Annotated in this window: 427 protein-coding genes, 32 tRNA genes, 9 rRNA genes, 15 pseudogenes and 5 riboswitches (2 of these 488 only partly in view); of the genes and pseudogenes, 396 read left to right on the plus strand and 87 right to left on the minus strand. The window is 43.4% G+C overall.

What is annotated here, in order from left to right; all coding sequences use genetic code 11:
• The 7 genes from ACJROX_RS01585 to ACJROX_RS01615 form a co-directional block, all read left to right on the plus strand.
• On the plus strand, nt 1-75 hold the 3' end of the coding sequence (locus tag ACJROX_RS01585) for an anti-sigma regulatory factor (RefSeq protein WP_408009056.1). Its footprint begins 327 nt before the window's first position; only the last 75 of its 402 coding nucleotides appear in the window; its start codon lies off the left edge, out of view; its stop codon occupies nt 73-75.
• Between the two features lie 11 nt (nt 76-86).
• Nucleotides 87-1,100 (plus strand): PP2C family protein-serine/threonine phosphatase, encoded by a 1,014-nt coding sequence (locus ACJROX_RS01590; protein WP_408009057.1) that lies wholly within the window; start codon nt 87-89, stop codon nt 1,098-1,100.
• A gap of 63 nt (nt 1,101-1,163) precedes the next feature.
• Nucleotides 1,164-1,499 (plus strand): STAS domain-containing protein, encoded by a 336-nt coding sequence (locus ACJROX_RS01595; RefSeq protein WP_408009058.1) that lies wholly within the window; start codon nt 1,164-1,166, stop codon nt 1,497-1,499.
• Nucleotides 1,496-1,969, plus strand: a complete 474-nt coding sequence (gene rsbW / locus ACJROX_RS01600; RefSeq protein ID WP_408009059.1) for an anti-sigma B factor RsbW — start codon at nt 1,496-1,498, stop codon at nt 1,967-1,969. The genes ACJROX_RS01595 and rsbW overlap by 4 nt, the downstream gene beginning before the upstream one ends.
• The gene (gene sigB, locus ACJROX_RS01605) at nt 1,935-2,732 is read left to right on the plus strand and encodes an RNA polymerase sigma factor SigB (protein WP_408009060.1); all 798 of its coding nucleotides are present in this window, start codon (nt 1,935-1,937) and stop codon (nt 2,730-2,732) included. The genes rsbW and sigB overlap by 35 nt, the downstream gene beginning before the upstream one ends.
• On the plus strand, nt 2,725-3,327 hold the full coding sequence (locus tag ACJROX_RS01610; protein ID WP_408009061.1) for a SpoIIE family protein phosphatase: 603 nt from the start codon (nt 2,725-2,727) through the stop codon (nt 3,325-3,327). The genes sigB and ACJROX_RS01610 overlap by 8 nt, the downstream gene beginning before the upstream one ends.
• 171 nt (nt 3,328-3,498) lie before the next feature.
• Nucleotides 3,499-5,649, plus strand: coding sequence for a Tex family protein (locus ACJROX_RS01615; RefSeq protein ID WP_408011554.1), 2,151 nt, complete (start codon nt 3,499-3,501; stop codon nt 5,647-5,649).
• A 24-nt stretch (nt 5,650-5,673) separates the two neighbouring features.
• Here the strand turns inward: ACJROX_RS01615 and cmpA are convergent, their stop codons facing one another.
• The gene (cmpA, locus tag ACJROX_RS01620; protein ID WP_221569009.1) at nt 5,674-5,787 is read right to left on the minus strand and encodes a cortex morphogenetic protein CmpA; all 114 of its coding nucleotides are present in this window, start codon (nt 5,785-5,787) and stop codon (nt 5,674-5,676) included.
• A gap of 141 nt (nt 5,788-5,928) precedes the next feature.
• On the opposite strand from cmpA, the gene ACJROX_RS01625 reads away from it, so the two are divergent.
• The 34 genes from ACJROX_RS01625 to tsaD all read left to right on the plus strand — a co-directional run bounded on the left by ACJROX_RS01625 (nt 5,929) and on the right by tsaD (nt 31,278).
• A complete protein-coding gene (locus ACJROX_RS01625; protein ID WP_408009062.1) occupies nt 5,929-6,387 on the plus strand; it encodes a SprT family protein in 459 nt (152 codons plus the stop codon).
• 210 nt (nt 6,388-6,597) lie between these two features.
• Nucleotides 6,598-6,672, plus strand: a tRNA-Asn gene (locus tag ACJROX_RS01630).
• Between the two features lie 3 nt (nt 6,673-6,675).
• Nucleotides 6,676-6,766: transfer RNA gene (locus ACJROX_RS01635), tRNA-Ser, on the plus strand.
• 24 nt (nt 6,767-6,790) lie between these two features.
• Nucleotides 6,791-6,865 (plus strand) — tRNA-Glu (locus ACJROX_RS01640).
• Between the two features lie 62 nt (nt 6,866-6,927).
• A tRNA-Asp gene (locus tag ACJROX_RS01645) sits at nt 6,928-7,003 on the plus strand.
• A gap of 31 nt (nt 7,004-7,034) precedes the next feature.
• A tRNA-Gln gene (locus tag ACJROX_RS01650) sits at nt 7,035-7,109 on the plus strand.
• A 4-nt stretch (nt 7,110-7,113) separates the two neighbouring features.
• A tRNA-Lys gene (locus ACJROX_RS01655) sits at nt 7,114-7,189 on the plus strand.
• A 7-nt stretch (nt 7,190-7,196) separates the two neighbouring features.
• Nucleotides 7,197-7,282, plus strand: a tRNA-Leu gene (locus ACJROX_RS01660).
• 66 nt (nt 7,283-7,348) lie between these two features.
• Nucleotides 7,349-7,434: transfer RNA gene (locus ACJROX_RS01665), tRNA-Leu, on the plus strand.
• Nucleotides 7,435-7,460: 26 nt separating this feature from the next.
• Nucleotides 7,461-7,537 (plus strand) — tRNA-Arg (locus ACJROX_RS01670).
• A 5-nt stretch (nt 7,538-7,542) separates the two neighbouring features.
• Nucleotides 7,543-7,619 (plus strand) — tRNA-Pro (locus tag ACJROX_RS01675).
• An 8-nt stretch (nt 7,620-7,627) separates the two neighbouring features.
• Nucleotides 7,628-7,701, plus strand: a tRNA-Gly gene (locus ACJROX_RS01680).
• Between the two features lie 9 nt (nt 7,702-7,710).
• Nucleotides 7,711-7,787, plus strand: a tRNA-Ile gene (locus ACJROX_RS01685).
• 155 nt (nt 7,788-7,942) lie between these two features.
• Nucleotides 7,943-9,493: ribosomal RNA gene (locus ACJROX_RS01690) — 16S ribosomal RNA — on the plus strand.
• A 172-nt stretch (nt 9,494-9,665) separates the two neighbouring features.
• Nucleotides 9,666-12,600, plus strand: a 23S ribosomal RNA gene (locus ACJROX_RS01695).
• A gap of 77 nt (nt 12,601-12,677) precedes the next feature.
• Nucleotides 12,678-12,793, plus strand: a 5S ribosomal RNA gene (rrf, locus tag ACJROX_RS01700).
• The 16S, 23S and 5S rRNA genes sit together here with 12 tRNA genes alongside, the layout of an rRNA operon.
• A 525-nt stretch (nt 12,794-13,318) precedes the next feature.
• On the plus strand, nt 13,319-14,455 hold the full coding sequence (locus ACJROX_RS01705; protein ID WP_408009063.1) for a trans-sulfuration enzyme family protein: 1,137 nt from the start codon (nt 13,319-13,321) through the stop codon (nt 14,453-14,455).
• A 131-nt stretch (nt 14,456-14,586) separates the two neighbouring features.
• Nucleotides 14,587-14,663, plus strand: a tRNA-Met gene (locus ACJROX_RS01710).
• 158 nt (nt 14,664-14,821) lie between these two features.
• Nucleotides 14,822-14,897: transfer RNA gene (locus tag ACJROX_RS01715), tRNA-Asp, on the plus strand.
• Between the two features lie 524 nt (nt 14,898-15,421).
• Nucleotides 15,422-16,324 carry a branched-chain-amino-acid transaminase gene (gene ilvE, locus ACJROX_RS01720; RefSeq protein ID WP_408009064.1) on the plus strand — a complete coding sequence of 301 codons (903 nt, stop codon included), beginning with the start codon at nt 15,422-15,424 and terminating at the stop codon, nt 16,322-16,324.
• Nucleotides 16,325-16,346: 22 nt separating this feature from the next.
• Entirely contained in the window at nt 16,347-18,014 is a 1,668-nt protein-coding gene (ilvD, locus tag ACJROX_RS01725; RefSeq protein ID WP_408009065.1) for a dihydroxy-acid dehydratase, read from the plus strand.
• A 465-nt stretch (nt 18,015-18,479) separates the two neighbouring features.
• Entirely contained in the window at nt 18,480-20,189 is a 1,710-nt protein-coding gene (gene ilvB, locus ACJROX_RS01730) for an acetolactate synthase large subunit (RefSeq protein WP_408009066.1), read from the plus strand.
• Nucleotides 20,186-20,710 (plus strand): acetolactate synthase small subunit, encoded by a 525-nt coding sequence (gene ilvN / locus ACJROX_RS01735; protein ID WP_408009067.1) that lies wholly within the window; start codon nt 20,186-20,188, stop codon nt 20,708-20,710. The genes ilvB and ilvN overlap by 4 nt, the downstream gene beginning before the upstream one ends.
• Before the next feature lie 18 nt (nt 20,711-20,728).
• The gene (gene ilvC, locus ACJROX_RS01740; RefSeq protein ID WP_408009068.1) at nt 20,729-21,754 is read left to right on the plus strand and encodes a ketol-acid reductoisomerase; all 1,026 of its coding nucleotides are present in this window, start codon (nt 20,729-20,731) and stop codon (nt 21,752-21,754) included.
• Nucleotides 21,741-23,282, plus strand: coding sequence for a 2-isopropylmalate synthase (locus ACJROX_RS01745; RefSeq protein ID WP_408009069.1), 1,542 nt, complete (start codon nt 21,741-21,743; stop codon nt 23,280-23,282). Before ilvC ends, ACJROX_RS01745 begins: the two co-directional genes overlap by 14 nt.
• Nucleotides 23,283-23,355: 73 nt before the next feature.
• Nucleotides 23,356-24,468: a 3-isopropylmalate dehydrogenase gene (leuB, locus tag ACJROX_RS01750; RefSeq protein WP_408009070.1), complete on the plus strand. Its 1,113-nt coding sequence runs from the start codon at nt 23,356-23,358 to the stop codon at nt 24,466-24,468.
• Nucleotides 24,469-24,499: 31 nt separating this feature from the next.
• On the plus strand, nt 24,500-25,912 hold the full coding sequence (gene leuC / locus ACJROX_RS01755; protein WP_408009071.1) for a 3-isopropylmalate dehydratase large subunit: 1,413 nt from the start codon (nt 24,500-24,502) through the stop codon (nt 25,910-25,912).
• Nucleotides 25,913-25,926: 14 nt separating this feature from the next.
• Nucleotides 25,927-26,514 carry a 3-isopropylmalate dehydratase small subunit gene (gene leuD / locus ACJROX_RS01760; protein ID WP_408009072.1) on the plus strand — a complete coding sequence of 196 codons (588 nt, stop codon included), beginning with the start codon at nt 25,927-25,929 and terminating at the stop codon, nt 26,512-26,514.
• 56 nt (nt 26,515-26,570) lie between these two features.
• On the plus strand, nt 26,571-27,524 hold the full coding sequence (gene ilvA, locus ACJROX_RS01765) for a threonine ammonia-lyase (protein WP_408011555.1): 954 nt from the start codon (nt 26,571-26,573) through the stop codon (nt 27,522-27,524).
• A gap of 138 nt (nt 27,525-27,662) precedes the next feature.
• Nucleotides 27,663-28,637, plus strand: a complete 975-nt coding sequence (thiL, locus tag ACJROX_RS01770; RefSeq protein WP_408009073.1) for a thiamine-phosphate kinase — start codon at nt 27,663-27,665, stop codon at nt 28,635-28,637.
• 16 nt (nt 28,638-28,653) lie between these two features.
• Nucleotides 28,654-29,124: a tRNA (adenosine(37)-N6)-threonylcarbamoyltransferase complex ATPase subunit type 1 TsaE gene (gene tsaE / locus ACJROX_RS01775; protein ID WP_408009074.1), complete on the plus strand. Its 471-nt coding sequence runs from the start codon at nt 28,654-28,656 to the stop codon at nt 29,122-29,124.
• Nucleotides 29,105-29,797, plus strand: coding sequence for a tRNA (adenosine(37)-N6)-threonylcarbamoyltransferase complex dimerization subunit type 1 TsaB (tsaB, locus tag ACJROX_RS01780; protein ID WP_408009075.1), 693 nt, complete (start codon nt 29,105-29,107; stop codon nt 29,795-29,797). Before tsaE ends, tsaB begins: the two co-directional genes overlap by 20 nt.
• A 9-nt stretch (nt 29,798-29,806) precedes the next feature.
• Nucleotides 29,807-30,256 carry a ribosomal protein S18-alanine N-acetyltransferase gene (rimI, locus tag ACJROX_RS01785; RefSeq protein ID WP_408009076.1) on the plus strand — a complete coding sequence of 150 codons (450 nt, stop codon included), beginning with the start codon at nt 29,807-29,809 and terminating at the stop codon, nt 30,254-30,256.
• Nucleotides 30,256-31,278, plus strand: a complete 1,023-nt coding sequence (gene tsaD, locus ACJROX_RS01790) for a tRNA (adenosine(37)-N6)-threonylcarbamoyltransferase complex transferase subunit TsaD (RefSeq protein WP_408009077.1) — start codon at nt 30,256-30,258, stop codon at nt 31,276-31,278. Before rimI ends, tsaD begins: the two co-directional genes overlap by 1 nt.
• A 990-nt stretch (nt 31,279-32,268) precedes the next feature.
• Here tsaD and ACJROX_RS01795 read toward each other — a convergent pair.
• Entirely contained in the window at nt 32,269-34,200 is a 1,932-nt protein-coding gene (locus tag ACJROX_RS01795) for an ABC-F family ATP-binding cassette domain-containing protein (RefSeq protein WP_408009078.1), read from the minus strand.
• Between the two features lie 402 nt (nt 34,201-34,602).
• On the opposite strand from ACJROX_RS01795, the gene moaC reads away from it, so the two are divergent.
• The 5 genes from moaC to ACJROX_RS01820 all read left to right on the plus strand — a co-directional run bounded on the left by moaC (nt 34,603) and on the right by ACJROX_RS01820 (nt 37,438).
• Complete coding sequence (gene moaC / locus ACJROX_RS01800; RefSeq protein ID WP_408009079.1) at nt 34,603-35,082, plus strand: cyclic pyranopterin monophosphate synthase MoaC; 480 nt, start codon at nt 34,603-34,605, stop codon at nt 35,080-35,082.
• Between the two features lie 354 nt (nt 35,083-35,436).
• Entirely contained in the window at nt 35,437-36,075 is a 639-nt protein-coding gene (locus ACJROX_RS01805) for a redox-sensing transcriptional repressor Rex (RefSeq protein ID WP_408009080.1), read from the plus strand.
• A gap of 35 nt (nt 36,076-36,110) precedes the next feature.
• The gene (locus ACJROX_RS01810) at nt 36,111-36,302 is read left to right on the plus strand and encodes a twin-arginine translocase TatA/TatE family subunit (RefSeq protein ID WP_408009081.1); all 192 of its coding nucleotides are present in this window, start codon (nt 36,111-36,113) and stop codon (nt 36,300-36,302) included.
• An 18-nt stretch (nt 36,303-36,320) separates the two neighbouring features.
• Nucleotides 36,321-37,073, plus strand: a complete 753-nt coding sequence (tatC, locus tag ACJROX_RS01815; RefSeq protein ID WP_408009083.1) for a twin-arginine translocase subunit TatC — start codon at nt 36,321-36,323, stop codon at nt 37,071-37,073.
• 200 nt (nt 37,074-37,273) lie between these two features.
• Nucleotides 37,274-37,438, plus strand: coding sequence for a hypothetical protein (locus ACJROX_RS01820; protein ID WP_408009084.1), 165 nt, complete (start codon nt 37,274-37,276; stop codon nt 37,436-37,438).
• 28 nt (nt 37,439-37,466) lie between these two features.
• Here ACJROX_RS01820 and ACJROX_RS01825 read toward each other — a convergent pair whose 3' ends face one another.
• Entirely contained in the window at nt 37,467-37,670 is a 204-nt protein-coding gene (locus tag ACJROX_RS01825) for a DUF4305 domain-containing protein (protein WP_408009085.1), read from the minus strand.
• Nucleotides 37,667-38,380: a lysostaphin resistance A-like protein gene (locus ACJROX_RS01830; protein WP_408009086.1), complete on the minus strand. Its 714-nt coding sequence runs from the start codon at nt 38,378-38,380 to the stop codon at nt 37,667-37,669. Before ACJROX_RS01830 ends, ACJROX_RS01825 begins: the two co-directional genes overlap by 4 nt.
• Nucleotides 38,381-38,608: 228 nt before the next feature.
• Here ACJROX_RS01830 and groES point away from each other — a divergent pair, with 228 nt between their 5' ends.
• Complete coding sequence (groES, locus tag ACJROX_RS01835) at nt 38,609-38,893, plus strand: co-chaperone GroES (protein WP_408009087.1); 285 nt, start codon at nt 38,609-38,611, stop codon at nt 38,891-38,893.
• 64 nt (nt 38,894-38,957) lie between these two features.
• On the plus strand, nt 38,958-40,601 hold the full coding sequence (gene groL, locus ACJROX_RS01840; protein WP_408009088.1) for a chaperonin GroEL: 1,644 nt from the start codon (nt 38,958-38,960) through the stop codon (nt 40,599-40,601).
• Between the two features lie 89 nt (nt 40,602-40,690).
• On the opposite strand, the gene ACJROX_RS01845 is transcribed toward groL, so the two are convergent.
• Both ACJROX_RS01845 and ACJROX_RS01850 read right to left on the minus strand, forming a co-directional pair.
• Nucleotides 40,691-41,869, minus strand: coding sequence for a tyrosine-type recombinase/integrase (locus tag ACJROX_RS01845; RefSeq protein WP_408009089.1), 1,179 nt, complete (start codon nt 41,867-41,869; stop codon nt 40,691-40,693).
• Nucleotides 41,870-41,885: 16 nt separating this feature from the next.
• The gene (locus ACJROX_RS01850; protein ID WP_408009090.1) at nt 41,886-42,230 is read right to left on the minus strand and encodes an ImmA/IrrE family metallo-endopeptidase; all 345 of its coding nucleotides are present in this window, start codon (nt 42,228-42,230) and stop codon (nt 41,886-41,888) included.
• Nucleotides 42,231-43,064: 834 nt separating this feature from the next.
• Between ACJROX_RS01850 and ACJROX_RS01855 the strand changes: the two genes are divergently transcribed.
• The 7 genes from ACJROX_RS01855 (at nt 43,065) to ACJROX_RS01885 (ending at nt 51,554) form a co-directional block, all read left to right on the plus strand.
• Nucleotides 43,065-44,087, plus strand: a complete 1,023-nt coding sequence (locus tag ACJROX_RS01855; protein ID WP_408009091.1) for a LacI family DNA-binding transcriptional regulator — start codon at nt 43,065-43,067, stop codon at nt 44,085-44,087.
• A gap of 424 nt (nt 44,088-44,511) precedes the next feature.
• A complete protein-coding gene (locus ACJROX_RS01860; RefSeq protein WP_408009092.1) occupies nt 44,512-45,831 on the plus strand; it encodes an extracellular solute-binding protein in 1,320 nt (439 codons plus the stop codon).
• A gap of 75 nt (nt 45,832-45,906) precedes the next feature.
• On the plus strand, nt 45,907-46,788 hold the full coding sequence (locus ACJROX_RS01865) for a carbohydrate ABC transporter permease (protein ID WP_408009093.1): 882 nt from the start codon (nt 45,907-45,909) through the stop codon (nt 46,786-46,788).
• A gap of 14 nt (nt 46,789-46,802) precedes the next feature.
• Nucleotides 46,803-47,675, plus strand: coding sequence for a carbohydrate ABC transporter permease (locus tag ACJROX_RS01870; protein WP_408009094.1), 873 nt, complete (start codon nt 46,803-46,805; stop codon nt 47,673-47,675).
• Nucleotides 47,676-47,712: 37 nt separating this feature from the next.
• Nucleotides 47,713-49,182: a glycoside hydrolase family 32 protein gene (locus ACJROX_RS01875; protein ID WP_408009095.1), complete on the plus strand. Its 1,470-nt coding sequence runs from the start codon at nt 47,713-47,715 to the stop codon at nt 49,180-49,182.
• 39 nt (nt 49,183-49,221) lie between these two features.
• Nucleotides 49,222-50,097, plus strand: a complete 876-nt coding sequence (locus tag ACJROX_RS01880) for an ROK family protein (RefSeq protein WP_408009096.1) — start codon at nt 49,222-49,224, stop codon at nt 50,095-50,097.
• A gap of 110 nt (nt 50,098-50,207) precedes the next feature.
• Nucleotides 50,208-51,554 carry a NosD domain-containing protein gene (locus ACJROX_RS01885; protein WP_408009097.1) on the plus strand — a complete coding sequence of 449 codons (1,347 nt, stop codon included), beginning with the start codon at nt 50,208-50,210 and terminating at the stop codon, nt 51,552-51,554.
• Nucleotides 51,555-51,650: 96 nt separating this feature from the next.
• On the opposite strand, the gene ACJROX_RS01890 is transcribed toward ACJROX_RS01885, so the two are convergent.
• Complete coding sequence (locus ACJROX_RS01890) at nt 51,651-51,845, minus strand: hypothetical protein (RefSeq protein ID WP_408009098.1); 195 nt, start codon at nt 51,843-51,845, stop codon at nt 51,651-51,653.
• Between the two features lie 249 nt (nt 51,846-52,094).
• Between ACJROX_RS01890 and ACJROX_RS01895 the strand changes: the two genes are divergently transcribed.
• Nucleotides 52,095-52,754, plus strand: a complete 660-nt coding sequence (locus ACJROX_RS01895) for an autotransporter-associated beta strand repeat-containing protein (RefSeq protein ID WP_408009099.1) — start codon at nt 52,095-52,097, stop codon at nt 52,752-52,754.
• 93 nt (nt 52,755-52,847) lie between these two features.
• Here the strand turns inward: ACJROX_RS01895 and ACJROX_RS01900 are convergent.
• A pseudogene (locus ACJROX_RS01900) lies at nt 52,848-53,211 on the minus strand (group II intron maturase-specific domain-containing protein); the annotation flags it as partial.
• A 215-nt stretch (nt 53,212-53,426) separates the two neighbouring features.
• Nucleotides 53,427-53,816 (minus strand): tautomerase family protein, encoded by a 390-nt coding sequence (locus ACJROX_RS01905; RefSeq protein ID WP_408009100.1) that lies wholly within the window; start codon nt 53,814-53,816, stop codon nt 53,427-53,429.
• Nucleotides 53,817-54,003: 187 nt separating this feature from the next.
• On the opposite strand from ACJROX_RS01905, the gene ACJROX_RS01910 reads away from it, so the two are divergent.
• The 13 genes and pseudogenes from ACJROX_RS01910 to iolE all read left to right on the plus strand — a co-directional run bounded on the left by ACJROX_RS01910 (nt 54,004) and on the right by iolE (nt 69,416).
• Nucleotides 54,004-54,756 (plus strand): DeoR/GlpR family DNA-binding transcription regulator, encoded by a 753-nt coding sequence (locus tag ACJROX_RS01910; RefSeq protein WP_408009101.1) that lies wholly within the window; start codon nt 54,004-54,006, stop codon nt 54,754-54,756.
• A 230-nt stretch (nt 54,757-54,986) separates the two neighbouring features.
• A complete protein-coding gene (iolB, locus tag ACJROX_RS01915; RefSeq protein ID WP_408009102.1) occupies nt 54,987-55,805 on the plus strand; it encodes a 5-deoxy-glucuronate isomerase in 819 nt (272 codons plus the stop codon).
• A gap of 47 nt (nt 55,806-55,852) precedes the next feature.
• Nucleotides 55,853-57,766: a 3D-(3,5/4)-trihydroxycyclohexane-1,2-dione acylhydrolase (decyclizing) gene (iolD, locus tag ACJROX_RS01920; RefSeq protein WP_408009103.1), complete on the plus strand. Its 1,914-nt coding sequence runs from the start codon at nt 55,853-55,855 to the stop codon at nt 57,764-57,766.
• A gap of 133 nt (nt 57,767-57,899) precedes the next feature.
• Nucleotides 57,900-59,312 (plus strand): sugar porter family MFS transporter, encoded by a 1,413-nt coding sequence (locus tag ACJROX_RS01925; RefSeq protein WP_408009104.1) that lies wholly within the window; start codon nt 57,900-57,902, stop codon nt 59,310-59,312.
• A gap of 18 nt (nt 59,313-59,330) precedes the next feature.
• Complete coding sequence (locus tag ACJROX_RS01930) at nt 59,331-60,380, plus strand: Gfo/Idh/MocA family protein (RefSeq protein ID WP_408009105.1); 1,050 nt, start codon at nt 59,331-59,333, stop codon at nt 60,378-60,380.
• Nucleotides 60,381-60,559: 179 nt separating this feature from the next.
• Nucleotides 60,560-61,423 carry a sugar phosphate isomerase/epimerase family protein gene (locus ACJROX_RS01935; protein ID WP_408009106.1) on the plus strand — a complete coding sequence of 288 codons (864 nt, stop codon included), beginning with the start codon at nt 60,560-60,562 and terminating at the stop codon, nt 61,421-61,423.
• An 89-nt stretch (nt 61,424-61,512) separates the two neighbouring features.
• Nucleotides 61,513-62,355, plus strand: coding sequence for a 2-keto-myo-inositol isomerase (gene iolI, locus ACJROX_RS01940; protein ID WP_408009107.1), 843 nt, complete (start codon nt 61,513-61,515; stop codon nt 62,353-62,355).
• A gap of 18 nt (nt 62,356-62,373) precedes the next feature.
• On the plus strand, nt 62,374-63,252 hold the full coding sequence (gene fba / locus ACJROX_RS01945) for a class II fructose-1,6-bisphosphate aldolase (protein WP_408009108.1): 879 nt from the start codon (nt 62,374-62,376) through the stop codon (nt 63,250-63,252).
• A 74-nt stretch (nt 63,253-63,326) separates the two neighbouring features.
• Nucleotides 63,327-64,264, plus strand: a pseudogene (locus ACJROX_RS01950) (aldo/keto reductase).
• 406 nt (nt 64,265-64,670) lie between these two features.
• Nucleotides 64,671-65,693: a hypothetical protein gene (locus tag ACJROX_RS01955; protein WP_408009109.1), complete on the plus strand. Its 1,023-nt coding sequence runs from the start codon at nt 64,671-64,673 to the stop codon at nt 65,691-65,693.
• A 208-nt stretch (nt 65,694-65,901) separates the two neighbouring features.
• Entirely contained in the window at nt 65,902-66,903 is a 1,002-nt protein-coding gene (iolC, locus tag ACJROX_RS01960) for a 5-dehydro-2-deoxygluconokinase (protein WP_408009110.1), read from the plus strand.
• 60 nt (nt 66,904-66,963) lie between these two features.
• Nucleotides 66,964-68,430 (plus strand): CoA-acylating methylmalonate-semialdehyde dehydrogenase, encoded by a 1,467-nt coding sequence (locus ACJROX_RS01965; protein WP_408009111.1) that lies wholly within the window; start codon nt 66,964-66,966, stop codon nt 68,428-68,430.
• Nucleotides 68,431-68,522: 92 nt separating this feature from the next.
• Nucleotides 68,523-69,416: a myo-inosose-2 dehydratase gene (gene iolE / locus ACJROX_RS01970; protein ID WP_408009112.1), complete on the plus strand. Its 894-nt coding sequence runs from the start codon at nt 68,523-68,525 to the stop codon at nt 69,414-69,416.
• A gap of 349 nt (nt 69,417-69,765) precedes the next feature.
• On the opposite strand, the pseudogene ACJROX_RS01975 reads toward iolE, so the two are convergent.
• Nucleotides 69,766-70,041, minus strand: a pseudogene (locus tag ACJROX_RS01975) (GH32 C-terminal domain-containing protein); the annotation flags it as partial.
• 203 nt (nt 70,042-70,244) lie between these two features.
• Entirely contained in the window at nt 70,245-71,009 is a 765-nt protein-coding gene (locus tag ACJROX_RS01980) for a DeoR/GlpR family DNA-binding transcription regulator (RefSeq protein WP_408009113.1), read from the minus strand.
• Between the two features lie 470 nt (nt 71,010-71,479).
• Here ACJROX_RS01980 and ACJROX_RS01985 point away from each other — a divergent pair, with 470 nt between their 5' ends.
• The 6 genes and pseudogenes from ACJROX_RS01985 to ACJROX_RS02010 all read left to right on the plus strand — a co-directional run bounded on the left by ACJROX_RS01985 (nt 71,480) and on the right by ACJROX_RS02010 (nt 79,710).
• Nucleotides 71,480-72,451, plus strand: a complete 972-nt coding sequence (locus ACJROX_RS01985) for a substrate-binding domain-containing protein (RefSeq protein WP_408009114.1) — start codon at nt 71,480-71,482, stop codon at nt 72,449-72,451.
• Nucleotides 72,452-72,523: 72 nt separating this feature from the next.
• Nucleotides 72,524-74,065, plus strand: coding sequence for a sugar ABC transporter ATP-binding protein (locus ACJROX_RS01990; RefSeq protein ID WP_408009115.1), 1,542 nt, complete (start codon nt 72,524-72,526; stop codon nt 74,063-74,065).
• 2 nt (nt 74,066-74,067) lie between these two features.
• The gene (locus tag ACJROX_RS01995) at nt 74,068-75,063 is read left to right on the plus strand and encodes an ABC transporter permease (RefSeq protein WP_408009116.1); all 996 of its coding nucleotides are present in this window, start codon (nt 74,068-74,070) and stop codon (nt 75,061-75,063) included.
• Between the two features lie 61 nt (nt 75,064-75,124).
• Nucleotides 75,125-75,739: pseudogene (locus ACJROX_RS02000) on the plus strand (glycoside hydrolase family 32 protein); the annotation flags it as partial.
• Between the two features lie 243 nt (nt 75,740-75,982).
• Nucleotides 75,983-78,727 carry a GH32 C-terminal domain-containing protein gene (locus ACJROX_RS02005; RefSeq protein WP_408011556.1) on the plus strand — a complete coding sequence of 915 codons (2,745 nt, stop codon included), beginning with the start codon at nt 75,983-75,985 and terminating at the stop codon, nt 78,725-78,727.
• A 242-nt stretch (nt 78,728-78,969) separates the two neighbouring features.
• Nucleotides 78,970-79,710 (plus strand): hypothetical protein, encoded by a 741-nt coding sequence (locus ACJROX_RS02010; protein WP_408009117.1) that lies wholly within the window; start codon nt 78,970-78,972, stop codon nt 79,708-79,710.
• 574 nt (nt 79,711-80,284) lie between these two features.
• Here ACJROX_RS02010 and ACJROX_RS02015 read toward each other — a convergent pair.
• Entirely contained in the window at nt 80,285-80,692 is a 408-nt protein-coding gene (locus tag ACJROX_RS02015) for an ion channel (RefSeq protein ID WP_408009118.1), read from the minus strand.
• Between the two features lie 234 nt (nt 80,693-80,926).
• On the opposite strand from ACJROX_RS02015, the gene ACJROX_RS02020 reads away from it, so the two are divergent.
• The 21 genes from ACJROX_RS02020 (at nt 80,927) to ACJROX_RS02120 (ending at nt 103,384) form a co-directional block, all read left to right on the plus strand.
• Entirely contained in the window at nt 80,927-81,454 is a 528-nt protein-coding gene (locus ACJROX_RS02020) for an STAS domain-containing protein (protein ID WP_408009119.1), read from the plus strand.
• 116 nt (nt 81,455-81,570) lie between these two features.
• Nucleotides 81,571-81,885, plus strand: a complete 315-nt coding sequence (locus tag ACJROX_RS02025) for a WGxxGxxG family protein (RefSeq protein ID WP_408009120.1) — start codon at nt 81,571-81,573, stop codon at nt 81,883-81,885.
• Nucleotides 81,886-82,282: 397 nt separating this feature from the next.
• The gene (locus tag ACJROX_RS02030; protein WP_408009121.1) at nt 82,283-83,257 is read left to right on the plus strand and encodes an AAA family ATPase; all 975 of its coding nucleotides are present in this window, start codon (nt 82,283-82,285) and stop codon (nt 83,255-83,257) included.
• Nucleotides 83,254-84,519: a DUF58 domain-containing protein gene (locus ACJROX_RS02035; protein WP_408009122.1), complete on the plus strand. Its 1,266-nt coding sequence runs from the start codon at nt 83,254-83,256 to the stop codon at nt 84,517-84,519. The genes ACJROX_RS02030 and ACJROX_RS02035 overlap by 4 nt, the downstream gene beginning before the upstream one ends.
• Nucleotides 84,506-86,725, plus strand: a complete 2,220-nt coding sequence (locus ACJROX_RS02040; RefSeq protein ID WP_408009123.1) for a transglutaminase domain-containing protein — start codon at nt 84,506-84,508, stop codon at nt 86,723-86,725. The genes ACJROX_RS02035 and ACJROX_RS02040 overlap by 14 nt, the downstream gene beginning before the upstream one ends.
• Nucleotides 86,726-86,764: 39 nt before the next feature.
• Nucleotides 86,765-86,866, plus strand: a riboswitch (purine riboswitch).
• Between the two features lie 259 nt (nt 86,867-87,125).
• Nucleotides 87,126-88,664, plus strand: a complete 1,539-nt coding sequence (guaA, locus tag ACJROX_RS02045; protein WP_408009124.1) for a glutamine-hydrolyzing GMP synthase — start codon at nt 87,126-87,128, stop codon at nt 88,662-88,664.
• An 80-nt stretch (nt 88,665-88,744) separates the two neighbouring features.
• Nucleotides 88,745-88,846: riboswitch (purine riboswitch) on the plus strand.
• Nucleotides 88,847-89,068: 222 nt separating this feature from the next.
• Nucleotides 89,069-90,364 (plus strand): NCS2 family permease, encoded by a 1,296-nt coding sequence (locus ACJROX_RS02050; RefSeq protein WP_408009125.1) that lies wholly within the window; start codon nt 89,069-89,071, stop codon nt 90,362-90,364.
• A gap of 673 nt (nt 90,365-91,037) precedes the next feature.
• Nucleotides 91,038-91,784, plus strand: a complete 747-nt coding sequence (locus tag ACJROX_RS02055; RefSeq protein WP_408009126.1) for a hypothetical protein — start codon at nt 91,038-91,040, stop codon at nt 91,782-91,784.
• A 7-nt stretch (nt 91,785-91,791) separates the two neighbouring features.
• Nucleotides 91,792-92,568, plus strand: a complete 777-nt coding sequence (locus tag ACJROX_RS02060; protein ID WP_408009127.1) for an SAF domain-containing protein — start codon at nt 91,792-91,794, stop codon at nt 92,566-92,568.
• A gap of 15 nt (nt 92,569-92,583) precedes the next feature.
• Nucleotides 92,584-93,705 (plus strand): CpaE family protein, encoded by a 1,122-nt coding sequence (locus ACJROX_RS02065; protein WP_408009128.1) that lies wholly within the window; start codon nt 92,584-92,586, stop codon nt 93,703-93,705.
• 19 nt (nt 93,706-93,724) lie between these two features.
• Nucleotides 93,725-95,065 (plus strand): CpaF family protein, encoded by a 1,341-nt coding sequence (locus ACJROX_RS02070; protein ID WP_408009129.1) that lies wholly within the window; start codon nt 93,725-93,727, stop codon nt 95,063-95,065.
• Complete coding sequence (locus ACJROX_RS02075) at nt 95,062-95,994, plus strand: type II secretion system F family protein (protein ID WP_408009130.1); 933 nt, start codon at nt 95,062-95,064, stop codon at nt 95,992-95,994. Before ACJROX_RS02070 ends, ACJROX_RS02075 begins: the two co-directional genes overlap by 4 nt.
• A 4-nt stretch (nt 95,995-95,998) precedes the next feature.
• The gene (locus tag ACJROX_RS02080; protein ID WP_408009131.1) at nt 95,999-96,940 is read left to right on the plus strand and encodes a type II secretion system F family protein; all 942 of its coding nucleotides are present in this window, start codon (nt 95,999-96,001) and stop codon (nt 96,938-96,940) included.
• A gap of 49 nt (nt 96,941-96,989) precedes the next feature.
• On the plus strand, nt 96,990-97,196 hold the full coding sequence (locus ACJROX_RS02085; protein WP_408009132.1) for a hypothetical protein: 207 nt from the start codon (nt 96,990-96,992) through the stop codon (nt 97,194-97,196).
• A gap of 12 nt (nt 97,197-97,208) precedes the next feature.
• Complete coding sequence (locus tag ACJROX_RS02090; protein ID WP_408011557.1) at nt 97,209-97,589, plus strand: TadE/TadG family type IV pilus assembly protein; 381 nt, start codon at nt 97,209-97,211, stop codon at nt 97,587-97,589.
• A 5-nt stretch (nt 97,590-97,594) separates the two neighbouring features.
• The gene (locus tag ACJROX_RS02095; protein WP_408009133.1) at nt 97,595-98,317 is read left to right on the plus strand and encodes a hypothetical protein; all 723 of its coding nucleotides are present in this window, start codon (nt 97,595-97,597) and stop codon (nt 98,315-98,317) included.
• Nucleotides 98,318-98,368: 51 nt separating this feature from the next.
• Nucleotides 98,369-99,604, plus strand: coding sequence for a hypothetical protein (locus ACJROX_RS02100; RefSeq protein WP_408009134.1), 1,236 nt, complete (start codon nt 98,369-98,371; stop codon nt 99,602-99,604).
• 21 nt (nt 99,605-99,625) lie between these two features.
• Nucleotides 99,626-99,937, plus strand: coding sequence for a hypothetical protein (locus ACJROX_RS02105; protein WP_408009135.1), 312 nt, complete (start codon nt 99,626-99,628; stop codon nt 99,935-99,937).
• Between the two features lie 24 nt (nt 99,938-99,961).
• Complete coding sequence (locus ACJROX_RS02110; protein ID WP_408009136.1) at nt 99,962-100,258, plus strand: hypothetical protein; 297 nt, start codon at nt 99,962-99,964, stop codon at nt 100,256-100,258.
• A 39-nt stretch (nt 100,259-100,297) separates the two neighbouring features.
• Complete coding sequence (locus ACJROX_RS02115; RefSeq protein ID WP_408009137.1) at nt 100,298-101,632, plus strand: vWA domain-containing protein; 1,335 nt, start codon at nt 100,298-100,300, stop codon at nt 101,630-101,632.
• An 84-nt stretch (nt 101,633-101,716) separates the two neighbouring features.
• Complete coding sequence (locus tag ACJROX_RS02120; RefSeq protein ID WP_408009138.1) at nt 101,717-103,384, plus strand: transglutaminase domain-containing protein; 1,668 nt, start codon at nt 101,717-101,719, stop codon at nt 103,382-103,384.
• 276 nt (nt 103,385-103,660) lie between these two features.
• On the opposite strand, the gene ACJROX_RS02125 is transcribed toward ACJROX_RS02120, so the two are convergent.
• Nucleotides 103,661-103,858, minus strand: coding sequence for a hypothetical protein (locus ACJROX_RS02125; RefSeq protein ID WP_408009139.1), 198 nt, complete (start codon nt 103,856-103,858; stop codon nt 103,661-103,663).
• Between the two features lie 272 nt (nt 103,859-104,130).
• Here ACJROX_RS02125 and ACJROX_RS02130 point away from each other — a divergent pair.
• From ACJROX_RS02130 to rrf (ACJROX_RS02150), 5 genes are all read left to right on the plus strand, one after another.
• A 16S ribosomal RNA gene (locus ACJROX_RS02130) occupies nt 104,131-105,681 on the plus strand.
• Between the two features lie 126 nt (nt 105,682-105,807).
• Nucleotides 105,808-105,884, plus strand: a tRNA-Ile gene (locus tag ACJROX_RS02135).
• A 20-nt stretch (nt 105,885-105,904) separates the two neighbouring features.
• A tRNA-Ala gene (locus tag ACJROX_RS02140) sits at nt 105,905-105,980 on the plus strand.
• Nucleotides 105,981-106,250: 270 nt separating this feature from the next.
• A 23S ribosomal RNA gene (locus ACJROX_RS02145) occupies nt 106,251-109,185 on the plus strand.
• 76 nt (nt 109,186-109,261) lie between these two features.
• Nucleotides 109,262-109,377 (plus strand): 5S ribosomal RNA (rrf, locus tag ACJROX_RS02150).
• Between the two features lie 286 nt (nt 109,378-109,663).
• Here the strand turns inward: rrf (ACJROX_RS02150) and ACJROX_RS02155 are convergent.
• Nucleotides 109,664-109,969, minus strand: a pseudogene (locus ACJROX_RS02155) (DUF3243 domain-containing protein).
• Nucleotides 109,970-110,226: 257 nt separating this feature from the next.
• The gene (locus ACJROX_RS02160; protein WP_408009140.1) at nt 110,227-111,345 is read right to left on the minus strand and encodes an RNA-guided endonuclease InsQ/TnpB family protein; all 1,119 of its coding nucleotides are present in this window, start codon (nt 111,343-111,345) and stop codon (nt 110,227-110,229) included.
• 368 nt (nt 111,346-111,713) lie between these two features.
• On the opposite strand from ACJROX_RS02160, the gene ACJROX_RS02165 reads away from it, so the two are divergent.
• The 15 genes from ACJROX_RS02165 (at nt 111,714) to purD (ending at nt 125,897) form a co-directional block, all read left to right on the plus strand.
• Nucleotides 111,714-112,241 (plus strand): DUF2179 domain-containing protein, encoded by a 528-nt coding sequence (locus tag ACJROX_RS02165; RefSeq protein WP_408009141.1) that lies wholly within the window; start codon nt 111,714-111,716, stop codon nt 112,239-112,241.
• A gap of 6 nt (nt 112,242-112,247) precedes the next feature.
• Nucleotides 112,248-112,451, plus strand: coding sequence for an NETI motif-containing protein (locus ACJROX_RS02170; RefSeq protein WP_408009143.1), 204 nt, complete (start codon nt 112,248-112,250; stop codon nt 112,449-112,451).
• Between the two features lie 75 nt (nt 112,452-112,526).
• Nucleotides 112,527-112,626, plus strand: a riboswitch (purine riboswitch).
• A gap of 148 nt (nt 112,627-112,774) precedes the next feature.
• A complete protein-coding gene (purE, locus tag ACJROX_RS02175) occupies nt 112,775-113,263 on the plus strand; it encodes a 5-(carboxyamino)imidazole ribonucleotide mutase (RefSeq protein WP_408009144.1) in 489 nt (162 codons plus the stop codon).
• Nucleotides 113,260-114,420, plus strand: coding sequence for a 5-(carboxyamino)imidazole ribonucleotide synthase (purK, locus tag ACJROX_RS02180; protein ID WP_408009145.1), 1,161 nt, complete (start codon nt 113,260-113,262; stop codon nt 114,418-114,420). The genes purE and purK overlap by 4 nt, the downstream gene beginning before the upstream one ends.
• The gene (gene purB / locus ACJROX_RS02185; protein ID WP_408009146.1) at nt 114,417-115,712 is read left to right on the plus strand and encodes an adenylosuccinate lyase; all 1,296 of its coding nucleotides are present in this window, start codon (nt 114,417-114,419) and stop codon (nt 115,710-115,712) included. The genes purK and purB overlap by 4 nt, the downstream gene beginning before the upstream one ends.
• Nucleotides 115,713-115,850: 138 nt before the next feature.
• Entirely contained in the window at nt 115,851-116,564 is a 714-nt protein-coding gene (gene purC, locus ACJROX_RS02190) for a phosphoribosylaminoimidazolesuccinocarboxamide synthase (RefSeq protein WP_408009147.1), read from the plus strand.
• Nucleotides 116,565-116,734: 170 nt separating this feature from the next.
• Nucleotides 116,735-116,989 carry a phosphoribosylformylglycinamidine synthase subunit PurS gene (gene purS / locus ACJROX_RS02195; protein WP_408009148.1) on the plus strand — a complete coding sequence of 85 codons (255 nt, stop codon included), beginning with the start codon at nt 116,735-116,737 and terminating at the stop codon, nt 116,987-116,989.
• A complete protein-coding gene (gene purQ / locus ACJROX_RS02200; protein ID WP_408009149.1) occupies nt 116,986-117,669 on the plus strand; it encodes a phosphoribosylformylglycinamidine synthase subunit PurQ in 684 nt (227 codons plus the stop codon). Before purS ends, purQ begins: the two co-directional genes overlap by 4 nt.
• Nucleotides 117,653-119,878, plus strand: coding sequence for a phosphoribosylformylglycinamidine synthase subunit PurL (purL, locus tag ACJROX_RS02205; protein WP_408009150.1), 2,226 nt, complete (start codon nt 117,653-117,655; stop codon nt 119,876-119,878). Before purQ ends, purL begins: the two co-directional genes overlap by 17 nt.
• Nucleotides 119,854-121,278 (plus strand): amidophosphoribosyltransferase, encoded by a 1,425-nt coding sequence (gene purF, locus ACJROX_RS02210; RefSeq protein WP_408009151.1) that lies wholly within the window; start codon nt 119,854-119,856, stop codon nt 121,276-121,278. Before purL ends, purF begins: the two co-directional genes overlap by 25 nt.
• Before the next feature lie 21 nt (nt 121,279-121,299).
• Nucleotides 121,300-121,446 carry a hypothetical protein gene (locus ACJROX_RS02215; protein WP_408009152.1) on the plus strand — a complete coding sequence of 49 codons (147 nt, stop codon included), beginning with the start codon at nt 121,300-121,302 and terminating at the stop codon, nt 121,444-121,446.
• Between the two features lies 1 nt (nt 121,447).
• Nucleotides 121,448-122,491, plus strand: a complete 1,044-nt coding sequence (gene purM, locus ACJROX_RS02220) for a phosphoribosylformylglycinamidine cyclo-ligase (protein ID WP_408009153.1) — start codon at nt 121,448-121,450, stop codon at nt 122,489-122,491.
• Nucleotides 122,488-123,078, plus strand: coding sequence for a phosphoribosylglycinamide formyltransferase (gene purN / locus ACJROX_RS02225; RefSeq protein WP_408009154.1), 591 nt, complete (start codon nt 122,488-122,490; stop codon nt 123,076-123,078). The genes purM and purN overlap by 4 nt, the downstream gene beginning before the upstream one ends.
• Nucleotides 123,078-124,610, plus strand: coding sequence for a bifunctional phosphoribosylaminoimidazolecarboxamide formyltransferase/IMP cyclohydrolase (gene purH / locus ACJROX_RS02230; RefSeq protein ID WP_408009155.1), 1,533 nt, complete (start codon nt 123,078-123,080; stop codon nt 124,608-124,610). Before purN ends, purH begins: the two co-directional genes overlap by 1 nt.
• 15 nt (nt 124,611-124,625) lie before the next feature.
• Nucleotides 124,626-125,897, plus strand: a complete 1,272-nt coding sequence (gene purD / locus ACJROX_RS02235) for a phosphoribosylamine--glycine ligase (protein ID WP_408009156.1) — start codon at nt 124,626-124,628, stop codon at nt 125,895-125,897.
• Here purD and ACJROX_RS02240 read toward each other — a convergent pair.
• Together ACJROX_RS02240 and ACJROX_RS02245 are read right to left on the minus strand one after the other, a co-directional pair.
• Nucleotides 125,875-125,994, minus strand: coding sequence for an EYxxD motif small membrane protein (locus tag ACJROX_RS02240; protein ID WP_408009157.1), 120 nt, complete (start codon nt 125,992-125,994; stop codon nt 125,875-125,877). The two genes, purD and ACJROX_RS02240, sit on opposite strands and share 23 nt — an antisense overlap.
• 164 nt (nt 125,995-126,158) lie before the next feature.
• Nucleotides 126,159-126,419 carry a DUF2892 domain-containing protein gene (locus ACJROX_RS02245; protein ID WP_408009158.1) on the minus strand — a complete coding sequence of 87 codons (261 nt, stop codon included), beginning with the start codon at nt 126,417-126,419 and terminating at the stop codon, nt 126,159-126,161.
• Between the two features lie 145 nt (nt 126,420-126,564).
• On the opposite strand from ACJROX_RS02245, the gene ACJROX_RS02250 reads away from it, so the two are divergent.
• From ACJROX_RS02250 to ACJROX_RS02295, 10 genes are all read left to right on the plus strand, one after another.
• Nucleotides 126,565-128,292, plus strand: a complete 1,728-nt coding sequence (locus ACJROX_RS02250) for an adenine deaminase C-terminal domain-containing protein (RefSeq protein ID WP_408009159.1) — start codon at nt 126,565-126,567, stop codon at nt 128,290-128,292.
• Between the two features lie 252 nt (nt 128,293-128,544).
• The gene (locus ACJROX_RS02255) at nt 128,545-129,591 is read left to right on the plus strand and encodes a DUF3048 domain-containing protein (protein ID WP_408009160.1); all 1,047 of its coding nucleotides are present in this window, start codon (nt 128,545-128,547) and stop codon (nt 129,589-129,591) included.
• A 20-nt stretch (nt 129,592-129,611) separates the two neighbouring features.
• Complete coding sequence (locus ACJROX_RS02260; RefSeq protein WP_408009161.1) at nt 129,612-129,908, plus strand: YerC/YecD family TrpR-related protein; 297 nt, start codon at nt 129,612-129,614, stop codon at nt 129,906-129,908.
• Between the two features lie 321 nt (nt 129,909-130,229).
• Nucleotides 130,230-130,916 carry a heptaprenylglyceryl phosphate synthase gene (locus ACJROX_RS02265; protein WP_408009163.1) on the plus strand — a complete coding sequence of 229 codons (687 nt, stop codon included), beginning with the start codon at nt 130,230-130,232 and terminating at the stop codon, nt 130,914-130,916.
• Between the two features lie 69 nt (nt 130,917-130,985).
• Nucleotides 130,986-133,205, plus strand: coding sequence for a DNA helicase PcrA (gene pcrA / locus ACJROX_RS02270; protein WP_408009164.1), 2,220 nt, complete (start codon nt 130,986-130,988; stop codon nt 133,203-133,205).
• Between the two features lie 27 nt (nt 133,206-133,232).
• On the plus strand, nt 133,233-135,239 hold the full coding sequence (gene ligA / locus ACJROX_RS02275; RefSeq protein ID WP_408009165.1) for an NAD-dependent DNA ligase LigA: 2,007 nt from the start codon (nt 133,233-133,235) through the stop codon (nt 135,237-135,239).
• 19 nt (nt 135,240-135,258) lie between these two features.
• Nucleotides 135,259-136,455 (plus strand): CamS family sex pheromone protein, encoded by a 1,197-nt coding sequence (locus tag ACJROX_RS02280; protein ID WP_408009166.1) that lies wholly within the window; start codon nt 135,259-135,261, stop codon nt 136,453-136,455.
• Nucleotides 136,456-136,675: 220 nt separating this feature from the next.
• The gene (pruA, locus tag ACJROX_RS02285) at nt 136,676-138,226 is read left to right on the plus strand and encodes an L-glutamate gamma-semialdehyde dehydrogenase (RefSeq protein WP_408009167.1); all 1,551 of its coding nucleotides are present in this window, start codon (nt 136,676-136,678) and stop codon (nt 138,224-138,226) included.
• Nucleotides 138,227-138,487: 261 nt separating this feature from the next.
• Complete coding sequence (locus tag ACJROX_RS02290) at nt 138,488-139,045, plus strand: tyrosine-type recombinase/integrase (RefSeq protein ID WP_408009168.1); 558 nt, start codon at nt 138,488-138,490, stop codon at nt 139,043-139,045.
• 13 nt (nt 139,046-139,058) lie between these two features.
• A complete protein-coding gene (locus ACJROX_RS02295) occupies nt 139,059-140,567 on the plus strand; it encodes a potassium/proton antiporter (RefSeq protein ID WP_408009169.1) in 1,509 nt (502 codons plus the stop codon).
• A 48-nt stretch (nt 140,568-140,615) separates the two neighbouring features.
• Here the strand turns inward: ACJROX_RS02295 and ACJROX_RS02300 are convergent, their stop codons facing one another.
• Complete coding sequence (locus ACJROX_RS02300) at nt 140,616-141,503, minus strand: YitT family protein (RefSeq protein WP_408011558.1); 888 nt, start codon at nt 141,501-141,503, stop codon at nt 140,616-140,618.
• Between the two features lie 548 nt (nt 141,504-142,051).
• Between ACJROX_RS02300 and putP the strand changes: the two genes are divergently transcribed.
• The gene (gene putP / locus ACJROX_RS02305; protein WP_408009170.1) at nt 142,052-143,563 is read left to right on the plus strand and encodes a sodium/proline symporter PutP; all 1,512 of its coding nucleotides are present in this window, start codon (nt 142,052-142,054) and stop codon (nt 143,561-143,563) included.
• Between the two features lie 78 nt (nt 143,564-143,641).
• Here putP and ACJROX_RS02310 read toward each other — a convergent pair whose 3' ends face one another.
• Nucleotides 143,642-144,562 (minus strand): DMT family transporter, encoded by a 921-nt coding sequence (locus tag ACJROX_RS02310; RefSeq protein ID WP_408009171.1) that lies wholly within the window; start codon nt 144,560-144,562, stop codon nt 143,642-143,644.
• Between the two features lie 130 nt (nt 144,563-144,692).
• Here ACJROX_RS02310 and ACJROX_RS02315 point away from each other — a divergent pair, with 130 nt between their 5' ends.
• The 6 genes from ACJROX_RS02315 (at nt 144,693) to ACJROX_RS02340 (ending at nt 151,424) form a co-directional block, all read left to right on the plus strand.
• Entirely contained in the window at nt 144,693-146,126 is a 1,434-nt protein-coding gene (locus tag ACJROX_RS02315) for a PLP-dependent aminotransferase family protein (protein WP_408009172.1), read from the plus strand.
• Nucleotides 146,127-146,358: 232 nt separating this feature from the next.
• Nucleotides 146,359-146,649: an Asp-tRNA(Asn)/Glu-tRNA(Gln) amidotransferase subunit GatC gene (gene gatC, locus ACJROX_RS02320; protein WP_408009173.1), complete on the plus strand. Its 291-nt coding sequence runs from the start codon at nt 146,359-146,361 to the stop codon at nt 146,647-146,649.
• A gap of 18 nt (nt 146,650-146,667) precedes the next feature.
• The gene (gatA, locus tag ACJROX_RS02325; RefSeq protein ID WP_408009174.1) at nt 146,668-148,125 is read left to right on the plus strand and encodes an Asp-tRNA(Asn)/Glu-tRNA(Gln) amidotransferase subunit GatA; all 1,458 of its coding nucleotides are present in this window, start codon (nt 146,668-146,670) and stop codon (nt 148,123-148,125) included.
• Between the two features lie 15 nt (nt 148,126-148,140).
• Nucleotides 148,141-149,574, plus strand: coding sequence for an Asp-tRNA(Asn)/Glu-tRNA(Gln) amidotransferase subunit GatB (gene gatB, locus ACJROX_RS02330; RefSeq protein ID WP_408009175.1), 1,434 nt, complete (start codon nt 148,141-148,143; stop codon nt 149,572-149,574).
• Between the two features lie 333 nt (nt 149,575-149,907).
• Nucleotides 149,908-150,816: a diacylglycerol kinase gene (locus ACJROX_RS02335; protein WP_408009176.1), complete on the plus strand. Its 909-nt coding sequence runs from the start codon at nt 149,908-149,910 to the stop codon at nt 150,814-150,816.
• A 53-nt stretch (nt 150,817-150,869) separates the two neighbouring features.
• A complete protein-coding gene (locus ACJROX_RS02340; RefSeq protein WP_408009177.1) occupies nt 150,870-151,424 on the plus strand; it encodes a maltose acetyltransferase domain-containing protein in 555 nt (184 codons plus the stop codon).
• A 29-nt stretch (nt 151,425-151,453) separates the two neighbouring features.
• On the opposite strand, the gene ACJROX_RS02345 is transcribed toward ACJROX_RS02340, so the two are convergent.
• Nucleotides 151,454-151,660 (minus strand): heavy-metal-associated domain-containing protein, encoded by a 207-nt coding sequence (locus ACJROX_RS02345; protein ID WP_408009178.1) that lies wholly within the window; start codon nt 151,658-151,660, stop codon nt 151,454-151,456.
• Between the two features lie 154 nt (nt 151,661-151,814).
• On the opposite strand from ACJROX_RS02345, the gene ACJROX_RS02350 reads away from it, so the two are divergent.
• The 7 genes and pseudogenes from ACJROX_RS02350 to katX all read left to right on the plus strand — a co-directional run bounded on the left by ACJROX_RS02350 (nt 151,815) and on the right by katX (nt 155,995).
• Nucleotides 151,815-152,018 (plus strand): hypothetical protein, encoded by a 204-nt coding sequence (locus ACJROX_RS02350; protein ID WP_408009179.1) that lies wholly within the window; start codon nt 151,815-151,817, stop codon nt 152,016-152,018.
• Between the two features lie 19 nt (nt 152,019-152,037).
• Nucleotides 152,038-152,331, plus strand: coding sequence for a spore coat protein (locus ACJROX_RS02355; RefSeq protein WP_408009180.1), 294 nt, complete (start codon nt 152,038-152,040; stop codon nt 152,329-152,331).
• Nucleotides 152,332-152,347: 16 nt separating this feature from the next.
• Complete coding sequence (locus ACJROX_RS02360; protein ID WP_408009181.1) at nt 152,348-152,482, plus strand: hypothetical protein; 135 nt, start codon at nt 152,348-152,350, stop codon at nt 152,480-152,482.
• 30 nt (nt 152,483-152,512) lie between these two features.
• Nucleotides 152,513-152,662: a hypothetical protein gene (locus ACJROX_RS02365; RefSeq protein WP_408009182.1), complete on the plus strand. Its 150-nt coding sequence runs from the start codon at nt 152,513-152,515 to the stop codon at nt 152,660-152,662.
• Nucleotides 152,663-153,020: 358 nt separating this feature from the next.
• On the plus strand, nt 153,021-153,518 hold the full coding sequence (locus tag ACJROX_RS02370; RefSeq protein ID WP_408009183.1) for a DUF2243 domain-containing protein: 498 nt from the start codon (nt 153,021-153,023) through the stop codon (nt 153,516-153,518).
• Nucleotides 153,518-154,306, plus strand: a complete 789-nt coding sequence (locus ACJROX_RS02375; protein WP_408009184.1) for a cytochrome c oxidase assembly protein — start codon at nt 153,518-153,520, stop codon at nt 154,304-154,306. The genes ACJROX_RS02370 and ACJROX_RS02375 overlap by 1 nt, the downstream gene beginning before the upstream one ends.
• Nucleotides 154,307-154,404: 98 nt before the next feature.
• Nucleotides 154,405-155,995, plus strand: a pseudogene (katX, locus tag ACJROX_RS02380) (catalase KatX).
• 54 nt (nt 155,996-156,049) lie between these two features.
• Here katX and ACJROX_RS02385 read toward each other — a convergent pair.
• Nucleotides 156,050-156,343 (minus strand): hypothetical protein, encoded by a 294-nt coding sequence (locus ACJROX_RS02385; RefSeq protein ID WP_408009185.1) that lies wholly within the window; start codon nt 156,341-156,343, stop codon nt 156,050-156,052.
• A 144-nt stretch (nt 156,344-156,487) separates the two neighbouring features.
• Between ACJROX_RS02385 and ACJROX_RS02390 the strand changes: the two genes are divergently transcribed.
• The 5 genes from ACJROX_RS02390 (at nt 156,488) to ACJROX_RS02410 (ending at nt 161,133) form a co-directional block, all read left to right on the plus strand.
• Nucleotides 156,488-157,186 (plus strand): YetF domain-containing protein, encoded by a 699-nt coding sequence (locus ACJROX_RS02390; protein WP_408009186.1) that lies wholly within the window; start codon nt 156,488-156,490, stop codon nt 157,184-157,186.
• A 559-nt stretch (nt 157,187-157,745) separates the two neighbouring features.
• A complete protein-coding gene (locus ACJROX_RS02395) occupies nt 157,746-158,264 on the plus strand; it encodes an RNA polymerase sigma factor (protein ID WP_408009187.1) in 519 nt (172 codons plus the stop codon).
• Nucleotides 158,261-159,544 carry a DUF4179 domain-containing protein gene (locus tag ACJROX_RS02400; RefSeq protein ID WP_408009188.1) on the plus strand — a complete coding sequence of 428 codons (1,284 nt, stop codon included), beginning with the start codon at nt 158,261-158,263 and terminating at the stop codon, nt 159,542-159,544. The genes ACJROX_RS02395 and ACJROX_RS02400 overlap by 4 nt, the downstream gene beginning before the upstream one ends.
• A gap of 123 nt (nt 159,545-159,667) precedes the next feature.
• Nucleotides 159,668-160,144 carry a hypothetical protein gene (locus ACJROX_RS02405; protein ID WP_408009189.1) on the plus strand — a complete coding sequence of 159 codons (477 nt, stop codon included), beginning with the start codon at nt 159,668-159,670 and terminating at the stop codon, nt 160,142-160,144.
• A 119-nt stretch (nt 160,145-160,263) separates the two neighbouring features.
• Entirely contained in the window at nt 160,264-161,133 is an 870-nt protein-coding gene (locus ACJROX_RS02410) for a GNAT family N-acetyltransferase (protein WP_408009190.1), read from the plus strand.
• A 152-nt stretch (nt 161,134-161,285) separates the two neighbouring features.
• On the opposite strand, the gene ACJROX_RS02415 is transcribed toward ACJROX_RS02410, so the two are convergent.
• The 3 genes from ACJROX_RS02415 to ACJROX_RS02425 all read right to left on the minus strand — a co-directional run bounded on the left by ACJROX_RS02415 (nt 161,286) and on the right by ACJROX_RS02425 (nt 163,934).
• On the minus strand, nt 161,286-161,789 hold the full coding sequence (locus ACJROX_RS02415) for an N-acetyltransferase family protein (RefSeq protein ID WP_408009191.1): 504 nt from the start codon (nt 161,787-161,789) through the stop codon (nt 161,286-161,288).
• A gap of 269 nt (nt 161,790-162,058) precedes the next feature.
• On the minus strand, nt 162,059-162,589 hold the full coding sequence (locus tag ACJROX_RS02420; protein ID WP_408009192.1) for a GNAT family N-acetyltransferase: 531 nt from the start codon (nt 162,587-162,589) through the stop codon (nt 162,059-162,061).
• Between the two features lie 166 nt (nt 162,590-162,755).
• Complete coding sequence (locus tag ACJROX_RS02425; RefSeq protein WP_408009193.1) at nt 162,756-163,934, minus strand: YhgE/Pip family protein; 1,179 nt, start codon at nt 163,932-163,934, stop codon at nt 162,756-162,758.
• Nucleotides 163,935-164,109: 175 nt separating this feature from the next.
• On the opposite strand from ACJROX_RS02425, the gene ACJROX_RS02430 reads away from it, so the two are divergent.
• The 4 genes from ACJROX_RS02430 to ACJROX_RS02445 all read left to right on the plus strand — a co-directional run bounded on the left by ACJROX_RS02430 (nt 164,110) and on the right by ACJROX_RS02445 (nt 166,731).
• A complete protein-coding gene (locus ACJROX_RS02430; protein ID WP_408009194.1) occupies nt 164,110-164,724 on the plus strand; it encodes a TetR/AcrR family transcriptional regulator in 615 nt (204 codons plus the stop codon).
• Nucleotides 164,725-164,852: 128 nt separating this feature from the next.
• Nucleotides 164,853-165,209, plus strand: coding sequence for a PH domain-containing protein (locus ACJROX_RS02435; protein WP_408009195.1), 357 nt, complete (start codon nt 164,853-164,855; stop codon nt 165,207-165,209).
• 106 nt (nt 165,210-165,315) lie between these two features.
• Nucleotides 165,316-165,915, plus strand: coding sequence for a flavodoxin family protein (locus tag ACJROX_RS02440; protein ID WP_408009196.1), 600 nt, complete (start codon nt 165,316-165,318; stop codon nt 165,913-165,915).
• 321 nt (nt 165,916-166,236) lie between these two features.
• Complete coding sequence (locus tag ACJROX_RS02445; protein WP_408009197.1) at nt 166,237-166,731, plus strand: S4 domain-containing protein; 495 nt, start codon at nt 166,237-166,239, stop codon at nt 166,729-166,731.
• On the opposite strand, the gene ACJROX_RS02450 is transcribed toward ACJROX_RS02445, so the two are convergent.
• Together ACJROX_RS02450 and ACJROX_RS02455 are read right to left on the minus strand one after the other, a co-directional pair.
• Nucleotides 166,726-167,040 (minus strand): YciI family protein, encoded by a 315-nt coding sequence (locus ACJROX_RS02450; protein WP_408009198.1) that lies wholly within the window; start codon nt 167,038-167,040, stop codon nt 166,726-166,728. The genes ACJROX_RS02445 and ACJROX_RS02450 overlap by 6 nt on opposite strands.
• A 105-nt stretch (nt 167,041-167,145) precedes the next feature.
• On the minus strand, nt 167,146-168,060 hold the full coding sequence (locus ACJROX_RS02455) for a LysR family transcriptional regulator (RefSeq protein ID WP_408009199.1): 915 nt from the start codon (nt 168,058-168,060) through the stop codon (nt 167,146-167,148).
• Between the two features lie 274 nt (nt 168,061-168,334).
• On the opposite strand from ACJROX_RS02455, the gene ggt reads away from it, so the two are divergent.
• A complete protein-coding gene (gene ggt / locus ACJROX_RS02460) occupies nt 168,335-170,107 on the plus strand; it encodes a gamma-glutamyltransferase (protein WP_408009200.1) in 1,773 nt (590 codons plus the stop codon).
• Nucleotides 170,108-170,156: 49 nt separating this feature from the next.
• Entirely contained in the window at nt 170,157-172,619 is a 2,463-nt protein-coding gene (locus ACJROX_RS02465) for a gamma-glutamyltransferase (RefSeq protein WP_408009201.1), read from the plus strand.
• A 27-nt stretch (nt 172,620-172,646) separates the two neighbouring features.
• Here ACJROX_RS02465 and ACJROX_RS02470 read toward each other — a convergent pair whose 3' ends face one another.
• Nucleotides 172,647-172,838, minus strand: coding sequence for a hypothetical protein (locus ACJROX_RS02470; protein WP_408009202.1), 192 nt, complete (start codon nt 172,836-172,838; stop codon nt 172,647-172,649).
• A gap of 124 nt (nt 172,839-172,962) precedes the next feature.
• Here ACJROX_RS02470 and ACJROX_RS02475 point away from each other — a divergent pair, with 124 nt between their 5' ends.
• Both ACJROX_RS02475 and rlmD (ACJROX_RS02480) read left to right on the plus strand, forming a co-directional pair.
• Nucleotides 172,963-173,676 carry a DUF1385 domain-containing protein gene (locus ACJROX_RS02475; protein WP_408009203.1) on the plus strand — a complete coding sequence of 238 codons (714 nt, stop codon included), beginning with the start codon at nt 172,963-172,965 and terminating at the stop codon, nt 173,674-173,676.
• A 220-nt stretch (nt 173,677-173,896) separates the two neighbouring features.
• Entirely contained in the window at nt 173,897-175,273 is a 1,377-nt protein-coding gene (rlmD, locus tag ACJROX_RS02480) for a 23S rRNA (uracil(1939)-C(5))-methyltransferase RlmD (protein WP_408009204.1), read from the plus strand.
• Nucleotides 175,274-175,377: 104 nt separating this feature from the next.
• Here rlmD (ACJROX_RS02480) and katG read toward each other — a convergent pair whose 3' ends face one another.
• Nucleotides 175,378-177,618, minus strand: a complete 2,241-nt coding sequence (gene katG, locus ACJROX_RS02485) for a catalase/peroxidase HPI (protein WP_408009205.1) — start codon at nt 177,616-177,618, stop codon at nt 175,378-175,380.
• Between the two features lie 204 nt (nt 177,619-177,822).
• Here katG and ACJROX_RS02490 point away from each other — a divergent pair, with 204 nt between their 5' ends.
• Both ACJROX_RS02490 and ACJROX_RS02495 read left to right on the plus strand, forming a co-directional pair.
• On the plus strand, nt 177,823-178,107 hold the full coding sequence (locus ACJROX_RS02490) for a hypothetical protein (RefSeq protein ID WP_408009206.1): 285 nt from the start codon (nt 177,823-177,825) through the stop codon (nt 178,105-178,107).
• A 191-nt stretch (nt 178,108-178,298) separates the two neighbouring features.
• Nucleotides 178,299-179,972 carry an SWIM zinc finger domain-containing protein gene (locus ACJROX_RS02495; protein WP_408009207.1) on the plus strand — a complete coding sequence of 558 codons (1,674 nt, stop codon included), beginning with the start codon at nt 178,299-178,301 and terminating at the stop codon, nt 179,970-179,972.
• Nucleotides 179,973-180,324: 352 nt separating this feature from the next.
• Here ACJROX_RS02495 and ACJROX_RS02500 read toward each other — a convergent pair whose 3' ends face one another.
• Nucleotides 180,325-181,494 carry a DUF4317 domain-containing protein gene (locus ACJROX_RS02500; RefSeq protein ID WP_408009208.1) on the minus strand — a complete coding sequence of 390 codons (1,170 nt, stop codon included), beginning with the start codon at nt 181,492-181,494 and terminating at the stop codon, nt 180,325-180,327.
• Between the two features lie 364 nt (nt 181,495-181,858).
• Here ACJROX_RS02500 and ACJROX_RS02505 point away from each other — a divergent pair, with 364 nt between their 5' ends.
• Nucleotides 181,859-182,836: a LacI family DNA-binding transcriptional regulator gene (locus ACJROX_RS02505; RefSeq protein WP_408009209.1), complete on the plus strand. Its 978-nt coding sequence runs from the start codon at nt 181,859-181,861 to the stop codon at nt 182,834-182,836.
• Nucleotides 182,837-182,842: 6 nt separating this feature from the next.
• A pseudogene (locus ACJROX_RS02510) lies at nt 182,843-183,145 on the plus strand (PfkB family carbohydrate kinase); the annotation flags it as partial.
• On the opposite strand, the pseudogene ACJROX_RS02515 reads toward ACJROX_RS02510, so the two are convergent.
• Nucleotides 183,142-183,659, minus strand: a pseudogene (locus ACJROX_RS02515) (ABC transporter transmembrane domain-containing protein); the annotation flags it as partial. The pseudogenes ACJROX_RS02510 and ACJROX_RS02515 overlap by 4 nt on opposite strands.
• Before the next feature lie 390 nt (nt 183,660-184,049).
• On the opposite strand from ACJROX_RS02515, the gene ACJROX_RS02520 reads away from it, so the two are divergent.
• The 15 genes from ACJROX_RS02520 (at nt 184,050) to ACJROX_RS02590 (ending at nt 201,337) form a co-directional block, all read left to right on the plus strand.
• A complete protein-coding gene (locus ACJROX_RS02520) occupies nt 184,050-184,571 on the plus strand; it encodes a TetR/AcrR family transcriptional regulator (protein WP_408009210.1) in 522 nt (173 codons plus the stop codon).
• Between the two features lie 127 nt (nt 184,572-184,698).
• Complete coding sequence (locus ACJROX_RS02525) at nt 184,699-185,616, plus strand: hypothetical protein (RefSeq protein WP_408009211.1); 918 nt, start codon at nt 184,699-184,701, stop codon at nt 185,614-185,616.
• Nucleotides 185,617-185,620: 4 nt separating this feature from the next.
• Nucleotides 185,621-186,070: an ABA4-like family protein gene (locus tag ACJROX_RS02530; protein WP_408009212.1), complete on the plus strand. Its 450-nt coding sequence runs from the start codon at nt 185,621-185,623 to the stop codon at nt 186,068-186,070.
• Nucleotides 186,071-186,154: 84 nt separating this feature from the next.
• Nucleotides 186,155-187,606 (plus strand): protein adenylyltransferase SelO, encoded by a 1,452-nt coding sequence (locus ACJROX_RS02535; protein WP_408009214.1) that lies wholly within the window; start codon nt 186,155-186,157, stop codon nt 187,604-187,606.
• A 175-nt stretch (nt 187,607-187,781) separates the two neighbouring features.
• The gene (locus ACJROX_RS02540; RefSeq protein WP_408009215.1) at nt 187,782-189,164 is read left to right on the plus strand and encodes an amino acid permease; all 1,383 of its coding nucleotides are present in this window, start codon (nt 187,782-187,784) and stop codon (nt 189,162-189,164) included.
• Between the two features lie 562 nt (nt 189,165-189,726).
• Nucleotides 189,727-190,407 (plus strand): GntR family transcriptional regulator, encoded by a 681-nt coding sequence (locus ACJROX_RS02545; RefSeq protein ID WP_408009216.1) that lies wholly within the window; start codon nt 189,727-189,729, stop codon nt 190,405-190,407.
• 87 nt (nt 190,408-190,494) lie between these two features.
• Complete coding sequence (locus tag ACJROX_RS02550; protein WP_408009217.1) at nt 190,495-191,502, plus strand: DctP family TRAP transporter solute-binding subunit; 1,008 nt, start codon at nt 190,495-190,497, stop codon at nt 191,500-191,502.
• A 9-nt stretch (nt 191,503-191,511) separates the two neighbouring features.
• Entirely contained in the window at nt 191,512-192,042 is a 531-nt protein-coding gene (locus ACJROX_RS02555; RefSeq protein WP_408009218.1) for a TRAP transporter small permease, read from the plus strand.
• Entirely contained in the window at nt 192,027-193,307 is a 1,281-nt protein-coding gene (locus ACJROX_RS02560; protein ID WP_408009219.1) for a TRAP transporter large permease, read from the plus strand. Before ACJROX_RS02555 ends, ACJROX_RS02560 begins: the two co-directional genes overlap by 16 nt.
• A 25-nt stretch (nt 193,308-193,332) precedes the next feature.
• Complete coding sequence (locus tag ACJROX_RS02565) at nt 193,333-194,340, plus strand: proline racemase family protein (protein WP_408009220.1); 1,008 nt, start codon at nt 193,333-193,335, stop codon at nt 194,338-194,340.
• Between the two features lie 108 nt (nt 194,341-194,448).
• The gene (locus ACJROX_RS02570; RefSeq protein WP_408009221.1) at nt 194,449-195,612 is read left to right on the plus strand and encodes an MFS transporter; all 1,164 of its coding nucleotides are present in this window, start codon (nt 194,449-194,451) and stop codon (nt 195,610-195,612) included.
• Nucleotides 195,613-195,712: 100 nt separating this feature from the next.
• The gene (locus ACJROX_RS02575) at nt 195,713-196,630 is read left to right on the plus strand and encodes an aldo/keto reductase family oxidoreductase (protein ID WP_408009222.1); all 918 of its coding nucleotides are present in this window, start codon (nt 195,713-195,715) and stop codon (nt 196,628-196,630) included.
• A 110-nt stretch (nt 196,631-196,740) separates the two neighbouring features.
• Nucleotides 196,741-198,135 carry a hypothetical protein gene (locus ACJROX_RS02580; protein WP_408009223.1) on the plus strand — a complete coding sequence of 465 codons (1,395 nt, stop codon included), beginning with the start codon at nt 196,741-196,743 and terminating at the stop codon, nt 198,133-198,135.
• 644 nt (nt 198,136-198,779) lie between these two features.
• Nucleotides 198,780-200,447, plus strand: a complete 1,668-nt coding sequence (locus ACJROX_RS02585; protein ID WP_408009224.1) for a sodium:solute symporter — start codon at nt 198,780-198,782, stop codon at nt 200,445-200,447.
• Nucleotides 200,448-200,461: 14 nt separating this feature from the next.
• Entirely contained in the window at nt 200,462-201,337 is an 876-nt protein-coding gene (locus ACJROX_RS02590; protein ID WP_408009225.1) for an alpha/beta fold hydrolase, read from the plus strand.
• Between the two features lie 43 nt (nt 201,338-201,380).
• On the opposite strand, the pseudogene ACJROX_RS02595 reads toward ACJROX_RS02590, so the two are convergent.
• Nucleotides 201,381-202,092 (minus strand): annotated as a pseudogene (locus ACJROX_RS02595) (alanyl-tRNA editing protein).
• Nucleotides 202,093-202,414: 322 nt separating this feature from the next.
• On the opposite strand from ACJROX_RS02595, the gene ACJROX_RS02600 reads away from it, so the two are divergent.
• The 17 genes from ACJROX_RS02600 (at nt 202,415) to eat (ending at nt 223,542) form a co-directional block, all read left to right on the plus strand.
• A complete protein-coding gene (locus ACJROX_RS02600; RefSeq protein WP_408009226.1) occupies nt 202,415-203,050 on the plus strand; it encodes a transcriptional regulator in 636 nt (211 codons plus the stop codon).
• 23 nt (nt 203,051-203,073) lie between these two features.
• Nucleotides 203,074-204,627 (plus strand): AbgT family transporter, encoded by a 1,554-nt coding sequence (locus tag ACJROX_RS02605; protein WP_408009227.1) that lies wholly within the window; start codon nt 203,074-203,076, stop codon nt 204,625-204,627.
• A gap of 92 nt (nt 204,628-204,719) precedes the next feature.
• Entirely contained in the window at nt 204,720-205,925 is a 1,206-nt protein-coding gene (locus tag ACJROX_RS02610) for an amidohydrolase family protein (protein ID WP_408009228.1), read from the plus strand.
• A 27-nt stretch (nt 205,926-205,952) separates the two neighbouring features.
• Nucleotides 205,953-207,161 carry a M20 family metallopeptidase gene (locus ACJROX_RS02615; protein WP_408009229.1) on the plus strand — a complete coding sequence of 403 codons (1,209 nt, stop codon included), beginning with the start codon at nt 205,953-205,955 and terminating at the stop codon, nt 207,159-207,161.
• A gap of 214 nt (nt 207,162-207,375) precedes the next feature.
• The gene (locus tag ACJROX_RS02620; RefSeq protein ID WP_408009230.1) at nt 207,376-208,662 is read left to right on the plus strand and encodes a Zn-dependent hydrolase; all 1,287 of its coding nucleotides are present in this window, start codon (nt 207,376-207,378) and stop codon (nt 208,660-208,662) included.
• Nucleotides 208,663-208,882: 220 nt separating this feature from the next.
• Nucleotides 208,883-210,250, plus strand: a complete 1,368-nt coding sequence (locus ACJROX_RS02625) for a sigma-54 interaction domain-containing protein (RefSeq protein ID WP_408009231.1) — start codon at nt 208,883-208,885, stop codon at nt 210,248-210,250.
• 167 nt (nt 210,251-210,417) lie between these two features.
• A complete protein-coding gene (locus tag ACJROX_RS02630) occupies nt 210,418-211,689 on the plus strand; it encodes a hydroxymethylglutaryl-CoA reductase, degradative (protein ID WP_408009232.1) in 1,272 nt (423 codons plus the stop codon).
• Nucleotides 211,690-211,694: 5 nt separating this feature from the next.
• The gene (locus tag ACJROX_RS02635) at nt 211,695-211,964 is read left to right on the plus strand and encodes a hypothetical protein (protein WP_408009233.1); all 270 of its coding nucleotides are present in this window, start codon (nt 211,695-211,697) and stop codon (nt 211,962-211,964) included.
• 2 nt (nt 211,965-211,966) lie between these two features.
• A complete protein-coding gene (locus ACJROX_RS02640) occupies nt 211,967-213,325 on the plus strand; it encodes a tripartite tricarboxylate transporter permease (protein WP_408009234.1) in 1,359 nt (452 codons plus the stop codon).
• A gap of 182 nt (nt 213,326-213,507) precedes the next feature.
• Nucleotides 213,508-214,593 carry a threonine aldolase family protein gene (locus ACJROX_RS02645; RefSeq protein WP_408009235.1) on the plus strand — a complete coding sequence of 362 codons (1,086 nt, stop codon included), beginning with the start codon at nt 213,508-213,510 and terminating at the stop codon, nt 214,591-214,593.
• 135 nt (nt 214,594-214,728) lie between these two features.
• Nucleotides 214,729-215,934 (plus strand): M20 family metallopeptidase, encoded by a 1,206-nt coding sequence (locus ACJROX_RS02650; RefSeq protein WP_408009236.1) that lies wholly within the window; start codon nt 214,729-214,731, stop codon nt 215,932-215,934.
• 252 nt (nt 215,935-216,186) lie between these two features.
• A complete protein-coding gene (locus ACJROX_RS02655; RefSeq protein ID WP_408009237.1) occupies nt 216,187-217,629 on the plus strand; it encodes a histidine kinase N-terminal domain-containing protein in 1,443 nt (480 codons plus the stop codon).
• Entirely contained in the window at nt 217,626-218,246 is a 621-nt protein-coding gene (locus ACJROX_RS02660) for an ANTAR domain-containing response regulator (RefSeq protein ID WP_408009238.1), read from the plus strand. The genes ACJROX_RS02655 and ACJROX_RS02660 overlap by 4 nt, the downstream gene beginning before the upstream one ends.
• Before the next feature lie 60 nt (nt 218,247-218,306).
• Nucleotides 218,307-219,755, plus strand: a complete 1,449-nt coding sequence (locus ACJROX_RS02665; protein WP_408009239.1) for an NAD-dependent succinate-semialdehyde dehydrogenase — start codon at nt 218,307-218,309, stop codon at nt 219,753-219,755.
• 13 nt (nt 219,756-219,768) lie between these two features.
• On the plus strand, nt 219,769-221,190 hold the full coding sequence (locus ACJROX_RS02670) for a glutamine synthetase family protein (RefSeq protein WP_408009240.1): 1,422 nt from the start codon (nt 219,769-219,771) through the stop codon (nt 221,188-221,190).
• 57 nt (nt 221,191-221,247) lie between these two features.
• Complete coding sequence (locus tag ACJROX_RS02675; RefSeq protein WP_408009241.1) at nt 221,248-222,015, plus strand: SDR family NAD(P)-dependent oxidoreductase; 768 nt, start codon at nt 221,248-221,250, stop codon at nt 222,013-222,015.
• Between the two features lie 159 nt (nt 222,016-222,174).
• A complete protein-coding gene (gene eat / locus ACJROX_RS02680; RefSeq protein ID WP_408011559.1) occupies nt 222,175-223,542 on the plus strand; it encodes an ethanolamine permease in 1,368 nt (455 codons plus the stop codon).
• Between the two features lie 226 nt (nt 223,543-223,768).
• Here the strand turns inward: eat and ACJROX_RS02685 are convergent.
• Nucleotides 223,769-224,124: pseudogene (locus ACJROX_RS02685) on the minus strand (glycosyl hydrolase family 18 protein); the annotation flags it as partial.
• 170 nt (nt 224,125-224,294) lie between these two features.
• On the opposite strand from ACJROX_RS02685, the gene ACJROX_RS02690 reads away from it, so the two are divergent.
• The 4 genes from ACJROX_RS02690 (at nt 224,295) to ACJROX_RS02705 (ending at nt 227,367) form a co-directional block, all read left to right on the plus strand.
• Complete coding sequence (locus ACJROX_RS02690; protein ID WP_408009242.1) at nt 224,295-224,615, plus strand: hypothetical protein; 321 nt, start codon at nt 224,295-224,297, stop codon at nt 224,613-224,615.
• A complete protein-coding gene (locus tag ACJROX_RS02695; RefSeq protein WP_408009243.1) occupies nt 224,573-224,803 on the plus strand; it encodes a hypothetical protein in 231 nt (76 codons plus the stop codon). Before ACJROX_RS02690 ends, ACJROX_RS02695 begins: the two co-directional genes overlap by 43 nt.
• Nucleotides 224,804-225,061: 258 nt before the next feature.
• Nucleotides 225,062-226,648, plus strand: coding sequence for a sensor histidine kinase (locus ACJROX_RS02700; protein ID WP_408009244.1), 1,587 nt, complete (start codon nt 225,062-225,064; stop codon nt 226,646-226,648).
• A gap of 44 nt (nt 226,649-226,692) precedes the next feature.
• Nucleotides 226,693-227,367 (plus strand): response regulator, encoded by a 675-nt coding sequence (locus ACJROX_RS02705; protein WP_408009245.1) that lies wholly within the window; start codon nt 226,693-226,695, stop codon nt 227,365-227,367.
• A gap of 189 nt (nt 227,368-227,556) precedes the next feature.
• Here ACJROX_RS02705 and ACJROX_RS02710 read toward each other — a convergent pair.
• From ACJROX_RS02710 to ACJROX_RS02730, 5 genes and pseudogenes are all read right to left on the minus strand, one after another.
• Nucleotides 227,557-229,500 (minus strand): annotated as a pseudogene (locus ACJROX_RS02710) (FtsX-like permease family protein).
• Complete coding sequence (locus ACJROX_RS02715) at nt 229,490-230,251, minus strand: ABC transporter ATP-binding protein (RefSeq protein ID WP_408009246.1); 762 nt, start codon at nt 230,249-230,251, stop codon at nt 229,490-229,492. The pseudogene ACJROX_RS02710 and the gene ACJROX_RS02715 overlap by 11 nt, the downstream one beginning before the upstream one ends.
• Nucleotides 230,252-230,315: 64 nt before the next feature.
• Nucleotides 230,316-231,356, minus strand: coding sequence for a sensor histidine kinase (locus ACJROX_RS02720; protein ID WP_408009247.1), 1,041 nt, complete (start codon nt 231,354-231,356; stop codon nt 230,316-230,318).
• On the minus strand, nt 231,349-232,044 hold the full coding sequence (locus ACJROX_RS02725) for a response regulator (RefSeq protein WP_408009248.1): 696 nt from the start codon (nt 232,042-232,044) through the stop codon (nt 231,349-231,351). The genes ACJROX_RS02720 and ACJROX_RS02725 overlap by 8 nt, the downstream gene beginning before the upstream one ends.
• 128 nt (nt 232,045-232,172) lie before the next feature.
• Nucleotides 232,173-233,045, minus strand: coding sequence for a GyrI-like domain-containing protein (locus ACJROX_RS02730; protein ID WP_408009249.1), 873 nt, complete (start codon nt 233,043-233,045; stop codon nt 232,173-232,175).
• Nucleotides 233,046-233,486: 441 nt separating this feature from the next.
• Here ACJROX_RS02730 and ACJROX_RS02735 point away from each other — a divergent pair, with 441 nt between their 5' ends.
• The 5 genes from ACJROX_RS02735 to ACJROX_RS02755 all read left to right on the plus strand — a co-directional run bounded on the left by ACJROX_RS02735 (nt 233,487) and on the right by ACJROX_RS02755 (nt 239,592).
• Nucleotides 233,487-234,461, plus strand: coding sequence for a tripartite tricarboxylate transporter substrate binding protein (locus ACJROX_RS02735; protein WP_408009250.1), 975 nt, complete (start codon nt 233,487-233,489; stop codon nt 234,459-234,461).
• A 197-nt stretch (nt 234,462-234,658) separates the two neighbouring features.
• Nucleotides 234,659-235,108: a tripartite tricarboxylate transporter TctB family protein gene (locus ACJROX_RS02740; protein WP_408009251.1), complete on the plus strand. Its 450-nt coding sequence runs from the start codon at nt 234,659-234,661 to the stop codon at nt 235,106-235,108.
• Nucleotides 235,109-235,119: 11 nt separating this feature from the next.
• Nucleotides 235,120-236,631 carry a tripartite tricarboxylate transporter permease gene (locus ACJROX_RS02745; RefSeq protein ID WP_408009252.1) on the plus strand — a complete coding sequence of 504 codons (1,512 nt, stop codon included), beginning with the start codon at nt 235,120-235,122 and terminating at the stop codon, nt 236,629-236,631.
• A gap of 30 nt (nt 236,632-236,661) precedes the next feature.
• On the plus strand, nt 236,662-238,170 hold the full coding sequence (gene tcuA, locus ACJROX_RS02750; RefSeq protein WP_408009253.1) for an FAD-dependent tricarballylate dehydrogenase TcuA: 1,509 nt from the start codon (nt 236,662-236,664) through the stop codon (nt 238,168-238,170).
• A 57-nt stretch (nt 238,171-238,227) separates the two neighbouring features.
• The gene (locus ACJROX_RS02755) at nt 238,228-239,592 is read left to right on the plus strand and encodes an SLC13 family permease (protein ID WP_408009254.1); all 1,365 of its coding nucleotides are present in this window, start codon (nt 238,228-238,230) and stop codon (nt 239,590-239,592) included.
• Between the two features lie 369 nt (nt 239,593-239,961).
• Here the strand turns inward: ACJROX_RS02755 and ACJROX_RS02760 are convergent, their stop codons facing one another.
• Nucleotides 239,962-240,147 carry a hypothetical protein gene (locus ACJROX_RS02760; RefSeq protein WP_408009255.1) on the minus strand — a complete coding sequence of 62 codons (186 nt, stop codon included), beginning with the start codon at nt 240,145-240,147 and terminating at the stop codon, nt 239,962-239,964.
• Between the two features lie 201 nt (nt 240,148-240,348).
• On the opposite strand from ACJROX_RS02760, the gene ACJROX_RS02765 reads away from it, so the two are divergent.
• The 7 genes from ACJROX_RS02765 (at nt 240,349) to ACJROX_RS02795 (ending at nt 243,942) form a co-directional block, all read left to right on the plus strand.
• Nucleotides 240,349-240,906, plus strand: a complete 558-nt coding sequence (locus ACJROX_RS02765) for a sigma-70 family RNA polymerase sigma factor (RefSeq protein ID WP_408009256.1) — start codon at nt 240,349-240,351, stop codon at nt 240,904-240,906.
• Nucleotides 240,896-241,957, plus strand: coding sequence for a DUF4030 domain-containing protein (locus ACJROX_RS02770; RefSeq protein WP_408009257.1), 1,062 nt, complete (start codon nt 240,896-240,898; stop codon nt 241,955-241,957). The genes ACJROX_RS02765 and ACJROX_RS02770 overlap by 11 nt, the downstream gene beginning before the upstream one ends.
• Before the next feature lie 126 nt (nt 241,958-242,083).
• Complete coding sequence (locus ACJROX_RS02775; RefSeq protein WP_408009258.1) at nt 242,084-242,599, plus strand: hypothetical protein; 516 nt, start codon at nt 242,084-242,086, stop codon at nt 242,597-242,599.
• A gap of 109 nt (nt 242,600-242,708) precedes the next feature.
• On the plus strand, nt 242,709-243,134 hold the full coding sequence (locus tag ACJROX_RS02780; RefSeq protein ID WP_408009259.1) for a cation:dicarboxylate symporter family transporter: 426 nt from the start codon (nt 242,709-242,711) through the stop codon (nt 243,132-243,134).
• Nucleotides 243,094-243,225 (plus strand): hypothetical protein, encoded by a 132-nt coding sequence (locus ACJROX_RS02785; RefSeq protein ID WP_408009260.1) that lies wholly within the window; start codon nt 243,094-243,096, stop codon nt 243,223-243,225. Before ACJROX_RS02780 ends, ACJROX_RS02785 begins: the two co-directional genes overlap by 41 nt.
• A complete protein-coding gene (locus ACJROX_RS02790; RefSeq protein WP_408009261.1) occupies nt 243,179-243,610 on the plus strand; it encodes a dicarboxylate/amino acid:cation symporter in 432 nt (143 codons plus the stop codon). Before ACJROX_RS02785 ends, ACJROX_RS02790 begins: the two co-directional genes overlap by 47 nt.
• Before the next feature lie 2 nt (nt 243,611-243,612).
• A complete protein-coding gene (locus ACJROX_RS02795) occupies nt 243,613-243,942 on the plus strand; it encodes a dicarboxylate/amino acid:cation symporter (RefSeq protein WP_408011560.1) in 330 nt (109 codons plus the stop codon).
• A gap of 110 nt (nt 243,943-244,052) precedes the next feature.
• Here the strand turns inward: ACJROX_RS02795 and ACJROX_RS02800 are convergent, their stop codons facing one another.
• Nucleotides 244,053-244,505 carry a CHRD domain-containing protein gene (locus ACJROX_RS02800; RefSeq protein WP_408009262.1) on the minus strand — a complete coding sequence of 151 codons (453 nt, stop codon included), beginning with the start codon at nt 244,503-244,505 and terminating at the stop codon, nt 244,053-244,055.
• 171 nt (nt 244,506-244,676) lie between these two features.
• On the opposite strand from ACJROX_RS02800, the gene ACJROX_RS02805 reads away from it, so the two are divergent.
• The 15 genes from ACJROX_RS02805 (at nt 244,677) to ACJROX_RS02875 (ending at nt 256,848) form a co-directional block, all read left to right on the plus strand.
• Nucleotides 244,677-245,144 carry a hypothetical protein gene (locus ACJROX_RS02805; protein WP_408009263.1) on the plus strand — a complete coding sequence of 156 codons (468 nt, stop codon included), beginning with the start codon at nt 244,677-244,679 and terminating at the stop codon, nt 245,142-245,144.
• Nucleotides 245,145-245,456: 312 nt separating this feature from the next.
• Nucleotides 245,457-246,338, plus strand: coding sequence for a phosphatidylinositol-specific phospholipase C/glycerophosphodiester phosphodiesterase family protein (locus tag ACJROX_RS02810; protein ID WP_408009264.1), 882 nt, complete (start codon nt 245,457-245,459; stop codon nt 246,336-246,338).
• Nucleotides 246,339-246,461: 123 nt separating this feature from the next.
• Entirely contained in the window at nt 246,462-247,103 is a 642-nt protein-coding gene (locus ACJROX_RS02815; RefSeq protein ID WP_408009265.1) for a YczE/YyaS/YitT family protein, read from the plus strand.
• Nucleotides 247,104-247,250: 147 nt separating this feature from the next.
• Complete coding sequence (locus ACJROX_RS02820) at nt 247,251-247,919, plus strand: GntR family transcriptional regulator (protein ID WP_408009266.1); 669 nt, start codon at nt 247,251-247,253, stop codon at nt 247,917-247,919.
• Nucleotides 247,920-247,962: 43 nt separating this feature from the next.
• Nucleotides 247,963-248,673, plus strand: a complete 711-nt coding sequence (locus ACJROX_RS02825) for a DUF2848 family protein (RefSeq protein WP_408009267.1) — start codon at nt 247,963-247,965, stop codon at nt 248,671-248,673.
• A 2-nt stretch (nt 248,674-248,675) separates the two neighbouring features.
• Nucleotides 248,676-249,473: a carbon-nitrogen family hydrolase gene (locus ACJROX_RS02830; protein ID WP_408009268.1), complete on the plus strand. Its 798-nt coding sequence runs from the start codon at nt 248,676-248,678 to the stop codon at nt 249,471-249,473.
• A 16-nt stretch (nt 249,474-249,489) separates the two neighbouring features.
• Nucleotides 249,490-250,479, plus strand: coding sequence for a TRAP transporter substrate-binding protein (locus ACJROX_RS02835; RefSeq protein ID WP_408009269.1), 990 nt, complete (start codon nt 249,490-249,492; stop codon nt 250,477-250,479).
• Between the two features lie 95 nt (nt 250,480-250,574).
• A complete protein-coding gene (locus ACJROX_RS02840; protein WP_408009270.1) occupies nt 250,575-251,033 on the plus strand; it encodes a TRAP transporter small permease in 459 nt (152 codons plus the stop codon).
• Complete coding sequence (locus ACJROX_RS02845) at nt 251,030-252,304, plus strand: TRAP transporter large permease (protein WP_408009271.1); 1,275 nt, start codon at nt 251,030-251,032, stop codon at nt 252,302-252,304. The genes ACJROX_RS02840 and ACJROX_RS02845 overlap by 4 nt, the downstream gene beginning before the upstream one ends.
• A gap of 100 nt (nt 252,305-252,404) precedes the next feature.
• Entirely contained in the window at nt 252,405-253,178 is a 774-nt protein-coding gene (locus tag ACJROX_RS02850) for a 2-keto-4-pentenoate hydratase (protein WP_408009272.1), read from the plus strand.
• A 235-nt stretch (nt 253,179-253,413) separates the two neighbouring features.
• The gene (locus ACJROX_RS02855) at nt 253,414-253,539 is read left to right on the plus strand and encodes a hypothetical protein (RefSeq protein ID WP_408009273.1); all 126 of its coding nucleotides are present in this window, start codon (nt 253,414-253,416) and stop codon (nt 253,537-253,539) included.
• Nucleotides 253,540-253,616: 77 nt separating this feature from the next.
• A complete protein-coding gene (locus tag ACJROX_RS02860) occupies nt 253,617-253,772 on the plus strand; it encodes a hypothetical protein (RefSeq protein WP_408009274.1) in 156 nt (51 codons plus the stop codon).
• A gap of 321 nt (nt 253,773-254,093) precedes the next feature.
• On the plus strand, nt 254,094-254,786 hold the full coding sequence (locus tag ACJROX_RS02865) for a response regulator transcription factor (protein ID WP_408009275.1): 693 nt from the start codon (nt 254,094-254,096) through the stop codon (nt 254,784-254,786).
• A gap of 1 nt (nt 254,787) precedes the next feature.
• Nucleotides 254,788-256,140: an ATP-binding protein gene (locus ACJROX_RS02870; protein ID WP_408009277.1), complete on the plus strand. Its 1,353-nt coding sequence runs from the start codon at nt 254,788-254,790 to the stop codon at nt 256,138-256,140.
• A 15-nt stretch (nt 256,141-256,155) separates the two neighbouring features.
• On the plus strand, nt 256,156-256,848 hold the full coding sequence (locus tag ACJROX_RS02875; RefSeq protein WP_408009278.1) for a PepSY domain-containing protein: 693 nt from the start codon (nt 256,156-256,158) through the stop codon (nt 256,846-256,848).
• Nucleotides 256,849-257,035: 187 nt separating this feature from the next.
• Here the strand turns inward: ACJROX_RS02875 and ACJROX_RS02880 are convergent, their stop codons facing one another.
• The 5 genes from ACJROX_RS02880 to ACJROX_RS02900 all read right to left on the minus strand — a co-directional run bounded on the left by ACJROX_RS02880 (nt 257,036) and on the right by ACJROX_RS02900 (nt 261,402).
• Complete coding sequence (locus ACJROX_RS02880; RefSeq protein WP_408009279.1) at nt 257,036-257,377, minus strand: YqzG/YhdC family protein; 342 nt, start codon at nt 257,375-257,377, stop codon at nt 257,036-257,038.
• A 68-nt stretch (nt 257,378-257,445) separates the two neighbouring features.
• A complete protein-coding gene (locus tag ACJROX_RS02885) occupies nt 257,446-258,453 on the minus strand; it encodes a FecCD family ABC transporter permease (protein ID WP_408009280.1) in 1,008 nt (335 codons plus the stop codon).
• Nucleotides 258,450-259,457 carry a FecCD family ABC transporter permease gene (locus ACJROX_RS02890; RefSeq protein ID WP_408009281.1) on the minus strand — a complete coding sequence of 336 codons (1,008 nt, stop codon included), beginning with the start codon at nt 259,455-259,457 and terminating at the stop codon, nt 258,450-258,452. The genes ACJROX_RS02885 and ACJROX_RS02890 overlap by 4 nt, the downstream gene beginning before the upstream one ends.
• A 222-nt stretch (nt 259,458-259,679) precedes the next feature.
• Nucleotides 259,680-260,606: an iron-hydroxamate ABC transporter substrate-binding protein gene (locus ACJROX_RS02895; protein ID WP_408009282.1), complete on the minus strand. Its 927-nt coding sequence runs from the start codon at nt 260,604-260,606 to the stop codon at nt 259,680-259,682.
• A complete protein-coding gene (locus ACJROX_RS02900; RefSeq protein ID WP_408009283.1) occupies nt 260,557-261,402 on the minus strand; it encodes an ABC transporter ATP-binding protein in 846 nt (281 codons plus the stop codon). Before ACJROX_RS02900 ends, ACJROX_RS02895 begins: the two co-directional genes overlap by 50 nt.
• A gap of 196 nt (nt 261,403-261,598) precedes the next feature.
• Here ACJROX_RS02900 and ACJROX_RS02905 point away from each other — a divergent pair.
• The 3 genes and pseudogenes from ACJROX_RS02905 (at nt 261,599) to ACJROX_RS02915 (ending at nt 264,508) form a co-directional block, all read left to right on the plus strand.
• Nucleotides 261,599-262,651 (plus strand): annotated as a pseudogene (locus ACJROX_RS02905) (NAD(P)/FAD-dependent oxidoreductase).
• Nucleotides 262,652-262,906: 255 nt separating this feature from the next.
• On the plus strand, nt 262,907-263,707 hold the full coding sequence (locus ACJROX_RS02910) for a peptidoglycan-binding protein (RefSeq protein WP_408009284.1): 801 nt from the start codon (nt 262,907-262,909) through the stop codon (nt 263,705-263,707).
• A 216-nt stretch (nt 263,708-263,923) separates the two neighbouring features.
• The gene (locus tag ACJROX_RS02915; protein ID WP_408009285.1) at nt 263,924-264,508 is read left to right on the plus strand and encodes a PepSY domain-containing protein; all 585 of its coding nucleotides are present in this window, start codon (nt 263,924-263,926) and stop codon (nt 264,506-264,508) included.
• A 423-nt stretch (nt 264,509-264,931) separates the two neighbouring features.
• On the opposite strand, the gene ade is transcribed toward ACJROX_RS02915, so the two are convergent.
• Nucleotides 264,932-266,671 carry an adenine deaminase gene (gene ade / locus ACJROX_RS02920; RefSeq protein ID WP_408009286.1) on the minus strand — a complete coding sequence of 580 codons (1,740 nt, stop codon included), beginning with the start codon at nt 266,669-266,671 and terminating at the stop codon, nt 264,932-264,934.
• Nucleotides 266,672-266,755: 84 nt separating this feature from the next.
• Nucleotides 266,756-266,857, minus strand: a riboswitch (purine riboswitch).
• Nucleotides 266,858-267,267: 410 nt separating this feature from the next.
• On the opposite strand from ade, the gene larE reads away from it, so the two are divergent.
• From larE to ACJROX_RS03065, 29 genes are all read left to right on the plus strand, one after another.
• Entirely contained in the window at nt 267,268-268,083 is an 816-nt protein-coding gene (gene larE, locus ACJROX_RS02925; protein ID WP_408009287.1) for an ATP-dependent sacrificial sulfur transferase LarE, read from the plus strand.
• A gap of 8 nt (nt 268,084-268,091) precedes the next feature.
• Nucleotides 268,092-268,700 carry an urease accessory protein UreH gene (locus ACJROX_RS02930; RefSeq protein WP_408009288.1) on the plus strand — a complete coding sequence of 203 codons (609 nt, stop codon included), beginning with the start codon at nt 268,092-268,094 and terminating at the stop codon, nt 268,698-268,700.
• Between the two features lie 114 nt (nt 268,701-268,814).
• Nucleotides 268,815-269,510 carry a nickel pincer cofactor biosynthesis protein LarB gene (gene larB / locus ACJROX_RS02935; RefSeq protein WP_408009289.1) on the plus strand — a complete coding sequence of 232 codons (696 nt, stop codon included), beginning with the start codon at nt 268,815-268,817 and terminating at the stop codon, nt 269,508-269,510.
• On the plus strand, nt 269,491-270,750 hold the full coding sequence (gene larC, locus ACJROX_RS02940; RefSeq protein ID WP_408009290.1) for a nickel pincer cofactor biosynthesis protein LarC: 1,260 nt from the start codon (nt 269,491-269,493) through the stop codon (nt 270,748-270,750). The genes larB and larC overlap by 20 nt, the downstream gene beginning before the upstream one ends.
• 289 nt (nt 270,751-271,039) lie before the next feature.
• Complete coding sequence (locus tag ACJROX_RS02945; protein ID WP_408009291.1) at nt 271,040-272,062, plus strand: TRAP transporter substrate-binding protein; 1,023 nt, start codon at nt 271,040-271,042, stop codon at nt 272,060-272,062.
• Between the two features lie 21 nt (nt 272,063-272,083).
• Complete coding sequence (locus ACJROX_RS02950) at nt 272,084-272,623, plus strand: TRAP transporter small permease (RefSeq protein ID WP_408011561.1); 540 nt, start codon at nt 272,084-272,086, stop codon at nt 272,621-272,623.
• A gap of 15 nt (nt 272,624-272,638) precedes the next feature.
• Entirely contained in the window at nt 272,639-273,916 is a 1,278-nt protein-coding gene (locus ACJROX_RS02955; protein ID WP_408009292.1) for a TRAP transporter large permease, read from the plus strand.
• Between the two features lie 166 nt (nt 273,917-274,082).
• Entirely contained in the window at nt 274,083-276,281 is a 2,199-nt protein-coding gene (locus ACJROX_RS02960) for a dihydroxy-acid dehydratase (RefSeq protein WP_408009293.1), read from the plus strand.
• Between the two features lie 4 nt (nt 276,282-276,285).
• Entirely contained in the window at nt 276,286-277,236 is a 951-nt protein-coding gene (locus ACJROX_RS02965) for a U32 family peptidase (protein ID WP_408009294.1), read from the plus strand.
• A gap of 56 nt (nt 277,237-277,292) precedes the next feature.
• Complete coding sequence (locus ACJROX_RS02970) at nt 277,293-278,057, plus strand: IclR family transcriptional regulator (RefSeq protein WP_408011562.1); 765 nt, start codon at nt 277,293-277,295, stop codon at nt 278,055-278,057.
• 78 nt (nt 278,058-278,135) lie between these two features.
• Nucleotides 278,136-279,038, plus strand: coding sequence for a fumarylacetoacetate hydrolase family protein (locus ACJROX_RS02975; protein ID WP_408009295.1), 903 nt, complete (start codon nt 278,136-278,138; stop codon nt 279,036-279,038).
• A gap of 23 nt (nt 279,039-279,061) precedes the next feature.
• A complete protein-coding gene (locus tag ACJROX_RS02980) occupies nt 279,062-279,379 on the plus strand; it encodes a UxaA family hydrolase (RefSeq protein WP_408009296.1) in 318 nt (105 codons plus the stop codon).
• Complete coding sequence (locus ACJROX_RS02985; RefSeq protein WP_408011563.1) at nt 279,369-280,517, plus strand: UxaA family hydrolase; 1,149 nt, start codon at nt 279,369-279,371, stop codon at nt 280,515-280,517. Before ACJROX_RS02980 ends, ACJROX_RS02985 begins: the two co-directional genes overlap by 11 nt.
• Before the next feature lie 198 nt (nt 280,518-280,715).
• Nucleotides 280,716-282,176 carry an alpha-ketoglutaric semialdehyde dehydrogenase GucD gene (gene gucD / locus ACJROX_RS02990; protein WP_408009297.1) on the plus strand — a complete coding sequence of 487 codons (1,461 nt, stop codon included), beginning with the start codon at nt 280,716-280,718 and terminating at the stop codon, nt 282,174-282,176.
• Nucleotides 282,177-282,243: 67 nt separating this feature from the next.
• Nucleotides 282,244-283,176 carry a fumarylacetoacetate hydrolase family protein gene (locus ACJROX_RS02995; protein ID WP_408009298.1) on the plus strand — a complete coding sequence of 311 codons (933 nt, stop codon included), beginning with the start codon at nt 282,244-282,246 and terminating at the stop codon, nt 283,174-283,176.
• A gap of 42 nt (nt 283,177-283,218) precedes the next feature.
• On the plus strand, nt 283,219-284,130 hold the full coding sequence (locus ACJROX_RS03000) for a dihydrodipicolinate synthase family protein (protein WP_408009299.1): 912 nt from the start codon (nt 283,219-283,221) through the stop codon (nt 284,128-284,130).
• Nucleotides 284,131-284,181: 51 nt separating this feature from the next.
• Nucleotides 284,182-285,330 carry a galactonate dehydratase gene (gene dgoD / locus ACJROX_RS03005; protein ID WP_408009300.1) on the plus strand — a complete coding sequence of 383 codons (1,149 nt, stop codon included), beginning with the start codon at nt 284,182-284,184 and terminating at the stop codon, nt 285,328-285,330.
• A complete protein-coding gene (locus ACJROX_RS03010; protein WP_408009301.1) occupies nt 285,330-286,310 on the plus strand; it encodes a sugar kinase in 981 nt (326 codons plus the stop codon). The genes dgoD and ACJROX_RS03010 overlap by 1 nt, the downstream gene beginning before the upstream one ends.
• Before the next feature lie 9 nt (nt 286,311-286,319).
• Nucleotides 286,320-286,925, plus strand: a complete 606-nt coding sequence (locus tag ACJROX_RS03015; RefSeq protein ID WP_408009302.1) for a bifunctional 4-hydroxy-2-oxoglutarate aldolase/2-dehydro-3-deoxy-phosphogluconate aldolase — start codon at nt 286,320-286,322, stop codon at nt 286,923-286,925.
• A gap of 219 nt (nt 286,926-287,144) precedes the next feature.
• On the plus strand, nt 287,145-287,777 hold the full coding sequence (locus tag ACJROX_RS03020) for a bifunctional precorrin-2 dehydrogenase/sirohydrochlorin ferrochelatase (RefSeq protein ID WP_408009304.1): 633 nt from the start codon (nt 287,145-287,147) through the stop codon (nt 287,775-287,777).
• A 229-nt stretch (nt 287,778-288,006) separates the two neighbouring features.
• The gene (gene nirD, locus ACJROX_RS03025) at nt 288,007-288,330 is read left to right on the plus strand and encodes a nitrite reductase small subunit NirD (protein WP_408009305.1); all 324 of its coding nucleotides are present in this window, start codon (nt 288,007-288,009) and stop codon (nt 288,328-288,330) included.
• Between the two features lie 155 nt (nt 288,331-288,485).
• Nucleotides 288,486-289,271: a uroporphyrinogen-III C-methyltransferase gene (cobA, locus tag ACJROX_RS03030; RefSeq protein WP_408009306.1), complete on the plus strand. Its 786-nt coding sequence runs from the start codon at nt 288,486-288,488 to the stop codon at nt 289,269-289,271.
• Nucleotides 289,268-290,023, plus strand: coding sequence for a sirohydrochlorin chelatase (locus ACJROX_RS03035; protein WP_408009307.1), 756 nt, complete (start codon nt 289,268-289,270; stop codon nt 290,021-290,023). The genes cobA and ACJROX_RS03035 overlap by 4 nt, the downstream gene beginning before the upstream one ends.
• Nucleotides 290,024-290,048: 25 nt before the next feature.
• Nucleotides 290,049-291,104, plus strand: coding sequence for an anthranilate phosphoribosyltransferase (locus ACJROX_RS03040; protein ID WP_408009308.1), 1,056 nt, complete (start codon nt 290,049-290,051; stop codon nt 291,102-291,104).
• Between the two features lie 639 nt (nt 291,105-291,743).
• A complete protein-coding gene (locus ACJROX_RS03045) occupies nt 291,744-292,742 on the plus strand; it encodes a LacI family DNA-binding transcriptional regulator (RefSeq protein ID WP_408009309.1) in 999 nt (332 codons plus the stop codon).
• 59 nt (nt 292,743-292,801) lie between these two features.
• On the plus strand, nt 292,802-294,235 hold the full coding sequence (locus tag ACJROX_RS03050) for an aldehyde dehydrogenase family protein (RefSeq protein WP_408009310.1): 1,434 nt from the start codon (nt 292,802-292,804) through the stop codon (nt 294,233-294,235).
• 15 nt (nt 294,236-294,250) lie between these two features.
• Entirely contained in the window at nt 294,251-294,742 is a 492-nt protein-coding gene (locus ACJROX_RS03055; protein WP_408009311.1) for a hypothetical protein, read from the plus strand.
• A 107-nt stretch (nt 294,743-294,849) separates the two neighbouring features.
• The gene (locus tag ACJROX_RS03060) at nt 294,850-296,346 is read left to right on the plus strand and encodes a sodium:solute symporter (protein ID WP_408009312.1); all 1,497 of its coding nucleotides are present in this window, start codon (nt 294,850-294,852) and stop codon (nt 296,344-296,346) included.
• Between the two features lie 33 nt (nt 296,347-296,379).
• Entirely contained in the window at nt 296,380-297,555 is a 1,176-nt protein-coding gene (locus ACJROX_RS03065; protein ID WP_408009313.1) for an iron-containing alcohol dehydrogenase, read from the plus strand.
• 50 nt (nt 297,556-297,605) lie between these two features.
• Here ACJROX_RS03065 and ACJROX_RS03070 read toward each other — a convergent pair whose 3' ends face one another.
• Nucleotides 297,606-298,025: a hypothetical protein gene (locus ACJROX_RS03070; RefSeq protein WP_408009314.1), complete on the minus strand. Its 420-nt coding sequence runs from the start codon at nt 298,023-298,025 to the stop codon at nt 297,606-297,608.
• 164 nt (nt 298,026-298,189) lie between these two features.
• On the opposite strand from ACJROX_RS03070, the gene ACJROX_RS03075 reads away from it, so the two are divergent.
• The gene (locus tag ACJROX_RS03075) at nt 298,190-299,248 is read left to right on the plus strand and encodes a tartrate dehydrogenase (protein WP_408009315.1); all 1,059 of its coding nucleotides are present in this window, start codon (nt 298,190-298,192) and stop codon (nt 299,246-299,248) included.
• Nucleotides 299,249-299,552: 304 nt separating this feature from the next.
• Here ACJROX_RS03075 and ACJROX_RS03080 read toward each other — a convergent pair whose 3' ends face one another.
• Nucleotides 299,553-300,251, minus strand: coding sequence for a DUF1287 domain-containing protein (locus tag ACJROX_RS03080; protein ID WP_408009316.1), 699 nt, complete (start codon nt 300,249-300,251; stop codon nt 299,553-299,555).
• 258 nt (nt 300,252-300,509) lie between these two features.
• Between ACJROX_RS03080 and ACJROX_RS03085 the strand changes: the two genes are divergently transcribed.
• The 10 genes from ACJROX_RS03085 (at nt 300,510) to ACJROX_RS03130 (ending at nt 308,232) form a co-directional block, all read left to right on the plus strand.
• Nucleotides 300,510-300,794: a S8 family serine peptidase gene (locus ACJROX_RS03085; RefSeq protein ID WP_408009317.1), complete on the plus strand. Its 285-nt coding sequence runs from the start codon at nt 300,510-300,512 to the stop codon at nt 300,792-300,794.
• A gap of 67 nt (nt 300,795-300,861) precedes the next feature.
• Nucleotides 300,862-301,707 carry a S8 family peptidase gene (locus ACJROX_RS03090; protein ID WP_408009318.1) on the plus strand — a complete coding sequence of 282 codons (846 nt, stop codon included), beginning with the start codon at nt 300,862-300,864 and terminating at the stop codon, nt 301,705-301,707.
• Nucleotides 301,708-301,918: 211 nt separating this feature from the next.
• Nucleotides 301,919-302,179, plus strand: coding sequence for a hypothetical protein (locus ACJROX_RS03095; RefSeq protein WP_408009319.1), 261 nt, complete (start codon nt 301,919-301,921; stop codon nt 302,177-302,179).
• Between the two features lie 381 nt (nt 302,180-302,560).
• Nucleotides 302,561-302,764, plus strand: a complete 204-nt coding sequence (locus tag ACJROX_RS03100; protein WP_408009320.1) for a hypothetical protein — start codon at nt 302,561-302,563, stop codon at nt 302,762-302,764.
• 295 nt (nt 302,765-303,059) lie between these two features.
• Entirely contained in the window at nt 303,060-304,322 is a 1,263-nt protein-coding gene (locus tag ACJROX_RS03105) for an ATP-binding protein (RefSeq protein ID WP_408009321.1), read from the plus strand.
• Nucleotides 304,323-304,472: 150 nt separating this feature from the next.
• On the plus strand, nt 304,473-304,667 hold the full coding sequence (locus ACJROX_RS03110) for a Na-translocating system protein MpsC family protein (RefSeq protein ID WP_408009322.1): 195 nt from the start codon (nt 304,473-304,475) through the stop codon (nt 304,665-304,667).
• 43 nt (nt 304,668-304,710) lie between these two features.
• Nucleotides 304,711-305,184: a Na-translocating system protein MpsC family protein gene (locus tag ACJROX_RS03115; protein WP_408009323.1), complete on the plus strand. Its 474-nt coding sequence runs from the start codon at nt 304,711-304,713 to the stop codon at nt 305,182-305,184.
• Nucleotides 305,185-305,361: 177 nt separating this feature from the next.
• Nucleotides 305,362-305,553 (plus strand): hypothetical protein, encoded by a 192-nt coding sequence (locus ACJROX_RS03120; protein ID WP_408009324.1) that lies wholly within the window; start codon nt 305,362-305,364, stop codon nt 305,551-305,553.
• 148 nt (nt 305,554-305,701) lie between these two features.
• Nucleotides 305,702-307,993 (plus strand): ATP-dependent DNA helicase, encoded by a 2,292-nt coding sequence (locus tag ACJROX_RS03125; RefSeq protein ID WP_408009325.1) that lies wholly within the window; start codon nt 305,702-305,704, stop codon nt 307,991-307,993.
• Between the two features lie 71 nt (nt 307,994-308,064).
• Nucleotides 308,065-308,232 carry a hypothetical protein gene (locus tag ACJROX_RS03130; protein ID WP_408009326.1) on the plus strand — a complete coding sequence of 56 codons (168 nt, stop codon included), beginning with the start codon at nt 308,065-308,067 and terminating at the stop codon, nt 308,230-308,232.
• A gap of 274 nt (nt 308,233-308,506) precedes the next feature.
• On the opposite strand, the gene ACJROX_RS03135 is transcribed toward ACJROX_RS03130, so the two are convergent.
• Both ACJROX_RS03135 and ACJROX_RS03140 read right to left on the minus strand, forming a co-directional pair.
• Complete coding sequence (locus tag ACJROX_RS03135; protein ID WP_408009327.1) at nt 308,507-309,976, minus strand: alanine/glycine:cation symporter family protein; 1,470 nt, start codon at nt 309,974-309,976, stop codon at nt 308,507-308,509.
• 531 nt (nt 309,977-310,507) lie between these two features.
• The gene (locus ACJROX_RS03140; RefSeq protein ID WP_408009328.1) at nt 310,508-311,437 is read right to left on the minus strand and encodes a ketopantoate reductase family protein; all 930 of its coding nucleotides are present in this window, start codon (nt 311,435-311,437) and stop codon (nt 310,508-310,510) included.
• A 161-nt stretch (nt 311,438-311,598) separates the two neighbouring features.
• Between ACJROX_RS03140 and ACJROX_RS03145 the strand changes: the two genes are divergently transcribed.
• From ACJROX_RS03145 to ACJROX_RS03180, 8 genes are all read left to right on the plus strand, one after another.
• Nucleotides 311,599-313,299 (plus strand): PrpR N-terminal domain-containing protein, encoded by a 1,701-nt coding sequence (locus tag ACJROX_RS03145; protein ID WP_408009329.1) that lies wholly within the window; start codon nt 311,599-311,601, stop codon nt 313,297-313,299.
• A 169-nt stretch (nt 313,300-313,468) separates the two neighbouring features.
• Nucleotides 313,469-314,458 (plus strand): 2-keto-3-deoxygluconate permease, encoded by a 990-nt coding sequence (locus tag ACJROX_RS03150; RefSeq protein ID WP_408009330.1) that lies wholly within the window; start codon nt 313,469-313,471, stop codon nt 314,456-314,458.
• Between the two features lie 12 nt (nt 314,459-314,470).
• Nucleotides 314,471-315,763, plus strand: coding sequence for a four-carbon acid sugar kinase family protein (locus tag ACJROX_RS03155; RefSeq protein WP_408009331.1), 1,293 nt, complete (start codon nt 314,471-314,473; stop codon nt 315,761-315,763).
• On the plus strand, nt 315,750-316,748 hold the full coding sequence (gene pdxA, locus ACJROX_RS03160) for a 4-hydroxythreonine-4-phosphate dehydrogenase PdxA (protein ID WP_408009332.1): 999 nt from the start codon (nt 315,750-315,752) through the stop codon (nt 316,746-316,748). Before ACJROX_RS03155 ends, pdxA begins: the two co-directional genes overlap by 14 nt.
• Before the next feature lie 368 nt (nt 316,749-317,116).
• Nucleotides 317,117-318,244, plus strand: coding sequence for a DEAD/DEAH box helicase (locus tag ACJROX_RS03165; RefSeq protein ID WP_408009333.1), 1,128 nt, complete (start codon nt 317,117-317,119; stop codon nt 318,242-318,244).
• A gap of 23 nt (nt 318,245-318,267) precedes the next feature.
• Entirely contained in the window at nt 318,268-319,014 is a 747-nt protein-coding gene (locus ACJROX_RS03170; protein ID WP_408009334.1) for an SAM-dependent methyltransferase, read from the plus strand.
• Nucleotides 319,015-319,233: 219 nt separating this feature from the next.
• Nucleotides 319,234-319,530: a transposase gene (locus tag ACJROX_RS03175; protein WP_408007393.1), complete on the plus strand. Its 297-nt coding sequence runs from the start codon at nt 319,234-319,236 to the stop codon at nt 319,528-319,530.
• Nucleotides 319,531-319,538: 8 nt separating this feature from the next.
• A complete protein-coding gene (locus ACJROX_RS03180; protein ID WP_408007392.1) occupies nt 319,539-320,420 on the plus strand; it encodes an IS3 family transposase in 882 nt (293 codons plus the stop codon).
• A 48-nt stretch (nt 320,421-320,468) separates the two neighbouring features.
• Here the strand turns inward: ACJROX_RS03180 and ACJROX_RS03185 are convergent, their stop codons facing one another.
• The 3 genes from ACJROX_RS03185 to ACJROX_RS03195 all read right to left on the minus strand — a co-directional run bounded on the left by ACJROX_RS03185 (nt 320,469) and on the right by ACJROX_RS03195 (nt 321,677).
• Nucleotides 320,469-320,672 (minus strand): YwbE family protein, encoded by a 204-nt coding sequence (locus tag ACJROX_RS03185; RefSeq protein ID WP_408009335.1) that lies wholly within the window; start codon nt 320,670-320,672, stop codon nt 320,469-320,471.
• Between the two features lie 69 nt (nt 320,673-320,741).
• Entirely contained in the window at nt 320,742-321,287 is a 546-nt protein-coding gene (locus tag ACJROX_RS03190) for a putative glycolipid-binding domain-containing protein (protein WP_408009336.1), read from the minus strand.
• A gap of 12 nt (nt 321,288-321,299) precedes the next feature.
• Nucleotides 321,300-321,677: a DUF4440 domain-containing protein gene (locus ACJROX_RS03195; RefSeq protein WP_408009338.1), complete on the minus strand. Its 378-nt coding sequence runs from the start codon at nt 321,675-321,677 to the stop codon at nt 321,300-321,302.
• 199 nt (nt 321,678-321,876) lie between these two features.
• Between ACJROX_RS03195 and ACJROX_RS03200 the strand changes: the two genes are divergently transcribed.
• From ACJROX_RS03200 to ACJROX_RS03295, 20 genes and pseudogenes are all read left to right on the plus strand, one after another.
• On the plus strand, nt 321,877-322,953 hold the full coding sequence (locus ACJROX_RS03200; RefSeq protein ID WP_408011564.1) for a nitric oxide synthase oxygenase: 1,077 nt from the start codon (nt 321,877-321,879) through the stop codon (nt 322,951-322,953).
• Between the two features lie 244 nt (nt 322,954-323,197).
• Entirely contained in the window at nt 323,198-323,974 is a 777-nt protein-coding gene (locus ACJROX_RS03205; protein ID WP_408009339.1) for a C40 family peptidase, read from the plus strand.
• A gap of 614 nt (nt 323,975-324,588) precedes the next feature.
• Complete coding sequence (locus ACJROX_RS03210; RefSeq protein WP_408009340.1) at nt 324,589-324,942, plus strand: flagellar basal body rod protein; 354 nt, start codon at nt 324,589-324,591, stop codon at nt 324,940-324,942.
• 21 nt (nt 324,943-324,963) lie between these two features.
• Nucleotides 324,964-325,611, plus strand: a complete 648-nt coding sequence (locus tag ACJROX_RS03215; RefSeq protein WP_408009341.1) for a PspA/IM30 family protein — start codon at nt 324,964-324,966, stop codon at nt 325,609-325,611.
• A gap of 847 nt (nt 325,612-326,458) precedes the next feature.
• Nucleotides 326,459-327,187, plus strand: coding sequence for a cell wall-active antibiotics response protein LiaF (gene liaF, locus ACJROX_RS03220; protein ID WP_408009342.1), 729 nt, complete (start codon nt 326,459-326,461; stop codon nt 327,185-327,187).
• On the plus strand, nt 327,184-328,233 hold the full coding sequence (locus tag ACJROX_RS03225) for a sensor histidine kinase (RefSeq protein ID WP_408009343.1): 1,050 nt from the start codon (nt 327,184-327,186) through the stop codon (nt 328,231-328,233). The genes liaF and ACJROX_RS03225 overlap by 4 nt, the downstream gene beginning before the upstream one ends.
• Nucleotides 328,226-328,858, plus strand: a complete 633-nt coding sequence (locus ACJROX_RS03230; protein WP_408009344.1) for a response regulator — start codon at nt 328,226-328,228, stop codon at nt 328,856-328,858. The genes ACJROX_RS03225 and ACJROX_RS03230 overlap by 8 nt, the downstream gene beginning before the upstream one ends.
• Before the next feature lie 192 nt (nt 328,859-329,050).
• Nucleotides 329,051-329,160: riboswitch (TPP riboswitch) on the plus strand.
• 119 nt (nt 329,161-329,279) lie between these two features.
• Nucleotides 329,280-329,984 (plus strand): thiaminase II, encoded by a 705-nt coding sequence (gene tenA, locus ACJROX_RS03235; protein WP_408009345.1) that lies wholly within the window; start codon nt 329,280-329,282, stop codon nt 329,982-329,984.
• Entirely contained in the window at nt 329,981-330,562 is a 582-nt protein-coding gene (locus ACJROX_RS03240; protein WP_408009346.1) for an ECF transporter S component, read from the plus strand. Before tenA ends, ACJROX_RS03240 begins: the two co-directional genes overlap by 4 nt.
• Before the next feature lie 12 nt (nt 330,563-330,574).
• Complete coding sequence (locus tag ACJROX_RS03245) at nt 330,575-332,011, plus strand: ABC transporter ATP-binding protein (protein ID WP_408009347.1); 1,437 nt, start codon at nt 330,575-330,577, stop codon at nt 332,009-332,011.
• A 5-nt stretch (nt 332,012-332,016) separates the two neighbouring features.
• Entirely contained in the window at nt 332,017-332,814 is a 798-nt protein-coding gene (locus ACJROX_RS03250) for an energy-coupling factor transporter transmembrane component T family protein (RefSeq protein ID WP_408009348.1), read from the plus strand.
• Between the two features lie 23 nt (nt 332,815-332,837).
• Nucleotides 332,838-333,467: a thiazole tautomerase TenI gene (tenI, locus tag ACJROX_RS03255; RefSeq protein ID WP_408009349.1), complete on the plus strand. Its 630-nt coding sequence runs from the start codon at nt 332,838-332,840 to the stop codon at nt 333,465-333,467.
• Complete coding sequence (thiO, locus tag ACJROX_RS03260) at nt 333,451-334,578, plus strand: glycine oxidase ThiO (protein ID WP_408009350.1); 1,128 nt, start codon at nt 333,451-333,453, stop codon at nt 334,576-334,578. Before tenI ends, thiO begins: the two co-directional genes overlap by 17 nt.
• A 13-nt stretch (nt 334,579-334,591) precedes the next feature.
• Nucleotides 334,592-334,795 (plus strand): sulfur carrier protein ThiS, encoded by a 204-nt coding sequence (thiS, locus tag ACJROX_RS03265; protein WP_408009351.1) that lies wholly within the window; start codon nt 334,592-334,594, stop codon nt 334,793-334,795.
• 1 nt (nt 334,796) lies between these two features.
• Nucleotides 334,797-335,564, plus strand: a complete 768-nt coding sequence (locus tag ACJROX_RS03270) for a thiazole synthase (protein WP_408009352.1) — start codon at nt 334,797-334,799, stop codon at nt 335,562-335,564.
• Nucleotides 335,561-336,580, plus strand: a complete 1,020-nt coding sequence (locus ACJROX_RS03275; RefSeq protein WP_408009353.1) for a thiazole biosynthesis adenylyltransferase ThiF — start codon at nt 335,561-335,563, stop codon at nt 336,578-336,580. Before ACJROX_RS03270 ends, ACJROX_RS03275 begins: the two co-directional genes overlap by 4 nt.
• Before the next feature lie 14 nt (nt 336,581-336,594).
• Nucleotides 336,595-337,404 (plus strand): bifunctional hydroxymethylpyrimidine kinase/phosphomethylpyrimidine kinase, encoded by an 810-nt coding sequence (gene thiD / locus ACJROX_RS03280; RefSeq protein ID WP_408009354.1) that lies wholly within the window; start codon nt 336,595-336,597, stop codon nt 337,402-337,404.
• Complete coding sequence (thiE, locus tag ACJROX_RS03285; RefSeq protein WP_408009355.1) at nt 337,401-338,039, plus strand: thiamine phosphate synthase; 639 nt, start codon at nt 337,401-337,403, stop codon at nt 338,037-338,039. The genes thiD and thiE overlap by 4 nt, the downstream gene beginning before the upstream one ends.
• Before the next feature lie 440 nt (nt 338,040-338,479).
• Nucleotides 338,480-339,136, plus strand: coding sequence for a hypothetical protein (locus ACJROX_RS03290; RefSeq protein WP_408009356.1), 657 nt, complete (start codon nt 338,480-338,482; stop codon nt 339,134-339,136).
• 95 nt (nt 339,137-339,231) lie between these two features.
• Nucleotides 339,232-339,955, plus strand: a pseudogene (locus tag ACJROX_RS03295) (DUF421 domain-containing protein).
• Between the two features lie 201 nt (nt 339,956-340,156).
• On the opposite strand, the gene rarD reads toward ACJROX_RS03295, so the two are convergent.
• Both rarD and ACJROX_RS03305 read right to left on the minus strand, forming a co-directional pair.
• The gene (gene rarD, locus ACJROX_RS03300) at nt 340,157-341,098 is read right to left on the minus strand and encodes an EamA family transporter RarD (RefSeq protein WP_408009357.1); all 942 of its coding nucleotides are present in this window, start codon (nt 341,096-341,098) and stop codon (nt 340,157-340,159) included.
• Between the two features lie 235 nt (nt 341,099-341,333).
• On the minus strand, nt 341,334-342,044 hold the full coding sequence (locus ACJROX_RS03305) for a TIGR02206 family membrane protein (RefSeq protein WP_408009358.1): 711 nt from the start codon (nt 342,042-342,044) through the stop codon (nt 341,334-341,336).
• 194 nt (nt 342,045-342,238) lie between these two features.
• Here ACJROX_RS03305 and ACJROX_RS03310 point away from each other — a divergent pair, with 194 nt between their 5' ends.
• The 6 genes from ACJROX_RS03310 to ACJROX_RS03335 all read left to right on the plus strand — a co-directional run bounded on the left by ACJROX_RS03310 (nt 342,239) and on the right by ACJROX_RS03335 (nt 345,258).
• Nucleotides 342,239-342,400, plus strand: a complete 162-nt coding sequence (locus ACJROX_RS03310; RefSeq protein WP_408009359.1) for a hypothetical protein — start codon at nt 342,239-342,241, stop codon at nt 342,398-342,400.
• Nucleotides 342,401-342,534: 134 nt separating this feature from the next.
• Nucleotides 342,535-343,245, plus strand: coding sequence for a 5-formyltetrahydrofolate cyclo-ligase (locus ACJROX_RS03315; RefSeq protein ID WP_408009360.1), 711 nt, complete (start codon nt 342,535-342,537; stop codon nt 343,243-343,245).
• A 54-nt stretch (nt 343,246-343,299) separates the two neighbouring features.
• Complete coding sequence (locus ACJROX_RS03320; protein WP_408009361.1) at nt 343,300-343,815, plus strand: hypothetical protein; 516 nt, start codon at nt 343,300-343,302, stop codon at nt 343,813-343,815.
• A 130-nt stretch (nt 343,816-343,945) separates the two neighbouring features.
• Nucleotides 343,946-344,368: a pyridoxamine 5'-phosphate oxidase family protein gene (locus ACJROX_RS03325; protein ID WP_408009362.1), complete on the plus strand. Its 423-nt coding sequence runs from the start codon at nt 343,946-343,948 to the stop codon at nt 344,366-344,368.
• A 169-nt stretch (nt 344,369-344,537) separates the two neighbouring features.
• On the plus strand, nt 344,538-344,909 hold the full coding sequence (locus tag ACJROX_RS03330) for a DnaJ family domain-containing protein (protein WP_408009363.1): 372 nt from the start codon (nt 344,538-344,540) through the stop codon (nt 344,907-344,909).
• A 100-nt stretch (nt 344,910-345,009) separates the two neighbouring features.
• Nucleotides 345,010-345,258: a hypothetical protein gene (locus tag ACJROX_RS03335; RefSeq protein WP_408009364.1), complete on the plus strand. Its 249-nt coding sequence runs from the start codon at nt 345,010-345,012 to the stop codon at nt 345,256-345,258.
• A gap of 318 nt (nt 345,259-345,576) precedes the next feature.
• Here the strand turns inward: ACJROX_RS03335 and ACJROX_RS03340 are convergent, their stop codons facing one another.
• Nucleotides 345,577-345,804, minus strand: coding sequence for a hypothetical protein (locus ACJROX_RS03340; RefSeq protein ID WP_408009365.1), 228 nt, complete (start codon nt 345,802-345,804; stop codon nt 345,577-345,579).
• 312 nt (nt 345,805-346,116) lie between these two features.
• On the opposite strand from ACJROX_RS03340, the gene ACJROX_RS03345 reads away from it, so the two are divergent.
• The 4 genes from ACJROX_RS03345 (at nt 346,117) to ACJROX_RS03360 (ending at nt 350,726) form a co-directional block, all read left to right on the plus strand.
• Nucleotides 346,117-346,893, plus strand: a complete 777-nt coding sequence (locus ACJROX_RS03345; protein WP_408009366.1) for an alpha/beta fold hydrolase — start codon at nt 346,117-346,119, stop codon at nt 346,891-346,893.
• A complete protein-coding gene (gene murF, locus ACJROX_RS03350) occupies nt 346,886-348,475 on the plus strand; it encodes a UDP-N-acetylmuramoyl-tripeptide--D-alanyl-D-alanine ligase (protein ID WP_408009367.1) in 1,590 nt (529 codons plus the stop codon). The genes ACJROX_RS03345 and murF overlap by 8 nt, the downstream gene beginning before the upstream one ends.
• 11 nt (nt 348,476-348,486) lie before the next feature.
• Complete coding sequence (locus ACJROX_RS03355; protein WP_408009368.1) at nt 348,487-349,701, plus strand: D-alanine--D-alanine ligase family protein; 1,215 nt, start codon at nt 348,487-348,489, stop codon at nt 349,699-349,701.
• A gap of 299 nt (nt 349,702-350,000) precedes the next feature.
• Nucleotides 350,001-350,726: a M15 family metallopeptidase gene (locus tag ACJROX_RS03360; RefSeq protein WP_408009369.1), complete on the plus strand. Its 726-nt coding sequence runs from the start codon at nt 350,001-350,003 to the stop codon at nt 350,724-350,726.
• Between the two features lie 2 nt (nt 350,727-350,728).
• Here ACJROX_RS03360 and ACJROX_RS03365 read toward each other — a convergent pair whose 3' ends face one another.
• Nucleotides 350,729-351,010, minus strand: a complete 282-nt coding sequence (locus tag ACJROX_RS03365) for a hypothetical protein (RefSeq protein ID WP_408009370.1) — start codon at nt 351,008-351,010, stop codon at nt 350,729-350,731.
• A gap of 616 nt (nt 351,011-351,626) precedes the next feature.
• Here ACJROX_RS03365 and ACJROX_RS03370 point away from each other — a divergent pair.
• Together ACJROX_RS03370 and ACJROX_RS03375 are read left to right on the plus strand one after the other, a co-directional pair.
• Nucleotides 351,627-353,705 (plus strand): peptidoglycan D,D-transpeptidase FtsI family protein, encoded by a 2,079-nt coding sequence (locus ACJROX_RS03370; RefSeq protein WP_408009371.1) that lies wholly within the window; start codon nt 351,627-351,629, stop codon nt 353,703-353,705.
• Nucleotides 353,706-353,968: 263 nt separating this feature from the next.
• Nucleotides 353,969-355,261, plus strand: coding sequence for a lysine N(6)-hydroxylase/L-ornithine N(5)-oxygenase family protein (locus ACJROX_RS03375; protein ID WP_408011565.1), 1,293 nt, complete (start codon nt 353,969-353,971; stop codon nt 355,259-355,261).
• A gap of 197 nt (nt 355,262-355,458) precedes the next feature.
• On the opposite strand, the gene ACJROX_RS03380 is transcribed toward ACJROX_RS03375, so the two are convergent.
• A complete protein-coding gene (locus ACJROX_RS03380; RefSeq protein ID WP_408009372.1) occupies nt 355,459-355,830 on the minus strand; it encodes a cytochrome-c oxidase in 372 nt (123 codons plus the stop codon).
• Nucleotides 355,831-356,006: 176 nt separating this feature from the next.
• On the opposite strand from ACJROX_RS03380, the gene ACJROX_RS03385 reads away from it, so the two are divergent.
• Together ACJROX_RS03385 and ACJROX_RS03390 are read left to right on the plus strand one after the other, a co-directional pair.
• Complete coding sequence (locus ACJROX_RS03385; RefSeq protein WP_408009373.1) at nt 356,007-356,477, plus strand: redoxin domain-containing protein; 471 nt, start codon at nt 356,007-356,009, stop codon at nt 356,475-356,477.
• Nucleotides 356,478-356,514: 37 nt separating this feature from the next.
• A complete protein-coding gene (locus tag ACJROX_RS03390) occupies nt 356,515-357,108 on the plus strand; it encodes an HD domain-containing protein (RefSeq protein WP_408009374.1) in 594 nt (197 codons plus the stop codon).
• A 38-nt stretch (nt 357,109-357,146) separates the two neighbouring features.
• Here ACJROX_RS03390 and ACJROX_RS03395 read toward each other — a convergent pair whose 3' ends face one another.
• The 4 genes from ACJROX_RS03395 to ACJROX_RS03410 form a co-directional block, all read right to left on the minus strand.
• Nucleotides 357,147-358,079 carry a metal ABC transporter substrate-binding protein gene (locus tag ACJROX_RS03395; RefSeq protein ID WP_408009375.1) on the minus strand — a complete coding sequence of 311 codons (933 nt, stop codon included), beginning with the start codon at nt 358,077-358,079 and terminating at the stop codon, nt 357,147-357,149.
• Between the two features lie 17 nt (nt 358,080-358,096).
• Nucleotides 358,097-358,954 (minus strand): iron chelate uptake ABC transporter family permease subunit, encoded by an 858-nt coding sequence (locus ACJROX_RS03400; RefSeq protein ID WP_408009376.1) that lies wholly within the window; start codon nt 358,952-358,954, stop codon nt 358,097-358,099.
• Nucleotides 358,951-359,700, minus strand: coding sequence for a metal ABC transporter ATP-binding protein (locus tag ACJROX_RS03405; protein WP_408009377.1), 750 nt, complete (start codon nt 359,698-359,700; stop codon nt 358,951-358,953). Before ACJROX_RS03405 ends, ACJROX_RS03400 begins: the two co-directional genes overlap by 4 nt.
• A gap of 290 nt (nt 359,701-359,990) precedes the next feature.
• A complete protein-coding gene (locus tag ACJROX_RS03410; RefSeq protein WP_408009378.1) occupies nt 359,991-361,760 on the minus strand; it encodes a metallophosphoesterase family protein in 1,770 nt (589 codons plus the stop codon).
• A 97-nt stretch (nt 361,761-361,857) separates the two neighbouring features.
• Between ACJROX_RS03410 and ACJROX_RS03415 the strand changes: the two genes are divergently transcribed.
• The 7 genes from ACJROX_RS03415 to ACJROX_RS03445 all read left to right on the plus strand — a co-directional run bounded on the left by ACJROX_RS03415 (nt 361,858) and on the right by ACJROX_RS03445 (nt 366,063).
• A complete protein-coding gene (locus ACJROX_RS03415) occupies nt 361,858-362,397 on the plus strand; it encodes a hypothetical protein (protein WP_408009379.1) in 540 nt (179 codons plus the stop codon).
• Between the two features lie 8 nt (nt 362,398-362,405).
• Nucleotides 362,406-362,609, plus strand: coding sequence for a hypothetical protein (locus ACJROX_RS03420; RefSeq protein ID WP_408009380.1), 204 nt, complete (start codon nt 362,406-362,408; stop codon nt 362,607-362,609).
• The gene (locus tag ACJROX_RS03425; protein WP_408009381.1) at nt 362,590-362,907 is read left to right on the plus strand and encodes a YbjQ family protein; all 318 of its coding nucleotides are present in this window, start codon (nt 362,590-362,592) and stop codon (nt 362,905-362,907) included. Before ACJROX_RS03420 ends, ACJROX_RS03425 begins: the two co-directional genes overlap by 20 nt.
• 20 nt (nt 362,908-362,927) lie before the next feature.
• Nucleotides 362,928-363,485 carry an N-acetyltransferase family protein gene (locus ACJROX_RS03430; protein ID WP_408009382.1) on the plus strand — a complete coding sequence of 186 codons (558 nt, stop codon included), beginning with the start codon at nt 362,928-362,930 and terminating at the stop codon, nt 363,483-363,485.
• Between the two features lie 114 nt (nt 363,486-363,599).
• A complete protein-coding gene (locus ACJROX_RS03435) occupies nt 363,600-364,142 on the plus strand; it encodes a type II secretion system F family protein (RefSeq protein ID WP_408009384.1) in 543 nt (180 codons plus the stop codon).
• Between the two features lie 467 nt (nt 364,143-364,609).
• Complete coding sequence (gene rsgA / locus ACJROX_RS03440) at nt 364,610-365,659, plus strand: ribosome small subunit-dependent GTPase A (protein ID WP_408009385.1); 1,050 nt, start codon at nt 364,610-364,612, stop codon at nt 365,657-365,659.
• A complete protein-coding gene (locus ACJROX_RS03445; RefSeq protein WP_408009386.1) occupies nt 365,626-366,063 on the plus strand; it encodes a secondary thiamine-phosphate synthase enzyme YjbQ in 438 nt (145 codons plus the stop codon). The genes rsgA and ACJROX_RS03445 overlap by 34 nt, the downstream gene beginning before the upstream one ends.
• A 209-nt stretch (nt 366,064-366,272) precedes the next feature.
• On the opposite strand, the gene ACJROX_RS03450 is transcribed toward ACJROX_RS03445, so the two are convergent.
• Complete coding sequence (locus tag ACJROX_RS03450) at nt 366,273-367,631, minus strand: alanine/glycine:cation symporter family protein (RefSeq protein WP_408009388.1); 1,359 nt, start codon at nt 367,629-367,631, stop codon at nt 366,273-366,275.
• Between the two features lie 153 nt (nt 367,632-367,784).
• Here ACJROX_RS03450 and ACJROX_RS03455 point away from each other — a divergent pair, with 153 nt between their 5' ends.
• Nucleotides 367,785-368,252, plus strand: coding sequence for a low molecular weight protein-tyrosine-phosphatase (locus ACJROX_RS03455; protein ID WP_408009389.1), 468 nt, complete (start codon nt 367,785-367,787; stop codon nt 368,250-368,252).
• Between the two features lie 29 nt (nt 368,253-368,281).
• On the opposite strand, the gene ACJROX_RS03460 is transcribed toward ACJROX_RS03455, so the two are convergent.
• Nucleotides 368,282-368,545, minus strand: coding sequence for a GlsB/YeaQ/YmgE family stress response membrane protein (locus tag ACJROX_RS03460; RefSeq protein WP_408009391.1), 264 nt, complete (start codon nt 368,543-368,545; stop codon nt 368,282-368,284).
• Nucleotides 368,546-368,697: 152 nt separating this feature from the next.
• Here ACJROX_RS03460 and ACJROX_RS03465 point away from each other — a divergent pair, with 152 nt between their 5' ends.
• The 4 genes from ACJROX_RS03465 (at nt 368,698) to ACJROX_RS03480 (ending at nt 373,005) form a co-directional block, all read left to right on the plus strand.
• Nucleotides 368,698-369,165, plus strand: a complete 468-nt coding sequence (locus ACJROX_RS03465) for a hypothetical protein (RefSeq protein WP_408009392.1) — start codon at nt 368,698-368,700, stop codon at nt 369,163-369,165.
• A 118-nt stretch (nt 369,166-369,283) separates the two neighbouring features.
• Nucleotides 369,284-370,108, plus strand: a complete 825-nt coding sequence (locus ACJROX_RS03470; RefSeq protein ID WP_408009393.1) for a YihY/virulence factor BrkB family protein — start codon at nt 369,284-369,286, stop codon at nt 370,106-370,108.
• Nucleotides 370,109-370,578: 470 nt separating this feature from the next.
• Nucleotides 370,579-372,219, plus strand: a complete 1,641-nt coding sequence (locus tag ACJROX_RS03475; RefSeq protein WP_408009394.1) for an acetolactate synthase large subunit — start codon at nt 370,579-370,581, stop codon at nt 372,217-372,219.
• Nucleotides 372,220-372,525: 306 nt separating this feature from the next.
• Nucleotides 372,526-373,005, plus strand: coding sequence for a VanZ family protein (locus ACJROX_RS03480; protein ID WP_408009395.1), 480 nt, complete (start codon nt 372,526-372,528; stop codon nt 373,003-373,005).
• 37 nt (nt 373,006-373,042) lie between these two features.
• On the opposite strand, the gene ACJROX_RS03485 is transcribed toward ACJROX_RS03480, so the two are convergent.
• Both ACJROX_RS03485 and ACJROX_RS03490 read right to left on the minus strand, forming a co-directional pair.
• Nucleotides 373,043-373,483 (minus strand): redoxin domain-containing protein, encoded by a 441-nt coding sequence (locus ACJROX_RS03485; protein WP_408009396.1) that lies wholly within the window; start codon nt 373,481-373,483, stop codon nt 373,043-373,045.
• A gap of 161 nt (nt 373,484-373,644) precedes the next feature.
• A complete protein-coding gene (locus ACJROX_RS03490; RefSeq protein ID WP_408009397.1) occupies nt 373,645-374,817 on the minus strand; it encodes an MFS transporter in 1,173 nt (390 codons plus the stop codon).
• Nucleotides 374,818-374,953: 136 nt separating this feature from the next.
• Between ACJROX_RS03490 and ACJROX_RS03495 the strand changes: the two genes are divergently transcribed.
• The 5 genes from ACJROX_RS03495 to ACJROX_RS03515 all read left to right on the plus strand — a co-directional run bounded on the left by ACJROX_RS03495 (nt 374,954) and on the right by ACJROX_RS03515 (nt 379,012).
• The gene (locus tag ACJROX_RS03495; protein ID WP_408009398.1) at nt 374,954-375,340 is read left to right on the plus strand and encodes an OsmC family protein; all 387 of its coding nucleotides are present in this window, start codon (nt 374,954-374,956) and stop codon (nt 375,338-375,340) included.
• Entirely contained in the window at nt 375,325-375,936 is a 612-nt protein-coding gene (locus tag ACJROX_RS03500) for a YitT family protein (RefSeq protein ID WP_408009399.1), read from the plus strand. The genes ACJROX_RS03495 and ACJROX_RS03500 overlap by 16 nt, the downstream gene beginning before the upstream one ends.
• A 48-nt stretch (nt 375,937-375,984) precedes the next feature.
• A complete protein-coding gene (locus tag ACJROX_RS03505; RefSeq protein ID WP_408009400.1) occupies nt 375,985-377,328 on the plus strand; it encodes an MATE family efflux transporter in 1,344 nt (447 codons plus the stop codon).
• Between the two features lie 69 nt (nt 377,329-377,397).
• Nucleotides 377,398-377,997 (plus strand): abortive infection system antitoxin AbiGi family protein, encoded by a 600-nt coding sequence (locus ACJROX_RS03510; protein WP_408009401.1) that lies wholly within the window; start codon nt 377,398-377,400, stop codon nt 377,995-377,997.
• 223 nt (nt 377,998-378,220) lie between these two features.
• On the plus strand, nt 378,221-379,012 hold the full coding sequence (locus ACJROX_RS03515) for a YfkD family protein (RefSeq protein WP_408009403.1): 792 nt from the start codon (nt 378,221-378,223) through the stop codon (nt 379,010-379,012).
• 50 nt (nt 379,013-379,062) lie between these two features.
• Here ACJROX_RS03515 and ACJROX_RS03520 read toward each other — a convergent pair whose 3' ends face one another.
• Nucleotides 379,063-379,395 carry a winged helix-turn-helix transcriptional regulator gene (locus ACJROX_RS03520; protein ID WP_408009404.1) on the minus strand — a complete coding sequence of 111 codons (333 nt, stop codon included), beginning with the start codon at nt 379,393-379,395 and terminating at the stop codon, nt 379,063-379,065.
• Between the two features lie 153 nt (nt 379,396-379,548).
• On the opposite strand from ACJROX_RS03520, the gene ACJROX_RS03525 reads away from it, so the two are divergent.
• The 4 genes from ACJROX_RS03525 to rlmD (ACJROX_RS03540) all read left to right on the plus strand — a co-directional run bounded on the left by ACJROX_RS03525 (nt 379,549) and on the right by rlmD (ACJROX_RS03540) (nt 384,101).
• The gene (locus ACJROX_RS03525; protein ID WP_408009405.1) at nt 379,549-379,737 is read left to right on the plus strand and encodes an SE1561 family protein; all 189 of its coding nucleotides are present in this window, start codon (nt 379,549-379,551) and stop codon (nt 379,735-379,737) included.
• A gap of 295 nt (nt 379,738-380,032) precedes the next feature.
• Nucleotides 380,033-381,577 carry a fumarate hydratase gene (locus ACJROX_RS03530; RefSeq protein ID WP_408009406.1) on the plus strand — a complete coding sequence of 515 codons (1,545 nt, stop codon included), beginning with the start codon at nt 380,033-380,035 and terminating at the stop codon, nt 381,575-381,577.
• A 252-nt stretch (nt 381,578-381,829) separates the two neighbouring features.
• Complete coding sequence (gene pdaA / locus ACJROX_RS03535) at nt 381,830-382,624, plus strand: delta-lactam-biosynthetic de-N-acetylase (protein WP_408009407.1); 795 nt, start codon at nt 381,830-381,832, stop codon at nt 382,622-382,624.
• Nucleotides 382,625-382,721: 97 nt separating this feature from the next.
• The gene (gene rlmD, locus ACJROX_RS03540) at nt 382,722-384,101 is read left to right on the plus strand and encodes a 23S rRNA (uracil(1939)-C(5))-methyltransferase RlmD (RefSeq protein ID WP_408009408.1); all 1,380 of its coding nucleotides are present in this window, start codon (nt 382,722-382,724) and stop codon (nt 384,099-384,101) included.
• 260 nt (nt 384,102-384,361) lie between these two features.
• Here rlmD (ACJROX_RS03540) and ACJROX_RS03545 read toward each other — a convergent pair whose 3' ends face one another.
• The 4 genes from ACJROX_RS03545 to ACJROX_RS03560 form a co-directional block, all read right to left on the minus strand.
• Nucleotides 384,362-384,520: a YfhD family protein gene (locus ACJROX_RS03545; protein ID WP_408009409.1), complete on the minus strand. Its 159-nt coding sequence runs from the start codon at nt 384,518-384,520 to the stop codon at nt 384,362-384,364.
• Nucleotides 384,521-384,806: 286 nt separating this feature from the next.
• Nucleotides 384,807-385,358 carry a GNAT family N-acetyltransferase gene (locus ACJROX_RS03550; protein WP_408009410.1) on the minus strand — a complete coding sequence of 184 codons (552 nt, stop codon included), beginning with the start codon at nt 385,356-385,358 and terminating at the stop codon, nt 384,807-384,809.
• Between the two features lie 393 nt (nt 385,359-385,751).
• Nucleotides 385,752-386,876, minus strand: a complete 1,125-nt coding sequence (locus tag ACJROX_RS03555; protein ID WP_408009411.1) for an amidohydrolase — start codon at nt 386,874-386,876, stop codon at nt 385,752-385,754.
• A gap of 258 nt (nt 386,877-387,134) precedes the next feature.
• The gene (locus ACJROX_RS03560; protein ID WP_408009412.1) at nt 387,135-388,037 is read right to left on the minus strand and encodes a TIGR01777 family oxidoreductase; all 903 of its coding nucleotides are present in this window, start codon (nt 388,035-388,037) and stop codon (nt 387,135-387,137) included.
• Between the two features lie 109 nt (nt 388,038-388,146).
• On the opposite strand from ACJROX_RS03560, the gene recX reads away from it, so the two are divergent.
• Nucleotides 388,147-388,962: a recombination regulator RecX gene (recX, locus tag ACJROX_RS03565; RefSeq protein WP_408009413.1), complete on the plus strand. Its 816-nt coding sequence runs from the start codon at nt 388,147-388,149 to the stop codon at nt 388,960-388,962.
• Here recX and ACJROX_RS03570 read toward each other — a convergent pair.
• Nucleotides 388,949-389,620, minus strand: a complete 672-nt coding sequence (locus tag ACJROX_RS03570; protein ID WP_408009414.1) for an SDR family NAD(P)-dependent oxidoreductase — start codon at nt 389,618-389,620, stop codon at nt 388,949-388,951. The two genes, recX and ACJROX_RS03570, sit on opposite strands and share 14 nt — an antisense overlap.
• Nucleotides 389,621-389,876: 256 nt before the next feature.
• Between ACJROX_RS03570 and ACJROX_RS03575 the strand changes: the two genes are divergently transcribed.
• Nucleotides 389,877-390,191: a YfhH family protein gene (locus ACJROX_RS03575; protein ID WP_408009415.1), complete on the plus strand. Its 315-nt coding sequence runs from the start codon at nt 389,877-389,879 to the stop codon at nt 390,189-390,191.
• An 82-nt stretch (nt 390,192-390,273) separates the two neighbouring features.
• Here ACJROX_RS03575 and ACJROX_RS03580 read toward each other — a convergent pair whose 3' ends face one another.
• Both ACJROX_RS03580 and ACJROX_RS03585 read right to left on the minus strand, forming a co-directional pair.
• The gene (locus ACJROX_RS03580) at nt 390,274-390,432 is read right to left on the minus strand and encodes a YpzG family protein (RefSeq protein WP_221568558.1); all 159 of its coding nucleotides are present in this window, start codon (nt 390,430-390,432) and stop codon (nt 390,274-390,276) included.
• A 30-nt stretch (nt 390,433-390,462) separates the two neighbouring features.
• Nucleotides 390,463-390,606, minus strand: coding sequence for a small, acid-soluble spore protein K (locus ACJROX_RS03585; protein ID WP_221568559.1), 144 nt, complete (start codon nt 390,604-390,606; stop codon nt 390,463-390,465).
• Between the two features lie 95 nt (nt 390,607-390,701).
• Between ACJROX_RS03585 and ACJROX_RS03590 the strand changes: the two genes are divergently transcribed.
• A complete protein-coding gene (locus ACJROX_RS03590; RefSeq protein ID WP_408009416.1) occupies nt 390,702-390,965 on the plus strand; it encodes a YfhJ family protein in 264 nt (87 codons plus the stop codon).
• 132 nt (nt 390,966-391,097) lie between these two features.
• On the opposite strand, the gene ACJROX_RS03595 is transcribed toward ACJROX_RS03590, so the two are convergent.
• A complete protein-coding gene (locus tag ACJROX_RS03595) occupies nt 391,098-392,087 on the minus strand; it encodes a metal-dependent hydrolase (protein ID WP_408009417.1) in 990 nt (329 codons plus the stop codon).
• Nucleotides 392,088-392,416: 329 nt separating this feature from the next.
• Between ACJROX_RS03595 and mutY the strand changes: the two genes are divergently transcribed.
• Both mutY and ACJROX_RS03605 read left to right on the plus strand, forming a co-directional pair.
• Nucleotides 392,417-393,508 (plus strand): A/G-specific adenine glycosylase, encoded by a 1,092-nt coding sequence (gene mutY / locus ACJROX_RS03600; protein WP_408011566.1) that lies wholly within the window; start codon nt 392,417-392,419, stop codon nt 393,506-393,508.
• Nucleotides 393,509-393,511: 3 nt separating this feature from the next.
• Complete coding sequence (locus tag ACJROX_RS03605; RefSeq protein ID WP_408009418.1) at nt 393,512-394,270, plus strand: SDR family NAD(P)-dependent oxidoreductase; 759 nt, start codon at nt 393,512-393,514, stop codon at nt 394,268-394,270.
• A gap of 121 nt (nt 394,271-394,391) precedes the next feature.
• Here ACJROX_RS03605 and ACJROX_RS03610 read toward each other — a convergent pair whose 3' ends face one another.
• Nucleotides 394,392-394,616: a hypothetical protein gene (locus ACJROX_RS03610; RefSeq protein WP_408009419.1), complete on the minus strand. Its 225-nt coding sequence runs from the start codon at nt 394,614-394,616 to the stop codon at nt 394,392-394,394.
• A 163-nt stretch (nt 394,617-394,779) separates the two neighbouring features.
• Here ACJROX_RS03610 and ACJROX_RS03615 point away from each other — a divergent pair, with 163 nt between their 5' ends.
• From ACJROX_RS03615 to ACJROX_RS03655, 9 genes are all read left to right on the plus strand, one after another.
• Nucleotides 394,780-395,136, plus strand: coding sequence for a gamma-type small acid-soluble spore protein (locus ACJROX_RS03615; protein WP_408009420.1), 357 nt, complete (start codon nt 394,780-394,782; stop codon nt 395,134-395,136).
• A gap of 396 nt (nt 395,137-395,532) precedes the next feature.
• A complete protein-coding gene (locus ACJROX_RS03620) occupies nt 395,533-396,207 on the plus strand; it encodes an SOS response-associated peptidase (protein ID WP_408009421.1) in 675 nt (224 codons plus the stop codon).
• 109 nt (nt 396,208-396,316) lie between these two features.
• Entirely contained in the window at nt 396,317-396,844 is a 528-nt protein-coding gene (locus ACJROX_RS03625) for a DUF402 domain-containing protein (RefSeq protein ID WP_408009422.1), read from the plus strand.
• 89 nt (nt 396,845-396,933) lie between these two features.
• The gene (locus tag ACJROX_RS03630; protein ID WP_408009423.1) at nt 396,934-398,658 is read left to right on the plus strand and encodes an ABC transporter ATP-binding protein; all 1,725 of its coding nucleotides are present in this window, start codon (nt 396,934-396,936) and stop codon (nt 398,656-398,658) included.
• A gap of 305 nt (nt 398,659-398,963) precedes the next feature.
• The gene (locus ACJROX_RS03635; protein WP_408009424.1) at nt 398,964-399,935 is read left to right on the plus strand and encodes an ABC transporter ATP-binding protein; all 972 of its coding nucleotides are present in this window, start codon (nt 398,964-398,966) and stop codon (nt 399,933-399,935) included.
• Nucleotides 399,936-399,950: 15 nt separating this feature from the next.
• Nucleotides 399,951-400,937 carry an ABC transporter ATP-binding protein gene (locus tag ACJROX_RS03640; protein ID WP_408009425.1) on the plus strand — a complete coding sequence of 329 codons (987 nt, stop codon included), beginning with the start codon at nt 399,951-399,953 and terminating at the stop codon, nt 400,935-400,937.
• Between the two features lie 26 nt (nt 400,938-400,963).
• The gene (locus ACJROX_RS03645; protein WP_408009426.1) at nt 400,964-402,562 is read left to right on the plus strand and encodes an ABC transporter substrate-binding protein; all 1,599 of its coding nucleotides are present in this window, start codon (nt 400,964-400,966) and stop codon (nt 402,560-402,562) included.
• 197 nt (nt 402,563-402,759) lie between these two features.
• Nucleotides 402,760-403,764, plus strand: a complete 1,005-nt coding sequence (locus tag ACJROX_RS03650; protein ID WP_408009427.1) for an ABC transporter permease — start codon at nt 402,760-402,762, stop codon at nt 403,762-403,764.
• A gap of 78 nt (nt 403,765-403,842) precedes the next feature.
• Nucleotides 403,843-404,754 (plus strand): ABC transporter permease, encoded by a 912-nt coding sequence (locus ACJROX_RS03655; protein WP_408009428.1) that lies wholly within the window; start codon nt 403,843-403,845, stop codon nt 404,752-404,754.
• A 208-nt stretch (nt 404,755-404,962) separates the two neighbouring features.
• Here the strand turns inward: ACJROX_RS03655 and ACJROX_RS03660 are convergent, their stop codons facing one another.
• Nucleotides 404,963-406,051, minus strand: a complete 1,089-nt coding sequence (locus tag ACJROX_RS03660; RefSeq protein ID WP_408009429.1) for an FUSC family protein — start codon at nt 406,049-406,051, stop codon at nt 404,963-404,965.
• Between the two features lie 331 nt (nt 406,052-406,382).
• The gene (locus ACJROX_RS03665) at nt 406,383-407,672 is read right to left on the minus strand and encodes a glutamate-1-semialdehyde 2,1-aminomutase (RefSeq protein WP_408009430.1); all 1,290 of its coding nucleotides are present in this window, start codon (nt 407,670-407,672) and stop codon (nt 406,383-406,385) included.
• 242 nt (nt 407,673-407,914) lie between these two features.
• On the opposite strand from ACJROX_RS03665, the gene ACJROX_RS03670 reads away from it, so the two are divergent.
• The 9 genes and pseudogenes from ACJROX_RS03670 (at nt 407,915) to perR (ending at nt 415,410) form a co-directional block, all read left to right on the plus strand.
• A complete protein-coding gene (locus ACJROX_RS03670) occupies nt 407,915-408,928 on the plus strand; it encodes an ATP-binding cassette domain-containing protein (protein WP_408009431.1) in 1,014 nt (337 codons plus the stop codon).
• Nucleotides 408,921-409,712, plus strand: coding sequence for an ABC transporter permease (locus tag ACJROX_RS03675; RefSeq protein WP_408009432.1), 792 nt, complete (start codon nt 408,921-408,923; stop codon nt 409,710-409,712). The genes ACJROX_RS03670 and ACJROX_RS03675 overlap by 8 nt, the downstream gene beginning before the upstream one ends.
• 4 nt (nt 409,713-409,716) lie before the next feature.
• The gene (locus tag ACJROX_RS03680) at nt 409,717-410,502 is read left to right on the plus strand and encodes an ABC transporter permease (protein ID WP_408009433.1); all 786 of its coding nucleotides are present in this window, start codon (nt 409,717-409,719) and stop codon (nt 410,500-410,502) included.
• 89 nt (nt 410,503-410,591) lie between these two features.
• Nucleotides 410,592-411,875: a hemolysin family protein gene (locus ACJROX_RS03685; RefSeq protein ID WP_408009434.1), complete on the plus strand. Its 1,284-nt coding sequence runs from the start codon at nt 410,592-410,594 to the stop codon at nt 411,873-411,875.
• A 66-nt stretch (nt 411,876-411,941) separates the two neighbouring features.
• On the plus strand, nt 411,942-412,376 hold the full coding sequence (locus tag ACJROX_RS03690; RefSeq protein ID WP_408009435.1) for an ion channel: 435 nt from the start codon (nt 411,942-411,944) through the stop codon (nt 412,374-412,376).
• A 191-nt stretch (nt 412,377-412,567) separates the two neighbouring features.
• Entirely contained in the window at nt 412,568-413,035 is a 468-nt protein-coding gene (bcp, locus tag ACJROX_RS03695; protein ID WP_408009436.1) for a thioredoxin-dependent thiol peroxidase, read from the plus strand.
• A 326-nt stretch (nt 413,036-413,361) separates the two neighbouring features.
• Nucleotides 413,362-414,311, plus strand: a pseudogene (locus tag ACJROX_RS03700) (D-2-hydroxyacid dehydrogenase).
• Between the two features lie 3 nt (nt 414,312-414,314).
• The gene (locus tag ACJROX_RS03705) at nt 414,315-414,866 is read left to right on the plus strand and encodes a cob(I)yrinic acid a,c-diamide adenosyltransferase (RefSeq protein ID WP_408009437.1); all 552 of its coding nucleotides are present in this window, start codon (nt 414,315-414,317) and stop codon (nt 414,864-414,866) included.
• A gap of 106 nt (nt 414,867-414,972) precedes the next feature.
• Nucleotides 414,973-415,410 (plus strand): peroxide-responsive transcriptional repressor PerR, encoded by a 438-nt coding sequence (gene perR / locus ACJROX_RS03710; protein ID WP_408009438.1) that lies wholly within the window; start codon nt 414,973-414,975, stop codon nt 415,408-415,410.
• A 108-nt stretch (nt 415,411-415,518) separates the two neighbouring features.
• Here the strand turns inward: perR and ACJROX_RS03715 are convergent, their stop codons facing one another.
• Complete coding sequence (locus tag ACJROX_RS03715; RefSeq protein WP_408009439.1) at nt 415,519-415,878, minus strand: YgzB family protein; 360 nt, start codon at nt 415,876-415,878, stop codon at nt 415,519-415,521.
• A gap of 155 nt (nt 415,879-416,033) precedes the next feature.
• On the opposite strand from ACJROX_RS03715, the gene ACJROX_RS03720 reads away from it, so the two are divergent.
• The 21 genes from ACJROX_RS03720 to ACJROX_RS03820 all read left to right on the plus strand — a co-directional run bounded on the left by ACJROX_RS03720 (nt 416,034) and on the right by ACJROX_RS03820 (nt 424,025).
• The gene (locus ACJROX_RS03720) at nt 416,034-416,903 is read left to right on the plus strand and encodes a nucleotidyltransferase-like protein (RefSeq protein ID WP_408009440.1); all 870 of its coding nucleotides are present in this window, start codon (nt 416,034-416,036) and stop codon (nt 416,901-416,903) included.
• A 297-nt stretch (nt 416,904-417,200) separates the two neighbouring features.
• Nucleotides 417,201-418,751: ribosomal RNA gene (locus tag ACJROX_RS03725) — 16S ribosomal RNA — on the plus strand.
• 172 nt (nt 418,752-418,923) lie between these two features.
• Nucleotides 418,924-421,858, plus strand: a 23S ribosomal RNA gene (locus ACJROX_RS03730).
• Nucleotides 421,859-421,934: 76 nt separating this feature from the next.
• Nucleotides 421,935-422,050: ribosomal RNA gene (gene rrf / locus ACJROX_RS03735) — 5S ribosomal RNA — on the plus strand.
• A gap of 12 nt (nt 422,051-422,062) precedes the next feature.
• Nucleotides 422,063-422,137: transfer RNA gene (locus tag ACJROX_RS03740), tRNA-Asn, on the plus strand.
• Nucleotide 422,138: 1 nt separating this feature from the next.
• Nucleotides 422,139-422,231 (plus strand) — tRNA-Ser (locus ACJROX_RS03745).
• A 30-nt stretch (nt 422,232-422,261) separates the two neighbouring features.
• A tRNA-Glu gene (locus ACJROX_RS03750) sits at nt 422,262-422,336 on the plus strand.
• A gap of 7 nt (nt 422,337-422,343) precedes the next feature.
• A tRNA-Val gene (locus ACJROX_RS03755) sits at nt 422,344-422,419 on the plus strand.
• Between the two features lie 34 nt (nt 422,420-422,453).
• Nucleotides 422,454-422,530, plus strand: a tRNA-Met gene (locus ACJROX_RS03760).
• Nucleotides 422,531-422,595: 65 nt separating this feature from the next.
• Nucleotides 422,596-422,671 (plus strand) — tRNA-Asp (locus tag ACJROX_RS03765).
• Nucleotides 422,672-422,702: 31 nt separating this feature from the next.
• A tRNA-Phe gene (locus ACJROX_RS03770) sits at nt 422,703-422,778 on the plus strand.
• A 4-nt stretch (nt 422,779-422,782) separates the two neighbouring features.
• Nucleotides 422,783-422,858: transfer RNA gene (locus tag ACJROX_RS03775), tRNA-Thr, on the plus strand.
• Between the two features lie 91 nt (nt 422,859-422,949).
• A tRNA-Tyr gene (locus ACJROX_RS03780) sits at nt 422,950-423,034 on the plus strand.
• A 3-nt stretch (nt 423,035-423,037) separates the two neighbouring features.
• Nucleotides 423,038-423,111 (plus strand) — tRNA-Trp (locus ACJROX_RS03785).
• 26 nt (nt 423,112-423,137) lie between these two features.
• Nucleotides 423,138-423,213: transfer RNA gene (locus ACJROX_RS03790), tRNA-His, on the plus strand.
• A 7-nt stretch (nt 423,214-423,220) separates the two neighbouring features.
• Nucleotides 423,221-423,295, plus strand: a tRNA-Gln gene (locus ACJROX_RS03795).
• 5 nt (nt 423,296-423,300) lie between these two features.
• Nucleotides 423,301-423,375, plus strand: a tRNA-Gly gene (locus tag ACJROX_RS03800).
• A 63-nt stretch (nt 423,376-423,438) separates the two neighbouring features.
• A tRNA-Cys gene (locus ACJROX_RS03805) sits at nt 423,439-423,513 on the plus strand.
• A gap of 13 nt (nt 423,514-423,526) precedes the next feature.
• A tRNA-Leu gene (locus ACJROX_RS03810) sits at nt 423,527-423,615 on the plus strand.
• Nucleotides 423,616-423,645: 30 nt separating this feature from the next.
• Nucleotides 423,646-423,730, plus strand: a tRNA-Leu gene (locus ACJROX_RS03815).
• Nucleotides 423,731-423,860: 130 nt separating this feature from the next.
• Nucleotides 423,861-424,025, plus strand: a complete 165-nt coding sequence (locus ACJROX_RS03820) for a YqaE/Pmp3 family membrane protein (protein ID WP_408009441.1) — start codon at nt 423,861-423,863, stop codon at nt 424,023-424,025.
• Nucleotides 424,026-424,179: 154 nt separating this feature from the next.
• Here the strand turns inward: ACJROX_RS03820 and ACJROX_RS03825 are convergent, their stop codons facing one another.
• On the minus strand, nt 424,180-424,845 hold the full coding sequence (locus ACJROX_RS03825; RefSeq protein WP_408009442.1) for a B3/4 domain-containing protein: 666 nt from the start codon (nt 424,843-424,845) through the stop codon (nt 424,180-424,182).
• A gap of 83 nt (nt 424,846-424,928) precedes the next feature.
• On the opposite strand from ACJROX_RS03825, the gene ACJROX_RS03830 reads away from it, so the two are divergent.
• From ACJROX_RS03830 to ACJROX_RS03855, 6 genes are all read left to right on the plus strand, one after another.
• The gene (locus ACJROX_RS03830; RefSeq protein ID WP_408009443.1) at nt 424,929-426,635 is read left to right on the plus strand and encodes an ABC-ATPase domain-containing protein; all 1,707 of its coding nucleotides are present in this window, start codon (nt 424,929-424,931) and stop codon (nt 426,633-426,635) included.
• 391 nt (nt 426,636-427,026) lie between these two features.
• The gene (queG, locus tag ACJROX_RS03835; protein ID WP_408009444.1) at nt 427,027-428,172 is read left to right on the plus strand and encodes a tRNA epoxyqueuosine(34) reductase QueG; all 1,146 of its coding nucleotides are present in this window, start codon (nt 427,027-427,029) and stop codon (nt 428,170-428,172) included.
• Between the two features lie 58 nt (nt 428,173-428,230).
• Complete coding sequence (locus tag ACJROX_RS03840; RefSeq protein WP_408009445.1) at nt 428,231-428,764, plus strand: methylated-DNA--[protein]-cysteine S-methyltransferase; 534 nt, start codon at nt 428,231-428,233, stop codon at nt 428,762-428,764.
• A 137-nt stretch (nt 428,765-428,901) separates the two neighbouring features.
• The gene (locus ACJROX_RS03845) at nt 428,902-429,795 is read left to right on the plus strand and encodes an amidase domain-containing protein (protein ID WP_408009446.1); all 894 of its coding nucleotides are present in this window, start codon (nt 428,902-428,904) and stop codon (nt 429,793-429,795) included.
• 122 nt (nt 429,796-429,917) lie between these two features.
• Nucleotides 429,918-430,388 (plus strand): tRNA (uridine(34)/cytosine(34)/5-carboxymethylaminomethyluridine(34)-2'-O)-methyltransferase TrmL, encoded by a 471-nt coding sequence (trmL, locus tag ACJROX_RS03850; RefSeq protein WP_408009447.1) that lies wholly within the window; start codon nt 429,918-429,920, stop codon nt 430,386-430,388.
• Between the two features lie 282 nt (nt 430,389-430,670).
• Entirely contained in the window at nt 430,671-431,237 is a 567-nt protein-coding gene (locus ACJROX_RS03855) for a DUF5366 family protein (protein WP_408009448.1), read from the plus strand.
• Nucleotides 431,238-431,338: 101 nt separating this feature from the next.
• Here ACJROX_RS03855 and ACJROX_RS03860 read toward each other — a convergent pair whose 3' ends face one another.
• Together ACJROX_RS03860 and ACJROX_RS03865 are read right to left on the minus strand one after the other, a co-directional pair.
• A complete protein-coding gene (locus ACJROX_RS03860) occupies nt 431,339-432,661 on the minus strand; it encodes a transglycosylase domain-containing protein (protein WP_408011567.1) in 1,323 nt (440 codons plus the stop codon).
• Nucleotides 432,616-432,804, minus strand: a complete 189-nt coding sequence (locus ACJROX_RS03865; protein ID WP_408009449.1) for a hypothetical protein — start codon at nt 432,802-432,804, stop codon at nt 432,616-432,618. Before ACJROX_RS03865 ends, ACJROX_RS03860 begins: the two co-directional genes overlap by 46 nt.
• Before the next feature lie 146 nt (nt 432,805-432,950).
• On the opposite strand from ACJROX_RS03865, the gene ACJROX_RS03870 reads away from it, so the two are divergent.
• The 13 genes from ACJROX_RS03870 (at nt 432,951) to ACJROX_RS03930 (ending at nt 445,885) form a co-directional block, all read left to right on the plus strand.
• Nucleotides 432,951-434,846, plus strand: coding sequence for a PrkA family serine protein kinase (locus ACJROX_RS03870; protein ID WP_408009450.1), 1,896 nt, complete (start codon nt 432,951-432,953; stop codon nt 434,844-434,846).
• 210 nt (nt 434,847-435,056) lie between these two features.
• On the plus strand, nt 435,057-435,611 hold the full coding sequence (gene lepB / locus ACJROX_RS03875; protein ID WP_408009451.1) for a signal peptidase I: 555 nt from the start codon (nt 435,057-435,059) through the stop codon (nt 435,609-435,611).
• Nucleotides 435,612-435,657: 46 nt separating this feature from the next.
• The gene (locus ACJROX_RS03880; RefSeq protein WP_408009452.1) at nt 435,658-435,846 is read left to right on the plus strand and encodes a hypothetical protein; all 189 of its coding nucleotides are present in this window, start codon (nt 435,658-435,660) and stop codon (nt 435,844-435,846) included.
• Nucleotides 435,847-436,158: 312 nt separating this feature from the next.
• Complete coding sequence (locus ACJROX_RS03885; protein WP_408009453.1) at nt 436,159-436,692, plus strand: hypothetical protein; 534 nt, start codon at nt 436,159-436,161, stop codon at nt 436,690-436,692.
• 239 nt (nt 436,693-436,931) lie between these two features.
• Nucleotides 436,932-438,101 (plus strand): sporulation protein YhbH, encoded by a 1,170-nt coding sequence (yhbH, locus tag ACJROX_RS03890; RefSeq protein ID WP_408009454.1) that lies wholly within the window; start codon nt 436,932-436,934, stop codon nt 438,099-438,101.
• A gap of 491 nt (nt 438,102-438,592) precedes the next feature.
• Entirely contained in the window at nt 438,593-439,432 is an 840-nt protein-coding gene (locus tag ACJROX_RS03895; protein WP_408009455.1) for a ComEC/Rec2 family competence protein, read from the plus strand.
• Between the two features lie 85 nt (nt 439,433-439,517).
• Entirely contained in the window at nt 439,518-439,646 is a 129-nt protein-coding gene (locus ACJROX_RS03900) for a hypothetical protein (protein WP_408009456.1), read from the plus strand.
• Between the two features lie 196 nt (nt 439,647-439,842).
• On the plus strand, nt 439,843-440,280 hold the full coding sequence (locus tag ACJROX_RS03905; protein ID WP_408009457.1) for a CBS domain-containing protein: 438 nt from the start codon (nt 439,843-439,845) through the stop codon (nt 440,278-440,280).
• Nucleotides 440,281-440,493: 213 nt separating this feature from the next.
• Nucleotides 440,494-441,159, plus strand: a complete 666-nt coding sequence (locus ACJROX_RS03910; RefSeq protein ID WP_408011568.1) for an HAD family hydrolase — start codon at nt 440,494-440,496, stop codon at nt 441,157-441,159.
• 8 nt (nt 441,160-441,167) lie between these two features.
• A complete protein-coding gene (locus ACJROX_RS03915) occupies nt 441,168-441,560 on the plus strand; it encodes a VOC family protein (protein WP_408009458.1) in 393 nt (130 codons plus the stop codon).
• A 16-nt stretch (nt 441,561-441,576) separates the two neighbouring features.
• Entirely contained in the window at nt 441,577-443,124 is a 1,548-nt protein-coding gene (locus ACJROX_RS03920; protein ID WP_408009459.1) for a GNAT family N-acetyltransferase, read from the plus strand.
• 330 nt (nt 443,125-443,454) lie between these two features.
• Nucleotides 443,455-445,188 carry a phospho-sugar mutase gene (locus ACJROX_RS03925; protein WP_408009460.1) on the plus strand — a complete coding sequence of 578 codons (1,734 nt, stop codon included), beginning with the start codon at nt 443,455-443,457 and terminating at the stop codon, nt 445,186-445,188.
• Nucleotides 445,189-445,555: 367 nt separating this feature from the next.
• The gene (locus ACJROX_RS03930) at nt 445,556-445,885 is read left to right on the plus strand and encodes a YnfA family protein (protein WP_408009461.1); all 330 of its coding nucleotides are present in this window, start codon (nt 445,556-445,558) and stop codon (nt 445,883-445,885) included.
• Here the strand turns inward: ACJROX_RS03930 and ACJROX_RS03935 are convergent.
• The 4 genes from ACJROX_RS03935 to proC all read right to left on the minus strand — a co-directional run bounded on the left by ACJROX_RS03935 (nt 445,878) and on the right by proC (nt 450,088).
• The gene (locus tag ACJROX_RS03935; RefSeq protein ID WP_408009462.1) at nt 445,878-446,459 is read right to left on the minus strand and encodes a YitT family protein; all 582 of its coding nucleotides are present in this window, start codon (nt 446,457-446,459) and stop codon (nt 445,878-445,880) included. The two genes, ACJROX_RS03930 and ACJROX_RS03935, sit on opposite strands and share 8 nt — an antisense overlap.
• A gap of 263 nt (nt 446,460-446,722) precedes the next feature.
• On the minus strand, nt 446,723-447,985 hold the full coding sequence (locus ACJROX_RS03940; protein WP_408011569.1) for a glutamate-5-semialdehyde dehydrogenase: 1,263 nt from the start codon (nt 447,983-447,985) through the stop codon (nt 446,723-446,725).
• Nucleotides 447,986-448,065: 80 nt separating this feature from the next.
• Nucleotides 448,066-449,190 carry a glutamate 5-kinase gene (proB, locus tag ACJROX_RS03945; protein WP_408009463.1) on the minus strand — a complete coding sequence of 375 codons (1,125 nt, stop codon included), beginning with the start codon at nt 449,188-449,190 and terminating at the stop codon, nt 448,066-448,068.
• A gap of 58 nt (nt 449,191-449,248) precedes the next feature.
• Nucleotides 449,249-450,088 (minus strand): pyrroline-5-carboxylate reductase, encoded by an 840-nt coding sequence (gene proC / locus ACJROX_RS03950; protein ID WP_408009464.1) that lies wholly within the window; start codon nt 450,086-450,088, stop codon nt 449,249-449,251.
• Nucleotides 450,089-450,421: 333 nt separating this feature from the next.
• On the opposite strand from proC, the gene ACJROX_RS03955 reads away from it, so the two are divergent.
• The 7 genes and pseudogenes from ACJROX_RS03955 (at nt 450,422) to ACJROX_RS03985 (ending at nt 459,413) form a co-directional block, all read left to right on the plus strand.
• The gene (locus ACJROX_RS03955) at nt 450,422-450,985 is read left to right on the plus strand and encodes a cysteine hydrolase family protein (protein WP_408011570.1); all 564 of its coding nucleotides are present in this window, start codon (nt 450,422-450,424) and stop codon (nt 450,983-450,985) included.
• Nucleotides 450,986-451,063: 78 nt separating this feature from the next.
• Nucleotides 451,064-452,473, plus strand: a complete 1,410-nt coding sequence (locus ACJROX_RS03960) for a SpoVR family protein (protein WP_408009465.1) — start codon at nt 451,064-451,066, stop codon at nt 452,471-452,473.
• 207 nt (nt 452,474-452,680) lie between these two features.
• Nucleotides 452,681-453,437 (plus strand): annotated as a pseudogene (locus tag ACJROX_RS03965) (DUF2087 domain-containing protein).
• A 393-nt stretch (nt 453,438-453,830) separates the two neighbouring features.
• Nucleotides 453,831-453,953, plus strand: a complete 123-nt coding sequence (locus tag ACJROX_RS03970) for a hypothetical protein (protein ID WP_408009466.1) — start codon at nt 453,831-453,833, stop codon at nt 453,951-453,953.
• A 41-nt stretch (nt 453,954-453,994) separates the two neighbouring features.
• Entirely contained in the window at nt 453,995-455,749 is a 1,755-nt protein-coding gene (locus tag ACJROX_RS03975) for an ABC transporter ATP-binding protein (RefSeq protein WP_408009467.1), read from the plus strand.
• Between the two features lie 4 nt (nt 455,750-455,753).
• A complete protein-coding gene (locus ACJROX_RS03980) occupies nt 455,754-457,775 on the plus strand; it encodes an ABC transporter ATP-binding protein (RefSeq protein ID WP_408009468.1) in 2,022 nt (673 codons plus the stop codon).
• A gap of 360 nt (nt 457,776-458,135) precedes the next feature.
• Nucleotides 458,136-459,413 carry an MFS transporter gene (locus ACJROX_RS03985; protein WP_408009469.1) on the plus strand — a complete coding sequence of 426 codons (1,278 nt, stop codon included), beginning with the start codon at nt 458,136-458,138 and terminating at the stop codon, nt 459,411-459,413.
• Nucleotides 459,414-459,614: 201 nt separating this feature from the next.
• On the opposite strand, the gene ACJROX_RS03990 is transcribed toward ACJROX_RS03985, so the two are convergent.
• On the minus strand, nt 459,615-460,538 hold the full coding sequence (locus ACJROX_RS03990) for a zinc dependent phospholipase C family protein (protein ID WP_408009470.1): 924 nt from the start codon (nt 460,536-460,538) through the stop codon (nt 459,615-459,617).
• A 240-nt stretch (nt 460,539-460,778) separates the two neighbouring features.
• Nucleotides 460,779-461,373, minus strand: the 3' portion of a protein-coding gene (asd, locus tag ACJROX_RS03995; protein WP_408009471.1) for an archaetidylserine decarboxylase. It continues 260 nt past the right edge of the window; the window shows 595 of its 855 coding nt (coding positions 261-855); its start codon lies beyond the right edge, outside the window — the gene reads right to left on this strand; its stop codon occupies nt 460,779-460,781.

Raw genomic sequence — 461,373 nt, forward strand, 5'->3', positions numbered from 1 at the left:
CTTATGGATGAATTTGCAATTCAGTCTACAGTAGATGTAGGTACAGAAATTTATATAACGAAATGGCTCCGCTAGGAGGATCGCAGATGTTGGGGGATAAAGGTTTATTAGTAGAAAGATATGAGCAGTTTTTATCTGCTTATTTAAGCGGCAGAACAGAACAAGCCCTATATAAAGCTCAACAATTCAGCCGGAAAATGATAGAACAAAACATTTCCCCTGAAGAAGTGATCAATATTCATTATACGGTGCTGGAATCACTGAACGGAGATATTCCCGAACAGGTGAAAGACTCATTTGATTTCTTAATTGAAGTCATGATGGGATATGGTATGGCTTATCGGGAACATCAAATACTTCGTGATAAACAATTGGCTCTAGAATCCGAGATAGAGGTAGCTGCTAGTATGCAGCAGACTCTTCTTCAAGGGGAAGTGCCGAAAGTCGATGCATTGAAAATCGGCGTAATCAGTAAGGCAGCTAAGAAAATGAGCGGGGATTACTATCACTTTGTACAAAACAGTCCTGAATCGATCAGTGTTGCTGTTGCGGACGTCATCGGCAAGGGCGTACCCGCAGCTCTTTGCATGTCCATGATCAAATATGCGATGGACAGTTTACCTGAACAACAAAACAACCCAAGTATCGTTCTTGAAAACTTAAACCGTGTGGTGGAACAGAACGTTGATCCCACCATGTTTATTACGATGTTTTATGGTCATTACAACACAGACCTTCATCGCTTTTTTTATGCTGGTGCCGGTCATGAGCCGGGTTTTTACTACAATGCTTTAACAGATGATTTCGAAGAATTCACTGCCAAAGGTCTTGTATTAGGTGTGTCCCGAAATACGAAATATAAGCAATATGAAAAGAAAATTGAAGTCGGAGACATGATCATCCTGCTTTCGGACGGTGTCACAGAGTGTCGGACAAGCAGTGGGTTCATTTCTAGAGATGAAGTGATTTCATTGATTCGTTCCCACATGCATTTATCACCACAAGAAATCGTAGATAATGTCTACGCTGAATTGGAACAATTACAGGAATTTGAATTAAGGGATGATTTTACCTTAATAATTTTAAAAAGAGCGGTTTAGTTTCAAATAACTTGTGGTATTGATAAAGTAATGCATTCTTATATATTAAGGGGGAAGTCGAAGATGAATTTACAGATCCAAAAGAAAGACACAGATAATCATATAGATGAATTGGTCCTAATCGGTGAGGTAGATGCTTATACAGCACCCAAACTGAAAGAAACATTGCTGGAATCTACACAAAAGCAAGGACAAAAAGTCGTTGTCGATCTCAGCGGTGTTCAATATATGGATAGTACTGGACTTGGCGTATTCGTAGGCGCTCTAAAATCCTCACAACAATCTGGGAGTACCCTGACTTTGACAGGTATGACCGAACGTGTTGAAAGGTTGTTCGAAATCACGGGCCTCACAGAAGTGATAAACATCGAGAACACCCAAGAGGAGGAGGCGCGATGAGTGATGTTATCGAAATGGTGATTCCGGCAAAGCCAGATTTTGTTGGCGTAGCAAGGTTAACGGTTTCTGGTATAGCTAGTAGAATGGGTTATACATTTGACGAGATCGAAGACATTAAAATCGCAGTTTCTGAAGCGATTACGAATGCAGTAAATCACGCATACGGCACAGAGGATGAGGGTGAAATCCGCCTGTACTATGGCATGTATGACGATAAGCTTGAAATCACTGTCATGGATAAAGGGAAAAGTTTCGATGTAGAAACAACAAAACTTAGTACTGGTCCAGTCAACGGAAAGCCTATCGAGCAAATTAATGAAGGAGGGTTGGGTCTTTTCTTGATTGAGACGCTAATGGACAAAGTGGATATTAGCGATGAAGCAGGAGTGGTAGTCATAATGACGAAATACCTAAACAGAGATGGGGTGGATGAAAGTGTCGACCAATACAAGTCAGCCCCCTCACAATAAGGACTTCGTCTACGAGTTATTGGAACAACTGCGAGAAGATCCTGAAAACCAGGAAATCCAAACCATTCTTGTTGAACATTATCAAGATTTGGTCCATTCACTTGCTCGTAAATTTTCGAAAGGGAAAAGCATCCACGATGACTTAGTGCAAGTCGGCATGATTGGTCTTCTGGCTGCTTTTCGACGTTATGATCCTGAGTTTGGAAGAAGCTTCGAATCGTTCGCGGTTCCGACGATCATCGGAGAAATCAAACGCTTCATCCGTGATAAAACATGGAGTGTGCATGTACCGCGAAGGATCAAAGAGCTAAGTCCAAGGATTAAACGGGCAGTTGAAGAACTTACAAATGAATTGCAACGTTCACCTAAGGTTGCTGAAATTGCCGATTATCTAGAATCTTCTGAGGAAGAAATCCTGGAAACGATGGAAATGGGTAAAAGTTATCAAGCCCTTTCGGTCGACAGTTCGATCGAAGCTGACCAGGAAGGAAGTACGGTTACTCTCTTGGACCTTGTCGGAAGTACAGAAAGCGGTTATGAACAAACAGATCAGCGCATGTTGCTGCAAAAAGCTTTTCATGTATTATCAGAACGAGAACAACAGATATTGAAATGCACTTATTTTGAAAATTTAAGTCAAAAAGAAACAGGTAAACGCTTGAATATTTCACAGATGCATGTATCGAGATTACAACGTAGAGCACTTGAAAAGTTGAAGGATGCAATACGTGTCGATCCTTCGGAGGCACTGAATCATGATTGAAAACTATATCCATCATCATGTTGACTGGAGTACCTTCCAACGTTCCAAAGTAGAAGGTCAGTGTAACGGTGACAGCTATTTTGCTAAAGAAACAGATAATTATTTCATCTGCATGGTGGCTGACGGTTTAGGAAGTGGGCAAGCGGCACATGATGCGTCTACTAAAACTGTGAAAGTCGTGGAAGAAAATCACGATAAAGATGTTGATACATTGATGAGTCTGTGTAATGAGTCTCTTCAATATACAAGAGGGGCAGTATTGACTATTTTCAAAGTCCATTTCAAAAGGAACTTGCTTGAATATTGCGGGGTAGGCAATATTCGATTGATTATTGGCTTGCCATCTGGAAAAATGGTTCATGCAATCCCGAAATCAGGCTTCCTATCAGGTAAACCTGCAAAGTTTAACGTGAGAGAAATCGAATATCAAACAGGTTCAATGTTCATTGCCTATTCAGATGGTATTGAACTTTCTTCGCCAGATAAACGGAATGTTATCAAATCAAGGAATCCAAGAATAGCAGTAAGTTATTTACGACAAAAATGCAGTTCTGTCGCTGATGACATGACATGCGTAATCGGAAAAGTCACTTAAAGGAGTTTTCTCGTATTAATGAGGGAGCTCTTTTTTGTGTCTTTAAAAAATTCATTAGCGGTGAAACAGCTACCTCATACCAGGTGACTTTATAACCGTTGATTACATAGCGAGGTATTCTTTGGTAAACTTGTACGTATATCAGTTTTACGAGGAGGAGCAAGTTTGGAGATGAACAATGAAATCATTTCACAAGTAGCCAAGGATACGAAATTATCCTTGAAATACGTTAAAAATATCATTGACCTTCTTGAAGAAGGAAATACCGTCCCTTTTATCGCAAGGTACCGCAAAGAATTGACCGGTGCTGCTGATGAAGTACAGATTCGACGTGTATCAGAAGAGTGGGAATACAAACGGAACCTTGAAAAGCGAAAAGAGGAAGTCCTTCGTTTAATTGAAGAACAAGATAAACTGACGGATGAATTGAGGTCAGAAATACATAATGCGACTAAGCTTCAACAGGTTGAAGATCTTTACCGCCCCTATAAGCAAAAGAAACGTACACGTGCGACTACGGCGAAGGAAAAAGGATTAGAACCGCTAGCAGATCTGATTCTTGAACAGAAAAGCGGCGTGGACATAGAAGCAGAAGCTCGAAGATTCGTTTCAGTAGACAAGGAAGTCCTTAGTATAGAAGAAGCCATCCAGGGAGCAGAGGACATCATTGCTGAAAGAGTTTCCGATGATTCAGATAACCGTTCCTGGATTCGTTCCATCACTTTTCAAGAGGGTATTGTCGAAACAAAACTGAAAGGAAAGGAGGAACCTGAAGAGAAAACATACGAAATGTACTATGACTATCAAGAACCTGTTAAGAAAATCGTCCCTCACCGGACATTAGCGGTCAATCGCGGAGAGAAGGAAGACGTCCTGAAAGTATCAATTTCAGCACCTACAGATAAAATCCTGAGAAAACTAAGCAATAAGTACGTAAAAGGACAATCCTCATCTACGGTTTATATTGAGCGTGCAATCTTGGATGGCTACAAGCGATTGATTTCACCATCAATCGAACGGGATATTCGGAATGAATTGACGGAGACTGCGGATGAACAAGCGATACGAATCTTTTCAGAAAACCTTAGACACCTTTTATTGCAACCACCATTGAAAGGAAAGATAGCACTCGGCGTTGATCCTGGATATCGAACTGGTTGTAAGCTTGCTGTCGTCGATGAAACCGGCAAGACGTTAGACGTAGATGTCATGTACCCGACTCCGCCGAAATCAGAAGTAGAAAAATCAAAAACGATCTTGAAAGGCATGATTGAGCGTCATAACGTCGAAATTGTCGCTATAGGAAATGGGACAGGTTCGAGGGAGACAGAACAATTCGTTGCCGACCTCATCAAAGAGATGGACCGGCCTTTGGCCTATCTGATCGTCAGTGAAGCTGGAGCGAGTGTTTACTCTGCCTCTGATATTGCACGCCAGGAATTCCCTGATTTGAAGGTAGAGGAGCGAAGCGCAGTATCGATCGCGAGAAGACTGCAGGATCCATTATCCGAACTTGTGAAAATCGATCCAAAGTCAATTGGTGTCGGTCAGTACCAGCATGATGTCTCGCAAAAGCGTTTGAATGAATCCCTTACATTCGTTGTTGAGACAGTAGTCAACCAAGTCGGCGTCAATGTGAATACGGCATCTCCATCCTTATTGCAGTATGTAGCAGGCCTTTCGAAAGCTGTTGCAAATAACATCGTCAAGAAAAGGGAAGAAGAAGGAAAGTTCACGAGCAGAACCCAATTGAAAAAGATTCCGCGTCTTGGTACGAAGACATACGAACAATGTATCGGTTTCTTAAGGATCATTGAAGGGAAGCACCCGCTGGACCAAACTCCCATCCATCCTGAAACCTATGCAGATACGCGTAAATTGTTGAGTTTATTGGAAGTGACTGAACAAGAAATCGGAACGGAGGAAATCCGGAAGAAACTCCAGTCGATTGATTTGAAAGAGTACGCAGAGAAACTGGATATTGGGGAACTGACCTTGAAGGATATCGTAGATGCGCTGGTGAAACCATCAAGAGATCCTCGTGATGAAGTGACGAAACCTTTATTGAAAACAGATGTTTTGAAGATGGAAGACCTGAAAGAAGGGATGGAGCTCGAAGGAACCGTCCGGAATGTCGTCGACTTCGGCGCATTTGTTGATATCGGTGTCAAACAGGACGGACTGGTTCATATCTCAAAGCTTAGCAAACACTACGTCAAACATCCGATGGATGTCGTGCACGTAGGCCAAGTCGTCAAAGTGTGGGTAGAACAGGTAAATCTGGATAAGCAACGGATTGCTCTGACGATGGTTACCAATTAAGGAAAAGACAAAAAGCACTGCTTACTAGGAGCAGTGTTTTTTTCTGTAGAAAAACCAACATTGGTTCAATAATTTGATTTGGTATCGGTCTTTATTAAAATAAGCATTCCTTAACTGCTTTTTAAACCAGTAAGGCACGATGAGCCCTCCTCACTTTCCTTAATGGTGGTTATTAGTCTATGTGTGACTGCTTGCCTTTGTTCGTGTCATACTGTTTACTTTTCATTTAGCTGAACCTTTGGCAAAATAGAAGGGAAGTAACGAAAAGGATTGAAAGTAATGGAAGAAAATACACTACAACGATTAGTTGAAGATATATCAATTGAATTTTTCGGCAGGCCCTTTAAGCATACAGCGCGATTCAATAATCGACTTAAAACGACAGGTGGAAGATATCTGTTGAGAAGCCATGATCTTGAATTCAACCGGAAGCAGCTTGAAGTCCATGGGATGGAAGCTTTCATCGGAATCATCAAGCATGAGCTCTGCCATTATCATCTTCATCTGATGAAAAAAGGCTATAAGCACCGCGATCGTGATTTCAAACAGTTATTGAAAGAAGTCGGCGGCAGCCGGTATTGCGAGGTGATCCCTGGTCAGAGGAGACAAGAAAAGATCAAATACATCTATTTATGTAATAAATGCGGCCATCAATATCCCAGAAAACGAAGAGTGGATACTCGCAAGTTTTCCTGTGGAAAATGCAGAGGAAAGTTGAAGCGAAAAAGTATTGACTAACAAATATGATTATGTTACTTTAATTAAGTCGCTATAGAGACAACCTCTTAAATACGACAAAGTCACTTAAAGAAAACTTGGCAAAGCCAAACCTTGGTGAAGGCTGAGAGTGCAAAACATAATTAATTTTTAAAGCAAAAAAGTTATTGACTTCATCGTTTGTGTGTGATAAGATATTTATTGTCGCTAAAAAACAGAAACACACATTATTCCACAGTAGCTCAGTGGTAGAGCTATCGGCTGTTAACCGATCGGTCGCAGGTTCGAGTCCTGCCTGTGGAGCCATACGGAGAAGTACCCAAGTGGCTGAAGGGGCGCCCCTGCTAAGGGTGTAGGTCGTGTAAGCGGCGCGAGGGTTCAAATCCCTCCTTCTCCGCCATTTCAATACTTAAACTTTGTAGTTGGCCCCTTGGTCAAGTGGTTAAGACACCGCCCTTTCACGGCGGTAACACGGGTTCGAATCCCGTAGGGGTCACCATTTACGTCATATATAAATTAAGTTGGTGCAACGCGATGTGCACCACTGATGATTTGCCAAGTGGACCCGTGGTGTAGGGGTTAACATGCCTGCCTGTCACGCAGGAGATCGCCGGTTCGAATCCGGTCGGGTCCGCCATTTATAAATTAAAACTTGTATTGTTATGCGATGGGCTATAGCCAAGCGGTAAGGCAACGGACTTTGACTCCGTCATGCGTTGGTTCGAATCCAGCTAGCCCAGCCATAATGAGCCATTAGCTCAGTCGGTAGAGCATCTGACTTTTAATCAGAGGGTCGAAGGTTCGAGTCCTTCATGGCTCACCACTTTTTTGCGGGTGTGGCGGAATTGGCAGACGCGCTAGACTTAGGATCTAGTGTCCTTGCGACGTGGGGGTTCAAGTCCCTCCACCCGCACCATATTTTAAAAATGGTGCAACGTCTTATATGGAAGGTGCATCACTAGTTTTAAACATCAACAATTTAGCGGTCGTGGCGGAATGGCAGACGCGCTAGCTTGAGGGGCTAGTGGGTGTATACCCGTGGAGGTTCGAGTCCTCTCGACCGCACCATAATCAACTTCAAAACATTAATCAATGCGCCCGTAGCTCAATTGGATAGAGCGTCTGACTACGGATCAGAAGGTTAGGGGTTCGACTCCTCTCGGGCGCGCCATATAACGGGAAGTGGCTCAGCTTGGTAGAGCACCTGGTTTGGGACCAGGGGGTCGCAGGTTCAAATCCTGTCTTCCCGACCATCACATTTGCGGGTGTAGTTTAGTGGTAAAACAAGAGCCTTCCAAGCTCTGGTCGTGAGTTCGATTCTCATCACCCGCTCCATTCTATTATGGGCCTATAGCTCAGCTGGTTAGAGCGCACGCCTGATAAGCGTGAGGTCGGTGGTTCGAGTCCACTTAGGCCCACCATTAACAATTCCTTCGAATAGAGTTTCTTTCAAATGCAACTCTCAAAACGAAGCAAACCAGCTCTTTGAAAACTGAACAAAAGCCAAGCGTGAAACGGGTCTTTTATAAGAACCCTGAATCAATTTCGATTTACATTTAATGAGCAATCAAACACTTTATTGGAGAGTTTGATCCTGGCTCAGGACGAACGCTGGCGGCGTGCCTAATACATGCAAGTCGAGCGGACCAACGAGGAGCTTGCTCCTCAGAGGTCAGCGGCGGACGGGTGAGTAACACGTGGGCAACCTGCCTGTAAGACTGGGATAACTCCGGGAAACCGGGGCTAATACCGGATAACATTCTCCTCTGCATAGAGGAGGATTAAAAGATGGCTTCGGCTATCACTTACAGATGGGCCCGCGGCGCATTAGCTAGTTGGTGAGGTAAGGGCTCACCAAGGCGACGATGCGTAGCCGACCTGAGAGGGTGATCGGCCACACTGGGACTGAGACACGGCCCAGACTCCTACGGGAGGCAGCAGTAGGGAATCTTCGGCAATGGACGAAAGTCTGACCGAGCAACGCCGCGTGAGTGAGGAAGGCCTTCGGGTCGTAAAGCTCTGTTGTTAGGGAAGAACAAGTACCGTTCGAACAGGGCGGTACCTTGACGGTACCTAACCAGAAAGCCACGGCTAACTACGTGCCAGCAGCCGCGGTAATACGTAGGTGGCAAGCGTTGTCCGGAATTATTGGGCGTAAAGCGCGCGCAGGCGGTCTCTTAAGTCTGATGTGAAAGCCCACGGCTCAACCGTGGAGGGTCATTGGAAACTGGGGGACTTGAGTACTGGAGAGGAGAGTGGAATTCCATGTGTAGCGGTGAAATGCGTAGATATATGGAGGAACACCAGTGGCGAAGGCGGCTCTCTGGCCAGTAACTGACGCTGAGGCGCGAAAGCGTGGGGAGCAAACAGGATTAGATACCCTGGTAGTCCACGCCGTAAACGATGAGTGCTAGGTGTTGGGGGGTTCCACCCTCAGTGCTGACGTTAACACATTAAGCACTCCGCCTGGGGAGTACGACCGCAAGGTTGAAACTCAAAGGAATTGACGGGGGCCCGCACAAGCAGTGGAGCATGTGGTTTAATTCGAAGCAACGCGAAGAACCTTACCAGGTCTTGACATCCTTCGCTACTTCCAGAGATGGAAGGTTCCCCTTCGGGGGACGAAGTGACAGGTGGTGCATGGTTGTCGTCAGCTCGTGTCGTGAGATGTTGGGTTAAGTCCCGCAACGAGCGCAACCCTTGATCTTAGTTGCCAGCATTCAGTTGGGCACTCTAAGGTGACTGCCGGTGACAAACCGGAGGAAGGTGGGGACGACGTCAAATCATCATGCCCCTTATGACCTGGGCTACACACGTGCTACAATGGATGGTACAAAGGGCAGCAAAACCGCGAGGTTGAGCGAATCCCATAAAGCCATTCTCAGTTCGGATTGCAGGCTGCAACTCGCCTGCATGAAGCCGGAATTGCTAGTAATCGCGGATCAGCATGCCGCGGTGAATACGTTCCCGGGCCTTGTACACACCGCCCGTCACACCACGAGAGTTTGTAACACCCGAAGTCGGTGAGGTAACCTTTTGGAACCAGCCGCCGAAGGTGGGACAGATGATTGGGGTGAAGTCGTAACAAGGTAGCCGTATCGGAAGGTGCGGCTGGATCACCTCCTTTCTAAGGAGTCCTTTATGGACATGGAACACGCTTTGGCTTTTGTTTAGTTTTGAAAGAGCTCATTCTCTTTCAATACATTGTTCCTTGAAAACTAGATAATGAAATTCTTGAAAACAAGACATCGAAAACGTCATTTAATGACAAGTAAGAAGTGTAAGTTCATTCATAACGTGGTTAAGTTATGAAGGGCGCACGGTGGATGCCTTGGCACTAGGAGCCGAAGAAGGACGGGACGAACACCGATATGCCTCGGGGAGCTGTAAGTAAGCTTTGATCCGGGGATTTCCGAATGGGGGAACCCACTGCCCGTAATGGGGTAGGATCCATACCTGAATTCATAGGGTATGAGAAGGCAGACCTGGGGAACTGAAACATCTTAGTACCCAGAGGAAGAGAAAGCAATCGCGATTTCCTGAGTAGCGGCGAGCGAAACGGAAACAGCCCAAACCAAGAGGCTTGCCTCTTGGGGTTGTAGGACACTCTATACGGAGTAAGAAAGGAACGGCGTAGGCGAAGCGGTCTGGAAAGGCCCGCCAGAGGAGGTAACAGCCCTGTAGCCAAAACGTCGTTCCCTCCAGAGTGGATCCTGAGTACGGCGGGACACGTGAAACCCCGTCGGAAGCTGGGAGGACCATCTCCCAAGGCTAAATACTCCCTAGTGACCGATAGTGAACCAGTACCGTGAGGGAAAGGTGAAAAGCACCCCGGAAGGGGAGTGAAAGAGATCCTGAAACCGTGTGCCTACAAGTAGTCGGAGCCCATTAACGGGTGACGGCGTGCCTTTTGTAGAATGAACCGGCGAGTTACGATAACGTGCAAGGTTAAGTCGCAGAGACGGAGCCGCAGCGAAAGCGAGTCTGAACAGGGCGCATGAGTACGTTGTCGTAGACCCGAAACCGAGTGATCTACCCATGTCCAGGGTGAAGTTCAGGTAACACTGAATGGAGGCCCGAACCCACGCACGTTGAAAAGTGCGGGGATGAGGTGTGGGTAGGGGTGAAATGCCAATCGAACTCGGAGATAGCTGGTTCTCCCCGAAATAGCTTTAGGGCTAGCCTCGTGGTGAGAGTTCTGGAGGTAGAGCACTGATTGGACTAGGGGTCCCCACAGGATTACCGAATTCAGTCAAACTCCGAATGCCAGGAACTTGTCCACGGGAGTCAGACTGCGAGTGATAAGATCCGTAGTCGAGAGGGAAACAGCCCAGACCATCAGCTAAGGTCCCCAAGTATACGTTAAGTGGAAAAGGATGTGGAGTTGCCCAGACAACCAGGATGTTGGCTTAGAAGCAGCCACCATTTAAAGAGTGCGTAATAGCTCACTGGTCGAGTGACTCTGCGCCGAAAATGTACCGGGGCTAAACGTATCACCGAAGCTATGGATTGTACCTAACGGTACAGTGGTAGGGGAGCGTTCGAAGGGCTGAGAAGCGAGACCGGAAGGACTCGTGGAGCGCTTTGAAGTGAGAATGCCGGTATGAGTAGCGAAAAGAGAAGTGAGAATCTTCTCCATCGAAAGCCCAAGGTTTCCTGAGGAAGGCTCGTCCGCTCAGGGTTAGTCGGGACCTAAGCCGAGGCCGAAAGGCGTAGGCGATGGCCAACAGGTTGATATTCCTGTACCACCTCCTTTCCGTTTGAGCAACGGGGGGACGCAGGAAGGTAGGGAGAGCGCGCTGATGGATATGCGCGTCCAAGCAGTCAGGCCGGTGGATAGGCAAATCCGTCCACCATACGGCGGAGCTGTGATGGCGAGGGAACTAGAGTACCGAAGTCCCTGATCCTACACTGCCAAGAAAAGCCTCTAGCGAGGAAAGAGGTGCCCGTACCGTAAACCGACACAGGTAGGCGAGGAGAGAATCCTAAGATGCTCGGGAGAACTCTCGTTAAGGAACTCGGCAAAATGACCCCGTAACTTCGGGAGAAGGGGTGCTCTGATAGGGTGCAAGCCCGAGAGAGCCGCAGTGAAAAGATCCAAGCGACTGTTTAGCAAAAACACAGGTCTCTGCGAAGCCGTAAGGCGAAGTATAGGGGCTGACACCTGCCCGGTGCTGGAAGGTTAAGAGGAGGGGTTATCCATTAGGAGAAGCTCTGAATCGAAGCCCCAGTAAACGGCGGCCGTAACTATAACGGTCCTAAGGTAGCGAAATTCCTTGTCGGGTAAGTTCCGACCCGCACGAAAGGTGCAACGACTTGGATACTGTCTCAACGAGAGACCCGGTGAAATTATAGTACCTGTGAAGATGCAGGTTACCCGCGACAGGACGGAAAGACCCCATGGAGCTTTACTGTAGCCTGATATTGGATTTTGGTATCGTTTGTACAGGATAGGTAGGAGCCAGAGAAGCCGGACCGCCAGGTTCGGTGGAGGCGTCGGTGGGATACTACCCTGACGGTATTGAAATTCTAACCCAGGACCGTGATCCGGTCCGGAGACAGTGTCAGGTGGGCAGTTTGACTGGGGCGGTCGCCTCCTAAAGTGTAACGGAGGCGCCCAAAGGTTCCCTCAGAATGGTTGGAAATCATTCGCAGAGTGTAAAGGCACAAGGGAGCTTGACTGCGAGACCTACAAGTCGAGCAGGGACGAAAGTCGGGCTTAGTGATCCGGTGGTTCCGCATGGAAGGGCCATCGCTCAACGGATAAAAGCTACCCTGGGGATAACAGGCTTATCTCCCCCAAGAGTCCACATCGACGGGGAGGTTTGGCACCTCGATGTCGGCTCATCGCATCCTGGGGCTGAAGTAGGTCCCAAGGGTTGGGCTGTTCGCCCATTAAAGCGGTACGCGAGCTGGGTTCAGAACGTCGTGAGACAGTTCGGTCCCTATCCGTCGCGGGCGCAGGAAATTTGAGAGGAGCTGTCCTTAGTACGAGAGGACCGGGATGGACACACCGCTGGTGTACCAGTTGTTCCGCCAGGAGCATAGCTGGGTAGCTACGTGTGGACGGGATAAGTGCTGAAAGCATCTAAGCATGAAGCCCCCCTCAAGATGAGATTTCCCATCGCGTCAAGCGAGTAAGATCCCTCAGAGATGATGAGGTTGATAGGTCTGGTGTGGAAGCGTGGTGACACGTGGAGCTGACAGATACTAATCGATCGAGGACTTAACCACTTCACTTAAATATCGACGATGTTTTCAAGAACCGTTATCTAGTTTTGAGGGAACAGTATCCCTTGAATTTCATACAGTCTGGTGACGAAGGCGAAGAGGTCACACCCGTTCCCATGCCGAACACGGAAGTTAAGCTCTTCAGCGCCAATGGTAATTGGGGGCTTCCCCCTGTGAGAGTAGGACGTCGCCGGGCACCACAAGAGTAGTCGGGAGACTGCTTTTTTTTGTATATAAAGGGTGAAATTAGGGTTCGAACCTTTTCGTTTTAGAGATTGCAAAAGGAATTTAGAGGGTTTTGGCACCCTGAAATCGAGAAAAAGCCAAAACGAGGTCCTCAAAGAGGGACTCAGACAGTGAAAACTCGAAAATCGTGAAATGACGAACTCAAAAACCATACTAACTAAGAAAATGGCCGATAAGCTCGAGCACAATGGTAATTGGGGACTTCCTTCTATGAAAGTAGGAAGTCGTCGGTTCACAAGAATAGTAACAGAATGCTCTTTCTTATTGATTATTCAAAAGTCGGCATGAATATCGTCTAAACGGCGTGATAATCAGAATTTCGGCTCGAATATGTTCATTTCCGACGTGTTTAATCGAACCAGACAGCAGTCCAATGTGGTTCCCAATATACATAGTGAGAAAATATACCAAGTTGTATGGTTTTTCGGGGTGGTTTCGTTCGTGTTATATTGGTTTGTAGATGGAGGCGATAGAATTGAATAATAATTTACGTTTTGATTCAAAGGCTGTACATTTTCATAAAAGGATTAAGTCAGAATCTACCAGCAAAGCGCAACCGATCTATCAAACGTCGGCTTTTAAATTTAAAAACCTTAATGAGCTGGAAGGTTATTTTGAAGGTAAATCACCTCATATGTATTCGAGAGTAAGTAATCCAAATACAGACGACCTGGGAACAGGAGTCGCACAGTTAGAAGGAGCACCGAATGGCATAGCGACTTCATCAGGAATTTCAGCAATTTTAGCAGGCATCCTTTCTGTTGCTAAAAATGGATCTCACATCGTCGCTTGCGAAGATCTATACGGCGGCACCTATCAGCTATTGGCAAAAGAATTACCTTCTTTAGGTATTGAAGTCTCTTTCGCCTCTTTTGAGAGTGAAGAGAGCATTCGTTCAGCTATGAAGTCCAACACGGTTTTACTTTACTCTGAATCAATTACAAATCCATTTTTACGGGTGGAGAATATAGATTTAATCGTTAATATTGCTGAAGATACAAATGTCCATACGATGATTGATAACACGTTTGCCACACCATATCTCCTTCAACCATATCTAAAGGGAGTTAACCTTGTCGTTCACAGTGCGACGAAGTACATCGGAGGACATTCAGATATCACAGCGGGTGTAGTTGTCGGTGATGCCGCTCTTGTCGAAAAAGCCAAAAGCAAAGTGATGAATTTAGGGAGCAATCTCAGTCCATTTGAAGCGTGGTTGACATGTCGTGGGTTAAAGACATTAAGTGTCCGGATGGAAAGGCATACGACGAATGCTCAGAAGCTGGCGAGCTTTTTAACAGAACATGCTGGTGTAGAAAAGGTTTATTATCCTAAGCAAGCATCTGATAAAGGGAATGGAGCGATTGTATCGATTGTTTTAAACGAAGAGATCGATCCGAACCTTTTTTGTGAAAAGCTAGATTGGATCGGTGTAGTTCCAACTTTGGCAGGAGTAGAAACGACTGTATCATATCCGATTGGTACATCACACCGAGCTTTACCAGCCTCTGATCAAGAGCGTTTAGGGATAACCAAACAATTGATCCGTATTTCAGTAGGTATTGAAGATTATCAAGATATTGAGGATACGTTCCGGAAGGCTTTATCTTAAATTGACGGGAAGTGCTGCTTTTTGGCAGTACTTTCCTTATTAATAAAAAATTAAAAATAGGCTTGCACTAGTGAATAATACATGTTATATTAGTTATTGTCCGGTTGAAAAGGAAACCACTTATATATCGTCGCGGGGTGGAGCAGTCTGGTAGCTCGTCGGGCTCATAACCCGAAGGTCGTAGGTTCAAATCCTATCCCCGCAACCAAATTAAGTTCATTGTACTACGTCGATTTATCTTACTTTCAATGAATATATGGAGTACCCGGAGGGGTGCAACCAAAATAAAATTCACTACGTCGAATAATCATCATAGTTAGTTTTAACTCGTGGTGTTATGGTGCAAATAAAAACCAATACATATCTGGACCCGTGGTGTAGGGGTTAACATGCCTGCCTGTCACGCAGGAGATCGCCGGTTCGAATCCGGTCGGGTCCGCCATTAACATGAAACAAAGGTTTCGTGTTTTTTTATTTTCGTAAAATGGAGCTATGCCATATATCGAAAACATAAAAACAAAATAAAGCTTATTTACTGTTTTCTTTCCCGAAAATAAAGTTGATAATTTGTCACAAATTCCGAAGATCCTTAACAGGGTCTTTTTTTATGTCGAAACGTTCAGCGTTCACTCCTTTCTCCCTATGGACACCCCGCAACTTAAGGACAATCACTTTCATTGCCGCTTTTATTTGGAAACGATTCCCTCCAAAATGCTGTTTATTTTACCCTTTAAACACTTCCCAAAAAAATTTTTTAAATCCCTGAAAACCCTTATATCAATGGAATGTAAGCGTTTCCTAATAACCTGATAAGTCTAAATTATCAAAAAATAAGGTTGACCTTTTGAAAACACCGGAGTAATATTGTCATCAACATAATTTTCTGACAAAACTTCATTCCCCGTCAGAGAGGGCTTGTAACCATATTTCAAAGCTAGAAAAAATGATGTGAAAGGAGCGATCGACATGAGCGAACAATGGATTTACCTGAACGGCCATTTTGTTAACAAGAATGAGGCTGTTGTATCTGTGTATGACCACGGATTTTTATACGGAGATGGGGTGTTCGAAGGAATTAGAATGTATGATGGCAACGTATTTCGCCTGAAAGAACATGTTGATCGCCTTTATGACTCGGCGAAATCAATCATGCTTGACATCCCGAAAAGTAAAGACGAACTAACGAAAATCATCGCTGAAACATTAAGGCGGAATGATTTACGTAATGCATATATACGTGTAGTCGTATCAAGAGGAGTCGGAAACCTGGGGCTTGATCCAAGTTCATGCAGAGACCCTCAAATCATCGTCATTGCGGAACAGCTTGCTCTGTTCCCGAAAAAGCTGTATGAGGCTGGAATTGAAATCGCAACGGTCGCAAGCAGGAGAAACCGTGCGGATGTATTATCGCCAAAAGTGAAATCGTTGAACTATCTGAATAATATCCTTGTTAAAATCGAAGCCAATCTCGCTGGTGTGAGCGAGGCATTGATGCTCAACGATCAAGGGTATGTTGCAGAGGGTTCTGCCGACAATGTCTTCATTGTCAAAGGGAATGTGATCAAAACGCCGCCTGGCTATGTGGGAGCGTTAGAAGGTATAACGAGGAACGCCATTATCGAAATTGCTCAACTATTAGGCTTTGAAATGCGGGAAGAGGTATTTACCCGACATGATGTCTATACAGCAGACGAAGTATTCCTGACTGGAACAGCTGCAGAAGTGATCGGTGTTGTGAAGGTCGACGGAAGACAGGTCGGAGACGGACGTCCTGGTGAATATACGAATAAGCTTTTAGAAGCGTTCAGAAAAACAGTGACAGAAGATGGATATAAAGTTTACTCAGACGAAAAGGTTCAAGCGGGATAATCGCAAGTTGGTGGTGAATTAGATGCGAAGTGATATGATCAAAAAAGGAATAGACCGGGCACCGCACAGAAGTCTGTTACGTGCCACGGGAGTTAAAACAAAGGATATTGAAAAACCGTTTATAGGCGTTTGTAATTCCTATATCGATATCATCCCAGGCCATATGCATTTGAACGTTTTCGCAGAAGTCGTGAAAGAAGCGATCCGCGAGGCGGGAGGAATTCCCTTCGAGTTCAACACGATTGGGGTAGATGATGGAATCGCAATGGGACATATCGGAATGAGGTATTCCTTACCAAGCAGGGAGATCATTGCTGATTCAGCTGAGACCGTGATCAATGCCCATTGGTTTGATGGGGTGTTCTACATTCCCAACTGTGACAAGATCACTCCGGGGATGTTGATGGCAGCGGCAAGGACGAATGTTCCTTCCGTATTCGTTTCGGGTGGGCCGATGGAAGGCGGAACTTCGAAAGAGGGCAAACCATTGTCACTTGTTTCCGTTTTTGAAGGCGTCGGTGCTCACCAATCCGGAACAATGACCGCAGAAGAACTGTTGGATATAGAGCAAAACGCTTGTCCGACATGTGGTTCCTGTTCAGGAATGTTCACAGCAAACTCGATGAATTCCATGATGGAGATGGTCGGCTTAGCGCTACCGGGCAACGGAACGATCGTAGCTACGTCCGATGAGCGTCATCGACTAATAAAGGAAGCTGCTCATCATCTTGTCGATATGATCAAGAAAGATATCAAACCGCGAGACATCATTACGAAAGAGGCAATTGATGATGCATTCGCACTCGATATGGCGATGGGTGGCTCGACGAATACGGTCCTTCATACCCTGGCAATCGCGAATGAAGCAGAGATTGAATATGATTTCAAGCGAATCAATGAAATCGCTGAAAAGACCCCATACCTGGCAAAAATCAGTCCGGCATCAGATTATACGATGGATGATGTCCACAAAGCTGGCGGCATAAGCGCAATCATCAAAGAACTTTGTAAAATTGATGGATTGATCAACCGTGACAGGATAACCGTCACTGGAAAATCGCTCTATGAAACTGTCGAAGCTTACGATATCAAAAATGACAAAGTGATCCGAAGAAAGGATAATCCGTATAGTAAAGTCGGCGGGTTATCGGTATTGACCGGAAACATCGCTCCAGAAGGCGGAGTCATCAAAGTGGGCGCTGTCGACCCATCGATCAGGACATTCATAGGCAAAGCGGTATGCTTTGACTCCCAGGATGAGGCACAGCAGGGTATCGATGACGGGACGGTCCAAGAAGGAGATGTTGTCGTCATCCGGTATGAAGGTCCGAAAGGCGGTCCTGGGATGCCTGAAATGTTAGCCCCGACCGCAGCCATTGCGGGGCGAGGACTGGATAAGAAGGTAGCACTCATTACTGATGGCCGTTTTTCAGGGGCATCCCGAGGCATCTCAGTCGGTCATATATCACCCGAAGCGGCAGAAGGTGGACCGATCGCTTTCGTGAAAGATGGAGATTCAATCTTCATCGACCTTGAAAACCGGTCGATCAACCTGATGATCTCGGAAGAAGAGTTAGAGGAGCGCAGGCAAAATTTTGAACAACCGCCTCCGAAAATCAAAAAAGGCTATTTAGCCCGATATGCAAAACTAGTTACATCAGCAAGTACAGGTGGAATAATGAAAATTTGATATAATCAAATCGACGACGAGGTAAAAGTGGTTGGATCTTGTATTCCCAGAGAGCCGGTATAGGTGGAAGCCGGTAATACTCCCAGCCGCGACATCCCCTCTGAGTGTGGCACTGAACTGTTCTAGTAGGTGCGGCCGGGTAACTTATCGATAAGTTACCTGTTATAAAAAAACGGGACCGACCCAAAAGAGAGTTGGGTCAGCCCCCTGAGGTAGCATCTGTAAGGGTGCTATGAACAAAGGTGGTACCATGAAGAGGATCAAAGCCTTTTCATCCTTTACGCAATGAAAAAACATTGCAGTAGTGGGTGGAAAGGCTTTTTATATTTAACTAAACTTTGAAAGTTACTGGAGGGTCACCGAGGAGGCTGTCGCCGCCGAAGGTGAACTGAAAATGTTCCAGGTGCTGAAGCCAGCATCACTTCTATGCGCCATAATCAAAAAAATTCAGGGAGGAGAATTGAAATGAAGGTGAAAGTAAAGGCAGAACCTGAAGAGCAGCGGCTGACTGGTGCCGAGACTCTGATTCACGCCTTGAAGCAAGAGAAAGTCGAAGTCGTTTTCGGATACCCGGGAGGAGCGGTTTTACCAATCTATGACGCACTTTATCGAAATCCGATCAGGCATGTCTTGGCACGACACGAACAAGGCGCAATCCATGCAGCTGAAGGGTATGCAAGAGTTTCAGGAAAGCCCGGAGTCGTTTTAGCGACTTCCGGACCAGGTGCGACAAATCTGATAACAGGCATAACAGATGCGATGATGGATTCACTGCCACTTGTCATTTTTACAGGGCAGGTCGCCTCTGGTGTAATTGGAACAGACGCCTTCCAAGAAGCAGATGTGACAGGCATCACGATGCCGATCACAAAACACAATTACCAGGTGCGTGATTTGAAAGACCTCCCTAGAATTGTGAAAGAAGCTTTTCATATCGCAACGAATGGCCGGCCAGGACCAGTACTCGTAGACATTCCGAAAGATGTATCAGCAACAGCGACTGAAGTCAATTTTGGTGGGAAGGTTCATTTACCAGGATTCCAACCGACGAGAAATCCGAATGTATTACAGATCAAAAAACTGAACGAGGCAATCGAATCTGCCAAGAAACCAGTTATTCTAGCAGGAGCTGGTATCCTTCATGCAAAAGCATCTGAACAATTACGGGTGGTAGCTGAATCGAAAAATATCCCTGTCGTTCATACACTACTCGGTTTAGGCGGCTTTCCGGCAGATCATCCGTTGTTTCTCGGAATGGGAGGAATGCATGGTTGTTACGCTGCCAACATGGCTTTATACGAATGTGATCTGCTCGTCAATATCGGTGCCAGGTTCGATGACCGTCTGACAGGCAATTTGAAAACATTCGCCCCTGAAGCTATTGTGGCTCATATCGATATCGATCCAGCAGAGATCGGAAAGAACGTTGAAACGCAAATCCCGATCGTGGGAGATGCTAAAGCGGCACTGCAGAAGCTTGCAGACGAACAAGGATCAAGTTCGATGTGTGAAGAATGGCTCGTTCACCTACGTCAATATCAACAGGAATATCCGTACTGGCACAAAGAGTTGGAGGATGTAATCTCTCCGCAAAAGCTGATTACAGAAATCCACTCGCTGACAGGTGGAGATGCAATCGTAACGACAGATGTCGGTCAGCACCAGATGTGGGCGGCCCAATACTACGCCTTCAACGATCCGCATAAATGGGTGACATCCGGAGGACTGGGAACGATGGGATTCGGCTTCCCAGCAGCAATCGGAGCCCAAATCGCTGAACCTGATAAAAGGGTCGTAAGCATTGTCGGCGACGGTGGATTCCAAATGACATCCGAGGAGCTCATCCTCTTGAGGGAATTGGATCTCCCAGTCAAGATCGTCATCGTCAACAATGGCACTCTCGGTATGGTAAGGCAATGGCAGGAATCCTTTTATGAACAACGTTATTCACACTCTGTTTTCAACCTGCAGCCTGACTTTATCAAACTTGCTGATTCATATGGCGTTAGAGGATTCAAAGTTTCTACCCTCGAAGAGGCGAAAGCGTTGCTGTCCGAAGTCTTGAATGACGATGAACCAGCATTGATCGATTGCCGTGTCTGTGCGGCGGAAAACGTGTATCCGATGGTAGCACCAGGAACAGGGCTCCATGAAATGATCGGGGTGAAACCATGAAGAGAAGAATCGTAACAGCAACCGTTTTGAACCAAAGTGGTGTCTTGAATCGGGTGACAGGGCTTTTTACGAAGCGCCATTTCAACATCGAGAGCATCACAGTCGGTCATACCGAAACAGAAGGGATTTCGAAAATGACTTTCGTCGTCAATGTCGAGGATGATCGTCAAATTGAACAGCTCCTGAAACAGCTGAACAAGCAGATCGACGTCCTCAAGGTTTCCGATATCACGAACCAGGCGATCGTTGCTCGGGAACTCGCACTCATCAAAGTACTCGCAACCGGACAGACGAGAGCCGAAATCAGCGGCATTGTCGAACCGTTCCGGGCATTGATCATTGATATGTCAAGAGATACACTTACTGTCCAAGTAACAGGGGACACAGAAAAGATCGAAGCGATCATCGAGCTGTTAAGGCCATATGGCATCAAGGAGCTCGCCCGAACCGGGATTACCGCATTTACAAGAGGGTTTCAGAAGTCAGTCACTGACCTTAAGCAATACACACTTTTAAAATAATCGAAAGGATGATGGATAATGGTCAAAGTATATTATAACGATGATGTAAAGAATGATGTGTTGAAAGGAAGAAAAGTCGCTGTAATCGGTTATGGTTCCCAAGGTCACGCACATGCACAGAACTTGAGGGATAGCGGATATGATGTTGTCGTCGGCTTACGTAAAGGGAAGTCCTGGGAGCAAGCGGAGAAAGACGGATTCGCTGTCAAATCTGTCAGAGAAGCGAGTGAAGAAGCGGATGTCGTCATGGTCCTGCTTCCGGATGAATGGCAACCTGCCGTTTACAACAACGAAATCAAGCCAGGGCTTACACCAGGTAAAGCATTGGCATTCGCACACGGATTCAACGTTCATTTCAATCAAGTGGTCCCACCGGAAGATGTCGATGTATTCCTCGTTGCACCAAAAGGTCCAGGTCATCTCGTAAGAAGAACGTTTGAAAGCGGGGCTGGTGTTCCGGCATTGTTCGGTGTCCATCAAGATGTGAGTGGTGTAGCTGAAAGTTTAGCATTAGCGTATGCAAAAGGAATCGGAGCTGGCCGTGCAGGAATTTTAGAAACGACCTTCCAGGAAGAAACGGAAACCGACTTGTTCGGTGAACAGGCAGTCCTTTGCGGAGGGCTCACCTCTCTCGTGAAGGCAGGATTTGAAACGCTGGTAGAAGCAGGCTATCAGCCAGAAGTTGCTTACTTCGAATGTCTGCACGAGTTGAAGCTGATCGTCGACCTCATGTATGAGGATGGAATCGAGGGAATGCGATTCTCTGTTTCCGATACAGCTCAATGGGGTGACTTCGTATCAGGCCCACGAGTAGTGAATGAAGAAACGAAAGCAAGGATGAAGGACGTGTTAGAGGATATCCAATCCGGAAAATTCGCGAAGGGCTGGATCTTGGAAAATCAATTGAACCGTCCTGTATATAACGCTACGAATCAACGGGAGAAGAATCATCAGATCGAGGTAGTAGGAAGGAGATTACGAGACCTGATGCCATTCATCAAGAAAGAAAAGGAAAAGGAAGTGGTAAGCAGTGGCCAAAATTGATGTCTTTGACACGACCCTAAGAGACGGTGAACAATCAGCTGGTGTGAATTTGAATCTACTAGAGAAGCTTGAAATCGCTCATCAATTAGAACGACTGGGCGTCGATATCATCGAAGCCGGCTTTCCGGCAGCGTCAAAAGGGGATCTGCAATCGGTTAAGCGGATTGCGGAATCTGTGAAAAACAGTTCAGTCACGGGGCTTGCCCGGGCGAATAAAAAAGACATCGATGCAGCTTGGGAGGCATTGAAAGGATCTGCTGAACCAAGGCTTCATGTGTTCCTTGCTACTTCACCGATCCACATGACCTACAAGCTGAAAATGACGACAGACCAAGTGCTTGAAAAAGCTGTGGAAACCGTCAAATATGCGAAAAAGAATTTTACACATGTCCAATGGTCAGCGGAAGATGCTTGCCGTTCCGATAAACAATTCTTGGTGAAGATCATTACGGAAGTCATCGATGCAGGTGCTACCGTCATCAACCTTCCCGATACGGTCGGTTATATGACACCTGAAGAATATGGTGGTTTGTTCCGATTCATCAAGGAAAATGTCCCTAACGTAGATAAAGTAAAGCTATCCGCCCATTGCCACAATGATTTGGGGATGGCCACAGCCAATACACTTGCCGCCATCGAAAATGGAGCGGACCAAGTGGAAGGAACCATTAATGCAATCGGTGAAAGAGCCGGAAACACAGGGCTTGAGGAGATTGCAGTAGCCCTTCACATCAGAGATGATTTTTACCGGGCGAAGACAGGCTTGAAGCTTGATGAATTGAAACGAACAAGTAACCTTGTCAGCAAGCTCACTGGTATGAAGGTACCTGGAAACAAAGCCGTCGTCGGTAATAACGCCTTCGCTCATGAATCAGGCATCCATCAGGACGGTGTGTTGAAAGAGAAGACGACGTACGAAATCATCAGCCCAGAACTGATCGGTGTCCAGACTAACCGTCTCGTCCTTGGTAAACATTCCGGACGACACGCCTTTAAAAACAAGGTGAAGGACATGGGCTTCGAATTGACAGACCAAAAGCTGAACGAAGCATTTCAGATGTTCAAGGATTTGGCTGATAAGAAGAAAGAGGTCTCTGACGATGATATTTTCGCTCTTCTTATGGAGAAACAGACCGAAGCAGAAGGAGTCCCATCTTACGAGTTGAAGAGCTTGCAAGTCCAATATGGAATGGATAATATTCCTACTGCGACGATCGCTGTCGTGAAACCAGACGGTACCTACAACCAGGAGGCGGCAACCGGGTTCGGAAGTGTCGAAGCGATTTATAACACGATTGAAAAGCTTATCGAGGATTCGATCGTATTGCTTGATTACAAGATCCACTCAGTAGGTGGAGGAAGAGACGCATTGGCTGAGGTTTATGTACAGGTGAAATACAATGATGTCCAATCAAGTGGCCGAGGTACCGCCCAGGACGTACTCGAAGCATCTGCAAGAGCTTACCTGGATGCAGTCAACAGGGTACGGAACGTGCATCAACGAGAAACGAAAAAAGCGACTGTGTGAGTTATTAAATCATTTTCCAGAAAAATTTCGCTAAGATCAACAACTGAAACTTTTAAAAAATGGAGGGATAATGATGAAAAAGCAAGTGGCAGTACTACCAGGAGATGGAATCGGGCAAGAAGTCATGAATGGAGCCCTTGAAGTGTTAAGAGCTATCGAAGACCAATATGGACATCAATTCAAGGTTGTTCAAGCAGATATTGGTGGTGTTGCCATTGATCATCATGGCACTCCTCTACCAAAGGAAACACTTGAAGCGTGTAAACGAAGCGATGCCGCCTTGCTCGGGGCAGTCGGGGGACCTAAGTGGAATGAGGTACCTGTCGAACTCCGGCCAGAGAAAGGGTTGCTCGGGATCCGGAAGGAGCTGGGATTATTCGGAAACCTGCGCCCGGTAAAAACGTTTGAAGCGCTAGTCGATGCATCGCCCTTGAAACCCAACGTCGTTGAAGGCGTCGATTTCATCATCGTAAGGGAATTGACAGGCGGCCTCTACTTTGGGGAGCCGAGAGAAAGAAGAGGGAAGAATAAGGAAGTTGCAGTCGATACCCTCCAATATGAGAAAAAGGAAATCGAAAATGTCGTCCGGAAGGCATTCGAGATCGCCTCTGGCAGACGGAAGAAGCTGACATCAGTCGATAAAGCTAATGTCCTGGAATCAAGCCGGATGTGGCGAGAAGTCGTCGATCAGATGGCACCGGAGTATCCGGACGTGGAAGTAGAGCATCTGCTGGTGGATGCAGCAGCGATGAAACTTATTTATCAGCCGAAGCATTTCGATGTCATCGTAACGGAGAACATGTTCGGAGACATCCTCAGCGATGAAGCCTCCATGTTGACAGGTTCACTGGGCATGCTTCCATCAGCCAGTCTGCGAGAAGACGACTTTGGACTTTATGAACCTGTTCACGGTTCAGCACCTGATATTGCCGGTAAAGGCCAGGCAAACCCACTGGGGATGATTTTATCCGTAGCGATGATGCTGAGACATTCATTCGGAATGGAAGAAGAGGCAGATAGTGTCGAAGCCGCTGTGGAGGCAGTCCTTAGCTCAGGTGCCCGGACAGGTGATTTAAGCGGTCAAGAAATCGGTCCTGTTTTGAAAACGAAAGAGATGACTGATCTCGTCGTCGAACATCTGAAGCCCAATCACGCCATTTCAGGCATTTTAGCGGCTTACTTGTAAAAAGAAACCCTGAGCAGTGGAGGAAATTGAAGTGAAACCAAAGAATATCATTGAAAAATTGTGGGATGAACACGTCGTCTATCAGGAAAGCGGTAAGCCGGATCTGTTATACATCGATCTCCACCTTGTTCATGAAGTCACCTCTCCCCAAGCGTTTGAAGGGTTGAGGTTGAAGGACAGGTCAGTGAGACGGCCGGATCTTACGTTCGCAACGATGGACCATAATGTACCAACGGTCAACCGGACAGTGATCAACGATGAGGTAGCAAAAACACAGATGACAAGGCTTGATGAGAACTGTAAGGAATTCGGCATCGAGCTTGCCGATATCCATCATCCAGATCAAGGTATCGTCCATGTCATCGGTCCAGAATTAGGTCTTACACAACCCGGTAAAACAATCGTGTGTGGAGATAGTCATACCTCCACACACGGGGCATTCGGGGCCTTAGCATTCGGGATCGGTACAAGTGAAGTCGAACATGTCCTTGCCACCCAGACACTCTGGCAATCAAAGCCGAAAACATTGCAGATTGAAGTCACAGGTAAACTCGGTTTCGGTGTGACTGCCAAGGATCTCATCTTGGGAATCATTGCAAAATTCGGCGTCGGTGCAGGATCAGGGCATGTAATCGAATTCACAGGAGATGCGATCAGGAACCTCACAATGGAGGAGAGGATGACGGTCTGCAACATGTCCATTGAAGCAGGAGCAAAAGCTGGGATCATCAGTCCGGATGAAACCACTTTCGATTATTTGAAAGGGAAACGTCATGTTCCGGATGGAGACCAGTTCCAAACAGTTGTTGAGAAATGGAAGTCATTCGCCTCAGATAAGGGAGCGAGCTATGACAAAACCCTTCAAATCGATGGTTCTGAAATTCAACCACAGGTGACGTGGGGGACGAATCCATCAATGGGGATCAGCATCAGTAGCCATGTGCCATCTTCGGATCAATTCACGAAAAAATCGGAGCAAGAGGCTGTTCAGAGAGCTCTGGCTTACATGGGCCTTGAAGGCGGCGAAAAAATCGATGAAGTTCCAATCGATTTCGTCTTCATCGGATCTTGTACGAATTCACGTTTAAGTGATTTAAGGGCAGCAGCAGAGGTTGTGAAAGGCAGGAAGGTCAAGGACAGTGTGACTGCCCTTGTTGTGCCTGGTTCACAATCTGTAAAAAACCAGGCAGAGGAAGAGGGCTTGCACGAAATCTTCCTGGATGCAGGGTTTGAATGGCGGGAATCCGGCTGCAGCATGTGCCTGGCGATGAACGATGACATCGTGCCACCAGGAAAACGCTGTGCTTCGACGTCTAACCGGAACTTTGAAGGAAGACAAGGGAACGGGTCGCGCACTCATCTTGTAAGTCCGGCGATGGCAGCGGCGGCAGCGATTGAAGGACGTTTTACAGATGTCCGTGAAATGATGACAGTAGTACATTAGAGGAAGTGAGAGTCATGAAAGGAATCCATGAAATCAACGGAAAAGTTTTCCCGCTGGATCGGGATCATGTAGATACAGATCAGATCATTCCGAAGCAATTCCTGAAAAAGATCGACCGCCAAGGGTTCGGTCAATTCCTTTTCTTTCATTGGCGGTACGATGACGATGGCGAATTACGCAAAGATTTCCATTTGGATGATGCGAAGTATGAGGGAGCATCGATTATAGTCGGAGGAGAGAATTTCGGCTGTGGCTCCTCCCGTGAACACGCCCCGTGGGCACTTCAGGACTTCGGTTTTGAAGTCGTCATAGCTCCAAGCTTCGCTGACATATTTTATAACAATTGCTTGAAGAATGGGGTGCTGCCGATCAAGTTGGATCACACTGAAGTCGAAACGTTATTAGAAAAAGGCTTACGGGCAGACTATTCGCTGACCGTAAATTTAGAGCAACAAACCGTCCATGATGGAGAAAGATTTGAGTCAACCTTTGAAATCGATCCGTATTGGAAACAGATGCTACTGAATGGATGGGATGAAATATCAATCACCCTTTCTTATGAGGAACAGATTGAACAATATGAAAAAACAAGACAGGAGTGAAGTGTGTTGGGAATTTCTTAAATGGTACTGAGATCGTACAGGCAGTAGAAAATTTGATGCATGACGTCCACAGGACACCGCTGAAGCAGTCAAAGACCTTGAACCGTCTCACTGGCCGTCAAGTGTACTTGAAAATGGAGAACCTGCAACGGACAGGGTCCTTCAAATTACGGGGTGCCCTGAATAAGATTTGTTCACTTACAGAAGAAGAAGCTGAACGTGGAATCGTTTGTGCCTCAGCAGGGAATCACGCACAAGGGGTTGCGTTAGCCGCTTCTGAAAGGTCGATAACAGCTAAGATTTTCATGCCGAAGAAGACGCCGCAGGCCAAAGTGGATGCTACGAAATCGTATGGTGCCGAAATCAAGTTGACAGGAGAGACGTATCAGGAAGCCTACACGGCAGCCAGTGAAGATATGCTTGCAAATGGTTCTACTTTCGTTCATGCTTTTGATGATGAGAAAGTCATGGCAGGGCAAGGCACAATCGCATTAGAAATGATGCAGCAATGTCCAGACTTGGATACAATCATTGTACCAGTCGGAGGTGGTGGCCTGATTTCCGGAATTGCGGTCGCCGCTAAAACCTTCCACCCTCATTTGAAGGTGATCGGGGTCCAGTCTACAGGAGCACCTGCGACATACAATCAATTCACAGGGAAGAATACCGGCTACCTGAACCAGGTGAAAAGCATAGCCGATGGGATTGTAGTGAAAAAACCAGGAAAGCGTACGTACCCGATCATTGAACAGTTCGTTGATGAAATGGTGACGGTAAGTGATGAAGAAATTGCTTATGCGATCATGTTCATGCTCGAAAGGGAAAAGACGCTGGTTGAAGGGGCAGGTGCCGTAGCAGTCGCCTCACTATTATGCAACAAGATTTCCGGAAAAAGGGAAAAGGTCGGCTGTATCGTAAGCGGAGGGAATGTCGATCTCAGTAAACTTGACCATTATAGGAAGTTAAGTCATCGATATAACGATGATCGACCACTGACTTCGATGTCTTAAGCATAGCAATCCAGTAGGATTTTCATTGGGAATAGGATAGAATATTGTTAGGAAAACCTTAGGAATAAGCCTAAGGTTTTTCTGTCTTACTAATAGACTATAATGTAGAGGGATAGAACAGAAAGGGATTGTGATCTGATGAAAGATGAATTCGAATGGATCGAGAGCATCACACCGAAACAGAACCATCAACCAACACTGATTGAAGGGATTGGTGATGACGCAGCACTCATCCGCCCGGAGGCAGGTTTCGATGACATCTTATGTGTGGATACGATGGTCGAGAACATCCACTTCAGCCGGAAAACGATGACCCCTTATCAGATCGGACACAAAGCTTTAGGCGTAAATATCAGTGATGTTGCAGCTATGGGCGGCACCCCGAGGTTCTATCTCGTCTCGATTGCAATCCCTGAGAACTGGTCTGAAGCAGAGCTGCAAGAGATCTACCAGGGGATGGAAGACTTAGCTGACAATTACAAGCTCGACCTCATCGGGGGTGACACCGTTTCTACGCCAGGCCCACTCGTCGTGTCGGTTACCGTGCATGGTCGGGTTCTAAAGGGCCGGAAGCTTCTGCGGAAAAACGCCCTACCTGGTGATGTGGTATTTTTGACAGGGCCGGTCGGGTTGTCAGCCGCAGGACTTGAACTCCTATTGGAGGACCGAGTTTCCGAGAATTTGAAAAAGTTGGTTGAAGCGCACCAGCTCCCCGTCCCGCAAGTCGAAGCGGGGTTGCTTCTCGCTGAAAGTGGGTATAAAATTGCGTTAAACGATATTAGTGACGGTCTTGGCAGCGAATCGCATGAAATCGCTGAATCGAGCAATGTACATATACAGATCCGTTATGAACAGCTTCCGACTGTAGAGGAATTCAATCATTTTCCGTCTGAACAAGTATTGGATTGGATGCTTTACGGCGGGGAGGATTTTCAATTGGTGGGCACTGTACCGAGGGAAAATTGGCCTTCTTTAGTAAACCTGTTCCGCGAAAAGGGACAAGAAATCCATGAAATCGGAGAAGTTGTGGAAGGGAAAGCGGAAGTCAGTCTTCTTCAAGAGAATGATACGACTCCGGTTTCCAAAAAAGGATACAATCATTTTAGTGAATGAGAACCAGGTGATAGAAATGGATTCATTACAATATAGATTGACAAGTCCAGAAGAAACGATAAAGTTCGGTGCCCGTTTGGCAGAATATTTGAAGCCAGGTGACGTTATCACGTTAGAAGGGGATCTTGGAGCTGGTAAGACGACGTTTACGAAAGGGCTGGCTGAAGGATTACATATCAAGAGAGTTGTGAAAAGCCCGACTTTCACGATCATCCGTGAATATAAGGGGCGTCTTCCGTTATATCATATGGACGTCTATCGCTTGGAAGACAGCGATGAGGATCTGGGTTTTGATGAATACTTCGAAGGTGAAGGTGTGACAGTAGTCGAATGGGCCCACCTCATCGAAGATTTTTTACCTGCTGATCGTTTAGCAATCACAATCCGCCGTGTCGGCGATGATGAACGTGAATTGATGATCGAACCGACAGGAGAACGTTCGAACAGCGTATGTGAGGAGTTAAGGAATGAAAGTATTAGCGATTGATACATCCAACCTGGTCATGGGGGTTTCCGTGATATCTGATGGCAAAATCGTCGGTGAACTGACGACCAATATGAAAAAGAATCATTCGGTCCGCCTGATGCCGGCCATAGCCAATCTTTTAGAGGAAGTTGATATACAGCCGAAAGAACTCGACCGTATCATAGTGGCGAAAGGGCCTGGCTCATTTACAGGTGTCCGGATCGGTGTATCTGTCGCCAAAACGATGGCATGGTCGCTGAACATTCCGATTACGGGTGTCTCCAGCCTTGAAGTCCTTGCCCAGAACGGTAAATACTTCGATGGTTGGGTCTGTCCGTTGTTCGACGGCAGACGAGGGCAGATTTATACAGGTCTTTATGGGAATCTGGATAACCGCTTTCAACTGCTTCAAGAAGAACGAATCATGCAACTGACCGATTGGATCGATACGATTAAAGACGAATCCAAGAAGGTGCTGTTTTTGGGGAATGATCTCCCGCTCCACCGAGAGAAAATCGATGAACTGCTCGGTGAGAGGGCCGTATTCGGACAAGCAGCTGATCACAATCCACGTGCTTCCGAACTTGCTGCACTTGGGGTGGCACGCGAAGGGGAAGATCCCCATACCTTTACACCAAGTTACTTACGTTTAGCTGAAGCAGAAGCGAAGTGGCTTGCGGACCAGAAAAAGTAGGTGCCTGAAATGGTTGAAAATCTGACTTTTCGTGTCATGACATTAGATGACCTGGAAGATGTTATGAAAATAGAAAGAGCCTCTTTCCCGAATCCGTGGAGTAAAGACGCCTTTTACAATGAGGTTGTGAACAATCAATTTGCCACCTACCTTATTCTGGAGGTGGATGAAAAGCCGATCGGCTACTGCGGCATTTGGATCATCATCGATGAGGCACATATCACCAACATCGCGATCATCCCTGAATTCAGAGGGAAAAAATACGGGGATGCCTTGATGAGGAAAGCGATGGAACAAGCCCGGACAATGGGGGCCAAGACTATGACGTTAGAGGTACGGTTAAGCAATCAAGTCGCACAACGCCTTTACCGTAAATTTGGATTCGAGAACGGCGGTATACGAAAGAACTATTATACAGACAACGGAGAAGACGCTTTAGTAATGTGGGTGAATTTATAATGCAGGAAAAAGAGGAAATCATATTAGGAATTGAAACAAGCTGTGACGAGACGGCTGCAGCCATTGTAAAGAATGGTAAGGAGCTGCTTTCGAATGTCGTTGCTTCCCAAATCGAAAGCCATAAGCGGTTCGGCGGTGTCGTTCCTGAAATTGCCTCCCGTCATCATGTCGAGCAGATCACAATCGTCATTGAAGAAGCGATGAAGGAAGCGGGAGTTGAGTTTGCCGATATATCAGCAATCGCTGTAACAGAAGGCCCTGGATTGGTAGGCGCACTGTTGATCGGAGTTAATTCAGCGAAAGCACTCGCGTTAGCACACGGTATACCGCTCGTCTCAGTCCATCATATTGCTGGGCACATTTATGCCAATCGCTTGCAGGAACCAATGGAAGAATTTCCTTTGCTTGCCCTCGTCGTTTCAGGAGGTCACACCGAATTGATCCTGATGAAAGAACACGGTTCATATGAAATCATAGGGGAGACACGGGATGACGCAGCTGGCGAAGCTTATGATAAAGTTGCTCGAACACTGAAGCTCCCTTATCCGGGAGGTCCTCACATTGATAAAATGGCAGCAGAGGGCTCCGCGTTGATCGATCTACCACGCGCCTGGCTTGAACCGGATTCATTCGATTTCAGTTTCAGCGGATTGAAATCTGCTGTGATCAACACCCTTCACAATGCAACACAGCGTGGGGAAGAAATCAACCCAAATGATCTTGCAGCGAGTTTCCAGGAAAGTGTCATTGAGGTCCTCGTCGAAAAAACATATCGTGCTGCACGCGAGTATGGTGTGAAACAGGTTGTCGTAGCTGGAGGAGTAGCAGCGAATAAAGGTTTGCGTGGAAAATTGACAGACCGTTTTGCTGACACAGGAATCCGGTTATCGATTCCGCCATTATGGCTCTGTACCGATAATGCGGCGATGATCGCTGCAGCAGGCTCGATCGAGTACCAAAAAGGAAAACGAGCGGATATGAAACTGAATGGCAACCCAGGACTCGAATTGGAAGCATTTTAAATAAATAGAGGAGTGAATATAGACCCGGCAGGCCGGGTCTTTTTCAATTTGGTGACATAGTAAGAAGATCTTGTTTGGCTTGATTATTTCGAAATTGGCGTGATTATCAAAAAACAGCGTGATTCCAACGGATTTCAGTGTGAATCCAACTCCAGACAGCCTTGTATCCTAATCTTATACAGTGTCGAAAAAGGAAAGCGGACTATAGTCGCTTTCCACCCGAATTATGACTTTTGATGGTTCTGGATTATTGTCTAAAGTAGCAGCTTCCTGCTGTTTTAAAGATATTTTGACGGTTTTAAAGATAAATTTCGATCTTTAATGGTAATCAGGAATTTTTAAAGATAATTTTGAAATTTTATAGCTGGGAAGGAGTTTTTTAAAGATGGTCCAAATATGGGATATTGCGAGTCACGCGTGTGGATAACATATCTCTTAAAGGAAAAATTAACCGCATAAATCGACATAACCTGTCATCCAGGATCAAAATTGTATGAGATGCCTAAGCTAAAACAGAGAAAAAGACCAGTCTCGTCGTTCTTTCCTATCCAAAAAGTCTCTGAAAGAGTCGAATATCGTCGAACTATGGTGTGGAGAACTTTTATCCACAAGTTGTGAACATTGTGGATAACAACTTCAGACTATAGAAAAATAAGCTGTTGTGGATGTGAATAAAGTTTTGTGGGTAAACCAGGGGTTTTTTGTGGATATTGTGGAAAAATCGACAAAAAAACGGAAGAATTGCTACCAGTACTGTGTATAACTCTGTGGATTATGTGTATATGTTTATTATTTTGACGATAAAGAAAAGCTCAAACGACCTGATCAGCCACCAAGGTCACTAAAAGTCCAACGAGGAGGATTGAAGTGATCCAAGTGGGTTGGGCGTTTGAGCCAGACATTGCTTCATCGCTGGTTTTTATGCTTTCTTATCTTTTGAAAAAAAAGAATGAGTGACCCATAGGAGTCATTCATCCTTTCATACCCGTATTAATTCAGTTGTAAACTTTCCCATTCTTCCATAAGGTGTTCCAACTCTTTATTAGAGGCTTCGAGTTTCTGGTTGTATTCCTGGGATTTTTCATAATCTTGAAAAACCTCAGGTTTGCTCAGCTCAGTTTCATAGTCTTCGATCGCTTTCTCTAACTCTTCAATTTTCAATTCGATTTCTTCAACTCTACGAAGACGTTTCCGCTCTTCTTTTTTCGCCTGTTTATCGATTTGGAACTTTTCCTTTTGTTCCGTGACCGGAGTGTGTTGCTGAGCTCGATTCTGTTCTTCTGCCTCGATACGTTCAAACTCGGCCTGTTCCGCTTTTTTCTCTGTATAGTAATCATAATCTCCAAGATAGTTTTCTAGACCATCCCGGGATAACTCTATGACTCTCGTGGCAATACGATTGATGAAATAGCGGTCGTGTGAAATGAAAAGAATCGTGCCTGGGTATTCGATCAAAGCATTCTCCAACACTTCTTTACTATCAAGGTCCAAATGGTTCGTAGGCTCATCAAGTATGAGGACATTCGCTTTCTGAAGCATCAACTTTGCAAGCGCGAGCCTCGCTTTCTGGCCCCCGCTCAATTCATTGACACCTTTCAAAACATCATCACCACTGAAAAGGAAGTTTCCAAGAACAGTACGGATATCCTTTTCTATATGGGTAGGGTACTCATCCCATAGTTCATTCAGAACCGTTTTATTACTGTTGATGTTTGCTTGTTCTTGATCATAATATCCGATTTGCACATTTGAGCCGAATTGGATTGTGCCATCCAGCTTACGTTCAGGTCTCATGATCGTTTTGATCAGCGTCGATTTTCCAATTCCGTTCGGACCAACGAGCGCGATGCTTTCTTCTTTTTGAATTTGTAGTTTGATATTTCTGGCGATAATTTCTCGATCGTAGCCAATCGCAACATCATTGAGCTTTAAAACGTCATTCCCAGTAGGGCGTTCAATCGTAAATCCGAATTGGGCTGATTTCTCTCCGCCTTCCGGCCTGTCCAACTTGTCCATTTTGCTGAGCTGCTTCCGTTTGCTTTGTGCACGTTTGGTTGTGGAAGCACGAGCAATGTTCCGCTGGACAAAGTCTTGGAGTTTCGCGATTTCGGACTGCTGTTTTTCGTACTCTTTCATTTCCTGTTCATATTGCTCCGCTTTCAGTTCAACATACTTGCTGTAGTTGCCAAGATACTTCTTGCTTTTTTGGCGGGAGATCTCATAAACCTGTGTAACCACTTTGTCCAAGAAGTAGCGGTCATGGGAAACGATCAGCAGCGCGCCAGGATAGGACTGCAGGTATCCCTCTAGCCAATTCAACGTTTCGATATCGAGATGGTTGGTAGGTTCGTCCAAAATCAAGAGGTCAGGACGGGTAAGAAGCAGCTTGACGAGAGCGAGTCTTGTTTTTTGCCCGCCGCTTAAAGAAGAGATCGGTTTATCATAATCTTCTTCAAAGAAACGGAACCCATGTAAAATAGAACGGATATCGTTCTCGTATTGGTATCCACCTTTCAGCTGGAATTCTTGTTGAAGGGCGTCGTACTCCGCCAATATTTTCGCATATAATCCTTCATCACCCAGAACATGCTCTTTACCCATTTTTTCCTCGAGTGCACGGATTTGGGCCTCCATGGTTTGCAGATGATCGAAAACCCCCATCATCTCTTCCCAAATGGAGTGGTCCGATTCCAATCCAGCATCTTGAGCAAGATAACCGATTTCAATTTCTTTCGGCTTCATAATCGAACCGGAATCATGTGACAGCTGTCCGCTGATGATTTTCAACAATGTAGATTTACCAGCACCGTTCCTGCCGACAAGGGCGATTCTGTCCCGGGATTGTACTTCAAGTTTAATATTCGATAAAATAAGGTCAGCACCAAAATATTTAGTTATGTTTTGGACTTGCATGACGATCATGTTGTTTCACCTCAATTAAGGAAGCTCAAAGGGTCAACGAGAGCTCATGTACCTGCATCTACGATTTTGTATATTTGGAGAAAGATTCACCGTTACACCTGAAGTAATTGTTCACGTACCGCTCGTTGATAGGGCCGGCGTTGTCACAAGACTACAGATTTGAAAGCATCAATGTAGTTTTGCGCCGAGTTACCGCAGGCGCAGGACGTGACGTTTTCTGCCGGTGTTGTTTCTAATTCGTTGATTGTATAATTGTACCTTTGAACTTATATTAATAGTGTAGCTTATCAAGGAAAGTTCAGGCAACCAAACAATATTCAAGGTTTTGTGATAAATTCCCTTATTTGATCCCTTACTTTTTTATCAAAAAGGGTGTATAGTCTCTGTTAGGATGGTGATTCTGTGGGTGATTTTACGCATTTCAATGAACAAGGCCGCGCAAAGATGGTGGATATTTCCGACAAAGAGGCGACTGTACGGACAGCAAGAGTACGAAGCAGCGTCCAAGTGACTGAAGAAATCTACAATGCCATCCAGGACGGTAACGTCAAAAAAGGCGATGTACTGTCTGTTGCCCAGGTTGCAGGCATCATGGCTGCCAAAAAGACGCCTGATATCGTTCCGATGTGTCATCCATTGCCCTTGAAAGCTGTAGATATATCGTTCGACTGGAGAACCGGTGAAACCTATGAATTGCTCATCGAGGTGATGGTGAAAACGAAAGGGAATACTGGTGTTGAGATGGAGGCGTTGACAGCCGCATCCGCCGTTGCCCTCACAGTGTACGATATGTGTAAAGCGATCGATAAAGGTATGGTGATCGGCCCGACCTTCCTGCTTGAAAAGACAGGTGGTAAAAGCGGCGATTATCGTAGAAGATAAGCTTTGTTAAATAATATTGTTGAGTTTTTATAGAAATTTTTGCAGCGAAATTCGCCACTCCTGCGGGAAAAGCAAGCCAGGCAAGACTCCGCAGCGAGAAACGCAGAGAAGTGATGTCCAGCTTAGCGACCAATCACTTGGATCACTTCAGACGTCCTGTGGTGGTGACAGCCTCCTCGTCAGTCTTCCAGAGACCTGCGTGACTAAACGGGTCGCTTCCGCTTTTCTTTCGCCCGCGGAAAGGGAGTGAATTTCACGAAAGAATCAACAATAAAGAATAACAGAGCCTAATAGATAAAACATAGATCAAACAATAGATTCAGTTGGTGTTCTCATAACGAATGGAGGGGTCCGATGAGCGTTGAAGATCAAAAAATTCCGCAAGCTACAGCAAAACGTTTACCATTGTACTATCGGTTTTTGAAAAATCTTTCTTCATCAGGAAAGCTTCGTGTCTCCTCTTCTGAGCTTAGTGAAGCTGTAAAAGTCGATTCTGCGACAATAAGAAGGGATTTTTCTTATTTTGGAGCACTAGGTAAGAAGGGTTATGGCTACAATGTTAATTACCTGCTGACATTCTTCAGGAAAACGCTCGATCAAGATGAAGTGACGAAGGTCATGTTGATCGGAGTGGGAAATTTAGGGACAGCCCTATTACATTATAACTTCTTGAAAAATGACAACACGCGTATAGAGCTGGCTTTTGATGTTGATGAGAAAAAAGTAGGGACAGATATCAGCGGCGTTCCGATCCATCATTTGAATGATCTGAAAAATTTCGCTGATGAGGATGTATCCGTTGCGATTTTGACTGTACCGGCCAATAACGCACAGACAGTAGCAGACCAATTAGTCGATAGCGGCGTCAAAGGGATCTTGAACTTCACACCCGCGCGATTGACTGTACCAGAACATGTACGCATACATCATATAGATCTTGCAGTCGAACTGCAATCGTTGATTTATTTCTTGAAGCATTACCCCTTGGATTAATTTGAACATCCAAAGATTTAGAGGAGGTGACCAGTATGCTTGGTCCAGGAAGTTGGATAATAATCGGAGTTGTAGCATTATTGATTTTCGGCCCTAAAAAATTGCCTGAGCTTGGAAGAGCGGCAGGAAAAACGTTAAAAGAATTCAAGAACGCAACGAGCGGTCTTGTAGACGATGACGATGATAAAAAGAAAAAGAACAATCAGACTAAAACAGACGAGCAATAGATAGGAAGGTAGTTTTGTATGACGGAAAAACAAATGACACTTCAGAATCATATTGAAGAATTGCGCAAAAGGGTTTTTATCGTCATACTCGTTTTCATAGCAGCATTCATCGCAGGGTTTTTTCTTGCGATGCCGCTCATACAATACTTGCAAAAAACCCCTGAAGCTGCTGGATTAGAACTGAATGTGTTCAATCTGACTGACCCTCTGAGGGTTTTCTTGGATTTCGCCTTTCTGATCGCGTTATTGATCACTTCTCCAATCGCGCTTTATCAGTTATGGGCATTCATCAGTCCTGGTTTGTATGAGAGAGAGCGGCAGACGACGTTGATGTACATCCCGCTTACATTCATTTTGTTTATAGCAGGATTATCCTTCTCCTACTTCATTCTGTTTCCGTTCGTAATCGATTTCATGAACGGTCTTTCGAATTTATTAGGAGTAAATGAAGTGTACGGGATCAATGAGTACTTCCATTTCTTATTCCGGCTTACGCTTCCGTTCGGGATCCTCTTCCAATTCCCTGTTGTGATCATGTTCTTGACACGATTAGGATTGGTGACACCAGCGGTACTTCGCAAAATCAGGAAATACGCCTATTTCGTCTTGCTGGTCATAGCCGGGCTGATCACACCTCCAGAGCTCATTTCGCATCTGATGGTGACAGTGCCGTTGATTGTGTTATATGAAATCAGCATTGTGATCTCCGGATTCGCCTATCGAAAAGCGATGAGGACAGCAGCGAAAGCAGAAAAGGAAGACAGTGCATGACAAACATGAAGAGTGGCCGAATATTTTTTCGGCACTCTTTTTTTAGTGTGTCCGGTATGTACACACACTCTAGGGTTCAAGTCCCGAAAGGTGAAGGTTGTTGTAGCCGTTAGCCAAAGGCAAAGGGTGTCCGTGGTGACCGATTTGGAAGATGCCCAATATATAGTGTAAAGCGACGATATGAATTTGCAGGTACGTTTGTGATTCCAAGTCAGATGACAGGTGATTATGAGCTTGTTCATGCGTATGATTTGGAAAATGAAAGTGACATTGTGGTTTCCGGCTCTTCAGGAAAGAGTCCAGAAAGAAGGTTCATCAATGCATCAACAGGGTTTGAAGAAGAAAAGTACGAAACTAGATATTGAAAAAGGATTGACCAAAAGCGGTCAATCCTTATTTTTTCTTCATGTTCTTCAATTTTTTCCTTAATTCGATCATGCGGTAGGCATTAAGGAAATCATATGCTGCGAGGGCCATATTGATAAGCGGCCAAAAGGACCACACGCCGTATTCCCTGGCGTAGAAAATCGCTAAATACGTAAAGATTACACCTAATATGAAATAGGCGAAGATCCAAAAGGTTGGTGAAAATCTCATAGTAAGCCTCCAATGATAAGTTGAGTGCTCTGTAGTTGTTTTTCCAGCTCTTGTATTTCATCCCGGAAGACCACTTGTATAAGCATTACCGATGTATTGACGGCCACATGGGCTACGATCGGAACGATCAAGCGTTTCGTTTTCACATATAAAAAGCTGAAGGTGAACCCGAGTGCTGCATAGACGAGTAGATGACTGAAGTCTCTATGGACGACAGCAAATATAAGTGAGCTGATCGAAGCAGCTATGAAGAAATTAGTACGTTTATAGATTGTGCCAAAAATGACTTTACGAAACACGATTTCTTCAAGGATCGGTCCGATGACAGATACGACGAGAATCAATAAAGGAACTGATAATGTCAAATCGACGATCATATCGGTATTTTTTGAGCCCGGTTCCACTCCGAAAACCTGCATTTCGATTGAAGCAGCAATGATCTGAGCAATGAATACCATCGGGATCCCCAGGATTGCCCAGCCGATCGTCTGTGGAATATTCGCTCTTTCATCCCGGTATAACGGATTTTTAAGCTCAGGAATCAATAGGATGAAAATGATGATAAGGCCGATCGTAAAACTGATCACATTCCATAGCCCTGGTATTTGATCTCTCGGAACATCTAATGAAAGTAAAATCGGACCTCCAACGATTCCAGAGAGCAACATTAATATATAAATGATTAGAATCCACGCGTATCGCTTATTCAAACTTTTCTCCTCTTTCATTCGAGATTTCTCGTTAATTCAATGCCCCATTTTAACATACAATCCTGCGAAATTCCTTTCTAATGAATTCCTGAAAAATGAATTTTAGAAAATTTCATCTTCCTACTTGCAAAAAAAATGAAGATTGATTAATATTAAAAATGGAATTAGCACTCACTTATGAAGAGTGCTAATAATTAAAAACTAATATCCTTGAGGAGGGTGTTTCACTTGTTAAAGCCGTTAGGTGATCGTATTATCGTTGAGCTTGTAGAAGGCGAAGAAACAACTGCGAGCGGAATCGTACTTCCAGACTCAGCAAAGGAAAAGCCGCAAGAAGGTAAAATCGTTGCAGTAGGTACAGGCCGAGTAACAGATAATGGAGAGAAGGTTGCTCTTGAAGTCACTGAAGGAGACTCTGTTATCTACTCCAAATACGCTGGTACTGAAGTGAAATATCAAGGTAAAGAATACTTAATCTTACGTGAATCTGACGTATTGGCTATTGTTGGATAAGCGGTAACAGTAATCTGATAGGGAGAATTCCCTACATACAACAAATCAAGGAGGTTCTTTTTAAATGGCTAAAGATATTAAATTTAGTGAAAACGCACGTCGCTCCATGCTTCGTGGTGTAGATGCACTAGCAGATGCAGTTAAAGTGACTCTTGGACCAAAAGGACGTAACGTGGTTCTTGAGAAGAAATTCGGTTCTCCACTCATCACAAATGACGGAGTTACGATCGCAAAAGAAATCGAACTTGAAGATGCATTCGAAAACATGGGTGCAAAATTAGTTTCTGAAGTTGCGAGCAAGACAAACGACGTAGCTGGTGACGGTACGACTACAGCGACAGTCCTTGCACAAGCAATGATCCTTGAAGGATTGAAGAACGTAACATCTGGTGCGAACCCGATGGGCATCCGTAAAGGAATCGAAAAGGCGACTTCAGCTGCAGTTGAAGAGCTTAAGAAGATCTCTAAGCCGATTGAAGGCCGGGACTCAATCGCTCAAGTAGCAGCAATTTCATCTGGTGACAATGAAGTCGGCCAATTGATTGCTGAAGCGATGGAGCGTGTCGGAAACGACGGCGTCATCACAATCGAAGAATCAAAAGGTTTCGCAACTGAACTTGAAGTGGTTGAAGGTATGCAATTCGACCGTGGATATGCTTCTCCATACATGGTTTCTGACTCTGACAAGATGGAAGCAGTCCTTGAAAACCCTTATATCCTTGTAACAGACAAGAAGATCTCTAATATCCAAGAAGTTCTTCCTGTACTAGAGCAAGTTGTACAACAAGGTAAGCCGATCTTGATCATCGCTGAAGATGTAGAAGGTGAAGCTCTTGCAACTCTAGTTGTGAACAAACTTCGCGGTACATTCAACGCGGTAGCTGTCAAAGCTCCTGGATTCGGTGATCGTCGTAAAGCAATGCTTGAAGACATCGCGATCTTGACTGGGGCAGAAGTGATTACTGAGGATCTTGGACTAGACCTCAAATCTGCGAATATCGATCAACTTGGTACAGCTTCCAAGGTTGTTGTCACTAAAGAAAACACAACAATCGTCGAAGGTGCTGGAGAGAGTGAAAAAATCGCCAGCCGCGTGAACACGATCCGTTCTCAAATGGAAGAAACAACTTCTGAATTCGATAAGGAAAAATTACAAGAGCGTCTTGCTAAGCTTGCAGGTGGAGTAGCAGTCATCAAAGTTGGTGCTGCAACCGAAACTGAATTGAAAGAACGTAAGCTTCGTATCGAAGACGCATTGAACTCAACTCGTGCAGCAGTTGAGGAAGGAATCGTTTCTGGTGGTGGAACAGCGCTGGTGAACGTATTGAAGGCTGTTCAAGCTATCGAAACAGCTGGCGACGAAAAAACTGGTGTGAAAATCGTTCTACGTGCTCTTGAAGAGCCGATTCGCCAGATCGCACATAACGCTGGTCTTGAAGGATCTGTTGTCGTTGAACGTCTGAAAGGCGAAGACCTTGGAATTGGTTTCAACGCATTGACTGGCGAGTGGGTCAACATGATCGACGCTGGTATCGTAGACCCTACAAAAGTTACGCGTTCTGCTCTTCAAAACGCTGCATCCGTATCTGCAATGCTTCTTACTACAGAAGCAGTCATCGCTGACAAGCCGGAGGAAAACAACGGCGGCGGTGGAATGCCTGATATGGGCGGCATGGGCGGAATGGGTGGAATGGGCGGCATGATGTAATCATGCGCCCACGACCCTTGATACCAAGGGTTTAGCTTAACCCTAAAAGCCAGATTGACATACTTTTGACATACCTGGCGAGAAAAACACTATAATTCTAAAGAGCCTCTCATAAGTTCGCTGAACTTTTGGGAGGCTTTTTCTTCCATGTTTTTAGTAATATGTGCGTAAATATTCATAGTTGTATTTATGTCTCCATGGCCTAATCGCTGTTGTATCTCCTTAACTCCTACGCCAGCTTCAATTAGGAGAGAGGTGTGAGTATGTCGTAAAGAGTGGGGAGTGAGATTTTTATCGATACCACTTATTTTTAATAAACGTCTCATATGAGTATTTACGGTCTTTAAAAATTCAGGGTATCCAAAATTTCGAACTTCCTTAGCAAAAACAAAATCTAACTTTGTATATTCATTCTTCATTAATTTAATGAGATCATCCTGGTGTTCTTTATGTTTTTTGAGAACCTTCATAACCCCATCATCCATTTTTAGTGTTCGAATCGATCCTTTAGTCTTAGGGGTAAGTAACTGATATTCTTTTGTTTTATTTCTGGGATTGTAATAAGTTTTGGTGACTCTTAGGGTTTTTTTATCGAAATCTATATCAGACCATTTTAAAGCGATAAGCTCACCTACACGTAATCCACTATAAGCAAGTGTTAAAAACATAGGGTAGTCTTTATCTAACCCATTTTCTTTAGCAGTTTTAAGAAAACGAATGAGCTCTTCTTTTTCCATGAACTTAATCTCCTTTTTACTGCTTTCTACTTCCTCAACGGTTTCCACCTTACGGGGGATTTTTGCAAAGTCACATGGACTGTTCTTAATTATGTTATATTCCACGGCTCTCCTGAAAACCATTCTTCCTGTTGAATGAATGCCATCTAAGGTATTAAATGCATACCCTTCTTTATGCAGTGTAGTAAGCATTGCTTGATATTGCTTGCGAGTAACATCTTTTAATTTCTTACCTCCAAAGAATCTATTTAAGTGGTCTATATTATGCTTTCGATTTCTTACAGAACTAATTTTAGCAGTTTCACTATAAGCCTTGATCCACTCTCTAATAAATTCTTGAAAGTTAATATTTTGTTCTTGAACATATGTGTTTTCATATACTTCCTTTTCTACTTCAACTGCAGCTATTTGAGCTTCCTTTTTTGTCTTGAATCCTCCTTTAGAGGTGAACTTCTTTTTCCCGGTAGCCGGATCTATACCCGTATATATTTGGAAGTACCATTTGTTACCTCTTTTTCGGAAATTAGCCATATTTATCCCTCCTTCCTTATATATAAATGAATTTAGACTTAGCCGATGGTACAATTCGACTTTTTATTTTTTCTAGACGTTCAACACAAACCTTTTTTGGAATCTTAAAATCTCTAGACCACTGATCGATAATGGCTGGATTGGAAAGGTTATAATCATTAATCATATGAGTGGGTAGTGAGGCATAGAGAGTAAAGTGCCTGGCGTCTCTTTCCTGAAGTTCGTAAAAAGAATATGGCATGATAGATTGGCGACCTGCATGCCTTACAGCGTGGCAAAGCTCATGGAAGAATTGCTCTCGTTGTTGTATATATGGGAGGCGACTATCCAAGACAATTTCTTGAAACTTCCCTACTTTCATATAACTAGCTTGAGTGGGTCTACATGTGACAAATATTTGTGATTCTATTCCAATGCTGTAGACATTTAAATCATTTGGCTCTGTGAATTTGTGTTTTTTATACCACTGAGTTATTAGGTCTTCAAGAGTTGTGGTTGTATAGTAAGGAAACCTCAAACCAATCACCTTCCTTACATGCATTATACGAACATATGTTCTGTTTATCAATGAATAATTACAAAAAATGGATTTGGTTGTCAAAGTATGAAATATAACATATTAGTGATTATTTAACTGAAAAATCCAAAGTATAAGAATTCACCTCCAACACCATAATGAAATTTAAAATCATAGTTTTGGAGAGTGATAGACAATGTTCTTATCAGAAGCTTGGGAAAAGTATTATGTAGATAAAAAGATTGGAGATTATTCGTTACAAACATTGAAACATACTCTTTACAATTCAAAATGCTATTAAAACATTTTCGAGATGTAAAAACTGGAGAACTCGCTCTAGATCAGTTAAAGAATTATTTGATTGAGGTCGGAGAACATTTAAAACCCTCTAGTCTTGGACACAAAGTCCGTTTCTTAAACGGAATTGTTTGGAGAGGAACAATTTCCGTCAATTATTGAGAAAGCTCGCTGTTATCTCATTCTATTGCAAGAAGTGGACATATCTTTTATATTTTAACAATGAATAATTTGAAGTGTCCCCAGAACATCGTTTAGTCTTTACCGTTTTACTTTGAAAGGTTGATAATGAAATAGGGTTGATTTTAATGAGAAGTAGTATTATCATTTAGTTAATCGATTACGTAAGCGATTACATCTATGTATGTTGGAAGTGAAAATATGGGAAGCAGTGAATCAAAGAAAAATATTAGAATTAAAGATGTTGCAGAAAGAGCTAAGGTTTCAACTGCAACTGTATCACATGTTATTAATGGAACAAGATATGTCTCTCCAAAAGTTACTGAGAAAGTGGAAAAAGTTATGAAGGAACTAGATTATCGTCCTAATTCTGCTGCTAGGAGCTTAAGAAGCACGAAAACCAATACGATTGGTTTTTTGATTCCTGTAAAAGAAGATGATACTTCTAAATCGTTCTTTATGTCAATTGCTGAAGGCATTGAAGCAAATTTAAATAGTAAAGGATATAACTTGATATTAAGTAACTCTAAAGAAGATATGCAAGAAGAAATAAAAAGAATAAAAATGTTTAATACCCAGTTAGTAGATGGACTGATCTTAGCACCAACGAATAATAATTTTAACCACATTCAGGAAGTATTAGATAATCAATTTCCTATTGTTATGATAGATAGGTTACCGCTCAATTATAAGGGTGATTATGTATTGGTTGATAACTTCCAAGGAACATATGACGGTGTATCGAAATTAGTGTCATCTGGATATAGGAAGATCGGTTTTATCAGTTCTGAATTAGGTATTACTACTATAAATGAAAGATATGAAGGGTACAAACAAGCATTAAAAGATCATGATATTGAGTTTAACGAAAAGTTCATTGAATTAGGACTGTCTACTTTTCAATCTGGTTATGATCTAACCGAGAAACTTATTACTAATAATATTGATTCATTATTTATAGCAAATAATATTATGACGATGGGTTCCATTAAATGTATTAACGATAATGGTTTGCTAATGCCCAAAGATATTGCTGTGATTGGGTACGATAACTATGATTGGACTAAAATAACTACCCCGCCATTATCAGTAGTAAACCAACCAGCCTTTGATATTGGGTTTAAAGCTGCCGAATGTATTTTAAATCGTATCAATAATAAAGATCAAATAAAGGCGAATCATATTAAATTGAAAGCTCACCTAAAAATAAGAAAATCTATTTAATAGATTTTTTTCACTCTATTATTTAATCGATTACGTAATCGATTAAATAACGTATGTAAAGCATTTTGCTTTTTTATATAAATATTAAATTTCTAGGAGGATGAAATTTAATGAATGTATGGAAACTAAGAAGTCAGCTGAATGGGTTGTCATTTTTAAAGGACACAAACCTTTAAGAGAATTGAGCTATTATCGTTGAAGAGATTATAGGGAGGGGGATAGCTTAACCAAGGGGTCATTATATCTGGTTATTCGAAAAGATAATGATTTTCAAAGCCAAGCTATTGGTAAAAAATGAAATATCACAAAATCTGAAACCACTTTTGAAGTAGAGGATTGTTAGTTTAGAAGATGAACAGTGCCTTTGGTGGAAATAAAATATAGAAATTGAACAATACAAAATATATTTTTTGGAGGTTATTGTATGAATAAGAAATTACTACTTCTTATTATTTTATCAATTTTTGCAATTATGGTGTCGGCATGCAGCAATAATAATAGCTCTTCAAATGAGAGCGGTGATGGTGAAAGTGATCAGAAATTAACGGTGCTAGTCGAAGGAGGAAGTCCTGCAGAAACAGTTGCGAATGAAACAAGTGACGCCTTTCAGGAAGAAACAGGCTATGAAGTGGTCATTGAATCTGTACCATATACGGGTGTATATGATCGAATGAGGACAGAATTAACAACAGGCGCAGGTGCTTTTGATGTTGCAACTATTGATACAATTTGGCTTCCTGCACTTTATGAAGGTTTGGAACCTATCCAAGATATCGTGACCGAAGAGATAAGCGGGGACCTCTTTCCAGGTTTGATTGATGGGGCAACGATTGAAGAAAACGTATACGGGTTACCGACATGGACGAATTCGAAAATATTATTATATAGGAAAGATCTATTTGAAGATGAAAATAATAAAAGTAAATTTGAAGCTGAATTTGGATATGAATTAGGGCCACCTGAAGATTGGGAGCAATATAAGGATGTAGCAAGTTTCTTTGGCAATAATGAAGATTTTCCGGAGTTATACGGAACAACGGTTTTTGGGGCAAGCTCGGGTGACTCAGTGGCAAGTTGGTTAGACCACGTAACGCAAGCGGGAGCCGATAACTTGATAATGAATGAGGACGGAGAAGTGATTGTAGATGATAAATATCATGTAGAAGCATTAAATATGTTGGATGATTTAGTGTCAACAGAAGGTCTCGTTCCAGAAAATACTTTGGAAACGGCTTCAGCTGAGACTGCAGAACTATTTTACAACGGAAACTTAGCGATGATGTTAGCGTGGGGACATTTCTATGTACCAGCAAATGATCCTGATACATCCAGTGTAGCTGGAAACGTTGGAGTTGCTCCAATGATTGCAGGTGAAGGAGGTATTGGTGGGGTACCGGGGCCTTGGTATCAAGTGATCCCGTCTTCATCTAAGAAAAAGGATATGGCTAAAGAGTATTTAGAATTTATGTACGAAAAAAATGAACTTTATGCAGATGCTTTAGGTGTAGCAGCAAGACAGTCTGTTTTTGAAGAGTACGGACAAGAAGAAAAATATTCTCATTTGGCACCTTTGGCTACGACGTTGGAAGCTGAACAAACTCAAAACCGTCCCTCAACTGATCAATGGCAAGAAATTGAAAGTGAAGCGTTAATCCCTGCAGTGCAAAAAGTGCTTGGAGGAGAAATCACAGCTCAGGAAGCCTTAGAGGAAGCAAAAGAGAAAATTGAAGGTATCGTAAATTAAGCATAAAGATGAAAAGGATAGGTTGACTCCCTGTCCTTTTCTCAATAAAAACATTTTTAGAAGGAGGATAATTTTATGACTAAGGAATCGAAAATATCCTTTTTATTCTTCGCACCAGCAGGAATTTTTATGCTTATATTTCTATTCTTTCCTGTAATGCTCTTGATTAAAGATAGTTTCTTTCAAGTGGATATGATCTCTCAAGATTCAGGTACATTTGTAGGTATAAACAATTATATAGAATCTATCAAATCAGAGCGTTTCCTGGGAGCGACGACCAACACATTGATTTATGTTGTTGTTGCAGTGAGTGCAGAGCTTATCTTAGGGTTATTTTTCGCTATGTTGTTGAATACGGGTTTTAAAGGTCACGGGTTGGTTAGAACAATTTTGCTCAGTCCATTAATGATTGCACCTTTAGTTTCTGGTTTGATATGGAAATTCATGTTGAATAGTCAATTTGGTATTGTGAACCAGGTGTTGTATGACCTGAATATCACTTCGAGCAGGCAAGCTATTCAATGGTTATCGGACGATAGGACAGCACTGTTATCGACCATTATTGCTGATATTTGGTTGACTACACCATTTATGATGCTGGTATTACTTGCGGGTTTGCAAGGAATTCCAACTACGTTGTATGAGTCAGCAAAAATTGATGGGGCAAATAAAATTCAAACGTTTTTTTATATTACATTGCCATCATTGCTTCCAATAATGGTTGTAGCGATATTAATAAGAACAGTAGATGCTGCAAGAACATTTGATATTGTTTGGGTTTTAACTCAAGGGGGTCCTGCTAATTCTTCAGAAGTGTTGAGTACTTATATGTATAAAACATTAACCAGGTACGGTGAGGTTGGTGAATCTAGTGCGATGGCAGTGCTATTTATTATTCTTTTATTGTTACTGAGTTCTTACTTCCTTGTAAGTATGTTTAAAGCTAACAAAAAGTAAAGAGGAGATGTAAAATGGGATCTTTCAGTAATACAACTCAAGAAAAGAAAACACTGATTCAAATGATAAGACAGCACAATAAAAAGTTCATAGGTTTCATCACGACCATACTTGCTCTGTTGTTTATAAGCCCGTATATATACATTATTTTTACATCTATAAAACCATCTTCAGAAGCGATAAGTAACTCTCCAACATTTTTTCCTAGGGAATTATCAATAGAGAATTATATTTCCATGTTTAATCAGATGCCGATATTAAGTTACTTTTTCAACAGTTTTATTACAGCTTTTATCAGTACAATTTTATCGGTGTTCCTAGGTGCTTTGGCAGCATATGGGCTGGCAAGATTTTCATCGAAGTTGGGAAATTTATTTCTTCTGATCACATTATGTATTCGCATGATACCTATGATAAGTATTGCCATCCCCATGTATATTATTATTAATTCGATGGGGTTGATTGATACTCATTTAGCTTTGATTATAACCTACACAAGCATAAATGTTCCTTTTGCAATCTGGCTAATGATGGGGTTCTTTAATAATATTCCGAAAGAATTTGATGAAGCGGCGAGAATAGATGGCTGCAATATATTCACCTCCTTCATAAAAGTAATACTACCAGTATCCTTACCTGGTTTGGCCACCACTTCAATATTTTGCTTTATGCTGGCATGGAATGACTTTCTGTTTGCTTTATTATTAACTAGTACAAATGCTAAAACTGCTACTGTTGGAATTTCTGAATTTTTAACAGCATATAACTTAGGTTTAGGTCCCATGACAGCAGCAGCAGTTAGTTTCAGTTTACCTGTAATGGTATTTTCGATACTAGTTCAGAGATACATTGTAAGTGGTATGACTTTAGGGTCTGTAAAAGGGTAGAAACTCAATTATTACTTCAAAGTAGAGGTGCGGGTTTATGACAAATAATCATAATGAACAAATTAGTAAAGCAAACACTTATATAGATCGACAGCAAGAAATAGTGAAAGACTCTAAATATCGCTTCAATTATCACATGATGCCACCCGTAGGTTGGATGAATGATCCCAATGGGTTGATCCAATATAATGGCGAATATCATTTGTTCTATCAACATCACCCCTATGCTCCAGAGTGGGGGCCGATGCATTGGGGGCACGCTAAAAGTAGAGATCTAGTCAATTGGGAACACCTTCCCATAGCTTTAGCACCTTCTGAATACTATGACATTGGCACAATAGATGACCATGGTTGTTTCTCAGGAAGTGCTATAGAAAAAGATGATGAATTGTATTTATTCTATACGGGTCATTCTATTGAGCGTGAACCTATGCAAGTACAATGTGTAGCTAAAAGTAGAGATGGAATACATTTTGTCAAAGAAGCTAAAAATCCTGTGATTGATCATTTTCCAAAGGATGGATCAAAAGATTTCCGTGATCCTAAGGTTTGGCAATGCGGTAGTCAATATTATATTGTAGTAGGATCCAAGAAAGACGGGAAAGGAAAAGCTCTCTTGTATCAATCATCCAATTTAATAGAATGGGATTATAGAGGAGTAGTAGCTGAGAGTAACGGAGAACAGGGGGATATGTGGGAATGTCCGGATCTATTTCCATTAGGAAAAGAACATGCTCTTATTTTGTCACCTATGTATGGAGAGAAGAATGAAAAACCTATAATTATTTTTGGTGAAATGGACTATAACGTCGCGAAATTTTACCAGGAAAGAAGTATGTTGTTGGATTATGGTCATGATTTTTATGCCCCCCAGACATTGAAGGACGATAAAGGAAGGCGGATTATGATGGGGTGGATGGACATGTGGTTTTCAAAACGTCCATCTGAGAATGATGGTTGGGTTGGAGCTATGACCATTCCTAGAGAATTAACTTATAACCAAAATGGTATATTTGTACAACAGCCTGTTGAAGAATTAAAAACCTTAAGAAAGAATCATCATTGCATTGAAAGTTTTGAAATATATGGAGAGCGCAGTTTTCCGAAATTAGAGGGAATTGGAACGGAGATATGTATTGAGTTCGATATGATCAACTCAGACTCCCCTGTATTTGGTCTTAATCTAAGATGTTCAAAAGATAGATCAGAAAAAACAGTAGTAAAAATAAATAAGAACGCGGAAGAAATTATCGTGGATTTAACATCAGCTGGTGAAGGAGAAAGTGGAATTTATAAGGCACCTTATAAATCTACGATTGATGGGAAATTGAACTTAAGAATATTCCTCGACACTACGTCAATAGAGATATTTGTAAATCATGGGGAGCAAGTCATAACAAATAGAATATACCCTAACACTACAAGCAAAGAAGTAGATTTATTTGCTGAAAAGGGGAAAGCAAGAGTGTTGAAGGCTGATAAATGGTCTCTGAAATCTGTATGGTAAGCATCGTAAAGATGTGTGAAACAAAGGAGCAAAGTCATAATGGCGGAAAAATTATTAGGCTCGATTGAAGCTGGGGGAACGAAGTTTGTTGTTGCCGTGGCGGACTTCGATTACAACGTGAAGGAACTTAAAAAGTTTCCAACAACAACACCTGAAAAAACACTGGCAGAAGCGATCAACTTCTTTGAACATTTTGATGTTGCCTCTATAGGTGTTGGTTCCTTTGGCCCGGTTGATGTGAAGGTAGAATCGGAAACTTATGGACATGTGTTGAATACCCCTAAAGCGGATTGGTCTGGATTTGATTTTTTAGAAACCTTGAAAGTCGCATTTGATATCCCAATGTATTTTACTACAGATGTAAATTCTTCTGCCTACGGAGAGTATACGAAGGGTTCTGGGCTTGGTGCTGATTCGTTGGTTTATTTCACGCTTGGTACGGGGGTCGGTGGTGGCGCTATCCAAGATGGAAAGTTTATCGGAGGAATCGACCATGCTGAAATGGGTCATGCAACAGTTATTGCTCACCCCGAAGATACATATGAGGGAGGGTGTCCTTTCCATAGCAATCATTGCTTTGAAGGACTTGCTTCTGGTCCAACGTTAGAAGGGCGCACGGGGGCTAAAGGAGAAACACTCCCTCGAGATCACAAGGTGTTTGATTTTATCTCCTACTATGCAGGGCAAATTGCTTTCAACACCTTTGTAAACATGGCGCCAGAAAAAATTGTCTTCGGGGGTTCTGTCCTTCAAGGGGCAGATATGCCAAAAGTTCGCGAGTATTTCAAACAATTTAATAATGGTTACGTTGCGACACCAGACCTAGAAGAGCTCATCGTTCGTCCAAGCATTGAAAATAACCGCTCTGCAACCATCGGTAACTTCGGGTTGGCCTTGAAGGTGTTGAAAGAATAAGAAGGTTGTCATTTCTAGGATAAGCATGAATTCGGAAGGTTTTGCTTCCATCTACATCAAGGAAAAAGTAGTTTTAAAAAAACACATTTAATTGATAGGAGAATTCATTTATGGCTAGCGAAAATTATTACGACGTAACGGAATGGCCTATCGGTAATCCTTATGAGGATATCGGGGAGGTAATCAATAGTATTATAGCCGATATAAAAAGTAGGCAAGTGGAGACTGATGTGAATAAAGGCGGAAAACCTGGGGGAGTTATCTATATTCCACCGGGAGATTATCACCTTGTCAGTCAAGTAGTTATAGATATCAGTTATCTTAAAATTATGGGTTCTGGTCACGGGTTTACATCTTCAAGTATTCGTTTCAACACTCCAGAGAATGAATGGGAGGATTTGCATGAATTGTGGCCGGGAGGAAGTCGTGTACTTGTAGATATTACTCCGGAAGTAAATGACGAAGAATATAAAGGGGCTGCATTTTATATTGAACGAAGTGGAAATCCCCGAATAAGTTCGGTAGAGTTTTCCGACTTTTGTATTGATGGTTTACATTTTATTGAAGATGGTTCAGGGATAGCGAATCCGGAAAACACATATACTAATGGGAAAACGGGGATTTACGTTGGAAGTGCTTGTGATTCATTTCGAATTACCGGCATGGGGTTTGTATATTTAGAGCACGGGGTTACTATTTACCATGCAGACGCACTTACTATACATGATAATTTCATAGCTGAATGCGGTAACTGTATAGAACTACGAGGTTGGGGGCAGGCTTCGAAAATAACCGATAACTTGATAGGTGCCGGTTTTAAGGGATATTCAATATACGCTCAAAATTTTGGTGGGCTTTTGATTACAGCGAATAATGTATTTCCACGAGGTGCGAGCAGTATCCATTTTGATGGTGTGACACGTTCGAGTATCACAAATAATAGACTTCATTCATTCTATCCAGGCATGGTGGTGTTCAGGGGGAATTGTTCGGAAAACTTGGTTTCTTCAAATCACTTTTTACGAGATCACGAACCTTGGACTCCATTCCTGGAAATAGACAATGGTTTGGATGATTTGTATGGTCTCCTCTATATTAGTGGCAATGATAATTCCGTAATTGCTAATCACTTTTCTAAAGTAATTAATAGTGAGAACATCAAACCGGTAGGTGCGACACCTGTAATCATACGTATTGTTTCGGGCAATGGAAATTATGTTTCTAACAATCATGTTGTTGCTACCGAGGCTCATGCCAAGACCAGTGATTCTTGTTTCTCTGCACAAGTAGACGCTTTGTTGACTACCGAAGCATCAGAGCGGCTTACCGTAACAACAGTATTGGTAGAAAAAGAATCTCTTCAAAATACGATTCTCGATTCGGGAAGTGATGCGCAGGTTGTTATGGACAAGACTGTAAATGCATTCAGAGCCACTCCAACTCCAAGAGCTAAATAACATGTTCATTCCATCTATAATAGAAAGAATGGAGAATATTACATTCTCCTCTAATTAAACACAAAAGCAGGGACTTCCTAATGAAGTTCCCTGCTTTTATTTATTTTCTTTTTCCTCAAGCTTTTTAGACTTTTTCACTAAATATTGAAAGTAACTTTCCAATTCCCTTATTTGCTCTGGACTCATTGATTTCCACTTTTCCAAATCAAAAAAAGCTGCATCTTCTATTCCGTATTGGTCCATCAATTTATTCACTTCTTTTATGGAATCAAATTCATTGCTTTTATCCACTTGATAATCTGAAATATCTGATCGGCCTAAAAGGTAATCGGTGGATACATCAAAAATTATGCACATACGGTAACAGAGGCTTATAAGTTTAAAAGTGCGTACGATGAAGAAAAGTGGGAAGATCATGAAGCAAATAAAGCTTTCTATCGGGAAAAACTTACTTACGGATTACCTCAAACAGGAACAAAAGGTTTAGACCCTGTAGTACCTAAAGGGGCAGAAGTTTTATTGGAAACTCGTCAGCCTTATTTGACAGATAAACAACGTAGAGAAGTATTGTATACCACAGAAATTGAATCAGGCTACCCTGTAATAGACGAGTCAAATGGTTGGGGAAGACTTGATTTGGTAACAGCATCTGATGGATATGGTGCGTTTTTAAGCAATGTAACAGTGGATATGGATGCTTCAAAAGGAAGATTTAATGCCCATGATTGGTGGAGAAATGATATTACTGGCAGTGGTATGCTTACCAAGCAAGGGACAGGAACGCTTACATTGACAGGAAGTAATAGTTATTCAGGAGGCACATTGCTACAAGGAGGAACGTTAGAAGCTACTTCTACGACTGCTTTTGGTGAAGGCGATCTTTATGTAGAAAATGGTGCAGTTTTAGTTAATGTAGATGGACCTTTAAATTTAAATGGCAATTTAACAGTGGAAGCTGGAAACCTAGATATTGCAATGGATAATGACAACAGTCAACTAAATGTTGATGGATTGTTATACCTTGATGGTGGGGACCTGAATTTGGATCTTTCTAATTATGAAATAGAAAAGGCTACAAACATTACTTTAATGACTGCCGACAAGGTGAAAGGTAAATTCGATAATGTAACTGCTGATGGTTACAAGGTAACTGTCACTTACAGAAATAATAGTGTCGTTGCAGATATCAAAGCAAAATAATAGCAATTGGTAATTCGAAATCGAGTAGGAGGGGGTGATGAACCCCCGACCTCTCACACCACCATACGTACCGTTCGGTATACGGCGGTTCCATTAAGGTAGACGCAGAGTTTCATAACGATTATACAGACTTTTCAACCCTCGATGACTCCAAAAGGAGTTTTCGAGGGTTTTGTGTAGGATTGGACTACATGCAATTCTCCAGTATTTCTTTCTAGAGTTACCCCATTCATACGCTTGGCTTTTGGAACTCCTAGACCAATAAGTTTTCTTCTCGTGTCTTAGGTTTCTTCCATTGTTTCCATTCGCACATCTTGAGTCTTCGCCAAATCCATTCATCAAATTCCTTGAATTTACTTGGTGTATCTGCCAGGGCGAAATATCCGCACCAGCCAGTTAAATATTGATTAAGCATCTCAATCCGTTGTTCCATTGGGTATGGTTCTGAACGCTCGCTTCCTCCAGATTCCATGTCATCATGGACACCCTTGCGTTGAGCCAACCGCTACTACTGCCTTCCCGGCTCGGGACTTTCACCCTATAGACTGCGCCCGGCAAAGGGAGAGGGTATTCCTCTTCGATAGAATGAGATGTAGAATATATTTAATTAATGAAGAAATGAAGAAAAAAAGGAGACGACCCAGGGAAAAGACCGGGTCATCTTTTAATTATTTATAATTGTCCAGTTAGGAATTGAGCTTCTCCATTTCCGAAGCTCCAATCGGCATCCCCGTTGTTTGTGATGGACACCATGATGTTTTCAGGGGAGATGCCGCAACGTTCCTGAAGGTAAACAGCTAAATTTCGATAAAGCTTTTCTTTTTGTTTTTCCGTTCTAGGTCTACTGGTTAAAGAAATCACTACTACATCCTTGCTACGCTCAAACCCAAGTCCCGTATCTTGTATAATCATCTCATGAGCTGGGTGTTGGTGTACGATTTGGTAGCGGTCACGCTCTGGAACTTGAAAAGCATCTACCATAGCTTCATGGGAGGCGTCTAACAAAGATTGTAGTTCTTCTTTAGACCTCCCTTTTACTAGGTCAAACTGAACTAATGGCATCCTATTTCCTCCTTTGATTAAGTTTATCAAAAACATATCATAAAATCGAAAAAATAAATACAATTTATCTAAAAATAACGCAAAAAGTGGTGAAGTTTTGAGCTTATTTTGGTATTATGAAGTAAAGAAAGCATCCAAGTTTTATTTTTTCCATAACGAACAACAAACAAGATGGGGGTCATTTGCAATGATAAAGATTAAGCGAATTAATGAGTTACTTCAGTATGTGCAAAAGATGCATACAGTCTCACTAGATGATTTAGTCAAAGAATTTAAGGTATCTAAAAACACGGTTCGGAGGGATGTCCAAGAATTAGTGGACCAAGGCAAGCTTAAAAAGGTTTATGGGGGAGTGTCAGTCAATAAATCTTCTACTGTACCTTACCATGATCGAAAAGTGCAGAATCAAGAAGGGAAAATTAAAATTGCAGAAATGGCTGCCTCCTATGTAGGGGATGGAGATATCATTTTTCTTGATTCCGGTACAACAACAGTCGAGTTATTGGAATTCATAAAGGATAAAAATCTGATTATCGTCACGAATAATCTTGATTTTACACTTGAAGCCACTCCTTACAGCAATTTAAAAATTTATTCAACAGGCGGGATGTATGAGAGGTCTACTAAGTCTTATGCAGGGCTGGAGAGTGCAGAAGCGGTTAAGAGTTATAACTTTAGCAAAGCATTCATGGCATCTACAGGCATATCCTTAACGAATGGGATAACCAACTCTTCTCCACAAGAGACGCAAATTAAAAGTACGGTGGTAGACAGGAGTAAAGAGGTTTTCCTCCTAGTAGATCACAGTAAATTCGATCATTACTCATTAACCACTTATTGTGACATGGAAGATATCGATTATATAGTAACAGATGAAGCACCAGAAGATAAATACAATCAGTTTGCTGAAAAAAATAATGTGAAATTGATCTTCCCGTAATCTATTATGGATTCAACTAATTTAGTGAAGGAAATATTCTGAAAACGGTTGACTGAAAACGCTTTATATATTATGGTTGTATCATGATTTAACAATAAGTTAACCAAAAGTTAATATAAAAAGTTCCATATTTGGAAATGAACCTCGTAGTCTAATTGTTTAAGGGTAACTGTTGGGTGATTATTTTTGTAAGCGTTTGTTAATGCAATTGAATTAATGGAGGGATGAAAATGAGCCTTTTGCTTAGAAAGCCCCAACGTGTGGTGAAATCTGAAGGTGTAACCATAGTCCATGACATTACAGAAGAGCAATCCAATTTAGAATATGTACGGTTTAAAGTAGTGGACTTGGAAAAAGGGGCATTCTATGGTGAACAATTGAATGATTTGGAGTGCTGTGTAGTTGCTTTAACCGGTAAGATTGATTTCAAGGAAGGGGAAGAAACATTTGAGAATCTCGGTACCCGTAACAGCGTGTTTGAACAGAAACCTACGGATAGTGTTTATGTCTCAAACGATCGCACTTTTGAAGTGAAAGCGGTTACTAATGCTCGTGTCGCTTTATGCTATTCACCTTCCGAAAAACAGCTTCCCACTAAGTTGATTAAAGCTGACTCTATTGATGTAGAGCATAGAGGGAAATGCAACAATAAAAGAAAAGTTCATAATATTCTACCGGACTCTGATCCTTCAGCCAACAGTCTTCTTGTTGTTGAGGTTTATACAGAGAGCGGAAACTGGTCATCCTATCCACCGCATAAGCATGACCAAGATAATTTACCTGAAGAATCCTTTTTAGAGGAGACCTACTATCATGAAATGGATCCTCAACAAGGTTTTGTGTTTCAGCGTGTGTATACGGATGATCGCTCATTAGATGAAACCATGACAGCGGAAAATGGGGATGTTGTAATTGTTCCAAAAGGTTATCATCCAGTTGGAGTGCCTGATGGGTATACGTCCTATTATTTGAATGTAATGGCTGGACCTGTCCGGAAGTGGAAGTTCAATAATGATGAAGACCATGAATGGATTGTAAATCGTGATTAAGAATCTATAAAAATATGAAACCTAAAGAATGTAAAGGTGGATCGCATATGAAAGAAACCATTCGTTTAACAACCTCTCAAGCACTAATTAAATTTATAAAAAACCAATATATTCATGTGGATGGAGAAGAGTTTCCTTTTGTAGAAGGTGTATTTAATATATTCGGTCACGGGAATGTCCTAGGTATTGGAGAGGCCCTTGAACAAGACGCTGGAGATTTAAAGGTCATCCAAGGAAAGAATGAACAAGGAATGTCACTTGCCGCCATTGCTTACAGCAAAGAAAAGCTCAGAAAAAAAATTTATGCTGTAACAACCTCTGTAGGTCCCGGTTCTGCTAATACGGTCACAGCAGCAGCAACAGCGCTTGCGAATAACATTCCGGTGTTGTTTCTGCCTGGTGATACATTTGCTACAAGGCAGCCAGACCCTGTTCTTCAGCAGTTTGAACAAGAAAACAGTATATCAACAACAACCAATGATGCCCTGAAGCCTGTTTCAAGATATTGGGACCGTGTGACACGTCCAGAACAGTTAATGAGCAGCTTAATTAGAGCTTTTGAAGTTATGACAGATCCTGCAAAGGCAGGACCAGCGACAATCTCAATTTCTCAGGACGTTGAGGGGGAAGCGTATGACTTCGATACAGACTTCTTCAAAAAGCGAATTCATTATATGGACCGCCCGATTCCTCGCGAACGTGAGTTGAAAGGCGCGGAAGAGTTGATTCGTAATAGTAAAAAGCCTGTCATTTTAGTAGGCGGAGGCGCCAAATATTCTCAAGCCCGTGAAATTCTAATGGAGCTATCTGAAAAACATAATATTCCGTTAGTAGAAACACAGGCTGGAAAGGCTACAGTAGAATCAGACTTCAAAAATAATCTAGGAGGTCTGGGTATTACAGGAACCCTTGCTGCTAATAAAGCAGCCAAGCAATCGGATCTCATTATTGGGGTAGGAACAAGGTATACGGACTTTGCAACTTCTTCCAAAACCGCTTTTGACTTCGAGAATACCCGTTTTCTCAATATAAATGTCAATCGAATGCAGTCCTATAAAATGGATGGATTCCAAGTAGTGGCCGATGCGAAACTTACTTTAGAGCAATTGCAGCCGCTGTTAGATGGATATGAATCGGAATTTGGCTCAGAAATACAAGAGCTGAAAACTGAATGGTTAAAAGAACGGGATCGTTTGAGTGGAGTGGTTTACATCAGAGAAAACTTTGAACCTGAGATTAAAAATCATTTTTCGCAAGAAGTCCTGAACGAATATGCAGATGCTTTGAAGACAGAGCTACCCCAGACAACTGCCCTATTAAAGATAAATGAAACGATTGATCCGAGCAGTGTGATTATTTGTTCGGCAGGTTCTTTACCTGGAGACTTGCAAAGGCTTTGGCATTCAACTGTTCCGAATACTTACCACTTGGAATATGGTTATTCCTGCATGGGATACGAAATTTCCGGAACACTTGGCTTGAAGCTTGCGAACCCGGATAAAGAAGTATATTCCATTGTTGGAGATGGAAGTTTTCTAATGCTTCATTCAGAACTGATTACTTCCCTTCAATATAATAAAAAAATCAATATTCTGCTGTTTGATAATTCTGGTTATGGCTGTATCAATAATTTGCAAATGGATCATGGCAGCGGCAGTTATTATTGTGAATTTAGAACAGACAAGAACGAGGTTATGAATATTGACTATGCAAAAGTGGCTGAAGGCTATGGTGCGAAAACCTATAAAGTGCGTTCACTGGGAGAGTTAGAAGAAGCTTTGGAAGATGCAAAAAAACAGAATGTCTCAACACTGATCGACATGAAGGTGTTACCGAAGACTATGACAGACGGCTATCAAAGCTGGTGGAATGTTGGAGTAGCGGAAGTGTCAGAAAAGGAAAGCGTTCAAAAAGCACACAAGCATCGAATGAAAATGCTTGAGGAAGCGAAGCAGTATTAGAACTTAAGCGTGAAAATTAAAGGTGGGAGGGTGGAAATCTCCATTCTCCTGTATGTTCATAAAGGTCTTAACGACCGATTACATTTTTAATTTTTCTGATTATTAAAAAAGTTATAACCTGGAGGCCGAAGTAATGAAAAAAAATCTGTCCCCACGTAAGTTTTTATTTATCATCATTATTTGTTCGACATTTGGTGGGCTTTTGTTTGGTTATGATACAGGCGTCATTAATGGGGCACTCCCATATATGTCTAAAGAAAGTCAGCTTAATTTAACCCCCTTTCTTGAAGGGTTAGTTACGAGCTCCCTTTTATTCGGAGCCGCTATTGGAGCGATTGTTGGAGGTAGATTCTCTGACGGGATCGGTCGGAAGAAAACAATTATATTCCTAGCAGTACTTTTCTTTATTGCCACGTTAGGGGTTTCTTTTACGCCAACTGTAACATTGATGATCATCTTTAGATTCTTGCTTGGACTTGCAGTTGGGGGAGCATCCGTGACTGTGCCGACCTACTTAGCGGAAATGGCTCCATCCGAAAGTCGGGGGCGCATGGTAACACAAAACGAATTGATGATTGTGACGGGGCAGTTGCTTGCCTTTACCATCAATGCGATTCTAGGAAACACAATGGAAGGGAACGACAGCGTCTGGAGAATTATGCTATTAATTGCAGCTGTTCCTGCTGTAGTTTTATTCTTCGGTATGCTTCCACTTCCGGAAAGTCCACGATGGCTAATGAAAAATGAGAAAAAAGATCAAGCCATGGGCGTGTTGCACAAAATCCGCGAAAATTCGAACATACGTGGTGAATATAACCAAATTGATGCCACAGTTATTTTGGAAGAACAGTTAGATAAAGCAACATACAAGGATTTAACCGTTCCATGGGTTCGACATATCTTGTTCTTAGGTATAGGGATTGCGATTGTTCAGCAAATTACAGGGGTTAACTCCATTATGTACTATGGAACAGAGATTTTAAGAGATGCCGGTTTTAGTACAAATGCGGCATTAACAGCAAATATTTCTAATGGGGTAATATCCGTTCTTGCTACATTTGTGGGGATTTGGCTGTTAGGAAAGGTCGGGCGCAAGCCGATGCTCCTCGTTGGCCAATTCGGAACATTAACAGCATTACTCTTGATTGGTATTTCGTCTTTAGTTCTGGAAGGGACAACCGTTTTGCCATACGTCGTTATTTCTTTAACTGTTATGTTCTTAGGTTTTCAGCAAGGTGCAATTTCTCCTGTTACCTGGCTGATGCTTGCAGAGATTTTTCCACTTCGACTCCGTGGACTGGGAATGGGTGTCTCTGTATTCTGTCTATGGATGGTTAACTTCGGGATCAGCTTTGTCTTCCCTATTCTGCTTGCTGGGATCGGGTTGTCTTTCACATTCTTTATATTTGCAGCTCTTGGAGTATTAGCAATCGCGTTTGTTATCAAGTTCTTGCCTGAAACGAAAGGCAAAACATTAGAAGAAATAGAATCAAATTTCAAGAAACGAGAAAATCAAAAAGAAAATGTAATGACAAAAGCTTTATAAACTTAGAGGAGGATTGTTATGACAGTCAATATAGGGGTTATTGGAACAGGTGCGATTGGAAGGGAGCATATCAATCGAATTGAGAACATTTTATCAGGCGGTAAAGTTAAAGCGGTTACAGATGTGAATCAAAAGTCTGCCTATAAAGCCGTAAAAGACTATAACTTGGATGCTACTGTCTATCCTGATGATGTAGCTCTTGTAGGAGATCCGAATATTAATGCCGTTTTTGTGACAAGCTGGGGACCTGCTCATGAACAAAGTGTTCTTCTAGCTATTGAAGTAGGGAAATATGTCTTCTGCGAGAAGCCTTTAGCAACAACAGCTGAAGGGTGTATGAGAATAGTCAAAGCGGAACAAAAGCAAGGGAAACGTCTTGTCCAAGTTGGGTTTATGCGCCGTTACGATGAAGGATATGTGCAGCTAAAGGAAGCCCTTGACAACAACGAAATCGGCGATCCGTTGATGATCCATTGTTCACACAGAAACCCAGGTGTTGATGAAAATTACAAAACGAATATGGCAGTAACAGAAACATTGATCCATGAAATTGATGCCCTGCACGGGCTTATCGATGACAATTATAAGTCTGTAAGGGTAGACTTCCCTAAAAAAACGAAACATTCCCATGCCGAATTACAGGACCCACAGGTATTCACACTTAAAACGCAAGGAGGAGTACTGATTAATGCAGAAGTCTTTGTCAACTGTAAATACGGTTATGATATCCAGTGTGAAGTCATGGGAGAAGAAGGCATCGCTAAACTGCCAGAAGTAGCTAGTGTAGTTGTTCGTAAAGAATCCAAGCTGAGCTCAAACATCCTAGATGATTGGAAAATAAGATTTATGAATGCTTACAACAAAGAGCTACAAAATTTCCTTGATTCATTGGAGAAAAATGTTGAACCGCAAGGACCTACATCTTGGGATGGATACATCGCAGCCGTCACTGCTGATGCTTGCCTGCAAGCCCAGGAAACTGGAAAAGAAGTAGCTATTAAACTCCTGGATACACCTGATTTTTATAAAAATGAAACGGCTGTCCGAAAATTAAACTTTATCAAATAAATTCTTATTCTAAATTAGGGTGGATTTATAACTAGATCCATCCATGTACACTGACTTACCAATTCCAAAAACAGTAGTATCTAACCTTAATAAACTTTCAAAATTTCATATTCGAAAACTTGCTGGATATGCAGCAGAAAACGGTTAAATCCAAATAGCTAAAAAAGGAGATGTTTACATTGCGTTTAGCATATGATCCGTCACATTATCGTGATAATACAAATTTAAAGGATACGATCGATACAGTTGCTAGATTAGGGTATGAATATGTAGAGTTATCGCCGCGTAAAGATTTTATTTGGTTTTATGAATATCCAAAGGTTGATAAGCATCTGATCAAAGATCTAAAAAGATATTGTTCAGATGCTGGTGTCAAAATCTCGTCTGTACTTCCTGTTCAACAATGGTCATCACCCAATGAAGAAGAACGCCAAGCGGCAATGAGAAACTGGAAACGTTCTATTGAAATTACTTCTGAATTAGGAGTAGATTTAATGAACAGCGAATTTTCAGGTGACAAAAGCCGTCCGGTTGAAAGTGAAGCTGCTTTTGTGAAATCAATGGATGAGCTTATGCCACTTTTTGAAAAAGAGGGGATTAAACTTAATTTACAATCCCATCCTCATGATTTTATTGAGTTGAATACAGAAGCTATTAAAATGATTCGGGCACTAGATAAAGAGTGGATTAAGTTGGTCTATTCTGTTCCACATGCTTTCTTTTATGATGATGGAATTGGTGATGTAGAACAACACTTGGAAGAAGCGGGAGATTTACTTGATCATATTCTAATAGCGGATACGCTTAATCATAAAGCAGCATTTGGATTACGGTATATTGTGAATCCACCTAATGCAAACGTAACGGTTCACCAGCATTTAAACCCTGGTGAAGGGGAAATAAACTTTGAAGCACTCTATCGGAAATTAAGGGAAATGGAGTTTAATGGAATTGTAACGAATTCAGTATTCGCATACCCTGATAAACCGGAATGGTCCAATGAAGTAACACTTAAATCTATTAAAGAGGGATTAAATATTTAATAGGTTAATTAGTCATTATCAAGAGCAATCGCGTCAGATAGGTACATCTATGTGACGCAGCTCTTCTAACGGTTAAGGAGGAATAGAGGATGAAGTTGTGTTTTAATCAGGCGACAACGCTTGAAAACTCAAACCTTGAGAAAGACTTAAATTATTGCGATAAGCACGGTTATGATTATATTGAAATACGTTCGATGGATAAACTTCCTGAATATCTGGAGTCCCATTCCTTGGAGGATTTAAAAGCTTTCTTTCAGAACCATCATATTAAGCCGTTAGCCTTAAATGCTTTGGTCTTTTTTAATAATCGTGAAAATGAAGAAGAAGTTTTAAATGAATTTAAACAATTGGTGGAAACAGGAAGTGAACTAGGTGTTCAATATGTCGTCGCTGTTCCCCTTGTAACAAAAAAGAAAATTTTGCTGAAGGAAATTGATGATAGTGCCGTAAAAATGCTGAGAGAATTCTCAAACATTGCGGAACCTTATGGCATCAAGGTTGCTTTGGAGTTTGTCGGCCACCCAGAGTGCACGATTAATACATTTGAGCAGGCTTACGATATTGTGCAAAAGGTGGATCGTGAAAATGTAGGATTAGTCTTTGATTGCTTCCATTTTCATGCCATGGGTTCAAGCTATGAAGCTCTGAAAGAAGCGGATGGAAAGAAAATTTTCATTCTCCATATTGATGATACAGAAGATTTTCCCATTGGTTTATTAAGAGATGAAGACCGTGTCTGGCCTGGAGAGGGTGCGATTGATTTAGATGGTCTTTTATCTACCTTGAAAGAGATTGGTTATGAAAATGGAGTCGTATCTGTAGAGTTGTTCAGACCTGAATATTACGAAATGGATGCAGAAGAAGTCATTAAAAAGGCTAAGGATACAACACTTAATGTAGTATCCAAGCACTACAATACTCAACCAATATAAATAAGAGGATTGATACCTATGAATACGAAGGAAAACGTGTTGACCCCGCTGGTATCTATGAAGGACATGCTGTTAAAAGCAAAACTGGAAAATTATGCTGTTGGGCAATTTAATATTAATCATCTGGAATCCATACAAGCATTTCTAGCTGCAGGTGAGGAAGAGGAATCTCCATTAATATTGGGAGCATCTGATCGATTAATTGATTATCTCGGTGGATTTCGGACAGTAGTCTCTATGGTGGAATGCCTTGTAGAAGAGATGTCTATTTCTGTGCCGGTCGCCTTGCATCTCGATCATGGCAAGAGCGTTGAACGGTGTAAAGCTGCTGTGGATGCCGGTTTCACTTCCGTTATGATCGACGGCTCACAATATTTCATTGAGGAAAACATACAAATGACAAAAGAAGTAGTGGATTACGCTCATTCTAAAGGGGTTTCAGTAGAGGCTGAAGTTGGATCAGTCGGCGGAACGGAAGATGGCGTGGTCGGCGGTGTGAAATATGCCAATCCTGATGAATGCTTGAAGCTTGTTGAGGAAACCAATGTGGATGCATTGGCAGCAGCTCTCGGATCTGTACATGGCCCTTACCAGGGGGAGCCGAAGTTAAATTTTGAAGAGATGAAACAGATCTCTGAAATGACCCAAGTACCGCTTGTTCTCCACGGAGGATCTGGTATTCCCATTTATCAATTACAAAAAGCGATCAAGCTTGGACACGCTAAGATAAATGTTAACACTGAGTGTATTCAAGCATGGACAAATGCTGTGAGAAAAGTTCTGAATGAAAATGCGGATGTCTATGAACCTAGAAACATTCATACGCCGGCTAAAGAGGCGATGAAAGAAATGGCTAAAAGTAAGATGAGAGAGTTCATGAGCAGTAAGAAGGCATAAAGAGGAGGGGGCCAATTATTGGTCGCCCTTTTCAAACGAACATAAATCCTTCTGTAAGAAAGGGGAAAATGTAAATGGCTGAAAAAACTAAAATTGGACAAACAGACTTATATGTAAACCCATTGGACTTGGTACAAACGCAGTCGGTGGACATAACTTGTATCCTAACCTTGATGAACAGCAAGGAGTGGATATGGTCAAAGAAGCTTTTGAAAATGGTGTAGATTTTCTTGATACCGCTTATATATATGGACCTGGATATTCTGAAGAGTTAGTAGGAAAGGCTATTAAAGAAATGGGCAGTCGCAGTGAAGTTATCTTAGCTACGAAAGGTGCTCAAAAGTTCGTCAATGGTGAGGAGGTATTGGATAACTCCCCTGCCTTTCTTAAACAATCAGTGGAAGATAGTTTGAAGCGTTTGCAGACTGATTACATCGATTTGTACTACATTCACTTTCCAGATGAAAACACCCCGAAAAGTGAATCTGTAGGAGCTCTCAAGGAACTAAAAGACGAAGGTAAAATACGTTCCATCGGTGTCTCCAATATGAGTCTCAATCAGCTGAAAGAAGCCAATCAGGATGGGTATGTAGATGTATTTCAAGGATTATACAATTTGTTCCAGAGAGATTCGGAAAAAGACTTCTTCCCTTACACCCTTGAAAATAAAATTTCGTTTGTGCCGTTTTTTCCATTAGCGTCAGGTCTCCTTGCTGGGAAGTACGATAAACATACGACGTTCCCGGAATCTGATTTGCGCTCAAGCATGCCTCATTTTCAAGGAGAGGCGTTCATTCAAAACTTGAAAAAAGTAGAACAGTTGCGAACGATCGCTAACCAGAAAGGTGTCGAAGTCCCTCATTTAGTACTTGCCTGGTACCTAGCACATGAGGCCATCGATGTTATTATCCCAGGAGCAAAAAGTGGAAAACAAGTAAAAAGTAATTTAAAAACGCTCGAAGTGGATTTAAGTAAACAAGAATTCGATCAGATAGACAAACTATTTGCCTAGCTTCTAATAGAAGTTGAGGGGGATTGTCTTTCCTTGTGTATATTTGCATTGGAGAGATCTCTATGAAGCGATGGCTTTCTGACCGCTGTTTATTCTATATTCCTTAGTTTTAGCTTTGTACTTGGTAAATGTGTTCCTGGATATCTTCTACCTTGAATGGACAGTAGGGGTTTTAGCTGTACCAACGCTTTTGCTTTCATTTTTTTTTGCAACTCGTTTGTTTAGAGTCTTGGGAGGTCTATTTCTAACTGCTGGAAGTTTTATGTTTATTTCAGCTGGCCTCCCAGTTCACAATTTTCCTTTGTACCTTTTATCTAATTTGAATCTCCTTGCTTTTTTAAGCATGCTTCCATGGATCAATAGTACTGCCTATATTGGACGTTATGAGAAGAGTATCAAAAGACTTATGAAAGTGAATGTTCGTCATCTCGGTGATCTGTACCCTAAAAGTGTATTTACGAGTGGAACATTAATGACGTTCTTAAATTTGTCAGCTGTAAATTTATCTCAAGGGATAATGATAGATTCATTAAAGGCAGTAAAAAAAAGAATTCGTGATCGGTTTATTGCGAGGTCCACGATACGAGCTTATGCATTGACAATGATATGGAGTCCGATGGAAATTATGGTTGGTATCGTTGTTGATGCTACGGGGGTCAGTTATTTGAGCTACCTTCCTTGGCTGTTGCTGGTAGCGGTCACAGTTTTAATCTTTGACTTGCAGCTGGAAAAGCGTTCATTTCGATCCATACCATATAGGGGGCACGGAATAGCGGATAAGTGTCAGGCTAAGAAAGAAATCTATCTGAAAATGTTCAAATTATTGATGGTTTTAGGGTTGTTTTTAGCTGTGGTGATGATAACAAGCAAATGGTTTCAACTTAGTTTTATACTTGCTGTCACATTGGCCATTTTTCCATTTTCTTTCGTTTGGGCGCTCTTCATGAAAAAAGTTTTTCTTTTCTTAAGGATTGGATATAAAACCTGGCGACAGAAAACAAACTCTTTACAGAACTTTGTCGTGCTCTTTATTTCTTTATCTCTTTTTTCAAAGAGTCTTAATCAAACTGAAGCCCTTACATGGATTCAATATCCGTTTATTACATTTAAAGAATACCCAGTGATTATTCTTGGTTTAATTTTATTTACGTACATAGGGCTGGGGCTTTTGGGGGTTCACCCGGTTGCCACGGTTGGTGTATTGCTTGAAATCTTGGGGCCGTTCTTTGAAGTCTTCAACCCTATAGGAATCGGAGTAATGTTGATTGTAGGGGCTTTGGCGACGGCGAGCTCTGGTACCTATGGTGTTGTGGTTACAATGACTTCCATAAATACTCAGCAAAACCCATATGCCATTACTGTCACTAACTTACCCTTTACATTGATTTTCGGATCTATTGGAATAGCGGCTGCCTTTTTTCTGTTATGAGTAAGTTTAGAGAAATATGCGTGATCAACAGCCTTTCCAGACAAATAATGAGTAATTTTAGGTTAATTTTTGATTATATTTTGTAACTTTCTGTTGCAATTTTGCTCAGAGTATTATATTGTAAGATTAAGATATTTAAACGCTTTCAAATCGAAAAAGCCAAAGAAGAGTCTACTATTCTTAAGAGTTAAGAAATGGAGGGGATCACGTGTATAAATTGGATTTTAAAGAAGATCGACCCTTAGATCTTATTGGAATTGGAAGACTTTGCATTGATTTAAATGCAGACCAGTTTAATCGTCCAATGGAAGAAACAAAATCTTTCACAAAGTATGTAGGAGGTTCCCCGGCCAATATTACCATTGGTGCTGCAAGACTTGGGCTTAAACCAGGATTTATAGGTAAGGTTTCAGATGATCAAATGGGCCGTTTCATTGTGGATTATTTAAAAGGGGACAATATTGATACAACAAACATAGTTGTTGATCATACAGGAGCCGTTACAGGCTTAGCTTTCACTGAAATTAAGAGTCCAGAGGACTGCAGTATCTTAATGTATCGGGATAACGTAGCAGATCTAAAGCTGAATACAGATGATGTTTCAGAGGATTATGTTAAAAATGCAAAGGCCTTGCATATCTCTGGGACGGCACTTGCGGCAAGTCCATCGAGAGAAGCTGTATTCTTAGCACTGGAATATGCCAGGAAACACGAGGTAGTGGTTATTTTTGATATTGACTACCGTCCGTACACTTGGAACAACGATAAAGAAACAGCCACGTATTATAACCTGGCTGCGGAAAAATGTGATGTCATTATTGGCACAAGAGAAGAGTTCGACATGATGGAACAATTCGAAAAAGAGAAGAAAACAGATGAAGAGACTGCTTCAAAGTGGTTTAGTCATAACGCTGAAATAGTAGTGATTAAGCACGGATCAAAAGGTTCCTTCGCTTATACAAAGGATGGTAAATCACATACGAGCGGTATATTTAAAACAAAAGTGTTGAAAACCTTTGGTGCCGGTGACTCCTATGCATCTGCTTTTATTTATGGTCTATTCAATCAGTGGGATTTAACAAAGGCGATGGAATATGGGAGTGCTTCAGCTGCTATCGTCATTTCAAGACACAGTTGTTCAGACGCAATGCCGACAACTAATGAAATTGATGATTTTATGGCAAAAGCTGAAAGACAGGAGATTTCCTGATTTTCCTGGAGTGGAAAGAATCTTATTTAAAAACCATCATTATTTAAGGAGGAAAATTAAATGAGTAATGTAACAACTGAAGTGAAAACACTAAAAAACTATATTGGCGGCGAATGGGTTGTGGCGAAAAGCGACCAAACAGAAGAGGTTTATAACCCTGCCACTGGAGAAGTCATTGCTAGAGTACCAATTTCCTCAAAAGAAGATGTAGATTATGCAGTTAACGTTGCTAAGGTAGCTTTCCAAGATTGGAAAGAAGTTCCGGTTCCGAAAAGAGCACGTATCTTATTCAAGTATCAGCAGCTTCTTGTTGAACACTGGGACGAGCTAGCGGAATTGATTACTATTGAAAACGGTAAAAACTTAAAAGAAGCAAAAGGTGAAGTTCAACGGGGAATTGAAAATGTTGAGTTTGCGACAGGTGCCCCGACTCTTATGATGGGCGACCAGTTGCCATCAATTGCGATAGGTCTTGAATCGGGTATGCACCGCTATCCAATCGGCGTTATTGGGGGAATCACACCATTTAACTTCCCGATGATGGTTCCTTGCTGGATGTTCCCAATGGCAATTGCCACTGGAAACACTTTCGTCATGAAGCCGTCTGAGCGTACACCACTCTTGGCCAATCGTTTAGCTGAGCTTTTAGAAGAAGCAGGACTGCCAAAAGGCGTATTTAATATCGTTCATGGAGCCCACGATGTTGTAAACGGTCTTCTTGACCATAAGAAGGTTGCTGCGATTTCCTTTGTTGGATCTCAACCAGTAGCGGAATATGTATATAAACGTGGTACAGAGAACTTGAAACGTGTGCAAGCTCTTGCTGGAGCGAAAAACCATTCAATCGTTTTAAATGATGCTAACTTAGAAAATGCTTCTACTCAAATTCTTAATGCAGCATTTGGTTCAGCTGGAGAACGCTGCATGGCTGCCTCTGTGGTTGCCGTTGAAGACTCTGTAGCTGATGAGTTTATTGAAAAGCTTAAGAAGAAAGCTGATGAGGTCAAAATCGGAAACGGCCTTGATGATGACGTATTCTTGGGACCAGTTATTCGTGACCAGCATAAAGAACGTACGCTCGGCTATATTGAAAAGGGTGAACAAGAAGGTGCCAAGCTTATCAGAGATGGTCGTCAAGATAAGACCTCTCAAGAAAAAGGTTATTTTGTCGGACCAACAATCTTCGATAATGTAACAACAGAAATGAAGATCTGGCAAGATGAAATCTTTGCACCTGTTCTTTCGATAGTGCGTGTTAAGAATTTAGATGAAGCTGTAGAAGTCACGAATGAATCTCCATTTGCCAACGGAGCTTGTATTTTCACTAGAGATGGAGGCAGTGTCCGCCAGTTCCGGGAAACGATTGATGCAGGGATGCTTGGGGTCAATATTGGAGTCCCAGCACCGATGGCATTCTTCCCGTTCTCTGGTTGGAAAAACTCTTTCTATGGAGACTTGCATGCCAATGGCAAGGATGGTGTAGAATTCTACACTCGTAAAAAAGTTATGACCACTCGCTGGGTATAAAATAGAACGAAGAGGAAAAGGGAGACTGCTTCCTTTTCCTTTATATATTGTAAAACGATTTTTCTCTATATAATGAACGGGAGGTAGAGAGGATGTTTAAAGATAATGCTGTTAAACTTGGAATTTGCCCCATAGGGTGGACAAACGATGATCTGCCAGAACTGGGCAAACACAATACATTCGAACAGTGTATAAGTGAAATGGCTCTCGCCGGTTTCCGAGGCACAGAAGTGGGAAATAAATATCCAAGGGATACCAGTGTATTAAAAAAAGCTCTTAGGTTAAGAGAGATAGAAATAGCCAGTGCTTGGTTTAGTTCATACTTAACTACAAAACCATATAAGGAAACCGAGAAGGCATTTATCGATCATCGCGACTTTCTTTATGAAATGGGCGCTAAAGTAATTGTCGTCTCAGAACAAGGGCATAGCATTCAAAAAGAAAATGTACCTTTATTTGAAGATAAGCCTCATTTTAGTAAAGAGGATTGGAATCTTTTAGTTGATGGCTTACATCGTTTAGGTGACCTTGCTCATAGTAAGGGGATGGAAATTGTATTCCACCACCATATGGGGACAGGGGTTCAAACGAAAAAAGAAATTGATAAGTTAATGGAAATGACTGATGAGGACAAGGTGTCTCTTCTTTTTGATACAGGTCATCTCTCTCTATCTGGGGAGGACCCGTTAGATGTCCTGAAGTTGCATTTCCCTAGGATAAAACATGTGCATTTAAAAGATGTACGAGCCCATATTGCTGAACAGATTCGACAAGAAAAACTGACATTTCTTGAAGGTGTCAAAAAAGGAATATTTACGGTTCCAGGGGATGGTGATATAGACTTCTGCCCAATATTTGAAACATTAGCCCACCTTGATTATAGAGGCTGGATGTTAGTGGAAGCTGAACAAGACCCATCTTTAGCTAATCCTTTAGAACAAGCTATTATAGCTCGAAATTATATCCGTGAAAAAGCGAGGATTTAGTGTTAATTTTGGAAGACCAGAATTACACTCTCCAAAAACAGACATTGGCATTCCGAGCTGGCCATACAGAGTATTAAAATTACTAGAGTGCAGCCTTCGTTTATGCCTGGCTTTTGCCTGGATATTATTCATTAAAATTAATATCTTCTCTAACTAATACCATAAAGTTGGAACACCGATCATAACAGGGTATTCACTCTTATCTTTGCGAATTTGTTTAACTCAAGGATGGGCGGCATGATGTAACGCTACCCAAACAACCTTATAGCTACAAGGTCTAAAAGGTCACAGGTTATCCTGTGACCTCTTTTACGTTCGTTAGAGTGACATAAAAACCTACGCTAGTTTTTTAATCATAAATGGAGTCAAAGTGTTTTATTTCTATATTTTCAAAAGTTGCGGGACCGCCTTCAGAATAAAGTGTTATTTTCTTATCCTCTAGTGGAGGGAACACCTGATTGGAGTGTACCACTTTACCGTCATCGATAAATACCTCAACACTTGTTTTATCTACAAGGATCTTTAAGTGTACTTTCTTTTGACTTGCATCAAAAGGTGCAATACTTTCTATATACTTACCACTTTCATCAGGCTGGTCTGTTGATTTTCGATTGACATAAGAATACTGGAATTGATTATTTAGATGATGGGAGTTAAGCGGAAAAGGAGGGCTAAGTTCTCATCCATAATTTTTAGTGATCTATCAGGAGAGAAGGAGGCACTGGCTCTTATAGTTCAATAAACTACGATAGAGGCGCAATCACTAAAGAGGCTCCTTTAAGAGGATCCTCTTTTTGTGAGAGTGGAGAATTAACTATTCTCGTAGTTTTAAACTTCTACTATATGTACGTTCACATGATAACGCTTCATTTCCTCTTCGAAATGGTCCGGTACTTGATCGTCTACGATACAAAAGTCGATATCGGATAGATCAGCAACTTTAGCAAAATTCACCTTACCGATTTTACTATGATCAGTCAATAGGATGGTTTGCCTGGAGTTTGTGATCATCATACGCTTAATACGAGCTTCGGTAAGGTTAGGTGTGGTAATGATACCTTCTTTAAGGTCCAAACCATTCGTACCGATAAATGCTTTATCAATTCGAATCATATTGAGGGATTGTTCTGCAAAAGGTCCGACTAATGCAGATGTTTCTCTTCGTAAATTACCGCCTAGCAGCATCACATCCAAGCCAGGAATATCTGCTAGCTCCTGCATGATAATGATTGAGTTAGTCACAATGGAAAGGTTGGAAAAGGTTTTTAACTCTTTTACAAGTTCATAAGTTGTAGTTCCTGAATCAAGAAGGATGGCATCGCCTGGGTTAATGAACTCTACCGCTTTTTTAGCGATGGCTTGCTTTTCTGCGATATAATCTTTTTTTCTATCTCCGATTGATGCCTCATAACTGACCGGCTGTAAGAGGATGGCACCGCCATGTGTCCTTTTAATATTATTTGTTTCCTCAAGCTCTTTAAGATCCCTTCGAATCGTAGATTCTGAAACATTAAATTGCTGACTTAAATCATGGACGGACGCCCGAGACATATGGCGTAAGTATTCAAGAATTTGCGCTTTACGCTCTTCCATAAACATGAACAGCGATTCTCCCTTCGAAAACGTTTTCTTTTTATCATTATAGACTAATCTCGATGTCTTAAAGTAAAAAGATGATTGCGCGATTACTGATTTTTGTAGTTTCGATTATGCTCGTTTGTCTTCATTTGGCTAAAAATAATCATAAGTAATCAAATCCATTCAAACTGTTTGATGAAAAAATCATGGAAAAGAGCATTGAGCGGTGATTTATAAGGAGGTTCATTATATTTTAAATTTTTAGAAAACTTATTGACAATCACTAAATACGCATATATTATCATTAATAAGCATAAACAATCACCACCAATCTTGGAATTTATTACACATATAACAAAATCATTCCTTTAATCAGAGGAATGAAATATGTGTAACGGTGATCAGAAAGGAGGGAGATGTTCGTTAATTTGTAAGCGTATTCATCGGTTTCTTGAAATAATCCATGGAGGGGGAAGTAATAAAAAATGCAAATCAAACAAAAGAAGTTCGGCCTAATTTTAATGGGAATTCTGCTTCTATTCATGTCTGCATGTGGGAATAACGAAACTTCTGGGCAAGAAAATGAAAGCGCTAGCAACAATAAAGGAGATCTTAAGATTGGCTTGACGCTCAACAATCTGGCAAACCCGTTTTTCGTGTCGATGAGTCAAGCTGCTGGAGAATATGCGGAAGAATTAGGAGCTGAAATTATCATCCAAGCGGCTGATGCAGATTTAGCTAAGCAAACCTCTCAAATAGAGGACTTCATTACGCAAGGGGTAGATCTTATTTTATTGAATGCTGTTGATTCTGAGGGAATCGCCGGGGCTGTTGCTCAAGCAGATGCAGCCGGAATCCCCGTCATTAGTGTTGATGTCGGGGCTGGTGGAGGGATTGAAGGTACTGTTACATCCGATAACTACCAGGCAGGAGTTCTGGCGGCTGAATATATGATTGAAGATCTTGGTGGAAAGGGGAATGTCGTTGTAATTGACGGACCTCCTGTTACCGCTGTAAAAGATCGGATTGCAGGGTTTGAAGATACGATTGAAGGAACTGATATTAAAGTTATCGCTAAGCAAAATGGTGAAGGGAATCGTGAAAAAGGATTACAGGTGATGGAGAGCATTCTGCAAGCGAATGAGCCAGGAACCATTGATGCTGTTTTTGCCAACAACGACCCTGTAGCCATTGGGGCTGAGATTGCTCAGCAGCAGGCCGGCCGACAGGATGAGTTTTACATCGTTGGTGTCGATGGTTCTCCTGATGTCATTAAAGCGATGAAGAAAGAGGGAAGTTCGATTGCAGGAACATCAGCCCAGAATCCGGGTGAAATGGTCAAAAAAGCAATAGATGTTGGGATCCAAGTATTGGATGGTGAATCTATCGAAGAAGTGATCAAAATCCCAGTAGATTTAGTGACCCAAGACAACTTAGATTCCTATAAAGGCTGGTAATCTTTATCTCGAACGTACGGTCCTTGGTTTCAACAAGGGCCGTCATTTCAATCAAGGAAGGAGTGAAAAGCTATGATTATGCAGGAAAAAGTAGAGGCAAGAATGCCTATCTTAAAGATGGAAGGGATTAGCAAAACTTTTTCTGGTACAACGGTGTTGAAAAATGTAAACATCGAACTATACCCTGGTGAAGTCCACGCCTTAATGGGAGAGAACGGAGCCGGAAAGTCTACCTTAATGAAAATAGTCTCGGGCGTTTATATGCCTGACCAAGACAGTGGAACAATCACTTATAAAAATGACCAAGTTACCTGGAAGGACCCGATGACGGCAAGAAAAATGGGCATTGGTGTGATCCATCAGGAACTTAACTTGGCCCCTAACCTGACCATCAGTGAAAATATCTTGATGGGAACAAAATACCCCCGAAATAAATTCGGCATGGTGCGCTGGGAAAAAGTACATAAACGAGCAAAGGAAGTGTTGACTTCCATGGGATCAGATTTAAAGCCAGAAACACTAGTCTCGACGTTAAGTGTAGCCCAGCAGCAGATGGTGGAAATCGCAAGAGCCCTCTCATACAAAGCTGAAGTCTTGATTATGGATGAACCGACCGCCTCTTTAACGGATAAAGAAATTGACAGGCTATTTGAAATCATAAAGGACTTAAGAAAACAAGGTGTTGCGATCGTCTATATTTCCCATCGGATGGAAGAAATTTTTAAAATTTCCGATCGTTATACCGTTTTGCGTGATGGAGAGTGGATAAAAAGTGGTCCTATCGAAGAAACGAACACTGATCATTTAGTCAGTTTAATGGTTGGCCGTGACCTGAAAGGCCTGTTTCAACGGTCGAACAGCAACTATATAAAAGTGGGAGGTAAAGAAAAGCCTGCATTAGAAGTGAAAAATTTAAGTGATAATACTTTTGTAAGGGATCTGTCTTTTCAGATCTATCCAGGGGAAATTGTCGGATTTGCAGGACTAGTCGGGGCAGGTCGAACAGAGCTTGTCCGGTCGATCTTTGGCGCCTCGGATATCCATCAGGGAGAAATCTGGGTAGGGGGAGAAAAGGTGCAAATCAAGTCCCCGATCGATGCAATCAAGTATGGGATTGCTCTCGTACCAGAAAGCCGGAAGGAACAAGGATTATTTCTTGATATGTCCGTAAAAGAAAACATTTTGCTGGCGGAATTAAAAAAGCATAAAAAGAACCTGAAGATTAATTGGAATTCTTTAAACCATACAGCTGACGTGTATATCCAAAACTTAAAAATCAAGACAGCCTCACCCGATCAGTCGATTTCTGGTTTAAGCGGTGGGAACCAGCAAAAGGCGGTTATTGCCAGATGGCTGTCAACAAACCCTAAAGTACTGCTGCTCGACGAACCAACACGTGGGGTAGATATAGGAGCTAAAACGGAAATTCATAAAATTATTTCGGAACTTGCCGACGCCGGGCTCGCGGTTTTGATGATCTCTTCTGAACTTCCTGAAGTGATTGGGATAAGTGATCGGATTTTTGTTATGAACGAAGGAAGGATCACCGGGCACCTTCAGAACAATGAAGCTACTCAAGAACGCATTATGCATTACGCAACGGGAGGGAATTAAAGTTGAAATCAATTCTGTCGACTAATCAGCAGCCAACGGCCCAGCCGCCTGTCCAGCCCCGGTTCAAGCTCGCTCATCATGCTTCAACCGTCTGGAATCAGCTTGGGATGATCATTATTTTAATTTTGCTATGTATAGTAATGAGCGTATTGGCACCAAACTTTTTAGAATCGTCCAATCTGACAAACATCCTAAAACAAGTATCGGTTACTGCCATTTTAGCTGCAGGAATGACGATTGTTATTTTAACCGGTGGTATTGATCTATCCGTGGGATCCATTGTAGCACTATCCGGAGTCGTTTCGGTCATGGCTTCCCAAACAGGAATGAATCCGATTTTTGCTATGCTGCTCGGTGTTGGAGCTGGTTATCTTGTGGGTTTCATTAATGGCGTTTTTACAGCCAAAATCGGCCTGCCTGCTTTTATCGTAACATTAGCGAGTATGACCTATGTAAGAGGTCTGGCCTATGTCACAAGTGGAGGCTATCCGGTTGTCTTAGAATCTAATACCTTTCGATTCATAGGGTCAGGTTCTATTTTATCGATTCCTACACCCATTTATTTAATGATCCTCGTGTATATCGTTATGTTTCTTGTTTTAAAATACACGATGTTTGGACGCCATATTTATGCGATTGGCGGGAATGAAGAAGCGGCTAGATTAACCGGAATCAAAGTGAAAAAGACATTGGTAAATGTTTATTCTATCAGCGGCTTACTCGCTGGTTTAGGCGGTGTTGTCCTCGCTGGACGACTTTACTCAGGTCAGCCGACGGCAGGGAATATGTATGAACTTGATGCCATCGCAGCGGTTATTTTAGGTGGTTCAAAATTAACAGGCGGTGTCGGTAAGATTCAGGGCACCATCATTGGAGTGTTGATTATGGGAGTCATCACTAATGGTCTTACGCTAATGGATGTCAGCTATTACTGGCAACTTGTCGTCAAGGGGGGAGTCATTGTATCAGCAGTGTTAATTGACCGGTTACGTTCCTAAAAAATTCAAAGCAAGGAGAGGGATTACAATAGATAAAGATGCATGGAAAAGATGGTTTTCGTTGTTTATCTGTTTGCTTGTTGTAGGTTTACCAGCAAATGTGCTTGCGGATGACGCAGGATATTATGAAGAGCCCTACCGAAACCAATTTCATTTTTCTCCTGAAGCAAACTGGATGAACGATCCCAATGGGATGGTGTATTACGAAGGAGAATACCATTTGTTCTACCAGTACCATCCTTACGGTACAACTTGGGGACCGATGCACTGGGGACATGCGGTAAGTAAAGATCTTGTGAAGTGGGAACACCTGCCGATTGCTTTATATCCTGACGAACATGGCCATATATTCTCAGGTAGTGCCGTAATAGATTGGAAGAATACGGCAGGGTTTGGGAGGGAAGCAATGGTAGCTATTTTTACCCACTCCGGCCCAAATGGACAAGTGCAAAGTATTGCTTACAGTCTTGATAATGGAAGGTCATGGGAAAAGTATGAAGGCAACCCCGTGATGCCTGATCCTCCTGTACCCGATTGGCGTGATCCCAAAGTTTTCTGGCACGAAGACTCCAGCCAGTGGGTAATGTCGCTTGCGGCCAAGGATAAGATCATGTTTTATACGTCTCCCGATTTAAAAGAATGGGAATTTGCAAGCGAATTCGGCCCAGATGGTGGTATCCAATCCAATAATCTTGACCGGGTATCGTACGCGATGTCTGACTACACCGGGGGCTCGTTCAGTTATGAAGGTGATGTTACCCTTAATGAAAAGAATGACCGGCAGGGCTCCGGCGGATTAGTCTTTCGATCGGACAAAGAAGGAAACAATGCGTACATCGCCAGTATTGATGCAAAAAATGACCGCGTGACATTAAGTAAAAATGTGAATGGTGATACGGAAGAGCTGACTAGTGAACCAATGGACTTGGAAACTTCATCGACGTATCATGTCAGGGCAGTGGCTGATGGAGACAACATCGAAATTTTTGTGGATGATCAACTTGTGATAAAGCAGAAAGACCAATCATTTGCCCATGGATATTATGGGTTGACATCAAGTGACTCAACGGCTTCATTTCGTAATGTCGAATTTAAAAACACATCCAACTTCGTAACTAATTTGTCCGGCTGGAAGGTGATCAGCGGATCTTGGGAAGACTCCTTAGAGGGGAAAACAGGGACTTCTAAAGAAGATGCCTTTACTTTGAGTGGTCAAACAGCCGATAACTTTTTGTACGAATCGCAAGTCAAAGTATCAAAAGGTCAAGGAGAAGGAGGAGCTGGGGCTCTCGTTTTCCGTGCTGACCAAGATGTAAAAAACGGCTACTTTGCCAATGTTGATGCTTTAAACGATGTGGCAAAGCTGATGAAGATCGAGAACGGGAAAATCACCGTGTTAGCTGAAAAATCAATGAGTATAGAGACGGACCAGACTTATCACCTAAAAATCGATGCATATGACGATAATATAAAAGTCTATGTTGATGACACCCTCATTCATGATATTAAGGATGGCACTTTTACAGATGGATACCTTGGGTTAAATGTATGGAACTCTACCACACTATTTCAAAATGTGAAAAAGTGGGAAAACATCAGAACTTCTGATAAGGAAATCGTGAACCATGATTTTAAAACAGGTGATTTGACAGGATGGACCTCTATGAAAGGAGACGCTTTTACAGATGATCATGTTACCGATGTAAGCCACTACTGGGGTGGACCTTTTGAACCTCAAGGGAATTATCATTTATGGGGATTTTCGGATCTTCATGATGGAGATGGTGCAATAGGCGAGTTGCGTTCCTCTTACTTTAAGTTAAGCGGGTCCGGGGAAATCAACTTTTTGTTAGGCGGAGGGAATGATATCAGTAACCGCTATGTATCCTTGGTTAGAGCTTCTGACGGACAGGAAATAATTCGCCAGGCTAACACGAAGTTTCAAGATGACGAAACGTATAAACGTTATGTATGGGATGCTTCTGAATATGTGGGGGAAGTTTTCTATATTAAAGCAGTGGATCAGGCTACAGGCGGGTGGGGTCATATCAACATCGATGATTTCAATGTTTATAATGAAGGGCCGATACCTGATGAGGTCGACCAGGTAGCTAAAGAACCTGAAAAAGATGACACCAAACAAAGCGGGACGATTGAAGGGTGGACATCGGTGTCAGGAGAGTGGATTAATTCAACCCATGGAAGTAATGGCGGCATCTGGGAATGTCCAACATTAGTGGAACTGCCGATTGATGGAGACCCTCATAATACGAAGTGGGTGCTTCAAGTAAGTATCAATGACGGGGGCCCTGCTGGTGGATCCGGTATGCAATACTTTGTTGGTGACTTTGATGGTAAGACATTTACCAACGAGAATCCATCAGATAAAGTGCTATGGAGTGATTTCGGGGCGGATTATTATGCTGCCGTTGACTGGAGTGGTATCGAAGGAGATCATGGAGAAAAATACTGGCTCGGCTGGATGAGTAACTGGCAGTATGCTAACGCAACACCTACCTCAACGTGGAGAGGTTCGATGTCTTTACCGCGTACAATGGAACTCACTCAAACCAAAGAGGGAACCCGTTTAAAACAAACGCCTATATCTCTAAAGAGTATTCAAGACAATAGCCAAATGACTTTCTATGATAATGTAGTAATTTCAAATAACAGCAGCCTTCTTTCTGATTTCTCAGGAGATGCGTATGAAATGATCGCCGAATTCGATGTTTCCAATACGAATGCATCGGAGTTTGGTTTTAAAGTCCGTAAAGGAGATGGAGAAGAATACACTAAAATAGGGTACGATCTTACAGGGGAACAGCTATTTGTTGATCGTGCAAATTCCGATGATTTTGATTATGGGGATCAAGTGGGAGATAGGCATGATGGCCCGCTGACAGCATCAGACGGTAAAGTGAAAATGCATATCTTTGTTGATCGCTCAGCTGTTGAAGTATTCGGAACTAATGGAGAAACCGTAATCACCGATCAAATTTTTCCTGATCCATCAAGTAAAGGGTTGGAGATATATAGTGAAGGCGGAGAGGTTACCTTAAATTTTTTGGAAATTTACCCATTAAAGAGTATTTGGAAAGATAAGAGATTTAAAACAAATTTAACCGGCTGGAAGCCTGTTTCGGGGAGCTGGGCAGAGACTAGGGAAGGTTTACAAGGCCAAAGCAGTGGCGATTCTTTTAATATATCGGCTCAAGAAGGACAAGATTTTCGGTATGAAGCAGATATTAAAGTACTGGATTCCGACTCCCATCCGGACGACCCTGAACAAGATTTAGTTGATAATTTAGTAGGCGCAGGTGCTTTGGTTTTTCGTTCTGATCCTGATGCAAAGAACGGGTATGCAGCCAATATTGATGTAAAAAATAAAGAAGTCAAACTTATCAAATTTTTAGATGGAAAGGGAATCGACCTGGCTACCTACAATGACGATGGTAAGTTGAAGTTAAAAGCCAATCGAGACTATCGCATAAAGATAGAAACGAAAGGTGACCGCATGAAAGTTTATTTGGACAAAAAACTAGTGATTGACATAAAGGATTCCACATTTAAAGAGGGGTATTTTGGGTTAAATGTATGGGATTCAACGGTAGTGTTTAATAAAGTGAAAGCGAAGGTGAATAAAGGCAATAAAATAGAAAGGTAATTTCATTTTGTGGACTTTAACCCGAATGGTGGACACTTCAAAAAAAGGTGTCTAACATTCGGGTTTTTTGTATTTTTAAATGTGTCTACCTTTAAGGGAGCATATCATACGGATAAGGAGGTAGTCTTTTTCATGTTGTTAAAATTGCTGATCAGCTCTTCTTTTTTGTTTCGTATCGCTTGGCGATATAACTTGCAATTAATGTTGAAAACCGTCATATTTAAAAGAAAAGGAGGCTAGATATGCGACGCGATATACAACCGAATGAACAAGCATTCTCAACCAAAGAAGTAGCGGAAGAGGTGGGAATCGCTACTCCTACGGTCCGAAAGTATGGACAAATCTTAGAACGGAATGGATACGAGTTTTTGAAAGATGGCGATCGGCGTATCTTTGTTCAAAGTGACATCGGAGCACTTATAACGCTACGCGATACGGACAAGCCCCTTGACGATACGGCTAAAGACCTTGTGGATCAACAAAGGGAAAAATTAAAAGCGTCCAATGAAACAGACATAGCGCTAGCCGATACATATGAAAATGTACCGTATGACCCTAATCAATTGAAAGAGGTCTTAAAGTATGTCGTCAATGAACTTGCAGCTACACGTGAAATGAATGTCCAATTGACAAACGATATGTCACAGCTCAAAACAACGGTTTCCCGACTCCAGCAAGATCATCATGCTATAAGTTCCAATATAGGAAATTCAGCACAAAAAACGAATGTTAAAATTGAAAATTTGACCAAACAACAAGAGGCTCATTACGAAACATTATTGCAGCAGGATAAAAATCATTATGAAACTTTACTTCAACAGGAAAAGCAAAAAAGTGAACTCCTGCAAAAAGAACTACAAAGTATGAGGCAGGAGCAGATAAAAGAATGGCGTGCACAAAATGATTTTAATAAACGTTTAGAAGAAGCGATACAAAAACCTAAAGGCAAATGGAACGGGCTTTTCTCTTTATTCAGAAAATAATATCCTTATTATTTTTTACTTAAATGTATCGGATTCACTAAAAGACATGGGGCATTGAAAATCATTGGAGAAATGTGTAAGCGATATGGACCTGATAGAAATCGATGTATGAAACGATTTGAAAACAGAAGTACCCCTAATGAGCTGGTCAGAAAAAGTTTGGTCGGTTCTTTTTTGTGTCGTATCGCCAGGCGATATGAAGATTAAAAATCGGGGTATCTTTGATTTCAATCTGACATCGTATACTTTTATCGCTACACGATACAGAAAAACACGCTGGGTAATACCGTATGTATTAAGATTCACTTGCATAGATATAGCGCCACCCGATACATATAATAATATACCTCGGAACCGCAATTAATTAAAGGTTCTTAATCGGAGGCGTTTTTTTGTGTCGTATCGCCAGGCGATATATTAAAGGGGGAGCAGCATCCGAGATTCGAAGTATCTTTGTTCCAAGAATTAAACACCATTTTGTCAAATCTCAACAATTTCCCGAGAAATATCTACAAATTCTGAGTGGATATCGACAATTCAAATTTCTGCTTATCTATTTTTAGGAGGCCATACCTCAATTTTCCTGTGATTTTTCTGATGAATCGAGCGCCTTCATAAAGTAGGCTGTCGGCAAGAGAATACCGATGGCCGATTGGAGAAGGGCGAAGAAGCGGGCACTTCCTACTGGAACCATATCTCCATAACCGATTGATAACAGAGTTACACCACTAAAGTACAAGAGATCCAAGAAGGTAGGCTCAATTGTCTGGGGATCCGAGAGGCTGTCCACTAAGATGACCTCTTTTAACGATAAAAGATAGTACAGCAGCCCGAATCCAATCAAAACCACGGTCAACACAGAGAATAGTTTAAGAAAAAGAGCAGTGCTGAAGTAACTTTTTCGATACGTTTTGTTAGTGAAAAAATAAAAAAGATTAATTGAGATGAATAGTGTAGTTGCTGCGATCAGAAAATTAACCATGATAACCACCTCCATATTTGTATTATCTTTTCTGGTTAACACTAAACTTCTTTATCAATGTGAATTATAAGTAAGAAAGAAGTACTGAAAATACAGGATAATGTTAAATGGATGAATGCCAGAGCAATGGGCTTCTTTCTGTAGTAGCTCCCTTAATACGGCCTCAGGAGTGCAGAAGAAATGATTGGTATGAATATGGATATGTTCCATAAATATCCGTAACGTCAAAGAGAAATGATGAAGCAGCTTTCTGATACCCATCGTGCTCGGATCAACATTCGTGATCAATTTGTGGCAGATATAATCGTCACTCCTATCAAAAACGAAAGTGGAAAGATAGATGGATACGTGGTCAAGCTGATGGACGTAACTACGAAAGCAGAAGAAGAAATAAGGAAGGATAAATTGATCGAGGAATTGTCCACCTTGATCATCAAAATATGGGATAAGACAATCGCTATACCTTTAATAGGAGCTTTTGATCAGGAACGCTCTGAACACTTGACCTCTTTTGTTCTAAATGAATGTGCTGAAGAAGGTGTTCAATATGCATTGATTGACTTGAGTGGGTTGAATTCGTTTGATGAGAGTGTAAGCATCAAATCCAAAAACGAATGTTTATGGTTGATTGGGACAGAGTGCATCATTGTTGGTATTACATCTAAGTTAGCCATGTCTTTTGGACTCATTAAAAATGATATCGCAACATTCAGGAATGCTCATGACGGGCTTGAATATATGATAAAATCTGGTCAAAAATAAATTGCCGATTGATTCAAGGCTTCAACTTCTGTTTCTCCTAAAGATTTTCTGCATAAAGATTAATCTTTTGGTTAATCTATGACTGCATTGAAAATCTCGATAATAGGAGGATTCTTATGTTGAACAAAAAGTTGATCGCCGTTCTTTTTACAACTGCACTAGTCTTTACTTCACTAGGAGCGCCAGCATTAGCAAATATGGACAATGATGATAACCGAATCATGAATGAGGACAACGGTAAGGACCGAATCGGAACTGGAGTCCGTACAAACCAGGACAATGACAGGGTCGGCATCCGCGACGTTGATGACCGTACTGGAATTCGAGAAACCGCTGCTCCTAGAGATCGAAACTGGCAATGGCTCGGTTTAGCAGGACTGTTGGGACTATTAGGCCTTAGAAGAAGAAACGACGATCGAGTAGCAGATTGATCAGGAACCCTATACTCCGGAAAAAGGAGTGTAGGGTTATTTATTTTTTGTAAATAAAAGGGTTGAAGTTCGTACTGACGGGAATACATACAACGTTGGGAGTTTACCTCTACCATCCTCCCACATCACTCCACAATATTTAAATTCACTGGATTTTGTGTAAATCCTCATACAGTCGTATCCACAAACATACCAATTTGTTACAATATGAGTGAAAATTTCAAATAAACAAGGATTTTGTCAATCTGTTCCGAAATTATAATGGATTAGAGTTTTTCACATAGTGTCATGGGATAAACCCTGAAGAATAACACCCATCAGGGAAGGTTTTTCAGGTTTTCAATAAAGGTTTGACGATCACGGCCGTACGTAGATTGCCAGAGGGGGATTTTATTCAATGTCAGCAAACAGCATCAGATATGAGTCATATCATCCACAATTAGAAAAAATAGTGGAAAACGTAGAAAAAGTAATGGTCGGAAAGAGAAAAGCGACCGAATTAAGTATCATTTCACTTTTAACCGGAGGACACATATTACTGGAAGATGTACCGGGTGTCGGAAAAACGATGATGGTCCGTTCCATCGCTCAATCGGTAGGGGCGAAATTCAACCGGATCCAATTCACGCCCGACCTGTTACCCTCAGATTTGACCGGTGTCTCCGTTTATAACCAAAAGAATATGGACTTCGAGTTCCGTCCTGGACCACTTATGGGGAACATCGTCCTTGCCGACGAAATCAACCGGACTTCACCTAAGACACAGTCAGCCCTTTTAGAAGCAATGGAGGAACAGAGCATTACAGTTGACGGTTTTACCCATCATTTACCGAAGCCTTTTTTTGTCATGGCGACCCAGAACCCGATCGAATACGAGGGGACATATCCATTACCAGAAGCGCAGTTGGACCGGTTCCTTTTGAAAATAAATATGGGTTATCCATCTGCGAGTGAAGAACTTCAGGTTCTGACACGAAATGAAAGGCAACACCCGATCGAAGAGTTAACGCCTGTACTTCAGCTGGATGATTTGCTGGAATTGCAAAATCAAGTAAAATCCGTCTATGTTGAGGAAACGGTAAAGCAGTACATCATTGACATAGTCGTTCGTACGAGAAAGCATAGCGGAATCCATCTCGGGGTCAGCCCACGTGGTTCTTTAGCGCTCATGAAAACAGCTCAAGCATATGGACTGTTATTAAACAGGGATTATATCGTGCCGGATGATGTGAAGTATTTAGCGCCGTACGTACTATGTCACAGGATCATTTTGAAGCCTGAAGCTCGCTTTGATGGTTACACACCTGAAAAGATCGTCAATGAAATATTGGAACGTACGCCAGTTCCAGTGCTTAGGAAAGAAAAAGCATGATAAAAGAACAACTGGCTAAATATCGCACAACGTTCGGGATCATAGGTCTCGTTTTGCTGTTAGGAGGTTCATTTTCCTATGCGATGTTCCAAGGTGGATTCGTTAGCTGGTTTCTGTTCTATTCCGTACTGCCGCTTGTGCTGTATACCTTCTTCATACTGACATTTCGTTTATCAAGGATTTCTGTTGAACGGCACATTGAGAGATCGAACTTCATTTCTGGAGAAGAAATGAAAGTCACCATCAAGATCTACAGCCGATTTCCGATACCGTTGTTCTTTTTAGTGGTGAAAGATGAGCTTCCAAGACTGATGGCTCCCCATGCGGACGATCAGGGATATAGCTATCAATCTCAGGCAAAAGCTCTATTATTCCCTCTTTTTAAAAGAAGGGTAAATTTCAGTTATCTCGTAAAGCCGATTCCACGTGGGATCCATCGGTTTAAAACAGTGACATTGGAGACCGGGGATTTGTTTGGGTTCATTTCAAAATCCATACAGATCCCTGTACAGAAAACGATACAAGTCTATCCCAAGACTCATTCGTTGGCAGGATGGAATATATTCGAAACGCATCCTTCTGGAATGAAAAGGTCAGGAAAACAAGCTCACCAGGATTTCACCTCGGCTGTCAGCATCCGGGATTATACACCTGGCGATAAGCTTAGCTGGTTGCATTGGAAAGCGACTGCACGCTCGAACAAACTGGTTACGAAGGTTTTCGAAACTCAAAGGAATGATGATTTCGTCATCTTTCTGGACGGGAGTCATCCAAGCTATCATAGGAATGGACAGCAGTTATTTGAAAGGGCTGTCTCCCTAGCGGCGTCGATATTGAAATATTCGATCAGTAAAGGGACTTCGGTTGAATTCCACAGTGTTTCGAAAGAACATACGAACATGTCTTTCCAAACAGGTCAAAATTACGAAGCGAAGCTCATGTACCATTTAGCACGTATACAGCCTGATACGAAAACACCGCTCACGGATATTCTGAAAAGGGAAGCCCATGAAATGTCCAAGGGTGTTACCGTACTGCTGATCAGCCCGGACCTGTCTGATTCATTCGTCTTTACGATGGAGAGAATGGCTGCAAATAAAATACAAACAATCTTTTTCTATATAGCAAAACAGAGGACACTTTCAGATGAAGAAAAAAATCTTTTAACAAGGTTAAGAGCTCGCGAGATTGCCGTATATCCAGTGAACCATGATGATTTTAGTGAAGTCGTGAAAGCGGGTGTCAAAAATGCCACAGTATGACGATAAACAGAAGTTCTCTGTAGGTTCGTTCTTGTTGTATATGCTTGGATTCTTACTGTTTTGGGAATGGTTACGGCCATTGTCCACATTTACCGACACAGATTACTTATCGATTTTCGTCTTGTTTTCCGCTTTCCTTTTTACATTGTCGTACTTTGAATTATCAGTTTGGGTGGCATTCCCGATTAAATTAGTAGCACTTCTCTATGCCTTGCATTCGATTTATTTTCCTGTCCCTTTCTTTGATTTCCAATGGGTGAGCTATCTGTTCGACGATCTTTTCGGAAGTATGAAACATGCCTTTTCCAGGGACTGGGATAGCATGAGCAGCATCAGCCGAACCTTTTTGTTCCTGGTATTGTTGTGGCTGATCAGCTATTTGATGCACTACTGGTTGATTCAAGCACGGCGCATCTTTTTGTTTTTCATCATAACGGTCCTTTATGTAACGGTTGTCGATACCTTCACAGTTTATGATGCTTCCAGTGCAATCGTCCGAACAGTCATTATCGGTTTCGTGCTTTTAGGGATTCTAAGGTTCATAAGGATCATCGAGTTGAAGGGATTCCGAGTCAATGAAAACCAATTCCCGATGATGTGGATTGTGCCGCTTGCGATATTGATTGCATTTTCATCTTTTCTCGGATATCTGGCTCCAAAGGCTGCGCCGCAATGGCCTGATCCAGTGCCGTTCATAACAGCTGTCGGGAACCAGACAGATGAAGGGGCTGGTCCGGGTGTTGGTAGAGGAATCCAAAAGATCGGATATGGAACAAATGACAGTCGTCTAGGAGGCCCTTTCGTTTACGATGACTCACCGATTTTCATGACGACCATTGAAGAGCTGCATTACTGGCGGGTGGAATCGAAGGAAGTTTATACAGGATTAGGCTGGGACACAGAACCTGCAGAACCACCAAGCGAGTCTGTCAACCCGGATGATGTCTCATTAGATTCCATTCATGCAGTCACATACAATGACAATGTACGTTCAGAAGATTTGACTGCTGAGGTAGAAGTATTACGGAATAATCTATACCCGTTCGTCATTTTCCCTGGTGAACTCCAGTCTATTGAAACTGAAGAGGACCGGATCTACCAAATGAATACGATCACGAATAAGTTAAAGACATTCGACCAAGCTGATGAGTCGGGGCTTGGGGAATATACAGTCAATTATAAAGTTCCTCAGTTTTCAGAAGCGATGTTAAGCAATAGCAGTACGGATTATCCGGCTGAAATTACGGAACGCTACCTTCAGCTGCCGGAGGATCTGCCTGAGGAGATCAAGGAGCTTACCGAAGAGATTGTCGCTGATGAAGATGATCCATATGGGAAAGCCAAGGCTGTTGAACAATACTTTTCTAGAAATGGATTTTCATATAATACGACGGATGTAGCTGTTCCTGGCGGAAATGATGACTATGTGGCCCAATTCTTGTTTGAAACGAAACTCGGCTATTGTGATAACTTCTCGTCTTCTATGGCCGTTATGTTAAGGACAATCGGAATTCCGACCAGGTGGGTGAAAGGATTTACCCGTGGGGACTATGAACAGACCCTAGAGGATGGCCGGCGTATGTACCAGATCACGAATTCCAACGCCCATTCTTGGGTTGAAGTCTATTTTGAAGGTGTCGGCTGGGTTCCATTCGAACCGACCCAAGGATTCCTGGACTTACCTAACTTTATCTCGGACTATGAGAACAATACGGCAGAAACTGATGTCCCAGAGGAACAAGAGGAACAAAATGAACAGGCGAGCAATACTGATGACTCTTCAGGTTCGTCCGGATACCAATTCCCGATCGATTTGGATAAAGTCCTCAACTGGTTGAAATGGGGAGCATTATCACTTCTGATCATTTTGGTAATTTCAGGAATAATCGCGTTCTTGACTCGTAAAAACTGGCTGGACAAATACTTCCTGTGGCGTTTCAGAAAACGCAAGGATGATGATGAGCATGTCTTTGATGATGCATACCATCGCCTGCTTTGGTTACTCGAGCAATATGGAATCAAGAAGCGTCCTCATCAGACTTTGCGGGAATATGCCCTCGAAGTGGACCGCTATTTGGATACGGGGGATATGAGGATGTTGACGAAGAAATACGAGCATACTCGCTACAGTAACAAGTCACATCAAGTGGATTGGGCAGATACGAAGGAATTGTGGGAAAATTTAATTAAAAGGATACGACCTTGACCGCGCCATAGGCGACTGTTAGAATAAATCCATATTTTATACGGATAACTCTACTTCCTTCATATATGTTCGGGAATATGGCCCGGATGTTTCTACCAGATCACCCTAAATGATCTGACTATGGAGGCAGGTCTGTTTGTGCGTGTCAATCAGAACCCTGCCTTCATTGGTTTGGGTTCTTTTTCTTTTGTTTTAGGCACTGTTATTCTTAATTGTTGTATTTTAATTTTTTCTGAAAATCTCTTTAAAATTTCGTAGAAATCACCAATTTAGAACAACTGATCTTTATTTTAATGAAGGAAAACAGAAGTGACATACCGGGAATGGCTTTGGCGAAGGGTAGTAGGATTCACGAATAGTAGACAAACTAAATAATAGATCCGTTAGAGAGGTGGCTGACATGAATTCAACTGAAGAAATGATCATTGTACTGGACTTTGGCGGCCAGTACAATCAATTGATTACGAGACGTATCCGTGACTTAGGGGTATACAGTGAGCTTCACTCCCATAAAATCACAGCAGAAAAAATCAAGGAGCTGAACCCTACTGGAATCATCTTCTCGGGTGGACCGAACAGTGCATATACTCCAGATTCCCCAAAATGTGATGAGCGTATTTTTGATTTAGGTATCCCGATTCTAGGGATTTGTTATGGAATGCAATTGATGACACATCACTTCGGCGGCAAGGTTGAAAAAGCGAACCACCGGGAGTATGGTAAAGCTTCCATTGCATTGCGCCATTACAATGAATTGTACACAGATTTACCTGAAGAACAAACGGTTTGGATGAGCCATGGCGATCTTGTCGTCGCTCCTCCTGAGGGGTTCCAGACCGATGTGACGAGCCCTTCCTGTCCTGTTGCGGGTATGAGTGATCCATCCCGGAACCTGTACGGTGTCCAATTCCATCCAGAGGTAAGACATAGTGAATACGGGATTGAATTGCTGAAGAACTTCGTCATGAATATCTGCAAGTGTGAAGCGATCTGGTCAATGGAAAACTTCATTGAAGATGAAATTAAAAAGGTTAAAGAAATCGTCGGGGACAAAAAAGTCCTTTGTGCACTTAGCGGGGGAGTAGATTCTTCTGTTGTCGCCGCGCTTATTCATAAAGCGATCGGTGACCAGCTTGTATGTATGTTCGTCGATCACGGATTGCTCCGTAAAGGTGAAGCGGACAGCGTCATGAAAACATTCGGGGACTCGTTCAGTATGAACATGATCAAAATCGATGCGAAGGATCGTTTTTTAGGAAAGCTGAAAGGTGTAACTGATCCAGAACAGAAACGGAAAATCATCGGGAATGAATTCATCTATGTGTTTGATGAAGAAGCATCAAAGCTCGAAGGAATTGACTATCTGGCACAGGGGACACTCTATACTGATATCATCGAGAGTGGAACCGATACAGCTCAAACAATCAAATCACACCATAATGTCGGCGGATTGCCAGAAGATATGAAGTTCCAATTGATTGAGCCGTTGAATACGCTTTTTAAAGATGAAGTACGTAAAGTTGGTACAGAACTTGGTCTGCCCGAAGATATCGTTTGGCGTCAACCGTTCCCAGGCCCAGGTCTCGGTATTCGTGTTCTTGGAGAAGTGACGGAAGAAAAGCTGAAGATTGTCCGTGATTCTGATGCGATTCTTCGAGAAGAAATCAAGAATGCAGGTCTGGACCGTGAAATCTGGCAATATTTCACTGCACTACCGAACATGAGAAGTGTGGGTGTCATGGGGGATATGAGAACCTATGATTATACAGTCGGTATCCGAGCGGTGACTTCCATCGACGGGATGACTTCAGATTGGGCCCGAATCCCATGGGAGGTCTTAGAACGGATCTCGAATCGGATCGTCAATGAAGTGGATCATGTAAATCGTATCGTTTATGATGTCACTTCTAAGCCGCCATCTACAATTGAATGGGAATAAACGAACGATAATAATTTTAAAGTGATTAATGTTCGTGTTTTGTTGACATTTTTCGTCAATCGCATTACACTTAACATGAAAAATAATGAATGTAACATCATCGTATAATATCGGGAATATGGCCCGAAAGTTTCTACCAGGCTACCGTGAATAGCTTGACTACGAGGGATGACTTATCGGGACAACCTATATCTGATTCGGTCTGTTCCATCCCTTGTTGTCAAAGCTTCAGGTATCTGCCTGAAGCTTTTTTCTGTTTATTCGGTGCCAGGCACTTTTTTAGAATCCTTGGTACGCAAGGGTTTTGAAAGTGTACCTGGCAGCGTCGGAGAAGGCTTGGTGCACAAGGGGATTGAAAGTGTACCTGGCACCGCAATGAGAGATAAAAGGGGAGTGTTCAGGGAATGGATCGTTTTTTTGGTTTTAAAGAATATGGGACAACTTATCGGAAAGAGTTCATCGCAGGTTTGACCACGTTTTTATCAATGGCATATATCCTATTCGTCAATCCGGCAATCCTCGGCGATGCCGGAATGGATAAGGGGGCAGTCTTTGTAGCCACAGCTCTTGCAGCTGCAATCGGATCACTTGTTATGGGGCTTTTGGCAAACTATCCGATTGCCCTTGCTCCAGGTATGGGACTCAATGCCTTTTTCACCTACTCAGTTGTCATGGTCATGGGCATCCCATGGCAAACAGCTCTTGCAGGAGTTCTGGTTTCAGGGCTTGTTTTCATCGTCATCACCGTATTGAAGATCAGAGAGACGATCATCAATGCCATCCCGCAGGAATTAAAATATGCTGCAGCAAGTGGTATTGGATTGTTCATCGCTTTCATCGGCTTGCAGAATGCAGGAATTGTAGTGAATAACGATTCCACCTTAGTACAGTTAGGAAATTTGACAAGTGGTAATACGCTGCTTGCTATCTTCGGGTTGATCGTCATCGTCATCTTCATGGTCCGTGGTATCAAAGGCGGTATCTTTTATGGGATGGTTCTTACAGCTATCGTAGGTCTTATTTTTCAACTGATCCCGCTTCCGTCTGGTATAATCGGTGCGGTTCCTAGCTTGGAGCCTACCTTTGGTGAAGCGGTCAAACATCTGAATCAAATCACAACAATCGATATGCTGGTCGTCGTGTTGACCTTCTTGTTCGTCGACTTCTTTGACACTGCAGGCACGTTGATGGCGGTTGCCTCTCAGGCAGGTTTGATAAAGGACAACAAACTGCCGAGAGCAGGACGCGCCCTCTTAGCAGACTCGTCTGCAACAGTGGTCGGAGCAGTATTGGGAACCTCTACGACAACAGCTTACATTGAGTCTTCTTCAGGGGTTGCAGCCGGAGGACGAACAGGATTCACTTCAGTTGTTACAGCAGGCTTTTTCTTATTAGCTCTGCTATTTTCACCATTGCTTGGTGTGGTAACACCGTCTGTAACAGCACCGGTATTGATCATTGTTGGAGTCTTGATGGTAGCTGTACTCGGCAAGATTGAATGGCATCGATTCGAGATTGCAACTCCAGCCTTCTTGACGATTATTGCCATGCCATTGACGTACAGCATTGCAACAGGGATTGCACTCGGATTCATCCTGTATCCAATCACAATGCTTGTAAAAGGAAAATGGAAAGATGTACACCCGATCATGTATTTCATGTTTTTCATCTTCATCTTGTATTTTGCTTTCTTAGCATAGATAAAGGTTATAAAGAGTCAAGGGATGGCCGTCTGATTAATGGGCCATCCTTTTTTAATTCATATTGGGGACCTGCTCTGCTGCCTTTAAGTAGCAGGCCTATTTTTTGTCTTTAAGAAAGTATCAAATCCTTTTTTCAGTTTAAGCGCAAATAAGGCTCGGCCTTTGTCATAGGCTTTGCTTTGCGTAGGATAGAGTGAGCGGATGATCGTGCGAAAAGAGTCGAATATCTTTTCCGAGCATTCAATTTTGCAATACATTCCTTTATGTCTGAAAGAACATGATATTAGACCCATAAAAAGTCGATAAATGAAAATATTTGTAACAGTTAAGAAATATAAAAATTTTTCAGAAATTTACATACATAGGTTTAAAAAGGCTTGTCTTAAAGGAATTTTTATATCTAAATCTGCAAAAAGGATAAACCTTCCAAAAATCTCTGTAAAGGTCCTTTTTACTCTGGTATGACAACAAAAAATACCTTGAATTCAAGAGGTTGGTTCGGAGGGATTAATTTAAATCCATATTTTGGAAGTTTTACTTTGAAATCGATTTTGACGGTAGTGGTATTGTTTGGTAGTTTTTCCTTATGATATGAACATTTTTTGTCATATTCGTTCCCATTATAGGTGTGATTTGGCCATACAGCCCATTTGTTGGAGGATGTTCAACTATGAAACTTGTGATTGATGAAACGTTAGGTAACTTTCAAGCAGAAAATCTAGTCATTAAACCAGTGAATACAAAAAATGGTCCTAAACCGATCGGGGAAATCATCAAGGATAAGGAATCAAAGTTATTGTCCCGATCTCTTGGCATCATTGAATCCAGCCAGTTGGATCAAATCCAATTTTTTAAAAATCTAACTGATGCATACGAAATCGTATATTTTTACGATCCAGGCTATACCGATATCAATATGATCCGGAGGCTTAAGAATTGGTTGTATCCAGAACAGTCGTTAAACTGTTACCCTATCTTTCATAACCGTGCGACACTCTATATGCTGCTCGACAAATTATCTCGAGCCAGCCATGAATCTTCATCCCTAATCACCAGTCGGATTGCACAATACAGTAGTACTATTCAAGAATGGATCATTACCCCTGATCCAAAAGCCTTTTATAAAAATAACATCAAATCCATCTATAAAAAGACAAATAAGCCATTCAGGATATTGGTTTCTGAGAATGGCAAAGCGAAAATCGAAAAAACGGGCAGTTTAAATGAACTGGTCGACAGTGTACTGGGCCGGAATGATGTCGATTCGTCACAAACATGGCTGGTATCTAAAGATCTTTCAAATGATTTATCCGTAAATGATCATGATAAAACATTACGAGTTAGAAAAGCACAATCTACCTGTCAATGTACCCTTTGTACATATAGCAACCCAACCTACCTTGAATTGATGGAGTGACGAAGCAATGATCGATGCCAAGAGAAAAGCGTTCATTTTTTTAACGATTGCATTCATTTTAGCTGTTGCAGCTGCAGGATTTATCATCAACCAAATACAAATGGCGCAGGATTCCCTGGGCGCAACAGTAAAGGTAGCCGCAGCGGCAAAGGATGTCCAATCGTATACCTCATTAAAGGATAGCGACATTACATGGGTGGAGATGCCGAAAACAGCACAAGTCGATTCATTCATCCAACAATCAGATGATCTCGATGATTCCATAACCGTCGTCAATGTGAAAAAAGGAGATCTGGTCACAAAAAGTGTGGTCAGGAAAAAGATCGACATTCCTGCCGATCATAGAGTGGTGTGGCTTAACCCTAGCGAAAATGTCCTTATTGATCAGGGTGTAGCTGTAGGGGATTTAGTTGATATCATATCTGTCATGGATAATAAAGAAAAAGGGATCACTACACAACGTCTCCTTCAAAGTGTCCGGGTCGTCCAATTTGATGAAAAGAGTGAAGGCCCCCCTGCTATCAAGGTATCCTTGCCGGTGGATGATGCGGAACGTTTGATCCATTCACAGAATGCAGCTAAACAGATCCGGGTCCTAAGGGTTAATCAAGTAATGAAAGAAAATAGTACAATCCCGGAAACCTTTAAAGAAACCTCTACAGAACCAAAACAAGAAGATCCGAAACAATCAGAGGAAGAAAAGAAGCCTGAAGAAGCTGCAGATGAAAAAGCGAAAGATAAAAAAGCAGAAAAACCAGAAGACAAAAAAGATGATGAGCAGTAAAGGAGAAGATGTCAGGTGAGCCAGCTGAAAGCCTTGATCATAACGACAAATCAAACGATAAAACAATCTCTGATAGATATCCTGGAGGCTCATGGAATTGACTCTGAGGTAAATGAACAGTGGAGGCGTTCGTTTTCGAATCTAAATAAATACAACTTCTACTTCATTGATCGTGAAGCATTGAAACAGGCTGAAGGGTTCACTGCACCTGTTTCCAGCTTTTTGATCGGTATTACTTCAGAACGCTCTTTTGAAGAAGGAAGAGAGTGGATGAAAGCCGGAGCTTATGATGTAATCGTCTATCCAGAAGAGCAATCACGACTGAACGACATCATTCAATCATCAAAAGAAAAAGTGAAGAAACAGCAAGAAAGTTTCGGTGAAGCCTCTATAGGGGGCGGGCAGGTTGAAGCCTTTTACAGCGCGAAAGGCGGCAGCGGGAAGACGCTGTTAGCCGCGATGACAGCCCAGTCTTTGCAAATCCATCAAGGAAAACGGGTCATATTGATTGACCTCAGTGCTCAATTCGGCGGTTTAGAGACGATTTATAGCGTAGAAACGGATCGCTCGTATGTAGACCTTCAACCGGTTTTGAAAGAGCTGTCTTTAAATCATATCGAGAATGTAGCCACACGGGACGAAAAGACCGGAAACTACATTCTTTTAGGACCTAGAAACCCGGCCAAAGCCGAAGACATCACTGAGGAATTGATAACGAAGATCATCAGGACGTGTAGAGCGCATTTCGATTATGTCATTTTAGATCTGGCGACTACGATCAACACTGTCAGTTTCACTGGATTGAATGAAGCGACACAGATTCATTATGTACTGAACCCTGACAGCCTTTCCTTACGGTGCTTCAAGTATGCCATGGAATTATTTGAGCGGTTTCAGCTTGGCAAACGTGGGAATCTTTCAATTCTGTTGAACCGGACCCATCCGAAAAGTGAATTGGGAGAGAAAGATATTTCGAAGTTGATCGGAAAAGAAGTGGATGCTACTGTCCGTTCTGATTTTTTTTCCTTGCAGCCTTTTCTGAATATGGGAGAAAGTTTTTATAAGAAGGAGAAGGACAAAGGCCAGTTCAAACCAGCGAGAGACATCCGTCTTTTTGTGGATAAAGTGTTGTTGTAGATAAGGGTGGTGAAGAAACATGTCTTGGTTACAAAAAGCGGTAGGTACAACACCTTTAAATAAGAATCCGGAAAATGGCTGGGATTTAGAAACTGATCAGCAAGAATCTTGGGTGCGTCATTATAAGAGTCGCCTGATCAAAGAATCCAACCTCGAATCGATTACAACATTGCCTGCCCAGGAACGGAAACAAACGATAGAACGATTAGTAAAACAAATGATTGAAGAAGAGAAGGTCATCATTCCACAAAACGAGATGGATCAGATCATCAGTCAGATCATTAATGAATCAGTCGGATACGGTCCTTTGGAAGCCTTGCTCCAGGATGATTCCATCACAGAAATCATGGTGAACGGCCCTCGTGAGGTTTATATAGAACGGGGCGGTAAACTGGAACGGGCGGATATCCGGTTCAAGGATAATCAGCACATCCGCCATATCATCGATAGGATCATTGCACCTTTAGGCAGGCGTATTGATGAAAGCTCTCCGATGGTGGATGCGCGCTTACTCGATGGAAGTCGTGTGAATGCTGTCATACCACCTATAACATTAGATGGTCCGTCTATTTCCATTCGGAAATTCAATAAAACGCCTTTCACCATGGAAGACTTGATGGAGTTCGGTTCCTTCACCGAACGGATGGGGGAATTCCTGAAGGCCGCGGTACAAGCAAAACTCAACATCCTTGTATCAGGAGGTACAGGGAGCGGAAAGACGACATTGTTGAATGTTTTGTCAGACTCGATTCCTCGCGGAGAAAGAATTGTCACGATCGAGGATATGGCTGAACTCCGATTTTCGTATGACAACTTAGTAAGGATGGAAGCACGACCTGAGAATATGGAAGGGAAAGGCGAAGTCACGATCCGCCAGCTTGTAAAAAATGCACTAAGGATGAGACCCGACCGAATCATCGTTGGTGAAGTGAGAAGCTCGGAAGCGATTGATATGCTCCAAGCGATGAACACGGGGCATGAAGGATCGTTGACCACAGTCCACGCCAACTCTCCAAAAGATGCATTAGGGAGATTGGAGGCGATGGTGATCATGTCCGGGTTGCCGCTGACGGTCGATGTCATTCGAGGATATTTTGTCGGGGCGTTGGATTTGATCGTCCAAACCTCGAGACAAACGGATGGTAAACGGAAAATCGTTAGCATTGCAGAAATCTTCGAGGAAGACGGGAAGATCGTCATAAAAGATATCTTCCGTTATGTACGTACGGGCGTACGGGCAGACGGTAGCGTGAAAGGGCATTTTGAATCGACGGGTTATGTGCCGAATGCGTTCGAACGCTTCAAGGCTTATGGAATCGGGATCCCTGAATCGATGTTCTCGAAAGGGGTACTCGCATGACAGGTGCATGGATACTTTTAAGCGGTGCAATGTTTTCTTTCATACTCGCAATCTATTATTTCAAACGTTTAGCAACTGTCCAAAAAACGTCCAAGAGAGCTGAGGAGTGGTTTGAGGAGTCAGGTCAGCTGAAACGGAAAAGTTTTATCCTCTTGGTCGGCGACAGGTTCGATAACTCAGAGCTTGCAGAAGACTTGAAGAAGAAATTGATCCAGGCAAACATACCGCTGCAGCCGTCTGAATACATGGGTATTTACATATTAGCGATCGCTGTACTCTGGTTCTTTTGTTATTTTGTACTCGGCTTGATCCTGTTCATGGGATTCTTGCTTTCTTACCTGATTACCTGGCTGGCATCCAAATTATATTTAAGCTCAAGGCAGAACAAACGGAATGAAAGCTTCAACAAGCAGCTTCCCGAAATATGCAGGATGATGTCCAATGCCGTCAAAGCAGGTCAGACCATACCCCAGGGGATTGAGATGGTCGGAAATGAAATCAAAGCACCTTCAGGTCCGGAATTCAAGAAGATGGATCAACAGCTTCGGTTGGGAGATGGTTTTGATGAAGTGATGAATCGATTCCGTGAAAGAGTTTCAAGCAATGAAATCAATATTTTTGTAAGTACAATCTTGATCCAGCGTAGAGTCGGGGGGAACCTGGCAGAAGTATTGGACCTGATGGCAACGACGCTTGAAGAACGTGCGCGAGTGTATAAAGAGATTCAAACGGTGACAGCTGAATCGAAATCGATCGCTTATATCCTTGTCATCATGCCAGTGTTAATGGCTGTGATGATGAACTTATTCATCAAAGGATTCTTGAACGTCATCTTCACGACGTTCGGTCTGATCCTCCTAGCAGTGTTTGCCGGCATGATCACTATCGCATTCGTAATCATAAAACGGATCACTAGGATAAGGGTGTAGTAAAATGAGCCCACAATTCAGCATTTATACAGTTTTATTGTTTAGTCTGATTTTACTTTTATTGTTGATTGGTTTTGTTTTCGTCTATCTCTATGTAGGCAAAAAGCAGCGGTTGATGAGCCATTTACAGGTATCCGAAATCAAACGGCGAAAACGGAGGAAATTCAGAGAACGAATTGGCGGACGGATTGTCAAAGCGGCAGAGTATGCCGGACCGACAGGAATCAAATATCCGTTTTTCTCGGACAAGGAAAAGGACGAAAAATTGATTGTCAGGGCTGGGAACCCAATGGGACTCAGACTGGAAAGTTTTTATGGTTTAAGGTTTGTCCTTGGGCTTGGTGCTTTAGTATTTTCCATTCTGTATGTTTTTCTGGGATTGCCTTTCGGGCTCATGTTGATGGTGCTTCTTCCTTTAGCGGGATTTTTCGGCCCTAACCTATGGCTGTGGATGAAAGCCCGTGACCGGCAGGAACAAATCAGCTCAATGATGCCTGATTTCCTCGATACGGTCAGTGTCACTCTCCAAGCTGGAGTCAGTCTTGATGGTGCATTGAAACAAGTGACGAAACAATTGACTGGTCCGTTAAGTGAAGAAATCGACCGTTTTAATCGGGAAATCGAGCTTGGTGTTCCTAGAAAAACAGCTTATGAAAACTTGATCAACCGTAATTCATCCAAAGAGTTGGAAATGCTGGTCACCTCACTTTTACAAGGCTCTTCATTGGGGGTGCCGGTATCCCAGACGTTCAAAATCCAGGCGGATGATTTGAGAGCGATGCGCGGTTTCAAGGCGAAAGAAAAGGCTGCGAAGGCCAGCCCGCAAATCACATTGGTGACGACATTTTTCGTAGCTCCCGCCGTGTTTTTTCTGATCATCGGATTACTCGCGTTGAACGTCATTTATAACCCTGAGGCATTCGGTTTAGATACCTTCTTTAAATAAGAAGGGTTGACATACATTTATCAAAAATTAAAAAGGAGAGATTTTTATCATGGTGAAGAAAATGGTTGAGAACATGACAGCTGTATTCAATAAATATGTAAACAATGAAAGAGGTGCCCAGGCACTTGAGTGGGTTGCGCTTGGTCTAGTGGTTCTTGCTGTCATGGCGGCAGTTGCTACTGCGGTTGAGGGGAATGGAAGCAGCATAGCCAATGCAATCGTTGAAAAGATTGCAGAATTAATCGGTAAAATGTAGTCAGTGAGATGGATGATGAAAAGGTTTAGAAAACTAGTCAAAAATGAGCGAGGATCACAACTGATAGAATTCGTTGCTGTATTCCCGATGGTCATTCTTGCGATGATGATCATCTGGCAAATGGCACTTGTCGCCTACACAGTCGTAGTCACGGAAGCGGCAGCTCGTGATGGCGCCCGTGCTGCTGCAGTTGAAGGGAATGCAGAAGAGGTGGCGAAACGTTCAGCAGGAAACTTGAAGCTTGAGAGTGTCAATACAGAAAAAGGGGACGAAGATGTAACGGTCACGGTTGTTGCCAACGTCCCCACAGTTTCAATTCCGTTCGTAGGTCGATTGGATTTTACATTTGATGCAGACGCAACAATTCCAATTGAAGAAGGCCTCAAGGATTGATGAAGATGAAAAAATATATAAAAAATGAACGTGGAAACGGCATGCTGCTGGTGATTGTCGGCATGCTGATCGCCTCTATTTTCATCAGCTTCATGTTTTTTGATTTTTTCAATGTCTTCATTTCTAAACGGATCAGTCAAACGAGTGCCGATGCTGCAGTCTTGGCAGCTGCCAAAGAAGCAAGGTTGATTTATGAAGAGCGATACACTGCTGCAATTGAAAGTGAACTCGAAGACCTCCGTGAACTCTTTGATGATGAAAAGGAGAAGGCTGAGACTGAGGAAGAGGAAGGCGATGAAGAGGAAGAAGAGCCGCCCCCGGATGAGGAATCTTTGTTAGATTCGATCATCAAGGAGATTGAGATAAAATACAGGGAAGTGACGATGCCGCCCAGTTTACGAGACTGGCTTGAGGATCCCGATGCTGAGGTCGATCCGGTAGAAGCTTTGAAGTACTTTTACGAGGAAGATGAATTGAATGAAATGGCATGTACTGCGATTTCAAGTGACCTGGAGAGGATCAGGAAAGCAGCAGACGAATACGCCAGGAAAAATGGTGCTGATCGGAATGTACAGGTAGAATTCGATCAAAGCAAGTTCAGTGTTTTTGTAGAATCTGAAAAAGATGGCAGCTATGTCACTGCTGATGACTCTTTGTTTGACGGTATCGACGCAGACGCTTCAGCGACGATCAAACGGCCGAAAGGGTTGGACATAGGATGCGATTAGGTAAAAGGGCGCAGGGAACAGTCTCTGGGGAAGAACTCGGGAGGAAATGGAATGGTTTACAAAATCAATGATAGTAAAGGAATCATATTGACCTTGCTCATCGCATTTTTCGCATTCCTCACACCTATGACTGAAGCATATGCGAACATTGGGGAATTCGAATATGAAGACAATGGTTTGACACGTACAGAGAACGATGGTGTCGCCGACGGTGGTGAGGAAGAAGATGGCGGCTGGTTTGGCTGGTGGGATGATTTTAAAAACGATGTCAAAGATTTGGGCAATGACATAGGCGACTTCTTTCAACCAGCAGTCAATGCCGTAGGAAGTGCATGGGATTGGACTGCAGGGAAACTTTCAGATGGATGGGACTGGACTGCCCAAAAGCTCTCGGAAGGTTGGGAAGCTACACAGAATGCGTGGAATGATTTTACAGAATGGACGAGTGACGTCTGGGCGAACACGCCGGATTGGGTAAAATCCACCATCGCGTTCGTAGGTGTTGCGGCAGCAGTTGTAGGAATAGCCGTTGTTGGAGTTATTTCAGCACCCATTGCGCTTGTTGCAATCGCCGGGGCCGGGATTGCTGGCGGTCTCTATTATGCCCTGAATGGCGGATCTGACAGCTATAGTTTCTTAGGTGCTCTCGGCTGGACCTTTGGAGGTGCATTACTTGGAGGCGTAGGACAGGCGACAGGGGTCATCGGAGCAGGTCTTAACTCACTTAGAGTGTTTGCGGGACGTCAACTGGCGACAATGAGATTAGGATTTGTATTGAACCGATTTGCAACCGGAAGCGGGCTAAGAGCAGGGCTGCAAGTAGCAAGAGGATTAGGAGCGGCTTGGATGAAGATCGGAGGGCCGGCGGCTTTTGTAACTGCTACCTCACACGCAGTTAACTTTGCGTTAACAGGTCAATTCAATGCAGGGGAAATGCTTTTTGATACAGGATTTGCCTTTGCAACAGCTCCGCTAGGTTTTGGACTGACAAAGGGGATATTGAATTCATTCAGGTCACTTCGGACGGTCGCTGCTCCGATCGCAGGCAGTGTGGCATTAGGTGGGTTTTCCAATGTGGCGATGCAAGCATTCAAAGGAGATGCGACCGCTATGGATTTCCTGATCGGCTCAGCTGTAGGTTTGACGTTTGTGTTACCTGATTCATTAGTTACTAGATACGTGAACAACTCCGCTGCTAGTAATACTTATGAATTTGTGAAGAAGCAATTGAGTGACCTCCTTTCAAATAACATGGAAAAAAAGGTTGACCCAACAAGCAATAAATAATTTTAATTCAAGGGGTAGTTTATGAGTGATAAATCATGGAGAATCATACAAATCATCTGCTATGTCATCGGAATAATCGGTATTTACCTAGCAATGTTCACAACTTCAGAACCAGTCGGGAATGGTATTCGAAAAATGGTTGAAAGGCCGTGGTGGTTCAACTGGATTATTGGATTAATATGTATTTGTGCTTTCACCATTACACTTGTTGAAGTCCGTAGCAGAAATGGTGGCGTAATCAATGCAAAAGTGATTGGCCAGGCGATTCTTTGGATCGCCATTACTGTCGGAGGATTGATGTTCGTCTGGTATCTTCGTGGTGATTTTAATTAATTGAGTAAACGTGGAGTGATTTGAATGGAGAAACGTGGATGGGCTATTTTCCAATGGACAGCAGGTGGTGCTGCCATTATGATGATGATCGCGATGTTCGTACTCACAAGTGAATTTCAAGGCGGAAAACTTGTCATGGTCCATCCAACTCCATGGATGTATGTCTTATTCGGATTATCGGTAATCGGAGTATTCTTATTCGTCCTCGGTCACCTCGCTAAGAAAAGAGAAGCATTTGCGATCGATAAAAGCATCATATTGCAGGCTGTGTTATGGACGTCGTTATTTTATGGGTTATTATTTGTAATCAATTTTTACTAAAGCAAATACATATCAGATAGATAAACAGGGAGGGAAACCATGTTACGTTCACCTCGTCTACATATGCTATTGTTCCTGTTGATACTAGTTATCACAGCATGCTCGAATGAAGGCAGCGGGGAACAAACGAAGGAAAAAGAAGATCCTGAAGAAAAACAAGATCAAGAATTCGATTACCCTGAAGCTGCACGAGATGCAGAAGGGATCATCGAACAAGGCCCTGGCGAATTGGTGCAATTCATACAGGATATCGAGGATGTCGAGAGTATTGATATAGAAGAAATGGATAAGAAATTGACTGATGAAGTGAAATCGCTACCTGACGATCTGTCTGCTGATCAGGCTTATGATTTCATTATTGCAAAGTCTGCTCTTTCATATAAAGAATTAGCAAAAGAATATGATGATTTCGATCCAACATACAAATCTCCAAGTGAAAGACAAGAAAAGGAGAAAAAGAAAAACATCGTGTTCCTCTTAGATTCGAGTGGGAGTATGGCTGGCCAAGTCAATGGCGGTGTGAAGATGGACCTCGCAAAATCGGCCTTGAATCGAGTACTCGGCAACCTGGACCCAACAACGAAAATTGCATTGCGTGTCTATGGCCATAAAGGGAGTAGTGATGATAAGGATAAAAAAGTCTCTTGTGACAGCAGCGAGACTGTTTATGCTTTAAATTCATACGATGAAGGGACATTTCAGGATGCTTTGAAAGAATTCAAGCCATCTGGTTGGACGCCGATCGCCACTTCTCTCCAGTTAGCGCAAGATGATTTTAACGGAGCGACAGGCGATGATGTCGAAAATATCATCTATGTGATCAGTGACGGTGTGGAGACATGTGACGGAGATCCTGTGGCAGCCGCAAAGGAAATCCATGAGTCTGATCTTAACGTAATCGTGAATGTGATCGGGTTCAATGTTGATACGAAAGGACAAAAACAATTGAAAGAAACTGCTGATGCAGGCGGTGGTGAATATAAGGATGTCAATTCGAAAGCAGACTTGAACAATACCCTGGAAGAAATGATTGGTGATGCCAAAAAAGGTATTGATAAAGATATAAATGAGGCAAAAGCCGGTATTGACATTAACACCTGGTATTTGGATCAAAACAGTAAGCTCCGGAAAATACATGACGATTTCATCGGTGTCACACGAAAGGAATTTAAATTATTCAACACGTACGTCGATGGCCTATATGATCATGGAAAGTTGAAAGAGGGGGCTTATACAGAATTGACTGACCTGATCGATGAACGTATGGAAATCATGGAAGAGTATAGCCGGGAACGCAAAGATACACTTATGGAAGAAACGGAAGCTTCACACAAAAAAGCACGTGAAGAGCTGGAGAAGAAAAAACAAGGATAGCCATGAATAATCCATAGAGGGCTGACACCTATAGAATGGTTCAGTCCTTCTTTATGATTAATCTCTTGGAGAGGAGAGACCTATATGAAAAGATGGATGGCGCATATCTTATTGATCTTGATATTGTTTTTAACCGGTTGCAGTCCTCAATCTTCTGCAGATAAAAAACAGGAAGAATCGAAGGATGAATATACTGTATTGGCTGAAGAACAGAACAAGGAACGGGAGCTTGAAAAGATAGAGCTAGGGCAATATGCAGAGGAGGTCGGGGCAACACTGTCCTCCCCGAAATATCGATCCTTTCATGTCAATTCCGCTTTTACAGTAGAAGGTGAAGTGGAAGATACGAGCAAGTTCATGTCTCCATATGTAATGATCAAGGTACAAAGTGAAAAAGAAGGGCCAGATGGTGAGAATGAATTCCAATACTTCACACCGATAAAAGATGGGAAGTTCAAGCAAGCGGTCCAGCTTTTCAATGGAAAAGGAACATATGAAGTAATGGTCAGCTTACCTGATGATCAAAAGGAGGATTATTTCAGAGGTCTTGCCGAATTTGAAGTGACGAATGTCAATCCGGTAGTAAAAAGAGATGTATTGATACGAAGGCCAGCACTAGAACACGGATTGAAACTTGATGACATCCCAAGCGGTTTTTTTGATAAAGATGAATTCTTTGCATTGAACGGTACCGTCTCAAATATTGAAATGATCATGGTAACAGTGGATAAAGATGATGAATCCTCGAATGTCATGGTCCCCGTAGAAGATGGCAAGTTCACCAAAAAGATTCCACTCTTCTATGGGAAAGGGATACATAAAGTGACGATCATGACCCCTGATGCGGAGCGCGAAAACTATTATAATGAAGCAGCTGTCGTACTCGTTGACAATCATTCCGAGAAGACCTACACGCCGATCCAATATTCAAAAGTGTACAGGGACCGGGGATACTCACTCGAACATCCAATCGTCGGCGGTGAAGAGGCAGGTGATTCCTATCGGATCCAAGGGGAAATCGACCCTGGAGCGTCGTATGCTGATCAGACAGAAGTCGTCTTCGTCAGTGCCAATAAAGGTGAAGACGAGGCCATGTACAGCATTCCTGTTGAGGATTATAAGTTTGATGGCGAAGTTTTTCTCCGCTTCGGCCCTGGAGAATACGAATTGACTGTCTATGCTCCGGATTTTGAAGGGTCAAACGGGAATTATAGAAAGTACAACGGTCTGGCGAACTTCATGTTGAAGGGAACTGCGGAAGACAAAAGAAACCTGCTTCCATCCCAAGGAATCCAATCAGACCATCCTGAGATAAAATCCCTTGCCAAGGAACTGACAGAAGGAAAGGCCGGTGAAAGGGAGCAAGCAAAAGCGATCTACGATTATGTAGCAAAGAACATTACGTATGATGTTGTCAAATTGAACAATGAATCATTTGAATTTGATGACAGTGCCTTGAAGACGTTAAAGGAAAAGACGGGTGTTTGTGAAGATTACTCCTACCTTACGATTTCCTTGCTTCGTGCAAATGGAATGGAAGCCCGTATGGTGACAGGAAGAGCGAGCTTTTCATTTGCGCGGCATGCATGGGTCGAAACGAAAGTGGATGGTGAGTGGCTGGTCATGGATCCTACCTGGGGAGCGGGCTACTTGCAGGATGATAAATTCGTCAAAAAATATACGGATAAATATTTTGACCAGGATCCAGAAGAATTTGATAAAGACCACACAAGGGAAGATATCCAGTACTAAATAAGAAAAGCACCCTATATCTGAATTGGAGTTCCGGTAATGAGAGATAAACAATAGAGAATCCTGCAAATAATCTGTTATGTGGTGGGATAATCGGTATTTGCTTCGGTATGTTTACAACTACTGAATCTGTCTGGTATTTAAGCGGTGATTTTTAATCCATAATAAAAAGTTGGGGCTGTGTCTGACTCATACCGTTCCTAACAACATTTTGAGAAAAAGCCTGGTTTTGATACAAGATGTTTGTGCTGATGGTGTCTGATTCTTTTTAAGCCCCTACTTTTCTGGTTTGAATGGTGTCAGCCATCCAGCAATCATGGAGGCAAATGGGACACCGAGGATGATGGCGAGACAAATATGTATGATATCGGCCATAGAACTATATGGAACAAAGACCTTGAATACGAACTTAATCAACTGTAAGAACCCGTAAAAGGACAATAGGAAAATTAAAAAATAGAAGATTCGATACATGATTGCCTCCATTCCTTTACAGCACTTTTTTACTTTATAATCAATTCACTAACTAGTCGTAAAACCCTTTTGAAACTTTTTTGGATTTATGGTTGACCATCGATATTTTAGATGTTATATTAGTTAAGTCGCTTCGGGACAGAGGCGAACAAAGCCCTTTTGACAGGGAAACAAGCTCTTTGAAAACTGAACAAAAGCCAAGCGTGAAACGGGTCTTTATTATAAGAACCCTGAATCAATTTCGATTTAAAATTAATGAGCAATTAAACACTTTATTGGAGAGTTTGATCCTGGCTCAGGACGAACGCTGGCGGCGTGCCTAATACATGCAAGTCGAGCGGACCAACGAGGAGCTTGCTCCTCAGAGGTCAGCGGCGGACGGGTGAGTAACACGTGGGCAACCTGCCTGTAAGACTGGGATAACTCCGGGAAACCGGGGCTAATACCGGATAACATTCTCCTCTGCATAGAGGAGGATTAAAAGATGGCTTCGGCTATCACTTACAGATGGGCCCGCGGCGCATTAGCTAGTTGGTGAGGTAAGGGCTCACCAAGGCGACGATGCGTAGCCGACCTGAGAGGGTGATCGGCCACACTGGGACTGAGACACGGCCCAGACTCCTACGGGAGGCAGCAGTAGGGAATCTTCGGCAATGGACGAAAGTCTGACCGAGCAACGCCGCGTGAGTGAGGAAGGCCTTCGGGTCGTAAAGCTCTGTTGTTAGGGAAGAACAAGTACCGTTCGAACAGGGCGGTACCTTGACGGTACCTAACCAGAAAGCCACGGCTAACTACGTGCCAGCAGCCGCGGTAATACGTAGGTGGCAAGCGTTGTCCGGAATTATTGGGCGTAAAGCGCGCGCAGGCGGTCTCTTAAGTCTGATGTGAAAGCCCACGGCTCAACCGTGGAGGGTCATTGGAAACTGGGGGACTTGAGTACTGGAGAGGAGAGTGGAATTCCATGTGTAGCGGTGAAATGCGTAGATATATGGAGGAACACCAGTGGCGAAGGCGGCTCTCTGGCCAGTAACTGACGCTGAGGCGCGAAAGCGTGGGGAGCAAACAGGATTAGATACCCTGGTAGTCCACGCCGTAAACGATGAGTGCTAGGTGTTGGGGGGTTCCACCCTCAGTGCTGACGTTAACACATTAAGCACTCCGCCTGGGGAGTACGACCGCAAGGTTGAAACTCAAAGGAATTGACGGGGGCCCGCACAAGCAGTGGAGCATGTGGTTTAATTCGAAGCAACGCGAAGAACCTTACCAGGTCTTGACATCCTTCGCTACTTCCAGAGATGGAAGGTTCCCCTTCGGGGGACGAAGTGACAGGTGGTGCATGGTTGTCGTCAGCTCGTGTCGTGAGATGTTGGGTTAAGTCCCGCAACGAGCGCAACCCTTGATCTTAGTTGCCAGCATTCAGTTGGGCACTCTAAGGTGACTGCCGGTGACAAACCGGAGGAAGGTGGGGACGACGTCAAATCATCATGCCCCTTATGACCTGGGCTACACACGTGCTACAATGGATGGTACAAAGGGCAGCAAAACCGCGAGGTTGAGCGAATCCCATAAAGCCATTCTCAGTTCGGATTGCAGGCTGCAACTCGCCTGCATGAAGCCGGAATTGCTAGTAATCGCGGATCAGCATGCCGCGGTGAATACGTTCCCGGGCCTTGTACACACCGCCCGTCACACCACGAGAGTTTGTAACACCCGAAGTCGGTGAGGTAACCTTTTGGAACCAGCCGCCGAAGGTGGGACAGATGATTGGGGTGAAGTCGTAACAAGGTAGCCGTATCGGAAGGTGCGGCTGGATCACCTCCTTTCTAAGGAGTCCTTTATGGACATGGAACACGCTTTGGCTTTTGTTTAGTTTTGAAAGAGTTCTTTTTCATTATCCCGGACATTTCATAACCGGGTTTGAAAGAGCTTTTTTTATTTATAGAAGTTTTGGGCCTATAGCTCAGCTGGTTAGAGCGCACGCCTGATAAGCGTGAGGTCGGTGGTTCGAGTCCACTTAGGCCCACCATTATATAGAAGGAAATATTCGGGGCCTTAGCTCAGCTGGGAGAGCGCCTGCCTTGCACGCAGGAGGTCAGCGGTTCGATCCCGCTAGGCTCCACCATTATCCTGTTGACAATATGTCGGTAGGTTTATCATCCTGTATCATATCACTTCTTTCATAGAGTGATAGACTGTTCCTTGAAAACTAGATAATGAAATTCTTGAAAACAAGACATCGAATTGTAATGCGTCAATTTTATTGGCATCTATGACCGTTAGATTTCGAGAAGTTCGAGGAAGTAACGTCCCGAGGAAACGGAGTTTAGTTCGCTAAATGAGTACCGGAGGATCGAAAAACAATGAAATTCGACGCTAATCGAAAAATGACATTGGTTAAGTTATGAAGGGCGCACGGTGGATGCCTTGGCACTAGGAGCCGAAGAAGGACGGGACGAACACCGATATGCCTCGGGGAGCTGTAAGTAAGCTTTGATCCGGGGATTTCCGAATGGGGGAACCCACTGCCCGTAATGGGGTAGGATCCATACCTGAATTCATAGGGTATGAGAAGGCAGACCTGGGGAACTGAAACATCTTAGTACCCAGAGGAAGAGAAAGCAATCGCGATTTCCTGAGTAGCGGCGAGCGAAACGGAAACAGCCCAAACCAAGAGGCTTGCCTCTTGGGGTTGTAGGACACTCTATACGGAGTAAGAAAGGAACGGCGTAGGCGAAGCGGTCTGGAAAGGCCCGCCAGAGGAGGTAACAGCCCTGTAGCCAAAACGTCGTTCCCTCCAGAGTGGATCCTGAGTACGGCGGGACACGTGAAACCCCGTCGGAAGCTGGGAGGACCATCTCCCAAGGCTAAATACTCCCTAGTGACCGATAGTGAACCAGTACCGTGAGGGAAAGGTGAAAAGCACCCCGGAAGGGGAGTGAAAGAGATCCTGAAACCGTGTGCCTACAAGTAGTCGGAGCCCATTAACGGGTGACGGCGTGCCTTTTGTAGAATGAACCGGCGAGTTACGATAACGTGCAAGGTTAAGTCGCAGAGACGGAGCCGCAGCGAAAGCGAGTCTGAACAGGGCGCATGAGTACGTTGTCGTAGACCCGAAACCGAGTGATCTACCCATGTCCAGGGTGAAGTTCAGGTAACACTGAATGGAGGCCCGAACCCACGCACGTTGAAAAGTGCGGGGATGAGGTGTGGGTAGGGGTGAAATGCCAATCGAACTCGGAGATAGCTGGTTCTCCCCGAAATAGCTTTAGGGCTAGCCTCGTGGTGAGAGTTCTGGAGGTAGAGCACTGATTGGACTAGGGGTCCCCACAGGATTACCGAATTCAGTCAAACTCCGAATGCCAGGAACTTGTCCACGGGAGTCAGACTGCGAGTGATAAGATCCGTAGTCGAGAGGGAAACAGCCCAGACCATCAGCTAAGGTCCCCAAGTATACGTTAAGTGGAAAAGGATGTGGAGTTGCCCAGACAACCAGGATGTTGGCTTAGAAGCAGCCACCATTTAAAGAGTGCGTAATAGCTCACTGGTCGAGTGACTCTGCGCCGAAAATGTACCGGGGCTAAACGTATCACCGAAGCTATGGATTGTACCTAACGGTACAGTGGTAGGGGAGCGTTCGAAGGGCTGAGAAGCGAGACCGGAAGGACTCGTGGAGCGCTTTGAAGTGAGAATGCCGGTATGAGTAGCGAAAAGAGAAGTGAGAATCTTCTCCATCGAAAGCCCAAGGTTTCCTGAGGAAGGCTCGTCCGCTCAGGGTTAGTCGGGACCTAAGCCGAGGCCGAAAGGCGTAGGCGATGGCCAACAGGTTGATATTCCTGTACCACCTCCTTTCCGTTTGAGCAACGGGGGGACGCAGGAAGGTAGGGAGAGCGCGCTGATGGATATGCGCGTCCAAGCAGTCAGGCCGGTGGATAGGCAAATCCGTCCACCATACGGCGGAGCTGTGATGGCGAGGGAACTAGAGTACCGAAGTCCCTGATCCTACACTGCCAAGAAAAGCCTCTAGCGAGGAAAGAGGTGCCCGTACCGTAAACCGACACAGGTAGGCGAGGAGAGAATCCTAAGATGCTCGGGAGAACTCTCGTTAAGGAACTCGGCAAAATGACCCCGTAACTTCGGGAGAAGGGGTGCTCTGATAGGGTGCAAGCCCGAGAGAGCCGCAGTGAAAAGATCCAAGCGACTGTTTAGCAAAAACACAGGTCTCTGCGAAGCCGTAAGGCGAAGTATAGGGGCTGACACCTGCCCGGTGCTGGAAGGTTAAGAGGAGGGGTTATCCATTAGGAGAAGCTCTGAATCGAAGCCCCAGTAAACGGCGGCCGTAACTATAACGGTCCTAAGGTAGCGAAATTCCTTGTCGGGTAAGTTCCGACCCGCACGAAAGGTGCAACGACTTGGATACTGTCTCAACGAGAGACCCGGTGAAATTATAGTACCTGTGAAGATGCAGGTTACCCGCGACAGGACGGAAAGACCCCATGGAGCTTTACTGTAGCCTGATATTGGATTTTGGTATCGTTTGTACAGGATAGGTAGGAGCCAGAGAAGCCGGACCGCCAGGTTCGGTGGAGGCGTCGGTGGGATACTACCCTGACGGTATTGAAATTCTAACCCAGGACCGTGATCCGGTCCGGAGACAGTGTCAGGTGGGCAGTTTGACTGGGGCGGTCGCCTCCTAAAGTGTAACGGAGGCGCCCAAAGGTTCCCTCAGAATGGTTGGAAATCATTCGCAGAGTGTAAAGGCACAAGGGAGCTTGACTGCGAGACCTACAAGTCGAGCAGGGACGAAAGTCGGGCTTAGTGATCCGGTGGTTCCGCATGGAAGGGCCATCGCTCAACGGATAAAAGCTACCCTGGGGATAACAGGCTTATCTCCCCCAAGAGTCCACATCGACGGGGAGGTTTGGCACCTCGATGTCGGCTCATCGCATCCTGGGGCTGAAGTAGGTCCCAAGGGTTGGGCTGTTCGCCCATTAAAGCGGTACGCGAGCTGGGTTCAGAACGTCGTGAGACAGTTCGGTCCCTATCCGTCGCGGGCGCAGGAAATTTGAGAGGAGCTGTCCTTAGTACGAGAGGACCGGGATGGACACACCGCTGGTGTACCAGTTGTTCCGCCAGGAGCATAGCTGGGTAGCTACGTGTGGACGGGATAAGTGCTGAAAGCATCTAAGCATGAAGCCCCCCTCAAGATGAGATTTCCCATCGCGTCAAGCGAGTAAGATCCCTCAGAGATGATGAGGTTGATAGGTCTGGTGTGGAAGCGTGGTGACACGTGGAGCTGACAGATACTAATCGATCGAGGACTTAACCACTTTATTTAACATCGACGATGTTTTCAAGAACCGTTATCTAGTTTTGAGGGAACAGTATCCCTTGAATTTCATACAGTCTGGTGACGATGGCGAAGAGGTCACACCCGTTCCCATGCCGAACACGGAAGTTAAGCTCTTCAGCGCCAATGGTAATTGGGGGCTTCCCCCTGTGAGAGTAGGACGTCGCCGGGCTGTAAAAAGGTGAAACGTACAATTATCTGTCGTTTCATCTTTTTTTTGTTTCATTACTATTCCATTCATCAATTTAAACTTATTTTGAGCTGTTCATGAAACGAAAGCAGACTCAATATCAAAAAGTATTATTTGCTAACCCTTAAACAGTCATCAATCTTCAACAAATCGGGGTCTATAGTGAAATACTATGTACATAAATTTTTTTGCTTATTAAGACCCAGCCATTAATTTAAGTTGGGCCGTAATAAATAAGTCTATCTAGTCTCGAATTAAGAGAAGTTCTTTAATTTGTTTGATCTGCGTGTTTAACTAACACATGTGCCATATGTTGTCGTTCTTCTTCGTTGGCTACATTCCATAATTCATTCAGTACTTTTTCTTCCCTATTACGAGGTTCTTCGTGTTTCGCTAAGTAATCAGCAACACGTTTCGCTCCTTTTGTTAACCCTTATTCTCCAAGACCAAGCTTTTCGCCTCTGTTAACTTGATCTCCTAGATAATTTTTAAACGAATCAAAATTTTGCAGTATGTCATCTTTCTTATCTTCGCTCATTTGAGCTGCTGCTTGTTTTGGATCTTTATCAACCATATGATAAGCATTCCTTTATTTGGTATTGGTTACCCCTTCCTCAAAAGAAATCTATATAAACCTACTGATTAAAGGATTTTGAATTTATAAAGTTTCCTGTGAATGACCCCTCCTTAACACCCTTTCGGGATGTTTGAAGAAGGGGCTTCCTGTTTCGCAGACCGTTGCGTAGAGGGGTTTCCCACTACGTCTTACATAATCTCCACAGGCGTAGATTATACTGTTCGGACACAACCTTGCCCTACAGTTCGTATGATTCAGTTTGTTACAAGTAATTCTTCTAATGCTTTTTGTAGGATGTTTCGTGCTGCGTTTTGGTCTCTATCCAACACTGTTCCGCATTTTGTACAAATATGAGTTCGAATAGAAAGTGACTTCTTTACACGATTCCCACAATAGGAACAGTCTTGAGAAGTGTATTTTGGTTCTACTTTTTTCAGTAGTCCTCCATGCTTTTCGCATTTATACAAAAGCATGTTTCGGAACATTCCCCAACCTGCATCCGAAATGGATTTCGATAACTTTCTATTTCTGATCATGCCGCAGATATTTAGATTTTCTACAGCGACAACAGAATAATCTTTTGACAGGTTGTAACTTAGCTTGTGAAGAAAATCTCTGCGCTGGTTTGCGACTTTCTCGTGTAAAGAACGAACCTTTTGTACTTGTTTGATGTAGTTGAGAGAGCCTTTTTTCTTCTTAGAAAGAGTACGCTGTGCCTTCTTTAGTTGTTTCTCTTTCTTACGAAGAAATCTTGGGTTTTTAATCTCTAACCCATTAGAAAGGACCGCATACTTATTAAGTCCAACGTCAATTCCTATTGCACGATTCGTATCAATAGAAGGTGGTAATGCTTGTCTTTCGACACAAAAAATCGCATACCATTTCTTTCCTTGACGTTTGATAATAAGTTGTTTAATTGTTCCTCCTAATGGTCTATGAAGCAAGATATCTATTTCACCTAGCTTTTTATTGTATATCTTACCATTATCAGAAAAGGACATAGCATAACGATGTATTCCATTTGGTTTGAAACCGAATTGAGGGAAAGTCATACTATTATAATCTTTATACTTTTTCTGTTTTGGATATTTTGCATCTTTACGAAAGAAGCTTTCAAACGCTTTTTGTAGACGCACAAAGACTTCCTGTAAAGGCTGGGAAGGTACTTCTTTTAGAAAAGGATATTTCTTTTTATCTAGTGTTTGTTGGTTTTGCATATCATAACGACTGTAATTTTCTTTGTTTTGTTTATATTTCCGGTCTTTATCTAAAAGAGCAGAATTGTAGGTTTGACGACAATATTGTAACCAACGTTCTAGTATTTCTTTTTGTTCTTCTGTTGGATAGATTTCATATTTTTGATTTAGCAACATTGTCACCACCTCCAATGGTTTATGTGGATAATTATACCAAGAAGAGATGATGGGAACAAGTGTTTTGGTTTTGAACCAACCGAAATTCATCCCCTCCCTATCCTTGGGCTACGCCCTTCACAGGCTTGAGGAAGGGGAATTCTTTCGGAATTTGTTAAAACAGGTAGATGGAGTGCAGAACTTATAACATTGATGGGACAAAAAGAGCCGGGATACTAAAATCCCTTTTTAGTATACAACCATGAAAAACTCCCAAAAAATTCTAAGAGCTTTTAGGAACAGTTTAATCACTTTTCTCTTTTTTTCTATAATAATTTCATGCTATCCTTAGATTACAAAAATTGAAAGTTATACATGGAGGTTTGACCGTGTTTGAAAATGGTTTGATACTCATTGCTATCATTTTGATCATCAATATCGTTTACGTGACGTTCTTTACGCTCCGTATGATTTTAACGCTTAAAAATCAACGCTACTTAGCTGCGACGGTAAGTGTTTTTGAAGTTCTCATTTATGTGATCGGGCTTGGCATTGTCCTTGAAAACCTGAATGAAATCCAGAACCTGATTGCGTATGCGGTCGGGTATGGAATCGGCGTCATTGTCGGTATGAAAATTGAAGAAAAATTAGCGTTGGGGTATATTACCGTTAACGTGATCACGAAGGACTTCGATTCTAACATTCCGAATGCCCTTCGAGATAAAGGATACGGGGTTACGAATTGGTTAGCCGACGGTCGAGAGGGTCCTCGTTTGATGATGGAAATCCTGACCTCACGGAAATCAGAACATAATCTGTATAACAGTGTGAAAGCCCTTGATCCGAAAGCGTTCATTATTTCGCATGAACCCAAAGCTTTTTATGGAGGGTTCTGGGTCAAGTCTATTCGGAGGTAAGTGCATATGGACAAAAATAAGCCGAAAAAGAAGAAGTTCGAAGTATTGGAAAACGAGACCATTTCTAGCTGTCTAGATCGGATGAAGGAAGAAGGATACATGCCTGTCCGCCGGATGGAGGAACCTGTCTTCCAGGAAAATACTCGAAATGGTAAAAAAGAAGTAGAAATTTTACGTCAAAAAGTGATTTTTGAAGGGAAACTACAGTAAAACACGAACATTAAAATTAAATATGAAACTATCGTTCGATTTTTCGTTGACATAGCTGTTTTTCCATTGTTACAATATAACTGAAATTAGAACTCTCATATAATCTTGGGGATATGGCCCATAAGTTTCTACCCAGAACCGTAAATTCTGGACTATGAGGGAAAGCGATAGGTATGCTCAGCATGAATGGCAGACGACCGAGCGATGCCCAGGATTTTTTATGCTTTCTCTCATCATTAAAGAGAAACTTTCAGAATCCTGGGCATTTTTACGTTACAGGGAAGAATTTTGAACAATAAATAAATGAAGGGTTTGGTGAATAGATGGATCCAATAATCGGCGTTATCATGGGAAGCACATCCGATTGGGAAACGATGAAACATACGTGTGACATATTAGATGAACTGGAAATCCCTTATGAAAAGCAAGTAGTCTCAGCACACCGGACACCAGACCTTATGTTGCAATATGCAGAACAAGCAAGGCAAAGAGGACTAAAAGTCATCGTAGCAGGAGCTGGCGGAGCGGCGCACCTACCAGGTATGGTAGCTGCGAAAACGACACTTCCGGTCATCGGAGTGCCAGTTCAGTCGAAAGCACTCAATGGGTTGGATTCCCTTTTATCGATTGTACAAATGCCAGGTGGCGTACCGGTTGCGACAGTAGCGATCGGGAAAGCAGGCGCAACTAATGCTGGACTATTAGCGGCACAGATCATCGGGACGAATGACGAAGATGTTGCCTCACGATTGGAATGGCGTCAGGAAAAGATCCGTGAAAAAGTACTTGAAAGCAGTGGTGATTTAAAGTGAGTAAACCAATTGTTCCACCGAAAACGATCGGGATCCTTGGAGGCGGGCAGCTTGGACGTATGATGGGGATCGCTGCGAAAGAAATGGGCTTCAAGGTTGCGACTGTCGATCCGACAAAAGGTTCACCTTGCGGCTTGATCGCCGACATTGAAATCGTTGGCGACTATGCAAGTGAAGAGGCGCGTAACAAGCTTGCTGAAGTGAGTGATGTCATCACCTACGAGTTCGAAAATGTCGATCTTGACACAGCGAGATGGCTGGAGGAGCATCATCATCTTCCACAAGGGAGCAATTTATTGAAAGTGACACAGAACCGAGCAGAGGAAAAAGCGACACTCGAAGAAATCGGCGTCCAAGTAGCGCCCTATGAACTGGTATCGCAGGAATCTGAACTGGAAGGTGCACTTGAGAATGTCGATTACCCGGCCATTTTAAAAACGACACGCGGAGGATATGACGGCAAGGGGCAAGTCGTCCTCGACTCGCCAGATGACCTGAAAGCAGCAATGGAACTCGTAGCTGGTGATGTCCCTTGTGTTTTAGAAAAAAAGATCGATTTCATAAAAGAAATCTCTGTTATCGTCGCACGGAATACATCTGGTGACACAGTGACATTCCCTGTGGCTGAAAACATTCATAAAGAAAACATTTTATACCAATCCATCGTACCTGCCCGGATTTCTGAAACGAGCATAGTAGAAGCAGAATCATTAGCAAGAAAGATTGCGGACGGCCTGGACCTTGTCGGAACACTTGCTGTAGAGATGTTCTTGACAGAGGAACATGGCATCTACATCAACGAGCTTGCACCAAGACCTCATAACTCAGGACACTACACGATCGAAGGCTGCATGGTTTCACAGTTCCAGCAGCATATCCGTGCGATTTGCGGGTGGAAGCTTGCTAAGCCGAATTTGTTGAAACCGAGTGTCATGGTGAACCTGCTGGGTGAAGATGCTGCCGAAATCTTGAACATTGCACCGCTCTTTGACGATGTGCATCTCCATCTTTACGAGAAAAAAGAGATCAAGGAAAAGCGTAAGATGGGGCATTTTACAATCATTGATGAAACATTGAATGAAGCTATTGATAAAGCACAAACGATAATGGAAAACTTACAAAAACAACAAAAACATAAGCTGGAGGAAGTCAAATGATTGAACGTTATACAAGACCGGAAATGGGATCGATTTGGACAGAGGAGAACAAGTTCAAAGCCTGGCTGGAGGTAGAGATCCTTGCATGTGAAGCTTGGGCTGAACTAGGAGATATTCCGAAAGAGGATGTCTTTAAGCTTCGTGAAAATGCCTCTTTTGACGTAAATCGAATCCACGAAATTGAAGAGCAGACTCGCCATGATGTCGTCGCTTTTACAAGGGCCGTTTCTGAAACGCTTGGTGAAGAGCGGAAATGGGTTCATTACGGACTGACTTCGACAGACGTCGTCGACACTGCGATTTCTTACCTGATCAAACAGGCGAACGAAATCCTGTTGAACGACGTGGACAATTTCATTCAGATTTTAAAAGAGAAGGCACAAGAGCATAAATACACCGTGATGATGGGAAGAACGCACGGTGTCCATGCGGAACCGACGACTTTCGGATTGAAGCTTGCCCTCTGGTATGAGGAGATGAAGCGCAACAAGGAGCGTTTAGAACAGGCGATCGAAGGGATCCGTTTCGGTAAGCTGTCCGGTGCTGTGGGAACGTATGCGAACATTCCTCCTTTCGTTGAAGAATACGTCTGTGAAAAGCTTGGCTTGAACCGGGCGCCGGTTTCGACCCAAACGTTACAGCGTGACCGTCATGCCCATTACATTTCGACCTTGGCGTTGGTTGCGACTTCCATTGAAAAATTCGCAACAGAGATTCGCGGATTGCAAAAGAGTGAAACACGCGAAGTCGAAGAATTTTTTGCAAAAGGCCAAAAAGGTTCATCTGCAATGCCGCATAAACGGAACCCAGTCGGATCAGAGAACATGACAGGTCTTGCACGTGTGATCCGAGGTCATATGGTCACGGCGATGGAGAACGTTTCGCTCTGGCATGAGCGCGATATTTCGCATTCTTCAGCTGAGCGGGTGATCATCCCTGACAGTACGATCCTGTTGAACTATATGTTGAACCGATTCTCTAACATTGTGAAAAACTTGACTGTGTTCCCTGAAAACATGAAGCGTAACATGACGAGAACATACGGTTTGATCTATTCACAACGAGTATTGCTGTCCCTGATCGATAAAGGAATGAGCCGTGAAGAAGCATACGACCTCGTGCAACCGAAGGCGATGGAAGCATGGGAGAAGGGCATCCAGTTCCGCGGGCTGATCGAAGCAGAGCCGCGTGTAACGGAAATGCTTTCAGGAGCCGATATCGAAGACTGCTTCGACTACAATTACCACTTGCGAGAAGTGGACAATATCTTCAAACGTGTCGGACTCGACTAAAAAAGGACAACTTAATGTTGAAATGTTGAGAAAAACCGCAGTTTTGTAAAGAAAAAATGTGGAGTATGTTTGTCAAGATAATACGAAAAAATGTCAAGAAACATGGTGACCCGCCAGGACCTAAGAGGAGGAATCAGGATGGAAAAACAGGCATTGCTGTATGAGGGGAAAGCAAAGCGGATTTACCAAACGGATGATCCTGAACTCGTTTGGATCGAATATAAGGATGAAGCGACGGCATTCAATGGTGAGAAGAAGTCGAACATAGTCGGAAAAGGGAAGCTGAACAACGAGATTTCTTCACTTTTGTTTGCGAAACTCCGTGAAGCCGGAGTAGAGTCCCATTTTGTAAAAAAGCTTTCAGAGACTGAGCAACTCGTTAAAAATGTGCAGATCATTCCGCTTGAAGTCGTCGTCCGGAATATTGCGGCAGGGTCTCTTGCGAACAGACTTGGCATGGAAGAAGGCGAAATACTGCCAGAGACGATCGTCGAGTTCTACTACAAGAACGATGACTTGGGTGATCCCCTTCTGACACGGGATCATATCCGTATTCTCGGGCTAGTCGAAGAAAAAGAGCTTTCACTGCTTCGCCAAAAAGGTTTGGCGGTCAACGAAGTGCTCGTACCTTATTTTAAAAACCTCAACATCGATCTTGTCGATTTCAAGCTGGAGTTCGGAATCGGACCTGACGGGGAAGTATTGCTAGCTGATGAGATATCACCGGATACATGCCGGCTTTGGGACGCGGACACAAAGGAAAAGCTTGATAAAGACGTCTTCCGCCGTAATCTCGGCAGTTTGACCGAGACGTACGCGAAGCTTTTAGAGCGTTTGACTGTCGTACGCTGATCAATTTTAGGGTTCATGAAGCCCTTAACACAATAAAAAGCGATATTGAGGTACTCATGAAAGCGTCATGAAGACCTTAATAGACGAAAAACCGGTTTTAAGGTACTCAGAGACATTAGGGAGAAAGTAAGTTTGTTTCACACATTAAAAAATTCGGGGAGGCCGATTTCATGTATAACGTAAAAGTGTTTGTCACATTGAAGGAGAGCGTTTTAGATCCACAGGGGGCTGCAGTGAAGGATTCCCTTCACCGTCTATCCTACCAATCCGTGGAGGATGTCCGGATCGGAAAGTACATCGAATTGACATTGAAAAGAGAGGACGGAGACATTGACGCTCAAGTCCGCGAGATTTGTGAAAAGCTGCTCGCGAACACGGTCATTGAAGACTTTACGTTTGAAATCGAGGAGGTCGTCCCTCAATGAGATTCGCAGTCGTCGTTTTTCCAGGTTCCAATTGTGACGTTGATATGTATCACGCAATCAAGGATGGACTTGACGAAGAAGTGGAGTACGTCTGGCATGACGATCATGAGCTCAGTTCATTTGACGGAATCCTCATCCCAGGTGGATTCTCATACGGGGATTACTTGCGCGGAGGTGCAATCGCACGGTTTTCCAATGTCATGAATTCGATCTATGAAGCGAATAAAGCAGGCAAGCCGATCCTCGGTGTCTGCAACGGGTTCCAGATCCTTCTTGAAGCAGGACTTTTACCAGGCGCGATGCAACGCAATGAGAAGCTGAAGTTCATATGCCGTCAAGTCGAGCTCGTCGTCGAGAATCATGAAACGATGTTCACAAGCTTATATGAAAAAGGGGAGAAAATCACGATCCCTGTCGCACATGGTGAAGGAAACTATTATTGCGATGAAGCGACGTATGAAAGATTAGTAGAAAACAAGCAGATTGCATTCCGGTATGGCACCAACATCAACGGCTCGAGACATGATATCGCCGGAATCACCAATGATGCTGGCAACGTCCTCGGGATGATGCCTCACCCGGAGCGGGCGGTCGATGAGCTGCTCGGAAGCAAAGACGGTCTTAAATTATTCCAATCAATCGTGAAATCTTGGAGGGAAGCACATGTCGTATCTTCATGAACCTACAGAACAGATGATCAAAGAACAGAAGCTTTATCAAGAAATGGGCTTGAACGATCAAGAGTTTGCGTTGGTTGAATCGATCTTAGGGAGACTCCCGAACTACACGGAAACGGGCCTTTTCTCGGTCATGTGGTCCGAGCATTGCAGCTACAAGAACTCGAAGCCTGTTTTGCGCAAGTTCCCGACAGATGGCAAGCGCGTCCTTCAAGGACCAGGGGAAGGCGCTGGAATCGTCGATATCGGTGACGATCAAGCGGTCGTTTTCAAAATAGAGAGCCATAACCACCCTTCCGCAATCGAGCCATACCAGGGGGCAGCGACGGGTGTCGGCGGAATCATCCGCGACGTCTTTTCCATGGGTGCACGTCCGGTAGCACTTCTCAACTCGCTCCGTTTCGGAGAGCTTTCTTCAGACCGTGTGAAGTATTTGTTTGAAGAGGTTGTCGCAGGAATTGCAGGTTACGGAAACTGTATCGGAATTCCGACGGTCGGCGGGGAAGTCCAGTTCGACGCATCTTACGAAGGGAATCCGCTTGTGAACGCCATGTGTGTCGGTGTCATTGACCACAAAGATATCCAGAAGGGGCAGGCGAACGGAATCGGCAACTCAGTCATGTATGTCGGCGCTCGTACTGGTCGTGACGGTATCCACGGTGCAACGTTTGCTTCAGAAGAATTGAACGATGCATCTGAAGAAAAACGTCCGGCTGTCCAAGTCGGCGACCCGTTCATGGAAAAGCTTTTGCTTGAAGCGTGTCTTGAACTTGTCCAATGTGATGCGCTTGTTGGAATCCAGGACATGGGAGCGGCTGGACTGACGTCTTCATCCAGTGAGATGGCAAGTAAATCAGGCGTCGGGATCGAAATGGACCTTGACCTCGTACCGCAGCGAGAAACGAACATGACACCTTATGAGATGATGCTTTCAGAATCGCAAGAGCGTATGTTGATCGTCGTGAAAAAAGGACGGGAAGACGAAATCGTCAAGATCTTTGACAAGTGGGGCCTTGAAGCTGTGACGATCGGAAAAGTCATCGAGGAAAAAGAACTTCGCCTCCTCCATAAAGGTGAAATCGTAGCGAACGTTCCGGTAGACGCACTCGCTGAAGAAGCACCGGTCTATCACAAGCCGAGTGCAGTTCCAGCTTATTATGAAGAATTCCAAAAGCAAGAGGCTTACGTTCCAAAGGTGAACGATTATAAAGAGACATTATTGAATTTGTTGGCTCAGCCGACGATTGCAAGCAAATCATGGGTATTCGACCAATATGACCACATGGTGCGTACAAGCACTGTCGTTTCTCCTGGATCGGATGCGGCTGTCGTTCGAATTCGCGGGACACGTAAGGCGCTCGCGATGACGACAGATTGTAACTCCCGTTATCTGTATCTGGATCCTGAGGTCGGCGGAAAAATCGCTGTTGCGGAAGCTGCTCGCAATATCGTCTGTTCAGGCGGGGAGCCGCTTGCGATCACGGACTGCTTGAACTTCGGAAACCCAGAAAAACCTGAAATCTTCTGGCAGCTCGAAAAAGCGGTAGATGGAATGAGTGAAGCGTGCCGGACTCTTTCCACACCGGTCATTAGTGGAAATGTATCATTGTACAACGAAACGAATGGTATAGCAGTTTATCCGACGCCAGTTGTCGGCATGGTCGGTCTTGTACATGACCTCGATCACGTGACCACACAATCGTTCAAGGAAGCTGGCGACGTCATCTATATGATCGGAGAAACGAAGCCTGAATTTTCAGGTAGTGAGCTTCAGAAATTACTAGAAGGATCAATCTTCGGGAAAGCCCCAACGCTTGATATTGAAAAAGAAGCAAGCTGCCAATCTCAGCTTTTAAAAGTGATCCAGGCAGGTGTCGTAGAGTCGGCGCATGACGTAGCGGAAGGCGGAACAGCGGTTGCGATTGCAGAAAGCATGATGGAAGGCGAACTAGGCGCTTCAGTGACGTTGAGAGGCGAAGAAGTTGCAGCCCTCTTCAGCGAATCGCAATCACGTTTCCTCGTATCGGTCAAACCGGAGAATGTCGAACAGTTTGAGAACCTTGTAGATGCAACAGAAATTGGCGTGGTGCTTGATCGTCCAGCATTACGTATCGAAGCGGAAAATGGAAATGAACTCATTACAGCAACGAAAGAGGAGCTTGAAACAGCTTGGAAAGGAGCCATTCCATGTTTGCTGACATCAAAGGTTTAAACGAAGAGTGCGGAGTGTTCGCCATCTGGGGTCATCCGGAGGCGGCACAACTCACCTATTATGGCTTGCACAGTCTGCAACATCGTGGCCAGGAAGGCGCTGGGATTGCTGTTACAGACGGTGAAGCCATGAAATTCCATAAAAACAGCGGACTTGTGACGGAAGTATTCAGTCGCGGGGAACTTTCCTCGTTGACAGGGAAAGCAGCAATCGGACATGTACGTTATTCGACGGCCGGTGGTTCGGAATACGCGAATATCCAGCCTCTCGTTTTCCAATCCCAGCGAGGTGGTCTTGCGCTTGCTCATAACGGGAATCTAGTCAACGCGAACATGTTGAAGCAGCAGCTTGAAGCACAGGGGAGTATTTTTCAAACGACTTCCGATACGGAGGTTCTAGCTCATCTTATCAAGCGCAGTGGTCTTTTCAACCTTCGCGATCAGGTGAAAAACGCTCTTTCAATGATCAAGGGGGCTTATGCGTTCGTCATCATGACGGAAGAGGGAATCATGGCAGCTCAGGATCCGAATGGCTTACGTCCACTCTCTTTAGGTAAAATCGGCGATGCTTACGTCGTCGCTTCAGAAACATGTGCATTCGATGTCATCGGTGCGGAACATATAAGAGATGTCCATCCAGGCGAACTGTTGATCATAAATGATGAAGGCGTGGAAAGTGACACGTTCACTTCATCGACGAACCGTGCGATCTGCAGCATGGAGTACATCTATTTTTCCCGTCCGGACAGCCATATTGATGAAATCAACATTCATACCGCCCGTAAAAATCTCGGGAAACGTTTGGCATCAGAAGCTTTTGTAGAAGCAGATGTCGTGACTGGTGTTCCAGATTCAAGCATTTCAGCAGCAATCGGGTATGCGGAAGCGGCTGGTATTCCGTATGAGCTCGGATTGATTAAGAACCGTTATGTCGGACGTACGTTCATTCAACCTTCTCAGGAATTGAGGGAGCAAGGTGTTAAAATGAAGCTTTCACCGGTCCGTGGAATTGTCGAAGGAAAGCGGGTCGTCATGGTCGATGATTCGATCGTCCGCGGAACGACAAGCCGCCGGATCGTGCAGATGCTTCGGGATGCTGGAGCGAAAGAGGTCCACGTCCGCATCAGTTCACCGCCGATTGCCCATCCATGTTATTACGGGATCGATATCTCCTCTAAAGATGAACTGATCGCCTCGAATTATTCCGTTGAGGAGATTCGTGAAATCATCGGAGCGGATACGCTCGAATACTTGAGTGTGGATGGAATGATGGGTGCAATCGGCCGTAATCCGAACGAGCAGAACTGCGGACAATGCCTCGGTTGTTTTACAGGCAAGTACCCGACAGAGATCTACCCAGACACCGTCCTGCCACACGAAAAAGAACTTGTTTTTAAATAAAGGTGTAGTTTTACCTTGAATATGGGTAAACAACCTGAATTTATTGGTAAAGGGCTCAAAAATATTGGTAAAGTGCCTGGAAATATTGGTAAACGTATAGGGATGGATTTTAGGAACCAAAAATCTTCCTTAATGAAGAATTTCAATGCTCATCAAATGGAGGTATAGCATGGCACAAGCATACAAACAAGCAGGAGTCGATGTTGAAGCGGGATATGAAGCAGTCAAGCGTATGAAAAAACATGTGAAAGAAACGATGAGACCAGAAGTGCTTGGCGGAATCGGAGCTTTTGGCGGCATGTTCGACCTATCCAAGCTCAACGTCAAGGAACCTGTTCTCATTTCAGGCACGGATGGAGTCGGGACGAAGCTGATGCTTGCGTTCCAAATGGATAAGCATGATACGATCGGCATCGATGCTGTTGCGATGTGCGTCAATGACATCGTTGCACAGGGCGCCGAGCCGCTCTACTTTTTAGACTATATCGCTTGCGGAAAGCTTGAGCCTGAAAAAGTCGAACAGATCGTCAAAGGAATTGCTGAAGGCTGTAAACAAGCAGGAGCAGCCCTCATCGGCGGCGAAACTGCCGAAATGCCGGGCATGTACGACCCGGAAGAGTATGACCTCGCAGGTTTTACTGTCGGGGTTGCAGAAAAAGCAAAGCTCATCTCTCCTGAAAAAGTAAGTAAAGGCGACGCACTGATCGGGATTACCTCAAGCGGAATCCACAGCAATGGCTATTCACTTGTCCGGAAAGTGTTGCTCGAACAGGCCGGGTACACGCTTGATCAAACGTTTGATCAACTCGGAAAAACACTCGGTGAGGAGCTTTTGACACCGACGAAGATTTACGTAAAGCCTGTCCTACAAGTTTTGGACCACTATGAGGTTTCAGGAATCGCCCACATAACCGGCGGTGGTTTCATCGAAAATGTACCACGCATTCTTCCGGAAGGTTTAAGTGCTGAGGTGGACTTCGGTTCTTGGCCTGTTCCTGAGATTTTTTCATTGCTTCAGAAGGAAGGCGGCCTGTCGTCCGAAGACATGCTGGGGACATTCAACATGGGCATCGGCATGGTGCTCGCAGTCAAGCATGAGGACGCGATCGGGGTCATCAGGAAACTTGAAGAACAGGGCGAATCGGCTTATTTGATCGGTCGTGTAAAAGAAGGGACAGAAGGCATCACATTTGGCGGAGGAGAACTGAAATGAAAAACATCGCAGTATTCGCATCCGGTACTGGCTCCAACTTTCAGGCGATTGTCGATGCAAGTGAATCTGGCACGCTTGAGGCGAAGGTGACTCTGCTCGTATGTGACCGTCCAGGTGTGAAAGCCATTGAACGTGCAGAAAAACACGGGATACCGACATTCGTTTTTTCATCCAAAGAGTACCGGAACAAGGAAGCATTCGAAACGGAGATTTTAAAAAAATTGAAGGAAGCAAAGGCTGAATTCATCGCACTCGCAGGGTATATGCGATTGATCGGGCCTACGCTGCTTTCACAATTCCAAGGGAAGATGGTCAACATCCACCCTTCTTTATTGCCTGCCTTTCCAGGTAAAGACGCAATCGGCCAGGCACTTGAGGCAGGCGTTTCAGAGACCGGGGTAACCGTCCACTTCGTCGACAACGGAATGGATACGGGACCGATCATCGAGCAAGCAACTGTGCCGGTTGATGAGAATGATACAGCAGAAATTTTACAACAGAAAATCCATAAGATCGAGCATGAATTATATCCGAAAGTCATCCAGGATGTACTTCACACTCCAACGGAGAAAGGGGAATTCGTATAATGCGCGCACTCGTAAGTGTTTCGAACAAAGAAGGGCTGATCCCGTTTGTTGAAGGACTCATTGAACAAGGAATCGAAATCGTATCGACTGGCGGCACGAAACGAGCGATTGAAGAGGCAGGTCTGAAAGTGACAGGAATATCAGAGGTGACAGGCTTCCCTGAAATCCTCGACGGCCGTGTAAAAACATTGCATCCGAACATCCATGGCGGGTTGCTTGCGATCAGGGCCAATGCGGACCATCAAGCACAAATTGAGGAACATCAGATCACACCGATCGATTTCGTAGTCGTCAATCTGTACCCGTTCAAGGAGACGATTTCCCATGCGGATGTCACGTTTGAAGAGGCGATCGAGAACATCGACATCGGTGGACCGAGCATGCTTCGTTCCGCTGCGAAAAACCATGCTTCCGTAACCGTGGCAGTCGATCCGGCTGATTACGGAACGATTTTGGAAGAGCTGAAGGCAAGCGGAGTGGTAGCCGATGAAACGAAACGTCGCCTGGCAGCCAAGGTGTTCCGTCATACAGCTGCTTATGATACGTTGATCGCCCAATACTTGACAGACATGACGGAAGAAGAGTACCCGGAATCCTATACGGTGACTTATACGAAAAAACAAACATTGCGTTACGGAGAGAACCCGCATCAGCAAGCAGCTTTTTATGAAGTGCCGATCGGAGACCCATCGACGATTGCCAAAGCGAAGCAATTGCACGGTAAGGAGCTCTCCTTCAATAACATCAATGATGCGGATGCGGCGCTACAGATCATACATGAATTCGATGAGCCGGCAGTCGTCGCAGTCAAGCATACGAACCCTTGTGGCGTCGGTGTCGGGAAGACGTTGGCGGAAGCGTATCAGCTCGCTTATGAGGCAGATCCTGTTTCGATTTTCGGTGGAATTGTCGCAACGAACCAGGAAGTTGATGCAGAAACAGCTCAAAAGCTCCGTGAGATTTTCTTAGAAATCATCATCGCCCCTTCTTTCTCAGAGGAAGCGTTAGTGATTTTAACGGAAAAGAAAAACTTGAGACTTTTACAAGTTGAACCGAAAACGATTGCGACCAAGATCCAAAAGCGGATCCAGTCTGTCTCTGGCGGAGCACTGGTACAGCAGGAAGATCATTACGGATTCGATAACGCAGAGTTGAAGGTAGCGACAAAGCGTGAACCGACTGAAGCCGAATGGGCAGACTTGAAGCTCGGCTGGCAGATCGTGAAGCATGTAAAATCGAACGCGATCGTACTGGCAAAAGGCAACCAGACAATCGGGGTGGGGGCCGGACAAATGAACCGTGTCGGTGCCGCGAAAATCGCCCTTGAGCAAGCGGGGGACAAAGTTGCAGGCTCATCACTTGCATCTGATGCGTTTTTCCCGATGAGTGATACGGTGGAAGCTGCGGCAAAAGCTGGTGTGACGGCAATCATCCAGCCTGGCGGTTCGATCCGTGACCAGGAGTCGATCGATAAAGCGGACGAATACGGCATCGCGATGGTACTTACAGGCGTGCGTCATTTCAAACATTAAGCGAGGGGTGATTGGATGAAGGTTCTAATCGTTGGAAAAGGCGGAAGAGAGCATGCGATTGCATGGAAAATGGCACAATCCGAGCGTGTGACGGACGTATATGTCGCACCAGGGAACGTCGGGATGACTGATATTGCTAAGTGTGTCGCGATTGGAGAATCGGACCAAGACGGATTGATCCAGTTTTCGAAGGAAAAAGGAATTGATTTGACGGTCGTAGGACCTGAGCAACCTTTACTCGACGGTCTTGTTGATCGTTTCCAAGCGGAAGGTCTCATGGTTTTCGGCCCGACACGAGCGGCTGCTCTTATTGAAGGCAGCAAGACGTATGCGAACGATTTGATGGAGAAATATGCGATTCCGACTGCGTTCTCAGCTTCTTTTACAGATTATGATGAAGCGAAAGCGTACTTGGCGGAAAAAGGTGCACCGATTGTTATCAAAGCGGATGGTTTGGCAGCCGGGAAGGGCGTCGTCGTTGCGATGACAATGGCGGAAGCGGAAGAAGCACTCCACAGCATGATGGTAGAGACGAAATTCGGTGAGGCGAGCAGTAAAGTCGTCATTGAAGAGTTTTTACAAGGCGAAGAGTTTTCGTTGATGGCATTCGTACACGGAACGAAGATTTTGCCGATGGTCATCTCTCAGGACCACAAACGTGCTTTTGATGGTGATCTTGGACCGAACACCGGTGGAATGGGCGCATATTCACCTGTCCCGCATATTTCAAATGAAGTGGTGGAGATTTCGATTGAGCAGATTCTACAACCGATGGCCGATGGTCTTGTAAAAGAAGAAGCTTCGTTTACAGGCATTTTGTATGCAGGATTGATGCTTACTGAAGACGGGCCGAAAGTGATCGAGTTCAACGCACGATTCGGCGATCCAGAAACACAGGTCGTTCTGCCGCGTCTTGAAAGTGATTTGTTTGAGATTTTGACAGGGTTGTTGAACGAAGAGGATGTTTCGCTTGAATGGTCCGACGACGAATATGTCGGTGTTGTGCTCGCTTCCGGAGGCTATCCTGGTTCCTATGAAAAAGGCGTTGCGATCAACGGATTGGATGCTGTTTCATCTGAGACGCTCACATTTTTTGCAGGTGTAAAAGAAGAGGAAGGACAGCTTTTAACGGATGGCGGACGGATCCTACTGATCGCCGCGAAAGCTGGAGATCTCGAAAACGCACAAACTTCGGTCTATGAAGAAATGAAGAAGCTCAAGTGTGCCGGCAGCTTTTACCGGAACGACATCGGTTCAAAAGCGATCAAGGCTGTCTCCTCTTCCTGAAGATGAAGAAAGTCAGCGCGATGATACTTCCACCGATCATCACCAGTACAAACAACATGTCTGTCATGTATTCCATTAATACATCTATATACTTCACGTAAAATCACCTCATTTTAATAAAGGAAACTTGGCAAAGCCAAGCCTATTCGCAGAAAAGTTATACTTCTTAAGTGTAAGGAAAGCTCCCAAATCGGGAGCTTTTTCATTTTTGATAATTATCGAGAATTTTTCGGAACTACGCGCAACAGAACTTAAATCCGCTTAAGAAGGATTGATCGGAGAGCTTTCTTTTGTCATGGAAGCTAGATCCATGTTGTTCAGCTGCTGTCCGCGCTCATATAGGTCGGTCATCGGACAATATTTCGTAATTCCTTCGCCGACCTTCATTGCGCCAAGCAGCATCGTGATCAGATGGCTTTGATGATGTGGTTGACGGCCAAGTCTGGCTGCAGAACATCCAACCATCGTAAGCCCGATCGTAATCCGGATCAGGGCATTCACTGTACCTATGTTCTGTTTCATGCTCTTCTCCTCCTTTTTTAATATTTAACGTGTCTTAGGCTTAGCTACGTATTACTGTGCGAATTTACGGGTTATGGTATCATGATGTACAGAAGATTAAAACAGTTCTAACAAATCGAAACCATACAAATACCGGGGTGATGATATGTCACAGCATTTAGTGAATTGGTCGAAGCAGCAGCTCCGTACCCATGTCGAAGTCATACAGGGTGAACAGGCACCCACGCTCGTTTTGAAGAATGCTACATATTTAAACAACGTTTTGAAAAAATGGATTACGACCAACCTATGGATTTATGAGGATCGAATCGTCTATGTCGGCAATAAAATGCCGCAGAACAAGACGGGGTGTGAAATCATCGATTGTGAAAACCAGTACATCGTTCCGGGTTATATCGAACCGCATGTCCACCCATTTCAACTTTATAATCCCCAGACGTTCGCTTCTTATTCAGCAAAACGAGGGACCACGACGTTCATCAGCGACAATCTGATGCTTTTAAATTTGGAAAAAAAGAAAGCGCTCTCTCTCATGACTGATCTAAATGAGTTGCCATACACGTTTTTCTGGTGGTGCCGCTATGATTCGCAAACTAAATTGCAGAATGAGGATGAAGTGTTTTCCGATGAGATGTTCGATCAGTTTCTCGATCATCCGTACACCTTGCAGGGCGGTGAACTGACCAACTGGCCGCAGGTGTTGAAGGGCGATGATAAAACCCTCCACTGGATGCAGGAAACGAAACGGCGAGGGTTGAAAATCGAAACCCATTTGCCAGGAGCCTCTGAAAGGACTTTGACAAAATTGGCGGTTCTTGGTGCGGATTGCGACCATGAAGCGATGACAGGAGAGGAAGCGGTCCTGCGCATGTCGCTCGGCTATACGACTTCGCTTCGCTATTCGTCGATCCGTCCTGATCTGCCGCAAATTTTAGAAGAGATGCTCACACTTGGTGTCGATCATTTCGATCGTGTGTTGATGACGACAGACGGCTCAACACCGAATTTCTATCGTGAAGGTGTAACGGATATAATGATCCGGATTGCGATTGAAAAAGGAGTGCCGGTAGAAGATGCGTATGCAATGGTCTCCTACAATGTGGCGAGGCACTATGGAATCGACCACCAGTACGGAATAGTGGCGCCAGGCCGTGTTGCGAACCTGAACATTTTAAAGGATCCGAGTGAACCGGCACCGACAGCTGTATTATCTAAAGGGGAATGGATCACAGATGAACCGGATGCAGCCTTCAATTGGACCGACTATGATATCAAGCCGTACAATCTCGATTGGTCGATAAAAGTCGAAGATCTAGAAGTTGAGTCCCCTGTAGGGATCGATATGGTGAACGCAGTGATCACTAAGCCTTACCGGACTGAGCTAGACCATACTGGAGATGTACTTTCGAGTGATCATGATGAAAGCTTTTTTGCTTTGATCGATCGGAACGGAAAATGGCGGGTAAACACGATGCTGAAAGGCTTTGCGACTCAAGTGTCCGGGTTCGCCAGTTCATATTCGAACAGTGCCGACATATTATTAATAGGTAAAAGCAAAAAAGATATGGTGGCCGCTTTCGATCGGCTGAAAGAAATTGGCGGTGGAATCGTACTGGTGGAGAAGGGTGAAGTGGTATGTGAAATCCCGCTTACGCTCAATGGCGGGTGTTCCATAGAGCCGATGGAAACCGTCATGGAACAACAGGATCAGCTGGTGAAAGCTTTGAAGGAACGGGGCTATACGTTTGTCGATCCGATCTACAGTCTGTTATTTTTTTCATCGACTCATTTGCCGTATATCCGCATTACACAAAGCGGTATTGTGGATGTCTTGAAAAATGAGGTACTATCCTTTCCTGTTGTAATGCGTTAATATAGTAGATGTTGGGAAATTATTAACGGTGAATATTCGACGCATAGGACGTGTTAGTACTGCCATTGTCATAGGACGTGACGGTTTTAGCCGGTTTCATTATCCGTGTCCTCAATCTTCTTGTTTCCAATTCGTCAACGGTAATAAAATTGAAAAGTGAACTTAAGTCATTGTGATTTTTTAATAGGTAAAAAGGTCAAGGCTTGTTTTGAGAGGGTTATTCAGGGAAAAACTAGGGGGAGTCTTACTAACATGAATAAGAAAAGGTTGTGGGTTACGTGTTTCGTAGCACTTTTCCTTATGCTTGCGGCTTGTAGTTCGAAGGAAACGTCAAAGTCGACTGAAGATGCTGCTTCCAAAGACACTGGCATTGAGAAAAAGGAAGTGGACGATAAGCCTCGGTTTGCGTATACATTTCCTTTGACAGGGAAAGGAACCGACGAGGCGTTGAGTTCGAGAACAGTAGCGGTCATGGTCAACAATGTACCAGAAGCGAGACCACAGTCTGGTCTTCATAAAGCGGATATCGTCTATGAAGTGTTGGCAGAAGGGAAAATCACTAGATTACTTGCGGTTTTCCAAAGTGAGGAGCCGGACGTCATCGGGCCGGTGAGAAGCGCACGTGATTATTATGTCCGTCTGAGCAATGGATTCGATGCGATCTATGTCTTCCATGGATGGAGTCCATCGGCACAAGTAATGTTGACATCAGGAAATATTGACTCGCTGAATGGATTGTATTACGATGGGTCCCTGTTCAAGCGTGCAGATTTCCGTAAAGCACCGCACAATTCATACATCACTTACAAAAACATCAAGAAGGGATCCAAGAAAAATAATTTTGAATTGAAACAGGAGATTCCAGCGTTCCCATTTTTGAAAGCAGATGAAGTGACAGCGATTGAAGGGGATCCAGCAAGCCAGGTGACTGTTTCTTATGGTGATCATTATAAAGTGCAATACCGATACCAATCGGAAAAAGGCACATATTTTAGATATATCAATAATGAGCAAACTGTGGATAGGGAAACCAACACACCGATCGAGCTTGAAAACGTGTTAGTTGTTGGTGCGGACCACAAGGTTATTGACAGTGCGGGACGCCGAAACATCAATTTAGAAAGCGGCGGTAACGCGGTTCTATTTCAACAAGGGAAAGCACAAGAGATAAATTGGAAGAACAAAAATGGACGAATCATTCCAGTAAAAGATGGAGCAGAGGTTTCATTCGTGTCAGGGAAGACGTGGGTGAATCTGGTACCCGCAACTAGCCTTGGTACAGACGTAAGCTGGGAATAGTCTTGGAGGAGTGAAAAGGGATGCAAATTGATAAACTGAGAGGAAAAACATTGGATCAGCTTTTCGATGCGATACTCTCGCTGAAGGACCGTGAAGAATGCTATCGATTCTTTGACGATCTGGCGACGATCAATGAAATCCAATCGCTGGCGCAACGTCTTGAAGTCGCGCGTATGCTCCGTGAAGGGTATACGTATCATAAGATCGAAAAGGAGACAGGCGCAAGCACAGCGACAATTTCACGTGTAAAACGCTGTCTCAACTATGGTAACGACACCTACGAAATGGCGCTCGACCGCGTCCATAACAAATCATAAAGAATAGAGGAAAAGAGGAAAAGAGGGCTGACTTTAGCGAGTCAGCCCTTCCTTATGGGAGCGTCAGGGTGATATATCGGCGAAGTTGGGTGATATATCGGCGGAATATCGATTTTATCGGTGGAATGACATAGATCGGCAAAATTCGCACCCCCCGCTCCAGCTCCCAACAAGACATCTTCGTACCTCAGTTTTTACCGGTATCCTTTTCTGTTATAATCCTTAGAGGAAGTGTTATTTTAGTTTTTCAATATAAGTTAACGATGGCTCAGCCTGCGCCAAAGCTTGGTAATGCCGGAGTCTTCTTTAGGAGGTCAAGCTATGTTTGAATATAAAGAGTGGAAGCACGTTTTCAAGTTGGACCCGGATAAGGAAATCACACCTGAAGCGCTTGATCAGATTTGCGATTCAGGTACCGATGCCGTAATTGTTGGTGGAAGTGACGGGGTAACGCTTGAAAATACGATCGACCTTCTATCTCGCATCAGAAAATATGCCGTCCCTTGTGTGCTCGAGGTCTCCAACATCGAATCGATCACGCCCGGGTTTGATTTTTATTTTGTCCCGAGTGTTCTTAACAGCAAAAGCGCCAACTGGATCGTCGGCTTGCATCATGAAGCGGTAAAGGAATACGGGGAGCTCATCAATTGGAGTGAGCTCGTGACCGAAGGCTATTGCATCGCGAACGGAGAATCGAAGGCTGCCCAGTTTTCTGAAGCGGATACGGAACTGAACGCGGAGGATATCCTCGCTTATGCGCGGATTGCTGAGCACATGTTCCAGCTGCCGATTTTCTACCTGGAATACAGCGGCACTTATGGAGATGTCGAAACAGTGAAAGACGTGAGCACGATCCTCGATAAGACGCGTTTTTATTACGGCGGCGGCATCAAAAATGAAGAACAGGCTAGAGAGATGGCGCAATTTGCTGATACAATAGTCGTTGGGAATATCATTTATGAAGATTTGGAAGCTGCGCTCAAAACCGTCAAAGTCGTCAAAGGATAGATTGTGTTTTCAGCAGGCTTCGATTAAAATAACGGATAGGAACATACGTTTGTATAGGTGGTGGAAATTTTGCAACAAATTGTAGAGCGACTGCTTTCAGGATTGAACCCTGAACAGAAAAAAGCGGTCAAGCATACAGAAGGCCCACTATTGATCATGGCGGGTGCAGGGAGTGGGAAGACACGGGTTTTGACTCATCGGATCGCCTATTTGTTAGTGGAAAAAGGTGTTGCCCCGTGGAACATCCTTGCGATCACATTTACGAATAAAGCGGCGCGTGAAATGCAATCGAGGGTCGCGTCGATTACCGGACCGGCTGCAGAAAGCATCTGGATATCGACGTTCCACTCGATGTGCGTACGGATTTTAAGAAGGGACTCTGATCGGATTGGAATCAACCGGAACTTTACGATCCTTGATGCAACAGATCAGTTGTCTGTCATCAAACAGGCGCTTAAAGACCTGAACCTTGATACGAAAAAGTTCGATGCCAGAAGCATCCTCGGGACGATAAGTTCAGCGAAAAACGAGCTGAAGACCGCGGCTGATTTCCAAAAGACCGCACAAGGAATGTATGAAGAGGTGGCGGCGGATGTTTATGAGGTGTACGAAAAGCAGCTTCGTAAAAATCATGCCCTCGACTTCGATGACTTGATCATGTCGACGATCAAGCTTTTTCAGCGTGTGCCGGAAGTTTTAGAGCATTATCAGCGCAAGTTCCAGTACATACATGTGGACGAGTATCAGGATACGAACCGCGCGCAATATGTGCTCGTCAACCTGTTGGCTGAACGGTATCGGAACCTTTGTGTCGTCGGGGACTCGGATCAATCGATCTATCGCTGGCGTGGAGCGGACATCGCGAATATCCTCTCTTTTGAGCAGGACTATGCAGATGCAGAAGTGATTTTACTAGAGCAGAACTACCGATCGACGAAACGGATCCTCCAGGCAGCGAACGAAGTGATCCAGAACAACACTGGACGGAAGCCGAAGAATCTTTGGACAGACAATACAGATGGGACAAACATTCATTATTACCAGGCTGACAGTGAGCATACGGAAAGTTATTTCATCGTCGGAAAGATCAAGGAAATGCTGCAAGGGAAGCGGAAGCCTTCCGATATCGCAATCCTTTATCGAACGAATGCGCAATCACGTGTCATTGAGGAAGCGCTCGTGAAATCGAACATTTCCTATACGATCGTCGGCGGTACGAAGTTCTACGACCGTAAGGAAATCAAGGACATCCTTGCGTATTTGCGTCTGATCGCCAACCCGGATGACGATATCAGTTTGAGCCGGATCATCAATGTGCCGAGACGGGGAATCGGAGCTTCGACTCTCGATAAAATCGTCCAGCATGCGGCAATGCATGACCTTTCCATTATGGATGCCCTTGGTGAGGTAGAACTCATGGGTCTAAGTGCCCGTTTCGTGAATGCTTTGACCGAATTCCGTGATCAGGTGATGAACTGGTCGAAAATGCAGGAGTATCTTTCGGTCACAGAATTGACAGAAGAGGTTTTAGAGAAGACTGGTTATAAGGACGCTTTGGAAAAAGAGAAATCGATCGAGTCGCAAAGCCGTCTCGAGAACCTGGAAGAATTCCTTTCTGTCACACAGGAATTCGAAAAACAGAATGAGGATAAAAGCTTGATCGCTTTCCTGACGGATCTCGCTTTGATCGCTGATATCGACAAGATGGACGATGATGAAGAGGACAAGAAGAAGGATGGCGTTGTGCTTATGACGCTTCATTCCGCAAAAGGCCTTGAATTCCCTGTCGTCTTCTTGATGGGTCTTGAAGAAGGCATCTTCCCGCATAGCCGTTCCCTTTTCGATGACGATGAGATGGAGGAAGAACGCCGTCTTGCGTACGTCGGGATTACAAGAGCGGAAGAAGAACTCTTTTTAACGAATGCAAAAATGCGTACACTATATGGGAAAACGACGATGAATGCACCTTCCCGTTTTATAAACGAGATTCCGGATGAAATCATGGAATCGTTGAATGAAGAAGAAGAAACGTTACCGTGGCAGAAAACGTCTACACAAATGACGGCTGTCGGCGCACCACGTCGATCACAGCGAACGGTGCCTGCCCGTAAAAGCGGCACATCGCTTGACTGGAGTGTCGGTGATAAAGCGAAGCATGGCAAATGGGGTGTCGGTACGGTTGTCAGTACGAAAGGTGAAGGCGATTCGCTCGAGCTCGATATCGCATTCCCGCAGCCGACAGGCATCAAGCGACTATTGGCGAAGTTCGCACCGATCGAAAAAGCATAGAACCTGAACTAGAAAAGAGGTAAAGTGATGACTGAGGAACAAGCGAAGGCCAAAATCGAAGAATTAAGCAATCTACTCAATCAATATAACTATGAATATCACGTTCTCGATAAACCATCCGTACCAGATGTGGAATATGATCAGAAGCTTCATGAGCTGATCAAGCTTGAGCAGGAATTCCCGCAATTCCGTACAGAGCATTCACCTACACAACGTGTCGGCGGAGAACCGCTGGATGCGTTCAAAAAGGTTGAACACCGTTCGCCGATGCTTAGTCTCGGGAATGCGTTCAACGATCAGGATCTCCGTGATTTCGATCGCCGGGTCCGGGATGGTGTCGGAGGAAAAGTCCAATATGTTTGTGAGCTTAAAATCGATGGTCTCGCCGTTTCCCTTCTCTATGAAAATGGCCGTTTTGTGCGCGGGGCGACTCGAGGCGACGGTACAATCGGGGAAGACATCACGAATAATTTAAAGACAATTCGTTCCATTCCGCTTCGTTTGAAAGAAGATGCGACACTTGAAGTCCGGGGCGAAGCCTTCATGCCCAAGGCGTCCTTTATGAAGTTGAACGAAGCACGCGAGAAGGAAGGGGTCGAGGTGTTCGCGAACCCGCGGAATGCCGCGGCAGGTTCGTTGCGTCAGCTTGATCCGAAGATTGCATCACGCCGTAACCTTGACATTTTTGTATATGGAGCGGCTGCGGTTGAAGGCAGGAATGTCGCTTCACATAGCGAAAGCCTTCATTACCTGGATGAGCTTGGCTTTAAAACAAATCCGGAATGGAAGCGGTGCGAGACGATTGAGGAAGTCATAGAGTATGTGAATGGATGGGTGGAGAGACGCCCTGATTTGAATTATGAGATCGATGGAATCGTCGTCAAGGTCGATTCACTCGATCAGCAGGATGAGCTTGGAACGACGGTGAAAAGTCCTCGTTGGGCTGTCGCGTATAAATTCCCTGCTGAAGAGGTCGTCACAAGGCTTGAAGACATCGAGCTGACCGTCGGGCGTACGGGCGTCGTGACACCGACCGCGCTTTTAGAACCGGTGCAGGTTGCTAGAACGACGGTTAAAAGAGCTTCCCTTCACAACGAAGATCTGATTCGTGAGAAAGACATCAAGATCGGGGACTATGTGATTGTCAAAAAAGCGGGAGATATCATTCCTGAGGTCGTTAATGTCATTCAAGAGAAGCGAACGGGTGAGGAGAAGAATTTCCACATGCCGACACATTGTCCTGAATGTGAAAGCGAGCTTGTGAGGATTGAGGATGAAGTAGCATTGCGCTGTATCAATCCGAAGTGTCCTGCGCAGATCCGAGAGGGACTCATCCACTTCGTTTCACGGAATGCGATGAATATCGACGGCTTAGGGGAAAAAGTCATCACCCAGCTTTTCAATGAAAATCTGATCCAGGACGTTGCTGATCTTTATGAGCTGAAGCGGGAAGAGCTGTTGAAGCTTGAACGGATGGGTGAGAAGTCTGTTGATAATCTTTTAAAAGCGATAGAAGCATCGAAGGATAATTCCCTCGAGAAGCTTTTGTTCGGCTTGGGAATCCGGAATGTCGGAGCGAAAGCCGCACGGACATTAGCGGAGCATTTTGAGACGATGGAAAACCTTCAGAAAGCGAGACGTGAGGACATTACGTCCATCCATGAATTCGGTGACATCATGGCCGATTCTGTCGTTGTGTATTTTGAAAAGCCGGAAGTAGAGCAATTGTTGGAGCACTTACGTAAAGTAGGCGTGAACATGGAATATAAAGGGTTGAAGCGAAGCGAGACCGAAAACATCGATTCTCCGTTCAGCGGCAAAACGATCGTGTTGACGGGCAAATTGCTGCAACTCTCTCGAAACGAAGCGAAAGCAGAAATTGAAAAGCTTGGTGGTAAAGTGGCAGGAAGTGTAAGCAAGAACACGGACCTGGTTATTGCAGGCGAAGATGCAGGCTCAAAGCTTACAAAAGCAGAGAAGCTCGGCGTCGAAGTTTGGAATGAAGACACATTTATCGGCCAGCTGAATGATTAAGGAGTGTACAGTTTAGGGGATGTTTAAAAAGCTATTCGTGATATTCAGTGCCTCTCTGATCCTTTTGTCCGGATGTTTACCCTTCGATAATTTGAAACGAGATGAAGTTGTGGAAGAAGAAGCGAACAACAATGAACAAGCGATTCCTCTACACAACATCAATACGACTGATGACAGATATTATAAATCTTTGAAGAACTATGAGCCGGGGGTTGCACGCGGAGAGATTTCATACGGTGTCGATAACCGGACAGACGTCGATGAATTGGAAACCGGTTTGATGCGGATCTCAAAGGAAACATTTCCGATCGATGATTATTACTTTCAAGATGGCCAATACTTGACGAAGCAGACGATCAGGAATTGGTTGAAACGCTCTTCAGAAGAGCCAGGGACAGATGATAGCCAATTCATTCAGAAGGGCTTGAATCCGGATATTGATGAAAAAGCTTATCAGAAAGCTTCTGTTGATGACAGAAAGGAAATGTTGAAGAAGGACCCGAAGATTCTCTCGTACATTTTAGAACAAAACTATTTACAGGATAGTGGAAAGGATTCTGTTAAACTTGCGGGTATTTCACTCGCGCTTTCTTTCCACTCGACGTATTATTTTACAGTACAGGATGACCAAGGCCGCCTGCACCGTGATGAAGTGAAACTTAACACATCGGATGTGAAGGAGTTCGCTCATAAAACTGGCCAGGAAGTGGTCAACCGTCTGCGTCAGCATCCGGAGCTTCAGGATGTCCCGATTTCAGTCGGACTGTTTCTTGAAGAAAAGCATGGGGCAGTTGTTCCTGGCAACTATTTTGCGAAAACCGTCGTAAAAGGCGGCCAGACGAAAGTGAATTGGGAAAACGTCAACGAGAAGTACTACTTCTTCCCTTCTTCTGAAGCAGAAGAGGATCACCGTGAGGACTATAACACATTCATCCAATTTGAAGAGAAGATCAAAGAGTACTTCCCGAACTATATCGGGGTTGTCGGAAAAGCATTATATCGAAATGATAGGGTTTCAAAGCTGACGATCGAAATTCCGATGAAATTCAACGGGAAGTCTGAAGTGATCTCCTTCACGCAATACGTGAACTATCTGGTGAAGCAGTACTACCCGGATGAAGTCGTCGAGGTCAACATCAAATCTTCACTCGACCAGAACGAAAGCCTCATCGTTTCCGATCCATCGAAGAAAGACTCGATTGTGCATATTTACTAGTTTGCGGTAGTAGAACCGAATGGACGAAGTGCCCATTCGGTTTTTTCGTGTATTTCTTACTCATTTCGGCGAGTAAAAATAAATACCATTTCAATGGAATATTCTGACTATTTCCGGATGTTTGAAAGCGTAAATTTCATAGTGTAGAATGAGGGTGTAATCGAAAACTTGAATGCGTTTTCATTACTACTCTATTGCGATATTGGAGGGGTTCATTCTTATGGTAGTACCTTACAGACACGAGCCATTTACCGATTTCTCAGTTAAGGAAAATCGTGAAGCTTTTGAAGAGGCTTTGAAAAAAGTCGAGAATGAATTATTAGGTAAAGACTATGACCTGATCATCAATGGAGAGTATATCTCTACGGATGATAAGATCGTGTCGATCAATCCTGCGAATAAAGAAGAGGTCATCGGTCGTGTTTCCAAAGCGAACCAAGAGCTCGCTGAAAAGGCGATGCAATCTGCGGACAAAGCTTTTGAAACTTGGCGCAAGGTAGATCCGGAAGAGCGTGCGAACGTTCTATTCCGCGCAGCTGCAGAAATTCGCCGCCGTAAGCATGAATTCTCTGCTTTGATGGTAAAAGAAGCAGGTAAGCCGTGGAAGGAAGCGGATGCTGATACAGCTGAAGCGATTGATTTCCTGGAGTATTACGGACGTCAAATGCTTGAAATCAAGGACGGTAAATCGATCCAAAGTCGTTCAATCGAACACAACCAATACAAATACATTCCTTTAGGTGTTGGAATTACGATTTCTCCATGGAACTTCCCATTTGCGATCATGGCAGGAACGACAGTTGCACCGATCGTCACTGGTAACACGGTAATTTTAAAACCAGCTAGTGCGACGCCAGTCGTTGCAGCATGGTTTGCGGATGTTATGCTTAAAGCGGGAACTCCAGCAGGCGTATTGAACTACTTGCCTGGTAGCGGTTCTGAAGTTGGTGACTATCTTGTCGATCACCCAAGAACCCGGTTCATCAGTTTCACAGGTTCACGTGACGTTGGTACACGTATCTGGGAACGTGCAGCAAAGATCCAAGATGGCCAAAAATGGCTTAAAAACGTAATCGTTGAAATGGGCGGAAAAGATACAGTCTGTGTCGACAAAGACGCTGATCTTGATCTAGCAGCTCAATCAATCGTATACTCCGCATTCGGTTTCGCTGGGCAAAAATGTTCTGCTGGTTCACGTGCGGTTGTTCACCAGGATATTTACGATGAAGTTCTTGAAAAAGCTGTCAAGCTTACAAAAGAGCTTAATGTCGGTCAACCGACAGACCATAACACATACATGGGCCCTGTCATCGACAAAGGCGCATATGACAAAATCATGAGCTATATCGAAATCGGTAAAGAAGAAGGCCGTCTGATGGCTGGTGGGGAAGGTGATGATTCTAAAGGATTCTTCATCGAACCGACGATCTTCGCTGATCTTGACCCGAAAGCTCGCATCATGCAGGAAGAAATCTTCGGACCAGTCGTTGCATTCAGTAAAGCGCGTGACTTCGACCACATGCTGGAAATTGCAAACAACACTGATTATGGTCTTACAGGAGCTCTTCTTACAAACGACCGCAATAAGATCAAGCGCGCGAAAGAAGACTTCCATGTCGGGAACCTTTACTTTAACCGTGGATGTACTGGAGCAATCGTTGGATATCAACCATTCGGTGGATTCAACATGTCTGGGACAGACTCCAAAGCTGGAGGGCCAGACTACCTCGTACAACACATGCAACCGAAGACAACATCAGAAGGACTATAAGGAATATAAAGTAAACTTGGCAAAGCCAAGCCTTTGGCGTAGGCTGAGCCTTAGTTGTAATTATACTGAAGAAAGATATTTCTTTAAGTGTAAAACAAACCCCTGTCTGCCACAGAGCGACGGGGGTTTTTCAGTGTTTTATTTTTTCCTCATATCTATCAGTAACAACAGTTTCCAATTTTCGAAAAACTCAAGCCGCTTGACTTCGATGTGACATAACCCTGTGTTATAATAAAGATATGTAACATAAGGGGGTGTGGTATGAAAACGGTTGAAGCGATTAAAGACGTAGAAAAACTTCAGGCAATGAAACGCTTTTTAAAGAGCCGTTCGTTTAGAGACTATAGTTTATTTATACTTGGCATCAATACTGGTATCCGCATTTACGATTTACTACATATCAGAGTGAACGAACTCATGAGTGAATCCTTCGAGGTCTTTCACTACTTACGATCAGATCTATACACCGACCCTCCTGTCTATTTAAATGATTCTGTTCATCATGCCGTACGTGCATGTATTCAAGAAAGAGCACTCCAACATACCGACTTCTTATTCAAATCAAGGAAAACAAATGAACCGATCAGCAGGCAGCAAGCCTATCGGATCATAAATGAAGCTTCGAAGCATGCAGGTCTTACAGGTTCGACCGGCACACACACCCTTCGGAAAACTTTCGGTTTCCATGCCTATAAAAAAGGCATCGCCATTTCACTCATACAAAAACGATTACAACACCATACCCCCTCTGAGACACGCCAATATATTGGTTTAAAGACTCAAGAAACTATGCCCATTCAACTGGATGTAAACTTATAGGAGGGGTTGGACTATGTTCGAAAATATTTTACACACTGACACCTTTATCTTGCTTACAGCGATTCTTTTCATTGTAAGCGTCATGACGACCAAGTTCTCTGACCGGCTCGGTGTTCCCTCCCTCGTTCTCTTTATGGCGGTTGGGATGATCATGGGAAGCGATGTTTTGAACATCATTTACTTCGATAACGCTAGTACGGCCCAAATGATAGGGGTTTTCGCCCTCATCATCATCTTGTTTGAAGGTGGGCTTCAAACAAAGTGGAACACTCTCCGACCAGTGATTATTCCTTCTCTTTCTCTGGCGACAGTAGGGGTCATTCTGACTTCTGGAATAGTCGCCGTTTTTGCAAAGTTCATTCTAGGCCTGGGCTGGACAGAAGCTATCCTTTTCGGGGCTATTGTCGGTTCTACAGATGCGGCTGCCGTATTCGCTGTGCTGAAAGGCCAGAACATAAACGACCGTGTAGGCACTACATTGGAAGCGGAGTCGGGTTCCAATGATCCTATGGCCGTATTTCTAACCATCGCAGTAATCGAACTGATTACAATCCCTCAAATCAATATTATAAAATTGATCGGTTCCTTCTTTGTTCAAATGGGGCTGGGTCTCATTCTAGGTTATTTGTTCGGTAAGCTATCTGTCGCAGCATTGAATCGGATCAATTTGGATTCAAGCGGGCTTTATCCTTTGTTCGCCATATCCTTTGCATTGCTTACTTATGGGGTTACAGCGTTCATGAATGGCAGCGGTCTTCTTGCCGTATATGTATTAGCAATTATCATCGGAAACGCAGAAATTGTATATAGGCATTCCATTTCACGTTTCTCTGAAGGTTTTGCCTGGATGATGCAAATCTTGATGTTTATTATCCTAGGCCTTCTTGTGTTCCCAGCTGATGTTTTTACATGGGACATCATATGGAAGAGCCTGCTCATCTCAGCCATTTTGATGCTGATTGCCCGCCCGATTGCTGTTTATGTTTCTACGCTCAGGATGAACTTCACGAATAAAGAACTGGCCTTTCTTTCATGGGCTGGATTAAAAGGGGCTGTACCGATTGTTTTGGCGACATTCCCACTGCTTTCGAACATTGAGAATAGCCAACTGATCTTCAACGTTGTCTTCTTCGTAGTTCTCACCAGCTGTTTGATTCAGGGAGCTACGATTACCAAAGTAGCCGATAAGCTTGGATTGACAGGTCCTAAGAAAACAACGCCGATCCATTCCATTGAGCTCGTATCACTAAGAAAGGCTTCTGCTGAGATGCTTGAATATGAGATGGAAGAGGGGGCCGCTATTATTGGGGAAAAGCTGGTTGATATACCTTTTCCTGATGGTTCATTGATCAATGCGATAATCCGTAACGACAAACTAATCACACCGACAGGGAATACGGTCATACATGCTGGAGATTTCCTTTATATCTTGACATCGAAAAAGAGTAAGGAAAAACTAAAACGTCTCTTAAAAGAGAAGGAACCATTCCATGAGGAAGCAATCAACAAGAATTCCTCTTAGACTATTAAAAATAACCGGGACTCCATTGAGGGTTTCCGGCTATTTTTGTTAGTGGATGTTTCTTTTTCTGAAACGCCCGCCCTTGACGTCATGGATATCTCCAACCGCTAAGAACGCTGTTGGATCTAGTTCTTCAACAATACTTTTGAGCTTGGCTTCCTCAAGACGAGTAATGACACAGAAGATGACTTTCTTCGCATCCCCGGTATAGGCACCTTCTCCGTTCAAATAGGTGACACCTCTCCCTAATCGGGCATTCAACGTTTCTGCGATTTCTTTATGTTTATCACTGATGATCCATACAGATTTGGAAGATTCGAAACCTTCGATTGTAATGTCGATCATTTTAAAAGCAATGAAGTAAGCGATCAACGAATACATCGCCCGTTCCCAGCCGAACACAAAGCCTGCACTTCCTAAAATGAAAAGATTGAAGAACATGACGACTTCGCCGACCGAAAATGGTGTCGCCTTATTAAAAAGAATAGCCAGGATTTCAGTCCCATCCAGGGACCCTCCGTAGCGGATCACCAAGCCTACGCCAATCCCTAAGATAATCCCACCAAAGACGGATGCCAGCAGAGGATCATCTGTTAAAACCGGAACAGGGTGCAGCCATAGAGTGAAAATAGAAAGGGAAGTGACGCCGAATAAAGTGGTGAGAGCAAAGGTTTTACCAATTTGTTTGTAACCAATGAAAAAGAATGGAAGATTCAAAAGGAGAAGCAAGTACCCCAGTTTAATACCACTCAAGTGTGAAAGGATGATAGAGATCCCTACAATCCCTCCGTCAATGATCTGGTTAGGGACCAAAAAGATTTCCAACCCGATAGCTACCGACAATGCCCCTAATGGAACCAAAATGATACGTTTAGCCAATTGGGTTTTTGATAATTTTTTATGCTGAGTCTTTATTCGTGGATTTGGTTCAAACAATCCCTCCAAATATCCATCCCCCTTAACCCCTTAGAATTGCATAACAACGACATCTCTATTATCTTTATTATACATGACAACAAGTCCATAGTGTTCCGTTTCTAAACATGGAGTTAAATAATATTGGCTATGACAGGGGAAAATGGAGGGTATATAGTATAAAAATCACTTCGTGTGGTAAAATTATCCTCAAATTTATCTTCATAAATTTTTATGAATAGATATTATTATATGTGGTTGAAAAGGCTTACATTTTCACGATATTTGAATAAATATACATTAACTTCGATTAATAATAATTGACACAATGTTCTAAAAGCTATATTATGTTATGGTCTTTAATAGTGGCAACAAATGCGGGATATTGAGCAAGGCGAGAATAAATTATTTTTGCATAATACTTGCATATTAAAGGACGGGAGGTGCTCATGTGGAAGAATTCAGTCTATCAGCAGCAACGTGGTTTTGGTTACTAATTCCTATGCCTTTAGTCGTTATTTTATCTATCATATCGTATTTTGTTGAATCGAAGGGAGAGAATTGATTAGATGGGTATTGATACGCCTACGTTAATAACATTCATTATTTATCTTGTGGTAATGCTTGCGATCGGAGTCGTTTCCTATCGCTTGACAAGTAACTTATCAGATTATGTATTAGGAGGAAGAAGCCTTACTCCAGGAGTAGCAGCACTTAGTGCGGGTGCTTCGGATATGAGTGGTTGGCTCTTGCTCGGCTTGCCAGGGGCTGTTTACGCTGGTGGTATGAACGCAGCATGGATCGGAATCGGTCTATCTATTGGTGCTTATTTGAACTGGCAGTTTGTTGCAAAACGGCTTCGTCAGTATACGGAAGTTTCAAACGATTCGATCACGATCCCAGATTATTTTGAAAATCGTTTCCGAGACAACTCTAAAATCTTACGTGTTATCTCTGCAATTGTCATTCTATTTTTCTTTACTGTTTATACGGCTTCAGGACTTGTAGGGGGAGCTAAGCTTTTCCAATCTTCATTTGACATGACTTATACGGCAGCATTATGGATTGGAGCAGCAGTCATCATCTCTTACACATTCCTGGGCGGATTCCTTGCAGTAAGCTGGACTGACTTCATTCAAGGTATCCTGATGTTCTTAGCCTTGATTATTGTTCCGATTGTTGCGGTCAACAAGGTTGGCGGCTGGAATGAAACCATCAACCAAGTAGGAGCTGTAGATGCAAGCTACGTCGATATCATGGCAGGTATGGGTGGCGTTGCAGGATTCCTCGCAATCGTTTCCTCGCTTGCATGGGGTCTTGGTTACTTTGGACAACCTCATATCCTGACTCGTTTCATGGCTGTAAGATCTTCAAAAGACATTCCGAAGGCTCGTATGATCGGAATGACATGGATGGTCGTTTCTCTATTCGGTGCCATCTTCACAGGTCTAGCTGGTATCGCTTACTTTGCAGACAACCCGCTTGAAGGTGCAGCGACTGAAACTGTATTCATTTTGTTCACGCAAGTCTTATTCGATCCTTGGGTATCAGGTATCCTGCTTGCAGCGATCCTTGCGGCAATCATGAGTACAGTCGACTCTCAATTGCTTGTTTCCTCAAGTGCTCTTGCTGAAGACTTTTACAAAGCGATCCTGAGAAAAGAAGCGAGTGAAAAAGAATTGGTATGGATCGGTCGTTTCGCAGTAATTGGAATTGCTCTTATTGCCGGATTGATCGCTTCCAATCCTGAATCTCGCGTATTGGAACTAGTAAGTTACGCATGGGCAGGATTCGGTGCTGCATTCGGACCTGTTATCATCCTTTCACTATTCTGGAAACGTATGACTCGTAACGGTGCGCTTGCAGGAATCATTGTCGGTGCAGTGACGGTTGTGCTTTGGAAGACGCTTTCAACTCCGCCTGCAGGAGCAGAACAAACGGAAGCAGTCATTCCATTCGCACTTTATGAAATCATTCCAGGATTCATCCTTGCAACGATTGCCATCATCATTGTAAGCATGATGGGCAGAGGACCAAAACAAGAAGTGAAAGATGAATTCACAGAAGCTGTTGAAGAATAAAATGAGATATAAGAAAGACTGGCTCAAGGGGTATACACCTCCTAAGCCAGTCTTTTTTTAATCCGTGCCAGGCACCGGTCATACGTTCGAGCGGGTCATTTCACCGTTCCGGACCAATTTTAATAGTGTCGTCCGGTTGGTCAGCAACACGCCGGAAATGATCAGGAATGCGCCCACGATCATGACTGGGGACAATGCTTCCTGTAAAAACAAGTAGCCTACGAAAATGGCTATCAATGGCGAGACATACAGCCACGTCGATGGGAAGATTGGATTCGTTTTTGAAATCAGCCAGTAATAGAGTCCGTGTCCCCCGATCGATCCCACCAATATCAAGTAAAGCAGGGCGATCTGTGCATTAGAATTTGCAACGAGTGAAGAGAAACTAGGTTCCTCGACTACGAATGAAAAGAGTATAAGCATAACTCCTCCGTAAAACATTTGCACCCCATTCATCAAAAATGGGGAGAAGCGATGTTCTGTCGCAAAATAGCGTTTTGAAAAGACCGATCCGTATCCGTAGCCGATTTCTCCGATCAACACTACAATACATCCGATCAGCCAAAGGTAAGAAAGCGTCTCGCCCAAACCGGGTAGTGAGATGCAGACGACACCAACAAGTGCAATCACCAGCCCGGTCACCTTGATAAAATCAAGTTCAGCTTCCTTCCGTTGCCTCTGAATCAACAGGATCATCATCGGACCAGTCGCGGAGAGGACAGCAGCTAATCCTGACGTAATGTATTGCTCAGCCCAATAGAGGGTCGAAAAGGTCATGAACGTAATACAGAAGCCTACGACCATAAGCTGTTTGGACATGAGCGCCTCGACAACAGGATGTTTTTTAATCGCAAAAAAGCCAAGAACAAGCAGGCCAGCAATCATAAATCGGACCCCGCCAGAAAGAATTGGTGTCGCACCTGCTTCAATCCCGACTTTTATAAAAAGAAAAGTCGTACCGAATATTACGCAGACAAGAATGTAATTGATCAAGACCATATGAAAACCTCCTTTTCAGTTAAGAGGAGTATAAAGCAGTAAATGTATAACAGTTTTACAGGGCGTATAACAGTTCCTCTTGTAAAACGTTGCGATTTCAGCTTTACTTATAGAAAAAGGAGGGCTGGATATGAAACTAGTCCTGAAGAAAGAGGCTGCCACACCGATCCATCAACAAATCTATCATCAGCTTGTAAACCGGATCCAGACGGGAGCGGTAGCGGCTGGGGAAAAGATGCCTTCGTTACGGTGGTTATCAAAAGAGTTGGATTTGAATTATCTGACGATCAACAAAGTCTACCAACACTTGGAGGAAGAAGGTTATATTGAAATCCTCCACGGAAAGGGCGCTTATGTTAAAAGTCGTCATACTGGCCACCCATCCTTACAAAGGGATGAACAACAGGATAGTTTCTCGCCTCTCCTTACACGTTCGCAATATCTGATGCAGCGCTCGAAACATCAATACGATTTTTCAAAAGCAGTCGTATCCCCCGGGCTTCTGCCCAGTCATTTTCTAGCAGAGCAGGCGAAAGCGATCTTTGATTTGCACCCGATGATTTTGACGACGTATGGACCCGTGGAAGGGGATGAAGAGCTCCGTAAAGAAGTGTCCGCTTATTTGGACAATCAGCTTGGTTATAAACCACCTTTGGATGAAATCCTGATAACGAGTGGGGTCCAACAGGCGATCAATGTGGTCGCAAACACGTATCTGACGCCGACAGATACGGTAGCGGTTGAAAGCCCGTGTTATGGTGCGGCGCTCGACACGTTCATGAACAAGGGAAATGCGATTCTGCAGATTCCGATTGATCTAAGCGGTATGAGGACCGATCTATTGGAGGAGCAATGCCGAAAGAACCCTCCAAAGCTCGTTTACGTCAATCCCACCTTTCATAACCCAACTGGGGCATCTATGAGTGAAAAGCGTCGCAAAGAGCTTCTGGAGCTTGCTGAAACGTATCATTTCCTCATCATTGAGGACGATTCGTTCAATGAAATCTATTTTGATGGGGTGCTGCCCCCGAAACCGATCAAGTACTTTGATACGACTGGTCATTGTATCTTTTTAAAAGGATTCAGCAAAACGATGGCGCCGGGAATCCGCTTAGGGGCACTCATAGCGGATAAGCGGCTTTATGAGCAGGTCTTTATTGCAAAGGCATCCATGGATGTTGGAAGCCCGCTCTTGAACCAAAAGGTGATCCTCCCGTTCATGAAAACACAGCGGATGAAGGACCACCTTGAGAAATTGAGGATCGCCTTGCAAATCCGACGGGATATGACAGCTGACATTCTGGAAATGTGCTTGAAAGACCGGATTAGATATGAACTACCGAAAGGCGGGTTGAATTTGTGGGTCAAGCTTCCTGAGGAGATTGACATGCGCGCATTACAGAAGCGGGCATCTGAACATTCGATTTCCTTTCTACCAGGGAGCGCATGTTATGCTACGAATGAACCGACACAAGAGATACGCATCAGCTACTCCGGCCTCAGCGACCGCGATAACACCGAAGGTATCACTAAACTCGGCAAACTCATCGCGGAAATGTTGTAGGAGATCGGAGCCAGGCATTTTCAATATAGCGATGCAATTTCGGATTTTATCGGTGCAATTTCGGTTTTTATCGGTGCAAATGGAAAATTTATCGGTGAAGTCCGAAATTTATCGTTAATTTTACGTGAAAGAAGGATAATCTACCTCTCTACTCCATGATTGTTGATATGAGCGGGTTCTTTTTGGTATCATCAGTATATTGCAATAGGTACGATTTTTGGAGGTGGAAGAAGTGGCCCGAATTACGAAGGAAGAAGTGAAGCACGTTGCGAAGCTAGCGCGGCTCGCGGTGACTGAGGAAGAAGCGGAAATGTTCACGAATCAGCTTGACGCGATCATCGGCTATGCAGAGCAACTGAAAGAATTGGATACAGATAACGTGGAACCGACTACACACGTTTTAGACATGAAAAATGTTCTCCGTGAAGACGAGGCGAAGAGCTGGTTGACACGTGAGGAAGCATTAAAGAATACACCAGACACGCAAAACGGACTAATTAAAGTTCCAGCTGTTTTAGAGTAGGGAGGGAGAAGACGGACGATGTCTTTATTTGAAAAGAAGATCTCAGAGCTGCATGAGCTCCTACATAAAAAGGAAATGAAGGTAAGCGAACTCGTCGACGCTTCCTTCTCAAGGATCAACGAAGTAGACGATAAAGTGAAAGCCTTCTTGACGCTGAATGAAGAAGGTGCAAGAGAACAAGCGAAGTTCCTCGATAGCAAAATGGGGACCGACGAAATGCGAGGACTCCTATTCGGCCTGCCGATCGGTGTGAAGGACAACATCTCAACGAAGGGTCTGCGCACGACTTGCGGAAGCCAGCTGCTCGCAAACTTCGAGCCTGTTTTCGATGCAACAGTCGTTGAGAGATTGAAAAATGCCGAAACGATCACAGTCGGAAAATTGAACATGGACGAATTCGCGATGGGTTCTTCCAATGAAAACTCAGGATTTTTCCAAACACGAAACCCATGGAACACAGATTATGTACCAGGTGGGTCAAGCGGTGGATCAGCAGCTGCAGTAGCTGCAGGAGAAGTCTTTTTCTCCCTCGGTTCTGACACAGGCGGTTCGATCCGACAGCCAGCAGCATACTGTGGTGTCGTAGGTTTGAAACCGACATATGGGCGGGTTTCCCGTTTCGGCCTTGTCGCGTTCGCCTCTTCTCTTGACCAGATCGGCCCGATCACAACGTCAGTCGAAGACAACGCGTTTTTATTCCAGGCGATCAGCGGTTATGACAAGATGGATTCGACATCTGCAAACGTCGATAACCAGGACTACACGGCAGCCCTCACTGGTGACGTCAAAGGCCTGAAAATCGCGGTACCGAAAGAATATATCGGTGAAGGTGTCGATGAAGACGTCAAGAACCGGATCATGGAAGCCCTCAAAGTTCTCGAAGGCAAGGGGGCAGAGTGGGAAGAGGTTTCACTCCCACACTCCAAATATGGTGTCGCAACCTATTACTTGCTGGCATCATCTGAAGCGTCCTCTAACCTGGCACGCTTCGACGGTGTCCGTTACGGTGTCCGAACCGAAAACGCGGACAACCTGCTTGAGCTTTACAACCATACGCGCAGCGAAGGATTCGGTGACGAAGTGAAGCGCCGGATCATGCTCGGAACGTTCGCGTTGAGCTCTGGTTTTTACGATGCGTACTATAAAAAAGCACAGAAGGTCCGTACATTGATCAAGAACGACTTTGACGAAGTTTTTGAAAAATATGATGTCATCCTCGGACCGACAGCGCCGACAACCGCGTTCAAGATCGGGGCGAAAACTGATGACCCGCTCACAATGTACGCGAACGATATCCTGACAATCCCGGTCAACCTTGCCGGGGTGCCTGCAATTTCCGTCCCGTGCGGACTCTCCAATGGGCTGCCTGTTGGACTACAAATCATCGGAAAAGCGTTTGATGAAAGTACGATCTATCGTGTTGCTCACGCATACGAGCAAGCGACGGATCATCATCAAAACAAACCGCAACTGTAAGGGGGGACGAAAAAGATGCATTTTGAAACGATTATCGGACTTGAGGTCCATGCTGAACTGAAAACGAACTCGAAGATCTTCTGCAGCTGCTCCACAGAATTCGGAGCACCGCCGAACACGAACGTCTGCCCGATCTGTCTTGGACACCCAGGTGTTTTGCCTGTCGTGAACAAGCAAGCGGTTGACTTCGCGATGCGCGCGGCAATGGCTTTGAACTGCGAAATCACTAGAGAAACGAAATTCGATCGTAAAAACTATTTCTATCCGGACAACCCGAAGGCGTATCAGATTTCTCAATTTGATAAGCCGATCGGCCAAAACGGCTGGATTGAAATCGAAGTCGACGGTAAGAAAAAGAAAATCGGGATCACACGCCTTCATATGGAAGAGGATGCTGGTAAATCGATGCACGCCGAAGACGGAACGCATTCCCTTGTGGACTTGAACCGCCAGGGTACTCCGCTTGTTGAGATCGTATCAGAGCCTGACATCCGTACACCGGAAGAAGCCTATGCATACTTAGAAAAACTGAAGGCGATCCTGCAATATACGGAAGTTTCCGATTGTAAAATGGAAGAAGGCTCGTTGCGCTGTGACGCGAACATCTCCCTCCGCCCAGTCGGACAGGAAGAGTTCGGCACGAAGACGGAGCTGAAGAACCTGAACTCGTTCGCGAATGTGCAAAAGGGACTTGCTCATGAAGAAGTCCGCCAGGAGCAAGTGCTTCTCAGCGGCGGAGAAATTCTTCAGGAGACACGCCGCTTTGACGAACAGTCCAAGAAAACGATTCTCATGCGCGTTAAAGAAGGCTCTGACGACTACCGTTACTTCCCAGAGCCGGATCTCGTCGGGCTTTCAATCGATGAAGCTTGGATCGAGCGTGTGAAATCAGGGATTCCAGAGCTTCCGGATGCGCGTAAGCAGCGCTACATCGACGAATTGAAGCTCCCAGCATATGATGCGAAGGTTTTAACCCAGTCGAAGAAAATGTCCGATTTCTTTGAAAAAGTATTGGACAATGGCGCTGACGCAAAAGCTGCATCAAACTGGATGATGGGTGAGGTTTCCGCGTACTTGAACGCTGAGTACAAGGAGATCGATGAAGTCGCCCTTACACCAGAGGGTCTTGCGAAAATGATCGAGCTTATCGAAAAAGGAACGATCTCTTCCAAGATTGCGAAGAAAGTGTTCAAAGAGCTGATCGAAAAAGGCGGCGACCCAGAAGTCATCGTCAAGGAAAAAGGACTCGTCCAGATTTCGGATGAAGGCGAGCTTCGCGGTATCGTTACTGGAATTTTAGATGAGAACGAACAATCGATCCTCGACTATAAAAACGGTAAGGACCGGGCTCTCGGATTCCTCGTCGGCCAAGTGATGAAGGCGACGAAAGGAAAAGCGAACCCGCCGATGGTCAACAAACTGATTGTCGAAGAAATTGAAAAGCGCTAAGTAATGAAGAAGCCCTTTAAGGAGGGCTTCTTTTTTCAAGTTCCATTAAAGGCCTCTTCATTATTCTGGGTGACTTTGACAGAACTGAAGTTTATTTTGACAAAAGCCAAGTTTTTCTTAACAAAACTGGAGATTATTTTGACAAAATCATAAATCATTTGCACATTTGACTTCAAAACTGAACCAGGTAAAATATCACAATATATTGCTTTGCATTTTGGATTTAAGGTCACTATAATAAGATGGACGGAAACAATTAAAGGAAATATTTTACACACCATTTGTCCGGATCTATTTCTTTGAACCTAATAGAAAAAAATCAGGTGATCTATTATGAAACGAGCTCGATTAATTTATAACCCGACATCAGGCAGGGAGCAGGTCAAGCGCCAGCTTCCGTACATCCTGGAAAAATTGGAGAAGGCAGGCTACGAGACTTCAGCTCATGCAACCTGTGCCGATGAAGGAGATGCCACCAGGGCAGCAAGTCTAGCAGTTGAACGTGAATTCGATCTTGTCATTGCGGCTGGCGGGGATGGAACGATCTACGAGGTCATCAATGGCATCGCAGAGCTCCCGAATCGACCGAAGATGGGAATCATCCCTGCAGGTACGACCAACGACTTCGCGCGCGCCCTCGGGGTGCCAAGGACCATCGAGAAAGCAGTTGATGTTTTATGTGATGGTGTCGACATCCCTGTAGATATTGGCCGTGTGAACGGAAAATACTTTGTCAATATCGCTGGCGGCGGTAAACTCACAGAACTGACCTACGCCGTACCGAGCCAGATGAAGACGATGATCGGACAGCTAGCGTATTACTTGAAAGGGATGGAGATGCTCCCTTCGATCCGCCCGACCAACGTCAAAATCGAATACGATGACAAAGTTTACGAAGGTGACATCATGCTTTTCCTGGTCGCTAACACGAACTCTGTCGGAGGTTTTGAAAAACTGGCACCGTTATCTGAATTCAATGACGGCTATTTCGACCTCATCATTTTGAAAAAAGCGAACCTCGCTGAGTTCATCCGTGTCGCAACGCTCGCAATCAAAGGCGATCACATTCGGGATGAACACGTCATTTATGAAAAAGCACGACGGATCAAGATCTATACCGATGAAAAAATGCAGTTGAACCTGGATGGAGAATACGGCGGCCTGCTTCCAGGCGAATTCATGAACCTCAGGCACCATCTGCAAATGATTGTCCCGGAAGAACGCTTTGAAACAGACAAATAAAAAAACTGAACCCGGCCCACAAAGTCGGGTTTGTTTTTTACAGGGAGGCTTTTATGAATACCGAAAAGAAAAAAATGCTGGCTGGAGAAATGTATGATCCTGCTGACAGTACGCTCATCAAAGAACGGGAAAACGCCCGCCGATTGACAAGATTGATCAATGGCACGACGGAAACAGAGGCAGATAAACGGGTCTCCCTTTTAAAAGAGTTGTTCGGATTGACCGGGGAACAGATCTATATTGAACCGAGCTTCCGGTGTGATTACGGCTATAACATCCATGTCGGGGAAAACTTCTTCGCAAACTTCGACTGCGTCATTTTAGACGTATGCAAGGTGACTTTCGGAGACAATTGCATGCTTGCACCAGGCGTACATATTTATACAGCAACACATCCGATCCATCCAGTTGAGCGGAATTCAGGAATAGAATACGGAAAACCTATCACTTTCGGCGACAACGTCTGGATTGGTGGCGGAGCGATCATCAACCCTGGCTTGAAAATCGGGGATAATGTTGTCATCGCCTCAGGGGCCGTCCTTACAAAGGATGTGCCAGCCAATGTCGTTGTAGGAGGAAATCCTGCAAAAATCATAAAACACGTTTAAAATTTATCCTTGAAGCTGGGCAAAGGTTCCTATTCCACCTCATATCCAGTCTGCTCGATCGTTTCTTTAATCTGATTCTCGCCTACCACATCGTCTTCATATTCGACTTTCACATACCCTGTTTCCAGATCAGCCATCGCGCGCTCAACCCCTGGATTATCAATAAGGGCTTTTTCCACTTTTTGGACACATTCACCGCATGTCATTCCTTTTACTGTTAAGGTTACTTCATTCATGAACAATTCTCCTTCTATATTCATTTTGTTATCCGTTCTTAATGTTTACAAAACCCTTGCTGTCTACTCCATTGTTATGATAAACGCTGGATAAAAAAGGGGTGGTCATACAATACTATTTAACATAGATGACTACAAGCGGGGGTGACGATAAGTGAACCAACTTACAACCAAGGAATTGTCTTATATTGAAGATGAAATCCGGGCTGAGGAAATTACAGCAAAAACCATCAACTGGTGTGCTGCTCAATGTGAGGATCAAGCACTACAGAAGCAATTAGAAGAGGTGGCCGAACGCCATCAGATGAAAGTCGGAGATCTCTCGAAATATTTTAACCGTTCAATGCACATTCAATAGTCAATGGAGGTGAAGGACATTGCCGAATAATATAGAAAACAGAGGACTGACAGATCGCGAAATGCTCCAGCTTTGTCTGGAGTTGGAAAAGGGAAGATGCAGAAGTATCAGTAATACTTTGCTGGAAACAAGCCATAAGGAATTAAGGGAAGTATATAAGCAATGCTTTGACAATGCTGAGCAAAACCAAAGCAAGCTGTTTGAAATCATGAGTAATAAAGGCTGGTATAAAGTTGAACCTGCTACGACAGAGCAAATCGGAAAAACACAAGCAATGATGCAAAATAACTTACATCCAGATGATCAGTTTTAACAGGACGGTGATGGCCATGGTTCAAAAAGGTAAAAGTCAATATAAAGTTGTAACAGGTCCTTATAAAGATAAGACGACAGGGCTGAAGTTCGGATATGAATACTCATCAGGCAACAAAACCGACAAGAATGAAACAGAAAGAAAAGCATGATCAGAGGAACTGTTAAGGAGGACCATCCTTATGGCGAAAAACGAAAAGCTCAATGAAGAAGCTGCTATGAACAATAATCTGGACCCGGCAACACTTAAAAATAGTGTAGAGCTTTCAGAAGAATTTCACGGTAAAAGAGTTGAAAAGGAAGTAAACCCAAATAGAATCAAGCGAAGCTGAAAATACGCAGGGGCTGACCGACATGCTGGTCAGTCTTTTTGTTTCAGATCATGATTCAGAGGATTTTATGATAAACCATGCGCTTTATAGGCATTCTAGTAATAAAAAATACTATTAATGCAAGGTGGATCATGATGATAACGAGGAAAAGACAAAGAAAACAAACGATAAGATTAGCGATAATAGGGATTCTATTCAGTCTGATTCAAACCCTCTGGTTGTACTTCAACATTCAAGATATCAAAAATAAACTTAAGTGAATGTTTTGGTCAAGAATACCCATTTTCCTATTATCCTGATTCAACTTTTCCAAAAAAGGATAGGGTAAGGAAAGGACGGAATGAATAGGAGGAACAACATGGCTTTTGAAAACCTTGATTCTCAACATGATCCCATTACATATTTTAACCGGAATATCTGGTCGGGGATGCTGTTCGGTCTTGGATTGGTCGCATTTGTTGACGAAACAGTATTCCATCAACTCTTGCATTGGCACCATTTTTACGATAAGACGACTCGCTCCATGGGGTTGATCTCCGATGGTTTGTTCCATGCATTCAGCTGGTTTGCGACAATCGGAGGTTTATTCATGCTAGCTGATCTCCGCCGGCGGAATGCCTTTATTTTTAAAAGATGGTGGGGCGGGAGCATGTTAGGCGGAGGTTCGTTCCAGTTCTACGACGGGATCATCCAGCACAAAATCATGAGGATCCACCAAATCCGGTATGTAGATAATGTGTTCATCTATGATTGGGTCTGGAATATCATCGCGGTGGTCATGATCATAGTCGGGGGACTGCTCATCAACCGAACCAGCAAGGAATTCCGCAAAAAACTGGAAGGGAACCGAGGATAATGCAAGGACATATCCATCAAAGTACCGTTGAACAGCTTACGTTAATGCTGCCTTTCTTGTTGTTGATCGGTGTTTACATATTCGCAGGGGTATTCTCTAATCAGCGCCATAAAGCTTGGCCATTGCATCGCTACTTTTTCTGGATTTTTGGGGTGTTCAGTGCAGCCGGAGCAGTTGTCGGTCCTATCGCCGATCGAGCACATATGGATTTTACAGCGCATATGACCGGCCATCTGCTGCTCGGGATGCTTGCTCCACTCCTTATTGCTATTTCGGCACCTATTACGCTTATTTTGAGGACGCTCAGTGTCAAATGGTCCCGCCGACTGACCCGTGTGTTGAAAAGCCGTTTTTTCCAGGTGGTAAGCGATCCGGCCGTAGCCGCGCTTCTCAATGTAGGAGGGTTATGGCTGCTTTATACGACTGACTTGTTCAGTGCAATGCACGATAGCCTCGTGTTGCATGTGTCGGTTCATCTGCACGTATTTTTAGCGGGCTATCTTTTTACCGTTTCGATGATTTATATGGATCCGACTCCTCATCACAGAAGCTTTCAGTATCGCGGAGTCGTGTTAATTTTAGCATTGGGAGGGCACGCAATCCTATCAAAATATCTCTATTCCCATCCACCTGCTGGCGTTCCGTCGGGACAGGCGGAGGTCGGAGCCATGATCATGTACTACGGTGGCGACGTTATCGATATCGTATTGATCACGATTTTCTGCTTCCAATGGTACAAAGCGGCACGTCCGCGTACCAAATCGATGTGTCAGCCGCAATTGAACTAGTTGAATGAATGCCATTTTCAAAAATGGAAATTAATGTATATAAACACTCCTTTTGGAAATAGTATCATTGTGATGTAATCCAAGGGAGGAAATAAGGCATGAAAAAGGATCAACACCAATCGAATGAAAAAGAACCAACGAATGATGAAACGTTAACGAATAGACAAGGTCATCCTGTCACAGACAATCAAAATGTGCGGACTGTCGGTAATAGAGGTCCAACCACATTAGAAAACTATGATTTTCTTGAAAAAATCAGCCATTTTGATCGGGAAAGAATTCCGGAGCGGGTCGTACATGCACGAGGTGCAGGGGCTCACGGTTATTTTCAATCTTATGGAACATTCGGAGATGAACCGATAAAAAAATATACACGGGCAAAAGTGTTTGAAAAAGGAAAGCAGACACCTGTTTTCGTCCGTTTTTCTACCGTAAACCATGCGAAGCATTCTCCAGAAACATTACGCGATCCCCGTGGATTTGCAGTGAAATTTTATACTGAGGACGGAAACTGGGACCTGGTCGGAAACAATCTTAAAATATTCTTTATCCGTGATCCATTAAAATTCCCTGATCTCGTCCATGCATTCCAACCGGATCCAGTCACGAATATTCAAGACGGGGAGCGTATCTTCGATTTTATCTCACAATCTCCTGAAGCGATGCATATGATCACATTCCTGTTCTCGCCATGGGGAATACCCGCAAATTATCGCCAAATGCAAGGATCGGGTGTCCACGCCTTACAAATGGGTGAATGCTGAAGGGAAAGCGGTACTTGTAAAATATCATTGGGAACCGAAACGAGGAATACGGAATTTAACCCAAAAGGAAGCATCCAAAATCCAGGGAATGAATTTCAACCATGCGACGCAGGACTTATATGAAGCGATCGAAAAAGGTGATTATCCGGAGTGGGAGCTATTCGTCCAGATCATGAGCGATGATGAGCATCCAGAATTGGATTTTGATCCACTCGATCCCACGAAATTATGGTACAAAGAAGATTATCCTTGGGTTCCTGTCGGGAAAATGGTATTAAATAAAAATCCAGAAAATTATCATGCCGAAGTCGAACAAGCTGCATTCGGGACGGGTGTACTCGTTGACGGTCTCGATTTTTCCGATGATAAGCTCTTACAAGGAAGAACCTTTTCTTATTCAGATACGCAACGATATCGTGTCGGCTCCAATTATTTGCAGCTACCGATCAATCGTCCTAAAAAACAAGTTGCAACCAATCAAAATGGCGGACAGATGGATTTCAGGATAGATTTTGGTGAAGAGCAAAATCCGCACATCAACTATGAACCTTCCTTGATCGGCGGACTGAAAGAAGCGAAGAATCCTGGAAAAGAGTACGAGCCATATGTCGAGGGGAACTTGAAGCGTGAAAAAATCGACCGTACCAATAACTTTGGTCAGGCAGGTGAAACATATGGAAGGTTCACTGATTGGGAGCGGGACGAGTTGATTACGAATCTTGTTAACACGCTGAGTTCTTGTCAGAAGGAAATTCAAGATCAGATGGTGGAATTGTTCAAAAAGTGCGATCCTGATTACGGAAAAAGAGTTGCTGAAGGTCTTACAAAAGTTCATGAAGAAGATCACGGACCGATCGGGGCAAACATGACGGATGAAGCTGTCCAACAAGCCGAGAAAATGGGCCAGGTGTCAGATCCATACTAATGAAGATGCAAGAGGAGAAGAAGTTCTCCTCTTTGTTATTAAGTAGTCGCTATTCTATTCGAAAGTATCGTATTCCTCTGATGCCTCCCCAGGCATAGAGAGATAGTAGATCCGCACGATCAACAACAAAAACAAGCTGATTCCGGTAATCGCAACCCCAAGTCCCCCATACCCGATCCCCGACCAGCCTTTGACGAACGCAACGCTGTAAACGATCAATGTCGCTCCGAGCTGGAATGTGAGATAGGGGAGGATGTACCAACGTAATTTTTTCGGAAAATAGATGACGAGCCAGCTGAAAATGATCCAACTGAAGCTGATCAATGTCAGTAGGACGATATCTCTCATTTATGCATCCCCCTAGGATTTTACTGTGATTGTTATTTACATTATATACCTTTCGGGTGAGCTTATCGATGAAAAATCGGAGAGAATTATCAAGGGAAAACAAGGGCACCCTTATAGTTGATTCAAAAATAAAGGGGTGGCTCTATGGATATTGGAGAACTGATATTCAGATTGGCATTATCATTCTTGGCTTTATGGGCAATGACAAGGATCATGGGAAGAAAAGAAATAAGCCAGATGACGTTCCATAACTTCGTATCTGCTATAGCGATTGGTACAATAGCGGCTTCTCTTGCAATCGATTCTATGGTAAGCATTAGGAACGGAGTGATCGCTTTACTCGCGTGGACGGCATTCACTGTTTTGTTTGGTTTCTTGGATATCAAGTCGAAGGGAGCCAGGAAGTTCCTGAATGGGGATGCTCTGGTTGTAATCAAGGAAGGAAAAATCATGGAGGATGCTCTCCGGAAAGCACGGTTAGACGTAGATTCACTTCGTGTCATGCTTCGCAAGAAAGGGGTATTTACTGTAGCCGATGTTTCAATTGCTGTTTTTGAAACGGAGGGTACATTATCTGTCATGAAAAAAGAAAGCAAGCAGCCCCTGACAAAAAGGGATCTGAACATTTTTAAAACAAGTCCTGGTAATGCGATAGGTACCGAGGTTATATTAGACGGTAAAATCAATGAGAACAATTTAACCAAACTGCACCTTGATACAGCCTGGCTTGAACAAAAGCTTCGGGATTCAGGTGTTCAGCAGATATCAGAAGTATTTTACGCAGAAGTCCAACAGGACGGAAAGCTCTATATCGATAAATACGATGATGGCGTCGTCCATTAAATCAAGGTGCCTGGCACCGAGGTGAAAAACTCGGTGCCAGGCACTTTTTGTAATCCTATGGGAGACAAGGGTTTAATTTCGGTGCCTGGTACAAAGAATGTTTCGACATTCTTCAATAAAGTTCAATTAAGCGTTTGATTAAAAGGTTAAATTAGTTGGGGGGCAATATATTTGGATTTCAAACAAACGTTTGATCAGGGGTCAAACTCAGAGACAAATGTGTAAAAATTCACCTTTACGACAAGCATTGCACCGATTCAAACAAACATTTGATTAAGAAGCTTAACCCCTTGCGCCTCAGCATAATGTATTTTCAAACAAACGTTTAATTAATCAGGTATAATTTAGGAGGGTGCCAGGTACCGATTTAGAACCCTTGATATATCAACACTTGTGACCGGTGCCAGGCACATTTTAAAATCCCTTGGGGCAGAAGGGCTAAATTGTCGTTCCTGGTACATATATCATTTTGAAGAAGGTACATATCTTTTTTATAAATAATTTGAACTTTTAGTGGGGTTGGTGACTCTAAGGTGTAGTGGAAGAGGGGGGAGAGCCTTTGGAGATCGAGAAGCTTGTGCGTAAAGCACAACAGGGGGATAAAGAAGCGCTGTTGCAGCTCGTTTTAGTAGAGAAAGACCAGTATTATAGGCTGGCTTACACTTATTTAAGACATGAAGAGGATGCGATGGATACGCTCGAAGATATGATCGTCATCCTTTATGAGAAAATCAACAAATTGAAAAAGCGGGGTTCTTTTTACAGTTGGAGCAAAACGATCCTCGTCAAGCGATGCAGGGATATCCTTAGAAAGCGGAAGAAAACAATGGTAATGGAAGAAATCGACGTACCTTCCTACACACAAGAAGGCGAACATGCCATTCATCACCTGGACCTGCAGAAACATTTAGGTAAGTTGTCTATTGATCAACAAGAAGCCATCCTGCTCCGTTACTGGCTTGACTACGATTACGAAACGATCGCGAAGCTCACGAAAGTCCCGATCGGAACGGTAAAATCAAGAATATCATTCGGACTGAAAAAGCTGAAAAACTACCTTGGGGGTGAATATCTATGAGCAATCTGGAAAAGAAGCTGAAGGAAGACGTAGAAAATATTCAATCTATGAAAGCGCCGGCAGGTCTCGAGGATCGACTTAGAAACAGACTCGACATCCAACCTCCCAAATCGCAAAACCGATGGAAGCGACATTCTCTCATAGCGGCATCGCTTTTATTCCTGCTCTTTTTCACCTTCCAATTTGACACAATGGCTTATTACGGCAAGAAAATACTCGGGCATGATGACGTACTGACAGATTCGTTGAGTGAGCTGAATGAAGAAGGGAAGGGCCAAGTAATCGATAAAAGCGCTACACTCCCTAATGGGATCGAAGTCACGGTGAATGGACTTATGCTTGATGACAATCGAATGATCGTGATGTTCACCGTCTATGATCAAAGGGAAGGTGACGAAACCAAATTCTCGGACTTCCATATCCAGATGAAAAGTGCTTTCGGAAGCATACGTGAGACATCTGGCGTTGGCACCGTGAATGACGACAATACGAAAATGTCGTATGTCCAATCCTTCGAACCTCCCAACCCCTTTGTAAAAAACATCGACTTTCATATATCGATGGATGATAACCCAGCGGCCAAAGCGATCATTCCATTCAAGCTGGACCGGTCGAAAGCGATGATGACGAAATACAATATGAAACTGAATGATTCGATCAAAACGGATTCAGTGATTTATGAATTTGAAAAACTGGTTGCAACGCCTACGCAAACTGTCATTACAGGAAAAATAAAAGTGAAGGACAAAAAAGTATGGGATGAAATGGCCATGGGGCACCTCGCTTTTCAAATTGGATTGGAAGCAAACAATGAAATGATCCGCCCACAGGGGTCTGGTTTAACATCAAGTCCAGGCGGTTATACATTCGATCTGGAATATGAACCATTACCTGAGGATGTCAAAGACCTGACCCTCAGACTTGAAAAAGAACTGAAAGGGCATGAAGTGAATGTGAAAACGGAACTTGATCAAAAGACAATCCAATTAGCCGGCCAAAAACTTACGATTGAAGATATTAACGTGATTGATGGAAAGACGGAAATCATCATAAATACACCAGAAGAATTTGGTGTCATGGAGGCGGAGCTTAGTGGAAAGGGTTCCTCAGTCTACCTGGAATCCTCGTATGACCTGTCGTTTGATAAAACAGAAGATGGTCTTGAGAAGCAGCACGTGCTTGTTTTTGACGGGGTGATAACCGAAGCAGAAGTTTTAACCATATCCAAATATGTAAAAGTAGAACCAACTGACAAAGCGATTCGAATCTCAGGCCAATAGAGCAATCCTCCTGATTTTTAAATCGGAAAAGGAATTCTGTCTGCGACGTCGTATGTAACTTACAGTGTCAACAACCAGAGGGAATGCATCAATACGTTCTATAAAAATTGAGGAGGAACTGAGATGAGCAATACCTTAGTGGAAGCTGTGAAGACATTGTTGAAGGAAACCTTTGATGGGCCTGAAGGGAATCAAAGCTGGTATACGGAATCCAAACCAGGGAGCGGAATTTTCGGTACACTTGAAATGCTATCAGCAGAAGAAGCATCCATCCCGATCCAGGGGACGACGATCGCTGCCCACACGGATCACACCCGTTATTACTTATGGATGGCGAACACCTACATGAAAGGCGAGAAGCCGAACCTGAATTGGGGTGAGTCCTGGAAGATCACTTCTGTGGATCAAATCACATGGCAACAATTCAAAGAGGAACTCAAGTTGGAGTACAAAGCACTGTTAGAAAAAATTGAACTCATCGATACAGTTGATGAACAGACAGCTAACGGAATTATGGGTTCATTAGCCCACTCAGCCTACCATCTCGGAGCGATCCGCCAAATGGTGAAAGTCATCAAAGTTCCAAGCCAGAAATCATGATATTGATCGTTACGTCTAAAAATCGTACTTAAAAAGCTCCAGGGATCAACTCCCTGGAGCTTTCGATTGCTCTTATATAAGCCCTTTAATAATATTTATATAACAAAGGAGATGAAATGATGAGTATACATATCCGCAAAACGGGTCAATTAATGACTTTGGGAAAGAACGATATAATGGGTTTGATAGCACTATCCAAATCAGTTGGATGGGACTATGACGAGAATGATATACAAACCATCCTATCATCAGGTATAGTATTTGGTCACAAAAACCAGGATGGGCAAATTGTTTCCTGTGCAGCAATTATTCCTTACGATTCTTATTTAGCTTCAATTGGAATGGTTATTGTAAACAAAGAATATAGGGGATTAGGGCTCGGGAAGGAAGCTACCGATGCTTGTATTAGATCTGTGCCAAAAAAATCACATATTATGCTGATAGCAACCCAAGATGGAATTCCTTTATATAAACGGATGGGATTCAAGGAGGTAGATTGTGTTCACAAATTTTCGTGTAAACAGTACCTTCTTACTAAATACAATGACTCTACGGATCTATCAGTGGAGGTATTCAATAAAGATGAATTTGAAAGAATTATCGAGTTAGATAAAGAAGCGTTTGGTGATGGGAGAGAAAAATTCCTTATAAACCGGATTGAACAATCACATGAATCTTTAGTCGTAAGGGATAAGAAAGGTATGATTATCGGATATGGTTTGTCAATCTTCGGTTCTATGAATTTAATTTTAGGTCCTATTGTAGCCCCTAACCAGAAAGCCGCATCATTATTAATCCATCATTTAGCTTGTAATCATAAAGGGAGATTAAGAATTGATGTTCCTTCGGGGCAAGAATTGTTTATGGAAAAATTAATTGAAAGAGGTTTTGAAGAAGTAAACCAACCGCCTATCATGATTTATAATTCGGACGAAATGCCGCTTAGACATAATACCTTATATGGGATTGCCGCACAGATTTTTGGATGAAATTTTTTATGTTTAACACCAAATTTGAGCTTCCTTAGTAATAAATATAAGTTGCTTGCTCTAAATCTCTTTTTGGCCTCATTAAACAAAGTGCCGTAAAACAAAAAAAGACCATTAGAAAAATATATCCAAAAGTTTTGTTGGAAGTATGATCAGTAGGTTTGTTCAGTAAGTTTTAGTTGATAGAAATTAACATCTTGCCATTTTCCAAACTTAAATCCAACTTCTTTAAAACAGCCGACATATTCAAAACCAAACCTCTCGTGCAGCTTAACACTTGGTTCATTATCACCGCCAATACCACCGATTACAGTATGATAACCGAGTTGAGTTGCTCGTTTAAGGATTTCTTCCATTAAAGACGTTCCAATCCCAAAACCTTGGTGTTTGGAGGAGATGTACACAGACAACTCGGTTGTATGCGCGTAAGCAGGCTTATCTCTAAATGGATTCAGGCAACAGTATCCAACAATGGAACCATCCAGCTCAGCAACGATCAATGGGTACTTCCCACCGTATTTCTGAAACCAAACCTTACGATCATCAAGTGTTTGTTCTTCGAGATCAAAAGTAGCCGCAAGATTACGTATCGCATCGTTATATATTTCTAGAATTGAAGGTAAATCATATATTTTTGCATCCCTTATAAGCAGCAACGAAGACTTCCTCTCTTAGTTAAGTTCGCTTTATTATACAATACAGTTAAATTATCCTGAATAAGGTTGTAAGAAAATCTAACAAACTTTAATAATTGTTATAAAACTTCCTCAGTTAGGATAGGCATATATCACGAATACTTGGTTATTCGCAGGATTTCTTACCACTTTTCGGGTCTTTAAACTTTTGTTGAATACATCCAGTTCTCCGTGATCAACGAATAAACCATTAAAAAAAGCCTATATCCCAGAAATATAGGCAAGTATTATCAATCTGTTCTTAATTTGGAATATATATTGAGGTCGATAAACTTTCCTTTTGATTTTTCACATTGTCTCAGTTTTCCTTCAAATGTAAAGTTTAGTTTTTGTAACACTTTTATCGAGTTCATGTTTTCAGGCTCAACTTTGGCCTCGATTCTATGTAGATTTAAAGAATCGAATCCATAGGTTATTAGGGAGGATATGGACTCTGGTGCGTATCCTTTTCCCCAAAAATCTTTAGCTATTTCATATCCGATTTCAGCTTTTGCATTTTTAAAATCTAGTAAATTGTATCCGCACGAACCGATGAGTTCATCAGATTCTAGTTTAAATATAGAAAAGCGGATGGCTTTTTTGTCTTGAGCAAGCTTATTAAGAAAATCAATCATATCCCTTGTCTGATTTTCATTTGTGAAATTATCAATATTCATGAATTTTGTAACATTTGGATCAGACCAAATTTTAAACAATTTTGCTGAGTCTTTTGTTGTTATTTTCTTTAACTGTAATCTTTTTGTGTATAAATTGGCAATCAATATTTTTACCTCCATTTTGAGTTTTTAGGTGAGTAAAAAATATTGATATCTGGGCATAATTCATTCCCTTCTATTTTTGTTGACAATTATATCATATAGGTTAATGTTCCAGGCACAGATTTAAACCTTGTGCTGGAAGGGTTAAATTGCCGTGCCTGGCACTGCTTTACTCTACAACGACACTATTCTGTTTTACTTCTCTTCGGTTTGGCTTAAACACAGCTAACAGCATGATGATGAGTCCTGCCAAACCAGTGTAACCAAGAACACCGAGTCCATTTTCCAATGGGTTTGATCCAAAGAATAATACATCTTTAAATGCCTCTGCACTGAATCGGAATGGGATCCAGGAATACAACCAGTCTCTTGTGATTTCCGGGAGGAGTTCTGGCGGCAAAGTCAGGACCGGTATTGCAAAGAAAAGAAGCAATATGAAAAGTGGGGCTGCTGCATAACCGATCCAGTTCAAAAGTGCACCCTGGATGAAAAAGAACATCAATCCTGTGAACAACAAGAGCATGAACATCTCACCGCCATTTGGAATGGCAACCTCCAGCACTCCCTCCGTCAACCAGAATACGAGTCCGCAGATGGAAACAACGAACAACAGACCACCTAAAAGCTGACTGAAGATCGCCGAGAAATTCCATTTTCCTTGCCCGAGTTTCTTAATAGCTGTATAGAGAATCATTGAACTGATGAATGTCGTAATCCAAAGGATTTGGGTGAATAAAGCCGAGACATTTCCATTGGCCGTATGGCTCCCTGCTGGATTCAATGTCTCTTTCGTCACTTGGACCGGTTGAGCAAGCACCTTTGACTGCTCGACGGACAATGTTGCTTGTGTCTTGGCGATTTGAGCATATAAATTTTGTTGCACCTGTTGATTGAAATTGGAGAGGACTCCACTAGTCATCTGGTCAGCCATCGTCGCTCCAGTCATGTTCATCCCTTCGTTGATGAAAATTTCGACTTCCGGCTGCATTGGTTTTTCGCTTAATAATGAAAAAATACTTTGAGACAAGTCATCTGGAATGACAATGGCTGCGTAATATTCCTTCTCGTTCAATCCCTTGACAGCTTCCTCGCGACTGTCTAGAAATGTCCAGTCGATGGACGCATTGTCATTCTTTTTAAGTTGGTCCTCAAGGATTCTCCCGAAATTCATCTCTTGACCGTTGTGCATGGCCACACCTTCATCCTGTACAACGACCGCAAGAGGCATTTCTTTTAATGTCGGGTTCACAGTAGACCCCATGAAAGTAAAGGTAAAGATGAAGACTGCCAGTATAATCCCGACAAAGCCTCCCCAAAACAGTTTTTGCTGAAAAAATCTTTTCACCATATATTTCACTCCCCTTTGTTCGACAATATGTTGATTAATAAACAAAGTGTCGTATATGATGAATTATAGAAGAATCATTTCTACATTTAATAACCAATAATCTTTGATTCGTATGATATACGACATCCCACCGGGTACTGTTGATTAATTTAAAAAAAGAAATAGGTGAGCGAAGATGAGCAAAAAAATGGACTTGCGTGTAAAAAGGACAAGGAAGCTGATCAATGAGGCATTTCTGAAATTGATTCAGCAAAAAGGATTCGACTCGGTTACCATTCAAGACATAGCTGATGAAGCCCTCATCAACAGGGCAACCTTCTACCTCCATTATGAGGATAAGCATGACCTGCTTGAAAAGATGAGCAATTCCGTCATCGATGAGTTGACGAGTGTACTCAATCCTGTGCTTCATGTGAAGGGACAAGAGGTGCAAATCGAAAAATTACGGACCACCATTGAAAAAGTATACGAGAGTGTTGAAAAAAACCAGGTTTTCTTCACCGTCATGTTTGGTGAACATGGGATCTACAATTTTAGGAACGACCTGGAGGAAGTGATCCGTGAAAACTTCAGCAAGAAGATGACGGAACTAGGGGTTCGTCCTGAAGATTTCCAAATCCCCAAAGACCTGATCCTCCATTTTATCAGCGCCGCTTTTGTCGGTGTCGTCCAATGGTGGGTGAAGCAAAACACGAAACCATCCTCACAAGAAATGGCTATGCAGCTATCTAAGATCATAACGACTGGTCCGATGCAGGCAGCAGGATTGAAACTAGAGAAACATCTCTGATGGTGCCAGGCACCATTTTTTGTGCCCCAAGACTTTCAAAAAAGTGCCTGTGCCGCTTTGTTTTTGAAACCTTATACTAGGATAGTTCGTAAGTAGTAGTAATAGAAAAGTATGGGGAGAGAGATAGGATGCAGATAACGACCCAGCAGGTAAGGATGATGTTAAGGGAGAATGAGCAGTTAATGGCTACAAGGCGTTGTGCGCTGATCACGTACATATTTTCGTTTGCGCCAAGGCCGGGGATACTCGCTGCTACGACGGAACGTCTGATGTTTGTAGGGGATTACATGGCTACGCCTGGAGAGCTGGTAGAAACGTACGATTACGAGACAATCGAAAAATTCCAGTTGAAAAACCATCTGTTCAATAAGCGATATTTTCTGAAAGTAAAAGGCGATCAAGTCCAGTTCAAATATCTTTCAGACAGCCAACCACAAGCTTTTGTCGAATTAGTCAATGCACAACGGAAGCATGTCGGTAAGTGAAAGAATATGTCAATAAAATTTTAGGTAAAAAGTTTTATGAAAAAGTGGATTAGCTTTCTTCATTTCAGGGAATAGAGTTTTGTGAAGGTGAAAAGGAGGAAGAGCTATGTCAACTCTACATACATTAATCCTGAACTGTTCACTGAAAACGAAAGAGAACATTTCCCATACACAAGCATTGACCAATTATTCAATCGAAATCTTACAGGATCACAATGTTTCCTTTGAGATCGTTTGGCTTGCGGATTACAACATCGGCTATTCAACCAATGATGATACGACACATGAAGACGATTGGCCAGAGATTTTTGAAAAGGTGAAAGCCGCCGACATCGTGATTTTCGCGACACCATTATGGATTGAAGAAAAGAGTAGCATCGCAGCCCATGTCATCGAACGGCTTTACGCGGAAAGCGACAACACGATCAAGAATGGGCCTGCACTCTTCTACAACAAGGTAGGCGGCGTACTCATCACCGGAAGTGAATTCGGCGCAAAACAAGCTGCCCAGTCGATCCTGCATGCGTTATCCCATATCGGCTTTACGATCCCTCCGAACGGTGACTCGTATTGCATCTGCAAGGATTGCGAAACATCAGTCGATGGGAAGGCGATCAAGAAGATGAGCAACAACTTGGTGTATTTCGCTGGGCTTTTAAAAGATTATCCGATCCCAGCCGAAGAAAGCTCTCTCGAACAAATTTAGCTTGTAAAAAACTCCAACATCTAGTAAACTGAAGGAAATCTATTTGGAGTGAAAGGATTCAGGTTACATTTATGCCAACATACACTTTGTAATGGAACACATTTTGGATATGGACTCGCCTGAAGCGGCTTTTCTCAAGGCTTGCTGAACGGGAGCAGTCTGTCTAAATCCCATTATGAAGGAACGTAGCCAATTTCTGCAGCATGCATGAAACGGAGGTTCCCTTAGGGTGCCTCTTTTTGTTTTGGTTAAAAACCTCATACTGCAAGACCTCCAAATAGAAGCGTTACGTTTCCTTACATCTAAATAGAGGTGAAGGAAATGCAGAAGGTCCAATTGACCTGGAAGCTTCATGAAACGAAGGACAATTCAGTCGAAAGACATTGCAGCAATTGCCGCAAGACCGTACGATTCACAGATACGATGATCCGCCGCCACAATGCGAACGGGAAAAACATCTACCGTTTCGCTATCTATAAATGCGAAAAGAACCATACGTGGAACAAGAAGCTCGAAATCTATCATGCTTATACCGGTCACGCGAGAGTAGTGGAAGAACAGAAAGACCAACCCTGCAAGCTCACTACAATCACGTTAAAAGACTACCAAACCATCGGAACTGAAAAAATCACCATCAAACTAGCCGACGTCAATGGCAAGTTCCGACTCGATAAAATCATTGCCGAACAAGTCGATGACTGGAGCCGAACAGAAGTCATCAAACGGATCCAGGAAGGCAATATCCGTGTTAACGATAAACCATCAAAGCCGTCCACTAAACTGAAGAAAGAAGATGAGATCCTGATCTACCTATAGATTCCCTTTGGTTTGAGGTGCATCAAGAAGCCAATTGTTTTCTTCATTGGCATCAAGAAATTCAGCAACATTATAGGTTCCGTAATACTGTTCTACAATGAACGGGTCTTTGCTGACAAGGGTCTTCACTTTGTTCGAAGAATGGCACCTGAAGATCATCATCGCTCCGCTTTCATCTACAAAAGGGCCGCACATGAGTAAAGATCCGTTTTGTTTCAGATGTTTTAAATGATCGATATGCCTATGTAACAGATCTTCCGTCAACTTGCCTTTTTTCTTGTTCCCAAGGGTCACTAAAAATGTTTTCAATATCATTCCTCCTATAGGGAATATATGTTCTTATTTTTGATTATAAACCACTAAAACGGGTTATCAAACCCAGGAAGCTCCCAGCCAATATGGCTCGGGAGCTTTTTACGTGCTGCTAGTAATCTCAAAACCTTGCAGGATGTCCAGAAAACGCTTGGTGACAAGAGGGACATACGATGCCTTTTTCCAAATCGCCGAGATGGAACTGTACGACTGGTCCCCATCGATATCAATCGCTTTTATACGGTGGGACTGGATCAGATGGTACATATCCCGCGGCATCAAGGTGATCCCCAGCCCATTTGAAACGAGCGTCGAAATCGTCAGGATCTCTGGACCGCCGCCGATCGTATTCGGTATGAAGCCTGCAGAAAGACAAGCCCTCTCCAACAAGTAAAAGAGGGATGGTGCTTCCTTCTCGTCATAATGGATGAACGGCTCATTCCTCAGGTCGTATAAATCGACAGAGGATTTCCCAGCTATCGGGTGTTCAGCGGAAACAATCACCTGCAAAGGGTGCCTCTCGAATTCAAGCATATGAAGCCCTAGATCATCCAATCGTTTTGCATCAATCGGTGTCCGGATAAAGGCTAGATGACACCGTTGGCTTTCTACCAATTCAACCGCCTTCAACGAGGTGACCTCTTGTAAATTGAACTCAAAATCAAGCATCTCTGAGCGTAACTGTTTCAAGGCGATCGGAATTAGGTTGCTTGCTGCAGATGGAACGGTCGCGATCCGCAGGGAAGCGCTCGGCAGCTGTTGATTTTCTTTAAGTTCCCTGATGACGTTTTCGATATGCTCGAAGGATGGCTGGAGGCTTTTTACGAGATACTCGCCTTCTTCCGTCAACATCACTTTTCTCGTCGAGCGATTCAACAGCTTGATCCCCAATTCATTCTCCAAACTCATCATTTGCTGGCTCAGCCCTGGCTGTGAAATGTTCAGGGTCTCGGATGTTTTACTGAAATTCAACGTTTTAGCCACTTCTAAAAAGTACCGAAATGCAAGTAAATTCATTGAAACCCTCCGAAAAAACCGTCTTTTCTACAAGATAATGGGATAATCGCATTATTTTTCAAATGATTTCGTAAAGAAATGTCATATCGGGATGAATAGAGCCAAGATATGTAGGGATATTAGCATAGATTGATAACTTCTTAACATTAAAAAAGTCCTGTATATAAGCATGGCTTATAAGTTCATAACCATATTATATCAATCTGGCAAAGGTTTTGATGATAAAATTTAAAATAATTCTAAATATTTTAAATTCAGGAGGGGATTGGTAGAAATGACTAAGTTGTACTGGAAGAAGTTCACGTATGCATTGTTGGCTTTCGTTTTGCTGTTTTCGTTGGCTCCGGCTTCAGGAATAGCGAAGAAAGACAATTCTGAGGAATTTAAAGAATACGATGTCGGTACACACGGTATGGTGTCCACCTCACATACGCTGGCATCGAAGGTAGGTGCTGACGTCTTGAAAAGAGGCGGGAATGCTGTCGACGCCGCAGTGGCGATCCAGTTTGCGCTGAATGTTGTTGAACCGATGATGTCAGGAATCGGTGGCGGCGGATTCATGATGGTCTATGACGCTGAAGCAGATGACGTCACGATCATCAACAGCCGTGAAAGGGCACCATCAGGAGCAGAGCCCGACATGTTCCTTGACGAAAATGGAAACATCATCCCGTTTGGAGAACGTTCGAGACATGGAAATGCGGTTGGCGTGCCAGGTACATTGAAAGGTTTGGAAACCGCCCTTGAAAAATGGGGTACAAGGCCGATGCAGCAGCTGATGACCCCGGCGATCCACCTTGCGGATAAAGGATTTGCAATTGATGAATACCTTGCGAGGATGATCGCATCCAATGAAGACAAGCTATCAGCTACTGCTGCAAAGGATGTCTTTTTACCGGAAGGCGAACCGCTTGAAGCCGGTGAATGGCTCCAGCAGAAAGACCTCGCGAAAACGTTGAAGCTGATCCGTGCCCATGGAACGGATGCTTTTTATAACGGAGAAATCGGACAAGCGCTCGCGGACACGGTACAGGATTTCGGGGGAAGCATGACCTCCCAGGACCTTGCGAATTATGATGTGACCGTGGATGAGCCTGTTTATGGTGATTATAAAAATTACGAGATTGCAAGTATGCCGCCGCCAAGCTCAGGTGGTCTGACATTGCTGCAAATGCTTAAACTGTTGGAAGACTTCGATATCGGCCAATACGGAGCAAATTCTGTCGAGAAGTACCACCTTTTATCTGAGGCGATGAAGGTGAGTTATGCGGACCGGGCAGCCTATATCGGTGACCCTGAGTTCGTCGATGTGCCGATGCGTGGCATGCTCCATTCGGATTATATCGAGGAAAGAAGAGAACTGATCGACTTGAACGAGGCGAACCAGAATGTCGAAGCTGGCGATCCGTGGCAATATGAAGATGCAGAACCTGCAATGAATGTCGTCGAGCAAGCAGATGATAAGGAAATGGGAGAGACCACTCACTTTACCGTTGCGGATAAATGGGGAAATGTCGTTTCTTATACGACAACGATTGAGCAAGTATTTGGAACAGGCATCATGGTCCCAGGTTATGGATTGATGCTGAATAATGAGATTACGGACTTTGACGCACGTCCAGACGGGGCAAATGAAGTGCAGCCGAACAAACGCCCGATGAGCAGCATGACACCGACGATGGTGCTTGAAGACGGCAAACCAGTATTGACACTCGGTTCACCTGGCGGACCACGAATCATCGTATCTGTTTTGCAGGTATTCCTGAACCTCGTCGAGTATGTCATGGGGCTGAAAGAAGCGATCGAGGCACCGAGGATCTACAACACGCACACATCAGCGACGAACTGGGAAGAGGGCATTCCGGCAGATGTTCGAGCCGAGCTGACGCAAATGGGCCATCGCTTCGCTTCGTCTCCGATGACGATCGGAAACGTCCAGAGCATCCAAATCGATTATGACAAAGGCCTGTTCTACGGGGCATCCGACTCCAGACGGATCGGAGCCGCGATCGGGATCAACAAACCAGAAAAGGGTCATTCGAAATAACCCATTGAAAAACGAGTGAGCTTTTGCAATCTGTTTTAAGGGGGATTTTATGTTAAAAAGAAAGCTGAAAAGCGTCATTTATATTGTCCTCGCGTCTATGCTGCTGACGATGCCGACTGTTGCAGAAGCGCATCTCAATCCGCAAGTCGATCCACAGCCGACCGCGACAGGAACCGGCGGAGCGGTGGCAACTGAACACCCAGAAGTGTCACAGGCTGCAATGCACATTTTAAAACAGGGTGGAAATGCGGTTGATGCTGCGATAGCAGCAGCTGCTGTCCAGGGTGTCGTCCGTCCGTTCTCCGGCGGGATCGGTGGCGGCGGGATGATGATGGTCTATCTTGAAGAGGAAGATAAAGTCATCACGATCGACAACCGTGAACAAGCATCCCAAAACTTCGGCCCGCACGCTTTTCTTGATGAGAATGGAGACGAGTATCCGAGCGATGTCCGGAAAAGCAGCGGGGCAGCGACTGGTGTACCAGGTACAGTCCTTGCCTGGGAGGAAGCGCTTGAAGAATATGGAACGATGACGTTAAGACAAGTTTTACAACCGGCGATCGTCGTCGCCCAGCGCGGTTTTACGATTGATGAGAACTTCGTCAGGGAAGTGACAGAGAACGCCGACCGTTTCCGGCTATTCGATTCAACAAGTGACATTTACCTGACCGAGGATGGAGAGGTGCCTGAAGCGGGTGATACATTAACGAATAAAGACCTTGCTGAGACGTATAAACTGATCGGCAAATACGGCAGCGACATCTTTTATGAGGGTGAAATTGCTGAAGCAATCATCGAGACGATCAAAAATCCACCGCTTGCAGATGATGTTGACACCTTCGTTTTGCCAGGTGATATGACGATGTCTGATCTGCAAGATTACGAGATTTTCACACAGGAACCGACGAACATTGATTATCGGGATTATGAGGTTTATGGAATGTCACTGCCTTCAAGCGGCGGCATCACGATTGGGGAAGCGCTCAATATCCTCGAGGGCTATGATCTTTCCAGCATGTCTCGTACGGAAGCGCTCCATTATTATCTCGAAGCATCGCGACACGCTTTTGCTGACCGTGACGCCTATCTCGGTGACCCGAACTATACCGATGTCCCGATAACCGGTCTTTTGACAAAAGGTTTTGCCGCTGAACGCCGTCAGGAAATCGGGGAACGGGCGTCCGTCGGTACGGTGTCTCCAGGCGATCCGTGGCCATATGAAGAAGACCCTGACCGCTGGCCAGACCCGAAACCGGAACTAGGATATGGATTCAATTATGATTTTGCAGGTGAAAATGGAGATGCTTGGGATCAAGACAAGCTCTTTGTTGAAACGGATTCCGATGTCACCTTTGATATCGAGGATTGGAATGGGCGGATCGTGCTTGGAGAGCGTGCAAACGCAAGCGGACGGGCAACATCCAACATGGAGCTGACGACTGACAGTGAGCTTCTTGTCCCATATAAAATCAATGATATCAGTCCAAGCCGCTATTTACGGTATTGGCTCCGTTCCGATGGCTGGGTAAGAAGCACAAGCCCGCATAACGGATATGGTGTTGAAATCCGGTCTGGTTACAATAACATCCGTCTCATCCGGACGGTTGACGGGGGGGAAATCGAAGAGATCGGACGCTTCAGCTATCCGCGGACAACCGATTGGCAGCAGCTCCGTTTCCGTGTGGAAGACGATCAAATCAAAGTGAAAACATGGAATCAGAGCGAGGCAGAACCAGCTGATTGGAATCTTGAAGTACAAGATGATGGAGTCACGGATCCTGGACGTTTCCTCTTGAGTGCGATCGAATTCCGTGATGGGGAAGGCGGAAGCTACCACACCGGCCCGATCCAGGTCGAGGATTTGACTCATGAAGAGGAAGTAACGACTGTCCCAGCAGATTATGAAGAAAATGAAGACATGAGCCAGACGATCCATCTATCCGTCAGTGACAAGGATGGGAATGTCGTTTCCTATACGAACACGATCGTATCCATCGGAGGGAACGGAATGGTTGTACCAGGATATGGCTTCTTATTGAACGATGCCCTTTCCGGACGTGTTCCTTCAGTTACAACAGAAGGAGAACCGAATGCACCGGAACCTGGTATGAGACCGCTCAGCAGTATGTCTCCGACGATCGTCATGAAAAACGGCGACCCGGTCCTCACGTTAGGGGCACCCGGCAGCGCAACCATCATCACGACTGTCCTGCAGACCATGGTATATAACCTGGATTTAGGAATGAACTTACCTGAAGCGCTGGCAGCACCAAGGCTGACCCAGCGAAATCGACCGACAGGGAATACCGTCGTCGAAGCAGGATTTACCGAAACAGAAGAGTATGAAGAATTGAAAGCGTTGGGCCATACCTTCTATACGTCCACCTTGTCACAAGGGATCGGAGCAGCAACCGCAATCGCCTTCCTACCGGATGGAAAGGTGCAAGCAGCAGCTGAACCTGTCAGACGTGGCGGCGGTAGTGCTATGGTCGAGTATCCGATAGAAGAATAATTAATATATAAAATCAGCTCCAGGTGCTTACCGCTGCCTGGAGCTGATTTTTTTCGTATGATCGACGATATAGTATCTCATGTACCGATAGATGAAGCTTCCGCTGAAAAATCCTATGGCATAGATGATACCGGCTTGAAGACCCTCTTGAGAATAACCTGCAAAGAAGCCGACGGCTGCCATCAGGATAGGCATATACAGTAATGTAATGTTCATCATCCTCCTATCATGTACTATTACTGGTATGCCCAATTTTTATCCAATCATCCTAACACAACCTATTGTATAAATATTCAGATTATTGTACACTAGTACTATCCGAACGAAAAGGAATGTGATGTTGATGCAGGTATATAAAGGTGGAGCTGCTGGACTGAACAGCGTCTTGTTCATCGGGAAAAAATTCCGCGTGAAGGCCATATACAACAACGGATCGTTTCAATCAAAGGTTGAAGCTATACATAATAGTGAAGGCAAGCTGGATTCGCTTTTAAACAAGATTCCCTTTGTCAGAGGTGTCTGGTCGATCGTCAAAGCGATGATGAATGTTTATAAGCAGCTCATATTAGCTTTCGCGGCGCTTTTTTTAATGGGAAAAGCCCTGCCAAGCACTAGCAGTTCCCCTCTAACGGAAATGGAGTGGCTTTTTTCATTGGCATTGATCGGTATAGCTGGTCTAGTCATCAAATTTACGAGCATCTCCAAGTATCATGCGGCTGAACATATGGTCGCGCATTGTGAAGACAAGAACCTGCCTCTCACTTATGAGAATGTAGCGAAGCAGCCAAGAGTTCATCCACGTTGTGGGACGAACCTTGTGGTGTTTATCCTTGCAAACACAATCCTGCTCTCCTTTTTCATGGAGAATATGCTCCTCAACATGCTCATTGCATGGAGCATCGGGTATGAAATGTTCCGTATGAAAAGAAGCCGTTTGAAGCCCTTCTATAAGGTCGGTGCCTTTCTTCAATACGTTTGTTTCACTTCCAAACCTGAGGAAAAGCATCTCAACATCGCAATTGAAAGTATGAAAACCCTTAAAAGTGTAGAAGCATAATCATTCCAATTAGAAGCTCCCAGCAATGCTGTTGGGAGCTTTTTTGCATTTAAAGAAAGTATAAAATACTTACTTCAATATAAGAGCGCAACTAAGGCTCAGCCTGCGCTAAAGGCTTGGCTTTGCCAGGTTTTCTTTACATTAATCTGTATTTTGTTTATTCGCTCTTGGATGTGCTACAATCAGATATGAATTTTAAGAGCGGAAGAAGGAAAATCAGATGGCAAAACAAGCCTTACCTGTACAAAAAAACGATATCGTCAACGTCACGTTTGAAGACCTGTCCCATGATGGATCGGGGGTCGCGAAAGTCGACGGCTACACGCTTTTCGTCCCTCGGGGTCTTCCAGGTGAAGAAGCGAAAGTCAAAGTCATCAAGACGAAGAAAGGCTTCGGGTTCGGAAAGCTGTTGGAAGTAACGACGGAAAGCGAACACCGCACGACACCGCCATGCCCGATCTATAACCAATGCGGCGGCTGTCAGCTTCAGCACCTGACGTACGAAGGGCAGCTCGAATACAAGCGGAAACAAGTACAGGACGTTATGGAACGGATCGGCAAGCTGAAGGATGTCAAAGTACATCCTGTCCTCGGCATGGACGACCCTTGGCGCTACCGGAACAAAGCACAAGTCCCGGTCGGGGAGGAAGAAGGCGGACTGATTACAGGCTTCTATCAAAAGGGAAGCCACAGGATCATCGATATGAAGGAATGCCTGATCCAGCAGGAGGCGAATGACCTTATCGTCCAGACGGTAAAAGAGATCGCCAACAAATACGGCATCCGGGCTTATGACGAACGGACCCATAAAGGGACGCTCCGCCACGTCATCGCGAAGTACGGACAGAATACCGGACAGATCATGGTGGTCCTCGTCACGAAAGGAAAAGAGCTGCCGAACAAAAAGAACATCATCGCAGACATCGTCGATCAGATTCCGCATGTCAAATCGATCGTCCAAAACATCAACCCGAAAAAGACGAACGTCATCTTCGGTGATCAGACTCGGGTCCTTTGGGGTGATGAGTATATTTACGACACGATCGGCAACATCCAATTCGCGATTTCAGCCCGTTCCTTCTATCAAGTGAACCCGATACAAACAAAAGTGCTTTACGACAAAGCACTGGAATACGCACAACTAGAAGGAAACGAAACGGTTATCGATGCCTACTGCGGTATCGGTACGATTTCTTTGTTCCTCGCCCAAAAGGCGAAGAAAGTATACGGAGTCGAAATTGTCCCGGAAGCAATTGAGGATGCAAAACGGAATGCAGAACTGAACGGAATGACGAACGTGGAGTTTGAGGTAGGGGAAGCGGAAACGATCATCCCGGCCTGGTATGAGAAAGGGATCAAAGCCGACACCATCGTCGTCGACCCGCCACGAAAAGGCTGCGACGAAACCTTGCTCAACACCATCCTGGACATGAAACCGAACCGCGTCGTTTACGTATCCTGCAACCCAGCAACCCTTGCACGGGACCTAAACATCCTCGAACAAGGCGGATACAAAACCCAACAGATCCAACCCGTCGACATGTTCCCGCATACTACGCACGTAGAGTGTGTAACATGGTTGGAGAAAAAACAGTGATAAACAGTTGCGTTAAACATATACGATTGAAAAAAAGAAGCACCTTACCTCATGCCACTGAAGCGAAAGACCGCTATAGGCATCCAGGTAAGGTGCTTTTTTAGTTATGCCTTATGATACATCATCGAAGACTTCTTAGTTTTAAGATCGAATCGGTCTGCGTTCATGACCTTAACCCATGCGGCTACGAAGTCGTGTACGAATTTTTCTTTGTTATCATCCTGTGCGTATACTTCTGCAAGGGCACGCAGGACAGAGTTTGAACCGAATACGAGGTCAACGCGTGTTGCTGTACGTATGACTTTGCCTGTTTTACGGTCGCGTCCTTCGTAAAGGTTGAAGGACACTGGCTTCCACTCGATGCCCATGTCAAGCAGGTTCACGAAGAAGTCGTTCGTGAGTGTGCCGACACGGTCCGTAAATACACCGTGTTTTGTGACTTTGTGGTTGGTACCAAGCACACGCATACCGCCGATCAATACAGTCATTTCCGGTGCAGAAAGACCTAACAGCTGAGCTTTGTCTACTAATAGTTCCTCTGGGCTCAACGTGTATTCCTTTTTCTCATAGTTGCGGAATCCATCTGCCATCGGCTCTAATACTTCAAAGCTTTCAACATCTGTCTGCTCTTGTGTGGCATCACCGCGTCCAGGTTCAAATGGAACGGTTACGTCAACTCCTGCATCTTTTGCAGCTTTTTCTACTGCTGCACTACCACCAAGAACAATCAAATCAGCAATGCTGACTTTCTTCTCCAGCTGGCTTTGAATATCTTCATAGACAGAAAGCACTTTTGCAAGATACTCAGGCTCGTTCACTTCCCAATCCTTCTGAGGCGCAAGACGGATGCGTGCACCATTTGCACCACCTCGCATATCCGAGCCGCGGAACGTACTTGCAGAAGCCCATGCGGTTTTAACAAGCTCACTGACTGATAGTCCAGAGTCAAGAATTTTTGTTTTTAAGTCCGCAATTTCAGCGTCTGTCAATTCATAATCAACAGTCGGGATCGGATCCTGCCAGATCAAATCTTCTTCTGGAACTTCAGGGCCAAGGTATCTTGATTTAGGACCCACGTCACGGTGAAGCAGCTTGAACCATGCTCGTGCGAATACATCTGCGAATTTATCAGGATTCTTATGGAAACGACGTGAAATCTTTTCGTACTCAGGATCCATTCGTAACGCCATATCGGCTGTTGTCATAAACGTAGGAACTTTTACAGATGGATCTTCTGCATCTGGTGCAAGATCCTCTTCTTTAGGGTTGACCGGTTTCCACTGATGGGCCCCTGCAGGACTCTTTGTCAATTCCCATTCGTAGCCGAATAGTAAGTCATAGTAACCGTTATCCCATACCGTCGGATTCGCCGTCCATGCACCTTCTACACCACTCGTGATGGTGTCACGGCCTTTACCGCTTCCGTACGTGCTCTTCCAGCCTAAGCCCTGTTCTTCAATATCAGCTGCTTCGGGTGCTGCTCCAACATGTACTTCAGCATCCCCGGCGCCGTGTCCTTTACCAAAAGTGTGCCCCCCAGCTATCAAGGCAACTGTCTCCTCGTCGTTCATTCCCATACGGGCAAATGTTTCACGGATGTCGCGTCCACTTGCAACTGGATCCGGATTTCCATTTGGACCTTCAGGGTTAACATAGATGAGCCCCATCTGAACGGCAGCAAGCGGACTTTCAAGCTCGCGGTCACCTGAGTAACGGTTGTCCCCCAGCCATTCTTTCTCATTACCCCAGTAGACGTCTTCTTCCGGATGCCAAACATCTTCGCGTCCTGCGCCAAAACCGAATGTTTTCAAGCCCATGGATTCAAGTGCAACATTGCCTGTCAGGACAAGTAAGTCAGCCCATGAAATCTTGTTTCCGTACTTTTGCTTGATCGGCCAAAGCAAGCGGCGCGCCTTATCAAGGTTCGCGTTATCCGGCCAGCTGTTAAGCGGTGCAAAGCGCTGTTGACCAGTTGCGCCCCCGCCGCGTCCATCACCTGTACGGTAGGTACCGGCTGCGTGCCATGACATACGGATAAAGAGTGGTCCATAGTGGCCATAGTCAGCAGGCCACCAGTCCTGACTGTCTGTCATCAGGTCATGAAGATCCTGCTTTAGTGCGTCATAGTCCAGCTTGTTGAATTCTTCTGCATAATCAAAGTCTTCACCCATTGGATTCGTTTTCTTGTCATGCTGACGAAGAATGTTCAGGTTCAACTGATTTGGCCACCAGTCTTTATTGGTTGTACCAACTTTTGTGGTCGTGACCGCACTCTCTTCCTTCGTTTTTTCGCCCGTAAATGGGCACTTCCCGGCTTGACTGTCATGCATTTCGTTCTTGTCCATTTGGCATGCTCCCTTCGATTAAAAATTATAATCGCTCTTAGATTATAATTATAATAAAAAACGGTTTAATTTGAAAGAAAGATGTATAAATTTTCGGAAAATTATCACAACCAAAAAATAGAATCGGAGTTATAGAAGTTTGAAGCATGATTAACTATAAATTTAAAATTCCATATATTAGAAGTAGTTGAAAATCAAATAAAAATGAATGATCCCAAATGTACAAAGAAAACATTAAATCGCTTATTGGGCTTAGGTTATGCTGAAGACGAATCAAAAAAGATAGGTAGCGTACTTGTAGAAGAAATGTATAACATTATGAAACATCAAGTTTCATTTGATGAAAAACGCTATGCAAAAAAGTTGTCATTGCTTCCAGACTATAGATTAAGAACAATGATGGCTCCACTGTTAAAGCACAGTCTGTTGAAGTTGCATCTAATGTTGGTAGAAATGACCATGCCCTTGTGGAACCGGAAAGAAATATAAGAAGTGCTGCGGGAGATGATGTTTTGAGCTGTGACAGTTCAGTGCTTCTTACGCATGAGAGCCGTCCTTTTTGTAATCTTGAATCTACTACAGTTAGGTTCCTGTTGCATAGTAAATTAAGTGGTTGCTTCGGCAGCCGCTTTTTTATGTTAGAATCATGCTAACAATCCACTAAGGGAGACTTGGGTTCTATGAAGCTTTCTAATTTTGAAGAATTCATCGATGAAGTCATTTTACAGCGCGGAGAAAATTATTATGCAAACGATCAAATAGAGACAATCAAGGAAATCGAGCTTAATCGATACCTGGTAGAAGTAGCTGGTTCAGACTACTACACGGTTGGTATTATCTTGAACGATTCACAAGAAATCGTCGATACGCACTGTAGTTGCCCGTATGATTGGGGAGAGTACTGCAAACATCAGGTGGCAGCGTTTTTTGCATTAAGAGGTGACGAAACCTTGGAAACGAAAAAGCCGAAAACACAAACAACTTCTAACAAGAGAGAAGATCTGGGATCGGTCCTTCTAAAGCTGAAGAAAGAAGAATTGATCCGTATTATTATGGATATTTCAGAAGATCATGAAGAAATTGAGAAGAAGCTTTTGTTCAAATATTCATCTTCAGAAAATGAGATTGCAGACAGTAAAAAACTGATCCAGGAATTCATCAACCAAGCGAAGCAGCGTGGATTCATATCATGGAACAGGACTTTTCATGCTCTTCAAGGCGCCATAATGACACTTGAAAAAGCGCATGAAAAAGTTGAAGAGGGTGAAACCGAACGTGCAGTATTGCTGAGTATTGCCGTTTTATCAAAAGTGGTGAACATGCTGCAATATTGTGATGATTCTAGTGGTCATGTAGGCGATGTAGTATTTGAAAGTTTCGATATCATTGATGACGCCATTACCAGCGAGATCAACGAGTTGAGCAATCAAGAAAAGAAAAAACTTTTCGATGCCATTATAAAAGAAGCCCGTAACAAACGCTATGATGAATGGAGCGAATGGCGTTTGAAGCTGTTGGATTCATGCAGTCATTTTTCAGGTGACGAAAAACTACGTAAAAAACTTGAAGATCAGCTGGACAAGGAATTGGAAAAAGCCGCAGCCAAGTCCTGGGGCAAATATGATATTGAAAGAGTCAAGCTGATTCAGCTGTACATCATCGAGCGCAATGATGGTGAAGAAAAGGCGTTTCAATTTATAGAAGAAAATATTCACCTTCAATCTTTTAGGGAAAAAGTAATTTGTCGCCTCATGGAACAAGGCGATTATCTTGGTGTCATCAGGCGGAGCAAAGAGGGGGAAAGACAAGATCAGAAGTACCCTGGACTTGTTACAACATGGAGAAAATACCAGTTAGAGGCTCATGAACATCTTGGAAATATAGCACAACAACGAGAATTGACAAAGGAATTCCTAATTGGTGATGGGTTTGAATACTACCACAAGTTAAAAAGTCTTTACCAACCCGAGGAATGGGAACAGGTACGAGACGAAGTCCTTAGCAAACTTCAAGAAAAATTTTTAGGGACTCAAACCTTTATTAAAATCTTAAAACAAGAAAAATTGTATGAGAAGATGTTGCAATACTGCCGTAAAAAACCAAACGAGATCATTCAGTTGTATCCATACCTCCTGGACGATTACTTTGAAGAAGTTAACAAGATATTCAAGAAATTCATCGAAACAGAAGCAGAAACTGCAGACAACCGGAAAAAATATCGCAAAGTATGCAAACACATCAAGACCTATAAAAAAGTATACGGCGAAACCAATACGCAAAAGATTATAGAAGATTTGAAACAGAAATATGAAAGAAGACCAGCCTTTGTTGATGAGCTTGGGAAGGTTAAATGACGGTAGACTAAACCTATTACTCTGGTGTAATTACCAATAATAGGTTTTTTATTGGGATAAGCCTTGTTAACACAAGGAAAAATTTGAGGTGAAAAGAAGTAATCGTTTTCGAGGCAACTCTCCAATGTTTTTGAGGATCAGCTTGTTCCCAATATTAGTAATAATTACAACACCAAAATCAGGGGCAGCAGTGAAGCTTATATGGATTTCTACTGTTGCTTAACTAAAATTCTAAGAGGGCGGTCCTTCTGCATAAGCAAGAGAACCGCCTTTTTGAAAGTCGGATCGCCATATATCAGACTTTCATTTCCTTTACATATACGTTGATAGGCTATATCAGCTCATTGAGATTTTATTCGCCAAAAGCTTCTGGAAGCATCTTGAATCCCTCGATCTCTGCATCCTCTTCTACTTCAATCATAATGCAGCGTTTCCCTTTATAATTGACTTGCCTGACGTATTCGAGGTCCTGTGGACTGATGGAGATGTTCGCGATCTTCGTATTGATTTTGATTGATTTTGATTTGTACTTAGGCACGATGCTGCTTGCCTTCAATTCATAGGTTTCGTCATCGGTGACGCGTTGGAAAGCGGTTTTTACTTTTTCGGAATCAACTTTTTCACCTCCGCTTTGATTCAATACACGCTCCATGTTTTTGTAATCAAGCCTCGGTTCTTCTTCCTCATCGTTTTCCTCGACCATATGATTGATTTCACGATAAACGTTCGCAAGGGTAGAGGGGGTGAGCTGGTCGCCCATGACATCCTTGATCACTTCCTCAAACACCGCTTTATCCTCTTTCGCTGTGATCGTATGTTCACCGTTTAATACTTCTTCTATGAATCTATGATCCGGTTCATTCGCTTTCCCTGAAGCGTATAAAACATGGTTTACATCCGATGTACCATTAGAGAAGCATGGGAAAAGAAATCCGGTCATCGGGGCGTTGAGATCGATGACCGAGTCGACATCGATATTGTATTTGAACTCTTTCTCGACATAGTCAAACACCAACTCTTTTTTCGACTCCTTCGTTTTGTTTATGCTGCAAAGGATGAACGGGTGGGAATAAACGGCGTCCCGTTCACTTTCCTCAGCTTCATCATTCCGCCGTTTCATCGGCTTCAAATATTCGGCACGGATGAAGGTGACGACGACATCCTTTTCATATGGATGGTCTTTGATCATTTTTTCCGTCATGTGCAGCATTTGTTCCTTCCAGTCCTCGACTTCGCTGCTCAGTAACCCTTTATGTAAAATGAGCTGACTGCTATTGTCTGCGTCACGTTTGAATTTCAGTTCAAACAACTTTTCATCCATCTGTCCTGTCAGCAGCTTCTTGAAATTATTGATGAAAAGCTCCTGCTGATCCTTGTCCAGCATTTCGAACGGCTGGCTCTGATGATGGTAAATATCAGTTGTTTCTTTCATGATATACACGTTAAAGATGTCAGAGATCTTCAAGAAATCATTATCCGTTTTCAGTTGTCTGCGGATACCGGCTATGTCTTTTTTATTCATCGGCCGTACACTCCTATACTGCATGTGTTGTGGGTTTCATAAAAAACGATTCTTCTATTTTAACATAAGATTTATGGAGTCAGGCATATGTATAAATACTTTGGGGCTCGAATAGCTTTTTTAGATTTAGGGGCTTCAGTTTCATTTACCCTTCCTTTCTTAACCTAAATAAGGCGGCGGCCACATGAATGGCATAGAGGATGTCCTTGGTACCTCTTGCAGTTGTCCTTATGATTTTGGAGAGGGTCGTTTTCAAATTCGGCTCTTTACACTTCAGATGAAAATTTGACACACCCCCTTGCAAACGATTACAACAATGTGCTATTTTATGTGTAACCGGTTACACAAGGCAGGAGTGAAAGTTATGGTAACGATCAAAGATGTTGCACGAGAAGCAGGCGTTTCTGTAGCGACTATTTCGCGTGTGTTAAATGATAACGGTTATGTCGGATCCGATACGAGAAAAAAAGTAATGGAAGCAATCGCTAAATTGAACTACAGCCCGAACGAAGTCGCACGATCCCTTTACAAAAGGGAATCAAGGCTGATCGGTTTGCTTTTACCTGATATTACGAACCCATTTTTTCCACAGCTGGCTAGAGGTGTGGAGGATGAACTCAGTCGGTCTGGATTCCGGCTTTTGCTCGGAAACAGTGATGAAAATGTCCAAAAGGAATTGGATTATATACAAACATTCGTGCAGAACAATGTCGTAGGAATCATATCGGCGACTAATCACGTCGACTACAAAATTTATGATGCATTAAAGCTCCCTCTCGTCCTTTTGGATCGTACCTCGGAAGACTACCCGGCCGTTTATTCGGATGGAAGGGAAGGAGGCCGTTTGGCAGCGAGGACGCTCATCGAAAAGGGAGCTAAAAGAATCACGCTTGTGAAAGGGCCCGCTCATGTCAAGCCTGCGCAAGATAGATTCCAAGGTGCGATTGAGGAATTGAGTCAAGCTGACATTGATTTTTCTGTATTGTCCTCTACGTCCTATTCCTTTGAAGAGGCCCAAGGGTGGGCAGAAGAATTATTCGAAAAATTCTCCGATACCGATGGCGTGATAGCCAGCAATGATATTGTCGGGATCGCGATCATACATGAAGCGTTGAAACTCGGGAAAAAGATCCCGGAGGACTTGCAGATTATCGGTTATGATGACATCCCGCAAAGCAGCTTGTGCTACCCGACCCTTTCAACCATCAGGCAGCCTGCGTACGAGATGGGGCGTCAAGCCGCTCAGTTGCTAATAAAAATGGTCAAAAAAGAACAAGGCATTGAACATACGATTCAAATGCCTGTCGAACTAGTAGAAAGAAATACAACCCGAAAGGAATGAAAAATCATGAAGAAACCGAAAATTGCCGTCATTGGCAGTTCATCGATGGATTTAGTTGTAACATCAACGAGACGTCCACGGGCTGGAGAGACCGTTCTTGGAGAGTCTTTTGAAACGGTCCCAGGCGGTAAAGGGGCGAACCAGGCAGTTGCAGCAGCCCGATTGGGAGCCGATGTCTATATGATCGGGTGCGTCGGGGATGACGCCTATGGTAAGGCGATTGTTGACAACTTAAAGGCTCAAGGTGTTCATACGGATTATGTGGAACCGGTTACACACGAAAGGAGTGGAACGGCCCACATTATGATTGGAACAGAGATGAACATCAATAATGTCATTTTCCAGTCCATTACAAACAAGATGATGACAGCTCCAATGATGGTGATGATCCCGCTTATGAACTGAGGAAAATGCTGGGAGATCAAGTCCTTTACAATTCCAGTATCATTGACGACCCGGCTGACCGTTTCCCCGCTTGTGTTTTTATCAAAGTAATTGACTGGCAGGCGTAAAAGCTTGAACCACATTCTTTCCCGCAAGCGGGCAATGATTTTTTGGCCAACGTAGGCAAGTGCATACGTAGAAATTCCACTGGTGACCGCCTGTAAAATAAAGACAGTGATGATAATCGCGATCAAAGAAGCATTTAAGGAATGATCGAAAAACCATCGACCATTTCTCTCGTCAACAGTGGGATCGTCAGTCCTACGAGTGTGGTGATGAAACTCCCGATCAGCCCTACAGCAAGTGCAATCTTTGGTATTTTTGTCGAAAGGATGAGGGAGAAAAAAGGTTTAAGCGTAATCTTTTGTTCTATTTCCATAGGTTCGGCTCCTTTAAAATGCATCGTAATGCCTCTGGTCCTGTATACGGACCAGAGCGCTTAATGTTGCATCCTTTAATTAAAAGTTTAAAAATTTCCCTATGTATGATGCTTCTACTTGGGCAACTTGCGCTGGTGTACCTTCGTCGATCACTTGTCCCCTAGCTTTCCCGCTTTCAGGTCCGATGTCGATGATCCAATCGGAGGCACGGAAGACTTACATGGTGTGATCGACGAAAATGATTGTGGTCCCAGTATCAACGAGCCGATTTATGTTATGTGAAATAGGAGAGAATACGTAAAACTAGTCAATTTAGTAAAAACAATTGACAAAAGTACATCTGTTGAATATAATTTATTAATCAATAAATAAATAAAAGGATGATACAAGTGGCAGTGCGAGAAGATAAAAAAGAACGAATCATCGAAAATGCAATGTGCATTTTCGCCGAGAGGGGGTACTATAAAACAACGACTGCAATGTTGGCAAAGGCATCAGGAGTAACCCAGCCATATGTGTTCCATTTCTTTTCCAACAAAGAGGAATTGTTCAAGGATGTCATCGATCGGGCTTTCAGCCGTATTTATGATACATTTGCAGAGGTTGAAGCACCTTCTGATCAATTGATCCCGACGATGGGGCGTGCTTTCTTTGAAATCATGCAAACCCATCGTGATGAGGTGTTGATGGTCATGCAGGCCTACACCATTTCAGATGCAGGCATTCGTGAACATGTCCGTAAACTGTATGATAAGATGTTTGACAGCTTGACGTTGAAAATGGATCGGGCGGATATTCCGAATCCAAAAGAGAGAGCTGCTGAATTTATTGGAACCGGGTTATTGATCACGCTTGCAGAAGTGTTGGATATGCCCGAAATGCTTGAAGGGAAAAATAAAACGGACTGTTAAAAAAGAAGTACCGTATTTTTAAGGTACTATAGGCTCGACCCACAAAGCTTGGCCTCACCAAGCTTTTCTTTAGAAACATTAATTTATTGACTGATAAATAAATATTACTTTAAGGAGGGTTTTCTTGATGTCATCTGTTATCAAGACTGATGAAAAGAATGTTGTCGAACCATCTCCTAAGCTTTTTAAAGGAGAAAGATGGCTCGTATTAACCGGCGTGATCGGACTTTTACTCGCAATCGGCATCGCTGTTTTTATCTTTTTCAAAGGTTCCATCATTTTACCTGAAGGGAATATAAGCGATGCATTTTCGTTCAATGCAGCCATTGGGATTTTCACCCTTTCAATCGCTGCGATTTTACCAATAGCAGGGTTCAGAGATCGTAAAAGGAAAACGATCCGGTGGCTTTTTGTCATCTCCGCTTTGTATGCCTATGCAATTGAAACTGTTCAGAATTTCCGGGGTTTGAATCCGCGGTTTTCGACTGAAGGTGGTGTCATCGATATGGTTGCAGGGATGATTTTCGGCGTGATTTCCCTATTGTTAGTGACCTTGATGATATGGCTTACGATCCAGTTTTTCAGATTGAAATCACCTCATAGACGTCCATTACTCATACTTGGGATCCGATATGCGTTTCTTTCAGTCTTTCTAGCCAACCTTGCGGGGATATGGATGATTTTGATGCAGGATCGATTTACAGGGGATGCAGGAAATTTGATTGTACTGCATGGAATCGGATTCCACGCCTTACAAACGTTAATCTTACCAGCATGGCTATTGGAAAAAACACAAGTCACGGATCGTTTTAAAAAATGGCTGATTCATTATGGCAGCATCGCCTGGATGCTTTCGATCGTATTGATCGCTTTTCAAACTGCACGAGGCTTCTCTGTGTTTGAACTGACGCTATTGCCGATCCTTGCAAGCATTTTATTACTCATGTGGCTTGTTTCAACAGCCATCGCATTTGTGTCTTTTATGAAGAAGGGTAGAAACAATGCTTTCGAAACAGATCCTATTTCCATTGTGAAAGGGGAGTAACCATATGTATCACCTTTTGTTCTCACTCTCAAGCCTGGCGGTCTTGTTTTGGGTGCTGCTTATTTTGCTGCCAAGCTGGAAGGTGACACGCTTTCTAGCCCAGCTACACATTTTCCCTGTCTTTTTAGCGATCCTGTATAGTGTTGGAATCATCACAGCGATTTCGACAAAGGGGCTCGGGTTCATCCAACATTTCAACTCGGCGTCAGGCGTTATCCAGCTGTTGTCGGAATCAGATTTCGCTTTGCTTGTGTGGATTCATATCCTGTGTTTTGATCAGGTGGTCGGTCATTCTATTTACCGGGATAATATGGAAAACCGATACATCCAACTACCGCTGCAATCAATCCTCTTATTTTTGACCCTTATGTTTGGACCCTTTGGATGGTTGTGCTATGTTATGTTCAAGAAGATAGGAGGACATGAAAGAGAACGTTCGAAAGAGAATATATAAGGGTATAACAATACAATAGAGGCAAATACTAAAAGGACTTGTTTTGCTGAATACAAAAGGACGAAAGAAGAAAAGGAGAGAATAATGGTCGATCCAGGATGGAACTTTGACAATAGCTATGCACGCTTGCCAAAGAAGCTCTTTTCTACAATTGAACCAAACCCTGTAGAGGAGCCGGAATTGGTCGTTTTCAACGAATCTCTCGCAAGAACGTTAGGGTTAGATCCAGAGGCTTTACAATCAGAAGAAGGTGTATCGGTCGTTGCCGGCAATGAGACTCCCAAAGGCTCAGAGCCCATTGCCCAAGCCTATGCAGGTCATCAATTCGGAAGTTTCACGATGTTAGGTGACGGCCGGGCGATGATGATTGGCGAGCAGATCACGCCTGATGGTGAACGCTATGACATTCAGCTGAAAGGCTCGGGCAGAACCCCATATTCCCGTGGTGGCGATGGTCGAGCAGCTCTAGGACCGATGCTGCGCGAACATATCATCAGTGAAGCGATGTATGCACTCGGCATTCCGACTACAAGAAGCCTGGCTGTAGTTACAACCGGAGAATCGATCATCCGTGAAACGGAACTGCCTGGGGCGATCCTGACCCGTGTCGCTGCCAGTCATCTACGCGTTGGTACGTTTGAATTCATTGCCAATTGGGGAGAAAAAGAGGAACCCCAAGCACTTGCTGACTATGCAATTGAACGCCACTATCCTGAAATTAAAAAAGACGAAAACCGATATCTTTCATTGCTTCAAGAAGTGATCAAGCGGCAGGCTGCACTGATTGCCAAATGGCAGCAGGTCGGTTTCATCCATGGCGTGATGAACACCGACAATGTAACGATCAGTGGTGAAACCATCGATTATGGGCCTTGTGCCTTCATGGATACGTATGATCCTGAAACAGTCTTCAGTTCGATTGATGTTCGCGGCCGTTACATGTACGCAAATCAACCGCCAATCGGGGCATGGAACCTTGCTCGTTTTGCAGAAACACTCATACCCCTGATCCATGACGACCAAGAAAAAGCAATTGAAATCGCTGAGAAAGAGATTACCAAGTTTGGGGACTTGTATCGTGATTACTGGCTATCAGGCATGAGAGCAAAACTTGGTATCTTTAACGAGGAAGCAGAGGACGAAAACCTGATTGGAGACCTTCACAAACTGATGAAGGAGCATAAAGCTGACTTTACGAACACTTTCCGCGCCTTGACGTTTGATAAGCTGGAAGAGGCAGAGCTGTTTAAGTCAGAGGAACAATGGCATAAGCGTTGGCAGGAGAGACTCGAAAGACAAGAGGAATCGAAGGAAGAATCCCAGCAATTAATGCGCGACAACAACCCTGCCGTGATCCCTCGGAACCACCGGGTCGAAGAGGCACTAGAAGCAGCAGTAGAAAGAGGCGACTACAGTATGATGGAAAAGCTGCTCAATACACTATCAAACCCATATGCTCATACTCCAGAACAGGAAGAGTATTGCACATTGCCACCAGACACTGATCGTCCTTATGTAACGTATTGCGGAACATGATCAACATAAGGGGCTGACCCAAAACATCGATGAAATTGATGTTAGAGTCAGCCCCATTCTTTTTTCATTCCCAAAGTAGATCAACTTACCCGTGATTAGTAAAGATCGGTGCAATGGCTAATAATAAAACAGGTGACGACATCATTATCGATCTTCTAATAATGGGGGAAGTTTCATGAAGCATCATCACTTGTTGAAACAGTCTGTAGAGCGAAAAAAGGAAAAGCAACTTAGAAAGGGAAAAGGTCTGCGATGGTGGCAGCTTTCTCTAATAGGAATCGGCTCGATTATAGGTGCTGGTTTTTTCCTGGGGACAGGTCTTTCTATCAAAATTGCCGGTCCATCTATTTTGATTGGTTACTTGATTGCGGGATTGACCACGTTCTTTGTGTTCAGTTCTTTAGCCGAAATGACCGTAAATGATCCAGAAACAGGCTCTTTCCGGACTTATGCAAGGAAAGCATTCGGGCATTCTGCAGGGTTCCTTTCAGGGTGGATGTACTGGCTATCTGGCGTCTTGATCATGTCCAGTGAAATCGTTGCGCTATCGACCTTTACACAGTTTTGGTTCCCTCAAATCCCATTATGGATATTTTCAATCATTTATGCGGTGTTGGGCTTTGGGATCAATTTGCTGGGAGTGAAGAACTTTGGCCAGATCGAGTCTTTATTTGCCATCATCAAATTATCGACCCTCATCATTTTCATCGCCTTTGGCACATTGTTCTTGTTAGATATCATCAATCCGAACGATATCGTCTCCGTAAACCAGCCAGGAATCGGTGATCTTTTTCCGAACGGAATCGGAGGATTATGGGCAGCGATGATTTTCATCTTCTTTTCATTCGGGGGGATTGCCGTTGTAGGGGTCGCATCATCGGAACTTGAAAGCAAAAAAGACGTTCCGAAGACTGGTGTAGGGTTGATCATCACCTTGGTTTCCATCTACATCGTATGTTTATTTTTTGTGTTGGAAATGGTGGACTGGACCATCATCAACGAGTCGGAAAGTCCTTTTGTGACAGCACTATCGGCATTCCAAATCCCATATCTGGACACCATCTTCAACATTATCATCATCAGCGCTGCCTTTTCGACGATGGTCGGTGCCTTGTTTTCGATAAGTCGTGTAATGGTTTCGTTGGCGAAGGATGGGGATGCACCAAAAATACTGAAAGAGAAAAATAATCGTGGTGTGGCGTTGCCAGCCCTGTCATTGACGGCGATTGGACTCGCGATCTCGATTCTTTTCTCGTATCTGTTACCAGGTACGATGTATGAATATGTGACGACCTCTGCAGGCGTCATGCTGATCTTGAATTGGGTGATCATCCTTGCCTCGCAGATCAGACTGCATCCTACGTATGCCGGTAACGAAGGCACGTTCAAAGCATTTGGATTTCCTTATACCTCCTATATAGGCATTGCGGTTATTTTAATAGCCATATCAGGCGCACTAGTTCATATGAATCAAAGAATCGGCTTATTTATCAGCATAGGGATGATTTTGCTGATTTTCATTTGTTCTAAATTCATATCCAAAGACAAAATGGGATGATTACAAAGATATGTGGTTCAGCGGAAAATGTATGAATAAAAAGCAAGTGGTTAACAATAAGCTACTTGCTTTAGCTAGAGGAAAGCTGTATTGAGTACGTTGAAAAAAGCGAGAACGAAGACGCACTGATTTTACGGATGTACACGCGAAAGAAGAAAAGTTTACAGTGGGGTTACAATCAACACTAAGGTTCAGGAAACGGCGCTCGTCAATCTGAATAAAGAAGCGATCCAACCGCTTGAAAAGACATTGAACAAGATAAAGGTTGAACTGCAACCGAACCAAGTTCAATCGGTTCGTATAAAATAGGGCAACTAGAGTTCCTTCTCATGGAGGAGCTCTTCTTATTTTTGCATGACATATTGTATCCCACATAAAATAAATGAATCTTACAATATAATCTATCGGAAGAAAATAAAGAAGTTAATAGACAAAAACCCTATTTAATAAGGGTTAAACACACTTGTATTTATCTGATTTTTTTCATTTATCAAAAAATAACTTGTACTGGGATACAATATCCCTTAAAATCGAAATAACGAGAAAGGGGTCGAATGAAAATATGGCAAAGATCAATACCCTGTCTATTCGTGAAAGCGTATTCAGGCAAGTCAGGAAGGATATATTGAATCATTCATTAAAACCGGGTGACAAAATCATAGAAGCTGAGTTAGCCGATCAACTAGGAGTTAGTCGAACTCCAGTCCGAGAAGCGCTCCATCGACTGGAGCAAGAGGGTCTGGTAGAGATCCATCCTAGAAAGTTTTGTCTCGTTAAGGGCGTAACGTCAGAATGCATTAAAGAAATTCATCTCATTAGAGCACAATTGGAACCTCTTGCAGCCAGATACGCGGTTGATCATTTGACTGATGATGAACTTCACTATTTGAAAATGCTTATCCAGCAATCCGAAAAACACTCAAAACCGTTAGATGTAGATCGTTTGATGAGAGTCAATGATGAGTTCCATCAGACTATCATTAAAGCGTCAAAGCTTACGAGGATCATTAAAATCCTTGAAAATATGCATGATTATGTCGTCTCTTTCAGGTACTCATTTATGTCTCGTAGCGGTTTAGTCGAACGCTCCATTAAAGAACATAATGAGATTTATGAAGCTCTGGCCAATCGAGACAAGGAAGCTGTCGAAAAAGCTGTTTCCAACCACTTGAAAGGTATTTCGGAGTATGAGGAAGTCGTTTTGGAAGACTTGGAAACCGAACTGGTCGAAGAGAATCAATAGTCTACAGTACATTCTATCAAGGTGGTGATCATTCTTTTCTGTTAGTTCATTCCGTAAAAGATTAATGAAAGGGGAGGAAGGACAACAATGAAATTTTTAAAATTTGCAGGGGTGGCACTTTTAGGTTTCAGTATGTTAGTCGGATGTTCTTCAGGGACTGATTCATCTGGAGAAGAATCCATGACGCTAAGCTTCGCATATGAGTTGCCGAACGACCATCCATGGGGGCATGGTGCTGAAGAGTTCAAAAAGATCGTAGAGGAAAAAACAGACGGGAAGATCAAAATCAAGATCTACGGTAATGGACAACTTGCTGGATCCGGCCGGGAAATTCAAGAAGGCGCGAAGGTAGGTACGATTGATATTGGCATATCTTCAACGCCTATGGCCCAAATGAATCCATATGTCGATATTTTCTCATTACCTTATATATTTGAAAATCGGGAACAAGCATGGGAAGTGTTAGATGGCCCGATCGGTGAAAAAGTAGGGTCATATTTAGAAGAAAACAATCTTAAGCATTTGGCCTATTGGGAAGATGGATTCAGGCAGGTTACCAATAACCAAACACAGATCCAATCACCTGAAGACTTTGAAGGTTTGAGAATTCGAGTCCCAGAAAGTGATGTAAGGATGGAAACGTTCAAGAAACTAGGAGCCAGCCCTTTACCGATGGCATGGTCAGAAGTATTTACAGCATTGCAACAAGGGACGATCGATGGGCAGGAAAATCCTTTGTCCGTCATTCATAGTGCATCCTTTTATGATGTCCAAAAATACTTGACGATCACCAATCATGTCTATTCTCCAGCGACATTATTCATGAATATGGACAAATGGGAACAATTATCGGACGAGCAACAGAAAATCATACTGGAGGCCGCTGAAGCAGGACGGGACATCAACCGTGAAATGAATGCAAAGCAGGATGAGGACTTGATCAATGATTTGAAGGAAAAAGGGATGGACGTACAAGTCATTGAGGACATCAAACCTTTCCAGGAAGTGACGAAACCAGTCTGGGATATGGTGACTGAAGAATTAGGAAGCGATGCAGAACAGATCATCCAAGATATACAAGAGAAACAAGAATAGAGCGGCATTATGAAGAAACTTCGGAACATCCTATATCTATTGATCAAATCGACGAATATATTCGCTCTGTTCTTCATGTTTTTTATCCTATTTCTTCAAGTGATCACTAGGAAAATACTGAATGATCCGCTTCCATGGCCGGAAGAATTATCATTGATTGCGATGATATGGATCACGTTCTTTGGGGCTTATCAGTGTACGGTGGAAGATAATCATTTAAAGATGGATTTTTTACAAGATCAACTTCCGGAAAAATTGAAACCATATGTTCAAGTCCTTTCAAAAGGCTTGGTTGCAATATTTCTTGTCATGACAGTAATCTGGGCGTATTCGTTCATCCAGCAATCTGGAAGTATTGGTATGCCTGTAACAGATATACCGATGAGGGTCCCTTATATGATCATTTGGATCAGTTTCATCCTCATGATCATCGAAATCTTAATACAAATGTTAACTGAAATCAAAAAAATAATAGATGGGTCTTCGAAACAAAACAGGGACGGAATCGAGAAAGGGGGAGAAAAATGCTCCCAATCTTGATGTTGGTTTCAATTTTAGTCTTATTGGCTCTAGGGGTTCCAATTGCTTTTGCGCTTGGGTTAACTGCGTTAGGTTTCTTGGTCTATTTTGCTGATATTCCAATGGGGTTATTGCTTCAGCAACTATATTTAGGGACAAACAGCTTTCCGTTACTTGCAATCCCATTATTTATGCTAGCTGGGTCATTGATGAATTATGGGGGAATCTCTAAGCGACTAATAAATTTTGCGCTTTCCATCATTGGGATGGTCCGCGGAGGACTGGCAATGGTGAACGTGGTAGCATCTGTTTTCTTTGGAGCTATCACTGGTACAGCTGCTGGGGCTAGTGCTGCGGTCGGCCAAATTATGATTCCAGCAATGAAGGAGAAAGGATACTCACCAAGTTTTTCAGCAGCGGTGACTTCTGCGGGATCATCTCTTGGCATCGTCATTCCCCCAAGCGTTCCGATGATCCTATACGGATCCATTTCAGGATTGTCGGTCGCTAGTCTATTTTTAGCAGGTGTACCCATTGGAATAACGATTGCAATCGGTTATATGGTTGTTGTTTATATCATTTCATTAAAAAAGGATTACACATTCACAGAGCAACCGTTCACGTTTAAATTTTTCATTAAGTCCTTTTTAACAGCAATCCCAGCTTTATTGGTCCCGGTGGCAATACTGGGAGGAATCATGACAGGGTTCGCAACTCCTACAGAATCAGCTGCGATTGCAGTATTAGTAGGAATCCTAGCAGGCATCATCTATAAGGAATTGACTTGGAAGGGATTCATCAATGCCTTGAATGAAAGTGTCAAAAATACGGCACTTGTCATGTTTATCGTGGCAACCGCTAAAATACTAGGTTATTCCTTTTCTGCCCTTGGAATAGGGCAGATGATGCTTGAGCCGCTGATGGCCTTTGGGGACTCACCGGTTAAATTGATGTTGATTGCAAGTCTGATCTTGTTCATAGGCGGATTTATATTTGATGGTACTGTCATGGTGTTGGTTATTGTGCCTTTATTTTTGCCATTAGTACAAGCAACAGCAATCGACCCCTTGCAGTTTGCGATGGTGGTCATCATTGTGTGGGCGATTGGCCAACAGACACCACCTGTTGCAAGTGGATTGTATATCACTACAGCAATTGCGAAAGTCAGCATGCTGCAAGTAAGCCGGTACAATATCTGGTTCATCCTCGTGCTATTCATAAGTCTCATGGGCATGATTTTCGCCCCGGATATCATGCTTTATGTACCAAAACTATTAATATCATAAACTTTTGATCAAGGAGCTGTTGTAATTGAATTTCACGAATGTATTTCAAACAATAGAGACGCATACTTTTGGAGAACCAACTAGAATCATAAATGGTGGATTGTTGAAACTGAAAGGCAAGACAGTTGCTGAACAGCGAGATTATATGGCTGAGCATTATGTTTGGCTTAGAAATGCATTGATTCAGGAACCGAGAGGGCATCGTGATATGTTCGGAGCTGTGCTGCTTCCACCGACCAGTGATGAGATCGACTTCGGTGTCATCTATATGGATAATTCCAACTTTTTGAACATGTGTGGACATGCGACAATTGGCGTTGCAACAGCTATCGTAGAAACGGGGCTTGTGAAAGTGGATGGACCAGAGGTGGAATTGGTCCTGGAGACACCAGCGGGTCTTGTTTATCCAAGGGTCAAGGTTGAAAATGGTCGTGTAGAATCTGTCAGTTTTAAAAATGTACCAGGGTTCCTTGAGAAAAGGGACGTAGTCATAGACGCAGGGGAACTTGGGTCAATTACAGTTGACATCAGTTATGGCGGCAATTACTTTGCCTGGGTGGATGTGGAACAAGTTGGCGAAGAGATTCATGTTTCGAACGGATCACAACTTAAAAAGCTCGCAAAAATCATCAAAGATCATGTGAACAATCAAGTAAAGGTTCAGCATCCGACCAAACCCTATATAAATAAGGTAGATATCGTCACATTTTATGGAAAACCGACCATACCAGATGCAGATTATAAAAATGTCCACGTGTTCAGTGATCGACAAGCTGATCGATCTCCTGGGGGGACAGGAACAACGGCTATGGTTGCCAGAATGGTTGGAAGGAATGAGTTGGAAGTTGGTGAGGAAATCGTCTGTGAAGGATTTGTCGGCGGTAAATTCATCGGTAAAGCACTTGAAAATGTTAAGGTCGGGGACCAGGATGCTGTCATTACTGAAATTACAGGATCAGCATTCATTACGGGATTCCAAAATATTTTGATCGATCCTAACGATCCATTCAAACACGGCTTCATGGTAGATTGATAAAGTCGAAGAAAGGGACAACTGGCAAAGGCTGGTTGTCTTGTTTTTAAGATTCCTAACATGTCTCTTTTTCAATTTCGTTCATACACTTATGTTGGAGGCGATTTTATGGACGAGAGAAAAAGGGGCATGGCTGCGATTTTCACGGTGCTTTTCCTGGTGTCTTTGAGTTTACATATACAGTATCCGATTTTCACGCCTTATGCTGTGGCGCTCGGGGCGACGAGCTTCTTTGTCAGCATCATGATGAGTATGTCATCATTCGCAAACATGTGTGGAAACTTGATCGCTGGACCATTGATCGATGCTTTTGGTAAGAAAAAGTTTATTGTGGTACCGCTGTTTTTTTCAGGCTTATTGATGATGGGGCATGGAATCGCCTCCAATCCTGATGGATTGTTGGTTTTGCGTTTGTTCAATGGACTCGTCCTTGCTTTCATGACGCCTGCTTGTTTTGCGTTATTGTCCGGTTATGCGAAGAACAGCCACCAACAAGGGAAAAACATGGCGTTCAATGGATTGCTGATGACGATTGCGCATATCGTGTCTCCGACCATAGGCGGGTACCTGGTGGAAATCGTGGATTACAGGGGCACTTATTTCATCATTGGCGGATGCATTTTCATAACAGCCATCATCGGTGTTTTGTATATCAGGGAGTTCGAACCGATCACCGTGCATAAAAAAGAGCATGATAACAGCGGCGGATTGAGGCTGGATAAACATTTGGCGATGATCTATTTCGTCGCTTTTGCCTTGATGTACGCGCAAGGGACCCTTGGATATGAACTTCCATTTTTAGTGGTGGAAAAAGGGATGTCCACGAGTGATGCGGGTAAGTTGTTCAGCTATATTGGCGTAGGGACGCTGGTCATCGTCTGCATGACCTGGATCAACCGGGTTTCAGCAATGATCCGGACGATGTTCGGCATGCTCGTGTTGGCTGCGTGCTTTTATCAGATGGTGGTGCCGTTCGCTCCACTTAGTTTAGGCCAAATCTTGTTCGTGGTAGGAATCGGATTGGGCATCCTGTTTCCGGCCATTACAACCTTGATTACTGAAAAAATTGATAAGAGCAAACACGGAACAGCATTCGGTATCCTCTCAGCCGTTTTTTCACTGGGGATCATCGCAAGCTCCCTTACAGCTGGTGCGGTTCGAGAGTTCATTTCCCCTTACTTCCTCGCTTTTATTGTGGTTGCGTTATCCATTACCGTCATCGGGTGGCAGCGAATCAGCTACAATGAAAAGCCCATTTTACAGAACCGATAGATGTTCCAGATCCATTACTACGTGATGGGTCTTATTTTTATCAACTAGGGAGATAGAGTGTTAGAATAGAAGCATTACATAACGGAGAGAGGTGTCCTTTTTGAAAAAAATCAAGTTAGGGAACAGTTGCTTGGAAGTGGGAGAGATCTTATTAGGCTGTATGAGGATGAGTACACTTTCCAAAGCTGATGCGAGACATGTGATTGAAAACGCGATGGAACATGGTGTCGATCTATTTGACCATGCGGATATTTACGGTGGTGGAGAGTCGGAATCCGTTTTTGCGGACGCAATCGACATGAATCCTTCTGTTCGTGAAAATATGGTCATCCAGACGAAATGTGCAATCCGAAAAGGGTTTTATGATTTTTCAAAAGAACATATCATCAGTTCAGTTGAAGGAAGCCTAAAGCGTTTGAAAACGGATTATATCGATATTTTGCTGCTCCATCGTCCGGATGCACTGATGGAACCTGAGGAAGTGGCAGAAGCTTTCAATGAGTTGAAGGAAAGCGGGAAAGTCCGTCATTTTGGAGTCAGTAACCATAACCCTATGCAGATTGAACTTTTAAAAAGAAGCTTGGATCAGGACTTGGTCATCAACCAGATGCAGTTCAGTATCATGCATACACCGATGATTGATGCTGGGGTCAATGTGAACATGCAGCATGAGGGATCAGTTATGCGAGATGGTGGTATGCTCGAGTATAGCCGTCTGAACGACATGACAATCCAAGCGTGGTCTCCGTTCCAGTACGGTATGATCAAAGGACCGTTTGTTGGAAATGAAGACTTTCCGGAAGTGAATACAAAATTGCAAGAGCTTGCTGAGAAATATGGTGTGAAAGATTCAGCTATTGCAATCGCATGGATTTTGCGCCATCCAGCAAACATCCAACCAGTCGTCGGGACAATGAATCCTCAACGTATGGCTGCTATCGCAAAAGCCTCTGAGGTGAAATTGACCAGAGAAGAATGGTACGAGCTGTATCGTGCTGCAGGGAATAATCTACCATAAAGCTGTAAAAAAATAACTCCTGACAATAGGGGTTATTTTTATTGGATTAGCACGGAATGAGTTTATGATGAAACTATGCTATAGTAGAGATACGAATAGGGGGAATCGATATGGATCAAGATCAATTTTCACTGTATGATCATCGGAAACCGATTCAACTACGAGCAGAAAGAATTGCAATTTATCGCCAGGGCGAGATTATTGAAGCTTATGGGGAAGACAATGACGTTTATTATCTGTTCTTTTATAAGTATCAATTCCTTACCGCCGCAAAAGCAACAAGGCTCAGACGACGATCATTCATCGAAAAGGCTTTTAAAAGAGGAATGGTTTTCAACGCTCCCCATCCGTTTATCAAAGAATTGCTTACCTCTAATCACCCTTGCCAAATACTCAGCTTCGATCCACTATTGGATAAGCTCGAGAAGCAGTATACGCCACAAGAAAAGGCCTTCATCCTGACGTTCTTCGAATCGTTCATTCCCAAAAAGCAATTGTTCAATGAAATAAAATCCGTCTTTTACCATTATAATCGAAAAGGACAAACGTTCTTAGGCTATAAAATCATCCGGATCTTAACGGATTTTGCACCGAATCATAGCTTGGTTGAACACCTTGCTAATGACATCAAGGTCCAGAAGTATGCCGATCTATATAACAAAAACGCTGAGAAGATCCTTTCAGAGGATTTCATTTTTGCTGAGAAAGTACTGTATCATAAGAAAGATCAGGACTCCTGTTTTCAGCAGCTTGCAGAACGAATGGAAAAAGAGTCCCGATGGATCGATTTGATTGCTTTATTCAGTTACAAACTGACTTCATCACCTTCAACAGACTGCTACAACCCTCTTATCGAACTGCTTGAAACACATTTTGACGAGCATGAAACAATGGATATTCTCGAAACGCTAGCCTCTCAAGTACCTGAATTCCTTCCGTTACAACACAATCTGTTTCAACACTACATCAAACACCATAAAATCATTGATGTTTCCCGTATGATGAAAAACCATGATTTTGAGCTTAACAGTGATCAAGTCCAAATTTTTGGAAACCTGATCGAGCAGGTAGATCCAGAAGAGCAATCATTAGAACCGGAAATGCTTCACACTGTATTGAAGCCAATCATGAACATGTATCCTGAAAAAGCGGGAACACTTCTTACTAAATACGTCATTTCGTTGCTGAAAACCGAGGAGCTATCTTCTATCCAAGATTGGCTCAAACCTTTCAAAGAATCTCATGAAAATCTTCAAATCATCAGAAAAATCGATACCATGGAAGAGCTTAGTGATGATCCGGACCAAATGCAAACCCTCGGAGAGTTGTATTATGAATTCAGACAGTTGAAGCAAGCGATTGAATGCTTCAGCTGGGAGATGGAATTGAAACCTACGGATCCCAAACCGCAGCAATGGCTCTCTAAAATCTATGGGGAGATGGGGATGACCAACGAATCAGACGCTTATCGGCAGATGTGCATCAAACTGCAAAAACAGGCTTGATAACCTGTCAACCGTTGCAGTGAATCCAGTATTTTGTATCGTTCGATTGTCGAAAAAAGAAAGCGGACTATAGTCATTCTCCAGACGATATATGTCGCAAATGTGGTGTAGAACATTCGTCGTTTTACTCCATGTTTGCGATTTTTTGATGTAAATATGGTAATTGAAGGATACCAATGCCCAGGATATATGGAAAAAGGTGATCGAACATACTTGAAAATATTTTAAAGTTAAAGGTTCAATCAAATAATGATATTGAAAAAATTAATCATGCCAATGGGAAAATCTATTGTTTTGAACACCAAAGATAGAATACATATCAAATTTATTTAGTATGCTACAAAAAAGGTCAGATTGTCCATCTTAAATCCAATCGTGACACCTGGATTATAGATCTAATAAAAATAACCCCGCTAAATTTGAAATTAGTGGGGTTATTTTTGTTTTGAAGGTGTAGGATTATGGATTACCTTATGTATTAGTCCATAAACAGAATCATGTCTAGAGAATATGTAAGAGATTCAACTTTCAGGGAATATCTCAGGACCATTTTCCTTTTTATTTAAAAGTTGGAAGGACATTTATTTCGAGTGCCGAAACGTTAAAAATCAGAAAAATTCACCTTTATAAAGGAGTGGTATATTATGGGTTTCAGCTTGCCTTATTTGATTCCGATGGTTTATCTCATCGTTCTTGTATTCATCGGTATCGCTCTTGCAAAGAGACAGGAGACACGATCTGATTTTTTCGTTGCTTCGAATAAGATGAATTCAGGCGTGCTCTTCACAACAATCTTTTCAACCGTTGTCGGAGCAAACACGTACATGGGATTCAGCGGTATGGTGTTTAATGACGGATTTTCCATGACGTGGCTCCTGGTCGCTGCAGGCTCAGCTTACTTCGTGTTATTTTTCATTTCAGGAAAGCTGAGACGAATAGCGTCAAAACATGAAGTGTTCACTTTGCCGGATATGATGGAGTTGAGGTATTCACGCCCGGTTGCATTAGTTACGACGATTTTTTCACTGGTCGCTTTAGTGGGAGGAGCTGGAGGAAGTATTTTGGGAGTCGGTGTAATCTTGAATTCCGTCATTGGGATTGATACGACAGTTGCGATCTTGATTACATCCGTTGTGACCATTTTATATACTACATTCGGTGGATTGATGGGTGTCGCTTTGACGGACTGGGTCCAATCTATGATCATGATCGCTGGACTAATCCTTGTCATTCTTTTTGGTTTTCAAGCGTTGTCTGATGATGCGAATGTATTCAATGCCACACTGGATGGTGCTGAGATACTCTCGACAGCAGTAGGTGGAGAGGTGTTGAGCTTTACAGAAGGAATGACCTTCCTGATGGTCATTGCATGGGCGATCACATTCTTGCCCCTTAACACGATTTCACAAACCCAAATGCAACGGGTGTATGCGGCAAAAAGTGAACGGGTCATTCAACGTATCAGCCTTTTGATGGTGATATTTGTTGCACTTTTCATGGCGTTCGGTCTCGCCCTTGTAGGTGTGCTGGGCAAGGCGATTACACCGACTTTAGAAAATCCAGAAACGGTCTTTCCAATCCTTGCAATGGAAGTGATCAATCCGTGGATCGGTATGGTCATCATCACGGGAATCCTTGGAGCATGTATGTCCACAGTGGACTCGAACTTACTAAGTGCAGGAATCCATGTTTCAAGGGATATGTATGAACATGGGAAAAAGGCTGCAGGTAAACCGGTAGACGAAAAACAATCCATCAAAATTACAAGGATCACTCTTGTCGTCATTGGGGCGTTAAGTACAGTGGCAGCTATTTTTACCCCTTCGATCATGGAATTGCTGCTCGTAACCATGCATATTTTCGCGGGAGCTACATTTGCTCCGGTCATCATAGGTCTGTATTGGAAGCGGGCGACATCAGGGGGGGCGATGCTTGGTTTGCTGCTTGGAGGGATTTCTACGATAATCGCTGAAATCATCCATTCGACGCTTGATCCTGTCATTATCGGTATCATATTTTCCATTTTAGGGGTTATAGTTGGTAGTCTATTGACGAAAGCAAATTTCGAAAAAGGAAGTCTATTTGCCTTTAAAACAGTCGACAGTAAGGATTATAAGTTCTTGTTCATGATTGCTGGTGTGTATGTCTTGTTTTTACTTGGACTTACTTCCTTATCCTTTTGGACTCCACTGATTTTATTGACGATAGCTGGACTTATTTTCAGCTTGATTATGTTGACGATCTACATTTTCCCAAGTAAACGAAAAGCCGGTTACGTGTCAAAAAGTAATGGAAAAAGCCAATTACATTAGGAAGGAATGATCAAATGTTTGCATCAGTTAACGGAACGAAGCTCTTTTTTGATATTGACGGTGCTGGGTATGTAAAAGAGAATGAGGAATTAAAGGAGAAGCCAGTTTGCTTTGTCCTACATGGTGGACCAGGAGGGACACATGGAAACTTCAAGCCATATTTGGATGCCCTCACCGAAACGATACAACTCGTCTATATCGACAATCGTGGAAGCGGTTTTTCTGAAGCCGGTTCACCAGAAACCTATACATTAGAAAACAATATTGAAGACATCGAAGCATTAAGGCAATACCTTGGCCTAGATAAAATATGGCTGTTAGGCCACTCTTATGGCGGTATGGTTGCGCTGTCATATGCACTTAGATATCAGGAGAATTTGGCAGGATTATTGCTCATTACTACTTCTCCAAGCCATCGTTTTATTGAAAAAGCAAAGCGATATGTGGAAGAAAGGGGGACGGAAAAGCAAATTGAAATGGCCTCTATTTTATGGGAGGGAGCCTTTGAATCATTAGAGCAGTTGAATCAATATTATGAAGTAATGGAACCACTGTATTCTGTTAAAGGATCTGGAATAGAAGCCAAGAGTCCAGTTGCTGTCCAGGCTCGTGTAAATCGATCCTATCAAGCATTGAACAATGGATTTGGTGGATTCCTGAGAGAGTTTGACCTCATCAATGATCTGCCTCAGATTAATGTTCCGACACTTGTGATAGCAGGTAGACATGATTGGATTACACCAGTCGAAGAAAATGAAATCATCCATCAACAGATTCAAAACAGTCAGTTCATCATAATGGAAAACAGCAGCCATAGCGTTTTTAAAGATGAAAATGAAAAAGCCATCCAAAGTATTATTCAATTTGTAAACAATATTAGATTCAATTGAAAAAATCATATGCGTTTTCTAGTGAACTTTTCCTTGAATTGCCCTAATTGATCTTTACCTCCAGCCTCGTCACGCCTTTTCCTTTGTTTTTCACTTTTTCGAGGGTGAATGGGCCGATTTCTTTTGTTTCTTTTACATGTGTGCCCCCGCATGCTTGTTCGTCGATATCGCCAATTTTTAAAAGCCGGATTTCTTTTACGGATGTCGGGATCAGATTGACCATTGCTTTGATCGCACCAGAAATCTGTTCAGCTTCTTCCCGTGGAAGGACACGTGCTGAAACCGGATGGTTCTTATGGATCTCTTCATTGGCCTTGACGATCGCAGCCTCAAGCTTTTCATTCGATAAATCACTGATATCGGTCAAATCGATTCTTGCACGATCCATATAGATCTGGTTGCCTGTACATAGAGAGCAGTGTTCCACGTTCAGGACTGCGGCTAATAGGTGGAGGAGGGAATGGTGACGCATTAAACCGAACCGTCTCTCCCAATCTATTTCTGCCGATACTTTACCTTCTTCAAGTTTTTCCGCATTTTTGACATAGTGGGTCGGAATACCTTTTTCCTTTTTCACTTTATACACTTCAAACTCTTTTTCCACCTTGAATAAGAAAGCCGGTGTCATGTTCTTGTCCGCCTCCAGTCGGGTAGAAAACGGTCTGATCCAATGTAACCTTATCCCCGTCGATCTTAACCACATTTGCTTCACAACTTTTTATGTAACTGTCATCCAGATATAACTCTGTCGTCATGACGCCCCTCCTGCAATCTCTTTTATTAGTACCTATCATAGTGGTTTTGATGTATTTTGCAACACTACTTAAAAAATTTTTTAAAAAATTAAAATTTTTGTTGAAAAATTCATTCGACAGCTGTAAAATTGGTTGCAATATTCAAATAATTTAGGATGAAACAATGCTGGGACTAGCATTATCCTATTATTATCTTTAAAAGAGGAAGGTGGTTCATCAAAAAAGCAACCGTCTCTTACAAAAAATCGACGTTATTAGACTGCAAGAAAAAAGCACGATTTTACAGAGAGAAAAATAGAAATAGATCTCTGGGGGTTTGAAAATGAAGCAAGTCTCTACGAATATTCATCCGCTCTTCAAGCGATATATACCGATTGCTGAAAGCATTGCCAAAACATTTGGCAGCCATTGTGAGGTGGTTGTTCACGATTTGACAGATGTTTCTGCCTCAGTTGTTGCGATTTTCAACGGTCACGTGACTGGAAGAGAAGTCGGTTCATCCATTACTAGCTTTGGACTGAATCTCCTTCGGAAAGTAGAGAAAGGGACGGATAGTCTCTTGAATTACGTTGACGAAGACGTGAGAGGGAAACGGGTGAAGTCAAGTTCTGTATACATCAGGGATGATGATGGTCAGATACTAGGTTGTTTAAGCATCAATCTCGATATAACCCACTATTCAATCGCAGAAAAGCTATTAGCCGAGATTACGGATACAGAGAAAGATGAGGAAACATCACCGCTATCCATCTCCCAGTTTGAAAACCAAATGATTGAAAAAGCAGTGGAGAAAGTCGGGAAGCCGGTACAGATAATGGACAAGGCTGAACGGATGGAGTTCATCCATCTGCTTGACGAAATGGGTCTGTTCCGCATAAAGGGGTCCATTCAGAATGTCGCCTCGCTGCTTGGGGTTTCTAAATTCACAATCTATAACTATCTGGATAAAAAAACATAGCAACTTAGATTAGGAGGGGTAAAATGAGCATGCCAGAGCTCGGAAAACAGGGGGAAGTCAAAAAAAGGAGCATGTTCAACAGGTTCCTGGACTGGATTGAAAAGTACGGGAACAAGCTTCCAGACGTACTGACGTTGTTTGCAATTTTCACAGGACTTATTTTGGTCTCATCCTTTATTGCTGGAAAGTTGAAGTGGAGTGCAGTAAATCCTGCCACGGATGAAACGATTACGGCAGTGAACCTGCTTGATGGAAAAGGAATTGTAAAGATCCTTACCGAAATGGTCAATAACTTCATGTCGTTCCCGCCACTCGGCCTTGTCCTTGTTGTCATGCTAGGGGTCGGGCTTGCGGAATCGACAGGTCTCGTTTCAGCATTCATGAGAAGAGTCGTTCTTGCATCACCTAAGTTTCTGATCCTGCCGATCATTGTGTTGATCGGAATCTTCGGAAATGCTGCAGCTGATGCAGCATTGATCGTCCTGCCGCCGATCGCCGCCCTCGTGTTCATGACATTAGGAAGGCACCCGATCGCAGGCCTTGCGTTAGGATATGCAGCCGTTTCAGGTGGTTTCAGTGCCAATCTTATCCTGAATATGCTCGATGCATTGGTCGCTGGTTTTACGATTTCAAGTGCACAGATCATCGACCCGAATTATAATGCGAGTCCCGCAATGAACTATTATTTCTTGTTTGTATCTACCTTCGTGTTATTGCCAGTAGCTGTATTCGTCTGTTCCAAAATCGTTGAACCCCGTCTTGGGGAATACACGTTGAACGCACAGGTTGAAACGAAAGCTGAACTTTCAAAAGAAGAGAAACGAGGATTGCGCTGGGCTGGGGTGTCAACGGTCGTATTCCTGATCATCATGGCCTTCATGACGATTCCTGAAAACGCCCTTCTACGAAATGCGGAGACCGGTTCCCTTGTAGAAGAGTCACCATTCATGGCTGGACTTGTCCCGCTGATGCTCTTTTTCTTCTTCATCCCGGCACTCTTTTACGGAATTGGGTCTAAAGTCATCAGGTCGGATAAAGATGTGGCCGAGCATCTGACAAAAGCGATGTCCGGTATGGGGTATTACATCGTCCTTGCCTTTATCGCAGCGCAGATGATCACGTATTTCAATTGGAGCAACCTTGGCTCGATCATCGCCATCAAAGGAGCGGCTTTCTTACAGAGTACAGGTCTTACTGGACTGCCGATGTTGATCGCATTCATCCTGTTCTGTGCCGTCGTCAACCTGTTAATTGCCAGTTCTTCAGCAAAATGGGCGTTGCTTGGACCGGTATTCGTGCCGATGTTCATGCTTTTGGGCTATAATCCAGCGTTTACACAGCTGGCGTATCGTATTGGAGACTCGATCACAAATACGATCACGCCAATGCTCGCTTATTTTGCGATCGTCCTTACCTTTGCGAAGAAGTATGACCCGAAAATGGGTGTCGGAACGCTTATTTCCGTCCTTCTCCCATACTCGATCGGATTCGCGATTTTCTGGACGCTCCTGTTCGCCGTTTGGTATTTCTTAGGACTGCCGCTCGGGCCAGGAGAGTACATCCATTTGAAAAACTGATCCTTTTAAAACAGGGAGGGTTCCTTCGATGGAATCCTTCCTACCCTATTTTTTACATTGATTCTTTAAAAAAGGAAAAGGAGGGGTAACTGTTGAAAACAAAAGTAAGGAACATTCAACTATTTGATGGGTATAAACTGCATGCTGATAAAACGACGATTGTCTTTGATGAAAAGGAAATCGTAGCGATCGGCACTGAGGCAAATGGAATTGATGTGGACCATGTGATCGACGGGGAAGGGTTGACATGTTTGCCTGGCTTGATGGATTGTCACGTTCATTTGACGATGGATGGTAATCCTGATCCATTCCGTGATTTGTCAGGTGATTCTGAGGCAGACGGATCCTTTCGAGCGGTCCGTAACGCGCGAAAACAACTAGATGCCGGTGTGACGACGGTCCGTAATGTCGGATCTCAGCACAATATTGATATTGCGCTCCGTAATGCGATTGAAAATGGTTTGATTGAAGGACCTCGGGTCGTAGCATCCGGTAAACCGATCGTGATGACCGGTGGGCATGGCCATAATATGGCGATTGAGGCGGATGGAGTTGATGAAGTCCGTAAGGCAGCGCGAACACAGTTGAAAGCAGGGGCAGACCTGTTGAAGCTGATGGCTACAGGTGGTGTGATGACCCCAGGCGTTGATCCCGGAGCGACCCAGTTTGATGAAGTCGAATTGCGCTGTGCATGTACAGAAGCCTCGAAAACTGGAAAAACGACTGCTGCACATGCTCAAGGGAGAGATGGCATCAAGAATTCAATCCGTGCAGGGATAACGACTGTGGAACATGGGATCTACCTCGATGAAGAATTGATCGAGATGATGCTGGAGTCAGGTACATATCTCGTGCCGACCCTGTCAGCGCCATTTTACATTGCTGAAAATGGGTTAGAAGGCGGTATACCACAATATGCCATCGATAAAACGAAAGTCGTCATGAATGATCACAAAAAAAGCTTCTTGGAAGCTTACAGGGCTGGAGTCAAGATCGCAGCAGGTACTGATGCAGGAACACCGTTCAACCATCATGGAGATTTTCCGAAAGAGCTTGAATTGATGGTAGAATACGGGATGGATGAAGTGGACGCTCTTCGTTCTGCTACAGTCATTGCAGCCGATGCGATGAACATTTTAAAAAAGACAGGATCTGTTGAGGAAAAGAAAGCAGCTGACCTGTTGCTCGTAGAAGGGAATCCACTTAAGAACGTTTCTGATGTCCGAAATATCGCGTATGTTTTTAAAGAAGGAATATGTGTCGTAGACAATCGTGAAAAGTCACTTCAAAAGGTTTAATATCATTTGAAAAGGGATGATTAAGATATGGAAAAATTATTCGCTAAATTGGAAGAGCACTATGAAGAGATGGTGGAGATCCGCCGCCACCTCCACCAAAACCCGGAGCTTTCTTTTGAAGAAGTGGAGACGCCGAAGTTCATCGCTGCGTACCATGAAAAACTAGGACATGAAGTTCGTACAGGAGTCGGCGGCAGAGGGGTCGTTGCAAAGCTGAAGGGCGGTAAACCTGGAAAAACGGTCGCACTTCGCGCAGATTTCGATGCACTTCCGATCCAGGAAGAAACCGATCTTCCTTTTAAGTCAAAAGTAGATGGCGTGATGCATGCTTGCGGACATGATGGACATACCGCAACGCTGCTCGGTTTAGCCAAGGTATTGAACAGCATGCAGGATGAACTGGAAGGCACAGTTGTCTTCATCCACCAGCATGCGGAAGAACTACAGCCGGGCGGAGCGATTTCCATGATTGAAGATGGCTGCCTTGAAGGCGTAGATGTCATTTTCGGAACACATCTTTGGGCAACAAGCCCGGTCGGTGAAATCGGCTACCGCTCAGGGCCAATCATGGCAGCGGCAGACCGCTTTACCGTCACGATCAAAGGGGAAGGTGGTCATGGTGCACAGCCTCATCGTACCAAAGATGCAGTTGTGATCGGCGCCCAGGCGGTTACAAACCTTCAACAGCTTGTCAGTAGAAGGGTCGATCCACTTGACTCTGCAGTCGTTTCGGTCGGAGCCTTTGAAGCGATCAATGCGTTCAACGTCATTGCAGATACGGTCAAACTCACAGGGACGGTAAGAACGTTTAACGAGGATGTACGCGATCTCCTCGAAAATGAGATTGAGAGAGTCGTAAAAGGAACGTGTATCACAGCGGATGCAGACTATACGTATAAATTTTATAGAGGATATCCAGCAACCGAAAATCATCCGGAGGAAACTGAATTTGTGGCACAGGTAGCCCAATCTGTACCTGGTGTGACGGAGGTAAAGGAAGTACCGCCGGAAATGGGTGGGGAAGATTTCGCTTATTATCTCCAGCATGTAAAAGGAACGTTCTTCTTTACGGGTGCGCAAGACGTAGACTGGGATGTGACTTATCCGCACCACCATCCGAAGTTCAAGGTTGATGAGCGCGCCTTGCTTGTCGCAGCTAACACACTCGGAGCAGCTACCTTGACCTATCTGAAGCAAGGAACAGCACAACCAAACCAAGAAGTGAAAGTTAAATAGATATGAAGAGGAGGACCGGTCCATTAGGGGAGAGATTTGACCCCGCGGGCCGCCTCTTTTCCATATGTTGAAATAATCTATGAGTTTGTGCAAATAAATCAAAGTTTTGTCTAAATAATATGTATTTTTGTTCAAATAACTTGAATCTTTGTCAAGAAAAGTTGGAGTTTTGTTCAAATAATGAAAAGCACAAATTTTAAAAACGGAGGCTGACATGTTACAACGACTGTTATCAGACTATGATCATAGTTTAAATCATTCAGGAGTTGACGGCGAGCGGCTTGCAAAGCGGTTGGCTGAACTCTCTGACATAGGACGGACTTCAGAGGATGGCTCTTACCGGCTTGGATTTTCGGCAGAGGAACGACAGGCGAAAGAACTCGTAAAAAAGTGGATGGCAGAAGCCGGGCTCAAAGTAAAAGAAGATGAAGCCGGCAATGTATTCGGAAGAAAAGAAGGAAAGAACAATCTTCCAGCCATCCTGTCGGGTTCGCACGTTGACAGTGTTCCGAACGGCGGTCATTTTGATGGACCGCTTGGCGTACTCTCGGCACTAGAGGTTGCAGAAGCCTGGAAGGATACAGGATATGTTCCTGAGCGGCCTTTTGAAGTCGTCATTTTTACAGATGAGGAAGGATCCAGGTTTAACGGAGGATTAACTGGGAGCACAGCCTTTGTCGGGGACCTGGATCTGGAACGTCAGCGTACCCTGACGGATAAAGAGGGTTTGTCATTCGAACAAGTCCTTGAAAAAGATGGTCTTTCCATCGAAACCATAACAAATGCCAAGCGGAATTCCGATGAGGTCGCTCTGTTTGTGGAAGTCCATATCGAGCAGGGGAAACGCCTGGAGAAGAACGACCTGCCGATTGGTATCGTAACGGGAATCGCAGGTCCGGCGTGGTTTGAATTCACTTTTGATGGGGAAGCAGGCCATGCGGGGAATACTCCGATGAATGACCGAAAGGATGCTTTAGGGGCGGCAAGTGCTTTTATTGGGAAAGTCCAGGCGTTGCCAGGTACGATCAGTAACTCAGCTGTCGCAACGGTCGGCAAGCTCAATGTCCATCCCAACGGAGTCAATGTCATTCCTGGACAGGTGAAGCTCTATGTGGATATCCGGGATATATTCGAAGGTACGCGTGATCAACTCGTAAATGAAATTGTTCAGGAAGCTGAGGCGATTTCTAAGCAGAGTGGAGTCGATGTGACATGGAAAGAGATGATTCGGAAGGAGCCTGTTCCGATCCAAAGTGACCTGCAAGATACGTTCAGAAAAGCGGTAGAGAATGATGGAGTTAAGCCGTTCTATCTGCCGAGCGGTGCGGGTCATGATGCAATGATCGTCGGAAGGCACATTCCGGCTGCCATGCTGTTTGTCCGGAGTAAAGATGGAATCAGCCATAATCCTTCAGAATGGTCATCCTTAAATGATTGCGTCCAGGGTGTGCACGCTTTACGTACATTCATTGAAATGTCTATGGATGAACTTTCAGGATAACGTGTCGAAAAAAGAAAGCGGACTATAGTAATCCTCCAGACGATATATGTCGCAAATGTGGTGTAGAACTTTCGGTGTTTTACTCCATGTTTGAAGGAGGATTATTTTTTGTTAAAAATCAGTCGTATTATAGGAGCTATTTAGTGTTCCAAAAGACCCATATAGGAATCTCAAGTTATTATAGAAAGTACTATTAAGAAAGAAAAGGAGGTTCATAGATATGTTAAGGAATCAACCGACAATGGAATATAAGCTTGTCCTCGATCACATGCATGAAGGCGTAATCATTATAGATTCAGAAACTAGAGTACTCTATGCTAATAAATCCTATTACGAAATTCTTGGTATTTCCGTTGATAGCATTCAAAATAAGCTATTAAAAGAAAGTCAGCCAAATGCCAGGATTATAAAGGTTTTAGAAACAGGAACCCCTGTTATTAATTCTGAATTTCTCGTTGATACAACCAGTATTAGAGTAGTAGCGAACATCATCCCCATAAAGATTGAAGGTAAAATTTCTGGAGCTGTATCAGTTTTCAGAGATGTAACGGAAGTAACCGAACTAACAACGGAATTAGAAAGATTGAAAGGATATACAAAATATTTAGAAGAAGAATTGATGAACCATAAAGAAAGGAAGCTATTTAGCGGATTAGTAGGCAGTGATCAAAAAATACAGATGGTGGTGGAAAAGATAAACAAGGTGGCAAGTACCGATACTACAGTTCTCATTACAGGGGAGAGTGGGACTGGTAAGGAAGTCGTTGCAAATTCAATCTATAATATTAGTTCTAGATTTGGAAAACCATTCATCAAAGTAAACTGTGCAGCTATTCCTGAATCTCTCTTGGAAAGTGAATTTTTCGGCTATGAAGAAGGTGCTTTTACCGGTTCAAGAAAAGGAGGGAAAATCGGGAAATTTGAACTAGCTAATACAGGGACAATCTTCTTGGATGAGATCGGTGAAATGCCCCCCAGCTTACAAGCAAAATTACTCCGTGTTTTACAGGAAAGGGTTATTGAAAAGGTAGGAGGGACTTCTCCAATAAAAATAGACGTGCGTATCATAGCCGCCACTAATGCAAACTTAAAAGAGCTTGTTGAAAAAAGAAAGTTTAGAGAGGACCTTTATTATAGACTAAATGTTTTTCCGATAAATCTCCCCCCGTTAAAAGAACGTCAGACTGATATTTTACCGTTAGCTATACAATTTTTAAAAGAATTCTGCAAGGAGCATAAAAAACAGCTTTCTTTTTCAGCAGAAGTTCAACATGTATTTAAATCTTATCAGTGGCCAGGGAACATTCGGGAGCTAAGAAATGTGATTGAATATGCTGTCATAATGTGTGAAAAAAGCGGAAGGATTACATTGGACAAGTTACCAGATTATTTAAGTAGTTCAAATAAAATAACGAACAATATGGAAACTGATAACATCCTGCTATATAAGCAATTCGAGCAAATTGAAGAAAAGGCAATAAGAGAGGCATTGATCAAAACAAAGGGGCACCGTTCAGATGCAATGAAATTATTAGGGTTAAGCCGGAAAAAATTTTATAAAAAAATAAATGAGTATGGGATTTTTTAACTTTACTTTGTTTCTTTTCGTTACAGGTGTTTCGATCAGAAACATGACAACGCTTCCATTATGTATCAATATGAAACAATTTATCAGAAAAATAGAAAAAATAGCGGTATATCAATACAGAAAAGTTGGCACGTTTCTTGCTTTATATAAAAGCAGGAGGTGCAAACATGAATTCTGAGATAAGAAAGTTTTACCAGATGGAAATGAAAGAACGGCAAGAATGGATTAAAAGCCAAGCGGGGTTACTTTCTGCTGAAGCGGAATTATTTGAAAACTTCGGGTCACTTGGAGCAGAGCTTTCTAATCAATTGATTGAAAATACAGTAGGTGTTATGGAGGTACCGCTTGGAGTTGCTGTAAATTTCAAAGTGAACGGAAAGGATGTATTAGTCCCTATGGCGGTGGAAGAATCATCGGTGGTTGCTGCTGCAAGCCATGGTGCTAAACTAGCACGTAGTACAGGGGGATTTAAAGCTACTACATCTGAGTCAGTGATGTTTTCCCAAATACAATTGGTGGGGATCTCTGATTTGTATGGGGCTAAAATGAAGATTTTAGAAAATAAAACTGACTTATTAGAGCTTGCAAGAAACCAAGATCCAACTCTCGATAAGCTGGGTGGGGGACCATGTGACTTGGAAGTCAGGATTTTTGATAAAGGTTACCACGATATGCTTGTCGTTCACTTGGTTGTGAATACTCTGGATGCTATGGGAGCTAATGCCGTCAATACGATGGCGGAAAGCATCTCTCCTGAACTAGAGCGAATAACAGGTGGAAAACCATTGTTGAAGATTGTATCTAATTTAGCTGATAAACGATTGGCAAGGGCAAGATGTGTAATCAGAAAAGAGGATCTGAATGGTGAAGATGTCATTGACCGTATTATCAGTGCCTATCATTTTGCGGCACAAGATCCATACAGAGCTGCTACTCATAACAAAGGAATCATGAATGGTATAAGTTCAGTCATCCTCGCTACCGGTAATGATACAAGAGCGGTTGAGGCAGGGGCACATGCCTATGCAGCGCGTTTTGGCCAATATACTTCGTTATCTACTTGGGAGAAGGATAAAAACGGTGATTTAGTAGGAACTTTGGAATTGCCAATGGCAGTCGGCATTATTGGAGGGGCGACATCTATCCATCCTAAAGCTAAAGCAAATTTGAAATTGATGAATATTGCTAGGGCTACGAAACTGGCAGAAGTCATTGCATCCGTCGGATTAGCACAAAATTTAACGGCTCTGAAAGCACTTGCAACGGATGGGATACAAAAGGGGCATATGAAATTGCATGCCAAAAATATTGCTATGATGGCTGGAGCAGACGGATCGCAAGTAGAGATGATAGCTGGCCAACTGGTGAAAGAAGGGGATGTCAAACTAGATCGAGCTCAGCAATTATTAGAACAATTTTATTTAAAGAAAAAGGAGTGAAAATGATGCCAGAATTAGGGACGAATACGAATCAGCCTAAAATAGAAACAAAAGAACAAAATGTTGAAGTTTGGGAAGATCTGGTAAGCATTAGAGATCTTGTATTATCTCTTATCATCTGTAGCGTGACAACACTTGGGGGATACTTAGTCGCTCCGGCTGAACCCCCGAAACCATTGATTTTCGGTTTGTTGGGAGCTTTATTAGGTTTCATTGTTTGCAGTTTCATCATCAAACCTAAACGAGCATTCAATTACGAAGATAGGGAGGAGTAGTCATGGATGTTACTTTAATATTACAAATGATTGTTGCAGCCGCATTAGGCGCTACCATATATACGATTATCGGGATAGCACCAGGTACAGACGAAACAGCTGTATTAGCACCTGTAACACTTGTCCTTGTATTAACAGGCTTTCATCCAGTGGTCATCCTTTCGTTCTTCATAGCCTCGATAGTTGCAAAGAAATTGACTGATTCAATACCTGTTGCCGTTGCAGGAATTCCCGGGGGTGTAATGGCAGCTCCTATGGTCGAACATGCAATGATTTTAAAAAGGCATGGAGTGCCAGACTTAAGTATTCGTAAAATGGCATCAGGATCGGTGATCGGTACATTAGTAGCAGTTCCTGTCAGTTTGATTTTAGCAAAGGCTTTAGTTCCCTTAGCAGACGTTATCACTCATTATGCGAGTCCGATTTTTTTTGCAGGAGCTGTTTTTTTAGCTTTGATGTGTAAAAATAGATGGCTTGCATTAGCTACCATTGTTCCTTTTGCACTTCTGATACAAGGTTTGCGGCACCTGTACTGGGGTGTAGGAGCGATTCCAGAAGGAACGACAGTCTTCATTTCTTTTTTCCTAGGTATAACCATTGGTCCAGTCATTTTAACATTATTTGAACTTTTAAATAGGGAGAAAAGGGAGAAACTTAATCGCTTCGGGATAAAAGAAATCAAACTATATAAGACAAAAATTGAAAAAGGAATGCCAAACCCGTTTAAAATCCTTGATAAAAAAGAAATTGGAACAAGCTCTTTTGCTGCATTGCTTGGAAGTATGACCTTTTTTATGAGTCCAGTCGGAATGACCATATTTCTAGGAGAAACATTGTCGAGTCGAATTAAAGATCCGATCAAGAAAGCTTCAAGAGCAATTTCAAGTATGGATGGTTTAACAAACGCTGCTTATATATCTGGTACTTTGATTCCTTTAATCGCTTTAGGCGTTCCTTTATCTCCAATGGCAATCGGGCCAGCTAATGCTTTATTTAATGCACCACCGGTATTAACATTGGAAAACAATTTGCATCATTTATTGTCCACATCTGACTTTGTCTGGGCAACGCTTATTGGTTCTATAATAGCTTTGTTATTGACTTTTTATGTAACAATCAAATATTCTCAGCAAATATGTGAATTTGTTTTCAAAAGGGTACCCCACGAGGCGATGCTAGGATTATTTTTTGGATTGGTATTAATGTTGGCATTCATGGATGCTGGATGGATAAATATTGCAGGTGTCTTACTTGTCGGTTTAGTTGCTGGCGTACTACACAGATGGGGAATTAACTATGGGGTGCAGTTTATGGTATTATATTCTGCTCCTTGGATTGTTAGCCAAATAGTTGGTGGATGAATCATTAGTGTTATTTTTGGGAATAGAGTGTCAAAAAAAGAAAGCGGACTATAATAATCCTCCAGATGATATATGTCGCAAATGTGGTGTAGAACTTTCGGTGTTTTACTCCATGTTTGCGATTTTTAGTTGTAGAATGGAAATAAGAAGTAGACTCAGATGTACACGAGGAGGAAATTCGAATGCCAGAAAACGTTCCTTTAGCAAAAGCTTTTAGACAAACAGACTATCAAATCGCTGGTCATGGCACTAGAAACGTCCAGGTTCTAAAAGATGCACTGAATGAGGTCGATGGCCAGACGGACAGTGACATGTATGGAAAGGGAAAACTCATCGAAGAGTTTCAAGAAAAGATGGCGGAGTATTTAGGTAAAGAGAGTGCGGTGTTTTTTCCAAGCGGTACGATGGCCCAGCAAATCGCCTTGCGGATCTGGTGTGATGAAAAAGGATTGAAGAAAGTGGCGTATCATCCGTTGTGTCACCTGGAGATCCATGAAGAAGACGGGTTGAAAGAACTGCATCATATCGAACCGATTCTTTTAGCGGATGAAAACAGGGTCATTGAGTTAGAGGATGTCGTGAATATGGAAGAAGAAATCTCCTGTTTATTGTTTGAGCTGCCGCAGCGTGAAATCGGCGGGCAACTACCAGACTACGAAACCCTTGAATCAATTTCTTCCTATTGCCGAGAGAAAGGAATCCGGTTGCATCTGGACGGGGCAAGGCTTTTTGAAATTCTTCCATACTATCAAAAGTCAGTTGCTGAAGTTTGCGCTCTTTTTGATAGTGTCTATATTTCGTTTTATAAAGGGATCGGTGGACTGGCGGGGGCAATCCTTGCCGGTGATGAAGCTTTTACAGAAGAGTCGAAAGTGTGGAAAAGACGGCATGGCGGCGATTTGATCAGCCTTTATCCATACATACTCAGTGCTGATTATTACTTTGATAACCGGTTAGCGAAAATGGAGCAGTATTTTGTGGAGGCAAAAGAACTTGCTGAGTTGTTCAACCAATGCTATGCCGTAACAACCAGGCCGGCAGAACCGGTTTCAAATATGTTCCATGTCCACTTTCAAGTATCGAAAGAGAAGCTAGAACCCATCCTGGTAGAAATCTATGAAACGACCGGAATCGGTTTGACCAGTAATTTAAGAGAGATAGGCGAGAACTCTTGCTATTACGAAGTGAGCATAGGAGATCAGTATGAAACCATTCCAAAGGACCGAGTGAAAAAAATGTTCGAAATGCTGGATGAGAGACTTACTTAGATTTCTGAATATTGACTAAATAAAGAATTTCATATAAAGTGTTTTAAAAGTGGATACGATAAAGCAAAGGAGCTTTCCATCGCTATACAAATGTATAGGTTGGGGCTCCTTCTTTGTTTTTATGGAGGGATGAACATGTCTTTTTTACAACTATCGGAAGAAATAAAGGACAAAATTATCGGGTTCAGACGTCACCTTCATCAATACCCGGAATTGAGCTTTTTGGAATACCGAACGGCTGAATTTGTTGCGGATATCTTAGAAGAATACGAGATTGATGTAGAACGGAATGTGGCAGGGACCGGGGTGGTCGGTACGATCATCGGAGGGCAGCCAGGAAGAACGATTGCGTTAAGGGCGGATATGGATGCACTTCCTATTGAAGAAAATACCCGCCTGTCGTTCTCCTCAAGTAATGCGGGTGTCATGCATGCATGCGGTCATGACTTCCATACATCGATCCTGCTCGGAACGGCAATCATACTCAGCAAGCACAAAGACCAGCTTAAAGGAAACATCAAGTTGATCTTTCAGCCTGGTGAGGAGAAATTGACCGGAGCAAAAAAGATGATTGAGGCGGGGGTGCTTCATAATCCAAATGTAGATGCGATCATCGCGTTGCATTGCTGGCCTGAGTTACCTGCAGGTGTGGTTGGAGTCAGGAAAGGTCCGATTACAGCAGCAGCCGATTTTTTGGAAATTACAATAAAAGGTAAATCAGGGCATGCTGCACATCCACACAAATGTGTCGATCCGATTGTCATTGCAGGTCATGTCGTATCTGCATTACAGACAGTCGTTTCAAGAGAAATCGCCCCGACGGACCCGGCTGTCGTCACTATCGGTAAAATCAACGGGGGAACCGCCTCTAATGTGATTCCTTCAAGTGTTCATCTTTCAGGGATGATTCGGACGGTCAACCCAGACCTGCAGAAGAGAATGCCTGAAATCATTGAGCGAATCGTCTGTAAATCTGCAGAAAGCATGAATGGGGAAGCGGAAGTGAGGTATACGAGTGCGACTCCGCCTTTGATCTGCAATGATGGCATGGTCGCATTGATCGACAATGTCGTAACCGACTTGTTGGGAGGTGATCAGCTCGTTTACCTTGAAAATCCTTCATTAGGCAGTGAAGATTTTTCCTTTTACGCAAATGAAATACCAGGTGTCCTTTTTCGATTAGGGACCCATAATGAACGGGAGGATTCAAGATTCCCTTTGCATAATTCAAGGGTGACATTTGCCGAGGAAGCTCTTACGACAGGGGTGGCTGTCATGTGTGAAGCGGCGGTCCGGTACTTATCCCCAAAAAAGAGTCCAATGGTAAATATAATTGATTGAATATTGACAAAATAACGACAATATTTTAATATCAAACCATAAGTAAATAGTTGATAGGCAAGGGGGCTTATAATGAATATCACTTCCTGTACGTAGGATGGTATTTGTTCCAGCTCTTTTTTTTAGGTTTTGTTAAATAGTAATGTTGATATGCAGGAAATTTTCTAATGCGAAATTCGCGACACTCCAGCGGATCGCCCGCGGAAAGGGTTAACAGAGCCTTTTGTTAAAAAATATAAGGAGCCAGTGACAATGAGGCGAAACGATACAGCTATGATCCCGACAATCAAAGAGCTTTGTATTGAATATACGGACTTGAGTGAATCCGATATCGAAATAATCATTGAAACGTCGAAGTCTCTGCAGCTTACGGCTGATATCACACAAGCGAATATGTTCATCGATTGCCCGACTAAGGATGGGAAGCATGCGATTGTGATTGCTGAGGCGATGCCAACAAAGGCCTCTTCTTTATACACTTCCTCCGTCGTTGGAAAGTTTGCCTATTCATCCTTTGAGCCTGCGGTTGTCTATACCCATAAGACAGGTAAGCCAATGACTCGGAAGCGGGCGATCACACAGGAAGCGAAATATGTGAAGCAAAGTGTCACTCCTATTAAAAATAAGGATGGTAGAACGATAAGATCATTGATTATGGAGGAGGACATTAGTGAGCAGGTCGATCATGAAAATAAAATGAAAGCGCTGTCAAAAACGACGGAGCAGTTGAGTCAAACGCTGATCGGTCTCACTGAGAAGGATTCAATCATCTCGAACATGATCCAGGAATCACTACTGCTGCTCGACCCGAAAGGTGTGATCGTCTATTACAATTCCTGCGCTGGCTATCTTGTTGAAGAGATGTCAGGAGTGAAGGAAAGCATCGGGACGCCCGTAAATGTCCTCTTGCCTTTCTTGAAAAATATCATCTCCAAAACGGATGAGATCGTGCAGGAGGAAGTGAGTGTCGAAAATAAGGTGTTCGAAGTAAAACAGATCCGATTGATGAATAAACGGAATTTGACAGGAACCTTGTTGGTGATCCGGGAATTGACGGAGCTGCGCCAAAAGGAGCGCGAACTGATGGTCAAATCCGCTGTTATCCAGGAGATCCATCATCGTGTTAAAAACAACCTGCAAACCATCTCAAGCTTGTTGCGGCTGCAAATGAAACGGGGCGGTCCCAAGGCGAAGATCCACCTTCAGGAAAGCCTGAACCGAATTTCAAGCATCGCAGCCGTTCATGAAGAATTACTTGAAAGCTCGAATATCGATAAGGTAGAGATCAAGCAGCTCATCGAACGGATCGGACAAATGCTGATTCGAAACCGTTTATGCACGGAAAAAGACATCTCGATGCAATTTCACGGGAAAGAGATGTGTATGAACTCCGATACAGCTGTTTCTCTCGCCTTGACCTTGAATGAACTTATCCAAAATTGTCTGAAGCATGCTTTCCAGGGGATGGAGAAAGGGACCATCGAAGTTCGATTCATTGGCTCCGAAACTACTCTAGAGGTCGAGGTAGAAGATGACGGAATCGGTTATTCCCCCTCCAGTAAATCTTCATTAGGCCATGATATCGTCAATACAATCGTGAATCATGATCTTGCCGGAATGTTTTCGATCAAACAAACGAGTAAGGGGACGAAAGCGACTGTAACTTTTCCGTTAAAAGAGGTGGACACGTTATGAAACCGAAAATTGTTCTTGTCGAGGATGAAGCCATTCTAAGGTTAGATGTGAAGGAAATGCTTGAAGATGCAGGATATGAGGTCATCGGTGAGGCTGGTGACGGGGAACAAGCCATTGAACTGGCCCACGAGCTGGATCCGGATTTGGTGATCATGGATATCAAGATGCCAAAAATGAATGGGGTGAAGGCAAGCAAGATCATCTCGCAGACGAGGAAAATCCCGATTCTCATGCTGACGGCTTACAGTCAGAAAGATTTCATCGAGGGAGCGAAAGAAGCTAATGTCCTTGGCTATCTCGTAAAACCGATTTCGGAGTCGAATCTGATCCCGGCAGTTGAAATCGCACTGGCCCAGGCGAAACAAATGAGCCGGTTTGAAGAAGAGATCGACCGCAGGGATCGAAAACTGAAAGCGCGGAAACGGATTGAACGGGCAAAAGGCATCCTGATGAAGGAGAAGAACTTAAGTGAAGAAACCGCCTATGAAAAAATGCGGAAGATCAGCATGAACAAGCAAATTTCGCTCGAGCGGACAGCAATCGCCATTCTGAAAAAGTATGGTGATTTGGACACAAGTCAATACAGTGAGGCAAAGGCGCCTAAACAATGCAATTAACTTTGCATTGTTTAGGCGCCTTTTTCAATTAAATCAATTCGATTTCTAGGAGGTAGAAAAATGCAAAAAACATCATTGAATTACCTTTGGATAAATGGTGAAAAGCTGAGCATTTCCGAGACCATCGATGTCCTGAATCCGGCAACGGGAGAGGTGATCGATCAGGTCCCGAATGGCGGTGAAGAGGAAACGAAACTCGCAATCAATGCGGCGTATCGGGCCTTTAAACCGTGGAAGAGACTCACCCCGTCACAGCGTGAAACTTATCTACTCAAGTGGGCGGAGAATCTGTTGGATAACAAGGAAGAGCTGTCAGAGATTTTAACAGAGGAGCAAGGAAAGCCGTTAAGTGAATCACGTGGTGAAATAGAGGGTTCCGCCCAATTCATCAAGTGGTATGCCGAAGAAGGAAAACGCATATACGGCGAGGTGATCAGCGGGTCGAGCGAAAACCAACGAATCACGGTCCTTAAGCAGCCTGTAGGAGTTTGTGGATTGATCACACCGTGGAACTTTCCTGGAGCGATGGTTGCAAGAAAAGTTGCGCCGGCACTCGCTGCAGGTTGTACCGTCATTTTAAAGCCGGCAAGTGAAACCCCAAGAATCGCAATTGCGATCTTTGAACAATTGATGAAAACCGGGATTCCTTCAGGGGTTGCGAACCTTGTGACGGGTAAAGCATCCGTCATCGGCGAAACGTTATTCGAGGATAAACGGGTACGCAAGATTTCTTTTACAGGTTCAACGGATGTCGGCAAGCGGTTGATGGCACGGGCTGCCGATCAGGTTAAACGGATTTCGTTGGAGCTTGGCGGGAATGCACCGGCAATCGTCTTTCCGGATGCGAATCTGGATCTTGCAGCGGAAGCGATTGTCGGGAACAAATTTGAAAATTGCGGGCAGATGTGTAATGGGATCAACGTCATCTATGCGCACGAATCGATACAAGAAACGTTGATTCAGAAAATCACTACTCTCGTAAATGATTTGAAAGTGGGAATAGGGACGGACGATGTACAGATCGGGCCACTCATCAATGGATCATCGCTCGATAATGTGAATCAGCTGCTTCAGGAAGCGAAAGAAAAGGGAGCAGCAGTCGTGATAGGCGGAGAGCCGATTAAGGATGAGGGGTATACTAAGGGCTATTTTTTCAAGCCTACCGTCGTAAGCAATGTCACACTCGATATGAAGCTTTCCCAGGATGAAATTTTTGGTCCTGTCGCGCCGATTTTAACGTTCAAAGAGGAAGAAGAAGTCCTCGAGTTTGCAGAGAAGAGTCCGTATGGCCTGGCTGCTTATTTCTTTACAAAAGACGTCAACTGTGTCCACCGGATGGCTGAAAACCTCGATGCCGGCATGATCGGCGTCAATGGCACACAGCTGAGTGTCCCTCAAGCTCCGTTCGGTGGAATCAAGGAAAGCGGTATGGGAAGAGAAGGAGGTCATTACGGTTTAGAACCGTTCTTGGAACTAAAGTACATTTCGCTGACGCTTGAAAATGACTAAGGAGGTTTTCGATGTGAGTAAAGAGGTATTTACGAAATTCGAACCGTTGGAAGTGGAGAAAAAAACAGGGCTGATTACAAAGGGGGCCTTGTTGGAGTCGATTGAGGATGGTTCGATCGATACTGTTATCCTAGCGATTTGCGATATGCAGGGAAGGCTGATGGGAAAGCGCCTTACCGCAGAATATTGCTTCGAAAACGATCTCGATCATGGAACCCACTTCTGTAACTACCTATTGGGCACTGATTTTGAGATGAATACACCAGACGGATATGAATCGATGAACTGGGAAAAGGGCTATGGTGATTGGCTGGCTCGGCCGGATTGGTCTACTGCACGTGTCTTACCATGGGCTGACAAGACGGCGATCATCTATTGTGATGTGTACGATGAAGGAACTGGGGAACCGATTCCGATCGCGCCAAGGAATCTGTTGAAAAAACAGTTAGAAAAAGCAGAGGCGAAAGGCTTCGAGTTGTTTATGGCGAGCGAGTTGGAATTTTACCTGTTCCGGGAGTCATTCGAACAGCTCAACAAAAAGGGTTATGAAAATGTAGAGACGGCAGGGCATCTCAATGAAGATTACAATCTCCTGCAGGGAACACGGAACGAGCCGTTCTATCAGAAGATCCGCAGGAATATGGCGAAAGCGGGTATTCCGATCGAATCCTCAAAAGGGGAAGCGTACATGGGACAGCACGAAATCAACATGCGCTATGCTGAAGCTTTGAGTGCTGCCGATAACCATACAATGTTCAAGCACGGCATAAAGGAAATGTGTATCCAGGATGGGTTGTCGATGACGTTCATGGCAAAGCCGAACCATAAATGGACGGGTTCGAGCGGGCATATCCATATGAGTCTTTGGGATAAGCGGGCTGGACAAAATGTCTTTTATGATCCGGATGGCGATACCTACCATATGTCAGAGCTCATGAAGCAGTTTTTAGCAGGTGTCCTGAAGTATACGCGGGACTTTTCGCTGTTCTTTGCCCCGTATGTCAACTCCTATAAACGGTATGCAGAGGAAAGCTGGGCACCTGTCAATATCGTCTGGAGTCACGATAACCGCTCATCCGGCTACAGGATTGTCGGGGATGGAAAGAGCCTGCGTATCGAAACACGTATTCCTGGAGCTGACATGAATCCGTATCTCGCATATACGGCCCTTGTCGGTGCAGGACTATACGGTATTGAGCAAAAGCTTGAGCTCGGGCCAGAGTGTAAAGGCAACGCTTATAAGGATGAGAAAATTCCTCGTATTCCGGGTTCGCTGTATGAAGCGATCCAGTGCTGGGAAAACAGTGATGTTGTCAAGAAGGTTTTAGGGGAAACGGCCGCAGCCCATTACCTCTATAATGCGAAACTTGAACAGAAGCAGTATGACGCTGTCGTGACGGAATGGGAACGCAGCCGTTATTTTGAACAATGCTAGATTGACATGTTTGTCGTGCAACTTTACCAAATTTCAGATTAAAAGGAGGACTTATCGATGAGACTACAAGATAAAGTATGCATTATAACAGGATCAGGAGGCGGCATGGGGAAGGTTGCTGCTGAAATGTTCGCGAAAGAGGGCGCTAAAATTGCGATTTTTGAACTGAATGAAAAGAGCGGATCGGGAACTGCTGAAGCAATCCGTCAGGCAGGTGGGGACGCAACCTTTTTCCATTGTAATGTGACAGACGAGCAAAGTGTAAAGGACGCTGTAGCAAAAACAGCTGAAACTTACGGGAAAATCGATGTGCTCTATAATAATGCAGGAATCATGATCGCAGAGGACCATTCTGTAATCGATACACCCGAGCATGCTTGGGATACAGTCATGAACGTCAATGTGAAAGGGATCTACTTCATGTGCAAATATGTGATCCCTGAAATGCAGAAGCATAAATCCGGCTCGATCATCAACATCGCCTCCTTTGTAGCGTTCGTAGGATGTAGCGTTCCACAGGATGCCTACACCGCGTCAAAAGGCGCCGTCAATTCGTTGACAAAATCGCTTGCGATCCAGTTCCGTCCAGAAGGGATCCGGACCAATGCGATTTGTCCAGGACCGATCGAGACACCACTGTTGATGGAATGGCTTGTGAAGGATGAGGAAGCGAAAAAAGTCCGGTTATCCAGACAACCGGCAGGGCGTTTCGGAAAGCCTGAGGATATCGTCTATGCGGCTATTTATCTAGCATCTGACGAGTCGGAGTGGACGAACGGAGCACTGTTGAATGTAGATGGCGGGATCACATCCAATTACTTCTAAGACGCGTCGCCTTTCTAATTCACTGTATTCGCAAAGTTGTTAGACATGTTCTCTTCAACAAATTACGAAGGAGTGTTTGAATTGGAGGCAATTAAGAGTGAGAGGCAAGGACTGCAAAAAGCGTTAAAACCTATTCATTTGTGGGCGATTGCTGTCGGTATGGTCATTTCAGGTCAGTATTTCGGTTGGAACTACGGGTTTGAACAAGGTGGGACCATCGGGTTGATGGTGGCTGCGCTCTTCATTACAGTGTTTTACACGGCGTTCGTCTTCAGTTATTCAGAGCTATCAACCTCCATTCCACATGCTGGAGGGCCATCGGCTTACGCTAGACGGGCGATGGGACCCTTTGCCGGATTCATGACCGGGATTTCTGTCTTGATCGAGTTCGTGTTTGCTCCGCCCGCGATTGCGGTTGCGACAGGAGCGTACATCAATTTCTTGATTCCTGCGGTCAATCCTGTATATGCCACGGTCGTAATCTTTATTTTCTTTATTTTGATCAATACCATCGGTGTAAAAGGAGCCGCATTGATCGAACTTGTGGCGACAATTATCGCTCTTATCGGGCTTGCCATCTATTTTGCGGCGGGATCGACACATGTGAGGCTTGATTATATTTTTACAGAAAACGCGCTTCCGAATGGATGGACGGGCGTCTATATGGCGATTCCATTTGCAATCTGGTTCTATTTGGCTGTTGAGGGCGGTGCTATGGCAGCAGAGGAGGTTCAGAACCCTAAAAAGGATATTCCTAAAGGATTTATTACCGGTATTTTGACTCTTGCACTATGTACGATCGGTACGTTGATGATCACCGCTGGTCTAGGCGGAGGGGTTGGTCAGCCTGCTGATAATCCACTACCACAAGCCCTTGCATCTGTTTACGGAGAAGGACATTTTCTGCCTAAGTTAGTAGCCATAATTGGGCTCGCTGGATTAATCGCCAGTCTGCATGGGATCATCATCGGCTATTCACGCCAAACGTTTGCCTTGTCCCGTGCGGGCTATTTACCGAAGTTTTTATCGCGGCTCTCGAAACGACAGATTCCAACATGGGGGCTGCTCATCCCAGGAGGAATCGGGGTCATTGCTGCAGCGAACGCGACTTTTGCAAACCAATTGATCATTTTGGCCGTATTCGGAGCTGCAATGATGTATTGTTTAAGCCTGGTATCCCTGTTCATTTTAAGAAAGAAAGAGCCTGATTTACACCGGCCTTTCAAAGTGTATTATCCGATTGTCCCTGGAATAGCGATTGTGCTAGGTATCATCTCGTTATTCTGTGTCATCTATTACAGCGTCTTCAATCAGTCGCTTCCACTGTTCGGAGTCAATGTTCCTCTTCTCTATGTACTATTGTTCATTTACGTTGCTGGTAGTGCCTACTATTATTTGGTCGGACGTCATAAGCTGCTTCCGATCGAAGAAGAATTCGGTGTCTTTGATGAATTGGATCAAACTGAATCAGAGGAGAATCAACCCGCGGTTAAGGTAATGAAAAGCGATACTGAACTCGGATCGTAGGTTGTATGATTGAATAATAGGTTGGAGGCAGTTGAAATAAGATTTAAGTCCTTTTACAAGAACGGGCTTAAATCTTATTTTATTTAATCATGGTAAAGAAGAATTCAGTTCTGTTATTCATTATGGGTCCTCCATATAAAAAAGTGATCCAAAGGTGTATTCAGCCTTCGGATCACCCCTTGGGGATCTAAAGCTTCCTTGCCCTGAAATGATGAGCAAGGACAGGTCAGTTTTGCGGGAAAGGTGGTCCCAGTATCCAGTAACTGATCCCCCGTAGGCCGTAGTCTTTGACGGTTTGATACTTTACATTCATACTGCGTGCATCCTTAAACCAAACCTCATGCTGTTGTCCCGTTTCATCTGTATACCGGAAAAATGGGGATTGATAGGTTTCATCATACTGTATTTGAGCGCCATATCTTGCAGCGAGATCCACAGCACCTTTTGGACTGACTGTCCGCGCGAATGTCCCCTGAACCAGGGGATTTTCCATTCACGTCCATACAAACGGTACACCCATCAATATTTTATCCCTCGGACCGTTACGGCATAATCTAGTCCACCCCTTACTTTATTGATGGGATCAGTATGAAACCATACCGAAAGATCATTGAGAGGTGTATTCGAATGTTTGATAAGAGGATAAGAACTATATCTTATATTTTACAAATAAAGTAAATGAAGAGAAGGGATCTTCCCGAATTTAAAGAATATCTATTTTTAAAATAGGATATTTTTGACAGGGGGATTTCATGGAGAGAAAGAAATGGCGATCGGTGAAAGGGAAAGGTGGTGGATTTAGCACTCTGGTACTTGGAGAAAAGCCAGGAATCTTGCCAGAAAAGAGTTTTATTTCCTTAACGAGAGGGGAAGGCTTTAACTTTTTTCAGCTGATCATCAATCAGATTTTAACCTTGATGGTCATGAATCAAATGAAGAAAGCTCCTGGTCTGTTGTACGCAGAATTGAATGGAGAATTGAAAGATAGAAAAGGATACGGGCAGACCATAACTGTCTGGGTGGGAAGTCGATGCCGAAATTTAGAAATAAGCGGTCCCACGGGTTTGCGATGAAATTTTTCGGCTGGGTGATTCATCGGAAAAATACGAAAACCTATTACCTTACCTATTCAGCAGACGGAACCATCCCTTCTGTCATAGAGGTACGAGATATCATTCGAGAGTACGGCAAGTTTTATGATGGAGGAAAGCTTGTAAGAAAAGCAAGACCACCAAAGTTCAATAAAAGTAGAAATGCTTAAAAGCCAGCGTGTTTGTTGGCTTTTTATTTTGTTGAATATACCAGGCACAATGTCAATAACCAGTGTATTTTCTTCGTACATTTCCGCGGAAATTGCGAGTTATGTAGATGATTGAAAAGGTACGCTCAAAAGCTAATAGTCTATGATCGAGCCGAGTCGATTGATGCCTTGGTTTTTACCTAATCTAATAACCTGTAGAGATTTGCCTTCGAATGAGTTAGAATATTCACTAAATAGTTTTATGTCGAAGGTGCTAACATGAAAAGACTACTGAATGTGTCGCTCCAAGTGAAAATCCTCGGGTTGATCATCTTTCTCTTGTTATTGGTGATCGGTCTGCTTTCTTTCATTGTCGGCTATTTGGAAATGGAAGAGGATGTTGAACAATCAGAACAGATTGCTTTACAGACTGCCCAAACCTTGTCCTATATGGGGACGATCCAGGATTCAGTCAAGGACCGAGGTTCATTTGAAGAGACAAATCCAATCGTGGAACGTATGCGGGACCAGGTTGATGCCTCCGCGATACGAATTGAAAATCGTGACGGAGAGTTGAATGGCTATGCCGGCGATATCATCACCAATCATTCGTCACCTCGTGAGGACCGTTATCAGTCCCTTGTGTTCGGAAGCAATTATGTGACACAAACCGAAAATGATGGACATAAGGTTCTTAAGGGCATCGCACCGATTATGATCGATTATGGTGACTATAAAAAGATCGGAGGCACCGTTTCCGTCATTTTCAATATGGATACAATCCAAAGTAAAATCGCTTCGGATATAAAGAAAATGTTGTACGTTTCTGGAATCGCCTTCATTGTTGGGATTGCAGGAAGTTATTTTCTAGCAAGAAGTATCCGAAAAGACACCCATGGACTTGAACCTTATGAGATCGGGGCATTGTATCGCGAACGGAATGCCATACTCCAATCAGTAAAAGAAGGGATTCTTTCTATTGACCAGAAGGGAAGGATCACGATGATGAATCACTCAGCCCGTGAGATGTTGGATATCACAGATGATATAGAAGGTAGGTTGCTAACGTCATTCATTTTTTCAGAAAACCTTCACAAGATACTGAAATCAAAAGAGACAATCATAAATCAGGAGTTCCATTATAAGGACAAGATCCTCATTGTGAATACGCAGCCTATTTTAGAAGACGGGGAGCAGGTCGGGGTGGTTGCTAGTTTCAGAGACAAGACCGAAATCAAGAAGATGGTCGATGCCCTGTCGGAAGTAAGGCAGTACTCTGAAGACCTTCGGGCACAGGCCCATGAATTCACGAACAAGCTGTATGTCATTCTTGGTATGATCCAGCTCGGCAAACATGCGGAAGCGATCGATTTGATCCAAGAGGAAGCGAAATTGCAGGAGCATCATACCGAACTTCTTTTTAAAAATATTAAAGATGACAAGGTGCAGGCGATTCTCCTAGGGAAACTTGCGAAGGCCTCAGAGAAAAAGATCAATTTTAAAATAGATGAAGAGAGTACGATGAGGCCACTACCGGATCATATCGGTTTTTCGCCATTGATCATTATTCTTGGGAACTTGATCGACAATGCGTTTGAGGCCGTGGCAAACAGTACTGTGAAAGAGGTTACGTTCTTTGTGACGGATATCGGAAATGACATTATTTTTGAAATCGAGGATAGCGGAAAAGGAATAAAAAACGGTGCTGAATACAATATTTTCCAAAAAGGATTCTCCGTCAAAGGGAAGAACCGCGGATACGGACTGGCGAATGTAAAAGAGGAGGTTGAACTGCTGGATGGTTCGATCGAATGGACGAATAGTTATAGCGGGGGTGCAATTTTCACAGTGATCTTACCAAAATAGGATGAAGATAAAGCTGAAACGATATGAGGGAAGGTGAGTGGTTCATGTTTAAGGTTGTAATTGCAGAAGATGATTACCGTGTAGCCCAAATACACGAAGAATATCTGTCAGCGGTTGATGATATGAAATTGGTCGGCAAAGCGTTGAACGCCGGGGAAACAATGCAGTTATTGAGTGAGAACCAGGTGGATCTGCTTCTGCTCGATGTCTATATGCCAGATCAATTAGGTACCGACCTATTGCATAAAATCAGAGAGGAACATCCGGAAGTCGATATCATGTTGATAACAGCGGCTAAAGAGAAAGCATTCCTTGAAAAGGCGATCCGCTATGGGGTGCACCATTACCTGATCAAGCCGATAACAATAGAACGATTTAAAGAAGCGATCAATCAATATAAAAAGAAGAAAGAAATGCTGTGGGATACAGCAGAAGTAGACCAGTCCTTGCTGGATCGTGTTTTTGGTCAAGGAATCAAAGAGCCTGAGAAGTCGAACCTCCCGCCTGGTATTGATACGATGACATTGAAAAAGGTGAAACAGCTCTTGGAAGACAACAAAGAAGGCATCACTTCTGAAAAGGCTGGGGAGATCATGGGTGCATCCCGGACTACGGCAAGGCGTTATCTCGAGTATCTGGTCGGGATCGAACAAGCAACAGTCGAACAGGTTTATGGAATCGTCGGCCGCCCTGAACGAAGGTATTATACGAGAGGATAGATTATGAGATGATTGGTTGCTGAAGGAGTATGCATGCCAGCACGTATTGGAAACAAAAGAACAAAAAAAGAGACAGTGAAGGGGATCACTGCCTAGAAAAAAGGGGAGGTTTTAAGGATTTTATGCGTTAAAGTATAAAGGTATTGGATGGAGATGTAAATAATACTAACGATCTAGTTTAGCCACTTATCATAGTGCTTCTTTAATCACTTTCTTATAATAGAGTACGGATAATATACCGAATATAGAGTATAGGATGGTATATAGGACCATCACGATGATCATGGGGGTCCATAGCTCTGTACCGAATAAAAACCATCCTGATTGTACGGCAAAGTAGCTATGAAGCAGCCCTATAAGCAACGGGATCCCGAAATTATAAATCTGTTTCAGCTGGATCCCTTTCAGCAAGTCCCCTTGTGTAAAACCAAGCTTCCTTAGAATCGTATAATCTGCCTTTTCACTTTCACCCTCATCCATTTGTTTGAAATAAAGAACACATCCGGATGTGATCAGAAAAGTAAGCCCTAAGAATCCAACGATGAACATGATCAACCCCATGTTCATTTTTTGATTGCTGCTTGTTTCAATACGTGAGCTGTTTGCATGGTTTTCATTCACATTTGTTTCCTTATAAATCTCATTGGCTTTCTTGACATGATTTTCCTCTGTAATATCAATTCCGATTTAGACCGATGACTCTTTTTGAATGTCAGGATTCAGATCATTCTTCAGTGTCTCAAATACGGTTTCGTCAACAATCACAACAGGCAATCCACCATTCGAAAAATAGGCTGAAACCGGATAATCCTTTCTCAATCCAGAATACTTTTGGGAGATGGTTTGATTTTGTCCTTCCAGTTCGATATGCCCGGAATCCTTCAAGGTCATGAATTTCTGCATCAGATCATTATAACCAGTAAATACCGTTTCATCAGCAGATACATCGACCGTTCCCATGGCCTCGTCAGCTATCACCGGCAGAGTCATCCTATTCGGATCAAAGTTCAAGTCTAGATCGGTATCCAGGATTTTCTTGATGTTCACATCTACCTGGATGACATCAATCATTTGTTCACTATACTTGATATCATTCGCTTCCAGCGCCTCTGTAAATTCCTTTGCATCTTGCAGGTCCGTAAGCGTAAAGTCGGAAGGCACATAGTTTTCTGCTGTTTTTTCCGCTGAGTAATAGGAAATATAACTTAAAGACAATAAACCGATCGCTAATGCTGATACAGTGGTGATGACGGTTAACAATAAGGCGTTTGATTTCATCCGGAACATGATGGATGAAAGCGATAATACGTCATTGATATTCAAATAACCATCTTTCTTTTTTCTGATCATATTAGAGATGAGACGTACAGACCCTTTATAAAAAAGGTATGTCCCGATGATGACAAAAGCAAGAATCATGGTCATGGCCAGGAATAGTTCGGTCATCGTTGAAAAGTCTCCGCCAAACAGTTTCGAGGAGATATAGTAGCCTGAAATGATCAGCACCATTCCGATCAATCCGAGGATCATCTCAAATACAGACAATTTCTTCACTTTACCTTCAGTGGATGAAGTCACTCTGAACAAGGATAGTATACTTTGTCTTTTAATAAACACATAGTTCATGAGCATGATCAAACCATAAATAAGCGTAAATACAATGAGCGTCTGGCTGAAAGCCTGATGAGAAAAATGCAGGGTCGCAATCTCTTCGATCCCGATCGTTTTAAATAAGATCATCATGATTAACTTCGAAACGGAGAACCCTAAGAAGATTCCGATAATCAATGATCCGAAGTAAAGGATCATGTTTTCGGCACTTATGATGCGAAATATCTTATTCTTGGTCATTCCAATCAGTTGAAATAGGCCGATCTCTTTACTCCGTCGCTTGATGAAAAGGTTATTGGCATATAGAAGGAATATGGTGACGATTCCGACAAGAAGTATGGAAGCAGCACGTAATGCAGCTCCTCCTTTAATAGAACCTTTCGTTTCGTCCATAGCGGGGTCATATTGTAATGTGACAAAGGCGAAATACAGGCCTACACTAAAAATCAAGGCAAATACATACAGGTAATAATGAGCCAGGTTCTTCTTCAAGTTCCGCAATATGATTTGATTAATGCTCATATTGCACCCCGCCCAATACTCCTTGGGTCTTGATGATATCCTGGAAAAAAGTCTGTCGGTCCTGATCTCCTTTATTCAACTGAGTATAGATTTGACCATCTTTAATGAAGATGACCCTACTGCAAAAGCTTGCTGCGATAGGATCGTGTGTGACCATCATGATGGTCGCATGTCTGTGACGATTCAATTCGCTCAATTTATTCAATAGATCGGAAGCGGATTTTGAATCAAGGGCACCCGTAGGTTCATCTTCAAAAATAATGCTTGGATCATGGATGAAAGCCCTGGCTGCTGAAGTACGCTGTTTTTGGCCGCCAGATATCTCATTTGGATATTTATCTTTGATCTCATAGATATCCAATTCCGAAGCAATGGCATGAAACTTTTGATCAGCGTCTTTTTTAGATGTTTTTGTGATCGATAATGGCAATAGGATATTTTCTTTCACTGTCAGGGTGTCTAATAAATTATATTCTTGAAAGATGAAGCCTAAATGACTCTTTCGGAATTCAGCTAATTGCTTTTCCTTCATCGACGTCATATCTTTGCTTTCGATTGTAATTGTACCTTCACTAGCCTTATCAATAGAGGAGAGCACATTGAGCAACGTTGTTTTTCCTGAACCCGATGCCCCCATGATACTGATGAATTCCCCTTTTTTTATACTGAGGTCTACCCCTTTCAATACTTCCTGTTTATTAAATTTATTTCCGTAGCTTTTACGCAGTTTGGATGCTTCTAAAATATTCATTTCTCAAAACTCCTTTGATTTGATAGACCTTATTATAAAAAGGAGCAGCCTCTTTTTCCTTCGATTACCCTAACAAATGACAAAAGCATGTGACATATTTGTCACACCCTAAGATGTTCACGAATTCATTTCTTTTCGGAAACGTTAAAGTGAAGGTTGATCCTGATCCGAGCTGCGAGTCTACTTGAATATCGATCAATAAAGGGTCTGCCACTTTTTTAGCAAGGTACAACCCCATGCCTGTCGATCCACGATCATGATGATGTTTCGTAGAAGTAAACCCTTTATCAAATATCCGGGGCAGATCCTTTGGATCGATTCCTCGACCGAAATCTTTCACCTGCAGGATCGTTTGCCCTTCTTGATGATAGCTGTAGATAAGGATTTCAGATGCCTCGCTATATTTGACAGCGTTCGTCAACAGTTGTCTGAGGATGAAAGACAGCCATTTTGTATCGCTGAGCACTTTCGTTTCTTCTAATTCGATCTCAAATCCTAGCCCTTTTTGAATACACCATGTTTGTATCGTCTTGATTTCATTGAAAATTAACGGTTCCAATTCTAACTGCTCGATGAATAGATCATTTTCAATAAAAGGGATGCGTTTTTGATGGAGCTGTCGATCGAGCAGCAAATGGATACGAAGCCATTCATAAGTCAGGTGAGCTTTCAATGACTGATCCTCCAGGCGCTCTATCATCAAATGCATGGCTGTCAATGGTGTTTTGACTTCATGGATCCAAGATAATAATTCATCCTTCTCTTGTTCCAACGCCATTCGATTTTCTGAAGCTGCTTTTTTCAGCAGTTCTGCCTGGTCTGTCATGCTTTTTTCGATGATTCTTTCAAAAGGACTGGATGCATTCGGGATATCAGTGGTATCAAAATGGTTTTCCCGTTCTTCTAAAGCTTTATAAAATATCGTTTCCTTCTTAAAGCGAATGATCAGGAAAATAGAAAAGAGAAGGATCGATAAAAAGACGATATAAATGATGGATCCGACTGGGATCGCCGCATCGATATAGGCGATGAAAAGAACAAGGAGTTGCAGCGATACAAATAGAAGAATCCAGCTGCTCCTTTCTTTTAAATAGGTCTTAAGCATATGGATTTTCCTCTTCAGTTGCAATGTACCCCTGTCCAACTTTCGTTCCGATGAAATGGCCTAATCCAATCTCATCCAGGCGTTTCCGCAAACGGTTTACATTGACTGTCAAGGTGTTATCGCTTATATAACGTTTATCATCCCATAAACTGTTGATTAACTTTTCTCGGCTTACAACTTTATTTTTTTGTTCGATCAGCAGCTTTAAAATAAACATCTCATTCTTTGTCAATTCGATCGATCCTGCCTCTTTGCTTACTTTATTCTTCTCATAGTCAACCGTTGCACCGCACCACGTTTTAAGGGTGACCTGTTCCGTATTATAGTTATAAACGCGACGCAAAATCGCTTGTATTTTTGCAATAAGCACGTCAAAATGAAAAGGTTTCTGGATGAAATCATCAGCACCCAGCTGCATGGACATGACCATATCAGTAGGATGATCGCGTGATGATAGAAATATGATCGGAACCTTTGAATGGGACCGGATCATACGGCACCAATGAAAGCCATCGAATTTCGGCAATTGGATATCAATGATTACTAAATGAGGCTTTATCTTTGTAAATTCTTGCAACACATCATTGAAATCTGTAATCCCATACACCTCATAGGACCACTGAGCCAGCCGATCCTTGATCTCTTCATACAACGTTACATCATCTTCAATTAATAATAGTTTAAACAACCGCATCACCATATTATTTGTCTTCAGCTTAAAGTGTAAATCAAAACCAGAAAGTGTGCTATATGGTTTTTTTGATCAGCTAGGTTGATTCATCACAAAAAGAGCTGCATGAACAGCTCTTTTCAAGTTTACTTCTTTAAAACAGGTATCCATATTTCACTTTTAAAAGTTGGAGAGGAAACATCTTTATCTGCATTCCACAGTATTTCTGGACCTTCTTTTTGTTCATAGTTGGAAGATGGGAACCATTCCGAATAAATGCGTCCCCAAATATCTTGAAGAGTTTCAGGGAATGGGCCGATCGATTCGAATATAGCCCATGTCGAGGCAGGAACTTGTAATTGTGCCAGATTATCGGGGCATTTTTTCGTTGTTGCCGCACCTATATAATGATCAAGTTCCCCCTTTTCCTCCATTCGTCCTTCAGAAAAGTTCGTAGACGCTTGAATCAGTCCCAAAGGCTTAACATCTGAAAGTTTCTTGAGATTATTTATCTTTTCGTCATTTAATGTTTTCCACATTGAGGCAATCTCTGGATTGACGCCATGGAAAATAATGGATACTCTCTTTTTGATGCCAACTATTCGAAACGCATCTTTCTCTTCAATTCGGTAGTTCATTTCAGTTCCTCCTTTAATCGATAACTGGATGGTCATACGTGGAAAGGATTTGAGTGAATGGCCATTATTTCTGGCTGCTGAGGGTGTTAGACCATGTAGGTTTTGAAAGGCTCTTGCAAAAGAATCTGGTGAGTTGTACCCATATTTAATGGCGATATCGATCACTTTTACATTGCTTTCTCTTAGCTCGAATGCGGCAAGAGTAAGGCGCCTGCGGCGGATATATTCTGAGAGAGTGATCCCTGAAAGGAAGGAAAACATCCTTTTGAAATGATATTCCGAGCAATAGGCACGTCTTGCAACTTCTTTAAAGTCGATTTCGTCCGTTAGGTTTTCCTCGATATAGGCAATTGCACTGTTGAAATTTTTCATCAAATCCATTGATATGACCTCCTTCATCAATAGATTAGCAGGAGTTGAATGTACCCATCCGACATTCTGTGCCCACTTATGCAGGGTTTTTCTTATTATAAATTTTAGCATGGAAACAGCGGCGCTGGGTTTTTGGTTGCCATTTTCCAGGATTGTTATTGAAAATTCCAGAATTACGTGCAAAATTTCTAGGATTTTATCCGAAATTTCTAGGATATTCAATGAACAGAGCAATAGGAGCATCCAAATTTCTTCAACCTGGAAAAACCAATTAGTAGGATTTTGTGAGGCAAAAAATCCATACGTTATCGAATAACTAGGTATTCCGTGAACAAAATGAACAAAAAGTTGTTTAAATTTTTAAAAAACAATATTTTGGAAACGTTTACATTGAAAATTTCAAAAGGTAGGATGTCTATAATAAATCTTTCTCTTAGGGGTGTATCACGTATGAAAAAGCTATCGGTATTATTGCTCGTTGTTTTACTTTTATCAGCTTGTTCGTTAGGTAGTTCAGGGGCGAATAAAGAGTTTCCGGCCAAGAATCTTGAACTGATTGCGCCTGCTTCACCAGGTGGCGGATGGGATCTGACAGCACGTTCGGTCCAAAAAGCATTGCGGGATAATGATTTAGTCGACAAAAACATCAATGTCGTCAATAAGCCTGGCGGTGGAGGGGAAACTGGATGGAAGTATTTGAAGTCCAAAGACTCTCACCATTTGGCGATCAATTCGAGCTTAGTTTTAACCAATGAATTGCTTGGACAGAGTGACCTGAGCTATGAGGAGTTCACGCCGATCGCTACGCTCGCTACAGAGTGGCAGGCGCTAGCAGTACCAGTTAACTCGGAATATGAATCTGCTTCTGAATTGATGGAACAGTTAAAATCCGATCCAAAGTCGGTCAAGATCGGAGTAGGTCCAGGACTCGGAAACGATGACCATTTATCCATTGTACAAGCAGCTAGTGAATACGGAGTGGATCCGGCGCAGCTCAATTTCCTTGTCTATGAAGGTGGAGGAGATGTCGTAACAGCCTTATTAGGTGGCCATGTCGATGCGGTTACAACTTCACTTTCTGAAGTGAAAGATCAACACCTTGCTGGAAAACTGAAAATCTTGGCTGTTTCCTCTGAAGAAAGACTTGAAGATCTTGATGATGTTCCAACTTGGACAGAGGAAGGCGTAGACATGGTTTTCCCTCACTGGCGCGGAATCATGGGACCTCCGGATATGACTGAAGAAGAGATCGCGTATTGGGATGAAAAAATCAAAAAGATGGTCGAGACCGAAGATTGGCAAAAACTCTTGGAAAACAACAACTGGGAAGATTTTTATAAAGACAGCGAAGAATCGAAGAAATTCATGCAAGAACAGCACGAGTTGTATGAAAAACTCGTCAATGATTCAGGCCTCGTGAATTAAGAGGCTCTGGTGATCGGCGGAAGTGAACGTTTTATCGGCGGATAATTGAGATATATCACGATTATTGAGATATATCAGCGATTATTAAAATTATCGGCGATATCGGTTCGGCTACGGCCAAACCAGCCTAAAAAAGGTGTTGACTCTATGCTCAGATCAGGGTCAACACCTGATTTTTAAGGAAAGGAGCGATTTCCATGAAGGCTATCAAACTAGCTTTTCCAATCGTATTGCTTATCATAAGCGGCATCTTCTTGATTGCATCGTTCAATGTGCCGAAAGCGAATCTGGGGAATCCGAATGGTCCTCTTTATTTTCCGATCGGGCTCAGTGTTCTGATGCTGATTTTCTGTATTGGATATCTTTTTCAAGAGCTGAAGAACCTCCAAAAGGAGGATGAAAATATCAGGCTGTTGATTGCTGGGAGGACACCGAAACTGATTTTCGTGACAGTCCTCCTCGGAATCGGATACGCGTTCATTTTTGAACAGACCGGCTTCCTTATTGCGACAATCCTGTTTTTAGGGGCCTTATTATTTTTCCTTAATGGTGTGAAAAAGTGGAAGGCGAACATCATCGTTTCTCTCTGCTTTTCCTTCATTACTTGGTACGCATTCAGTGAATTACTCGGAGTGAGTTTACCTTAGGAGGTGACCGTATGGATATAAACAGCTTCATCAATGGTTTTATGACATCTTTGGAACCGATCAACATCATGTGGGTGATCATCGGCGGTATATTAGGTACGATCGTCGGCATGCTCCCCGGGTTGGGACCGGCGACTGCAGTGGCCGTACTGATCCCTGTCACTTTCGGGATGGAACCAGTCAGCGCAATCATCCTGATGGCTGCGATTTATTATGGTGCAATGTATGGAGGCTCGCGTAGTTCGATTCTCTTGAATACACCAGGTGATGGATCCGCGATCGCTGCCACATTCGACGGTTATCCGATGGCGAGGAAAGGACAGGCTGGGCAAGCGTTAGCGATATCAGCGGTCGCATCCTTCATTGGCGGGATCATGGCGGTCATCGGGTTCATTTTCCTTGCGAAACCGCTTGCAGATTTTGCCTTGAAGTTCGGTCCGGCAGAGTACTTTCTATTGATGATACTCACATTGTCCGCGATCGTTTCGCTTTCACTCGGGAGGATGGTGAAAGGATTCATCGCGATGCTGCTTGGGCTACTGCTCAGCACGGTCGGCATCGATACACAAACAGGGGTTTACCGTTTTACGATGGGTGTGCCTCACTTGAGTGACGGGATCGATTTCCTGATCGTCATTATCGGGGTGTATGCAATCGGTGAGGTGCTCTACAACTTCCTTACGATTGATCATGAGAAAAAAGAAAAGAAAAAAGTCGGGAAGATCTGGTTCACGAAGGAACAATGGAAAAGATCGAAATGGCCGATCCTGCGCAGCGGACCGCTCGGATTCATCATCGGCGTATTGCCAGGGGCAGGCGGCTCGATCGCATCGATGATCAGTTATTCGACTGAAAAACAAATTTCCAAGAAACCAGAGGAGTTCGGTGATGGGGCAGTGGAAGGCTTAGCTGCACCAGAATCTGCGAACAATGCGGCTTCAGTAGGAGCGATGATTCCGTTGCTTACTATGGGGATTCCTGGCTCAGGAACGACAGCCGTCATGCTCGGTGCTCTTATCATGCTGGGGCTGAGGCCTGGTCCGCTGTTGTTTGAAAACCAGCCTGAAATCGCCTGGACTTTGATCAACAGTATGTTCCTTGGGAATATTGCTTTAGTCATCGTCAATATCCTGCTGGTCGGGTTATTGATCAAGATTCTCGATACACCGGCAAAAGTATTGTACCCAATTATTGTCCTTTTGGCTTTTATCGGTACCTATACACTCAGCTATAATGTGATCGACTTTTTCTTATTGCTCATTTTCGGTGTGTTCGGGCTTTTCATGAAGGTGTTCGATTTCCCGATCGCACCACTCGTTCTGGCTTTGATCGTAGGGTCGGAAATGGAACAGAACTTCCGGAAAGCGCTTCTGTCTTCGAATGGAAGTCTTGATATTTTTGTTGCGACACCAGTTAGTATCGGCTTGGTCGTCCTGACGCTGATCTCTCTTTTTTACCCGCTTGTCATCAAAGCCTTCAAAAAGAAGAAATCGGATAACATTGATCAATCCAGTACGTTATAGAGTTATTCATTAAATAGAGGAGGAAACCGAATGTCTGATCAAAAAACGTATAGTCAAAATTACGATGTCGTTGTCGTGGGTTCGGGGAATGCCGCATTGTGTGCGGCTATTTCCGCTCGTGAAGGCGGGGCTAGCGTATTGGTTTTAGAAAAAGCGCCTGAACATAAGCGAGGTGGTAATTCTTACTTCACTGATGGAGCGATCCGATTCGCTTACAATGATCTCGAGGATATTTTAAAACTGATGCCGGATGTCACAGATGAACAAGCAGAAAAAATCGTCATGCCAGAATATTCGCCTTCAGCCTACTATGAAGATTTGATGCGGGTAAACAGCGGTAAAAGCGATCCGGATCTAGCCGATCAGCTGGTCAACCGTTCGTATGAAACGATCAAGTGGATGAAGGGCCATGGCGTCAAGTTCGAATTGAACTATGGCAATCAGTCCTTTGAAAAAGAAGGCAAGTTCCATTTCTGGGGAGGACTTCCAGTCAAGACCGAGAACAAAGGGATCGGCTTGATGACGAGCCTTTTTAACCGAGTCGAAGAACTTGGCATCGAGATCTGGTATGAATCAGCTGCAAAAGAGCTTAAGAAGGAAGAAGATCGGGTAGCAGGTGTTGTCGTAGAGAAGGATGGTCAATCCCTGGAAGTCAATGCATCTAGTGTTGTCCTTGCCTGCGGGAGTTTTGAAGCGAATAAGCAAATACGCTCTGAACAGATGGGAGACGAATGGGAAGCAGCAATCGTTCGCGGAACAGAATATAACACGGGTGAAGGCCTTTCCATGGCATTAGACGTCGGTGCCGAGAAGTTCGGCAATTGGGCAGGGTGCCATTCGATCGGTACAGACGCGAACGCCCCAAAGGTCGGGGATTTTACAAAACCTGGTGATATTTATAAAAAGCATTCATATCCGCTCAGTATTATGCTGAATAAAGATGGAAAGCGTTTTGTCGACGAAGGGGCGGATTTCCGGAACTATACGTATGCGAAATACGGCAGGGAAATTCTGAAGCAGCCGGACCATGTCGCCTATCAGATTTATGATTCGCAGGTACGTCCGATGCTTCGAAAAGAATACGACCTTGAAGAAGCGACCTTTTACCAAGCGGACCGCCTCGAAGATCTTGTCGACCAGCTGCCCGTCGATAAGGCACAATTTTTAAAAACGATTGAAAAGTATAATGAAGCAGTTCGACCTGGCGACTACAATCCTACTGTAAAAGACGGAAAAGGAACGGAAGGAATCAATCCTCCGAAAACGAACTGGGCTTTGCCGATCGAGAAAGGACCGTTTTATGCATTCCCAGTTACATGTGGCATCACATTCTCATTCGGTGGATTGCGTGTCAGTCCAGAAGGAGAAGTTTTACGTAAGAGCGACGGAACTTTAGATGGGCTGTTCGCTGCAGGAGAAATGGTCGGAGGCATCTTTTATGAAAACTATCCTGGTGGTTCAGGCTTGATGTCGGGCGCTGTGTTTGGAAAATTGGCGGGTGAATCTGCCGCAAAATATAGCCGTCTCATTCGCAAGTAACGAAATGATGGGAAGCCACCTCGATCTGGTGGCTTTTCGACTTCAAGGAGTCTTTACATGGATAAGAAGGTCCTCGTAGGTTCACTATCACTGATTTTATACTTGGTCTTTTTCTTGCCTTTTTTTCATTGGGATATCAAAGTTCAGGCTGCCATCACATTAGTCATCATCCAGATGCTGTGGATCGGCAGGGTGTTCCCGCTTGCGTTCAGTTCGATTCTATTAATCTTGATTCTCTCTTTACATTTTTTCAGTTATGAAGAGACGCTCGCCTATTTCAGCACGGACATCGTCTGGCTGCTCTTTTCCACATTCATCATTTCGCGGGCGTTCATTAGTACGGGGCTTGCAAGCCGGGTATCTCTGAAGATGCTCAAATTGTCCGGCGGGTCAGGCAGGCTATTGATCTTATTTTCTTTCATTTTGATGTTCGTTTTGTCGATGCTTATCCCTTCGAATGTAGGGAAAGGGAGCCTAGTATCCTCCGTCCTTGATCGTTTAGTACAAAGTTTGGATAAGATCCGGCAGACTGAAAAACTGGCAAAATCGCTATTCATCGGGATCGCGTATTTGGTTGCGATTTCCGGGGCTGTGGTTGCGACCGGGGCAAGCTCGACGATCTACACGTTCGGTCTCTTTTCGGAAGTTTCTCCTGATCTCAATTACGTCAAGTGGCTCTATTATTTCATTCCTCCTATTTTCATTTTTGTCCTGCTTTTGTGGCTGTTGTTTATGTATCTATTCCCGCCAGAAAATATCGATCGAAAACTATTGATGCGCTTATTGGATGAAAAAATCGGGGAGCTCGGGAGAATCAGTCTACCAGAGAAAAAAGTGATGGGGATCATGGCGATGACGATCCTGTTATGGGCAACACATAGCTGGCACGGGTACTCTATTTCACTGATCGGTTTGTTGAGTGCAACACTGACCATCCTGCCAGTTGTCGGGGTTTGGAACTGGGAAACGGCGAGGAAGTCGATCGATTGGGACATGATGCTGTTTTTTGCTAGCACCCTGATGGTATCCGGAATGTTGATCAAGACAGGAGCGATCAAATGGATTTCGGATCAGCTCTTGGGCACATTATCCAGCCAATCACCACTGTTGGTCGTTTTTGTGTTGATCATCTGTACCATCCTGTTGAGGATCATCTTTGTCAATATCCTCGGGTTTTTGAGTATCATGATTCCACTAGCGATTACAATTGGCCAGGATATCCCGGATTTTTCACCATTAGTTGTCGCCATGGCCGTATTTCTGACCGGGGTGCCAGGGTTCTTGCTGATCACCCAATCACCGGTCCATCTGATCAGTCATTCTTACGGCTATTTTTCTGAAACAGACCTGCTTAAAGTGGGGATCCCCGCCTCGCTCTTATGGTTCATCGTCATCATGACCTCTGTATTGTTCTACTGGTGACGGTGCCTGGCACCGTTTCAAACCCCAACGGCGCCAACGGTTCCGTTTCGGTGCCAGGCACTGTTTCAAATCCCAACAGCCCCAAGGGTTCCGCTTCGGTGCCTGGCACTGTTTCAAATCACAACAGCTCCAATGGTTCCGCTTCGGTGCCTGGCACCTTCTGAAAACCTTTAGGGCAGAAGGGGAGAATTTTCGTGCCTGGCACCAAATCTTTTAAATCTAGTAAACGTGTCTATACTTTTCGGTTGCTAGATTAATAGAATATAGTATTCCCCCATAGAAAGGAGGGAATACGAATATGAGTTGTTCATGTTCTCAGTCTTTTTCTAGCTCTTGCCGCCATTCACTTAAGAAGTCTTGCTCATGTTCTCATAGTTCATGTTCCAACTCTTGTTTCAGTTCACATTTTTGTACTTGTGAAACTTTCTGTGATTTAAGACCAGGTACGACAGTGACTGTTTCTTTTGGCGGCGGATCCACAATTACTCTGACGTTTTTGTGCTTTGATAAGAAGACTTGTTGTGTAACAGGGCTAGATACGACTACGAACGGCATTGTGACATTTGATTGCCGAACAGTAAAATTTGTCAGCTTTGCCTGACACAACCGCCTCTTTTAATAGACATGATAGGGTTTATCCTATGCCTGATTCGTTTTTATGGATCAGGTTTTTTTACTTTTTTCAATTATTACAGTTTCCTGATGGAATTTATTTCAGATAAAAAAATTAAGCCAAATTGCCGATCCGGTCGTCTAATGAATGAAAACCAAATAGAAAAGAGGGTGAGTCAAATTATCGAGCTGGTAAATGAAGCGAAGAAAGGCGATGATCAAGCTTTCTTGGAACTATTCCAGAAATACGAGATAGATATCTATCGAACAGCATATCTGTATGTCAAAAATCAGGATGATGCTCTGGATGTCGTGCAAGAAACAGCGTATCGGTCTTTCAAGAAAATCAACACGTTGAAAAACCCCGAGTTTTTCAAAACATGGCTGATTAAAATCACGATAAGTTGCGCGATCGATCTGTTAAGGAAACAACAGAAGGTCATTCATCTGAATCCAAAATACACAGATAACATCCGCTCAAAAGACGAAGATATTCCGCTGTCGATCTCCTTGCAGGAATTGATTGAGACCCTGAATGAAAACGAAAAACAGATCGTGCTGCTGAAATACTACTACGGTTACAAGTTGAACGAGATAGCTGATATTGTCGAATCACCTTTAGGTACAGTGAAATCCGTTTTATATCGGGGGCTGGATAAACTCCGAAAAAAAGTCCAAAAGGATGATGTATATGAACAATAAATTGAAGCATGAATTAGAGAAGATCAAAATCCCGAAAGAACTACATAATCGGGCGAAAATGGGGGTTGAAAATGCGAAAGCCGAACTGAATAACAGCCAGGGAGTGAATAAGCGGGCCAAAAACGGATGGTTCTCTAAAAAAGCAACTTATGTTTGCACTGCTGTCGTCTTATTCGTCGGGTTGTTCATCGCTTCAGCTTTCGTCTCACCTGTCATGGCGAAGATGGCCTCGAAGCTTCCATACTTAGGCCAGATATTTGAATCCGATCTTGTTGTCAGTGACATTGCTGAAGAATTGGAAAAAATGGATTATCCAATCTCAGGAGTCGGGGTATCATATCAGGATGGAAAAGAGATTAGTATTCGGATCAAAGGCTCTGAAGAATATTTCAACGAGATAAAAGAAGAAGTTGAAAAGACAGCCTACCATATCCTTGGTTCCAGGAACTATGATGCCTATACAGTAAAAGTGAGCCGGGCCGAAGTAAATGAAGAATTTATGAAAATGAGTGAAAAAGACCAAAAAAGACTAGAAGAAAATGAGTTCTTGCACAAGAAGATCAATGACGAATTGGAAAATCAGGGATATGACATTCTTACATTGAGTATCACCAATAACAAATTTGATCGAGGAATACTGGTTGAGGTCCCAGATACAGAGTCTGAGGCACAACTTGATAAGATTGAAGCATTGATCAGTAATGTGGTCAAAACGAATGACATCGAGACATATCCTGTTGAGATCAAGAAGGTCGATCTCGAAAAAAGAGAACAAGAAGCCAGATGGGCAAATATACTTCATCTCGTTGGGGAAGACCTGCTAGGTAAAAAGGTTTATAAAATTACAGGGTTAGCCTATTCCGTACACCCTGCCCCCGAGATCATCTTCAAATCTTCGGTCAAAAGCACGGACCCAGATGCTAAGGAATACGGCGAAGAGATGGAAAAAGTCATCGAGGATTTCCTGAACTCGGAAGAAATGAAGGATAAGGTGAAAGGTGATTCTTACACAATTACAATACGAAGTAAGGATCAAAAGAAGCTCAACTGAACAAAAATGTATAAAAGGACTGTCAGAATAGGGCAGTCCTTTTATTTTGGTATTTATCATAACGAATGAAAATAACCAAAAAGTGGTAAGATGTATAAAAACTTCTCTAAGTGTAGAAAGAGTGGAATGGCAATGAATGATCCTACTATTTTTGATAATTTAAAAGTGGCCTTTGAAAACTATGTATATGACCTCGATAATATGAGCGGAGAAGTAACAGTCAGCAATCGGACAGATAAAATGGAGATGGCCTCGATGTCCAGAGCCTTCAGCCTTCAGTTCATCCTTTCCGATCAACAGGATGTCACAGCAGAAATTTTCTTAGCATCGTCACTCGAAGATTTATCGGCGGAAATCATGGATTCTTCAGGGGAAAATCCAGGCTGCACACTATTGATCCGCTTTTATAAGGAAATAGAAGATGTGCAGAACGATTGCGGACAAATCGAACAGATCATGCAAACCATCTGGGATCAACGCCCGCTCACTCAGACGATTTCCTTCGATTATAGCCCTGATCAGACCAAGTTTATGAACAAGATTGAAGTGGGGTTCAATCGTAAAATCAACGAAGATCAAATCCAGGATATCCCTGCATTGATCGATCATGTGTTGGAAACGTTGGTCCAGCTGAATGGATGACTTATGGACCCTGAACAAGCTGTTTCCTTGACATGATAGAAGATATCATGCACCTTAATCCCTACTAATTGTATGAGTTTAATATGACTTGTAGGGAGGGAGAATTCAAATGAAAAGACTGATACGGGGTTACTTGAATACCTCTTTAATTATCATGATTACCGTCGCACTAATTCTTGGGATTTTTACTGGTATTCTTTTTGGTGAACAATCAGCAGTCTTGGCACCACTAGGTGAACTGTTGCTTCGTCTGCTTCAATTTCTTATCATTCCTCTTGTTTTATTTACCTTGATCGTCGGTGTGAACATGACTCGATCACGTCATCTGGGGCGGATGGGTTCGAAGGTATTCCTTTATTATGTAGTAACTTCAGCTGTCGCAATAATCGTAGGCTTGACTGTTGGATGGATTTTTGAACCTGGAGCGGGTCTTTCACTTGAAACAGATGAAACGGTGGAAGTGCCAGAGAAACCCCGGTGTCATCAATGTCCTTTTGAACATTGTTCCGAGGAATATTATCAGCGCTTTCCATGAATTGAATTTACTTGGGATCATCTTCACTGCCCTTGCATTCGGTCTTGCGATCCGGATTGAGGAACTCGGAGCAGCATGCCGAGTTAGGTGAACATGTCTATAAAGTGATTCAAGCATTGAATGAAGCAACGTTTAAAATCTTGAAGGTCATCCTGTATTACGTTCCAATCGGTATTTTTGCGATTCTAGCCGAAACAATCGGTAAGCAAGGTCTTGAGACGATCTTGTCTTTAGGGAACATGATTGTGGTCCTTTATATCGCATTATTCGTTCAAGTCGGGATCTACCTGCTTTTACTGGTGCTCTTCAAAACGAATCCTATTGAATTTTTCAAATACGCACGTACGCCGATGATAACCGCTTTTGCCACGCAAAGCAGTTCTGGGACACTTCCTTTGACTCTTGATGCAGGTAAGAATTTAGGACTTTTTCAAAAGGCCTTTATAGTTTTAGTCTTCCATTGGGGGCGACGGTGAACATGGACGGGGCTGTAATACGTATTGCCATATCTGCAGTCTTTGCAGCTAACTATACTGGCATGTCTCTAAGTTTTACGGATATGCTTGCGATAGTGATCGTCGGAAAGTTAGCTTCGATCGGTACTGCAGGTGTTCCAGGCGCTGGCATTATCATGATTGCAACAGTGTTTGCACAGGTCGGTCTTCCAATGGAAGTTGTAGCGTTATTGACAGCTGTCGATGCACTCGTTGGAATGGGCTGTACGGCATTGAATGTAACCGGAGATCTTGTCGGTACAACGCTGATTGACAATACTGAGAAAAATAAGCCTGAACAAATAGATGCTTAGACTTGAGGACTGTCCAACACATATGGTGGCAGTTCTTCTTAGTTTAAACTTTTAAATAATGAAAATGAAGAACACCTCTAATAAATTGGAGGTGTTTTTTGAAGGGTATATTAGAAACTCGGCCGTTTTCGTACTGGAATGATTTGTCCCCTGATTTCACCCTCTGGATTTTGTTCAGTGTATACATTGATATAAGTAAGCCCTTCATCCATAAGAAGGATCAAGTCACTTACATTATCTATGCCTTCATCATTACTAATAATATTTTTATCTGTAATAATACCCACTATAAGCCCTTTTTGGATACCTGTACTGGATTGCTCTTCAAATGAAGAAAGCTCATCTCCTTTTAAAAAGACTGCCGCTTGGCCGTTTTGTCCGATAGCACCGAAATGGATATGTGCTTGTACGAAATTGTGGATGTCATCCACTTTGAAAATGAACCTGATTTTGGTTTTATCACTATTTGCAACCAACTTAGCCACCCCGAAAGCGTCTGTATCCACTACTGGAACTTGATTATTGCCGCTCAACCTAACGTTATACTTTTGCAAATTTACCACCTCCTGAACTGCAAAGGAAACTATATTATCTTATTCAGGAGGTAGACAGGTTGTATAGTTGAACGTACCGATTGTCCATTGAATAATGAAGAATGGACACAGTCACATTCGCCCAATACTTTCATATAATGTGTAAAATGAATCCAGCTCAGGGACAGGGGGAGGGTATAGATGAAATTCACAGTGCAGTATATCCCGCTGAGTAAGATAAAGCCAGATTTATCAGTGAAAATCACCGAACATATCAAGAAACTTCAGTATCTGATGTGGGATTGCATGTATATCTTGGTTGTGAAGAGGAACCGGGCAGACGGTAGTTATACCCTTTTGAGTGGAAGGGAACGCTACGATCACTTGCGAAACCAGACGCGGAACGTTTATGCCCCTTGTATTGTTGATGACAGCGATCCATCGTGTGTGAAAGCGATCATTTTACGAATCCGAAACAAGCAGCCATTGGACGATTTTCCGCTGGCACCGAAAAGCTGGTCGATCGTGCGTGCATTCCTGAAAAAAGAACCACGTTTTCAAAAACTGTCCCGCTACCAGCAGATCAAAGTTTTGTTATTAGGCGCCAGGTATAAGCGAACCGTAATTCTATCGATGCAGAACCGGGTGAATCAGATTCTCAAAGAGTAAGTTTTTTTAAGGTAAAAGTGTAATTCTACACAAATATTGGATAACTTTGTTTATTTATTGGTAAAGAACTTGAAAATATTGGTAAAGAGCCAAACTATATTGGTAACGAGCTGAATATGCGGGAAACCGTGTTTCAGCATCCAAAAATCTTCTTCCGTTTAAAAGTTCTGCTGTTATGCTAGCAGAACTTTTTCATTGATTATTACGTTGTAAATTGGATTTAAAGGTTTAGTTAAGTATTAAGAATAATATTGAATTTGAATCGGGCTCCTATAGTATTAAATGCGAACAAACTATAGGAGGTCAAAAATGATGAAAAATTGGTTCTTAACGTTCACCTTCGTCGTTACAGCCTTTTTAATGATATTTTCAACTGTAGCGGCTGTTGATGCAAAATCCTCAAAGGAAGAATCGTCTATTCAGCCTCTTTCTAAAGCTCACGCCCATAATGATTACTGGCACGACCGACCGTTGTTGGATGCATTGGATCATGGTTTCACCAGTGTGGAAGCCGATGTATGGCTGAAAGATGGGGACCTTTTTGTTGCTCATGATGAAGAAGAGATCCAGCCAGGACGTACATTGGAATCTCTTTATTTAGACCCATTGATGGAGACTGTCAAGAATAACCAAGGGTCGGTCTATCCAGGCTCCCAGCAAGACTTCCTCCTCTGGATCGATATTAAATCTGAAGATGAAGCTACATACCGTGAATTACATGAACAGCTTCATAACTATCAGGCTATGCTTACGAAATTTGTACCATCAGGCGTAAAACCTGGTTCTGTAACCGTGATCGTTTCAGGAAACCGTCCCCGTAGCTTAATGGAGGAACAGAAAATCAGATATGCTACGTATGATGGACGGATGAGCGATCTCGGTTCCGATGTCAGCAATAAGTTCATGCCGGTGATCAGCGACAATTGGAATAACCATTTCTCATGGACTGGAGAAGGGGAGATGCCGGAAGATGAAAAGAAAAAGCTGGAAAGGATTGTTTCCACAGCTCATGAAAATGGGCAGATCGTCCGATTCTGGGCAACTCCAGACAGCGCTTCGGAAGAAAGGAAAGCAGTATGGAAGGAACTATTGGACACAGGAGTCGATTTGATTAATAGTGATGATCTTTCAGGCTTACAGGAATTCCTTGAAGAAAATGATCCTGACCCTACCCAACCTCATATCAATTGGTAAAATAGTGTTTTTAACTATCCAACCCCTTTTTTAAAAAGGGGTTTTTTGATACTAATCAATTGTATTAAACGCTATTTTAAAATAAAATGAAATAACTTAATATTTTGAAAGAAGGCGCAACATATGAAACTCCGCGTGCAAACTCCTTTTTTTATCCTTGGGCTGATCATTTTCAGCTATGGGATTTCGACAGCGATCCAAGTGCAGCATTTGGGGGTCCATCCATGGGATGTACTGAACATCGCTTTATTTGAAAAATTCGGCCTTACAATCGGGACATGGGCTGTTCTGGTAGGGCTGTTTCTTGTCATCGTCTCCTTCTTTTTGGATCGGAGCTACATAAACATTGGGACTTTTCTGAATGCTTTAGCTGTCGGGCCGCTGGTCGACTTGTTCCTCTATCTCGAAATTTTTCCGAAATCATCTTCCATTTTTACTGATGTCCTTGTCTTGATTCTGGGGATTGTCCTGATGGGAATTGGAGGAGGGATGTATTCGGGAGCAAGGATCGGTGCTGGACCACGGGATGGTTTCATGCTTTCGATATCCGACAAACTTGGAATGTCGATCAGCCGGGTCCGTATCATGGTTGAAAGCATTGTGCTCCTATTGGGATGGCTGCTGGGCGGACCTGTCTTCATTTTCACATTCGTCATTACGTTCATCCAAAGCCCGATCTACCAATATGCTTATCTGATGACGACGAAATGGGGAAGTAAGCTTTCTGAACCTTTAAAACCGAAGAAGGATGTCCGATCAGCATAAAATCTGTTAAATGAACTGTCGATTTAATCGGCAGTTTTCTTTTTGGTTAAAATTACCGAATAGGTAGTTTACTGTTAATATTGACATTTCTGAAAATTATACTGTATTATGTACAATGTATACATTATACATTTAGAGAGGTTTTTTATGGAAAATTTTAAAATGAAACCGGTTAAAAAGAAAAAGACGACGAAGGAAATCGTTTACGAACAAATCAAAAATGCGATTCTGACAGGTATGATTCCAAAGCACGAGATGCTGACGGAGACATCACTCGCTGAAACGTTAGAAACATCACGGACACCGATAAGAGAAGCTGTTTCTGAGTTGCTTAAAGAAGGGCTATTGGTCCATATACCCAGAAAAGGCTTCAAGGTGAGGGAAATAACGGAAAGTGAAAAAGACCAAATCATTTTCCTGCGCCGTTCTATTGAGGCAGAAGGTTTAAGGAATTTGGCTACAGTGGTCACTAAGGAACAAATCCAACTACTTAGAGAAATTGTCAATAGTCAAGAAGAAGCCATGACAGCTAATAATCGTATCAACTATATCGAACTAGACCAATTCTTCCATAGAAAAATCTTAGAGTTTGCAGACCAAAATCTGTTAGAACAAATTCTAAAAGAGGTTTATAATCTTACACGGTTGATCGGTCACACTGCCTTGATGAAGGAAGGCCGAATGGAGGAAGTCATCCGGGAACATAAAGAAATCATCGACGCTTTAGAAGCCCATGATGCTTCAAAAGCAAAAGAATTGATGATCGGTCACTTAGAAAAGACTTGGGAAACAGTAAGATCCGTTGAAAATAACTAAGCTTATCATTACAACAATGTAAGCGTTAACAGGTGGGGGAATTATGAATTATACAGATGAAAAGAAAAAAAGTAACCCTTTTATAGTGGAAATTGAGGGCGAAATGAAGGAACTTGAAATCAATAAAGCATATTGTATCGGTTATGCAGGGAGAATTAAAGAAAAAACGTGGGAGCATGTAAAGGAACTCGCTGAAATTGGCGTCCCAGAACCTGAAGAAGTCCCTTCACTATATCCAGTCAGCACAAGCAGTTTAAGCCATAGGCAGAACATTGAAGTAATCGGTGATAAAACGAGTGGTGAAGCTGAGATCGTATTGATATTCGGTAATTCTTCAAATGAGGTCTATGTCACAGTTGGCAGTGATCACACCGACCGCTCACTTGAGACCGTTGACATCAATAAATCGAAACAAGTGTGTGACAAACCATTCGCTGCCAAAGCATGGTCGTTTGAAACGGTAAAAGGCCATTGGGACCAGTTAGAGTTGTCTTCACAAATATACTTGAATGGTGAATGGGTCGACTACCAAAAGGATACGATTGACGCGATCCTACCTTACGAAGAAATAAAAGAATACTTGATTCAAAAAAATGTTCCGCTCCAGAATAGCATCGTATTTTCTGGGACTGTCCCATTATTGGATGGATTCAAATACGGAGACAAGTTCAGAATGGTATTCTCGGATCCTACAAATGGTGATCAAATAACGGCTGAATACGAGATCAATAATTTAATTGATAAGGGGGTGTAAGGATGAAGTTTTCTCTATACCAAATGGATATTTTCCCAGGTGACCCGGAAAGAAACAGACAAAAAGTCAAGACGTGGATTGAGAAAGAAGTGAATGAAAATGCACCTGATACGGTTGTCCTGCCAGAAATGTGGACGACTGCTTATACTTTGGATGAATTAGATGGGTTAGCTGATCGTGATGGTGAACCTACGTGTAGCTTTTTGAAAGAATTGGCAGCTAAATATGAAATCAATATCATCGGGGGTTCGGTAGCGAATCAAGTGAAGGGCAGAATCTACAATTCTTCTTTCATTTTCAACCGTAAAGGTGAGCAAGTTTATCAGTACGATAAGGTACATCTTGTACCGATGCTGGATGAGCCAAACTTCCTAACTGGAGGAGAAAAAGCGGCGGAAGTCTTTGAACTTGATGGTGTCAAGATGGGCGTCATCATTTGTTATGACTTGCGGTTCCCTGAGCTTATCCGTTCGTTAGCCATCGAAGGCGCCCAAATCTTATTCATTGTTGCAGAATGGCCATTAGCACGCCGAAGTCACTGGATGACCCTTCAAAAAGCAAGGGCTATTGAAAACCAGATGTACGTGCTGTCCTGTAATCGGATCGGCTCCTATGACGGTGTCGAATTCAGTGGTACCTCAATGGTGACTGACCCGTGGGGAGATGTATTGATAGAAGGTAGGGTCGAAGAGGAAGAATCCCTATCGATTGTGCTCGATTTAGAGAAGGTTAAAAAGGTTAGAACTGATGTACCTATTTTCACAAGCAGGGTACCTCAATTATATAAAAAAGAGTTATAAGGGGAGGAAATGATCAATGAAGGTTAAAAAATTAATGACAGTCAGCTTGTTTGCCTTGTTGCTTGTCGTTGCGACAGCTTGTTCCGGCGGTGGAAGCGAAGGTGATAGTGTAACGCTCAAGCTCGCGCATTCAGGTTCTGATTCTCATCAGTACAATATTGCAGCTGAAAAATTCAAAGAGTTGGTTGAAGAAAAGACTGGCGGCTCTGTAAAAGTGGAAATCCATGGAAACGCAACGCTTGGAAGTGAAGCAGACGTGATCGAACAGGTCATGGATGGTTCTGTAGATATGACGACTGTCGCAGCAGATAGTTCTTTTGCAAATACAGTTCCTGAAATGAATGTTTTCGGAATCCCGTATCTATTTAATGATACAGAACATGTTTATAGTACATTGGATGGTGAAGTTGGAAAAGAGCTATTGAGTCTAGTTGATGAGCACAATATGAAAGGGCTTGGCTATTGGGAAGTAGGTTTCAGACATTTAACGAACAATAAAAAAGAAATCAAAACACCTGAAGACGTAAAAGGACTGAAAATACGAGTGCAGCCGGCTCCGGTTTGGGAATCTCACATGAAAGCCTTAGGAGCAAGTCCGACTCCTGTCGATTTTAACGAACTATATTCTGCACTTGATCAAGGTGTGGTAGATGGGCAAGAAAATCCACTACCTACGATCGACTCTATGAAGTTTTACGAGGTACAAAAACATGTAGCATTAACTGCTCACACCTATTCTCCGGCAATCGTCGTCATGAGTAATAGTGCTTGGGACAAGCTCGATGAAGAACAACAAAAGCTTGTACAAGAGGCAGTTTCAGAAACTAGCAAATACCATCGAGAAACACTTGCTGAAAAAGCACAGGAAATCCAAAATAAGCTTGAAGAGAATGGGGTAACCTTCACTGAACCAGATCGTGATGCATTCCGTGAAGCGACCCAGAACGTAAAAGACGCTGTTAGTTCACAGGTACCTGAAGATTTGATCAATAAAATCAAACAATAATTACTGTAGGGGATGACTCTTTTGAACAATGTGCCCGGCACTCCAGTCAGGTCCTTGTGAGTCGATCCCCTATTTTAAAGAAAGGGGGAGGCTGTATGGTCTTCAATAAAATAGATGCCTTTCTAGGGAAACTGCTTGAAGTCATCATTACAATCTGTTTGTCAGCTACTGTAGTGATCACTTTTTTACAAGTCATATTTCGTTATGTATTGAAACAGCCTCTGAGCTGGTCGCAGGAAGCGTTAATGATCAGTTTTGTCTATAGTGTCTTGTTTGGTGCCGCGCTAGCTATCAAAAATCGGGATCATCTGACAGTGGATATGCTGGAAAATGCTCCAAAACTTTTATCTAAAATTATGGAGATTATTGAATTCATCGTTGTAGGGATCGTAATCGTGGTCCTTCTTTACTTCGGTTATCTTCTGGTGATGGACAATTTTGCATCAGGGCAGATTCTTGGGATATTACCTATACAGAAAGCTTATGTATATCTAGCCGTACCGCTGAGTGCCCTATTTATGATCTATTACCATATTAAGAAGGTGTTTACATGATTTGGCTAGTTGTACTATTGTTTCTATTAATACTCATACGAATCCCGATTGCCTTCGCACTAGGGTTCATTTCTATTCTTGGGATTTTCCTCGCAGATCCAGGGCTGCTTACCAATGTTCCGAGAAAAGTGTTCAGCGGGGTAAATAACTTCACTCTAGTAGCTGTACCATTGTTTATCTTGGCTGGCGAAATCATGTCCAAGGGTGGTATTTCGAAGCGCTTGATCAATTTTTCAAAAACACTTGTAGGTCCACTTCCAGGAGGTTTAGCTATGGTCGTGGTTCTTGCGAGCATATTCTTTTCTGCATTGACTGGGACGGCGATAGCTGCTGCTGCAGCGATTGGCGGCATGATGATTCCAGCTATGAACAAAGAGGGATATGATGTCAGGTTTTCATCAAGTTTAGTGGCGACATCGGCAACAATCGGACCAATCATCCCGCCAAGTATCGTCTTGATTTTATATGGAGTAATCGCAAGTGTCTCTATCGGGGATCTATTCATAGCTGGGGTCATTCCTGGTTTGTTAATGGGTATTGGTCTCATGGCTTACAGTTATTACGTAGGGAAAAAAGAAGGATACCGTTCGAGTGATCGAAGAGCCACATTAAAAGAGGTGGCAATCGGTGCTAAGGATGCTGTACTCGCTTTGATCATGCCGGTAATCATCATCGGGGGGATTGTTTCAGGGGTATTCACACCAACTGAATCTGGTGTCATAGCTGTCGTTTATGCCTTGATCATCGGGATGTTCGTATATAGAGAGATCTCTTTAAAAGACCTATGGCCAATCATGCTTGAAACAGCGAAGACAACGGCAGCGATTGTCTTTTTGATCGGAAGTGCTTCACTTTTTATCTGGTTCTTATCTTTCAACCGAATCCCGAATCAATTAATTGAGATGATGGGGAATGTTTCTGAGAACCCGATTTTATTGTTACTTATTATTAATCTAGTCTTGTTACTTGCAGGTACATTTATTGATACGATCAGTGCTGTCTCTATTTTCACACCATTGTTCCTACCATTGATATTGGCTGGCGGTATTGATCCAGTACATTTCGGTATAATTTTAGCTGTCAACCTTACAATCGGTATGGTCACACCACCATTAGGAGTATGTTTGTTTGTTACTTCTTCTATTGCAAAGATAGGTGTACCGAAAATGTTTAAATATTTGTTTCCGCAAATTGCAATTCTGATATTAATACTTTTAATTATCACTTATATCCCGGAAGTAATCCTTTTCCCTGTTGAATTATTCAAATAAATAGGGTTATAGTTTTAAAAAAGGCACCACATTTAGTGGTGTTTTTCCTTTATACTCTAGGTCATGCCTTAATTTAAATAGAAAGGGTGCTATATCCATCATGACTAAAACTGAGGAAATCGTAACATCACTTTTGACAGCGCATAGGGAGAAAAGAAAGCTTCCTTCTATTAATACAGACGGATTTCCAACAAAGGACTCATTGTATGAAGTCCAACAGGAATTCATTCACCGAGTAACCGGTAATCAGGATGATCCCGTTAAAGGCTATAAAATCAGTTTGACGAACAAAAGTCTTCAAAAGATCTTCCATACAGACGCTCCCGTATACGGAACGTTGACAGATCAGTCTGTCGTAAAAGATGGAGTATTGAGCAAAAAAGAGTTTTTCGATCCACTTGTCGAAGCAGAGCTGCTGTTTGTAATTACGGAAGACATTCCGCCGACAGCGGGGTCAGAAGAAATTCTCGAGAATTGTCTGATTGCACCTGGGCTTGAAATTCCAGATTGCCGTATTGAAGATTGGTTTCCGAAAATCTCAATTGGAGAACTGATTGCAGATAATGCGGTAACCGGTAAAGTAGTGGTCGGTGAGCTGAAAAAAGTGACACCTGCAATACCGCTGGACAACATCTCTGTAAAGGTTTATCACGGGGATGAAGAGGTGGCTGAAGGGCCTTCCTCTTATGTATTGGATAACCCGTTGAATGCGGTTATCTGGTTAAAGGATACGTTAGCTTCACAAGGTAAAAGTCTGAAGAAAGGTATGATGATTTCATCAGGAACCTTCTTCAGTCCATTTCCATTAGAGCTTGGGACTTATCGTGCCGTATTCGATCATTTCGGTGAGGTTGAACTGAAGGTAGTAGAATAAAAGATTGCTAAAGGCCTGTCGGCGTATGAACGGCAGGCTTTTTTATATACAGTGGGGAAAAGTGATAGAAGTGAAAAGAAGAACACACACAAAAAGTGAGTTAATTGGTTCTAGTCTGGTCCGATGGCGATCTTTCTTAGAAAAAATCTACATTATTGAAACCGAACAGCATGAAAAACGTAAAAATACTAAATGATGGAACTCTGTGATCTGGTTTATAAAAGGAGTACGGGAAATGGGAAATCGAAAAAAAGATAATCAAAAGGATAGCTGGGTTGCTGATTTTTTGTTCGTCATACCAGAACTGATTATTTATCCTATAAAATGGGTATTTAGAGGAATTTTTACGCTCATTAAATAAAATAGAAATTGAAAAGCATTTGAAGCAAGAGAGACTTATAAAACAGAAACCGCAGCAAAGAATAGGAATGAGAAGACATGAATGATAAAAAGCTTGTTATATATACGATACTCGGAAATTTCAGTTTGGCTGTTTTAGCTTTCTTAGCGATCGCGCACTTCATTTTGACTGAAAATGTATCTCGTTATGATCACTGTCCTGCTCTGCCTTGGAATCGTCATGGATTATATTAAAGATTTACAAAAAAGAGCGACTGTAGATAAAAAACTAAAACGGTTAGGGTACACCACGTAATCCATCACTGCCATGGTCGGTTTCCTCCTATTGATATTCAAGACCGACTTATTTGCCTGATTATTTTCAAGACCTCCACTATGGGGGTCTTTTTAATGAATGTAACTAGAATCCTCTTAAGCTCTAAATCCATTGCGGCGATGCCAGAATCTTCGTTGACTTAAGGTTTTTCTCACCATTTTTTAATGTTGGAGACGTATAATGAAGCTGAATGAATTGAAAATGAACATGGCATAGATTGCGAAATAGGTGGGAAAATGATGGCCAATAAGAAGATTTTGATCGTGGAAGATGAAGAGAAGATTGCCCGTGTCATCAAGCTTGAACTTGAATTCGAGGGATATGAAGTCGATACAGCATATGACGGTTTAGCAGGCCTTGAAAAATTCCGTTCAGACCGATGGGACCTCGTCTTACTGGATGTGATGCTACCGGAATTGAATGGTATCGAAGTATTAAGACGGATCCGTTCAAATGACGAGCACACCCCGGTGATTTTACTGACGGCTCGGGATTCGGTTCCGGATAAGGTGGCCGGTCTCGATCAAGGTGCGAACGATTATATTACGAAGCCGTATCAAATCGAGGAATTACTTGCACGCGTCAGAGTTTGCTTACGGTTGAAGAGGGGATTAAGTAAGACAGAGGAAACAGGGCAGGGGTTGATTCTTGGTAATCTGATCGTCAACGAGAAGACAAGAGAGGTTAGCCGAGGCAATAAACAGATTGAACTGACACCCAGGGAGTTCGACCTGCTCGTTTATCTTCTTCAAAACAAGCAACATGTGCTGAATCGGGACCAGATTTTATCCGCTGTGTGGGGCTATGATTATTATGGGGATACGAATGTAGTCGATGTGTATATCCGATATTTGCGTAAGAAAGTCGACAATGGAGAATCACCTTTGATCCAGACGGTCCGGGGTGTCGGTTACGTCTTGAAGGAGCAATAAGATGAGCATCCGCAATAAAATCCATCTTTTTTCAACCATTTTTCTTTTTATTATCCTGCTGCTGATCAATGGCACAATCTATTACTTTTTCAATAAAGTGACGACAGAAGGGGAACTGGATCGGCTGACTAACCAGACGGAAACGATCGCCTCCGCATTGAAGGAAGAACAAGTTGCCCCCCGTACATTGTTGCCTGCATTCATCCCGAATGACGGCATGATCCGGATCATCAATCACGATTCGAAAGCAGTTTTAACACAGGCGAAAACAAATGAACTAAGGAAGAGCGAGGCAAAGTTCCAGTCTTCACAATCCGCTGAAGTCCACGAAATCGCCGGAGCATCCTATGCAGTCGTCTCGATTCCGATCATCTGGACAAACGGGGAGATCGTAACACTTGAGGTGACGGAAAGTCTGGTTGGAGTCCAGGCGAACCTTGAAATATTGAGCACGATTTTGTTGCTTGCGACGTTGCTTGCGATTTTACCTGCGTTCCTTTCAGCGAGAGTCCTGAGCGATTTGATTTTACGGCCGATCGAACGTTTGACTGCCACAATGGAGGAGATCCAGCTGAAGAAAACCTTCAAGCATATCGAGCTGGAGGACCAGTCGAAGGATGAACTTAATAAGATGGGAACAACCTTCAACAGTATGGTCGATATCTTGCAGGAGAACTCGGAAAAACAGCAGAGCTTCATATCAAATGCATCCCATGAATTGCGGACGCCGCTCACGATCATTGAGAGCTATGCTAGTCTTCTGAAAAGGTGGGGCACAAAAAAGCCTGAGGTGTTCGATGAATCGGTCGAAGCGATTCATTCGGAATCGATCCGGATGCGGAATTTGACGGAGCAATTGCTTCTGCTTGCGCGGAATGAGAATGATTGGAACATCGACTGGAAGACGGTCAATCTGGTTGTCGTTTGCGAGGAGGTAGCAAAATCTTTCCGGCAGGCTTACGAGCGGAAAGTAAATGTTGTGTATGAACAGTATGAAGTGTGGGCAGCAGGTGATGAACAGAAACTAAAGCAAGTGTTGTTCATCCTTTTGGATAATGCGAAAAAGTTCAGTGATCGTGAAATCGATGTGATTGTCCGATATGACCAAGGGCATCCTGCCATCACGGTAAAAGATTACGGGATCGGCATTCCGAAAGAAGATGTTGCGAAGGTGTTTGATCGATTTTTCCGTGTCGATAAGGCGAGAAGCCGGAAAACAGGTGGAAGCGGTCTTGGTCTCTCGATTGCCCAAGAGATCATTGCTGCTCATGAAGGGACCATCGACCTTGATAGTGAAGAAGGGGACGGAACAAGCATTACGATCCAGCTGAAAAAGAGCTTTGATTTTATATAGGGGGAGAGTGGGACCTTGAAGCGGAACGTGTTAATCATACTGGGTGTCGCCCTGTTTGTCGTCGGCATCATCATAAGCGCACAGCATATCCTTGCAAGTCAAAACGACCGACCGTTAGCGGAAGATGAAATCAAGGAATTCATCGCAAGCAAATATTCAGGTGAAATCAAAGAGATCACAAGACATGGAGATTTGTTCGAAGCGATTCTTGAGCGTGAAACAGGAATCTATAAAATTGTCATAAATGCTGATGAGCGCAGCATTGAAGGGTTGGAAATCCTAGAAGCAAGAGGAAAACAGATTGATGAGGAAAAGGCGAAGGAAATCGCATTGAACGATGTCGAGGGTGAGGTGGAGGATGCCCAATTCATCAAAAACGAAAATCCTCCTGTCTATAAAATAAAGGTGAAGACAGACACAGAGGTTATAGTTGTTACGGTCCATGCGAAGTCTGGTGAAATCATCAATCGTACAGAAGAAAAACCAGAAGAACCGAAGGAACAAGAGAAAACGTTGATTTCTGAGAAAGAAGCGAAACAGAAGGCCCTCTCTGCTGTATCAGGAGAAATCGACGATCTCGAACTCATCACGATCAATGGCATACCGACCTATGAAATTGAAATTGAAATTGAAATCAATGATGAGGAAGACGTAACCGTTTTGGTAGATGGGTACACGGGTGAAACGACGATCACGTATGAAGATTGAAAGGGAGGATCATAAACCAGCAGGTGTTTCAAAAATGAAATCACCTGCTGCTGGCTTTTAGTGGCATGACTATTGAAATTCACCCAGGACCGGAACGACCTGGAAGGTTCCTAAACTCTTTCGAGAATGATCTAACTTCGGTGCTTACATTTAAAGTGAATACTCAATGAAAAACCTTGTACCCCGTTTATTTAGGTGTTTCCTCAAATGTAATATCGATTATTTGTTCTGTTACATTATTAAATTTAATATCAACAAAAACACCAAATTCCTTGTTGTCCTCTTTTAACCATAGTTTGAACTTTTCTGTTGAGAATTTTGTTCCACTTTCCCTGCCAATATGAAGATAGTCAATAATTGCTACGTCTGGGTATTTTTCCTTTGTCCTTTGCACAGCTATTTGCCCCCATTTAGCATATGAAGGAACTTGCTGACTTTCATTTAACATATTGTTTGAATTGTTCATCACTATTGTGTTTTCGCCAAAAAATAAACAAGCAACGAATGGAAGGGCTATAAACATTTTCATTTCCTAAAACCCTCTTTTTGTCTTAGTCTTTACTTATCTGTAGGGTTTATTCTTCTGTTTATGGCTCTTTACTTTTTCAACAACAGATACATGAAATAGGGTGCGCCGATCAATGCGGCTATAATTCCAGCCGGGATTCCGTTCGGCTCCACTACATTACGGCCGATGGTATCCGCAAGCAGCAACATCCATCCTCCGATCAGGATTGCAACGGGAAGGAACAGTTGATTCCTTGGTCCGACGATTGCTTTTGCAATATGGGGTGCCATCAAACCGACAAACGCAATTCCGCCAGTGACTGAAACCGCAGACGCAGCAAGTGCGACAGCAGCTAAAAGCAGGACGATGCGTTCTTTTTCGATTGAGACACCGACACCTATTGCGACAGGATCACTTACACCGAGGAGATTCAATCGGTTCGCCTTATAGAGCGTAAAGGGGATAAGGACGACCAGCCACGGGAGAATTGCCCAGATAAACGGCCAATCCGTTCCCCATACATTCCCTGCCAGCCACCTCGCGATAAAATCGACCTTCGCACGTTCAGCTGATGAAATCAGGACGATCATGATACCTGACATCGCCATTGAAAAACCGACCCCGATAAGCACTAACCTCACCGGTTGAAATCCGGTCTTTTTATCATAAGAAAACAAATAGAGCAGAAATCCTGTCAATAAAGCACCGATGAATGCGATAAGCGGAAGCATGTACACGAAGGAACCTGCTTCAATCGGGAAAAACAAAAAGAAAACGGCTATGGCAACACCTGCTCCAGAGTTGATGCCGATGATTCCTGGGTCCGCGAGGTCATTACGTGTGATTCCTTGTAAAATCGATCCCGAAACAGCGAGAGCCATCCCAGCCAAAACTGTAATCAAAATCCGAGGGAGGCGAATTTCGAACAAGACAAAGTTTTCCTTGAATGTGCCTTGTCCGAGCAGGGTAGGAAGCAGCCTGTCATACGATAATGCAGCATATCCCATGCCTGTTCCAATAATGAAAGTGACGAATATAAGCATAAGCAGGATCAATATCGTGATCCGTTGTTTTCGAATCAACGCTGGATGGATCATGAGAATGCCTTACCTCCCTTGCGGATGATAAAGAGGAAAAAGGGGAGCCCCATGATGGCTACAACTGCTGCTACTGGTGTTTCGTATGGTGCATTGATCGTACGGCCTAGTGTATCAGCCAACAACATGAACGACGCACCGATCACAGCCGACATCGGCAGGATCGCCCTATAATCCGTTCCAACAATGGCCCGGACGATATGTGGAACCATCAGTCCGATGAAGGCCATGTTTCCGACAAGCGCAACGGATGCGCCGGCAAGCAGAATGATCACGACAAAAAGGACAGCCTTGATCGGTATGATTTTTTGCCCTAATCCGACAGCTACCTCTTCATTCAAGCTGAGGATGGTAAGTTGTCTTGCAAGCATGAGTGAAACGAGGATCCCGACCGCGATAAAGGGTATGATGATTTGAAGCTGTCCCCAGGTGGTTCCGATAATACCGCCGGCGGTCCACATCGATACGTCTTTAGAAATTTTGAAATAGAGGCCGATCCCTTCAGCAACGGCAAAAAGAAAAGCCGAAACTGCAGCACCTGCGAGTACGATACGGAAAGGGGAGAAGCCTCCTCTTTTCATCGAGCCCATGCCGAATACCATGATTGCACCGATTGCTGCCCCGATGAAACAGGCGATCATGATTCCGAAATAATTGATTGTGGGTATGAGTGCGATGGTGACAGCAAGTGCTGCATTTGCTCCAGCCGTCAATCCGAGCAGGCCTGGATCTGCAAGCGGGTTACGAGTCAATCCTTGCATGATAGCTCCGGATACGGAAAGGGCAGCACCGACGAAAATCGCTCCTACTTCACGTGGCAGACGAATTTCCTGGATCATCAGGGCAGTATCGTTCGTCATTTGCGAAGTAAGGGCAGACCATACGTCTTTCACGGTCGTTTCTGCTGCTCCGAAAATCATGGCTGCCATGAATGTACCGACGAAAATAAGGAGCCCTAGAATCATTTTGAAGATGAATGAAATGGTTTTTGGCTGATCAGTCATGTCAATCGCATCTTTCTCTTTTTGATGGATAGGCTCTGGATCTTTAAAAATCAGAGTTCTATCTTTAAAATTTTGATTTTAACGTGAAAAAAATGGAATTATCTTTAAAATTGTAAAATTATCTTGAAACTTGGTGAATTATCTTTAAAACGAACAATTGTAATTGAAAAAAGATGACCTGAGAGGGCATTGCTTCCTTTCAGGTCACCCTCGTTTCATAGATTACTTGCCGAGAAACGCCTCTTTAAAGTAATCGAGTTGATAATCAAGTGTGATTGGATCATTGAAGTAAAATTCCTTCGCATTCACTTCAAAGACACGGTCGTTCTTGACTGCAGGAATATTCTTATATGTTTCGGTTTCCTGGAACGAGTTGTCCGCATCGGCATTCTTGCTGACAATGAGGTAATCGCCGGCAAACTCGGGGAGAACCTCTGGCGAAAGGGCGTAGTAGCCTTGTTCCAGTGTTTCTTCCTTTACCTTTTCAGGCATTTTCAAGCCCATTTCTTGATAAAGGATTTCAGTTCCGCGTCCCCAGTTATCGCCGAAGACGTATAATTGTTTGTCAAAACTCTCGATGACAGAGACTGTTGCATCCTCACCGATTTCAGCTTTGATGTCTTCACCAGCCGCTTGCGCCCGTTTTTTGAAATCATCAACCCAGGCTCTAGCCTCTTCTTCCTTGTTCAATAGTTTTCCAATTTCGATATGCTGTGTCAGGTAATCTACTTTTCCATAGGTATAGGTCACAGTAGGGGCGATTTCCTGTAGTTTATCGACATTCTTGATATTGGATAGCCCGATGATGAGATCAGGGTCAAGTTCAATGATCTTTTCCAAATTTTCATCCGTTACCTCTTCTACATCCTTCAATTCCTCATAACGAGGATTCATCTTAGACCAAGAGTCGACTCCGACAAGAGGGACATCAAGTGCCATGACATTCCCCGCAAAAGATGAAAGGATGATGACACGCTGCGGATCAGCGGGGACTTCGACGGGTCCATTTTCTGATTCATATGTAATCGTTCCGGATTTGTCTTCTCTGTTTTCTTTTGAATCATCGTTTCCAGCTTCAGAGGAAGCGTTACTGCACGCACTAACCATGAGAAGCAGCAAGAGTGCGAAGGGGATCAGTAGCTTTTTCATGTTTGTGTTCTCCTTTTAATAGATTGTATGTGATACACATCGGTTTTTTGGTACGTGGATCACGGCCGATTTCAGCATCGATTTGAAAAACTTTCCGAAGGACGTCACGTGTGATGACTTCTTCGTAATTGCCAGCCTTTACGATTTCGCCATCTTTCATAGCGATGATGTAGTCCGCGAATCTGGCAGCCTGGTTCAAGTCATGCAAGACCATGATGATCGTACGGTGTTCTTGGATGTTGAGGCTCTGCAACAATTCCAAAACCTCGAGCTGGTGAGCCATATCGAGGTAAGTCGTCGGCTCATCAAGGAAAATGATGTCCGTTTCTTGGGCAAGTGCCATCGCGATCCAGACACGTTGGCGCTGGCCGCCTGAGAGAGCATCTACAGGACGGTGCTTGAAGTCGATCGTCCCGGTCACTTCGAGTGCCCAATCGATCATCTCGTAATCTCGCTTAGTCAACCGGCCAAAGCCTTTTTGATAGGGGAACCGGCCATAGGATATGAGTTCCCCGACAGTCAATCCACTTGCACTTTCAGGTGTCTGAGGCAGTATCGCCATTTTTTTCGCAAGTTCTTTCGTGTTTTGTTTCGAGATGTTTTCTCCATCTAAAACGACAGTCCCGGATTGATGTGAAATGATGCGTGTGATCGCTTTCAACAATGTCGATTTTCCACAGCCATTCGGACCGATGATCGTGGTGATCTTCTTATCCGGGATCTCAACAGTGAGATCTTTGACAATCAATCGTTCACCATAACCGATATTCAAGTCAGTTGTATGTAGGCGGACCATTTTTAAACCCCCGATATGTGATAATGTTTCATTGATAATGATTATCAGTATCGCTCGATAAACATAACTATAAAGTTAGTTTTTTCTATTGTCAACCTTTTTTAGGAATGTAAATATTGAACAATCGTAAAAGATGGTGTATGTTTAAATGAGAATGATAATCAATTAAAGTTGTGATTATGAGGGGTGTTCAGATATGGATCGGCATGATTTATATGATGTAACCGTAATCGGCGGGGGGCCAGCTGGCCTCTATTCCACTTTTTATAGCGGCCTCAGGGAAATGAAGACGAAATTGATTGAATTCCAGCCCAAACTTGGTGGCAAAATCCATGTCTATCCTGAAAAGATGATATAGGATGTAGGCGGATTGACACCGACAACAGGAGCGGAACTGATCAATCAACTGGTTGAGCAGGGTTTGACCTTCAATCCTACGGTCATTTTAGGTGAAAAAATCGAGGCGATCACACGGAATGAAGAGGGGATTTTTGTTTTACATGCCGCATCCGGTGGCATCCATTATTCCAAAACTGTCATCGTCGCTGTCGGTAGCGGGATTTTGAAGCCTCAAAAGCTTGAAATCATGGGTGCAGAACGGTTTGAGGTTTCCAATCTGAACTATACGGTGAAATCATTGAAAAGCTTCAAAGATAAGAAGGTTATCATTTCTGGCGGAGGAAATTCTGCGATTGATTGGGCGAATGAGTTGGAGCCCGTTGCAAAAAAAGTCTATCTGACCTACAGAAGAGAAGCGTTGAATGGCCATGAATCCCAAATTACACAGCTTCAAAAGAGTTCGATCGGATGTTTCTACAATACATCGATCACCAAACTTCTGGCCGGTTTTGATCAAACAGTGATCGACCAAGTAGAACTGATGAATTACAGTACAGGTGAAACGACTTATCTATCCATTGATGAAGTGATCATTAACCATGGTTATGAACAAGATTCGACCTTGATCAAAAACAGTGATATCAACATCAAACTTGCTGATGACTTCTTCATTGATGGAAATACTGTCAGCGAATCATCGGTTGATGGGCTGTATGCTACCGGGGATATTTTAAAGCACAAAGGGAAGCTTAATCTGATTGTTGGCGCGTTTCAAGATGCTGCAAATGCAGTGAACAGAGCCAAACAATACGTTGAACCGAATGCTGATCGAATTGCAATGGTTTCCTCTCATAATGATGTCTTTAAAAAACGGAACAGAAAATTGGTGAAAGAGATGTTGAGTTCCTGAACGCAAGTGTCGGTTTCGGGCATCTTCTTAATGATCATCCTTAGGCTGCATCAGTATAATTTTTACAAATACTAAGTTTGGAGTATTTTGTGTAATGTAACCATCATTTTCATATAGACCATATAGAATACATTATTTCAAAATAATGGATTATTGAGGGCCGAACGTTGTGAATCTCATTTTTATATACGAATAATGTCATTTCCTCTCGAATTCTTTTATGTAAAAAGAAAAGAAAATAGGGAGGATTTTTTAATGTCTAAAAGATTAAGAGCCATGTTCATGGTCTTTGTTGTAGGGGTACTCATGATTGCAGCTCCTTCTTTTACGGAAGCAGCACTTGGAGATCGAACGTTAGCAAACGGATCGTCAGGATCTGATAGTGCAGAATTACAAGATTACTTGATGACTAAAGGGGTATTCCCGTACCATACTTCGACAGGATATTATGGGGATATCACGGAAGAATCAGTCAAAGATTTCCAGCGTAAACGCAACCTTAAGGTCGATGGTATTGCTGGACCGCAAACGAATCATGCAGTAAAAGTATTACGTTATGGTAACATCGGAAAGCAAGTCATACATATTCAATACCAGTTGAAGCAAGCAGGACACTATAGCTCAAGCCTCGATGGTATTTATGGATCTAGCACAGTGAGCGCGGTAAAGAGCTTTCAAAAGCAACAAGGTCTAGTAGTGGATGGGATTGCAGGACCGAATACAAGATCAGCATTAGACAGTAAAGCAAAGCGTGGTTCAGCTGCTGGTAAAACATTGAAAGTAGAAAGTACAGCCTACACGGCAGATTGCGATGGTTGTTCAGGTATGACAAGGATGGGCCTTGATTTGAAAAAATACCCTGATGCGAAAGTAATTGCTGTCGATCCTAGTGTTATCCCGCTTGGATCCATCGTAAAAGTCGAAGGTTACGGCGTCGCGATTGCAGCTGACATAGGCGGCGGTATAAATGGGAACTCGATCGATGTGTTCATCGCTAACCGGGACGACGCCATTCAATGGGGACGAAAAAACGTACGCGTGGAAGTAATTGAATAGGATACTACAAAAGCTGACCTGCACTTCGGTTCCCGATTGCAAGTCAGCTTTTTTGTTTGGTGTACCAGGCACCATTTAAAAACTCATATGGGAGAAGGGGTTTGAATCGGTGCCAGGCACTGAAATTCTCATCGTTTTCTAATGTTCTTTTCCCATTGTTCTAATCTCAGGTGGATATGATGGAATTGTAAACAACAAATACAGGAGGAATGAAAGATGAAGAAGAAAATCATCATGTTCACTTTAGCTGGTACATTGGCAATCGGGGGAATCGGAGCGGTGAAAGCGATGGATGACGATGAGGGACGAGGGATAAAGAACGTCTCGCTAACCAACGAAAATACCAAAAGTGGCGGCGAAGACATGATTTCGGTCTCTGAGGCTGAGAAGATTGCATTGAAAGAAGTAAAGGGTAACGTTGATGAAATGGAAATTGAAGAAGAACATGGAAAGCAAGTTTATAAGGTGGATATCGATGTAGAAGGTGAAGAAGATCATGATGTGCATATCGATGCATACACGGGTGAAGTGTTAGTAGTCGCGAAAGACGACGATGATGATTTTGATGACAATCGTAATGAAGTAAAGGTAGCTGACGATTTGATTTCTAAAGAAGAGGCAGTAGCCATCGCATTGAAACAAGCGGATGGAAAAGTGACAAAAATCGAACTGGATGAAGATGATGACAAGTACGTTTATGAAATTGAAATCAAGATGTCAGAGAACCGTGAAGCAGACATTGAAATTTCAGCCACTGACGGAAAAGTGCTTGAAACGGATATCGATCACGATGATGACTAGAAAAGGTAACTTAAAAAAATACAAGGTAAAAGTATTTACAGTGGATTTTTGAAAAATTCATCTCTGTTGGTGATTATGTATTCTTATCAAACGAATTGACAACTGCTGAATAATTCGCTCATAAACAAAAAAGGGGCTGGTGAGCGGCCCCTTTCTATCCATTTACATATTTCCAAGCATGTTTTCGATGATCGTGGAAGAATTTTTGACAGCCATCTCTTTGAAATCTTACCATTTCATAACTGCTTTTTCACTAGCGTCGTCCAAAGCAGAGCGGATCAGGGCATATGGTACGCTAAAGATACAAACTCTTCATCAGCTTTTAAAATATCCAATTTCCATACGGAGAATGGTACATGTTCCATAGCCTTTTGCTATTTAATCCATATCATGCAGGACAGTCTCAGTTAATTTTTCTTTATGTTAGAGGCTTGCTTCGATGTGCTGAAAGCTTTTGACATCAAATAGACCCAGATCAGTCACTTTCAGAGCAGGTATGACAGGCAAGGTCAGAAATGAAAGGGTCAAAAATGGGTTGAATCCGCCATTGAAACCTAAATTAGCAAGTCCTTGCTTCACTTGATGAAGCCCGGTGGAGATCGAACGGAAACCTTGATCAGACATTAAACCAGCAACCGGAAGGGAGAGTGAGACAAGTATTTCACCATTTTTAATGATGACCAGTCCACCATTTATCTCTTCCAGAGTTTGGACCGCCAGCAGGAGATCTTCATCATTCGTTCCAGTCGCGACGATGTTATGCGAATCGTGGGCGATGGTCGTTCCAATCGCTCCATTTTCCAGACCGAATCCTTTTACGATGCCTAATCCTACATTCCCAGTATGCTTATGTCTTTCTACGACGACTAATTTTTGCTGATCCTTTTCACTTGAAGGGACAAATACGCCGTTTTCAGCCACTACTGATTCTTGCAGGTGATTGGTAGTCAATTGATTCGGGATGATTCCGATGATATTCGCCATACCTGTTTTCCTGATTGGGATTTGTAGGTCTTTTTTATCGAGTCTGGGAACTTTCACTGTATTCAATAACTTTTGTTCTGGACTGTCCTTTTTCACAAACCTGCCGACATACTCTCCATCGCTAGCAACAAGCTGGCCAGATTTATAGACCTCTTTTATATTAATCGAATCCAAATCATCCAACAGTAAAAAGTCAGCCTCATAACCAGGTGCGATGGCGCCTTTCTGCTTCAATCCATAGCATTCAGCAGTGTTCAAGGAAGCCATCTGTATCGCAATCAGAGGATCTAACCCATATCGGATCGCTGAACGGACGTTATGGTCGATACTTCCTTCCTGAATGAGATCATCCAAGTGTTTATCATCCGTACAGAATAAGCAGCGGCGTGCATTGTTATGATTAACGACAGAGATTAGTGACTTCAAGTCCTTTGCAACCGACCCTTCCCGAATCAAAAGATACATGCCCCGTCTTAAACGTTCCCGTGCATCCTCGACTGTATTGCATTCATGGTCGGTTCTGATACCAGCAGCTTTGTAGATATTGATGGCGTCCGTATCCAATCCAGCCAGATGGCCATCGATATGCTCGGTGTATGCAGATGTCATCACGATTTTGTCTACCATCTCATCATCTGGTGCCTGTAAGGAAGGATAGTCCATCACTTCTGCTAAGCCGAGCACCCTTTTATGCCTGTAAAAAGGCTCAAGATCAGATGCTGACAGCTTTGCGCCGGAATTTTCGACCGAAGTCGCCGGGACACAGGAAGGAAGCATGAAAAAGACGTCCAATGGCAGGTCTTCAGAGTTGTTCAGCATGAAGTTGATTCCATCTTTGCCTGATACATTTCCGATTTCATGAGGATCAGTGATGACGGTTGTGACTCCATGAGGGAGGACGACTTTCGAGAATTCAGCGGGTGTAACCATGGAAGACTCGATATGGACGTGGGCATCAATGAAGGAAGGACAGATATAACGATTTTCGGCATCAATGATTTGTTTGCCGTTAAACTCTCCGATTCCGGCGAAAACTCCATCAGCAATCGCAATATCCCCTTCAATGATTTCAAGGTTGAACACATCAATGATCCGTCCATTTTTTATGACTATGTCAGCGGGTACTTGCCTGCTTGCTACTGCAATCCGTTTCTTTAACTGTGTTTTGTTCAGCTTCATGTTTATCCCTCCCTAAAAATAAAAAACCCTAGAATAACCTAGGGTTTGACATAGAGAAGGATCATCGGGTTGTAACCATACGAACTCCCCGAAATTTATTCTCGTAGTCAAACCATTTACGGTTGTTTGGTAGAAACGTTTGGACCATATCTCCAACATTATACGAGTGATTAAATATTTATATTTTTGTTTTATCACTGCATATCTCTGCGGGAAATCAGTTTTCCACTTTTTTCAGGGTCTCATAACGCCTTCATGAGTACCTCTAAATCAGTTTTCCACTTTTTTCAGGGTCTTATAACGGCTTCATGAGTACCTCTAAATCAGTTTTCACCCGCAGTAGTGTCGTAAATTTCGCCTAATAATCAACAACACAATCTAACAATGCTTTAAAATGATTAGTACACATTCTATCTGCCTTTTTGTAGAAGTGTCAATGAGAACGAAAAAGTTGAAAAATTTAGAACATGCACCTATAAAAGTCAGGAATAGTGATTCAACTATTTAAAATTATCAAAATATTAGGTATAATTTCAAACTAATAAGCGGGATAAATTTAAGCGTAACCAAAATCTAGTCAACAAAGGATGAATAGGATGCTAGAAAAGTATCAAAGACTTCAGGACCTATTACGGGAAATGGAAACCGTCGTCATTGCCTTTTCAGGTGGGGTTGACAGTACTTTTTTATTGAAAACAGCCATTGATACACTCGGTGAAGAAAAGGTGCTTGCGGTGACAGCAGATAGTGAAACCTACCCATTTGAGGAATTGGAAGAAGCCAAGAAGCTGGCTGCCTTATTAGGAGCGAGGCATGAAGTGATTGAAACTTCAGAGCTTGAGATTCCAGGATATTCGGAGAATACACCGAATCGATGCTACTTCTGCAAGAAAAGCTTGTTCGAACATCTTGTTCCGATCATGGAGGCGAAGAACTACCGGAATATCGCCTTTGGTCTTATTGCAGATGACCTAGGCGAACACCGGCCGGGTACGAAAGCGGCGAAAGAATATAATGTGAGAGGTCCTCTCCAGGAGGCTGGTCTTTATAAAAGTGAAATTCGCGAGCTCTCACAGCGAATGGGGCTTCCAACCTGGGACAAGCCTTCCTTTGCGTGTCTTTCTTCACGGATCGCCTATGGGGAAAAGATCACGATCGATAAATTGAGAATGGTAGATGAATCGGAAAAAGTGATCCGCGGACTAGGGATCAGGCAGGTTCGTGTCCGGACTCATGGTGATATCGCGCGAATCGAGGTCGAACCGGATTCCATGGCACAACTGTTGAACCATCATCAAGAAGTTGAAGCAAAATTGAAAGAGGTCGGTTACGCATATGTGACAATGGACTTGACGGGATATAAAAGCGGCAGTATGAATAAGGTTCTTGGAGTAGAAGTGGGGCAGGCATAGTGGAAGATATGGCAACTTTATTAGGAATCGGATTCTTGCTCGGTTTCAAGCATGCTTTGGAGCCTGACCATGTCATCGCAGTATACACCATGGTCGGAAAACATAAGTCCACCTTGAAATCCAGCTTCTTAGGTCTGTTCTGGGGAATCGGACACACGTTGACGTTGTTGCTCGTATTTCTACTTTTATCGGTGACGGATACGAGTATTTCAGGATTATGGGAGATGACTTTTGAAATCATTGTCGGCTTGATGTTGATATACCTCGGTTTCTCATCATTTTCAGCGAGTAAAACATTCAAGGCCAGACAAAACAAGGGCTCAGAAAACCACCTTATCCTCAAATCGATGTTCATCGGGCAAATCCACGGACTTGCGGGGAGTGCAGCCATGACTCTTCTGCTGGTCTCCATGGTGACGACATTGACCGATTCTTTGGTTTACATCGGTTTGTTCGGTGTCGGTACGATCCTTGGGATGCTAGTATTCACTGTGATCTTAAGCATCCCTTATCGTTTTACGATGAAAAAATATAGAATGCACCATCTATTGAACACGGCAGCTTCGGTGATCAGTATTACATATGGGGTGTGGTACATTTACTCCATTGCCAGTTAATCAAGGCTCATTTACTTTATTTGTTGATTTTCAAGAATTTCTCCAAAAGCAATTTTCTTTAAATCAACATTAAAATTTAACAAAGCCTAACGAATAAAGACAGCAGGTGATCGAATGGATAAATTTGAAGATTTAGGGTTCAGTAAAGTGGATATTGATCGAGAGAAGCGTACCGGTTTCCCTGAGGTCATTTACGGTGAAGGGAAAACGGAAGAGCAGATTTCTCAAATCATGGAAAGATTGATTGCTCATCATGGAAAGGTGATGGTGACAAGATTATCAGCGAAAAAAGCGGAGGAATTGCTTTCCCGATTCCCTTCTGCGGAATATGATCATGTTTCGAGGATCTTCCGATATGGTGTTTCCTGCCAACTTTATAGAGGAGAAGTCATGGTCTTGTGTGCCGGGACTTCGGACTTGCCCGTTGCGGAAGAAGCTGCGGTGACAGCCGAATGGATGGGGTGTAAAGTGAAAAGGCTTTATGATGTCGGAGTCGCCGGGATCGATCGTCTGCTTTCCTATAGGGATGAGATTACTAAAGCAAGTGTCCTCATCGTGGTTGCAGGCATGGAAGGAGCCTTGCCAAGTGTGGTGGGTGGTTTGGTGCGTCGTCCAGTCATCGCGGTTCCGACTTCTGTCGGTTATGGTGCTCATTTGGAAGGTTTGACGCCATTATTGGGGATGTTGACTTCTTGTGCGTCTGGTATGAGTGTGGTCAATATCGATAATGGTTTCGGGGCTGCCTACCAGGCGGCGCTCATTTTGCAGCTTGCGGCAGAGGGGGCAGACCATGAAGTGCCTTTATCTTGATTGTCAATCTGGGATTTCTGGTGACATGACATTGACCGCACTGGTCGATTTAGGTGCGGATATCCAATATATAACCGAGGAACTGCAAAACCTGCCGATCGATGATTTCAAATTAGGTGTGAGACAGGTCGACAAGAAAGGAATCGCCTCCAAGGAGTTGATGCTGGAATTGTTCAACCCGTCAGGAGGACATCATCACCATGCACACGAACACCACCATGGGCATGAGCATGGACATGATGAACACCATCATGAACATCGGAAGGCAGCGACCATCCTCGAGATGATCGAACATAGTGACCTGCCTGTTCGTGTAAAGGAGAGGAGCAAGGCAGTATTTGAAGTAATCGCCCAAGCGGAAGGAAAAATACACGGAATGGATCCGGCTGATGTCCATTTCCATGAAGTAGGGGCGATGGACTCAATCATTGATGTGATCGGTGTATGCCTTGCTTTGGATAACCTCAATATCGGAAGGATCATCGCTTCGCCTGTACCGACGGGATATGGAAAGGTACAAATGGCCCATGGACTTTATCCCATTCCTGCTCCTGCAACCGCTGAAATCCTGAAAGGGATCCCTCTTGCTGATTTCCATGTTGAAGCCGAGTTGACAACACCTACAGGGGCGGGTTTTTTGAAAGCCCTTGTGTCAGAATTCGGACAGCTCCCCGCGGTTACGATGGAACGGATCGGCTATGGGGCAGGCAAGAAGAACTTTGACCATCCGAATGTCCTAAGGGCTATATTGTTTGAAGACCAATCGGTTGAACCTGATCGGGAGCGGGTTGAAATCCTCGAGTGTCAAATCGACGATATGACCGGTGAGTCGTTTGGTTTTGTAATGGAGAAATTGTTTGAAGCAGGTGCACTGGATGCCTATTATACACCTGTGCAAATGAAGAAGAATCGCCCGGGTACATTAGTGACGGTTTTAACGACCCCAAATCATTGGGAAAGACTGGAGGAAATCTTATTACGTGAAACATCAACGTTCGGGGTAAGGAAATCTTCATGGAGCCGGATCGCCCTGGAACGTCGTATAGAAGTTGTGGAGACCCGTTTTGGGAATATTTCCGTAAAAGTAGGCTATAAGAATCATGAAATCTATCAGGTTTCCCCCGAATATGAGGAAATCCGTAAAGCGGCCAAACAATACGGGAAACCATTCGAGGAGATTTATTTTACAGTGAAAGAGAAAGCCCAGTCCCTTTTTACAATGGCTCATTATCACCAGTGAAAGATCCTGGCTGACCGGGAGAAATGGAGGTCCTAAAATGGACCTCTTTTCCTTTTTGTAACGATATTCATATCCAAAGTCCTATTTTTGTGAATTGTGAGAATATTTTTAATAATATATTGACAACTTTAATACAGTTGCATAACATTATTTTCACAGGTATATAAAACCGAGTTTTATAATGTAAAACAAACCAGCTCGAAATTGGTTGCGCTTACATAGTGTTTTATCCCCTTATTACAGAACGAGGTTTTATATTGTAAAACACGATAAGGAGGAGACGAGTCGCATGAAAAAATGTTGGACGTTTCTTTGTTTGGTCTTGCTGTCTGCCTCGCTGTTACTGGCAGGGTGTAATGCAACTGGACTTGGGGAAGCGGGCGGGGGTAAAACCCAAACGCTGAAAGTAGCGAATTATTTTGCTTCTGATCATCCGCAAAACGTTGCGTTGAGAGAAAAGTTCAAGCCACTGGTAGAGGAGGGATCGGACGGCACCTTGAAGGTTGAAATCTATGACAACAGCCAATTAGGTGCCGAGCAGGAATTTTATGATGGGGTCCGTAACGGGACGATTGAGATGGGTATCCCAGGAATGATCATGCAGTCATCGATCGAAAAACTCGGGGTCACGGAATGGCCGTTTTTGTTCAAAGACTATGAACATGCAAAGAAAGTATTGAATGGCCCGATCGGTGATGAATTATTGGAAGACCTTGAAAAAAAGCATGGCGTCCATCCTCTTGCATGGAGTGCAAATGGATTCCGGATGTTCTCAAGCAACAAGGAATTAGCATCGATAGACGATTTTAAGGATTTGCGGCTCAGGATGCCAAACATCGAGCATTACATCGATCTTGGGAAAGCACTTGGCGCTACGGTCAGTCCGATGCCGATTTCAGAAGTTTTCACCGCATTGGAACAGAATGTCGTCGATGGCCAGGACAACCCGATTGCTACGCTTAGGGCCTCTGGTTGGTATGAAGTACAGGATTATGTGCTTGAATCACGCCATATGTTCAGCCCGAACTTATACATCATCAACAGCAAGGTTTGGGAAGGGCTGACTGAAGACCAACAAAAGGTGATCCAAGAAGCCGCTCAAAAATCGGCGGATTATGAATTTGAATTGATGCAGAAGAGCTATGAAGAAGACAAGAAGTTTCTTGAGGACAAAGGGATCGAATTCATTACACCAAGCGAAGAGTTCCAAAAAGAAATGGAAGAGGCGACAGAGCCTTTATATGAAAGCTATTACGAAAAATTCCCTTGGGCGAAGGACATCGTGGAACGTATCAAAGAACAATCAGAATAGAATGGGGTGATTCTCTTGCAAATGCTGATTAAGATCATAAATCAAACGTTAAATATACTGATAGCATTGGCTTTGACGTTCATGGCTGTGCTCGTTTTTGGAAACGTTGTCTTAAGGTACGCGTTCAACTCAGGGATCACCTGGTCGGAAGAGATGTCACGCTTTCTCTTCGTATGGCTCGTTTTCCTTGGAGCGATCGCGGCTTTTAAAGATAACATGCATCTCGGGATGGATCTCGTTACGAATCTATTGCCGAAAACATTGAAGAAAATCGTCTTTGTCCTCAGTAACATGCTCGTACTCTATGTATTGTGGTTGTTGTTCAATGGCAGTCTGCGCATGACGCTGCTCAACATGGGAAGTCTCGCGCCAGCGACTAAACTTCCACTCGGATTCGTTTATGGCGTCGGTATCATCACGAGTGTAAGCATGGCATTGATTGTCGTACGGAATCTATTTGCCGCCCTCAGACGTTCTAGTAAAACCGGCAATCTATCAATGGTTCCTGATCATAAAAATGATGTACCAGAAGACCCGTCAGTCAAAGTACAGAACATGTAGAAGGGGGAGGGAGAAATGGCACTTGGTGTATTCCTCGGTTCATTATTCGGGGCACTAGCCCTTGGTGTACCGATCGCATTTTCACTGCTTCTCAGCGGTATAGCCCTGATGATTTTGTTAGGGATGTTCGATAGTCAGATCATTGCTCAAAATTTGATCAATGGTGCCAATAATTTCGCATTGATGGCCATTCCATTTTTCATCTTGGCCGGTGAGTTGATGAATGCAGGCGGCATTTCAAAAAGGGTTGTATCATTCGCCATGTCGTTGGTAGGACATATCCGTGGAGGCTTAGGATATGTAGCGATCCTTGCGAGTGTGTTGTTCGCTGGGCTTTCTGGATCAGCCGTAGCGGATACAGCAGCTCTTGGAGCGATCCTGATTCCGATGATGCTTTCAAAGGGTTATGACAAAGCAAAATCGACGGGACTGATCGCTTCGGCGGGAATCATCGCACCTGTCATTCCGCCAAGTATTCCGATGATCATCTTCGGAGTCGTAAGCGGCGTTTCCATTACACGTCTGTTCATGGGGGGAATCGTACCTGGAATCATGATGGCACTCGGACTTGTCATCGTATGGACGTTGATATCAAGAAGGGACAAGACTGAATTGCCTCCACGCAAATCACTGAAAGAAGTCTGGCAACTGACAAAACAGACAAGCTGGGCACTTTTGCTTCCGATCATCATCATCGGTGGAATACGCGGAGGGATCTTCACCCCGACAGAAGCATCGGTGGTCGCAGTCTTTTATGCTATTTTCGTCGGCTTCTTCGTCTATCGGGAGTTGAAAATCGCGGATCTCTATGAAGTCCTTGTCACGTCTGCGAAAACGACAAGTGTGGTCATGTTCGTAGCTGCAGCTGCAATGGTTTCTGCCTGGTTGATCACAGTGGCGCAGGTGCCGGCAGACATGGCTGCGATGTTAGGACCGCTTATCGAAAAACCGATGTTACTGATGCTTGTCATCACAGTCCTGATCCTGGCCATCGGACTTGTCATGGATTTGACACCGGCCATACTGATCTTCACGCCAGTGCTGATCCCGGTAATCAAGTTGGCTGGCATCGACCCTGTCTATTTCGGTATCGTAATGGTCATCAACCTATGTATCGGCTTGATCACACCGCCGGTAGGAACCGTCCTTTATGTAGGATGCGGAATCAGCAAGATTTCGATTGCCGAGCTGGCCAAGGGGATCTGGCCCTTCTTACTCGTCCATGTCATCGTCCTGTTCTTGCTGATTCTCTTCCCTTCACTCGTGATGGTGCCGCTTGAGTGGTTGATGTAGGCAATGAAGAAAAGCAGTCAGTGAGAAGGAGAGGATACAGTGGAAAAATGGAAAGTGGTCGTGACCGATTGGGAATTCGAAGACTTGGGATATGAGCGTTCTATATTGGAAGATGAAAGGTTCGAGCTCATCGGTGCCCAATGCCGGACCGAGGAGGAGGGGAACTATGGGTGCCCAATACCCTATTATCGAAAACAGCGTCAATCCTTACCGGGACAATGTCCAGGGGAAAGCCAACGAACCGATCACTGTAGCCGGAATATTAGATCGTGCAAAACAGATCGCTGGATCCAACTATGATGGAAACGTAGATTGGAGTCTTGAAGAAATCTATAACCGCTTGGAAGAAAATGCGCCAAGGATCGCCATTATCGGGGGATCACCGGACCACCCGGCCCATATCATGGACTATCAGACTTCTTCTTTTGCGGCTTTGCGTATCTGGGAGAATGGTGGAGTCCCATTCTATTTCTCCACACCTGTCATGTGTGACGGTACCGCTCAAAGTAATCAAGGAATGAGTTATTCTCTCCAAAGCCGTAATGCTGTCGCTCAGATGGTAGTCAATCAATTGGAAGCACATAGCTATCATGGGGCATTCGTCATCCAGGGGTGCGATAAACAACCACTTGGCGTCGTCAGTGCAGTCGCCCAGATGGATCGGATCCGCCAGTTCAGAGGTGAAGCTCCTTTCTTCGCGACTTTTGCTCCGGCCCATGTTTTACAAGGAGGAACGATCCCGGAAGATCTATACCAGGAACTGACGGAATTGGCCGATCAGGCGGAACTAGACGGTGAAGCCGATATTGCCCATGACATCAGGGACGCGATGGCTTATATCCTGCAGTGCACGTCGAACACAGCGTTCCAAGGCGTATTGAGCCGAGCTGTTGAAAGAGGGATCATCACCCATGAACGGCAAAAAGATTATGAAAAACGGCTCGCTGTCGCCACTTGTGATGGGCAAGGCGGAGTATGCGCCTTCAATGGAACGGGGAACAGTTCGAGACACCTTGTAGCAGGCATGGGGCTTGTCCATCCAACCTTAGAACTCCTCACCGCTCCCCCGACAATGGAACAAGTGAATGAGTCACTGGATGACTTGCAAAAGATGATCAATGATCCGGTTTTCGGAGCTTCAAACATCATGGCAGCCAATATAAAGAATGCCATCAGGATACATAGCGGTTCCGGCGGATCGACAAACCTGATGATGCATATGGTTGCAGGAATGTTATATGGCGGATATAAATTCAGTTTGGCAGATTTGGATAAAATCCATCATGAACACCCGATCCCAGATCTGTTCAATTATAGCCTTACAGAGGACCGGGATATCTTCTCGCTCGCGATACAGTGTTGTGCCGGGGATAGCAGAGGGATGGAAACCTTGTTCTATGAACTTTTGGAAAATGGCGTTCCGATGGATGTTGATGCCCCTACAGTAACGGGGACAACCTGGCGGGACCGGTTGGAGAACAAAAAAGGGCTGCCTTCCGTGACAGTTTCGGAAAACCCGATCATCCTTTCTAAGCCCCGAAGACGATTCAGTGGTGTCGATGTCTTGAAGGGGAATTTTTTTGAAACAGCAGTCGTCAAGATCAGCGGGATGGCAACGCCGCAATTAGATGGTTTTGACAAGAAAGTGGCTTTTGTCCTTTATTTCGAAAACGAGGATGAAGCGAACAAACACCTGTTGGACTCCGGCCTGGTCGACAAACTGAAACAGGAACAGATCTTTTCCTTTGATAGTCTTCAGCAAATGGTGAAGCACAACAGCCCTGACTTTTTTGATGAAATGAAAGACGCTGAATATGAAGCCCTGTTCGATGCGATGATCGAGCATCAAATCTTGAAAATTGCAGTCGTCATTTCGGGTCAAGGACCGATCGCTTTCGGCATGCCCGAAATGTTTACGCCTATGCAGCATATCAACGCTAGCCGTAAACTGAAGCGGCTCGTGACCGTCATCAGTGATGGACGTTACTCAGGTGCGACATTTGGAGCTGCCATCGGCCATATGACACCGGAAGCGATCGATCGGGGAGGAATCCTCTATTTGCAAACCGGCGATCTGTTATATCTCGGCCTCCGTGAGAACGAAATTCATTTCCTCGATCAGCAGGCGTTCCAAAAAGGGCAAATGATCCAGGAATTCGACAGCATCAAGGAGAAACGTGAACCTTTAGCGGAGGAAAGACTTGTGAAGATGCGGAAGAGGCAACGTTCTGTAGCATCAAGCAATCGCATCCATGGCTATACGGATGCTTCCCATGGTGTCGTACCTATCCCGATTTGGCAAGAGGCAGAATTGGATTATCGAACCGAAGTGAAATTGCCAGAACGAGTAGAAGAGAGGTTGTGACAGAGTGAAGGAAACAAGACGGAGCATAGAAGAATTAGGATTTCCAAGTACAGATTGTCATCATCTTCCTGCTTCCACCAAGCGATTTCCGGATGGAGCCCAATATCGGGTTGAAATTCCCAGTGTCGAAGGGCCGAAATCTTTTAAAGCGGTGACGGAGGCATGCAAGGAATATGGTGTTGAAGTCCATAGGATTTCCCAAGGAAGCGGAATCATGTTATTGACAGATGATGAACTTGAAGAAATGGCCGAAATCGGCCGGAAAGAAAAGCTTGAAGTCAGTCTATTCGTCGGCCCGAGGGGTTCTTGGGACATCACGGCAATGCAGCGGGCAAGTGCTGGACAGGTGACTGGCCTCCGTGTTGAAGGGATGGACCAGCTGGTATATGCCGTCGAAGATATCAAACGTGCCTGCAAAGCTGGGATCCGAAGCATCCTGGTGGCAGATGAAGGATTGTTATGGCTGGTCAACGAGTTCAAGAAAAAAGGCGAGTTACCAGAAGACTTGCTCGTTAAGATTTCCGTCCAGATGGCCCATTCGAATCCGGTATCGATCCGCTTGATGGAGAAACATGGTGCTGGGACTTATAATGTTCCGACAGACCTTACACTGGGGCGTTTAGCAGCTATCCGCCAGGCAGTCGATATCCCGTTGGATATCTATGTGGAAGTACCGGATGATATCGGAGGTTTCATCAGACATTATGAAATCCCTGAGATCATAAGGGTAGCAGCCCCTGTCTATATCAAATTCGGTTTAAGGAATGCGCCGAACATCTATCCGTCAGGGACCCACCTTGAAGAAACCTCTATCAAACTATCAAAAGAACGTGTACGTAGAGCGAAATTGGGGCTGGATCTGATTACGCGGTACAACCCAGAATTGGTTGCATCGAAAAAGGGAACGACAGAAGGATTGGCTATTCCGAGAGAAATGGATAAAGCAGTGCTTTAATTGGCATTGGACGTGGTATGATAGAACTATATAACTTGTAAAAAGGAATGAAACGAATGCCAATCATCCAATCTGTCGAGAGGGCGCTGAAAATCCTCAATCTGTTCGATGAGCAGACAACAGAGTTGAAGATCACGGAAATCAGCAGCCAATTGAACTTGAATAAAAGTACGGTCCATTCATTATTGAAAACGCTTCAAGCCAATCATTACATTGAACAAGATTTGGAAACGGGGAAATACAAACTTGGCTTGAAACTGTTCGAAAGAGGAAATCTGGTGATCAACAGTTTGGATATCAGGACGATCGCCAAGAAATATCTGCAGGACCTTTCTGCCGAAACCGGCCACACCCTTCATTTAGTCGTTTTGAGCGGCCAGGAAGGAGTCTATATCGACAAGGTCGCTGGTACATCAGCGACGATCGTGTACTCCAGGATCGGTAGACGGATTCCGCTCCATTCCACCGGAGTAGGTAAAACGCTAATCGCTTTCAAGAAGGAATTCGAGATTAATGAATTACTGAAGGATTATCACTATATCAAACGAACACCCAATACGATCACCAATGAGCAAGATTTCAGGAAAGAGCTTCTTAAAGTGAAGGAACAGGGCTATGCGATCGACAACGAAGAGAATGAACCGGGCGTGGTTTGTGTCGCTGTCCCTGTATGGGACCATAATCGGGAAGTCATAGCTGCAATCAGTCTATCAATGCCTGAACCAAGGGCGAAGTTCGAAATGGAAAATGTGGTCAGCCGATTGAAACAGGTCGGCGAAGAAGTATCCAGGAAAATGGGTTGCCAGCAGATATACATTTAGGCGGAAGGGATACGCGCCCTTCACCATGCCTAAATTCAAGAACTGTGTTTGATAATATAAAACAATTGGAGGGCTATCATGAGAATCATCCGCTTTGTAAATGACAAAAATACACCGGCTTTAGGTGCCGTAACAGATGAAGATAAGGTTTACAAATTGCCATATCACAGTTTTCTGGAACTTGTCGAACAATCGAAGTTATTACAAAAAAGTCCCCTTGACCTTATCAATACCGTCCTGTCTGAGGAAGAACCTCTGAACCGCAATGTAAAGGAACTAAGCCTGCTGGTTCCGATCGAAGCAAAGGAAGTGTGGGCATCCGGCGTTACGTATATACGTTCAAAGGAAGCGAGGAATTATGAAGCTACAGGTGGGAATCTGGATGCTGATACGTTTTATGACAAGGTTTATGAGGCTGATCGGCCTGAAATTTTCTTTAAATCGACTGTTGATCGGACGATCGGGACGGATGAACCGGTCTATTTGCGCAGTGATTCCGATTGGCAGATCCCAGAACCAGAGTTGGGGCTTGTCCTCGATGCTGATGGGTCCATCCTGGCATATACCATCGGAAATGACATGAGCTGCAGGGATATTGAAGGAGAGAATCCATTGTATTTACCACAGGCGAAAATTTGGAAGAATTCCTGCTCGATCGGCCCTTCGATCCGTTTGGCAGAGACCGTAAAGGATCCGTATGAATTTGAAATCATATGCCGGATTTATCGGAATGAAAACCTGGTTTTCGAAGATTCAGCAAAGGTCAGTCAATTGAAACGTAAATTGAACGAATTGACCGATTATCTTGTGAAGGACAATGTCGTGTTCCCTGGGACCGTACTGTTGACAGGTACATGTATCGTCCCGCCAAATGAATTCACCTTGAATGATGGGGATCGGGTAGAAATCGAAATCCCTGGTATCGGCTTGTTAAAAAATCCGGTCAAAAGCCAGGTCGAACATCGATCCATCGTGTCTTAACTTGTTCGGGGAGGAATGTACAGATGAACGGGCAAGCATTAATGATGAAACCGATTGATAACGTGGCAGTAGCGCTAATGCCTTTGGAGAAAGGATCGACTGTTGCCCTACGGATCAATGGAGAGGCTGTGTCGATCGAATTGAAGGATGACATCGAATTCGGGCATAAATTCGCAGTCAAAACGATTCAACAAGGTGAAGACGTCAGGAAATATGGTGAAGTGATCGGGGTTGCCTCCAGCGGTATCCAGATCGGTGAACATGTCCATATCCATAATGTAGAAGGAAAGAGAGGAAGAGGTGATAAGATTGGCCGAGAACATGCAAATCATGGGCTATAGACGCCCGGATGGCCGTATCGGAATACGTAATCACGTCCTTATTTTACCCACCATCACTTGTGCGACACAGGCTGCGCAACGGATTACCGAATTAGTGGATGGGACGGTCTCATTCATCCACCAGCATGGCTGTGCCCAGGTCGGGGTGGATTATGAACAAACCTTCCGTACTTATGCTGGAATGGGGAAAAATCCAAATGTCTATGGTGTGATCGTATTAGGTTTAGGATGTGAAACACACCAAGCAAGAAGTGTGGCGGATGATATCCGGGAGAGTGGTAAACCAGTCGAAGTCGTCTCAATCCAGGATCATGGCGGGACACTTACTGCGATAGCAGAAGGTGCAAAGGCCGCGGTTAAAATGGTACAGGAAGCATCCATGCAACAGAAAGTCCCGTTTGATTTCAGTGAGTTGATCATAGGAACCGAATGCGGTGGATCTGATGCATGTTCAGGACTTTCAGCCAATCCGGCGGTCGGAACTGTTAGTGATATGATCGTCGATCGCGGAGGTACGGCGATCCTCGCGGAAACGACAGAACTGATCGGGGCAGAACACCTGCTTGCAGAGAGGGCAGTGGATGATCAGGTCTCAAAACGTGTTTATGAAGTGATCGAGGCGATGGAGAACAGGGCAATCCGCATGGGTGTGGATATCCGGACAGGAAACCCAAGTCCTGGGAATGTCAAAGGCGGTTTATCGACATTGGAAGAAAAATCGCTGGGTGCAGCAACCAAAGCAGGAAGCCGCGCTTTGCAAGAATTGGTCAATTATGCAGAACAGCCAACGAAAAAAGGCCTCGTCTGGATGGATACTCCTGGACATGATATCGAACAGTTGACAGGGATGGTGGCAGGCGGGGCGCAGATCGTCCTGTTTACAAGCGGACGCGGGACACCTACCGGCTCTCCGATTGCGCCAGTCATCAAGATATCGACAAATTCGACGATGTATGAACGCATGGCTGAGAATGTCGATTTGAATGCCGGCACGATCATAGAGGGAAAAGAAACAGTCGATGAAGTCGGACGGCGAATCATGGAGGAAATCACACAGACATGTGCTGGAAAGAGGACCAAATCGGAAATCCTGAAGCAACATGATTTCGGTATCTGGAGAATCGGACCTACATTTTAATGGTTGGGTTATAGGATGATAACGAGTTTTGGAGTGATTTTTCTAAAAAGAAATTCGTGACTCTCAAACGGGAAAAACGAGCCAGGAGAGGCCCGCAGCGAGGAATGAGCGAGGAGGCTTGTGGAATCAGGCTGATTCAGAGAAGTGATGTCCAGCTCAGGGACCAGTTAAATTCAATGAAAAGAAAGGATGGTTGGAATGGCGACAGAAACAATCGTGAAGGATTATCTGAACTATGTAGATGGTGAATGGGTCAGCACGGAAACGAACAAGAAGGAAAAAAGCTACAATCCTGCAAACACGTCAGAGGTGGTCGGGACGTACCAGCTCTCTTCTGAAGAGGATGTCAATCAGGCAGTCGAGGCTGCCAAACGGGCCGGCAAAGGATGGAAAAAGCTTACAGGCGCCCAACGAGGAGATTACTTGTATCGAGCAGCGAACATCCTTGAAAGCAGGATCGATGAAATCGCTGAAACGATGACGAAAGAAATGGGGAAGACTTTTCCTGAAGCCAAAGGGGAGACCGTTAGAGGAGTAGCGATCCTCCGTTATTATGCAGGCGAGGGGTTAAGAAGCGTCGGGGATGTCATTCCTTCCACCGATCCCGATGCCTTGATGTACACCACGCGGGTTCCAATCGGAGTTGTCGGGATCATCACTCCTTGGAACTTCCCGGCAGCGATTCCGATTTGGAAAACAGCGCCTGCGTTGATCTATGGGAATACGGTTGTCCTCAAACCAGCACAGGAGACGGCTGTCACGACGACAAAAGTGATGGAATGCTTCCATGAAGCCGGTTTTCCTAAAGGAGTCGTCAACGTCGTAAACGGCAGAGGGTCTGTCGTGGGACAACGGATCATTGATCATCCGGATGTGAAAGGGCTGACGTTCACAGGATCGAATGAAACCGGGAAACGGGTTGCAGAAGGTGCTGTGGCAAGAGGAGCGAAATTCCAGCTTGAAATGGGTGGGAAGAATCCTGTCATTGTCGCGAATGATGCCAACCTTGACCTTGCTGTGGAAGGGACGATCAACGGCGGTCTACGTTCCACGGGGCAGAAATGTACAGCGACGAGCAGAGTGATCGTCCAATCCGAAGTGTACGATGAATTCAAAGAAAAATTGCTGAGAGAAGTGGAAAAACTGAAAGTTGGGGATGGAAGTGAACAAGGGACATGGATGGGACCTAGTGTAAGCGAATCTCAACTGAACACCGTCCTCTCATACATTCAAAAAGGGAAAGAAGAAGGCGCAAAACTGCTTTTCGGCGGAAAGCGGCCAGATGGATTGAATAATGGTTATTTTGTAGAACCGACCGTATTCGAGGAGGTCGATTCCAAGATGGTCATCGGACAGGAAGAGATCTTTGGTCCAGTCCTTGCTTTGATCAAGGCGGATACCTTAGAAGAGGCGTTTGAACTGGCGAATGACGTCAAGTTTGGCTTGAGTGCATCAATCTATACAGAGAATATCAGTAATATCCTTGACTTTGTTGATGAAATCGAGGCGGGGCTGGTCCGTGTCAATGCCGAAACAGCCGGGGTCGAACTGCAAGCGCCATTTGGCGGGATGAAGGAGTCAAGCTCCCATTCCCGTGAACAAGGACAAGCTGCAAAAGAATTCTTCACATCTATCAAAACAGTATTCGTCAAACGGTAACCATATGATTTAAAGGGTTGGCTTACTGTCGACCCTTTTTCACATTCAGATAAAGGAGAGAGGAAGTATGAAATCTGTCACGTTTTATAAAGGTTCAGCTCTAAATTTAGGGATTCTAACCTCGAAAGGGGTCCTGGATATTGAAGAAGCAGGGAATTTTTTCTCCATCAAGGTGCCGACGGATGTAAGGACACTTATAGAAGCTGGGGAAATTGAAAAAGAAGCGATCCAGCTCGTCATCGATAAAGCATCGGCATCTGACCGATCGTTTTTTCATGATGACAAAGAGCTCGAATTTGGACCGTGTGTCGACCATCCTGAAAAAATCATATGTATCGGATTGAATTACCGTAAACATGCAGAAGAATCCAAGATGCCCATTCCGACTACACCGATCATCTTCAGTAAATGCTCGAATGCACTCACCGGCCATCGATCATCCATCCAGCTTCCGGAGCAGGCTGAGAAGGTCGACTATGAAGCCGAGCTTGTCATCGTCATGAAAAAGGAAGCGAAGAACATAAGTAAAGAAGAAGCACGATCCTATGTGTATGGCTATTGCACAGGGAACGATATCTCTGCGAGGGATCTACAGTTCAAAACAGGGCAATGGTTGATCGGAAAGACATGTGATGGGTTCTGCCCGATCGGCCCTGTACTGCATAGCGATGAGGAGATAGAAAATCCGAATGATCTTGGTATCAAGACGATCGTCAATGGAGAAGTCCGTCAGCATTCTTCTACAGCGGACATGATTTTCAATTGTGAGGAAATCATCGCATATCTTTCACAGCATCTGACATTGAAACCCGGGGATGTCATCATGACAGGTACACCTGAAGGCGTCATCATGGGGTATCCGGAAGATAATCAAACATGGTTGAAAGATGGGGACGAAGTGATCGTGGAAATTGAGAAACTAGGAAAATTGCAAAATTCATTTTATAAGGAAAGGGTTGAAAACCAACCAGCGGACAAGCTCCCTAAAATATCTCTTTAACAGTTTCAAAAAATCGTTTAAATAGGATAGGAGTGTAATAGAATGACGCGATTTCACGGATTGATCCCGCCTGTACCGACAATCGTCAATGAAGACAATCAAATTGACATAGATGGGATAAAAGTTGTCATCGACCATCTTATCGATGAAGGTGTCAATGGATTGTTGTTCCTCGGTACACTAGGAGAGTTTACCCAATTAAACTTGGAAGAGCGGAAAAAGGTTGCAGAGATTGCGGTTGAGCATGTAGATGGACGCGTGCCTGTGATCATCGGTACGGGGAGCACGAATACACGTGAAGCGATTCAGTTGAGTCGTCACAGTGAATCCATCGGTGCGGAGGGGATCATTGTCATCAACCCGTATTATACCCCTTTGAGTGAAGAACACCTACTCTATCATTATGAATCGATCGGAAATGCGGTTAGGCTTCCATTGCTTCTCTATAATTTTCCGGCGTTCACCGGGCAAGACTTGAATCCTGACCTGATCAAGAAGTTGGTTGAGACGATCCCGACGATATCAGGGATCAAGGACACCGTGGATTCGGTCGGACATATAAGGGAAGTCTTGTTGAAGGTGAAAAATGAACACCCGGAATTTTCGGTCTTATGCGGATATGATGACCACTTGCTGCCGACGTTGGCAGCCGGAGGAGATGGAGGGATATGTGCAAGCGGGAATTTTGCGCCGCACTTAGCTCTCGGATTGTTAGGAGCATTCGAAAACCAGGACTTTGAACAGGCGGTGGTACACCATCAACAATTGGTTTCCATTCCGCAAATTTATAATCTGGACACGCCTTTCGCGAATGTTATCAAGGAAGCGATGAAACAAAGCGGAATGGAAATCCCTGCACATGTCCTTCCCCCTGCCAAACCACTAAGGGAAAATAAGAAAAAGGAATTGATCGAAGTCCTTAAGGGGGCGGATCTTCTTTCAGTAAAGAAATAGATCGAACGTGTAGAACCTTCTTTATCAAATGGATGAAATGAGGGATCCTCTATGAAAATAGAAAGCTACGAGCTATTCCAAGTACCACCACGTTGGTTGTTTCTAAAAATCGTAACCGATGAAGGCATCGTTGGCTGGGGCGAACCGATCGTGGAGGGAAAAGCCAGGACAGTCAAAACGGCTGTGGAAGAACTGATGGACGGATTGATCGGCAAGGATCCGCTTCGTATTGAAGATCATTGGAACATGTTATATCGATCAGGCTTTTATCGAGGCGGACCGATCCTGATGAGTGCACTATCAGGGATCGACCAGGCTTTGTGGGACATAAAAGGGAAGTACCATCATGCACCTGTCCATCAATTGATGGGAGGACCATGCAGGGATGCGATCCGAGTCTATACATGGATCGGAGGCGACAGGCCTTCTGATGTAGGGGAAGCGGCGAGGAAAGCTGTTTCCTCCGGCTTTACAGCCATCAAAATGAATGGGACCGAAGAACTCCAATACATCGATTCATACGCGAAAATCGATGAGGCTGTGGCGCGGGTTGCTGCGGTTAGAGAAGCTGTCGGAAATGAAGTGGGGGTCGGGATCGACTTCCATGGAAGAGTCCATAAACCGATGGCCAAGGTTCTGGTGAAGGAGTTGGAACCGTATCGTCCGATGTTCATAGAAGAGCCTGTCCTCCCGGAAAACAATGAAGCATTGAAAGAAGTTGCGAAATATACATCGATTCCAATCGCAACCGGGGAAAGGATGTTTTCCAGATGGGATTTCAAATCTCTCCTTGCTGACGGATTTGTCGATATCATCCAGCCTGACTTGTCCCATGCAGGCGGGATCACCGAAACGAAAAAAATCGCCGGAATGGCTGAAGCGTTCGACGTCGCCCTTGCGCCGCACTGCCCTTTAGGCCCGATCGCATTGGCTTCTTGTCTTCAGGTCGACGCCACATGCCATAACGCCTTCATCCAAGAACAAAGCCTCGGGATCCATTACAACAAAGAAAATGATCTTCTTGATTATATGGCTGATCGGACTGTATTCAATTATGTGGATGGTTATGTCAAAATACCCGATGGCCCTGGTTTAGGTATAGAAATGAATGAAGAATATGTACAGAGAAGGTCAGAAGGCAGTCATGATTGGAAAAATCCCGTTTGGCGCCATAAGGATGGAAGTATAGCAGAATGGTGATGGACAAACAGAATGAAAGGCAGGTGCAAGCTTTGGATCTCATAACGATCGGTGAAACGATGGTTCTGTTCGAACCGTTTGACGATGGGTCCATCCAATATACGAACGCTTTCCATAAAAGGATCGGGGGGGCGGAATCGAATGTAGCGATTGGATTAAGCAAACTCGGTCACTCTGTAGCATGGGTCAGCAGACTTGGTGATGACCCTTTCGGCCGTTATATTTATGCTTATGTACGCGGGGAAGGAGTCGACGTAACCAAGGTGACGTTCGATTCCACCGCTCCCACTGGAATCTACTTCAAAGAAAAAGGGACGTTCAATCAGACCCTTGTCCATTATTACCGTAAACTGTCGGCAGCCAGCAACATGGAACCTGGTGATGTAGATGAAGAGATGATCAAGAAGGCGAAATACCTCCACGTAACCGGAATCACACCGGCTCTCAGCAATAGTTGCCATCAAACCATCCTTCATGTAGTCAAGGTGGCGAGGGAAAATGGGGTGAAGATCATTTTCGACCCGAACCTACGGAAGAAATTATGGGGCGAAGTGGATTATATCCCAATCATGAAGGAACTGATTAAACAGTCGGATTATTTCCTTCCAGGGACGGATGAATTGCATGCTCTATTCCCGGATAGGGATGAGAAAGGGATCATTGAAGAGCTATTGGCTCATGGTGTTGAAGCAGTAGTCCTGAAAAAAGGTGCTGAAGGTGCTTCCTATCATGCGAAGGAGGATTCTTCAGAAGTCGACGGTTATCCGAATGATCAAGTGAAAGATCCTGTCGGAGCAGGTGATGGATTCGCAACCGGCTTCATCTCTGGTCTGCTCGATGGCCTTACACTCTATGATTCTGTCAAGAGAGCGAATTTGATCGGTTCTATGGTGACTATGGCAAAAGGTGATTGTGAAGGGTTGCCTTTCCGGAAAGATCTGTTGAGTTACGCGGAAAATACGAGTGATGTACAAAGGTAGGAATCCATCATGTTGAAAATTGATAAATTGAAGAAAGATAAAGTTGTCGTCATTTTTCGGAAGGTGCCTCAGGATACATTGAGGCCCATGATCGACCTTCTGCTCAAACATGGATTGAAGATCATGGAAGTTACCCTGGATAGCCCCGCAGCACTGGACTCCATCCATTCGTTGAAGAAGGAGTATGGAGATGAGATCGTCCTTGGTGCTGGAACGGTCACAATCGTCGATGAGGTCAAGGCTGCACAGGAATCAGGAGCCGAGTTCATCATTTCGCCCCATGTCGATCGAAAGGTGATCCAGGCTACGAAAGAGAAAGGGTTATACAGCATTCCTGGCGCTATGACACCCACTGAGATATACGAAGCCCAATCCTCAGGAGCAGATATGATCAAAATTTTCCCGGCGTCTACATTAGGTCCTGACTATATCAAACAATTACGGGGGCCGTTTTCCAACCTGTCCTTTATGGCGACAGGCGGAATAAATGAGAATAATAGTGAGGCTTTCCTGAAAAATGGGGCAGCTGCATTGGGAATCGGGTCAGCCCTTACAAAACTAGGGGAAAAAGACGCTGAATCATTCATCAAGAAATTGAAATCAATCCATGTATAAATAGTCCGATGGATAAATCATTAAAAAGCACTGCTGTTCATCCGGCAGGCTTTTTTCCTGTGTATGGTTTATAATGAATGGAAATTCTGAAAAATAGCTTTTGTTAAATACGAATGGTGATTGCTGAAGCGCCCGCAGAAAGGGAGTTAATTTTGGATCGATCAACAATAACCTTTAACGGAGGCTGAAAATTAACAAAAATGAAAAGGAAGTGGACTGATGTTCCCGATCATGGTTGATTTACAAAAGTATAAAGTGGTTGTAGCCGGCGGGGGTAAAGCAGCTTTACAAAAAATCAAGAGTTTACTTCGGTTTGACATCCATGTCCATGTCTTAAGTCCTGAATTTCATGATGGGATACGTCAGTTGGCTGATCAAGATAAAGTAACCCTACATCAGAAGGAAGTGGCGTATGAAGATTATCAAGATGCTTTTTTAGTCGTTGCGGTGACGAATTCGACTTCAGTAAATGAATATATCTCCAAAACAGCCAAGCATCTCGTCGTGAATGCTGAAAAACCCGAGCTTGGAAACAGCATCCTCCCGGCTTCTGTCAATCGAGGGAAGCTTGTACTAAGCGTATCAACTGGAGGGGCAAGTCCCATGTTGGCAAAACAATTAAGGAATCAGCTCGAAGAACAATTTGATGACTCCTATGAAGCATACTTGGATTTTTTATATGAAAGCAGGATGGTTGTAAAAGATAGTGGTTTACAAGAAGAAGCTAAGAAAAAGTTGCTGCGGGAAGCTATACAGCCTGTCTTTTTGGAATCAATCCAACAACGGGAAAAATTTCTTGATAAACTGAAGCGGGAGATACGTCCAACTTCATGGAATCGAAATATGCCATGAAATAATAGTAAATAAAAGTTACTTTCTAAATCAGGATTCTAGGGTGAAAGTAACTTTTTTACGGCTTTCTATAAAAATCCTGTAGGTGAAAAGTAGTAATTTGGACGGAATGTGTCAGATTTTCTTACATAGTTATTGTCATGCATAGTCATTCTTCCTATAATCAGGGCATCATTTAATTCCGAATCGAAGTACCTGCATTGACAAATTAATGAATGGGGGAACCAGTATGGATAAAGTATTAGAACGGATAAGGGTTGCAAATTTAAGTGAATTGCCAAAAAACCTTGGGAAAACAGTCAAAATCGGTCCATATGATATTGCTTTATTCCACTTGGCCGATGGGAAAATCCGGGCGATTGAAAATCGCTGTCCCCATAGGGGAGGGGTCCTGGCGGAAGGCATGATCAGCGGGGAGTATGTTTTTTGTCCGATGCATGATTGGAAAATCAATGTATCAGATGGAAACGTTCAAGCACCAGATACAGGTTGTGTAAAGACGTTCGAGGTTGAAGTTGATCAAGATGAGGTTTTCATCGTTTTGAATCCATAACATCTCTTATATTCGATTGTCATATCCTACACAATCGTACGAAAATCGATCTATTTTTTCTTAGGGAATGACATTAGGATACGTTTGAGGAGAGGTGGAAATAAGATCACCGGTAACAAGTATCCAAAGAGGATGAGCGAAAAGGAGGGCAGCAAATGGGAAAAGTATATCTAGTCGGAGCGGGTCCTGGAGATCCTGACTTGATAACAGTCAAGGCACTGAAATGCATCCAAGAGGCGGATATCATCTTGTATGATAGGCTCGTGAACAAGCGTTTATTGGACGCGGCCAAATCAAATGCAACACTTGTCTATTGTGGCAAGCTGCCCAACTACCATTTGATTGAACAAGAGACGATCAACCATCTTTTGGTTAAGTATGCGAAGCATGGTAAAGTGGTGACCCGTTTGAAGGGCGGGGATCCGTTTGTATACGGGCGAGGAGCGGAAGAAGCGGAAGCACTTGCAATGAATGGGATCCCATTTGAAATTGTACCTGGCATAACCGCAGGAATCGCAGCACCGGCATATGCTGGTATTCCGGTTACACACCGGGATGTCGGCAGCTCGTTTGCGGTTGTTACAGGTCATCGTTCAAAAGGGAAACCTGACGATAAGAATTGGGGGAACTTGGTGAACGGGGTGGATACATTGATCATTTACATGGGTGTGAAAAATCTTCCGTACATCTGCGACTCCTTGCTAAAGCATGGGAAAGATCCCGATACACCAATCGCCTTGATCCATTGGGGGACGACATCAGAACAGCGTACGGTGACAGGGACGCTTCGGACAATCGTAGGTATCGTAAATGCAAAAAAGGTTGAAAATCCAAGTATGATCATAGTCGGTGAGGTTGTTTCATTAAGAGAAAAGATAGCCTGGTTCCAAGATTGCGAGTCGCATAAGGAACGTTTGTCGATAATCGGTGAGACAGTATGAAATCCGTCCTATACGTTTGCCATGGCAGCCGGATGGGGGATGGTTGCCAGCAAGCAATAGATTTGATCGAGGAGATTCAAGAAAATGTCCCTGTTCCGATCCAGGAGATCAGTTTTTTAGAATTAGCCGAACCCACGATCGAAACGGGTTTCGCTCATTGTATCGAAAAAGGCGCGACAGAAGTAGCTGTAGTCCCTGTCTTTTTATTGGCAGCGAGACATGTCAAAAACGATATTCCAAAAAAGCTGGAAGTATTGAAAAAACGGAATCCGCGCGTTTCGGTATCGTTTGGAAAAGTGTTCGGCATCCATGAAAGAATCATAGATATTTTACTAGAGAGAGTTAGTGGAAAGATGATGACTCGTATGGGATCAGCTCCAGTCCTGATTGTCGGTCGTGGGAGCAGTGACCCTGATATGATATCGACCTTTGCAGAAATCGTCAGCCTTTTCCGGAATAGAACACACTATCGAGATGTCAAACCCTGTTTTTTAGCTGCAGCAGAACCTGGTCTCAAGAAATCGCTCTATGAAACTCTCGATAAGGAAGGGGATTCAATCATTGTCATACCTTATTTACTGTTTACAGGGGTGTTGATAAGAGAAATGAAAACGATGATTGATAAAATTACATCCGAAAAGGACATCATCTTATGTGACTGTTTAGGATTTCATCCATATTTGAAAGAAGTTCTGATCGATAGAGTAAACGAAACATTGCAACAAAAGGATGTATTAATCGTTTCAACTTAAAGTTATTTATTGAAAGGGGAATATTATGCAACAATGGATCAAGGAAGTGGCAAGGGGGAAGAGAGGTTCAAGGGACCTTACATATGCAGAAACGAGAAAAGCAGCCCGTCTAATAATAGAGGGTAAAGCAACTGATGCACAGATTGCTGCTTATTTCGTATCACAGCGTTTGAAAACAGAATCAGCAGATGAACTGCTGGCATTCATCCATACTTTTCAGGAAAGGACTGAAAAGCTGGACCTACAGGAGTCAGTCAGTGAAAAACTGATTGATTTTGCCGGACCTTATACTGGACGGAATTCATTCGCTGCAACAATTCCCTCCTCGATTCTGCTTGCTGCAAACAACATGCCATCCTTCCTTCATGGAACGGATTCCTTGCCTCCGAAATATGGAGTTTCACTCAGGGAAATCTTAGAAGAATTAGGTATCGAAACAGATCATGGTAACGAGTCACTTTCCAGGATAGTTGGATCGAGTAAAATCGGATTTGCAAAAACCGACCGATTCTGCTCTCCACTCGTAATGTTACGGTCTATCCGTGAAGAAGTCGGCGTGAGGACATTGATGAACACTGTCGAAAAACTTCTGGATCTATCGTCTGCCCATTCGTTGATGATGGGAGCATTCCACCGGACCGCCATCATTAAAATCGCCCCTGTATTCAAGGGACTACCCTTCAAACGTGTGTATATTGTCCAAGGAGTGGAAGGCTCTGAGGATCTACCGGTCTACAGAAACAGTTTCATTTATACGATCAAAGATGGAATCCTTGATTCATTCATCGTCAACCCTGATGATTACGGTTTATTTGAGGAACTTCCAGGGAAGGATAAACTGACCTCTGAAGAACAAGCGGGCATCATTAACGCTTTATTGAGCGGTGAACGGTCTGGTAATCTGAGGTATTATTATAAACAACTCCTCTTCAACACCGGAGTCCGTTATTATCTATTCGAAGCAGCTCCGACCATCCTCGAAGGAATCAACATCGCAAAAGAACAACTTCAAACACAAAAGGGACTGCAGCAACTCCAAAGATGGAAGCAAAATTCAAAATCAATTCCGACAAACTCCTGAAGGAAGTGTTGTTTCAAATAGAAAATTGTGATTGAGGAAGCAGGGTAATCCCTGCTTTTTTGGTTTGTAAAAATCGTTTTTAGACAAGTGAGAACAACATTGAAGAATATCTAAATTTTTCCTTAAATATACTACATATGGTTGTAGGGATAGTGCATTTTCAGAAGGAAAAAGAACCACAAAAAAGAGGAAGTAGCAACAGAACAAGCAAGCTGACTTTCTTTTAAAGATCTACATCGGTATAATACCGGTGTGGATCTTTACTAGGTTTTGTTAAATATTAATGTTTAACAAAACGAAATTCATGACGATCCTGTGGGAAAAAACGAACCAGGAAGCCCCGTATTGATGAATGAGCGAAGAGGATTGCGGTTTGATCCCTAAAAGGAGTGGATTTTACAAAATCAACGCTATGGAGCGTTCATAGAGCAACTCCATCTGTTTTTTCGCGCTCGACTGTCCGTAAAAACGCTCATAGAGCACTTACACCTGTTTTTTCACGTTACCTAAAGGGTTTACCTTTGCCTATTTTGGATTGATCTTAATAAAAATATTTTCAGAAAATTGTTGACATAACGTTCTTTTTTTATTAAGGTGTTGTCAAGAAGTTATGAATACGTATTCATAGGAGAAAAAGCCATGGTTTCATCTAAAGATGTTGCAAAACATGCTGGGGTATCCCAGTCTACAGTATCCAGAGTATTGAATGATCCATCAAAAGTCAGTAAGGTTGCCCGTGAAAGCGTTATTAGAGCGATGGATAAGTTGAACTATCGGCCGAATTCGATAGCCCGATCTCTCGTCAATAAAAAAACGAAGTCGATCGCATTGATTTCTGGTCCCCTGCACAACCCTTTCTTTGTGGAGACGACAACTTCGATTGTCAACTATGCAAAAAAATATGGGTATCACACAAATGTACATTTCGAAAATTATGGTGATAACATGTCTGTCTATAAAGATGTTCTGAGTCACCAGGTTGATGGGATCATTCTTTCATCGATTTTTTATGATGATCCGATATTCGAAGAGCTCCAGAAGCTGGATATCCCATCGATGATGTTCAACCGTAAACATCGTAAAGGCGGGCATTATGTCGAGATTGATAACATTGCAGCCGGTAAAATGGCTACTGGATACCTGTTGGAACTTGGACATCGAGATATCGCATGGATTGGCGGGGATCTGAAAACCTCAACTTTCCATGGTAGATACAAAGGCTATCATGATGCACTTGCTGAACGAGGCATCGAGGTGCCTGATCGTTTTATCCAAGTGACGGACACTACAACCGAAGAGATTCATCGTGCATTGGAATCAATCCTGGCAATGAAACGTCGTCCAACTGCCATTTTTGCTGCTACGGATTCGATTGCGATTTTCATACTCGATTATCTGCTGGAAAGAGGGTACTCTGTACCAGATGATATCAGCTTGATCGGGATGGACAATATCGAATGGAGTGCCCATAAAAGTTTCAGATTGACGACAGTAGGTCCTAGGGGTTCTGAAAATCTTGGTCAGCTGGCTATTGAGAATTTATTAGATTTAATGGAATCAGAAGAAATAGAAGAGGAAATAAACATCACGATTCAACCACAGTTGTATATTAGAGAGACAACGAAGGAACTTGGTTAGTTCTCTCTTTTTTCAGAAATTTTGAATACGTATTCATTAAAGGTTGGAGGAGAAAATATATGATAAAAGGCTTGTTTATTAATGGTAAGGAAGTTGAATCTGCGAATACGTATGCAGTCATTCAGTCGCATACAGAAGAGGAAATTGCACAGGTAGCAGATGCAACAGAGGAGGAAATGCAGGAAGCGATTGATCGGGCACATGAAGCTTTCAGAAAAATGAAAGCGTTGACATCGAACAAACGCGCAGAAATCCTTTATAAAGCCGCTGATTTACTTGAAGAAGAAAAAGAGGAATTTGCCAGGGTCATTGCGCTTGAAGCATGTAAGCCGATTACAGCAGCCAGAAGCGAAGTCGACCGTTCTGTTCAAACCTTGCGTTTTTCTGGAGAAGAAGCAAAGCATATTGCTGGAGAATACATTCCGTTAGATGCGGCAAAAGGAGGCGAAGGGCGCGATGCTTATACGATTCATGAACCGATTGGAGTAATTGGTGCAATCACACCATTCAACTTTCCACTTAATCTAGTCGTTCATAAAGTCGGACCTGCCCTTGCTTCCGGTAACACAATCATCGTAAAACCCGCAGAGCAAACACCGCTTTCAAGCTTGAAGCTGGCTGGGTTGTTTACAAAGGCTGGCTTGCCTGATGGTGCTTTTAATGTCGTTCCAGGGGAAGGTCCGAAACTTGGAAAAGTGATGCTGGAAGACTCTCGTATACAGAAAATTTCCTTTACAGGCAGTCCGCAAGTCGGAAAGCTGATCAAGAGCCAGGCAGGCTTGAAACGGGTAACGCTTGAGCTTGGAAGTAATTCTGCGCTTTATGTGGATAATTCAGCAAGTGATTCACTTCAAAAGATAGCTGGAAAAGCAGTTACAGGCGCATTCATCTATAATGGCCAGGTTTGTATCAGTACACAGCGCATTTACGTGCATGAAGGAATGTTTGAAGCATTCAAACAGGCATTTGTTGAGAAAACGAATGAGTTAGCCTTTGGTGATCCGCTTGATGATGAAACGATGGTGACAAGTTTGATCAACAAAAAATCACAAGAACGCATCCTAAGCTGGATTGACGAAGCGGTTGAAAATGGAGCGACTCTACTAACGGGAGGAGAAAGAAAAGCCAACGGCATCCTCCCGACAGTTTTAACAGGTATCCAATCATCTGACAAAGTTTCATGCCGGGAAATTTTCGGGCCTGTCGTGATTTTACAGCCTGTCCAAAACCATGAGGAAGCTCTCCAATTGATGAATGAAAGTGATTTTGGTCTTAATGCAGGGGTCTTCACAAACAATTTACAACAGGCGCTTAAAATAGCTCATAGCCTGGATGTCGGACAAGTGCTTGTCAATGATGTTCCTACGACTCGTTTCGATCACATGCCATACGGTGGGGTGAAAGACTCCGGTTACGGTCATGAAGGGATCAAATACGCCATCAAAGAAATGACACGGCTTAAGATGATCAGCTTAAACTATTGCTGCTTTTAAAAAGGGGTGACAAAAATGAAAACGATACCAATTCGAGATAGCGGAGCTGATTACACAAGAGAGCTATTACTCTACTATCCGTACCTTTTCTCCAAGTGGAATGTCGAGTACAAGCCATTCATTGGGCGTAAAAAGATCGATCTCCGGTTCCTGATGACCAATCTTGTGAAAGGAGAAACATCATTGATAGATCAGAGGCTTGAGACCGAAGAAACCTATATCGATCCTGGAATCATTCTTCCCGCGAAATGGACAGAGAATCATGCCCTTGAGGAAGGACATGAATTTTTAAGACGGCATTACATTCATAAAATCCGTTCGTGGAGTTTCCCTGAAATCACTCAAGTTGAATCCTTTCTGATCTACTTGCCTTACGAGATCTATCGGGAGGAGGTGAAGAAAAAACCTCAACTTGTACTTTATGAATCTATTTCGGAGCAAATTGATAGAGTTGATCGGTATCCTGAAATCGAAAATTTCTTAAAATCAAGGGGTGTATGTTCATGACGTTTCTATATATAATGGCAACTCTCATTTTAGGGACATGGGGTGTCATGGCTTTCATTTTATTCAAAACAAACCTGTTAAATGATAAAGAGTGAGGTGTGTAGGGTATGGAAAATGCGATTGTGACTTATTCTTGGATTTTGATGTCGATCTTTTTGCTTGGCATGATCATATTCGGATATATCGGAATGAGGAAAACAAAGAGCTCGGATGACTTTGCGACAGCGCGTTCGAGTTATGGGCCGATGACGGTAGCCTTGGTCATTGCTGCGGGCATCTCTAGTGGGTCCACGTTCATGGGGATGCCGGGTCTCGCTTATAACCTTGGGACACCAAGCCTTTGGTACCCGCTGTTATACCCGATTGCAACGGTGTTCGGGATGCTGTTCGTGGCAAAAGCGATCAAACGTTATGGAGATGAATTCGGAACACGTACGATCCCAGAGTTTTTGGGAGACCGCTTCAACAGTGAATTTTTGCGGATCGTACTGACGATCATTTCGATTTTATTGATTTTCTATGTTGTATCCCAATTCGTCGCAGCTGCGACCATGTTCCAGACGATGATGGGTGTAAAGTATGAAGTCGGGCTTTTCATCACAGGCATCGTCCTTGCCATCTATGTATTCATGGGCGGTTCGCATTCGGATATCATGACCGATGCGGTCCAAGGATTCTTGATGGTGATCACCGCCATCGTAGTATTGGTTTGTTTCTTATTCAGTGTCGGTGTCGATGGCAACTTCGGTGATATGATCCAGATCATCAAAGAACGTAACCCGACCGGGGCCTTCGACCAGCTCTTCATTCCGGGAGATAAAACATACGGGGCATTCTGGCTTGTAGCGCTGCTTTTCGTCGCCCACTTGCCATTCAGTGTCCTTCCGCATCTCGGGAACAAGTTCATGGCAGTACGGTCGAACAAAGAAATGAAAAAACTCATCATGTTTTGTACGATTTTCGCGACAATCTTGCCATTGATGGCGCTTGGTGGAATGTTAGGTATTGCTGTTATAGATCCAGGGGCAAATATTACGCCGGACCAGATCATCCCAGTATTATTCAGTGAAATTTTCCCGCCTTTCGTTGCTGCATTTTTCGCAGTTGCCGTTTTATCTGCAGTCATGTCGACATCAGATGGTTTGATTGTATCGTTGACCCAGTTGCTCGCAAATGATTTGTATCGCAAGACAATCGTACCACGGATCAATATTTCAAAAGAGAAGGCTGAACGGAACGAATTATTGATCAGTCGCTACTCCACTTTCATCGTGATCATTGCTGGAATCATGTTTGCCTGGTCACCACCGAAATTCTTATCTGTGTTTATGTGGATCGGAATTGGTGGGATTGTATCTGCAACAGCAGGGCCGTTGATTGTAGGAGGCCTTTGGAAACGTGCTACGAAGAAAGGGGCGATCTTTTCCTTGTTAGCAGGTACATTGACGTATTGGTTCGTCTATCTGCCGTTCGGACTTAATTTTACAAACCCGTTCGGTGCAGCCGGGCTTGGTGTTCTTGTGGGAATGCTCACCATGTTCGTGTACACCAAATTAGCGACACCAGTCGTTTCTGAAGAAAAAGATGAACGACTGACTGGTTGAAAAAACAACTAGAGAAAAATTGGAGGAGATACCATGCATTCATTCGTTTCACCCTTAAAACTCATTACCGGAGAAGGGTCTGTTAAACATGTCGCGGACATTGTCCACAAGTTCAATGCTGAAAAAGTGATGATTTTCGCTGATCCTGTCGTAGTGGAGGTAGGCCTTTCAAAAGGGGTTGAAGAAGTCCTGCAACGTGAAGGTATAGAATATTCCCTATATACGGAGGTCGAACCAGAGCCACCTTTGAACATAGGGGATCAAGCAGTCAATGCTGTCCGTGAATTCAGTGCTGACCTTGTCATTGGAATCGGGGGAGGAAGCTGTCTTGATATCACGAAAGCAGCTTCTGTACTTGCCAAAAATGAAGGGACAGTCCGAGAGTATTTGAATCTATCGGGTACAAAAACCCTAAGTTCCCGTGGATTACCGAAAGTATTGATCCCAACAACAGCGGGCACAGGTGCAGAAATTACAGATATCGCTGTATTTTCATTAGAAGAAACGAAAGATGTAATCACACACGAGTTTTTGCTGGCTGATGTGGCGATCATCGATCCTGAGTTGACATATACGTTGCCTTCAAGAGTAACTGCTTCTAGCGGTGTCGATGCCTTGACACATGCGATCGAAGCTTATATCTCGGTCAACGCGACAGATCTTACCGACGCCCTTGCACTCGAAGCGATTCGAAAAATCAAGAGAAACCTTCGTACAGCAGTATGGCACGGTTCTGATAAAGCAGCACGACGAGAAATGGCGTGGGGAAGCATGATTGCTGGTCTAAGCTTTTATAATGCTGGGGTATCAGGCGTTCATGCGCTGGCATACCCGTTAGGCGGCTTGTTTAAAATACCGCACGGCGAATCCAATGCCGTTCTGCTTCCTTATGTATTCGATTATATCTGGCCAGCTTGCTTGCCGAAAATGAAAGTGTTGGCCCGTGAATTCGGGTTGCCGACAGAAGGCAAAAGTGATCGTGAGTCAGCTGTTTCGGTTGTGAAAGCATTGCAGGATCTCGTGAAGGATGTCGGGCTACCAACGACCCTCCAAGATTACGGAATCAAAGAGAGTGATTTGGATACACTTGCGAAAAATGGAATCGAGCAGAAACGTCTTCTTGTCAGAAGTCCCAAAAAATATACTTTAGAATCAACAAGAGAAGTTTATGAAGCGGCCTTCAAAGGCGAGCTTAAGCTTGGTCAGTAATGAGGGGGAAGAGCGTCTCTTTTAAAGAGAGGCTCTTTCTTTTAACCATTCTAACCGCAAACATAATTGATACTGCTGGAATTTACACGTGGTCCAGGCGTTGTATCCGGACAAGTTACAGTGAATGTGATTTCAAAACGTGTACCATTAAAACTTAGAATTAAATTACAGATATCTCTCTCGGTCGAGTTACCGAGAAAATCAAGATTTTGATTGTTCAGGTTTCCACTCAAAGTGATTGGAACATTTTCCAAGGGAACACTAATTTGTAATTGACCAGCTGCATTGAAAACCCTGCCTTTTCCACTAAGAACACACTGTTCACCGCATTCCCCTGGAGTCACGACTGTGATGGGGAAAGTATCGTTCGCTGGTTGATCTGAATTGGGATTCAAGCGGATGGTCCGAGGAGCTCCTAAAACGATACGGCAATTACTGCGAGAGCTACCGGATCCTTGTTGAAGATTCATTTTGTCACCCCGTTTCCTTAACATCACTTTTAATTTATGTCAGAAATATTAAATTGGCGTCACCTTATTTAATAGTTTATGATGATAGAAATAGTAGGGTTTGGACATTTAGAGGAGAAATAAAAGATTCATAGGATTATTATTTGAATTCAGGAGGGCTGGAGATGAAAACCTATAAAATAGGTGTTGTACCGGGTGATGGAATCGGTCCTGAGATCATGCCTGGAACATTAGATGTGTTGGACACACTGGCTGAGGTACATGGTGGTTTCAAATTGGAGTACAGCCATTATCCATGGAGCTGCGAGTATTATCTTGAGCATGGCGTGATGATGCCTGAGGATGGTGTTGACCAGTTATCCCAGCATGATGCTGTCTTCTTAGGTGCAGTCGGAAATCCGAAGCTTGTCCCGGATCATGTGTCACTCTGGGGGTTATTGATCAAGATACGCCGAGAATTCGAACAGGTCATCAATGTAAGGCCTGCAAAGCAATTACCGGGTATCGAATCACCTCTTCACCGGCCGAACGGATTTGATTTTGTCATTGTCCGTGAAAACAGTGAAGGAGAATACAGTGAAATTGGCGGAACGATTCACCAAGGTGAGGATGAAATCGCGATTCAGAATGCTGTTTTTACGAAAAAAGCAACTGAACGGGTACTGCGTTTTGCTTTCGAACTTGCGAAACAGCAGAACGGCAAGGTTACGAGTGCTACGAAGTCGAACGGAATCGTTCACTCGATGCCATTTTGGGATAAAACCGTAAAGGAAGTGGCAGAGGGTTACGCCGATGTAGAAGTAGAATCGACTCATATTGATGCACTGTCAGCCTTCTTGGTGACGAAGCCTGAGTCATTTGATGTTATTGCAGCCAGTAACCTGTTCGGGGACATCCTGAGCGACATCGGTGCTGCCATCATGGGAAGCATCGGGGTAGCGCCGGCAGGGAACATAAACTTGAACGGTAAGTTTCCATCGATGTTCGAACCGGTTCACGGGTCTGCTCCAGATATCGTCGGGAAAGGCATCGCAAATCCGATCGGGCAGATCTGGACGGGGCAAATAATGCTTGAACATCTTGGAGAGAAAAAAGCAGCAGATTATCTATTGAAGGCCGTAGAGGAAGTACTTGCTGATGGTGTGAAAACTCCGGACCTGAAAGGAAACGCAACGACGACTGATGTGATCAGTGAAATCAAAACACGGATTACTGGATTATAAGAACGTAAATGGAGATCGCCCCTTGGAGGCTATCTCTTTTTTAATGGTGTCGAAAAAAGAAAGCGAACTATAGTAATCCATCTGGCGATTTATGACGGAACCCGTCTGTAGGACATTGCATCTTAACGAGGGTTACCCGGACTCCTTGGTATTTTGGAGGGAAAAATCGCACAGAGGAAAGCTGGTTTCGACCAGCTTTTTTCGAATTCTATTGAATGAATCTTGTAAATTCAATACTAATTTTGTAATTTTTGAGGATAATTCTTTAAATCAACATTAGCTGAGAATTGAAAAGTCGCCACACTTAGTATTTCCATCTATAGTGACCTGCAATCGGTGTTCTGAAGGAAGAGAGCTTCACTTCAGCTGCAAATGGCTGGTTATTATGGATGACGTAGGGTGTTCCGTCCTTCGCACGTTTGTCAGAAATGACAGCTACATGATGGAAACCATCCAAGAATAAGACGATATCACCAGGCTGCCATTCTTTTAGATTTTTCACATCACCAGGAATGAGCTCTGTCGTCAAGGATTCGGTAAATCGCTCGAAAAAGACGAATTGATTAGGTACTCTTCGAAAATCAATATTCGGATCCGGGGTATTGTTGACTCTTGGATATAAGTCCGTATGCTCGGCGATATCTTCATCCATAAGTTCTTTCAATGAAATATTTGCTCCCTTTAAGCCGCGCCAAATCACATCTGTACATACACCTTCATTATCTGGTGGGTAGCCGCCTGAGTAGTACGCACTCTTATATTTAGTGCGTTGTTCAACTTCTTTTCTCGCGGAATTCACGATATCAATCGGATCCGTGACCCCATTATTATTTACGTCGTCAGTGGAGTGGGATTGAGGTACTTGAACGGTTTTAGAGAAAGGGTAGTTGAAATGTACACCAAGTGAATCCAAGATGATGCCGTCTCTGAAGAAAAGGGCAAATGAAAGGATGCCCCCAATGATAACGATGGAAATGATGCCAATCTTTTTTAATACCCGCAAATTTACAACCCCCCATTTTCACATATATATCCCTAATTTATTTCTATTATAAGCCAACATCCTTTAAAAGAGGGAGTCTGAATGCTCAGGTTATTGGTTTTCTTTGGAAAGTAACTATTCTTTTTATATTGGGAAAAAAGACACTGAACAACCCCTATTTCTCCGCTAAAATTACTTGGTGTTTCCCAATATCGTTTTACAGGAAATAGAAGTATTTGACGTAATTTGTTAACGAATACATTTTGAGGGAGGAATAGGATGGAATTCAAAAAACTTGCTACACTGTCACTCGCTGCGTCAATGGCACTTTTTCCAATGGTAGGGGAGGCTGCAGTCAGTGATCAGCTGGAAGCGCCAGAAAAGTCGAATGTCGTCAATGTCTCTGATGAAGCAGGAAAGTATGTAAAAGTGGAAGTCATCGTCAAGTTCAAAGACAAGGCTGCGAAATCTGCTCAAAGCAGTACGCTAAGCAAAATCGGAGCAAAAGAAGTAGCCGATGATGACGCTGTAAAATCTGACTTCAAAGTTTTAAAAGCAGGTTGAAGCGGCTGTCAAAGCGCTCGAGAAAAATCCAAATGTTGAATACGCTGAGCCGAACTACTCTTTCAAAGTGAACTGGACACCGAATGATACGTATTATAGCTATCAATATGGGCCTCAAAACACAGATACTCCGAGAGCCTGGGATATTGCTAGAGGAAGCAGCAATCAAGAAATCGCCGTACTTGATACAGGAGTCGATTACAACCATCCGGACTTGGACGGTAAAACGATCCGAGGATACGATTTTGTCGACAATGACTGGACACCGATGGACCTGAACGGACATGGTACGCACGTCGATGGAACGGCTGCTGCTGAAACGAACAATTCCCGAGGGGTAGCAGGTATGGCTCCGAGTACTGACATTCTTGCAGTACGTGTTTTAGATGCGAATGGAAGCGGTTCACTAGCGGATATCGCAGATGGCATTCGTTACGCGGCTGATGCTGGAGCAGAGGTTATCAATCTATCCTTAGGTTGTAACTGTGATACACAAACGCTTGAGGATGCCGTCAACTATGCTTGGAACAGAGGGGCGGTCATCATTGCTGCTGCAGGTAACGATGGTGTGAGCACGACTTTCGAGCCGGCTTCTTATGCGAATGTCATCGCGGTTGCTGCTGTCGATCGTTACGACAGATTAGCTTCTTTCTCTAACTATGGTTCTTGGGTGGATGTAGCAGCGCCTGGTGTTGATATTGCATCAACATATCCGAATAACGGTTACGTATACATGTCTGGAACTTCGATGGCGTCTCCACATGTTTCAGGTCTGGCAGGATTGTTGGCAGGACAAGGGCGTAACAACTCCCAAATCCGTGCGGCTATCGAAAATACAGCTGACAACATCAGTGGCACAGGATACTATTTCTATCACGGAAGAATCAACTCTTACGATGCTGTAAGATACTAGAATTTGTTTGCAATTTATTTTTCAAAGGGTCTTATCCCATATGGATAAGGCCTTTTTCTATTTCCTGGTTCCTATCATATGAAATCCCGATCTTAAAAAAATCCATAAATGTCTATGAAAATTTTCTATGAATCTAGTCTATTGACCGTTACGGAATCTTTCATTCTCAATATACTAGTATTACTCCTAGTACAAAAGGAGGCTTACAAGTATGAGTCTTGGGAATCGTGAAAAAGAGATAAGAGCAGCAATCGACGCTGCAGTTGAAGCGGCAATGGCAGCGTTGAAAGAAGGTGGCCCATCTGCTGCTGCAGTAGCGATCCGAGAAAAAGACCTTGCAGCTGCATTATCTGTTGCAATTGGAGATGATCCGACGGCAACAGCGATTGCAACTGCCATTACCAATGTTTTCGAAGAGTATCGATTACCGGTCCGAACACTTACTCCACCTCCTCCTATTGAGTTTCCATAGCCTAAGTTTTGACCCGCGTGAAAGAACATCCTTGATAAAACCTGCATTCTGTCCTCTCTAGCAATTGATTTCTATTTTCTATGCAAAGGAAAGGCTGGTTTTGCACCTCATACGCTTAAATAATAGAATTTAGATTTTTTTTACTAGAGTCGGACAAGCGCTGGTTCTATTAAAACCAGTAAGTCTAGGATTTTGTCGGTTTTCGGGAGGTGATCGAAGAAGCATTGTCATCAATTTGTGTAGTTGCTTTGCAGTAATTATCGGAAAGTTGAACCAGGGGGTTATTTCTGAAAAGTTTAAGCGGTAATATGGCCAAATGGTCACATGGACTTTCACAATGTACACGTACAAAGCTCTCTGGATTAAAAGGAGGTGAAATGTATGGGATTATTCGGAAATAATAACAATACCGTTGGTGGTGTAGGAGCAAATAATGATGATGACCGCCGTAAGAAAAAAGCTGTAGCCTTTGCTAAAGCTAAACGTGATAAAGCTGTCGCTTTTGCAGCAACAGGTGTTGATATTAAGCGCCTGCTTGAAGCAATCGGCGGCGTAGAAGACGATGATAATGACGACAGATGCTAATGGCTAAATGCAAAAAATGAAAGTACCAGCACTTCTCCTGCTGGTACTTTTTATGGTATATAATGCCTGTATCATCGGTGCCTGGCACCATTCCAGAAGCCTTGGCGCAGAAAGAGTTTGCATCGGTGCTGGTACCGGTCTATTTGACTATCTATCTTCAGGTATATCTATTATTTAGGTAGGATTTCGTGGTTATCTTTCAAAATATTGTAAAAATATTTAGATGTAAAAAGGAGAATTATATCAGGTGTCGTATTACTAGTATGGATGTCCTGATTATTTTATGGAGGTATAAATGCTTGCTGAAAAGCTATTGCTTCATGTATTGATTTTCCTTGTCCCTGTTCTTATATATGGTGTTTTGTTCCAAAAACGTCGCATTGATCAATCCCCATACAGCTATGGACTCTTACATGGATTTGCGGCGTTTCTTTGTATGGTTTTTGCATATCATAACTACGGTCTGTACTGGGATTTTAGATATGTTCCGCTTGTTTTGGCCTGTTTATATGGCGGACCTATTTCTGGCGGAATCGTTTTGGGGTTTATATTACTTACCAGGACATTTCTAGGTGGTGATGCGCTGCTGTTCGGGTACATAAGCGGTGTTATGGCAGCAGTGCTCCCATTTCTTTTTACGAAAAAATTCATGAAATACAAACCGAAGAAGCGGGTCACGCTGGCGATTGTCATTGGTGGTTGGCCTGCCTTTGTCATGCTGGGAATTCTGTTAGCATTCATGTTTACTCAAGGGTTTTCAACGAACAAAGAAATCCTCATCAATATTTTCCTTTTCGGAACAATCCAGATTATTGGAATCGGATTTGCTGCCATGTTGAATGAATTGGTCATCGAGCGGCATATCATGAAGCAGGAAATCCAGCGATCTGAAAAATTAAATACGTTAGGGGAACTTGCAGCATCCATCGCTCATGAGGTACGTAATCCGCTCACTGTTGTAAAAGGCTTCCTTCAAATGATGAAGGCCGAAAGAAAAGGCGACAGCTATGAATACATTCCCCTTGTCCTGAGTGAATTGGGACGGGCTGAAGCGATCATCAATGATTATTTGAATTTTGCCAAGCCGGAATTCAAGAAAATCGAAACTTTCCGATTGTCAGACGTCATATATGAAGTGATGTTTCTCATGGATGCACTCGCTGTAAAACAAGGTGTGGAACTCATAAATGAATTTGATTCCAATTGCCTTATAAAAACGGACCGGAACCAGTTGAAGCAAGCCCTGATCAATTTTGTCAAAAACGCAATTGAAGCGACAGGCGTAGGTGATTCCGTAACCATCGGAGTGAAGCTTTCTGGAAACAATGTGATTGTAAAAGTTACAGATACAGGCAAAGGCATGAATAAAGAGCAGCTGAAACGGATAGGAACGTTGTTTTACACGACTAAAGACAAAGGGACAGGGCTCGGGACCACAGTTTCACTCAGAATCATCCAATCGATGAACGGAAAAGTAAGCTATAGAAGTGAACCGAATGTCGGAACTGAGGTAACGGTCTGGCTGCCTATCGAGAGTCCGAAGACGAAGGCTCAATGATAAAAATGATACAGGTTGGTTTCTCATTGTAAAAACAGGGTATTAAAAGCGTGTAGAAAGTCCCGTTTATTAACTGCATGATTTGGTGGGAAAACTGGATTGCTTTTCAAATCTGTAGTTAGCCATTACACTATAGAAAGGATGGAGGATATGAAGCTTCCGTCTCCTGACGAACATACACATACCTTAGATACAAATGAGAAACAAGCTGAAATTTCAAGTTACGTTGCGAAAGTGCTTCGAGACAATTTCGGTAAGGGTCCAGAGTCTGTATATGTCTCGATTTCCGATTCTTTTGTCGTGATTTATGTAAAGGATTTTCTGACACCGACGGGTCCTCTATAGTGAAAATCATCAAAGGACAGTGGAAAAAACGCGCAGCTTTTTGATGAACACCATCAGTGCTGAAATCAGAGCCTATATCAAGCTGATCACCAATATTGAAATCGAGAACTTGTATTATGACTGGTCGTTGGAAAACCAATCTGGTGTTTTCCTAGGTGTGGGGCCAAGCCCATATGTGATTAAAGACTCCTATCAAGGTAAAAATGAAGTGCATGAAGCAGTCATACGTATGAGTGGAAAAGTTGAAAAAGAACCATCTTCAATCCAATCGACCCGTATCAATTCACGGACGCTCATCGCAGTACGTGACGAAATTTTAGTTGAAATTGAAAAACAGCTGATCCGTGATGGACTAGAAGATGCTCTTCGGAATGCAAAAGGGAAGCTGGAGAAGAGTATGCTGAATATGGATCACATCAATTCACACATAGATGGCGAAGTAGTTGAATTATTCATAGATTGGGATTTCGATATCGACCGCAGTTTTCTTATAATGATATTGAACCCGAAGTCATAGATTTGGTGGAAATAAGCTAGACATTAGAGCTAGACATAAGCCGAAGAGGATATAATCCTTTTCGGTCTTTTTTTGTCTAAATTCTATTTTAAAAGGAGTGATTTGTTTAGGATGTTGGAATAAACACCATTAGAAGAATTTTTCAGGATAGATTTTCATTTTAGGAAGGGGGATATGATGGCAAAATACCTAATAGACCACAAACATAGAAAAATTCACCGTAGTGCATATGTTGGCGATAAATGTGACCTCCCTCAGATTCCATTGAACAAGCGCTGCGGAGAAAAGAAAGCGGAAAAAATCGAACAATTAACAGACAAGGGATATCTCCCCTGTCCGCATTGTTTTAAGGGACCGACAGTCAATTAGGGCGGATGAAAGGCTAAGTGTTTATACGGGTGTACACTTAGTCTTTTTTGTTTCTTGAAAAAGTTCAGAGCTTTTGCGAACGTGTGTTTTCTAGTAAACTAAGGATAGTGTACATGTACGGGAAAAATATTTAGTTCAGGTGATTCTAATGTCCAAAGAGATTCGACTTTCAGTCCGCCCATTGGTGGAATATGTATTCAGGAGCGGTAGTATCGACAATCGCTTCCGCTCGTCCAGTTCGATGACTGAGGGAACGATCGCCCATCAGAAAATCCAAAAGACCTATGCACAGTCGGACCAAAAAGAAGTCTATCTGAAAACAGAAATTAATTTCAAAGGGCTCTCTTTTGTCATTGATGGAAGGTGTGATGGGCTTCTTAAAAGTGAGGACATCATCACCGTGGATGAAATCAAATCGACACGTAACGATGTAGCCGATATTACGGACAATACGAACCCTGTCCACTGGGCACAGGCGAAGTTTTACGCGTATATGTATGCACGTGAGCATGAACTTGAAAAAATGAAGGTGCAGCTGACGTATGTCCATGTCGAGACGGAAGAAAAGAAACAGTTCAGCCAGGTTTGTACATTCAGTGAGCTCGAAACTTACATAATGGGTGTTGTGAAAAAATTCGAGCCCTATGCTGCGCTGCTTTTGGATCATAGGGAAAAAAGGAATCGCAGCATCAAAGAATTGCCATTTCCTTTTGAAAGTTATCGTACTGGGCAGCGGAAGTTTGCTGGAGCAGTTTATAAATCGATTGCCGATGAAAAAGATTTGTTTGCTCACGCACCGACAGGTACCGGAAAAACGATCTCCACGATCTTTCCAACGATAAAAGCGATCGGTGAAGGGCATCTTGAACGGGTGTTCTATCTGACGGCAAAGACGATCACCCGGACTGCTGCAGAAGAAACCCTCGCTTTGATGAAGGATAAAGGCCTCCACATGAGTTCTGTCACGATCACCGCCAAGGATAAGGTGTGTTTTAAGGAAAAGACGGTCTGCCAGAAGGATTATTGTGAGTTTGCAGATGGGTATTACGACCGGGTCAATAATGGGCTTCTGGATACTTTAGCGAATGAGACGCTGATGGGCCGCGTGAAGATTGGAGAATACGCACGGAAACACAAGCTTTGTCCATTTGAGTTTTCGCTCGATCTCGCCTACACTGCTGACATGATCATCGGTGATTACAACTACATATTCGACCCACGCGTATCGCTTAAGCGGTTTTTGGAAGATCAAAAAAAACGGGCCATACTCCTTGTAGATGAGGCGCACAATCTGGTGGACCGGGCTCGTGGAATGTTTTCCGCTGAGCTTTACAAATCGCCGTTTTTACAATTGAAGCGTGCTTTTAAAGGAGTGGACGAAGGTATTTTCGAGTCGGCGAAAGCGATCAATGACGACCTTCTGAAGTTGAAAAAGCAATGCGGAGACAAGCGGCTGATGGAGCTTGATGAAATTCCGGACAGCTTGTTCAGTTTATTGGATGCCTTTGTGACGGCAGCGGAAAAAGAGCTGTTGAAACAGAAGGACGGCGAAGCACAGGAACTGCTTGTTAACGCTTATTTCACAGCGAAGAATTTCGTGCGCATTTCCGATTTATACGATGAACGGTACGTGACTTACGTCGATCATGAAAAAAGTGAAGTGAGGATCAAGATGTTCTGTCTCGATCCGTCGCATTTGCTTCAGCAATTCGGAAAGGGCTATCGCTCAAAGGTTTATTTTTCAGCGACACTCTCACCGCTTCACTATTTCAAAGACATGCTGGGAACTGATGAGGAAGATTACACAATCTCGATTCCCTCGCCTTTTGCCAAAGAAAATGCTGAGGTGTTCATCCAACCGCTCTCAACTCGCTACCGTGATCGTGAACGATCTGTGAGACCGATTTTAAGTATGGTAAAAAATCTTGTAGAGACAAGACCAGGCAACTATCTTTTCTTTTTCCCGTCATATGCCTATATGCAGATGGTTTATGAGCAGTTCGAGGATCAGGACTGGGGCTATGAAGCAATCATACAGAGCAGCGGCATGGCAGAGGATGAGCGAGAGGATTTCCTTGCCCGGTTCGAAGCCGGGAATGATAAGACGCTGATCGGCTTTGCGGTCATGGGCGGCATTTTTTCAGAGGGTGTCGATTTAAAAGGCGATCGCCTCAACGGTGTCGTCGTAGTTGGTGTCGGCTTACCACAGCTGAATCCTGAACGGAACATCATCAAGAAGTATTTCAATAAGAACGACAAGAACGGCTATGATTATGCCTACGTGTATCCAGGCATCAACAAGGTTCTTCAAGCTGGAGGAAGATTGATTCGGACTGAAGACGATCATGGTACGATCGTGCTGGTAGATGACCGTTTTCTCACGCCGAAATACCAAAAACTGCTCCCTGCGGAATGGATGGATTTCAAAGTGATTCGTTGACAGAGGAAGGAATTTGAAGTATCCATGTAAAACTAGTAGGTGTGGAATGTCTGGAGGGGGAAGAGGATAAAATGCTGAATATTTTCTGGCTTTTGATTTTGGCGGGTGTCGTTTATGCAACGTACTATCTAATCATGCTCTTGAAGGATATCCGAGATCTTCTCGAAGAACAAAGAGAACAAAATGAACAAATCATCGACCTCTTAGAACAGCAGAATCCCGATCGTAGTCAATGGTAGTTCAATAGCCGAGCTGCCATTTTTATTTTGTAATGAGGATAAAGAATTGGTTCAATCTCCTTGTCGTAGGTTAAGAGTCCGCAAAACGCAAAAAACCGACTTTGACATACTCAAAGACGGGTTTTGACGCCCTGAAATCACGAGAATCAAAAAACGAGGTACTCAAAGAGGGGTTTTGACGCCCTGAAATCGCGAGAATCAAAAACGAGGTACTCAAAAGAGCGTCATGACACACTAAAAAGAGCCCACCTTGGTGGACTCCAGTTTTGTATAATCATTGACCGATGTCTTTGTCACTTTGATCTGAAAATAGCTGGATTGATGGCTTTCCTTCCTTTTTACGATAAATCCGTTCGATGTAATCATCTGTCATCGCGCGGATCTCCTTGTGTAAGAAGACGAGCGGGATGATATTACAGAGAAGGACGAATGCTAGCAGTAAATCGAGGAACTGCCAGACGAACTTCAAGCCGCCGATCCCACCTACATATATGGCTGCGATATAAAGGATTCTCATAAATTTGGAAGCTCTTAATCCGAATAAGTATTCCGCTTGTTTTTCCCCAAAGAAAATCAAAACACCAATAGTAGTAATGACGAAAAAGAATAGAAAGATAGCAATGAAGCTTCCGCCGAACGTATCTCCCATTACTGTTCCGAATGCTGTTCCAATCATGTTCGAGGCATTGTCTGCGCCTACTTCTGTCCAAGCACCCGTAACGAGGACGGAGATACCGGAAATGGTACAAATGACGATTGTGTCCACGAATACACTGAAGATTCCCCATAACGCTTGTCGGGACGGGTGGTCTGTCTGGGCTGCTGCATGAGTGATCGGAGCAGTTCCGAGACCGGCCTCATTTGAGTAGAGTCCACGAGCGATCCCCCAGCGGAGAGCTTGGGCGATTCCGGCTCCCGCAAATCCTCCTGCAGCAGAAATCGGTGTGAATGCGTGAGTGAAAATCAACCCGAATACACTTGGAAGTTGGTCAATGTGTGCAAAAATGACCACCAATGCTCCGAGCAAATATGTGATGACCATGAACGGCACCATTTTGTCGGTCACTTTCGCAATTCTTCGGATACCTCCGAATACGACAAGGGCAACTAACACACACATGAGGATTCCAGTGAGTTGTGTCGACCAGCCGAACGCTCCTTCAAGCTGGGTTGTGATGGAGTTGGATTGGACCATCAAGCTCGGAATCGCTTCGATCATGAGGAAGAAAGCAAAGGCCGCTGCTACTTTATCCCATCCGAGTGCTTTCTTGATATAATACTGGGGGCCGCCGACCCAAGTTCCTTTCTTGTTTTTTTCCCTGTATTTCACTCCGAGCATGATTTCCGCGTACTTGGTCGCCATTCCAATCAAAGCGACCATCCACATCCAGAACAAAGCCCCGGGCCCGCCTAAGGCGATGGCGACAGGTACACCAACGATGTTTGTCGCTCCAGCTGTTGAGGCAAGAGCTGATGTGAAAGCTTGAAAGGGGGTGATTGTTCCTTCATGCTTGTCCTTTTTAAAAATCTGGCCGATGGTTTGGCTTAACGCGTGCCCGAAAAAACGGAATTGGAAAAACCGTAATCTAACTGTTAAAAAGATCCCCGCAAGGATTAATAGAATGGCAAGTACATAAGTCCATAAAAAGTTGGATACATTTGCTATCCATGTTTCAAACCAAGAAATAATCTCCACGACAGTGCTCCCTTCATACTTTTCTTCTATAACATCTTTGTTTTCCATACCCATTATTTCATGTGTTGAAAAGCTGAATTTGAAAACAAGAAAGCCAGCTCCCATAAAATAGTAAAAAGGAACGAACTATAAATTAGGAATCGAAGTAAGAGGGATGGTATTGTATGATAGAGTAAACCGCTATCATTCAACGAGTGTCATCAATATGAAAAAATAATTCGAAAATATATGCAACCAATTACACCTGTATACGTCTATATGTAGTAGAAGAAATTTTTATAGAAATTGGGATTTCAGGGTTATAACAGCTCAGAATCGGGGAATACATACAATGACGCTTTAACTGGACGGACAAATCTTTTAAAAATGAGGAGTGTTTGAGAATCATGACGAGTACTGACATTCATATTCGGAATTTGAGGAAAAAAGGAATTGATGTTCAAAAGGTCATTTCGAAGACGCTTAAGTTAGCCAAAAGTTATTCAAGTAAGAAACAAAAAGAAAGTCCACAACAATAACAATCCTGAAATACATAAAGGAACCTTCTCATCCCAGAGAAGGTTCCTTTATTACATTCAGTTATCTCATCTTCAACTCATATGGTTTTACCAGTGCATAAAGGGTCTCAGTATGCGGCAGCTTCAAATTCTCTTCTTCTGCTAAGCGCAATGCTCCGCCAAGCAGATGATCTGCTTCAATTTGTAGACCTTTCCGTCTATCTTGATGCATGGATGACGTGGCTTCGGATGGAAAGCTATTCAACTGATCGAGTGCTTTTTGAACATGATCATCGGTGATGTTGACGCCTTTCGAGAGTGCGAGCAGTTTCATTTCGTGTAAAACTTCTTCAGCCAGTTTCACGGTTCTTGTGGATTCCCTGATTGCCCCTATCGTCAAGTCGCCGGCAGTGGTCACGCCAGAAAAAGCGGTGATCATCATGTATTTGTTCCAAAGACCTAGCAGAATGTTGCTGCTCAGCACGCCGGCCATGTTCGCTTTGTCAAAGATCTTTTCGAGTTCTTTGCACAAACCTTCCTGTGATGGATGGAGCACTCCGAAAACGAGGTCGTGCTGCGTACTTGTATGAATGACATTTCCGTTTTCATCAAGGGTTGAAATGATGAAGCACAAGCCGCCCATCACAGCTTCTTCGCCTAATTCGCGTCGAAGCTCATCGATGTGCTCGATTCCGTTCAGAAGCGGAAGCACTGTGGCCCCTTTTGCTACAAGCCTTTTCAGGTCGTCCATCAGCTCATCATTCAGATGATAGCCTTTCACAGCGAGCAGGACGACGTCTGCGTGATGGATATCATCTAAACTTTCAGCGATGTTCAAGTCTTCAAATTCATAATCCCCATGAGGACTTTGCAATTTCAAACCATTTTTACGAAGCTGTTCAGCTCTTTTTGGCCTGACGAGAAACTGTACCGATTGCCCAGATTCCTGGCACCTTCCCCCGAAATAAGCTCCGATTGCTCCTGCACCTACTACGACAATGTTCAAATCCATTCACCATCCTTTACCTTTTTAGGAACTGTACCCGATGTACGTTCACATAAAAACTTAGAGTGTATGATTTGATTATAACCTGAAAATGGCCCGTGTTGTTGCATCATGCATCATGAAATGTCTATACTTTAAGTAATATTAATACAGACAGGGGAAGTTGAATGGCTATCAAGACAATGTTCATTGCACCATATCCTTCTATGGTTCCACTTGTAGAAGAATGTAAGGCTGATTATCCAGCTTTAGATATACAAATTAAAGTCGGAAACCTAGAAGAAGGGGCTGAAATTGCAAAATGGGCTGAAAAGAATGGTTATGATGTGATTATCAGTCGAGGTGGTACGGCACGAATGATCAAGTCATTTGTTTCAATCAGTGTAATTGATGTGCATCTTTCAGGTTACGACATGCTCCGGACACTTACATTAGCTAATGATTTTCAAGGGAAAAAAGCTTTGGTAGGCTTTCCGAATATAACGATAGGAGCCCAATCTGTCATCGATCTATTGGAACTGCCGATACATGTCTACTCGATCAAATCAGCAAGAGAGGTGGACCCCCTCGTACGGAATCTGAAGAATGACGGGTTTGAAGTGATATTGGGAGATGTCGTTACAGTAGAAGCAGCCAATAAAAATGGCCTTGAAGGGATATTGATCCAATCTGGGAGAGAAGCTGTATTTGAGGCTTTCAATAATGCCCAGTCAGAATATGAATTTCATCACCGGAATCAAACACTGATTAAATTGCTGACCAAGGTTTTACAATTGAAAAAACAAGATGTCCTCATTTTAAATACAGAAGGCGATCCGGTATACGAAAATTGGAGCGAACTTCAGAGTTCACCGTTATCAATCAATGAATTAAAAGAATTTAAAGATGAAGTCGAAGAAAAGGGTCGTACAACAAGAACGGTTCAATTGAAAAACAAACAGGTCGAAGTCATTGGAGAACTCAGTAAATCCGCTTCACGGTCATTTACAGTAATATTCTTTACTGTTCGGGAACATCTTGAGCATCATCATAAATGGTTGCGAGCGGATGATGTCATACAAAGACCGGTTATTATTGCCGAGAGTCCTGGGATGCAGAATGTCATGAATCTGATTCAACAATCCATCCCGAAACAACGCGTTTATGTCCTTTATGGAGATAAGGGGACCGGTAAAGGGCTGGTGTCTCAGTTCATCCACTTTGAACAAAATCGGATGGGCAGCTTCGTAACCGTCGATATGAAGCACTGTGAGTGGGAACGATTGGATGGGGTTTTCAAAATCAGTGGTTCAACGATTAACTTGACGAACATTGATTATGTAGAACCGGCTAAAATGGAGAAGCTTAAAACGTTTATCCGTTCCTTATTGAAGCATTCCTATACGGTGATCCTGACCAGTAATGTACAGGTTCCAGGCCTGATAGATTCTTCCTTAGAGAATGATGCAGTAGAATTGGCACTTCCTACGCTAAATCAACGTAAGGAAGATATAAAAGGATTAGCAACATATTTTATTGCTCATTTTCATCAGAATTTAGGCACACATCCTGTCAAAATAAGAGAAAAAGCTAATGAAGTATTGATCGAAGCGGATTGGGACGAAAATGTCGCCGAGTTGAAGCGGTTTATAAAATCCCTTGTACTAGCAGAGAAAGGATACGTCATTGAAGAAGATCATGTTCAGAATGCACTTCAGGTGCGCAAGGAAGCAATTTCAAAGGGAAATATTCCATTGCATGGAACCCTGGAAGAAATCGAGCAACGGGTAATCCAAAAAGTCCTTGAAGAAGAAAGTTACAACCAATCAAAAGCAGCGAAGCGATTAGGAATCAACCGCTCAACACTTTGGCGCAAATTAAAAAAATGATGATTTGCGTCTTTTTTATTCTCAAAAGTGTTGCAAAATAAAACAATTACTATAATTTATTTCATATTTTTAAAAATTTGTGTTGCGTAATCAATCATATTCTTTTAGGATAAATATGAAAACGTTTTCTTGTTATTATTACATCATAAAATTATTGGAGGAATTCGACATGAAGATTAAAGCAACGCTTGACCGTATTCCTGGTGGAATGATGGTAGTGCCATTGTTGCTTGCTGCAACACTGAATACATTTGCACCCGATCTTCTAAGGATCGGTAACTTTACACAAGCATTATTTGTTGATGGTGCAGGCACCTTGATTGCCTTATTCCTACTTTGTACTGGGGCACAAATCAACGTCAAGACGTTCGGTGTTTCCCTTGCAAAGGGGGCAACCTTACTAGGAACAAAGTGGGTAGTCGGGGCAATTTTCGGTTTAATCGCTTATATGTTCGCTGGTGATAACGGACTTTGGCTTGGGCTAGCACCAATCGCAGTCATTGCGGCAATGACAAACAGTAATGGTGGCTTGTATGTTGCACTTGTCGGCCAATATGGGAAAGAAGAAGACCGTGCAGCCTATTCATTGCTTGCATTGAACGACGGCCCATTTTTAACAATGGTAGCGTTATCGATTTTCGGAGCGATGGGCTTCGTGGATGGAATGTTTTCTTTCCAATCCTTTGTAGCAGTATTACTTCCGATTGTAGTCGGTATGGTACTTGGCAATCTAGATGAAGATATGCGTTCATTCTTAGATAAGGGAAGTTCGATGTTGATCCCATTCTTTGCATTCGCCCTAGGTATGGGAATCGACTTTGGTGCGATCATTGAGGGTGGATTGACTGGAATAGTACTTGGTCTATTGACTGTGTTTGTAACAGGTACAGCAGGGTACTTCATCTTTAAAGCGTTGAAATGGAATCCGCTCGTTGGTGCTTCAGAAGGTTCAACTGCTGGAAATGCTGTTGCTACGCCGGCAGCAATTGCGGCGGCAAGTTCAACTTTTGCGCCTGTTGCTGACCTTGCAACTGTCCAAGTTGCAGCGTCGACTGTGACAACGGCAATTCTTTTACCGTTATATATAGGATTCCTTGTCAAACGGATTGAGAAAAAAGGCTATCAAATTTCAAATGGAGAAATAAAGTCAGCAAGTTAAGGGTGGTCATCTATGAAAGAGAAAATCGGAATCATTGCAGATGATTTCACAGGAGCGAATGATACAGGTGTTCAACTTGCGAAGAAAGGGTATCATTCATCCGTCATGCTCGAGGTAGAAAATGTGGCATTGGATGAATCCAAAGATGTCACAGTCGTTGATACAAACAGTCGAGCTTTACCGGAAAAAGATGCATACGAAGCAGTCCACCATGCTGCTTCTTTCTTTTTGGACAACCGGATAACGGTTTTATATAAGAAAGTAGATTCAACATTAAGGGGAAATATCGGACCAGAATTGGAAGCCATGCAAGAGGCGGTAAACCCTGATATTGTTGTTGTGGCTCCTGCCTATCCTAAAATGGGGAGAACGACAAAGGATGGAAACCATTATGTAGAAGACCGTCTTGTTTCCGAAACAGAATTTGGGAAAGATCCGAAAACGCCAGTCGCTGAAAGTAATATCGTACAATTGATTAAGCCATATAGTATTGGCGAGGTTACGAATTTAACACGGAATCAACTGAATACTGAGGATCTAGAAACGTTCATAAACAACAAAGTCGGTCAAAATCCTCACTGGTTTGTTTGTGATGCAAAAAGTGAAGAGGACTTGAAAAAGATTGCAGAAAAATTTGCTGAGTTGCCCTATAAAGTTGTATGGGTTGGATCGGCAGGGTTGATCGAATATTTGCCAGAAGGGCTTTCCTTGGAATCTGACACTGAGATTGTTGGTAAGGAGGATATTCGTATTGACCGAACTCTGACCGTGTCTGGGAGTTTATCCGAAATAACGAAACAACAACTGCTTGAATTAGCAACGATCGACAGCGTCCGAATGATTGAAGTCGACCCATTGCAAATCCTTGAAGGCACTTTGGTTGATGATTCATTTCTTGGTAGGGAAAAGGAAAAGAAAGATCTTGTCGTCTATGTTGATAATAATGAAGAGAATCGTAAGGCTGCAATGGAGTTTGCTGAGAAAAATGGACTTTCTAAAGGTGAAGTTGGCAGTAAAATCTCCAAAGGATTAGGTCAAATTGCAAAGCGTATACTATCCTCTGCGTCAATTGATGGATTAGTATTGACCGGGGGCGACACAGCTAAAGATGTCTGTTTAGCAATGAATGTAGTGGACATGGAACTCCTGGATGAAATCGAAACAGGAGTTCCATTAGGCAGGATCAGCTTTAGCGACCAGAAGTTGTGGACCATAACGAAAGCCGGCGGTTTTGGAAATAAAGAAACGTTAAAGAATGCCTTGTATCATATGAAAGGGATGAAACAAACTTATGACGCAAAATAAACCAGTTATCGGAATAACGATGGGGGATGCTGCAGGAGTAGGCCCTGAGATCATTTTGAAAAGTCTGCAGGACCCGCAAGTTTATGAGCTATGTCATCCGTTGGTTATTGGAGATGCGAAAGTTCTAGAAAAAGCGAAACAAGTATTGGTTAGCCAGCAGAAAATTAAAAAAGTACAATCGGTAGAGGAGTGTTCCTTCGAATCAGGCGTGGTTTCTTGTATAGATTTGGATCTGGTTCCGGAGGACTTGCCATTTGGACAAGTTTCAGCTGAAGCTGGGCATGCAGCGTTCGAATTCCTTTCAAAAGCGATTTCCCTTGCAAATGAAGGAAAAATCGATGGAATTTGTACGGCGCCTTTAAATAAAGAGGCACTTCATTTAGGCGGTCATAAATATCCGGGGCATACTGAAATCTTAGCTGAATTAACAGGGACAAAGGATTATGCAATGATGTTATCCGCCCCTACGTTGAAGGTCATCCATGTCACCACACATATCGGACTGATTGATGCGGTCAAACAAATCAATTCCGAACGTGTATACCAGGTCATCAAGATGGCCCATGAAACGTTGAAAAAATCGGGGGTCGATACGCCAAAAATCGCGGTATGCGGAATCAATCCCCATGCTGGAGAAAACGGATTATTCGGTTATGGAGAAGAGGAAGCACAAGTTGTTCCAGGTGTCGAAAAAGCACAGTCAGAAGGACTCGAGGTACAAGGTCCTCTACCTGCGGATACATTATTTTTCCGAGCAGTCCGAGGAGATTTTGATATTGTAGTGGCCATGTATCACGATCAAGGGCATGGACCGATCAAGGTGTTAGGATTGGATACGGGTGTCAATATCACTGTCGGTCTCCCTATCATTCGGACGAGTGTCGATCATGGAACTGCGTTCGACATCGCCGGGAAGGGCATCGCTGATGAAAAGAGCCTTACCGAAGCTTTGCGACAAGCAGTGGAACTTGCTCCAACAAAATAAGCTCCAATATAAAAACTGCCTTTTATCGAGGCAGTTTTTGTTTTACAACTCTATTTGACTTATTCTTTCAGATGGAGCACCTAGACAGAAGTGCAGCCCTGAAGCGAAAGGCAGGTGCTTGATTTTTTTCCCGTAGTATATTGCAACAGCCTCGTTTAATATTAAAACCTCCTGAAATTCATCTGCTTTCTCATCAACATTCGAAACATGGTAAATAATTCCTTGTCCTGTTTCACAAGGTTAAAAAACTGTCCACTATTCAACCGTTCCCACATGGTGTAGGCTAGTAGTGAAGCAGCGGAATGTGAGCTTCGTAAATCGACCAAACTAATCAAAGAGTAAAGTCGTTTTTATAAAGGAGAATGATAATGGAATCTTTACATATAACGAAGCCTTTTTTACAAAAAGCCTGGGAGAAATCGAGCTTTGAAAAACCTACAGCGATCCAGGAGGAAACGATACCTGTGATTCTACGTGGAGAAGATGTGATTGCTGAATCTCCGACAGGGACGGGGAAGACACTTGCTTATCTGCTGCCGATCTTAGAGCAGGTTGATCCTGATAAAAAAGATCCGCAAGCCTTGATCTTGGCCTCCTCCAGGGAACTTGTCATGCAGATTTTTGAAGAAGTCCAAAAGTGGGCTGAAGGAAGCGGGATAACAGGAGCTTCCTTAATCGGTGGTGCGAACGTAAAAAGGCAGATCGAAAAGCTGAAGAAAAAGAGTCCACAAGTCATTTTAGGAACGCCTGGACGTGTCGAAGAATTAATCAAAATGAAAAAACTGAAAATGCATGAAGTGAAGACAATCGTGCTGGATGAAGGCGATCAGCTACTCGTTCCGGAGCATTTGAATACAATCGAGTCAATCATCAAATCGACTTTGGCTGAGCGACAGGTGCTGCTTTTTTCTGCTACATTGCCTGAAAAAACGGAAGAAATCGGTCGCGGATTCATGAACAACCCACAGCTTGTAAAAGTGAACCGCTCAACACAAAAAGGTGGAAAGGTAGAGCATTTCTATATCGTGACGGAACGCCGTGATAAAGCGAAAGCTCTGGAGAAAATCGGACGGTTAAAAAACATGAAAGGGCTCGCTTTCGGGAAAGACATCGGCGAGCTGTCAGTGATGGCGGATAAGTTGGACTACAACCGGATTCCACTCGGACTTTTGCATAGTGAATTGAAGAAAAATCAGCGCCAGCATGCATTGCAGCAGTTCCGTGATGGGAAGACGAACCTGCTTTTGGCAACGGATGTCGCAGCACGCGGTCTTGATATCAGCGGGCTTACGCATGTGATACAGGTGGACGTTGCGGAGGATGAAAAGCAATATCTCCATCGCGCTGGACGTACCGGAAGAGCTGGCGAGAGCGGGACTGTCATCTCACTCGTGACCTCAGGAGAAGAGCGCGTGTTGAAAAGCCTGGCAAGGAAACTTGACTTGAAGTTAGAGGAGAAAATTTTGTATGCCGGTGAACTGGTCGATGCGAAATGACTTTTTGAATAGGGAGGAAAAGGATGGCGACTAACAAATTTTCAGTCATTGCCCATCGTAATCATGAAATTTGCAATCCACTCAGCAAAGAGAAACTGCAATCGGTACTGGATCGAATTCCTTTTAACGGCGGAGAGAAAGTACTTGATATCGGTGCCGGAAAATGCGGTGTGCTGATTGACTTGATCGTTCGGCATGATGTTGTGGGCACCGCTATCGAGATTGAAGAGGATTTTATTATAGAGGCTCGGCGAAATGCTGGTCAGCAGATTACAGCTGCCCAGCTGAAGATCATGAATGACGATGCAAAAAAGGTGATCGCTGATCTAGATGAATTGTATGATGTTGCAATTTGCATCGGCGCAACTCATGCACTGGTGGATTATCAAGTTACCCTGAAACGTATGAGCAAGGTGGTTAAGCCTGGCGGGTACCTGCTTGTCGGTGATGGCTACTGGAAACGAAAACCAGATGCAGCGTATTTAGAAGCGCTCGGTGCTGAAGAGGAAGAATTATTCAGCCATCAAGAGAACATCCAGGTTGGCGAAGACCTCGGCTTGATTCCAATGTGGGCGAGTGTAACTAACGAGGATGAGTGGGACGCTTATGAGTGGCTTTATTCCCGTTCAATGGAAACGTATTGTATAGAACATCCGGATGACCCTGAAGTTGCCGCTATGCGTGACAGAATCCGGAAATGGCGATCAGCCTACCTGCGGTGGGGGCGTGAGACACTCGGATTCGGGTTGTATTTGTTTTATAAAGGATGAGCAGTGCGGGGAGTGTAGTAAAATGGTGCCGAGTTGAGAATTGAGCCGTTAATGTTGGGAATTGACCGCCATAAGTTAGGAATGAAGGAGTTGAAGCTAGGAATTGGTCCGCCAGAATTCGGAATCCATAAGGAAAGCTGACCGAATTGATATGATCCCCACATAGTAGACAGAAAAAAGAAAGCACATTAATCTGTCTATTATGGAGGGGATTTTTCTATGGGGAAAATGAGACAATCATATGATGTTGCATTTAAGAAAAAAGTAGTGGATCTATATATTAAAGATGGTATGGGCTACGATACGGTTGCGAAGGAAGTAGGTATTTCTAGTTCAGTTGTACGTCGTTGGGTTCAACACTTTGAGGCAGAAGGAATAAAGGGTCTCGAGGAAAAGCGCGGGAAAGCAAAAGGACCTGGGAAAGGCAGACCAAGAACCCGTCCTGAGGATCCAGAAGAGAAAATCAAACGATTAGAAGCCGAGAATGAAATGTTAAAAAAGTTCTTAGGGAAGTAAAAGGGGGTATGGAAGCCGTATCAACAGGTACTAAGTATAAAGTGATTCAAGATATGTCCAAGAAACAATACCCTGTCCAACTTCTATGTGAACTTGCAGGGGTATCAAGGGGCGGATATTACAAGTGGTTAAAGCGTCAGGAAGCCCCCTCTTCTAAACAGTTAGAGGATGATAAAATCAAGAAGTTAATCATAAAGTGTCACACAAAGCTCAAGGGGATTTATGGTTATAGAAGGATACATGTCTGGCTTAAGTCGGTACACAATTTACATATGAATCATAAACGGGTTCAACGCTTGATGGGTGAATTGGGAATAAAAGCCATCATAAGAAGAAAACGGCCCTACTACGGAAAGAAGGAAGCTTATGCCATCTCAGAAAACCATTTGAACCGAGATTTTAAAGCCTCTAAGCCAAATGAAAAATGGGTAACAGACATTACATACTTAATTTTTAATGGACAAAGATTGTATTTATCGGCTATTAAAGACTTATACAATAACGAAATCATCGCATATAAAATCAGTCAAAGAAACGACCTTCAACTAGTAATGGATACAGTAAAAAAGGCAAGAAGAAAACGGAGTGTAAAAGGAATTATCCTTCATAGCGATCAGGGATTCCAGTACACCTCAAAACAATATAACCAACTGCTTAAAAAATACAAAATGAAAGCGAGTATGTCTCGAAAAGGAAACTGTTGGGATAATGCTTGTATGGAGAACTTTTTTAGCCATTTTAAAACAGAATGTTTTCACTTATACTCTTTCCGAACCTCTGAAGAGGTTAAGTTTGCCGTCCACCAATACATACGATTTTATAATCACCAGAGATTTCAAAAGAAATTAAACAACCTGAGTCCCTATAATTATAGAGCTCAGGCTGCTTAAAAATGCTTTTTAATTTCTGTCTACTTGACAGGGGTCACTTCAAATTGGTCAGCTTTCCTTTTTGAGAACTTCTTTTACCCGTCCGACTTGGCCGTCCTGAAGACGGACTTTGATCCCATGCGGATGAGAACTGGATTTAGTCAGAATATCCTTCACGACACCCCGCGTAAGCTTGCCGGTTCTTTGATCTTTTTTCAATACGATATCGACTTCGACGCCTGGTTGTATGTTCGCACGATTTTGTCCGTTCATGATGCACTCCATCCTTTTGTTTCCACTTTTCATTAAATACTTCAATCAGTATACCATACCATCTCTTCATCAATACCGCCGTTTAAAAAGCCCTGGGTATTCAAGGACGATTCCTTTATCGTCCACAGAAATCAGAGATTGGTACGTTGGGCTTTCATATTGGAACACCTGGACATTATTTTTTTGTTCCACAAATGTATATCTTTGCGGAACTTTTTTCATTTGCAGTGAAGGAATTGCTATGTAAACCATTTCGAACTCTCTCATCTGGTTTACCTCCCAATCCAGCCGGTTGATTGGAAGTGAATTCGAAAAAGGGGTAGCTGAAATATCGATATCGATTGTACCATCGAGTTCTGGTATCCAACGCCGATATTGATCAAACCATATTCCGTCACCATCTCCATTGATTTCTATAAAAGAATGGTCACTCACTTCGATGGTGGCCTTTTTCGTTTTCCACTGGTCCAAAGTCAATCTGTAGACGACTTTCAAAGGCTGTCCATTTTCTATGTAGATGAGGGTGCTTTCAACGAACAGTTCATTTCCGCGTATCTTCGTCTGAACGTATTCACAACCAAAATGCACCAGGTTTTCCCAAACGATCGTGTCCATAGGTTAACAGGATCATCTTTCAAGTTCAATGAACTCTCTTTGCAGCTTCCAACCCTCATTTTCTTTTCGTCGGATGAACATGGCCTTGGCGCGATAAAGGACACCTTTAATGATATTCGTTTCTGTGCCCGTGACTAGGAATTCTTCACCAGGCTTCCGTTCAATAATTGCCATTGGTTCAAAGCTTTTTTGTGCCTCTTCATATTGGGCCAGTACATTATCAAGATCATAGTCGTATCCGTATTGCATCGGCACTTCAAGACCCGAATGGCCCCAATAGCCGACGAACTTCTCCGACATGTGTCTACGGATCTCCTCACTGTTTTTACTCTCGAATGCTTTGTTCCAGCTGGAAAAATAAGCATCAAGCACTTTTTGTAAATGTCCCATAACCATTCCTCCCAATACCTTTAATCATTCGACTTCCAAGGCAAAAAACCTGCCAAAAAATGTTATAGAAGAGTGGAGTACCACTAACTTTTACCAGTATCTAGTTGTCTTTTTATGGTGGTTGTTCATGGTATACTAAGACAATGATTGGCTAGGAGTGTCTACCTGGTATCATTGGAGGTTGTACGTTTTGAAATTGATGCAAGAGGCGGAAGAATTCATTGTCAGTTGTTATAAAGAGCTTGGCAAACCTGAAGAGAAAATACAGGAGCGGCTTGAAGAAATTCGGCAGGAGATTGCTGAAAATGGGCATTATGATCATACATTTGAAGAGCTTGAATATGGAGCGAGGGTAGCCTGGCGTAACAGTAACCGCTGTATCGGCCGTCTGTTCTGGGAAAGCCTGAAGGTTATTGATGAACGGAATCTCGAAACAGAGGAAGAAATCAGGGATGCACTTTTTCGTCACATTGATTATGCGACGAACGAAGGGAAAATCCGCTCTACGATTACTATTTTCAAGCCGGTTATGAACGGGGAGTACCACCACCATGTACGGATCTGGAACCATCAATTGGTCCGCTATGCTGGCTATGAAACGGAGCATGGTTTGCTGGGCGACCCAGCTTCGATCGCTTTTACGAAAAAATGCATAGAGCTTGGCTGGAGAGGGAAAGGTACACACTTTGATGTGCTGCCGCTAGTCATTCAGATACAAAATCGTGAGCCGAAGTGGTTCAAGATCCCAGCGGGGAAAGTGCTCGAAGTGCCGATCAAGCACCCTACTGAACCAACGTTTGAAGACTTGAATATAAAGTGGTATGCCGTTCCGATGATTTCTGATATGAAGCTGGAAATCGGAGGGATCGAGTATAGCGCAGCACCGTTCAACGGCTGGTACATGGGTACAGAAATCGGGGCACGGAATCTAGCGGATCAGGATCGTTATGATCTGCTCCCGAAGGTTGCCTCGATTTTCGGTTTCGATATGAGCACGAATAGTTCACTTTGGAAGGATCAGGCGCTTGTCGAGCTCAATACGGCTGTCTTGTATTCATTCAAAAAACTAGGTGTCAGTATCGTCGATCATCATACTGCGGCACAGCAATTCAAAAAGTTCGAGGAAAAAGAGGCTGCAAGCGGCCGGGAAGTGACAGGGAACTGGGTCTGGCTGATCCCGCCGATGTCTCCGGCGACGACACACATTTTTCATAAACCCTACCGTAATAAAATAGTAAAACCGAACTATTTTTATCAGGAAATGCCATATATATGACAAAGTACGCACCCGTCACATGTTGTGAGGGGTGTTTTTCGTGTCTGAAAAATGAATTTGAATCCGACTTTCACTGCTACTGATGGGCTTTTTTGCATGTAAACAGAATAATATGTCACCTTAATGCCACCGAAACCTCATTACAGGTCTCTTCTGTTAGACTAGTAATTGGTTTGAGAGACTCGTGTTTTTCAAACCGGGACAGCACGATTACTAAACTAAAAGTTCATCAAGGAGGAGTTTTATGTTTAAATCAAGATCGTCTGCAGGAAAATATGTGATTGCATCGGCTTTGGTCACCTCTATGGCATTATCACCAATTTTAAGTGAAGGTGTTTTCGCTAATGCCGATTCAAAGCCAGTTGAACAAAACGTTTCTAGCAGTCCTGAAGAAACATCCGTCCTAGATAGAGGAGATCGCGGCCAGGAAGTAGAGTCATTACAAACCGAATTGGAAGCACTAGGTTATTATACATATAACCTGGATGGCATTTTCGGACCTATTACAGAAAAAGCAGTGAAAGATTTTCAAGCTGAGCAAGGGCTCACGGTAGATGGATTAGCAGGTCCAGAAACTTTAGAAGCATTATCATCAACTTCTACCAATTCTGTTGATGTTCAATCGACTTCCGATACTTCAGCTTCGGATGACCAAGCTTCGGAATCTGAAGTTGTTTCAATTGCGCAAAGCCTGATCGGAACCCCTTATGTATGGGGAGGAACGTCGCCGGACGGCTTCGATAGCAGTGGCTTCATTCAATATGTATTTGGAGAGGTTGGAGTCGATTTATCGAGAAAAGAAAGTGATATGTGGAACAATGATGGTGTACAAGTAGATTCACCAAGTGTCGGGGATGTCGTCTTTTTCGAAGGGACATATGACACAGAAGGAGCTTCTCACAGTGGGATTTATATTGGTGACAATAAAATGATTCATGCGGGATCTAACGGTGTAGAAGTAACTGATCTAAGTATCGACTATTGGCAAGACCATTATTTGGGAGTTAAATCTTTTAAATGATAGGTAACATCCACGTTACTAGATATGAAGCTTACCGATCTTTTTCGGTAAGCTTTTTTTGTTGGTTTTGATTTAAGCGAAATTCGCAACACTCCTGAGCCAGGCGGGGCCCAGTAGCGATTTAAGGATCTTCAACTAACACCCACCACGTCCTGCGCCTACGGTTACTCGGCGCAAAACTACAAGGATGGAATTTAAGTACGTGTCTTGTGGTGAACGCCGAAGCCAGCATAAGGAAAGCTTCTAAGAATTCTCATCGCAGACACGGAAATGATTTCATTTTTGTGTTGACATCCTGTGCAAGTAAGCGAGGAGGCTAGCGGATCGCCCACGGAAAGGGAGTGAATTTCGCAGGAAAACAACTGAATTAGGTGCCCGCTTGAGAGTAATCGGAATCACGCGGAAATGGAGCAGAATCATCCGTACAGTAACAACAAACCATCAACCAATAAGGGAGCTTACCGACTGATTTCGATAAGCTTCTTTCCGTTAAAGACGAAATTCCGACATCCAACTACGTCTCAAGTCTTAGTAAAAGTTAAAGCTCAGGCTCCTTATAGAAAAACTGGATTCTAGATACGATAGAGACAAGAAAAGAAGGAGGGAAAGAAACGATGAAAAAGCTAGGACTATTCATTCTAGGAGCAATCGCGGCGATCATCCTCATTACAAACCTCGGGCCGATGATCGGTCTCGCACTCAGTCTCGTCATTGGTTATTATGCAGTGAAACGTTTTACAAAGACGGATGAGACATCAAAGAAAGTCTTCTGGGCAGCCGTTGGGATCATTGCGCTCTGCATCGCAGTCGCAAATGTGCCTGCTATCCTTGGAGCCGTTGCTCTGTACATTTTATATATCGTGTACAAGGAATGGAAAAAGGAAGATGGCGTCACTGAAAAAATCGAAAAAGACGATGATCCGTTCACGAACTTTGAGCGTGAATGGGCAGAGTTGAAACGAAACTGAACAAAAGGAGAGAGTTAGAAAATGGCCAAACTTTTTAGAAGGTTAAAAGAGACGATTGAAGCGGATTTTCATGACATGCTGGACGAAAAAGAGCGGAAGAACCCGATCAGTGTCCTCAATCAGTATTTGCGTGAATGTGAAAAGGAAGTTGAGAAAGTCCGTAAATTGGTTGAGCGTCAATATATGCTAAGTGAAGAATTTACACGTGAATATGAGAAAGCGGCGGAACTCGCTGAAAAAAGAAAGCATCAAGCAGATATCGCCTTGAAGGCAAACGAAGAGGAGCTTCATAAGTTTGCTGTTCAGGAGCATGAGCAGTATAGCGAGCGGGCGGCGCGATTGAAGGCTTCCAAAGAGAACGCTGTTCAGCAGCTTGAAGAGCTTGAGCAAAAATATGAAGTAATGCAGCATAAGCTGAAGGACATGTACATCAAGCGCATGGAATTGATGGGTCGCGAAAACATCACACGAGCAAATCATAGAATGGATAAAGTAGTGGCTTCCAACGAATTTTCAAGCAAGTCATTCTCACGTTTCGGTGAAATCGAGCAATACCTCGATCGCCTGGAACATCAGGTGAATTCGAGCTACCACCGACACACGATTGATGCCCGGATTGCACATTTGGAAAAAGAAATGCAAAAAGAGGAAAATCATACTACCGTTTAAATAAAAAATGGTATGCTATTAAATAAAGATGGAAAGGCGTAGATACCCTGCGCCTTTCCATAATGTTGTCCAAAATTCAGGGCTTTCAGGTCTGTATTGGGACTACTATTTTTATTAGTAAAAACTAAAAGAAGCAAAATTCGCGACACTCCTGCGGGAAAAGCGAGCCAGGCGAGACCTCATGCTTTAATAGGAACTTCGACTAATTACCACCACGTCCTGCGCCTGCGGTTACTCGGCGCAAAACTACAAGGATGGAATATGAGTCCGTGGTCTTGTGGTGAATGTCGAAGCCAGCATAAGGAAAGCTTCTAAGAATTCTCATCGTAGACACGAAAATGATTTCATTTTTGTGTTGAGATCCATGTGCAAGTGAGGATGCTTGCGGAATTAGGCTAATTCAGAGAAGTAATGTCTAGCTCAGCGACCAGTCACTTGGATCACTTCAGACTTCCTGTGGCGGCAACACACTGATTTAACACACGCAGAACCGAACTTTGTTTGGTTCGAGCCTCCTCGTCAGTCTTCCAGTGACCTACGTGACTAAGCGTGTCGCTTCCGCTTTTCTTAAGCCCGCGGAAAGGGAGTGAATTTCGCGATTACTTTAACTTTTCTGATGAGAAGTGACATCATAGATTTACAGTCTGAAAAAACGCGGAGAGGCAAAACTGAAAAGGAGATCCGCAGCGTTACATCAAAGTGAATTGACCGTTTAGAAGCAAGGGATCGTGGAAGTGAATTTCGGGGGAACGGAGCGTATTTTGCCGTACCTAAAGTACTGGATGACACTTACAATAGAGATCCAACGCATTAAAATGGTCAAAAACAGAAGGGGGACCCAAGGAATATGAACTCAAGAACTGATAAATTGAGCTGGCTATTAATAATCGGGGTCATCTTATTATTATTGGAAATTTCTTTTCATGGCATGGGTCCCATTTTCTTTTTAATACTCACGGCAGGTTGTATTTACGTCGGCCGGAAAAAGTACTACAAGATGATCGGGAAGCTGTTGTTCTGGTTCGGGGTTATCGCTTTCGCTTTGACGATATTGAATACGATGGCATTCAAGTTCCTCCTGATCGCTCTCTTCATATATGCTGTCATCCGGTTTGCCCAGTCGAAGCAACATCCTGCACATATCACACCTGATTTCCAGGAGCCAAAGACAGTAGCAAGCGATCAGGCGATGTTCAAGCGGCAAACTTTATTACACAACAACCTTTTTGGAAGACAACAGACTCCCGAGCATGCGTATGAATGGAACGACGTGAATATTCAGTGCGGCATCGGAGATACGGTGATTGACCTCGGGAATACGGTCCTTCCGAAGGGGGAGTCGACTATTGTGATCCGTAATTTCGTCGGGAATATCAAAATTCTTGTCCCATACGAAATCGATGTCAGCATTGGTCACTCTGTGATTGCAGGGACGAGCCGGATTTTCGAGCATCATGAACCGAAGATGTTCAACCAATGCCTATCTTACCAGTCTGCAGGCTATGATCAATCGCATCATAAAGTGAAAATCATCACCTCAATGGTAGTCGGAGATCTTGAGGTGAAGCGGACATGAATATCATACAGCGTCAGGTCCTGCTTGGTTTAGCCGTATCTTTAACACTTCTCTTTTTTATGGTAGGTGTGTTTTTCTTCGCTTTTCCGTTGAATGATTGGTCACTCCTGTGGTCGCGGAAAATTTTGGACTTACCGTTTATCCTGTTTGCATTCTTTGTCAGTATTTTGATCGGCATCGTTTTTGGTTTTAGTTCAGGGATGTACTGGAGAAAGCAGCTTGAACATGTGGTAAGTGCCCTTGCTCAAATCGGCCAAGGACGACCAATGGAAGCAGTGAATGTCAAAACCAAAACACAGGAATTTGATGAAATTTGGTCATCATTGGAAAAAGTTCAACATCACATATCAGAGCAGACGAAGTTATCTCAAAAGCTCGCTAATGAAAAAGCGGAAGATCAGGAGAAGCGGATCCAGAAGGTCGTTTCTGAAGAACGGAACCGTTTGGCCCGAGAGCTTCATGATTCAGTCAGCCAGCAGTTGTTCGCCGCATCGATGCTGATGTCTGCTGTGAATGAATCGAATGAGGGAGCCGATCATGGAGAGCGGAAGCAGCTGAAGCTTGTCGAGGAGATGATACATCAATCCCAGCTTGAAATGCGGGCGCTTCTTTTACACTTAAGACCAGTTGCGCTGAAAGGGAAAACACTTGAAGAAGGCATCAAGGAATTGCTGATGGAGCTATCACAAAAAGTTCCGCTTGAGATCGATTGGAAGCTAGAATCGATTCCTTTGAAAAAAGGTGTGGAGGACCACTTGTTCCGGATTTTACAAGAATCGGTGTCCAACACGCTTCGTCATGCAAAGGCAAACTCACTTGAGGTGTTATGTATCGAACGTGAAGGGACCGTCCTGATGCGGGTTGTCGATGATGGAGTCGGCTTTGATGTGGAATCGAGCAAGGCAGGTTCATATGGACTGCAAAACATGCATGAACGTGCTGTAGAGCTGGGCGGGACGTTGAAAATCATCAGCGTGCCGAACAAGGGGACACGGCTGGAAGTAAGGATTCCTGTCATACGAGAGGGGGATGAAAACGATGATTAGAGTATTATTTGCAGATGATCATGAAATGGTGAGGATCGGTGTAGCGGCTTATCTGTCGAATCAACCGGATATCGAAGTCGTCGGTGAAGCAGGAGATGGCGGGGAAGCGGTCGATCTAGCTCTTGAGCTGCGCCCGGATGTGATTCTGATGGATCTTGTCATGAAAGAGATGGACGGGATTGAAGCGACGAAACAGATCATCGACCAATGGCCTGAAGCAAAGATCATCATTGTGACGAGTTTTCTTGATGATGAGAAGGTGTATCCGGCACTTGAAAGCGGAGCGACGAGTTACATGCTGAAAACCTCGAAGGCAAGTACGATTGCTGATGCGGTCCGTGCCACATATCGCGGGGAAATGGTTCTTGAGCCTGAAGTGACAGGTAAAATGATGACGAAAATGCGTCGTGGCAATGTACGGCCTCCTCATGAAGATTTGACGAACCGGGAACTCGAAATTTTGATGCTGATAACGGAGGGTAAGACGAACCAGGAAATTGCCGATGAGCTGGTGATCGCGTTGAAAACAGTGAAAACCCACGTCAGCAACATCCTCGACAAACTTGAAGTTCAGGATCGAACACAAGCCGTCATCTATGCTTTTAAAAATTCGCTCGTGAAGTAGGCGCTAGATGGACATGTCGTGACAATTTTCATTTTGGAATCCTATCGCGATACCCAAATCGCACCCCCAGACCTCCAATAGCAGAAAAAATCGCTCCGGTAGCGATTTTACTGGATGAAAATCTTCTTTCCTGAAAAATCATTTGACTTTTTGGCTATACATGTTACGATTACATCGAAAATACTATACAAGACGATCCACTAGGGGGGCCTTCTCGTAAAGGCTGAGATTAAAGTGTAGCTTTAAGACCCTTGGAACCTGATCTGGTTTATACCAGCGTAGGGAAGTGGTGGTTAGGGTTACATAACGACTATGGACCGATTCTACACTCAACCAACCACTTTCTTGAAAAAAGAAAGTGGTTTTTTAATTGAAATAATTGCAGAATCGTGGGTCGTCTGGAAAAAGGAGAGGAATATACATGTCTTTTTCAAAGCACGTAAGGAAAGCAGCAGATCCGATCTGGGAAGCGAGCTTTAAGCATCCTTTTGTAACAGGGATCGCTGATGGAACACTCCCGCTTGAGAACTTCCGGTATTACGTTCTGCAGGACGCCTACTATCTGTCCCATTTTGCGAGGGTTCAATCGTTGGGTGCAGCGAAATCACCGAACATTGAAACGACAGCAAGCATGGCGTCCCATGCAAAAGGTACTTACGAAGCGGAGTTGTCATTGCATGAGAATTTTTCGAAACAACTCGGGATCACAGACGAAGAACGGTTCACCTTCCAACCAGCACCGACAGCGTATGCATACACATCCCATATGTACCGTGCGGCGCAATTTGGCCATCTCGGGGATATCATCGCTGCGATTTTACCGTGTTACTGGCTTTATTATGAAATTGGTGAACGACTCCAAGGATTCAAACCTGATGAACCGATTTATCAAGAATGGATTGCCGCGTATGGCGGGGAATGGTTCCGCGAGCTTGTAGAGGAACAGATCCACAGATTCGACCAGATCGCTGAAAACGTGACGGAGTCGGACCGCGAACGGATGAAAGAGCATTTTATCATCAGCAGCCAGTATGAATTTGAGTTCTGGGAAATGGCCTACACCTTACAAAAATGGCCGATCGACCTCCAACAACACGCAGGAACAGGAAAGGGTGCAACATCATGAACAAAGGTCTGAAGCTGACAGATATCCTCGTTACAATCGTCATAGCCATCGGGTTCGGAATTGTTTATAAGCTGTGGGGTCCGCTCTATTACCTTGTAAAACCACTTGGGCTCCACATCGATCAACTGATTTATGGAATGTGGTTCATGGCAGCTACCGTTGCGTTCCTCATCATCCGTAAACCAGGGGTCGCTTTCCTGGCAGAAGTCGCTGCCGCATCCGGCGAGTTCCTGGTCGGATCCGAATGGGGTCTTGAAGTGCTGTTATTTGGTGTCGTGCAAGGGTTGTTTGCTGAGCTCGTCTTCATGGCATTCCGGTATAAGCGCTTTGATGTTACGGTTGTGAGTCTTGCGGCAGTCGGTTCAGCAATCGGTTCAATCATCATGGATTATTACAAAGGCTATATCGAGGATCTTGCTTTGTGGAACCTCAGCCTTTTCCTTGGTTTCCGTATCATCGGGTCGATTCTTATAGCAGGAGTGGCTGCCTATTATCTCGTGAAAGCGCTCGAAAAGACCGGGGTGACGAACCTGGTGCGCCCGGCATCAAAGAAAGATTACGATGCACTCGATCAGTAGCGGGGTGATTCGATGATCCAACTTGAAAATCTCCGTCTCAAGTTTCCGGGTGACGAACAGTTGCTTTTCAAAGATTTATCGCTCCATATTGAAAAAGGGGAAAAAGTCCTTTTACTTGGACCGTCCGGCTGTGGAAAATCGACCTTGCTGCAAGTCATGTCGGGTATCATCCCGAAATCGATCGAGGTTCCGATGAAAGCTGATCAAATCCAGAAACCCGTATCCTGGGGCTATGTCTTCCAGGATCCAGATTCGCAGCTTTGTATGCCTTATGCAGACGAGGAGCTGGCTTTCGTTTTCGAAAACCTGCAAGTACCGCGTAAAGATATGCCCGACAGGATCAAAACACTTTTAAAAGCAGTAGGGTTACAACTGGCTGATCCTCATACCAATATCCATACGCTGTCTGGAGGGATGAAACAGCGGCTGGCGATCGCTTCGATTCTTGCTCTCGAGCCCGATGTCTTGTTTCTGGATGAGCCGACAGCCTTACTCGATCCTCAAGGGACTGAAGAAATTTGGGAAACAGTCAAAGCGATCAGCACGGATAAAACCCTGTTGATCGTGGAGCATAAGCTGGATCATGTTCTAGATCTGGTCGATCGTATCATCCTGTTCAATGGAGAGGGCGAGATCATTGCAGATGGCGAGAAGGATTGGGTCCTGAAAAATTACCGGAAAACGATGAAGGAGCAGGGTATCTGGTATCCTGGCGTTTGGCAGGACTATTTAAGCGGCCGACCTTTGAAAAAAAACGCAGTATCCAATCAGGAAGTTGTGCTTCATCTCAACAATTTTAAAGGTTACAGGAAGAAGAAGCCTTTTATCTCAGTAGAAAAGGCTACGGTTCGAGCAGGAGAGTGGATTGCAATTGTTGGTGAAAATGGAGCAGGAAAGTCCACGCTGTTACACGCGCTCATGCAATTTATCAAGACAGCAGGAATGTATGAAATTCACGGCAACCCAATTAAAAAGGGAAAACAGATTGCAAATCATCTGACCTTCGTCTTTCAAAACCCGGAGTTCCAGTTCGTGACCAACTCGGTTTATGAGGAAATCGCTTATGGATTGAGGCTAGAGAAGCTTGACGAGGTGGTCATTCAAAAGAAGGTGCTCGAGCTGCTTGATCGCTTCCGACTCATTCCATTTCAAAATCATCACCCCTATCATCTCTCGATGGGACAGAAGCGAAGATTGAGTGTCGCCGCTTCGATTGTGAAGGGCCAGCCGATATTGCTGTTGGATGAGCCGACGTTCGGCCAGGACTCGCAAAACACATTCGCGTTGTTGGAGATGCTTGAAGATTATCGGAAGGCTGGCGTTACGATTCTCATGGTGACGCATGATACCAATATCGTCGAGCATTTCGCTACCCGGGTCTGGACAATTGAAAACGGATTACTGTCACGTGACGTCCACATAGAGGTCAGGGAGCATGCACATGCCTAGGAGGGATGGAAATGGATCTTAACTTTAATGAAACCTGGCTTCATAAAATCAATCCGACACTGAAGCTGTTCACCATGATGATCCTCTTCATCTTCGTCCTTTTTGTGCATCAGCTCAATTGGCTGATCAACCTTACAATCGGAGCCTTGATTTTGCTCTGGTTCTTTTCCGGCCATCCGAAAAAGCGGATCAGCCTTCTGTTGATTCCGTTTCTGATCATTTTCATTTCGACTTCCTCCTCGATGATTTTGTTCGGGAAAGGTGATACGACATGGGTGAAGTGGGGTCTGGTCCATATTACGGAAGAGAGCTTTTACAGAGGCTTTCATCTCGGTTTCAGGGCATTGATTTTTGCAACGCTTGGTTTGACCTTCGCGCTTACCACGCGTCCCGTCAACTTGTTTTATTCATTGATGCAGCAGGTGAAGCTGAATCCGAAGTATGCATATAGCTTCATGGCGGGTCTCCGGTTGATCCCGATCATGGTCGAGGAATTTTTGACGATCCGGAATGCGATGAAAGTAAGAGGCGTCCAACAGCAGAGAGGACTTCGAGCATTCTATTTTAAAATCAAGTCCTACTCGATTCCGTTGTTATCCCAAAGCATCCGACGGGCGCACCGGATCGCGGTCGCAATGGAAGCCAAACGTTTTACAGGGGTGGGAGGACGGACCTACTACTATAAATTGGGGTTCTCGGTAAACGATGGTATATTCGTTGCTTACCTTGGCGTAATTATTCTATTAGGTTATTATCTTTCGGTCGTTTGGCCGCTCTTCCCGGTAGGAGACGTCCGTTACTAGAGTGAAAGAAAGGTGAAGGCTCTTTGAAACATGAATTGCATGTCATTTCGACAGGTAGTCAATTTGCACCCAGGTTTTCCGAGATTGTCAGCGCCATCCATGATCATGTCGATTTTATTCATATCCGTGAGAAAACGTGGACAGCGAGGGAACACATAATGGCCATTGAACTGATGTTAGAAGGCGGAGTCCCCCTTAAAAAAATCATCATCAATGACCGCGTGGATGTTGCCATCGTATCAGAAGCAGGAGGAGTCCAGCTGGCAAATCATAGTTTAGAAGTATCAGTTGTGAGAGAATCCTTTCCACTGTTAAAAATCGGGCGTTCGGTCCATTCCGTGGAAGAAGCATTGAAGGCTGAAAACGAGGGAGCGGATTATCTCATCTACGGACACATTTTTGAAACAGCCTCCAAGCCAGGCCTTGAGCCGAGAGGATTGAAGCAGTTGGGGGTCCTGGCTCAAAGAATGAGCATACCGGTAATTGCGATCGGGGGAATCAAGCCTGGGAATACGCCCGATGTCCTCAAAGCTGGAGCGAGCGGCACCGCCGTTATGTCTGGCATTTTAAATGCTGAAAATCCGCTGAAAGCTGTAAGAGCCTACAAGGAAAAAATGCGTGTAGAGGAGGAAAAGAATGCGAGCTCATTATGATGTGATCGTCATCGGGGCAGGGATCATCGGTTGTTCGATCGCTTACAATTTGTCAAAACGAGGAAAGTCAGTAGTCGTTCTAGAAAAAGGATCGATCGCGGGAAAAGCTTCAAGCGCGGCAGCAGGCATGCTCGGTGCCCAGACAGAGCTTGAGGAAGACAGCCCGCTGTTCCGATTGGGAAAAGAAAGCCGGGCGATGTTTCCTGACTTAGCTGCTGAGCTTAAAACCCTGACCGGAATCGATATCGAATATGAACAAAATGGTATCTATAAAGTGGCTGGAACAGAAGACCAAGTGGCCAGGCTCCAGTCGTTGATCAAAGCTCAAAACCAGTTAGGGGAAGAGGCCTTTTGGGTGACTACGGAACAACTTCAAAAAAGAGAACCCGCATTGACGACAGATGTGCTTGGCGCCATGAACATTCCGAACGACGGACAGGTTTCCGCACCCAAATTGACGAAAGCACTGGCGCAAGCCGCAATGACACTAGGTGTTGAGATCCGTGAGTTCACAGAAGTCCATCGTTTTGTAAAAGAGGCTGGTGAAATCAAGGGTGTCGATACAAATATCGGACTGATCAGTGCTGCCCATGTTGTCGTGGCCGGCGGTGCCTGGAGCGAAAACCTATTGAAGGAAGCGGACGTCAATCTCGAAACTTATCCTGTCAAGGGGGAGTGCTTTTCTGTCAAAACACGTAAACGTCTCATAAACGGAACGATTTTTTCAGAGGATTGCTACATTGTCCCGAAGGCTGGAGGACGATTGATCATCGGGGCGACCGAGAGGCCAGGACTTTTTGATGAAACGGTCACTTTTGAAGGGATTTCATTGTTGATGGAAGCTGCAAAAAAGGTCCTGCCTGGTTTAGGTGAAGCTGAATGGGAGAAAGCCTGGGCAGGGATTCGCCCGCAAACGAAGGATGCTTTGCCTTATCTCGGTGAACATCCGGAATTGAAGAATCTGTTTGTGGCGACCGGTCATTACCGTAATGGTATTTTGCTGGCTCCGGTTACTGGGAAGATCATGGCAGATCTCATTGATGGCATTGCAGTCGGGAAGGATTGGATGTCAGCTTTTCCAATTAACCGGAAATCAGTGAAAGTGCAATAGGAGTTGATAAATAATGAAATTGAAGATCAATGGTGAAATGGTCACCGTGCCGGATACAGTTCAGCACGTTTCAGATCTCATTGAACACTTCCAGCTGGAAAAACGTGTGTTGATGATCGAGCATAACGAATCGATTCTTGAGAAAGACCACCATTCGAAAACGAAAGTGAAGGATGGGGATAAAATTGAGATTGTACAATTCGTAGGAGGCGGTTGAGATGTTAAAAATCGGAAATCATTCATTCAATTCAAGGTTGTTGCTCGGAACAGGGAAATACCCGAACTTTGATGTGCAAAAGGAAGCGGTCGAAGCATCGGAGACAGAAATCCTGACGTTCACGGTACGGCGGATGAACATCTTCGAGCCGAGCCAGCCCAACTTTTTAGAAAAACTGGACTTGGAGAAGTATACGTTCTTACCGAACACCGCCGGGGCGAAAACCGCTGAAGAAGCAGTCCGTCATGCAAAACTTGCAAAAGCATCGGGTCTTTGTGACATGGTCAAAGTCGAAGTCATCGGCTGTGACAAAACGTTGCTACCGGATCCGATGGAAACATTGAAAGCGACGGAGGAATTATTGAAGGAAGGTTTCACTGTACTGCCTTATACGTCTGATGATGTCGTCCTGGCGAGACGTCTAGAAGAACTAGGTGCCCATGCGATCATGCCAGGAGCTTCTCCGATCGGGTCAGGTCAGGGAATCATCAATCCTTTGAACTTAAACTTCATTATCGAGCAGTCGAACGTCCCTGTGATTGTTGATGCTGGAATTGGTTCACCTGCTGATGCTGCCTACGCGATGGAACTAGGAGCAGACGGCGTGCTTTTGAATACAGCGGTTTCCGCAGCAGAAGACCCGGTAAAAATGGCGAAAGCGATGAAGCTTGCCATCGAAGCTGGCCGTCTCGGGTTCGAAGCTGGTCGGATCCCGAAAAAGCGTTATGCAACTGCGAGTAGCCCTGCTGAAGGGATGAGCATCGGTTGACCGGTCGTTATTCAAGGCAAACGTTATTCACTCCGATCGGAGAAGCAGGACAGCAGAAAATAAGGGAAAAGCATGTCCTTATTGTTGGAGCAGGCGCACTCGGGACAGGGAATGCTGAAGCGCTCGTCCGCGCCGGTGTCGGCAAGCTTACGATTGTCGACCGCGATTATGTCGAATGGAGTAATCTCCAGAGACAGCAGCTTTATGGAGAAAAAGATGCGGTGGACCGGTTGCCGAAAGCGATCGCTGCCAAATCCCGTCTCTCGCTCATCAATTCGGACGTTGAGATTGAGGCTCATATTTTAGATGCAACACCAGAAGAATTAGAAAACCTCATTACGGGTGTAGATCTCATTCTAGATGCGACAGACAATTTTGATACACGGATGATGATCAATGATATTTCGCAAAAATACAGTATCCCCTGGATTTACGGAGCATGTGTAGGAAGCTATGGCATTAGTTTCACAATCCTTCCCGGGACATCACCTTGCTTGAATTGCATGCTGGACTCTGTACCGATTGGCGGGCTTACCTGTGATACAGCCGGCATCATAAGTCCAGCAGTCCAAATGGTCGTCGCGTACCAAACGGCGGAAGCTTTGAAGATTTTAGTGGAGGATTGGGCAGCACTCAGAGGAAAACTTGTATCTTTTGATGTTTGGACGAACCAGCAAACAGCAATAAACATATCAAAGGCAAAAAAAGAAGAATGTCTCTCTTGTGGAAAAGAGCCGACTTATCCTTATCTTGCCTATGAAAATCAGACGAAGACAGCGGTGTTATGTGGTAGGGATTCGGTGCAGATCAGACCACCGAACCGTCAGCATAGGGATCTGACAGCTATGAAAGAAATGCTTGAAGACAAAGGAGGAAGGATTGAGCAAAATCCGTATCTCTTATCGTTTACAGTAAATGACAGGAGAATGGTTCTATTCAATGATGGTCGGGCGCTGATCCATGGCACGAAGGATAAATCAGAAGCAAAAACGCTTTACCATCGCTATTTCGGATAATGGAGGTAAAAGGAATGACTCACAAGACATTGACGATTGCCGGCTCTGACAGCGGCGGAGGTGCAGGCATCCAGGCTGATCTCAAGACATTCCAGGAGCTGGGAGTCTATGGGATGTCGGTCATTACGGCTGTGACTGCGCAAAACACGTTAGGTGTCCAGGGCGTCTATCCGATGTCGGTTGAAGCTATTGAAGAACAAATCAACTCAATTGCGGAGGATCTAGCTCCGGATGCACTGAAAACCGGGATGCTTTTCAGTGCGGATATCATAAAAAAAGTAGGAGACCTTGTAGAGGCTAATTCGTGGAATAAGCTTGTCGTCGACCCGGTCATGATCGCCAAAGGTGGATCACGCCTTTTACAGGAAGAGGCCGTAGAAGCGATGAAGGAACATCTCCTTCCACATGCATATGTGATTACACCGAATATTCCCGAAGCGGAAGTTCTGACTGGCATGAAGATCAAAACAGAGGATGATCAAGAGGCTGCAGCTGAAGCCCTTTATCAGTCAGGAGCGCAGAATGTCGTCATCAAAGGCGGCCACATAGAAGATGAGAGCGATGCGGTCGACCTGTTATACGACGGGGAAGAGTTCCATGAATTCAAGAGTCCCCGTATCAAAACCGACCATACCCACGGGACCGGTTGTACCTTTGCTGCAGCGATCACAGCGGAACTCGCAAAAGGATACTCGGTAAAAGACGCAATTCATACCGCAAAAAAGTTCATTTCGGCAGCCATCTATAATGAGTTGAGGATCGGTTCTGGCAACGGGCCGACAAACCATTGGGCGTACAAGCGTATAGGAGTTGAAGGGAAATGAACTTGAAAAAGCTATTGAAGCTGTATTTTATCATGGGAAGCACGAATTGTGAGCGAGATCCGCGAGATGTTCTGCGAGAAGCGATTGACGGGGGCGTCACCTTTTTCCAATTCCGTGAAAAAGGTAAGGGATCACTGACAGGGGAAGCGAAAAGGGAATTCGCCCGCGAATTGCAAGAGATCTGTGGGGAAAACGATGTTCCCTTCATCGTCAATGATGATGTTGATTTGGCCTTACAACTTGATGCAGATGGGGTACATGTAGGACAAGATGATGAAGCGGTCGAACAGGTCCGTGAAAAAATCGGCTCGAAGATACTCGGTGTCTCCGCGCATAACGTGGAAGAAGCGGTGGAAGCCGTGAATAAAGGGGCTGACTATATCGGCGTAGGACCGATGTTCTCTACCGAAACGAAAGCGGACGCCCGGGAAGTACAAGGACCACGGATCATAGAAGAACTTCGGGAAGCTGGAATCCGTTTGCCGATTGTCGGCATCGGGGGCATCCAGGCTTCGAATGTAACACAAGTAATAAAGGCTGGAGCTGAAGGAGTGTCGGTCATTTCGGCGATCAGCTATGCGAGCGATCCTAAGCAATCCGCTCAAGAATTTATCGATAAAATGAAAGAAAGCTGATCTCTTTTTAAGTAGGATCAGCTTTTTCATATTCTGACACATTGTCTACTACCCCTAAAACTTCGCTTCGATAACTCTCTAACTGGTTGATTAACACTTCATGTCCCTTTTCCATTGCTCATCCCCCTTTTTATTTTTAAAGATTTGTCATCTTCATTGCTGATTTTTTGCGAATCCACTCCCTTTCCGCGGGCGATCCGCAAGCCTCCTCGCTCGTTCCGAACTGCGGGGTCTCGCCTGGCTCGCTTTTCCCGCAGGAGTGTCGTGAATTCGGATATAAAAATCAACAACAACATTCAACAGCGCCATACCTAAAAAGATATTCGAATAAGAGTTGATACTTCCTGCTAAAGAAATGAACTTCAAATATAAGTTCCATAAGAGGAAAAAAATGTTAGTATAATAGAGGGTTTAAATCTTTTACAGGGTGAGGGGTTTTCATGTGGGGATGGGGTAAGTTTATTATTTTTGCAGGGTGTCTATTTCTGTTGGCCGCTTGTTCGGCACAACAAGAAAAGGCTCCGACACTGAAACCAGCAGAGCTCAGTGACAGTGAACGACAACTGCTCCAAGCTGGAGGAGCTGATTATTCGGATGTATACGAGTTAGAAATGAATGATGGCACTGCTGAAATGTTAGAGATTACTGTGGAACACTATGAAAAAGGTGAAAAAGCCGAAGATATAACTAGCCTCAGATCTCATTTTCCTAAAGGGGAAGAGGTTGATTCCAAGTCTCACAGATTGGTGTTTGTTGCAGCTAATTTTGGAGAGTTGATACAGGGAGCATCAGGAGAGTGGGAACAGAAAGATATGTACCAACGGTTTGTGCTTACTCATTTAAATGGTGGCGGTTCCGCTTCAGTTAACTGGCTGATCCGTGACGATGATTCAACTGTCTCGGCTGGTGTGGGGAGTGGAGCCACAATGAATCTTGAAATGGATAAGCTTATTCGGTTAGCTGCCATCATTAAAAATACAGACTCTGAATTCTCAGTCCCGGCTGGCCTATTGGAGGGTGAGGAAGAAGCTTTCCTCCAAAAGATTGCCGACTTTGAACATGTGTATGTTTTTACCGTCAAGCTGTTCTCTCCATAAAAATATGGCTTGCTGCAACTATTTTCTAATAACAACATAAAAAATGGAGAAAACTAGACAAGTATTTTCTTGTACATGTAAAGGATGGGTTGGTCATGGAGTTCTTCACGTCTCAAGAATCACTTACGGCTGTCCAATGGATATACAGAGCCGTTGTTGGATTCGTCTTTTTTATTGTTTTAGCTAAAATTATGGGACAGCGCTCAATATCACAAGTTGGGCTTCTCGATTTTGTCATTGTTTTGGTGATTGGGAATATTATTGCCCATCCATTATCGGATGAGGGGTTAGGGTTAAAAGGATCGATGATTACCATGGGTGTCATAGTGATGCTATATGTGACTGGGATCTTATTAAGTTTACGTTCAGTCAAAATAAGAAGATTCTTCACACCGGATCCTTTACCTCTTATCGAAAACGGAAAAATCATTTATAAAAATTTGAATAGAGCCCGGATATCGATTGATGATCTTTTATCACAATTAAGAAAGGAAAAAACCGAAGATATAAAGAAAGTTGCACTTGCCTTATGGGGACCTGGTGGAGATGTTTCGATCTTTTTTAAAGACGGAAAATCAACCCATTACAACCTCTGCTTTTGGTACACCGATCAAGCCGTTTCAAATGCCTAAAACGATAATAAGAGAGAGGAAAATCGATTATAAAGAATTGGATCAACTGGGTAAAGATGAAAATTGGCTTTTAAAAAAACTCTCCAGTACATATAACACCATAAAACTGAATGATATCTTATTGGCAACAGTGGATGAGAATGAAAACGTGAATATCTTTCTATACCATGACAGCCAAACGATGTAGAGATCTACACTGAAAAGCCGGCTCCTATTAAGGAGACCGGCTTTTATCAGATAAGTGAGTATAAAATTTGTTACGGCGAAGTAATGTCTAGTTTCATCGCCCAACCACTTGGGTCACTTCAGACCTCTTGCGGCAGCGACTGCCTCCTGGTCGAGGCTTCTAATATCTTCGTGGTTAACCAGGGCGTTTACGTTTTCTTTATCATCCATTATACGATTTGGCTTTGGTCAGTCGTGGATCGAACCGCGCGAGCAGTCTTGTGTTCGAAAGGGTGAAAATGCTCAACGCAATCCAGATGAATACGAAAGCGGTAAGATGGACCTGAGAGAACACCTCATTGTACAGGAATACTCCTAAAATAAGCATGATTGTCGGCGCGATGTATTGCAGGAAACCGATCATCGATAATGAAATCCGGTTAGCTCCAGTGGCGAAGAGGAGCAACGGTACGGCTGTCGCAATTCCCGCCCCGACTAATAACAGAGTCGTTAATGGATCAGCTAGTTGGAACGAACTTGAACCATTGACCCCCAGCATACTTACATAAAGGAGAGCGACTGGAGTGATGAACAACGTTTCGATTGTCAGCCCTGTGAGGGCCCCAAGAGCGGTGAGCTTTTTCAACAACCCATACAATCCGAAGCTTAATGCTAGTGAAATCGCGACCCAGGGGACACTTCCATAATGAATGGTCAAAATAAGCACCCCAACCGCAGCCAGTATGAACGAGATGATTTGCCAGAAAGATAGGCGTTCTTTCAAGACAAGCACCCCTAAGAGCACACTTACGAGCGGATTGATATAATAACCGAGGCTTGCATCGACGACATGGTTGTTGTTCACAGCCCAAATATAGGTGTACCAGTTGAGCGTGATGAAGATGGCCGCAAAGACCAGGCCGATCAATTTTTTCCGATTCGCCAGTAATTCCCTCAATTCACGGGTAAACTTCTTCAACCTTCTTAAAACGGCTAAGACAATCAACATGAGCACGAATGACCAGACCATCCGATGCGCTAGAATTTCTTCGGAAGGAACATGGTTGATGAGCTTCCAGTATAGCGGCAAAAATCCCCATAGTATGTATGCTCCAGCACCAGCAGCGACCCCAGCAACTTGCTCTCTCGTTTGATTCTCGTTCATATAGCAGGACCTCGATTCAAGATGGTAATCACTTTTTGTAAGAACAGTTTAGTACCATTTCAGAAGAAAGACAATTGGTAAGTCTTGAGAAACGATTTTATGTACATTTGGTGGTTTTATTGAACAACTTTGCGATTATATATACATCTTTTGGATTTTATTGAACATTTTTTCGAATTATATGTGCAACTTTAAAAGTTTATCATCATCCGACAATTTTCGCTTACAGGTGCATTCATCGTTTTCTAGTCAATACAAATGGTAGATAAGTCATGGTGAAGGTGAGGACCATGACGATTTCCAGATTGAGAATATACCAGAATCCTTCTCCAAACCAGCTGAGTGGTGTATTCGTTCCAGGAGGACCTTCTAAAAACATGTAATTCGATCCGAGCTGTTTATTCAAATAAGAAATCGGAACCGCTAGTACATTGATGAAAAGCGCTGCTTTTAAGACCGAAAACCGGTCAGGACGATATTTCTCCACAATGAGGTAAAAGAAAACGGCAGCGACAAGCGTAATATGGTGGATAAAAAACTGAAAGAACCGGTAATGTGGGCTTCCGTACAACAAATCAGGCGTTAAGACTGCTAAAAAAGGCGGTATCAAGGCGAAAAAATAGACGATTTGGAAACGTGCTTCACTCGGCTTCAACAGTAAGAAGAGGATGGCGAATGAACTGATAGAACAAAGCTGGAGCGGAAGATGCCATCTCGGATCCCAGACGTCATTTGCAAGACTCCAGATTTGATAGCTTCCCTCTGAGAGAACCAATATGGTGAAAATTCCCCAGCGGACCACCTGTTTTGCGGTCTTATTCCCGCGAAGCTCTCTTCTGAACATATAAATGAGCAGAATCGTAAAAAACAGGATAGAGATAACGATAAGATGAGCTGTAGAAAAAGGCTCGAAGTCTTTCAATTGATCAGGAGCGAACATAGCCATCACCCTACTTCTTTTAACTAGTTTACTAGAAACCTATTTGCTATAATGTTTCCACATATTAGAAACGTTGTAAATAACAAAATAAGCGGTGATTATAATGTTTTCAATCAGACAATTGGTGACTTTACGGTTTGACGAAATCGCTGATTTGGTAGGAAGAGAGCAGGCAAGAAGGGTTTAACTTTCTCCCCAGATTGGTAAACGAGTACGAGAATGGGAAAAATACTTTTCATAAACCAGGGGAAGCTTTATTCGTTGTTTTTACCCCAGAAAATAAATTGATAGCAATCGGAGGATTGAACATCGATCCTTATGCAGATGATCCGAAGGTAGAACGATTACGACGGTTATGCTAGAGAATACTTTACGGAGCTTGTGCTACATACTGACACCAGTGAGGCGGATGCATTTTATAGAGCAACCGGCTTTGAAAAAATAAACAGATATCCAAATTCGACACATTTTATGAAGTTAGAGGGAGGCAGAGAAGATGAAAACCAAGGGTGAAATACGTGAACGTGTTTGGGAGAGGATGACAGAAGAAAAAGTAGGTCGATTTCCTTTTCCATTGAAGGGAAGGATCCCTAACTTCAAGGGTGCTGAGAAAGCCGCAGCTTACGTCACCAATATGGATGAATATAAAGAAGCCAAGGTGATCAAAGTGAATCCAGACTCCCCGCAGCTCCCGATTCGAAAACAGATCTTAATTGATGGAAAGACCTTGCTTGTTCCGACACCGCGGTTAAAGGACGGATTCATCATGGTCAAACCTGAATGGGTACCTGATGGGGAGGAGAAGAAGGCAGCGAGTTTGAGTCATATTCATTCATACGGAAAAGTCATCCCGCTAAAAGAAATGCCGACGATCGACTTGATCATCGTCGGTTCTGTTGCCATTCATCAAGACGGACGAAGACTTGGTAAAGGAGAAGGATATGCCGATCGGGAATATGCGATCATCCGAGAGCTGGGAAATCCGGCTGTTCCAGTAATTACGACAATTCACGAGACCCAGCTTGTCCAGGATGAATTGCCACGGAATGCCTATGATCTGACTGTCGATTATATTGCGACAGAAAAACAATTCATCAAGACTAAGAATGATTACGAAAAACCGACCGGAATCCTATGGGAACAAGTGGCCGATAAGGAAAAAGAAGAAATGCCCGTTTTAGAGGAAATCTATAAGTTGACACATTAATCATTTTGAAACCTTTTCCAGACTTTACCGTATGAGTTATCAGAGGTGATTTTGATGGAAACGAATGTCCTGTATTTCTCTGATAACTTCTTCTCAGCAGGGATGACGGAAATTTTCAATGAACAGAAAGAAGTAATCGGTAAGCTGGATTTGAAAAGTGCATTCTCTTCTAAACTAGATGTATTGAATGAGTCGGATGAGGTGATCGTCCGTGGAGCCTTTCGCTTTTTCTCGTCGAAATGGTCGATTACAGATAAAAATGATGAGGAAATCGGTCTTCTGAGGCAGAGGCTTTCTTTTTTTACGAAGCGATATGAATATAAGGCTTATGACCGAGGAGTCTATCAGATTGTCTCTGAAAGTCTTTCAAAAGAGTACAGTGTATTGGATGAAAATGATGCAGTCATTGCGCATTTTGAAAAGACAAGTGGCTTTTTCGAGTCTCCATCCTACAAGCTTAGGAATGATTCCAGCATCCTCTCCAATGAGGAATTGATCGCAGTTGTCATGGGCATCACGATGATCATGAAACAAAATAACTCTGCAGCAACAACCGGATCCACCACATGAACACTCAGCAGCTTTCTGTTGAGTTTTTTATTTATAAAATCATCTTCTCAGTTCCATCTAGCTGGGGTGTTTAATTTCAGGAATAAGATGGAATATTAGTAAAACACGCTGAAAAAAGGAGTGGGATGTTGTGGAACAGAAAGACCTGGAAGAGAAAGTATTGAATGTACTAGATGACAGCAAATTCGGTACCCTCGCAACAGTTAAAAATAACAAGCCGCACTCACGTTATATAACCTTTCATCATGAAGGGCTGACCATGTTTACGCCGACTCATAAGGACACTCATAAAGCTGAAGAAATTGAGGAGAATCCAAATGTTCATATTCTTCTCGGATATAATGGAGAGGGGCTTGCAGACGCATATTTGGAAGTCGAAGGTAAGGCAGCCCTCAAAAATGATGATGGATTGAAGGAAAAACTTTGGACGAATCATATGGATCGGTATTTTGAAGGGCCGGATGATCCGAATTTTATAGTCCTTGAAATCCAACCGACTCTGTTCCGTTTGATGAATACAGAGGCAAAATCCCCACAAGTACTTGAAGTATAGATTATCAGATAGATGCTGGAATATTCATTTTCATTAACCCATGATAAGCGGCGGATTTCATTGTCAGTTTTGTTCTTCCGGTAAAACTAAACTCTGTTTCCTCGGGACGTAACTTCCTCGAACTCCGTCCATCTCATGAATAATGTTATAATTAGAGTGAGGTGATGATATGGATTTTTCAGCGGGCATTGCAGAAGAAAAGATCAAGGCGGCTTTGCAAAAGGGAGAATTTGATAACTTGCCTGGAAAAGGGAAGCCTCTTCCGAAGGATGATCTGACAGGTGTACCGGATGAACTTCGTATCAGTTATAAAATTTTGAAAAACGGTGGGTTCGTTCCGCCTGAAGTCCAGTTGAAAAAGGAAATGGTAACACTGGAAGAATTGATTGCCGTAAGCCGAGACAACAAAGAAAGAGCTGAGCTCAACAAACGTCTTAATGAAAAGATCATCCGTTTCAATAATCTGATGGAAAAGCGGAAGATCAGCCAATCATCAGCCTTCCACTCCCATCAAAATAAAATCTATCGTAAATTGTACTAGAAAAAAGAACTTCCTCATTTTTATTAAAAAATAAAGGATTTTCGACAAGAAAAGGGAATACTACCATTAGTTTGTAAATCCATTGTTAGGTGGTGACGAGATGAGGCTTGTCAAGCACTTAAATGATTTCCAGCACATCAAGCGACAAGGCACGGGTTATTTTATTGTTTTGGACACGAAATCAACAAAAGTGCACTCAGTCCAATGCAACTGGATAAAAGAAGAGAGCTTTGTACAGAAGGTCATCACGAACAACGGATCAAATGGCAGCTATTACTGGGTCCAATACTGGAATTCTCAAGAACCAGCATTCAAAGAGACCCCATGTCGAAAATGTATGATAGAATGATCAGTCCTCCGAACAGAGGGCTTTTTGTTTGTATTCTTCGAAAATATGTGAAAAACGGAAAACAAGGTGCTCGCAAAAGTTTATTGACACCCTGAAAATGAGAAAAACGGAAAACGAAGCATCAAAGAAGGTTTTTGACATCCCGAAACATACTTTACATCTGTACCATATTCTGTAATAATATCGGAAAATATACTGTTACCGGTTTTGATGAGGGAAGTAGGTTCGTGCGTTTTCCCATGGAGAGCTTCGGTATGCTGAAAAGAAGCGTTAAACAGCGGATTGGGAAAAATTCATTGTGTTGAGATGATGCTCGTTTCAGGGTTGAATCAGGATAAAGCTTAAATACAAAAGGCCGTTATCATGATCGTAGTTCCGGTCAGATAATCGGCCTTTATGTTTCTGCTGATTCAGTTTTTCTTTCTTCGTTTTGGTCTTGCGGGTCCTTAAATCCATCAATGCAAAATCGCTGCGGTTCCATGCTGGATTCCGTCTACCTTCACGCTCCAACTTCATTCGCTTTTTCCAAGCGTTGCTTTTACTCATTAATTCCACTCCTTCATTTAGATTCTTCTATTATACCAAACACTTAAAAAATATTTCCATTACCTTTCACTTAAATAGGACACATACCTAAATAACACACTCGAAACGAACAGTATAGAATGAAATGAGATGTAAAAAAGATTTACAGAAATTTGGTTTTAATTCTCCCCTTTCAGGATATTGAAATATATTGTGTTTAGGCGAAAAATCACCAATAGGAATGTCATCGAAAGCTTAAGGTATGATAATATAAATAAGATGACGTAAATAAAATTAATTAATATAAATTCGTTGTAAGGAGCGTTTTCATCAATGAAAATAGATATTGGAGGCGTAAGCGTCAACTACCGAGTGTCAGGGGAAGGGCGGAGCATCCTTTTACTGCATGGCTGGGGAACGAGCTTGCAGAGTTTTGAACCCGTCCATAACTTTTTAGAAAAGTATTTTAAAGTATACTCCATTGATTTTCCCGGCTTTGGGGAGAGCCAAGAGCCCCCGGAAGCTTGGGATGTAGAAGCATACACGAACATGCTTTCTCAATTCATCAAGGATTTGAACATAGAAGATCCGATTTTAGTAGGACATTCTTTTGGCGGAAGAGTGTCCATTCGTTATGCCGCACACAATAAAGTCCATAAAATCATTTTAGTAGATAGTGCGGGTGTAAAACCGAAGCGTAAATTCAGCTATTATTACAAAGTCTATACGTATAAATTCTTTAAAAATCTTCTGAACCTGCCCGGCCTGCGCAACTATAAAGAAGAAATCTTGACGAAGGTGAAAGGGAAGCTTGGGTCTGCAGATTATAAAAACGCTTCTGGTATCATGCAGCAGACCATGGTAAAAGTCGTCAATGAAGATTTGCAGCGTTTCATGCCGGACATCAAGGCACCGACACTCTTGATCTGGGGAGAAAATGATACGGCGACTCCTGTTGAAGATGCAAAGATCATGGAGAAGGCGATTCCGGATGCCGGGCTTGTTGTCCTTAAAGGTGTAGGACATTATTCATACTTGGAAAAACTCAACGAATTTCTCGTAATTATCGATAACTACCTTGAAAAGGATAAGGAGTGGAAAGATGCTTAGTTTCTTGTTTGTGATCGGGATTGTTTTCTGGGGCCTCTATACATGGTCCAGAATCCGCAAAGCAATCCATATGCTGCAACAAAATGGATATCGCAATGAGCGGTTCCAGAAATGGATAAAAGAAAATCGAAAGAAAGTCTTCCGAAAGCGGGACTTCATTCCGTTAATAACTGTATTGCTCGCTTTTGTTGATTTCTTAGACAATGTTGCCATTCTCTTATTTATCGGACTTTATGTGATTTTATACCTATTGAGAGAAACTGAAAAAGAGAAGAAAAAGCTTGTGGTTACAGCCCGTGTAAAACGCTTGATGACAACTGTTAGCCTTTTGGTTGCAATCGTTGCTGGACTCAGCTTCTATTTCGAATTGCTCAATCAAGTAGCGTTGGTACCACTATTGGTTACGTATGTCGCCTTGAATATTGTCAGCTTCTATGTTGTCATGGCTGGTAACGCTATCAACTTACCGATTGAAAAAAGAATTGCACAAGGATACGCCAACGATGCAAAGCGTATCATCAGGCAATCACCGGATCTTGAAGTGATCGGTATCACTGGAAGCTACGGAAAAACAAGTGTAAAACATATATTGAATACGATCCTTTCCTCCCATTCAAATGTGTTGATGACACCTGAAAGCTATAATACGCCAATGGGTGTTACGATTACGATACGTAATATGTTGAGGCCTTTCCATAAATACTTCATTGCGGAAATGGGAGCGAAGCAAGAATATGATATCCAAGAGGTTTGTGACATTGCCCAACAAAAATACGGAATCATAACTTCCATTGGGGAGCAGCACTTGGAAACGTTCGGGTCGCTCGATACGATCAAAAAGACGAAATTCGAGTTAGTCGACAGCCTTCCTGATGATGGCATCGCATTTTTGAATAAAGATGACGAGAATACTATGTGGAGGGCACCGAAAAGCAAAGCCCGTGTCGTCTATTATGGCATCCATGCAGATGATTTGGATTACAGAGCAGAAAATATCAGTTTTTCTTCAAAAGGGACTTCATTCACTGTAGTGAAAAAAGACGGAATGACGATTGCCATCCAAACAAAGCTGCTTGGTCAACATAACGTCTATAATATCCTTGCTGCGGTCGCGGCAGCATCAGAGCTCGGCGTACCTTCTAAAAAGATTGAAGTAGCATCGAAAAAGATTGCACCCGTACCGCATCGTATGGAAATTAAAAAGCACTCATCCAATATTACAATCATTGATGATGCCTTCAACTCAAACCCGGTCGGCTCTAAAATGGCACTTGATGTGCTTGGGCAGATGGAAGGGTATAAAGTGTTGATCACTCCAGGGATGATCGAACTGGGGTCTGAAGAGTACAACTTGAACAAAAAACTTGGCCAACATGCGGCAGGTGTGTGTGACTATATTATTCTGGTCGGTAAAAAACAAACGGTTCCGTTACAGGACGGCTTGAAAGAGGAACAATATCCAGAAGATCAATATTATATTGCACGCAATCTGGATGAAGCGATCATGAAAATGAACGAAATCACAAAAGAGAAAACGGTTGTTCTGATCGAAAACGACCTTCCAGATACATTTAATGAATAGGGGTTGGAATAATGAAAATTAAAGTAGGCGTCTTTTTTGGCGGCGTTTCAGTAGAGCACGAGGTATCCGTAATCTCGGCGCTGCAAGCGATCAATGCGATGGACCGTGATCGTTATGAGCCGATTCCGATTTATATCAGTAAAAATAAAAATTGGTATACAGGCGAAGCACTTTTTGACATTGAAAACTATAGAAACATGAATGATCTATTGAAACAATGTGAAAGGATCACCATAACCACTGATGATCAGGGGCGTCCTGTCATCAACCGTCACACGACAGGTATGTTCGGTAAAAAGCTCATCTCAGGAATAGATGTCGCTTTTCCGGTGATCCACGGAACGTTTGGTGAAGATGGGATTTTACAAGGCTTTTTCGAGCTTCACGGCATTCCTTATGTTGGCTGTGATGTTTTCTCCTCAGCAGTCGGTATGGATAAAGTGATGATGAAGCAGATTTTACGTGATTCAGGCATTCCGATTTTAGACTACGTATGGTTCTATTCATCCAAATGGCTGAACGAACAGGAGGTCCTTGTCGATAAAATTGAAACTGAGCTTGACTATCCAGTTATCGTCAAGCCTGCAAACCTTGGATCAAGCGTCGGGATCAGTAAAGCGATGAACCGAGAAGAGCTTGAAGAAGCTGTTGAACTGGCGATGGAATTTGCGAATAAGATTGTTGTAGAAAAAATGGTTACGAGTTTACAAGAGGTCAACTGTTCTGTACTAGGTGATTATGAAGAAGCAGAAAGTTCGATTTGTGAAGAAGTTTTGAGCAGCAAGGATATCCTGACATACCAAGACAAGTACCAAAGCGGAGGATCCTCAAAAGGCGGCGGTTCTTCGAAAGGGATGGAAAGCACAAACCGGAAAATTCCTGCAGCTCTCTCTGACGAAAAGACTGCCCAGGTGCAGGCCCTCGCCAAAGAGACATTCCAAACGCTCGGCTGCTCCGGTGTTTCCCGTATCGACTTTTTGATCGATAAAACGACTGATCGTGTGTATGTCAATGAAATCAATACAATTCCAGGATCACTTTCATTCTATCTTTGGGAGCCGACAGGCAAGTCGTTCAAAGAATTGACGAGCGATTTGATCGAGCTTGCCCTTAAGAGAGAGCGTGAGCGTGAATCACTGACATTCTCTGTAGAATCGAACCTGTTTGCACTACATAGTGGTGGCGCAAAAGGTGGTTCAAAAAGTAAATTAGGATCCAATCAATAAGAATTCTTATTGGGTGGTTAAGGGGCTGACACTTTTTAGGGTCAGTCCTTTTTAAGTTTTTAGTATGATAGGGTGTTTTAAAGCGGAAAAGCAGGAAGTCTCGACTCTTAAGCCGAAAGTAGATATATGCTTTTTATCGTGAAAAGTTGGTATTCCCAAGTTTTAATTCCTTATGACAAGGGCAAAAGAAATATAGACCAACAAAAACTTACATCGGAAACGAATACTTTACTAAATTTTAAAATATTTACAACCTGGTTTACGTAAGCAAGTAGTCTTTAGGAATGGAGGCTTTCTGAATGAATCGAAACGACTATCCCGTACCACATGTTCAGCCGCTTGAAGATTGGAAGAAGGTGCCGATCAGAGAGAATAAGGAAGAGCTCGTCTCGGTAAGGAATGTAGATACTGAGTTGCTGGTTGTCGTACCTAAATATCATGAGATGAGGCTTACAGGTGCATTGAATGACTGTTATGTCCGGCGTGAGGTTGTCATCAAACTCGTGGATGCAGCTAGAAACTTACCGAATGGACATAAACTGTTGATCTGGGATGGATGGAGACCGACTTCCGTTCAAGAGCAACTCTATGAAACTTATCTGATGAAGCTTTCGCAGGAATTCCCAGAGTGGTCCGAAGAGAGGCTTCGCGAAGGAACACGCCAATTTGTCTCATATCCTTCAGAAAATGAAGATGCACCAGCTCCGCACATCACCGGTGGAGCAGTGGATGTGACGATCGTAGATCAAAATGATGTTCCACTTCCTATGGGTACGGAGTTCGATGATTTCACTGAACAAGCCTGGACGAATTATTACGAAGAAAAGAAGAACAACGGCGGGAAACTGAGTGATGAAGAAGAAGTGTTTCTTAAAAATCGTCGGCTGCTGCACCATGTGATGACCTCTTCAGGATTTACAAACTATCCTGCAGAATGGTGGCATTTTGATTACGGAAATCAATGGTGGGCAAGACAAAGCAACGAATCAGCTGCCAAATACGGGCTCGTGCATTTGGAGGTTTAGGATTATTCTGGTGTTGGGAGGATGTAGGTACGGTTATGGAACATTCCTGTTGAGATTAATGCTAGATCTTTAACTAAATGATAGACTACTTGTACTGAAGAAACATTTAAATATTCTTTTAATTCTCTGTTTGAAATTTTATCACCTATTAAGAGGTGAATAATCTTCAAGTGCATAAGTATGTGCGTCTCGATAATAATCATTGCAATCATTGCAGTACCATTTTCCCCAATCTCTATGAAGGGGTAATGAAAACATTTTGGACAATGGACACCTTTGATCACATCGTTTTTCTAACTCTATATTTTGTCAATAAGCCGGATTATGAGGTATGTGAGAGTTAAGCAATGCCAAGCTTAGCTTCCTTACCTCTTTTTTGTATATTTATCTTCGCTTATCAATTAGTGCTTTGCTTGGATGATTAAATGGCAACCTACGTGATAAAGCCTTTAATTTCTTTAGTTTCAAAGGTACTGTTCTCTTTTTAATAATCAAATAACCATTCCCTTCATAATTAATGTGAATAATTTCGCCTAAAATTGACCGATTCCTTCTTAAAATAAAACAAAATAGTTTGAAGAAAATTTACCAACAATTTTGGATGGTTTACCAACATTTTTGAGTGTTTTACCAATATTTTCACTTACTTTACCAATAAATAGTGTAAGTTTACACTTTTTGGTATTTAAAGTGTCAAACCACAGGTGGAAAGGACCACGAAATACTTGAATAATGAAGCGTTCAACTGCCTTTTTACCAGGCAGTTTTTTGTCTAGGACTAAAGGTTCAATCTTTCATGGCCTGCTATTAAAATGTAAAAAATGATGAAAAATTGCAACATTTACCATGGAAAAGCGTCTATAATAGAACTAGGACATTGTGTTAAAAGGGGAGTAAAGGTTGGATAACATCGAGAACAAAAAGAAAAAAAAGAAATTCCTCCCGGCAAGGCTTAACCTGCTTTTCATGGTCGTATTTGTTTTATTCACAATTTTGATCATCAGGTTAGGGTTCGTGCAAATCGTGAACGGGGAATATTTCAGGACGCAATCGGAAATGACCACGAATATAGAAGCATCCGTCCAGACTGAACGTGGAAAAATGTTTGACCGGAACGGAGAAGTCGTTGTTACGAACATCCCATCATTCGCATTGACATATATACGTATTCAAGGAACCACAGCTGAAGAACATCTCCAATATGCTGAAAAAATCGCATCGTTGATCGAGATGCCGACAAATAAAATAACGGAACGGGACTGGCAGGACTATTGGATCCTGAAACAAGGGATGACATCAGCTGGAGGATTTCAAGCCTATGAAATGAAACTGACAGAAGAAGAACTGAATTCCAAGGAATTAGAAGACGATAAAAAATACAAAAGAGTACGGGATCGAATCACCGAAGAGGATCTTAAACCTTTAAAAGAAGATAAAAGAGAAGCAGAAATCCTGGCTGTCAAACGTGAGCTTGATAGTGCAACCAACTTGGATGTCACTTTTGTGAAAAAAGACCTTACAGAGAAAGAAATGGCTGTCATCGGGGAACATTTAGGTGAACTGGATGGACGTTTCAGTATAGCTTCAACAGCAACACGTGCATATCCAAAAGGGGATGAGTTTTTCTTTGGAAGTATAAAATCCATTCCAGCTGATCAACTTGACCATTATCTATTAAAAGGATATGCAAGGAACAATTTAGTCGGGACCAGTTATCTGGAAAGCCAATATGAAGGTATTTTAAGCGGTCAAGACAAAACATACATTTTCACAACCACGAAGGATGGCAAGCCGATCGGGGCACCTGAAATCTCAATGGGAAGCCGTGGTCATGACCTTGTCCTTTCAATCGATATGAATTTACAAAACAAGATTGGTAAAATTCTCGAGGAAAAAATCTCATTAGCACGTGGGCGAGGAGATGGCCCAGTCAACAGTGCATATGTAGTCATGATGGACCCTAATACAGGTGAAGTTCTCGCCATGGTTGGAAGAGAATATGAGAACGGCACGTTTACTGATGATTCTTATGCGACATTACAAAAGGCATTTGAAATGGGATCAACTGTCAAGGGAGCGACAGTACTTGCCATGTACCAAATGGGTGGGGCCCCAGTCATTAATGACAAACCTGTCAGTATGAAGGGTCGACCGGATTTTAGTTCATATGGTGGAAACAATATTGGTGTTGTCAACGATCTACATGCTTTAGAGCAGTCATCCAATGTCTATATGGGTGTCGGCATTGCGCGTTATGCAAAATTTGGAATTTCGGATAATGGTGTGAGTTATTCGGCAAGTGTACACAAAGGACCGCAGTTCTATCAAACCATGCAAAAATTACGGGATGTTTATAGTTCAGTTGGTATGGGTGTGAAAACGGGGATCGATCTTCCTGAAGAGGCACTTGGTTACGAAGGGAATTTCCAGACTACTGAAGCAGGTAAATTGTTTGACTATACGATCGGTCAATTTGATACGTATACACCAATCCAGATGGCCCAATATGCCTCTACCATTGCAAATGGCGGGTACCGGGTCCAACCGCATCTATTGAAAGAGGTACGCTATGCTACCGGTATGGATGAACTGGGACCGCTTGTCTCTCAATATGATACAAAAGTGATCAATCGTATTGACAATACCGAAGAAGAAATCAACCGTATAAAAGAAGGGTTCTATATGGTAACCCATGGCTCGAGAGGAACTGCCCGCGAGCTGAATGATACAAAAATCGCCGGTAAGACAGGGACTGCCCAAAGACAGGGCGGACCAGGAGCGTACAACCTGACTTTCATTGGGTATGCACCATATGATAATCCTGAAATCGCGTTTTCAGTAGTTGTTCCTAACCTAAATAGTGGCCATATTAACGTTGAGATTGCGGGTGAAATTGTAAAAGCCTACAATGAAGGCTACACTCCTGAAGATACTGAAAAAGAAAATCCAGAAGAAGACGAGGAACAAGCTGAAGAATAAACAATTTGGTGATCGGCACCCAGATGGGTGTCGATCATTTTTGGTTTACGCTCAATTAAATAAGTGAAAATATAGAATGTGCTCGTTTTGAGACACTAATACTAACATCGACACTATTCGCAAAACCCCAATCAAATGTTTGTTTAAGCAAAGGAAAGAGCTCAACAGCAAAGGTTACACACTCCAATCAAATGTTTGAACAATATACCTGATGATACAGCACTAGTTAAAGTAAAGGACGTGGGAAGATGAGTGATAAAAAAATCTATGATCTGATTGGAATTGGAATTGGACCGTTCAATTTGAGTTTAGCCGCTTTAATCGATCCCTTCGATGAGATTGACACTTTGTTTTTTGATCAAACCTCAAAGTTCGAATGGCATCCGGGTATGCTGCTTGAGGGTTCTGAGCTTCAGGTTCCTTTCCTTGCCGATCTCGTAACTTTGGCCGATCCGAAGAGCCCCTATACGTTTTTGAATTACCTTCATGAAAAGAACCGACTTTTTAAATTCTACTTCTTCAATCGGTTTGATATCCCTAGACGGGAATATAGTGATTATGGAGCTTGGGTTGCATCGAACCTGGAGAGCTGTGTCTTTGAAAAAAGAGTGGTAAATGTGAAGTACATAAAGGATGAGGAAGTATATGAAGTCCATGTGAACGATACCGAAACGCAAGCGCTCGAGAAATTCCATGCACGACATATCGTCATGGGGACAGGCAGTGTGCCGATGATCCCCATGGAGACCGATGGATGTTCTTCTGAAGATGTTTTCCATTCAAGCCAGTACCGTTTTTACGAAGATGAGGCGAAAGAATCCGAATCAATCACGGTGGTCGGTTCTGGTCAAAGTGCTGCGGAAGTGTTTTACGAACTGTTACTTGACCAAAATAAAAAGGGTTATGAACTGACGTGGTATACGAGATCGGCAGGATTCATGCAGCTGGAATCTGCAAAGCTTGGACAAGAGGTTTTTTCTCCCGATTATATCACCTACTTCCATCAATTGTCCTTTGAAGACCGAAAGGATGCCCTGGCTACCCTCGACCAGCTCCGCAAAGGGATCGATCCGGAAACATTGAAGCAAATTTATGATCTTCTGTATCACCGATCCGTTGATCAAAATGCGAGGAGGGTTACGATCCAACCGCTAACTGAAATGAAAAAAATCGAACCTGAAAGCGAAGGGACGGGCTATAAATTATCCTGTCATCAATGGCAAAAGGACGAATCGTTCGCCCATCTATCGGAGAAAGTCGTATTAGCAACTGGCTACAAGCCACATTTGCCTGAATGGTTTGAACAATTCAGGGATGAAATAGAGTGGGAAGATGAAAAACGATATAAGGTCTTATACGATTATCGACTGAAGTTCAAGGATGATCGCCCGAATCATGTTTTTACATTGACAAATCTCGAACATTCCCATGGAGCAGGAGCGACTAACCTCGGTTTATCTGTGGTCCGTAACCAAAAGATCATCAATAAGATTGCAGGTAAAGAGCTCTATAAGATTTCTGAAGACACTGTATTCCAACAGTTTGAATCGAAATAAAAAGAGGTGCTAGTCGGGGCACCTCTTTCATCGGATATAATTTGGTTTGGTACGGCCAAAATGAGGCTTAGTACCTCCGAAATGCAGCTTACTACAGCCCAAAAGTGGCATCTATCGGCCAGATGATACATTCGACAATTATACGACAAAAAAACACAATAGGCCGTGATTCTAAAGGGAGCCCAGAGAGGATTTCCTCAACCTTCTGCTTTTACATTTTTCAGGACGTTGATGACGAAAAGAAGGATGCTGATGACGGTGATGGTTGCCCCGACAGCGATCACCGGCTCGAATTGGGTATGCCCATAAACGAACAGGGCAAGACCGGCCATCATGATTGGAAGTCCTATATTGTGGCCCCAGAAATGGATTGTTGCCAAACGGGTTTCAGAGGCTTTAGGAAAAAGATGATAGATGATACCAGCAAGAGTAAGTGCAGTCCATCCTAGTAAATTGATGTGCACATGGACTGGTGTCAAGTTGAATACATGTTCCATTGACATGTACATGCCGATCAGGACACCAATCGCGAAATAGACTGCAGAAATCTTGATCAGTTTGATGCTCATTCGAATCCACCTTTCCTTAACAAAATTTCGTTATAATAATGTATACGAGTTGCTTCTGATTTTTAGCACTTTGGAAGAGGGTCGAATGTCCCGCGCTGACAAAAAATCAAATGTTTAGAGCTGTCGATTAAAGGGATACTTTAAAGGTAACGTTGTTTGTAAAGGAGGTTCATCGAATGGGCACACCATTAGAAGTTGGACAAGCTGCACCGGATTTCAATCTGTCTTCAACGACCGGTGAGAAGATCAGCTTATCCCAATTCAAAGGGAAGAAGCATGTCTTAGTCGCGTTTTACCCGTTGGATTTCACCCCTGGATGAATTAAGGAAATTACCTCTTGGAAAGAGGATTTCAAAGAATTTCAGAATTCTGACACAGAGCTTCTTGCGATCAGTGTAGATCACATCTATGCTCACAATGTCTTTGCTGCAAGCCTTGGAACGTTGCCTTATCCACTTTTGTCGGATTGGTTCAAAAATACAGCAAAGGATTATGGAGTATTGAACGAGGAAAACCAGACAGCAAAACGATCTGTATTCCTTGTGGACAAAGAAGGGATTCTCCGTTATAAAAACACGAGATTCGATGCAAATGATCGTGAGCAGTACCTCGATGTTTTTTCTCATTGCAAGCATCTTTGTGTATAATTTAAATGTGTAAATGAGAGACAGAGGGGGAAACATTTTGGATATCAAACGTTTGCAGCAACAGATGGGATTCATCATTGAAATCGATAAGTTGAAAAATGTTTTGAGGCAGACTCATATCACGGGTGAGGACCGGCAAGAGAATGATGCTGAACATTCGTGGCATTTAGCGGTGATGGCGCTACTATTAGATGAGTATGCGAACGAGAAGGGAATTGACACCTTGCATGTCATCAAGATGCTGCTCATTCATGACTTAGTCGAAATCGATGCAGGGGATACCTTCGCCTATGATGAAAAGGGATATGAAGATAAGGAAGAAAGAGAAGAGCAGGCGGCAGAGCGCATCTTCTCGATATTACCGGACGATCAAGCGGACATGATCTATGCGCTTTGGAGAGAATTCGAGGAGAGGGAGACTCCTGAGGCAAGGTTTGCAGCTGCTTTGGACCGTCTGCACCCAATGCTTCTCAACTTCGCGACTGAAGGTGTTGCTTGGAAAAAGCACAATATCATAAAAGAGCAAGTCATGATGCGTAATGAAACGATCGCAGAAGGCTCAGAGACACTTTGGGAATATGCACAAGCTGTCATTGAAGACGCAGTTGAAAGCGGATATTTGAAGGAATAAAAAAGGATGGCTCCTATTTTGAGCCATCCTTTCAACTATTAATGTTTGTTCAGTTGTTCTCTTATCGTGTCGATGTTCCATTTCATCATTTCGATGTAGGTGTCCCCATCTTCACCAGGTTTTCCTAGGGAGTCTGTGAAGACTTTGCCTCCGATCGGTACCCCTGTTTCACGCGAAACGGCTTCCATACTTCGAGCGTCAATACTTGTTTCAAGGAAAAGAACTTTGATATCTTTTTCTTTGATTAAATCGACTACTGCACGGATCTGGTCAGGCGATCCCTGGTTCTCTGCGTTTATTTCCCAGATATACCCTGCTTCAATATCATAAGCATCACTGAAATATTTGAAGGCTCCTTCACTCGTAACCAGGTAGCGCTTTTCTTTTGGAATTTCATCAAAACTGTTTTTTGCATCTTCATGAAGATCTTCCAATTTGCTGATATATTCTTCTGCATTTTTTTCATAGGTTTCTTTATTTTCCGGATCAACCTTGATAAGTCCATCCCTTACATTTTTAACATATTTGATTCCGTTTGAGACATCGAGCCAAGCATGAGGATCCTCTTCACCCTCATTTCCCTTTGTCGTTAAGTATTTCGGTTCCACACCTTCACTAAGTCGGAATACGGGTGCATCTTCACCGTCTTTACCCGTTGTACCGAGCAATTCTTCAAACCATGAATTTCCTGCTTCAAGATTTAAACCATTGTAAAAGACAGCATCCGCATCAGCGGTTTTCTTGAGATCTTCAGGAAGGGGGTCGTATTCATGCGGGTTTGCCCCGATTTTAACCATACTATGGACTTCAACCTTATCCCCGCCGACATTTTTAACCATATCCTGCAGAATCGAGTATGTCGTCACGACTTGAAGCTTACCTCCATCTTTAGTGTTTTCCCCATTGCTACAGGCAGCAAGCAGTAATGCAGTCAACACCCCTAAAAACAAAAGATACGTTTTTTTAAGCATTTTTCCTGTTCTCCTCTCTAATTTGCTAATGAAGCTCTTTTTCTAGATTTGATGACTTTTTGAATGTAGCCGTGTCTTGGCGAGAACAAGAACACTGCAATGAACAATATTGTTGATACAAGTACGATTGTTGCTCCGGATGAAAGGTTATGCATAAAACTGAAATACAATCCGACAACTGACGCGACGACCCCGAATCCTGCAGCTAGATAAATCATCACCCATAATCGGTCGGTCAATAGGTACGCAGTTGCTGCAGGTGTGATGAGCATTGCAACGACGAGCACGATCCCTACCGTTTGCAAGGAAGCAACTGTTACCATCGTGAGCATTGTCATCAATAGATAATGAACCAATTTCGTCGATAGTCCGTATGCAGAAGCCATAGTGGGATCAAAGGAAGTGACGAGCAGTTCCTTGTAAAAGAAATAAACTCCTGCGATGACAAGTATGCCGATGATCAACGTGACCCACATGTCTGATGGCCTTACTGCGAGCACGTTACCGAATAGAATATGGTACAAGTCTGTACTGCTCTTCATAAAGGTTATCAGGATAATTCCAGCAGCAAATGCGAACGTAAACAAGATCCCGATAGCTGTATCATTTTTCAGACGGCTGTTTTGGCTCACAAAACCGATTCCGATTGCAGTAAGAACCCCGGTAATGACCGCTCCGAAAAAGAAGTTGATACCAAGCATATAGGATAGGGCAACTCCTGGGAGTACCGCATGAGAAATTGCATCTCCCATCAAAGCCATGCCTCTCAGGATGATGAAGCAACCGATGACGCCGCAGATGATCCCGACCATGACGGAAGTGATCAACGCCTTTTGTAAAAATTCATAGTGGATGATGGCTTCTATGAAGTTCATGCTTGCTTCACTCCTATTTCGTTATTCATGAATGCGAGAGGGTTCCCGTACGCCTTCTGGATTGTATTGACCTCCAATACATCAGTTACTTCACCTTTTGCAATCAACTCTTTATTCAATAAGATCAATTCATCAAAATATACATTGGCTTTACTGAGATCGTGATGGACGACAAGCGTCGTTTTTCCTTCTCTTTGAAGTTCCTTTAAAATTTCCATAATCGTGTTTTCACTGGAAACATCGACACCGACAAACGGTTCATCCAAAAAGAAGATATCTGCCTTTTGAGCCAGTGCCCTAGCCAAGAAAACACGCTGCTGCTGCCCTCCTGAAAGCTCGCCGATCTGGCGTTTGCCATAGTCTTGCATGCCAACACGCTCTAAGCATTGATAAGCCCAGTCGTGTTCTTTCTTTTTCGGGCGCTTGAATAAGCCGAGGTGCGGATAAGTCCCGATCATCACAGCATCGATGACCTGGATTGGAAAGTCCCAATCGATATCATTTCGTTGCGGGACGTATGCGATTTTCTTCCGGATTTTTCTAATCGGTTTCCCAAGGATTTCGATTTTACCTGTTTCTGAAGGGATCAGCCCCATCATTGCTTTGATCAACGTCGATTTTCCAGCTCCATTTGGGCCGATGATTCCGACAAGAGCTCCTTCATCTAGTTGGAACGATACGTTAGTCAAAGCGACGTTACCGAGATAGGATACGTTCAAGTTTTTAACTGATAAGGCATTTGACATTCTACACACTCCTTCCATTTATCAGTCTTTCGTTCTTTTATTTTTTATATATGCTCTGTTGCTTGTGTACGTAACTAACAACGTTCACCATATAAATAAAAGTTGTACGTGTGCAACTTTTTCGTAAAAAATAAAAATGACTTTTAGTGATAGTCATAATATATGCCTGATTATAAAAATGTTTCCTATACACAAAACTTAAATCATTCTTATTAAATTGTCAACAGAAAACTATAAATGAATTTTCGACATAAAGAAGCTCCCGGGTGGATACCCGGGAGCAGTGTAGTTTAATTGGCTGTAATCGTCTTTGTAATGTTCGCTGGGATGGTCAGTTCAACTTCCAGGTATTGCTTATTGCCGGAAGTCACATCCTGTTTCACTTCTCCCGTTGAGACATCATAATCACCCTTAACTAGGTAGATAGGAATGGTGACCGTCATGTCTTTTTTCAATCGGTTCGTGATGCTGACCTGTTGTTCTGAGGTAGTACCGTCATTCGGATCCGAATACTTCGACTCCAGGGACATGATGCCGCTTTCGGTATCCCCGTTTTGATATACTGGGACTGAGTGACCTGCCTCTTCATAATTATAATCTGTAATTTTCCCATCCTTCACTTGGAACGGACGGAAACCTACCCATGGCCTTCCAGAAAGCTCAATAGCAGTTGTCGTGGTATAAAGGATCCCATCCTGTTGAGTTACATCATCGATATGTGTATGCCCGTGCAAGCTGAGATCCATATTGTATTGTTTCATGATATCGATCAATTCATGCGCATTTTCACCATGCCATTGCTGATCATATTTGATACCGAGCTTTTCTCCAAGGATCAAGGTTTGTAGATTTTGCGGATTATGCTGCGCATCGTATTGCTTCCAGTATTCTTTAACTTCAGGATCAGCCTTCGGCCAGATGTCACGGTCACGCCATAGTGGATTGTGGTGGGAGAACAATCCTTTGATTTGACCAGCTTGTGCTGTTGCTGCGTTCTTTTCCAAATCTTCTTTTACCCATTCGAGTTGCTTTTCCCGGATCTGTCCGCCCCAAGTGGGAACGGAGACTGTTCCATGGCCGCTTCGGTCAAATTTATGCCAGTCGAAGGAGTTATAGCCGATGAAATGGGCATAAGGGCCATAATCAAAAGAAAAGTACTGCGGACCGAAGTATTGCTCCCAGTATTTTGCCCCATCAGCGAGTGTGGCGTCCTGCGCGTAATAGTCGTGATTTCCTGGTACGAGATATACAGGTACATCCAGTTTTTGAAGCATTTTATACGTTTCTTCATATTCATAGATGTATTCTTGCGGATTCATTTGTCCATACATAAGATCACCTGTGACAACGACGAAATCGGGATTCTTCATATTGACCTCTTTGATTGCTTTTTGAAGATAGAGCCAGCGTTTTTCAGGATCAGGGTCCCACATGCCTGCCTCTTTCAATCGACCAGGATCTACAGATGATGGATCGTCATGGTCACCTAGGTTACGAGGTGAGCCGATGTGGGTATCCGTGAGATGCAGGAAAGTGAAATCCTTTTTGAATTCTTCAACTACCTTTACTGAATGGGGCTGCTCATCCGTTATTCGTTGTCCATTGGCAGTATATGCGACTTCCAGATCGTAAAGTTCTTCAGGTGTATTTTCAGGTATTTTCACGGTCACATCATGGATGGTCGCACTATCTTTCCAATGGGAATCACCAGTTGAAACCTTCTCGATAGGTAATTCGTAGGTTTCAAAAAAAGCAGAATGGTTCGTCGGTTTAAGCTTTACACTCCAATTGCCTGCCTCTTTCCCTTGGCTATCCATTTTTATGGTCAGGGTTTGTCCTTTCTTTTTGATGGATGGTGTTGCAAAAAGAGGATAGATGATGTCATTCACCTTCGGATCGATGGCAATGTTCGGCACCTCATCAAGATAATTTGTCGTATCACCGATTCCGCCATCCTGTTTGCCAGTCGTATTTAAAGGACCTTCTACAGCATTTGCTGTCACCGGTATTATTATGGAAATAGCTAACATGAAAAAGAAAAGCCTTTTGGACCAGTGCATATTTCAGTTACCTCCTGTGATGTATTCGAGGTCAGTTTAGCAGTATATTGTAAAAGCGGTATAAACGATTCGTTACAAATTGGTAAGGGGTGAGTAAATGCAAAAGTTTGTCTTAGAGAGAGTTGCGAATGCATTGAATAAAGAAGGCATTTTCTGGGGGATCGGCGGCTCACATGTTCTTTATAAAAATGGGCTGGATATCCATCCGAATGATATCGATTTGATGATTCGAATGGAGGATGGCAAAAAAGCGATGAATGTAATGGATCGTATGGCAGAGGAGGTCCCAGCTGAGAGAAAAGCCCCTTTTAAAACGAAATCCTTCAAAACCTATCAAATGGGCAGTACGTCAGTCGACTTCATGGCAGGATTTGCGTTGGAAAATGATTCAGGCATTTATGAGTTGATTCTGGATCTAAAAGGAATCACCTATGACCACCGCCATATTCCTTACACTTCCTTGGAGGATTGGTTTATCCTCTATCAATTGATTCCAAAAAAAGGGGAAAAAGCCGACCTCATCGAATCTTATTGGAAAGAGAATGGTGTTGAATATCCACTATTATTGGAAAGAGGCTTAAACCAACCTTTACCTGGCACGGTGAAACAACGTATACGAAAATGCTTGCGGTTATGAGGTGGAAAATGTCCAAATATAAATCTCTTATACTGCTTTTGACAGTTGTAATACAAGGAGCAGCAGTTGTATTCCTGTTCATCAGCTTATGGGTTTCGATCCTGTTGTTCATCATTTATGGAATTGCCATACTAGCGCTGTTCATTCTTACAGTCGTTGAACGGATCAAAGAAAAAGAGGAGGAAAAGAACAATGATTATAGTGACTACTGATACAGTTCCAGGTAAAGAAGTCATTGAGTTGAAGGGTTTCGTCAAAGGAAGCACAATTCAGGCTAAGCATGTCGGTAAAGACATTTTGGCTGGCTTGAAAACCATCATCGGGGGCGAAATCAGGGAATACAACGAAATGATGGAACAGGCACGCAAGATTGTGATTTCAAGAATGGTGGAAGACGCAAAAGCGAAAGGGGCGAATGCGATCATAGCCTGTTGTCTGCAAACCTCTTCTGTCATGGCGAATGCCTCTAAAATCGTAGCATACGGAACAGCAGTAAAGATTAACGAGTAAAAGAGAAGGGGAGGGAGACCATGATAGAAATCCGAAAACTGACACCAGAGGATGCAGAAGGTTATTTTAGACTCAGGTTAGAAGGGCTCGAAAATTTCCCGGAAGCCTTCGCATCTTCTTACGAGGAAGAAATTGAACGACAAGCAGAACAAGTTACAGAGCGTTTAAGAGGACAAAATCCTGATACCCATTTTACGGCTGGAGCATTTTACGGCGGTAAACTTGTAGGGATCGGAACTTTTTTGCAGAGAGAGAAAAACAAAACGAAGCATAAAGGTGATATCGTAGGGGTGTATGTCGCAAAGCATTTCCAAAGGAACGGTATCGGATTCAAACTTCTTCAGTATTTGGTAGAAGAGGCTAAAAAAATAGAGGACCTTGAGCAAATCCTCCTGACTGTGGTGTCGGAAAACAGTTCAGCGATCCGTTCTTATGAGAAATTAGGGTTTGTAGAATACGGGCTGGAAAGGCGTTCGCTGAAAATCTATGGATATTATTACGATGAATCATTAATGATGCTGATGTTGAAAAAAGAGCCGAAAATTGACGAAATGAATGACGCGCTTGACATTCCGTGAACAAAAATAACTATTGATGAAACTCTCCTATTGTTTGGGGAGTTTTTTACTTGAATTTAATTTTAGTCCCGGATGCACTGTCTTTTCTGATTCATACTATCTAAAACATTCGAATTGGGTGGAATCATTCTGTCAGTTACATTTGCGATGTTGGTTGCGATCATACTACCTCCTTATTATTTGAAGAGTAAAATGAAAGCTCGTTCACAATCTGCATTACACGAGCTTCCTGATGTGCTGGATCTTCTGACAGTAAGTCTTGAAGCGGGCCTCGGATTTGACGGTGCTCTCAGTAAGGTTGTTTCAAAAAAAGAAGGCGTCTTATCCACGGAATTCCACCGTTGTCTTGAAGAAATTCGATTGGGGAAAACGCGGAGGGAAGCACTCCGTGGTGTCAGGGAACGCTTGACGGTAGATGAAATCAACATCTTGATCAGCAGTATTTTGCAAGCTGAAAAGCTTGGAATCGGAATGGTAAACGTCCTGCGTGTCCAATCCGAAGAAGTACGCGAGCAACGGAAACAGCGTGCTGAACAAGAAGCGATGAAGGCACCTGTCAAAATGTTGTTTCCGCTTGTTTTGTTCATTTTTCCAAGTTTGTTCATCGTTCTATTAGGACCGGCAATCATCCAATTTATTGAAACATTTAGCAAATAATATTTACTTTCTGGAATGGACAGCATATAATGGAAACAGATTAAAGGACTTGAAGGAGGTTTTGTATTATGTACAAATTCATTGAAATGGAATATTCACCAATTGTATATGATGCACAGCCCTTCAAGAGATACGTCGTATAAAAATAACACGATTTCTTTCTATTTTTTGAATTTGCGTAATGAATCCATGGGCTGTGCGCGGCCTGTGGTTTTTTATTTATGATTTGGCTCTGTTAAATTTAATGTTGATTAGCGAAATTCGCGACACTCCTGCGGGAAAAGCGAGCCAAGCGAGACCCCAGCGAGGTATTAGCGAGGAGGCTTGCGGATCGCCTGCGGAAAGGGAGTGGATTTCGTAACAATCAACAATTAAAAATAATAGAGCTAAGCTTTTTGAAAACCATCGGTTGAATTTCCGGTGGTTTTTTTAACTTATCGTGATCTTAAAAATAGGAGGAAATTGAATTGAATTTACAACAACTAGGTTTTAATGAAGAACGTATTGAACAAGCAAACGAATGGATCAATAAAGGATATGAGCCGGGAAGAGTCGCACTGGAGCATAAAGGAATGTATACCTTGCTGACAGAGCATGGTGAAATCCGTGGCTCCATCTCTGGTAAAATGAATTTTGAAGCAACAAAACGTGAAGATTATCCTGCGGTAGGAGATTGGGTCATGTGTCAGATCCGTGAAAATGATCGTGCAGCTACGATTCACTCCATCCTGCCGAGAACCAGTAAATTTTCAAGGAAGATTGCTGGTTTGACAACAGAAGAACAGATCATTGCAACGAATATCGATACGGTATTTTTAGTGAATGCGCTGAATAAGGATTTCAATGTAAGAAGGATCGAGCGTTACCTGCTGATGGCATGGGAGAGCGGTGCAAATCCGGTGATCGTGCTCAGTAAATCGGATTTGTGTGAAAATATCCAGAAATGGTTAAATGAAGTAGAAACAGTCGCTTTCGGTCTGCCCGTTCATATCATCAGTTCTGAAACGGGTGATGGTATTGATGAAATCACACCTTATCTGACAGAAGGAAAAACTGTTGCACTGCTTGGCTCATCAGGTGCCGGGAAATCGACACTGGTGAATCGCCTGTATGGAGCAGAAATCCAAAAGGTGAAGGAAATCCGTGAAGGCGATGATAAAGGGAAGCATACAACGACCCACAGGGAACTGTTCCTTATGCCGCAGGGAGGGTTAATGATCGACACGCCTGGAATGAGAGAGCTTCAATTGTGGAATACGAATGATGGGTTATCCGAAAGCTTCCGGGATGTCGATGCACTTGCTGAAGTATGTAAGTTCAGGGACTGTCAGCATGATAACGAGCCAGGATGTGCAGTAAAAGCGGCCATTGACACAGGGGATTTGACGGAAGAAAGGTATGCATCCTATAAAAAATTACAACGTGAACTTGCTTATCTCGAGCGAAAGAATGATCAGAAAGCAAAGCTGGAAGAGAAAGCGAAATGGAAAAAGATAACGAAAAGCATGAGGAGGTAGCGATGCTATACAAACAGTCCATCCAAACAAATAGCCATGATGAAATGCTTGACGTGACATCAACAGTAAAAGACCTGATCAAAAAAAGCGGGATTGCCAACGGGGTAGTTTATATCTATTGTGCCCATACGACTGCAGGAATCACAATCAATGAAAATGCAGACCCTGATGTAAAGCACGATATGTTGATGAGATTGGATGAAGTCTATCCATGGGAACATGAAAAATATAAACACGCTGAAGGAAATTCCGCATCGCATTTGAAAGCGAGTACGGTTGGAAGCTCGCAAATAGTAATTATAGAAGATGGAAAGCCAATCCTCGGGACCTGGCAAGGCATCTATTTTTGCGAATTTGATGGACCTCGGGCCCGCAACTACTATGTAAAAGTTATCAAAGGCTGAAATTGAGATCATCCTGTTCTCGAATAATGTTATCTTTAAAAAACAGGTGTCAAACATTAAAAAATGAAAATTATCATTAAAATTTTCAAATCATCTTTAAAACAAGAGAATTATCTTAAATTCAGCGAAATTATCTTAAAAACGTAAATTCCAGCGTAAAATGAAGAGACCCAAAAGGTAATTTCGCCCTTTGGGTCTTCTTCATTTTTTTATGCTGAATGTGAGGTTTGCTTTTGTTCTTCTTCTTTTTTCACGGCAAGGAATCTCTTTGTTTCGGCCACGACTACACCGGATAGACCGAGAAGTCCGATCAAGTTCGGGATCGCCATCAAGCCGTTGAAGATATCCGCAAGCGTCCAAACAACATTGAGAGAAACGGTTGTTCCGACGAATACTGCTAGGACAAACAATAATCTGTAAAATTTCACTGAACTGTCTCCGAATAGGTAAGAGAAACATTTTTCGCCGTAATAGGACCATCCTAAGACAGTCGAGTATGCAAATAGGATGATTCCAATCGTTACGATCAAAGCACCCGGTGCACCTAGGAAGCTTCTGAATGTTTCTGTCGTAAGAGCGGCACCATTCAGATCACCCTTATACATATCACCCATGACGAGCGTGATTCCAGTGATCGAACAGACAACGATCGTATCGATGAAAACTTGGGTCATAGATACAAGCGCCTGGCGAGCAGGGAAGTCAGTCTTCGCTGCTGCTGCTGCAATCGGCGCTGAACCTAAACCAGCTTCGTTCGAGAAGACTCCACGAGCGACACCCCAACGAATGACTGCACCTAGTGCACCACCCGCTACGGCTTCCCCTGTAAAGGCATCACTGAAAATCAAGCCGACAGCCCCAGGAACGAGGTCAAGGTTCATGAATAAGATTACAAGCCCCCCGACGACATAGAAGAGGGCCATGAATGGAACCAGGTATGCAACGACTCGGCCGATACTCTTGATACCACCAAGAATGACGAGCCCAGTCAATACCATCAGGATCAAGCCTGTTACCCACCCAGGAACATTGAATGTTGTCTGGACTGCATCTGCCACAGAGTTGGATTGAACCATATTCCCGATTCCGAATGCGGCAAAGGCACCGAAAAATGCGAACAGGACACCAAGCCATTTTGCATTCAATCCTTTGTCCAAGTAGTACATCGGACCGCCGGACATTTCCCCATTCTGGTTTTTGACTCGATATTTTACAGCTAAAATCGCTTCGGCATACTTTGTCGCCATACCGAAAAGGGCACTGAGCCACATCCAAAGGACTGCCCCGGGTCCACCGATGAATACAGCTGTTGCTACCCCGGCGATATTACCAGTACCGATTGTAGCCGCTAATGCTGTCATCAGGGCTTGAAAGTGTGAAATATCCCCTTCAGACTTTTTGTCCTGCTTTTTGGTAAAAGCCAATTTCAATGAATAAGGTAGTAATGAAAACTGTAAGAAGCTGAGTCGGAATGTCAGGAAAATACCAGTCCCGACAAGTAATACGAGCAACCAGGGCCCCCATACCCAACCGCTCACTTTCCCTAAGAACTCTTCAAACTGCGTCATTTTTTTTTCCTCCTATCTATATATGGTTACTATTTTAATATTCTACATAAGAGGGAAACATGCCTTTTTACATTGAAGAAAATGTTGGACAACCTCATAAAAAATCGATATTTGATACAATGAATAATATGGATTTAGAGAGGGGAAGTGTAGATGTTGAAGGTCCTATTTGTATCACTTGGCGGAATTTGTCGAGCTCCAATAGCAGAAGCGGTTTTAAAAGAAAAGTGTAAAAATGAGGGACTTCAGATTGAAGTTGATACAGCTGCCACCTATGACTGGCATGTTGGAGAACCTCCCGATGATGAAACTGTCCAATTTTTAACAAATGAAAAAATTCCCTTTACTCAAAAAGAAAGCAGGCAAGTCAAAGGAGAAGATCTGGAAACGTTCGATTTTATCCTTGCTATGGATGCTGAAACACTAGGCGAATTACACCGTCTAGCTGGAATGCGCCAAACAGGAACGATTTCAAGACTCCTTGATTTTGTAGTCGAGCAAGAGGAGGATGACATACTGGATCCCTACATGACTGGGGAGTTTAATGAAGCTTTCAATCTGATCACAATCGGCTGTGAGCATTTCATCCGTTACAAAATAAAAAGAGACCGACTCCTATGATGAGCCGATCCCATGCTTGAATTGTTTACTTAATGATGTCGACTTGGTCTTCTTGTCCGTCTCATGATCATGCTCAGCAAGAGAACAACGATGATGGCCCCGATCAGCGCCGGTATTAACGCGAGGCCTCCAAGAGAAGGTCCCCATGAACCGAGTAATAATGAACCGAGCCATGCTCCGATAATCCCTGCAATGATATTTCCGATGATCCCTCCAGGTACATCTCGCCCGACAATAAGGCCAGCTAACCAACCTATGATACCACCTACGATCAAGGTCCAAATAAATGACATATGGTATTTCCTCCTTTAAATTTTATTTTTATATTTGTAATTTTTCATACCCTGCAAAAAAAATCCCTAAACAATTTTCTCCTGATGTTTTGGTTTTCCGAGAACAGGGGAAATTAAATACTATTCAACAATATAAAAAGGAGAGATCATTTATGACTCAATCTGTATACACACCAGAACAACAAAAAGTAAACCAAACCACCCCAGTGAGCATGAACAAAAAAAAAGAGGGCTCTTTCCTTTGGAAAGGCATCCTGATCGGCGCAGTTGTTGGAGGTATGGCAGCGTTAATCGACAAGAACACTCGTAAAAATGTGCAGACACGTTCAGCAAAAATCAAGGACCAGACATCATCTTTATATAGGACAGTAAGGGAAGATCCTTCGGTCATCATGGAAACAGTAAAGCATACGATGGACACTACATCTAAAGCGTTGAATGATTTATCTCGTGAAGTGAGGGATGTCATCCAGAAAGTTGATGAAGTTCGACAGCATTCTGTCGAGACGTATTCAAGCATGAAAGAGGTCGGCGGGGAGCTGAAAGATGTTTCCGGCAAAGTGAGAGACGCCGGGAAAGAATTAACGGACATACATGACCATGAGGACAATAAATATTAAGGAAAGACCCATTGAACCAATCCAGCAAGATTGGTTTACTCTTATTGGTTCCGAAAATGGGACAAACATTGCTTCTATATAAAGTAAGCCTGGGACCTATGGATTGGGGGGAGTGGTGGTGGTGAGATTAAAGCAGCCATCGAAAAAGATATTCTGGAAGGATTTATTCCGACGGATACAAGATGACGGTGTAACCGATTTAGCAGCACAGCTTGCTTTTTACTTTCTGCTGTCACTCTTTCCATTTCTGATTGTGACAGTAACCATCCTCACGACAATCGTGGACAAAAATCAATTGTTTACCCTTATACAACTCTATGGACCGCCAGAGTTGATGAATATCGTTAAAGAGAATACGGAAATCATCAATAACCAGGGTGGCGCGATCCTTTCAGTTGGGATCATCGCTACCTTATGGACGGCGTCTAATGGTATGAATGCCGTGATCAGGGCATTGAATCAAGCTTATGATGTGGAAGAAAGCAGAAATTTCATCGTAGCCAGAGCAGTTGCGATGATGTTGACACTCGGTATGCTTCTCATCATATTCGTGGCTATGGCTTTGCCGGTTTTTGGACAGATGATTGGCCATATTTTCGGGTATCTTGGACTGCCCCATTGGGAAGCGATATGGAATGCTCTCAGGTGGGTACTTAGTACACTCATCATCGTGTGCGTAATCACAATTATTTATTTTGTCGCACCGAACAAACGTTTAGGAGTGAAGAATGTCTGGATCGGAGCTGTTTTAGCAACAGTTGGTTGGCAGTTCGTATCATGGGCATTTTCTTTTTATGTCAATAATTTCGGCAACTTTAGTGCCACTTATGGAAGTCTAGGCGGGGTCATTGTATTGATGCTTTGGTTTTATGTCTCAGGTTTGATGCTCATTATCGGTGGAGAAGTGAATGCGACATTCAATAAACTCCAGAAAAATACGTGATTTCAGGCTTCGCATATTCGTAATTGATGAGGAGAAACTATAGTTATTCTTTTGAAAAGGAGAATAACAATGAGCGATAATAAACAGAACCATAATGTGAAAAATAACAAAAAGCATAAGAGCGATAGTAAACACAAAACAAGCAGCTCTGCCAATAAGAAAAACCAATACCATTAAGTCTGTGGCCATCCAATTAGGGTGGCTTTTTTAGTAAGCCAAGGAAGTGTGAAATATTGGTTGTGGTGAAGGAGTTTTAATCGCACAACCACTGATCACTTCAGTCTTCTTGCAGCGGCGCAAGCCTTCTCGTCGGTCTTCCAGTGTCCTTCGTGGCTGACCCATGGCGATTGAACTTTTTTAAAGCTTTTGGATATGCTAGCAAAATAAATAGGTTTCAAACCCACTGTTAAAAAAGGAATGAATACGATAGACCTATTTATTGTTGTAGGAAAAAATGGAGGGATTCGACTATGCGAGTATCCGAGTTATTTGTAAAATGTCTTGAAAATGAAGGGGTCGAATATATCTTTGGTGTACCAGGAGAGGAAAACATTGATTTTCTTGAAGCACTGAAGGAATCGGAAATCGAGTTCATAACAACAAGACATGAGACTGGGGCAGCATTCATGGCCGGCGTGTATGGCAAATTGACAGGAAAACCAGGTGTTTGTCTTGGGACACTGGGCCCTGGGGCAACAAACCTTTTGACAGGGGTGGCGGAAGCAAACATGGATAAGACGCCATTGATCGCCATAACAGGACAGGCGGGACTGGAGCAACAACATAAGAAGTCCCACCAGTTTTATGATCTGATTTCCATGTTCAAGCCGGTTACGAAGTGGAATACCTCCATACGTGATAAAGATATAGTGCCTGAAGTCGTCCGAAAGGCATTCCAACAAGCAGTGAGTGAAAAGCCTGGGGCGGCTCATATCGAGCTTCCAGAAGATATTGCGGAGTTGGAAGTGGAAGGGACACTTCAGGAGCCATGGGCCAACAAAATGTTGACCAGGGCTCTCGATAAGGCGATAGACGATGCTGCCCAGGCAATCGATGAAGCGGAGAATCCGATTATACTCGTTGGGAACGGAGTAACAAGAATGAGAGCATCGGAACCGCTTCGACGTTTTGTTGAGAAAATAAGGGCACCGTTTACAAGCACGTTCATGGGGAAGGGTGCGATCACCTATGAACATCCGCAGAACTTGCAAACTGTAGGCTTGCAAGAAAAAGACCACATTGTATGCGGAATAGACAAAGCAGATTTGATCATTACAGTCGGTTTTGATTTTGCAGAGTACTCTCCTTCAGCATGGAATCCGGATGGAAAGAGGCAAATCATCCATATTGATACACAGCCAGCGGAGGTTGATATGTGCTATCCGATAGAAGTAAGCGTGGTTGGTGATATTGTTGAAAACTTGAGCCAGCTGACTGAAAAAGTAAATGCTCGTGAGAAAATGGCTCCGTTTTTTGAAAAGCTCCGCAATGAAATCATGGAGGATCTCGCTGAACATGAGGAAGATATATCGTATCCGATGAAACCGCAAAAGATTGCAGCTGATTTAAGAGCCGTATTAGATGACGATGCTATTTTGCTTTCGGATGTAGGAGCTCATAAGATGTGGCTTGCCCGTTACTTCCATTGCATCAAACCGAACACATGCCTCATTTCGAACGGTTTTGCCTCAATGGGAATTGCACTACCTGGTGCAATCGGAGCTAAGCTTGCATTTCCAGATAAAAAAGTGGTAGCTGTTGCTGGGGATGGTGGATTCCTGATGACAGTGCAAGAGCTTGAGACGATGGTCCGCTTGAAATTGTCGATTGTTGTCGTTGTTTGGACCGATAACCGTTACGGATTGATCGAATGGAAGCAGATGAACGAGTATGATCGCAGTTCAAGTATTACATTTGAAAATCCAGATATTGTCCAATTGGCGAAAGCGTTCGGTGCTGAAGGAATGAAAGTTCTTCGGGCTGAAGAATTCAAACCGCTTTTAGAAAGGGCGTTCGAGCTTGAAAAACCAGTCATCATCGATTGCCCTGTTGATTTTAAAGAGAATGTCCGCTTGACGGAGCGTTTAGGAAACATCATCTGCAGTAACTGAATTGAGAAGTGAAGATCTATGATTGAAGGGTTAGTTTGTTATGAGTATAGGTCTTTTTATTCGCACCTACGGTCTCAGTTTTTAGCAATATGCGAATGTTGTGAGGAAAAAGCACCTGACTTAAAGCAAGGTGACCCTTTTTGTGTGTTTGGAGAACAGGCTTTACTTGCTGTTCGCGCTTTTATACTTGTGTAGATAATTTCGGCCTAAATACAGTTTTACCATCATAAACTAGTACTGCAAGTCCTATTTATGTGGTACACTATTCCTGGTTTTGTGAGGGATAGGAACAAAGGAGTACAGCATATGCAAATACAAAAAGGTGCAAGAGAATACGCTCGTATGAAGTGGCGATGGATAGGAGCAATCCTATTTGTCTGTTATTTATCAGTCCTGATATACTCCACTTTGTTCACCTTCAACTATTACGTGTATGGAAAGTCATTTAATCTGGTCCTGCTTGATAGCATCCGATTGATGTGGAGAAGCGGGAATTATTGGCTGATCTTTAAAAATGTAATCGGTAATCTACTATTGTTCATGCCGTTAGGCTTTCTATTGCCATTGATGTTGCGAAGGCTTAATTCTTTTATTAAGATGTTCTTCATCTCGTTCGGCGTGAGCGGGTTGATCGAACTGCTGCAATTCTATTATGCAAGCCGAATCTTTGATATAGACGATATATTGTTGAATGGACTAGGTGGGCTCGCAGGATTGATCATGTATAAAATAATAGCGTTCTTCTATAGGCTATATGAGAGGAATTTCAAAAATAGAAGGAGCTGACCGAGTCAGCTCCTTCTATTTTATTTATAGATAGATATTATTTTCCTAGTACGCGATTGACACGTTTGGTCAACATTTTCATTCCGTCGCCGCCTGCTTGGAAATGCCGAAGCTTGCCTTCACTGTCGAATACATAATAAGCAGGAACGTATTGATTTTCATAAGCGTCTGTTAGCTTGTGCTGGTTATCAACAAAAATCGGCTGTGTAATCCCATGTTCAGCAGCAACATCTTTTATTTGTCCAATATCTAGATCTTTTTCTGAACGAGGCATGTGGACTGCAACCACATTCAATTCGTCTTTATAATCATCACGGAATTGGTTGATGTTAGGCATTGCATCTTTGCACAACTGGCAGCTTACAGACCAGAAGTGGACAAGAGTCGGCTTATCTCCGACTAATTGATCTTTCGAAACCTCACCGTTCAACCATTCAGTTGCACCTTCAAATTCAGGCATTTCAGTACGTAATCTCATTGTTTGATCGACTCCTTTAACTATATTTACATTAAAATAATTATTATCTGATTACGATTTTAAAAGCTAAATCATAATTCGTCAATTTATCTGTCTCAAATATAGTATACCTTGGCAAATAAAGGGTTAAACCTTTTGCTGTACTTGGGTGATCGTGTTTTCTAAGATTGTCCCTCAACAGTTTGTTTTGACTGGCTCTGCTGGAAAAAGGTGATGGCGATGAACAGGATAAGCATCATACCTCCGATTGTGTAATAGATACTTCCTTCTTTAAAAAACTGAATGGCAAATCCACCGATCAAAGGACCGAATATGCTTCCTAGACTGAAACAAATGCCAGCCAAGATATTTCCTGCCGGGAGCAATTCTCTTGGGAGAAGGTCAGCCATATAAGTGATCCCCATTGAAAACAAAGAGCCGAGAAATAATCCTGCAACGACAAACATCGTAGTCAAGTAAACGAGTGAATCGGCCAGGTTCATCGCTAAAAAACTCATACCACCGATGAATAATGAAATCATTAGGATCGGTTTTCGGCCGAAACGGTCACTTAATAATCCGAGTGGAACTTGGAACACGAGAGCACCGACCGCGAAGGCTGGCAGGAGGATTGATACGGCTTCGATACCAAGTCCTTGACGGATGGCGTACACCGGGAAGTTACTATGGACGGCTGTTTCGATAAATCCATATCCGAACGTTCCAAGCAACCCGGCCCAGGACATTCTGAAAACTTTTCCGTACCTTTGCCATGTGCTTTGAACATCTGGTGTCGTGATGTTTTCCGGATATTCATTGTCAATTCGTATAAGCAAGGATAATGAAAGTACACATAGTGCTGCTGCAACGATGAAGGGCAATGCCTGATGGATTTCGACAAGCCTTGTCATGACAGGCCCGATACCAAATCCGAGTCCGAATGAAACACCATAGATGGCAATGTTCCGTCCACGTCTTTTTTCGGTGCTCATTGAGGTGAGCCATACCTGTGTCGCGAAATGGAAAATATGGTCCCCGATCCCGATGAGGACACGGAGTATGAACCAGAACCAGATTGCTTCCCATAGCGGAAGGATGAGCACCGATACACAAGTAAGAGCAATACCGGTAATGATCAGCTTTTTGTAGCCGAATTTATGTAATGGTTTTTCAATAAAAGGTGAAATAAGTAAGATGCCGATATAAAATGCAGACGCACTGAGACCGTTTACGCTTGATGAAACTCCGGCCCTTTCAAGCAGTATAGCGAGCAGTGGCAACAACAATCCTTGCGCAAACCCGGAAACAAAAACGACGGCGATCAGAACGGCGAATCGATAACGTGCGGAACGCATAACTTGTACTTCCTTTCATAAGTTGGTACATTTTTATATATTGGTTTATTCTTTTACAATCATTGAAATTCTACAAAAAATCCTTTAAACATTATATCAGAGTACAATCTTCTTTGAGAGGTCAGGTGGGCTGAAAATGGAATATAAAATGACTGAGGGCGGATTTACGACAAAATTTGAATACGGTAAGCTCGATATCTCCGGGAATGAGGAGTATGGCTTCCGCCCATATCAACTTCTCGTTTCATCGGTTGCTGTGTGCAGCGGAGGGGTATTGCGAAAGGTATTAGAGAAAATGAGGTACCCTTTTGAAGATATCGCAGTGAATGCTAATGTCGAACGGAACGAGGCAGAGGCAAACCGTATAGAGAAAATCGAACTTACTTTTCATATCAAGGCATCAGATTGGAATGAACAGAAGATTGAAAAGGCGATGCAGCTGACTCGTAAGAACTGTTCGATGATCCAATCAGTGCAAGACAGCATTGAGGTTGTGGAAAGCGCTAAATGGGTCCAACTATAAAAACTTTCATTTTTTTATCAATGGGTGCGATCATTCAAGGTCTTGGTATGGGCCTGTTTCTTTTTCCACACCATATCCCATCTGGCGGGGCTGCAGGAATCGCCATTTTAAATGAATATTTTTGGAACATTCCCCATGGCTGGTCTTTGTGGCTCGTCAATGTTCCTTTGTTGTTCGTAGCAGTAAAATTTCTCGGTGCCGCTTCAGCAGGGAAGACGATATTTTCAGTAACAGTTACTTCGATTACCGTTGATCTGGTCGGTCTCCTGTTACCTCGGGCGATTTCGATACCGTGGATGGATCTTATCTTTGGTGCATGTCTATTCGGGATCGGTGTGGGTATTCTTTTTAAAAATGGTGCATCCTCTGGTGGTATGGCTATTTTGGCACAGATCTTCGCGAAAGTGTTCAAACGTGCACCTGGTCAAATGATGTTCTGGATCAATGGAGTGATTTTTTTCTTAACAGCATTTGTGATCGGCTGGTGGATTTTCTTGTTCGCGATCTGTACCCAGTGGATCGGGACACAGGTTTTAGATCGGGTCTATAATGGGGAAATTACATTTGTTAAACTTCGGAAGGCACTCCACATCTAAAGGAGTGCTTTTCCATATGACAGGATTGTGAAAAAAGGTGGTGGAACGATGGCTGTACAAATGGATTTTACAAAAGGTCCAATTCCGAAACAGATGATTGTTTTCTCTGTGCCGATTTTTCTTACGAACATCCTGCAAACATCGTTCCAATTCATCGATAGTGTGTGGGTAGGCAATCTTTTGGGCTCAGATGCTTTAGGTGCGATTTCGATTTCTGCTACATTGATTTTCACTATCCTCTCTTTCATTATCGGGGTGAACAGCGCTTCCCTGACCGTCCTTTCGCAAAAGAAAGGTGTGGACGATGAAGAAGGCCTGAGGGAATCGTTGAATGCTTTTGTCTTTGTGCTTGGCATCATGGCCCTGGCCTTAGGAGTAATCGGGTTCTTTGTATCAGGATGGCTGTTGGAGCTGCTCGGTACACCGGAAGAGATTTTCCCATTAGCGAAAACCTATCTGCAGGTCAATTTCCTCGGAATCCTGTTCTTGTTCGGTTACAATTTTATCGGGACGGTGCTACGGGCTCTTGGCGACAGTAAAACGCCGATTCGATTCGTGTTCATGGCTGTCATCTTAAATACGCTCCTTGATCCGATTTTCATCTGGACCTTTGATATGGGAATCGTAGGTGCAGCGTACGCCACAATCGTCTCCCAAGGTTTTGCATTCGTTTATGGCGTTTTCTATTCGGTATGGAGAGCGAATGTCCCGTTCGTCATGCCCTATGTGCCATCAAGGTTTTACTTTTTTACACTATTTAAGCTCGGTTTTCCGGCAGGACTTCAAATGATGGCGATTTCTGGAGGCGTTGCTGCGATCATGGGTATCGTCGCCCATTTCGGAGCAGATGTAGTGGCCGGTTTTGGAGCTGCCCAGCGCATCGACAGTATCATTATGCTGCCAGCATTTACCTTAGGCTCAGCTGTGAACAGTATGGCAGGCCAGAATATCGGTACCCGTTCGTGGGATCGAGTTGAGGCGATTTCCAAAAACGGAATTTATCTCATACTGGGTGTTTCCTTCTCCATTAGTTTGATTGCATTCATTTTCGCAGAAGGATTGATCCGGTTATTCGTCAGTGACAAGGAAACGATTGCTTTCGGAACCACCTATTTAAAGAGTGTCGCTTTCTTTTATCCATTTCTAGGAATCAATTTTGTCTTGAACGGGATCGTCCGGGCAGCGGGAGCGATGGTCCACATCTTGATTCTTAACCTGATTTCATTCTGGGTGCTTCGTGTCCCATTAACCTACCTTTTTTCGCGGTGGTTAGGTGAAGACGGCATCGCTTTTGGAATTGGGGCGAGTTTTGTCATTAGCAGTGTTGTTGCGTATGGATACTATAAATTCGGTAAGTGGCGTGAAATTGAGATTTTTGAGAAGGAAAGTTGACGTACACATAAATATAGTCAAGATGCACACCCTTTCTGTTAGGAAGTCCTGATAGAAGGGTGTTTTTTTATGCAGCGATATTATTCAAGGATCTATTGGCATTTCACTGGTTCTCCAAAAGGCGATGTACAAGTTCTAAGTCCAGATGAATTGGTGAAAAAGAGCAAGCCGAAGTCTGAAAAAGAATCTGTTGATATCCTGTTGAAGATTTTGCAGTCGCAACGGTTAAAAGCAACCAGTCAGGAGCAGGTAGGTCCTTATAAAACAAACGCCTTCTGCAGTACGACTGATATCCCGTTCAAAGATCTGGTGGAGCACGCTGTTTACTACGGTAGAGCTGCGATCGGATTTAAAGCAGAGGCTGTCCATGATGTATTTTTGCCAGTTTGTTATCTGTCATCTGTCCATGAATCACAGGATAACTTATTGAAAGATGTGCACCCATTGATGGATTTCATAAAAATCACCGACTTCCACCCGAAGGAAGGGCATACGTTTTATCGGGAAAGGGAGTGGCGGAACATTGGTGATTTCGTTTTTGAAAAAAAGGAGATTGCAGCCGTCGTGGTCCCGGATGACGCGCTGAAAATGGTTCGAACTTTCCTGGGAGCCCAAGGGTATCCTGATGATATTTCAGTGTTGTCGTGGCGATTGATCGAGGAAGCTTAGCATACGAGTATTCCTTCGACAATTCTTTCAAATTGTCAATCAAATGTTTGATTAAGCTTTTTAATGTAGTATCAGTCTGGAAATTTACATTTCAATCAAACGTTTGTTTGAAACTTTGGGAAATGTGTCGATTGAAAATTTCACACTTTGAAGGCATGAAAAATTTGGCATGTAGATTTTATCCCGAGTGGAAAAAAATAAGGGTAAGAAAGGAGCATGTCCGATGAGAAAGTTGGGTATTTTGATCGCCTGCTTAGGGCTGTTACTATTGCCGGATCAGGCATTATCCGCTGAAAAAACGAAGAGTTCCGAGAGGATGACGATTCCGAATTCGACTGTGTCGATTTCAAAAGAAAACACATATCCAAATGCAACACAAGACTTACCTGATTTACAACCAAGTCAGCTGACAGAGGAAATGTTCTCGACAACCGATATAAAAATCGAGAATCCGGAACTTATCCGTCTCTTTAATGAATCCAGTATTTCACCTTCAAAAGCTGCGATTGGTTATCGTGCAAAAATCTATTTAGGTCAATGGCCATTGAATTATGAGTCAGCAGAGACGAATGTGAATTGGGAATATCAGAAGGTGAATATCAACCAATTGAATAACCGTGGTGGTAAAACGGTTTCTCAACTGCAATTCAATCAAGAAAATGAAAAGAAGGTATCTGGGGGTTTAACGGCTCAGATTGAGAGTCCTGAGGATGTCCAGAAGATGATGATGATCAAGGCTTCGCAAAAAACAGGCCTTCCTCTTTCATTCACGACGATCATTGGAAGAGGAACGAAGAAAGAGAACGTTTATAACATACCGCCAAAGAAGGTCGGATACTTGTATGGATACGTTCCTGCTATAAATGAAAAAGGAAGAGTCACTTACGGCGAAGTGTTCATCAATCTGAAGGGAAGCAAGAAGAGTATTGAAGTGAAGAATGTGACCCATCAAGGAATCGGAGCTTGGATCCCAGTTCAGGATTACATTTCCCTCAGGTTCAATATGACAAACTAAAAGGTAAACAAGCACAAAATAAAGGGGCTGACACTTAAAAGTCGCCCCTTTTATCTACCATTTGTTTGTTCCATTTCCACCCAGTCATCACTCCAACGCTGGATTTCACTGATGACATTCTTTAGTGAAATACCTTTATCGGTCAGCGTGTATTCGATTCGTACAGGTGTTTCTGGATAGACCTCACGATTTACGATGCCGACAGCTTCAAGCTCTTTCATTCGTTCTGTCAGCATTCTGTCACTCATATCAGGAATTTGTTTTTTTATATCTTTAAATCGTTTAGGCCCAGAAAGCAAAACACGAATGATCAGACCTGTCCACTTTTTGCCGATGATTTCGATTGCCGCTTCGTATTTCGGGCACATGCTTTCATAATTCATCAAACATCACCTCGAATTGAGTTTAAATCCATTCTATTACTTTTAGTGTAAGGTTTTGACTTACTTTTGTAAAGCAATAGTAAAGACGGGTAAATCCCAACACTTTGCAAAAATCTGTTATCATATTAAAGGAAAAAGAAAGGAGATCTTTTAATGGGTAATGCCGTAAACGATAAATCATCACAAATGGATTATATCCAAAACAGAATCGACATGCTACTTAAAGTATTGGATACGATCGATCCTGAAACCGCTGGAATCGAAGAAATCGATCGGATCATCGCCATGTTGGATGAACTTGAACAGAAATGTAAACAATTCCGCCATAACTGGGAGGAATAGTTGATATATAAAGAATTTAGCTGAACGATTTGTTATACTGGAAATATGTTTAATATATTATGTTTCCGCTTTCAATGTGTTATTTTCTGAAGGCCTTTGTTAAATAGTAATGTTGATTTTTTCAAAAAATTTTCTGAAGCGAAATTCGCGACACTCCCGGAAAGGGAGTGAATTTTGCATATATAAACAATGAACTTTAACAGAGCCTTTCTAAAATTCATTATTCCACCAGGATGTTGGGGAAGAGGAGCCCTTCATCTTGTGTGAAAATCTTCATAAAGGGGACACTGGGGAAATGGAAAAACTGAAAGACAGTATGTATGAATTGATTGTTGAAACGTCAACCAATTTACCGAAGGACGTACGTCGCGCGATTGCTAAAGCAAAAGCCCAAGAAAATGCAGGGACTCGTGCAGCGATGTCCCTCGATACGATCAGTGAAAATATTTTAAAGGCTGATGAGAATGTTTCGCCAATCTGTCAGGATACAGGTTTGCCGACATTCAAGGTGAAAGTACCGGTTGGTGTGAACCAGCTGAAAATCAAGGAAGCTATTCTTGAAGCGATCAAGCAAGCGACAGATGATACGAAGCTTCGCCCCAACTCGGTCGATTCTTTGACTGGTGCGAACAGCGGTGACAATCTTGGACCAGGGACGCCTGTCATCAAGTTCGAGCAGTGGGAAAAGGATTACATCGATGCACGGTTGATTCTGAAGGGTGGCGGCTGTGAAAATAAGAATATCCAATACAGCCTACCGACTGAATTAGAAGGACTTGGACGCGCTGGCCGTGACCTGGATGGGATCCGTAAGTGTATCATGCATTCTGTCTATCAAGCGCAAGGGCAAGGGTGCAGCGCAGGCTTTATCGGAGTCGGAATCGGCGGTGACCGTACTTCAGGTTACGAGCTCGCTAAAGAGCAGCTCTTCCGGTCTGTAGAAGATGTCAATCCGAATGAAGATCTTCGTAAGCTTGAAGAATACGTGATGGATAACGCCAATGAGCTTGGTATCGGCACAATGGGCTTTGGAGGAGAGACGACCCTTCTAGGTTGTAAAGTCGGCGTCATGAACCGTATTCCTGCAAGCTTCTTCGTATCTGTCGCTTACAACTGCTGGGCGTATCGTCGCCTCGGATTCAAGCTTGATCCGAACACGGGTGAGATTTTGGAATGGTTCTACCAGGACGGTGAAAAGGTCGATTTCAAAAAAGAGATGGAAAAAGCTGCAGCGGCTCTTGATGAGACGAAGGAAGTTCGCGAGGTCGTACTTGAAGCACCTATTACGGAAGAAAAAATCCGTGAATTGCGAGTCGGTGATGTCGTGCGTATCAACGGTGTAATGCATACTGGCCGTGACGCGATCCATAAACACCTGATTAGCAATGATGCACCTATCGATCTCGACGGTCAGATCATCTATCACTGCGGTCCGGTCATCATGAAGGATACGAACGGAGAATATCATGTCAAAGCTGCAGGACCAACGACAAGTATCCGTGAAGAGCCTTATCAGGGTGACATCATGAAGAAATTTGGCATCCGTGCAGTCATCGGAAAAGGTGGCATGGGGCCGAAGACCCTGAAGGCATTGGAAGAGCACGGCGGGGTCTACTTGAATGCAATCGGCGGTGCCGCGCAATATTATGCAGAGTGCATCAAAAAGGTAGACGGAGTCGATCTTCTCGAATTCGGTATCCCAGAAGCGATGTGGCACTTGCAGGTAGAAGGCTTCACAGCGGTCGTGACCATGGATTCACACGGGAACAGCTTGCACCACGATGTAGAAAAATCATCATTAGAAAAGCTGGCCCAATTCAAAGACCCAGTATTCAAATAAAATGTATATCGTAAAAGTCGGGGACCCACCCCGGCTTTTTGATTTAGTGTACCATTTAGTGTACCAGGCACCGATTAGAAAGCCTTGGCGCTGTAAGTTCTCAATCGGTGCCTGGCACTGAAGCGGAAACCTTGCGGTTGTTGGGGTTTGAAATGGTGCCTGGTACACATGAAATGGTAATCGATTCCTCGTATGGATACATCCTCTTCATTCAAACTAAGACTAAGGATGAGAAAAAGGAGTCGAGTGCTGTTGAAGAAGTTTGCAATATTGATATTGATATTAAGCTTTATTTTATCTGTTCCGTTTGATACTTTTGCTTATTCGAACCAGAAGCATGATTGGTTCTTTAAGAGGGGCAAGGATCAGCAGCCAGCTACAACTGATCAGAAATTCATCGATCTCCTGGAAAAATACAATGGTTATTATATCGGGGATACACGTGAGAAAAACCTTTATCTCACATTTGATAACGGTTATGAAAATGGATACACGGTAAAGGTATTGGATGTATTAAAGGAAAAAAAGGTACCGGCAGCATTTTTCGTAACAGGCCATTATCTTAATGATCAATCAGAACTTGTGAAACGGATGGTGGAGGAAGGACATATCGTCGGAAACCATTCGTGGCACCATCCTGATCTAACGGCTGTAAGCGATGAACGTCTGAAGCAAGAGCTACAAAAGGTAAAAAATAAATACCAGGAACTCACAGGACGGAACGATATGATGTACCTACGGCCGCCACGGGGCGTTTTTAGCGAACGTACCTTAGCCCTATCTGAAAAAGAAGGCTATATCAATGTATTCTGGTCACTCGCCTATATGGACTGGGTGACGAATCAGCAAAAAGGTGCTGATTATGCATACCGAAGCATTATGAAACAAATTCATCCGGGATCGATTTTATTGCTGCATTCGGTTTCGAAAGACAATGCGGAAGCACTCGGTAAGGTGATCGATGACTTGAGGAAGCAAGGGTATTCCTTTAAAAGCTTAGATCATCTTGTAGCGAACGACCGTATTCCCAACCCAATTGCCAACTAAATAACAGAAGGCAGCCTTTGATGTCATATCGGAGGTTGTCTTTTTCTGTTGGAACCGTGATATAATAAGGCCGATTATAAAAGGACGGAGTGTAAGTATGAAAGCAACCGAAACAAAGCTGAAAGCAGGAGATATCATCCGGTTAGCCATCAAACGACTTGGGATCAATGGAGAGGGCATCGGTTTTTACAATAAAAAGGTTACCTTCGTAACAGGAGCGCTACCGGGGGAAGAAGTGATCGCTAAAGTGACGAAGCCATTACCGAACCGGATTGAAGCTGAAATGGTGTCGATTAAAAAGAGATCGAAGGACCGTGTCAAACCGCCCTGTCCGATCTATGACCAATGCGGCGGCTGCCAGCTTCAGCATTTACGCTATGAAGCACAGTTGAGAGAAAAGAAAGACATCGTGCGGCAAGCATTCGACCGATATACTGATTTCGACGCTCATCACCTGCCTTTGAAAGATACGATCGGTATGGAAGATCCTTGGAATTACAGAAATAAAAGTCAGTTCCAGGTTGCTAAAAAGGGTGCAAGTGTGCTGGCAGGACTGTATGGACTCGGCTCCCATAAACTGATCGATCTATCTAATTGTATGGTTCAGCATCCACAAACAACGAGTGTTACCAATACCGTTAAAAAGATATTAGAGGACTTGAACATTTCGATTTATAATGAGCGGAAACGTTCGGGGATTATAAGGACCATTGTGACCAGGGTAAGTTTTAAGACAGAGAAGGTTCAGGTAGTATTGATTACGGCTCAGCGGGAGATCCCGAAAAAGGATTTGCTTATAAAAGAAATGAAGAAGCAGCTACCTGAAGTCACGTCCATTCTCCAAAACATCAATGGCCAGAAAACCTCACTGATCTTTGGAGATGAAACGATCCATTTAGAAGGTGATCAAACGATTCAAGAAACGTTAGGTGATCTATCGTTCGAATTGTCCGCAAGAGCATTCTTTCAATTGAATCCTGTCCAGACAGTCAAACTTTATAACGAAACACGGAGAGCGGCAAAACTTACAGGTGAAGAGAAGGTGGTCGATGCTTACTGCGGTGTAGGGACGATCGGTCTATGGCTTTCAGAACGTGCAGGAGAGATACGCGGCATGGATGTCATTGAAGAATCGATTAAGGATGCTAATGAAAATGCTGCCCGTCAAGGAATCAACAATGCCACTTACGTAACGGGTAAAGCTGAGGACCTGCTGCCGAAATGGTTGAAGGAAGGCTGGAAACCCAACGTCATCGTCGTTGATCCACCGAGAACTGGATGCGATATGGCCTTTTTGAAGACGGTAGCAAAAGTCCAACCGAAACGGATGGTATATGTCTCGTGCAATCCATCCACCTTGGCAAAGGATGTGGATTATTTGGCTGAACGTGGATTTAAAATCGAACGACTGCAACCTGTGGATATGTTTCCGCATACAGCCCACGTCGAAGTCGTCGCCACATTAGTGAGAAAGTAACATACAAGTGCCAGGCACCGATCTGGACTCCTTGAGGCTCAAGGTTTCTGAATCGGTGCCTGGCACGCTATCGTAGTAATCAACAGTTTATCCACAAAATTAGGATAAATTGATATGAGGTCTGACAAGTTATTCACTGTTTTATGCACATTATCCACATATATGATATTTAGTTATACACTTATCCACAAGTGAAATCACAAAAAAACAAAGGAGACTTGCCGGGGAAGGGACAAGTCTCCTGTTCAGTCTTGCAGAGGTTACTTACGTCTTGCGCGACGATCAGCCGCTCTTGCTCTTTCCTGCGCTTGCAGATCCTCAGAGTCGGCAAGCTCTTGGGAAAACTCAACATCACGACCATCAGGTGCGATGTTTTGTTTGTTCTGTGCTTGGTTGCGAGAACGTTTGTCTTTTCCCATGAGTGAACCCTCCTTAGACAAATGGTGAGAGGATGACCTCTCGTTTATTATGATGCGCAAATTCCTGTGAACTATAAGAGGAAAGAAAGGGTAAACGTGTGAAAAAATGTAGTCATCCACATGTGTATAACTGTCGGGAATCCAAGTATCTCGTATCTCCAACAGTTATTAACGCAATTTTTAGTTATACCCGCGTATTTAATCCACAAATCCCTCTAACCAGTCCCGACTAACATCTGATCATCAAAAAACCCGGCCCAACTCGGGCCAGGCTTTTAAATAACGTTCAAGCTTCCATCGCTTCTTCAACAAGAGAAGAATGGCGTGCTGTATACATATAATAAGTATCGCGTTCAATTTGAAAAAGGTTATACACATCTTCTACAGCATTCAGTTGTTGATAGATGTCTTGACGTGTTTCGTTCGCAAGCGAAACATATGGAATCTTCAATGCCGCACGTTCTGATCGAGGATTCGTTTTCCGGATCCGCATGAAGATTGTTTGGATATTTTTTTCAAAGAAAAGCTCATTGAAAAATAATTCCTTCGCCAGTTGATTATAGCCTTTTCCGTGGTGTGGTTTGCCGATCCACGTTCCTAAAAAACCACAGTTATCCTGAATGTCGAACAGATTGATCGTACCGATCGGGTTACCCCATTCATCTAAAATCGTTCTAGAAATCAGTTCCCCATTCTCTTCTGCTTCCAATGTCTGTTTTGTCAAAAAGATGAACTCTTCGACAGAACCAGCTTTGTGGCGCACAAAAGGGAAGACAGCAGGGTCTGCCATCAACTCATAAAGAACATGACATTCGTTTAGATCACGTTTCTTTAACATTTTATACATCCTCCCAAAGAGGGCAGTCGACTCCTACCCTCGAATTAAAATTTCTAATTCGGGGTGGGAATCGAACCCACTAAGACCAGATGTACTGGTGGCGCACCAATTGCCTTCCCTTACCTTTGAATATTTTGTTTTTTTGATTCCAAAATCCTATAAATGCTAGTACGGCTCAGCCCACGCGCGTCATGGCTTCACCACGTCTTTATAAACATATAATAATCGATTTATCTCAAAAATGGAACCAATATTTTTTGTTAATATTCGTCTTTTTATATCGAGGGTACTTGTCCCTATATCGTATGCATTTCGATCAAAAATCGTTCGCTTGCAACCGAAAATTGGACAAGTGTTTAGACCTTGCTGGAAATACGTTTTTTATCGTTATCTTCAACTGAATTTCTTGTATACGATATTGCCTGCGATCATTGTCAAATTCGGTAAGGCTGAAAAATGGAAAGGATGGTCGTTCCATAACGTGATGTCTGCGTCTTTTCCGATCTCTAAACTTCCAACCCTGTCGTCAATGCCAAGGTTTTTTGCTGGATTGATCGTGATTCCCGCTAGCGCATTCTCAACAGATAACCCTTCACGGACCGCTATTGCTGCGCACACATTTAAATATTGGATCGGTGTATATGGATGATCTGTTGTGATCGATACTGACACACCGTGATCAGTCAGAACTTTATAGGTCTGCCATGATTTGTTTTTCAATTCGATCTTCGACTTTCGTGTCAGGGTAGGCCCAACTGATACTTGTAAATTGCGGTCAATGAGTTCTGAAGCGACCAGATGCCCTTCGGTACAATGCTCGATCCGTAAATCCAGCTCAAATTCATCCGCGAATCGGATTGCAGATAGAATATCGTCCGCACGGTGGGCGTGGATTCGTACTGGCATCTCACGTTTCAAAACGGAAATGATCGGGGCAGTCCTCAGGCATTCAGGATTATCCGTATTGATTGCTTTATAAAACTCTTCCCGCAGCATGCCCATGATCCCCATACGGGTGATAGAGTCGTTATGACGACCGCTGTGAATCCGTTTCGGGTTCTCACCGAGTGCAATTTTCAAGCCTGCTTTATCTTTCACGATCATCTTTTGGATGTTTTTGCCGTATGTTTTTATGACAGCAGTCTGCCCGCCGATGATATTCTGACTGCCAGGCATGACGTGCGCTGTGGTGATTCCGAATTTGATCGCATCGTTAAACGCGATGTCTAATGGATGTACGCCATCGATTGCCCTGATATGGGGTGTGAGGGGCTCGTGTGTTTCATTCGCATCGTTTCCAGCCCAGCCTGTTCCTTCATCATATAGCCCGAGATGGGTATGTACATCAATGAAACCAGGCAGCAAGTGCATACCAGAGGCGTCAATCACTTTTGTGTAGCGATCGCTGTTGATCTTGGCTGCTATATTTTTGATTTTCCCGTCCTCAATCAAAAGATCCCCTTGAAATGGGGGAGATGTAACGGGATATAAAATTGCATTTTTGAATAACGTTTTCATGCTATACCTCTTCCTATTCACTGAACGAATGGATCGCGTGACATTTTTTCCAACTTAGTCTTCAGATCCAGTATATTCAATTATAGCTTAACCCGCGCCTTCTAATGGCTCAGGGACAGTGGCTTTTAAAATCAAGTATAGCTTTAACATGCCTCTAGAGGAAGATATTTTATATTTTAAGAAAGTATAAAATACTTTCTTCAATATAAGGGTAACTAAGACTCGACCTTCAAAAGCCTTGGCCTCGCCAAGTTTTCTTTATTGTTCATAAATTGCGTTCAAAGCAGATGAAAGGGTCGGGTAGTTGAATTTATATTCATGATCAAGTGCTTTCTGTGGATAAACCTTTTGTCCTTCCAGGATCAAAGAGCTCATTTCGCCTAATGTGGTACGTAGTACAAAACCAGGCAGCGGAAACCAATGGGGACGATTCAAACTGCGTCCGAGAAGTCTACCGAAATCATCCATCTGGACAGGGTGGGGTGATGTTGCATTTAAAGCACCTTCGATTTGCGGGTTTTTAATTGCAAAATCAATGATTCCGACAATATCACGGATATGGATCCATGAATACCACTGTTCACCTGAACCAATCGGACCTCCGCCATAAAGCTTATATGGAAGGGCCATACGTGGTAATGCACCTTCATCTTTATCAAGTATGAGACCGAATCTTGTACAAACGACTCGTAAGCCATAATCATTTGCTTTCAATGCTTCATTTTCCCATTGTCTTGTCACTTCAGCCAGGAAGCCATTACCCGGCTCTTCTGACCACTCATCGAATTTGTCTGTTTTGGAGGTGCCGTAATAACCGACAGCTGAGGCATTGATCAATACATCAGGCTTCATTCCCTGCTGCTTGATCAGATCCAAAGTCGAACGGGTTGCCTGGATTCGACTCGATAGGATTTTTTCTTTCTTTTCTTCTGTCCATCTTCCGTTGATTGATTCACCAGCGAGGTTGACGACGGCATCAAGAAACGGGAGTTCGTCTAATTGATGATCATCCGAAAGCCATTTTATATAGGTGACTCTTTCTTTTTCCGGCTTCCCGTCAGGACTCCGTGTCAAAATATAGACGTCATGCCCTTTTGAAGTAAAATGATCAGTCAACGCTTGTCCTACAAATCCAGAACCACCTGAGATGGCGATTTTCATCTCCATTCCTCCCTCACCTGTTACTAAAATATTTCTCTACAGTTTGTGTTTTCCCTTTTTAAAACAGGTTAATCAATGGATATGATAAAATATGAATGAGGTGATCCAAATGAAAATAGCAAAGATCACAGTCCAGAAGAAAAACAAAAGCCGGTTCAATGTCTATATAGATCGTGGCAATGGGGAAGAATTCGGTTTTGGCATTGATGAGGAAGTGTACATAAAATCAGGCATCCGAAAGGGTATGGAGCTGACGGACGAACAGATAGAAGAGCTTCTAGTGGAAGACCAGTTCAGCAAAGGTTTGAATAGTGCGATGCATTTCTTGTCATTCCGAATGAGATCGATTGAGGAGGTCGATCGGTTCCTGTTGAAAAAAGAATTTGATCCTGTCACTAGAAAAGCAGTGATAGAGCGGTTGCAAGTGATGGGGTACTTGAATGACCTTGATTTTGCAAAAATGTTCATCCGCAGTAAGATTTCGATTACAAAAAAGGGGCCGAAAGCGCTGAAACAGGAGCTTAATCAAAAAGGGGTGGACGAAAAAATCATTGAGGAAGCATTGACGATTTACCCGCATGATGAACAGATCGAGGAAGCGACGAATCTAGTACAGAAAAAAGCGAAGCAATACAAAAAGCTGAGCGAAAATGCACTTAAGCAGAAGCTCGCTCAAGTTTTACAGCAGAAGGGTTTTTCGTGGAGTGTAATTGAACAAGCCATTGAAAAAGCCTCCCTTGATAAAGATGAAGAAGAGGAAAGGGAAGCGTTGGAAATGCAAGCTCAAAAGGCGCACCGAAAATACAGCAAATTCACTGGCTGGGAATACAAACAGAAAATGAAACAGTCCCTTTATCGTAAAGGTTTTCCAATTGAATTGATTGAGGAATGGCTGAATGAAAACCAGGACTTCAACGATCAATAAAAATTTCTGCTTGGCCGGAATTCTGTTCAACAATAAGCTTGGCTACTTCATCCGGGCTTTTTAGACGAGAGCGATCTTGGATGTGATCAGTTTCATCCCAAAATGGTGTATCCATGCCGCCCATATAGACTGCCGTCACCTTGATGGCGGTTTCTTCAAACTCTTTGATCAGACTTTCTGTAAATCCTCTGACAGCAAATTTGCTTGCAACATACACGGATTCGTTTTTCTTGCCCCTTAATCCCGCTGTGGAAATGATATTAAGTATTTGGCCTTCACCATGATCTACGAATACAGGAACTACAGCTCTCGTAATATTGATCGTCCCTTTCACGTTCGTAGCTATGACTTGATCGATTTCTTCATTCGTGTAAGAATCCAGTGGACCAAAGCAGCCCGTACCTGCATTGTTGATGAGGACGTCAATTTTCGTTAATTTTAAGAGTGACTGGATTGTTCTTTGGACTTCCTTGTGGGCAGTGATATCACATACGATAGCCGTTGCATTGCCGCCAGCTTCTTTAATGATATTTTCAACCTTTTCAAGTGTTTTTAATGTGCGTCCGACAAGATAGACATGGCAGCCTTCAGCGCTGTACTGGATAGCCAGGCTTTTACCAAGTCCAGTCCCTGCACCGGTTATCAATATATTTTTCATGGTGAAACACTCCTTGATATCGGATTCTCCATTATGCTAGCATAACTTTTCTCGATGGCAAAATAGGGACAATTGTTCTACTATAAAGTATAAATATTTCTTAAGTTTAAGTGCACAAGCTGTTCACTTCGGAAGCACACTCCGCACGAAGGAAAAGCATTTGCTTTTTCGAGGAACTACGGCTCAGCCGTTGCCATAAGCTTGGCTTTTCCAAGTTTTCTTTATATACTTTAGAATGAGTTCAGGAGGTAAAGTTATGAGTAGATTATTCAGTGAGATGAGTGAATTTGAAATACATGAAGAAATCAGAAATCTGACAGAGAAAGCCCGGAAAGCTGAGCAGCATGGTATCGTGAATGAAGTAGCTGTGTACGAACGGAAAATTGCGATGGCGAAAAGCTATCTGCTTGATCCATCAGATTTCAAAAAAGGTGAAGTGTACGAGCTCAAAAATGACCCTGGAAGTACGTTTGAAATTTCTTATATGAATGGCGTTTTTGCCTGGGGGTACCGTAATGATGATAAGGAGCTTGAAGCATTTCCGATTTCTATGCTAAGAAGTAAAAAGTAAAAAGGGTGACTCAAAGTGTACGGTGCCGCCTTTTTAAGGGCTCCGTCAAACAACGATGAGTCAACGCCTTCAAATAAGCACGTTAAGAACGTTTACGTGTTTCAACTTTCAAAACATGATTGTGTAAGCTTCGTTCAGTTTCACCGTTAACTTGGTGGAACGAGTGCTTAGGGTTAGCTCGAGGTGATTGGAAAGGATCTTCATAGGCAGGATGCAGCCTGTCACGGTTGTCTTTTGCCATGAGTTGACACCTCCTCACAAGGTAGCTAGCTTAGGAACGGTTGGATCGACTCATCCGTTCTTGCGGCTGAGTCTGGGTCTTGCCATCAGTTCGTTTAGACGCATATTCTCCTTTCGCACGGGCTTCGCCGTCAGGAGACATGGTATGAGGAAAGTTTTTTGCTTTATTTCGCATTGGTAACACTCCTTTCTAAACGATACTTTTAGTATGGGATGATCGGTCGGTCAATATGTTGGGGAATTATTAACATAGGAAACGGGGAGATCACTTTGGAAGAAATCTTTCATAATCTAGCTGAAGAATTAAGGAGAAAAAATCCGTATTTGACGTATGAAGAAGCGCGAAGCTGGGTGGAGGCTTTATGGGAAGATTTTGAAACGACCAGGGCACGTGCCGGGCGCAGTTTTAAGGGCCAACAAGTGACTGAGCGGATTGTCCGTGAGTGGATCACAAGATTTGGGGACAAACTCCATGAATATTTCAGTGAGAATCCTAAGTTCCAGCATTTGCTTAAAAAAGGGCCGAAGCATTAAACCTGTATTGGCCGAATGATTTATCAGTGCAGATTTGATTTATCGGTGCAGATCAAATATATATCGTTGATTTCATAAAACTAAAGGCTGATCCAGATAGACGATCCGGAACAGCCTCTTATTATTTGCACACTAATTTGTTGTAGCAACATCCAGTTTCCGACGTAACGTTTTCTCGCTGTAAACCCAACCGGTAAAAGAACTGGTGATGTTGAGCTCTTCATCCAATTTTACGACAGCGACGAACGGATAGTGCCCCTTAGATCGGTATCTTAAATCGATGAACCGGACTTCATAACCATTTTCCTCTTTATCTTCTTCGACTTCCCATCGGTAAACCGGCGAGAAAGACAGGAATGCAGCAAGATTCGAATCTTTGACTGCTTCATCTATAATTGGATTTTTCGGTACTGGTTTACGCTCATATTCATCGTGAATCGTAAGCTTCTCATGTTTCACTTCTATGACATGGAATTGTCCTGGACTCATGACAGCTACGTGTTTTTGACCCCATCTTATCGTCGGGCACACAATGACCTTCGTCGCATCTGGTACTTCCTCTTTGACCATCTTTATTGTTTGCCTTTTTGCAAGGTACCGCCAAATATAATATCCAATCAGCACGATATAAATCGTCAAAAATGTGTAACCTGGATCAAACCCTTGGTACCAAAGGATGAACCCGACGATATGCGCAAAGAATATGAAAGGGTCAAATATATTGATCATCCCGTGTGCAATCCACTTTTTTGAAAAAGGGTGCAACGCTTGTGTGCCGTATGAATTGAAAATATCGACGAATACATGCAGGAATACAGACAGGAACGTCCATAACCATGCATGAAGCATGTTCGCACCTGGAAAAAACAATTCCAGGCCTCCTACAATCAAGAGCGGCCAAAGCACTACTGCCGGTATTGAGTGTGTAATGCCGCGATGGTTCCTTAAATATACCGCATTATTTTTCAGTTTCAATATGGTATCAAAATCGGGGGCATTCGATCCAATGATCGTCCCGATTAAAACAACTTGTGTTGTGAGGGGATCCTGAGCGATGACTGGATCCAAGGTGGCAAGCCCACCCAGCCCGATACCCATTACTATATGTGTACCTGTATCCATTCTATTGATGAAGCCTCCTCAGAAAAACGATTTCACAATCGGATTCACTCTATTCTTAGTGTATCCAAAAATTCAAGTTCAATGGATAAAGCATTGATATTTCAAGAAAGTGTATAACTTCCTAAGATGTAGTTACACGACTCAGTAGAAAAACTTTAGAATAAAGTATATTACAACTAAGGCGCAGCCTCCGCCAAAGGCTTGGCATTGCCAAGTTTTCTTTAAATTATTTTATCATCCTCAGTAGTTTATAGTATAGTTTAGGACAAGACAGCGTTTATGCCTGCATATTCTCAATATACTATCACGATGGAGGATTAAAGTTGCCTATAAAATTAAATGACAATTTTGATATTACCTTAGATATAGATGCTTTCCAATCTGACTTACTCTCCTGGTATGAGGCTGATCGTAGAGACCTGCCTTGGAGAAGGGAAAGAGATCCATATAAAATCTGGGTCTCTGAAATCATGCTTCAGCAAACACGTGTAGATACGGTGATCCCTTATTTCGAACGGTTCATGGAATTATTTCCAACTGTCACTGCACTTGCGAATGCAGATGAAGAAAAAGTGCTTAAGGCTTGGGAAGGCCTAGGTTATTACTCCCGTGCACGGAATCTTCAAGCTGCTGTTCGCGAAGTAGAAGAAAAATATCAGGGGATCGTCCCAAATCGTCCGATAGAGATCCAATCATTAAAAGGTGTCGGTCCATATACAGCTGGTGCAATCGCAAGCATTGCATTCGGTCTGCCAGAGCCGGCTGTCGACGGCAATGTCATGCGTGTCCTCTCCAGGATTTTATTGATCGATGAAGATATCGCCAAGCCTCAAACTCGAAAAGTCTTTGAAGAGGCTGTGCGGATCCTTATATCTAAAGAAAATCCATCTCATTTTAACCAAGGTCTGATGGAATTGGGCGCTACCATTTGTACACCGAAAAATCCCGCATGTATGCTTTGCCCTGTGCAATCATATTGTAAAGCTTTCGATGAAGGTTTGCAGGCCGAGCTTCCTGTCAAAAAGAAAAAGCTCAAAAATAAAACATTGAATATCGCCGTTGCTTTACTTGAAAACCAACAAGGCGAAACGCTCATTGAAAAAAGGCCAGAAACTGGATTACTTGCTAACCTATGGCAATTTCCAAATCATGAAACAGTGAGCGGAAATAATTTAACTCAAAAGGATCAGCTCAAAGGCCACTTAGAAGAAAAATACCCTATTCAAGCCAATTTAAACGACCAGTTGCTCGAATTCAAACACATCTTTTCCCATTTAACATGGAAAATCACTGTTTATTCCGGGACGTTTACGGCTAACGATTCAATAGATGTAGGAAAGCTCGTATCGAGAGAGGAGTTGCAATCATACCCTTTACCTGTACCTCATCAAAAAATAGCTGCACTTTGGAAAGGAGAATGATTAGTGGACTTGAATCTTACAGAAAAAACAGCCCTTGTAACAGGCGGATCGAGAGGGATCGGAAAGGCGATTGCTGAAGGATTATTAGCAGAAGGTGTAAAGGTTGGAATATGTGCCAGAGGGAAAGAGGATCTGGAAAAAGTTAAACAGGAATACGATGGCATTTCGATTTACCAGGGAGACTTGACTGATGGGGATGTGAGGGAAAAAATATTCAAAGACTTCATCGTAGATCATGGCTCGATTGACATCCTTGTAAATAATGCAGGCGGCAGTAACGGTGGAAGCATTGAGGAAACAAGCGTCGATCAGTTCAGAGAAGCAATGGAGTTGAATTTTCATTCTGCTGTCCATTTCAGTAAGCTCGCCTTACAGAAAATGAAGGAACAAAAACAGGGTAACATCATCAATATCTCAAGCATTTATGGCAGGGAATCTGGCGGGAAGCCGACCTATAATAGTTCAAAGGCAGCATTGATCAGTTTCACAAAGGCTTTAGCAGATGAGGCGATCCAAAATGGCATCCGGGTAAACGGTATTGCACCAGGAGCCATTCTTCATCCGTCCGGTAATTGGCAAAAAAGACTGGATGAAAATCCAGAGAAAATCAATCAATTCGTAAAAGATGAAATCCCAGCCGACCGTTTTGGGAAGGTTGAGGAAATCGCGGATGTTGTGACCTTTTTAGCGTCTGAACGGGCAAGCTGGGTCGTAGGAGCGACTCTGAACGTAGATGGCGGACAATCATACTCAAATAGCTGAAGAATGCTACTTGGATGGTGTGCAGAAGAACCATCTGAAGCAATCGTTTGGTCGTAAAAGGCATAAAGCCGGCCATATCACACAAAAGAGGCTGGGTCCAGGAGCAGAACCAGCCGTTTTTTTATTCGTAATTCGGACGTGTCCCGTGGCTCCAGTCCGCTTCATCCCGATGCAAGCCACCACGTCTTTCGATTTCTTCAATGATCTCTTGATGTATTGAAGTTCCTTCAGTGTTCAGATAAGGAGTCATTTGCTGTAATGAATGATGGAAAAACGCTAATTCTTTATCTGTCCATTCTTCCGTCGACAGCGTGGCTAATTCCGTCATATCTCTGCCTACATACATGATTTTACCTCCTTGTACATAGCTTTATTGTACTTTTACCCTGTACGTATTGAATTTAATCTTTCCTTCAAATCAGGGATTATGTATGGTAAATGGTACATTTGAATTTGCCGGATAACACACACCCTCTATGGTTAAATTAACTCATGTGGAGGTGAGACTCATGGCAAAACAACAAAAGCCAGGACAACAAACACAAGCTGGAACAAACATTCAGCATGTGAAACAACAAAACGCTCAAGCTGGTCAACAAAAAGCTGGACAATTCGCTGCTGAATTCGGTAGTGAGATGACTAACGCTCAACAAGTTCGTCAACAAAACCAGCAAGCTCAACAAAGAGCTGGACAACAACAAGCTGGGCAACAACAAGCTGGACAACAGGCTGGACAACAGGCTGGACAACAACAAGCTGGTCAATTCGCTGCTGAATTCGGTAGTGAGAAGACTAACGCTCAAGAAGTTCGTCGTCAAAACCAGCAAGCTCAACAACGTGGTCAACAGCAACAACAACAGAAATAGTTACCTTCCACAAAGCACTCTCGACATTGTCGGGGGTGCTTTTCCTTGCTTTTTTAAGTAGGCTTGGTTTGGCGAGTTCACTCCCTTTCCGCGGGTGATCCGCGAGCCTCCTCACTCACTTGCACAGGATGTGCTGGCTTCGACGTTTACCACAGGACGTGGTGGTAGTTAGTCGAAGATCCTTAAATTGCTATGGGGTCTCGCTTGGCTCGCTTTTCCCGCTGGAGTGTTGTGAATTTCAGCTAGCCTTCCCAGATGGTAGCCTTTATCAACCCTTTTACTTTCTTTGAAGAAACAAAACCTTACCGCAAATGACTTGTCAAAACCTGTGTATTCTATAGTATGGTTAAAGAACCACCATGTCAGGCTAAACTGAAACAGGAAAGGGTGAAAAAAATGTGTGGAAGATTTACGCTGACAGCTGAGATCGATCTTCTTATGGATTGGTTTGAAATTGACGAATTCGCAGCAGAGCTTGATTTACCTCCACGGTATAATATCGCGCCATCTCAAGAAATACTTGCCATCGTTTCAAACGGTGAGAAACGAAGGGCAGGATTTTTAAAGTGGGGATTAGTGCCTTTCTGGGCGAGGGATCCATCGATCGGTCACAAGTTGATCAATGCCAGGGCGGAGACAGTTCCTGAAAAACCGAGCTTCAAGCATGCCTTCAATAAAAGGAGATGCCTCATCCCGACAAATGGTTTTTTTGAATGGAAAAAGGACGGCAACCATAAACAACCGAAATACATAAAGATGAAAGATGATAAGCCGTTCGCCTTTGCAGGGTTATGGGAGAAATGGAAGGATGATAAGGGGATGCCGGTACATACATGCACGATCCTGACTACTAAGCCGAATGAATTGATGGAGGATATCCACAATCGGATGCCTGTTATTTTACCTAAAGAGGACTATTCAAGATGGCTTCAATGGGACGGAGAGAAAGAAGCATTGATCGATATGATGAAACCATTTTCTGCTTCGGAAATGATGGCCTACGACGTACCAACGATTGTGAACTCCCCTCGTAATGATGTTCCTGAATGTATTGAAAGTGTGTCCTCCTAAAATGCACATTCATTTTCATTTGCAGGATTAGAGGATATAATAGGAAGAGAAAATTTTTTGAAGGCGAAAAAATACCTAAGCAATACAAAATACAAGGAAGGAGTTTCGTATGTCTTTTCCGACCACTGGAAGTTCGATTCAGATTCAGAGTTACAAACATAATGGGCAGCTGCACCGAGTATGGGAAGAAACGATTGTTCTTAAAGGAACTTCCTCAGTAGTAATTGGCGGAAATGACCGTATCATAGTCACTGAGTCTGACGGAAGGCAATGGCGGACAAGAGAGCCTGCGATCTGTTATTTCAATGCTGATCAATGGTTCAATGTCATCGGAATGCTGCGGGAACAAGGAATTCATTACTACTGTAATTTAGGGACTCCTTTTACTTATGATGACGAAGCCCTGAAGTATATTGATTACGATTTAGATGTAAAAGTATTTCCGGATATGACCTATACGATCCTGGATGAGGATGAATTTGCTCTCCATCGGAAGGAAATGGATTACCCAAAAGAAATCAATGACATCTTGAAACGGAATTTAGCTGAATTATGTTCGATGATCAACCAACGAAAGGGGCCCTTTGAGCCTGACTTCATTGAAAATTGGTATGAACGATTCCTGGAATACCGTTAAGAAAGGGGCTGACACTTCAAATTAGTCAGCTCCTTTATACTTAGATAAGTCATCTGGAGGTGGTTACCACGAGTAGTACAAAGCGATATATGAAGTTTGTCCGACCCTATACCAAGCAGATCATCGTGACAGTCATCATCGGAATCTTCAAATTCGGCATTCCTTTGTTGATTCCTTTGATCTTAAAATATGTCGTTGATGATGTGGTCAATGCAAATATAAGTGTTGAAGAGAAGTTATCTCGCTTGTCCTGGGTGTTGGGCGGTGCTTTTTTTGTATTTATCGTGTTAAGGCCGCCAATCGAATATTACCGTCAATATTATGCACAGTGGACTGCGAGTAAAATTTTATACGACATACGCGACAATCTTTTCAGCCATATCCAAAGGCTCAGCCTGAAGTTTTATTCCAATACAAAAGTTGGCGAAATCATTTCTCGGGTCATCCATGATGTTGAGCAGACAAAAGCATTTGTCATTACTGGTCTGATGAATGTTTGGCTCGATATGTTCACGATTGTCATAGCCATCCTCATCATGAGTACGATGGACGTCTGGCTTACGCTTGTGGCGATTTCTTTGCTGCCTCTCTATGCTTTGTCAGTGAAATACTTTTACAGTAAGTTGAGAAGGCTGACGAAAGATCGTTCCCAGGCGCTAGCTGAAGTTCAGGGTCACTTGCATGAACGAGTCCAAGGTATAAGTGTGATCAGAAGCTTTGCCATCGAGGATTATGAACATGAGCAGTTCGATGTACGCAACTCGAACTTTTTGCATCGTGCCCTCGATCATACTTCATGGAATGCAAGGACATTTGCCGTCGTCAATACGATCACGGATATTGCACCGATGCTCGTCATCGGTGTCGCGGGGTATTTTGCGATTACAGGTAAAATAACTGTTGGTTCGATGGTTGCTTTCGTTGCCTATATGGATCGCCTTTATAATCCATTACGACGATTGGTGAACTCATCTACGACATTGACCCAAGCAATCGCCTCCATGGATCGTGTTTTTGATTTCATGGATGAAGCATATGATATCGAAGACAAGCCTGGGGCCAAAAAGCTGAAGCATGTCGATGGCAACGTATCCTTCGATCATGTTACTTTCCAATACAATGAAGATGAAGCGCCTGTTTTGAAGGATATCCGGCTTGATGTGAAAGCTGGCGAAACGATCGCCCTTGTCGGAATGAGCGGGGGAGGTAAATCCTCTTTAGTAAGTTTGATCCCGAGATTTTATGATGTGACGAGTGGCAGGATTTTGTTGGATGGGCAAGATATTCGTAACTATCAAGTCCGTTCGCTAAGAGATCAAATTGGCATGGTGCTTCAAGATAATATCTTGTTCAGTGAATCTGTCCGTATGAATATCAAGATGGGGAATCCACATGCCTCAGATGAAGAAATGATAGAGGCTGCAAAAGCAGCGAATGCACATGACTTTATCAGAAAACTTCCAGAAGGTTATGACACGAAAATCGGTGAACGTGGGGTCAAGCTTTCTGGAGGACAGAAGCAGCGGCTTGCGATTGCCAGGGTATTTCTGAAAAATCCACCTTTGCTGGTGCTTGATGAAGCAACTTCTGCTTTGGATTTGGAAAGCGAACAGCTTATCCAGGAATCGTTACAAACATTGGCAAATGACCGGACTACTTTCATCGTGGCACACAGGTTAGCTACGATTACACATGCCGATCGAATCGTTGTGATTGAAGATGGGGTTATTTCTGAAATCGGATCCCATGAAGAGTTGATGACGAAAAAGGGCAGTTATTACAATTTGTTTACTGTACAGGCATTAGGTGAATAATCGTTTGTAATATTTATTGAGGCTGGTATCCCTATATCAGCCTCTTTTATAATAGGAAAATATTTCATTTAAATGGAACTGAAAATAGGATATTTGCCCTTTATTTAAAAGAATAACAGGAATAAAGAAGGATTTTATAGAGATTCGTTTAATAGTACATTAGACGTGTATTTGGATTTTTCTAAATTTTTCGTGTTGTCAAACAAGTGTAGTGATGGCATAATTATGAACAAACGTTCAGAAATGTAACAGTTTTGTAAACTTTTAAACATCAAGGTTCATAGACAGAAAGAGAGGTGGGGCGGATGGATGCTCCAGTACTGGACGTTAAGGGTTTAAAGACCTATTTTTTCACTGATGATGGTGAAGTGCCCGCTGTCGATAATGTCGATTTCCATGTCAAGCGCGGCGAAGTCCTTGGGATTGTCGGAGAGTCAGGTTGCGGGAAAAGCGTAACATCACTCTCAGTAATGGGGCTTGTTCCTTCTCCTCCAGGAAAAATAGTAGGTGGGGAGATCCTTTACAAAGGGGAAGATTTAACAAAAGCTACAGATAAACGGATGAGGCAAATTCGCGGGAACGATATCGCGATGATCTTCCAGGAACCGATGACATCATTGAATCCAGTATATAAAATCGGGAATCAGCTGATCGAAGCGATCCGGCTACATAATTCATGGAATAAGAAGAAGGCATGGAATCGTGCAGTCGAAATCATGAAATTGGTAGGGCTTCCACGAGCTGAAGAATTGATGGACAGTTATCCGCATCAGCTTTCAGGAGGTATGAGACAAAGGGTCATGATCGCAATGGCCATGGTCTGTGAGCCGGAGGTCCTTATTGCGGACGAGCCTACCACTGCGCTGGATGTAACCATTCAAGCTCAGATTCTCGATTTGATGAAACGATTGAATAAAGAAACGGATACATCGATCATCATGATTACACATGACCTTGGGGTTGTAGCTGAGATGTGTGAACGAATCGTCGTTATGTATGCCGGCAAAGTCATTGAAGAGGCAGATGTCCAGACGATCTTCAAAAAGCCGAAGCATCCCTATACGGTTGGGCTTATACAATCTGTTCCTGATATGCGTCAGAAGAAAGATCGTTTGTATTCGATTCCAGGAACGGTACCCAAGCCTGGATCGATTACACAAGGCTGCCCATTTGCACCACGCTGTGAGCATGCTTTCGACCGCTGTATAACTGAAACACCACAATTAGAAGAGCAAAAGGATGGAAGCCGCGTACGTTGCTGGCTCCATGACAGCTAGGAGGGGGGTCGAAAAATGTCACAGCCATTATTAGAAGTTAACAACTTGAAAAAGCATTTTCCGATCACCGGTGGCGTGTTCGGGAAACAAATCGGGGCAGTAAAAGCAGTCGACGGAGTCTCTTTCTCAGTCAATGAAGGAGAAACGCTTGGATTAGTGGGTGAAAGCGGATGTGGTAAATCCACAACTGGAAGAATGCTGTTGAAGCTTTTAGAACCGACAGAAGGTGAAGTCCGCTTCAACGGAAAAGATCTGACAAAGCTATCGGGCGGGGAAATGCGGAAGATCCGCCGGGATATGCAAATGGTGTTCCAGGATCCATATGCTTCACTGAATCCTCGTCATACAGTTGAAAAGATCATAGAGGAACCGATGCTTGTCCATGGAATTGAAAAGGACAGCAAAAAACGTAAAAAGCGAGTTGTCGAATTACTTAAAACGGTTGGATTGAGTGGCTACCACGCAAAACGATATCCTCACCAATTCAGTGGAGGACAGCGTCAACGGATCGGGATTGCTCGAGCCCTTGCGGTTAAACCGAAGCTGATCATTGCAGACGAGCCTGTATCAGCGCTGGATGTATCTGTCCAAGCCCAAGTACTTAATCTACTTCAAGATTTACAGAAAGAATTTGACCTGACATACGTTTTCATTGCCCATGACCTTGGGGTCGTACGTCACATCAGTGACCGAGTGGGAGTGATGTACTTAGGTAAAATCGCTGAATTGGCAGATAGTGAAAAATTGTATGAAAAACCGTTGCACCCTTATACACAGGCATTATTGTCAGCGGTTCCAATACCGGATGTCGATCATGAAAAAGATCGCGTGATGCTGCAGGGAGATGTGCCAAGTCCATCCAACCCTCCTTCCGGATGTCCGTTTCACACAAGATGTCCGAAAGTGATGGATGTATGTAAAAAGGTTGTTCCAACGTTCCAAGAGGTTGAAGAAAATCATTATGTAGCTTGTCACCTCTATGAGGAAGACAAGTCCATATAAAAACAATATTAAAGGGGGAGCACCTTATGAAGAAAGGTTTTCTATGGGCACTAGCCATTATTATGATCATGTCAGTAGCCCTGGCTGGATGTAACTCTGACTCTGGATCCGATGGTAACGGTGGAAGTGGCGACAGCGAGAAAGAACAAACTTTGATTTTCGGCCGTGGTGGTGATTCTGTAGGATTAGACCCTGCGACTGTGACGGATGGTGAATCATTCAAAGTTATCAAAAACGTTTATGACACATTAGTAGAATATGGAGAGCAAGACACAGAAGTACACCCTGCACTAGCTGAAGAGTGGGATGTTTCTGAAGATGGATTGACGTATACGTTTACACTACGTGAAGGCGTTAAGTTCCATAATGGTGATGATTTCAATGCAGAAGCAGTCGTGAAGAACTTCGAGCGTTGGATGAACAGTGGAGATGCTGGTAAGTTCGCTTATTATGCATCCATGTTTGGTGGATTTAAAGGTGACGAAGGACACGTTATCAAAAGTGTAGAAGCTAAAGACGAGAACACGGTTGTATTCACATTGAACCGTCCGCAAGCACCATTCTTGAAAAACTTAGCGATGACGCCGTTCTCAATCGGTGCTCCTAGTGAATTCGACAACCTTGAAACACAACCAGTAGGTACTGGGCCTTTCAAATTTGTCGATTGGAAGCGTAATGACCGTATTACATTAGAAAAGAACGAAGACTACTTTAAAGAGGGGCTTCCGAAGCTTGATAAAGTCATTTTCCGTGCAATTCCGGATAACTCAAACCGTCTGAATGCATTGAAAACTGGTGAAGTTCACTTGATCGATGGTGTTAATCCAAGTGATGTTGCGGAAATTGAACAGGCTGATGAATTGAAGCCATTCTTCCGTCCATCAATGAACGTTGGATACTTAGGATTCAACACTGAAATGGAACCATTCAATAACAAGAAAGTACGTCAAGCATTGAACCATGCAGTAGATAAGGATGCATTGATCAAAGCATTCTATGAAGGACAAGCTGAGCCAGCTAAGAACCCAATGCCTCCAGTCATCAATGGCTATAATGATGAAATCGATCCTTATCCATTCGACTTGGAAAAGGCAAAAGAATTACTAGCTGAAGCTGGATATGAAGATGGATTCAAAACTGAATTATGGGCTATGCCAGTACCACGTCCTTATATGCCAGATGGCAAAAAAGCTGCAGAGGCAATTGCTGCAAACTTCGCTAAGATCGGTGTAGAAGCTGAAATCGTATCATTCGAATGGGGTACTTACCTTGAAAAGACTCAAAAAGGTGAAGCTCCTATGTTCCTATTAGGATGGACAGGGGACAACGGTGACGCGGATAACTTCCTTTACACGTTACTGGATAAAGATACGATCGGTTCTAACAATTACTCTCGTTTTGCAAACGATGAATTGCACGATATTTTAATCGAAGCACAATCAACACCTGATGAAGACAAGCGTGCAGAGCTTTATAAAGAAGCGCAAGTTATCCTTCATGAAGAAGCTCCTTGGGTACCGCTTGTACACTCCGAGCCAGCACTTGCAGGACTTAAAAATGTAGAAGGATTCAAGCCACACCCAACTGGTTCTGACAAGTTAACAAACGTTTATTTAAGCGAATAAGAGAGGGGGGAGTGTAGCGCTCCCCTTTTCTTTTAGAAAAAATAATTTTGAATTCTGTGAACCGGATTATTAATCATTTATCTTGTTCGCAAACAGGTATTATATTTAAACCGGTTTACATAGCATTGGCTTATCTAGTGAATAAGCAGCTATGATCATACGAAATTAAGCCACTATGCTGAAGAGGTGATAGAAAAGTGTTTGCGTACACAATACGACGAATTTTAATGCTGATCCCTGTTCTTATCGGAATGTCACTTATCGTGTTCTTTCTGATTCGTGCTATTCCTGGGGACCCAGCTCAAATTATCCTTGGTCAGCAAGCTTCTAAAGAAGCAGTAGCTGAATTACGAGGTTCTTTAGGCTTGGACGAGCCATGGTATACACAATATTTTATTTATATGAAAGATCTGCTTACTGGTGATTTAGGGAATTCGATCCGAACCCACGCACCTATCAGTGAAGAGATATGGCCTTATTTTGCAGCGACGTTGGAATTGTCACTATTTGCAATGATCATCGCTGTCGTGATCGGAGTAAACGCAGGGATCATCAGTGCATGGTTCCAAAACTCTTGGTTTGATTATGTTGCAATGCTGCTTGCGCTTATCGGTGTTTCCATGCCGATCTTCTGGCTTGGTTTGATGGAGCAATGGGCATTTGCAGTTGAATGGGAATTATTGCCGACATCCGGTAGAGAAAGTATATTGAATCCAGTCGATTCCATAACGAATCTGTACATCATCGATACGATCATTCAAGGGCGTTTCGACCAATTGCAAACAGTCCTGAGACATCTTATCCTACCAGGAATAGCATTAGCTACAATCCCGATGGCGATCATTGCAAGGATGACTCGGTCAAGCATGTTGGAAGTCATGCGCTCTGACTATATCCGAACAGCACGTGCAAAAGGTCTTCGCATGTTCTGGGTTGTTTATAAGCACTCATTGAAGAATGCATTCATCCCAGTTTTAACAGTCATCGGCCTACAGATGGGTCTGTTGTTAGGGGGAGCAATCCTTACAGAAACAATCTTCAGTTGGCCTGGAATCGGAAGATACATCTATGATGCGATCGGATTCCGTGATTACCCAGTCATCCAATCTGGAATACTTGTCATTGCTTTAGTTTTTGTAACGATTAATCTTCTAGTGGATCTCTTATATGCGGCAATCGATCCTAGAATCAAATATCAATAATAACTGAAGTCAAAAAGTCAACGATTGATAAAATCCTCAGACTTTTTGAATGCTTATTATTTAAAAGGAGAGAACATTATGGCGGAACTAGCACGTAATGAAAACCCAATAGAGCCAAAGCAGCAAGAAGAAAAGCCTGCTTCGCCATGGAGAGATGCCTGGAAGAGCTTTCGCAAAAACAAAATGGCGCTTTTAGGATTGGGACTTGTCAGTTTCTTTGTTATCATGGCAGTTTTTGCGCCTATTATCGCCCCTGAGGGAATAAATGAACAAAAGCTTTCATCAGACAATTATGCAAAGCTCGAAGCACCTTCTTCAGAATATTGGTTTGGAACAGATGATTTTGGTCGGGATATACTAAGTAGAACGATTTATGGTGCCCGAATTTCACTTACAGTAGGCTTTTTCGCTGTGTTAGGTTCGATCATCGTCGGGTCCATTTTAGGAATCATAGCAGGTTACTATGGTAGATGGGTCGACACCATCATCTCCAGACTCTTTGATATCATGCTTGCTTTTCCGAGTATCTTGCTGGCGATTGCAATCGTTGCTGTATTAGGCCCTTCCTTAAGAAATGCCTTGATAGCGATTGCCATCATCAACGTACCGAACTTCGGAAGATTGGTTCGTTCAAAAGTATTGAGTATAAAGGAAGAAGAGTATATAGCGGCTGCTAAAGCTGTCGGTATGAAGGATTCAAGGATATTGTTCCATCACATCCTGCCGAATAGTACAGCACCAATCATCGTACAGGGTACATTATTAATTGCCACTGCAATCATCGAGACAGCAGCACTTGGTTTTCTCGGATTAGGAGCACAAGCACCTACACCAGAATGGGGGACTATGCTTGCGGATTCACGGTCTTATATTACGAATGCGCCATGGACGATGATCTTCCCTGGTCTCGCAATCATGCTTACGGTTCTTGGATTCAACCTGATGGGTGATGGACTTCGTGATGCACTTGATCCAAAAATGAAAAGCTAAGATTCGCATACTAAAAACGCAGGTGGTTTCGTTAACGAGACCACTCGCGTTTTTTATTTGCAAAAAATATTAGTGGACATCTGGTCCGTTATCTTTGTTTTAAAGGGCACTTTTTAGGGGTTTTTTATGAAATAAGGTCTCTGGTGTCCGCTAAATTTGTTTTCGCATAAAAATAAAGAGCCTGGTGTGATTCCAAGCTCTTTGTCAGCTATTCATCTTGAGGATAAGTATCAGAAATTTTCACTTCATTCTCGGAAGTGTGGTACGTTTGGAAGCTTTCAACCAATTTATCGAGATGGATCAAATGATGGTTATAATCGATGATCAGGCCAATGAGCGGGAATACGTTCATCCATTGCTCACGTTCCACTTGTTTATGATCATAAATGTTCATGAAATACTCTGTCAGTTCCTTTTCATCGCTTTCGAGTCGATTTACAACATCATCCGGAGATTGGTAACGTACCTTCCCGATGTACTTCATCAAAATTCTCTGATGGTAATTCGTCAAGTGATCCAGTTGATCTTGTATCAATTCTTGTATTGTATCAGGCATCTGATATATTTTATGGTCATGTTGATCAAGACTTTTTAAAATAGCTAACGCTTTATAGGTAGTCGATATCATATTCCGGAATAATACGAGTCTACGATTCTTCGTATACTCTGATCCCTTGAAATAATTTCTTTCTTCTTTATACATAAGGTAATAATTATCTGCCTTGATCATGCTTTCATTGATTTTTGCCAGGTCCTCTTTCAGGATTTTGCGATCCGCATCATTTCGGGTTGCAAGACGGATCCACTGGGAAATCTGTTCCATGTTCTTTACGTTTTTATGATACAGACGAGTTTCATATTTTGGAGGCAGAAAAATTAGATTTACTAAGAATGCACAGAAAACGCCAATCATGATTACTGAAAATCTCGTGATTGCAAAAGTGAGATAATCGTCTCCAGGGTTGACCATCAAGATGATGACCGTAACGATTGCCAATGGAATTGTGCTTTCGATTTTTAATTTTATATTGATAGCGATGACCAATACTCCGATAAGGCCGATGACAATCGGTTCATTTCCGAGTGTCTGTACAGCTATGAAGGCTAGTGTAGCACCGATTAAATTAGCTTGTACCTGTTCAACGATCGTCTGGTAAGAACGATAAATGGTCGGTTGGATGGCGAACATTGCTGCAATAGCTGCAAACGCAGCTGATTCGAGATTCAACCAATGCGTTATATATAATGCTAGTGAAATCGCAACTCCTGTTTTTAAAATACGAGCACCGAATTTCATAGTTTTAGCAAAATCCTTTCTTAAAACATTGTTGAGATGAACGTACTATACACCCAAACCAATTAGAAAGCAATAAGAAAAATGTATAACACAGATTGCAAATGTGACAAGAAAATTAGTGTTCTTCTTATATATGATTATGTAAGTTTTTCGTATTCATACTCGGGTTTATGAGGTTTGGTCCTGAGATAGGGAAGAGGGGCAGACCCAAAAGAAAAGTGTCAGACACCTCCAACACAACACGTTGTCTCAAAAACACGATTTTTCTCAAAATGTTATTAAGTACGGAGAGTCACAGACACTTATAGGTCAGCCCACTATGGGATTTGTTCTATAGTTTTTGAAATGCTTGCTCAACAGCCTTTAATGTTTCTTCGATATCTTTATCTGTATGTTCTGTTGTGAGGAACCAGGCTTCGTATTTCGAAGGTGCCAGGTTGACCCCTTGTTCAAGCATCAGCTTGAAGAATTTCGCAAATAATTCTCCATCACTTCTTTCAGCTTGTTCATAATTCGTCACTTCATTTTCTGAACCGAAGTAAAGCGTAAGGGCGCCTTTCAAACGGTTGAGTGACAATGGAACATCATATTGTTTTGCAAGCTTCCTTATGCCAGTTTCAAGCTTTTCGCCAAGCATATCGAGATGCTCGTATATACCATCCTGCTGAAGGACTTCAAGGCACGCGATCCCTGCAGAAATTGAGGCAGGGTTTCCAGCCATTGTACCAGCTTGATAAGCCGGGCCTAGAGGAGCGACTTTTTCCATGATGTCTTTCTTGCCCCCGTAGGCTCCAATTGGAAGTCCGCCACCGATGATTTTACCAAGAGCAGTCATGTCAGGTTCAACATTCAAAAGGTTCTGTGCGCCGCCATACATGAAACGGAAAGCTGTGATGACTTCATCATAGATGACAAGAGAGCCTGCCTCATGGGCAATCTCGTTCACCGCTTCTAAAAATCCTGGCTTTGGCTCGACAATACCGAAGTTCCCGACAATCGGTTCCACAAGAATACCTGCAACTTCATGGCCCCATTTGTCAATTGCTTCTTTAAAGGCTTCAATATCATTGAATGGAACAGTGATGACTTCTTGCGCTATACTTTTTGGAACACCTGCCGAGTCAGGGGTACCGAGGGTTGAAGGGCCGGATCCTGCGGCAACAAGGACAAGATCAGAATGGCCATGGTAACAGCCTGCGAATTTGATGATTTTATCTCGGCCAGTGTATGCTCTGGCAACTCGGATCGTCGTCATGACTGCTTCAGTTCCCGAATTGACAAATCGGACTTTTTCTAGAGAAGGCATCGCTTCTTTCAGCATTTTCGCGAATTGATTCTCGAGTCTGGTCGGGGTTCCATACAGGACTCCGGTTTCCGCTGCGTACGTGATCGCCTTGGTTATGTGCGGGTGAGCGTGGCCGGTGATGATCGGACCGTAAGCTGCTAGATAATCAATGTATTTGTTGCCATCCACGTCCCAGAAGTAAGCGCCTTTCGCTTTCTCCATGAAGACAGGGGCACCTCCGCCGACAGCCTTGTATGCCCGGGAAGGACTGTTCACACCGCCGACAATGTGCTCAAGTGCATCCGCATACAACCGCTGGGAATTCTCTCTATTCATAAAATAACCCTCCTAAAGAATGATTTATGATTGATTTATTATTTTCTCAGTGCCAGGCACTTTTTGTAAACCCTTGGTATGTATGGCTTCTTAGATGGTGCCTGGCACCGTTTCGAACCTCAACGGCGCCAAAGGGTCTGCTTCGGTGCCTAGCACTGCCTACTATATCATGAATCAATGCAGTTGTGTTTTGTTGTTTGGGTTGTATAAACTGTTAGTGGTGCAAGATTGGGGGAACATTTATGAATTCAATGATACATGTTGAAAATCTGACGAAGGAATTCAAATCATATTCTAGCAGATCTGGTCTGAAAGGGGCGTTCCGCGACCTTTTGACGAGAAATTATAAAATACACCGGGCTGTCGATTCGATTTCGCTTGATGTGAAGCCGGGGGAGATGATCGGTTATATCGGAGAGAATGGGGCAGGTAAGTCGACCACGATAAAGATGCTTACTGGTATCCTCACCCCAACATCCGGTGAAGTTCGGATCAACGGAATGAATCCGCATAAGGAGCGGGAGAAGTTCGTCAAAACCATTGGTGTCGTTTTCGGGCAGCGTTCACAGCTATGGTGGGATATCGCTGTCCAAGAGTCTTTCCGCCTGCTTAAAAAGGTATACAATGTGTCAGATGAAGATTACAACAACCATATGGCAATGGTGATCGATGCATTGGATATCGCGCCGTTACTCGACAAGCCGGTGCGTAAACTTTCTCTTGGACAACGGATGCGTTGTGAATTGGCAGCCGCGCTCATCCATAATCCACCGCTGCTTTTCCTTGATGAACCTACGATTGGTCTTGACGTGCTAGTCAAACTGAAGATCCGTGAGTTCTTGAAAGAGCTGAATACACAATACAACACGACTGTCATGCTTACAACCCACGACTTGTCTGATATCGAAGCGCTCTGTGAACGGGTCGTCATGTTGGATGAAGGTAAAATCATCTATGATGGGGCTCTCAGCCAGTTGAAAACGAGCTGGGGAGAAGGAAAGCAGATCGAGTTCCATTTCAAAACACCTAAAACAAGGGATCAACTGATCCGGTCTACCGGTAAGCAGTTAGTGGTCTGGGAACCTGGTGACAATGAAAACACTTGGACAGCGAATGTGACGAATGATGAAGATATCATTTCACAAATCATCGGTGACGTCGTTGCAAATCATCAAATACTGGATCTGAAGATTTTAGAGACTTCAACAGAAGAAATCATCCGGAATATTTACGAAGAGGGCATCATCCATGGGTAAATATGTTGAAATGATACGGATCAGGTTCTTGATGATGCTCGCTTACAGGACCAATTACTACAGCGGCATCATCATTTATAGTATCAACATCGCAGCTTATTACTTCCTGTGGAGTGCCATTTATGGAGGGAAAGAGGATATCCAAGGTTTATCGGTCATACAGATGACCACCTACATTGCGGTTGCTTGGATGGCCCGAGCTTTTTATTTCAACAATATCGATCGTGAAATCGCACTCGAAATCAAAGAAGGAAAAGTCGCAGTCGAATTGATCAGGCCTTATCATTATCTCAATATGAAGACGATGGCTGCACTCGGAGAAGGAATCTTCCGCTTGCTCTTTTTCTCAGTACCCGGCATGTTCTTGGTCAGTCTCGTTTTTCCGCTTCAATTTTCAGCAAATCTTGCGACGTGGGGATTTTTCGGCGTTTCGATCTTGTTCAGTTTCATCATCAATACACAAATCAACCTGATGACGGGAATATTCACATTCTTCATCTTTAACAATGACGGGTTGATGAGAGCGAAGCGAGTCGTCATCGACTTGTTTTCCGGGTTGATCCTGCCGATCAGTTTCTATCCAGGATGGGCGCAATCGACAATGGAGTGGTTCCCGTTCATGTATATTTCCTATGTGCCGAGTATGATCTTTTCAGAAGGCTTCGTCGGGGAACAGGTTTGGAATGCCTTGATGATGCAGGGTTTATGGTGCTTGCTGCTCCTTGTACCGATCCAGATCCTATGGGTACTTGCTAAAAAACAAATGGTCATACAGGGAGGGTAGCGACATGAATTATCTATCGATTTTTGTCCAATATGTCGGCCAATACATGAAAACAAGGCTGACCTATCGCTCTGACATGGTTGTAGAAATCATATCAGATCTACTGTTTCAGGCAGTCAATCTAATTTTTATCCTTGTCGTTTTCGGCCATACCAACTTGTTGAGCGGCTGGAGCAAAGACGAAATCATTTTCATCTATGGTTTTTTCTTAGTTCCGTTTGCGCTTTTCTCAACTTTCTTCAACATTTGGGACTTTAATGAACGATATATCGTCAAAGGGGAACTTGATCGCATCCTGACCCGGCCAATCCACAGCCTATTCCAGGTAATTCTTGAACGGATGGAATTGGAATCGATGTTCGGTGTGATCACTGGTCTCGCTGTCATGTTTTATGCAGGAAGCAACCTGGGGATGACGCTCAGTTGGTATGACCCACTTTTATTCTGCTTATTCGTATCGGGAGGGGCACTTGTCTATGCGGGGATCTTCATCAGCCTGGCCACAATCAGTTTCTGGTCCGACAGCCGTACGGATATCATGCCGATGATGTACAATATCGGAAACTTTGGCCGGTATCCGGTTGACATTTATAATCAAATCATCCGTTATGTCCTCACATGGATTTTACCTTTTGCCTTTGTAGGCGTTTATCCTGCGGCATTTTTCCTAGATAAAACGGAATGGTACGGCTACGCTTACCTTACGCCTGTCATGGGGATCTTCTTTTTCTCCCTTTCTATTTTCTTATGGAACATCGGGGTTACAAAATACCGTGGTGCGGGAAGTTAAAGGTATGTTATGTTTTATGTCCTTAGAGGAATGATAGTAATTATAAGTATGCAACGGAGGTGAAACCTTCCTCCTATGGAAGGCGAACCATGATCATCATAAAACTCCTATCGGTTGCCATTCTGATTGCGCTGACAGCTTTTTTCGTAGCAGCAGAATTTGCAATTGTAAAAATACGTTCAACTAAAATTGATAAACTTGTCGAAGAGGGCAATAAAAAAGCGGTCGCAGCCCGGAACGTACTCGACAATCTGGACGGTTACCTGTCAGCCTGCCAGCTTGGAATCACCATCACGGCACTCGGACTCGGGTGGCTTGGTGAACCTACAGTCGAGAAGATCCTTCACCCGCTGTTTGAAGAGCTCGCGATTTCAGAAGCGCTCGCAAGCACGCTTTCCTTCATCATCGCTTTTTCAGCGATCACCTTTTTACATGTCGTATTAGGGGAACTTGCGCCGAAAACGATTGCGATTCAGAAAGCAGAAGGAATCACGCTGTTACTTTCAAGGCCATTGATTTTATTTTATAAAATTATGTACCCGTTTATCTGGATATTGAATGGCTCTGCAAGGATCTTCATAAAAATGCTCGGTTTCAGGCAAGTGAATGAGCATGAGGTCGCACACTCGGAAGAGGAGCTGCGGATCATTCTATCAGAAAGCTATAAGAGTGGGGAAATCAACAAGTCAGAGCTCCATTATGTGAATAAAATCTTTGAATTTGATGATCGGACAGCAAAAGAGATCATGGTTCCCCGGACGGAAATGGTCTGCATGTTCACCGATCAGTCTATGGAAGAAAACATATCCATCATGAGCAATGAAAAGTTCACCCGCTATCCTGTCGCAGATGGCGATAAAGATCATATCATCGGGCTTGTCAATATTAAAGAAGTCTTCAATTCTTTGTTGTTGAAAGAAGAACGTCCTTTAAGCGAGTTCATTCGCCCTGTCCTTAAAGTGATTGAAACGACGCCCATCAAAAAACTGCTCGTGCAAATGCAAAAAGAACGCGTGCATATGATGATCCTGGTCGATGAATATGGCGGGACTGCTGGTCTTGTGACCGTAGAAGATATCATTGAGGAGATTGTCGGTGAAATTCGGGATGAATTTGACACGGAAGAGAAGCCGCAGATTGAAAAACTGGACCGCAATCATGCTATCTTAAATGGCAAAGCCTTGATTTCCGACGTCAACGAGTTTTTTAAGATCGATATTGATGACTCGGAACTCGATACAATAGGGGGCTGGCTCTTGACCCAGAACGCTGAAGTATCTGTCGATGAGGAATATACTTATGAACATGTCACCTTTAAAATCATAGAAGCAGATGATCAACAAATAAAACGAATCAACGCAACCAGCCGGTAGTTTGTTTCGGTCCATCTTGTCCTATCTTTCCGATTTCCAGCATAGGAATGTGAAGAGGTGGATAAGATGGATCTTCTTATTGTGGTCTTTGTATTTATTTCCGTCTTCATTATTGTGCAAAAAAGCTTAATCACATTCTTCAGACATCCTCGTCACCTACATAAAAAATCACGGAAGTTCATTTCTTTTGATGATCTGATCGCTTTATTCATCGTCTATTCGATTATTATCCTTGGGTTCGGTACCATTTATTTCAGCCTGTTGATGGTAGGTGTTCCCGTCCTGATGGAAGGCGGGGCACCTGTACATGGAACTTATACTGAATTGACAGAAGTTGTATCTTACTTTAGTGCTGTCACACTCCTTTCTGTCGGTTATGGTGATATTACGCCTATCGGGATCGGGAGATGGATTTCAATCATTGAAGCCTTGGTGGGATACCTGTTGCCGGCAGCCTTTGTGCTTTCGACCGTCATTGAGAATGAGTGGAAATCGGATTAGTTGTATCCGCTTTCTAAATTGGGTACTCTTAAAATAGTGAAAGTTCAAAAAGTACAAATGATCAACGGCGAATTTTCGACGCACAGGACGTGCTAGTACCGGCGTTGTCATGTGACGTTTTTAGCCGGTGTTGTTTCTAATTCGCCATCTTTTTGAACTGTGATTTTATTTAATTTAGGAGGTATTCGTTCATGTCTGTCAAAACAGGAGAAAAAGCACCGGATTTTACTTTAGAGGCGAATAATGGTGAGAAGGTCAGCCTTTCAGATTTCAAAGGAAAACATGTTGTATTGTATTTCTACCCGAAAGACATGACACCAGGATGTACCACAGAAGCATGTGACTTCAGAGATCATCACAGTGAATTCAGTGATCAGAATACAGTGATTCTTGGGGTGAGTCCAGACCCAGTGGACCGCCATAAAAAATTCATTGAAAAGCATGATCTTCCATTCTTATTGCTTGCGGATGAAGATCATAAAGTTGCTGAACTTTATGATGTATGGCAGATGAAGAAGAACTTCGGCAAGGAGTACATGGGAATCGTCCGTTCGACGTTCATCATCGATAAAGATGGTGACCTTATAAAAGAGTGGCGTAAAGTACGTGTGAAGGATCATGTAACGGAAGCACTCGAATATATAAAAGAAAATCTTTAATCGTTTAGAATGAGGCTGTGGTTCAGCCTCATTTCTTATTCCTTCAGTGAAGAGGTGCGAAATTCACTCCCTTTCCGCGGGCGATCCGCAAGCCTTCTCACTTGCACATGGATGTGGCTTCGACGTTCGCCACAGGACGTGGTGGTTTTTAGTCGAAGATCCTTTTATAGCGGGGTCTCGCCTGGCTCGTTGTTCCCGAAGGAGTGTCGGGAATTTCGCTTAATTTGTCGTCTAAGTTTAAAAAGTCAGAAGATTTCGTTTATGATTGGACGATTTGGATAAAAGTGTTGTTTAATAAAAGGAGGAAACCAAGGGAGGTTAGCAAGATGTTCATTCTATCTTCGGCAAAAGTCCGATATTCGCTCCAGGATGATGTGATAGAAAAGTACCCAGATATCCAATTCCAGTTCTGTCAAAACATAAAAGAAGCAGAAGAGTATTTAAAGGATGCAGAGGTCCTGCTTACATATGGTGAAGATCTAACCCCGGAAATCATTAAAAAGGCGGACCGGTTGAAATGGATCCATGTCATGTCTGCCGGTCTTGATAAAATGCCTTATGATGCCATAAGAGCACAAGATATATTGGTTACCAACGCCAGAGGTATCCATAAAATACCGATGGCTGAATATACAATTGGTATGATGCTGCAAGTGATCCGTGAATTCCCGAAAATCAAAGAAAACCAGAAGAATAAAGTTTGGGACCGTAAACTACAAGTGAGTGAGTTATATGGGAAGACAATTGGAGTACTTGGGGCAGGCGCTATCGGGTCTGAAATAGCAAGATTGGCAAAAGCCTTCAATATGCATACGATCGGTTTGAACCGAAGTGGCCGCTCTGTGGAACATTTTAACGAAATGGTCACCTTCAATCAGCTCGACGATATTTTAAATAAGGCTGATTTTATAGTATCCGTTTTACCGAAAACTCCAGAAACAAGTGCAATTTTAAAGAAAGAACACTTTGAAAAAATGCAGGAACATGCAGTCTTCATAATATCGGAAGAGGGACAACCGTCGATCAACAAGATTTAATTGAAGCACTTCAAGAAAATCAGATTGCCCATGCTGTTTTAGATGTGATGGAAAAAGAGCCGCTTCCTGAGGACAGCGCACTATGGGAAATGCCGAACGTAACGATCACGCCGCACCTCTCAGGCATCACCCCGCTTTATCAGCGCCGGGCTTTCGATCAATTTGAAGAGAATTTAAAGGTATTCCGGACAGGCGAAGGGGAATTTCTGAACAAAATCGATCCAACCAGGGGGTACTGATGAATGAAGATCTATACGAAATCTGGAGATAAAGGGACGACTTCACTCGTTTACGGAGAACGTGTCGGGAAGAACGATCCTCGCGTAGAAGCATATGGTACATGTGACGAAGCGAATTCAATGATCGGTTTGGGATTGAGCCACTTACAAGAGCAGCAAAGGGAATGGAAAGCGGAATTTGAAAAAATCGTCCGCAAAGTCCAGACTGTCCTTTTTCATGTAGGAGCGGAACTGGCGACACCAGCAGGCAAAAAAGTGGGATGGACATTGGAAGAGAGTGACATCACTTATCTTGAACAGGCAATCGACCGTTGGGATGAAGAATTGAAGCAGTTGAAGCAATTCGTCCTTCCTGGAGGATCGACAGCTGCTTCGGCGTTCCATGTTGCCCGTACCGTCGTAAGGAGGGCCGAACGGCAAGCTGTGGTGATAGAAAATGTCAATCCATTAGTGCTTTCCTATCTGAACCGTCTTTCCGATTTCTTATTTGTGGCTGCAAGATACACGAATCAAAAAATGAATGTAACGGAACCAATCTTACATGAAGAGGAGTAAAGTAGCATAAAATAAGGGTTACAATTGACAATCGTCACAAATTCCGTGTACACTAATTATAAATATTATAAAGTAATAATGTCTTTCGGAAGAGAGGTGCATGACGATGACACAGGAAGAAAGCCGATTACAAACAGCGGTTGATACGTTGAAGGATGCGGGAGTTCGCATTACGCCACAACGTCATGCGATTCTAGAGTATTTAATTCAAACAATGTCTCATCCTACAGCTGATGAGATTTATAAAGCATTAGAGGACAAATTCCCTAACATGAGTGTAGCGACTGTATACAATAACCTGCGCGTCTTTAAAGGAGCAGGACTTGTTAAAGAACTTACTTATGGGGATTCATCCAGTCGCTTTGATTGTGTAACAACCGATCACTACCATATTATTTGTGAAGACTGCGGCAAAATTGTCGACTTTTCCTATCCTGGACTTGATGAAGTTGAAGATGTCGCTAAACACGTAACAGGTTTTAAGGTAGCAAATCACCGTATGGAAGTGTACGGAACATGCCCTGAATGCCAAAAGCTCCATTAAATAGGATGACTGAAGCTTCTTTTGAAGCGGACGTCATCCTTTTCTTGTTTTTCCTGCAAAATAATTTCTCTCATAAAGAAAGTGACCTCCATTTCAAGGTCACTTTTCTTAATCTTCCTTTTTGTTTTTTCTATTGTATTTATCATCGAATTCAATACCATCCAGTGACGGATCCATTGTAAGTGGTTGCTTACAGAACATACATGCATCCACTCTGCCAAGCACTTTTGTCACCTTATGGCAGTTCGGACATTCTACCTGGACGGCCTTGGTCGAAAGCATGCCAATCCAAATATATACTGCAGCGCTCGATAATGTTGCTAAAAAACCGATCAACATGAAAATCGTCATCACTGTAAAACTTGCTTTAAAATAAAGTCCGAGGTACATTATGATAATGCCAATGAACACTAGACTTAGGGCAAACGTTCTGATTTTATTGATCTTGCTTGTATATTTCAATTCCATAATATACATTCCTCCTCCAAACAGTATAGCAAATATGGGTATTGAAATCATGAATAATCTTTTAACTTTCATAAACATAGAGGAAAAACCGAAATGATATTGAATAGTGTAAATTGGAACGAACCACGGACATACGCACAGGAGATGATTGTACAATGGAAGATATTTTACGGCCACTCTATCAGGAAAGAGCAAGTCGTGAAGAAACGCTCGGGGTATTATTAATCGAAAAAAATAAAAAGTTCAGCCCATCCACCGATCACTTTGATGTGATTTTATTTATCATTGTTGAAAATGCTAATACGCCTTGGCAAGTGAAGCATTACGAATTTGAAGATAAAAAAGCAGCTCTCCATGTTGTTACACTCCATCAGTTGAACCAATGGTTGATGCTTGGTTCTCATCGGCGGGTCGTAGATTGGGTAGTAAACGGCAAGGTTCTGTTTGATCGTAATGAATTTGTGGATTCGCTGAAGACACGTATAAATGATTTCCCGATAGCAGAACGCAAAAAGAAAATCGGTATAGAATTCGCAAAACTGGTCCGCAGGTTCTCAGATGGAAAGGAGTTGTACCATGCCGGTCATTTCCTTGATGCTTATAACAATATCATTCATGCGCTCCATCATCTTGCACGGCTTTCCGTCATCGAACATGGTTTCTACCCAGAAGTCACTGTGTGGAATCAAGTGAAACAAATTGAACCTGAGATTTACAAGTTATATGAAGAACTTACTTCCAGCGATGAACCGATCAATAAACGAATAGAACTATTGTTACTGGCCAATGAATTCTCGTTGTCCGCTAAAACTGAACTTGGATCACGCCACCTCAAAGACATCATGAATACGCGGCCGGAAACTTGGTCGTTTTATGAATTGATGGTACATCCTGAAATGGAAGATTATAAAATTGATCTAGGTGCCATGATCGAGCATCTGATCGAAAAGGAATATATCCAAGTCATTCGACAGGATACGAAGGGAATAGGGATCTTCCATAGGACGTATCGGTTTAAGAATTAATAGCAAAAAAGTTATTGACACTCAAATATGAGCATGATATATTATATCTCGTCGCTGCGAAAGCGGCGGGATTTTGTTTTAAAAAAAGTTATTGACAGTCGGGTTTACAGATGGTATTCTATAAAGGTCGCTGTTAAAGACTTCGACAACAAAAAACATCAATAAAAGACATCTGATTTTGTTCTTATTATTGATGGGGAAGCTCTTTGAAAACTGAACAAAAGCCAAGCGTGAAACGGGTCTTTTATAAGAACCCTGAATCAATTTCGATTTACATTTAATGAGCAATCAAACACTTTATTGGAGAGTTTGATCCTGGCTCAGGACGAACGCTGGCGGCGTGCCTAATACATGCAAGTCGAGCGGACCAACGAGGAGCTTGCTCCTCAGAGGTCAGCGGCGGACGGGTGAGTAACACGTGGGCAACCTGCCTGTAAGACTGGGATAACTCCGGGAAACCGGGGCTAATACCGGATAACATTCTCCTCTGCATAGAGGAGGATTAAAAGATGGCTTCGGCTATCACTTACAGATGGGCCCGCGGCGCATTAGCTAGTTGGTGAGGTAAGGGCTCACCAAGGCGACGATGCGTAGCCGACCTGAGAGGGTGATCGGCCACACTGGGACTGAGACACGGCCCAGACTCCTACGGGAGGCAGCAGTAGGGAATCTTCGGCAATGGACGAAAGTCTGACCGAGCAACGCCGCGTGAGTGAGGAAGGCCTTCGGGTCGTAAAGCTCTGTTGTTAGGGAAGAACAAGTACCGTTCGAACAGGGCGGTACCTTGACGGTACCTAACCAGAAAGCCACGGCTAACTACGTGCCAGCAGCCGCGGTAATACGTAGGTGGCAAGCGTTGTCCGGAATTATTGGGCGTAAAGCGCGCGCAGGCGGTCTCTTAAGTCTGATGTGAAAGCCCACGGCTCAACCGTGGAGGGTCATTGGAAACTGGGGGACTTGAGTACTGGAGAGGAGAGTGGAATTCCATGTGTAGCGGTGAAATGCGTAGATATATGGAGGAACACCAGTGGCGAAGGCGGCTCTCTGGCCAGTAACTGACGCTGAGGCGCGAAAGCGTGGGGAGCAAACAGGATTAGATACCCTGGTAGTCCACGCCGTAAACGATGAGTGCTAGGTGTTGGGGGGTTCCACCCTCAGTGCTGACGTTAACACATTAAGCACTCCGCCTGGGGAGTACGACCGCAAGGTTGAAACTCAAAGGAATTGACGGGGGCCCGCACAAGCAGTGGAGCATGTGGTTTAATTCGAAGCAACGCGAAGAACCTTACCAGGTCTTGACATCCTTCGCTACTTCCAGAGATGGAAGGTTCCCCTTCGGGGGACGAAGTGACAGGTGGTGCATGGTTGTCGTCAGCTCGTGTCGTGAGATGTTGGGTTAAGTCCCGCAACGAGCGCAACCCTTGATCTTAGTTGCCAGCATTCAGTTGGGCACTCTAAGGTGACTGCCGGTGACAAACCGGAGGAAGGTGGGGACGACGTCAAATCATCATGCCCCTTATGACCTGGGCTACACACGTGCTACAATGGATGGTACAAAGGGCAGCAAAACCGCGAGGTTGAGCGAATCCCATAAAGCCATTCTCAGTTCGGATTGCAGGCTGCAACTCGCCTGCATGAAGCCGGAATTGCTAGTAATCGCGGATCAGCATGCCGCGGTGAATACGTTCCCGGGCCTTGTACACACCGCCCGTCACACCACGAGAGTTTGTAACACCCGAAGTCGGTGAGGTAACCTTTTGGAACCAGCCGCCGAAGGTGGGACAGATGATTGGGGTGAAGTCGTAACAAGGTAGCCGTATCGGAAGGTGCGGCTGGATCACCTCCTTTCTAAGGAGTCCTTTATGGACATGGAACACGCTTTGGCTTTTGTTTAGTTTTGAAAGAGCTCATTCTCTTTCAAAACATTGTTCCTTGAAAACTAGATAATGAAATTCTTGAAAACAAGACATCGAAAACGTCATTTAATGACAAGTAAGAAGTGTAAGTTCATTCATAACGTGGTTAAGTTATGAAGGGCGCACGGTGGATGCCTTGGCACTAGGAGCCGAAGAAGGACGGGACGAACACCGATATGCCTCGGGGAGCTGTAAGTAAGCTTTGATCCGGGGATTTCCGAATGGGGGAACCCACTGCCCGTAATGGGGTAGGATCCATACCTGAATTCATAGGGTATGAGAAGGCAGACCTGGGGAACTGAAACATCTTAGTACCCAGAGGAAGAGAAAGCAATCGCGATTTCCTGAGTAGCGGCGAGCGAAACGGAAACAGCCCAAACCAAGAGGCTTGCCTCTTGGGGTTGTAGGACACTCTATACGGAGTAAGAAAGGAACGGCGTAGGCGAAGCGGTCTGGAAAGGCCCGCCAGAGGAGGTAACAGCCCTGTAGCCAAAACGTCGTTCCCTCCAGAGTGGATCCTGAGTACGGCGGGACACGTGAAACCCCGTCGGAAGCTGGGAGGACCATCTCCCAAGGCTAAATACTCCCTAGTGACCGATAGTGAACCAGTACCGTGAGGGAAAGGTGAAAAGCACCCCGGAAGGGGAGTGAAAGAGATCCTGAAACCGTGTGCCTACAAGTAGTCGGAGCCCATTAACGGGTGACGGCGTGCCTTTTGTAGAATGAACCGGCGAGTTACGATAACGTGCAAGGTTAAGTCGCAGAGACGGAGCCGCAGCGAAAGCGAGTCTGAACAGGGCGCATGAGTACGTTGTCGTAGACCCGAAACCGAGTGATCTACCCATGTCCAGGGTGAAGTTCAGGTAACACTGAATGGAGGCCCGAACCCACGCACGTTGAAAAGTGCGGGGATGAGGTGTGGGTAGGGGTGAAATGCCAATCGAACTCGGAGATAGCTGGTTCTCCCCGAAATAGCTTTAGGGCTAGCCTCGTGGTGAGAGTTCTGGAGGTAGAGCACTGATTGGACTAGGGGTCCCCACAGGATTACCGAATTCAGTCAAACTCCGAATGCCAGGAACTTGTCCACGGGAGTCAGACTGCGAGTGATAAGATCCGTAGTCGAGAGGGAAACAGCCCAGACCATCAGCTAAGGTCCCCAAGTATACGTTAAGTGGAAAAGGATGTGGAGTTGCCCAGACAACCAGGATGTTGGCTTAGAAGCAGCCACCATTTAAAGAGTGCGTAATAGCTCACTGGTCGAGTGACTCTGCGCCGAAAATGTACCGGGGCTAAACGTATCACCGAAGCTATGGATTGTACCTAACGGTACAGTGGTAGGGGAGCGTTCGAAGGGCTGAGAAGCGAGACCGGAAGGACTCGTGGAGCGCTTTGAAGTGAGAATGCCGGTATGAGTAGCGAAAAGAGAAGTGAGAATCTTCTCCATCGAAAGCCCAAGGTTTCCTGAGGAAGGCTCGTCCGCTCAGGGTTAGTCGGGACCTAAGCCGAGGCCGAAAGGCGTAGGCGATGGCCAACAGGTTGATATTCCTGTACCACCTCCTTTCCGTTTGAGCAACGGGGGGACGCAGGAAGGTAGGGAGAGCGCGCTGATGGATATGCGCGTCCAAGCAGTCAGGCCGGTGGATAGGCAAATCCGTCCACCATACGGCGGAGCTGTGATGGCGAGGGAACTAGAGTACCGAAGTCCCTGATCCTACACTGCCAAGAAAAGCCTCTAGCGAGGAAAGAGGTGCCCGTACCGTAAACCGACACAGGTAGGCGAGGAGAGAATCCTAAGATGCTCGGGAGAACTCTCGTTAAGGAACTCGGCAAAATGACCCCGTAACTTCGGGAGAAGGGGTGCTCTGATAGGGTGCAAGCCCGAGAGAGCCGCAGTGAAAAGATCCAAGCGACTGTTTAGCAAAAACACAGGTCTCTGCGAAGCCGTAAGGCGAAGTATAGGGGCTGACACCTGCCCGGTGCTGGAAGGTTAAGAGGAGGGGTTATCCATTAGGAGAAGCTCTGAATCGAAGCCCCAGTAAACGGCGGCCGTAACTATAACGGTCCTAAGGTAGCGAAATTCCTTGTCGGGTAAGTTCCGACCCGCACGAAAGGTGCAACGACTTGGATACTGTCTCAACGAGAGACCCGGTGAAATTATAGTACCTGTGAAGATGCAGGTTACCCGCGACAGGACGGAAAGACCCCATGGAGCTTTACTGTAGCCTGATATTGGATTTTGGTATCGTTTGTACAGGATAGGTAGGAGCCAGAGAAGCCGGACCGCCAGGTTCGGTGGAGGCGTCGGTGGGATACTACCCTGACGGTATTGAAATTCTAACCCAGGACCGTGATCCGGTCCGGAGACAGTGTCAGGTGGGCAGTTTGACTGGGGCGGTCGCCTCCTAAAGTGTAACGGAGGCGCCCAAAGGTTCCCTCAGAATGGTTGGAAATCATTCGCAGAGTGTAAAGGCACAAGGGAGCTTGACTGCGAGACCTACAAGTCGAGCAGGGACGAAAGTCGGGCTTAGTGATCCGGTGGTTCCGCATGGAAGGGCCATCGCTCAACGGATAAAAGCTACCCTGGGGATAACAGGCTTATCTCCCCCAAGAGTCCACATCGACGGGGAGGTTTGGCACCTCGATGTCGGCTCATCGCATCCTGGGGCTGAAGTAGGTCCCAAGGGTTGGGCTGTTCGCCCATTAAAGCGGTACGCGAGCTGGGTTCAGAACGTCGTGAGACAGTTCGGTCCCTATCCGTCGCGGGCGCAGGAAATTTGAGAGGAGCTGTCCTTAGTACGAGAGGACCGGGATGGACACACCGCTGGTGTACCAGTTGTTCCGCCAGGAGCATAGCTGGGTAGCTACGTGTGGACGGGATAAGTGCTGAAAGCATCTAAGCATGAAGCCCCCCTCAAGATGAGATTTCCCATCGCGTTAAGCGAGTAAGATCCCTCAGAGATGATGAGGTTGATAGGTCTGGTGTGGAAGCGTGGTGACACGTGGAGCTGACAGATACTAATCGATCGAGGACTTAACCACTTTATTTAACATCGACGATGTTTTCAAGAACCGTTATCTAGTTTTGAGGGAACAGTATCCCTTGAATTTCATACAGTCTGGTGACGATGGCGAAGAGGTCACACCCGTTCCCATGCCGAACACGGAAGTTAAGCTCTTCAGCGCCAATGGTAATTGGGGGCTTCCCCCTGTGAGAGTAGGATGTCGCCGGGCTGATCATTTCGATCCACAGTAGCTCAGTGGTAGAGCTATCGGCTGTTAACCGATCGGTCGCAGGTTCGAGTCCTGCCTGTGGAGCCACGGAGAGCTGTCCGAGAGGTCGAAGGAGCACGATTGGAAATCGTGTGTGCGGTTTAAACCCGTACCGAGGGTTCGAATCCCTCGCTCTCCGCCATATGAACTATCTATACAACATAATTTTATTGGCCCCTTGGTCAAGTGGTTAAGACACCGCCCTTTCACGGCGGTAACACGGGTTCGAATCCCGTAGGGGTCACCATTCATATGGAGGATTAGCTCAGCTGGGAGAGCACCTGCCTTACAAGCAGGGGGTCGGCGGTTCGATCCCGTCATCCTCCACCATTTAAGACATAACTTGTCCATATACTAATATCGTCGCGGGGTGGAGCAGTCTGGTAGCTCGTCGGGCTCATAACCCGAAGGTCGTAGGTTCAAATCCTATCCCCGCAACCAATTTAAGTTCATCATAATTTCGATCAATGAACATATGGAGTACCCGAAGGGGTGCACAACCAAATGGACCCGTGGTGTAGGGGTTAACATGCCTGCCTGTCACGCAGGAGATCGCCGGTTCGAATCCGGTCGGGTCCGCCATTTAAAAACAAATTTAGCATTTATACATCTTGGCTCGATAGCTCAGTCGGTAGAGCAGAGGACTGAAAATCCTCGTGTCGGCGGTTCGATTCCGTCTCGAGCCACCATGTTGCTGGCCTAGCTCAATTGGTAGAGCAACTGACTTGTAATCAGTAGGTTGGGGGTTCAAGTCCTCTGGCCAGCACCATTTTCATTTATATGCAGAGTTTGGTTCTGATTCCTGAAATTAGGTCTTGAATCACTTTGTAATCTGTACTACAATATAAATTGTCTCTTTTGGAGGGGTAGCGAAGTGGCTAAACGCGGCGGACTGTAAATCCGCTCCCTCCGGGTTCGGCGGTTCGAATCCGTCCCCCTCCACCATTTAGGGGTATAGTTTAACGGTAGAACAGAGGTCTCCAAAACCTCCAGTGTGGGTTCGATTCCTACTACCCCTGCCAATTTATATTTTAAAACCTTAATTATGGCGATTGTGGCGAAGTGGTTAACGCACCGGATTGTGGTTCCGGCATTCGTGGGTTCGATTCCCATCAGTCGCCCCATATGCGTTGGGCTATAGCCAAGCGGTAAGGCAACGGACTTTGACTCCGTCATGCGTTGGTTCGAATCCAGCTAGCCCAGCCATTTTCGCGGAAGTAGTTCAGTGGTAGAACACCACCTTGCCAAGGTGGGGGTCGCGGGTTCGAATCCCGTCTTCCGCTCCATTCAACTTAAAAGAATTGCCGAAAGTGGTACTCCATTTTTGCGTAAAGCATAAAATGAGGTATGGCGGCATAGCCAAGTGGTAAGGCACGGGTCTGCAAAACCCTTATCCCCCGGTTCGAATCCGGGTGCCGCCTCCATCTAAACTACCCAGCCGGGGTGGTGGAATTGGCAGACACACAGGACTTAAAATCCTGCGGTAGGTGACTACCGTGCCGGTTCAAGTCCGGCCCTCGGCACCATTAACTTAATAGTAATATATATAGACACATGCCGGTGTGGCGGAATTGGCAGACGCGCACGACTCAAAATCGTGTTCCTCACGGAGTGTCGGTTCGACCCCGACCACCGGTACCATTACATACTCAACATCCCCTACAATATGTAAGGGATGTTTTTTGATTGCTTTCCTGTAAACTTTTGACTTGTTTAGATTTGTACAAGCGGGGGAATGCCTAGAAATACAAACAAAGAAGGAGGAGATATGATGCGTTATCTATTAGCTGTTTTGCTTCCGCCTCTTGCAGTATTTCTACATGGCAGCAAGTCACAAACGTTGATCAATATCGTACTTACAATCATTGCGTGGCTGCCTGGTGCTATCCATGCTTTATTGGTCGTCAATAAAGGACACTCACAAAGTCTAGCTTAATGAAAAAAACCTCCTTTTAATTGGAGGTTTTGTACATATTTTTATTCGATTGTACTTATAATGATTAAAACAAGTTTAACGCAGTGCTTCGGTAATTACGGGGTGTTGCGTTTTTTTATGTCATAGTCAGCCAAAGGGAGCCATGCTCCATCGTTCATTCGATGATTTCAGATTGAGCTTTTCCGCCATGGATTTGGACAAACATCTTCTCAATTGCTTGGAGCATTTCCGTTACATCTGAATCAGGAAGGGAAGGCTGAAAATAGACGAAATGAAGTGCTTGCGTCGTCTGTTCTGTAACCATGGTCTTTTTTGAATCAACGATTGGACTTCCGAAAGGACCACTATCGTCCCTTGTTAGTATTTTATTTTTCATATCGACTACACGGCCATTTATACCTTCGTATTCATCACCATCAGATCCGATATCTAAGAGTACATTTCCATCAATCTTTGCTTGATCATAGATACCAAGCGGGATTTGATATTGTAAGGAGAAAAAATTGTTGGTATCGGCTGCTGAGTGAATGGCACCTAACTGGGATCCTTTATATATTCTCCGAAGCAGTGCTTCTGAAGATGGACGGTAACGAGCTGGATCAGTACCAACCTTTTTGAAAATCTTGCGCCATTCCTGAATCGGCTCTATTGATGAAATAGGCTTGGATTCTGCTTCAAGCATCAGGGATTCTTGAAAAAGCTGTAACCGGCCCGCTAACATTTTAGGTGATTCATCAACCGTGATATCATTGTAATGAATGATCCCTATTTTAAAATCTGGAAGAAGTTCTTTCAGTTTATCTGAGATGGATATGTTCATAATGCTTCACCTCATCGTTTTATGTATTTTTCATTAGTGTACCATACAAGAATTTTAAGTATGAAAAGGAGTGCTTATCATCAATGCAACACCTCCAGCAATTACTTCAAAGAATAGATGGAAAAGGATATAAAGCATATAAAGATATTCGTGGCAGCTATCGTTTTAACGACTTTACATTGCATATCGATTATGTCCAGGGGGACCCGTTTGCTTCGCCGTCTAAAATAAGAATGGCGATTCCTAGGACGAAAACCATCCTGAAGCAAGAATGGGAATCGACATCAGCCCGAAAAACAAGTGTGGAGGATACGATTGCAAGAATTGTGGCTCAAGCGATCAACAATACGGATCAAAGGGCTGGCGGTACTGGTAAAAGTGGGTTGATTTCGATTGATCAACCGGGACAAGAGGTATTACAGCGGACGGCTGTTCAGCTTACTCCTGACACTGTCACCATTTGTCTATCCATCGGACTTCCTGCAAAGGGACGCAGTGTACTCGGACGTCAGGCTCAGAAAATGCTTCTCTCGATCCTACCGCAGATTTTAAAGGATTCCATTTTCTCCATTACCGAAAAAACGATTTGGAATGCGGTAGTGCTTTCTGACCAGCAGTTAGCGATTCGGGAGTATATGAAAGCCAATAAGCTCGTGACATTTGTAGCTAATGGTGCCATCCTTCCAAGAGAGAGCGGGATCAGCAATCGTCCATTAAAAACAAAAGAAGTCATACCTTTTGAAACACCTGAGTCTTTAAAGGTCGCCATTCCGGTACCCCATCAAGAGGAGCCTGTCTTAGGAATGGGCATCAAAGAAGGGATCACACTGATCGTAGGTGGAGGTTATCACGGTAAAAGCACCCTTTTGGAGGCGTTAGAAAGAGGGGTCTATAATCATATCAAAGGGGATGGCAGGGAATTTGTCCTCACCGATCCGGGAGCGATGAAGGTACGTGCAGAGGATGGGCGCAAAATTACCGATGTTGATATTTCACCATTTATCCAGAACCTGCCCTTTGGAAAAACGACGACAAGCTTTACTTCTGAAGACGCTAGCGGCAGTACATCGCAAGCTGCCACCATCATCGAATCTCTAGAAGCAGGGGCAACGGCTCTTTTGATTGATGAAGATACCAGTGCCACGAATTTCATGATCCGTGATCGGCGTATGCAACAACTCGTCTCGAAGGATAAAGAACCGATCACCCCATTCATTGATAAAGTGAGGCAGCTGTATGAAGACCACAGGGTTTCCACCATTTTGGTGATGGGTGGTTCTGGTGATTATTTTGAAGTAGCAGATACGGTCCTGTTGATGGACCAATACCGTCCTTTCGATGTGACGACAGACGCTAGAAAAATTGCCAAAGAGTCGGTCGCTGACCGGAAGAAAGAAGGCGGGACTCACTTTGGAAAAATACAAAAAAGAATACCTCATCCTGAAAGTTTAGACAGCCGGAAAGGGAAACGTTCAAAAGTCACGGCTAGAGGGCTCTACTCGATTCAATATGGCAAGGTGGATATCAAAATCGACTATGTCGAGCAATTGACTGATCCAAGTCAGACGAGAGCGATTGCCGAAATTCTTTTTTATTTGGAAAAGAAGAAGTGGTTCGGCAGGCTATCGATCGGAGAAATTTTGCAAAAAGTGGACAGGCAGATCAACGAAGAAGGCCTATCATCGTTTACAGACTTTCCCAATCAGCACCCTGGTGACTTGGTGCGCCCGCGTATGTTAGAATTAGCTTCAGCACTGAATAGACTAAGGACGCTAGCTATTCGCAAGTAGCTTTTTCTTATGAAATTTAGGCGCTGCTAAATCTTGTGGTTGATTTTTTATAGCATTTTTCTTTAAGCGAAGTTCGTGACACTCCTGCGGGAAAAGCGAGCCAGGCAAGACCCCGCAGTTTGGATGCAAACAGGTGATGCCCAGCTGAGCGACCCGTCACTTGGATCACTTCAAACTTCCGAGGCGGTCGACACATTGATTTACATCTTATGTATGAGCCCACGCAGAACCGAACTTTGTTTGGTTCGAGCCTCCTCGTCAGTCTTCCAGTGACCTACGGGACTAAGCGGGTCGCTTCCGCTTTTCTTTAGCCCGTGGAAAGGGAGTGAATTTCGCAGAAATCAACAATGAAGAATAATAATGCCAAATTTTAAAGAAAGGGGGTCAAACCATGACAGGTGCCCAGTTAAAAGAAAAAGTAATTGCATATAGTAAATCAATAGGCATCGATAAGATAGGATTTACGACAGCTGATCCATTCACAGAATTGAAGGAGCGGCTTCGGACACAGCAGGAAAACGGGTTTCAATCTGGATTTGAAGAGCAGGACATAGAAAAACGTACTCATCCAGAATTGTTGCTTCCGAAAGCGAGGTCAATCATATCGATTGCGCTTGCGTATCCTTCAAAAATGAAGGATGCACCGAGAAGTACAAGAGAAGATCGTAGAGGGATCTTTTGCCGGGCTTCATGGGGCAGAGACTACCATGACGTGTTACGTGATAAAATGAACCAGCTGGAGCAATATATTATCAAACTGCAGCCTGAAGTGAAAATTGCATCCATGGTCGATACAGGGGAACTTTCGGATCGGGCGGTTGCAGAGCGTGCTGGGATTGGTTGGAGCGGTAAGAACTGCGCAACCATTACACCTGAGTTTGGCTCCTACGTCTACTTGGGCGAATTGATCACAACGATTCCATTTGAACCAGATCAACCGATGACAGACCAATGTGGTTCCTGCAATAAATGTGTGGATGCTTGTCCGACTGGTGCCCTTGTAACCGGTGGTCAGTTGGATTCTAATAAATGCATCGCCTTTTTGACACAGACAAAAGGATTTCTACCAGAGCGCTATCGTGAGAAACTCGGGAACAGACTCTATGGTTGTGATACTTGTCAGCAAGTTTGTCCTGAGAACAAAGGGAAGGATTTTCACCACCATCCGGAAATGGAGCCAGACCCAGTAATAGCAAAACCGAAATTGAAGCCGCTTTTGACAATCAGCAATCGGGAATTCAGAGAGCAGTTCGGTCCTGTATCAGGTTCTTGGAGAGGCAAGAAGCCGATCCAAAGAAATGCGATTATCGCGTTGGGGAATTTTAAAGACGAAACAGCTCTCCCGGAATTGCTGCATGTTCTTAGTGAAGATCCTCGTCCTGTCATACGCGGGACAGCGGCATGGTCTCTCGGGAAAATTGGAGGAGCGGAAGCCGAAATTGCGCTTAAATCTGCGAAAGAGAGAGAAAAAGACGAGGATGTGCTAGCTGAGATTGATAGAAGCCTGAATATGATCGATAATCGCGTGAGAACGTGATGGTTTTATTATTTTTCGTTCAGTATGATAATGCAAAAGGGTAAAAAGAAGGGATAAAATGGCCACAATTATCAGTGTACAATATGGTGAAATGGACAGCGCAATTGGTCTACTCACATTATTAAAGACTGAAGAAGGTTTATGCCGAATTGACTTTGGATCTATCGAGGAGAATCTTCCTATCATAAATGCTTGGTTGAAAAAGCAAAGTTTGAAGGCTGAGCTTTTATATGACCAGGATGCTTTTCACCCATATATCGAGCAGATCGAGGAATATTTTCTTCATCGACGCCAGCAATTTGATTTCCCGATCACTCTTTTTGGCACACCTTTTCAGCGAAAGGTCTGGGAAGGGCTGAGAAACATTCCATATGGAGAAACATACTCCTACAAGGATGTAGCGATAATGATCGGCTCTCCCAAGTCTGTAAGAGCTGTGGGCAGTGCCAATAATAAAAATCCGCTCCCAATTGTGTTTCCATGCCACCGTGTCATCGGAAGCAATGGTGAACTCGTTGGATATGGCGGCGGGCTGGATAAGAAGGAAGTTTTGTTGAACTTAGAAAAACAACCGATACAGGTTTGTTCTTAAAAAGAAATGACAATTGAATGACTACCATAAAAGCAGTAGGCTTTGCTAGAACTGACGAGAACTCTGATTTACAGAGTTCTTTTTTTATTGGTCGAACCATAGACATGAAAGGGAGAATGACTGAGGGGGTTGTATTAATGAATTGGCTCGTTTCATTACAGGAATTTATTGAAGAACAGAATGCCTCCTTCACAACGGATCGTATAAGGGATAATCGTATCAGTACCTTGGAACGTGAAGCATTGATCCGCAGGGCAAAGAGTTTAAAGGCTAGGAATGCCGTGATCGTCAATGCCCAGGTAAAAGCGAAGATTCTAAACCACGATTCTCCAGCGTCAAATATAGAAGAGGTTACGTACTTGATAAAACGATCATACCTAATCAAACAGCCATCCAACTTTTATGTGGAGGAATCCCTTGAAAGACGGAAAGCCTTGATCGAAAACAATGAAATCGAGCTAGACCAGTCAATAGAGCAGGAAGGCCTTTTTCAATCAAAACTGCCGACGGTCGAACGCGATGAAGATGTGATGTCGATGCCTCGTTATAAGTACAACCGGCTTGAAGCGGTAAAATATGCAGAGCGCTGGTGGAATTCGCATAATCCTGCTTATAAACTGTTTGAAAATGATTGTACAAACTTCATTTCACAGTGCTTGCATTCAGGCGGTGCTCCAATGAGAGGATATCCGAGTCGTTCTAAGGGTTGGTGGTACAGAAATAACAATTGGAGCTATAGCTGGGCCGTCGCAAATACGTTAAGGTGGCATTTAAGCGGCTCCAAGCAAGGATTACGCGGACAGGAAATGCCTTCAGCTGGGCAGCTGGTGCCAGGGGATGTCATTTGCTATGACTTCAATGGGGATGGGAGATGGCAGCATAATACGATTGTCGTAGCGAGGGATGAGCAAGGTATGCCGCTGGTTAACGCCCATACACACAACAGCCGGATGCGCTATTGGGACTACACGGATTCGACTGCCTATACACCAGAAATCAGATACAAATTCTTTCGCATCATAGACGGATAATATACATCCGTCTTTTTGTTTTGGTAAATATCGAATCTTTTTCCGTTGTCAATTTCCGTAGCGGGTTGGACATGCTATAATAGATGAGATTTCAGTTTTAATGGTTATAGAGGTGAAATGATTTGGCTGTACATATCGTACTTTTCCAACCGGAAATCCCCGCAAACACAGGTAATATTGCAAGGACCTGTGCTGCCACAGATACGACACTCCATCTGATTCGCCCGCTCGGGTTTTCTACTGATGATAAAATGCTCAAGAGAGCTGGATTGGATTACTGGCAACACGTGAATATCGTTTATTATGACTCGATAGATGAATTTTTCGAGAAAACTGGGGGAGAGTATTTCTTCCTTACGAAGTATGGTGAGAAACCGCATACTTCATTTGATTACAGCAATCCTGAAGTGAACTATTACTTTGTTTTCGGCCGTGAAACGAATGGCCTTCCGGACGAAATCATCAAGAACAATAAAGAGCGATGTTTAAGAATACCGATGAATGAGAATGTCCGCTCATTGAACCTTTCAAACACGGCGGCGATTCTCGTATACGAAGCGTTGAGACAACAGGATTATCTTCATTTAAGATGATAATAAAAAACGACTGAATCATTCAGTCGTTTTTTCGTGGTATGTAGATACCACCTTATTTTCTTGTACCTGGACGATCGTTGTATCCAGCTGTAAAGATCGAAACTAAAAAGGCTAAAATAACAGCTAAAATGAGGATAAAGCTCATATAACATCCTCCTTTAGAGCATAGTATATCCATTCATACATCCCATTATAGCAAATATAACAGAAAAGTGTATGAAAAACTGTGACGAAAATGTAATAATGGAGTGAGATACTAGAAAAAATTAGGGGAATGTCATGATTGGGAAAAATACATATTTGACCGGGTATTTTCCGTTATTTGCAATCATTTTGTTCAGTGCATCTTTCGGATATTATTCACAAGGTTATTTGGTGGAGCAGCTTGAAAGGGTTGGAATATACCGAGGGATGACCGAGTTGTTTTCAATCGGTAGGGTCCAGGTTGCTCTTTGGTTCGTTTGTGCTCTGTTGTTTTTCATGTTGTTTGCAGCCCTTAAATTGATTTCCGATACATTAGTCGAATTATCACTTTTTTTCTTCTCAAAAGAAAGTGAAGGGGACACATTGAACAGGATCCGGGCGGGAAGTTCGATTTTCCTGATCGGCAGTCTCTGTTCCATTGTCGTCATACAATCTTCCGTTTTACTTCCGGTCATATTCTTGCTGTCCTTCTTGGTCTATTTCTTTTATTTCGTTTATAAAGCGAGCACTGCCTTAACGATTGCAGGGATGTTCGGTTTAGTGTTCATGCACTTGTTCTTTTGGATAAGTTTTTCAACAGGTGTCACGTATTCTGTATTAAAAGTATATAAAGCGCTGATGTCCGGAGTCATGTCAGCATGAGGAAAAGGGCTTCTCCCCCTCAGTCGTATAAACACTTTTGATCGCCCGCGATGGCTGATAAAGACCGTTATTGCTGAAGGGCGTATAAACATTGCTCAGCTCTAATGGAGAAACCCCGTAATCAAAGCCTCCAAGGACGGTGGGGAGCCTATGGTCTTTAGCTGAAACTTTATTAAAAGAAAAAGGTCAAGGAATAGAAAAGCTTGCTCAATTCCGACTGAGTCAACCATCCTGACGGCTGCCGTGTTGATCGACTTGCCCAGTGCCTCTTTTAATAACACGTTCTTATAAGTCGCATTGCCGTAGTTCGAAGGACAATACGTTTGTTTACCGAATGGCGAAGCATCTACAGGGATATTGAGCGGCAAAGCTTTCTGCTCGATAAAAGGGACAAAGACAAGGAATGGTTTGATTGCAGAACCTGGTTGTCTATAAGATTGATATGCCCGATTGAACTCATTCGCTTTCACTTTTTTCCCACCGATTAACGCCTTCAATCTGTGTGTTGTATGATCGATGACGACAAAGACCCCTTCGACATCGTGCGGCAATTGGTTCAATTGTTTCTGAGCATTATTTTGAATGGTCTTATCTAGGCTCGTTTCGATCTTGATTCCTTTTTCATAAACCAACTGATGTACGAAACGGTCCAATTCCGAGCGGATTGTTTCTTTTTCCTTTGCATTTTCAGTATTTTTCAGCATCTTATCAAAGCCTTCTGATTGTGAAACAAGGTTCTTCAATTCATGTAGCGTGTAAGATATATAGTCCGGAAATTCATGGACTGGACGTGATACGTCAAGCACGATATCACTACTCATTGCTATGTTATACTCTTCTTCTTTTATGTATTTGTTTTCGAACATTTTCCTCAAAACGTTGCGCTGTTGTTCCAGCGATTGTTCTATATTTTTAATGGGATCGTATTTGATAGGGCTGTTTGGAATCCCGCATAGGAGGGCAATTTCAGAAAGGGAAAGCTGATCGACTGATTTTCCGAAATAAAACTGGCTTGCTGTTTCAATTCCATAGATTCCATTGCCAAAATAGATCGCATTGCTGTAAAGCTCGAAAATCTTCTCTTTTGTCAAATCTTGCTCCAAACGATAGGAATAAAAGGCTTCATGGAGCTTTCGCTTGTAGGTTTTCGTATGTGACAAAAATAAGTTCCGTGCCAGCTGTTGGGTAATCGTACTTCCACCCTGGTCAATCGAATTGGATTTCGCATTGAAAACGATGGCACGGACAATTGCAGTTCCATCAACTCCAGGGTGCTTGAAGAAATGATTATCTTCAGCGGCTATGAAGGCATGAATCACCGAACTGGGCAGTTGCTCATATGGTATGTATATCCGATGCTCGGTTCCATGTATTATGTCTATGATAGAGCCATCATCAGCAAGGATGTTGAGCTTCTTGCCAATTGGGTCGAGTCGATCGGCATTTCACTTTCTATCATTTTTGAGGGAGGTTCCACACTCTTGATTTCTCCCCAAACTTGCTCGGTCAGCATAAAGGAACTGTTCAACAGGCTGATGATCACGATATATCCAGCTAAAAGTTTCAATTTTACATCCTGTCCTTCTATTTGTTTGTCATTCCTTCATTTTACCATGTATGAGAGGATTTGGTTGGAAAAGAACATCGAATGATAAAGCAAGACGGGGCATACGATGGTATTACATGTACGATTATTCCTTGGAGGGGGTACTCATGGATATTTTAGGAAAATTACAGCAATACCGGGAAGAAGAAAAGAGATTGGTTTGGGAAGGTACCTTCGCTGAATATCTTGAAATTTTACGAGAGCGTCCTGAAGTTGCTCAATCTGCCCATTCTCGTGTTTATAATATGATCAAAAGCCACGGAATTAAAGAAATGAATGGGAAGAAACGATATAATTTCTTTTCCAACCAGATTTTCGGGCTGGAGGATGCGGTAGAGCGGCTAGTAGAGGAGTATTTTCACCCATCTGCAAAAAGATTGGATGTCCGTAAGCGGATCTTGCTTCTGATGGGACCTGTCAGTGGTGGTAAGTCGACGATTGTAACGATGTTGAAAAGAGGATTGGAAGCATACTCAAGAACGGATGAAGGGGCCGTTTATGCCATCAAGGGATGCCCGATGCATGAAGATCCGTTGCACCTGATCCCGCAATCGATGCGAGAGGACTTTTATAAGCAGTATGGGATCAGAGTAGAAGGGTCCTTGTCACCATTGAACATGATGCGGCTGGAGCAAGAATATGATGGACGCATTGAGGATGTTATCATCGAAAGGATTTTCTTCAGCGAAGATAAACGGACAGGTATTGGTACCTTCAGTCCTTCTGACCCTAAATCCCAGGATATCGCGGATTTGACAGGAAGTATCGACTTTTCTACGATTGCAGAGTTCGGTTCAGAATCGGATCCTCGGGCGTATAGGTTTGATGGAGAACTGAACAAAGCAAATCGTGGAATGATGGAGTTCCAGGAGATGCTAAAGTGTGATGAAAAATTCTTGTGGCACTTGCTATCATTGACACAAGAAGGGAATTTCAAGGCAGGAAGGTTCGCCCTTATTTCAGCGGATGAGCTTATCGTCGCTCATACGAATGAAGCTGAATACAAGTCGTTCATATCCAATAAGAAAAACGAAGCATTGCATTCCCGTATCATCGTGATGCCGATCCCGTATAATTTGAAAGTGACGGAAGAAGAGAAGATTTATGAAAAGATGATCAATGACAGCGATATCGCCGATTTCCATATTGCACCGCATGCTTTAAGGGTTGCAGCGATTTTCTCTGTTTTGACACGTATGAAAGAATCGACGAAACAGGGTGTCGATTTTGTGAAGAAGATGCGGCTATATGATGGTGAAAATGTTGAAGGGTTCAATCATGCTGATGTTGAAGAACTGAAAAAAGAGTTCCCGGATGAAGGAATGAGCGGGATCGATCCACGGTATGTTATCAACCGGATTTCTTCTGCAATCATCCGTAAAGACGTGCCAGCCATCAGTCCCCTCGATGTTCTCAGGTCGCTGAAGGATGGACTGAACCAGCATGCATCAATTTCAAAAGAGGATCGGGAGAAGTATATCAATTTCATTTCCGTTGCTCGTAAAGAGTATGATGACATTGCGAAGAAGGAAGTTCAGAAAGCTTTTGTGTATTCCTATGAAGAGTCAGCGAAAACGCTTATGGATAATTACCTCGATAATGTCGAAGCCTATTGTAATAAAAATAAACTCCGTGATCCATTGACTGGTGATGAAATGAATCCGGATGAGAAGCTGATGCGTTCGATTGAAGAACAGATTGGCATTTCTGAGAATGCAAAGAAAGCGTTCCGTGAAGAAATTTTGATCCGAATTTCCGCATATGCACGTAAAGGGAAGAAATTCGATTACAATTCACATGAGCGTTTACGTGAAGCTATCCAGAAGAAACTGTTTGCGGATCTTAAGGACGTCGTAAAGATTACCACTTCGACTAAAACACCGGATGAGTCCCAGCTTAAGAAAGTTAATGAAGTCATTGCACGTTTGATTGATGAATATGGTTATAACTCGATCTCTGCAAACGAACTCCTCCGATATGTCGGAAGCCTCCTGAACCGATAACAACGGCAGAGTCAAAAATTGACGAAAAGGCGTACCTATGCGGCACGCCTTTTTTTGATGACCAATTCTCGGTGCCAGGCACTCTCTTTGTATTTACTTACGTTTGTCTGTTATACTTGTTAACAAAAATTTAACACGTGGTGTACTTGCTTTTAAATTGTATAAAATGGTAAATTGAATATAATAACGAAAAAGGGTGTGTAAGCATACATGACCAAAACAAAGGGTAGTTTTTGGGAATGGATCAAGGCGATTGGAATTGCACTTCTGATTGCGTTTATAGTTCGTCATTTTCTTTTCACGAACTATGTCGTATATGGTGAATCTATGATGCCTACCATTCAGGAAGGTAATCGTTTAATTGTTAATAAAATCAATTATGATATTACCAAGCCGCAGCGGTCTGATTTGATTGTCTTCAAGGCAAATGAACAAGAGGATTATATCAAACGGATCATTGGTCTGCCAGGTGATAAAGTTGAATATCGGAATGATAAATTATACATCAACGATCAAAAGGTTGAAGAGAAATACCTAGAACGGTTCAGGAAGGATCTGCAGGAAGGTTCGCAATTGACAGGGGACTTCACTTTGAAAGACATCACTGGCAAGGAACGCGTTCCGGAGGGGATGGTTTTCGTATTAGGTGACAACCGTCTCCACAGTATCGACAGCCGTCACATTGGGTTCGTACCGCTTGAAAGTGTCGTCGGGGAAGTCAATCTCAGGTATTGGCCGATGTCTGAATTCCAGGTCATCCATTAAAGGTTTATTTTGTGAAAAATATGGGTAACGATAGTTCAAGAGGTGGTTGCCTATAACTAAGAAAAATGATAAAGAAAAAGAGTCAATGAACAGCTCCATGGTGAGAAATGAAAAAGAACTGAAGGAACACAGCAAGGTAATGGAACACGTCTCATCGAATGAAAATGTTAAGAAAAGCGGTAAAGTACCAGACCCAGAGCAACATGAAACTAAAGCCGATAAAGAGGATAAATAACGCCAAAAGAGGATTGACCCGATAAAAGGGTCAATCCCTTTTTTGCATTGCCGATGTTAATGACTGTTGGTGATTATCTATTTGAAAATTATTTAGTTGAAATTCGCGACACTCCCGCGGGAAAAGCGAGCCAGACGAAACCCTGCATTGAGGTGCGAGCGAGAAGGCTTGCGGATCGCCGGCGGAAAGGGAGTTGATTTCGCATAAATCAACAATGAAGAAAAACAAAGCCTTTGCATTAAAAACAATGAAACCCAATAGTATATACAACGTATTAATAAAAAAGGGGTAAAATGGAAGGGATGATTACATATGTTTCTTTTTCTGGGCGGAGTCATATTAATTTTGATCGTTATATTCGTCATACTTTATTTTTTCGCACCGCATTCTGAAATGATGCATGCTTTTAAAACTACACGCAGTTTTGTGATCACCATGCTTGTAATGACCAGTGTCGGAATATATTTGATGGGTGCCCATTTCAATGGTCTTCATGAAGCTAAGTGGCGAACGAGTTGGCTGTATGAAACGACCTTTGATGAGAAACCTGTGGTCTATGCCGGATCAGAATCAGAAATTGGGCTAGTATTAAATCAAGAGCCGCAAAAGGATATAGTATTTGAAAGTGAATTGGTTACATGGAAGCCTTATAATGAATTGTCTATCGAGTTGACTCGAAAATGGGGTGGAGTAGAGCCGATTGAAATGACCGTTTCAGGACAAAAGGAGAACATCCCTCCTTACAGGTATCCGATTGCCATAACGTTCCCTGAAGATGGTATATGGAAATTAGAAGTGAAATCAGAAGGGAAACAAATGAACGAAATTATTATTGAAGTTGAATAAATATGAATAGGACTGGTTGATAAGGACGATCGAATTGTTCGGTCGTTTTTTGTATCTCTAAGAACCTGTCCGATAAAATTCAGTTATCCATAGAAAGATACAAAACTTTATAAAGACAGGCGTCTTTTTTGTTTGAATTTATTAGCAATTCTGAACATTTACTGCATAGGATAGAGTAATCCCCCGAAAGTAAACGTGCTCTTATTTTTCGGGGGAAATCAAATAAGGAGGGGAATCAAATGACCGTCAATAAAAAAGGAAATTTCGTCGTGTCACAGGAGAACTGGTCCCTCCACCGAAAAGGCTATCAAGACCAACAGCGTCATATGGAGAAAGTTCAAGATGCCTTAAAGAACAATCTACCAGACTTGATCAGTGAGGAAAGCATCATACTATCCAATGGTCACGATGTCATTAAAATTCCGATCCGTTCCCTGGATGAATATAAAATCCGTTACAATTATGATAAATCAAAGCATGTCGGGCAGGGAGACGGAGAAAGCCAAGTCGGTGATGTCATTGCGCGTGATGGAAAGCCTAATGGTAATAAAGGTGCTGGCAAAGGGAAAGGTGCTGGCGACCAGGCAGGGAAAGATTATTATGAAGCAGAGGTATCCCTGTTAGAACTTGAAGAGTTGTTATTCAAAGAACTTGAGCTTCCGAATTTACAGCAGAAAGAACAAGAGGACATCGTGCTTGAAAAGATCGAGTTCAATGATATCAGAAAGACAGGACTGATGGGCAATATCGACAAGAAGAAAACGATCCTTACCGCCTATAAACGGAATGCATTGAAAGGAGATCCGTCGATCATACCAATATTTCCAGAAGATCTTCGATTCAAAACGTGGAATGAAAAAGAAAAGCCAGAATCTAAAGCTGTGGTCCTCGCGATGATGGATACGTCAGGTTCAATGGGCATTTGGGAAAAATACATGGCTCGAAGCTTTTTCTTCTGGATGACACGCTTCCTTCGGTCTAAATACGAAACAGTAGAAATTGAATTCATCGCACATCATACTGAAGCGAAAGTTGTAACTGAGGAAGATTTCTTTTCTAAAGGTGAAAGTGGAGGTACGATCTGTTCTTCCGCATACAGAAAGGCGCTGGAACTCATAGAAGGTAAGTATTCGCCGAGTCGTTATAACATTTATCCATTCCACTTTTCAGATGGTGACAACCTTACAAGTGACAATGCTCGCTGTATAAAGTTGGTCCAACAGATCATGGAAGTGTCGAATATGTTCGGATATGGAGAAGTGAATCCTTACAATCGCCACTCCACCCTTATGAGCGTATACAAAAATATCAAAGATCCAAAATTCAATTACTATATTTTAAAAGAAAAAAGAGATGTATATCATTCGATGAGAAGTTTTTTCAAGAAAGGCGAACAGAATTTGGCATAAGCCAGCTGACCCTTCATCAACGATAATCGATGAAGGGATTTTTATGGAAGTTTTTAATTAAAATTCGGAAATATACTCGCTTTCCGCGGGCAATCTGCAAGCCTCCTCACTTGCACACGGATGTCAACACAAAAATGAAATCATTTTCGTCTCTACGATGAGAATTCTTAGAAGCTTTCCTTATACTGGCTTCGACGTGCACCACAAGACCACGAACTTAAATTCCATCCTTTTAGTTTTGCGCCGAGTAACCGCAGGCGCAGGACGAGGTGGTATTTAGTCGAAATTCATTATTATAGTCGAAGATCCTTTTATAGCGGGGTTTCGCCTAGCTTGCTTTCCAGCAGGAGTCTCGCATATTTCCGCTGCCCTGGTTTTCCTTTTCAAATTTAATTATTAACAAACTTTTGAAAACAGCTTTATGGAAAATAATCTCCCCTTTCCTACATAAACTAAGAGCAAATTTTAAGGGGAGGTTCTTCAAAAATCGAATGAGACTACTTATTGTAATTCTGATGCTGATCGTATTATTTCCTCAACCGGCTGAAGCGTTATGGAAGACGAACCTCGAAATGCATGTGATTGATGTCGGACAAGCGGATAGTATTTACATTGAATTGTCAAATGGGAAAAATATCTTGATTGATTCAGGTGACGAACACGACGGTCCCAAGGTCGTTTCTTATCTTCAGAAACGCGGAATTGAAGAAATCGATTATTTGATTGCAAGTCATCCTCATCATGATCATATCGGAAGCATGGACGCAATTTTTGAATCCTTTGAAATCGATAGGATCTACATGCCTTCCGTCAAATACCATACAACTTATTACAAGCGGTTGATGAGGTTGGTTGATGAATTTGGAGTGGAGCAAATAGAAGCAAAAACCGGGGTAAAAGAAAAATTGGCCCGCAATATCAAGATGGAGTTTTTAGCACCTTTAAGGAAAAAATACAAATCACTCAATGATCATTCAGCTGTGTTGAAAATCGATCATGGGAAAAAATCGATCCTTTTGATGGCTGATGCGGGTATGGCTTCTGAGAATGAAGTGGTGAAAAGGTTGGATGACGAAAAGATTGATGTGTTGAAGGTTGCACACCATGGGGCCAATACGGGGACAAGCAACGGACTGTTGAAAAAGGCCAATCCGGATTTTGCTGTAATTTCGGTAGGTCGAAAAAATAAATACGGTTACCCTTCCAAAGAGGTTTTAAAACGGCTGAAAACGCACAATGTTCAAGTGTTTCGGACCGACAAGCTGGGTACGATCATTATGAAAAGTGATGGAAAGTCAGTCCGTTTCTTTACGGAGTTTCATCAGTCATGATTCGGATTTTTACGTACTATGAATTGCGCTGATGATATGCTTATTGAGCATCGTACACATGAATGTTTTGTTGAACAGCTGGTAGATGAGCTCGCGATTTTCCGGTGAAGTCACATATCTCGGCGGAATGAATGCTGTTCAAACTCAATGCAATGATATCAACGGTACATTTATGACAGCGACAAATGGTTTGATAATCAGGGCTGTTCAATAATACAGTTACGACTGTTGGGGACAATTTCATTGTAATAATCTTTTGCCATTGTTCCACCTCATGATGTAAAATATGGATTCTTTATAAGTATAGAGGAATTGCTATAAAAATGAAATACAAAATTCGTTGTAAAAAAAGGCAAAATAATCTTCATTTCCATCGGCTAAACTAAAGTGGAAAGGAGGATGTGCTTACAATGGATAATCAAATTCGTTCACTTATGTCAGGTAATGTCGCTTCTGTTTCTCCACAACAATCGATTAAAGAAGCAGCAGCTTTAATGAGTCAATATAACGTGGGTGCTATACCGGTCGTAGAAAACGGACAACTTCGAGGGATCATAACAGACCGTGACATCACACTGCGTTCAACAGCTCAAGGAATGGATGGAAATACACAAGTATCTCAATGTATGTCCAACAACATCATTTCGGGGGACCCGAATATGAGTGCCCAAGAGGCTGCTCAATTGATGTCCACCAACCAGATCCGCCGTTTGCCTGTTGTTGAAAACAATCAGGTGGTAGGTATTGTTTCACTTGGAGACCTTGCCACGAAAGACCATGATCCAAACAATGCAGGCCAAGCTCTATCAAGCATTTCTACTCCTTCGAACCCGAACACCCTTCAATAACGAGAACAAGCATCCTTAATGGGTGCTTGTTTTTACGACTTACTGAATTTGGAGATGGGGAGCGGCGACATTACAGATTAATTGATGCAATACATAGTAGGCGTTGATACATTGCTTTTTAACGGGCACTATGTCTCTGGCATGGTTATCACTTGCCAGTCGACAAGTTTTCTTTATATATTGGTGTTAGATGATGGAAAGGGAGTGGGGAGTTTGATCAAAGCGATTGTTTTCGATTTCGATGGTTTGATTTTAGATACAGAGTCGTGTGAATATGACGTTTTACAAAAGATCTATAAAGAACATGGGGCGGAACTGCCATTAGAGGTCTGGGGAGAATGTATCGGCACGCATTCCAATTATTTTGATGCGCATGAATACCTGGAGAAACAGATCGGTAAGAAACTCGATCGCAATACCATCAAACAGCAGCGATTGGATATTTTCCAGGAGCTCATCAAAGATAAAGGACCGATGCCTGGGGTGATCGAGTATCTTGAGGCAGCAGAACATTTAGAGTTGAAGATCGGACTTGCTTCCAGCTCTTCTTACAAGTGGGTTTCAAAGCATCTTAAGAACCTTGGTATTTTCGATTACTTTGAATGCATCAAAACTTCAGATGATGTGGAAATAGTAAAGCCAGACCCGACTCTCTTTTTAAAAGCAGTGAAATGCTTGGGCGTAAAACCTGAAGAGGCTGTGGCATTTGAAGATTCAGCGAACGGTGCGAAGGCAGCCAAAAAAGCCGGATTACATACGGTCATCATTCCGAACATGGTAACACGTCATTTGACGTTTGAAGAGTATGATTTACGCCTTGAGTCGCTCGCAGAATTGGAACTAAATGAGATGATCGAACAGTTTTCAAACGGACGGTAAACGGGAATATGACGATCATAGGTTTCAACCACATCACACTTAATGTAAACGACCTGGTTGAATCATTGCATTTCTATGAAGACATACTTGGTATGAAAAGGGTCCATCTAGGTAATACGGACGCTTACCTTGAGAGTGGTTCGGCATGGATCTGTCTTTTAGAGAAAAAGAGCCTGAAGACGACTGAAGCTGAGGTCCCAGGTGTTGATCATTTTGCATTTTCAATTGAAGAGGATGATTTCTACAACACCGTAGAGCTGCTTAAAGAAAAAGGCATCCCGATTGTACGGGGTCCGATCGAGCGGGGCGGTGGTCTAGTGGTGAACTTCCTTGACCCTGATGGTATTGAATTGGAACTGAATACTTCAGATCTAAAAACAAGAATGAAGGATTGGCGATAAGGAAGGATGGTAGTTCATGTCATCGTTTGATGAGTCGAAATATGAAAAGAAAATCATACTTAGGAACATAGAAGAAAAAGATATTGATCAAATCCTTAAATTGCAAAAAGTATGTTTCCCCAATATGGAGCCATGGAAAAAAGAGCACCTGGAGAGTCATCTGAATATTTTTCCAGAAGGGCAATTCTGCGTCGAATATGATGGTAAAGTAGTCGGCACTTGTTCGAGTTTAATTGTAAACTTCGATGAGTACGATGAAAAACATACATGGGATGAGATTACGGATGAAGGGTACATCACCAACCATGATCCAGAAGGGTATAACCTCTATGGCATCGAAGTCATGGTCCATCCGGAATTCCGGCGGATGAAAATCGGCCGCCGCTTGTATGAAGCACGTAAAGAGTTGACAGAAAGACTGAATTTGAAGAGCATCATCATCGGAGGAAGGATTCCGTATTACCATAAATACGCCGATAAAATGTCACCTAGAGAATACGTAAAGGAAGTCGTCAATCATAATATTTTCGATCCAGTATTGACCTTTCAATTGATGAACGGGTTTACGTTGATGCGGGTAAACCCTTCATATCTTCCTGACGACAAGGCATCGAATGCTCATGCTACCTTGATGGAATGGAACAATATCGATTATAGAGCAACTTCCAAACGTCATTTCAAAACATCGTTCCCTGTACGGATTACGACAATCCAATATATGATGAAACAGATTTATACGTTCGATGAGTTCGCAAACCAGGTTGAATATTATACGGATGTCGCTTCAGATTATGGATCGGATTTTGCTGTTTTCCCTGAAATTTTTACAACTCAGCTTATGTCTTATTTAGATGAAAAGAGTCCGAGCCAGGCGGTGAGAAGGCTGACTGAGTACACTGAAGATTATATCGAACTTTTCACAGAGCTGGCGGTCCGTTACAACGTGAACATCGTCGGTGGCTCCCATTTCGTTGAAGAGGACGGCAAGATCTATAACATCGCTTACTTGTTCAGGAGAGATGGTACGATTGAAAAGCAATATAAGCTTCATATCACACCGAATGAACGGAAGTGGTGGGGAGTCAGTCCTGGAGATAAGGTCAATGTTTTTGATACTGATTGCGGAAAAGTCGCAATCTTGATCTGTTACGACATCGAGTTCCCAGAGCTTTCGAGATATGTGACTGATAAAGGAGCGCGGATCATCTTCACCCCGTTCTGTACTGACGATCGACAAGGATATTTGCGAGTGCGTTATTGTGCGCAAGCTCGAGCGATCGAAAACCAAGTTTACACCGTCTTAGCTGGAACGGTAGGGAATTTACCCCAAACGGAAAATATGGATATCCAATACGCGCAATCAGGCATTTTTACACCATCCGACTTTACATTCCCTAGAGATGGGATTGTTGGTGAATGTAACCCGAATATCGAAACAGTGGTGGTTGGCGATGTCGATTTAGAGATTTTACGGAGACATAGAAGGTCAGGAAGCGTCATGCAACTCCGAGACCGAAGACGCGATCTATACGAAGTGACGATGAAAAAGCAGGATGAACAATAATTCTACAATAAGGCAGACAGGCATTCGACCTGTCTATTTAATTTATGGGAGAGTATTCTACACCGTTCTTAGGTGAAAAGTCCTGTATTTATATTTTCCGGGGAATAGTGACACATTGTAACTGCATTATTTGCCACAAACTGTTTTCGACATAAATCAGGCTCTGAATCTCTGAACCCATCTGAAATAGTTGGGACTCACGAATTTTATAGAGGTAGCCTATGGAATTATGGCAGGTTTCTGGAAAGTCTTCGCCAGAGAAGTGGTTGAAAGCCTTAATTTCTTATACAATAGGGATGAGCGGTTTATAAATGAGTTTAGGAGGAAGACATGAGCTGGAGAAAAGATTATGATCGTTGGAGCAGTTTTCAACAACTTGATGAGGAATTACAACAGCAGCTGCATAAAATGAAAGATGTTGAAGAGAAGCTGGAAGATTGTTTTTATAAAACATTGGAATTCGGAACCGGTGGTATGCGCGGGGAAATCGGACCTGGAACGAACCGGATGAACAAGTATACGATACGTAAGGCCGCTGAAGGACTGGCAAGATACATAGAATCATTCGGAGAGAAAGTGAAGCTTAGAGGTGTTGTGATTGCGTACGATTCCCGTCATAAGTCACCTGAATTCGCGATGGAAGCCGCAAAAACACTAGGTCGTCATGGCATTCAGACCTATGTATTCGAAGACCTTCGCCCGACGCCTGAATTATCTTTTGCAGTTCGTTATTTGAACGCCTTCTCAGGTATTGTGGTCACAGCAAGTCATAATCCGCCTGAATACAATGGTTTTAAAGTCTATGGAGAAGACGGAGGACAACTTCCGCCTGCACCTGCAAACGATGTCATCAATTTTGTGAATGACGTTGAAAATGAATTAGAAATCGAAGTTTCGGATGAGAATGAGTTGAAAGAAACCGGACTATTGAAGATCATCGGGGAACAAATCGACCGTCCTTATAATGAAAAATTAGTTGGTATTTCTGTAGATCGTGAGTTGATCAAGAAGCAAGAAGATTTGAAAATCGTCTTCACCCCATTGCATGGAACAGCGAATATACCAGTCCGAAGAGGCCTCGAGTCCTTAGGATTCAAGAACGTCACTGTTGTCAGCGAACAAGAAAAGCCAGATCCGGAGTTTTCGACAGTAAAGTCACCGAACCCGGAAGAACATGCGGCATTTAAACTTGCCATCCAATATGGTGAACGTGAGGGAGCTGACGTGTTGATCGCAACCGACCCTGATGCCGATCGTGTCGGTGTGGCTGTTAAGGATGACCAGGGGAAATACGTTGTACTGACTGGAAACCAGACAGGTGCTTTGATCCTCAATTATTTGCTGAAGCAAAGGAAAGCGCAGGGCACTTTACCGGAAAACGGGGTAGTGCTGAAGACGATCGTCACCTCCGAAATCGGACGTACAATCGCTGGGAAATATGGGCTTGAAACGATTGATACCTTGACAGGATTCAAGTTCATCGGAGAAAAAATGGGCGAATTTGAACGTTCAAGCCAATATGAATTTTTATTCGGATACGAGGAGAGTTACGGTTACCTGATCGGGGATTTTGTCCGTGACAAGGATGCAATCCAGGCTTGTCTGATGGCGGCTGAAGTGACAGCTTATTATAAATCGAAAGGCATGACACTCTACGAAGGTTTGATAGAAATCTTTGAAGAGTATGGTTACTATCAAGAAGGACTTGAATCGTTGACGCTGAAGGGGAAGAAGGGTGAAGAACAGATTAAGGAAATTCTTTCGACTTTCCGTAATCAGCCACCTTCCGAATTCGAAGGTATTCCGATTTCTGTGATTGAAGATTACCAGAGCCGTGAGCGTTTACTGGTGAAATCAACCGAAACAGAAGCGATCGTGTTACCACCATCCAATGTGATCAAATATACACTTGAGGATGGATCATGGGTATGCTTACGTCCATCTGGGACTGAACCGAAGATTAAATTTTACTTTGGTGTTCAGGCTTCTTCCCTTGATGAAAGTAAAGAACAGCTTGAAAGGATCAAGAAAGACGTCATGGATAAAGTCAATCATATAACGTGAATATAAAAGGGGCCTTCCATTGCGTGACACCCTCCGTTCAAAGGAGGTGTCTGGCACGTTACTTACGGGAAAGCCCCTTTTACTGTGGTGTGCGAATCTCTTTTGGATTTGATTTTACCCACACCTTTGCATGTTTGACATTTCCTTTTCCTCATTAAAAGGTATTAATGAGGATACTTTACCTGAACCTTTGCATTTCGGACAGATAACAAAAATCGCCAAGAGCCATCATCACCTAACTTTTATATTACGTGCATTCCGTAACTCCTTCTAGGGGTAAACTTCTATTATCAGTCTATGTAATAATCGACTTAGCTAAACTTATCTTTAAAATATCATGGGTAGGATGAACGAAAGAGGTGCAATTATGATTCAAGCAATCTTACTATTTATCATTGCAGGACTTGCAGAAATCGGGGGAGGCTATTTGTTTTGGCTTTGGTTAAGAGAAGGTTCCCCTTATTGGTATGGAATTGTGGGGGCTCTCATTCTTGTCGTTTACGGAATCGTTCCGACCTTCCAGGCTTTCCCGACTTTTGGGCGTGTGTTTGCAGCTTATGGCGGCGTTTTTATCGTATTAGCTCTTTTGTGGGGATGGTTGATTGATAGAAAAACCCCTGACCAGTATGATATTCTCGGGGCGATCGTATGTCTCATTGGTGTTTCTATCATAATCTGGGCACCGCGGGTCAATTAGAAGGTGTAAGAGAACTTTTCGTCAGGGTAATAAAAGTTGTCGTTACGCCGACCGCAACGATAGTGATCACCGAATAAAGAAAAGACTGGGTACCAAGAATCAAACCACCGCAGGCAATGACGATTGCATCAATCAGGAAGATGAGGATGCCGACATTCACCTTGGTCAATTGGGAAAGCATTTGAGCGAGTAAATCAGTACCGCCTGTGCTTGTATCCTGTTGAAGCATGATGCCAATCCCAGTCCCGACTAGAAAGCCGCCGATCAATGCGCATAGCAATAGCGGGGGATGACTCCAGTGGCGGATTGGTGCAAACGCATCTATGAAAAAGGAGGATATCAACATCCCATGCAAACTGTTATAAAAGTAAGATCGATGGTAAAACCAGGCTAGTCCATAAAGAGGCAAACTTAAAAGGATGATGACTAAACCCGGCTGGAGGCCCCATGTATAATTGGCAATCAAACTTATTCCGATGATTCCGCCATCAAGCAAGTGGTTAGGAGCGAGAAGCCCATTGATGCCCACACCGATAAATAAGCTGCCAATGATGATTGCGAACCACTTTTTCATCCTTAAACTCTCCCCGTAAATGATCTTTATTACAAGATATGTACAAGGTCCTGCGGATATGAAAGTGGAGGGAGGGGTCCCGGGGCTAGGATTTTTCGTGTAAGTCAATGCAGGCCAGGTCTTTATTACTGTTCTACTGTTCGGCGTAATTATCTTCTAAACCGGTGTGATTAACTGGCTTACAATTGCTGGGTTAAGCTCATAACATAAAAAAAACCGATCCATCATCGATTGATGTAGATCGGCCTTTTTCAGCTAGAGCTTTATCTGATTTGTCCAGTTCCGCGCATTACATATTTGACAGTGGTGAGGGCAGGAAGTCCCATTGGTCCGCGAGCATGTAGTTTTTGGGTGGAAATACCGATTTCAGCTCCAAAACCAAGAGCTCCGCCATCAGTGAACCGTGTAGATGCGTTATGATAAACAGCTGCTGCATCTACAAGCCCTAGGAATGTCTTTGCAGCTTGGTCGTCCTCTGTCACAATTGCCTCAGAGTGCTTCGTGCCATACTCTTCAATGTGATCGATGGCTTCTGTTACCTCATTCACTGTTTTAACAGCGATATCTGTCGAAAGATATTCATTTGCCCAGTCTTCCTCATCAGCTGGTACAGCACCAGGAATGATGCTCTGAGCATAATCATCACCATGGACTGTAATTGAGTGGTCTTCAAAGGCTTTATTCAGTGCTTCTTTATTTGTGTCTAGCCATTCTTTATGAACGATCACTGTTTCCGCAGCATTGCAAACTGCTGGACGATCTGTTTTCGCATTTACAAGAATATTGATCGCTTTCTCAACATCCGCAAATTTATCGATATAGATGTGGCAGTTGCCGACCCCTGTTTCAAGTACTGGAACAGTTGCATTGTTCACGACTGCTTGAATCAATGAACCACCACCACGAGGGATCAGAACATCAATGTGTTCTTTCATCGTAAACAGCTCTTGAGTTGCTGAACGATCTGTACTTGCGATGAACTGTACAGCTTCTTTCGGAATATTGGTCTTCTCTAAACCACGGTGCATTACATCAACGATCGATTTGTTTGATGAAAGGGCAGATGATCCGCCTTTCAATACGATGGCATTACCGGATTTCAAAGCAAGACCTGTCGCATCGACTGTCACGTTCGGGCGTGCTTCGTAGATCATTCCGATTACGCCGAGCGGTACACTCACTTGTTGTACATTCAAGCCATTATCAAGGGTCCAGTCTGACTTTATGACACCTGTCGGATCTTCAAGCTTTGATACGTCACGAAGACCTTGCGCAAATTCAAAAATTCGTTCTTTATTCAGTGACAGACGATCCATGAACGCAGCGTCAAAGCCTTTTTCACGCCCTTGAGCAAGATCTTCTTCGTTCGCTTTCAAAATCGTTTCGTATTCAGCTTCGAGGATATCTGCAACTGTCAGTAAAGCTTGATTCTTTTCATCAGTTGACAATAAGGACAATGTTTTTGCTGCTTTCTTCGCTTCAATCGCTTGCTTTTCGACACTTGTTTTTTCAATCGTAAGTGTGATGGGTATCAATTCCTTTCCATTTTTTATTTTAGCGGGGAGACCGGATCTCCGGCCACACATCTATATAAATTATAATCTATTTAGACTCCTACAGGTACTGCAGCATTCAGGTGACAGACCAAGTCTTCGCTTTCCACTGCAGCGACCTTGTAGTTTTTCAGTTGATCTTCCACTTTGTTATCTATGACTTTCTTCAACTCTTTAGAGGAGTATTTCATTACACCTAGCCCGATTTTTTCACCGTTCAAGTCCATTATACGGACGACAGCCCCTTTATCGAATCGTCCTTTTACACTATGCAAATCAGTAGGTGCAAGGCTTGTATTTCCTTCTTGAATTGAAACTTTCACTTGATCATCGATCGTGACTTCACCTTCAGGACCTGAATTGAAGGCGATCCATTGTTTCTTCTGATTCAAGTTTTCAATGTCTTCCTTCGGTTCGAAATACGTGCCTTTAGCTTCACGATTTACTGCATCATAAATGATATTGCCGGTATTGGCTTTTCCTAAAAATGCAGGAATACCTGAAGCAAGTGAAATTTTGAAAGCATCGATTTTCGATTTCATTCCTCCTGTGCCGACGCAACTTCCAGGGTCTCCAGCTGCAGCTTCGATTTCAGGAGTGATTGCGTGAACCTGATCGAGAAGCTGAGCATTTTCGTTCTTGCGTGGGTCGTCATCGAATAGACCATCGATATCAGATAAGATGATGAGTTGGTCTGCATTCACAAGTCCAGCGACTTTAGCTGACAATGTATCGTTATCACCGAACTTGAGAAAATCCATCGTAATTGTATCATTTTCGTTCACGATCGGGATGATGCCTCTTTCTAATAGTACAGTCAATGTGCTTCGTGCATTGTTATATCGTGTTTCATATTTAAAATCATCACGTGTAATCAAGATTTGGGAACCTACATATCCATGGGAGATAAACAGGTCAGAGTAAGTTTCAATCAAAAGTCCTTGCCCGATTGATGCTGCTGCTTGTTTTTCCGGCAGGGACTCTGGGCGGGAGATGAACCCGAGCTTACGATAGCCAGCAGCAACTGCTCCAGAGGATACGAGCAAGACCTCATGACCATCATCTTTCAATCGTACGACTTCATCTACTATCTTTTCTATTTTTCTACGGCTAAGCTCTCCGTGTAAACTAGTTAGTGAACTACTTCCAATTTTGATTACAATTCGTTTTTTATCCATAACTGGTTTCTCCATCACTCCATATCTTCTTTAGCTCTTTTGTATTTGTATTTCTCGATTATTTCTGTTCTGCAAATACTTTTTCTAGTTCTTCGCGCAGTTCTTTAGAGCGAGAAGCAGCTCCTTTTACTGCTTCAGCGATTGCCTTTCCCCCACCATGTTCAGCCAGTGCTTCTAATCCAGCAGCAGTCGTTCCGTTTGGTGAAGTGACGTTCTTTCTCAGCTGTGCAGGTGTTTCTTCCCGTTCAATCATCATCTGCGCTGCACCTCTGATTGTTTGAGCTCCGATTTTCCTGGCCAACTCACGATCCAATCCACCCTCGTATCCTGCCTGTTCCATGTGTTCCATCAAGTTATAGAAGTAAGCTGGTCCGCTGCCTGCAATACCTGTGAAGATATCCATCTGTCTTTCTTCAATGATGTAAGCTTCTCCGATACAGTTCATCAATTCTATCGTCAATAATACTTGATCCATAGATACGTGTTTACCCGGACAGATGGCTGTTGCGGATTCTCCCAACATGCTTGAGGTGTTCGGCATCACTCGAATGACCTGTTGGCCTTCATTCAAGTTTTCTTCCATATAAGAGGTAGAAATTCCAGCTAATACTGAGATTAACAACTGATCTGGCCGTAAGCGGTATTTTAAATCGGCTAAAACTGATTCAATATCTTTCGGTTTCATGGCAAGAATGAATACATCTATCTTACTGAAATCCAATTGATCTTTTGTTACTGCTTCAATTCCATATTTCGTTTTGATTTTAGTTAAACGTTCTTGGTTACTACGGTTGGACGCAATGATTTGTTCTGGTGCATATTTTCCGGATTCCACGATTCCTGAGATCATTGCTTCAGCCATATTACCAGCGCCTAAAAAGGCGACACGTTGTGTCATCAAAGTAACCACTCTCCTTTTTCCGTCCAATAATTAACGTTTTTTATCGTAACACTCACGAAAATTAATTCAACAGCTCACATCAAATAGGTTGTATATTGGCGAAAAAGTCCAGGTAAGCGGTTACATTGACTTTTATATGATTCAAATCCGTTCTAAGGATAAATAATCTCGGCACAGGGTATTATTTGGAAGCTGAAATCCTATCAAATCATATTTAACTGTTTATTTTGAATTTTCCGCTTATTTAACTTTAGTAGGAAGAAGAAGGGACTATTAAAATAATGAAGAAATAAAAACTGTAGTTACTTCAGAGGAGGTTTGACATTGAATATAGATAAAAGTACACCGTTAATTGTTATCGATGTGCAAAAAGCATTTTTCCATCCTAGTTGGGGAAAGAGGAACAACCATGATGCTGAAGAGAATATTGCTGATTTGATCAGGTATTGGAGAAAGCATTCGCGGCCGATTTTTTTTGTCCAACATGTTTCAGACAATCCTGCTTCTTTATTTTATATTAAGGGAGAAGGTGTTGAATTCAAGGGAAATTGCAGCCCAAAAAGTGATGAAGTGACCATCCGGAAAAAGGTGAATAGTGCTTTTATCGGAACAGACTTACATCAGCGGATAACCGAACTCGATTGTAAAAATGTCGCCATCTCAGGGCTTACAACAAATCATTGTGTAGAAACGACGACGAGGATGGCAGGGAACTACGGTTTTAATCCAATTCTGGTGGAAGATGCCTGTGCGACATTCGATCGAAAAGGTCCGGATGGAAAGCTTCATCTTGCTGAAGATATCCACCAAATGACGATTGTGAATCTTCATGAAGAATTCGCTGAAATCATGACCACTGGACAGCTTCTTCAACCTACTAATTTTCCGGGATGACGAATTCACTCTCCTGTTCATGAAAAGGGATTTACGACATACATTGTCTTATAGAATCCTTTTTTAGGAGGGACTGGGATGAGCATTGAGGAACATAAGGAGTTAATTAACGCCATTCACGAGATCACAGAAATCGCTGAGGGATTCGGGCTTGATTTTTACCAGATGCGTTATGAAATTTGTCCGTCTGATATCATCTATACATTTGGTGCTTACGGAATGCCTACTCGTTTTTCCCATTGGAGCTTCGGTAAGCAATTCCATAAAATGAAACTTCAATATGATCTTGGCTTAAGCAAGATTTATGAACTGGTCATCAACTCTGACCCATGTTATGCGTTCCTGTTGGACAGCAATACATTGATTCAGAACAAACTGATCATCGCGCATGTGCTCGCCCACTGTGACTTTTTCAAGAACAATATCCGATTCACGAATACTCGGCGGGATATGGTCGAAAGCATGACGTCTACAGCCGAGCGAATTGCAAACTACGAGCACCTTCATGGAAAAAAAGAGGTCGAGAGTTTCCTTGACGCAGTCCTAAGTATCCAGGAGCATATCGATCCTTCCATCATGAGGCCGAAGCTCAATTACAATTGGAAGGATGAAGAGGAAGAACTTGAAAGAAAACCGACCCCTTATGATGATTTGTGGGAAATGGATCCTAACGATAAAAAAGAAAAGAAAAAATCGAATAAGAAACGGAAGATCCCGCCTCAACCTGAGAAAGATCTGTTGATGTTTATTGAAGAATACAGCCGTGAGTTGGAGGATTGGCAAAGGGATATCCTCTCAATGATGAGAGAGGAAATGTTGTATTTCTGGCCACAGCTGGAGACGAAGATCATGAACGAAGGCTGGGCTTCCTTCTGGCATGCACGTATTTTACGAGAGATGGACCTGACATCGGATGAAGTCGTCGAATTTGCGAAGCTGAATGCAGGTGTTGTGCAACCGTCCCGGACTTCGATTAATCCGTATTACCTAGGGTTGAAGATTTTCGAGGATATCGAGGAAACCTACAATAATCCTTCAGAAGAGTTGCAAAAGCAAGGTGTTGAGAAAGGAAGCGGAAGAGAGAAGATATTTGAAGTACGTGAAATCGAGTCTGATATTTCGTTCATCCGCAATTATTTGACGAAGGATCTATGCAACAGGGAGGATCTATATCTCTTCCAGAAGCAGGGCAAAGACTACAGAATCACGACAAAAATGTGGGAAGAGGTCCGTGATCAACTCGTCACCAGCAGAGTTAACGGTGGATTCCCATATATTACGGTCAATGATGGGGATTATTTAAAAAACGGAGAGCTCTTTCTCGTCCATCATTTTGAGGATATGGAACTCGATTTGAAATATCTTGAGAAAGTTCTTCCTTATATCTATCAAATATGGGGAAGATCAGTACACTTGGAAACCAAAGTAGAGAACAAAGGAGTCGTCTTCACTTACGATGGGAAAGCAGTGCATAAACGGAATATATGACATAAAATCCGTCCTTCGGGGCGGTTTTTCATTTTAGCAGACCACCAGGACTTTACGTATCACCGATAAACTTATGAGGTCGAGCAACATTCAGGTATGATCGAGCAACTTTCGGACTAAGTCAAGCAACTCCAAGAATACATACCTGGAAATCGGGTTGCTGTCGTTAGCTTATTAATTGATAATTGCATTAGGAGTGTTTACAAAATGAGTGATCCAGATCTTTTCTGGAATGCCAATATAGAGGAATTGAAAGAAGGATTTATATTTGGTGGTGAAAGAGAAGTATTTACCTGCCTCATATGCGGCAAGAGTTTTCAAAAGGGCTTGATCTATCCCTGGACTGAAGGGCTTTTCATGGAGGCAGGACGTGTAATCAAACAGCATATCGTTGATGAACATGGCTCGATGCTCGATTACTTGTTAAGTATGAACAAAAAGTATACAGGGCTGACAGACGTTCAACGGAAGATCCTGATGAGCTTTAAGAGTGGTCAAACAGATAAGGAAATTGCCAAACATCTTGATGTGGGAAGTACATCAACAATTCGTACACATCGGTTCAAGCTGAAAGAAAAAGAAAATCAAGCAAAAGTTTTCCTAGCGATCATGGAGCTTTTGAAGAAACCGGATCAAAAGGATGACCTTGTCCAAATTCATAAGGGGGCGACGCAAGTGGATGAACGGTACGCGATTACGACAAAGGAACGAGAAAAGGTGATGTCTACTTATTTTAAAAAGGGACCCGATGGACCTCTTAGTCAGTTTCCAAGTAAAGAGAAGCGGAAAATCATTGTACTCCAGCATATTATTCGAAAGTTCGATCCTGAAAGAACCTACAAAGGAAGTCAATGAAGTGCTGAAACCGATCATTGATGACTATATTACTGTCAGACGTTATCTCATCGAATATGGATTCTTGGATCGTAATAAGGACGGCAGTGAATATTGGGTGAAAAAATAAAATGCTTAGTTGAAATTCGTTGCTGTGAATTTCGCAGGAATCATAGAATTGTAAAATAATTTGAAAAATAGCCAAAAGTCTATTGCCAAATGGAAACGGTTGGTATAAAATTTTACAGTACTTAGATAAAACTATAAAAAAAAGAAAAGGAGGTTAGCGTCATGCAGAAATATATCGATTTGATCAAAGGCAAGAACAAAGGAATTGTCGTGTCTTTCTCAAACAACTTTATAATGTGTGGCGTGAACCGATAAACACCTTTTCATTCATATTAGTGTGTCTGATCAGCTTGCGCCCAATTTTTCGGCGTGAGCTTTTATATTTCTGTTCCGTTTTCCAGGGAAGAAGTATGTCGCGAACGTGCGGCATACTTCTTTTTTTCTTTTAGGGGATTTGGAGAATAGTTTGGCCCAGCCAGACTTTCTTATATATGTTCAAAATCCGAAGGGAGAAATGAAGATGAAAGTGAAAAATCAATACCAAACAAGGCTGCTGGATCGGATTGAAGGCGGCTGACAATTCAACGGAAAAACCAAAGGCAGGAGAGGGGATAAAGCATGTTTTCAGTACTAATCAAACTAGGATGGTTTTTTAAAAGACATTGGAAGCGTTATACGATCGCAATCGTATTGCTTCAGATCGTCAACTTGATCGAGGTTGTACCGCCAAAGCTGATTGGAATGGCGATTGATGAAATGACGATCGGGTCATTGACGGCAGAACGATTATTTCAGTTCGTCGGTTTCTATCTAGCGCTTATGGTGGTCAACTACATCCTTTGTTACATATGGATGTATCAGCTGTTCGGAGGAGCATTTTTAGTCGAGCGTACGATGCGCTCAAGCTTCATGCGTCATTTGTTGAAAATGACTCCGACCTTTTATGAGAAATATCGTACAGGGGATTTGATGGCGAGAGCGACAAACGACCTTAAAGCGATTTCAATGACAGCTGGATTCGGAATTTTAACATTGATTGATTCAACGTTTTTTTTGATCACGATCCTTTTCGTAATGGGCTTCTTGATCAGTTGGAAGCTGACGCTTGCAGCATTGCTTCCGCTTCCGATCATGGCAATCCTTATGAACCGTTACGGAAAGCTTATGCATAAACGGTTTACAACTGCCCAAGATTCATTTGGTGAGCTCAATGACCAGGTTCTTGAGTCCGTATCAGGTGTTCGTGTCATCAGGGCTTATGTCCAGGAGAAAGCAGACCACAAACGCTTTGAAAACCTTGCAGATGATGTTTATAAAAAGAACGTTTCAGTGGCACGTATCGATTCCCTATTCGAGCCGACAATCAAAGTGCTTGTCGGTGTCAGTTATCTGATTGGATTAGGATATGGGGCATTCCTCGTATTCCACAAAACGATCACGTTAGGAGAGCTAGTTTCCTTCAACGTCTATCTTGGAATGTTGATCTGGCCGATGTTTGCGATCGGTGAACTGATCAATATCATGCAACGGGGCAATGCATCCCTGGATCGAGTCAACAATACCCTTGATTATGAACCAGATGTTAAAGATGGTGACGGAGTCAAGGTGATCTCTGAAGCTAGCGAAATCAAGTTTGAAAATGTCACCTTCCGATATCCAAGTTCTCAAGTTGATAACTTGAAAGATGTATCCTTCACATTGAAACAGGGGCAGACACTGGGGATTGTCGGAAAAACTGGTAGCGGAAAGACGACCTTGATCAAGCAGCTGTTACGTGAATATCCGTTAGGAGACGGGAAGATTTCTATTTCTGGTGTCCCGATTGACAAAATTCCAATTTCACAGATTCAGAGCTGGATGGGATATGTTCCACAGCAGCAAGTTCTCTTTTCCAGATCTGTAAAAGAGAATATCCAGTTCGGGCTCACGGAGACTTCTCAAAAACGCTTGAAGGAAGTCGTCGATCTATCGTCGCTCACCAACGACATCGACAATCTGCCACAAGGCATGAAAACGTTGGTCGGTGAGAAAGGTGTCGCGCTCTCTGGAGGACAGAAACAGCGTATTTCGATTGCGCGTGCATTGCTCGTCAATCCAGACATCCTTCTGCTAGATGACGCGATGTCAGCGGTTGATGGGAAAACAGAAGCTAAAATCATTGAAAGTATCCGAAATGAACGATCCGGGAAGACGACGTTCATTACGACACATCGCCTGTCTGCAGTCCAACACGCGGATTGGATCCTTGTTATGGATGAGGGCTGTGTCATTGAAGAAGGAACACATGAAGACTTATTGAAAACCGGAGGCTGGTATAAAGAACAGTATGAAAGACAGCAATTAGAAGACGGCCTCTCAGAAGGTGTGGTGTAACAAAATGAGCGTGGGCAAAAGATTATTTCAATACGCATTACGATATAAGAAAATGATCATTATAGCTTTGGCGATGTTGACAGTGGCTGTCAGTGCAGAACTGACAGGACCATTCATCGCGAAGAAAATGATCGATAACCATATCCTCGGCATTGAAAAGCCATGGATACAGGTGGAAAGTCCTATGGAGGAGACTGTCGAATACAAAGGGAACCACTATATTCGGACGGAATATTTTGAAGAAGATGCATCAGAATACCCGGAAGCCCGGATCCTCCAGGTGAAGCGAGACTACTATTTTATCAATGAACCGATCGATTTTGACGGGAACCGTTCAGTTGAAGGTAGTTCAATCATAATCGAGAAAGGAGATCAGAAGGCGGTTTATGAAGCCGAAGAATTATCGTCCGATCAACTGCTCGCCTTTTATCGTCCAGAAGTGAAATGGCTGATCTATTTGAGTGCTTTTTATATGGGATTGCTTGTGGTTTCAGCTATCTTCACATATTGGCAGAAGTATCTCCTGCAGAAATCGGCGAACCGGATCATACAGAACATGAGAACCGATGTGTTCGGACAGATTCAACGGCTGCCAGTCAATTATTTTGATAACTTGCCAGCCGGAAAAGTCGTTTCGAGGATTACGAATGATACTGAGGCAATCCGTGAGTTATATGTAACAGTGCTTGCTCAGTTCTTTACCGGAATCATTTACATCCTCGGAATTTTGACAGCATTGTTTTTCCTTGATGTACGGTTGGCGATGATCTGTTCTGTCATCATTCCAATCATGTTCATCTGGATCATCATGTACCGTAAATATGCGTCAAAATACAACTATCTCATCCGTCAGCGCTTGAGTGATTTGAATGCGATGATCAATGAGTCCATCCAGGGGATGACCATCATCCAAGCATTCCGCCGCCAAAAGCAGACAACAGATGAATTCGAAAAGATAAATGAAGAGTATTTCAGTTATCGTAACAAGCTTTTGAATCTGGATGCATTGATGTCCCACAACCTCGTGAACTTACTCCGCAACATTGCATTCGTGACGTTGATCTGGTATTTCGGAGGTGCATCCTTGACGGCGACGACTGCCGTTTCCGTCGGTGTTTTATATGCATTCGTCGACTATTTAAATCGTCTTTTCCAACCGATCACAGGGATCGTAACCCAGCTAGCCAACCTGGAACAGGCACTCGTGTCTGGTGAGCGTGTATTCCGGCTGTTGGATCGCGAAGGGGAAGACGTTTCTGATACGAAAGTTCCCCGCTATAAAGGGAATGTCGTCTTTGATGATGTAACCTTTGCTTATAAAGAGGACGAATATGTGTTGAAAAACATTTCTTTTGAAGCTGAACAAGGGCAGACTGTTGCTCTTGTCGGTCATACGGGATCCGGTAAAAGTTCGATCATGAATCTGTTATTCCGTTTTTACGATGTAGAACATGGGAAAATTATGATTGATGGGCAAGATATCCAGAAGATGACACGGCAAGATCTGCGGAAGCATATGGGAATCGTGCTTCAGGATCCATTCCTTTTTACAGGTACTATCGCTTCCAATGTAAGCTTGGATGACCCGGCGATCACGAGAGATACAGTGGAAAAAGCATTACGCGATGTCGGGGCAGAGCCGTTCATCAATCAGCTTCCTAAAGGATATGATGAACCAGTGATTGAAAAGGGGAGCACGTTGTCTGCTGGTCAGCGACAGCTCATTTCCTTTGCACGGGCGCTTGCCTATAATCCAGCTATCTTGATTTTGGATGAAGCAACAGCAAACATCGATACGGAGACTGAAGCGATCATTCAGAAAGCGTTGGATGTCTTGAAGAAGGGGCGTACGACATTCATCATTGCTCACCGTCTTTCTACGATCAAAAGCGCAGACCAGATTCTTGTATTAGACCGCGGCCGGATCGTCGAGAGAGGGTCACATGATGATTTGATGGAAGTTAAAGGCAAGTACTATCAAATGTATCAATTGCAACAAGGCACCAAAGAGTCACAAGCAGTTTGAAAACAGAATGATGCTTAATTGTTTATAAGGGCGACTTCCCTCATCTATTGGAATGGGGAGGTCCCCTTTTTAGATTTCAGAGTCGATTATCGCTTCTTTCCATTCAGAATGTCCACCAACCAATTTATCTCAACAACAAGAGGGTAAAACACCACAACTTTAGAAATATCTCAACAACTCCAAAATTATCTCTACAAGTATAAAATTATCTCTACAACGGTAAATGCACTTCAATTCTCTCTTTAAAAAGGGGAACGAACCAACTGAAGCGAAATAAGTAAAGAGATACTACAAATCAACAGAACATATTATTTAATAAGGGGTTATCTCGTTGAAGAGGAAAGGACAAGGGGGTTGAATATGAAGAAAAAAGAAGTGTATTCATGGACGATGTATGATTGGGCCAACTCAGCTTTCGCTACAACGATCATGGCAGCGGTACTGCCGATCTTCTATTATGATGTCGCTGCAAAAAACATCGATAAGACGACAGCTACAGCTTATTGGGGGTATTCACAATCGATCGCAGTTTTGATTGTGGCATTGCTTGCACCGATTTTAGGCGCAATTGCAGACCATTCGAATTCCAAAATGAGGTTCCTCCGATTTTTTGCTTATATGGGGATTTTAGCAAGCATCCTACTCGGATTTGTCGGTGAAGGGGACTATATACTCGCATCGATTCTATTGATTGCTGGAACAATCGGTTTTTCTGGCGGGAACGTATTTTACGACGGCTTTTTACCGGAAATCGCTTCTAGGGATGAAATCGATCGTGTTTCAGCACGCGGCTATGCATTCGGTTATATCGGCGGAGGAGTCCTTCTGCTCATCAACTTGATGATGATCATGAACCCATCCTGGTTTTTCATTCCAAACACACTTCTTGCTACACAGATTTCTTTTGCCAGCGTCGGCGTATGGTGGTTCATTTTTTCTATACCGATGTTCCGTAATATAAAAGAAGTGAAGCATGAACAACCGACCATCAAAGGTTCTTATGTCAAAATCGGTTTCAAAAGGGTGATTACCACTTTCAAGGAAATCAGACAGTTCAAGCAGTTGCTTTTATTTTTAGTCGCATTCTGGTTGTTCAATGACGGCATATCGACCATCATCAAAATGGCCACTATATATGGAAGGGACATTGGGATCGGTTCAAATGATTTGATTGCCGCTTTGTTGATCACGCAGTTTGTCGGCATTCCTTTCGCATTCCTTTTCGGATACCTTGCTAAAAGGCTGCAAGCGAAACGAGCACTTTATATTGCGTTATGGGCTTATGTATTGATCGTTCTTTTGGGATATTTCATGGAAACGGCTGCTCATTTCTACGCGTTAGCAGTAATGGTCGGTTTCGTCCAGGGAGGTGCCCAGGCGCTGAGCCGTTCGATATTCGGAAGCATGGTCCCTGACAATCGACATGCTGAATTTTTCGGTTTTTACGGTATATCCGCTAAATTTTCTGCCATCTTCGGCCCGTTTGTATTCGGGATTGTCGGTCAGCTGACAGGCTCAACCAGACTAGGAATCGTTTCATTGATGATCTTTTTCCTGGCTGGAATTTTCATCTTATCTCGGGTTGACATCGAGCAAGGGAAGAAGGAAGCGGGCTATACATCAGAATTGACGATGTAGGGAAAATAAAGGGTAGTCAGATTCTTTACTTTCGGACCGCCCCTTTTTTGAATTGTCCATCAAGAATCATTTTAAATTAAGTGGACACCAAATAGTTGCTCTGGTGTCCTTTATTTTTGAAATATGGTGTTTTTGAGTATATAAGGTCTCCTGTGTCCTCTAAGCTTGTTGGGAACCTTTTGGAAGGACTCTTACAGATTTTTAAAGGATGGGTTCATAATGCTTGTTTTCAAGGCGCAAAGATAGGTCTTTCCCCACGTCATAGCACACATTGCCGAGCTTTTCTCTCAATTGATCATATTTCTCTAGGTCATTTTCAAACCAGTAGCCTTTCAATAAAGTTAAAACTTCAGTGCCTTCATCTATGGTTAGTTCAAATAATTCTATGAAAGATTCCTCATGACGTTCATCTGCTTGAGCAGGGTGCACCCAGGGAGTTTTAGATTCATTCAGATAATCAATATCATCAATGTGTTTTTGATAAGAAAAGGGATCTATCCGCTCTTTTAAAAGCTTGTTTTTCCAGCCTGATGGGTCGAAAAGGACACGTAACGCCTTTTTCATATGGTGGTAGGATTGTTGTACATAACCGTTTGGCATCTTTTCATGCAGTCCAGGAAAGGTGGATTTGATCGTATCTTTAAGCATTGTATCGATGGATTCATGTAGTGTTTTCCCGATAGCCAGCTTTTTATAGACGGGTGTCTTCCATGTTTCAATATTCTTGTGTTTTTTCATCATTAATGTATCAATGATGATTTCCAGCTTTTGATGACGGTTTCCCTCCGTACCTGATCGATAATTTATGTAGGGATGTGTGTTCCGGTCTAAGATGTGGTGGGTGATGAAGCCGGTGGTAAATACAGTCAATTTCTCGTCATCAAGCCTGTCTTTCGTGTAATCGATCAGCTTAATGAGAAATTCGCCACAATGTTCATGGTGGATACGATCACCAACTTCCGTAACAGGGGTAGATCTCCAAGGCCAGAAATTATGATAGAAAAAAGGATCAGGCCCTTGTGTACCAAAGTTAAAATAAGGCTCGGTGTTATCATTCAACTTGAGAATTCCTGTTCGCTCTAAAAGAACTTCGCCAAAGTAAATGTGAGTCCAGACATTCGGCATTTGATCGCCACCCTTATGATTTATCATCTATACGTTCATCTGTCTAAATTATATCGGAAATTTTCAAGATAATTTGCTCGTATTAAAGATAAAACGGTTTTTTTAAGATAAATACGAAATTTTAAAGAAAAATGGAAAAGTTTTACGGTTAGATCCCTGTTTTTAAAGATAATCAAGAGTTCTTCATAAAAAAACCGATCTGGTGCATCATTTGATGTCCCAGGTCGGTTTTGTTTTTCTTTAATTAATCTTTCTTTCAAGTCGTTTCACTCGGTAGCCGAGCGTTTGGCCCATTTTGATGGTTGAGCCAGCTTTCAACGATGACTCAAGAGAAATCTGATTTTCTTCGAATAAAAGGGTGACAGTCGAACCAAACTCAAAATGACCTATTTCATCGGCTTTATCGATAGGAATCATTGACTTGAAAGCCTTTTTCAGTGGTTTTCCTTTATGACTTCGCTCAACTTGTTGCTGGTAGGCAAGCTGTACACTCCCTACAATCAAGGCTCCGATTTTTACGATTGCTACTTGACCTGAACCGGTATTCAAATAGGTTGCCACCCGTTCATTTTTTGTGAAAATTCCTTTTATCGAGTTGACCCCAAGCTTATTGACGGGGTAAAGACGGCCGGGTATGTATGAATAATCCGTAATAGAACCGTCGATTGGAGCATGGACCCGGTGATAATCCTTAGGACTTAAATAAATGGTCATGAACGAACCATTTTGAAAACCTAGAGCTTTTTCCTGGTCATTCAAAAGTCCTTCTACTGTATATGATTCACCTTTTGCCTGGATGAGCGTTCCGTTTTCAATCTGACCGGTTTGTGTAACC

It is taken from the genome of Pseudalkalibacillus sp. A8 (genome assembly GCF_045920555.1).
Classification (GTDB): domain Bacteria; phylum Bacillota; class Bacilli; order Bacillales; family Fictibacillaceae; genus Pseudalkalibacillus.

What these genes read in the sequence shown, in the direction of transcription:
- ACJROX_RS01590 (WP_408009057.1), top strand. Translation starts at nt 87, where the DNA reads ATGTTGGGGGATAAAGGTTTATTAGTAGAAAGATATGAGCAGTTTTTA.
- ACJROX_RS01595 (WP_408009058.1), top strand. Translation starts at nt 1,164, where the DNA reads ATGAATTTACAGATCCAAAAGAAAGACACAGATAATCATATAGATGAA.
- rsbW (WP_408009059.1), top strand. Translation starts at nt 1,496, where the DNA reads ATGAGTGATGTTATCGAAATGGTGATTCCGGCAAAGCCAGATTTTGTT.
- ACJROX_RS01610 (WP_408009061.1), top strand. Translation starts at nt 2,725, where the DNA reads ATGATTGAAAACTATATCCATCATCATGTTGACTGGAGTACCTTCCAA.
- ACJROX_RS01615 (WP_408011554.1), top strand. Translation starts at nt 3,499, where the DNA reads ATGAACAATGAAATCATTTCACAAGTAGCCAAGGATACGAAATTATCC.
- ACJROX_RS01625 (WP_408009062.1), top strand. Translation starts at nt 5,929, where the DNA reads ATGGAAGAAAATACACTACAACGATTAGTTGAAGATATATCAATTGAA.
- ilvE (WP_408009064.1), top strand. Translation starts at nt 15,422, where the DNA reads ATGAGCGAACAATGGATTTACCTGAACGGCCATTTTGTTAACAAGAAT.
- ilvD (WP_408009065.1), top strand. Translation starts at nt 16,347, where the DNA reads ATGCGAAGTGATATGATCAAAAAAGGAATAGACCGGGCACCGCACAGA.
- ilvB (WP_408009066.1), top strand. Translation starts at nt 18,480, where the DNA reads ATGAAGGTGAAAGTAAAGGCAGAACCTGAAGAGCAGCGGCTGACTGGT.
- ilvN (WP_408009067.1), top strand. Translation starts at nt 20,186, where the DNA reads ATGAAGAGAAGAATCGTAACAGCAACCGTTTTGAACCAAAGTGGTGTC.
- ilvC (WP_408009068.1), top strand. Translation starts at nt 20,729, where the DNA reads ATGGTCAAAGTATATTATAACGATGATGTAAAGAATGATGTGTTGAAA.
- leuB (WP_408009070.1), top strand. Translation starts at nt 23,356, where the DNA reads ATGAAAAAGCAAGTGGCAGTACTACCAGGAGATGGAATCGGGCAAGAA.
- leuD (WP_408009072.1), top strand. Translation starts at nt 25,927, where the DNA reads ATGAAAGGAATCCATGAAATCAACGGAAAAGTTTTCCCGCTGGATCGG.
- ilvA (WP_408011555.1), top strand. Translation starts at nt 26,571, where the DNA reads ATGCATGACGTCCACAGGACACCGCTGAAGCAGTCAAAGACCTTGAAC.
- thiL (WP_408009073.1), top strand. Translation starts at nt 27,663, where the DNA reads ATGAAAGATGAATTCGAATGGATCGAGAGCATCACACCGAAACAGAAC.
- tsaE (WP_408009074.1), top strand. Translation starts at nt 28,654, where the DNA reads ATGGATTCATTACAATATAGATTGACAAGTCCAGAAGAAACGATAAAG.
- tsaB (WP_408009075.1), top strand. Translation starts at nt 29,105, where the DNA reads ATGAAAGTATTAGCGATTGATACATCCAACCTGGTCATGGGGGTTTCC.
- rimI (WP_408009076.1), top strand. Translation starts at nt 29,807, where the DNA reads ATGGTTGAAAATCTGACTTTTCGTGTCATGACATTAGATGACCTGGAA.
- tsaD (WP_408009077.1), top strand. Translation starts at nt 30,256, where the DNA reads ATGCAGGAAAAAGAGGAAATCATATTAGGAATTGAAACAAGCTGTGAC.
- ACJROX_RS01795 (WP_408009078.1), bottom strand. Translation starts at nt 34,200, where the DNA reads ATGATCGTCATGCAAGTCCAAAACATAACTAAATATTTTGGTGCTGAC.
- ACJROX_RS01805 (WP_408009080.1), top strand. Translation starts at nt 35,437, where the DNA reads ATGAGCGTTGAAGATCAAAAAATTCCGCAAGCTACAGCAAAACGTTTA.
- ACJROX_RS01810 (WP_408009081.1), top strand. Translation starts at nt 36,111, where the DNA reads ATGCTTGGTCCAGGAAGTTGGATAATAATCGGAGTTGTAGCATTATTG.
- tatC (WP_408009083.1), top strand. Translation starts at nt 36,321, where the DNA reads ATGACGGAAAAACAAATGACACTTCAGAATCATATTGAAGAATTGCGC.
- ACJROX_RS01825 (WP_408009085.1), bottom strand. Translation starts at nt 37,670, where the DNA reads ATGAGATTTTCACCAACCTTTTGGATCTTCGCCTATTTCATATTAGGT.
- groL (WP_408009088.1), top strand. Translation starts at nt 38,958, where the DNA reads ATGGCTAAAGATATTAAATTTAGTGAAAACGCACGTCGCTCCATGCTT.
- ACJROX_RS01845 (WP_408009089.1), bottom strand. Translation starts at nt 41,869, where the DNA reads ATGGCTAATTTCCGAAAAAGAGGTAACAAATGGTACTTCCAAATATAT.
- ACJROX_RS01850 (WP_408009090.1), bottom strand. Translation starts at nt 42,230, where the DNA reads ATGAAAGTAGGGAAGTTTCAAGAAATTGTCTTGGATAGTCGCCTCCCA.
- ACJROX_RS01855 (WP_408009091.1), top strand. Translation starts at nt 43,065, where the DNA reads ATGGGAAGCAGTGAATCAAAGAAAAATATTAGAATTAAAGATGTTGCA.
- ACJROX_RS01860 (WP_408009092.1), top strand. Translation starts at nt 44,512, where the DNA reads ATGAATAAGAAATTACTACTTCTTATTATTTTATCAATTTTTGCAATT.
- ACJROX_RS01865 (WP_408009093.1), top strand. Translation starts at nt 45,907, where the DNA reads ATGACTAAGGAATCGAAAATATCCTTTTTATTCTTCGCACCAGCAGGA.
- ACJROX_RS01870 (WP_408009094.1), top strand. Translation starts at nt 46,803, where the DNA reads ATGGGATCTTTCAGTAATACAACTCAAGAAAAGAAAACACTGATTCAA.
- ACJROX_RS01875 (WP_408009095.1), top strand. Translation starts at nt 47,713, where the DNA reads ATGACAAATAATCATAATGAACAAATTAGTAAAGCAAACACTTATATA.
- ACJROX_RS01880 (WP_408009096.1), top strand. Translation starts at nt 49,222, where the DNA reads ATGGCGGAAAAATTATTAGGCTCGATTGAAGCTGGGGGAACGAAGTTT.
- ACJROX_RS01885 (WP_408009097.1), top strand. Translation starts at nt 50,208, where the DNA reads ATGGCTAGCGAAAATTATTACGACGTAACGGAATGGCCTATCGGTAAT.
- ACJROX_RS01905 (WP_408009100.1), bottom strand. Translation starts at nt 53,816, where the DNA reads ATGCCATTAGTTCAGTTTGACCTAGTAAAAGGGAGGTCTAAAGAAGAA.
- ACJROX_RS01910 (WP_408009101.1), top strand. Translation starts at nt 54,004, where the DNA reads ATGATAAAGATTAAGCGAATTAATGAGTTACTTCAGTATGTGCAAAAG.
- iolB (WP_408009102.1), top strand. Translation starts at nt 54,987, where the DNA reads ATGAGCCTTTTGCTTAGAAAGCCCCAACGTGTGGTGAAATCTGAAGGT.
- iolD (WP_408009103.1), top strand. Translation starts at nt 55,853, where the DNA reads ATGAAAGAAACCATTCGTTTAACAACCTCTCAAGCACTAATTAAATTT.
- ACJROX_RS01925 (WP_408009104.1), top strand. Translation starts at nt 57,900, where the DNA reads ATGAAAAAAAATCTGTCCCCACGTAAGTTTTTATTTATCATCATTATT.
- ACJROX_RS01930 (WP_408009105.1), top strand. Translation starts at nt 59,331, where the DNA reads ATGACAGTCAATATAGGGGTTATTGGAACAGGTGCGATTGGAAGGGAG.
- iolI (WP_408009107.1), top strand. Translation starts at nt 61,513, where the DNA reads ATGAAGTTGTGTTTTAATCAGGCGACAACGCTTGAAAACTCAAACCTT.
- fba (WP_408009108.1), top strand. Translation starts at nt 62,374, where the DNA reads ATGAATACGAAGGAAAACGTGTTGACCCCGCTGGTATCTATGAAGGAC.
- ACJROX_RS01955 (WP_408009109.1), top strand. Translation starts at nt 64,671, where the DNA reads ATGAAAGTGAATGTTCGTCATCTCGGTGATCTGTACCCTAAAAGTGTA.
- ACJROX_RS01965 (WP_408009111.1), top strand. Translation starts at nt 66,964, where the DNA reads ATGAGTAATGTAACAACTGAAGTGAAAACACTAAAAAACTATATTGGC.
- iolE (WP_408009112.1), top strand. Translation starts at nt 68,523, where the DNA reads ATGTTTAAAGATAATGCTGTTAAACTTGGAATTTGCCCCATAGGGTGG.
- ACJROX_RS01980 (WP_408009113.1), bottom strand. Translation starts at nt 71,009, where the DNA reads ATGGAAGAGCGTAAAGCGCAAATTCTTGAATACTTACGCCATATGTCT.
- ACJROX_RS01985 (WP_408009114.1), top strand. Translation starts at nt 71,480, where the DNA reads ATGCAAATCAAACAAAAGAAGTTCGGCCTAATTTTAATGGGAATTCTG.
- ACJROX_RS01990 (WP_408009115.1), top strand. Translation starts at nt 72,524, where the DNA reads ATGATTATGCAGGAAAAAGTAGAGGCAAGAATGCCTATCTTAAAGATG.
- ACJROX_RS02005 (WP_408011556.1), top strand. Translation starts at nt 75,983, where the DNA reads ATGGACTTGGAAACTTCATCGACGTATCATGTCAGGGCAGTGGCTGAT.
- ACJROX_RS02010 (WP_408009117.1), top strand. Translation starts at nt 78,970, where the DNA reads ATGCGACGCGATATACAACCGAATGAACAAGCATTCTCAACCAAAGAA.
- ACJROX_RS02015 (WP_408009118.1), bottom strand. Translation starts at nt 80,692, where the DNA reads ATGGTTAATTTTCTGATCGCAGCAACTACACTATTCATCTCAATTAAT.
- ACJROX_RS02020 (WP_408009119.1), top strand. Translation starts at nt 80,927, where the DNA reads ATGATGAAGCAGCTTTCTGATACCCATCGTGCTCGGATCAACATTCGT.
- ACJROX_RS02025 (WP_408009120.1), top strand. Translation starts at nt 81,571, where the DNA reads ATGTTGAACAAAAAGTTGATCGCCGTTCTTTTTACAACTGCACTAGTC.
- ACJROX_RS02030 (WP_408009121.1), top strand. Translation starts at nt 82,283, where the DNA reads ATGTCAGCAAACAGCATCAGATATGAGTCATATCATCCACAATTAGAA.
- ACJROX_RS02035 (WP_408009122.1), top strand. Translation starts at nt 83,254, where the DNA reads ATGATAAAAGAACAACTGGCTAAATATCGCACAACGTTCGGGATCATA.
- ACJROX_RS02040 (WP_408009123.1), top strand. Translation starts at nt 84,506, where the DNA reads ATGCCACAGTATGACGATAAACAGAAGTTCTCTGTAGGTTCGTTCTTG.
- guaA (WP_408009124.1), top strand. Translation starts at nt 87,126, where the DNA reads ATGAATTCAACTGAAGAAATGATCATTGTACTGGACTTTGGCGGCCAG.
- ACJROX_RS02050 (WP_408009125.1), top strand. Translation starts at nt 89,069, where the DNA reads ATGGATCGTTTTTTTGGTTTTAAAGAATATGGGACAACTTATCGGAAA.
- ACJROX_RS02055 (WP_408009126.1), top strand. Translation starts at nt 91,038, where the DNA reads ATGAAACTTGTGATTGATGAAACGTTAGGTAACTTTCAAGCAGAAAAT.
- ACJROX_RS02060 (WP_408009127.1), top strand. Translation starts at nt 91,792, where the DNA reads ATGATCGATGCCAAGAGAAAAGCGTTCATTTTTTTAACGATTGCATTC.
- ACJROX_RS02070 (WP_408009129.1), top strand. Translation starts at nt 93,725, where the DNA reads ATGTCTTGGTTACAAAAAGCGGTAGGTACAACACCTTTAAATAAGAAT.
- ACJROX_RS02075 (WP_408009130.1), top strand. Translation starts at nt 95,062, where the DNA reads ATGACAGGTGCATGGATACTTTTAAGCGGTGCAATGTTTTCTTTCATA.
- ACJROX_RS02080 (WP_408009131.1), top strand. Translation starts at nt 95,999, where the DNA reads ATGAGCCCACAATTCAGCATTTATACAGTTTTATTGTTTAGTCTGATT.
- ACJROX_RS02085 (WP_408009132.1), top strand. Translation starts at nt 96,990, where the DNA reads ATGGTGAAGAAAATGGTTGAGAACATGACAGCTGTATTCAATAAATAT.
- ACJROX_RS02090 (WP_408011557.1), top strand. Translation starts at nt 97,209, where the DNA reads ATGATGAAAAGGTTTAGAAAACTAGTCAAAAATGAGCGAGGATCACAA.
- ACJROX_RS02095 (WP_408009133.1), top strand. Translation starts at nt 97,595, where the DNA reads ATGAAAAAATATATAAAAAATGAACGTGGAAACGGCATGCTGCTGGTG.
- ACJROX_RS02100 (WP_408009134.1), top strand. Translation starts at nt 98,369, where the DNA reads ATGGTTTACAAAATCAATGATAGTAAAGGAATCATATTGACCTTGCTC.
- ACJROX_RS02105 (WP_408009135.1), top strand. Translation starts at nt 99,626, where the DNA reads ATGAGTGATAAATCATGGAGAATCATACAAATCATCTGCTATGTCATC.
- ACJROX_RS02110 (WP_408009136.1), top strand. Translation starts at nt 99,962, where the DNA reads ATGGAGAAACGTGGATGGGCTATTTTCCAATGGACAGCAGGTGGTGCT.
- ACJROX_RS02115 (WP_408009137.1), top strand. Translation starts at nt 100,298, where the DNA reads ATGTTACGTTCACCTCGTCTACATATGCTATTGTTCCTGTTGATACTA.
- ACJROX_RS02120 (WP_408009138.1), top strand. Translation starts at nt 101,717, where the DNA reads ATGAAAAGATGGATGGCGCATATCTTATTGATCTTGATATTGTTTTTA.
- ACJROX_RS02125 (WP_408009139.1), bottom strand. Translation starts at nt 103,858, where the DNA reads ATGTATCGAATCTTCTATTTTTTAATTTTCCTATTGTCCTTTTACGGG.
- ACJROX_RS02160 (WP_408009140.1), bottom strand. Translation starts at nt 111,345, where the DNA reads ATGTTGCTAAATCAAAAATATGAAATCTATCCAACAGAAGAACAAAAA.
- ACJROX_RS02170 (WP_408009143.1), top strand. Translation starts at nt 112,248, where the DNA reads ATGGACAAAAATAAGCCGAAAAAGAAGAAGTTCGAAGTATTGGAAAAC.
- purE (WP_408009144.1), top strand. Translation starts at nt 112,775, where the DNA reads ATGGATCCAATAATCGGCGTTATCATGGGAAGCACATCCGATTGGGAA.
- purB (WP_408009146.1), top strand. Translation starts at nt 114,417, where the DNA reads ATGATTGAACGTTATACAAGACCGGAAATGGGATCGATTTGGACAGAG.
- purC (WP_408009147.1), top strand. Translation starts at nt 115,851, where the DNA reads ATGGAAAAACAGGCATTGCTGTATGAGGGGAAAGCAAAGCGGATTTAC.
- purS (WP_408009148.1), top strand. Translation starts at nt 116,735, where the DNA reads ATGTATAACGTAAAAGTGTTTGTCACATTGAAGGAGAGCGTTTTAGAT.
- purQ (WP_408009149.1), top strand. Translation starts at nt 116,986, where the DNA reads ATGAGATTCGCAGTCGTCGTTTTTCCAGGTTCCAATTGTGACGTTGAT.
- purL (WP_408009150.1), top strand. Translation starts at nt 117,653, where the DNA reads ATGTCGTATCTTCATGAACCTACAGAACAGATGATCAAAGAACAGAAG.
- purF (WP_408009151.1), top strand. Translation starts at nt 119,854, where the DNA reads ATGTTTGCTGACATCAAAGGTTTAAACGAAGAGTGCGGAGTGTTCGCC.
- ACJROX_RS02215 (WP_408009152.1), top strand. Translation starts at nt 121,300, where the DNA reads ATGGGTAAACAACCTGAATTTATTGGTAAAGGGCTCAAAAATATTGGT.
- purM (WP_408009153.1), top strand. Translation starts at nt 121,448, where the DNA reads ATGGCACAAGCATACAAACAAGCAGGAGTCGATGTTGAAGCGGGATAT.
- purN (WP_408009154.1), top strand. Translation starts at nt 122,488, where the DNA reads ATGAAAAACATCGCAGTATTCGCATCCGGTACTGGCTCCAACTTTCAG.
- purH (WP_408009155.1), top strand. Translation starts at nt 123,078, where the DNA reads ATGCGCGCACTCGTAAGTGTTTCGAACAAAGAAGGGCTGATCCCGTTT.
- purD (WP_408009156.1), top strand. Translation starts at nt 124,626, where the DNA reads ATGAAGGTTCTAATCGTTGGAAAAGGCGGAAGAGAGCATGCGATTGCA.
- ACJROX_RS02245 (WP_408009158.1), bottom strand. Translation starts at nt 126,419, where the DNA reads ATGAAACAGAACATAGGTACAGTGAATGCCCTGATCCGGATTACGATC.
- ACJROX_RS02250 (WP_408009159.1), top strand. Translation starts at nt 126,565, where the DNA reads ATGTCACAGCATTTAGTGAATTGGTCGAAGCAGCAGCTCCGTACCCAT.
- ACJROX_RS02255 (WP_408009160.1), top strand. Translation starts at nt 128,545, where the DNA reads ATGAATAAGAAAAGGTTGTGGGTTACGTGTTTCGTAGCACTTTTCCTT.
- ACJROX_RS02260 (WP_408009161.1), top strand. Translation starts at nt 129,612, where the DNA reads ATGCAAATTGATAAACTGAGAGGAAAAACATTGGATCAGCTTTTCGAT.
- ACJROX_RS02265 (WP_408009163.1), top strand. Translation starts at nt 130,230, where the DNA reads ATGTTTGAATATAAAGAGTGGAAGCACGTTTTCAAGTTGGACCCGGAT.
- ligA (WP_408009165.1), top strand. Translation starts at nt 133,233, where the DNA reads ATGACTGAGGAACAAGCGAAGGCCAAAATCGAAGAATTAAGCAATCTA.
- ACJROX_RS02280 (WP_408009166.1), top strand. Translation starts at nt 135,259, where the DNA reads ATGTTTAAAAAGCTATTCGTGATATTCAGTGCCTCTCTGATCCTTTTG.
- pruA (WP_408009167.1), top strand. Translation starts at nt 136,676, where the DNA reads ATGGTAGTACCTTACAGACACGAGCCATTTACCGATTTCTCAGTTAAG.
- ACJROX_RS02290 (WP_408009168.1), top strand. Translation starts at nt 138,488, where the DNA reads ATGAAAACGGTTGAAGCGATTAAAGACGTAGAAAAACTTCAGGCAATG.
- ACJROX_RS02295 (WP_408009169.1), top strand. Translation starts at nt 139,059, where the DNA reads ATGTTCGAAAATATTTTACACACTGACACCTTTATCTTGCTTACAGCG.
- putP (WP_408009170.1), top strand. Translation starts at nt 142,052, where the DNA reads ATGGGTATTGATACGCCTACGTTAATAACATTCATTATTTATCTTGTG.
- ACJROX_RS02310 (WP_408009171.1), bottom strand. Translation starts at nt 144,562, where the DNA reads ATGGTCTTGATCAATTACATTCTTGTCTGCGTAATATTCGGTACGACT.
- ACJROX_RS02315 (WP_408009172.1), top strand. Translation starts at nt 144,693, where the DNA reads ATGAAACTAGTCCTGAAGAAAGAGGCTGCCACACCGATCCATCAACAA.
- gatA (WP_408009174.1), top strand. Translation starts at nt 146,668, where the DNA reads ATGTCTTTATTTGAAAAGAAGATCTCAGAGCTGCATGAGCTCCTACAT.
- gatB (WP_408009175.1), top strand. Translation starts at nt 148,141, where the DNA reads ATGCATTTTGAAACGATTATCGGACTTGAGGTCCATGCTGAACTGAAA.
- ACJROX_RS02335 (WP_408009176.1), top strand. Translation starts at nt 149,908, where the DNA reads ATGAAACGAGCTCGATTAATTTATAACCCGACATCAGGCAGGGAGCAG.
- ACJROX_RS02340 (WP_408009177.1), top strand. Translation starts at nt 150,870, where the DNA reads ATGAATACCGAAAAGAAAAAAATGCTGGCTGGAGAAATGTATGATCCT.
- ACJROX_RS02345 (WP_408009178.1), bottom strand. Translation starts at nt 151,660, where the DNA reads ATGAATGAAGTAACCTTAACAGTAAAAGGAATGACATGCGGTGAATGT.
- ACJROX_RS02360 (WP_408009181.1), top strand. Translation starts at nt 152,348, where the DNA reads ATGGTTCAAAAAGGTAAAAGTCAATATAAAGTTGTAACAGGTCCTTAT.
- ACJROX_RS02365 (WP_408009182.1), top strand. Translation starts at nt 152,513, where the DNA reads ATGGCGAAAAACGAAAAGCTCAATGAAGAAGCTGCTATGAACAATAAT.
- ACJROX_RS02370 (WP_408009183.1), top strand. Translation starts at nt 153,021, where the DNA reads ATGGCTTTTGAAAACCTTGATTCTCAACATGATCCCATTACATATTTT.
- ACJROX_RS02375 (WP_408009184.1), top strand. Translation starts at nt 153,518, where the DNA reads ATGCAAGGACATATCCATCAAAGTACCGTTGAACAGCTTACGTTAATG.
- ACJROX_RS02385 (WP_408009185.1), bottom strand. Translation starts at nt 156,343, where the DNA reads ATGAGAGATATCGTCCTACTGACATTGATCAGCTTCAGTTGGATCATT.
- ACJROX_RS02390 (WP_408009186.1), top strand. Translation starts at nt 156,488, where the DNA reads ATGGATATTGGAGAACTGATATTCAGATTGGCATTATCATTCTTGGCT.
- ACJROX_RS02400 (WP_408009188.1), top strand. Translation starts at nt 158,261, where the DNA reads ATGAGCAATCTGGAAAAGAAGCTGAAGGAAGACGTAGAAAATATTCAA.
- ACJROX_RS02405 (WP_408009189.1), top strand. Translation starts at nt 159,668, where the DNA reads ATGAGCAATACCTTAGTGGAAGCTGTGAAGACATTGTTGAAGGAAACC.
- ACJROX_RS02410 (WP_408009190.1), top strand. Translation starts at nt 160,264, where the DNA reads ATGAGTATACATATCCGCAAAACGGGTCAATTAATGACTTTGGGAAAG.
- ACJROX_RS02425 (WP_408009193.1), bottom strand. Translation starts at nt 163,934, where the DNA reads ATGGTGAAAAGATTTTTTCAGCAAAAACTGTTTTGGGGAGGCTTTGTC.
- ACJROX_RS02430 (WP_408009194.1), top strand. Translation starts at nt 164,110, where the DNA reads ATGAGCAAAAAAATGGACTTGCGTGTAAAAAGGACAAGGAAGCTGATC.
- ACJROX_RS02435 (WP_408009195.1), top strand. Translation starts at nt 164,853, where the DNA reads ATGCAGATAACGACCCAGCAGGTAAGGATGATGTTAAGGGAGAATGAG.
- ACJROX_RS02440 (WP_408009196.1), top strand. Translation starts at nt 165,316, where the DNA reads ATGTCAACTCTACATACATTAATCCTGAACTGTTCACTGAAAACGAAA.
- ACJROX_RS02445 (WP_408009197.1), top strand. Translation starts at nt 166,237, where the DNA reads ATGCAGAAGGTCCAATTGACCTGGAAGCTTCATGAAACGAAGGACAAT.
- ACJROX_RS02455 (WP_408009199.1), bottom strand. Translation starts at nt 168,060, where the DNA reads ATGAATTTACTTGCATTTCGGTACTTTTTAGAAGTGGCTAAAACGTTG.
- ggt (WP_408009200.1), top strand. Translation starts at nt 168,335, where the DNA reads ATGACTAAGTTGTACTGGAAGAAGTTCACGTATGCATTGTTGGCTTTC.
- ACJROX_RS02465 (WP_408009201.1), top strand. Translation starts at nt 170,157, where the DNA reads ATGTTAAAAAGAAAGCTGAAAAGCGTCATTTATATTGTCCTCGCGTCT.
- ACJROX_RS02470 (WP_408009202.1), bottom strand. Translation starts at nt 172,838, where the DNA reads ATGATGAACATTACATTACTGTATATGCCTATCCTGATGGCAGCCGTC.
- ACJROX_RS02475 (WP_408009203.1), top strand. Translation starts at nt 172,963, where the DNA reads ATGCAGGTATATAAAGGTGGAGCTGCTGGACTGAACAGCGTCTTGTTC.
- rlmD (WP_408009204.1), top strand. Translation starts at nt 173,897, where the DNA reads ATGGCAAAACAAGCCTTACCTGTACAAAAAAACGATATCGTCAACGTC.
- katG (WP_408009205.1), bottom strand. Translation starts at nt 177,618, where the DNA reads ATGGACAAGAACGAAATGCATGACAGTCAAGCCGGGAAGTGCCCATTT.
- ACJROX_RS02490 (WP_408009206.1), top strand. Translation starts at nt 177,823, where the DNA reads ATGAATGATCCCAAATGTACAAAGAAAACATTAAATCGCTTATTGGGC.
- ACJROX_RS02495 (WP_408009207.1), top strand. Translation starts at nt 178,299, where the DNA reads ATGAAGCTTTCTAATTTTGAAGAATTCATCGATGAAGTCATTTTACAG.
- ACJROX_RS02500 (WP_408009208.1), bottom strand. Translation starts at nt 181,494, where the DNA reads ATGAATAAAAAAGACATAGCCGGTATCCGCAGACAACTGAAAACGGAT.
- ACJROX_RS02505 (WP_408009209.1), top strand. Translation starts at nt 181,859, where the DNA reads ATGGTAACGATCAAAGATGTTGCACGAGAAGCAGGCGTTTCTGTAGCG.
- ACJROX_RS02525 (WP_408009211.1), top strand. Translation starts at nt 184,699, where the DNA reads ATGTCATCTGTTATCAAGACTGATGAAAAGAATGTTGTCGAACCATCT.
- ACJROX_RS02530 (WP_408009212.1), top strand. Translation starts at nt 185,621, where the DNA reads ATGTATCACCTTTTGTTCTCACTCTCAAGCCTGGCGGTCTTGTTTTGG.
- ACJROX_RS02535 (WP_408009214.1), top strand. Translation starts at nt 186,155, where the DNA reads ATGGTCGATCCAGGATGGAACTTTGACAATAGCTATGCACGCTTGCCA.
- ACJROX_RS02540 (WP_408009215.1), top strand. Translation starts at nt 187,782, where the DNA reads ATGAAGCATCATCACTTGTTGAAACAGTCTGTAGAGCGAAAAAAGGAA.
- ACJROX_RS02545 (WP_408009216.1), top strand. Translation starts at nt 189,727, where the DNA reads ATGGCAAAGATCAATACCCTGTCTATTCGTGAAAGCGTATTCAGGCAA.
- ACJROX_RS02550 (WP_408009217.1), top strand. Translation starts at nt 190,495, where the DNA reads ATGAAATTTTTAAAATTTGCAGGGGTGGCACTTTTAGGTTTCAGTATG.
- ACJROX_RS02555 (WP_408009218.1), top strand. Translation starts at nt 191,512, where the DNA reads ATGAAGAAACTTCGGAACATCCTATATCTATTGATCAAATCGACGAAT.
- ACJROX_RS02560 (WP_408009219.1), top strand. Translation starts at nt 192,027, where the DNA reads ATGCTCCCAATCTTGATGTTGGTTTCAATTTTAGTCTTATTGGCTCTA.
- ACJROX_RS02570 (WP_408009221.1), top strand. Translation starts at nt 194,449, where the DNA reads ATGGACGAGAGAAAAAGGGGCATGGCTGCGATTTTCACGGTGCTTTTC.
- ACJROX_RS02580 (WP_408009223.1), top strand. Translation starts at nt 196,741, where the DNA reads ATGGATCAAGATCAATTTTCACTGTATGATCATCGGAAACCGATTCAA.
- ACJROX_RS02585 (WP_408009224.1), top strand. Translation starts at nt 198,780, where the DNA reads ATGGGTTTCAGCTTGCCTTATTTGATTCCGATGGTTTATCTCATCGTT.
- ACJROX_RS02590 (WP_408009225.1), top strand. Translation starts at nt 200,462, where the DNA reads ATGTTTGCATCAGTTAACGGAACGAAGCTCTTTTTTGATATTGACGGT.
- ACJROX_RS02600 (WP_408009226.1), top strand. Translation starts at nt 202,415, where the DNA reads ATGAAGCAAGTCTCTACGAATATTCATCCGCTCTTCAAGCGATATATA.
- ACJROX_RS02605 (WP_408009227.1), top strand. Translation starts at nt 203,074, where the DNA reads ATGAGCATGCCAGAGCTCGGAAAACAGGGGGAAGTCAAAAAAAGGAGC.
- ACJROX_RS02615 (WP_408009229.1), top strand. Translation starts at nt 205,953, where the DNA reads ATGGAAAAATTATTCGCTAAATTGGAAGAGCACTATGAAGAGATGGTG.
- ACJROX_RS02620 (WP_408009230.1), top strand. Translation starts at nt 207,376, where the DNA reads ATGTTACAACGACTGTTATCAGACTATGATCATAGTTTAAATCATTCA.
- ACJROX_RS02625 (WP_408009231.1), top strand. Translation starts at nt 208,883, where the DNA reads ATGTTAAGGAATCAACCGACAATGGAATATAAGCTTGTCCTCGATCAC.
- ACJROX_RS02630 (WP_408009232.1), top strand. Translation starts at nt 210,418, where the DNA reads ATGAATTCTGAGATAAGAAAGTTTTACCAGATGGAAATGAAAGAACGG.
- ACJROX_RS02635 (WP_408009233.1), top strand. Translation starts at nt 211,695, where the DNA reads ATGCCAGAATTAGGGACGAATACGAATCAGCCTAAAATAGAAACAAAA.
- ACJROX_RS02640 (WP_408009234.1), top strand. Translation starts at nt 211,967, where the DNA reads ATGGATGTTACTTTAATATTACAAATGATTGTTGCAGCCGCATTAGGC.
- ACJROX_RS02645 (WP_408009235.1), top strand. Translation starts at nt 213,508, where the DNA reads ATGCCAGAAAACGTTCCTTTAGCAAAAGCTTTTAGACAAACAGACTAT.
- ACJROX_RS02650 (WP_408009236.1), top strand. Translation starts at nt 214,729, where the DNA reads ATGTCTTTTTTACAACTATCGGAAGAAATAAAGGACAAAATTATCGGG.
- ACJROX_RS02655 (WP_408009237.1), top strand. Translation starts at nt 216,187, where the DNA reads ATGAGGCGAAACGATACAGCTATGATCCCGACAATCAAAGAGCTTTGT.
- ACJROX_RS02660 (WP_408009238.1), top strand. Translation starts at nt 217,626, where the DNA reads ATGAAACCGAAAATTGTTCTTGTCGAGGATGAAGCCATTCTAAGGTTA.
- ACJROX_RS02665 (WP_408009239.1), top strand. Translation starts at nt 218,307, where the DNA reads ATGCAAAAAACATCATTGAATTACCTTTGGATAAATGGTGAAAAGCTG.
- ACJROX_RS02675 (WP_408009241.1), top strand. Translation starts at nt 221,248, where the DNA reads ATGAGACTACAAGATAAAGTATGCATTATAACAGGATCAGGAGGCGGC.
- eat (WP_408011559.1), top strand. Translation starts at nt 222,175, where the DNA reads ATGGTCATTTCAGGTCAGTATTTCGGTTGGAACTACGGGTTTGAACAA.
- ACJROX_RS02690 (WP_408009242.1), top strand. Translation starts at nt 224,295, where the DNA reads ATGGAGAGAAAGAAATGGCGATCGGTGAAAGGGAAAGGTGGTGGATTT.
- ACJROX_RS02695 (WP_408009243.1), top strand. Translation starts at nt 224,573, where the DNA reads ATGCCGAAATTTAGAAATAAGCGGTCCCACGGGTTTGCGATGAAATTT.
- ACJROX_RS02700 (WP_408009244.1), top strand. Translation starts at nt 225,062, where the DNA reads ATGAAAAGACTACTGAATGTGTCGCTCCAAGTGAAAATCCTCGGGTTG.
- ACJROX_RS02705 (WP_408009245.1), top strand. Translation starts at nt 226,693, where the DNA reads ATGTTTAAGGTTGTAATTGCAGAAGATGATTACCGTGTAGCCCAAATA.
- ACJROX_RS02715 (WP_408009246.1), bottom strand. Translation starts at nt 230,251, where the DNA reads ATGAATATTTTAGAAGCATCCAAACTGCGTAAAAGCTACGGAAATAAA.
- ACJROX_RS02720 (WP_408009247.1), bottom strand. Translation starts at nt 231,356, where the DNA reads ATGCTTAAGACCTATTTAAAAGAAAGGAGCAGCTGGATTCTTCTATTT.
- ACJROX_RS02730 (WP_408009249.1), bottom strand. Translation starts at nt 233,045, where the DNA reads ATGGATTTGATGAAAAATTTCAACAGTGCAATTGCCTATATCGAGGAA.
- ACJROX_RS02735 (WP_408009250.1), top strand. Translation starts at nt 233,487, where the DNA reads ATGAAAAAGCTATCGGTATTATTGCTCGTTGTTTTACTTTTATCAGCT.
- ACJROX_RS02740 (WP_408009251.1), top strand. Translation starts at nt 234,659, where the DNA reads ATGAAGGCTATCAAACTAGCTTTTCCAATCGTATTGCTTATCATAAGC.
- ACJROX_RS02745 (WP_408009252.1), top strand. Translation starts at nt 235,120, where the DNA reads ATGGATATAAACAGCTTCATCAATGGTTTTATGACATCTTTGGAACCG.
- tcuA (WP_408009253.1), top strand. Translation starts at nt 236,662, where the DNA reads ATGTCTGATCAAAAAACGTATAGTCAAAATTACGATGTCGTTGTCGTG.
- ACJROX_RS02755 (WP_408009254.1), top strand. Translation starts at nt 238,228, where the DNA reads ATGGATAAGAAGGTCCTCGTAGGTTCACTATCACTGATTTTATACTTG.
- ACJROX_RS02760 (WP_408009255.1), bottom strand. Translation starts at nt 240,147, where the DNA reads ATGCCGTTCGTAGTCGTATCTAGCCCTGTTACACAACAAGTCTTCTTA.
- ACJROX_RS02765 (WP_408009256.1), top strand. Translation starts at nt 240,349, where the DNA reads ATGAATGAAAACCAAATAGAAAAGAGGGTGAGTCAAATTATCGAGCTG.
- ACJROX_RS02770 (WP_408009257.1), top strand. Translation starts at nt 240,896, where the DNA reads ATGAACAATAAATTGAAGCATGAATTAGAGAAGATCAAAATCCCGAAA.
- ACJROX_RS02775 (WP_408009258.1), top strand. Translation starts at nt 242,084, where the DNA reads ATGGCAATGAATGATCCTACTATTTTTGATAATTTAAAAGTGGCCTTT.
- ACJROX_RS02780 (WP_408009259.1), top strand. Translation starts at nt 242,709, where the DNA reads ATGAAAAGACTGATACGGGGTTACTTGAATACCTCTTTAATTATCATG.
- ACJROX_RS02795 (WP_408011560.1), top strand. Translation starts at nt 243,613, where the DNA reads ATGGACGGGGCTGTAATACGTATTGCCATATCTGCAGTCTTTGCAGCT.
- ACJROX_RS02805 (WP_408009263.1), top strand. Translation starts at nt 244,677, where the DNA reads ATGAAATTCACAGTGCAGTATATCCCGCTGAGTAAGATAAAGCCAGAT.
- ACJROX_RS02810 (WP_408009264.1), top strand. Translation starts at nt 245,457, where the DNA reads ATGAAAAATTGGTTCTTAACGTTCACCTTCGTCGTTACAGCCTTTTTA.
- ACJROX_RS02815 (WP_408009265.1), top strand. Translation starts at nt 246,462, where the DNA reads ATGAAACTCCGCGTGCAAACTCCTTTTTTTATCCTTGGGCTGATCATT.
- ACJROX_RS02820 (WP_408009266.1), top strand. Translation starts at nt 247,251, where the DNA reads ATGGAAAATTTTAAAATGAAACCGGTTAAAAAGAAAAAGACGACGAAG.
- ACJROX_RS02825 (WP_408009267.1), top strand. Translation starts at nt 247,963, where the DNA reads ATGAATTATACAGATGAAAAGAAAAAAAGTAACCCTTTTATAGTGGAA.
- ACJROX_RS02830 (WP_408009268.1), top strand. Translation starts at nt 248,676, where the DNA reads ATGAAGTTTTCTCTATACCAAATGGATATTTTCCCAGGTGACCCGGAA.
- ACJROX_RS02835 (WP_408009269.1), top strand. Translation starts at nt 249,490, where the DNA reads ATGAAGGTTAAAAAATTAATGACAGTCAGCTTGTTTGCCTTGTTGCTT.
- ACJROX_RS02840 (WP_408009270.1), top strand. Translation starts at nt 250,575, where the DNA reads ATGGTCTTCAATAAAATAGATGCCTTTCTAGGGAAACTGCTTGAAGTC.
- ACJROX_RS02845 (WP_408009271.1), top strand. Translation starts at nt 251,030, where the DNA reads ATGATTTGGCTAGTTGTACTATTGTTTCTATTAATACTCATACGAATC.
- ACJROX_RS02850 (WP_408009272.1), top strand. Translation starts at nt 252,405, where the DNA reads ATGACTAAAACTGAGGAAATCGTAACATCACTTTTGACAGCGCATAGG.
- ACJROX_RS02855 (WP_408009273.1), top strand. Translation starts at nt 253,414, where the DNA reads ATGGGAAATCGAAAAAAAGATAATCAAAAGGATAGCTGGGTTGCTGAT.
- ACJROX_RS02860 (WP_408009274.1), top strand. Translation starts at nt 253,617, where the DNA reads ATGAATGATAAAAAGCTTGTTATATATACGATACTCGGAAATTTCAGT.
- ACJROX_RS02865 (WP_408009275.1), top strand. Translation starts at nt 254,094, where the DNA reads ATGGCCAATAAGAAGATTTTGATCGTGGAAGATGAAGAGAAGATTGCC.
- ACJROX_RS02870 (WP_408009277.1), top strand. Translation starts at nt 254,788, where the DNA reads ATGAGCATCCGCAATAAAATCCATCTTTTTTCAACCATTTTTCTTTTT.
- ACJROX_RS02880 (WP_408009279.1), bottom strand. Translation starts at nt 257,377, where the DNA reads ATGAAAATGTTTATAGCCCTTCCATTCGTTGCTTGTTTATTTTTTGGC.
- ACJROX_RS02885 (WP_408009280.1), bottom strand. Translation starts at nt 258,453, where the DNA reads ATGATCCATCCAGCGTTGATTCGAAAACAACGGATCACGATATTGATC.
- ACJROX_RS02890 (WP_408009281.1), bottom strand. Translation starts at nt 259,457, where the DNA reads ATGACTGATCAGCCAAAAACCATTTCATTCATCTTCAAAATGATTCTA.
- ACJROX_RS02895 (WP_408009282.1), bottom strand. Translation starts at nt 260,606, where the DNA reads ATGAAAAAGCTACTGATCCCCTTCGCACTCTTGCTGCTTCTCATGGTT.
- ACJROX_RS02900 (WP_408009283.1), bottom strand. Translation starts at nt 261,402, where the DNA reads ATGGTCCGCCTACATACAACTGACTTGAATATCGGTTATGGTGAACGA.
- ACJROX_RS02910 (WP_408009284.1), top strand. Translation starts at nt 262,907, where the DNA reads ATGTCTAAAAGATTAAGAGCCATGTTCATGGTCTTTGTTGTAGGGGTA.
- ACJROX_RS02915 (WP_408009285.1), top strand. Translation starts at nt 263,924, where the DNA reads ATGAAGAAGAAAATCATCATGTTCACTTTAGCTGGTACATTGGCAATC.
- ade (WP_408009286.1), bottom strand. Translation starts at nt 266,671, where the DNA reads ATGAAGCTGAACAAAACACAGTTAAAGAAACGGATTGCAGTAGCAAGC.
- larE (WP_408009287.1), top strand. Translation starts at nt 267,268, where the DNA reads ATGCTAGAAAAGTATCAAAGACTTCAGGACCTATTACGGGAAATGGAA.
- ACJROX_RS02930 (WP_408009288.1), top strand. Translation starts at nt 268,092, where the DNA reads ATGGCAACTTTATTAGGAATCGGATTCTTGCTCGGTTTCAAGCATGCT.
- larB (WP_408009289.1), top strand. Translation starts at nt 268,815, where the DNA reads ATGGATAAATTTGAAGATTTAGGGTTCAGTAAAGTGGATATTGATCGA.
- larC (WP_408009290.1), top strand. Translation starts at nt 269,491, where the DNA reads ATGAAGTGCCTTTATCTTGATTGTCAATCTGGGATTTCTGGTGACATG.
- ACJROX_RS02945 (WP_408009291.1), top strand. Translation starts at nt 271,040, where the DNA reads ATGAAAAAATGTTGGACGTTTCTTTGTTTGGTCTTGCTGTCTGCCTCG.
- ACJROX_RS02950 (WP_408011561.1), top strand. Translation starts at nt 272,084, where the DNA reads ATGCTGATTAAGATCATAAATCAAACGTTAAATATACTGATAGCATTG.
- ACJROX_RS02955 (WP_408009292.1), top strand. Translation starts at nt 272,639, where the DNA reads ATGGCACTTGGTGTATTCCTCGGTTCATTATTCGGGGCACTAGCCCTT.
- ACJROX_RS02960 (WP_408009293.1), top strand. Translation starts at nt 274,083, where the DNA reads ATGGGTGCCCAATACCCTATTATCGAAAACAGCGTCAATCCTTACCGG.
- ACJROX_RS02970 (WP_408011562.1), top strand. Translation starts at nt 277,293, where the DNA reads ATGCCAATCATCCAATCTGTCGAGAGGGCGCTGAAAATCCTCAATCTG.
- ACJROX_RS02975 (WP_408009295.1), top strand. Translation starts at nt 278,136, where the DNA reads ATGAGAATCATCCGCTTTGTAAATGACAAAAATACACCGGCTTTAGGT.
- ACJROX_RS02980 (WP_408009296.1), top strand. Translation starts at nt 279,062, where the DNA reads ATGAACGGGCAAGCATTAATGATGAAACCGATTGATAACGTGGCAGTA.
- ACJROX_RS02985 (WP_408011563.1), top strand. Translation starts at nt 279,369, where the DNA reads ATGGGCTATAGACGCCCGGATGGCCGTATCGGAATACGTAATCACGTC.
- gucD (WP_408009297.1), top strand. Translation starts at nt 280,716, where the DNA reads ATGGCGACAGAAACAATCGTGAAGGATTATCTGAACTATGTAGATGGT.
- ACJROX_RS02995 (WP_408009298.1), top strand. Translation starts at nt 282,244, where the DNA reads ATGAAATCTGTCACGTTTTATAAAGGTTCAGCTCTAAATTTAGGGATT.
- ACJROX_RS03000 (WP_408009299.1), top strand. Translation starts at nt 283,219, where the DNA reads ATGACGCGATTTCACGGATTGATCCCGCCTGTACCGACAATCGTCAAT.
- dgoD (WP_408009300.1), top strand. Translation starts at nt 284,182, where the DNA reads ATGAAAATAGAAAGCTACGAGCTATTCCAAGTACCACCACGTTGGTTG.
- ACJROX_RS03010 (WP_408009301.1), top strand. Translation starts at nt 285,330, where the DNA reads ATGGACAAACAGAATGAAAGGCAGGTGCAAGCTTTGGATCTCATAACG.
- ACJROX_RS03015 (WP_408009302.1), top strand. Translation starts at nt 286,320, where the DNA reads ATGTTGAAAATTGATAAATTGAAGAAAGATAAAGTTGTCGTCATTTTT.
- ACJROX_RS03020 (WP_408009304.1), top strand. Translation starts at nt 287,145, where the DNA reads ATGTTCCCGATCATGGTTGATTTACAAAAGTATAAAGTGGTTGTAGCC.
- nirD (WP_408009305.1), top strand. Translation starts at nt 288,007, where the DNA reads ATGGATAAAGTATTAGAACGGATAAGGGTTGCAAATTTAAGTGAATTG.
- cobA (WP_408009306.1), top strand. Translation starts at nt 288,486, where the DNA reads ATGGGAAAAGTATATCTAGTCGGAGCGGGTCCTGGAGATCCTGACTTG.
- ACJROX_RS03035 (WP_408009307.1), top strand. Translation starts at nt 289,268, where the DNA reads ATGAAATCCGTCCTATACGTTTGCCATGGCAGCCGGATGGGGGATGGT.
- ACJROX_RS03040 (WP_408009308.1), top strand. Translation starts at nt 290,049, where the DNA reads ATGCAACAATGGATCAAGGAAGTGGCAAGGGGGAAGAGAGGTTCAAGG.
- ACJROX_RS03045 (WP_408009309.1), top strand. Translation starts at nt 291,744, where the DNA reads ATGGTTTCATCTAAAGATGTTGCAAAACATGCTGGGGTATCCCAGTCT.
- ACJROX_RS03050 (WP_408009310.1), top strand. Translation starts at nt 292,802, where the DNA reads ATGATAAAAGGCTTGTTTATTAATGGTAAGGAAGTTGAATCTGCGAAT.
- ACJROX_RS03055 (WP_408009311.1), top strand. Translation starts at nt 294,251, where the DNA reads ATGAAAACGATACCAATTCGAGATAGCGGAGCTGATTACACAAGAGAG.
- ACJROX_RS03060 (WP_408009312.1), top strand. Translation starts at nt 294,850, where the DNA reads ATGGAAAATGCGATTGTGACTTATTCTTGGATTTTGATGTCGATCTTT.
- ACJROX_RS03065 (WP_408009313.1), top strand. Translation starts at nt 296,380, where the DNA reads ATGCATTCATTCGTTTCACCCTTAAAACTCATTACCGGAGAAGGGTCT.
- ACJROX_RS03070 (WP_408009314.1), bottom strand. Translation starts at nt 298,025, where the DNA reads ATGAATCTTCAACAAGGATCCGGTAGCTCTCGCAGTAATTGCCGTATC.
- ACJROX_RS03075 (WP_408009315.1), top strand. Translation starts at nt 298,190, where the DNA reads ATGAAAACCTATAAAATAGGTGTTGTACCGGGTGATGGAATCGGTCCT.
- ACJROX_RS03085 (WP_408009317.1), top strand. Translation starts at nt 300,510, where the DNA reads ATGGAATTCAAAAAACTTGCTACACTGTCACTCGCTGCGTCAATGGCA.
- ACJROX_RS03095 (WP_408009319.1), top strand. Translation starts at nt 301,919, where the DNA reads ATGAGTCTTGGGAATCGTGAAAAAGAGATAAGAGCAGCAATCGACGCT.
- ACJROX_RS03100 (WP_408009320.1), top strand. Translation starts at nt 302,561, where the DNA reads ATGGGATTATTCGGAAATAATAACAATACCGTTGGTGGTGTAGGAGCA.
- ACJROX_RS03105 (WP_408009321.1), top strand. Translation starts at nt 303,060, where the DNA reads ATGCTTGCTGAAAAGCTATTGCTTCATGTATTGATTTTCCTTGTCCCT.
- ACJROX_RS03110 (WP_408009322.1), top strand. Translation starts at nt 304,473, where the DNA reads ATGAAGCTTCCGTCTCCTGACGAACATACACATACCTTAGATACAAAT.
- ACJROX_RS03115 (WP_408009323.1), top strand. Translation starts at nt 304,711, where the DNA reads ATGAACACCATCAGTGCTGAAATCAGAGCCTATATCAAGCTGATCACC.
- ACJROX_RS03120 (WP_408009324.1), top strand. Translation starts at nt 305,362, where the DNA reads ATGGCAAAATACCTAATAGACCACAAACATAGAAAAATTCACCGTAGT.
- ACJROX_RS03125 (WP_408009325.1), top strand. Translation starts at nt 305,702, where the DNA reads ATGTCCAAAGAGATTCGACTTTCAGTCCGCCCATTGGTGGAATATGTA.
- ACJROX_RS03130 (WP_408009326.1), top strand. Translation starts at nt 308,065, where the DNA reads ATGCTGAATATTTTCTGGCTTTTGATTTTGGCGGGTGTCGTTTATGCA.
- ACJROX_RS03135 (WP_408009327.1), bottom strand. Translation starts at nt 309,976, where the DNA reads ATGGAAAACAAAGATGTTATAGAAGAAAAGTATGAAGGGAGCACTGTC.
- ACJROX_RS03140 (WP_408009328.1), bottom strand. Translation starts at nt 311,437, where the DNA reads ATGGATTTGAACATTGTCGTAGTAGGTGCAGGAGCAATCGGAGCTTAT.
- ACJROX_RS03145 (WP_408009329.1), top strand. Translation starts at nt 311,599, where the DNA reads ATGGCTATCAAGACAATGTTCATTGCACCATATCCTTCTATGGTTCCA.
- ACJROX_RS03150 (WP_408009330.1), top strand. Translation starts at nt 313,469, where the DNA reads ATGAAGATTAAAGCAACGCTTGACCGTATTCCTGGTGGAATGATGGTA.
- ACJROX_RS03155 (WP_408009331.1), top strand. Translation starts at nt 314,471, where the DNA reads ATGAAAGAGAAAATCGGAATCATTGCAGATGATTTCACAGGAGCGAAT.
- pdxA (WP_408009332.1), top strand. Translation starts at nt 315,750, where the DNA reads ATGACGCAAAATAAACCAGTTATCGGAATAACGATGGGGGATGCTGCA.
- ACJROX_RS03165 (WP_408009333.1), top strand. Translation starts at nt 317,117, where the DNA reads ATGGAATCTTTACATATAACGAAGCCTTTTTTACAAAAAGCCTGGGAG.
- ACJROX_RS03170 (WP_408009334.1), top strand. Translation starts at nt 318,268, where the DNA reads ATGGCGACTAACAAATTTTCAGTCATTGCCCATCGTAATCATGAAATT.
- ACJROX_RS03175 (WP_408007393.1), top strand. Translation starts at nt 319,234, where the DNA reads ATGGGGAAAATGAGACAATCATATGATGTTGCATTTAAGAAAAAAGTA.
- ACJROX_RS03180 (WP_408007392.1), top strand. Translation starts at nt 319,539, where the DNA reads ATGGAAGCCGTATCAACAGGTACTAAGTATAAAGTGATTCAAGATATG.
- ACJROX_RS03185 (WP_408009335.1), bottom strand. Translation starts at nt 320,672, where the DNA reads ATGAACGGACAAAATCGTGCGAACATACAACCAGGCGTCGAAGTCGAT.
- ACJROX_RS03190 (WP_408009336.1), bottom strand. Translation starts at nt 321,287, where the DNA reads ATGGACACGATCGTTTGGGAAAACCTGGTGCATTTTGGTTGTGAATAC.
- ACJROX_RS03195 (WP_408009338.1), bottom strand. Translation starts at nt 321,677, where the DNA reads ATGGGACATTTACAAAAAGTGCTTGATGCTTATTTTTCCAGCTGGAAC.
- ACJROX_RS03200 (WP_408011564.1), top strand. Translation starts at nt 321,877, where the DNA reads ATGCAAGAGGCGGAAGAATTCATTGTCAGTTGTTATAAAGAGCTTGGC.
- ACJROX_RS03205 (WP_408009339.1), top strand. Translation starts at nt 323,198, where the DNA reads ATGTTTAAATCAAGATCGTCTGCAGGAAAATATGTGATTGCATCGGCT.
- ACJROX_RS03210 (WP_408009340.1), top strand. Translation starts at nt 324,589, where the DNA reads ATGAAAAAGCTAGGACTATTCATTCTAGGAGCAATCGCGGCGATCATC.
- ACJROX_RS03215 (WP_408009341.1), top strand. Translation starts at nt 324,964, where the DNA reads ATGGCCAAACTTTTTAGAAGGTTAAAAGAGACGATTGAAGCGGATTTT.
- liaF (WP_408009342.1), top strand. Translation starts at nt 326,459, where the DNA reads ATGAACTCAAGAACTGATAAATTGAGCTGGCTATTAATAATCGGGGTC.
- ACJROX_RS03225 (WP_408009343.1), top strand. Translation starts at nt 327,184, where the DNA reads ATGAATATCATACAGCGTCAGGTCCTGCTTGGTTTAGCCGTATCTTTA.
- ACJROX_RS03230 (WP_408009344.1), top strand. Translation starts at nt 328,226, where the DNA reads ATGATTAGAGTATTATTTGCAGATGATCATGAAATGGTGAGGATCGGT.
- tenA (WP_408009345.1), top strand. Translation starts at nt 329,280, where the DNA reads ATGTCTTTTTCAAAGCACGTAAGGAAAGCAGCAGATCCGATCTGGGAA.
- ACJROX_RS03240 (WP_408009346.1), top strand. Translation starts at nt 329,981, where the DNA reads ATGAACAAAGGTCTGAAGCTGACAGATATCCTCGTTACAATCGTCATA.
- ACJROX_RS03245 (WP_408009347.1), top strand. Translation starts at nt 330,575, where the DNA reads ATGATCCAACTTGAAAATCTCCGTCTCAAGTTTCCGGGTGACGAACAG.
- ACJROX_RS03250 (WP_408009348.1), top strand. Translation starts at nt 332,017, where the DNA reads ATGGAAATGGATCTTAACTTTAATGAAACCTGGCTTCATAAAATCAAT.
- thiO (WP_408009350.1), top strand. Translation starts at nt 333,451, where the DNA reads ATGCGAGCTCATTATGATGTGATCGTCATCGGGGCAGGGATCATCGGT.
- thiS (WP_408009351.1), top strand. Translation starts at nt 334,592, where the DNA reads ATGAAATTGAAGATCAATGGTGAAATGGTCACCGTGCCGGATACAGTT.
- ACJROX_RS03270 (WP_408009352.1), top strand. Translation starts at nt 334,797, where the DNA reads ATGTTAAAAATCGGAAATCATTCATTCAATTCAAGGTTGTTGCTCGGA.
- thiD (WP_408009354.1), top strand. Translation starts at nt 336,595, where the DNA reads ATGACTCACAAGACATTGACGATTGCCGGCTCTGACAGCGGCGGAGGT.
- thiE (WP_408009355.1), top strand. Translation starts at nt 337,401, where the DNA reads ATGAACTTGAAAAAGCTATTGAAGCTGTATTTTATCATGGGAAGCACG.
- ACJROX_RS03290 (WP_408009356.1), top strand. Translation starts at nt 338,480, where the DNA reads ATGTGGGGATGGGGTAAGTTTATTATTTTTGCAGGGTGTCTATTTCTG.
- rarD (WP_408009357.1), bottom strand. Translation starts at nt 341,098, where the DNA reads ATGAACGAGAATCAAACGAGAGAGCAAGTTGCTGGGGTCGCTGCTGGT.
- ACJROX_RS03305 (WP_408009358.1), bottom strand. Translation starts at nt 342,044, where the DNA reads ATGGCTATGTTCGCTCCTGATCAATTGAAAGACTTCGAGCCTTTTTCT.
- ACJROX_RS03315 (WP_408009360.1), top strand. Translation starts at nt 342,535, where the DNA reads ATGAAAACCAAGGGTGAAATACGTGAACGTGTTTGGGAGAGGATGACA.
- ACJROX_RS03320 (WP_408009361.1), top strand. Translation starts at nt 343,300, where the DNA reads ATGGAAACGAATGTCCTGTATTTCTCTGATAACTTCTTCTCAGCAGGG.
- ACJROX_RS03330 (WP_408009363.1), top strand. Translation starts at nt 344,538, where the DNA reads ATGGATTTTTCAGCGGGCATTGCAGAAGAAAAGATCAAGGCGGCTTTG.
- ACJROX_RS03335 (WP_408009364.1), top strand. Translation starts at nt 345,010, where the DNA reads ATGAGGCTTGTCAAGCACTTAAATGATTTCCAGCACATCAAGCGACAA.
- ACJROX_RS03340 (WP_408009365.1), bottom strand. Translation starts at nt 345,804, where the DNA reads ATGAGTAAAAGCAACGCTTGGAAAAAGCGAATGAAGTTGGAGCGTGAA.
- ACJROX_RS03345 (WP_408009366.1), top strand. Translation starts at nt 346,117, where the DNA reads ATGAAAATAGATATTGGAGGCGTAAGCGTCAACTACCGAGTGTCAGGG.
- murF (WP_408009367.1), top strand. Translation starts at nt 346,886, where the DNA reads ATGCTTAGTTTCTTGTTTGTGATCGGGATTGTTTTCTGGGGCCTCTAT.
- ACJROX_RS03355 (WP_408009368.1), top strand. Translation starts at nt 348,487, where the DNA reads ATGAAAATTAAAGTAGGCGTCTTTTTTGGCGGCGTTTCAGTAGAGCAC.
- ACJROX_RS03360 (WP_408009369.1), top strand. Translation starts at nt 350,001, where the DNA reads ATGAATCGAAACGACTATCCCGTACCACATGTTCAGCCGCTTGAAGAT.
- ACJROX_RS03380 (WP_408009372.1), bottom strand. Translation starts at nt 355,830, where the DNA reads ATGAGCATCAAACTGATCAAGATTTCTGCAGTCTATTTCGCGATTGGT.
- ACJROX_RS03395 (WP_408009375.1), bottom strand. Translation starts at nt 358,079, where the DNA reads ATGCTTAAAAAAACGTATCTTTTGTTTTTAGGGGTGTTGACTGCATTA.
- ACJROX_RS03400 (WP_408009376.1), bottom strand. Translation starts at nt 358,954, where the DNA reads ATGAACTTCATAGAAGCCATCATCCACTATGAATTTTTACAAAAGGCG.
- ACJROX_RS03405 (WP_408009377.1), bottom strand. Translation starts at nt 359,700, where the DNA reads ATGTCAAATGCCTTATCAGTTAAAAACTTGAACGTATCCTATCTCGGT.
- ACJROX_RS03410 (WP_408009378.1), bottom strand. Translation starts at nt 361,760, where the DNA reads ATGCACTGGTCCAAAAGGCTTTTCTTTTTCATGTTAGCTATTTCCATA.
- ACJROX_RS03415 (WP_408009379.1), top strand. Translation starts at nt 361,858, where the DNA reads ATGCAAAAGTTTGTCTTAGAGAGAGTTGCGAATGCATTGAATAAAGAA.
- ACJROX_RS03420 (WP_408009380.1), top strand. Translation starts at nt 362,406, where the DNA reads ATGTCCAAATATAAATCTCTTATACTGCTTTTGACAGTTGTAATACAA.
- ACJROX_RS03425 (WP_408009381.1), top strand. Translation starts at nt 362,590, where the DNA reads ATGATTATAGTGACTACTGATACAGTTCCAGGTAAAGAAGTCATTGAG.
- ACJROX_RS03430 (WP_408009382.1), top strand. Translation starts at nt 362,928, where the DNA reads ATGATAGAAATCCGAAAACTGACACCAGAGGATGCAGAAGGTTATTTT.
- ACJROX_RS03445 (WP_408009386.1), top strand. Translation starts at nt 365,626, where the DNA reads ATGGAAAAAGATAACGAAAAGCATGAGGAGGTAGCGATGCTATACAAA.
- ACJROX_RS03450 (WP_408009388.1), bottom strand. Translation starts at nt 367,631, where the DNA reads ATGACGCAGTTTGAAGAGTTCTTAGGGAAAGTGAGCGGTTGGGTATGG.
- ACJROX_RS03455 (WP_408009389.1), top strand. Translation starts at nt 367,785, where the DNA reads ATGTTGAAGGTCCTATTTGTATCACTTGGCGGAATTTGTCGAGCTCCA.
- ACJROX_RS03460 (WP_408009391.1), bottom strand. Translation starts at nt 368,545, where the DNA reads ATGTCATTTATTTGGACCTTGATCGTAGGTGGTATCATAGGTTGGTTA.
- ACJROX_RS03465 (WP_408009392.1), top strand. Translation starts at nt 368,698, where the DNA reads ATGACTCAATCTGTATACACACCAGAACAACAAAAAGTAAACCAAACC.
- ACJROX_RS03475 (WP_408009394.1), top strand. Translation starts at nt 370,579, where the DNA reads ATGCGAGTATCCGAGTTATTTGTAAAATGTCTTGAAAATGAAGGGGTC.
- ACJROX_RS03480 (WP_408009395.1), top strand. Translation starts at nt 372,526, where the DNA reads ATGCAAATACAAAAAGGTGCAAGAGAATACGCTCGTATGAAGTGGCGA.
- ACJROX_RS03485 (WP_408009396.1), bottom strand. Translation starts at nt 373,483, where the DNA reads ATGAGATTACGTACTGAAATGCCTGAATTTGAAGGTGCAACTGAATGG.
- ACJROX_RS03490 (WP_408009397.1), bottom strand. Translation starts at nt 374,817, where the DNA reads ATGCGTTCCGCACGTTATCGATTCGCCGTTCTGATCGCCGTCGTTTTT.
- ACJROX_RS03495 (WP_408009398.1), top strand. Translation starts at nt 374,954, where the DNA reads ATGGAATATAAAATGACTGAGGGCGGATTTACGACAAAATTTGAATAC.
- ACJROX_RS03500 (WP_408009399.1), top strand. Translation starts at nt 375,325, where the DNA reads ATGGGTCCAACTATAAAAACTTTCATTTTTTTATCAATGGGTGCGATC.
- ACJROX_RS03505 (WP_408009400.1), top strand. Translation starts at nt 375,985, where the DNA reads ATGGCTGTACAAATGGATTTTACAAAAGGTCCAATTCCGAAACAGATG.
- ACJROX_RS03510 (WP_408009401.1), top strand. Translation starts at nt 377,398, where the DNA reads ATGCAGCGATATTATTCAAGGATCTATTGGCATTTCACTGGTTCTCCA.
- ACJROX_RS03515 (WP_408009403.1), top strand. Translation starts at nt 378,221, where the DNA reads ATGAGAAAGTTGGGTATTTTGATCGCCTGCTTAGGGCTGTTACTATTG.
- ACJROX_RS03520 (WP_408009404.1), bottom strand. Translation starts at nt 379,395, where the DNA reads ATGAATTATGAAAGCATGTGCCCGAAATACGAAGCGGCAATCGAAATC.
- ACJROX_RS03525 (WP_408009405.1), top strand. Translation starts at nt 379,549, where the DNA reads ATGGGTAATGCCGTAAACGATAAATCATCACAAATGGATTATATCCAA.
- ACJROX_RS03530 (WP_408009406.1), top strand. Translation starts at nt 380,033, where the DNA reads ATGGAAAAACTGAAAGACAGTATGTATGAATTGATTGTTGAAACGTCA.
- rlmD (WP_408009408.1), top strand. Translation starts at nt 382,722, where the DNA reads ATGAAAGCAACCGAAACAAAGCTGAAAGCAGGAGATATCATCCGGTTA.
- ACJROX_RS03545 (WP_408009409.1), bottom strand. Translation starts at nt 384,520, where the DNA reads ATGGGAAAAGACAAACGTTCTCGCAACCAAGCACAGAACAAACAAAAC.
- ACJROX_RS03550 (WP_408009410.1), bottom strand. Translation starts at nt 385,358, where the DNA reads ATGTTAAAGAAACGTGATCTAAACGAATGTCATGTTCTTTATGAGTTG.
- ACJROX_RS03555 (WP_408009411.1), bottom strand. Translation starts at nt 386,876, where the DNA reads ATGAAAACGTTATTCAAAAATGCAATTTTATATCCCGTTACATCTCCC.
- ACJROX_RS03560 (WP_408009412.1), bottom strand. Translation starts at nt 388,037, where the DNA reads ATGAAAATCGCCATCTCAGGTGGTTCTGGATTTGTAGGACAAGCGTTG.
- recX (WP_408009413.1), top strand. Translation starts at nt 388,147, where the DNA reads ATGAAAATAGCAAAGATCACAGTCCAGAAGAAAAACAAAAGCCGGTTC.
- ACJROX_RS03570 (WP_408009414.1), bottom strand. Translation starts at nt 389,620, where the DNA reads ATGAAAAATATATTGATAACCGGTGCAGGGACTGGACTTGGTAAAAGC.
- ACJROX_RS03575 (WP_408009415.1), top strand. Translation starts at nt 389,877, where the DNA reads ATGAGTAGATTATTCAGTGAGATGAGTGAATTTGAAATACATGAAGAA.
- ACJROX_RS03580 (WP_221568558.1), bottom strand. Translation starts at nt 390,432, where the DNA reads ATGGCAAAAGACAACCGTGACAGGCTGCATCCTGCCTATGAAGATCCT.
- ACJROX_RS03585 (WP_221568559.1), bottom strand. Translation starts at nt 390,606, where the DNA reads ATGCGAAATAAAGCAAAAAACTTTCCTCATACCATGTCTCCTGACGGC.
- ACJROX_RS03595 (WP_408009417.1), bottom strand. Translation starts at nt 392,087, where the DNA reads ATGGATACAGGTACACATATAGTAATGGGTATCGGGCTGGGTGGGCTT.
- ACJROX_RS03610 (WP_408009419.1), bottom strand. Translation starts at nt 394,616, where the DNA reads ATGTATGTAGGCAGAGATATGACGGAATTAGCCACGCTGTCGACGGAA.
- ACJROX_RS03615 (WP_408009420.1), top strand. Translation starts at nt 394,780, where the DNA reads ATGGCAAAACAACAAAAGCCAGGACAACAAACACAAGCTGGAACAAAC.
- ACJROX_RS03620 (WP_408009421.1), top strand. Translation starts at nt 395,533, where the DNA reads ATGTGTGGAAGATTTACGCTGACAGCTGAGATCGATCTTCTTATGGAT.
- ACJROX_RS03625 (WP_408009422.1), top strand. Translation starts at nt 396,317, where the DNA reads ATGTCTTTTCCGACCACTGGAAGTTCGATTCAGATTCAGAGTTACAAA.
- ACJROX_RS03630 (WP_408009423.1), top strand. Translation starts at nt 396,934, where the DNA reads ATGAAGTTTGTCCGACCCTATACCAAGCAGATCATCGTGACAGTCATC.
- ACJROX_RS03635 (WP_408009424.1), top strand. Translation starts at nt 398,964, where the DNA reads ATGGATGCTCCAGTACTGGACGTTAAGGGTTTAAAGACCTATTTTTTC.
- ACJROX_RS03640 (WP_408009425.1), top strand. Translation starts at nt 399,951, where the DNA reads ATGTCACAGCCATTATTAGAAGTTAACAACTTGAAAAAGCATTTTCCG.
- ACJROX_RS03645 (WP_408009426.1), top strand. Translation starts at nt 400,964, where the DNA reads ATGAAGAAAGGTTTTCTATGGGCACTAGCCATTATTATGATCATGTCA.
- ACJROX_RS03655 (WP_408009428.1), top strand. Translation starts at nt 403,843, where the DNA reads ATGGCGGAACTAGCACGTAATGAAAACCCAATAGAGCCAAAGCAGCAA.
- ACJROX_RS03660 (WP_408009429.1), bottom strand. Translation starts at nt 406,051, where the DNA reads ATGAAATTCGGTGCTCGTATTTTAAAAACAGGAGTTGCGATTTCACTA.
- ACJROX_RS03665 (WP_408009430.1), bottom strand. Translation starts at nt 407,672, where the DNA reads ATGAATAGAGAGAATTCCCAGCGGTTGTATGCGGATGCACTTGAGCAC.
- ACJROX_RS03670 (WP_408009431.1), top strand. Translation starts at nt 407,915, where the DNA reads ATGAATTCAATGATACATGTTGAAAATCTGACGAAGGAATTCAAATCA.
- ACJROX_RS03675 (WP_408009432.1), top strand. Translation starts at nt 408,921, where the DNA reads ATGGGTAAATATGTTGAAATGATACGGATCAGGTTCTTGATGATGCTC.
- ACJROX_RS03680 (WP_408009433.1), top strand. Translation starts at nt 409,717, where the DNA reads ATGAATTATCTATCGATTTTTGTCCAATATGTCGGCCAATACATGAAA.
- ACJROX_RS03685 (WP_408009434.1), top strand. Translation starts at nt 410,592, where the DNA reads ATGATCATCATAAAACTCCTATCGGTTGCCATTCTGATTGCGCTGACA.
- ACJROX_RS03690 (WP_408009435.1), top strand. Translation starts at nt 411,942, where the DNA reads ATGGATCTTCTTATTGTGGTCTTTGTATTTATTTCCGTCTTCATTATT.
- bcp (WP_408009436.1), top strand. Translation starts at nt 412,568, where the DNA reads ATGTCTGTCAAAACAGGAGAAAAAGCACCGGATTTTACTTTAGAGGCG.
- ACJROX_RS03705 (WP_408009437.1), top strand. Translation starts at nt 414,315, where the DNA reads ATGAAGATCTATACGAAATCTGGAGATAAAGGGACGACTTCACTCGTT.
- perR (WP_408009438.1), top strand. Translation starts at nt 414,973, where the DNA reads ATGACACAGGAAGAAAGCCGATTACAAACAGCGGTTGATACGTTGAAG.
- ACJROX_RS03715 (WP_408009439.1), bottom strand. Translation starts at nt 415,878, where the DNA reads ATGGAATTGAAATATACAAGCAAGATCAATAAAATCAGAACGTTTGCC.
- ACJROX_RS03720 (WP_408009440.1), top strand. Translation starts at nt 416,034, where the DNA reads ATGGAAGATATTTTACGGCCACTCTATCAGGAAAGAGCAAGTCGTGAA.
- ACJROX_RS03820 (WP_408009441.1), top strand. Translation starts at nt 423,861, where the DNA reads ATGCGTTATCTATTAGCTGTTTTGCTTCCGCCTCTTGCAGTATTTCTA.
- ACJROX_RS03825 (WP_408009442.1), bottom strand. Translation starts at nt 424,845, where the DNA reads ATGAACATATCCATCTCAGATAAACTGAAAGAACTTCTTCCAGATTTT.
- ACJROX_RS03830 (WP_408009443.1), top strand. Translation starts at nt 424,929, where the DNA reads ATGCAACACCTCCAGCAATTACTTCAAAGAATAGATGGAAAAGGATAT.
- queG (WP_408009444.1), top strand. Translation starts at nt 427,027, where the DNA reads ATGACAGGTGCCCAGTTAAAAGAAAAAGTAATTGCATATAGTAAATCA.
- ACJROX_RS03840 (WP_408009445.1), top strand. Translation starts at nt 428,231, where the DNA reads ATGGCCACAATTATCAGTGTACAATATGGTGAAATGGACAGCGCAATT.
- ACJROX_RS03845 (WP_408009446.1), top strand. Translation starts at nt 428,902, where the DNA reads ATGAATTGGCTCGTTTCATTACAGGAATTTATTGAAGAACAGAATGCC.
- ACJROX_RS03855 (WP_408009448.1), top strand. Translation starts at nt 430,671, where the DNA reads ATGATTGGGAAAAATACATATTTGACCGGGTATTTTCCGTTATTTGCA.
- ACJROX_RS03870 (WP_408009450.1), top strand. Translation starts at nt 432,951, where the DNA reads ATGGATATTTTAGGAAAATTACAGCAATACCGGGAAGAAGAAAAGAGA.
- lepB (WP_408009451.1), top strand. Translation starts at nt 435,057, where the DNA reads ATGACCAAAACAAAGGGTAGTTTTTGGGAATGGATCAAGGCGATTGGA.
- ACJROX_RS03885 (WP_408009453.1), top strand. Translation starts at nt 436,159, where the DNA reads ATGTTTCTTTTTCTGGGCGGAGTCATATTAATTTTGATCGTTATATTC.
- yhbH (WP_408009454.1), top strand. Translation starts at nt 436,932, where the DNA reads ATGACCGTCAATAAAAAAGGAAATTTCGTCGTGTCACAGGAGAACTGG.
- ACJROX_RS03895 (WP_408009455.1), top strand. Translation starts at nt 438,593, where the DNA reads ATGAGACTACTTATTGTAATTCTGATGCTGATCGTATTATTTCCTCAA.
- ACJROX_RS03900 (WP_408009456.1), top strand. Translation starts at nt 439,518, where the DNA reads ATGAGCTCGCGATTTTCCGGTGAAGTCACATATCTCGGCGGAATGAAT.
- ACJROX_RS03905 (WP_408009457.1), top strand. Translation starts at nt 439,843, where the DNA reads ATGGATAATCAAATTCGTTCACTTATGTCAGGTAATGTCGCTTCTGTT.
- ACJROX_RS03915 (WP_408009458.1), top strand. Translation starts at nt 441,168, where the DNA reads ATGACGATCATAGGTTTCAACCACATCACACTTAATGTAAACGACCTG.
- ACJROX_RS03920 (WP_408009459.1), top strand. Translation starts at nt 441,577, where the DNA reads ATGTCATCGTTTGATGAGTCGAAATATGAAAAGAAAATCATACTTAGG.
- ACJROX_RS03925 (WP_408009460.1), top strand. Translation starts at nt 443,455, where the DNA reads ATGAGCTGGAGAAAAGATTATGATCGTTGGAGCAGTTTTCAACAACTT.
- ACJROX_RS03930 (WP_408009461.1), top strand. Translation starts at nt 445,556, where the DNA reads ATGATTCAAGCAATCTTACTATTTATCATTGCAGGACTTGCAGAAATC.
- ACJROX_RS03935 (WP_408009462.1), bottom strand. Translation starts at nt 446,459, where the DNA reads ATGAAAAAGTGGTTCGCAATCATCATTGGCAGCTTATTTATCGGTGTG.
- proB (WP_408009463.1), bottom strand. Translation starts at nt 449,190, where the DNA reads ATGGATAAAAAACGAATTGTAATCAAAATTGGAAGTAGTTCACTAACT.
- proC (WP_408009464.1), bottom strand. Translation starts at nt 450,088, where the DNA reads ATGACACAACGTGTCGCCTTTTTAGGCGCTGGTAATATGGCTGAAGCA.
- ACJROX_RS03960 (WP_408009465.1), top strand. Translation starts at nt 451,064, where the DNA reads ATGAGCATTGAGGAACATAAGGAGTTAATTAACGCCATTCACGAGATC.
- ACJROX_RS03975 (WP_408009467.1), top strand. Translation starts at nt 453,995, where the DNA reads ATGTTTTCAGTACTAATCAAACTAGGATGGTTTTTTAAAAGACATTGG.
- ACJROX_RS03980 (WP_408009468.1), top strand. Translation starts at nt 455,754, where the DNA reads ATGAGCGTGGGCAAAAGATTATTTCAATACGCATTACGATATAAGAAA.
- ACJROX_RS03985 (WP_408009469.1), top strand. Translation starts at nt 458,136, where the DNA reads ATGAAGAAAAAAGAAGTGTATTCATGGACGATGTATGATTGGGCCAAC.
- ACJROX_RS03990 (WP_408009470.1), bottom strand. Translation starts at nt 460,538, where the DNA reads ATGCCGAATGTCTGGACTCACATTTACTTTGGCGAAGTTCTTTTAGAG.